At 68.5% G+C, this 461373-nt stretch carries 418 protein-coding genes, 5 tRNA genes and 1 riboswitch (2 of these 424 running past the window's edge); of the genes, 260 read left to right on the top strand and 163 right to left on the bottom strand.

Features of this window, described 5'->3' with window-relative positions:
- Positions 1-655 carry the 3' portion of a M24 family metallopeptidase gene (locus RS84_RS09800; protein WP_235281451.1) on the top strand. Its footprint begins 392 nt before the window's first position, so 655 of the gene's 1047 nt are visible here — the last part of the coding sequence; its start codon lies off the left edge, out of view; its stop codon occupies positions 653-655.
- Between the two features lie 3 nt (positions 656-658).
- Here RS84_RS09800 and RS84_RS09805 read toward each other — a convergent pair whose 3' ends face one another.
- The 10 genes from RS84_RS09805 to RS84_RS09850 form a co-directional block, all read right to left on the bottom strand.
- Complete coding sequence (locus RS84_RS09805) at positions 659-1786, bottom strand: Gfo/Idh/MocA family protein (protein ID WP_045257617.1); 1128 nt, start codon at positions 1784-1786, stop codon at positions 659-661.
- A gap of 133 nt (positions 1787-1919) precedes the next feature.
- Positions 1920-3674 carry a DUF5605 domain-containing protein gene (locus RS84_RS09810; protein WP_045257618.1) on the bottom strand — a complete coding sequence of 585 codons (1755 nt, stop codon included), beginning with the start codon at positions 3672-3674 and terminating at the stop codon, positions 1920-1922.
- Positions 3675-3706: 32 nt separating this feature from the next.
- Entirely contained in the window at positions 3707-6490 is a 2784-nt protein-coding gene (locus RS84_RS09815; RefSeq protein WP_045257619.1) for an alpha-L-rhamnosidase, read from the bottom strand.
- On the bottom strand, positions 6487-8001 hold the full coding sequence (locus RS84_RS09820) for a glycoside hydrolase family 43 protein (protein WP_045257620.1): 1515 nt from the start codon (positions 7999-8001) through the stop codon (positions 6487-6489). The genes RS84_RS09815 and RS84_RS09820 overlap by 4 nt, the downstream gene beginning before the upstream one ends.
- A gap of 24 nt (positions 8002-8025) precedes the next feature.
- Positions 8026-9156: a serine hydrolase domain-containing protein gene (locus tag RS84_RS09825; RefSeq protein WP_052676313.1), complete on the bottom strand. Its 1131-nt coding sequence runs from the start codon at positions 9154-9156 to the stop codon at positions 8026-8028.
- Complete coding sequence (locus tag RS84_RS09830) at positions 9153-11558, bottom strand: beta-glucosidase (protein WP_045257621.1); 2406 nt, start codon at positions 11556-11558, stop codon at positions 9153-9155. Before RS84_RS09830 ends, RS84_RS09825 begins: the two co-directional genes overlap by 4 nt.
- Positions 11555-12406: an ATP-binding cassette domain-containing protein gene (locus RS84_RS09835; RefSeq protein ID WP_045257622.1), complete on the bottom strand. Its 852-nt coding sequence runs from the start codon at positions 12404-12406 to the stop codon at positions 11555-11557. The genes RS84_RS09830 and RS84_RS09835 overlap by 4 nt, the downstream gene beginning before the upstream one ends.
- Complete coding sequence (locus tag RS84_RS09840; protein ID WP_045257623.1) at positions 12403-14307, bottom strand: dipeptide/oligopeptide/nickel ABC transporter permease/ATP-binding protein; 1905 nt, start codon at positions 14305-14307, stop codon at positions 12403-12405. The genes RS84_RS09835 and RS84_RS09840 overlap by 4 nt, the downstream gene beginning before the upstream one ends.
- Positions 14304-15245 carry an ABC transporter permease gene (locus RS84_RS09845; RefSeq protein WP_045257624.1) on the bottom strand — a complete coding sequence of 314 codons (942 nt, stop codon included), beginning with the start codon at positions 15243-15245 and terminating at the stop codon, positions 14304-14306. The genes RS84_RS09840 and RS84_RS09845 overlap by 4 nt, the downstream gene beginning before the upstream one ends.
- A gap of 72 nt (positions 15246-15317) precedes the next feature.
- A complete protein-coding gene (locus tag RS84_RS09850) occupies positions 15318-16844 on the bottom strand; it encodes an ABC transporter substrate-binding protein (RefSeq protein WP_052676314.1) in 1527 nt (508 codons plus the stop codon).
- A gap of 135 nt (positions 16845-16979) precedes the next feature.
- Between RS84_RS09850 and RS84_RS09855 the strand changes: the two genes are divergently transcribed.
- Positions 16980-17786 (top strand): TetR/AcrR family transcriptional regulator, encoded by an 807-nt coding sequence (locus RS84_RS09855; protein WP_235281452.1) that lies wholly within the window; start codon positions 16980-16982, stop codon positions 17784-17786.
- A complete protein-coding gene (locus RS84_RS09860; RefSeq protein ID WP_045257626.1) occupies positions 17783-20200 on the top strand; it encodes a glycoside hydrolase family 2 TIM barrel-domain containing protein in 2418 nt (805 codons plus the stop codon). The genes RS84_RS09855 and RS84_RS09860 overlap by 4 nt, the downstream gene beginning before the upstream one ends.
- Before the next feature lie 216 nt (positions 20201-20416).
- Here the strand turns inward: RS84_RS09860 and RS84_RS09865 are convergent, their stop codons facing one another.
- The 5 genes from RS84_RS09865 to RS84_RS09885 form a co-directional block, all read right to left on the bottom strand.
- The gene (locus tag RS84_RS09865; RefSeq protein ID WP_045257627.1) at positions 20417-21817 is read right to left on the bottom strand and encodes a rhamnulokinase; all 1401 of its coding nucleotides are present in this window, start codon (positions 21815-21817) and stop codon (positions 20417-20419) included.
- Positions 21818-21932: 115 nt separating this feature from the next.
- Positions 21933-23969: a bifunctional rhamnulose-1-phosphate aldolase/short-chain dehydrogenase gene (locus RS84_RS09870; RefSeq protein WP_045257628.1), complete on the bottom strand. Its 2037-nt coding sequence runs from the start codon at positions 23967-23969 to the stop codon at positions 21933-21935.
- Between the two features lie 14 nt (positions 23970-23983).
- Positions 23984-24814 (bottom strand): alpha/beta hydrolase fold domain-containing protein, encoded by an 831-nt coding sequence (locus tag RS84_RS09875; RefSeq protein ID WP_045257629.1) that lies wholly within the window; start codon positions 24812-24814, stop codon positions 23984-23986.
- 79 nt (positions 24815-24893) lie between these two features.
- On the bottom strand, positions 24894-26060 hold the full coding sequence (rhaI, locus tag RS84_RS09880) for an L-rhamnose isomerase (RefSeq protein WP_045257630.1): 1167 nt from the start codon (positions 26058-26060) through the stop codon (positions 24894-24896).
- A 2-nt stretch (positions 26061-26062) separates the two neighbouring features.
- The gene (locus RS84_RS09885) at positions 26063-26431 is read right to left on the bottom strand and encodes an L-rhamnose mutarotase (protein WP_045257631.1); all 369 of its coding nucleotides are present in this window, start codon (positions 26429-26431) and stop codon (positions 26063-26065) included.
- A gap of 134 nt (positions 26432-26565) precedes the next feature.
- Here RS84_RS09885 and RS84_RS09890 point away from each other — a divergent pair, with 134 nt between their 5' ends.
- A complete protein-coding gene (locus RS84_RS09890; protein WP_045257632.1) occupies positions 26566-27348 on the top strand; it encodes a nucleotidyltransferase domain-containing protein in 783 nt (260 codons plus the stop codon).
- 6 nt (positions 27349-27354) lie between these two features.
- On the opposite strand, the gene RS84_RS09895 is transcribed toward RS84_RS09890, so the two are convergent.
- The 3 genes from RS84_RS09895 to RS84_RS09905 form a co-directional block, all read right to left on the bottom strand.
- Positions 27355-28194: a carbohydrate ABC transporter permease gene (locus tag RS84_RS09895; RefSeq protein ID WP_045258095.1), complete on the bottom strand. Its 840-nt coding sequence runs from the start codon at positions 28192-28194 to the stop codon at positions 27355-27357.
- 68 nt (positions 28195-28262) lie between these two features.
- Positions 28263-29171 carry a carbohydrate ABC transporter permease gene (locus RS84_RS09900; protein WP_045257633.1) on the bottom strand — a complete coding sequence of 303 codons (909 nt, stop codon included), beginning with the start codon at positions 29169-29171 and terminating at the stop codon, positions 28263-28265.
- Between the two features lie 73 nt (positions 29172-29244).
- Positions 29245-30555 carry an ABC transporter substrate-binding protein gene (locus tag RS84_RS09905; protein WP_045257634.1) on the bottom strand — a complete coding sequence of 437 codons (1311 nt, stop codon included), beginning with the start codon at positions 30553-30555 and terminating at the stop codon, positions 29245-29247.
- 236 nt (positions 30556-30791) lie between these two features.
- Here RS84_RS09905 and RS84_RS09910 point away from each other — a divergent pair, with 236 nt between their 5' ends.
- Genes RS84_RS09910 through RS84_RS09925 form a run of 4 tightly spaced genes read left to right on the top strand, consistent with a single transcriptional unit; the run spans position 30792 to position 40124 of the window.
- Positions 30792-33443 carry an alpha-L-rhamnosidase gene (locus tag RS84_RS09910; RefSeq protein ID WP_045257635.1) on the top strand — a complete coding sequence of 884 codons (2652 nt, stop codon included), beginning with the start codon at positions 30792-30794 and terminating at the stop codon, positions 33441-33443.
- 12 nt (positions 33444-33455) lie between these two features.
- Entirely contained in the window at positions 33456-36224 is a 2769-nt protein-coding gene (locus RS84_RS09915) for an alpha-L-rhamnosidase (RefSeq protein ID WP_045257636.1), read from the top strand.
- 40 nt (positions 36225-36264) lie between these two features.
- Positions 36265-37161, top strand: coding sequence for an aldo/keto reductase (locus RS84_RS09920; protein WP_045257637.1), 897 nt, complete (start codon positions 36265-36267; stop codon positions 37159-37161).
- Positions 37158-40124, top strand: a complete 2967-nt coding sequence (locus RS84_RS09925; protein WP_045257638.1) for a glycoside hydrolase family 2 TIM barrel-domain containing protein — start codon at positions 37158-37160, stop codon at positions 40122-40124. The genes RS84_RS09920 and RS84_RS09925 overlap by 4 nt, the downstream gene beginning before the upstream one ends.
- Positions 40125-40143: 19 nt before the next feature.
- Here RS84_RS09925 and RS84_RS09930 read toward each other — a convergent pair whose 3' ends face one another.
- From RS84_RS09930 to RS84_RS09940, 3 genes are read right to left on the bottom strand one after another with little or no spacing between them, the layout of a single operon-like run.
- Complete coding sequence (locus tag RS84_RS09930) at positions 40144-41379, bottom strand: four-carbon acid sugar kinase family protein (RefSeq protein ID WP_045257639.1); 1236 nt, start codon at positions 41377-41379, stop codon at positions 40144-40146.
- Positions 41372-42634 carry a RuBisCO large subunit C-terminal-like domain-containing protein gene (locus RS84_RS09935; protein WP_045257640.1) on the bottom strand — a complete coding sequence of 421 codons (1263 nt, stop codon included), beginning with the start codon at positions 42632-42634 and terminating at the stop codon, positions 41372-41374. Before RS84_RS09935 ends, RS84_RS09930 begins: the two co-directional genes overlap by 8 nt.
- Positions 42634-44610 carry a glycoside hydrolase family 127 protein gene (locus RS84_RS09940; RefSeq protein WP_045257641.1) on the bottom strand — a complete coding sequence of 659 codons (1977 nt, stop codon included), beginning with the start codon at positions 44608-44610 and terminating at the stop codon, positions 42634-42636. The genes RS84_RS09935 and RS84_RS09940 overlap by 1 nt, the downstream gene beginning before the upstream one ends.
- 169 nt (positions 44611-44779) lie before the next feature.
- On the opposite strand from RS84_RS09940, the gene RS84_RS09945 reads away from it, so the two are divergent.
- The 4 genes from RS84_RS09945 (at position 44780) to RS84_RS09960 (ending at position 48662) form a co-directional block, all read left to right on the top strand.
- Entirely contained in the window at positions 44780-46117 is a 1338-nt protein-coding gene (locus RS84_RS09945; RefSeq protein ID WP_045257642.1) for an ABC transporter substrate-binding protein, read from the top strand.
- 100 nt (positions 46118-46217) lie between these two features.
- On the top strand, positions 46218-47102 hold the full coding sequence (locus tag RS84_RS09950) for a carbohydrate ABC transporter permease (protein WP_045257643.1): 885 nt from the start codon (positions 46218-46220) through the stop codon (positions 47100-47102).
- Between the two features lies 1 nt (position 47103).
- Entirely contained in the window at positions 47104-48009 is a 906-nt protein-coding gene (locus tag RS84_RS09955) for a carbohydrate ABC transporter permease (RefSeq protein WP_045257644.1), read from the top strand.
- Positions 48010-48011: 2 nt separating this feature from the next.
- Complete coding sequence (locus RS84_RS09960) at positions 48012-48662, top strand: aspartate/glutamate racemase family protein (RefSeq protein ID WP_045257645.1); 651 nt, start codon at positions 48012-48014, stop codon at positions 48660-48662.
- Positions 48663-48697: 35 nt separating this feature from the next.
- Here RS84_RS09960 and RS84_RS09965 read toward each other — a convergent pair whose 3' ends face one another.
- The 10 genes from RS84_RS09965 to RS84_RS10010 form a co-directional block, all read right to left on the bottom strand.
- Positions 48698-49627, bottom strand: coding sequence for a sugar-binding transcriptional regulator (locus RS84_RS09965; RefSeq protein ID WP_235281455.1), 930 nt, complete (start codon positions 49625-49627; stop codon positions 48698-48700).
- A gap of 162 nt (positions 49628-49789) precedes the next feature.
- Positions 49790-51478, bottom strand: coding sequence for a hypothetical protein (locus tag RS84_RS09970; RefSeq protein ID WP_052676315.1), 1689 nt, complete (start codon positions 51476-51478; stop codon positions 49790-49792).
- Between the two features lie 37 nt (positions 51479-51515).
- Positions 51516-52577, bottom strand: a complete 1062-nt coding sequence (locus RS84_RS09975) for a LacI family DNA-binding transcriptional regulator (protein ID WP_045257647.1) — start codon at positions 52575-52577, stop codon at positions 51516-51518.
- Positions 52578-52762: 185 nt separating this feature from the next.
- Positions 52763-53518 (bottom strand): SDR family NAD(P)-dependent oxidoreductase, encoded by a 756-nt coding sequence (locus RS84_RS09980; protein WP_045257648.1) that lies wholly within the window; start codon positions 53516-53518, stop codon positions 52763-52765.
- A gap of 3 nt (positions 53519-53521) precedes the next feature.
- A complete protein-coding gene (locus tag RS84_RS09985; protein ID WP_045257649.1) occupies positions 53522-54394 on the bottom strand; it encodes a phosphogluconate dehydrogenase C-terminal domain-containing protein in 873 nt (290 codons plus the stop codon).
- Positions 54391-55185, bottom strand: a complete 795-nt coding sequence (locus RS84_RS09990) for a TIM barrel protein (protein ID WP_045257650.1) — start codon at positions 55183-55185, stop codon at positions 54391-54393. Before RS84_RS09990 ends, RS84_RS09985 begins: the two co-directional genes overlap by 4 nt.
- Entirely contained in the window at positions 55182-56045 is an 864-nt protein-coding gene (locus tag RS84_RS09995) for a triose-phosphate isomerase family protein (protein ID WP_082062136.1), read from the bottom strand. The genes RS84_RS09990 and RS84_RS09995 overlap by 4 nt, the downstream gene beginning before the upstream one ends.
- Positions 56045-56515, bottom strand: coding sequence for a ribose-5-phosphate isomerase (locus RS84_RS10000; RefSeq protein ID WP_045257651.1), 471 nt, complete (start codon positions 56513-56515; stop codon positions 56045-56047). The genes RS84_RS09995 and RS84_RS10000 overlap by 1 nt, the downstream gene beginning before the upstream one ends.
- An 11-nt stretch (positions 56516-56526) precedes the next feature.
- Positions 56527-58251 (bottom strand): dihydroxyacetone kinase family protein, encoded by a 1725-nt coding sequence (locus RS84_RS10005; protein ID WP_045257652.1) that lies wholly within the window; start codon positions 58249-58251, stop codon positions 56527-56529.
- Complete coding sequence (locus tag RS84_RS10010) at positions 58248-59453, bottom strand: MFS transporter (protein WP_152641814.1); 1206 nt, start codon at positions 59451-59453, stop codon at positions 58248-58250. The genes RS84_RS10005 and RS84_RS10010 overlap by 4 nt, the downstream gene beginning before the upstream one ends.
- Positions 59454-59676: 223 nt before the next feature.
- Between RS84_RS10010 and RS84_RS10015 the strand changes: the two genes are divergently transcribed.
- Together RS84_RS10015 and RS84_RS10020 are read left to right on the top strand one after the other, a co-directional pair.
- A complete protein-coding gene (locus tag RS84_RS10015) occupies positions 59677-60414 on the top strand; it encodes a FadR/GntR family transcriptional regulator (RefSeq protein WP_045257653.1) in 738 nt (245 codons plus the stop codon).
- A 21-nt stretch (positions 60415-60435) separates the two neighbouring features.
- On the top strand, positions 60436-61326 hold the full coding sequence (locus tag RS84_RS10020; RefSeq protein ID WP_045257654.1) for a nucleoside hydrolase: 891 nt from the start codon (positions 60436-60438) through the stop codon (positions 61324-61326).
- A 67-nt stretch (positions 61327-61393) separates the two neighbouring features.
- Here RS84_RS10020 and RS84_RS10025 read toward each other — a convergent pair whose 3' ends face one another.
- Positions 61394-61999: a helix-turn-helix domain-containing protein gene (locus RS84_RS10025; RefSeq protein WP_045257655.1), complete on the bottom strand. Its 606-nt coding sequence runs from the start codon at positions 61997-61999 to the stop codon at positions 61394-61396.
- Positions 62000-62167: 168 nt separating this feature from the next.
- Between RS84_RS10025 and RS84_RS19470 the strand changes: the two genes are divergently transcribed.
- Positions 62168-62437: a hypothetical protein gene (locus tag RS84_RS19470; RefSeq protein ID WP_045257656.1), complete on the top strand. Its 270-nt coding sequence runs from the start codon at positions 62168-62170 to the stop codon at positions 62435-62437.
- 67 nt (positions 62438-62504) lie between these two features.
- Here RS84_RS19470 and RS84_RS19725 read toward each other — a convergent pair whose 3' ends face one another.
- The 3 genes from RS84_RS19725 to RS84_RS10045 all read right to left on the bottom strand — a co-directional run bounded on the left by RS84_RS19725 (position 62505) and on the right by RS84_RS10045 (position 71761).
- A complete protein-coding gene (locus tag RS84_RS19725; RefSeq protein ID WP_045257657.1) occupies positions 62505-68783 on the bottom strand; it encodes a fibronectin type III domain-containing protein in 6279 nt (2092 codons plus the stop codon).
- 240 nt (positions 68784-69023) lie between these two features.
- Positions 69024-69992 carry a serine hydrolase domain-containing protein gene (locus RS84_RS10040; protein ID WP_045257658.1) on the bottom strand — a complete coding sequence of 323 codons (969 nt, stop codon included), beginning with the start codon at positions 69990-69992 and terminating at the stop codon, positions 69024-69026.
- Positions 69992-71761, bottom strand: coding sequence for a glycoside hydrolase family 35 protein (locus RS84_RS10045; RefSeq protein ID WP_414738819.1), 1770 nt, complete (start codon positions 71759-71761; stop codon positions 69992-69994). Before RS84_RS10045 ends, RS84_RS10040 begins: the two co-directional genes overlap by 1 nt.
- 50 nt (positions 71762-71811) lie before the next feature.
- Between RS84_RS10045 and RS84_RS10050 the strand changes: the two genes are divergently transcribed.
- The 7 genes from RS84_RS10050 (at position 71812) to RS84_RS10080 (ending at position 79200) form a co-directional block, all read left to right on the top strand.
- Positions 71812-73587 carry an ABC transporter ATP-binding protein gene (locus RS84_RS10050; protein WP_045257660.1) on the top strand — a complete coding sequence of 592 codons (1776 nt, stop codon included), beginning with the start codon at positions 71812-71814 and terminating at the stop codon, positions 73585-73587.
- A gap of 216 nt (positions 73588-73803) precedes the next feature.
- Complete coding sequence (locus RS84_RS10055; protein WP_045257661.1) at positions 73804-75102, top strand: ABC transporter substrate-binding protein; 1299 nt, start codon at positions 73804-73806, stop codon at positions 75100-75102.
- Between the two features lie 67 nt (positions 75103-75169).
- Positions 75170-76171 carry a carbohydrate ABC transporter permease gene (locus RS84_RS10060; protein WP_045257662.1) on the top strand — a complete coding sequence of 334 codons (1002 nt, stop codon included), beginning with the start codon at positions 75170-75172 and terminating at the stop codon, positions 76169-76171.
- The gene (locus RS84_RS10065; protein WP_045257663.1) at positions 76168-77064 is read left to right on the top strand and encodes a carbohydrate ABC transporter permease; all 897 of its coding nucleotides are present in this window, start codon (positions 76168-76170) and stop codon (positions 77062-77064) included. The genes RS84_RS10060 and RS84_RS10065 overlap by 4 nt, the downstream gene beginning before the upstream one ends.
- Positions 77065-77066: 2 nt before the next feature.
- A complete protein-coding gene (locus RS84_RS10070) occupies positions 77067-77741 on the top strand; it encodes a hypothetical protein (RefSeq protein ID WP_052676316.1) in 675 nt (224 codons plus the stop codon).
- 51 nt (positions 77742-77792) lie between these two features.
- Positions 77793-78800, top strand: a complete 1008-nt coding sequence (locus tag RS84_RS10075) for a LacI family DNA-binding transcriptional regulator (RefSeq protein WP_045257664.1) — start codon at positions 77793-77795, stop codon at positions 78798-78800.
- 311 nt (positions 78801-79111) lie between these two features.
- Positions 79112-79200: transfer RNA gene (locus RS84_RS10080), tRNA-Ser, on the top strand.
- Between the two features lie 121 nt (positions 79201-79321).
- Here RS84_RS10080 and RS84_RS10085 read toward each other — a convergent pair.
- Both RS84_RS10085 and RS84_RS10090 read right to left on the bottom strand, forming a co-directional pair.
- Positions 79322-79510, bottom strand: coding sequence for a hypothetical protein (locus tag RS84_RS10085; RefSeq protein ID WP_045257665.1), 189 nt, complete (start codon positions 79508-79510; stop codon positions 79322-79324).
- 74 nt (positions 79511-79584) lie between these two features.
- The gene (locus RS84_RS10090; protein ID WP_045257666.1) at positions 79585-80157 is read right to left on the bottom strand and encodes a TetR/AcrR family transcriptional regulator; all 573 of its coding nucleotides are present in this window, start codon (positions 80155-80157) and stop codon (positions 79585-79587) included.
- A gap of 154 nt (positions 80158-80311) precedes the next feature.
- On the opposite strand from RS84_RS10090, the gene RS84_RS10095 reads away from it, so the two are divergent.
- Genes RS84_RS10095 through RS84_RS10130 form a run of 8 tightly spaced genes read left to right on the top strand, consistent with a single transcriptional unit; the run spans position 80312 to position 89807 of the window.
- Positions 80312-81979, top strand: coding sequence for a CocE/NonD family hydrolase (locus RS84_RS10095; RefSeq protein ID WP_045257667.1), 1668 nt, complete (start codon positions 80312-80314; stop codon positions 81977-81979).
- Positions 81976-82437, top strand: coding sequence for a DUF3237 domain-containing protein (locus RS84_RS10100; protein ID WP_045257668.1), 462 nt, complete (start codon positions 81976-81978; stop codon positions 82435-82437). Before RS84_RS10095 ends, RS84_RS10100 begins: the two co-directional genes overlap by 4 nt.
- A 42-nt stretch (positions 82438-82479) precedes the next feature.
- The gene (locus RS84_RS10105; RefSeq protein ID WP_045257669.1) at positions 82480-84126 is read left to right on the top strand and encodes an ABC transporter substrate-binding protein; all 1647 of its coding nucleotides are present in this window, start codon (positions 82480-82482) and stop codon (positions 84124-84126) included.
- A 7-nt stretch (positions 84127-84133) separates the two neighbouring features.
- Complete coding sequence (locus tag RS84_RS10110) at positions 84134-85087, top strand: ABC transporter permease (protein ID WP_235281456.1); 954 nt, start codon at positions 84134-84136, stop codon at positions 85085-85087.
- A complete protein-coding gene (locus RS84_RS10115; protein WP_045257670.1) occupies positions 85084-85947 on the top strand; it encodes an ABC transporter permease in 864 nt (287 codons plus the stop codon). The genes RS84_RS10110 and RS84_RS10115 overlap by 4 nt, the downstream gene beginning before the upstream one ends.
- Positions 85944-87623, top strand: a complete 1680-nt coding sequence (gene nikE / locus RS84_RS10120; RefSeq protein WP_052676317.1) for a nickel ABC transporter ATP-binding protein NikE — start codon at positions 85944-85946, stop codon at positions 87621-87623. The genes RS84_RS10115 and nikE overlap by 4 nt, the downstream gene beginning before the upstream one ends.
- A 13-nt stretch (positions 87624-87636) precedes the next feature.
- A complete protein-coding gene (locus RS84_RS10125) occupies positions 87637-88116 on the top strand; it encodes a DUF3237 domain-containing protein (protein WP_045257671.1) in 480 nt (159 codons plus the stop codon).
- A gap of 41 nt (positions 88117-88157) precedes the next feature.
- The gene (locus RS84_RS10130; RefSeq protein ID WP_045257672.1) at positions 88158-89807 is read left to right on the top strand and encodes an amidohydrolase; all 1650 of its coding nucleotides are present in this window, start codon (positions 88158-88160) and stop codon (positions 89805-89807) included.
- A 78-nt stretch (positions 89808-89885) separates the two neighbouring features.
- Here the strand turns inward: RS84_RS10130 and RS84_RS10135 are convergent, their stop codons facing one another.
- Together RS84_RS10135 and RS84_RS10140 are read right to left on the bottom strand one after the other, a co-directional pair.
- Positions 89886-90080, bottom strand: coding sequence for a hypothetical protein (locus RS84_RS10135; protein WP_045257673.1), 195 nt, complete (start codon positions 90078-90080; stop codon positions 89886-89888).
- Positions 90077-90277, bottom strand: a complete 201-nt coding sequence (locus tag RS84_RS10140; protein ID WP_045257674.1) for a hypothetical protein — start codon at positions 90275-90277, stop codon at positions 90077-90079. The genes RS84_RS10135 and RS84_RS10140 overlap by 4 nt, the downstream gene beginning before the upstream one ends.
- Positions 90278-90473: 196 nt before the next feature.
- On the opposite strand from RS84_RS10140, the gene RS84_RS10145 reads away from it, so the two are divergent.
- Together RS84_RS10145 and RS84_RS10150 are read left to right on the top strand one after the other, a co-directional pair.
- Complete coding sequence (locus RS84_RS10145) at positions 90474-91298, top strand: sugar phosphate isomerase/epimerase family protein (RefSeq protein WP_045257675.1); 825 nt, start codon at positions 90474-90476, stop codon at positions 91296-91298.
- Positions 91295-92419: a Gfo/Idh/MocA family protein gene (locus tag RS84_RS10150; RefSeq protein ID WP_045257676.1), complete on the top strand. Its 1125-nt coding sequence runs from the start codon at positions 91295-91297 to the stop codon at positions 92417-92419. The genes RS84_RS10145 and RS84_RS10150 overlap by 4 nt, the downstream gene beginning before the upstream one ends.
- A 118-nt stretch (positions 92420-92537) precedes the next feature.
- Here RS84_RS10150 and RS84_RS10155 read toward each other — a convergent pair whose 3' ends face one another.
- Both RS84_RS10155 and RS84_RS10160 read right to left on the bottom strand, forming a co-directional pair.
- The gene (locus tag RS84_RS10155) at positions 92538-93155 is read right to left on the bottom strand and encodes a TetR/AcrR family transcriptional regulator (RefSeq protein ID WP_045257677.1); all 618 of its coding nucleotides are present in this window, start codon (positions 93153-93155) and stop codon (positions 92538-92540) included.
- A gap of 63 nt (positions 93156-93218) precedes the next feature.
- Positions 93219-93620 (bottom strand): VOC family protein, encoded by a 402-nt coding sequence (locus tag RS84_RS10160; RefSeq protein WP_045257678.1) that lies wholly within the window; start codon positions 93618-93620, stop codon positions 93219-93221.
- 109 nt (positions 93621-93729) lie between these two features.
- Between RS84_RS10160 and RS84_RS10165 the strand changes: the two genes are divergently transcribed.
- On the top strand, positions 93730-94770 hold the full coding sequence (locus tag RS84_RS10165; protein WP_045257679.1) for an aldo/keto reductase: 1041 nt from the start codon (positions 93730-93732) through the stop codon (positions 94768-94770).
- A gap of 10 nt (positions 94771-94780) precedes the next feature.
- On the opposite strand, the gene RS84_RS10170 is transcribed toward RS84_RS10165, so the two are convergent.
- The 4 genes from RS84_RS10170 to RS84_RS10185 all read right to left on the bottom strand — a co-directional run bounded on the left by RS84_RS10170 (position 94781) and on the right by RS84_RS10185 (position 98838).
- Entirely contained in the window at positions 94781-96037 is a 1257-nt protein-coding gene (locus RS84_RS10170; RefSeq protein WP_045257680.1) for an MFS transporter, read from the bottom strand.
- Positions 96038-96180: 143 nt separating this feature from the next.
- Positions 96181-97113 (bottom strand): NAD(P)-dependent oxidoreductase, encoded by a 933-nt coding sequence (locus RS84_RS10175; protein WP_045257681.1) that lies wholly within the window; start codon positions 97111-97113, stop codon positions 96181-96183.
- A gap of 8 nt (positions 97114-97121) precedes the next feature.
- Positions 97122-97796, bottom strand: coding sequence for a rhamnogalacturonan acetylesterase (locus RS84_RS10180; RefSeq protein WP_045257682.1), 675 nt, complete (start codon positions 97794-97796; stop codon positions 97122-97124).
- A gap of 43 nt (positions 97797-97839) precedes the next feature.
- A complete protein-coding gene (locus RS84_RS10185; RefSeq protein WP_045257683.1) occupies positions 97840-98838 on the bottom strand; it encodes a LacI family DNA-binding transcriptional regulator in 999 nt (332 codons plus the stop codon).
- Between the two features lie 143 nt (positions 98839-98981).
- On the opposite strand from RS84_RS10185, the gene RS84_RS10190 reads away from it, so the two are divergent.
- The 12 genes from RS84_RS10190 to treZ all read left to right on the top strand — a co-directional run bounded on the left by RS84_RS10190 (position 98982) and on the right by treZ (position 113788).
- Entirely contained in the window at positions 98982-99929 is a 948-nt protein-coding gene (locus RS84_RS10190) for a carbohydrate ABC transporter permease (protein ID WP_045257684.1), read from the top strand.
- Positions 99919-100830 (top strand): carbohydrate ABC transporter permease, encoded by a 912-nt coding sequence (locus RS84_RS10195; protein ID WP_045257685.1) that lies wholly within the window; start codon positions 99919-99921, stop codon positions 100828-100830. Before RS84_RS10190 ends, RS84_RS10195 begins: the two co-directional genes overlap by 11 nt.
- 25 nt (positions 100831-100855) lie before the next feature.
- Positions 100856-102166 carry an ABC transporter substrate-binding protein gene (locus RS84_RS10200; RefSeq protein WP_045257686.1) on the top strand — a complete coding sequence of 437 codons (1311 nt, stop codon included), beginning with the start codon at positions 100856-100858 and terminating at the stop codon, positions 102164-102166.
- Positions 102167-102250: 84 nt separating this feature from the next.
- Positions 102251-103381, top strand: a complete 1131-nt coding sequence (locus RS84_RS10205; RefSeq protein WP_045257687.1) for a Gfo/Idh/MocA family protein — start codon at positions 102251-102253, stop codon at positions 103379-103381.
- Complete coding sequence (locus tag RS84_RS10210; RefSeq protein WP_045257688.1) at positions 103378-104136, top strand: cupin domain-containing protein; 759 nt, start codon at positions 103378-103380, stop codon at positions 104134-104136. The genes RS84_RS10205 and RS84_RS10210 overlap by 4 nt, the downstream gene beginning before the upstream one ends.
- Positions 104133-105194, top strand: coding sequence for a Gfo/Idh/MocA family protein (locus RS84_RS10215; RefSeq protein ID WP_045257689.1), 1062 nt, complete (start codon positions 104133-104135; stop codon positions 105192-105194). The genes RS84_RS10210 and RS84_RS10215 overlap by 4 nt, the downstream gene beginning before the upstream one ends.
- A gap of 48 nt (positions 105195-105242) precedes the next feature.
- A complete protein-coding gene (locus RS84_RS10220) occupies positions 105243-106865 on the top strand; it encodes a sodium-dependent transporter (protein WP_045257690.1) in 1623 nt (540 codons plus the stop codon).
- Positions 106862-106999 carry a methionine/alanine import family NSS transporter small subunit gene (locus RS84_RS18925; protein WP_082062140.1) on the top strand — a complete coding sequence of 46 codons (138 nt, stop codon included), beginning with the start codon at positions 106862-106864 and terminating at the stop codon, positions 106997-106999. The genes RS84_RS10220 and RS84_RS18925 overlap by 4 nt, the downstream gene beginning before the upstream one ends.
- Before the next feature lie 120 nt (positions 107000-107119).
- Positions 107120-107416 (top strand): hypothetical protein, encoded by a 297-nt coding sequence (locus RS84_RS10225; protein ID WP_045257691.1) that lies wholly within the window; start codon positions 107120-107122, stop codon positions 107414-107416.
- 2 nt (positions 107417-107418) lie between these two features.
- Positions 107419-109662, top strand: coding sequence for a glycogen debranching protein GlgX (glgX, locus tag RS84_RS10230; protein WP_045258102.1), 2244 nt, complete (start codon positions 107419-107421; stop codon positions 109660-109662).
- Positions 109659-112007: a malto-oligosyltrehalose synthase gene (gene treY, locus RS84_RS10235; RefSeq protein WP_045257692.1), complete on the top strand. Its 2349-nt coding sequence runs from the start codon at positions 109659-109661 to the stop codon at positions 112005-112007. The genes glgX and treY overlap by 4 nt, the downstream gene beginning before the upstream one ends.
- Positions 112004-113788, top strand: coding sequence for a malto-oligosyltrehalose trehalohydrolase (gene treZ / locus RS84_RS10240; RefSeq protein WP_045257693.1), 1785 nt, complete (start codon positions 112004-112006; stop codon positions 113786-113788). The genes treY and treZ overlap by 4 nt, the downstream gene beginning before the upstream one ends.
- Here treZ and RS84_RS10245 read toward each other — a convergent pair.
- The gene (locus tag RS84_RS10245; RefSeq protein ID WP_082062141.1) at positions 113746-114990 is read right to left on the bottom strand and encodes a glycoside hydrolase family 1 protein; all 1245 of its coding nucleotides are present in this window, start codon (positions 114988-114990) and stop codon (positions 113746-113748) included. The two genes, treZ and RS84_RS10245, sit on opposite strands and share 43 nt — an antisense overlap.
- A gap of 212 nt (positions 114991-115202) precedes the next feature.
- Here RS84_RS10245 and RS84_RS10250 point away from each other — a divergent pair, with 212 nt between their 5' ends.
- From RS84_RS10250 to RS84_RS10270, 5 genes are read left to right on the top strand one after another with little or no spacing between them, the layout of a single operon-like run.
- Positions 115203-116762, top strand: a complete 1560-nt coding sequence (locus RS84_RS10250) for an ABC transporter substrate-binding protein (RefSeq protein WP_045257695.1) — start codon at positions 115203-115205, stop codon at positions 116760-116762.
- Between the two features lie 53 nt (positions 116763-116815).
- Positions 116816-117757, top strand: a complete 942-nt coding sequence (locus RS84_RS10255) for an ABC transporter permease (RefSeq protein WP_152641798.1) — start codon at positions 116816-116818, stop codon at positions 117755-117757.
- Positions 117754-119700, top strand: a complete 1947-nt coding sequence (locus RS84_RS10260; protein WP_045257697.1) for a dipeptide/oligopeptide/nickel ABC transporter permease/ATP-binding protein — start codon at positions 117754-117756, stop codon at positions 119698-119700. The genes RS84_RS10255 and RS84_RS10260 overlap by 4 nt, the downstream gene beginning before the upstream one ends.
- A complete protein-coding gene (locus RS84_RS10265) occupies positions 119697-120536 on the top strand; it encodes an ATP-binding cassette domain-containing protein (RefSeq protein WP_235281458.1) in 840 nt (279 codons plus the stop codon). Before RS84_RS10260 ends, RS84_RS10265 begins: the two co-directional genes overlap by 4 nt.
- Positions 120494-121513, top strand: a complete 1020-nt coding sequence (locus RS84_RS10270; RefSeq protein ID WP_052676318.1) for an alpha/beta hydrolase — start codon at positions 120494-120496, stop codon at positions 121511-121513. Before RS84_RS10265 ends, RS84_RS10270 begins: the two co-directional genes overlap by 43 nt.
- On the opposite strand, the gene RS84_RS10275 is transcribed toward RS84_RS10270, so the two are convergent.
- The gene (locus tag RS84_RS10275) at positions 121510-122421 is read right to left on the bottom strand and encodes a LysR family transcriptional regulator (RefSeq protein WP_052676319.1); all 912 of its coding nucleotides are present in this window, start codon (positions 122419-122421) and stop codon (positions 121510-121512) included. The genes RS84_RS10270 and RS84_RS10275 overlap by 4 nt on opposite strands.
- A 139-nt stretch (positions 122422-122560) precedes the next feature.
- Between RS84_RS10275 and RS84_RS10280 the strand changes: the two genes are divergently transcribed.
- Genes RS84_RS10280 through RS84_RS10300 form a run of 5 tightly spaced genes read left to right on the top strand, consistent with a single transcriptional unit; the run spans position 122561 to position 127982 of the window.
- Complete coding sequence (locus RS84_RS10280; protein ID WP_045257699.1) at positions 122561-123106, top strand: quercetin 2,3-dioxygenase; 546 nt, start codon at positions 122561-122563, stop codon at positions 123104-123106.
- On the top strand, positions 123106-123876 hold the full coding sequence (locus RS84_RS10285) for an alpha/beta hydrolase (RefSeq protein WP_045257700.1): 771 nt from the start codon (positions 123106-123108) through the stop codon (positions 123874-123876). The genes RS84_RS10280 and RS84_RS10285 overlap by 1 nt, the downstream gene beginning before the upstream one ends.
- Positions 123877-123904: 28 nt before the next feature.
- Positions 123905-126154 carry an alpha-L-rhamnosidase gene (locus RS84_RS10290; protein ID WP_045257701.1) on the top strand — a complete coding sequence of 750 codons (2250 nt, stop codon included), beginning with the start codon at positions 123905-123907 and terminating at the stop codon, positions 126152-126154.
- Positions 126151-127053 carry an alpha/beta hydrolase fold domain-containing protein gene (locus RS84_RS10295; protein ID WP_045257702.1) on the top strand — a complete coding sequence of 301 codons (903 nt, stop codon included), beginning with the start codon at positions 126151-126153 and terminating at the stop codon, positions 127051-127053. Before RS84_RS10290 ends, RS84_RS10295 begins: the two co-directional genes overlap by 4 nt.
- Positions 127054-127055: 2 nt before the next feature.
- On the top strand, positions 127056-127982 hold the full coding sequence (locus tag RS84_RS10300; RefSeq protein ID WP_152641799.1) for a nucleoside hydrolase: 927 nt from the start codon (positions 127056-127058) through the stop codon (positions 127980-127982).
- A gap of 1 nt (position 127983) precedes the next feature.
- Here RS84_RS10300 and RS84_RS10305 read toward each other — a convergent pair whose 3' ends face one another.
- Together RS84_RS10305 and RS84_RS10310 are read right to left on the bottom strand one after the other, a co-directional pair.
- On the bottom strand, positions 127984-128781 hold the full coding sequence (locus RS84_RS10305) for an IclR family transcriptional regulator (RefSeq protein ID WP_052676320.1): 798 nt from the start codon (positions 128779-128781) through the stop codon (positions 127984-127986).
- A 42-nt stretch (positions 128782-128823) separates the two neighbouring features.
- Entirely contained in the window at positions 128824-129378 is a 555-nt protein-coding gene (locus tag RS84_RS10310; protein ID WP_045257705.1) for a carboxymuconolactone decarboxylase family protein, read from the bottom strand.
- A gap of 81 nt (positions 129379-129459) precedes the next feature.
- On the opposite strand from RS84_RS10310, the gene RS84_RS10315 reads away from it, so the two are divergent.
- The 7 genes from RS84_RS10315 to RS84_RS10345 all read left to right on the top strand — a co-directional run bounded on the left by RS84_RS10315 (position 129460) and on the right by RS84_RS10345 (position 138917).
- Positions 129460-130278 (top strand): SDR family NAD(P)-dependent oxidoreductase, encoded by an 819-nt coding sequence (locus tag RS84_RS10315; RefSeq protein ID WP_200892013.1) that lies wholly within the window; start codon positions 129460-129462, stop codon positions 130276-130278.
- Positions 130279-130292: 14 nt separating this feature from the next.
- Entirely contained in the window at positions 130293-131072 is a 780-nt protein-coding gene (locus RS84_RS10320) for an SDR family NAD(P)-dependent oxidoreductase (RefSeq protein ID WP_045257706.1), read from the top strand.
- Between the two features lie 127 nt (positions 131073-131199).
- Positions 131200-132075 carry a fumarylacetoacetate hydrolase family protein gene (locus tag RS84_RS10325; protein ID WP_045257707.1) on the top strand — a complete coding sequence of 292 codons (876 nt, stop codon included), beginning with the start codon at positions 131200-131202 and terminating at the stop codon, positions 132073-132075.
- A complete protein-coding gene (locus tag RS84_RS10330; RefSeq protein WP_045257708.1) occupies positions 132072-132926 on the top strand; it encodes a fumarylacetoacetate hydrolase family protein in 855 nt (284 codons plus the stop codon). Before RS84_RS10325 ends, RS84_RS10330 begins: the two co-directional genes overlap by 4 nt.
- 31 nt (positions 132927-132957) lie before the next feature.
- Positions 132958-134721 carry a beta-glucuronidase gene (gene uidA, locus RS84_RS10335; protein WP_045257709.1) on the top strand — a complete coding sequence of 588 codons (1764 nt, stop codon included), beginning with the start codon at positions 132958-132960 and terminating at the stop codon, positions 134719-134721.
- Between the two features lie 36 nt (positions 134722-134757).
- Complete coding sequence (locus RS84_RS10340; RefSeq protein ID WP_160298174.1) at positions 134758-137526, top strand: alpha-L-rhamnosidase; 2769 nt, start codon at positions 134758-134760, stop codon at positions 137524-137526.
- Positions 137527-137627: 101 nt separating this feature from the next.
- Entirely contained in the window at positions 137628-138917 is a 1290-nt protein-coding gene (locus tag RS84_RS10345; RefSeq protein WP_152641800.1) for an MFS transporter, read from the top strand.
- A gap of 49 nt (positions 138918-138966) precedes the next feature.
- On the opposite strand, the gene RS84_RS10350 is transcribed toward RS84_RS10345, so the two are convergent.
- Both RS84_RS10350 and RS84_RS10355 read right to left on the bottom strand, forming a co-directional pair.
- Positions 138967-140148, bottom strand: coding sequence for a 4-hydroxybenzoate 3-monooxygenase (locus tag RS84_RS10350; RefSeq protein WP_045257710.1), 1182 nt, complete (start codon positions 140146-140148; stop codon positions 138967-138969).
- Between the two features lie 83 nt (positions 140149-140231).
- Positions 140232-140954, bottom strand: a complete 723-nt coding sequence (locus RS84_RS10355) for an IclR family transcriptional regulator (RefSeq protein ID WP_235281460.1) — start codon at positions 140952-140954, stop codon at positions 140232-140234.
- 184 nt (positions 140955-141138) lie between these two features.
- Here RS84_RS10355 and RS84_RS10360 point away from each other — a divergent pair, with 184 nt between their 5' ends.
- Positions 141139-141792 carry a nucleotidyltransferase domain-containing protein gene (locus RS84_RS10360; RefSeq protein WP_045257712.1) on the top strand — a complete coding sequence of 218 codons (654 nt, stop codon included), beginning with the start codon at positions 141139-141141 and terminating at the stop codon, positions 141790-141792.
- A gap of 43 nt (positions 141793-141835) precedes the next feature.
- Here the strand turns inward: RS84_RS10360 and RS84_RS10365 are convergent, their stop codons facing one another.
- The gene (locus tag RS84_RS10365) at positions 141836-142753 is read right to left on the bottom strand and encodes a LysR family transcriptional regulator (RefSeq protein ID WP_045257713.1); all 918 of its coding nucleotides are present in this window, start codon (positions 142751-142753) and stop codon (positions 141836-141838) included.
- A 132-nt stretch (positions 142754-142885) separates the two neighbouring features.
- On the opposite strand from RS84_RS10365, the gene RS84_RS10370 reads away from it, so the two are divergent.
- The 7 genes from RS84_RS10370 to RS84_RS10400 are packed head-to-tail and all read left to right on the top strand — an operon-like array spanning position 142886 to position 149555.
- Complete coding sequence (locus RS84_RS10370; protein WP_045257714.1) at positions 142886-143917, top strand: amidohydrolase family protein; 1032 nt, start codon at positions 142886-142888, stop codon at positions 143915-143917.
- A gap of 13 nt (positions 143918-143930) precedes the next feature.
- On the top strand, positions 143931-144623 hold the full coding sequence (gene ligK, locus RS84_RS10375; protein WP_045257715.1) for a 4-carboxy-4-hydroxy-2-oxoadipate aldolase/oxaloacetate decarboxylase: 693 nt from the start codon (positions 143931-143933) through the stop codon (positions 144621-144623).
- A 1-nt stretch (position 144624) separates the two neighbouring features.
- Entirely contained in the window at positions 144625-145575 is a 951-nt protein-coding gene (locus RS84_RS10380) for an amidohydrolase family protein (protein ID WP_045257716.1), read from the top strand.
- A gap of 2 nt (positions 145576-145577) precedes the next feature.
- Positions 145578-146930: a protocatechuate 4,5-dioxygenase subunit alpha/beta gene (locus RS84_RS10385; protein ID WP_045257717.1), complete on the top strand. Its 1353-nt coding sequence runs from the start codon at positions 145578-145580 to the stop codon at positions 146928-146930.
- A complete protein-coding gene (locus tag RS84_RS10390) occupies positions 146927-147880 on the top strand; it encodes a Gfo/Idh/MocA family oxidoreductase (RefSeq protein ID WP_200892014.1) in 954 nt (317 codons plus the stop codon). The genes RS84_RS10385 and RS84_RS10390 overlap by 4 nt, the downstream gene beginning before the upstream one ends.
- Positions 147877-148851, top strand: a complete 975-nt coding sequence (locus RS84_RS10395) for an aldo/keto reductase (protein WP_235281462.1) — start codon at positions 147877-147879, stop codon at positions 148849-148851. The genes RS84_RS10390 and RS84_RS10395 overlap by 4 nt, the downstream gene beginning before the upstream one ends.
- Positions 148848-149555 carry a substrate-binding domain-containing protein gene (locus tag RS84_RS10400; protein WP_052676323.1) on the top strand — a complete coding sequence of 236 codons (708 nt, stop codon included), beginning with the start codon at positions 148848-148850 and terminating at the stop codon, positions 149553-149555. Before RS84_RS10395 ends, RS84_RS10400 begins: the two co-directional genes overlap by 4 nt.
- 24 nt (positions 149556-149579) lie before the next feature.
- Here the strand turns inward: RS84_RS10400 and RS84_RS10405 are convergent, their stop codons facing one another.
- Entirely contained in the window at positions 149580-150029 is a 450-nt protein-coding gene (locus RS84_RS10405) for a MarR family winged helix-turn-helix transcriptional regulator (RefSeq protein ID WP_045257719.1), read from the bottom strand.
- 92 nt (positions 150030-150121) lie between these two features.
- Here RS84_RS10405 and RS84_RS10410 point away from each other — a divergent pair, with 92 nt between their 5' ends.
- The 5 genes from RS84_RS10410 (at position 150122) to menE (ending at position 155197) form a co-directional block, all read left to right on the top strand.
- Positions 150122-151039 (top strand): SDR family oxidoreductase, encoded by a 918-nt coding sequence (locus RS84_RS10410; protein ID WP_045257720.1) that lies wholly within the window; start codon positions 150122-150124, stop codon positions 151037-151039.
- Complete coding sequence (locus RS84_RS10415) at positions 151036-151920, top strand: amidohydrolase family protein (RefSeq protein WP_045257721.1); 885 nt, start codon at positions 151036-151038, stop codon at positions 151918-151920. The genes RS84_RS10410 and RS84_RS10415 overlap by 4 nt, the downstream gene beginning before the upstream one ends.
- Positions 151921-151923: 3 nt before the next feature.
- Positions 151924-153132: an acyl-CoA dehydrogenase family protein gene (locus tag RS84_RS10420; RefSeq protein WP_045257722.1), complete on the top strand. Its 1209-nt coding sequence runs from the start codon at positions 151924-151926 to the stop codon at positions 153130-153132.
- A 20-nt stretch (positions 153133-153152) separates the two neighbouring features.
- Positions 153153-153608 (top strand): MaoC family dehydratase, encoded by a 456-nt coding sequence (locus RS84_RS10425; protein ID WP_045257723.1) that lies wholly within the window; start codon positions 153153-153155, stop codon positions 153606-153608.
- Positions 153609-153676: 68 nt separating this feature from the next.
- Complete coding sequence (menE, locus tag RS84_RS10430) at positions 153677-155197, top strand: o-succinylbenzoate--CoA ligase (protein ID WP_045257724.1); 1521 nt, start codon at positions 153677-153679, stop codon at positions 155195-155197.
- 92 nt (positions 155198-155289) lie between these two features.
- On the opposite strand, the gene RS84_RS10435 is transcribed toward menE, so the two are convergent.
- The 6 genes from RS84_RS10435 to RS84_RS10460 all read right to left on the bottom strand — a co-directional run bounded on the left by RS84_RS10435 (position 155290) and on the right by RS84_RS10460 (position 160338).
- Complete coding sequence (locus RS84_RS10435) at positions 155290-156105, bottom strand: PaaX family transcriptional regulator C-terminal domain-containing protein (protein WP_045257725.1); 816 nt, start codon at positions 156103-156105, stop codon at positions 155290-155292.
- A gap of 35 nt (positions 156106-156140) precedes the next feature.
- Positions 156141-156959, bottom strand: a complete 819-nt coding sequence (locus tag RS84_RS10440; protein ID WP_045257726.1) for an ABC transporter ATP-binding protein — start codon at positions 156957-156959, stop codon at positions 156141-156143.
- Positions 156952-157776: an ABC transporter permease gene (locus tag RS84_RS10445; RefSeq protein WP_045257727.1), complete on the bottom strand. Its 825-nt coding sequence runs from the start codon at positions 157774-157776 to the stop codon at positions 156952-156954. Before RS84_RS10445 ends, RS84_RS10440 begins: the two co-directional genes overlap by 8 nt.
- Positions 157773-158603 carry an ABC transporter permease gene (locus RS84_RS10450; RefSeq protein ID WP_045257728.1) on the bottom strand — a complete coding sequence of 277 codons (831 nt, stop codon included), beginning with the start codon at positions 158601-158603 and terminating at the stop codon, positions 157773-157775. Before RS84_RS10450 ends, RS84_RS10445 begins: the two co-directional genes overlap by 4 nt.
- A gap of 6 nt (positions 158604-158609) precedes the next feature.
- Positions 158610-159593 carry an ABC transporter substrate-binding protein gene (locus tag RS84_RS10455; RefSeq protein WP_045257729.1) on the bottom strand — a complete coding sequence of 328 codons (984 nt, stop codon included), beginning with the start codon at positions 159591-159593 and terminating at the stop codon, positions 158610-158612.
- Positions 159594-159759: 166 nt separating this feature from the next.
- Positions 159760-160338, bottom strand: coding sequence for a PadR family transcriptional regulator (locus tag RS84_RS10460; RefSeq protein ID WP_045257730.1), 579 nt, complete (start codon positions 160336-160338; stop codon positions 159760-159762).
- A 60-nt stretch (positions 160339-160398) separates the two neighbouring features.
- On the opposite strand from RS84_RS10460, the gene RS84_RS10465 reads away from it, so the two are divergent.
- The 4 genes from RS84_RS10465 to RS84_RS10480 all read left to right on the top strand — a co-directional run bounded on the left by RS84_RS10465 (position 160399) and on the right by RS84_RS10480 (position 165496).
- Positions 160399-161556 carry an aromatic ring-hydroxylating oxygenase subunit alpha gene (locus RS84_RS10465; protein ID WP_045257731.1) on the top strand — a complete coding sequence of 386 codons (1158 nt, stop codon included), beginning with the start codon at positions 160399-160401 and terminating at the stop codon, positions 161554-161556.
- Between the two features lies 1 nt (position 161557).
- Complete coding sequence (locus RS84_RS10470) at positions 161558-162541, top strand: PDR/VanB family oxidoreductase (RefSeq protein ID WP_045257732.1); 984 nt, start codon at positions 161558-161560, stop codon at positions 162539-162541.
- Positions 162542-162675: 134 nt separating this feature from the next.
- The gene (locus RS84_RS10475; protein ID WP_045257733.1) at positions 162676-163980 is read left to right on the top strand and encodes a C-glycoside deglycosidase beta subunit domain-containing protein; all 1305 of its coding nucleotides are present in this window, start codon (positions 162676-162678) and stop codon (positions 163978-163980) included.
- A gap of 40 nt (positions 163981-164020) precedes the next feature.
- On the top strand, positions 164021-165496 hold the full coding sequence (locus RS84_RS10480) for a C-glycoside deglycosidase beta subunit domain-containing protein (protein WP_045257734.1): 1476 nt from the start codon (positions 164021-164023) through the stop codon (positions 165494-165496).
- 15 nt (positions 165497-165511) lie between these two features.
- Here the strand turns inward: RS84_RS10480 and RS84_RS10485 are convergent, their stop codons facing one another.
- A complete protein-coding gene (locus tag RS84_RS10485; RefSeq protein WP_045257735.1) occupies positions 165512-166450 on the bottom strand; it encodes a LysR family transcriptional regulator in 939 nt (312 codons plus the stop codon).
- Positions 166451-166626: 176 nt separating this feature from the next.
- On the opposite strand from RS84_RS10485, the gene RS84_RS10490 reads away from it, so the two are divergent.
- The 17 genes from RS84_RS10490 to RS84_RS10570 all read left to right on the top strand — a co-directional run bounded on the left by RS84_RS10490 (position 166627) and on the right by RS84_RS10570 (position 183945).
- On the top strand, positions 166627-168117 hold the full coding sequence (locus RS84_RS10490; RefSeq protein WP_045257736.1) for a GMC oxidoreductase: 1491 nt from the start codon (positions 166627-166629) through the stop codon (positions 168115-168117).
- A 122-nt stretch (positions 168118-168239) separates the two neighbouring features.
- Positions 168240-168863 carry a TetR/AcrR family transcriptional regulator gene (locus RS84_RS18675; RefSeq protein ID WP_160298175.1) on the top strand — a complete coding sequence of 208 codons (624 nt, stop codon included), beginning with the start codon at positions 168240-168242 and terminating at the stop codon, positions 168861-168863.
- Positions 168864-168953: 90 nt separating this feature from the next.
- Positions 168954-170219, top strand: coding sequence for an ABC transporter substrate-binding protein (locus RS84_RS10500; protein WP_045257737.1), 1266 nt, complete (start codon positions 168954-168956; stop codon positions 170217-170219).
- Entirely contained in the window at positions 170219-171172 is a 954-nt protein-coding gene (locus tag RS84_RS10505; RefSeq protein ID WP_045257738.1) for an alpha/beta hydrolase, read from the top strand. Before RS84_RS10500 ends, RS84_RS10505 begins: the two co-directional genes overlap by 1 nt.
- Before the next feature lie 120 nt (positions 171173-171292).
- Positions 171293-172591 carry an ABC transporter substrate-binding protein gene (locus RS84_RS10510; RefSeq protein ID WP_045257739.1) on the top strand — a complete coding sequence of 433 codons (1299 nt, stop codon included), beginning with the start codon at positions 171293-171295 and terminating at the stop codon, positions 172589-172591.
- 82 nt (positions 172592-172673) lie between these two features.
- Positions 172674-173627 carry a carbohydrate ABC transporter permease gene (locus tag RS84_RS10515; protein WP_045257740.1) on the top strand — a complete coding sequence of 318 codons (954 nt, stop codon included), beginning with the start codon at positions 172674-172676 and terminating at the stop codon, positions 173625-173627.
- A 1-nt stretch (position 173628) separates the two neighbouring features.
- Positions 173629-174465 (top strand): carbohydrate ABC transporter permease, encoded by an 837-nt coding sequence (locus tag RS84_RS10520; RefSeq protein ID WP_045257741.1) that lies wholly within the window; start codon positions 173629-173631, stop codon positions 174463-174465.
- Positions 174466-174542: 77 nt separating this feature from the next.
- Positions 174543-175337 carry a sugar phosphate isomerase/epimerase family protein gene (locus RS84_RS10525; RefSeq protein WP_045258111.1) on the top strand — a complete coding sequence of 265 codons (795 nt, stop codon included), beginning with the start codon at positions 174543-174545 and terminating at the stop codon, positions 175335-175337.
- The gene (locus RS84_RS10530) at positions 175334-176875 is read left to right on the top strand and encodes a GMC oxidoreductase (RefSeq protein ID WP_045257742.1); all 1542 of its coding nucleotides are present in this window, start codon (positions 175334-175336) and stop codon (positions 176873-176875) included. Before RS84_RS10525 ends, RS84_RS10530 begins: the two co-directional genes overlap by 4 nt.
- Positions 176876-176971: 96 nt before the next feature.
- Positions 176972-177376 (top strand): C-glycoside deglycosidase beta subunit domain-containing protein, encoded by a 405-nt coding sequence (locus RS84_RS10535; RefSeq protein WP_045257743.1) that lies wholly within the window; start codon positions 176972-176974, stop codon positions 177374-177376.
- On the top strand, positions 177373-178497 hold the full coding sequence (locus tag RS84_RS10540; protein ID WP_045257744.1) for a sugar phosphate isomerase/epimerase family protein: 1125 nt from the start codon (positions 177373-177375) through the stop codon (positions 178495-178497). Before RS84_RS10535 ends, RS84_RS10540 begins: the two co-directional genes overlap by 4 nt.
- Positions 178494-179531 carry a sugar phosphate isomerase/epimerase family protein gene (locus tag RS84_RS10545; RefSeq protein WP_045257745.1) on the top strand — a complete coding sequence of 346 codons (1038 nt, stop codon included), beginning with the start codon at positions 178494-178496 and terminating at the stop codon, positions 179529-179531. Before RS84_RS10540 ends, RS84_RS10545 begins: the two co-directional genes overlap by 4 nt.
- 21 nt (positions 179532-179552) lie before the next feature.
- Positions 179553-180335: a nuclear transport factor 2 family protein gene (locus tag RS84_RS10550; RefSeq protein WP_045257746.1), complete on the top strand. Its 783-nt coding sequence runs from the start codon at positions 179553-179555 to the stop codon at positions 180333-180335.
- 8 nt (positions 180336-180343) lie between these two features.
- The gene (locus tag RS84_RS10555; RefSeq protein ID WP_045257747.1) at positions 180344-180760 is read left to right on the top strand and encodes a C-glycoside deglycosidase beta subunit domain-containing protein; all 417 of its coding nucleotides are present in this window, start codon (positions 180344-180346) and stop codon (positions 180758-180760) included.
- Complete coding sequence (locus RS84_RS10560) at positions 180757-181926, top strand: Gfo/Idh/MocA family protein (protein ID WP_152641801.1); 1170 nt, start codon at positions 180757-180759, stop codon at positions 181924-181926. Before RS84_RS10555 ends, RS84_RS10560 begins: the two co-directional genes overlap by 4 nt.
- A gap of 146 nt (positions 181927-182072) precedes the next feature.
- Positions 182073-183080, top strand: a complete 1008-nt coding sequence (locus RS84_RS10565) for a sugar phosphate isomerase/epimerase family protein (RefSeq protein WP_045257748.1) — start codon at positions 182073-182075, stop codon at positions 183078-183080.
- 1 nt (position 183081) lies between these two features.
- Positions 183082-183945, top strand: a complete 864-nt coding sequence (locus RS84_RS10570) for a ThuA domain-containing protein (RefSeq protein ID WP_235281465.1) — start codon at positions 183082-183084, stop codon at positions 183943-183945.
- 303 nt (positions 183946-184248) lie between these two features.
- Here RS84_RS10570 and RS84_RS10575 read toward each other — a convergent pair whose 3' ends face one another.
- The 3 genes from RS84_RS10575 to RS84_RS10590 all read right to left on the bottom strand — a co-directional run bounded on the left by RS84_RS10575 (position 184249) and on the right by RS84_RS10590 (position 188866).
- Positions 184249-185820 carry an HNH endonuclease signature motif containing protein gene (locus tag RS84_RS10575; RefSeq protein ID WP_045257750.1) on the bottom strand — a complete coding sequence of 524 codons (1572 nt, stop codon included), beginning with the start codon at positions 185818-185820 and terminating at the stop codon, positions 184249-184251.
- 267 nt (positions 185821-186087) lie between these two features.
- On the bottom strand, positions 186088-187530 hold the full coding sequence (locus RS84_RS10580; protein ID WP_235281467.1) for a hypothetical protein: 1443 nt from the start codon (positions 187528-187530) through the stop codon (positions 186088-186090).
- A gap of 67 nt (positions 187531-187597) precedes the next feature.
- Positions 187598-188866, bottom strand: a complete 1269-nt coding sequence (locus RS84_RS10590) for an ROK family protein (protein WP_045257751.1) — start codon at positions 188864-188866, stop codon at positions 187598-187600.
- A 100-nt stretch (positions 188867-188966) separates the two neighbouring features.
- Between RS84_RS10590 and RS84_RS10595 the strand changes: the two genes are divergently transcribed.
- The 10 genes from RS84_RS10595 to RS84_RS10640 all read left to right on the top strand — a co-directional run bounded on the left by RS84_RS10595 (position 188967) and on the right by RS84_RS10640 (position 199613).
- Positions 188967-190049 carry a Gfo/Idh/MocA family protein gene (locus tag RS84_RS10595; protein ID WP_235281468.1) on the top strand — a complete coding sequence of 361 codons (1083 nt, stop codon included), beginning with the start codon at positions 188967-188969 and terminating at the stop codon, positions 190047-190049.
- On the top strand, positions 190046-190828 hold the full coding sequence (locus RS84_RS10600) for a hypothetical protein (protein WP_052676325.1): 783 nt from the start codon (positions 190046-190048) through the stop codon (positions 190826-190828). The genes RS84_RS10595 and RS84_RS10600 overlap by 4 nt, the downstream gene beginning before the upstream one ends.
- A gap of 97 nt (positions 190829-190925) precedes the next feature.
- A complete protein-coding gene (locus tag RS84_RS10605) occupies positions 190926-191942 on the top strand; it encodes a VOC family protein (RefSeq protein ID WP_045257753.1) in 1017 nt (338 codons plus the stop codon).
- A gap of 87 nt (positions 191943-192029) precedes the next feature.
- Positions 192030-192992: a fumarylacetoacetate hydrolase family protein gene (locus RS84_RS10610; protein ID WP_045257754.1), complete on the top strand. Its 963-nt coding sequence runs from the start codon at positions 192030-192032 to the stop codon at positions 192990-192992.
- Positions 192992-194011, top strand: coding sequence for a cyclase family protein (locus RS84_RS10615; RefSeq protein ID WP_045257755.1), 1020 nt, complete (start codon positions 192992-192994; stop codon positions 194009-194011). The genes RS84_RS10610 and RS84_RS10615 overlap by 1 nt, the downstream gene beginning before the upstream one ends.
- A gap of 39 nt (positions 194012-194050) precedes the next feature.
- Positions 194051-195187 carry an FAD-dependent monooxygenase gene (locus RS84_RS10620; protein ID WP_045257756.1) on the top strand — a complete coding sequence of 379 codons (1137 nt, stop codon included), beginning with the start codon at positions 194051-194053 and terminating at the stop codon, positions 195185-195187.
- Complete coding sequence (locus RS84_RS10625) at positions 195184-196188, top strand: amidohydrolase family protein (protein WP_045257757.1); 1005 nt, start codon at positions 195184-195186, stop codon at positions 196186-196188. The genes RS84_RS10620 and RS84_RS10625 overlap by 4 nt, the downstream gene beginning before the upstream one ends.
- Positions 196185-197189 carry a fumarylacetoacetate hydrolase family protein gene (locus RS84_RS10630; RefSeq protein ID WP_045257758.1) on the top strand — a complete coding sequence of 335 codons (1005 nt, stop codon included), beginning with the start codon at positions 196185-196187 and terminating at the stop codon, positions 197187-197189. Before RS84_RS10625 ends, RS84_RS10630 begins: the two co-directional genes overlap by 4 nt.
- Positions 197186-197959 carry an SDR family NAD(P)-dependent oxidoreductase gene (locus RS84_RS10635; protein ID WP_045257759.1) on the top strand — a complete coding sequence of 258 codons (774 nt, stop codon included), beginning with the start codon at positions 197186-197188 and terminating at the stop codon, positions 197957-197959. Before RS84_RS10630 ends, RS84_RS10635 begins: the two co-directional genes overlap by 4 nt.
- Before the next feature lie 148 nt (positions 197960-198107).
- Positions 198108-199613, top strand: coding sequence for an MFS transporter (locus RS84_RS10640; protein ID WP_235281469.1), 1506 nt, complete (start codon positions 198108-198110; stop codon positions 199611-199613).
- Here RS84_RS10640 and RS84_RS10645 read toward each other — a convergent pair.
- From RS84_RS10645 to xylA, 3 genes are all read right to left on the bottom strand, one after another.
- Positions 199573-199878 carry a YciI family protein gene (locus tag RS84_RS10645; protein ID WP_045257761.1) on the bottom strand — a complete coding sequence of 102 codons (306 nt, stop codon included), beginning with the start codon at positions 199876-199878 and terminating at the stop codon, positions 199573-199575. The two genes, RS84_RS10640 and RS84_RS10645, sit on opposite strands and share 41 nt — an antisense overlap.
- A gap of 27 nt (positions 199879-199905) precedes the next feature.
- The gene (gene xylB / locus RS84_RS10650; protein WP_045257762.1) at positions 199906-201195 is read right to left on the bottom strand and encodes a xylulokinase; all 1290 of its coding nucleotides are present in this window, start codon (positions 201193-201195) and stop codon (positions 199906-199908) included.
- A 232-nt stretch (positions 201196-201427) separates the two neighbouring features.
- A complete protein-coding gene (xylA, locus tag RS84_RS10655) occupies positions 201428-202615 on the bottom strand; it encodes a xylose isomerase (RefSeq protein ID WP_045257763.1) in 1188 nt (395 codons plus the stop codon).
- An 84-nt stretch (positions 202616-202699) separates the two neighbouring features.
- Here xylA and RS84_RS10660 point away from each other — a divergent pair, with 84 nt between their 5' ends.
- The 3 genes from RS84_RS10660 to RS84_RS10670 all read left to right on the top strand — a co-directional run bounded on the left by RS84_RS10660 (position 202700) and on the right by RS84_RS10670 (position 205518).
- Complete coding sequence (locus RS84_RS10660; protein WP_045257764.1) at positions 202700-203869, top strand: ROK family transcriptional regulator; 1170 nt, start codon at positions 202700-202702, stop codon at positions 203867-203869.
- 71 nt (positions 203870-203940) lie between these two features.
- Positions 203941-204804: an AraC family transcriptional regulator gene (locus RS84_RS10665; protein WP_045257765.1), complete on the top strand. Its 864-nt coding sequence runs from the start codon at positions 203941-203943 to the stop codon at positions 204802-204804.
- An 81-nt stretch (positions 204805-204885) separates the two neighbouring features.
- Entirely contained in the window at positions 204886-205518 is a 633-nt protein-coding gene (locus RS84_RS10670; RefSeq protein WP_045257766.1) for a GyrI-like domain-containing protein, read from the top strand.
- Here the strand turns inward: RS84_RS10670 and RS84_RS10675 are convergent.
- The 6 genes from RS84_RS10675 to RS84_RS10700 are packed head-to-tail and all read right to left on the bottom strand — an operon-like array spanning position 205511 to position 213313.
- The gene (locus RS84_RS10675; protein WP_045257767.1) at positions 205511-206107 is read right to left on the bottom strand and encodes a GNAT family N-acetyltransferase; all 597 of its coding nucleotides are present in this window, start codon (positions 206105-206107) and stop codon (positions 205511-205513) included. The two genes, RS84_RS10670 and RS84_RS10675, sit on opposite strands and share 8 nt — an antisense overlap.
- A complete protein-coding gene (locus tag RS84_RS10680; protein WP_045257768.1) occupies positions 206104-208197 on the bottom strand; it encodes a penicillin acylase family protein in 2094 nt (697 codons plus the stop codon). Before RS84_RS10680 ends, RS84_RS10675 begins: the two co-directional genes overlap by 4 nt.
- Before the next feature lie 4 nt (positions 208198-208201).
- Entirely contained in the window at positions 208202-209980 is a 1779-nt protein-coding gene (locus RS84_RS10685) for an IucA/IucC family protein (RefSeq protein WP_045257769.1), read from the bottom strand.
- Positions 209977-210555: a GNAT family N-acetyltransferase gene (locus RS84_RS10690; RefSeq protein WP_045257770.1), complete on the bottom strand. Its 579-nt coding sequence runs from the start codon at positions 210553-210555 to the stop codon at positions 209977-209979. Before RS84_RS10690 ends, RS84_RS10685 begins: the two co-directional genes overlap by 4 nt.
- Entirely contained in the window at positions 210552-211862 is a 1311-nt protein-coding gene (locus tag RS84_RS10695; protein WP_045257771.1) for a lysine N(6)-hydroxylase/L-ornithine N(5)-oxygenase family protein, read from the bottom strand. Before RS84_RS10695 ends, RS84_RS10690 begins: the two co-directional genes overlap by 4 nt.
- Positions 211859-213313: a pyridoxal phosphate-dependent decarboxylase family protein gene (locus RS84_RS10700; protein ID WP_045257772.1), complete on the bottom strand. Its 1455-nt coding sequence runs from the start codon at positions 213311-213313 to the stop codon at positions 211859-211861. The genes RS84_RS10695 and RS84_RS10700 overlap by 4 nt, the downstream gene beginning before the upstream one ends.
- A gap of 137 nt (positions 213314-213450) precedes the next feature.
- On the opposite strand from RS84_RS10700, the gene RS84_RS10705 reads away from it, so the two are divergent.
- From RS84_RS10705 to RS84_RS10750, 10 genes are all read left to right on the top strand, one after another.
- The gene (locus tag RS84_RS10705) at positions 213451-214251 is read left to right on the top strand and encodes a DUF1206 domain-containing protein (protein ID WP_045257773.1); all 801 of its coding nucleotides are present in this window, start codon (positions 213451-213453) and stop codon (positions 214249-214251) included.
- A gap of 93 nt (positions 214252-214344) precedes the next feature.
- Positions 214345-215649 carry an aminotransferase class V-fold PLP-dependent enzyme gene (locus RS84_RS10710; RefSeq protein ID WP_152641802.1) on the top strand — a complete coding sequence of 435 codons (1305 nt, stop codon included), beginning with the start codon at positions 214345-214347 and terminating at the stop codon, positions 215647-215649.
- Positions 215646-216086: a Fe-S cluster assembly sulfur transfer protein SufU gene (gene sufU, locus RS84_RS10715; RefSeq protein ID WP_045257774.1), complete on the top strand. Its 441-nt coding sequence runs from the start codon at positions 215646-215648 to the stop codon at positions 216084-216086. Before RS84_RS10710 ends, sufU begins: the two co-directional genes overlap by 4 nt.
- A gap of 11 nt (positions 216087-216097) precedes the next feature.
- Positions 216098-217036 (top strand): GNAT family N-acetyltransferase, encoded by a 939-nt coding sequence (locus RS84_RS18680; RefSeq protein ID WP_052676326.1) that lies wholly within the window; start codon positions 216098-216100, stop codon positions 217034-217036.
- 65 nt (positions 217037-217101) lie between these two features.
- A complete protein-coding gene (locus RS84_RS10725; RefSeq protein ID WP_045257775.1) occupies positions 217102-217746 on the top strand; it encodes an NADPH-dependent F420 reductase in 645 nt (214 codons plus the stop codon).
- 70 nt (positions 217747-217816) lie between these two features.
- Complete coding sequence (locus RS84_RS10730) at positions 217817-218473, top strand: GntR family transcriptional regulator (protein ID WP_045257776.1); 657 nt, start codon at positions 217817-217819, stop codon at positions 218471-218473.
- Between the two features lie 95 nt (positions 218474-218568).
- A complete protein-coding gene (locus tag RS84_RS10735; RefSeq protein WP_082062143.1) occupies positions 218569-218781 on the top strand; it encodes a heavy-metal-associated domain-containing protein in 213 nt (70 codons plus the stop codon).
- A gap of 8 nt (positions 218782-218789) precedes the next feature.
- The gene (locus RS84_RS10740) at positions 218790-221021 is read left to right on the top strand and encodes a heavy metal translocating P-type ATPase (protein ID WP_045257777.1); all 2232 of its coding nucleotides are present in this window, start codon (positions 218790-218792) and stop codon (positions 221019-221021) included.
- Positions 221022-221079: 58 nt separating this feature from the next.
- Positions 221080-221325 carry a hypothetical protein gene (locus RS84_RS10745; RefSeq protein ID WP_052676327.1) on the top strand — a complete coding sequence of 82 codons (246 nt, stop codon included), beginning with the start codon at positions 221080-221082 and terminating at the stop codon, positions 221323-221325.
- A 5-nt stretch (positions 221326-221330) separates the two neighbouring features.
- A complete protein-coding gene (locus tag RS84_RS10750; protein WP_235281471.1) occupies positions 221331-222188 on the top strand; it encodes a hypothetical protein in 858 nt (285 codons plus the stop codon).
- Position 222189: 1 nt separating this feature from the next.
- Here RS84_RS10750 and RS84_RS10755 read toward each other — a convergent pair whose 3' ends face one another.
- Positions 222190-223029: an SDR family NAD(P)-dependent oxidoreductase gene (locus RS84_RS10755; RefSeq protein ID WP_045257779.1), complete on the bottom strand. Its 840-nt coding sequence runs from the start codon at positions 223027-223029 to the stop codon at positions 222190-222192.
- Positions 223030-223149: 120 nt separating this feature from the next.
- On the opposite strand from RS84_RS10755, the gene RS84_RS10760 reads away from it, so the two are divergent.
- Positions 223150-223746, top strand: a complete 597-nt coding sequence (locus RS84_RS10760) for a hypothetical protein (RefSeq protein WP_045257780.1) — start codon at positions 223150-223152, stop codon at positions 223744-223746.
- Between the two features lie 64 nt (positions 223747-223810).
- Positions 223811-223883 (top strand) — tRNA-Arg (locus RS84_RS10765).
- A gap of 166 nt (positions 223884-224049) precedes the next feature.
- Here RS84_RS10765 and RS84_RS10770 read toward each other — a convergent pair.
- The gene (locus RS84_RS10770) at positions 224050-224700 is read right to left on the bottom strand and encodes a hypothetical protein (protein ID WP_045257781.1); all 651 of its coding nucleotides are present in this window, start codon (positions 224698-224700) and stop codon (positions 224050-224052) included.
- Between the two features lie 126 nt (positions 224701-224826).
- Entirely contained in the window at positions 224827-225756 is a 930-nt protein-coding gene (locus RS84_RS10775) for a LysR family transcriptional regulator (RefSeq protein ID WP_045257782.1), read from the bottom strand.
- Between the two features lie 71 nt (positions 225757-225827).
- Between RS84_RS10775 and RS84_RS10780 the strand changes: the two genes are divergently transcribed.
- Positions 225828-227552 carry an L-aspartate oxidase gene (locus RS84_RS10780; protein WP_045258120.1) on the top strand — a complete coding sequence of 575 codons (1725 nt, stop codon included), beginning with the start codon at positions 225828-225830 and terminating at the stop codon, positions 227550-227552.
- A gap of 64 nt (positions 227553-227616) precedes the next feature.
- On the opposite strand, the gene RS84_RS10785 is transcribed toward RS84_RS10780, so the two are convergent.
- From RS84_RS10785 to RS84_RS10795, 3 genes are all read right to left on the bottom strand, one after another.
- Entirely contained in the window at positions 227617-227928 is a 312-nt protein-coding gene (locus RS84_RS10785) for a hypothetical protein (RefSeq protein WP_200892015.1), read from the bottom strand.
- 87 nt (positions 227929-228015) lie between these two features.
- Positions 228016-228855: a sigma-70 family RNA polymerase sigma factor gene (locus tag RS84_RS10790; RefSeq protein ID WP_045257783.1), complete on the bottom strand. Its 840-nt coding sequence runs from the start codon at positions 228853-228855 to the stop codon at positions 228016-228018.
- A 17-nt stretch (positions 228856-228872) separates the two neighbouring features.
- Positions 228873-229364, bottom strand: a complete 492-nt coding sequence (locus tag RS84_RS10795; protein WP_052676328.1) for a carboxymuconolactone decarboxylase family protein — start codon at positions 229362-229364, stop codon at positions 228873-228875.
- Between the two features lie 97 nt (positions 229365-229461).
- On the opposite strand from RS84_RS10795, the gene RS84_RS10800 reads away from it, so the two are divergent.
- The 5 genes from RS84_RS10800 (at position 229462) to RS84_RS10820 (ending at position 234006) form a co-directional block, all read left to right on the top strand.
- Positions 229462-230979, top strand: coding sequence for an L-serine ammonia-lyase, iron-sulfur-dependent, subunit alpha (locus RS84_RS10800; protein ID WP_045257784.1), 1518 nt, complete (start codon positions 229462-229464; stop codon positions 230977-230979).
- Between the two features lie 28 nt (positions 230980-231007).
- On the top strand, positions 231008-231763 hold the full coding sequence (locus RS84_RS10805; RefSeq protein WP_052676329.1) for an AAA family ATPase: 756 nt from the start codon (positions 231008-231010) through the stop codon (positions 231761-231763).
- A 21-nt stretch (positions 231764-231784) separates the two neighbouring features.
- Positions 231785-232381, top strand: a complete 597-nt coding sequence (locus RS84_RS10810) for a TetR family transcriptional regulator (protein ID WP_045257786.1) — start codon at positions 231785-231787, stop codon at positions 232379-232381.
- Between the two features lie 135 nt (positions 232382-232516).
- Entirely contained in the window at positions 232517-233275 is a 759-nt protein-coding gene (locus tag RS84_RS10815) for an ABC transporter ATP-binding protein (protein ID WP_045258123.1), read from the top strand.
- Entirely contained in the window at positions 233272-234006 is a 735-nt protein-coding gene (locus tag RS84_RS10820; RefSeq protein ID WP_045257787.1) for an ABC transporter permease, read from the top strand. Before RS84_RS10815 ends, RS84_RS10820 begins: the two co-directional genes overlap by 4 nt.
- A gap of 33 nt (positions 234007-234039) precedes the next feature.
- Here RS84_RS10820 and hrpB read toward each other — a convergent pair whose 3' ends face one another.
- The 6 genes from hrpB to RS84_RS10850 form a co-directional block, all read right to left on the bottom strand.
- Positions 234040-236592 (bottom strand): ATP-dependent helicase HrpB, encoded by a 2553-nt coding sequence (gene hrpB / locus RS84_RS10825; protein ID WP_045257788.1) that lies wholly within the window; start codon positions 236590-236592, stop codon positions 234040-234042.
- Positions 236589-237122, bottom strand: a complete 534-nt coding sequence (locus RS84_RS19180) for a hypothetical protein (protein ID WP_045257789.1) — start codon at positions 237120-237122, stop codon at positions 236589-236591. Before RS84_RS19180 ends, hrpB begins: the two co-directional genes overlap by 4 nt.
- A gap of 63 nt (positions 237123-237185) precedes the next feature.
- On the bottom strand, positions 237186-238769 hold the full coding sequence (locus RS84_RS10835) for an SPFH domain-containing protein (RefSeq protein ID WP_045257790.1): 1584 nt from the start codon (positions 238767-238769) through the stop codon (positions 237186-237188).
- A 501-nt stretch (positions 238770-239270) separates the two neighbouring features.
- Positions 239271-240617 (bottom strand): HNH endonuclease, encoded by a 1347-nt coding sequence (locus tag RS84_RS10840; RefSeq protein WP_045257791.1) that lies wholly within the window; start codon positions 240615-240617, stop codon positions 239271-239273.
- A 63-nt stretch (positions 240618-240680) separates the two neighbouring features.
- Positions 240681-241136 carry a MarR family winged helix-turn-helix transcriptional regulator gene (locus RS84_RS10845; protein WP_045257792.1) on the bottom strand — a complete coding sequence of 152 codons (456 nt, stop codon included), beginning with the start codon at positions 241134-241136 and terminating at the stop codon, positions 240681-240683.
- A gap of 113 nt (positions 241137-241249) precedes the next feature.
- Positions 241250-241645, bottom strand: coding sequence for a VOC family protein (locus RS84_RS10850; RefSeq protein ID WP_045257793.1), 396 nt, complete (start codon positions 241643-241645; stop codon positions 241250-241252).
- A 69-nt stretch (positions 241646-241714) separates the two neighbouring features.
- Here RS84_RS10850 and RS84_RS10855 point away from each other — a divergent pair, with 69 nt between their 5' ends.
- Complete coding sequence (locus RS84_RS10855) at positions 241715-242473, top strand: TetR/AcrR family transcriptional regulator (protein WP_045257794.1); 759 nt, start codon at positions 241715-241717, stop codon at positions 242471-242473.
- Between the two features lie 288 nt (positions 242474-242761).
- Here the strand turns inward: RS84_RS10855 and RS84_RS10860 are convergent, their stop codons facing one another.
- Positions 242762-243112, bottom strand: coding sequence for an ArsR/SmtB family transcription factor (locus tag RS84_RS10860; RefSeq protein WP_045257795.1), 351 nt, complete (start codon positions 243110-243112; stop codon positions 242762-242764).
- A gap of 116 nt (positions 243113-243228) precedes the next feature.
- On the opposite strand from RS84_RS10860, the gene RS84_RS10865 reads away from it, so the two are divergent.
- The 7 genes from RS84_RS10865 (at position 243229) to RS84_RS10895 (ending at position 249561) form a co-directional block, all read left to right on the top strand.
- The gene (locus tag RS84_RS10865) at positions 243229-243606 is read left to right on the top strand and encodes an ArsR/SmtB family transcription factor (RefSeq protein WP_082062144.1); all 378 of its coding nucleotides are present in this window, start codon (positions 243229-243231) and stop codon (positions 243604-243606) included.
- On the top strand, positions 243603-244847 hold the full coding sequence (locus RS84_RS10870) for an MFS transporter (protein WP_045257797.1): 1245 nt from the start codon (positions 243603-243605) through the stop codon (positions 244845-244847). Before RS84_RS10865 ends, RS84_RS10870 begins: the two co-directional genes overlap by 4 nt.
- A gap of 76 nt (positions 244848-244923) precedes the next feature.
- Complete coding sequence (locus RS84_RS10875) at positions 244924-246057, top strand: cation diffusion facilitator family transporter (protein WP_045257798.1); 1134 nt, start codon at positions 244924-244926, stop codon at positions 246055-246057.
- 251 nt (positions 246058-246308) lie between these two features.
- Entirely contained in the window at positions 246309-246800 is a 492-nt protein-coding gene (locus RS84_RS19335) for a hypothetical protein (protein ID WP_160298176.1), read from the top strand.
- A gap of 71 nt (positions 246801-246871) precedes the next feature.
- Positions 246872-247501, top strand: a complete 630-nt coding sequence (locus tag RS84_RS19340) for a copper resistance protein CopC (RefSeq protein WP_045257799.1) — start codon at positions 246872-246874, stop codon at positions 247499-247501.
- Between the two features lie 177 nt (positions 247502-247678).
- Positions 247679-248902, top strand: coding sequence for a sensor histidine kinase (locus tag RS84_RS10890; RefSeq protein WP_152641804.1), 1224 nt, complete (start codon positions 247679-247681; stop codon positions 248900-248902).
- Positions 248899-249561 (top strand): response regulator, encoded by a 663-nt coding sequence (locus tag RS84_RS10895; protein WP_045257800.1) that lies wholly within the window; start codon positions 248899-248901, stop codon positions 249559-249561. The genes RS84_RS10890 and RS84_RS10895 overlap by 4 nt, the downstream gene beginning before the upstream one ends.
- Here the strand turns inward: RS84_RS10895 and RS84_RS10900 are convergent.
- Positions 249493-250419 (bottom strand): type II CAAX endopeptidase family protein, encoded by a 927-nt coding sequence (locus RS84_RS10900; protein ID WP_045257801.1) that lies wholly within the window; start codon positions 250417-250419, stop codon positions 249493-249495. The genes RS84_RS10895 and RS84_RS10900 overlap by 69 nt on opposite strands.
- 240 nt (positions 250420-250659) lie before the next feature.
- On the opposite strand from RS84_RS10900, the gene RS84_RS10905 reads away from it, so the two are divergent.
- The 3 genes from RS84_RS10905 to RS84_RS10915 are packed head-to-tail and all read left to right on the top strand — an operon-like array spanning position 250660 to position 253218.
- Positions 250660-251529, top strand: coding sequence for an alpha/beta fold hydrolase (locus tag RS84_RS10905; protein ID WP_045257802.1), 870 nt, complete (start codon positions 250660-250662; stop codon positions 251527-251529).
- A gap of 31 nt (positions 251530-251560) precedes the next feature.
- Positions 251561-252556: an NADP-dependent oxidoreductase gene (locus RS84_RS10910; protein WP_045257803.1), complete on the top strand. Its 996-nt coding sequence runs from the start codon at positions 251561-251563 to the stop codon at positions 252554-252556.
- Between the two features lie 56 nt (positions 252557-252612).
- Complete coding sequence (locus RS84_RS10915) at positions 252613-253218, top strand: TetR/AcrR family transcriptional regulator (protein ID WP_045258126.1); 606 nt, start codon at positions 252613-252615, stop codon at positions 253216-253218.
- Positions 253219-253236: 18 nt separating this feature from the next.
- Here the strand turns inward: RS84_RS10915 and RS84_RS10920 are convergent, their stop codons facing one another.
- The 4 genes from RS84_RS10920 to RS84_RS10935 all read right to left on the bottom strand — a co-directional run bounded on the left by RS84_RS10920 (position 253237) and on the right by RS84_RS10935 (position 255685).
- Positions 253237-253938, bottom strand: a complete 702-nt coding sequence (locus tag RS84_RS10920; protein WP_045257804.1) for an NADPH-dependent F420 reductase — start codon at positions 253936-253938, stop codon at positions 253237-253239.
- Between the two features lie 66 nt (positions 253939-254004).
- Positions 254005-254574: an SRPBCC family protein gene (locus tag RS84_RS10925; RefSeq protein ID WP_082062146.1), complete on the bottom strand. Its 570-nt coding sequence runs from the start codon at positions 254572-254574 to the stop codon at positions 254005-254007.
- Positions 254575-254752: 178 nt separating this feature from the next.
- On the bottom strand, positions 254753-255034 hold the full coding sequence (locus tag RS84_RS10930; protein WP_235281472.1) for a hypothetical protein: 282 nt from the start codon (positions 255032-255034) through the stop codon (positions 254753-254755).
- A 171-nt stretch (positions 255035-255205) separates the two neighbouring features.
- Positions 255206-255685 (bottom strand): ferritin-like domain-containing protein, encoded by a 480-nt coding sequence (locus RS84_RS10935; RefSeq protein ID WP_045257806.1) that lies wholly within the window; start codon positions 255683-255685, stop codon positions 255206-255208.
- A 109-nt stretch (positions 255686-255794) separates the two neighbouring features.
- On the opposite strand from RS84_RS10935, the gene RS84_RS10940 reads away from it, so the two are divergent.
- Positions 255795-256109 carry a hypothetical protein gene (locus tag RS84_RS10940; RefSeq protein WP_045257807.1) on the top strand — a complete coding sequence of 105 codons (315 nt, stop codon included), beginning with the start codon at positions 255795-255797 and terminating at the stop codon, positions 256107-256109.
- A gap of 48 nt (positions 256110-256157) precedes the next feature.
- On the opposite strand, the gene RS84_RS10945 is transcribed toward RS84_RS10940, so the two are convergent.
- Positions 256158-256748, bottom strand: a complete 591-nt coding sequence (locus RS84_RS10945) for a TetR/AcrR family transcriptional regulator (RefSeq protein ID WP_045257808.1) — start codon at positions 256746-256748, stop codon at positions 256158-256160.
- A gap of 64 nt (positions 256749-256812) precedes the next feature.
- Here RS84_RS10945 and RS84_RS10950 point away from each other — a divergent pair, with 64 nt between their 5' ends.
- The 3 genes from RS84_RS10950 (at position 256813) to RS84_RS18935 (ending at position 259979) form a co-directional block, all read left to right on the top strand.
- On the top strand, positions 256813-257610 hold the full coding sequence (locus RS84_RS10950; RefSeq protein WP_045257809.1) for an SDR family NAD(P)-dependent oxidoreductase: 798 nt from the start codon (positions 256813-256815) through the stop codon (positions 257608-257610).
- Positions 257611-257688: 78 nt separating this feature from the next.
- Positions 257689-257796: riboswitch (TPP riboswitch) on the top strand.
- Positions 257791-259521, top strand: a complete 1731-nt coding sequence (thiC, locus tag RS84_RS10955) for a phosphomethylpyrimidine synthase ThiC (protein WP_045257810.1) — start codon at positions 257791-257793, stop codon at positions 259519-259521. Its footprint overlaps the riboswitch before it by 6 nt.
- A 23-nt stretch (positions 259522-259544) precedes the next feature.
- On the top strand, positions 259545-259979 hold the full coding sequence (locus RS84_RS18935; protein ID WP_082062147.1) for a CHY zinc finger protein: 435 nt from the start codon (positions 259545-259547) through the stop codon (positions 259977-259979).
- Here the strand turns inward: RS84_RS18935 and RS84_RS10960 are convergent.
- On the bottom strand, positions 259868-261481 hold the full coding sequence (locus RS84_RS10960; RefSeq protein ID WP_045257811.1) for a sigma-70 family RNA polymerase sigma factor: 1614 nt from the start codon (positions 261479-261481) through the stop codon (positions 259868-259870). The two genes, RS84_RS18935 and RS84_RS10960, sit on opposite strands and share 112 nt — an antisense overlap.
- A gap of 338 nt (positions 261482-261819) precedes the next feature.
- Here RS84_RS10960 and RS84_RS10965 point away from each other — a divergent pair, with 338 nt between their 5' ends.
- The gene (locus RS84_RS10965; protein WP_045257812.1) at positions 261820-262314 is read left to right on the top strand and encodes a methylated-DNA--[protein]-cysteine S-methyltransferase; all 495 of its coding nucleotides are present in this window, start codon (positions 261820-261822) and stop codon (positions 262312-262314) included.
- 94 nt (positions 262315-262408) lie between these two features.
- Entirely contained in the window at positions 262409-263812 is a 1404-nt protein-coding gene (gene thrC, locus RS84_RS10970; RefSeq protein WP_045257813.1) for a threonine synthase, read from the top strand.
- Positions 263813-263918: 106 nt separating this feature from the next.
- Here thrC and RS84_RS10975 read toward each other — a convergent pair whose 3' ends face one another.
- The 3 genes from RS84_RS10975 to RS84_RS10985 all read right to left on the bottom strand — a co-directional run bounded on the left by RS84_RS10975 (position 263919) and on the right by RS84_RS10985 (position 265785).
- Complete coding sequence (locus RS84_RS10975; RefSeq protein WP_045257814.1) at positions 263919-264329, bottom strand: VOC family protein; 411 nt, start codon at positions 264327-264329, stop codon at positions 263919-263921.
- Between the two features lie 93 nt (positions 264330-264422).
- On the bottom strand, positions 264423-264689 hold the full coding sequence (locus tag RS84_RS10980; protein ID WP_045257815.1) for a glutaredoxin family protein: 267 nt from the start codon (positions 264687-264689) through the stop codon (positions 264423-264425).
- Positions 264690-264771: 82 nt separating this feature from the next.
- The gene (locus RS84_RS10985; RefSeq protein ID WP_052676332.1) at positions 264772-265785 is read right to left on the bottom strand and encodes an FUSC family protein; all 1014 of its coding nucleotides are present in this window, start codon (positions 265783-265785) and stop codon (positions 264772-264774) included.
- A 28-nt stretch (positions 265786-265813) separates the two neighbouring features.
- Here RS84_RS10985 and RS84_RS10990 point away from each other — a divergent pair, with 28 nt between their 5' ends.
- Both RS84_RS10990 and RS84_RS10995 read left to right on the top strand, forming a co-directional pair.
- Positions 265814-267178: a M20/M25/M40 family metallo-hydrolase gene (locus RS84_RS10990; RefSeq protein ID WP_045257816.1), complete on the top strand. Its 1365-nt coding sequence runs from the start codon at positions 265814-265816 to the stop codon at positions 267176-267178.
- Entirely contained in the window at positions 267175-268614 is a 1440-nt protein-coding gene (locus tag RS84_RS10995; protein ID WP_045257817.1) for an MFS transporter, read from the top strand. The genes RS84_RS10990 and RS84_RS10995 overlap by 4 nt, the downstream gene beginning before the upstream one ends.
- Here the strand turns inward: RS84_RS10995 and RS84_RS11000 are convergent, their stop codons facing one another.
- From RS84_RS11000 to RS84_RS11025, 6 genes are all read right to left on the bottom strand, one after another.
- A complete protein-coding gene (locus tag RS84_RS11000; protein WP_045257818.1) occupies positions 268615-269007 on the bottom strand; it encodes a VOC family protein in 393 nt (130 codons plus the stop codon).
- Positions 269008-269079: 72 nt separating this feature from the next.
- Complete coding sequence (locus tag RS84_RS11005; protein ID WP_045257819.1) at positions 269080-269484, bottom strand: VOC family protein; 405 nt, start codon at positions 269482-269484, stop codon at positions 269080-269082.
- A gap of 140 nt (positions 269485-269624) precedes the next feature.
- Entirely contained in the window at positions 269625-270374 is a 750-nt protein-coding gene (locus RS84_RS11010) for a siderophore-interacting protein (protein WP_045257820.1), read from the bottom strand.
- Positions 270375-270408: 34 nt separating this feature from the next.
- Complete coding sequence (locus tag RS84_RS11015; RefSeq protein WP_045257821.1) at positions 270409-270615, bottom strand: hypothetical protein; 207 nt, start codon at positions 270613-270615, stop codon at positions 270409-270411.
- A gap of 17 nt (positions 270616-270632) precedes the next feature.
- Entirely contained in the window at positions 270633-271592 is a 960-nt protein-coding gene (locus RS84_RS11020; protein WP_045257822.1) for a DNA-3-methyladenine glycosylase family protein, read from the bottom strand.
- Between the two features lie 69 nt (positions 271593-271661).
- Positions 271662-272357 (bottom strand): winged helix-turn-helix domain-containing protein, encoded by a 696-nt coding sequence (locus tag RS84_RS11025; protein ID WP_045257823.1) that lies wholly within the window; start codon positions 272355-272357, stop codon positions 271662-271664.
- A 328-nt stretch (positions 272358-272685) separates the two neighbouring features.
- On the opposite strand from RS84_RS11025, the gene RS84_RS11030 reads away from it, so the two are divergent.
- The 3 genes from RS84_RS11030 (at position 272686) to RS84_RS11040 (ending at position 277323) form a co-directional block, all read left to right on the top strand.
- Positions 272686-272994, top strand: a complete 309-nt coding sequence (locus RS84_RS11030) for a GNAT family N-acetyltransferase (RefSeq protein ID WP_045257824.1) — start codon at positions 272686-272688, stop codon at positions 272992-272994.
- Positions 272995-273106: 112 nt separating this feature from the next.
- A complete protein-coding gene (locus tag RS84_RS11035; protein WP_045257825.1) occupies positions 273107-274276 on the top strand; it encodes an exonuclease SbcCD subunit D in 1170 nt (389 codons plus the stop codon).
- Positions 274276-277323 carry an AAA family ATPase gene (locus tag RS84_RS11040; protein ID WP_045257826.1) on the top strand — a complete coding sequence of 1016 codons (3048 nt, stop codon included), beginning with the start codon at positions 274276-274278 and terminating at the stop codon, positions 277321-277323. The genes RS84_RS11035 and RS84_RS11040 overlap by 1 nt, the downstream gene beginning before the upstream one ends.
- A gap of 17 nt (positions 277324-277340) precedes the next feature.
- Here the strand turns inward: RS84_RS11040 and RS84_RS11045 are convergent, their stop codons facing one another.
- Positions 277341-277898: a nucleoside phosphorylase gene (locus tag RS84_RS11045; protein ID WP_045257827.1), complete on the bottom strand. Its 558-nt coding sequence runs from the start codon at positions 277896-277898 to the stop codon at positions 277341-277343.
- Between the two features lie 96 nt (positions 277899-277994).
- Between RS84_RS11045 and nadE the strand changes: the two genes are divergently transcribed.
- From nadE to RS84_RS11060, 3 genes are all read left to right on the top strand, one after another.
- Entirely contained in the window at positions 277995-278813 is an 819-nt protein-coding gene (gene nadE / locus RS84_RS11050) for an ammonia-dependent NAD(+) synthetase (RefSeq protein WP_045257828.1), read from the top strand.
- A 79-nt stretch (positions 278814-278892) separates the two neighbouring features.
- Positions 278893-282357, top strand: coding sequence for a TM0106 family RecB-like putative nuclease (locus tag RS84_RS11055; RefSeq protein WP_045257829.1), 3465 nt, complete (start codon positions 278893-278895; stop codon positions 282355-282357).
- Positions 282357-283124: a hypothetical protein gene (locus RS84_RS11060; protein WP_045257830.1), complete on the top strand. Its 768-nt coding sequence runs from the start codon at positions 282357-282359 to the stop codon at positions 283122-283124. Before RS84_RS11055 ends, RS84_RS11060 begins: the two co-directional genes overlap by 1 nt.
- Positions 283125-283143: 19 nt before the next feature.
- Here the strand turns inward: RS84_RS11060 and RS84_RS11065 are convergent, their stop codons facing one another.
- The 4 genes from RS84_RS11065 to RS84_RS11080 all read right to left on the bottom strand — a co-directional run bounded on the left by RS84_RS11065 (position 283144) and on the right by RS84_RS11080 (position 288209).
- The gene (locus tag RS84_RS11065) at positions 283144-284073 is read right to left on the bottom strand and encodes a carbohydrate ABC transporter permease (protein WP_045257831.1); all 930 of its coding nucleotides are present in this window, start codon (positions 284071-284073) and stop codon (positions 283144-283146) included.
- Positions 284070-285131, bottom strand: coding sequence for a carbohydrate ABC transporter permease (locus RS84_RS11070; protein WP_045257832.1), 1062 nt, complete (start codon positions 285129-285131; stop codon positions 284070-284072). The genes RS84_RS11065 and RS84_RS11070 overlap by 4 nt, the downstream gene beginning before the upstream one ends.
- 80 nt (positions 285132-285211) lie before the next feature.
- A complete protein-coding gene (locus tag RS84_RS11075) occupies positions 285212-286528 on the bottom strand; it encodes an ABC transporter substrate-binding protein (protein ID WP_052676333.1) in 1317 nt (438 codons plus the stop codon).
- A 46-nt stretch (positions 286529-286574) separates the two neighbouring features.
- Complete coding sequence (locus RS84_RS11080) at positions 286575-288209, bottom strand: GH39 family glycosyl hydrolase (RefSeq protein WP_045257833.1); 1635 nt, start codon at positions 288207-288209, stop codon at positions 286575-286577.
- 168 nt (positions 288210-288377) lie between these two features.
- On the opposite strand from RS84_RS11080, the gene RS84_RS11085 reads away from it, so the two are divergent.
- Positions 288378-289469, top strand: coding sequence for a LacI family DNA-binding transcriptional regulator (locus RS84_RS11085; RefSeq protein WP_045257834.1), 1092 nt, complete (start codon positions 288378-288380; stop codon positions 289467-289469).
- Here the strand turns inward: RS84_RS11085 and upp are convergent.
- A complete protein-coding gene (gene upp / locus RS84_RS11090; RefSeq protein WP_045257835.1) occupies positions 289415-290047 on the bottom strand; it encodes a uracil phosphoribosyltransferase in 633 nt (210 codons plus the stop codon). The two genes, RS84_RS11085 and upp, sit on opposite strands and share 55 nt — an antisense overlap.
- 92 nt (positions 290048-290139) lie before the next feature.
- On the opposite strand from upp, the gene RS84_RS11095 reads away from it, so the two are divergent.
- A complete protein-coding gene (locus tag RS84_RS11095; RefSeq protein ID WP_045257836.1) occupies positions 290140-290571 on the top strand; it encodes a nucleoside deaminase in 432 nt (143 codons plus the stop codon).
- Positions 290572-290586: 15 nt separating this feature from the next.
- Here RS84_RS11095 and RS84_RS11100 read toward each other — a convergent pair whose 3' ends face one another.
- Both RS84_RS11100 and RS84_RS11105 read right to left on the bottom strand, forming a co-directional pair.
- Positions 290587-291471 carry an alpha/beta hydrolase gene (locus tag RS84_RS11100; RefSeq protein ID WP_045257837.1) on the bottom strand — a complete coding sequence of 295 codons (885 nt, stop codon included), beginning with the start codon at positions 291469-291471 and terminating at the stop codon, positions 290587-290589.
- 2 nt (positions 291472-291473) lie between these two features.
- Entirely contained in the window at positions 291474-292445 is a 972-nt protein-coding gene (locus RS84_RS11105) for a cation diffusion facilitator family transporter (protein ID WP_045257838.1), read from the bottom strand.
- A gap of 59 nt (positions 292446-292504) precedes the next feature.
- Between RS84_RS11105 and proC the strand changes: the two genes are divergently transcribed.
- Entirely contained in the window at positions 292505-293344 is an 840-nt protein-coding gene (proC, locus tag RS84_RS11110; protein ID WP_045257839.1) for a pyrroline-5-carboxylate reductase, read from the top strand.
- Positions 293345-293349: 5 nt separating this feature from the next.
- On the opposite strand, the gene RS84_RS11115 is transcribed toward proC, so the two are convergent.
- The 4 genes from RS84_RS11115 to RS84_RS11130 all read right to left on the bottom strand — a co-directional run bounded on the left by RS84_RS11115 (position 293350) and on the right by RS84_RS11130 (position 297878).
- A complete protein-coding gene (locus RS84_RS11115) occupies positions 293350-294942 on the bottom strand; it encodes a hypothetical protein (protein WP_045257840.1) in 1593 nt (530 codons plus the stop codon).
- Complete coding sequence (locus RS84_RS11120) at positions 294924-295700, bottom strand: ABC transporter ATP-binding protein (protein ID WP_045257841.1); 777 nt, start codon at positions 295698-295700, stop codon at positions 294924-294926. Before RS84_RS11120 ends, RS84_RS11115 begins: the two co-directional genes overlap by 19 nt.
- An 83-nt stretch (positions 295701-295783) precedes the next feature.
- Positions 295784-296455 (bottom strand): potassium channel family protein, encoded by a 672-nt coding sequence (locus RS84_RS11125; protein ID WP_045257842.1) that lies wholly within the window; start codon positions 296453-296455, stop codon positions 295784-295786.
- Positions 296448-297878, bottom strand: a complete 1431-nt coding sequence (locus RS84_RS11130; protein WP_045257843.1) for a TrkH family potassium uptake protein — start codon at positions 297876-297878, stop codon at positions 296448-296450. Before RS84_RS11130 ends, RS84_RS11125 begins: the two co-directional genes overlap by 8 nt.
- 102 nt (positions 297879-297980) lie before the next feature.
- On the opposite strand from RS84_RS11130, the gene RS84_RS11135 reads away from it, so the two are divergent.
- The 11 genes from RS84_RS11135 to RS84_RS11180 all read left to right on the top strand — a co-directional run bounded on the left by RS84_RS11135 (position 297981) and on the right by RS84_RS11180 (position 303897).
- Positions 297981-298397 (top strand): ArsR/SmtB family transcription factor, encoded by a 417-nt coding sequence (locus tag RS84_RS11135; RefSeq protein WP_045257844.1) that lies wholly within the window; start codon positions 297981-297983, stop codon positions 298395-298397.
- Between the two features lie 39 nt (positions 298398-298436).
- On the top strand, positions 298437-299366 hold the full coding sequence (locus tag RS84_RS11140) for a cyclase family protein (RefSeq protein WP_045257845.1): 930 nt from the start codon (positions 298437-298439) through the stop codon (positions 299364-299366).
- Positions 299367-299440: 74 nt separating this feature from the next.
- Positions 299441-299632 (top strand): helix-turn-helix domain-containing protein, encoded by a 192-nt coding sequence (locus tag RS84_RS11145; RefSeq protein WP_045257846.1) that lies wholly within the window; start codon positions 299441-299443, stop codon positions 299630-299632.
- Positions 299633-299663: 31 nt separating this feature from the next.
- Positions 299664-300161 carry a hypothetical protein gene (locus RS84_RS11150; RefSeq protein WP_045257847.1) on the top strand — a complete coding sequence of 166 codons (498 nt, stop codon included), beginning with the start codon at positions 299664-299666 and terminating at the stop codon, positions 300159-300161.
- A 113-nt stretch (positions 300162-300274) separates the two neighbouring features.
- The gene (locus RS84_RS18940) at positions 300275-300373 is read left to right on the top strand and encodes a 30S ribosomal protein bS22 (protein WP_003792170.1); all 99 of its coding nucleotides are present in this window, start codon (positions 300275-300277) and stop codon (positions 300371-300373) included.
- Between the two features lie 81 nt (positions 300374-300454).
- Positions 300455-300757 (top strand): rhodanese-like domain-containing protein, encoded by a 303-nt coding sequence (locus RS84_RS11155; RefSeq protein WP_045257848.1) that lies wholly within the window; start codon positions 300455-300457, stop codon positions 300755-300757.
- Positions 300754-301038, top strand: a complete 285-nt coding sequence (locus RS84_RS11160) for a glutaredoxin family protein (protein ID WP_045257849.1) — start codon at positions 300754-300756, stop codon at positions 301036-301038. Before RS84_RS11155 ends, RS84_RS11160 begins: the two co-directional genes overlap by 4 nt.
- On the top strand, positions 301035-301337 hold the full coding sequence (locus RS84_RS11165) for a Dabb family protein (protein ID WP_045257850.1): 303 nt from the start codon (positions 301035-301037) through the stop codon (positions 301335-301337). The genes RS84_RS11160 and RS84_RS11165 overlap by 4 nt, the downstream gene beginning before the upstream one ends.
- Positions 301338-301505: 168 nt before the next feature.
- On the top strand, positions 301506-302315 hold the full coding sequence (locus tag RS84_RS11170) for a basic amino acid ABC transporter substrate-binding protein (RefSeq protein ID WP_045257851.1): 810 nt from the start codon (positions 301506-301508) through the stop codon (positions 302313-302315).
- A gap of 32 nt (positions 302316-302347) precedes the next feature.
- On the top strand, positions 302348-303145 hold the full coding sequence (locus RS84_RS11175; RefSeq protein ID WP_045257852.1) for an amino acid ABC transporter permease: 798 nt from the start codon (positions 302348-302350) through the stop codon (positions 303143-303145).
- Entirely contained in the window at positions 303142-303897 is a 756-nt protein-coding gene (locus RS84_RS11180) for an amino acid ABC transporter ATP-binding protein (RefSeq protein ID WP_045257853.1), read from the top strand. Before RS84_RS11175 ends, RS84_RS11180 begins: the two co-directional genes overlap by 4 nt.
- Positions 303898-303997: 100 nt before the next feature.
- Here RS84_RS11180 and RS84_RS11185 read toward each other — a convergent pair whose 3' ends face one another.
- The 5 genes from RS84_RS11185 to RS84_RS11205 all read right to left on the bottom strand — a co-directional run bounded on the left by RS84_RS11185 (position 303998) and on the right by RS84_RS11205 (position 308204).
- Positions 303998-304180, bottom strand: a complete 183-nt coding sequence (locus RS84_RS11185) for a YegP family protein (RefSeq protein WP_045257854.1) — start codon at positions 304178-304180, stop codon at positions 303998-304000.
- Between the two features lie 85 nt (positions 304181-304265).
- Entirely contained in the window at positions 304266-305345 is a 1080-nt protein-coding gene (locus RS84_RS11190; RefSeq protein ID WP_045257855.1) for an ABC transporter ATP-binding protein, read from the bottom strand.
- Positions 305342-306136 carry an ABC transporter permease gene (locus RS84_RS11195; protein ID WP_045257856.1) on the bottom strand — a complete coding sequence of 265 codons (795 nt, stop codon included), beginning with the start codon at positions 306134-306136 and terminating at the stop codon, positions 305342-305344. The genes RS84_RS11190 and RS84_RS11195 overlap by 4 nt, the downstream gene beginning before the upstream one ends.
- Positions 306133-307065 (bottom strand): ABC transporter permease, encoded by a 933-nt coding sequence (locus RS84_RS11200; protein WP_414738816.1) that lies wholly within the window; start codon positions 307063-307065, stop codon positions 306133-306135. Before RS84_RS11200 ends, RS84_RS11195 begins: the two co-directional genes overlap by 4 nt.
- The gene (locus tag RS84_RS11205) at positions 307062-308204 is read right to left on the bottom strand and encodes an ABC transporter substrate-binding protein (protein ID WP_045257858.1); all 1143 of its coding nucleotides are present in this window, start codon (positions 308202-308204) and stop codon (positions 307062-307064) included. Before RS84_RS11205 ends, RS84_RS11200 begins: the two co-directional genes overlap by 4 nt.
- 151 nt (positions 308205-308355) lie before the next feature.
- On the opposite strand from RS84_RS11205, the gene RS84_RS11210 reads away from it, so the two are divergent.
- Positions 308356-309180 carry a sulfite exporter TauE/SafE family protein gene (locus RS84_RS11210; RefSeq protein ID WP_045257859.1) on the top strand — a complete coding sequence of 275 codons (825 nt, stop codon included), beginning with the start codon at positions 308356-308358 and terminating at the stop codon, positions 309178-309180.
- Between the two features lie 244 nt (positions 309181-309424).
- Here the strand turns inward: RS84_RS11210 and aspS are convergent, their stop codons facing one another.
- Positions 309425-311206, bottom strand: coding sequence for an aspartate--tRNA ligase (aspS, locus tag RS84_RS11215; RefSeq protein ID WP_045257860.1), 1782 nt, complete (start codon positions 311204-311206; stop codon positions 309425-309427).
- 195 nt (positions 311207-311401) lie between these two features.
- On the opposite strand from aspS, the gene RS84_RS11220 reads away from it, so the two are divergent.
- A complete protein-coding gene (locus RS84_RS11220; RefSeq protein WP_045257861.1) occupies positions 311402-312046 on the top strand; it encodes a histidine phosphatase family protein in 645 nt (214 codons plus the stop codon).
- Positions 312047-312185: 139 nt separating this feature from the next.
- Here RS84_RS11220 and RS84_RS11225 read toward each other — a convergent pair whose 3' ends face one another.
- A complete protein-coding gene (locus RS84_RS11225; protein WP_045257862.1) occupies positions 312186-313082 on the bottom strand; it encodes an NAD(P)/FAD-dependent oxidoreductase in 897 nt (298 codons plus the stop codon).
- A gap of 55 nt (positions 313083-313137) precedes the next feature.
- Between RS84_RS11225 and RS84_RS11230 the strand changes: the two genes are divergently transcribed.
- The 5 genes from RS84_RS11230 to ccsB are packed head-to-tail and all read left to right on the top strand — an operon-like array spanning position 313138 to position 317775.
- Positions 313138-313542, top strand: coding sequence for a MerR family transcriptional regulator (locus RS84_RS11230; RefSeq protein WP_045257863.1), 405 nt, complete (start codon positions 313138-313140; stop codon positions 313540-313542).
- 51 nt (positions 313543-313593) lie between these two features.
- Positions 313594-314244 (top strand): TlpA family protein disulfide reductase, encoded by a 651-nt coding sequence (locus RS84_RS11235; RefSeq protein WP_200892016.1) that lies wholly within the window; start codon positions 313594-313596, stop codon positions 314242-314244.
- Positions 314245-314297: 53 nt separating this feature from the next.
- Positions 314298-315047, top strand: coding sequence for a cytochrome c biogenesis protein CcdA (locus tag RS84_RS11240; protein WP_152641818.1), 750 nt, complete (start codon positions 314298-314300; stop codon positions 315045-315047).
- Positions 315028-316785 carry a cytochrome c biogenesis protein ResB gene (locus RS84_RS11245; RefSeq protein WP_082062149.1) on the top strand — a complete coding sequence of 586 codons (1758 nt, stop codon included), beginning with the start codon at positions 315028-315030 and terminating at the stop codon, positions 316783-316785. Before RS84_RS11240 ends, RS84_RS11245 begins: the two co-directional genes overlap by 20 nt.
- A gap of 9 nt (positions 316786-316794) precedes the next feature.
- Positions 316795-317775, top strand: coding sequence for a c-type cytochrome biogenesis protein CcsB (gene ccsB, locus RS84_RS11250; protein ID WP_045257865.1), 981 nt, complete (start codon positions 316795-316797; stop codon positions 317773-317775).
- A 21-nt stretch (positions 317776-317796) separates the two neighbouring features.
- On the opposite strand, the gene RS84_RS11255 is transcribed toward ccsB, so the two are convergent.
- The 3 genes from RS84_RS11255 to RS84_RS11265 are packed head-to-tail and all read right to left on the bottom strand — an operon-like array spanning position 317797 to position 323218.
- Complete coding sequence (locus tag RS84_RS11255) at positions 317797-318381, bottom strand: 2'-5' RNA ligase family protein (RefSeq protein ID WP_045257866.1); 585 nt, start codon at positions 318379-318381, stop codon at positions 317797-317799.
- A gap of 47 nt (positions 318382-318428) precedes the next feature.
- Positions 318429-320417: a YhgE/Pip family protein gene (locus RS84_RS11260; protein ID WP_045257867.1), complete on the bottom strand. Its 1989-nt coding sequence runs from the start codon at positions 320415-320417 to the stop codon at positions 318429-318431.
- A complete protein-coding gene (locus RS84_RS11265; RefSeq protein WP_045257868.1) occupies positions 320414-323218 on the bottom strand; it encodes an MMPL family transporter in 2805 nt (934 codons plus the stop codon). Before RS84_RS11265 ends, RS84_RS11260 begins: the two co-directional genes overlap by 4 nt.
- Positions 323219-323359: 141 nt before the next feature.
- Between RS84_RS11265 and RS84_RS11270 the strand changes: the two genes are divergently transcribed.
- Complete coding sequence (locus RS84_RS11270; RefSeq protein WP_045257869.1) at positions 323360-323980, top strand: TetR/AcrR family transcriptional regulator; 621 nt, start codon at positions 323360-323362, stop codon at positions 323978-323980.
- A 24-nt stretch (positions 323981-324004) separates the two neighbouring features.
- On the opposite strand, the gene RS84_RS11275 is transcribed toward RS84_RS11270, so the two are convergent.
- Positions 324005-324319, bottom strand: a complete 315-nt coding sequence (locus RS84_RS11275; RefSeq protein ID WP_045257870.1) for a DUF2277 domain-containing protein — start codon at positions 324317-324319, stop codon at positions 324005-324007.
- 9 nt (positions 324320-324328) lie between these two features.
- Positions 324329-325318, bottom strand: coding sequence for an o-succinylbenzoate synthase (locus tag RS84_RS11280; protein WP_045257871.1), 990 nt, complete (start codon positions 325316-325318; stop codon positions 324329-324331).
- Positions 325319-325379: 61 nt separating this feature from the next.
- Here RS84_RS11280 and RS84_RS11285 point away from each other — a divergent pair, with 61 nt between their 5' ends.
- Positions 325380-329084 carry a homocysteine S-methyltransferase family protein gene (locus RS84_RS11285; RefSeq protein ID WP_045257872.1) on the top strand — a complete coding sequence of 1235 codons (3705 nt, stop codon included), beginning with the start codon at positions 325380-325382 and terminating at the stop codon, positions 329082-329084.
- A 22-nt stretch (positions 329085-329106) separates the two neighbouring features.
- On the opposite strand, the gene RS84_RS11290 is transcribed toward RS84_RS11285, so the two are convergent.
- From RS84_RS11290 to RS84_RS11305, 4 genes are all read right to left on the bottom strand, one after another.
- On the bottom strand, positions 329107-330231 hold the full coding sequence (locus RS84_RS11290; protein ID WP_045257873.1) for a Fic family protein: 1125 nt from the start codon (positions 330229-330231) through the stop codon (positions 329107-329109).
- 94 nt (positions 330232-330325) lie between these two features.
- Entirely contained in the window at positions 330326-333367 is a 3042-nt protein-coding gene (locus RS84_RS11295) for an ATP-binding cassette domain-containing protein (RefSeq protein ID WP_052676334.1), read from the bottom strand.
- Positions 333364-333912: a hypothetical protein gene (locus tag RS84_RS11300; protein WP_052676335.1), complete on the bottom strand. Its 549-nt coding sequence runs from the start codon at positions 333910-333912 to the stop codon at positions 333364-333366. Before RS84_RS11300 ends, RS84_RS11295 begins: the two co-directional genes overlap by 4 nt.
- Before the next feature lie 52 nt (positions 333913-333964).
- Positions 333965-334978, bottom strand: a complete 1014-nt coding sequence (locus tag RS84_RS11305) for a GNAT family N-acetyltransferase (RefSeq protein ID WP_045257875.1) — start codon at positions 334976-334978, stop codon at positions 333965-333967.
- 88 nt (positions 334979-335066) lie between these two features.
- Between RS84_RS11305 and RS84_RS11310 the strand changes: the two genes are divergently transcribed.
- From RS84_RS11310 to RS84_RS11340, 7 genes are all read left to right on the top strand, one after another.
- Positions 335067-335399 (top strand): PadR family transcriptional regulator, encoded by a 333-nt coding sequence (locus RS84_RS11310; protein ID WP_045258133.1) that lies wholly within the window; start codon positions 335067-335069, stop codon positions 335397-335399.
- Position 335400: 1 nt separating this feature from the next.
- On the top strand, positions 335401-336390 hold the full coding sequence (locus RS84_RS11315; RefSeq protein WP_045257876.1) for a permease prefix domain 1-containing protein: 990 nt from the start codon (positions 335401-335403) through the stop codon (positions 336388-336390).
- Between the two features lie 77 nt (positions 336391-336467).
- On the top strand, positions 336468-337379 hold the full coding sequence (locus RS84_RS11320; protein ID WP_045257877.1) for a 1,4-dihydroxy-2-naphthoyl-CoA synthase: 912 nt from the start codon (positions 336468-336470) through the stop codon (positions 337377-337379).
- 5 nt (positions 337380-337384) lie between these two features.
- The gene (locus RS84_RS11325) at positions 337385-338548 is read left to right on the top strand and encodes an AMP-binding protein (protein WP_082062150.1); all 1164 of its coding nucleotides are present in this window, start codon (positions 337385-337387) and stop codon (positions 338546-338548) included.
- 42 nt (positions 338549-338590) lie between these two features.
- Positions 338591-339382: a class I SAM-dependent methyltransferase gene (locus tag RS84_RS11330; RefSeq protein WP_045257878.1), complete on the top strand. Its 792-nt coding sequence runs from the start codon at positions 338591-338593 to the stop codon at positions 339380-339382.
- 59 nt (positions 339383-339441) lie between these two features.
- Positions 339442-340644 (top strand): sensor histidine kinase, encoded by a 1203-nt coding sequence (locus tag RS84_RS11335; protein ID WP_045257879.1) that lies wholly within the window; start codon positions 339442-339444, stop codon positions 340642-340644.
- Positions 340641-341276 carry a response regulator gene (locus tag RS84_RS11340; RefSeq protein WP_045257880.1) on the top strand — a complete coding sequence of 212 codons (636 nt, stop codon included), beginning with the start codon at positions 340641-340643 and terminating at the stop codon, positions 341274-341276. The genes RS84_RS11335 and RS84_RS11340 overlap by 4 nt, the downstream gene beginning before the upstream one ends.
- Positions 341277-341296: 20 nt before the next feature.
- Here RS84_RS11340 and RS84_RS11345 read toward each other — a convergent pair whose 3' ends face one another.
- Positions 341297-342175, bottom strand: coding sequence for a LysR family transcriptional regulator (locus RS84_RS11345; RefSeq protein ID WP_045257881.1), 879 nt, complete (start codon positions 342173-342175; stop codon positions 341297-341299).
- An 86-nt stretch (positions 342176-342261) separates the two neighbouring features.
- Between RS84_RS11345 and RS84_RS11350 the strand changes: the two genes are divergently transcribed.
- The 6 genes from RS84_RS11350 (at position 342262) to RS84_RS11375 (ending at position 346692) form a co-directional block, all read left to right on the top strand.
- Positions 342262-342756, top strand: coding sequence for a carboxymuconolactone decarboxylase family protein (locus RS84_RS11350; protein ID WP_045257882.1), 495 nt, complete (start codon positions 342262-342264; stop codon positions 342754-342756).
- On the top strand, positions 342753-343121 hold the full coding sequence (locus RS84_RS11355; protein ID WP_045257883.1) for a nuclear transport factor 2 family protein: 369 nt from the start codon (positions 342753-342755) through the stop codon (positions 343119-343121). The genes RS84_RS11350 and RS84_RS11355 overlap by 4 nt, the downstream gene beginning before the upstream one ends.
- 99 nt (positions 343122-343220) lie before the next feature.
- A complete protein-coding gene (locus RS84_RS11360; RefSeq protein ID WP_045257884.1) occupies positions 343221-343982 on the top strand; it encodes an ABC transporter ATP-binding protein in 762 nt (253 codons plus the stop codon).
- Positions 343979-345439 carry an ABC transporter permease gene (locus RS84_RS11365; RefSeq protein ID WP_045257885.1) on the top strand — a complete coding sequence of 487 codons (1461 nt, stop codon included), beginning with the start codon at positions 343979-343981 and terminating at the stop codon, positions 345437-345439. The genes RS84_RS11360 and RS84_RS11365 overlap by 4 nt, the downstream gene beginning before the upstream one ends.
- Before the next feature lie 77 nt (positions 345440-345516).
- Positions 345517-346173: a 2-phosphosulfolactate phosphatase gene (locus RS84_RS11370; RefSeq protein ID WP_045257886.1), complete on the top strand. Its 657-nt coding sequence runs from the start codon at positions 345517-345519 to the stop codon at positions 346171-346173.
- Positions 346174-346257: 84 nt separating this feature from the next.
- Complete coding sequence (locus RS84_RS11375) at positions 346258-346692, top strand: DUF3054 domain-containing protein (protein WP_045257887.1); 435 nt, start codon at positions 346258-346260, stop codon at positions 346690-346692.
- Between the two features lies 1 nt (position 346693).
- Here the strand turns inward: RS84_RS11375 and RS84_RS11380 are convergent, their stop codons facing one another.
- The 4 genes from RS84_RS11380 to RS84_RS11395 form a co-directional block, all read right to left on the bottom strand.
- On the bottom strand, positions 346694-347182 hold the full coding sequence (locus RS84_RS11380) for a SprT-like domain-containing protein (RefSeq protein WP_045257888.1): 489 nt from the start codon (positions 347180-347182) through the stop codon (positions 346694-346696).
- A gap of 65 nt (positions 347183-347247) precedes the next feature.
- The gene (locus tag RS84_RS11385) at positions 347248-347775 is read right to left on the bottom strand and encodes a hypothetical protein (RefSeq protein WP_045257889.1); all 528 of its coding nucleotides are present in this window, start codon (positions 347773-347775) and stop codon (positions 347248-347250) included.
- 123 nt (positions 347776-347898) lie between these two features.
- Positions 347899-348759, bottom strand: a complete 861-nt coding sequence (locus tag RS84_RS11390) for a spermidine synthase (RefSeq protein ID WP_045257890.1) — start codon at positions 348757-348759, stop codon at positions 347899-347901.
- Positions 348760-348803: 44 nt separating this feature from the next.
- A complete protein-coding gene (locus tag RS84_RS11395) occupies positions 348804-350081 on the bottom strand; it encodes an LCP family protein (protein ID WP_045257891.1) in 1278 nt (425 codons plus the stop codon).
- 143 nt (positions 350082-350224) lie between these two features.
- Here RS84_RS11395 and RS84_RS11400 point away from each other — a divergent pair, with 143 nt between their 5' ends.
- The 8 genes from RS84_RS11400 to rpoC all read left to right on the top strand — a co-directional run bounded on the left by RS84_RS11400 (position 350225) and on the right by rpoC (position 363821).
- A complete protein-coding gene (locus RS84_RS11400; protein ID WP_045257892.1) occupies positions 350225-351523 on the top strand; it encodes a sugar ABC transporter substrate-binding protein in 1299 nt (432 codons plus the stop codon).
- Positions 351524-351535: 12 nt separating this feature from the next.
- On the top strand, positions 351536-352504 hold the full coding sequence (locus RS84_RS11405) for a carbohydrate ABC transporter permease (RefSeq protein WP_045257893.1): 969 nt from the start codon (positions 351536-351538) through the stop codon (positions 352502-352504).
- A complete protein-coding gene (locus tag RS84_RS11410; protein ID WP_045257894.1) occupies positions 352501-353334 on the top strand; it encodes a carbohydrate ABC transporter permease in 834 nt (277 codons plus the stop codon). Before RS84_RS11405 ends, RS84_RS11410 begins: the two co-directional genes overlap by 4 nt.
- On the top strand, positions 353331-354815 hold the full coding sequence (locus RS84_RS11415) for a glycoside hydrolase family 3 N-terminal domain-containing protein (RefSeq protein ID WP_045257895.1): 1485 nt from the start codon (positions 353331-353333) through the stop codon (positions 354813-354815). The genes RS84_RS11410 and RS84_RS11415 overlap by 4 nt, the downstream gene beginning before the upstream one ends.
- A gap of 14 nt (positions 354816-354829) precedes the next feature.
- A complete protein-coding gene (locus RS84_RS11420) occupies positions 354830-355705 on the top strand; it encodes a MurR/RpiR family transcriptional regulator (RefSeq protein WP_052676336.1) in 876 nt (291 codons plus the stop codon).
- Between the two features lie 142 nt (positions 355706-355847).
- Positions 355848-356150, top strand: a complete 303-nt coding sequence (locus tag RS84_RS11425) for a hypothetical protein (RefSeq protein ID WP_045257897.1) — start codon at positions 355848-355850, stop codon at positions 356148-356150.
- A 221-nt stretch (positions 356151-356371) separates the two neighbouring features.
- On the top strand, positions 356372-359872 hold the full coding sequence (locus RS84_RS11430; protein WP_045257898.1) for a DNA-directed RNA polymerase subunit beta: 3501 nt from the start codon (positions 356372-356374) through the stop codon (positions 359870-359872).
- A gap of 73 nt (positions 359873-359945) precedes the next feature.
- Positions 359946-363821: a DNA-directed RNA polymerase subunit beta' gene (gene rpoC, locus RS84_RS11435; protein ID WP_045257899.1), complete on the top strand. Its 3876-nt coding sequence runs from the start codon at positions 359946-359948 to the stop codon at positions 363819-363821.
- A gap of 171 nt (positions 363822-363992) precedes the next feature.
- Here the strand turns inward: rpoC and RS84_RS11440 are convergent, their stop codons facing one another.
- Positions 363993-364598 carry a hypothetical protein gene (locus RS84_RS11440; RefSeq protein ID WP_045257900.1) on the bottom strand — a complete coding sequence of 202 codons (606 nt, stop codon included), beginning with the start codon at positions 364596-364598 and terminating at the stop codon, positions 363993-363995.
- A gap of 82 nt (positions 364599-364680) precedes the next feature.
- Here RS84_RS11440 and RS84_RS11445 point away from each other — a divergent pair, with 82 nt between their 5' ends.
- Both RS84_RS11445 and RS84_RS11450 read left to right on the top strand, forming a co-directional pair.
- Positions 364681-365598, top strand: a complete 918-nt coding sequence (locus RS84_RS11445) for a PfkB family carbohydrate kinase (RefSeq protein WP_045257901.1) — start codon at positions 364681-364683, stop codon at positions 365596-365598.
- Between the two features lie 86 nt (positions 365599-365684).
- A tRNA-Tyr gene (locus RS84_RS11450) sits at positions 365685-365769 on the top strand.
- 81 nt (positions 365770-365850) lie between these two features.
- On the opposite strand, the gene RS84_RS18685 is transcribed toward RS84_RS11450, so the two are convergent.
- A complete protein-coding gene (locus RS84_RS18685) occupies positions 365851-367140 on the bottom strand; it encodes a serine/threonine-protein kinase (RefSeq protein ID WP_052676337.1) in 1290 nt (429 codons plus the stop codon).
- 196 nt (positions 367141-367336) lie between these two features.
- Between RS84_RS18685 and RS84_RS11460 the strand changes: the two genes are divergently transcribed.
- The 9 genes from RS84_RS11460 (at position 367337) to RS84_RS11500 (ending at position 373460) form a co-directional block, all read left to right on the top strand.
- On the top strand, positions 367337-367783 hold the full coding sequence (locus RS84_RS11460; RefSeq protein ID WP_045257902.1) for a hypothetical protein: 447 nt from the start codon (positions 367337-367339) through the stop codon (positions 367781-367783).
- 34 nt (positions 367784-367817) lie between these two features.
- On the top strand, positions 367818-368309 hold the full coding sequence (locus tag RS84_RS11465; protein WP_045257903.1) for an FBP domain-containing protein: 492 nt from the start codon (positions 367818-367820) through the stop codon (positions 368307-368309).
- A gap of 46 nt (positions 368310-368355) precedes the next feature.
- A complete protein-coding gene (locus RS84_RS11470; protein ID WP_045257904.1) occupies positions 368356-369153 on the top strand; it encodes an enoyl-CoA hydratase/isomerase family protein in 798 nt (265 codons plus the stop codon).
- Positions 369154-369239: 86 nt separating this feature from the next.
- Positions 369240-370373, top strand: a complete 1134-nt coding sequence (locus RS84_RS19345) for a hypothetical protein (RefSeq protein WP_045257905.1) — start codon at positions 369240-369242, stop codon at positions 370371-370373.
- Positions 370370-371164, top strand: coding sequence for an inositol monophosphatase family protein (locus RS84_RS11480; protein WP_082062151.1), 795 nt, complete (start codon positions 370370-370372; stop codon positions 371162-371164). Before RS84_RS19345 ends, RS84_RS11480 begins: the two co-directional genes overlap by 4 nt.
- A 204-nt stretch (positions 371165-371368) precedes the next feature.
- Positions 371369-372454, top strand: coding sequence for a M23 family metallopeptidase (locus tag RS84_RS11485; protein WP_235281476.1), 1086 nt, complete (start codon positions 371369-371371; stop codon positions 372452-372454).
- A gap of 67 nt (positions 372455-372521) precedes the next feature.
- Positions 372522-372593: transfer RNA gene (locus RS84_RS11490), tRNA-Thr, on the top strand.
- A gap of 34 nt (positions 372594-372627) precedes the next feature.
- Positions 372628-372701, top strand: a tRNA-Met gene (locus RS84_RS11495).
- A 462-nt stretch (positions 372702-373163) separates the two neighbouring features.
- The gene (locus tag RS84_RS11500; RefSeq protein ID WP_045258137.1) at positions 373164-373460 is read left to right on the top strand and encodes a hypothetical protein; all 297 of its coding nucleotides are present in this window, start codon (positions 373164-373166) and stop codon (positions 373458-373460) included.
- Between the two features lie 54 nt (positions 373461-373514).
- Here the strand turns inward: RS84_RS11500 and RS84_RS11505 are convergent, their stop codons facing one another.
- The gene (locus RS84_RS11505) at positions 373515-373895 is read right to left on the bottom strand and encodes a RidA family protein (protein ID WP_045257907.1); all 381 of its coding nucleotides are present in this window, start codon (positions 373893-373895) and stop codon (positions 373515-373517) included.
- A gap of 94 nt (positions 373896-373989) precedes the next feature.
- On the opposite strand from RS84_RS11505, the gene RS84_RS11510 reads away from it, so the two are divergent.
- A complete protein-coding gene (locus RS84_RS11510) occupies positions 373990-374583 on the top strand; it encodes a hypothetical protein (RefSeq protein ID WP_152641806.1) in 594 nt (197 codons plus the stop codon).
- 8 nt (positions 374584-374591) lie between these two features.
- Here RS84_RS11510 and RS84_RS11515 read toward each other — a convergent pair whose 3' ends face one another.
- On the bottom strand, positions 374592-375164 hold the full coding sequence (locus tag RS84_RS11515) for a TetR/AcrR family transcriptional regulator (RefSeq protein WP_235281477.1): 573 nt from the start codon (positions 375162-375164) through the stop codon (positions 374592-374594).
- Between the two features lie 90 nt (positions 375165-375254).
- Between RS84_RS11515 and RS84_RS11520 the strand changes: the two genes are divergently transcribed.
- Complete coding sequence (locus RS84_RS11520) at positions 375255-376184, top strand: SDR family NAD(P)-dependent oxidoreductase (RefSeq protein ID WP_045257909.1); 930 nt, start codon at positions 375255-375257, stop codon at positions 376182-376184.
- A gap of 56 nt (positions 376185-376240) precedes the next feature.
- Here the strand turns inward: RS84_RS11520 and RS84_RS11525 are convergent, their stop codons facing one another.
- The 5 genes from RS84_RS11525 to RS84_RS11545 all read right to left on the bottom strand — a co-directional run bounded on the left by RS84_RS11525 (position 376241) and on the right by RS84_RS11545 (position 379753).
- Positions 376241-376801 carry a hypothetical protein gene (locus RS84_RS11525; RefSeq protein ID WP_045257910.1) on the bottom strand — a complete coding sequence of 187 codons (561 nt, stop codon included), beginning with the start codon at positions 376799-376801 and terminating at the stop codon, positions 376241-376243.
- A gap of 1 nt (position 376802) precedes the next feature.
- Positions 376803-377093 carry a WXG100 family type VII secretion target gene (locus tag RS84_RS11530; RefSeq protein WP_045257911.1) on the bottom strand — a complete coding sequence of 97 codons (291 nt, stop codon included), beginning with the start codon at positions 377091-377093 and terminating at the stop codon, positions 376803-376805.
- Entirely contained in the window at positions 377090-377575 is a 486-nt protein-coding gene (locus tag RS84_RS18690) for a hypothetical protein (RefSeq protein ID WP_152641807.1), read from the bottom strand. Before RS84_RS18690 ends, RS84_RS11530 begins: the two co-directional genes overlap by 4 nt.
- Positions 377568-378773: a hypothetical protein gene (locus tag RS84_RS11540; RefSeq protein WP_045257912.1), complete on the bottom strand. Its 1206-nt coding sequence runs from the start codon at positions 378771-378773 to the stop codon at positions 377568-377570. Before RS84_RS11540 ends, RS84_RS18690 begins: the two co-directional genes overlap by 8 nt.
- 134 nt (positions 378774-378907) lie before the next feature.
- Positions 378908-379753, bottom strand: coding sequence for an SDR family oxidoreductase (locus RS84_RS11545; RefSeq protein WP_045257913.1), 846 nt, complete (start codon positions 379751-379753; stop codon positions 378908-378910).
- Between the two features lie 94 nt (positions 379754-379847).
- Between RS84_RS11545 and RS84_RS11550 the strand changes: the two genes are divergently transcribed.
- From RS84_RS11550 to RS84_RS11580, 7 genes are all read left to right on the top strand, one after another.
- Positions 379848-380213 carry a winged helix-turn-helix transcriptional regulator gene (locus RS84_RS11550; protein WP_045257914.1) on the top strand — a complete coding sequence of 122 codons (366 nt, stop codon included), beginning with the start codon at positions 379848-379850 and terminating at the stop codon, positions 380211-380213.
- A gap of 102 nt (positions 380214-380315) precedes the next feature.
- Positions 380316-381854 carry an APC family permease gene (locus tag RS84_RS11555; protein WP_045257915.1) on the top strand — a complete coding sequence of 513 codons (1539 nt, stop codon included), beginning with the start codon at positions 380316-380318 and terminating at the stop codon, positions 381852-381854.
- Positions 381854-382327 carry a ribonuclease E activity regulator RraA gene (gene rraA, locus RS84_RS11560; RefSeq protein ID WP_045257916.1) on the top strand — a complete coding sequence of 158 codons (474 nt, stop codon included), beginning with the start codon at positions 381854-381856 and terminating at the stop codon, positions 382325-382327. Before RS84_RS11555 ends, rraA begins: the two co-directional genes overlap by 1 nt.
- A 9-nt stretch (positions 382328-382336) precedes the next feature.
- Positions 382337-383182, top strand: coding sequence for a tRNA pseudouridine(38-40) synthase TruA (gene truA / locus RS84_RS11565; RefSeq protein WP_045257917.1), 846 nt, complete (start codon positions 382337-382339; stop codon positions 383180-383182).
- Positions 383182-384456: a hypothetical protein gene (locus tag RS84_RS11570; RefSeq protein WP_045257918.1), complete on the top strand. Its 1275-nt coding sequence runs from the start codon at positions 383182-383184 to the stop codon at positions 384454-384456. The genes truA and RS84_RS11570 overlap by 1 nt, the downstream gene beginning before the upstream one ends.
- Before the next feature lie 140 nt (positions 384457-384596).
- Positions 384597-385475 (top strand): hypothetical protein, encoded by an 879-nt coding sequence (locus tag RS84_RS11575; protein WP_045257919.1) that lies wholly within the window; start codon positions 384597-384599, stop codon positions 385473-385475.
- A gap of 43 nt (positions 385476-385518) precedes the next feature.
- On the top strand, positions 385519-386187 hold the full coding sequence (locus RS84_RS11580; protein ID WP_045257920.1) for an endonuclease/exonuclease/phosphatase family protein: 669 nt from the start codon (positions 385519-385521) through the stop codon (positions 386185-386187).
- Between the two features lie 55 nt (positions 386188-386242).
- Here the strand turns inward: RS84_RS11580 and RS84_RS11585 are convergent, their stop codons facing one another.
- Positions 386243-387205 carry a GlxA family transcriptional regulator gene (locus RS84_RS11585; RefSeq protein ID WP_045257921.1) on the bottom strand — a complete coding sequence of 321 codons (963 nt, stop codon included), beginning with the start codon at positions 387203-387205 and terminating at the stop codon, positions 386243-386245.
- Between the two features lie 70 nt (positions 387206-387275).
- Between RS84_RS11585 and RS84_RS11590 the strand changes: the two genes are divergently transcribed.
- From RS84_RS11590 to RS84_RS11610, 5 genes are all read left to right on the top strand, one after another.
- Positions 387276-388028: an MBL fold metallo-hydrolase gene (locus RS84_RS11590; RefSeq protein ID WP_045258140.1), complete on the top strand. Its 753-nt coding sequence runs from the start codon at positions 387276-387278 to the stop codon at positions 388026-388028.
- A 233-nt stretch (positions 388029-388261) separates the two neighbouring features.
- Positions 388262-388708 carry a 50S ribosomal protein L13 gene (rplM, locus tag RS84_RS11595; RefSeq protein WP_045257922.1) on the top strand — a complete coding sequence of 149 codons (447 nt, stop codon included), beginning with the start codon at positions 388262-388264 and terminating at the stop codon, positions 388706-388708.
- Between the two features lie 32 nt (positions 388709-388740).
- Positions 388741-389226: a 30S ribosomal protein S9 gene (rpsI, locus tag RS84_RS11600; protein ID WP_045257923.1), complete on the top strand. Its 486-nt coding sequence runs from the start codon at positions 388741-388743 to the stop codon at positions 389224-389226.
- Positions 389227-389240: 14 nt separating this feature from the next.
- On the top strand, positions 389241-390599 hold the full coding sequence (gene glmM, locus RS84_RS11605) for a phosphoglucosamine mutase (protein WP_045257924.1): 1359 nt from the start codon (positions 389241-389243) through the stop codon (positions 390597-390599).
- 74 nt (positions 390600-390673) lie between these two features.
- Entirely contained in the window at positions 390674-391525 is an 852-nt protein-coding gene (locus RS84_RS11610; RefSeq protein WP_052676341.1) for a patatin-like phospholipase family protein, read from the top strand.
- A gap of 58 nt (positions 391526-391583) precedes the next feature.
- On the opposite strand, the gene RS84_RS11615 is transcribed toward RS84_RS11610, so the two are convergent.
- The 3 genes from RS84_RS11615 to RS84_RS11625 all read right to left on the bottom strand — a co-directional run bounded on the left by RS84_RS11615 (position 391584) and on the right by RS84_RS11625 (position 395500).
- A complete protein-coding gene (locus tag RS84_RS11615; RefSeq protein WP_045257926.1) occupies positions 391584-392147 on the bottom strand; it encodes a hypothetical protein in 564 nt (187 codons plus the stop codon).
- Between the two features lie 121 nt (positions 392148-392268).
- Complete coding sequence (locus tag RS84_RS11620) at positions 392269-394044, bottom strand: DUF4012 domain-containing protein (protein WP_235281478.1); 1776 nt, start codon at positions 394042-394044, stop codon at positions 392269-392271.
- Positions 394045-394063: 19 nt separating this feature from the next.
- Entirely contained in the window at positions 394064-395500 is a 1437-nt protein-coding gene (locus RS84_RS11625; protein ID WP_045257927.1) for a UDP-glucose dehydrogenase family protein, read from the bottom strand.
- A gap of 322 nt (positions 395501-395822) precedes the next feature.
- Between RS84_RS11625 and RS84_RS18945 the strand changes: the two genes are divergently transcribed.
- Positions 395823-396932 (top strand): polysaccharide pyruvyl transferase family protein, encoded by a 1110-nt coding sequence (locus RS84_RS18945; RefSeq protein WP_152641808.1) that lies wholly within the window; start codon positions 395823-395825, stop codon positions 396930-396932.
- Positions 396933-397214: 282 nt separating this feature from the next.
- Positions 397215-398543, top strand: coding sequence for an oligosaccharide repeat unit polymerase (locus RS84_RS18950; RefSeq protein WP_160298177.1), 1329 nt, complete (start codon positions 397215-397217; stop codon positions 398541-398543).
- Between the two features lie 517 nt (positions 398544-399060).
- Here RS84_RS18950 and RS84_RS11635 read toward each other — a convergent pair.
- The 5 genes from RS84_RS11635 to RS84_RS11655 form a co-directional block, all read right to left on the bottom strand.
- Positions 399061-400314, bottom strand: a complete 1254-nt coding sequence (locus RS84_RS11635; protein ID WP_152641809.1) for a glycosyltransferase — start codon at positions 400312-400314, stop codon at positions 399061-399063.
- Positions 400196-402529, bottom strand: a complete 2334-nt coding sequence (locus tag RS84_RS18955) for a glycosyltransferase (protein WP_160298178.1) — start codon at positions 402527-402529, stop codon at positions 400196-400198. Before RS84_RS18955 ends, RS84_RS11635 begins: the two co-directional genes overlap by 119 nt.
- A gap of 235 nt (positions 402530-402764) precedes the next feature.
- Entirely contained in the window at positions 402765-404276 is a 1512-nt protein-coding gene (locus RS84_RS11645) for a sugar transferase (protein WP_045257931.1), read from the bottom strand.
- A 99-nt stretch (positions 404277-404375) separates the two neighbouring features.
- Positions 404376-405278, bottom strand: coding sequence for a hypothetical protein (locus RS84_RS11650; protein ID WP_052676342.1), 903 nt, complete (start codon positions 405276-405278; stop codon positions 404376-404378).
- A 4-nt stretch (positions 405279-405282) separates the two neighbouring features.
- Entirely contained in the window at positions 405283-406779 is a 1497-nt protein-coding gene (locus RS84_RS11655) for a polysaccharide biosynthesis tyrosine autokinase (RefSeq protein ID WP_082062158.1), read from the bottom strand.
- An 80-nt stretch (positions 406780-406859) separates the two neighbouring features.
- Between RS84_RS11655 and RS84_RS11660 the strand changes: the two genes are divergently transcribed.
- Positions 406860-407597 carry a CPBP family intramembrane glutamic endopeptidase gene (locus tag RS84_RS11660; RefSeq protein WP_082062159.1) on the top strand — a complete coding sequence of 246 codons (738 nt, stop codon included), beginning with the start codon at positions 406860-406862 and terminating at the stop codon, positions 407595-407597.
- Here RS84_RS11660 and RS84_RS11665 read toward each other — a convergent pair whose 3' ends face one another.
- Together RS84_RS11665 and RS84_RS11670 are read right to left on the bottom strand one after the other, a co-directional pair.
- Positions 407598-408260 (bottom strand): hypothetical protein, encoded by a 663-nt coding sequence (locus RS84_RS11665; protein ID WP_045257933.1) that lies wholly within the window; start codon positions 408258-408260, stop codon positions 407598-407600.
- Positions 408257-409198, bottom strand: a complete 942-nt coding sequence (locus RS84_RS11670; protein ID WP_045257934.1) for a Ppx/GppA phosphatase family protein — start codon at positions 409196-409198, stop codon at positions 408257-408259. The genes RS84_RS11665 and RS84_RS11670 overlap by 4 nt, the downstream gene beginning before the upstream one ends.
- A 37-nt stretch (positions 409199-409235) precedes the next feature.
- Here RS84_RS11670 and coaA point away from each other — a divergent pair, with 37 nt between their 5' ends.
- The 15 genes from coaA (at position 409236) to RS84_RS11745 (ending at position 425338) form a co-directional block, all read left to right on the top strand.
- Positions 409236-410180, top strand: a complete 945-nt coding sequence (gene coaA / locus RS84_RS11675) for a type I pantothenate kinase (protein WP_045257935.1) — start codon at positions 409236-409238, stop codon at positions 410178-410180.
- A 475-nt stretch (positions 410181-410655) separates the two neighbouring features.
- On the top strand, positions 410656-412179 hold the full coding sequence (locus RS84_RS11680; protein WP_045257936.1) for an HNH endonuclease signature motif containing protein: 1524 nt from the start codon (positions 410656-410658) through the stop codon (positions 412177-412179).
- A gap of 535 nt (positions 412180-412714) precedes the next feature.
- Complete coding sequence (gene glmS / locus RS84_RS11685) at positions 412715-414562, top strand: glutamine--fructose-6-phosphate transaminase (isomerizing) (protein WP_045257937.1); 1848 nt, start codon at positions 412715-412717, stop codon at positions 414560-414562.
- A gap of 62 nt (positions 414563-414624) precedes the next feature.
- Positions 414625-414984, top strand: a complete 360-nt coding sequence (locus tag RS84_RS11690; RefSeq protein WP_045257938.1) for a holo-ACP synthase — start codon at positions 414625-414627, stop codon at positions 414982-414984.
- Positions 414981-416084: an alanine racemase gene (gene alr / locus RS84_RS11695; protein WP_045257939.1), complete on the top strand. Its 1104-nt coding sequence runs from the start codon at positions 414981-414983 to the stop codon at positions 416082-416084. Before RS84_RS11690 ends, alr begins: the two co-directional genes overlap by 4 nt.
- Positions 416081-416572, top strand: a complete 492-nt coding sequence (tsaE, locus tag RS84_RS11700) for a tRNA (adenosine(37)-N6)-threonylcarbamoyltransferase complex ATPase subunit type 1 TsaE (RefSeq protein ID WP_414738817.1) — start codon at positions 416081-416083, stop codon at positions 416570-416572. Before alr ends, tsaE begins: the two co-directional genes overlap by 4 nt.
- A 95-nt stretch (positions 416573-416667) precedes the next feature.
- Positions 416668-417441, top strand: coding sequence for a response regulator transcription factor (locus RS84_RS11705; protein ID WP_045257940.1), 774 nt, complete (start codon positions 416668-416670; stop codon positions 417439-417441).
- 172 nt (positions 417442-417613) lie between these two features.
- Positions 417614-419212: a sensor histidine kinase gene (locus tag RS84_RS11710; RefSeq protein WP_045258145.1), complete on the top strand. Its 1599-nt coding sequence runs from the start codon at positions 417614-417616 to the stop codon at positions 419210-419212.
- On the top strand, positions 419209-420366 hold the full coding sequence (locus tag RS84_RS11715; protein ID WP_045257941.1) for a hypothetical protein: 1158 nt from the start codon (positions 419209-419211) through the stop codon (positions 420364-420366). The genes RS84_RS11710 and RS84_RS11715 overlap by 4 nt, the downstream gene beginning before the upstream one ends.
- On the top strand, positions 420363-420974 hold the full coding sequence (tsaB, locus tag RS84_RS11720; RefSeq protein WP_045257942.1) for a tRNA (adenosine(37)-N6)-threonylcarbamoyltransferase complex dimerization subunit type 1 TsaB: 612 nt from the start codon (positions 420363-420365) through the stop codon (positions 420972-420974). Before RS84_RS11715 ends, tsaB begins: the two co-directional genes overlap by 4 nt.
- Complete coding sequence (gene rimI / locus RS84_RS11725) at positions 420971-421540, top strand: ribosomal protein S18-alanine N-acetyltransferase (protein ID WP_082062160.1); 570 nt, start codon at positions 420971-420973, stop codon at positions 421538-421540. The genes tsaB and rimI overlap by 4 nt, the downstream gene beginning before the upstream one ends.
- On the top strand, positions 421537-422598 hold the full coding sequence (tsaD, locus tag RS84_RS11730) for a tRNA (adenosine(37)-N6)-threonylcarbamoyltransferase complex transferase subunit TsaD (protein ID WP_045257943.1): 1062 nt from the start codon (positions 421537-421539) through the stop codon (positions 422596-422598). Before rimI ends, tsaD begins: the two co-directional genes overlap by 4 nt.
- 2 nt (positions 422599-422600) lie before the next feature.
- The gene (locus RS84_RS11735) at positions 422601-423059 is read left to right on the top strand and encodes a hypothetical protein (RefSeq protein ID WP_235281479.1); all 459 of its coding nucleotides are present in this window, start codon (positions 422601-422603) and stop codon (positions 423057-423059) included.
- A 4-nt stretch (positions 423060-423063) separates the two neighbouring features.
- Positions 423064-424134: a hypothetical protein gene (locus RS84_RS11740; protein WP_045257945.1), complete on the top strand. Its 1071-nt coding sequence runs from the start codon at positions 423064-423066 to the stop codon at positions 424132-424134.
- Positions 424118-425338, top strand: a complete 1221-nt coding sequence (locus tag RS84_RS11745) for a hypothetical protein (protein WP_045257946.1) — start codon at positions 424118-424120, stop codon at positions 425336-425338. The genes RS84_RS11740 and RS84_RS11745 overlap by 17 nt, the downstream gene beginning before the upstream one ends.
- A gap of 1 nt (position 425339) precedes the next feature.
- Here the strand turns inward: RS84_RS11745 and RS84_RS11750 are convergent, their stop codons facing one another.
- Positions 425340-426617, bottom strand: a complete 1278-nt coding sequence (locus RS84_RS11750) for a class I SAM-dependent methyltransferase (RefSeq protein WP_045257947.1) — start codon at positions 426615-426617, stop codon at positions 425340-425342.
- Positions 426618-426771: 154 nt separating this feature from the next.
- Between RS84_RS11750 and groES the strand changes: the two genes are divergently transcribed.
- From groES to RS84_RS11765, 3 genes are all read left to right on the top strand, one after another.
- Positions 426772-427068, top strand: a complete 297-nt coding sequence (gene groES / locus RS84_RS11755) for a co-chaperone GroES (protein WP_017203655.1) — start codon at positions 426772-426774, stop codon at positions 427066-427068.
- 116 nt (positions 427069-427184) lie between these two features.
- On the top strand, positions 427185-428120 hold the full coding sequence (gene rarD / locus RS84_RS11760) for an EamA family transporter RarD (RefSeq protein WP_045257948.1): 936 nt from the start codon (positions 427185-427187) through the stop codon (positions 428118-428120).
- Positions 428121-428264: 144 nt separating this feature from the next.
- On the top strand, positions 428265-429527 hold the full coding sequence (locus RS84_RS11765) for an ABC transporter substrate-binding protein (RefSeq protein ID WP_045257949.1): 1263 nt from the start codon (positions 428265-428267) through the stop codon (positions 429525-429527).
- A 252-nt stretch (positions 429528-429779) separates the two neighbouring features.
- On the opposite strand, the gene RS84_RS11770 is transcribed toward RS84_RS11765, so the two are convergent.
- The 4 genes from RS84_RS11770 to RS84_RS11785 are packed head-to-tail and all read right to left on the bottom strand — an operon-like array spanning position 429780 to position 433858.
- Positions 429780-430517 (bottom strand): ABC transporter ATP-binding protein, encoded by a 738-nt coding sequence (locus RS84_RS11770; protein WP_045257950.1) that lies wholly within the window; start codon positions 430515-430517, stop codon positions 429780-429782.
- Complete coding sequence (locus RS84_RS11775) at positions 430514-431485, bottom strand: ABC transporter ATP-binding protein (RefSeq protein ID WP_045258147.1); 972 nt, start codon at positions 431483-431485, stop codon at positions 430514-430516. Before RS84_RS11775 ends, RS84_RS11770 begins: the two co-directional genes overlap by 4 nt.
- Before the next feature lie 46 nt (positions 431486-431531).
- Positions 431532-432509: a branched-chain amino acid ABC transporter permease gene (locus tag RS84_RS11780; RefSeq protein WP_045257951.1), complete on the bottom strand. Its 978-nt coding sequence runs from the start codon at positions 432507-432509 to the stop codon at positions 431532-431534.
- A gap of 2 nt (positions 432510-432511) precedes the next feature.
- Entirely contained in the window at positions 432512-433858 is a 1347-nt protein-coding gene (locus tag RS84_RS11785; protein WP_082062161.1) for a branched-chain amino acid ABC transporter permease, read from the bottom strand.
- A gap of 219 nt (positions 433859-434077) precedes the next feature.
- Here RS84_RS11785 and guaB point away from each other — a divergent pair, with 219 nt between their 5' ends.
- The 3 genes from guaB (at position 434078) to RS84_RS11800 (ending at position 438073) form a co-directional block, all read left to right on the top strand.
- On the top strand, positions 434078-435580 hold the full coding sequence (guaB, locus tag RS84_RS11790) for an IMP dehydrogenase (RefSeq protein ID WP_045257952.1): 1503 nt from the start codon (positions 434078-434080) through the stop codon (positions 435578-435580).
- Between the two features lie 136 nt (positions 435581-435716).
- Positions 435717-436268, top strand: a complete 552-nt coding sequence (locus tag RS84_RS11795) for an OsmC family protein (RefSeq protein ID WP_045258149.1) — start codon at positions 435717-435719, stop codon at positions 436266-436268.
- 116 nt (positions 436269-436384) lie between these two features.
- Positions 436385-438073, top strand: coding sequence for an ABC-F family ATP-binding cassette domain-containing protein (locus RS84_RS11800; protein ID WP_045257953.1), 1689 nt, complete (start codon positions 436385-436387; stop codon positions 438071-438073).
- 178 nt (positions 438074-438251) lie between these two features.
- Here RS84_RS11800 and RS84_RS11805 read toward each other — a convergent pair whose 3' ends face one another.
- Complete coding sequence (locus tag RS84_RS11805) at positions 438252-439334, bottom strand: FAD-dependent oxidoreductase (protein WP_045257954.1); 1083 nt, start codon at positions 439332-439334, stop codon at positions 438252-438254.
- Positions 439335-439387: 53 nt separating this feature from the next.
- On the opposite strand from RS84_RS11805, the gene RS84_RS11810 reads away from it, so the two are divergent.
- The gene (locus tag RS84_RS11810) at positions 439388-440509 is read left to right on the top strand and encodes a GuaB3 family IMP dehydrogenase-related protein (RefSeq protein WP_045257955.1); all 1122 of its coding nucleotides are present in this window, start codon (positions 439388-439390) and stop codon (positions 440507-440509) included.
- 59 nt (positions 440510-440568) lie between these two features.
- Entirely contained in the window at positions 440569-441318 is a 750-nt protein-coding gene (locus RS84_RS11815; protein WP_082062184.1) for an SURF1 family cytochrome oxidase biogenesis protein, read from the top strand.
- A gap of 19 nt (positions 441319-441337) precedes the next feature.
- Here RS84_RS11815 and RS84_RS11820 read toward each other — a convergent pair whose 3' ends face one another.
- Positions 441338-442339, bottom strand: a complete 1002-nt coding sequence (locus RS84_RS11820) for a LacI family DNA-binding transcriptional regulator (protein ID WP_045257956.1) — start codon at positions 442337-442339, stop codon at positions 441338-441340.
- A gap of 154 nt (positions 442340-442493) precedes the next feature.
- Between RS84_RS11820 and RS84_RS11825 the strand changes: the two genes are divergently transcribed.
- The 9 genes from RS84_RS11825 (at position 442494) to RS84_RS11865 (ending at position 455912) form a co-directional block, all read left to right on the top strand.
- Positions 442494-443780, top strand: coding sequence for an extracellular solute-binding protein (locus RS84_RS11825; RefSeq protein ID WP_045257957.1), 1287 nt, complete (start codon positions 442494-442496; stop codon positions 443778-443780).
- Positions 443777-444700, top strand: a complete 924-nt coding sequence (locus RS84_RS11830) for a carbohydrate ABC transporter permease (RefSeq protein WP_235281480.1) — start codon at positions 443777-443779, stop codon at positions 444698-444700. Before RS84_RS11825 ends, RS84_RS11830 begins: the two co-directional genes overlap by 4 nt.
- A gap of 2 nt (positions 444701-444702) precedes the next feature.
- Complete coding sequence (locus RS84_RS11835) at positions 444703-445554, top strand: carbohydrate ABC transporter permease (protein WP_082062163.1); 852 nt, start codon at positions 444703-444705, stop codon at positions 445552-445554.
- Positions 445555-445594: 40 nt separating this feature from the next.
- Positions 445595-446791: a glycoside hydrolase family 1 protein gene (locus RS84_RS11840; RefSeq protein WP_045257959.1), complete on the top strand. Its 1197-nt coding sequence runs from the start codon at positions 445595-445597 to the stop codon at positions 446789-446791.
- Between the two features lie 258 nt (positions 446792-447049).
- The gene (locus RS84_RS11845) at positions 447050-451690 is read left to right on the top strand and encodes an ExeM/NucH family extracellular endonuclease (RefSeq protein WP_045257960.1); all 4641 of its coding nucleotides are present in this window, start codon (positions 447050-447052) and stop codon (positions 451688-451690) included.
- A gap of 163 nt (positions 451691-451853) precedes the next feature.
- On the top strand, positions 451854-452648 hold the full coding sequence (locus RS84_RS11850; RefSeq protein ID WP_045257961.1) for a DeoR/GlpR family DNA-binding transcription regulator: 795 nt from the start codon (positions 451854-451856) through the stop codon (positions 452646-452648).
- Positions 452645-453586 carry a 1-phosphofructokinase family hexose kinase gene (locus RS84_RS11855; RefSeq protein ID WP_045257962.1) on the top strand — a complete coding sequence of 314 codons (942 nt, stop codon included), beginning with the start codon at positions 452645-452647 and terminating at the stop codon, positions 453584-453586. Before RS84_RS11850 ends, RS84_RS11855 begins: the two co-directional genes overlap by 4 nt.
- Positions 453587-453609: 23 nt before the next feature.
- Positions 453610-455613, top strand: a complete 2004-nt coding sequence (locus RS84_RS11860) for a fructose-specific PTS transporter subunit EIIC (RefSeq protein ID WP_045257963.1) — start codon at positions 453610-453612, stop codon at positions 455611-455613.
- 29 nt (positions 455614-455642) lie between these two features.
- Entirely contained in the window at positions 455643-455912 is a 270-nt protein-coding gene (locus tag RS84_RS11865; RefSeq protein ID WP_045257964.1) for an HPr family phosphocarrier protein, read from the top strand.
- Between the two features lie 63 nt (positions 455913-455975).
- Here RS84_RS11865 and RS84_RS11870 read toward each other — a convergent pair whose 3' ends face one another.
- Together RS84_RS11870 and RS84_RS11875 are read right to left on the bottom strand one after the other, a co-directional pair.
- A complete protein-coding gene (locus tag RS84_RS11870; RefSeq protein WP_045258152.1) occupies positions 455976-456605 on the bottom strand; it encodes a glyoxalase in 630 nt (209 codons plus the stop codon).
- Between the two features lie 57 nt (positions 456606-456662).
- Positions 456663-457469 carry a DeoR/GlpR family DNA-binding transcription regulator gene (locus RS84_RS11875; RefSeq protein ID WP_045257965.1) on the bottom strand — a complete coding sequence of 269 codons (807 nt, stop codon included), beginning with the start codon at positions 457467-457469 and terminating at the stop codon, positions 456663-456665.
- Between the two features lie 230 nt (positions 457470-457699).
- Between RS84_RS11875 and RS84_RS11880 the strand changes: the two genes are divergently transcribed.
- The 4 genes from RS84_RS11880 to RS84_RS11895 all read left to right on the top strand — a co-directional run.
- On the top strand, positions 457700-458998 hold the full coding sequence (locus RS84_RS11880; RefSeq protein ID WP_045257966.1) for an ABC transporter substrate-binding protein: 1299 nt from the start codon (positions 457700-457702) through the stop codon (positions 458996-458998).
- Positions 458999-459079: 81 nt separating this feature from the next.
- A complete protein-coding gene (locus RS84_RS11885) occupies positions 459080-460003 on the top strand; it encodes a carbohydrate ABC transporter permease (protein ID WP_045257967.1) in 924 nt (307 codons plus the stop codon).
- 3 nt (positions 460004-460006) lie between these two features.
- Entirely contained in the window at positions 460007-460852 is an 846-nt protein-coding gene (locus RS84_RS11890; RefSeq protein WP_045257968.1) for a carbohydrate ABC transporter permease, read from the top strand.
- Between the two features lie 46 nt (positions 460853-460898).
- Positions 460899-461373: the 5' portion of a ketose-bisphosphate aldolase gene (locus RS84_RS11895; RefSeq protein WP_045257969.1), read on the top strand. 389 nt of this gene lie beyond the right edge of the window; only the first 475 of its 864 coding nucleotides appear in the window; it begins with the start codon at positions 460899-460901; its stop codon lies off the right edge, out of view.

Consider the following 461373-nt stretch of genomic DNA (forward strand, 5'->3'; position numbering starts at 1 on the left):
CCGATACCGGCTGATCGCTGGTGAGACCGCCGAGGCGCTCACGGAGGCGCTCACCGTCGTTCATCCTGCACAGACCGAGCGGGAGACGGCATCCGCCGTGTCGGCGGCGCTCGCCGCGCGGGGCATCGATCCCCTGGTCGTGCTGGTCGCAGGCAGCGAGCGGAGCGGCTTTCGGCATCCGCTGCCGACGTCCGGACGACTCGGCGACCGTGCCATGGTGGTCGTGTGCGGGCGCCGTCATGGATTGATCGCGAATGCCACGCGGTGGATCGGGGAGTCTGTCGACGACGAGCCGATCCTCGCTGTCGAGCACGCGTTCTTCGAGGCCTCGATGCCGGGGCGTCGACTCGATGACGCGTTCGCCGCGGGCTGTGCCGCGTACGGGCGCGCGGGCTTCGATGCAGATGAATGGCAGCGGCACCACCAGGGCGGACCGACCGGCTATGCCGGGCGCGACCCGCGCGCCACCGCATCCACCGCCGATCTGCTCGTCGAGAATCAGGCGTTCGCCTGGAATCCGACCGCGCCGGGCGTCAAGATCGAGGACACGGTGCTGCGCACCGCTGAGGGCTGGGAGGTGCTCACGATCGACGACCGCTGGCCGTCGGTCGAGTACGAAGGGATGCTGCGGCCGGCGACGCGTCCGTACGCCTGAGCGTCAGCGGCTCACCGACGCCGTGCGCCTGCCGGCGATCGCGGCGCGCGCGAACGGCGCGTCGAGCTCGCTGAAGAGCGCCCCGCTGCGCGCCGTGCGCTCGATCCAGTCGTCGATGCCCTCGATCGTGGTCAACGGGGAGGGGCCGTCGGTGCGCACCGTCAGCTCGGACGCCGGGATCGCGAAGGGGGAAGGGGCGGTGCGCACCGCTTCGAGGACGGTCATGAAGGCGCCGGTCTCGACGAGCGGAGAAGAAAGCGGTACGCCGTGCTCCCGGTGATCGAGCAGCTCTTCGAACAGGTCGGTGCGGCCCGTGCGCTCCCTCCGGCCGTCGGCGTACGTCAGCTCGTCTTCGGTGTAGGCGAAGACGACGTCGCCCGATGCCGTGCGAACCTCGATCAGAGGAACCTTCTGCTCCGGGCTCGCGAGCGTCAGCGCGGCCGTGATGCGGCGGCCGTCATGCAGCGTGATCCGCACGGAAGAGGTGTCGTCGGCCTCGATGTCGTTGGCGCGGTACAGCTCGAGGTCGATGCGCTGCACGTCTTCTCTGCGCCGTGCGCCGGCGATGCGCAGGGAGGTCGCGATGGCGTGAGCGAGAGGATTGGTCACGACGCCGTCGACGATGGGCACGCCGTCGAGGGCGCGACGGCCGGCCCACGCCGAACGCGACCAGTACGCGGCATCCCTCGTCCAGCTCGCCCACGTCGCGATCGACGTCGGAGCGCCGAGAGCGGCGATCTTCTCGAGCGCATGCGAGCCGAAGCTCTGGAAGCCGATCTGGACTGCGCGTCCCGTGCGCTCCTGCGCGGCGAGGAGCTGGCTGAACTGGTCCATGGTCGCGACCGGCGGCTTCTCGAGGTACACGTCGCTGCCGGCCTCGAGTGCCCGCATCGCCAGCGGGAAATGCGTGCCGGTCGGAGTCGCGATCACTGTGATGTCGGGGCGGATGCCGCTGTCGAGTGCCGCATCGAGGCTGGGGAACGCCGGGACGTCGGAGGCGAAGCCCTCGGCAGGACCGCCGGCCGGGTCTGCGACGGCGATCAGGCGAGCGCGGTCGGAGAGCCTCTCGAGGTTGCGGAGGTGCACCGCGCCGAAGCCGCGGGTTCCGACCAGGAGCACGTCGTGGGTCATGGTGTCCTCTTCCGGGATCGTGTCTCCCCAGGGTAAGGGAAAGCGTTTACCGATGCAAGGGAGCGATGCTGAGGTCAGCCGAGCAGGCCCTCAGCGAGATCGGGGACGCGGGAGCGCCGAGGGCGGAGGCGCCTCAGACCCGGGTGAGGCGCACGGCCATGAACTGCCGCCCGGGGAGCTCGACGCGCACGGAGCCGGCCGGATGGGTGCCCGGCATCCGCTCCACCGTCATGTTCCACGTGTCGATCACGTCGATCGTCCACTCGCCCTCGTCGAGCATGAGGTTGCGGAAGCGCGGCCGGTTGAAGCCGAAGTAGCCGACCTTCACGCGACCGGCGATGCCGCCCCAGGGGACGTCCCAGTCGCTCGGCAGAGGATCCCATGCCCCCTCGGGCGCCTCGGCGAGCAGCTCCTCGAGGAAGCGGATGCGGTCGGGAGAGGTGCCGTGCAGCACTCCGCCCTTCGACCACCACAGAACCTCGTCGTCGAGCCCGAGTGCGGAAGGCAGGTAGGTCTCGCCGTGGCCGCAGTAGCCGCCGCGAACAGCGGCCTCCCAGAATCGCCGCACCATCTCCTCGCCGGTGATGTTTCCCCAGCCCTGATCGATGTCGCCCTCGTAGGCGCACTCGTCGATCACGACGGGCTTGCCCCAGCGCTCGCGCCATTCGTCGGTGTTCTCGGCCGTGCGATACACGTCGACGCGCTGCACGCTCACGTGGGTGATCCACGCCGCGGAGTAGTCGTAGAACGGGCGGCAGTTGTGGATCGAGTTCAGATGCCCGAACGGGTCCTCTTCGCCGACGATCGCGGCAAGGCGCTCCCAGTCGGCCGTGTCCTTGGCCCACAGCAGGTCGTACTCGTTGGCCATCGACCACCACACGTTGGCGAATCCGGCCAGGCGTCGCACGACGTAGCGCAGGTAGCGGTCGTCGACCGCGGGACCCATGTCGGCGAAGCCCCACCGGTCGTAGGCATGGAACAGGATGAGGTCGGCCTGGATGCCGAGGTCGGCGAGCTGCGCGATGCGATGCTCCAGACGGCGGAAGTGCGCCGGATCGAAGCGCTCCAGATCGAAGCCGTCATCGAGCGAGCCGACGAAGGGGAAGTCGTCCGGCTCGTTCGCGTTGTACAGATACGACTTCGGGAACACGCACATGCGCATCTTCGTGAACGGCGACTCGGCGAGAGTCGCCAGGGTCTGATGCTGCAGATCCTCCGGCTGGTGCGTCCAGGCGTAGGCCGTGGTGCCGAGCGGCCGGTGCCTGGTGCCGTCTGCATGCCGGAAATGGAATCCGTCGACGCGCACCGGACCGTGCGAACCCTTCACGGGCGGCCCGACCACGACCGATCCGGTCAGTCCGTCGAGCGAGCGAGCGGTCGACCGGGTGACGAAGCTCCACTCGCCCTCGGCATCCGCCAGCGCCCTGATGACGTAGGCGCCGTCGCCGTCGTAGAACCCGCCGACCCGCACCTCTTCGCCCGCACGCGTGAACACGGCGTCGAGTTCGACATCGACGAACGGGTTGCCGTGCGAGGGGCCGTCGATGCGGATCTCGAGCGGAGCCCACAGCGCGACCTCAGCCGGAGCGACCACGGTCGCCGAGCCGCGGACGACGTCGTCTGCCTCGTACGCGGGGTCGGGTTCGATCGCCGGCGCGTACGGCGGCCGCTGCGCGTCTCCGCCGATCTCGGCCAGCTCGGCCCGGAGCCGGTCCCGCGCCTCCTGGGCTTCCAGCGACGGCACGAGCGCGATGAGCGACCCGAGTCTGCCGTCGCGGAACTGCGACGCCATCGGCGACGCGGCGAAGCCGGGCATCAGCCGTTCGAGCACGGCTCGAGCCGCGGGGTGGTCGAGAGCTTCTCCGAACGTGGAGCGGCGGTCGAACATCAGGATCTCCTCTGTGATGCAGGTCGGTCAGGTCAGGCGGTGGCGGTGCGCACGGCCGCGTCGACGCGTGCGAGCACGTCGGGCGGCGTGAACATGAGAGCGGTCGACAGCGGTCGGCCCGCGCCCCACATCGTGCTCGCGCGCACCGCCTCCGCGCGGTCGGGATCGATCTCGGCGAGCGTGTCGAGCAGGGCGCGGTAGGCGCGCGGGTCGTCGATCACGTCGGCGAGCGACGCCTTCAGTCCAGGCAGCGGCGGGCGGACGGATGCCGCGATCTCGCGGTACCGCCACTCGTGCGTGCCCGATCCGGCCTCGCTCGGCGCGCCCGGAATCGACACTTCGGCGGTGGTGTTCGCGGGAACGACGGCCGTGACCACGACCTCGTCTCCCTCACGCGCCCAGGACACGGCCGCCGTGCCGTAGGGCGTCTCATGCCGAGCGGACGCGCGGTCGAGAGCCGCAAGCGGACGAGGGGCGATGCGCAGCCTCCGGTAGCCGGGCTCTGCCGGGGCGAGTCCGGCTGCCGTGCGGTGCAGCCAGTCGGCCACCGCGCCGAGCGCGTAGTGGTTGAACGAGGTCATCTCACCCGGGTTGACCGATCCGTCCGGCAGCAGCGAATCCCATCTCTCCCAGACCGTGGTGGCGCCCTGCCTCACCGGGTACAGCCACGAGGGGCACTCGGTCTGCAGCAGCAGTCGCTCGGCGGCCGCGAGGTGACCGGTGTGCGCGAGCGCGTCGGTCACGAGCGGCGTGCCGACGAATCCGGTGGCGATGCGATACCCGCCCTCGCGCACGAGCGCCGCGAGCCGATCGCCGAGTGCGTCGCGCTGGGCGGCATCCGTCACCAGGTCGAACTCGAGCGCGAGCGCGTAGGCGGTCACGGCGTCGCTCATCATGCGTCCGGCCGGGGTCACGTACTCGGCGACGAAGGCCGATCGGCTGCGCTCGGCGAGCTCCGCGTATGTCGCGGCATCCGCCTCGTGGCCGAGCAGCAGCGCGGCATCTGCGACCTGTCGCAGGGAGCGGGCCAGGTACGCCGTGGCGACGATGTCGGAGTCGACCTTCGCCTTGCCGGGCTGGTCCGGCGGAGCCGCCGGGTCGAGCCAGTCTCCGAGCTGCATCCGTCCGGCCCACAGGCCGCTGTTCCCCGCATCCCGGAGGACGGTGTCGACCCAGTCGCGCATGCTCGGGTACTGGGCCTCGAGCACCGCGCGATCGCCGAAGCGCTCGAACAGCACCGTGGGCACGACCGTCGCGGCATCGCCCCAGGCGGCAGGCGTCGCACCCTCCGACGCGCCGAACGCGGGGAGCGCCGCGGGCACGACCAGGGGCACGGCTCCATCGTTTCGACTCTGCTCGAGTGCGAGGTCGCGCAGCCACGAGGTGAGGAAGCCGTCGCAGTCGTAGAGGAAGCTCGCGGTCGGCGCGAACACCTGGATGTCGCCCGTCCATCCCAGGCGCTCGTCGCGCTGCGGGCAGTCGGTCGGGATCGACAGGAAGTTGCCGCGCATGCCCCACACGACGTTCTCGTGCAGGCGGTTCAGCAGGGGGTCGGATGCCTCGAACCAGCCCGTGCGGGTCATGTCGGTGTGCAGCACTACGGCCTCGACGTCGGCAGGGGAGACGTCGAGGCCGGCGATCTCGGCGTAGCGGAAGCCGTAGAAGGAGAAGCGCGACTCGAGCACGTCGTCTTCGCCCGACAGATCGAAGGTCGCGGTCGCTGCGGCGTTGCGCAGCGGCCGCAGCGCGAGCTCGCCGTCTTCGAGAACCTCTGCATGACGGACGACGACGCGCGTGCCTGCGGGTCCGCGAGCACGGATGCGCAGGCGACCGACCAGGTTCTGACCGAAATCGAGGATGCGCCCGCCCGACGGCGTCGCGATCACCTCGGCGACCGGCATCGACTGGGTGCGCCGCACCGGCGGGGCGATGCGGGCTTCGGGAACGGGGACGTTCTCGAAGCCGGGCAGGGCGGCTACCCCCACACGGGCGGGCTGCCACGCCGTCGCGGTGCGGCGCAGATCCTGATGCTCACCGGGGTAGATGCCGCTGTCCACCACAGGTCCGTCGCCCGCGGCCTCCCAGCCCTCGCCGGTCGGGGCGAGCGTCTCGACGGAGCCGTCGGAGTAAGTCACCCGCAGCTGCGCGAGGAACGAGGGCTGCGTTCCGTAGAGACGGTTCGTGAACGTGAAGAAGCCGTACTTCTCCGTGTACCACGCACCGGCGATCGTGGCGCTCAGCTTGTTCTCTCCCTGGCGGAGCAGAGCGGTGACGTCGACGGTCTCATGCACGAGCCGATCCCGATAGGCGGTCCAGCCGGGCGCGAGCACCTCGTCGGAGACGGGCCGGCCGTTCACCGCCGGCTCGGCGACGCCGAGGGCCGTCCAGAACAGCAGCGCACGCTCGACCGCCCGGTCGAGCGTGAAGGTCGTGCGAAGCTCGGCCGGCTGCGCCTCGCGCTCGGCATGCGCGAGGCCCACAGGCTCGGCGACCCACTCGCCCTCGGCGAGGAACCCGGCCGACACGGTCAGCGGGGCGCTCCAGCCGGTGCCGGCACCCGACGAAGCGGTGGCGCGCACGCGCACCTGCCTGGTCTCGCCCGCAGAGAGCGGATCGAACGGCCAGGGGACCAGCGCGCTCTCACGCCCCTCGACGGTCACGGTGCGCTCGCCATCGCTGAGCTCGGCGGACGACTGCAGCCAGCCGGCCTCCGCTGTCTCGACGATCCAGCTCAGGCGAGGCGCAGGCGTGGCGACGAATGCGCTGTCGACCCGCAGTTCTGCCTTCAGGCGCGCAATACGCGCAGCATCCGTCATTCGTCGTCTCCTTCTGCGTTCCAGCTGAGCAGGGCGACATCGCCCGACACGGCGTACACGCCGATGACGCGTCCCGTGAACGATTCGGCGGTCTCCGACGAGAGGAATCGTCCGTCGATCCGCGCGAGCTCGATGCGCTCGCCGCCGACCGTGGCGGCGAGGTGGAACTCGTCGCTCGTGCGAGGGAAGCCTCCGTCAGCCGTGGGCGGGCGCGAGTCGATGTGCAGGTCGACGACGCCGCCCGAGAAGGGCGTCGTCCATTCCTGCACCAGATCTGCGATGACCGCGCGCGCGGTGATCACGCCGCCGCCCGCCTCGACCTCGACATGGAATCGCTCGTCGTAGCGCACCGCGAGGCCGCCCGTGCCGTCGCCGGCGTCGATGCGAGCCGTGACCGCGCTGTTCAGATGCTCCTGGCGGCGGCCCACGAAGACCGGGCGAGGGTCGTTCAGAGTGCGCCCGTCGCCGTGCAGGACGAGAGCGTCGGGCCTCGTGGTGAGGTCGGCGAGGGACGCCGGGAGGGCGCGCACCGCGATCCACTCGCCGTCGAGCTCGCGGGTCTCGCCGAAGTCGATGGCGGTTCGGGTGCCGGGACGGGGACTCAGCGGGACCGGGGCGATCGCCGGCCAGCCGTCATCCTGCCAGCGCACGGCCGTCACGAAGGTCTCCCGTCCGAGTGCCGAGAACGCGCGCGTCATGCTCCGCGGACGCACACCGAGCAGCACGCACAGCCAGTCGCCGTCCGGACCGATCACGAGATCGCCGTGGCCGGTGTTCTGGACGGGGCGGATCGTCGAGCGTGCAGACACCAGCGGGTTCTGCGGCGCGGTCTCGAAGGGCCCTTCGGGGGAGTCGCCGCGCGCGATCGACACTCCGTGCCCACGCTCCGTGCCGCCCTCCGCGATCATCAGATACCAACGGCCGTCGACGACGTAGAGGTGCGGGGCCTCGGGGAACTGCCCGCCCGTGCCCGACCACACCGAGCGCGGCTCTTCCAGGGCAACGTGGTTCTCGAGATCCACGCGCACCTGCTGGATCCCGAGGTGCCGACCCGCGTCCTCGCCGCCGAGGACGAGACCTGAGAAGGTGATGTAGACCGTGCCGTCCTCGCCCCAGGCGATATCGGGGTCGATGCCGTCGAGCGAGCCCGAGCGATCCTGCGTGAGGATCAGGTCGCCGTCGCTCCACGGACCCGCCGCGTCGGCCGCGGTGAAGTGCAGCATGCCGCGGCCCATCGCATCGGTGACGACCAGGTGGAACACGCCGTCGCGGTGCCGGATGGTCGGCGCCCAGGCGCCACCGGCCGTGGGGACCCCCTCGACGGCGAGCTGGCCGGGCCGCGTGGCGACGTGCCCGATGAGTTCCCAGCGCTTGAAGTCGGTCGAGCGATGGATCGGGATGCCGGGCAGATACTCGAACGTCGATGTCGCCAGGAACCACTCCTCGCCCACCCGCACGACCGAGGGGTCGGGGTGGAAGCCGTTGAGCAGCGGGTTGTACAGAGCGGGCATGGCGGTGCTTTCGGGGTCGATCGATCAGGAGAGGATGCGGCCGAGGTCTCGCGCGAGCGCGACGGCGCGCGGATCGGCGCCGCCCGGCCACGGACCGCGCACGATCGTCCACGCGAACGACAGCCCGGTGTCGGGGTCGACGCAGGCGAGGGCGCCCATCGCGCCGTCGTGGCCGAAGGCACGCGGGCCGCCGAAGGCGAGCTGCTGGGAGGGCTTCTGGAACACGATCGCGTGCGCGCGGTCGTGCTGGTGCAGAACCTCGTCGTAACCGCGGATCTGCTGCTGCCCGATCTGCGACACCGTGTCGGCGGAGAGGAACGCGGGGTTCGCGTCGATGCCGGTCACGGCCGCGGCGAAGAGCCGGGCCAGTCCACGGGCGGTGCCTGTGCCCGATCCTGCCGGGTGGCCGTACCGCCAGCTGCGCGGCGACAGGGCCAGGTCGACGTCGCCGGCCATCGAGGCGAACACCACAGGGCCGAGCGCCGAGAACGCGGGCTCGGTCGTGTCGGAGACGGGACGGATCATCGGCAGCAGATCGACCAGTCGCCCCTCTTCGGAGGCGGGCAAGCCGAGGAAGAAGTCGACGTCGTGCGGAGCGCGGATCTCCTGCTCGTAGAACTCGTGCAGCGTGCGGCCGGTCACCCGGTACACGAGCTCGTCGCCGAGGTTGCCGATCGTGATCGCGTGGTAGCCGAATGCACTGCCCGGATGCCAGAACGGCCAGCTCGCGGCGAGTCGCTCGGCCGCGGCGTGATGGTCGAGCAGCTCCTCCCAGCTCAGCGGCGGGGTCGCCTGCGGAAGACCCGCCTGGTGCGAGAGCAGCTGGCGCACGGTGACCGCGCCCTTGCCCTTCGCGGCGAACTCGGGCCAGTAGTGCGAGACCCGCTCGTCGAGGTCGAGATCCCCGCGCTCGACGAGGAGGCCGACCGACAGCCCGATCGTGTTCTTCGTGACGGAGTACGGCACCGTGACGGAGTGCTCACCGAGGTGCGGGCCGCCCCAGGCGTCGAGCACGGGTGCGCCGTCGTGGAACGCGGCCACCTGGAACGACAGGTCGGGATCGGAGGCGAGGAAGCCTTCGAGACGTGCGACCACCTCGGCGAGCCGATCGTCGGCGCGTCCCTGCAGAACCCCGGTCAGTGTGGAGAGAGTCATGCCTGCACCCACTCGACGCTCAGCGGCAGATCGGCGACAGAGGAGCCCACGCGCAGGGTGTAGGCGCCCGGCTCGACGACCCATTCACCCGCCCAGTGCGCCAGGCGTCGCGCCGGGACCGGCACGACGGCGGTGACGGTGCGTCCGGGCTCTGCGTGCACGACCGCGAATCCGACGAGCCAGCGAGCAGGGCGATCGACCGTCGAGTCGGCCCGCTCGGCGTACACCTGCACGACCTGCTTTCCTTCACGCTCGCCGGTGTTCGCCAGCGTCACCTCGACCGTGTCGTCGTGGCGCTGCGCGGTGCCCCACGACCACGTCGTGTAGCCGAGTCCATGTCCGAACGGGAACGCGGGCTGGACGTCGTCCTTGAGCCAGGCGCGGTAACCGATGTGCAGTCCCTCGGCGTAGACGAGGCGGCCGTCCACGGGGGTGACGTCGGCCACGGGGACGTCGGCCAGCGCCGCGGGCCAGGTGGTGGGAAGGCGTCCGCCGGGCTCCGCGGCGCCGGTGAGCACCTCGGCGATCGCGTGTCCGAACTCCTGTCCGCCGAAGTAGCCCTGCACGATCGCGGCGACCTCGCCCGCCCAGGGGAGGACGACCGGCGACCCGGCGTTCACGACCACGACGGTCGGGGTGCCTGTGGCGGCCACGGCGCGGACCAGGTCGTCCTGGCGGCCGGGAAGGTCGAGGTCGACGCGGTCGTAACCCTCCGACTCCACCTTGGAGTTCGTGCCGACGACGACCACGGCGACCTCGGCCGCGCTCGCTGCAGCGGCCGCACGGGCGATCAGCTCGTCAGGATCGGTGCGCTCGGGGGCGATGCCGAGAGTGACGCTGAGGGCTCCGTCGAGCGCGCCCCGCGACTCGCGTGTGAACTCGGCTCGAAGGTCGACGGCCCGCCCGGCCTCGACCGTGACGGCGGACGTGATCGAAGGCGGATTCAGGAACGCGGCGCCGAGGTCGGTTCCCTCGATCACGGGGACGTCGTCGAGCACGAGCTCGCCGTCGACGAAGATGCGACCGGGGTTGGCGCCCGCGAAGCCGAGCTGGATCTCGCCGCTCTCGGCCGGCGTGTACCTGGTCTCCAGCACGATCGTGCGGCTCGCGCCGATCGGCGCATCGCCACCGAACCACACCAGCGCCGTGGCGCGCCGATCCTCGGCGAACAGCTCGGTGCCGTCGGCTCCGTGGAACGACACCCGCACGCCCGGTCCGCCGGTGACGGGGTTCTCGATCGACGCGAGCGGGATCTCGGCCACACCCTCCTGCACGACGGCGCCGATCTCGTAGCTCACTTCGGCTGCAGGGAGGGCTGCGCGGATCGCGTCGAGCGGCGAGACGACCTTCTCGGGAAGAACCGTCGCAGATCCGCCGCCCTGCGTGCGGGCGTCCTTCGCGTTGTGTCCGATGATGGCGACCTTCGTGAGCCCGGCCAGGTCGAGCGGCAGCACACCGCTGTTCTGCAGCAGCACCGTGCCCTCGACGGCTGCCTCCTTCGCGAACGCGGGACCGTCGAGCGGGGCCGGCGCGACGGCATCCGCGCCCTCCAGGGCGCCCACGCGCTCGGCGAGAAGCAGGATGCGCAGGACCTTGCGGTCGATGTCGGCCTCGTCCACGCGACCGTCGTGGACGGCGTCGACGAGATCGGCCCACGCAGGGGCAGGCCCCGGCATGGCGAGATCCTGCGCGGCGGCGACGGCATCGAGGGATCGGACGGCTGTCCAGTCGCTGACGACCACGCCGTCGAAGCCCCACTCGCTGTTCAGCGGGTTCTCGAGCAGGTCGTTCTCGGTCATGGTCACCCCGTCGACGGAGTTGTACGCGCTCATGACCGACCACGCGCCGGCCTCGACAGCGCGCTCGAACGGAGCGAGATAGACCTCGCGCAGCGTGCGCTCGTCGACCTCGACGTCGACCGTGAACCGGTCGGTCTCGGAGTCGTTCGCGACGTAGTGCTTCGGAGTGGCGGCCACGCCGTTCTCCTGCATGCCGCGTACGTAGGCGGCGCCCAGCTCGGCCGTGAGCTCGGGGTCCTCGCTCAGGCATTCGAAATGGCGCCCGCCCAGGGGGGAGCGGTGCAGATTGATGGTCGGGCCGAGCACGACGTCGACGCCTTTGCGGCGGGCTTCGGATGCTGCAGCCGCGCCGTAGCGGTAGGCGAGATCGACGTCCCACGACGCTGCCAGCGCGGAGCCGGAGGGCAGGTTGAGCGAGGGCTCGCGCTCGTCCCACCGCGGTCCGCGGACACCCGCGGGGCCGTCCGACAGAGTGAGCGCGCGCAATCCGATCTCGGGCAGCGGCACGGTGGTCCAGAAGTCGGCACCCTGCACGAGCGCCGCCTTCTGCTCGAGGCTGAGCTTCTCGAGCAGCGGGCGGAGGTGATCGGTCGAGGCGGTCATGCGGCGGCTCCTTCTGAGGCCTTCTGTGCGTCGATGAGCGCACGGCGGTCGGCGCGGCGCTTCTGCTGCGCGTCGGGGTCGGGTACAGGGGCTGCGAGGAACAGCCGCTGCGTGTACGGATGCTGCGGGCGTGCGGTGACCTGGTCGCCGTCGCCCGTCTCCACGAGCTCGCCGCGGTACATCACGGCCACACGGTGGCTGATGTGGCGCACGACCGCGAGGTCGTGAGAGATGAAGAGGTAGGCGACCCCTGTGCGCTCCTGGATCTCGATGAAGAGGTCGAGAACGCGCGCCTGCGTCGACAGGTCGAGCGCCGACACAGGCTCGTCGCACACGATGAGCTTGGGATCCAGCGCCAGCGCGCGGGCGATCGCCACGCGCTGGCGCTGCCCGCCCGAGAACTCCCGGGGCAGCCGGCGGGCAGCATCCGCCGGCAGGCCCACCCTGTCGAGCAGGTCGGCGACCCGCGCGTTCGCCTCCTTGGCGGCGACGCCGCGCGCGGTGAGCGGCTCGGCGAGGATCTGCGCGATCGTCATCGACGGGTTCAGCGACGAGTACGGGTCCTGGAAGACGACCTGGATCTCGCTCGCGAGACCGCGGCGCTCCCGGCGATTCAGGTGCCCGATCTCGCGGCCGGCGTACTTCACGGAGCCGCCCGTCACGGGCGCGAGCCCCAGCACTGCTCGGCCGAGCGTCGTCTTGCCCGAGCCGGACTCGCCGACGAGGCCCACGGTCTCGCCGGGACGGATGTCGAGCGAGACTCCCTTGAGCGCGTGGAACGGCTGAGCCCGGAATCCCTTGCCGGGGTAGGTGACATGGAGGTCTGCGACCTCGAGCAGGTTGGTCATGACCGGCCTCCTTCGGCGGTTCCTGCGGTGCTTTCTGCGGTGCCTGCGGTGATGAGCGGGCCGCGAGCCGGGCCCTCGTCGAGGATCGCGTCGAGAAGCGACTGGGTGTAGGGGTGCGAGGGGCTGCGCAGGATCGTTCGGACCGGCCCCTGCTCGATGAACAGGCCCTGCTGCATCACGGTCACACGATCGCAGAGATCGGCGACGACGCCGAAGTTGTGCGTGACCAGCAGCATGGCCATCTGGCGCTCGCGCTGCAGGTCGCGCAGCAGGTCGAGGACCTCGGCCTGCACCGTCACGTCGAGCGCGGTGGTGGGCTCGTCGGCGATGATGAGATCGGGGTCGGTCGACACAGCTCCGGCGATCAGCACACGCTGAGCCATGCCGCCCGACACCTCGAAGGGATAGGCGTCGAACGTGCGCTTCGGATTCGGGATGCCGACGCGGTCGAGCAGGGCGAGGGCCTTCTCGGTCGCCTCCTTCTTCGACAGGCCCAGGTGCGCACGCAGCGGTTCGACCAGCTGGTATCCGATCGTGAACGAGGGATCGAGGTTGCTCATCGGCTCCTGCGGGATGTAGCCGATGCGCTTGCCGCGGATGCCGGCATAGGCGCGTTCCGAAGCATCCGCCAGCTGCGTGCCCTCGAAGTCGATCGAGCCTGCGGTGACGCGCCCGCCGCGGGGAAGCAGCCCGAGAACCGCGAAGGCGGTCTGGGTCTTGCCCGACCCGGACTCTCCGATCAGGCCGTGCACCTCGCCCTTGCGGATCTGCAGCGAGACGCCGTGGACGACCTCGATGTCCTCGCCCTGCGTCTGCTGGTACCCGACCCGCAGGTCGGAGATCGTGAGGATGGGGGCCGCTTCGAGTGCGTTCGTGCGCTCGCCATCGGGGTGCACGATCGTGTCGCCGACCACCGGCAGCTCGGTCGAGTCCTCGAGGGCGTCGAGGTCTCCGCCGGAGAGGCTGAGCGATGTGGTGACCGCCGCGATCGAGCCGGTCGCCGTGGTCACGGCGCGCCGACGCCGCCTGCGCACCACGGTCGTCCGCTCGAGCACGTCGCGCATGCCGTTGGCGAGCAGCGTGAGAGCGATCGCGGTGAGGGCGATCGCGAGCGACGGCCACACCATGAGCAGAGGCTGCTTGTAGATGTTCGCGAAGCCGTCGTTCAGCATGCCGCCCCAGGTCGGGACGCTCATGTCGCCGAGGCCGAGGAACTCGAGCCCGGACTGGATCGCGATCGCGATGCCGGTGATGATCGCCGACTGGATGATGATCGGCGCGCGGACCACCGAGAGGATGTGGCGGCCGATGATGCGCAGGTCGGAGAGGCCCGAGACGCGCGCGGCGTCGACGTACAGCTCGCCGCGCACTCCCGTGACCGCCGCGTAGACGAGGCGGTAGTAGGCGGGCGCGAGGAGGATGCCGAAGATGAGCATCGCGAGCCAGACGCTCGGGCCGAGCACGGTGCGGGCGGCGAGCAGGACGACCATGCCGGGCAGGGCCATCACGAGCGAGGTGACCCAGGATGCGACGGAGTCGAACCATCCGCGGTAGTAGCCGGCGATGAGACCCGAGATCACGCCGATCACGAGTGCGGTGACCACTGCCACGACGGCGGCGGCCAGGGTGATCTGGGTGGCGGCGAGCAGCCGGGAGAGCACGTCGCGGCCCGCGCTGTCGGCGCCGAGCGGGTGCGCGGCGCTGGGTGCGGCGAGCACCAGCTTGAGTGAGGCGACGTTGGGGTCGAACGGAGCGATCCAGCGTCCGATCACAGCGACCACGACGACCAGCAGCAGGAAGATCAGCGAGGCGAGCGAGACCGGACGGCGCACGAGGCGGCGCATGAGCGAGGTCTTCGCCGTCGGAGTCGGCACGGCGGGAGGTACTTCGATGGCGGTCATGAGAGTCGCACCTTCGGGTTGAGAGCGGCCTGCGCGAGGTCGATGACGAGGTTCACGATGAGCACGATCAGGGCGAACGCGATCACGACGCCCATCACCACGGGGATGTCACCCTGGGTGGTCGCGGTGACCGTGAGCTGGCCCATGCCGGGCAGGGCGAACACCTGCTCGACGATGACGGCGCCGCCGAGGAGCCCGATGAACTGCACCGCGAGCACGGCCAGCGCAGGACCGCCGGCGTTGCGCAGCACGTGCTTGTAGACGACGCTGCCGGACGACAGGCCGCGGGCGCGGAGCGTGCGCACGTAGTCGCGGGACATCGCATCGACCACAGAGCCGCGCACCTGCTGGGCGACCGAGGCGATCGCCCCGATCGACAGCGCGATGATCGGCAGAGTGACCGACGTGAGCCAGCCGCCGAACGAATCGGTGATCGGGATGTATCCGGTGGCCTTGAACCAGTGCAGGTTGATCGCGAAGATCAGCACGAGGTAGAGCGCGATCAGGAATCCGGGGACAGCGAAGCCGATCACCGAGATGAACTGCACGAGCGCATCGACCCAGCCGCCGCGGCGGGCGGCGAGGACGCCGAGCACGATGGCCAGGACGGCGGAGATGAGGGTGGCGCCGATCACGAGGGAGAGGCTGACGCTGAGGCGGCCGGACAGGCTCACCGAGACCAGCTGGCCGTTGAACCACGAGCGACCGAGGTCGCCGGTGAGGGCTGAGGTGAGCCAGTCCCAGTACTGCACGGCGAGGGGGCGGTCGAGTCCGAGCTCGGCGGACTTCTGGGCGACGAGCTCCTCGGTGGCGTTCTGGCCGAGGATGCGGCGCGCGATGTTCGCGCTGTCGAGGAAGAGGAGCCCGAACGTCACGATTGAGATGACGGCGAGCAGGACGACGCCGGAGAGTACCCGGCGCACGATGAACATGAGCATGCTGCGCTCCTGTGTCTCAGAGGGTTTCGGGATCCGGCCCGCCCGCGATGCGGGCGGGCCGGAAGGACCGGGTCAGGACTTCGGCGTGAAGTCGTAGATCGCGGGGTAGGCGTTGGTCGGGAGCATCTCGACCGTGGTGTTCGCGTCGGTGGCGAAGCTGCCCTGCACGCGGTAGAAGGGAGCGAACCACGCCTGCTCGACGATGTACTTGTTGAGCTCCTTGGCCACGGACTCCTGCGTCTTCTCGTCGCCGAACTGGATCTGCGAGATGTACTCGTCGACCTTCGGGTCGTCGTAGCCGAACGGGTTGAAGATCGCGGTCGGGGCGATCATGAACTGGATCAGCTGCCAGTCGGGGTTCTGCTCGAGGGCCATGAACGAGGCGGGGTACTTCGGCGCCAGGAGGTCGGCGATGAAGTTGTTGCCGGGGTCGGTGTACTCGACCTTGATGCCCACATCGTTCAGCTGCTGCTCGATCAGCGTGTAGGTGCTGGCACCCAGCAGGGTGGACGACGGCATCGACAGCGTGAGCCCGTCGGCGTAGCCGGCCTCGGCCAGGAGCTCCTTCGCCTTCTTCGGGTCGTAGGTGTAGTAGTCGTCGAGCTCGGGGTCGTACGCGGCGGACGACTTCGGGAACACCTGGGTGGTCACGGTGCCGTTGCCCGCCTGCAGCGCCTGCAGCAGTCCGTCGCGGTCGAACGCGTAGTTGAGTGCCTGGCGGACGCGCACGTCGGCGAGTGCCGGGTTCATGGTGCCTGCGCGGTCGAGCAGCAGCAGACCCTGGAAGTCGAGCTCGTTGGCGTTCACGGTCCAGCCGGCGCCCTCGACCTCGGCGAGGTTGTCGTTGCTGGCGAGCTTGACGCCGTTGGCCTCGCCCGCCTTGATCGCGTTGAGGGATGCCGTGGCATCGGCGAGCACGTTGATCACGAGCTTGTCGTAGTGCTGGGCGTCCGGGTTCCAGTAGTCCGGGTTCTTCGTGTACGTGTAGCTCGTGCCGGTGACGGTCGCCGCCGTGTCGAGCATGTAGGGACCCGAGCCGATCGGGTTCGTGGCGAGGTCGTCGTTGTCGAGCGACTCTCCGCTGGCGACGAGGCCAGGGTCGCGGGTGAGGTAGTTCAGCAGGGCCGGATTCGGGGCGTTCAGCGTGATGACGACGGTCGTGTCGTCGGGTGCCTCGAAGCTCGCGACGTCTGCGAAGTAGTTCGCGTCCGGAGAGGTGCCCGACTTGAAGCGCGTCAGGTTGTCGACGACGACCTGGGCCGTGAGCTTCGAGTCGTCGGAGAACGTGACGTCGTCGCGGAGCGTGAGGGTGAGCACCGTGTTGTCGTCGTTGTACGACCAGTCGGTGGCGAGCCACGGCTCGATCGTGCCCTCGGGGGTGGCGAGGAGCAGCGTGTCGAACACGGCCTGGTAGTAAGGCGCGCGGTTGCCCCATTCAGAGCCCGCGGGGTCGAAGGTGGTGGGCGGCGTGATCGCACCGAGAGTGAGTGTGCCGCCACTTCCTGCACCATTGCCGCCGTCTTCCGTTGCGCCTGCGCAACCGGTGAGAGCGAGAGCGGCGATGGCGAGGGTGGCTGCTGTGGCCTTCCAGCGGAACATCTTTGGTCCCTTCATCGGGTGGGCGATACCCCTGCGGATCGCCTCTGTCGAGCGAAGCTAGCAGCAAAAACGAGCGGCCGCTAGGTTTTTGGAAGAAAAACCTAGCGCTTACTCGGAATTCGTTATAGAACGGTCATGAGGGGGCCAGAGAAGACCCGCGACGACGCGGAGAACTGGGATACGGTGACAGCGATGACGAACGCCAGCACGAGCACCAACACGGCGCCGCGACGAGCGCGCGGCGAGTACGCCAAGACGCGCAAGAGGCGCGAAGCGATCCTCGACGCCGCCCTCGAGGTGTTCGCCGAGGGCGGCTACCGGGCGGGCTCGCTGCGCGAGGTCGCCCAGCGAGTCGGCATCAGCGAGGCCGGCCTGCTCCACCACTTCCCGAACAAGGTCGCGCTCCTCGAGGCCGTGCTCGACCGTCGTGACGACCGCTCGCGCGCCATGGTGCCGTTCGATCCGGACAACGGCGCCGCCATGATGCGCGGACTGGTACGGCTCGCCGCCTACAACGCATCCGTGCCGGGCGTCGTCGAGCTCTTCTGCACGCTCTCCGCCGAGGCCACCTCGGTCGATCACCCCGCGCACGCCTATTTCGTCCGGCGCTACATCTACACCCGCACCAATGTCGAGGCGGGCTTCGCGAACCTCGAGTCCCAGGGGTTGATGAGGCCGGGAGTCACCCCGTATCGCGCTGCGGTCGCGCTCATCGCCATCATGGACGGACTGCAGGTGCAATGGCTGCTCGATCGAACCGTGGTCGACATGGCCGAAGAGGTACGGGCGCTGATCTCCTCGTTCGTCGACATCGACTGGGACGCGGAGGATCGGGTGGATCCGCCCACGGAGACCTCGGAACCGGATGCCGGGGAACCCACCGGTTCCGCTGACACCGATCCTGTCGCCCCCGCCGCTGATGAGACCGAGGACGCCGAATGACCCGCCTGCCCTTCGCCGACGGCTGGACCGTGGGACCCAAGCTCGGCGCCTTCGAGGCGAAGAACGCCGCCGACACTGCGGTCGCGGTGCACATCCCGCACGACGCGCTGCGAGATCTGCCGCGCTCGATCGACGGCGGTCAGGGAGTGCACAGCGGATACATCCCCGGCGGTGTCTTCGTCTATGAGAAGAGTTTCGAGGTGCCGGCGGACTGGCGTGACAAGACCGTGCGCATCGAGTTCGAGGGCGTCTACCGCGACGCCACGGTCTACATCAACGGCGACTTCGCCGGCCATGAGGCGAACGGCTATGCGGCCTTCGTGATCGACGCCGACCCGTTCCTGCGCTTCGGAGAGACCAACACGATCACCGTCGAGGCCCGCGTGCACAGGGACAGCCGGTGGTACACCGGTGGCGGCATCTACCGGCCGGTGCACCTGCTCGTCGACGACCCGGTGCACCTTGCCGACCGGGGAACGATCGTCGTGGCGAACGACATCGACGTCGAGCGCGCGATCGTCGAGATCGCGACGACGATCGACAACAGAAGCAGGCATACGGCTGTGCGCCGCCTCACCTGGACGATTCTCGACGAGGACGACGCGGTCGCAGCATCCGGCGATTCTCCCGTCACGGTTCTCCCGGGCGAGAGTGCGACGGCTCGCGCGCGGCTGCCCGTCCTCTCGCCTCGACTGTGGGGTCCGGACGACCCGCACCGCTATCGCGTTCGGGCGGTGCTGACGGATGCCGACGGCACGACGACCGACGTCGAGACCACGATGTTCGGCATCCGCCGACTCCAGCTCGACACCGTGCACGGGCTGCGCATCAACGGCGAGACGGTCGATCTGCGTGGTGCATGCATCCACCACGACAACGGCCCGCTGGGAGCGGTGTCGACCGCAGACGCCGAGGACCGCCGCGTCCGCCTGCTCAAGGCCGCCGGGTTCAACGCGATCCGCAGCGCGCACAACCCTGCGAGCCGCGCGCTGCTGGACGCGTGCGACGCGCACGGCATACTCGTGATGGACGAGCTGACCGACGTGTGGACCCGGTCGAAGACCGTGTTCGACAGCTCGATCGGCTTCGATGAGCGCTGGCCCCGAGACGTCGCCGCACTCGTCGCGAAGGACCGCAACCATCCGAGCGTCGTGCTCTACTCGATCGGCAACGAGATCCTCGAGCTGGCCACCCCGCACGGCGCCACGTGGAGCCGTCGCCTCGCCGAGGAGTTCCGCCGTCTCGACCCGACCCGGTTCGTGACGAACGGCATCAACGGCATCATCGCGAATCTCGACCGCATGGCCGAGGCGATGGCCGAGGCGCAGGCGGCCGACCCGAACACGATGATGGCCGACATGGGCGAGCAGATGGCGCTGATGAACGCCTCGCAGCTCATCACGGATTCGACCGAGGAGTCGGCGGCCGTGCTCGACGTGGTCGGCTTCAACTACGCCGATTCCCGCTACGACCTCGACGCCGAGCTGTTCCCGAATCGCGTGATCGTCGGCTCGGAGACGTTCCCGGACCGCATCGCCTCGTTGTGGGCCGACGTGCGGAGGCTGCCGCACGTCATCGGCGACTTCACCTGGACCGGCTGGGACTACATCGGCGAGGCGGGCATCGGGCGCGTCGACTACACGGATGCCGAGGGCTACGAGCCGACCGGGACCGCCGGGCCCTTCCCGTATCTGCTCGCCGACTGCGGCGACATCGACATCACAGGGCACCGTCTGCCCGCCTCGCACTACCGCGAGATCGCCTACGGGCTGCGCACCGAGCCGTTCATCGCGGTTCATCGCCCGCAGCATCACAGACGCCCTGTCGCGAAGACGCCGTGGTCGTGGGACGACGTCGTGTCAAGCTGGTCGTGGGGCGTGACCGACGGTTCGCCGGTCACCGTCGACGTGTACGCGGATGCCGAAGAGGTCGAGCTGATGCTCGACGGCGTCGTGCTCGACCGGGTCGCGGTCGGCGTTCCGCGGCCGCTGATCGCGCGATTCGAGATCGAGTACCGTCGGGGCGAGCTCACCGCCGTCGCCTTCGCGGGCGGGGCCGAGGTGGCCAGGACGTCGCTGCGCACCGCGGGCGCGCCCGCGCTGTCGGCGCGTGCCGAGTCGCCGTCGATCGCGGCGGACGGCCTCGGCTGCGTGGAGATCGAGATCGCGGACGCCGACGGCATCCTGCTGTGCGATGCGGATCGGCTCGTGGCGGTGACCGTGACCGGCGGCTCGATCGCCGGCCTCGGATCCGCGCGTGCCCGCACCGAGGAATCGTTCGCCGGACCTTCCGTGACGACCTACGACGGTCGCGCGCTCGCGATCGTGCGCCCGGATGCGGGAGCGACCGGCGTCACGGTGACGGTCACGGCCGAGGGATTCGCGCCCGCGTCCGTCGTCTTCTCCGTGGAGTAGCGGGCCGCGGGTCGCAGGCCAGGGTGCGCGTCACGGTCGCCTTTTCGGCGAGGCGCGGCAGTTGGGCGCACCTCGGAGTCCGGGGCGCAGATCCCGGGCATCCGGTGCGGTTCGCGCTGCTCTTCCAGGCCTCGCGCGGCTCTTCCTCGCTCGCGCTGCTGAAGCCTCGGCAGCGCGAGCGGGAATGAGCAGCGTGATCACGGGCGGCTGCCCGGATCAGCCGCGGGGCTCGTAGCGTACCGGCTCGTGGGTCGCGGCGACGAGCGCCCGCAGCTCCTCGAGGGTCGCGGGCGCGGCGCCCAGGGCTCGCGCCTGCACGAGCACGTTGCCGAGGGCTGTGGCCTCGACGGGACCGGCGAGCACGGGCAGACCGGTGCGGTCGGCCGTGGCCTGGCAGAGCAGACGGTTCAGCGATCCGCCGCCGACCAGGTGGACGCTGTCGATCTCGCGACCGGACAGGGCGGACGCCGCCTGGACAGCATCCGCGAAGGCCGCCGCGATCGACTCGACGATGCTGCGGGCGAACGCGGCGCGCGACGCGGGTGCATCCTCGCCGAGCAGCGCCGCGATGCGGGCCGGCATGTCGCCGGGGGCGCTGAGCGAAGGGTCGTTCGCGTCGAACAGCGGAATCTCACCGCGCACAGCGGATGCCTCCGCGAGCAGCTCGGGCAGGTCGATCGAGGCGCCGTCCTCGGCCTCCCAGGCGCGCACGGATTCGCTGAGCAGCCAGAGTCCGGTGACGTTGTGCAGGAAGCGGAACCGCCCGTCGACGCCGAGCTCGTGCGTGAAATTCGCCTCGCGCGCGGCATCCGTTACTCGCGGCTGTGCCAACTCGAGGCCGACGAGCCCCCAGGTGCCGCACGAGATGTACGCCGAGTTCGAGTTCGTGAGAGGAACCGCGACGACTGCCGAGGCGGTGTCGTGCGACCCGACCGCGATCACGGGCAGATCTTTGCCTATGCGCTCGGCCAGGGCAGGACGCAGGGTGCCGACCACGGTGCCGGGGTCGACGAGAGGCGGGAGGATGCCTGCGGGGATGCCGAGACGCTCCGCGAGGTCGAGGTCCCACTCCGAGGAGGCGACCTCCAGCAGGCCGGTCGTCGAGGCGTTCGTGCGCTCGGCGACCGGGGTGCCGGTGAGCAGGAACGCGATGAGATCCGGGATCAGCAGCGTCGTGTCGGCATCTGCGATCCGTCCGTCGACGCGGTACTGATACAGCGTGTTGAACGGCAGGAACTGCAGGCCATTGCGCTGATACAGCTCGGTGAAGGGCACGATCGCGTGCACCTCGGCGACTCCGCGCTCACTGCGAGCGTCGCGGTAGTGGAACGGCTCGGCGAGCAGCTCGCCGCCGCGCAGGAGACCGTAGTCAACCGCCCACGAGTCGATGCCGATGCTCTCGATCTCAGGCTCACGGCGCACGGCCTCGGCGAGGCCCGCGACGACGTGCTCGTACAGGGCGCCGAAGTCCCAGTGCAGGCCGTCCTCGCGCTCGACCGGCCCGTTCGGGAAGCGCGAGACGAGCTCGAGCTCGAGACGACCCTCGCCGATCCGGCCGATCATGACCCGTCCGCTCGTGGCACCGAGGTCGACCGCGGCGACCGCGCGGATGCTCATCGGGTCTCTCCGGCCGTCGAGTGCACGGCATCCGTGCGAGTGCACGGGGTCTCGACACGGACATCTCGTGCACTCGCCGAGTGCACGTGAACTCGACGCCCGCGGGCGCGCGTGCTCATCGGAGGAAGGCGGCGGCGACGCCGGAGTCGACGGGGATGTGCAGCCCGGTGGTACGGCTCAGCTCGGGGCCGGTGAGCACGTAGACGGCATCCGCGACGTTCTCCGGCACGACCTCGCGCTTGAGGATCGTGCGGTTCGCGTAGAACTGACCGAGGTCCTCTTCGGCCACGCCGTAGGTCGCGGCGCGGTTCGCGCCCCAGCCCGAGGCGAAGATGCCCGAGCCGCGCACGACGCCGTCGGGGTTGATGCCGTTCACACGCACGCCGTACTCGCCGAGCTCGACCGCGAGCAGTCGCACCTGGTGCGCCTGGTCGGCCTTGGTCGCCGAGTACGCGATGTTGTTCGGACCGGCGAACACCGAGTTCTTCGACGAGATGTAGATGATGTCGCCGCCGAGCTTCTGCTCGATCAGCACCTTCGCGGCGGCCTTCGACACGAGGAACGAGCCCTTCGCCATGACGTCGTGCTGCAGGTCCCAGTCCTTCTCGGTGGTCTCCAGCAGCGGCTTCGACAGCGAGAGGCCGGCGTTGTTGACGACGAGGTCGACGCCCCCGAACGCCAGCAGGGCCTCGTCGAGTGCGGCCTGCACGGCATCCGCGTCCGCGACGTTCGCAGCCACGCCGATCGCGACATCCGTGTTCCCCAGCTCAGCGGCCGCGGCCTGCGCCTTCTCGAGGTCGAGGTCGGCCACCACGACGCAGGCGCCCTCGGCGGCGAGACGCACGGCGATCGCCTTGCCGATGCCGCTGGCGGCTCCGGTGACGAAGGCGATGCGGCCCTGATGGGTCTTCGGCTTCGGCATCCGCTGCAGCTTGGCCTCCTCCAGCGCCCAGTACTCGATGCGGAACTTCTCGGCATCCGAGATAGGGGAGTACGTCGACAGGGCCTCGGCGCCGCGCATCACGTTGATCGCGTTGACGTAGAACTCGCCGGCCACGCGGGCGGTCTGCTTGTTCGCACCGTAGGAGAACATGCCGACGCCGGGAACGAGCACGATGAGCGGATCGGCGCCGCGGATCGCGGGGCTCTCGGCCGTCGCGTGCGCGTCGTAGTACGCCTGGTAATCGGCGCGGTACTCGGCGTGCAGCTCGTGCAGGCGCGCGATCTGCTCGTCGACGGATGCTGTGACCGGCAGGTCGAGGATGAGCGGCTTCACCTTGGTGCGCAGGAAGTGGTCGGGGCAGCTCGTGCCGAGGGCCGCGAGCTCGGGCGCGCGCTCCGAGGCGAGGAAGTCGAGGACGACGTCCGCGTCGGTGAAATGGCCCACCTGCGGCTTGTCCTGCGAGGCGATGCCGCGGATCGTGGGGGCGAGGGCGGCTGCGCGCTCACGGCGCTCGATCTCGGGGAGCGCCTCGTAACCGGCGCGGACGCCGCCGAAGGGCTGGGCCTTGCCGTGCTCGGCGATGTATGCGGCCGCGGTGTCGATGATCCACAGTGAGTTGGCCTCGGCCTCCTCCGACGTGTCGCCCCACGCGGTGATGCCGTGGCCGCCCAGGATCGTGCCGATCGCCTGCGGGTTCTTCGCTTTGATGGCGGCGATGTCGAGGCCCAGCTGGAAGCCGGGACGGCGCCACGGCACCCAGACGACCTTGTCTCCGAAGATCTTCGCGGTGAGCTCTTCGCCGTCGGCGGCGGTGGCGATCGCGATGCCCGAGTCGGGGTGCAGGTGGTCGACGTGCGCGGCGTCGACGAGGCCGTGCATCGCGGTGTCGATCGACGGAGCAGCTCCCCCCTTGCCGTGCAGGCAGTAGTCGAAGGCCGCGACCATCTCGTCCTCGCGCTCGAGACCCGGGTAGACGTCGACCAGCGCGCGCATCCTTTCGAGCCGCAGCACTGCGAGGCCCTGCTCCTTCAGCGTGCCCAGGTCGCCGCCGGAGCCCTTGACCCACAGCAGCTCGACGGGGTGACCGGTGACCGGATCGGTCTCGGTGCCCTTGGCCGAGGTGTTGCCGCCGGCGTAGTTCGTGTTCTTCGGGTCGGCGCCCAGGCGGTTCGAGCGCTCGATGAGGGCGGCGGCGGTGGGGTTGGTCATGATGGTTCCTCGAGTCAGGGGATGAGAGTCTTGAGTCGGGCCGCGATGCGCTCGATCGTGCGTGTCGCGGCCTCTTCTTCGGGTCGGTTGAGGTGGCCATGGCGGGTGCCGGGTTCGAAGGCCACGTCGATCTCGCGACCCGCGGCGGCCAGAGAGGCCGCGAAGTGCTCGCCGGAGACGCGCAGCTCGTCGACGTCGCCGTTGACCATCAGGGTCGGCGGGAACGTCGCAAGATCGGATGCCGTCGCAAGCCCGGGGACCGCCGCGATCGGAGCATCGTCGACGGGGCCGCCGAGGTAGTTCTCGTACATCCAGAGGACGGAGTCGCGCCGGAAGAGGTCGGCCTCGGGGTCGGCGTCGAGCTTGGCTCGCAGATCGCCGCCGGGCTCGGGCTGGATGGCCAGGAGTGTCGGGTACGCGAGCACGACCAGGGCGGGCAGCTCGTCGGGTCGCAGCCTCAGCACGCACCCGGCGGCGAGATTGCCGCCGGCGCTGGTTCCGCCGATCGCAAGGCCATCGAGACGGATGCCGAGCTCATCGGCGTGCGACCTGGCCCAGCGCCAGGCTGTGAGCATGTCGTCGGAGCCCGCCGGGTAGTGTGCGCCGTCGCGCGCCGGCATGTCTTCGCGGAAGCCCGCGGGCACAGGCGCGAGCCGGTAATCGACGGAGATCACCGTCGTGCCCCGGGCGGCGAGCTCGCGGGCCACCCAGTCGGATTCGGGCATGTCGATGTCGCCGAACGCGAACGCGCCGCCGTGCGCCCACACGAGCCCTGTGCCGTCGGAGTGGTCGGCCGGGTAGACGCGCGCGAGCCCGTCGGCTGCGGTGAAAGGCGTAGTGGTCATGGTGTCCTCTGCAGATCGGGGATTCGTCCGGGCGGCGGCTCTGCTGCGGCGCCCAGACGAAGCGGTCGGTGCTATCCGATCACGCACCCCAGCCTGCCTGCACGCCGCCGACCCGGTCGGCCGCGATCCGGGCGAGATATCCGGAGTCGGCGAACGCGCGCATCGGATCGGCGGGCAGACCCCGGCTCTCGCGCCACTCGGCGAGGGCAGGGCGCACATCGGTGTAGAACGCGTCCATGAAGATGCGGTTCGCCTCGAGCACGTCGCCCGAGCGCTGCGCCGCCGCGAGGGCATCGCGGTCGACGAGCAGCGCACGCGTCGTCATCTCCTGCACGTTCAGCACGCTGCGGATCTGGCCGGGGACCTTGTCCTCCACGTTGTGGCACTGGTCGAGCATGAACGCGACGTCGGGGTTGTTCAGCCCGCCGCCGCGGATCACCTCGAAGAGGATTCGGAACAGCTGGAACGGGTCGGCCGCACCGACGATCAGGTCGTCATCGGCGTAGAAGCGCGAATTGAAGTCGAACGAGCCGAGCTTGCCGAGGCGCAGCAGCTGCATCACGATGAACTCGATGTTGGTGCCAGGGGCGTGGTGACCGGTGTCGAGGCACACCATCGCCTTGTCGCCGAGAGCCGCGACCTGCGCATAGGAGGTGCCCCAGTCGGGAACGTCGGTGTGATAGAACGCGGGCTCGAAGAACTTGTACTCGAGCACCAGCCGCTGCCCGTCGCCGAGCCGTGCGTAGATCTCCTGCAGCGACTCCTGGAGCCGGTCCTGGCGTCCGCGCATGTCGGCCTGACCGGGGTAGTTCGATCCCTCGGCGAGCCAGATCTTCAGGTCGCGCGACCCCGTCGCGTGCATCACGTCGATGCACGCGAGGTGGTGGTCGATGGCCTTGCGGCGCACGGCCGCGTCCTCGTGCGTGAGGGCGCCGAACTTGTAGTCGTCGTCCTGGAAGGTGTTCGAGTTGATCGTGCCGAGCGTCACGCCGAGATCCTCTGCGTGCGTGCGCAGGTCGTCGAAGGAGTCGACCAGGTCCCACGGGATGTGCAGCGCGACGGAGGGAGCGAGAGCGGTGTACTTGTGCACCTGCGCGGCGTCCGCGATCTTCTCGAAGGGGTCGCGCGGCGTTCCCGGCGTTCCGAACACCTTGAAGCGGGTGCCGGAGTTGCCGAAGGCCCAGCTGGGCAACTCGATCGCCTGCTGCGCGAGGGCGGACTGGATCTCGGGGGTGAGGACGGACATCGTCACTCGCTTTCTGTGGTGGTGTGAGATGCGGAGAGCTGCTCCGCGAGATTGAAGACTTCGGTGAGCGGGGTCGCGGCCTGGTCGGGCCGCCCCTCGAGGCCGATGAAGAAGCGGCTCATCTCGGACTCCCAGCGCGCGGCCGTCTCCGATGCCGCGAGGTAGGCCCGTGCGGCCTCGTCGTCGTCGGTCTCGTAGTAGCCGATGAGCATGCCCCCGTCGCCGAGGAACAGCGAGTAGTTGCGGCGTCCGGCGGCCGCGATCTCGGCGAGCATCTCTGGCCAGACGGGGGAGTGGCGCTCGAGGTACTCGTCGAGCAGCTCAGGGCGGATCTGCAGTCGGAAGCAGACGCGCGTGGTGGTGGTCGTCATCGTCGACTGCCCTCCAGGTTCGGTATGAATCGTTTCAAGAATACGGATGGAGCAATGCGAATGCAACATCGGAGTCCGAAGTTGTATCGTTTCAGGAATCGGGCCGTCTGCGGCCTCGACGCGAAGGAGCGGACATGGAGCATCAGGAGCGGGCGCTGGCCGCGTACGTGGCGCAGGTGCAGAAGGATCCCGACACGCTCGGCCTGGTTCTGGTGGGCTCCGTCGCTCGCGGATCCGAGCGGGAGGACTCCGATGTCGACGTGTACCTCGTCGTGACCCGAGAGGCCTTCGCCCTGGCAGCCGCGGAGGATCGCTGGGCATGGGTGGACCGCCGCGGCCTCGACTATCCGGGTTCGTACATCGACGTCAAGCTCGCCGACCTCGACTATCTGCGCACGGCGGTCGCGCGCGGCGACGACCCCACCCGCGCGTCGTTCGCCGGTGCGCGGGTGGTCTTCAGCCGCACCGCCGAGATCGACGAGCTTGTCGCCGCGATCAGCATCGTCGACGACGCTGCGTGGGCGAACCGCATCCGCTCGCACGTCGCCCAGGCGCATCTGCACGGCGGTTACTTCCTGCGGCAGGCAGAGGAGCACGGCGACCCGTTCCTCCTGCAGCACGCCTCGGTGCACCTGACGCTTGCCGCGGCTCGCGCCGCGCTGGCAGCCGCGCACAGGCTCATGCCGGGTCCCAAGTACATCCACGCGCTGGTGCGAGGGGTGCCGAGCCCTGAGGGATTCGTGGCGGCGTGGGACCGCGTCGTCGAGCATCCGAGCGCGGAATCCGCCGCCGCGCTGATCGCCCGGCTCGACGAGTGGCTCGGCCAGGGACAGTCGGCCGACGAGTCGCTCTCGGTCTTCATCCGCGACAACGAGCTCGCATGGCTGCGCGGCACCGTGCCGGCCGAGTACTTCTGACACGGCTCAGCCCTTCACTGCTCCGCTGGTCATTCCCGCCACGATCTGCCTGTTGAAGAAGATGTACATCACCAACGGCGGAATCGTGATCAGCAGGATGTTCATGAACAGCAGGTTCCACTGGCTCAGGCTCTGACTCTGGAAGTTGTAGAGCGTCAGCTGCACGGTCGCGTTCGCGTCGCCCGGCAGGAAGTAGAGAGGACCGGTGAAGTCGTTGAACACGGCGACCGACTGCACCACGATCACGGTGACCGCCACGGGCTTGAGCAGAGGCATCACGACGGTGAAGAAGAGGCGAATGGGACCGGCGCCGTCGATGACCGCGGCCTCGTCGAGCTCGCGCGGGATGGTGGAGATGAAGGCGCGGAACAGCAGGATGCAGAAGCTGAGTCCGAATGTGGCCTCGATGAGGATCATGCCGGGCATGGTCTTGAACAGGCCGATCCCCTGCAGCACCCAGATGGTCGGCACCACGGCCGGTGGCACGATGAGGCCCGCGAGCACGAAGATGTTGATCACGTGGTTCCAGCGCGATGAGCGGCGCTGCAGCACGTAGCCGACCATCGCCGAGAAGACGACCATGATGGCGACGCTCGCGACGGTGAGGATCGTGGAATTGATGAAGGCCGTCACCAGCATCCAGTCGCGCGTCTCGAGCACCGTGACGATGTTCTCCCACAGGAACCAGCCCTGCGCCGGGAGCGAGAACTCGAACAGCGAGGCCTCCTTCGAGCTCTTCGCCGCGGTGAGGAAGATGAAGGCGAAGGGGACGATGAAGACCACGATCGAGGCGAGGATCGCGACGACACCGACGACGTACCGTGAGAGGAAGCGCCGGGCGGTCATCGGCCGCCGGTCCTCCCGCCGGATCTTCGCCCTGGAGGAGCCGGCGGTGGTGATGGTGCGGGTGAGCGTCATGACTCGACCTGCCTCTTGTTCAGGATGTACTGGATGGGGACGATGATCGCGGTGACGACGAGGAACAGGACGACGTTGCCCGCGGTCGACAGACCGTAGAAGCCGGCCTGGTACTGCTTGTAGATCACCGAGGCGATCACGTCGCTCGTGAAGCCCGGCCCGCCCTTCGTCATGGCCCAGATCAGCTCGAAGGATCGCAGGCCGCCGATCAGCGAGAGCAGGATGACGGTCGCGGTCGCGGGTTGCACGAGCGGCAGGGTGATGTTGCGGAAGCGCTGCCACGCGCCGGCGCCGTCTACCTTCGCCGCCTCGAAGTACTCCTGCGGGATCGCGACGAGGCCGGCGATGAAGATGAGGGTGGCGATGCCGACGCCCTTCCAGACGTCGACGAGTGCCACCGACATGAGCGCCCAGGCGGGGTCGGTGAGCCAGCCCGGTCCGGTGATGCCCGCCAGCTCGAGGGTCTGGTTGATGAGCCCGTCGAAGGGGTCCATCAGCACCTTGAAGGTGATGCCGATTCCGACGGTCGACACGAGCACGGGGAAGAAGATCGTCGAGCGCAGATACCCGCGTCCGAGAATCGAGCCGGTGAGCAGCAGCGCCAGTGCGAGACCGATGACGACTTTGAGTGCCGACGTGACGAATCCGTAGAGGAAGGTGTTCACGAAGCCCTGGATGAGCATGGGCTCGGTGAAGAACTGGACGTAGTTGTCGAAGCCGATGAACTCGATGTCGAACAACGACCATCGAGTCAGGCTGAAGTAGAACGACGCGAAGGTCGGAACGGCGAACAGGACGATGTAGAGCACCGCGGACGGGATGTAGAACCACGTCGGGTAGGAGCTCTTGATGCCCTTGCGGCCGGGCGCACGAGTGCGTGCGGGAGCCGTGGCGGTGGCGGTCATGAAGTCTCTCCGTCGAGTGTGAGGGGAGGTGCGGGCCGGCGTGATGCCGGCCCGCACGGTGGTCAGGCGGTGATCACCAGCCGTCGAGGCCCAGCTGCTGAGCCTGCTTCTTCACGTCCTCGTCGTACAGCGCAGCTCCGTCCTTCGCAGAGCGGATGCCGCTGCCGACCTCGACCGTGATGTTCTCGAGGTTCGGGCCCTTGATGGGGGAGAGGAACTCGAGAGCCGGATTGGTGTTGCCCTCGTCGAAGTACGGCTGCATGTCGGTCAGGAGCCCCGGCACGTCATCGGGAAGAGCGCAGGCACTGGTGGCGAACGGCCCGCTGGGGACCATCACGGTCGTCTGGATCTCGCAGCCGCCGGGGGAGTTGATGAACGCGACGAACGTCTTGGCGGCCTCGAGCTTGTCCCCCTCGGTCGTCCGGGGGATGTAGACGGCGTTCGGCAGCCAGACCGTGAGCTTGGTGTCCTCGGCCTTCTTCGCGGGCAGAGCGAACACTCCGATGTTGTCGAGCTCGTCGGGGTAGTTCTGCTGGAACGTGGACACGATGCCGGTGAGGATCGGGTAGTGGGCGCCTTCTCCCGTCGCGACCATGCGGGCTCCGTCGTCGTAGACCGCGGAGGCGTAGTCCTCGTTCCACCAGCCGGCGTCGAAGCCCTCCTGCTGGTTCTCGAACCCCTGCAGTGCCGGTTCGTCGACGTACTTCCGCTCGCCTGCCGTGTAGTCGGAAGCCCAATCCGCGTCCTGCGCCAGCACGTTGCCGAAGTCGCCGAGAACGAAGAGCTGGCTCGTCCAGGTGTCACCGTAGGTCTGGATGACAGGGGTGATGCCCGCTGCCTTGATCTTCTCGTTGTTGGCCGCGAACTCGTCCCAGGTGGTCGGGATCTGGAGTCCCAGGTCGGCGTAGATCTTCTTGTTGTAGACGACCGCGCCCGCCTGTGTGGCGCCGAACGGGGCGCCGTAGATGCCCTTATCGGTGGAGACGACATCCTTCATGGTGTCGATCAGGTCGTCCACCCACGGCTGATCGTCGAGCGCGACGAGGTTCTGGTCGGGGTTGAGCGCCTGGAAGAGCGACCCCGAGTTGTAGTAGAACACGTCGGACATCTCGCCCGTCGACAGCTTGGTCTTGATGAGGTTGTCTCCCTCGGTGCCGGCCGGCTGCGTCTCGAGTTTCACGCTGATGTCGGGGTTCTCCTTCTCGAACGCGGCGATGAGGGCCTCGGCGACTTCGACGTTCGTGCCCGTGTTGCCGGTCAGGAAGGTGATCTCGACCTTGCCGTCCGCGTTCCCGCCGCTGCTGCCGCACGCGGCGAGGGGGACTGCGAGGGCCGCGACGCCGACTCCGGCGAGGAGGACCCTGCGAATGCGAGTGCTGTTCATCCTTTACCTCCATGTAAAAGCTGATACTCCCGGTCTCAGCTCCGAGCCCGAGTGTTGAAGCGATTCATTGAAACCATTCAACGATGGGTAATCTACGACCCTCGGAGGCGGGAGTCAACGTTTTGTGCAGATCTTCTCCGATTCTTGACAAGCGACGTTGAATCCATTCAATATGGGCACGACGCGATGACACTCCTCGCGTGATGCGACGACGCACAATCCGGAAGGACCCTGTCATGGCAGCCACCCCCGAATCCCCGCAGCTCGACGAGGCCACGCGCGTCGTGTCGCTCCGCTCCCAGCACGGTGCGGGCCTGCTCGGGGTGCCGCATCGCGGGCTGCGGCTCACCTGGCGCTCCGAGAGCGCTCGCACGGGCACCGCGCAGCTCGCCTATCAGCTTGCGAGCGGCCCTGCAGACGCTGAGCTGGAGCCGGGCGACGTCGTGGAATCCGCCGATTCGGTGGCCGTGCCGGTGGGAGATCTCGAACCGGGGGAGCGCCGAGCCTTCGCGGTGCGCATCGCGACGGACTCCGGATGGACGGCATGGAGCGAGCCACTCGTCGTCGAGGCCGGTCTCGAGGCGACCGGCCTGCAGGCGAGGGTGATCGGCATTCCCACCGAGATCGAGGGGCCCGCCGCGCTCCTGCGCACGGTCTTCTCGCTCGATGCCGTGCCGAACCGCGCGCGGCTGAGACTCAGCGCCCTCGGGCTCGTCGACGCCTGGATCAACGGCCGGCCCGCGAGCACCTCCGTCCTGACACCGGGATGGACCTCGTATCAGGCGCGTGTGCTGCTCGACACGGTCGACGTCACGGCGCTCCTGCACGAAGGTGAGAACACGATCGTGCTGCAGGTGGGCGACGGCTGGTATCGCGGCCGGATGGGCTTCGCGCAGCGCCGCGCCATCTATGGAGACCGCTCGGGGGCGATCGCTCAGATCGACTCGGAAGACGGAATCATCGTCGCGACCGACACCACGTGGCGCGGCGGATTCGGCGCCGTGCGCTCGGCGAGCATCTACGACGGCACGCATACGGATCTGCGCGCGACGGCCGTCGGCGTGCACGAGGCGGAGTTCGACGACTCGTCATGGATCGCCGCCCAGATCATCGATGCGGATCAGGGCGTCTTCGAACCGCGCTCTGCTCCTCCGGTCCGCGTCGTCGCCGAGCTCGATATGGCCCGCACAGACGTCGACGGAGCCGTTCGCTTCGACGCCGGCCAGAACGTCTCTGGGTGGGTGCGTCTCGTGGTGCGGGGTTCGGCCGGTGCCGCCGTCACGGTGACCCACGCCGAGATACTCGAGCCCTCCGGAGCCCTGCACACGGCGGCCCTGCGCACGGCCAAGGCGACCGACACCTACGTGCTGGATCGTGACGGCGAGCATGTGCTCGAGCCGCGGTTCACCTTCCACGGATTCCAGCATGCCGAGGTGTCGGGCGCCGTCGAGGTGATATCCGCCACCGCCGTCGCCATCTCGAGCGACCTGCCGGCGCGGTCGAGCTTCCGCTCGGCGTCCGACGCCCTCGACAGGTTCCACTCGAACGTGTTCTGGTCGCAGCGTGACAACTTCGTCTCGGTGCCGACCGATTGCCCGCAGCGCGACGAGCGCCTGGGCTGGACCGGAGACGCGCAGGCCTTCGCCGCCACAGCCAGCACGCTGATGGACGCCGAGTCGTTCTGGCGCAGCTGGCTCCGCGATCTCGAAGCCGACCAGACCGACGAGGGCGGCGTCGCCTCGGTCGTCCCCGACATCATCCGGTTCGAGGACATGCGCATGGGCGACGGACCCGTGAACAACATGGGACGAGCAGGCTGGGCGGATGCCGCCACGATCGTGCCTCTCGCCGTCTACGAGTCGACCGGCAGCGATGAGGTCCTGCATCAGCAGCTGGAGAGCATGCGGCGCTGGGTCGAGCACCTCAGGCGCAGGGCCGGCGACGAGATCGTGCTGCCGACCGAGCCGTTCCAGTACGGCGACTGGCTCGACCCCGACGCCCCTGGTGCGCGTCCGTGGCAGGCCAAGGTGTCCAGCGACTACGTGGCGAACGCCTTCTACGCGCATTCCGCACGACTGCTCGCCAGGGCCGAGAGCGTCGTAGGCGACCCCGGCCGCGCCGCGGAGTACGAAGCCCTCGCCGACCGCGTCGCCGCGGCCACGTGGGCGAGATGGGGCGCGGAGGCGGTCACGACCCAGACCGGGGCCGCGCTCGCCCTCGAGTTCCGCATCGCGCCGGAGGCGGAGCGCGTCCGCGTCGCCGACGCTCTCGCCGCGAACGTGCGCGCCGAGAACGGCCGCATCTCGACGGGGTTCCTCGGCACGCCTCTCGTGCTCTTCGCGCTCTCGAACAACGGACATCTCGACGAGGCCTACCTGATGCTGCTGCGACGCGAGGCGCCGAGCTGGCTCTACCAGGTCGACCGCGGGGCGACCACGGTGTGGGAGCGCTGGGATGCGATCCTCCCCGACGGCAGGATCCACTCGGGAGCCATGGATGCCGGCTCGCACGACGAGGGCGGAAGCATGCTCTCGTTCAATCACTACGCCTACGGCGCCGTCATCGACTGGGTGTACCGGACGGTGGCTGGAATCGCCCCGGCCGAGCCCGGCTACCGCGTGGTGCGCATCGCTCCGCGGCCGGCCCGCGGAATGGAGCACGCCGCGGCATCCGTCGACACCCCGTACGGCGCGCTCGCGATCGACTGGCGGCTCGAAGACGGCGTGCTGAACGCCTCCGTGGAGGTGCCGTTCGGTGCCACCGGCGCACTGGATCTGCCCATCACGACGGACTCCGTCGTGATGGTCGACGGGCAGCCGGCATCCGCCGTCCTCCCGTCCGGGAAGCACGAGATCACGGTGACGGCGCCCGCCGTCGCCGGCAACTGAGAGAGGCCGACGATGAGTCTGGTGATCGAACGCGTCACGATCGACGCGCCGTACGGAAGCGACATGGTGGCGGTGCCGGAGCCGGTCATCGGATGGGTCACCGGCACGGACGCTCCGGGCTGGACGCAGGTCAGGGCCGAGCTCGAGCTCGGCGGCGCCGGCGACGTGCAGGAGCACGTCATCGAGGGCCGCGATTCGGTGCGTGTGCGCTGGCCGTTCCGGCCACTGGGGCCTCGCGACGAGGTGACGCTGAGGGTGCGCGTCACCGGATCCGACGCAGAGACGTCCGAGTGGAGCGAACCCCGCAGGATCGTCGCCGGATTCCTCGCCGAGGGGGAGTGGCAGGCGTCGTCGATCGCCGTCGCGGCACCCGAAGGCCATGCCCAGCCCGCAATGCTGCGACGGGATTTCGAGGTGGATGGAGAAGTGCGACGTGCGACGCTCTACGCGACGGCCGTCGGCGTGTACCAGGCCGCCGTCAACGGCGCCGATGTCGACGATCAGGTTCTCAAGCCGGGATGGACGCCATATCAGGCACGGACGGTGCACGAGACGACGGATGTCACGCGCCTTCTGCAGCAGGGCGAGAACGAACTCCTCGTCCGCATGGCGGGCGCTTGGGCCACCGAGCGCTTCGGCTTCCGTGAGAACGCTGCGCCCGTGTACGGGGAGCAGCCGCGCTTCGCCGCGCAGCTGCTCATCGAGTACGCGGACGGACGCTCCGAGGCGATCGTCACGGACGGCTCGTGGCGGAGCGCGCAGGGACAGATCACGGCGAGCGGGCTGTACGCGGGCGAGGATCACGACGCCCGCCGAGCGCCTGCCGACTGGACCCCCGTGTCCGTCGTCGACGACATCCCGGTGCCCGAGGCGCGCATCTCGCCGTTCGTGCGCCGCATCGAGGAGATCGGCGTCGTCGAGGTCATCAGGACGCCCTCGGGAAAGACCGTGCTCGACTTCGGGCAGAATCTGGTCGGTCGACTGCGGATCCGCGTGTCCGGCCCTGCCGGAACCGTGGTGACGCTGCGTCATGCCGAGGTGCTCGAGCATGGCGAACTCGGCACTCGTCCGCTGCGTGCGGCCGCGGCGACGGACCGCTACACGCTCGCAGGCGAGGGCGTGGAGGAGTGGGAGCCGGAGTTCACGTTCCACGGCTTCCGCTACGCCGAGGTCGACGGCTGGCCTGGCGAACTCGATGCCGCCGACGTCACGGCCGTCGTGATCCACAGCGACATGGAGCGGACCGGATGGTTCGACACCTCGCACGAGCTCGTCCGGCAGCTGCACCAGAACGTGGTGTGGGGGCTGCGCGGAAACTTCCTCTCGGTGCCCACGGACTGCCCGCAGCGTGACGAGCGGCTGGGGTGGACGGGCGACATCCAGGTGTTCGCACCGACGGCGAGCTTCCTGTACGACGTGCGCGGCTTCCTCGAATCCTGGCTGCGCGATCTCGAGATCGACCAGGTCGACGGTGTCGTGCCGTTCGTCGTGCCGAATGTCCTGGGCCCGGCTCGCGCGGCTGCCGCGTGGGGAGACGCCGCAACCGTCGTGCCTTCCGTGCTGCACGAGCGGTTCGCCGACCTCGACACCCTGGCGAGGCAGTTCGACAGCATGAGGGCGTGGACCGATGTCATCGTCGGCTATTCCGTCGACCGGATGCTGTGGGAGGGCATGTTCCAGTTCGGGGACTGGCTCGACCCCGATGCGCCGCCTCAGCATCCCGCGAAGGCGAAGACCTCGGCGGACATCGTCGCGTCGGCCTACCTGTTCCGCTCCGCAGAACTCACCGCCCGCGCCGCGGCGCTGATCGGCCGCGAGGCGGAGGCTGCCGAGTACTCCGCGATCGCAGAGCGGGTCAGGCGGGCGTTCCTCGACGAGTACGTGACGAGGTCGGGGCGGATGGTGTCTGATGCGCAGACCGCGTATTCGCTTGCGATCGCGTTCGACATCGTCGAGCCGGAGCGCCGTCAGGCGCTCGGAGACCGTCTCGCCGAGCTGACGCGGCTCAGCGGCTATCGCATCGGCACGGGGTTCGTCGGCACGCCGATCATCCAGGACGCGCTGACTCGCACCGGTCATCTCGACACGGCGACGCGTCTGCTCACGCAGACGGAGAACCCGTCATGGCTCTACCCGGTCACGATGGGGGCGACCACGATCTGGGAGCGCTGGGACTCGATGCTGCCGGATGGCAGCATCAACCCGGGGCAGATGACCTCGTTCAACCACTACGCGCTCGGAGCGATCGCGGACTGGCTGCATCGCTCGGTGGCGGGACTCGCGCCTGCGGCGCCGGGATACGCGCGCCTTGCGATCGCCCCGCATCCGCTCGAGGGCTTCGATTTCGCCGAGGCGGCGCACCTCACGCCGTACGGCGAGGCGCGCGTGCGCTGGGAGCGATCAGGCGCAGAGATCGTCGTCGACGCCGTCGTGCCGCCGAACACGGAGGCGGACGTCGAGCTCCCGGATGGTCAGCGCTTGGCGGTCGGCTCGGGATCGCACCGGTGGTCGGTGGTGGCGCCTGCCTCCTCGGGGGAGCCCGGTCGTGTCGGGTTCGAGTCGAGCCTTGCGGCGATCATCGACGATCGCGACGCGTACCAGGCGATCGTGGAGGTTCTCGAAGAGCTGCGACCGGCGGCCGCCGAGGACTTCCGCACGAGCACGGAGTGGGGCGAGCGCGTCTCGCTCGGCGAGCTGTTCGCCCGGCTTCTCGGACCTGAGCCGCGCGCCGCCGTGGAAAGACGGCTGCGCGAACTCAACGCCGAGCGCTCGACACAGTAGGATGGTGATGAATTCATAGACGAATGGATATTCATCACCTATGTCATCTCTCGTGCTCGGCGCCTCTCGACTCGGATCCGGCGATCTCGATGCCGCAGTCGCGACTGCCGACGCCATGCTGCTCAGCGGCCATCTCATCGATACGTCGAGGAACTACGCCGACGGAGCGTCGGAGCGCGCCCTCGGCATGGCGCTCGCGGCGCTCCCTTCTCCCCAGCGAGCGGATGCCGCGTCCCGCGTGATCACCAAGGTCGACGCCGACCCGGATACGGGCGCCCTGGATGCCGCGCGCGTGTTCCGCTCCGTCGAGGAGAGCCTGGCGGCGCTCGGCGTGGAGAGAGTTCCGCTGCTTCATCTGCACGACCCGTACACCGTGACGGCGGACGAGGCGCTCTCCCGTGGCGGGGCGGTCGACGCGCTGCTGCGACTGCGCGACGAGGGTGTCGCCGCGGCCATCGGCATCGCCGCGGGTCCGCTGCCGCTCGTCGGACGCTACGTCGACAGTGGCGCGTTCGACGCGGTGCTCAGTCACAATCGCTTCACCCTGATCGACAGTGGCGCTGCCGATCTTTTCGACGACGCCAGGAGCCGGGGGATGACGGTGTTCAACGCGGCGCCGTTCGGCGGCGATCTGCTCGCTCGCGGCCCCCGACCCGGGGCGCGGTACGCATATCGCCCGATCGACGAGGCGCTCGCCGCCTGGACCAGCGCACTGTTCCGCGTCTGCGAGGCCCACGATGTGCCCGCGGCATCCGTCGCCCTTCGGTTCTCGACGAGATCGCCTCTCGTCGACCACACGGTCGTGGGTGTCTCCGGCGCTGCGCGCCTGGTGGAGCTGCAGGCCCTGGACCGGGAGCACATTCCTGAGGCGCTCTGGGCGGAGCTCGACGAGCTCGGCCCCGCACCCTCGCCCTTCGACGGCAGACGCGACGCGTGAGCGATCACTACTGGGAGAGCACGCGACCAGGCGCCGGTCGCCGGGAGCCCCGCGCAGATTCGCTGAGCGATGCGCGGGTGATCAGCCTGAACGGCACCTGGCGGTTCCGACTCAGCCCGACGGCATCGGGCACCGGATGCGACTTCCTGAGCGACGACTTCGACGACAGCGCGTGGGATCCGATGCCCGTGCCCTCCCACTGGGTTCTGGAGGAGTTCACGCCGCTCGCCGGCGGTGCGAGGCGGCGGATGCTCGGCACCGCCGAAGGCCCGCTGTACACGAACACGGCCTACCCCATCCCCCTCGACCCACCGAGAATCACGGAAGCCAACCCGACCGGGGACTACCGCCTCGTCTTCCACGTGCCCGAGGACTTCGGTCGCGCCGTGCTGCGCTTCCAGGGCGTCGACTCCTGCGCCAAGGTGTGGCTCAACGGCGAAGAGCTGGGCTGGTCCACGGGCAGCCGTCTTCCCTTCGAGTTCGATGCGCCGGTGCGCCACGGTCGCAACGTGCTCACCGTGCGGGTGCATCGGTGGTCGGCCGGGACCTACCTGGAAGACCAGGACATGTGGTGGCTGCCGGGGATCTTCCGCGACGTGGAGCTCATCGAGCGTCCGGCTGGCGCGATCGACGATCACTTCGTGCACGCCGACTTCGATCACGAGACGGGGCTGGGCACGCTGCGGGTGGACGCATCCATGGATGCGTCGGTCGAGATCCCCGAGCTGGGCATCTGGATGCGCACGGGGGAGACCGCCGAGGTTCCCGTCGAGCCGTGGAGCGCCGAATCGCCGAAGCTCTACCGCGGCAGCCTGCGCTCCGAGGGTGAAGTTGTCGATCTCGCGATCGGCTTCCGCCGCGTGGAGATCATCGACGGCACCTTCACGGTGAACGGCCGTGCCGTGACGTTTCGCGGGGTCAACCGGCATGAGCACGACCCTCTTCGCGGTCGAGCGCTCGACGTCGAGACCATGCGTCGAGACATCGTTCTCATGAAGCGCGCGAACATCGACGCGGTGCGCACCAGCCACTACCCGCCGCATCCGGAGTTCCTGCGTCTGTGCGACGAGCTGGGCCTGTGGGTGGTGCTCGAGAACGACCTGGAGACCCACGGTTTCATCTACGACGGGTGGGAGCACAACCCTCCGGCGTCGCCCGAGTGGCGAGAGGCGCTGCTCGATCGCCTGCGGCGCACGGTCGAGCGTGACAAGAATCGTCCGAGCATCGTGATCTGGTCGCTCGCGAACGAGAGCATGACCGGCGACGCCTTCGGCGAGATGCGCCGCTGGCTCGATGAGTTCGACCCGTCGAGGCCGGTGCTGTACGAGCGCGACCCCACCTATCAGGACTCCGACTTCTACTCGGTGATGTACCCGTCGCTCGAGATGCTCGAGATGATCGGCCGGCGCGAGGAGCCGGCGAGCGGCCGCATCGGCATGCACGGCATGATGTTCGACGATGCGGGGGACGATGGTGTCGAACCCGATCCCGTCGACGCGAGGCGGCGAGGTCTGCCGTTCCTGCTCGTCGAGTACGCGCACGCGATGGGGAACGGGCCGGGTTCGCTCTCGGACTACTGGCGGGTCATGCGGGAGTACGACCGGATCTGCGGCGGTTTCGTGTGGGAGTGGATCGACCACGGCTTCGCCGCGGAGACCCCAGACGGCACACCGTACGTCATGCACGGCCAGGACGTCGACTACGAGCCGAACGGCGGACGCTACTCGCTGCACGGCCTCGTCTTCTCCGACCGCACACCCACGCCCGGCCTCGCTGAGCTCGCAAAGGCCTACGCGCCGCTGCGGATCGAAGTGGGGGAGGATGCCGTCGTCATCCGCAACGACAGGCACACGGCGTCCACCGCCGACCTGCGCTTCACCTGGACGTGCGACGACGGCTCGGACGAGCCGGCTTCCGGAGAGCTGGACGTGCCGGCCATCGCGGCCGGAGAATCAGCCACGATCGGTCTCGACACCCGCGCCGGCCTCGTCACGGTTTCTGCGGCGCTCGCGGCGGATGCCGCATGGGCCCCGGCCGGTCACGTGCTCGCATGGGGACAGCGCGCTCCCCGGCATCCGCCCGTCGCACCTCTTCCGACGCCGATCGGAGGCGTCCTCGTCGCCGCTTCGGAGGTCCGCCTCGGCGACGCCGTCTTCGACGGGAGGAGTGGACGACTGCGGATGCTCGGCGATGTCGCCCTCGACGGGCCCTGGCTCGATCTGCACCGCGCCCCGACCGAGAACGATCGGGGCCAGGGTGACAGCAACAACATCGCGAAGGTGTGGCAGCAGACCGGCCTGGACCGCATGGAGCACAGGACAGACGCCGTGCGCACCGGCGAGGGCTGGTTCGAGGCAACCGGTCGCACGGCGCCGAGTGCGCATCCGCACGGCGTGACCTGGACCATGCTGTGGCAGCAGCAGGGCGAGGGTCTCGAGCTCACGGTGACCGCGGACTTCGTCGGCCCGTGGGCGAACACTCCCTACATGCATCGGGACATCTGGGTTCCGCGACTGGGCCTTCTCCTCGGCCTCCCCGGAGAGTACTCGCAGGTCGAATGGGTGGGACGGGGCCCGGGGGAGTCGTACGCGGACTCCTTCGAGGCATCGCCGTTGGGGCGCTACCGGAGCGCGATCGACGATCTGCAGGTGCCGTATCCGGTGCCGCAGGAGAACGGCAACCACGTCGACACGCGCATGTTGCGGCTCTCGGGCGACAGGATGCCGGTGCTGCAGGTCGAAGGGCGCGATGTGTTCGACTTCACCGCGCGGCGCTGGACGTCGAAGGATCTCCAGGCGGCTTCGCGCCCGCACGAGCTCGTGGACTCCGGTCGGGTCTGGCTGAACGTCGATCATCGTCAGCTCGGACTCGGATCGGCGTCCGTGGGGCCGGCGACGCCCGAGCGATACCGCATCCCGCGGGAGAAGACCGTATGGCGGGTGCGGATCTCGCTCGAGGAGTGACGGTGGCGGGGCTGCCGCCTCAGGCTCCGAGCAGCCGGATGTCCTCGAAGAGCGAATCGGCGCCGACTTGTCCGCCCTTGAGCAGCATCTGGAGTCCGTCGATGCCCGGGGTCTGCGACGAGGCGCGCAGCAGCACGACGTTGCCGACCGGATTCGCAGCGAGTTCGAGGGAGGTCACGCCCAGCAGGCGCGTCACGCGTCCCGAGGTGTCGCCTCCCGCGACGATCACCCGAGGGGTCGACTCGATCGAGCCCCTGATCAGTTCCGCCGCCGCGGCAGCGAGGCGGGCGAGCGTGTCAGGGCCGGAGGGAGCGTCTTCCGAGGTCAGAGCAACGCTGCGGCCGGCGGAGAGGGCCGCACGCACGTCCGTGCGCTGGGCATCGGCGCGATCGAACGACAGGGGCTGAACGAGCCATCCGGCCCTGGCTGCGTGCGCGACCTGACGTGCGGTCTGCGCCGAGCGACTGCCCGAGACGGCCAGCACCGGCCCCTCAGAGGGAGCGGATGCCGGGACTGTCGGGCCGTCGCCGGGAGAGGCCACGCCGATGCCCCAGCTGAGGCCGCCAGAGCCGATGGCGAACAGAGGCGAGCGCTGCGCGAGAACGGCGCGACCGACGGCTTCGACATCCGCGTCGTCGAGGGCGTCAAGGACGACCGCAGCCTCACGGGCTGTACTCAGCAGCTCCGGAAGGCGGGCGTACTGCGCTCGGGTGATGCGGCCGATCGGCAGCTCGGTCTGTGCGGCGAAGTGGAGCGCGAGGTCGGCCTCCCGCATCGGCGTCGACGGATGCGACGACATCGTCGGCTGACGGTCGAGGCGGTGCACAGTGCCGCCCTCGGCGGCGAAATGCGTGCCGAAGACCGTGTATCGCCCGAAGTCCGGCTGCGCGAACAGCATCGGCACCGTCCGATCCGAGACGACGGCTCGCCCGATCTCGATCACCCGGCCGATGCTTCCGATGCGCGGCGACGAGTCGGCCGTGGAGCAGGCCTTGTACTGCACGACGTGCGGACGCAGGGCGTGCAGGGCCTCCAGGGCCGGGCGCACTTCGGCGTCCATGGCGTCGGTCGCCAGCGACCGTGCGATGCCGGCGATCCCGACGATGTCGTGAGTGGCCGCGGCAGCCCGCAGGTCGGCATCCGGCGGCACCCCGACGAAGAGGCGCCCTGAGCGGCCGTGGCGTGCGAACTGCAGCAGCACGTCGACGCTGCCGGTGAAGTCGTCTCCGTAGTATCCGACCCTCAGATCAGACACGCGCGGGCCCGAATCGCTCGACTGCCCGGCGCAGTTCGGACGAGGCGACGAGTGCGTCGTCCAGACTCTCCCCGCGCTCGGCCGAGTGCCAGGCCGCGCGCATGCTGGCGACTCCGGCGGCCGCGCCGTCCGGGTGCCCGTGGATCCCGCCGCCCGCGAGAACGAGGAGATCACTGGTGCCCACGGCCTCGTAGGTGGCATGCGCCAGGCCGCCCCACTGGCCGCTGGAGAGCACCGGAACGGTCGGAACGATGCCGAGCAGCGGCTCGCGCACGGCGGCGATCGAGTCGAGCACCTCAGCGTCGCTCTCGTAGAACTTGTTGCTGATGCCGTTCGTGTGCAGGTGGTCGGCACCCGAGAGCCGTGCGATCTTCTGCCATGCCCGGAACCCTATCCCGACCTGCTCGGATCGCATGAGGGCGCCGAGCATGGTGCGATGCCCGTGGATCGGCACTTCTGCATGACGATGCAGGAACTCGAGGCCGGCGAAGCCGATGAGGTTCACGCAGGCCATCACGCACGTGCCGCCGGCGGCGACGACCAGGTCGTGGTTCGCCTCGAGCCGTCCGATGTCGTCGGTGATGTTGAAGGCGTACATCGGCATCTTGCCGGTGCGATCGGCGTGCCTCTGCAGGACCGGCATCACAGCCCGCACCCGTGATTCGAGCGGCGAATGCGGCCCGTTGCCCTGCAGCTCGTCGTCTTTGATGAAATCGACCCCGGCCTGGGCGAGTTCCCCGACGAGCTCGCCCAGCTCCTCGGGCGTGAGACCGATGCTGGGCTTCACGATCGTTCCGATCATGGCCCCCTCGGGCCGCGACATCAGGCGCCGGGTTCCCTCGACGCCGAACCGGGGTCCGGAATACCGCGTGGTGAAGGCTGCCGGGAGGTCGAGGTCGATGAGTTTGATCGCCGCGAGCTCCTTGATCTCGAAGAGGTTGCCGGCCACGGCCGCCATCAGGTTGGGCAGCGAGGGCCCGAAGTTGTCGAGCGGGAATCGCAGCCGCAGCACGGCACGGCGGCGCAGCGCGGGGTCGCCGACGGCACCCGGAAGCGCGGATGCGCCGGTCAGAGGGACCTCTGTCAGGCTCTCGACCTGGGCGGCGAAGCGTGCGCGGACCTCGTCGGATTCGCGCTCGACCCTCACGAACGTGCCGGTGGACTGCTCGCCGGCGAGGACCTCGGCGGCCTGCGCGAGAGGCAGCGACGTCTCGATCAGGTACGTCGCGATGACATGCGCGGATTCGGGCGCCATCACCACACCACCGGCAGCCACACCGACATCTCGGACGGGCCGCGGTTGCCCCAGGCGAAGTACGGGATGAGGGGGACGGACGCCGTTCGCAGCACCGCGTCCTCATCGAGCTCGGCGTAGAGGGAGTTCTCCTCGCCGCCGGGGATGACCGTGAGCTGCATCGTGAGCAGGGTGACGGGGGTGCCGGCGATCTCTCCGGGGGTCGTCTCGAATGCGACGCCGCGACGGAGCGCGGCCTGCTCGAGCACGACGCCCTCGGGGAGATCCGTGCTCTCGAGCGCGTAGACGACCGGTCCGCGCTGCACGGCGACCTGATTCGTGATCTCCTCGGCGAGCCGATGTGCGCGGAGCACACGCACCGGCATGGGGAGAGTGAGTTCGATCGTGTCTCCCACCGACCACTCGCGCTCGATTCGCGTGTAGCTCCCGGGTGTCGAGACCGGATGCGGGTCGCCCGCGACCGCGAGCGTCGCTCCGCGGACCCAGCCCGGGATCCGCAGGTGCACAGGGAGGCCCCCGTCGCGAGCGTGCGTCACCGTGAAGACGATCCGCTCGCTCCACGGGTAGTCGCTGGTCTCGCGGAGGCCGAGAGCGCCGTCTGACAGCTGGATCTCGCTGCCGCCGTACTGGTGCACGAAGACGCCGTCGTCCGAGACCGAGGCGGCACGCTCGTGGAAGCGCGCCAGGGTCCTGGCGATGTTCGGCGGGCAGCAGAAGCAGCTGAGGTAGCGCTCGCGCAGTCGCTCGTCCGACGGGGGAGGACTGGGCACGGGGTGGATCGCGGTGTCGCCGGGGCGGCGCAGCGGGAACGGGAGGTCGCGCACCTGCCGGAGCGGGTTCGTGTAGAAGTACTCCTCGCCGTCGAGACTCACGCTGGCCAACAGGCTGTTGAACGAGATCTGCTCGATCACGTCGGCGTATCGAGCATCGCCGGTGAGAGCCAGCATCCGCTCGCTCCACAGGATCATGCCGATGTTCGCGCAGGACTCATTGTGCGCCGTCGTGTGGGGCAGCTGGAATGCGCGACCGTACGCCTGGTGCACGCGGCTGATGTCCTCCTGCCACGGCGAGGCATCAGGAGAGGCGCCGTCGTAGAGAGCGCCGCAGCCCCCGGTGACGTACAGCTTGGTGTCGATGACGTCGTTCCACAGCGTCTCGAGCACGTCTCTCAGCCCGGCATCGCCGTTCTCTGCGGCGAGATCGGCGAGTCCCGCGTAGAGATAGTTGGCGCGCACGGCGTGACCCGCCGCGACCTTCTGCTCGCGCACCGGGAGACGGTCCTGGTTGTCGTCGCCGCCCTCGAACTCGTCACGGACGCGCACGAAGGCCTCGGCGAGGTCGAGATAGCGGGATTCTCCCGTCGCGCGGTACAGCTCGATCACGGCCATGTAGTGCGAGGGGCAGATGGCGCTGCGTGCGAGTTCGAGCGGCTTGTTCGTGGCGAGATCCTCGAGGAAGGCCGCCGCGCGGCGCGCGACGTCGAGCAGAGTCTCGCTGCCGGTCACCTCGTGATGCCGCACCGCCATGGTGATGAGGTGACCGAGGTTGTACGTCTCGAAGTGGAAGCGATCGGCGAGCTCGACCGAACGCTCCGCGTGCCGACTCTGGATCAGCATCGGCGTGTGCAGGTATCCGTCAGCGCGCTGGACCGAGACGATCAGCTCGGCGAGTTCCTCGACCAGGGCGGCCAATGCGGCGTCGGGCGCCACCTCGAGCTGCGCGATCGCGGCCTCGAGCCACTTGTAGAAGTCGCCGTCCATGAACGGCGGGCCGTCATGGGCGCCATCTTCGAGGCCCGCCGCGATCCGGAAGTTGCGAAGGCCCGGGCTCACGTCCGCGTCGCTGAGCGATCGCCAGATCGACGGCACCGTCGCCCCGAACGTGCGGTCCTGCACGGCGCCCCAGAATCCACGTGCCCAGCGAGCCTCGTCGGCATGGAGGTGACGGAGCGGGGTGTGCGGGGAGGTGGTCGTCATTGAGCGTTCCCTGAGTCGGAGCGGATGGTCGTACGAGTAGGCAGTATGACACGTTTCGAAGCCAAAGTGAATATTCTTTCAGTACTGACTGTTGACACGCATCGATATTATCCGTAACGTTTCACACGCACCCGAACCCCGCACCACCGTCGTCAAGGAGGACGAATCCATGAATCCCCGTCGCACCCCGAAGGCGCTTCTCGCGTCGGGGATCGCCCTGCTCACCATCGCCTCGCTCGCCGCCTGCTCCTCCGGCGCCGCCGAGACCGGCGGCAGTGATTCCGCCAGTGGTCCGTCGGGGACGGATCCCGACACCTTCACGGTCCTCAGCGCGAACGAGAACACCACTCTCGCCACCGAGCTCGACGCGCTCGCCGCCGGCGCGTGCAAGGCGGAGGACAAGGCGCTCCCGCTGGAGCATGAGACCGTCGCGCAAGCCGATGTGGTGCAGAAGGTGACCCTTCTCGCCAGTCAGGACTCGCTGCCCGCGCACTTCATCGCCGGCACGGCCATGGTCCGCCCTGACGGCGACCTCGGGGCAGCCGACCTCGTCCTCGACTACAAGAGCGCGCTGACCGATCTCGGCGTCTGGGACCAGATCCTCCCTGCTGCCTCCTCGACCATCGAGAACGTCTACGGTCAGATGGTCTCGCTGCCGTATCAGTACAACCTCGAGGGCATCTTCTACAACAAGAAGATCTTCGCCGAGCTGGGGATCGAAGAGCCCAAGACCTTCGACGAACTGCTCGACGCCAGCGCGACGCTGAAGGACGCCGGGTACACTCCGTTCGCTGAGGCCGGAGCGGCCGCCTGGCCGCTCACGCGTCTGATCGGCATGTATGCGTACCGTCTCGTCGGTCCGGAGGCGATGACAGCCATCCGCGACGACAAGGCGAAGCTCACCGATGACGGCTACGTCGAGGCTGCTCAGGCTGTCGCCGACCTCGCAGACAAGGGCTACTTCGGCGAGGGCTTCGTCTCCACCGACCCTGCGGCCGCGACCAATGCGTTCCTCACCGGAGAGGCCGCGATGAAGTACGACGGCACCTGGTTGCTGAGCAACATCAACGACCCCGCGCAGAACAAGATCGGCGAGGACAACATCGGCTTCATGCCGTTCCCGGCCGTCGACGGCGGCAAGGGCTCGATCGACCAGTGGCCGGCCAACGCCGGGACCGCCTTCGCCATGAATCCGAAGACCTACGGGCCCAAGGTGGGCGCCTGGCTGAAATGCATCGCCGAGAACTACGGGTCCCAGGCCCTCGCCGATGCCGGGGTGATCTCCGGGTTCAAGGTCAACGAGGAGGTCCCCGACCTGCCCGTCACGACTGCGGCCATCCAGGAGCAGGTCGCCTCGGTCGACGAGACCGTGCTGTGGTTCGAGGCGCTCATGGACGGCAAATCGACCAGCCTCGCGCAGTCGAACGTGTCGCTGCTCGTCACCGGTCAGCTCTCTGCCGAGGACTACATGAGCCAGCTGCAGCAGAGCATCGACCAGAACCGATGACAGCACTCGTCCCCGCTCCGATCTCCCGGCATTGATCCTCGGCCCGGGGCCGCGCTCGCGCAGCCGGCCTCGGGCCGTCCTCCGTCACGAAAGCTCGCTCATGAAACGCGTCTTCGGTGATCGCAAGACGATCATCATCCTGCTCGCGCCGACGCTCGTCCTGTACATCGCCCTCAAGGTGGTGCCGGTGGCATGGTCGCTCGGACTCTCCTTCTTCGAGGGCAACACTCTCCGCGGCTTCACCTTCGTCGGCATCGACAACTTCGCGAAGTTCGTGCAGGACCCGGCCGGCATCCAGTCGCTCTGGGTGAGCATCATCTTCGCCGTCCTCGCCACAGCCGGTCAGATCGTCTTCGGCTACCTGCTCGCGCTGCTGTACGTGTTCGTGCTGCGCAAGGGATCCGCGTTCATCCGGACCGCCGTGTTCTTCCCCATGGTGCTGCCGACCGTCGCCGTGGCGCTGCTGTTCAAGAGCTTCGTCGCCGTCGGCGACAATCAGGGCCCGGTGAACGACGTCCTGAACTTCCTGGGTCTCGGCAGTGTCGAGTTCCTCGCCTCGACCGTGGGGACGATGGGCGTCGCGCTCGCGATGACCTGGTGGAGCTCGATGGGCTTCTACGCGGTGCTGCTCTACACAGGCCTTCTCGACATCCCGGATGAGGTCATCGAGTCCGCTCGCATCGACGGAGCCAACGGCATCCGCCTCGTGCGCCACATCGTCCTGCCGCTGTCGCTGCCGATCCTCATCTCCTCGATCATCTTCAGCTTCAATTCCACGCTCAAGGTGTTCGACAGCCTGCTCGCACTGAACGGCGGCGGGCCGGGGACGACCACCGCGCCGCTCACCCTCTACATGTACCGCACGGCGTTCGAGTACGCCGAGTACGGCTACGGCTCCACGATCGCTCTCGTGCTGACGCTGCTGTGCCTGGTGTTCACCCTGGCCGTGTTCCGGTCGACGAGCAAGAAGTCGGCGGAGGCCTGACATGACCGAGACGCAGACCCTGGTGGGCATCGCCCCTCTTTCCCGCAAGACCTCGCGCGTGCCGTTCGGGCGCCGAGCGGCTCGCATCGCGCGACGCATCCCGGTGTGGTTCGTGATCGCGCTGCTGCTGATCGTCGTCCTGTATCCGCAGGTGTGGATGGTGCTGGGCTCGTTCAAGACCCAGTCGGAGTTCCTCTCCAACCCGACCTGGGCGCTGCCGGAGTCGTTCGACCTCGACAACTACGTCCAGGCCTTCACGCGGGGCAACGTCGCCGTGAACTACCGCAACAGCCTCCTGGTGACGCTGCCGTCGGTCGCACTGATCGTCATGCTCGGCGTGGCAGCGGGCTATGCGCTCGAGGTGATGATCTGGAAGGGGCGCCACGCGACGCTGCTTCTCATCCTCGGCGGGATCATGGTGCCGGGGCAGATGATCCTCGTGCCGCTGTTCACGGTGTACTTCAAGCTGGGGCTGACCAACTCCCTGTGGCCGCTCATCATCACGTACACCGTGATGGGCCTGCCCCTCACGACGTTCCTGATGGCGACCTACTTCCGCTCGGTGCCTCGCGAGGTCTTCGAAGCGGCGACCATGGACGGATGCAGTCCGCTGAAGCAGTTCTTCGTGATCGGTCTGCCGCTCATGAAGAACGCGATCCTCACGATCGCGCTCGTGCAGTTCTTCAGCGTCTGGAACGATCTCCTGATCGCGCTGACCTTCACCTCGAAGCAGGATCTCGCCACGATCCAGGTCGGCCTGCTCAGCATGAACGACGAATACGGCTCCACGCAGTACGGGCCGCTGTTCGCTGCCATCAGCATCAACATCGTGGCACTGTTGATCGTGTTCGTCTTCCTCAACAAGAAGATCATGGCGGGCATGGCCGCCGGCTCCGTGAAGGGATAGTCATGACCCGTATCGCGTTCCTGCACACCGGGGCCGTCGTGATCCCGCCCGTGATGGAGCTCGCAGGCAAGCTTCTGCCCGAGGTCGGCACGGTGAACTACCTCGACGACAAGATCGTGGCTGATCTCGGCGACGCGGAGCGGGCGGCCTCCGTCGGGGAGCGCCTCGAGGACCTCGTGCGTGCGGCGAGGACCTCGGGAGCGGATGCCGTCGTGCTGACCTGCTCGTCGATCTCGGGGTACGCGGCGGCGCTGTCGGAGCGCGTCGGCATCCCGGTGATGCGGATCGATGAGGCCATGGCAGATGAAGCCGTGGCAGCTGGTCAGCGGATCGCCGTGATCGCGACGCTGCCGACCACTCTCGGCCCCACGAGCGCATTGATCGCCGAGCGCGCGGCGCTCGTCGGAGCCTCTCCCTCGATCGTCAGCGAGGTCGTCGATGGCGCGTTCGCCGCCGTGTCCGGCGGCGACCGCCCAGCTCACGATGCGCTGGTCAGGGCCGCCATCGAGCGCCTTGCGGCCGATGCCGACGTCGTGGTGCTCGCGCAGGCGTCGATGGCGAGCGCCGTCGTCGGGGCGAGCACTGCCGTGCCCGTGCTGACCAGCCTCGAGCCAGGGATCACGCGTCTGCGCGACTCTCTCGACCTCGACTGAGACCCGCCTCCGAACGCCGGAGAACCGTGCAGAGGTCAGTCGCCGAGCAGCGTCTGCGCCGTGCGAAGATCGGTGACCAGCGCGTTGACCCAGCCTCCGGCAAGGGCGCCCCGAATCGCGTCGACCTTGTGCGGACCCCCGGCGATGCCGAGGCGCCGGGGGATGCGTCGCAGATCATCGACCGGAATCGCGATCACGCGTTCGTCGAAGCTCTCCTGCACGGGGCTCCCGTCGAGACGGTAGGTACGGTGGCAGATGTCGCCGACGGCGCCGTCGGCGAGGAGCTCGGCGCGCTCACCCGCGGCGAACGCATTTCCGCTCGAGGCGAGGACGTCGCTCGGTTCGATGTTGCCGATGCCCATGATCGTCATCGTGAGCTCGCGCCAGCGGCGGCTGATCTCCTGCATCGCGGGATCGGCGAGCAGCGAGTCTCTGATCTCCGCACTCGCGACGATTCCCGGGGCCTGCACGTGGACGGCCTCTGCGCCCAGGATGCGCGCGAGGTCGCCGAGCAGGTGGTGACTGTGCCCCTGCACCTCGGGGGCTCCCGACCCGCCCAGCAGCTGCACGACCTCGGTCGCGCCGCGGGCGGCGAAGGGACGCATGCGGTCGACGACGGCCAGAAGGGTCTGGCTCCAGGAGGAGACGCCGATCCGATCGGCTCCTGAGAGGGTGGCCTCGAGATAGGCGGCAGCGCCCGCACCGAGCGCGGCCAGCGTGTCATCCCGGTCCGCGTCCGGGTCGACATCCACCACGACCGCCTCGGCAAGACCGAAGTGCTGCTCGAGGCGCTCCTCGGTCTCTGCGTATACGCCCGGGGCGACCGTCACGATGGTGCGCACGATTCCGACGGATGCCGCGCGCTTCAGGAGCCGGGAGACCTTGGCCTGCGAGATGTTCAGCGCCTCGGCGATGTCGGCCTGGCGGATTCCGCGCTCGTGGTACATGCGGGCGACCTTCGTCATCAGCCGCACTTGCCCGTCGAGCGGCCGACTGTAAGTATTCGAAGGCACCGACGCCATCCTCTCCCGCGTCTCATGAAGATTCGCTAACGAAAGAATATTCAATGCGCGGGCGCGATGCCAGTCCACGGTGTCGCCAGTCGTGTCCGGGCGCCCTCGGCCCGCCTATCGGAGCTCGGTTCGCGCCCACGCACCCGCAGCCAGGGTCGCCGTGGCGACCGTGCCGGTGTCCAGACGCACGTCGACGCTGCGCTGCCGCCGGTCGAGGTTCGCGACGAGCAGGGCGTCGACGCCGGCACGGCGTGATCCGATCGCCCAGACGAGCCCGTCCGGGCTCGGCCCGGTGAGCAGCTCACCGTCGTCGAACGCGAGGAGCGCCATGACGGCCTCGGCAGCGGGCGTCCCCGCTAGGCCGCGTGGTCCCGCGGTCTCGAACCACGACAGCGATGCGACGCCGGGCACCGCCAGAGCCGCGGCGCTCGCGATCACCCACGCGGCGAGTTCGGGAGCGGATTGCCGCTCGTCGACGCCGCCGGTGAATGCGGCGCCGAACCCCTCAGACAGATCGCTCTTGGCCGGAGCAGACTCCGGGGTGGTCGCCACGTTGTTGAAACGCGGGCGCAGCGAGACGGGTCCGATGTGCACAGGGCGTCCGTCCGCGATGCGCACCGACTGCTCCGCGACGAGCCTCTGCATCGCAACCGACTCCACCAGCTGCTCGGTGTCGAGCGTGTGGAACAGGGGAGTCGTCGTGAACAGGAGACCTTCGACGTCCCGCGGGATCCGCCGCTGCTCGCGATTCAGCTCTGTGAAGTGCGAGCGCGTGCCACCCATGATCGGGGCCGTCGGCTGCGCTGCCCGCAGCATCGACAGCGTCGCCGCGTCGCTGATGTGCAGGCGGCTGTCGACCGCCAGGATGCGCACGACGTGGAGAGCGTCCAGGGCGCGCACCGCCGACTCGAGGACCGCGGTGTCGCCGTCGGTCACCAGCCGCACGTCGAGGGGCAGCCCGTCGGCGGCCGCCCGCTCGAGCGCAGCCGCCCAGGCCCGTGTCGTGAGATCGAGCTCGATGACGCGGAACGCGCCGAGCGGAGATGGGTCGACCGGAGAGGGTGCGGTGCAGACCTCGACGCCGATTGACGGGAACGCGCCGCCGGCGCGCAACGTGATTCCCGGTTCCGGTGCGGTCGCGGCATCCGTCGCCGAGCCCTCGAGCCGGATGGTCAGCGACTGGCGGACGGACTCGCCGGCCTCGAGCCGATATGGGTACGGCAGATCGAGCGGCCGGCTGTAGGTCTTGAACGAGGCGTCGCTCCAGTTGCGCTGGTCCTCCATCTCGAACATGTCGCCCTCGAAGACCAGCGTCGCGTCGCCGTCCCGCAGCGCGCGGATGTCGCTGAACGGCTGATGCGGGCTGATGTCCGTCGGGAAGTGCGAGCTCTCATGAGTCCCGTCGGTATGCGTCACGGTGACCGCACGGCCCGCTCGGTTCGACGGGTGCAGCACGACCAGCCCCACGCGGCACGTGTCGAAAGCGATGAGATTCAGACCCTCCCAGTCGATCGTGAGCTGGTCGGGTTCGGCCTGAACGCGCAGCCTCGACGTGATCCGCGCGCCGAGCCCTTCGTGCAGCAGTGAGATCTCGAGAGATGACTCGGTGGCGGTGACGGCCTGCACCGAGGCAGGGACGGTCTGCCAGCCGCGGTCGCGAACGGCGGCTCGTACGGCGCGCACGATCGGGTGTCCCTGATGAGCGATCTCGGCGAGCTCGTCGTCGCGGATCTCGATCGTCCACCCGTGCGCGGCCCACGCCGTCGGGTCGGGCCGCCACCAGCTGTTCCTCATCGAAGCCATGGTCCCACTGTAACCGGTTGACCAATTCTTGGGGAGCTCAGAAACCCACTGTGCTCTGCCGCGGGGCGATCCGCACCGGCACGACCACGCGTTCGTGCACGTGGTCGGGCTGGGCTTCGGCTTCGAGCAGGCGGACGCCCTCCGTCCCCATCTCGAATCCCGGCAGCTCGATGGAGGTCAGCGTCATCCAGTCCGCACCGTCGTCGCGGTGGTCGCCGTCCATGCCCAGCACTGCGACGTCGTCGGGCACCCGCACGTCGGCGCGAGTGCGCAGGAACCGCAGCACGCCCAGGGCGACCTTGTCGTTGATCGCGAGGATCGCGACGCGCTCTTCGTCCAGCTGCGAGAGCAGAGCGGATGCCGCCGCTGCGCCGTCCTCGGGGGAGAGGCCGGTGGAATCCACTTCCGTCACCCGCACCCCGCGGACCGCGGCCTGGGCGCGCACGCCGCGTCGGCGCTCGACGACGGGCTGGACGATGTCGGGGATCGAGAGGAAGAACGCGCGGCGGATGCCCAGGTCGGCGACGTGATCGACGGCCGCTCTGCCCACCTGCTCGTTGTCCATCAGCACGGTGCACCAGTCGGCGTCGGGCACGTCGTAGTTGATCACGACGACAGGACGCACGTAGTTGCGCACACGTGCGATGCCGCGGGTGGGATCCCGCATCGACGCGACCATCACACCGCCGGTCCTGGCCTCGGCGAAGTGCTCGAGGAACTCGTCCTGCAGATCGTGCTGCTCGGTTCCGGTGGCGAGCTCGTGGGCGTTGAAGAGGCTGTTCGCCATCATCAGGTAGCGTCCGTTGGCGCCGGCGGTGAGCTGCGCGCCGCGCGCGATCTCGACGAAAAGGACGTTCACGAGATCGGGCATGATCAGTCCGAGGGTGTCGGACCGGTTGCGGATCAGGGTGCGGCCCGCAGAACTGCGGATGTAGCCGAGCCTGTCGATCGCCTCGTGCACGCGCTGCAAGGTCTCGGGAGCCAGTCGTTGCGGGGCGTTGAGAGCGTTCGAGACCGTGCCGACCGAGACGCCGGCCTCGCGGGCCACGGCGTTGATGGTCGGGTTCGTCGAGGGAGGGGTCGCCCGCGAGTCAGGCATGCGCACCCCTTCCTCTCCGCGCTTTCCTCGCCATCGTAGGGGAGCGAGCGGCACCGCGACGCCGGCCGTGTTCGTGTCGAAGGTCGGAGCGTCCGTCCGGAGAGCGCCCGCCGGCTCAGAGCGAACCGGCGGGCGCGGAGGAGGGACGGAGGCGTCGGGACGTCGGCGCGCAGGCATGATGCCTGCTAGAGCGAGGTCATGCCCCCATCGACCTGGAAGGTCGCACCGGTCGCGAAGGATCCATCGTCGCTCGCGAGATAGACCATGATGCCCGCGACGTCATCGGGCGTGCCTGCGCGACCGATCGGGATGCGGCTCACGATCGCCGCCCGAGACTCCGGGTCCTCGCTGATCGCCGCGACGAGCGGCGTCTCGGTGTAGGCAGGCTGCACGGTGTTCACGCGTATGCCGCGATCGGCATATGCGGCGGCGACGGTCCGGCCCAGGCCGTGCACGCCGGCCTTCGATGAGCTGTACGCCGTGAAGTCCTTGCCCTCGCCGTTGACCGCCGTAGGGCTTCCGGTCAGGATGATCGAGCCTCCGCCGTTCTTCAGCATCGTTCGCACCGCGTACTTCACCGTCAGGAAGGTGCCGGTCAGATTGATGTCGATCGTGCGCTTCCAGACCTCGAGATCGAGGTCGGCGATCTGCGCATCCTGGCCGAACAGCTGCACCCCGGCGTTGGCGACGACGACGTCGGGTGCCCAGCCGGTCTCCTCGGCCTCCGCGAAGGCCGCGGCGACCGCGCTCTCGTCGGAGATGTCCATCGTCACGGCGCGGGCATTCGCGCCGATCGCGGCGGCGGCCCGAGCCGCGCCCTCGCCGTTGCGATCGGCGAGGATGACACGGGCGCCTTCCGCGGCGAAGCGCTGCGCCACCGCCATCCCGATCCCCAGGGCCCCGCCCGTGACGAGGGCGGTCTTTCCGTGTAGTCGTGTCATATCTCAGCGCTCGATGTGGTCGAGGTGCAGCATGCGGGCGAGGTTCTTGTCGAGCTCGTCGTCCTGGAAGATCTTCTTCCAGTCGTCCTTGATGATGCTCTCCCGACCGTAGTCCATCGCGATCAGGCAGGCGTCGGAGAACGGGTTGTCTCCGCGGAGGCCGTTCGCGAGGGCGACCTGGGTGTGTCCGTAGAGGATGCTGCGCGCGGCCGCCTCGGGGACGCCCATCGTGTGCACGGCCTCCTGGAGCGCCTCGTTGAGCAGGTCGCCGATCATGCAGGCGACGGTCTCCACGAGTGTCGGCTCGAGCTGCGCGAGCTGCTTGATCGTGACCCAGTGCACGTCGATCACCGGCGCGTAGATCGCGCGCACCGTCGCCTCGACGATGGCCTTCTTCGCCTCGTCATCGGACTCGATCGCGGCGATCGCATCCTGAGGGGCGGCGATGCCTCCGAACGTGTCGGCCCACTGCTCCGGGGTCTCGCGCTGCAGGAAGATCGAGGGGTGGCACGGGTGCGCCACCGCCTGGATCACATCATCGCGAGTGGTGAGCAGACCGGCATATGCGGCGGCGGGGTCGAGAGTCAGCACGATCGCACCCGAGCGGAGCTGCGGCACGAGCTCGGCGGTGACCGGCCCCAGCGCCAGGTCGGGAACGGCGAGCACCACGATGTCGGCGTCGGCCACTGCGGTCGCGGAATCCGTGAGCTCGCGGCCTGCGTCGACCGTGCGCTGCTGGCCCGCCGGCGAGTTCTCGACGTACCAGACGATGTGCGCGGTCTTGACAAGGTTGTCGGACACGCGCATGCCCATCTTGCCGCCGGCGCCGATCACCGCGATCTTGTACGTCGCGGAGAGTGTTGAAGTGTCGCTCATGGTGTGCTCCTCAGATGTTCGAGAGTGATGCGGGTCCATTCCCGCTCGGTTCGGATGGTGGTCTCGGCGTCGCCCTGCCAGGGCAGCCAGTGCTCGACGATCTCGTTGATGCCGCGCTCACGCGGTCTGACCGCGGCGAGCAGATGCGGATAGTCGTGCAGGCCGGAGCCCATGGGGGCGCCGGAGTAGGTGAATCCCACCCAGCCCTCCTGCCGGGCGAAGGCGAAGTCCTTGACGTGCACGTTCTTGACGAAGGGGGCCGTGATCTCGACGCACGCGCGCGGCAGCTCGAGCCGAGCCACGACGTTCGCCGGGTCGAGGCAGATGCCCAGGCGCTCGCTGCCGACGCGATCGACGAGGCCGGCGAGCTCGGCTGTCCCGACCTGCTCGTACGTCTCCAGCGCGAGGTCGATCCCGGCGGATTCGAAGGAGCGGATGCTGTCACGCAGCCAGGTCGCGGCCTGCTCCAGCGAGGGTCGCGACTCGGGGCCGTAGACCATGCTGCGCACCAGATGGGCGTCGAAGACCTCCGCGAGGTCGAGGAATCGCCGCAGATGCTCCGGCTCGACGCCCTTCGTGCCGAGCTCGATCGTGAGTCCGAGCGCACTCGCGGCGGAGGCCGCGTTGCGCAGCTCCGCAGGGCTCATCCATTCGAGCGGGGCGTAGTCGCAGATCTGGAAGAGGTCGACGCCCTGCGCCCTGGTGTCCTCGAAGGCCCCGATGAGAGTCAGCGGCTCCGCCGCCCGGTCGGAATGCTGCCAGAAGTACGCGTACGTGCCGAGGCCGATCATCGGTCCGCTCCCTCGGGCGCGTCGACGGTCTCAGCAACGCCGCCATGCCACCCGGGGTCGGCGGCGCCACTCGGTTCCTGAGCCGGTCGACGGACCGTGCCACGCCCGAGGGCGAGGTCGGCGGCCTCGTCCAGCACCGTCATGAGAGCTGCCGGGTCGTGGGCGAAACGGCCGAGGAACACTCCGTCGACGGCATCCCCGAGCGCCGTCAGCAGACCGGGGCCGGCAGCCCCGCCGTAGATCACGACGGAACCGGTGCGCGCGGCATCCGATTGCAGGGCATCCCTGAGAGCCGAGGCCACCTCGCGGATGTGCTCATGCCCGGCCGGCTCGGGGGCGCCGATCGCCCACACGGGTTCGTAGGCGACGATGACGGCTCCGGCATCCGCTCCCTCGAGCGCGGAGCGCAGCTGCGCGACCGCGATGATCGCGGCATCGGCGGGCTCGAACCGCTCGGTCTCGCCGATGCAGAGCAGCGGGGTCAGCCCCGCTCGCAGTGCGGCGCGCGTCTTCGCGGCCGTGACCTCCTCGGTCTCGCCGTACAGGCGACGACGCTCGGCGTGCCCGATCTCCGCGATCGTCGCGCCCACCTCGGCGAGCTCTGCGGCGGAGACCTCGCCCGTGAACGGGCCCGACTCCTCGGCCGACACGTCCTGCCCGCCGATACGCACGGGCGTTCCCGCGAATGCGGCGACAGCGGGAAGCACCTGCAGATAGGTCGGGGTGATGAAGAGCTCGACGACGCCGTCGCGGATGGCGGCGTGATCGCGCACCAGAGCGGCGACCTCGTCGAACCAGGCACGCGCCCGCTCATGCCCGAAGTACATCTTCAGGCTCACTCCGACCGTGACCTTCGACATCAGCAGGATCCGGTGCTCTCGTACTCGTCGATCACTGCGACCTTCTCGGCGCTCGCGCTCGACGTGTCGAAGCGATAGGTGAGCCATTCGCGCACGAGGCGGCGGGCGAGTTCGATACCCACGACCCGCTGTCCCATCGTGAGGATCTGCGCGTTGTTCGAGAGCACGCCGCGCTCGACCGAGAACGAATCGTGAGCCGTGACGGCGCGGATGCCGGGCACCTTGTTCGCGGCGATCGCGACGCCGAGGCCGGTGCCGCAGATGAGCAGGGCGCGGTCCGCCTCGCCGCGGGCGACGAGCTCGGCGGCCGCGATCGCGACGCGCGGGTAGGCGGTGTGGCCGTCGGCATCCACCCCCACGTCGACGACGGAGGCGACGCCGTCGCTGTTCTCGAGGTCCTTCTTCAGGATCTCCTTGTAGTCGAAGCCGGCGTCGTCGCAGCCGATCACGAGGCGGAGCTGGTCGGTCATGGTGATCTCCTTCAGTTGGATTTCTCGGCGAGCAGCTCGCCGAGTGCGGTGGTGATGAGCCCCAAGGACACCGCGCCGGGATCGGGGGTGCCGATGGCGTGCTCGCCGTGCGTGCGAGCGCGGCCCATGCGGGGCAGCAGGTCGGCGCTGGCGCGGGCCGCGTCGGTCGCGGCTCGGGCTGCAGCGGTCCACGCGTCGAGGAGCGGCTCGTGGTCTTCGAGGGATGCGGTGAGGGTCGCCGTGAAGGGCACGAGGGCGTCGACCATCGTCTTGTCGCCCACCTGGGCCTTGCCGTAGGTCTGCACGCCGCGCACGGCATCGGCGACACCAGCAGCCAGATCCGCGGCCTCGGGTCGTCCGGTGTCGCCCAGGCGCGAGGCGACTGCGTTCAGGATGACGCCCCAGAGGGCTCCCGACGTGCCTCCCGCCTTGTCCGCCCACGCGTCGGCCGCGCGGGAAAGCGCGGTCTGCGCGCCGGCACCCGCGTCCACCGCGGCGATGCCGGCGGCGAGAGCGGCATGGGAGCCGCGCTGCATGCCGATGCCGTGGTCGCCGTCGCCCGCGATCGAGTCGATGCGCCCGAGTTCGTCGACGTTGTCATCGACGGTGCGCACGATGACCTCCAGCGCGTCGCGCACGTGCTGCGCGACGGCCTGCGACGCCGCGTCGCCGGGGGTGATCGCGACGTCGCTCGCGACGACCTCGGCGCTCTCCGCCTGCGCTGCGGCGACGACCGATCCTCGGCGGTAGGCCGGTGCGTCGACGGGCGTGTCCCACAGGCGCTCGAGTTCGTCGTCGAGCCAGAACAGGGTGAGCGAGGTGCCGGCCATGTCGAAGCTCGTGCAGTACTCGCCCACGTGCGGGTCGACGATCACGAGGCCGGCCTCGGTGAGCAGCTGTGCGATGCGACGGTAGACGACGAACATCTCCTCGTACTTCAGCGAGCCGAGACCGTTCAGGATCGGCACGATGCGGGCTCCCGCGACCTCGATCCCGTCCGGCACCTCGGCCAGCAGCTTCTCGACGAGGAGGGCGGCGAGCTCGTCGGCCGTCGGGATCGCGGTCTCGTCGACGCCGGGTTCGCCGTGGATGCCCAGGCCGATCGCCATGCGCCCAGCGGGAACCGTGAACAGCGGGGCCGGGGCGCCGGGCAGCGTGCAGCCGGTGAAGGCCACCCCGAACGAGCGGGTGCGGTCGTTCGCACGCGCCGCGACCCGGCTCACGGAGTCGAGGTCGTAGCCGGCCTCGGCCGCGGCCGCAGCGGTGCTGAACACCGTCAGGTCTCCCGCGATGCCGCGGCGCTTGTGCTTCTCGGCAGGTGCGGCGCTGAAGATGTCGTCGGTCACCGTCACCGTCTGGGCGGGGACGCCCTCGGATCGCAGTCGCTCCTGCGCGGCATCGAAGTTCAGTACGTCGCCGGCGTAGTTGCCGTAGCTGAAGAACACGCCCGCGCCGCGGTCGGCGGCCTTGGCGACCGAGTAGACCTGCTGGGCCGAGGGAGAGGCGAAGAGGTTGCCCATCGCGGCTCCATGCGCGAGACCCTGCCCGACCAGCCCCCCGAAGGCGGGGTAGTGACCGGATCCGCCGCCGACGATCACGGCCACCTGGCCGTCCGGCACCACGGTGCTGCGCACGACCCCGCCGGGAACGCGTCGCACCGAGCGGGCGTTCGCCGCGACGAAGCCCTCGATCATCTCATCGGCGAAGTCCGCCGGATCGTTCCACAGGCGGGTCATGCCGTCACCTCGACCGGGGCGGTCTTGCGCTGGCGGGAGAGGACGACCATCAGGACCGCCGACAGCAGCATGAATCCGCCCACGATGAACATCGGGACCTCGTAGCCGCCGGTCCAGTCGTGTACGGCGCCCGTGACGTAGGGGGCGCTGAAGCCCGCCAGGTTGCCGACCGTGTTGATCAGCGCCACACCCGCGGCTGCCGCGACTCCGGTGAGGAACTGGGTCGGGAGGGTCCAGAAGTTCGGAAGAGCGGCGAAGATCGCGCAGGCGGTGATCGTGGGGATCGAGACGGCGCCGGCGATCGCAGGTGCCGCGATGTGCCAGGTCTTCAGTCCCCGCTTGCCGGCGTCGCGCGACCAGAAGTACATCGCGATCGCAGCAGGCAGATAGGGGATCGCGGTGATCAGACCCTTCTGCACGACGTCGTAGGTCACGCCCGACTGCGCCTGGAAGCCCTCGATGATCGTCGGCAGGAAGAAGGCCAGCGAGTACAGGCCGTAGATGAAGCCGAAGTAGATGAACGACAGCATCCAGACGCGGCCGCTCGCGAATGCGAAGCGGACCGAGACGTGCTTCTGCTCGGCGCCTGTGGCCGCGCGCTCGGCCTCGAGGGCGCCGGTCAGCCAGGTCTGCTCCTCAGCGGTCAGCCACTTCGCATCCGCCGGCTTGTCCTTCAGGTAGAACCAGGCGATCACGCCGACGACGATCGCGGGGATCGCGACGCCCATGAACATGAAGCGCCAGCCTTCGAGACCGAAGAACGTGCCGTGCTGCTGGATCAGGGCGCCGGCGAGCGGTGCGCCGATCACGGTCGTCAGCGGCTGGGCCAGGTAGAAGAGCATGAGGATGCGGCCACGGTACTGGGCCGGCACCCAGAGGCTCAGGAACAGGATCGCGCCGGGGAAGAACCCGGCTTCGGCGACGCCGAGGAGGAAGCGGAGCCCGATGAGCTGCTCGAAGTTCTGCACCCAGGTGAACAGCAGCGCGACGATGCCCCAGCTGACCATGATGCGGGCGAGCCAGCGGCGGGCGCCGAAGCGGTGCAGGGCGAGGTTCGAGGGCACCTCGAGAAGGATGTAGCCGATGAAGAAGACGCCCGATGCGAAGCCGAACTGCGCCGCGCTCAATGCCAGGTCGTCGTTCATGCCGTTGGGGGAGGCGAAGCCGATCGCCGTGCGATCGAGGTAGTTGATGAAGAACATCAGCGCCACGAAGGGCACGAGGCGGATGGCGACCTTGCGTATCGCCGACTTCGCGATCGGATTCTCGTTCTGGGGGTGGTCCACGGTGACTCCTGGCTCATCGACGGTGATCGAGGTGATGCTGTCCAGTGTGACAAACCGGTTGACCAATTGCAAATCATTCTCAGGAACCGGTTGACCGAATCAGCGACGAAAAGCCGATGCTCTGCCGTAGGTTGTTCGCATGCCCGCGTTTCCAGACGACCGCTCCGCAGAGATCACGGCCGCGCTCGGCGTGCTGCCGACCGGAACTCCTGTGTCAGAGGTCGCCCGCCGCATGCTCGACCTCTTCACGGGCGGGTCCATCGCTGCGGGCACCAGGCTTCCCCCTGAGCGGCAGCTCGCCGCGACGCTCGGCGTGGGGCGCTCGGCGGTTCGCGAGGCGCTCGCAGCGCTGGAGATCCTCGGCATCGTCGATGTGAGACCCGGTTCGGGCACGTATCTGCGGGGAGCCGCAAGCGAGCTGCTGCCGCAGACGCTGCGCTGGGGGCTGCTGATCGGCGAGCGCAACACCGCCGAGCTGCTCGAACTCCGTGAGGGGCTCGAGATCTTCGTCGCCCGGCTGGCCGCGCCCCGTGCCGATGCCGGCATCGTCGCGCGCCTCGAGAAGGACGTCGCGCGCATGCGCGAGACGTACGACGACCTCAACGCCTTCGCGAAGGCGGACCTCGACTTCCATCACGCCCTCGCCGAGGCTGCGGGGAACGCGACCCTCACTGATCACCTGCACGTGATCCGCTCTCTGCTGCAGGTCTACGCCGACCGCGCGGTGCACGACCGGGAGCATGCCGAACTCGCCACCTCCGAGCATGAGGCGGTGCTCGCCGGGGTGCGGGCGGGCGACGGCGACGCCGCGGCGTCCGCCATGGCCGTGCACATGGCCACAGCCACAGCCCGCCTGCTCGCCGAACGCACGGACTGACCCACCCGACCGAAGGACGACATGATCAACGACGATCGACGCACGCGCCGCGTCATCATCGACTCCGATGTGAAGAACGAGGCCGACGACCAGTTCGCGGTCGTGCACGCGCTGCTCTCTCCCACGCTCGACGTGCGCGGCGTCATCCCTGCGCATTTCGGCACGCACCGCACGACGCAGTCCCTGGCCGAGTCGCGCGCCGAGCTGGATCTGCTTCTGCGGCTTCTCGCCCTCGACCACGATGTCCCCACGGCCGACGGGGCTCCGCACGCGCTCCCGGATGAGCAGACGCCGGTCGACAGCGCCGGCGCCCGCCTCATCATCGAGGAAGCCAGACGGACGGACGCCGGACCGCTCTTCATCGCGTTCCTCGGGCCTCTCACCGACATGGCATCGGCGCTGCTGCTGGCCCCCGACATCGCCGAGACCGACACGACCGTGATCTGGATCGGCGGACCGCCCTACGGCGACATCGTGTCGGTGGGGTCGTGGCCGGAGTTCAACCTCAAGAACGACATCGCCTCGGCGAACGTCGTGTTCGACTCGGGCATCCGCCTGTGGCAGGTTCCTGCGAACGTCTATCGGCAGGTCGTCGTGGGCTACGCCGAACTGGAGGCCCGCGTCGAACCGCACGGCGAGCTCGGCGCCTATCTCGCGCAGCAGGTCGTCGACTTCAACACGACGCACAACAGGGTCGCGATCGAGTCTCGATCGCTGGGAGATTCACCGGCCATCGCGCTCATGCTGGACCCGTTCTGCGCCGCCATGCGCCGCCAGCCCGGAGTGCGGTTCGCTCCCGACGGGCGCTACGAGCCTGCCGACCCGAGTCGCGAGATCCTCGTCGTCGAGAGCGTCGACGTGCGCTTCCTGCTGGAGGACATGTTCGCCAAGATCGCCCGGCACGCAGGCTGAACGGGCGGGGATCGAGTCGTGGCGACTGCCCGGGTCGCGAGAGCCCGCCCGGCGATCCGATTGACCATCAGGCCCGAGGTGACTGCGCCCGCTTCGCCGCCGTGCGCGCGCGCACGTGCATCCGCTCGCCGTGGGCTCCGAAGAGGCTGAGGATCTCGACGGGATCCGAGCCCGCGCAGCCGAACCAGTGCGGATTGGCGGTGTCGAACTCGGCGACCTCGCCGGCCCCGAGGACGATGTCGTGCTCTCCCAGGACGAGACGAAGGCGACCGTCGAGAACGTAGATCCATTCGTAGCCGCTGTGACTGCGCACGACGGGCTCGCGCTCGGTCGGGAGGATGGTGATCTTGAACGCCTGCGGCTCGCCGCTCTTGCCTGACAGCCGGGTGAAGGTCCGGCCGTCCGCGCGGGTCGTCTTCGGGGTCACCCTGGGGTCCTGCGTGCGGGGAGGGGCGACGATCTGATCGAAGGGCACGTCGAGGGCTGCGACCACGGGGAGGAGCAGTTCGAGGCTCGGTCTGCGCTGGCCTGACTCGAGGCGTGAGAGCGTGCTCTTCGAGATCCCGGTGGTGTGCGCCAGCTGTTCGAGGGTGATGTTCTTCTTGCGGCGGGCGCTGCGCAGCCGAGGGGCGATCTGGCTGAGTTCGGTCTCGATCCGCTGCGAGGTGCTCATGGATCCAGGAGAGCACGTCGTCCCGGTTTCGGCAACAGGAATTCCCACCGAGCCTCCGCTGTTGCGAGAGTGAGGGTGGCACGAGCCGCCCCGCACACGTCGGCGGTCGGTTCTGCCGCCTGATCGCGCCGCCTCGCGGCCCCACCGATGCAGACAGAGGACACAGCCATGCCCCCGCAGAACACCGAGACCGCCACCGCTCGCAGCGCCGTCGCCCCCGCGCCGCCGTCGATCCACGTCAGGGCGCTGATCACCTGGATCGCCATCTTCCCGCTCGTCACCCTCGGGATGTTCGCGATCGCGCCGTTCTCCGCTGAGTGGAACCCGGTGCTGAGGGCGTTCGTGCTGACGCTCGTCGTCGTACCGGTGGCGGTGTATCTGGTCGTGCCGCAGCTGATGCGCGGATACGGCGCCCTCGTCCGCTCGCGGAAGCGCTGACCGGCATGCGCGAAGCGGCCGGACCCGTCAGGGGATCCGGCCGCTTCATCAGACCGTCAGCGCACCGTCACCGCACCGTCACCGTCACCGCCTTCGACCGCGTCGCACCTGCCGCATTCGACAGCTCGGCGACGTAGCTGTACGTGCCGGCCGCTCGTCCGCTCACCGCGGTCGTGACGTGCTGCGCGTTCGGCGACGCCGCCGCAAGAGCCTGCTCATCGATCTGCACGCCGTTCTCGAACAGCCGGTACGTGGTGCCGTTCGTGCCCCACCACAGGTCTGTCGTCACGGTGTACGAGCCGTCCCGGTCTCCGTTGTCGTGGCTCACGACGGGAACGCCGGGGGCGGCATCCTTCACCTTCACCGTGACCGACGTCGTCGCGGTCGTTCCCTGGGCGTTGATCAGCTCACCCGTGTACACATAGGTGCCGTTGGGCTTGCCCGACACCGCGACGGTCGCGACCTGCGCCTGCGGAGAGTTCGCGTCGAGCAGCTTCGTCGAGATGAGCGCACCGTTCTCATACAGCCGGAACACCGCACCGTTCACCCCGTGCCAGAGGTTCATCGAGACGGTGAACGTCCCATCGTGCAGGCCGTTCTCCCACCCGGAGTCGGTCGAGAGCGTGCCGCGGCCCGGCTTCGCCGTCGCGCCCTCGTCGTCGAACACGAGCAGCTGCGCCTCGGCGCGGCTCACCAGGCCGTCGTGGTTCACCGCGTTCACGGTGACGGTGTGCGGACCGACGAGGTCATCGAGATCGATGACCTGCCCCACGGCCACCGGCTCGCCGTCGAACGCGATGTCGAGGTTGCGCACCCCCGATTCAGGATCGGATGCCGCCACCTGCACCGTGTACGTCGAGCGGCTCGAGATCAGCGTGCCCTCGGCCGGAACCCCTGACAGTTCGGGAGCCGTGGTGTCGGACGCGCCCGAGGGGTCGCCCGTGACGGCGATCCGAGGAGCTGCCGGCTGCGTGAACCCGTCGCCGAGGAAGAAGCTCGTCTGCGGCGGCTGGTTGTAGCCCGTGTTCTGCCACGCGACGGCGAGACGGTAGACCGGGTCGTGCATGAGCGTGCGCAGCCGGATGCTGGTCTCATCGGTGGTCGAGTAGATGCGCAGCTCGCTCGAGTCGTCGGACCGCCATGCGATCTCTTCGCGCCAGTCTCCGAAGAGATCGGCCTGCAGGTTCGGCGTGCCCTTGGTGCCGTTGTTCGACTGCGCGCCGTCGGCCTTCAGGACGAGGTCGCTCTTCTCTGTCTCCCAGTTCCACTTCGAGATCGTCGGCACGCCCTTCGACGTCTGGGCGTTCCAGTCGTGGTCGACGATCTCGCGCAGCGGGTCTCCGTCGAACCAGGCGAGGAAGTTCGCCGCAGGGATGTTCTCGCTGATGAGCTCGCCCTTCGACGACTTGAGCTGGCCGACGGGGGAGTTCCAGCTGACGTCTCCGCCGATGGCCCACCCCTCCGCGCCTTCGTACCGCGGGTCGATGTCGCCTGCAGTACCGCGGCCGGTGTCCTTCGTCGCAGGCGTCGACCACAGCACCTCACCGGTGCGCGCGTCACGGAACGTCGAGCCGAGGTTGCCGGACGAGCCCATCTCCTCGTGCACCCCGAAGAACTCCAGCCCAGGGCGAGAGGGGTCGAGGTCGCTGAGGGCCTGGGCATCGCCGTGGCCGAGGCCGGTCGAGTACAGTCCTGTGCCGTCGTCGTCGAGGACCATCGAGCCGAAGATCAGCTCGTCCTTCTGGTCGCCGTCGACGTCGGCCACCGACACGTTGTGGTTGCCGTTGCCCGCGTACTCCTCGTTGCCGGCGGTGTTCGAGTCGAACACCCAGCGCTGGATGAGCTTCTCGCCGTCGAAGTCCCACGCCGCCGCGACCGTGCGGGTGTAGTACCCCCGCTGGAAGATGGCGGACGGATGCTCGCCGTCGAGGTAGGCGGTCATCGCGCCGAAGCGGTCGACCCGGTTGCCGTACGAGTCGCCCCATGCCGACACGTCGCCGCGACCAGGCACGTAGTCGACCGTGTCGATCGCGCGTCCGGTCGCGCCGTCGAACGCCGTCAGGTACTCGGGACCGGTGAGCACATACCCCGAGCTGTTGCGGTAGTCGGCGCTCGCGTTGCCGATCACCTGCCCTGCGCCGTCGATCGTGCCGTCGCCGGTCTTCATGATGACCTCGGCGCGGCCGTTGCCGTCGTAGTCGAACACCTGGAACTGCGTGTAGTGCGCACCGGCGCGGATGTTCGCGCCGAGATCGATGCGCCACAGGCGGGTGCCGTCGAGCCGGTAGGCGTCGAGGTACACGTTGCCGGTGTAGCCCGACTGCGAGTTGTCCTTCGAGTTGGTGGGGTCCCACTTCACGAACAGCTCGTACTGGCCGTCGCCGTCCACGTCGCCGACGCTCGTGTCGTTGGCGCGGTACGAGTACGGCTGGCCGTCCTTCGTGTACGAGTCGGCCGGCCTGTCGAGCGGCACCGAGAGGTAGTCGCCGCTCTGCACCGCGAACTCCTTCGTCACGGTGACCTCGACGCCGTCGAGCACGCTGGTGACGAAGTAGGTCGAGTCGGCGTCACCCGAGTCGTCGAGGTAGTTCGTCGAGTCGGTGATCGGCTCGCTCGTGATGCGCTTTCCGTCGCGGTAGATGTGGAAGGAGATCGCGTCGGGGTCGGTGCCCAGCATCCGCCAGCTCACCAGGTTGCCGTCGCCCGTCTGCACCGCGGCTGGTGCCCGGTCGAGGTACTCGGCTTGACGCTGCAGCACGGTGGCGGCATCCGTCGTCAGCTGCTCCGATGCCGCGCCGGCGCCACCCGCATTCACCCCGACCACGGTGTAGTGGTACGGGATCGTCGTGAGCACATCGGAGTCGACGAAGCGGTTGCTCGCCGCGTACCCGACCAGCTCGCCGCGCTCACCCGCCGTCTCGGAGCGGAACACCAGCGAGTACAGCGCCGTGCTGGGCTGCGACCACGAGATCTCGACCTCGCGCTTCTCGAGCCGGTCGACCGCGAGCCCTGTGGGCGCAGACGGCGTCGCGACGGCGGGGTCGGTGAAAGACACGTCGACAGACGCAGAGGGCACCGATTCGAGCCCGGTCTGATCGACCGCCGTCACGTAGTACGTGTAGTCCAGGCCGATGCGGGCGGTGGTGTCGGTGAAGGATGCCGTCGCCGTCTCGCCGATCATCGTCGCGCTCTTGTCGAACTCCGAGGTGCGGTACACGTTCCAGGTGAGGCCGTCTTCGGCGGTCCAGCCGAGCTCGACCGCGGGCGCGGCCGGATCGGCGACGACGTTCTTCACCTCGAGGCCAGCCGGGCCCAGCAGGATCGGCGTGACCTCGAGGCCGTTGAGGCGAGTGCCGGCCGCGGCACCGTAGACGCGGATCGTGAGCTGGCCGTCGGTCACCAGGGCGGGACCGCGCACCGAGGCGTTGACCGAGCCCTTTCCGGCGTTGCCGGCGCCGAACGCCTTGCCCTCGATGTCGAAGCTCGTCTTGGTCGAGCCGATCCAGTCGCCGGAGTAGGTCTTGACCGAATAGGTGCCGTTGGGCACGTCGAGCAGGAACGTCGAGCTGTCGCCGGGGAGCACGAAGTCGCGTTCGAGGTCGGTCGCTCCGGTGTCTCCGCCCCGATCCCGCCCGGCGCTCGCCGGAAGGGCCGTCTCGAAGCCGAAGCCCGCCTCGGCCGTGTAGCCGTCGTCAGGGTTGACCTCGGTGTATCCGGCCATCACCGGGTTGCCGGTGAGTCCGAAGTCGAACTTCCACTTCGCCTGCTTGGTCGTGAAGGTGACGACGTTCGAGGCCTCCGAGGTGCCGCGGCCGTTCACGGCGAACACGCGATAGCGGTAGCCGGCGCCCTCGGCGAGTCCCTGCACGATCGCGCTGGTCTGCGTGGTCGTCGTCACGAGCGACCAGGTCTGCTCGGCGTCCGCGACCGCCTGCCGCTCGATCCGGTAGATGTCGGCCGTCGCCGACGCCTGCCACTGCAGCACGGCGCCCGCGTTCGAGATGGAACCCGCGACCAGGCCCACGGGAGCTGCCGGAACCGCAGCGGGCGGTTCGATGTCGGTGACGTGCGCGGCGAGCGGGTCGTCGATCTGCGCGTAGTCCTGGGCGATCAGGCGTGCCATCTGGATCGCGCCGTACTCCTGGAAGTGCGTGTCGTCCTGCGTGCCGGCCGGACGGTTCGGGAAGATGCCGGGGTCGACCCACAGGAACACCGACTTCGCGGCCTCCGGCCCGATCTCGTTCAGGTACGCGCGGCTGGAGGCCGAGAGGTCGACGAGTTCGACGCCCTCCTCGGCGGCCAGCTCCTTCATCTTGTCGACGTACTCGGGGAAGCTCACGTTCGCGAGTCCGGTGGTGGCGTCGAAGCTGCGCCGTGAGACCGGGGTGACGAGCACCGGGGTCGCGCCGCGCTGACGCGCGCCGTTCACGTAGGTGCGCAGGTACTCCTTGTAGTCGGCAGGAGAGGCGTAGCGATCGTCCACGCCCTGCGTGGCGTCGTTGTGGCCGAACTGCACGAAGAGATAGTCGCCGGGGCGGATGCCGCGCAGGATGTCGTCGAGGCGCCCCTGCGTGATGAAGTTCTTCGAGGAGCGGCCGCCGATCGCGTGGTTGCTGAACGCGACGTCGTCGGCGAAGAAGCGGTCGATCATCTGGCCCCAGCCCGCCTGCGGTGCGTATGCCGAGGCGTCGTAGGTCTGCACGGTGGAGTCGCCCGCGATGTAGACGGTGGGGAGGGCGCCCGCGAGCCGCGTGGGCTGGCGAGTGATCGTGATCGCGTCGAGTGCCGCTGCGGAGCCTGTGACCTGGAAGGTGAGCCGACCGTCCACCAGGGCGATCGGGAAGGCCATCTCGAGGAACTCTCCCGACGCCTTCGCTGTGGTCTGCACCTTGGCGATGCCCTCGGAGGTGATCGCGATCTCGCTCGCGGCGCTCTTGTCGCCGGCGATGACGTTCACGGTGTAGTCGCCGGCGCCGAGCTGCACCTCGAACGTGCCGCCCTGTGCTGCCACGTAGTCGCCGCGCAGCGGGTCGTCTCCGCCGCGATCGACGTCGGGCTCGGCCGCCGTGGGGGTCGTCGAGAAGCCGTAGCCCCACTCCTCGGAGAACGACGTGCGGCTCGTGACGGCGATCGCGCCCTGGGCGAGTGCGCCGGGGCCGAAGTCGAAGGTTACGGTGTCGTCTGTCGGGAGCGGAGCGGGTGCGGTGTAGGCGGTCGAGGTGGCGACGTCGGATGCCGCCGACTGCCCGGCCGCGTTGCTCGCCGTGACGCGGTACGACCAGACGGCCGAGGTGTCGACGGGATCGGTGTATCCGGGGGTCTGCACGGTGGCGATCTGCTCGAAGACGCCATCGGCGCCGGCGCGCTCGACGAGGTAGTCCTCGGCGTTGGGGGTCGCGTCCCAGGTCAGGGCGATTGCATCCTTCGTCACCTGCGCGACGGCGACGCCGGCGGGAGCTGCGGGAGCGGTGAGCTCGGGGACCACGCCGCTGCGCACCGCGGCGGCGCGCTCGGAGGCGAGGCCGTAGGAGTTCACCGCCTCGACCGTGTACGCGTACTCGGCGCCGGCGGAGACGTCCGCGTCGGAGTACGCGGTGGCCTCGACCTCGCCGACCTGCGTGTAATCGCCGATCGTGTCACCCGCGACCTCGGCCCGGAGCACGCGGTAGGCGGTGGCGCCGTCGGCGGTGTTCCAGCTGAGGTCGACGCCGTTCCACGCGATCCTGTCGATCGCCAGGTCGGCGGGTACGGCGGGGACGACGGGCGCGACCACGAGTCCGTTCACGTACGCGCCGAGCCCGCTGCCCGTGAAGCCGACCGTGAGCTGACCGTCTTCGACCGTCGTGCGGAACGTCTGCGTCGTGGTGCCTCCCCTCGTCGTCGTCAGACGTGTCTGCGCCTTGCCCTCGAGGGTGACGGTCGCGTTCGTGCTCGATGCGGTGGTGAGGGCATCGCCGATCGACACTGTGACGTCGTACTCGCCGGCCGGCACGCTGTCGAGCAGGAAGCCCCAGTCGAGACCGGCGACGAAGTCCTCGGCGACGGGGTCGGCGGGGGTGCGGTTGCCCGTGCGGTTGCGATCGAACAGGGTGACGCCGGCGGGCACGGTGATGCCCCAGCCGGCTTCGGCGGTGTAGAGCGACGCAGGCGTGACCTGCTGGTACCCCTCGGCCACGGGGCTCGTAGCGGTGCCGAAGTCGAAGCGCCAGGCGCCGTCGTCGGCGGGTGCGAGCGCGGCCGCGGCGGGTATCGGCGACAGTGTCGCGCCGATCACGATCGCGACCGCGGCGGTGGCGAGCAGGCCGTGGGGGCGGCGCGCGGTTCGAACTGAGCGTGGAAGTTCCACGGGTCCTCCTTGGACAGCACTGGCTAAGGGGCGGTTCCGGATGCGGCATCGATGCGGCATCCGCGATGTTCCCTGGTGCGGCTCGGGAACATGGTGTCGAACAGATCGGAATACGTTTTCCCACCGATCCGGGTTGATCCTTGCATGGCATCCGCAGGCTTGGCAAGGATTTTTTGACACGTTTCATCCGCGCGCGGCGACTCGACGCGGCGCAGTCGCGTCAGGGACGCATGCGAGACGTCAGAGGCCGGCGACGACGGCGTTGTCGATCTCGTCCGCATCGACGCCCGGGCGCACCGCGCGGTTCGTGAGGAGGACCCAGCACACACCGGCGGTCGGATGCACCCAGAACTCGGTGCCCGCCCAGCCGCCGTGCCCGTAGACGTCACGGTCGATCAGGCCTGGTGCGCGGGTGCGCAGGTTGACCGTGAAGCCCCAGTCCTGTCCGCGCTCCGCGGGGAAGGGATCGAGCCGGGGGATGTCGCCCGTGAGCGGACGGAGCATCATCGCGAGACCGGCCGGTGAGAGGATGCCGTCGCGGCCTCCCTCGCCGATGCGCAGGAGCTCCGAGCCGATGCGCAGCAGATCCTCCGCGCGTCCGAGCAGCCCCGCACCAGGAGCCCGCGTCGCACGGAACCGATCGATGTCGAGGCCTGCCTTCGAGGCGTCCGGCACGTCGATCGAGCCCGCAGGATCGAGCGTGAGCCCGGTCGCTCCGATCCCCGAGGCCCACGCGAACGTGGCCTGATCCCACTCGGCGCCTGTCGCGTGCCGGACGAGCGCCGCGATGCCCTCGAAGGCGATGGTCGAGTACCGCGACATCGTGCCGGCGGCGAAGTCGCGCCCTCGCTCGAGCAGCTCGCGCCGAAGGGGTGTGGGCGTGTCCAGCGGCGGCTCCGAGATCCCCGAGGTGTGCGACGCCAAGTGCCGCAGCCGTACGACGTCGTCGCGGTCCCGTCCGAACTCGGGCACGGCGTCGCGCAGCGCGGTCTCGGGAGTGAGCAGGCCTCGCTCGATCGCACGCACGGCGGTGATGCCGGTGAGCACCTTCGTGATGGAGAACAGCGGGTAGACGGCATCCGTCGTCACCTGCCCGAAGGCGTCGAGCGCGAGGATGCCGTTCGCGTCGGCGACGCCGAGCACCGCGGTGGGCAGTCGTTCCGCGGCGACGTGGTCGCGGACTCGGGCGAACGCGGCGTCGAACACCATCACTCCACCTCGTGCCCGAGATCGGGACGCGCGAGGAAGCGCGCTGTCGCATCCGTCGCGCCCTCGAGCTCGACGATCACGACCTCGTTGCGGCCGTTGCGAGTCACCGGACCGGGCACGTAGAGCGTGCGCTGCGGGCCCCGACGCCAGTATCGGCCGAGGAAGAAGCCGTTCATCCAGGCGAAGCCCTTGCCCCAGCCGGATGTGTCGAGGAACAGATCGGCAGGCTCCATGAGGTCGAACGAGGCGCGCAGGCCCACAGGTCCGGTCGCCCGGCCGTTCACGATGAGAGCGTCGGATGCCGCGGCATCCGCCACCGCCTGGCCGAGAGCCGGCACGTCGATCGTGCGCACGCGCCAGGGGCCCGGCAGCGGAACGCCGTCGAGCAGCGGAGCGCCGATCAGCCCCTTGGCCTCGCCGATCTTCTCGTCGTAGTTCACGCGTCCGGTCTCCTCGATGAGGAGCGACAGCCGCACTCCGGCCGGCACGGGCAGAGTGAGGTCGCCGATCGAGCGCTGAAGGATGCCGACCTGCACCCCGTCGCGCGAGACCCACGCGTAGTCCCGCACCTTCGCCTCGAGAAGGCCGGCGTCCGCGGCATCCGCCGTGTACTCGGCGAGCACCACGTCGGGGCCGAGCTCGTCCAACGCCGGTGGAGCATCGAACGCGCCGCGGTCGGCGATCGCGAGCGAGAGCGGATCGGCCACAGCCTCGAAGGCTGCCGAGAGCACCGGGGCATCCGTCGCCGAGGTCTCGGGCAGCCCGGGCACCGGCGCGTGCTTCGCGATCACCTCGCGGAAGGCGTGGAACTTCGCGGTCAGCTCGCCCGACTCGCTGATGGGGGAGTCGTAGTCGTAGCTCGTGACCAGCGGCAGGTAGCGGCCGGAGTCGTTGGCGCCGTTGGTGAGGCCGAAGTTGGTGCCGCCGTGCACCATGTAGATGTTGACGGATGCGCCGGCCGCGAGCAGCCGGTCGAGATCGGCCGCGCTGTCGGCGAAGGTCGTGGTGTGGTGCTTCTCGCCCCAGTGGTCGAACCAGCCGCACCAGAACTCCATGCACATCAGCGGCCCGGTCGGCTGGTGTTCGCGCAGGGTGGCCAGGCGCTCGTCGACGCGTCCGCCGAACGAGCCGGTCTTGTGCAGCTCGGGGTGCGCGCCGTTCTCGAGCATGTGCGGGATCGGCTGGTCGACCTGGGTGAGCGGCACGGTGATGCCGGCCGCCCTGGTCTGGCGCACCAGAGCCTCGAGGTAGTCCTTGTCGGCCCCGTACGCGCCGTATTCGTTCTCGATCTGCACGAGGATCACGCTGCCGCCGCGGTCGATCTGTCGCGGCGCGATGATCGCGTTGACCTTCTCGAGGAAGCCCGTGACCTCGGCGAGATAGGCGGGATCGCTGCTGCGCAGGCGCATGCCCGGGCTGGACGTGAGCCAGGTGGGAAGGCCGCCGTTGTGCCATTCCGCACAGATGTACGGGCCGGGCCGGACGATCGCGTGCATCCCCTCCTCGGCGATGATGTCGAGGAACCGCCCGAGGTCGACATCGCCGTCTTCGCGCCACTCGCCCTTGACGGGCTCGTGCGCGTTCCAGGCGACGTAGGTCTCGATCGCGTTGAGCCCCATCAGACGGGCTTTGCGGATGCGATCGCGCCACAGCTCGGGGTGCACGCGCGGGTAGTGCATGGCCCCCGAGATGATGCGATGGGGCGCGCCGTCGAGCAGGAAGTCGGTCTCGCCGATCGTGAAGCGGGAGTCTGCGGTGCGGGTCAAGATCGCGCCCTTTCTGGTGTTCTTCCGGGGGTGCAGTTCCGTACGATAGGAGCATGCCACAGAAAGCGCTTTCCGCGCCCGCCGCGCTCGTGGACGGCCAGCATCCCACCCGTTCCGTCCTTCGCCTGCTCGCGCGCCGTCCGTGGCGGCTGACCTTCGCGATCGCCGCGTTCTCGGTGAAGGAGATACCGCTGTGGTTCCTGCCCGTGGTCACCGCGGGCATCATCGACGTCGTGGCGACAGGCGGGGAGCTCTCCGCCGTGTTCTGGTGGTTCGCGCTCGCGGCCGTGCTGCTGCTGCAGAACTATCCGAACAACATCATCTACACGCGCAACTTCATGACCGTGGTCCGCGACCTCGGCGCCGATCTGCGCAACGCGCTCACCGCCCGGCTGCAGAGCCTGTCGATCGGCTATCACACCCGCACGAGCTCGTCGATCGTGCAGACCAAGGTCGTGCGCGACGTCGAGAACGTCGAGCTGATGTTGCAGCAGGTCACGCATCCGCTGCTCTCGTCGATCATGGTCATGCTCGGCGCGCTCACGATGACCGCGATCAAGGTGCCGCAGTTCCTGCCCGTGTACGCGCTCACCGTGCCGATCGCGATCGGCATCCGCTACGGCATGCGCAATCGCTCCCGCGCACGCAACGAGGTGTTCCGGCGAGAGATCGAGACGCTGTCGGCGCGGGTGGGGGAGATGGCCTCGCTGATCCCTGTCACCCGTGCGCACGGCCTCGAGGAGACCGCGATCACTCGCGTCGCTGGCGGAGCCGACGGCGTGCGGCGTGCCGGTCTCGATCTCGACGTGCTGAACGGACGGGTCGCGTCGATCTCCTGGGTGGCCATGCAGCTGCTCGGAGTCGCCTGTCTCGCCCTCGCCGCGATCTGCGCGCTCACCGGATTCCTGCCGATCACGGCGGGCGAGGTGGTGATGCTGTCGTCGTACTTCGCGCTGCTGACCGGCGGGCTCACCCAGCTGCTCATGCTCATCCCTGTCGGTGCGCGCGGCCTCGAGTCGGTCCGCTCGATCGCCGAGGTGCTGCAGGAGCCCGACGTGGAGCAGAACTCCGGCAAGCGGGTGGCCTCGCAGGTGCAGGGGGAGATCGTTCTGGATGCCGCCTCGCATCGCTACGCGGATGCCGACGATGACGCGCTGCACGCGATCGACCTGCGCATCGCGCCAGGCGAGACGGTCGCGTTCGTGGGCTCGTCCGGTTCGGGCAAGTCGACCCTGCTGAACCTCGTGCTCGGGTTCGTGCGGCCGACCAGCGGCCGGATCCTCCTCGACGGGCAGGACATGCAGGAGCTCGATCTGCGCACCGTGCGACGGTCGATCTCGGTGGTGCCGCAGGAGTCGGTGCTGTTCGAGGGCACGATCTTCGACAACGTCACCTACGGCCTGCCGGACGCCACGCCCGAGCGCGTGGAGCGGGCGCTGCGCGATGCCAACGCATGGGAATTCGTGCGGGATCAGCCCCAGGGATGGGACACGATCGTGGGCGAGCGCGGGGCACGGCTCTCGGGTGGCCAGCGCCAGCGCCTCGCGATCGCGCGAGCGCTCGTGCGCGACCCGCGGATCCTGCTGCTCGACGAGGCGACGAGTGCGCTCGACCCCGAGTCGGAGGGGCTCGTGAAGGAGGCGCTGGAGCGTCTGATGCGCGGGCGCACGACGCTGATTGTCGCGCACCGGCTGTCGACCGTGAGGCAGGCCGACCGCATCGTCGTGCTCGAACGCGGACGGGTGATCGAACAGGGTGCGCATGACGAGCTGCTCGCGGCCGGCGGGCGCTACGCCACGCTGCATCTGGCGCAGACCGGCATCCGCTGACACGCTGTTCGTCATGGACGAACCGCACTCGGCAGAGGCATCCTAGGCTGAAGGAAAACGTTGTAAACGCGATCTGAAATCGGGCTTGCGAAACGTTTCAATTTGGATTAGCTTGCAGGTAAGCGTTTTCCCCGCACCGGAAATCAACGCCCAGCACACACGGACAGTGACGTTCCGCCGCTCAGCCGGACGAGGACGTTCACAGAGAGGACAAAGATGTTCAGCAAGAAGCGTCTGGCGGCCACCGCGGCCGTCGCGACCACCGCAGCGCTGGTGCTCGCCGGCTGCGCCGGCGGCTCGGCCCCCGAGGATGCCGCACCCACGTTCGACCCGAACGAGAAGGTCACCCTGAACCTCGCGTTCTGGGGCAACGACGTCCGCGCCGACCTGTACAACCAGGCGATCGAGGCGTTCAACGAGGAGTACCCGAACATCACGGTCAACTCCACCTTCCTCACCTTCCCCGAGTTCTGGGAGAAGCGTCAGACCGAGGCCGCCGGTGGCGGCCTGCCCGACGTCATGCAGTTCGACTACTCGTACCTGCGCCAGTACTCCGAGAACGGGCTGCTGCTCGACCTCGACCCGTACCTCGGCAACATCATCGAGACGAAGCCGCTCGACGACAAGATCCTCAAGATCGGCGTGGTCGACGACACGACCTACGCGATCCCGACCTCGACCAACGCCTGGGGGATGTACACCAACCCCGTGCTGCTCGAGCAGGCAGGGGTCGATGAGTTCGCCGGCGGCAGCTGGGCCGACTACACCGAGTGGATGGGCGAGGTCACAGACGCGGCCGGCGGCCAGTTCTACGGCGGCGCCGACTACACCGGCCGCATCCAGAACTTCGAGCTGCAGCTGCGCAGCGAGGGCAAGAACCTCTTCAACGAAGACGGCACCGCCGGATTCGACGAGAAGCGCCTGAAGAAGTTCTGGGAAGAGGGACAGGACATCCGCGACGGCATCGGCATCCCCGAGCAGACCGTCGAGGAGCTCAAGCCGCTCGGCGGCTTCGACTCGGCCAAGACCGCGAGCGAGCTCACCTGGGACAACTTCGGCGCCGGCTATCTCGCCAACCTGGGCGCGAGCTACACCGAGCTGGGCCTCGTCGCCCCGCCCGTCACGAAGGAGGGCGCGAAGGATCTCTACCTGAAGCCGTCCATGCTGCACGCAATCTCGGCCAACACCAAGCACCCCGAGGCTGCGGCCACGCTGGTGAACTTCCTCATCAACTCGCCCGAGTCGGGCAAGATCTTCGGCACGAACCGCGGCATTCCCGCGTCGTCCACCGCGCTCGAAGCAGCCGACCTCGACCCGCTGAGCACCCAGATCAAGGACTACGAGGAGTCGATCGCCGACCGCCTGGGCGACGCTCCGCCCGTGCCGATCGTCGGCTACGGCTCTCTCGAGGAGAAGTTCCGTGTGCTGGGCACCGAGCTGAACTATGGCACCGTCACGGTCGATGAGGCCGTCGACCAGTTCTTCGCCGAGATGGACGTCGTCCTCAACCAGTGATCCCGTCGGTGGGCCGGATCGTGCATCCGGCCCACCGGCTCCAAACCCCACATCGGAAGGAGCTGTCATGAGCACGACCGAGACGAGAACCATCGTCACCGACAAGCCGTCGAGCCGCGCGCGGCAGCTGCGCAGCGGTCGCCGCCCGGAGAAGTCGTTCGCCCGTCCGGGGCAGCGCGCGAGGACCCGCAAGGAGACGGCAGCCGGATACGCGTTCCTGACCCCCTGGCTGATCGGATTCTTCGGCCTGACCGCGCTGCCGATGGTGTACTCGCTGTACCTGTCCTTCACGAAGTACAACATCTTCCAGCCGCCCAAGTGGATCGGGCTGGAGAACTACATCCGCATGTTCACGAAGGACCAGAACTTCATCCAGTCCTCCGAGATCACGCTGATCTACGTGTTCGTCGGCACGCCGATCACGCTCGCCGCAGCCCTCGGCGTGGCGATGCTGCTGAACTACCGCGACAAGGGCGCCGGGTTCTTCCGCTCCGCGTTCTACGCGCCGTCGCTGATCGGCGGCTCGGTGAGCGTCGCGATCGTGTGGCGGGCGATGTTCTCCGCCGAAGGCCCGGTCGACTCCGGTCTGCAGATCTTCGGCATCGACCTCGGAGGATGGATCGGCAACCCCGCGATGATCCTGCCGATGATGATCCTGCTGCACGTGTGGCAGTTCGGATCGACCATGGTGATCTTCCTCGCCGGACTCAAGCAGATCCCCAAGGAGCTGTACGAGGCGGCCGAGATGGACGGCGCGAACGCGTGGCGGCGCTTCCAGGCCGTCACTGTGCCGATGCTCTCTCCTGTGATGTTCTTCAACCTGCTGCTGGGCCTGATCGGCGCGTTCCAGGTGTTCGCCTCGGCATACATCATCTCGAACGGCACCGGCGGCCCCGCGGGCATGACGAACTTCATCACCGTGTACCTGTACAAGCGAGGATTCTCCGACGGCCAGATGGGCTATGCAGCCGCGATCGCGTGGGTGCTGCTGATCGTCGTCGCGATCATCGCCCTCATCCTGTTCCGCACCCAGCGCTCCTGGGTGCACTACTCGGGAGACGACCGATGACTGCTACCGAAGCCGTTGTGACGGCATCCGCCCGATCCTCGCGTCCGCGCGTGGCCCGCAAGACCTGGCAGACCGTGATCTGGCTCATCGGTCTGATCGCGCTCACCGCGATCGTGCTGTACCCGCTGCTGTGGCTGTTCCTGTCGACTTTCAAGCCGAACTCCGAGTTCGGCCAGAACCCCGGCCTGATCCCGAACGCGCCGACCTTCGACAACTATGCCAAGGTGATGGAGGGTATCGCGGGCGTGCCGATGTGGCGGTTCTTCCTGAACTCCCTCATCCTCTCGGTCGCTGCCGTGGTGGGCACCGTGCTGTCCTCCGCGCTCGCCGCCTACGCCTTCGCCCGGGTGCAGTTCAAGGGACTGGGGATTTTCTTCGCCGCCATGATCGGCACGCTGCTGCTGCCGTTCCACGTCGTGATCATCCCGCAGTACATCATCTTCAACAAGCTCGGCTGGGTCGACACGTTCATCCCGCTGATCCTGCCGAAGTTCCTTGCCACGAGCGCATTCTTCGTGTTCCTGCTCGTGCAGTTCATCCGGCAGATGCCGCGCGACATGGACGAGGCCGCTCGCATCGACGGCGCAGGACACATGCGGATCTTCTGGTCGATCATCCTGCCGCTGATCAAGCCGGCGCTGATCACCTGTGCGATCTTCGCGTTCATCTGGGAGTGGAACGACTTCCTCGGGCCGCTGCTGTATCTGACGAGTCCGGAGAACTATCCGCTGCCGATCGCGCTGCGGCTCTACAACGACGCCTCCTCCGGCGGCGCCGACTACGGGGCCACGGTCACGGCCTCGTTCGTCGCACTGATCCCGGTGCTGCTGTTCTTCATCGTGTTCCAGCGGTTCCTCGTCGACGGCGTCGCCACCCAGGGACTGAAGGGCTGACGATGTCGATCTTCAGCGGTGAGCGTCGGGCGGAGCGCGCAGCGATCCGCGACGCGCGATCCGGGGCAGGGCCGACGCGCGAGGGCGTGGAGCCGGGGCCCAACCCCGGCGCCGTCGCGAAGTTCGGCCTGTTCGGTGAGGTGCTCACGATCGGGCTCATGATGGCCCTCGTGGCGCTGCCCGTCGTCACGCTGCCGATCGCGCTGGCGGCCGGCATCCGTCATATTCGTCGCTTCGTGGCCGCCGAGGATTCCCGGGCGAGCTTCTTCTGGGCCGACGTGCGCACGGGACTCCTGCGCTCGCTCGCCCTCGGCGTGCCCGCGGCGCTGCTCGCGGCCGTGCTCGCGGTCGACATCCTGCTCGCCGGGTCGGGGGCGCTGCCCGGCGGGCAGATCGTCGGCCTCGTCGGGTGGGCGGGGCTGCTCGTGCTGGCCGTCGCGCTGCTGATCGCCGCGGGGGAGTGGGAACCAGAGCTCGGATGGCGCGCAGCTGTACGGGCCGTGCCGCAGGTCGCATTCGGCGATGCGGTCGGAACGCTCTATCTCGCAGCCACCGCGGTGTTCGTCGGAGTCGTCACGTGGATGCTGGGGCCGCTGCTCATCGCGGGACTCGGCTGCGCCGCTCTCGCGGTCGCCGCGGTACCCGAGCGCCGTATCCCCGAGCGTCGCATCCGCTAGAACTCCCCGTTCAGTGAGAGTATTGGGGCGGATTCGGAACAGAGGGTGGCAATGGCAGTCGGAGTGAAAGACGTCGCGGCTGCGGCCGGGGTCTCGGTCGGCACCGTCTCGAACGTGCTGAACCAGCCCGAACGGGTATCCGCCCGCACCGCCGAGAGAGTCCAGCGCGTCATCCAGGAGCTCGGCTTCGTGCGCAACGATGCGGCCCGTCAGCTTCGCGCGGGGCGCAGTCGCAGCATCGGTCTCGTCGTTCCCGACATCGGCAACCCCTTCTTCGCCGAGGTCGCCCGCGGCGCGGAGGACAGGGCAGCGGATGCCGGCATGACCGTGCTCCTCGGCAACAGCGATGAGCAGGATGAGCGCCAGCAGGCGCACCTCGAGCTGTTCCAGGAGCAGAGGGTGAACGGGGTGCTGCTGACCCCGGCATCCGACGATCTCGCCGCCGTGCATCGCTTCGCAGCCGGAGGGATGCCGGTCATCCTCGTCGACCGTGAAGTCGAGCAGGGCGTGCTGCCCTCCGTCTCGGTGGATGACGTCGAGGGCGGCCGTCTCGCGGTCGAGCACCTGCTCGCGTCGGGGCGGCGTCGCATCGCCTACGTCTGCGGACCCCGATCGGTGCAGCAGGTCGCCGATCGACTCGCGGGTGCGCAGGCTGCGGTCGATGCCATGGCCGATGCCGAGCTCGAGGTGATCGAGCAGCCGTCGCTGACCGTGCTGCAGGGACGAGCCGCGGGGGAGTCCCTGGTTTCGCGGCCTTCCTCTTCGAGGCCCGATGCCGTGTTCGCGGCGAACGATCTGCTCGCGGTCGGCCTGCTGCAGGCGTTCAGCTTCGGCGGCGCAGTGCGGGTGCCCGAGGACATCGCGATGGTCGGCTACGACGACATCGACTTCGCCTCGGCGACCGTCGTGCCGCTCAGCTCCGTCCGTCAGCCTGCGCGCCTGCTGGGGTGGACGGGCGTCGACCTGCTGCTCAAGGAGCTCGACGGCGTCGATCACGACCGGAGGGTTCGGTTCCAGCCCGAGCTCGTGGTGCGGGAGTCGTCGGGCCCCGTTCGTTGAGCGAGGAGCGCAGCGACGAGACGAAACGCCCCACGCTTCCGTTCGTTGAGTGAGCGGAGCGAGACGAAACGCCCACCCTCTCCGTTCGTTGAGCGAGCGGAGCGAGACGAAACGCCCCACGCAGCCACTTCGTCGGGAGCGCAGCCTCGACACTCCGGCATCCGCCCCGGTTTCCCCCGACACATGCGAAATCTCCCGACAGAACGGCGGATGCGGCGTGGGCCGCGAACCTCCTCGGCATCCGATTCGTGACCACCCCCGAGAACCGTTACACTTGCAGAGTGCATCCGAGCCGCAGGGCGAGGATGCCTGGAGACGTCGCATAGTCCGGCCTAGTGCACCACCCTGCTAAGGTGGAGTTCCCTTACGGGAACCAGGGGTTCAAATCCCCTCGTCTCCGCAGTAGAAGTCCTGATCAGGGATGTATCCCGGGGTCGTTTCGATTCGGCTGCGAAGGCGTCCGACCTGGACTGAGGGGCGTCTGAACTCACGTCACCGTGACGGTACCGGGGTGCCGGCCATCAGCATGCGTAGCCCCACTCGAAGTGCACCGCGGGCGGTCCAGAAGGAATCGCATCCGCTTGCGCGCTGATCAGCGGCGCGCGCTGGGTATCGGCGGCCCGGACCGCAGGCATGATCGAGTTCTGCGACGCGGCGTCGTCCCCGCTGCCGCCGCCGTCGGCGTGCTCCCCGGCATCCGCGGTCACCATCGCGATGAGCAGATCGGCGCTCCGTCGGCGGGGCGTCGGCTGGATGCAGCATCGGCGACTGCGGCACCGGTTCCTCAGAGAATGGAGAGCTGTGCTTCAGCCGCTGCCCGGGTTCGTCGCAAGCGTGTCGGGTCGCCGTCGAAATCGCTCAGGAAGACGGATCCGAGAGCCGACGTGAGCAGACCGTATGCCGCGGTCGTGCATGCGTCCGTCGAAGCGTCGGGCTTGGCCTCGGCGATGAGCGATGCGAGCTGCTCTCTGGTCGCGCCGTATGCCGTGGTGAGCACCTCGGCGATGGCGGGAGTGGTGCGCGACAGGTCGACGAGGCCGAGCACCACGGCGTTCTCGCGGTCGGGCGAGTTGAACTCGGGGCCGAACAGATAGTCGAGGGCGTCTTCGATGTCGCGCGTGCCGGAAGGGAGTATCGAGCCGACGGTGCCCGTGTCATCGGCGAACACGGCGATCGCGGTGTCGAGCAGCAGCCGGTCTCGGTTGCCGACGAAGTGGCGGACGTGCCCTCGTGACATGCCCACGGCGTCGGCGATCCTGTCGAGCGTCGTCCCGCGGATGCCGTGTTCGGCGATCGTGCTCATGGTCGCGTCGATGATCTGCGCTCTGCGCTCGGTGGCGATGGAGGGGCGGGCCACGGTGTTCTCCTTATCGGCGGCTGGCTGCGGGATTCAGGCAACTGTAACGGCCAGGTAAATTCTAGTCTAGTCGGACTTGACTATTAATTGGCATGTCTCTACCGTGGCTCTCATCGCGCAGGAATCCCCGTCGCGACTGTCTCGAAGGAGTGACATGCACGACGTCTTGCGCATCCCCCCAGCGCCCGAGAGCCCACTCTCGAGCGCGGTCAGGATCCGTGCCCGCGACGGGGTTCTGCTGGCAGCAGACGTCTATCTCCCGGCCGTCGGCGAGGAAACGGATGCCCTGCCCGGCGACACGATCCTGATCAGGCTGCCCTATGACAAATCCGGCGTGTACTGCTTCATCCCCCTGGTGGCCGAGTACTTCACCCGACACGGCTATCGTGTGGTCGCGCAGGACGTCCGGGGCAAGTTCCGCTCGGAAGGCGACGCGCTTCTTTTCGTGAACGAGGTCGACGACGGGTACGACACGATCGAGTGGATCACGCAGCAGTCCTGGTCGAACGGCCGGGTCGCCATGTGGGGCGACAGCTACTACGGCTACACGCAGTGGGCGGCGGCCGCCAGCGGTCATCCCGCGTTGAAGGCCATCTCACCGCGCGTCACCGGGACCCGTCTCGGCGAGCCCGTGCGCCGAGATGACACGGCGCGGACGAGGCGGGTCGAATGGGGCGTGACCTACATGTACCCGCTCACGCAGTTCTTCGAGAACGACGCGCTGCACTGGGAGCCGGACTGGTCGCGCCGCGATTTCGCCGCGCAGGCCGAGGAGTTCATCGATCAGATGGGTCGGCGCGGACTCTCGTACGACCAGTGGTATCCGCATCAGGTCCTGCTTCCCCGATTCCCGCAGGGCAGCCCCTTCGCCGGCCGCTCCGTCCCCACGCTGCACACGATCGGGTGGTGGGACAACTGCGCACCGCTCTCCTGGGCGGATGTAGAGACGATCAGACGGCATCCGAACTGGGATGCGCACCACTACCTGCGCATCGAGCCGATCGACCATGAGAGCTTCCGGCTCGACGAGGAGCCGATCGATCGGGTCATGGAGCGCTCCGAGGAGCAGATCCGGGCGCTGCTTCCGCGCACGCTCGATCCGACCCTGGAGTTCTTCGAGGTGTTCGTCCGCGGCAAGGGCTCAGCCACCGCGATTCCGCGAGTCACCTGGAGTCTCGCTGGAACGAACGAGATGCGCGAGAGCAGCACCTGGCCCCCGGAAGGGGCGCGCAGCGTCACCCGTTACGCGACGGCCGCAGGAGAGCTCTCCGACGTACGCCCCGACTCCGTCACCACGCGCCAGTGGACTCACGATCCGGATGACCTGGTGCCCTCCAGCGCGCCTGACGCGTTCGCCTTTCTTCTCGCCCTTCCGGATGAGGCGCCGGTCGGCGAGCGCGCCGACGTCCTCCGCTTCGACGGCCCCGTCCTCGAGGCCGACGTCGATCTCGCAGGCCCAGTGACCGCTCGGGTCAGGGTCAGCTCCGACGGGCCGGTCATGGACTGCTTCATCCGGCTCCTCGACGTCGCACCCGACGGCAGTGCCCTGCGGATCGCCCGCGGTCAACTGCAGCTGCACGATGCTGCCGTTGCAGAGACCCTGCAGATCGATCTCGGCCAGATCGGCTATCGGCTGCGTACGGGGCACCGGCTCCGCATCCATGTCTCCAGCAGCGACTACCCCGAGTTCCTCCCGCAACCGGGAACAGGGGCGGACCCCTGGGCATGGGGGGACACCAGGACGAACCTGCAGACTCTCGTGATCGGCGGCGAAAGCGCCTTCTCACTCACTCTCACCGTTCTCGAAGGGAATCTGCCATGATCGAGCCCTCGCTCGAGTACGTCTTCGAGATCCGCGCCGAGATCGCTCCTGATCTGCACATCGGGCGCGGCCCTGAGGAGAAGCTGTCGTTCACGCCGGTCACCGGAGGAACCGTCCACGGACCTCGGCTCTCCGGCACGGTGCTGTCCGGCGGCGGCGACTGGGCCGTGGAGCGGTTCGGAACCGCGCAGCTTGAGGCGCGGTACCTGATCAAGGCGGCGGACGGAGCGGTGATCGACATCCTCAACCGCGGCTACTTCCGCGCGACTCCAGAGGTCTGGAGCCGGATGGAGGCGGGGGAGGACGTCCCCGAGGACGATCCCGGCCTCTACTTCCGAACCGCCCCGGTGTTCCAGACGGATGCTCCTCAGCACCGCTGGCTCGCCGAGAGCCAATTCGTCGGCCTCGCTCGCGACGAAGACGGCGCCGTCTGCATCCGCGTGTTCCTCCTGACCTGATCACCCGAGACCCCCACCCTTCAACCCGAACGGAACAGCACCATGAAGAGAACCGGAATGGTGGTCGCGCTGACATGCGTCGCCGCGCTCGCCCTCACTGCCTGTGCACCCCGGGACGGCGGCACCCCAGACGTCGACGCCGACTCCACCCTGGTCGATTCGCTGCCTGCGGGCACCGAGCCCGTCGAAGAGGTGACCTGGGCGATCGTCGAAGGTGAGCCGGCGACTCTGAGTCCGGCATCGTCGGCGAATCTGATCATCCCGAATCTGTGCGACAACCTCCTGTCGCTGCAGCCGGACTTCTCGGTGCAGCCCGGCATCGCGGAGAGCGCCGAGTTCGTCGACCCGGTCACCTTCGTCATCGAACTCCGCGACGACGTGAGGTTCTGGGACGGCACGCCGGTCACGGCCGACGACGTCGTGTACAGCCTGCGCCAGAGCATGAACCCGGCGTCGCAGTGGTACAGCGCGTTCGCGCTCGTCGTGCCGGACCCCGCCGCCGGCATCGTCGCCACGGGTCCGCACGAGGTCACCGTTCACTTCATCGCCCCGGACACGACGTTCCGCGACGCGCTGGCCGGCCAAGGCGGTGCCGTCATGCAGAAGGCGTACGGCGACTCAGCCGGCGATGCGCTCGGCACCGCCGACGGCGGCCTCATGTGCACCGGACCCTACAAGCTCGACAAGGGCGGATGGAAGCCGGGCAGCGAGATCGTGACCACGGCGAACGAGGACTACTGGGGCGGTGCTCCGCTCGTCAAGAAGATGACATACACGTTCGTCAGCGACAGTTCGACGCTGACCACGGCGCTCACGCAGGGCGACATCGACGGAGCGTTCAACGTGCCGCCAGCTTCACGCGCCGCGTTCGAGGGCGAGGGGGCCGGTGCGCTCACCGTCGGGCATTCCACGGCGTCCTACAGCTTCGGACCTGCATCGGCGACCGGGGCAGGGGCGAATCCGAAGATCCGCCAGGCGCTGAGCATGGCGATCGACCGCGAGCAGTATCTGAAGACGGTCGTCAACGGGCTCGGTTACGTCCAGAAGACCGTGGTCGGTCCGTTCTCGTTCTCGGCCATGGACGAGGCAAGCGTCTATCAGGACGCCTACGACGCGCTCGCCACACCGAAGGTCGACATCGAGGGCGCGAAGAAGCTCGTCGAAGAGAGCGGTGAAGACGTCAGCACGCCGCTCGTGGTGGCAGTGCCCGCAGGCGCCAAGGAGTTCCAGCAGACGGCCGCGATAATCCAGAGCGCCGGTGCGGAGATCGGGCTGAAGATCGAGATCGACGAGAAGCAGGCCTCGGACTTCGGTGCGATGTTCTACGACCCGAGCCAGCGGGAGGGCATCGACTTCGTGGCCACCCAGGGGTACCTGGAGACCCCGGGCGTGCTCGGCTACCCGTCGTTGTTCGTCCTGCCCGCGGAAGCGGGCGGGATCTTCAACTGGAGCGGCTATGACGACGCCGCCGTGACGCAACATATGATGGCCGCGCGCAGCGCGACCGATCCGAAGACAGCAGCCGACGAGTTCGTCGCCGCGCAAGAGGTCTTCGCTCCAGACATGCTTCAGATCACCCTGGCGGGGACGTATCAGCTCACCTACCTGAACCGGGATCTGACAGGTGTGACGACCTCTGTTGCTGTGTACAGCAGCCCGTGGGCTCTGCACCTCGGCGGAAAGCGATGAGCGGATCGTGAGCGTCCTGACACGAACACTTCTGGCCCGACTCGGCGGGCTGCTGCTGACGCTGGTCCTCGCGAGCATCGCGGTCTTCTCGACCGTTCTGCTGACTGGCGATCCCATCGCAGCTCTGGCCGGCGGCGCGAAGCCCACCCCCGAGCTCATCGATCAGATCCGCGCCGAGTACCATCTCGACGACCCGGTGTGGGTCCGCTACTGGCACTGGCTCGTCGGGGTGCTGCAGGGAGACTTCGGACGCTCGTTCGTGTACAAGACCGACGTCATGACGCTGATCGGTCCACGGTTCGGCCTCACTCTGCAGCTCGTGCTGCTGACGGTCGTGATCATCCTCGTGTTCGGAGTGGGATCCGGCATCCTCGCCGCCACCAAGGGGCGCGTCGTGGACCGCGCCGTGGGACTTCTCACATCCTTGGGCATGGCGCTTCCGACGTTCGTGATCGCGATCCTCCTCATCTGGATCTTCGCGGTGTCGCTCGGCTGGTTCCCTGTCTACGGCGCCGGCGGCGGAGGCTGGGATCGGCTGTGGCATCTGATCCTTCCCGCGGTCTCGCTCGCCGTCCTCTTCCTGGCGTACGTCAGCCGCATCACCCGAAGCTCACTGATCGCGCAGCTGGACTCCGAGCATGTCGACACCGCGCGAGTACGCGGCATCCCACGCGGTCGGGTCTTCCGCGTCCACGTGTTCCGCAACGCGTCGCCGCAGATTCTGGCCATCTCGGGCACGACCATCGCCGGGCTGTTCGCCGCGTCGGCCATCGCCGAGGTGGCCTTCGGGCTCGGCGGCATAGGATCCCTGCTCGTCCAGGCAGCGGCGCGCTCTGATCTGCCCGTCGTGCAGATCGTGTCGATCCTGCTGGTGACCATCTTCGTGGTGCTCAACGCGGTCGCTGATCTCGTCAGCACTCTCATCGACCCGACCAGCGTCACCGGGGGGAGCCGGACATGAGCATCGCTCAGATCGCTCAAGGAGCCGTGCCCGCCGTCGCCAGGCGTGCGGCTAAGCACGATTGGCTGTCTCTCGCAGCCCTCACCGTGCTTGCCGTCATCGCCGTCCTGGCGCTCTTCGGCACGGTGCTCGCGCCGCACGATCCTTACGAGCTGTACACCGGTCCGGTCAACGGCGTGGCAGGCGCGGCCCATCTGTTCGGCACTGACGACCTCGGGCGAGACATCTTCTCCCGCGCCCTCGTCGGCGCGCAGGCCAGTGTCTTCGCTCCCGTCGTCGTCGTGGTCCTGTCGACCGTGTTCGGGGTGACGCTCGCGCTCACCGGCGCCTGGTTCGGCGGCTGGGTCAGCGGGGTGATCGCCCGCATCGTCGATCTGATCTTCGCGATTCCCGGCCTGGTGGTCGCCGTGCTGGCCGTCGCGCTGTTCGGCAAGGGACTCATGGCACCCGTCGTGGCGCTGTCGATCGCGTACATCCCCGTGGTCGCCCGGCTCTCACAGACGGCAGCGGCCCGCGAGCTCGGCAAGCCGTACATGGCTGCGCTGCGGGTGCAGGGCGTCTCAAGCGCGGCGATCTGCTTCCGTCACCTCGTGCCTGCTCTGGTGCCGATCGTGGCCGCGCAGATGGCGATCGGCTTCGGCTATGCGATGCTCGACCTCGCCGCGATCTCGTTCCTCGGCCTCGGGCAGCAGCCGCCCGCCCCCGACTGGGGTTCCATGATCGCCGCCGGTCAGGCGGGAATCATCGCCGGTGCGCCCGAGCAGTCGGTGTTCCCGGCGATCCTCGTCGTCGTCACCGTGCTGGCGGTCGGCATAGTCGGCGCCAAAGTCACCGCCTGGGCGGAGGAGAAGGACAGATGAGCGCTCCCGTACTCGAGATCGCGGATCTCGGCATCTTCGCCCCGGGGCCGGACGGCCCCCGGCAGCTGGTCTTCGGCAGCTCGCTCGCCGTGCAGCGCGGGGAGGCGCGCGGACTCGTGGGCGAGTCGGGGTCGGGAAAGACCCTGACGGTGCGCGCCGTCGCCGGTCTGCTCCCCGAGGGCTTCACCACGAGCGGCTCGGTCCGCGTCGACGGTCGCGATCTCGGCGACATGAGCGCGGGGGCGTTGCGCGAGCTCCGCGCGCGCCGCATCGGCATGGTCTTTCAGACGCCCCGAGCGCACTTGAACCCGCTGCGCACGATCGGCGACTTCATGACGGAGGCGATGATCCATGTGGCGGGCGACAAGCGGTCGGTCGCATATGCGCGATCGCTCGAGTTGCTGGATGAGGTCGGCATCGACGATCCCGGCCGGCGGATGCGGCAGCATCCGTCCGAGTTGTCCGGAGGCCTGCTGCAGCGGGTCATGATCGCGGCGACCCTGGCCATGGATCCGGACATCCTTCTCGCCGACGAGATCACGACGGCGCTGGACGTGACGACGCAGGAGGAGGTCATGGCGGTCATCGCCGACCTGCGTGCGCACCGCGACCTGGCGCTGCTTTTCATCACGCACGACCTCGCTCTCGCGGGGGCGGTCTGCGACCGCGTCGACGTCATGCAGCACGGGCGCATCGTCGAGACTCTGACTGCCGCCACGATGCGCCGCGATGCGAAGGACGATTACACCAGGCTGCTGATGGCGGCGTCGCTCGATGAAGCGCCTCCGATCAGGGCGGAGCAGGTCGCCGCTGAGCCGATCGTGAAGATCGAGGAGCTGCGCAAGACCTACGCCGTGCGATCGGCCGGCGGTGCGCGGGAGACCCTCGTGGCAGTCGACGGCGTGTCGATGCGGCTCGACCCGGGCGGATCGCTCGGAATCGTCGGGGAGTCGGGCTCGGGCAAGTCGACGACGGCCAGGGTGCTGCTGGGACTCGAGCGCGCCGACAGCGGCAGCGTCATGGTCGCCGGGCAGGACTGGGGCGTGCCGGCGCGCGGCGGACGTGAACGGCGTGCGCGTGCGAAGATCGCGCAGATGGTGTTCCAGGACCCCTATCAATCGCTGGACCGGCGCCAGAGCATCCGGCAGTGCCTCGCGGAGGCGATCCGCGTGCACCGCCCTGCGGCGGGCCGCGACGCGATCGCCGCTCGGATCCGCGAGCTGATGGGGCACGTCCGGCTCGACGAGGCGCTGCTGGACGCCAGGCCGCGTGCGCTCTCCGGCGGACAGCGGCAGCGTGTCGCGATCGCGCGCGCCCTGGCGGCCGAGCCGATGCTCCTGATCCTGGACGAGGCCGTCTCGGCACTCGACGTGACCACTCGGGTCGAGATCCTGACCCTGCTGGACGGAATCCGGCGCGACACCGGCGTCGCGCTGCTGATGATCACGCACGACCTCACGGTGATCCGCCGGCTGTGCGACCATGTCGTGGTCATGCGACAGGGGGTCATCGAGGAGCGGGGGACCGCTGCCGAGATCCTCGACAGTCCGCAGGCCGACTACACCAAGATCCTGCTCGACTCGATTCCGCGCGAGGGATGGGCGCCACGCCGCCGCCGACTCGGACGCACGCAGGCGATGCCCGCGGTGACCCGCAGCACGATCGTGCCGAGATGACAGGAGGAAGCCGATGCCCGAGCCCCTGATGAACCCCGCGTTCGAATACTGCTTCGAGCTGCGCTGCCGCGTCGAGGACGCGCTGCCCCTGGGCGGCGGCGTTCCCGGGGAGGGCCTGCACTTCGCGCGGGTCTCCGGGGGCACCGTCGACGGACCTCGGTTGCGCGGTGCGGTGCTCGACTCCGGCGGCGACTGGTGGAACGGACGAGGCCTGATGGTCACGCTCGACGCCCGCTACGTCATCGCGGCCGAGGTGGTCGACGGCACGGCCGGAGTCGAGGTGGTCAACCGCGGCATCTGGCGCGCCGATGAGCGCACGTTCCAGCGGCTCGTGGAGGGGGAGGAGGTTGCCGAACAGGATCTGTACTATCGGACGGCGTTCGTCTTCCGCACAGAGCATCCGGAGCTCGCCTGGCTCACAGAGTCCCAGTTCATCGGCTATGCACGCGCCGAGCCGGGCTTCGTCATCATCCGCGTGTTCCGCCTGATCTGACAGACAGAACGTCCTTCCACCCGAGTTTGGAGCCGTACATCATGACCGCATCCGCAGATCTCGTCATCGTCGGAGGCCGCGTGTTCGACGGCGCCGTCCTCACAGAGAGCACAGCGGTCGCCGTGTCCGGCGATCGCGTGGTGCGCGTCGGCTCGGATGAGCACGTGCGCGCCCTCATCGGCGCCAGCACCCGCGTCGTCAACGCTGCGGACGGGCTCATCCATCCGGGGTTCGTCGACGCGCACGTCCATGCCGCGTTCGCCGGTGTCGAGCGGATGAGCCTGGACCTGACGCCGGCGCGCAGCGCGGAGGAGACGTTTGCGCTCATCCGGGAGGCGGCGGCGCGCAGCGACTCGTACTGGCTGACCGGCGGCGGCTGGGACCATGAGATCTTCCCCGCGCCGACACGCCACCAGCTTGACGCGATCGTCCCCGACCGGCCCGTGGCGCTGAGCGATGCGGGGCACCACACCCTGTGGGTCAACTCGAAGGCGCTCGAACTCGCCGGAGTCACCCGCGACACCCCGCAGCCTCACGACGGCGAGATCCACCTCGACGAGACGGGCGAGCCGTGCGGATATCTGAACGAGACGGCGGCGGAGCTCGTCGGCCGGGTGATACCGGCCGCCACAGACGAGGAGATCCATGCGGGACTGCTCAACGCGCAGGAGCACCTGTGGTCGTTGGGCGTCTCTGGATGGCACGAGGCGATCCTGGGCGTCTACAACGGCAAGGCCGACTGCACCGGCGGCTACCTGCGTGCGATCGCCGACGGCACGCTCAAGAGCCTCACCTCAGGCGCGCTGTGGATCGAACCCGGGCTTCAGCAGGACGAGGTCCCGGCTCTGGTCGCGCGCTTCGTCGAGCTGCGCGAGCGCAACGCCGAGGCAGGGTTCGACACGTCGACTGCGAAGGCCATGATCGACGGCGTCCCGCATGGTCGGACAGCCGCCCTGCTCGAGCCATATTGCGACCACAGCGACGGCTTCGCGGGAAACCTGCACTTCGAGGAGGCGGCGATCCGCGACTTCGTGCAGCAGCTCGACGCCGAGGGCTTCGCGCTTCACCTGCACATCATGGGCGATCGCGGCATCCGCGTCGCTCTGGACGCGATCGAGTCGGCACGAGCGGTCAATGGCGCGGGCCCGCGACACCACATCGCGCACCTGTCGATGGTGCAGCCCGACGACGCCAGACGCTTCGGGCCGCTCGGCATCACCGCGAACATCCAGGGACTGTGGGCTTCGCCCGATCCGTTCCTGGCGGGGCTGATCGGCGACGATCGGATGCAGACCGGATACCCGTTCCGCACGATGGCGGATGCCGGTGCGGCCCTGGCCATGGGGTCGGACTGGCCGGTCTCTCCCGCGGATCCGTGGCTGGCGATCCACGTGACCGTGAACCGGTGGGCGCCGCTTCCTCCGGGTGTCGAGGCTCCCGCCATGCCCGACGGAGCGCAGCCGCAGACGCTCGACGCCGAGCACCAGGCGCTGTCTCTGCAACAGGCGCTCGCCGCTTACACGAGCGGATCGAGCGAGCTGGTGCTGGGTCAGCCGGGGCGGATCCGCGTCGGCGAGCGCGCGGATGTCGCGATCGCGAGCGATGACCCGTTCTCGCTGCCTGCATCCGCTCTCGTCACGATGCGCACGGTCCTCACCGTCGTCGGCGGCGAGGTCGTGTTCGAAGAGTAAGCCGCGGCTCGGATGGCACGACTCCGGCGTCATCGCTCTCGGCTGATGAGCGCGAACAGAAGCTGCGGCACGTCGGGCTCAGACCGCGACGGTGACCGCGCGGCGCCCGCGACGGAGCCGCCGGCGCTCCGCCGCGTCGGCGCACGCCCGCACGATGAACGCGGCGACGACCACGAGGGTCATGACGATCGCGGTGAACGCGAGCGCGAGCACCTCGATGATCGCGAGCACCACGGCGAGCGCGCCGATCCCGACGTGTCGGAGCGTGGTCATCGCGACCGGCCTCCGAGATCGGACCCGGTCGGCAGGTCGAGACTCCTGACGTACGGGGTCGACCGCGTCCCGATCTGGACGAGGGTGCCGGCGGCGTAGGCGAGCGCGCCGAACGAGGCGCCGCCCGAGTGCGAGCGGTCGGCGGCGGAGGAGAGGGGGCCGGTCGGAGTCTTCTGTGCGGGAGATGCGGAGGGCATGACTCCAGCGTCGTCGCTCACGACGGTCGTGTCATCGTGCCATGGGATGAGATCCGTGTCATACCAGCGCGGGATGCGATGCGGAACCGGGCCTGGGGATCTGCGGAGAAATAGATACCTCCATGTGGAGGTTTCTGCTAGCCTGGCCGCAGGGCAGTGAAGATGCCCCTCGTTCTCACTAGCAAGGAAGGTCATCGTGGCCCTGCCAGAAACCTCGGTTCAGCTGTACACACTCGCAGCGGAGTTCTCCGCCGACATGGAAGGCTCGCTCGACAAGCTCGCCGCGATCGGCCTTCGCAACGTCGAGGCGTTCGACTTCGTCCGTCGCCCTGACGAGATCCGCGCCGCGCTCGACGCGTCAGGCCTGGCCTCGCCCACCGGTCACGCGCCGCTGCTCTCCGACGAGCTGTGGACGCCGGACGGCTCCATCCCGACGCCGGCCCCCGAGGTCGTCTTCGAGGCTGCTGCGAAAGTGGGCCTGAAGACGGTCATCGACCCGTTCGTCGCGCCCGACCGCTGGTTCACGCTGGAAGGCGTGACCGACATCGCCGATCGCCTCAACGCTCTCGTCGACACGGCCGCGACCTTCGGCCTCGAGGTGGGCTACCACAACCACGCTCAAGAGTTCGTCGCCGACTTCGACGGCCAGACGGCTTACGAGCGCTTCGTCGAGCTCACGGATGAGCGCGTCGTGCTCGAACTCGACCTGTACTGGGCGCTCACCGGCGGCCAGGACGTCGCCGCCCTCGTCTCCCGCCTCGGCGACCGACTCGTCGCCGCGCACGTCAAGGACGGCATCGCCCCCGCAAGCAACCCGTTCGCTCCCGGCGCGGGTGACTTCGGCTCCGACAGCCTCGACCAGCGTCACGCCGGAACCGGGGACGTGCCCCTGGCAGACGCGCTGCGCGCGGCATCCGCCCTCAAGTACGCGGTCATCGAGTACGACAAGGCTCCGGGCGACGTCTTCGCCGACATCGCCGCGAGCTACGCATTCCTCATCGAAGGCGGGTTCGCCCGATGAGCGCGGTCGGCATCGGCATCATCGGCGTCGGCGTCATCAGCGACACCTACCTCGAGAACCTCTCGGCCTTCCCCGACGTCGAGGTGCTCATCGTCGGAGATCTGCTCCTCGACCGTGCCCAGGCGCAGGCCGAGAAGCACGGCGTGCCCGCGTTCGGCAGCGCCGACGACGTCCTCGCGCACCCCGGCGTCGACCTCGTCATCAACCTGACGATCCCGGCCGTGCACATCGAGGTCTCCCGCAAGGCGATCGCCGCAGGCAAGCACGTGTGGACCGAGAAGCCGCTCGGCCTCGACCGCGAAGGCGCAGCAGAGCTGCTCCGCGAGGCGGATGCTGCCGGCCTGCGTGTCGGCTCGGCCCCGGACACCCTGCTCGGCCCCGCGTTCCAGGCCGCTCGTCGGGCGATCGACGACGGCGTCATCGGCCGCCCCCTCTTCGCGCAGACCACGTTCCAGACGCAGGGCCCCGATCTGTGGCATCCGAGCCCCGCATTCCTCTTCGCGCAGGGCGCCGGCCCGCTGCTCGACATGGGCCCGTACTACTTCTCGGCGCTCGTGAGCCTGCTCGGACCCGTCGACCGCATCGCGGCCGTCGGCACCAAGGCCCGCGAAGAGCGCGAGATCCACACCGGACCCAACGCCGGAACCACGTTCCCCGTCGAGGTGCCGTCGACGATTCAGATCGTCACAGCGTTCGAGCAGGGAACGTCGGCGCAGAGCCTGCTGAGCTTCGACTCGGCGCTCGAGCGCCACGGGGTCGTCGAGATCCACGGCACCGAGGGCACGATCGTGATCGCCGACCCGAACCAGTTCGCCGGTCGCATCGCCTACGTCAAGCCGCTCGGCGTGATCCGCGACGGCATGTCGTTCGAACAGGAATGGATCGAGATCGAGCACGAGGACGTCAAGGTCGGCCGCGGCCTCGGCGCTCTCGACATGGTGCGCGCGATCGCCGAGGGCCGCCCGCACGTGGCATCCGGCGTACTCGGGTTCCACGTGCTCGACATCCTGCTCTCGGCGCAGGAATCGGCCGCCACGGGACAGACCGTCGTGGTCGAGAGCACAGTGGCCCCCGTGCCGCTGCTGCCGGAGGGATTCGACCCCTTCGCGGCGACTCTCTGAGCGATCTTCAGGGCCGCGGGCTCACCTTTCGGTGGGGTCGCGGCCCTGTGGCGTGTCGGGGCGGCGGGGAAGAAGTGCGCGCCCTGCGACGCGGATGCGGAGAAGAGCGGATGCCGGCTCAGATTCCGCGCAGCAGCCGATCGAGCATCTCCAGGGCGGCCTCGTGGTTGACCCCATCGTCGAGGAGCCACTGGATCTGCAGGCCGTCGGAGGCCGCGATCACGAGGGCCGCGACCAGGACGGGATCGAGATCGGCTCGAACATGGCCCGATGCCTGCAGCTGCTCGACCTGCTCGGCGATGTCGTCGCGGAGCCGCGCGAAGCGCTCGGTCGCGAAGCTGTGCGCGATCGGATGATTGTCTTCGAGTGCCATCGCCACGAGGGTCGAGTACAGCTGCACGAGTCCCGGTATCTCGCGGTTCGCCTCGGCGGAGATGCTCATCGCCATCGCCGGGCTCGCGTCGGGGGGAAGGGGGCGCTCCGGGCCGGGCTTGTGCTGCGATTCCCGGTACACCTCGACGAGCAGCTCCTCCAGAGAGCCGAAGTAGTGCGTCAGCGCGGCATGCGTGACCCCGACCTCCTGTGCGATCGCGCGCAGGCTCGTCTTCTGCGAGCCGCGCCGCGCGAACACCTCGATCGCCTTGTCCAGGATCTCCTGCCGCCGGGCGACGCCCTTCGGGTACCGTCCCTTGGGACGCACCTCGCCTTCAGGCGCGTCCTCTGGAGAGCCGGTCATGTCCTGATGATACCGATCATGACCAAAAACCTCCAGGTGGAGGTTATTTGAACGGCCGGTATCTCACGCAGGGGGAGCGGCGGAGAGGACGGAGAGGACGTTGCCCGCGGGATCCGTGAACCAGGCGATGTCGGGTCCCCGTCCGCCGCCGCGTGCGATGCCCTTGTCGTCGGTGCCGAAGTCGGGGTCCGTGTAGATCTTCGTCACGACACCGCGGTCGTTGAGATCGTCCACGGCCGCGTCGACATCGTCGACCGGGAAGTTCAGGATCGTGAAGCTCGCCGGGGTGTGGTTCGGCTTCGCGTACACGAGGATCGATCCCCCGGGGGCCAGACGGATGTCGAGGAACCCCATCGCGTTGGTCGTGACGTCGAGTCCGAGCGTTTCGGCGTAGAAGGTGCGAGCGGCGTCGATGTCGTCGACGCTGAACCCGCTGAAGGCGTGCGTGGTCTGGAAGGCGGTCATGGATTCAGCATCCGCCGATCGGAGCTGGCTGTCCAGTGGTCACAACCGGCTGGATAGGCGCAGAAAACGCTATCCTGAAGCATCCCCCGTTCTCGTCCCGAGGAGCACCATGCCCATCGCCGCTGACGACCCCCGCCTCACGCGTCCCTTCGAGGCCGCCGCCACCCGCTACACCGACGTGCCGTTCCAGCGCGCGGGCGCCAGCGGCGTGCAGCTGCCCAAGGTGTCGCTCGGGCTCTGGCAGAACTTCGGGCGCGACCGCTCATTCGACAGCCAGCGCGAGATCGTGCTGCACGCGTTCGATCGCGGCGTCGTGCACATCGACCTCGCGAACAACTACGGTCCGCCGTACGGCTCCGCCGAGTCGACGTTCGGGGCGGTGCTCGAGAGCGGTCTCGCCCGCTACCGCGACGAGCTGTTCGTGACGACGAAGGCCGGTTACGACATGTGGCCGGGACCCTTCGGAGACGGCGGATCCCGCAAGTACCTCGTGCGCTCTCTCGAGCAGAGCCTGCAGCGCATGAACACCGACTACGTCGACGTCTTCTACTCGCACCGGGTCGACCCGGACACCCCGATCGAAGAGACCGCGACCGCGCTCGCCGACATCGTGCGCAGCGGCAAGGCGCTCTACGTGGGCATCTCGAACTACCCGGCTCCGCTCGCCAAGCGGGCGTACGAGCTGCTGGCGGAGCAGGGCGTGAAGCTGCTGCTGCACCAGCCCCGCTACTCGCTGTTCGACCGCACTCCCGAGGCCGAGCTGTTCCCGCTGCTGCGCGAGCTCTCGGTGGGCAGCGCCGTTTTCTCACCGCTCGCTCAGGGCCTGCTGACCCGCAAGTACATCGACGGCGACGTCCCGGCCGACTCGCGCGCCGCGAACAGCTTCTTCCTGAACGGCTCGGCGCTCACCGACGGCTACCTGGACCGCATCCGCGGCATCGACCGGATCGCCCAGGAGGCGAACCTGTCGATCCCGCAGCTCGCGATCGCCTGGGTGCTGCGCGATCCCGTGGTCACGACGGCCATCATCGGCGCCTCGCGCACCTCGCAGATCGACGACGCGGTGGCGGCCAGCCAGGTCACGCTGTCCGACGACGTCGTCGCCGCGCTCGACGAGTTCGCGGCTCCCGTCGGCGGTTCGGTGAGCTGAGCCCCGAGGCTCAGCGCACGCCGCGGATCGGCAGCACCGTGAGTGCGCCGGCCAGGGCGAAGACGATTCCGGCGAGGAAGACCGAGGTGTAGCTGCCGGTGAGAGCGATCAGCGCCCACACGATCAGGGGAGTGAGCGCCTGCGGCAGCGTGGTCGCGATCGTGAGGATGCCGAGATCCTTCGCCGCGGCATCCGCTGTCGGCAGCACCTCGTTCATCAGGGCGGAGTCGACGCTGAGGTAGACGCCGTAGCCGAGTCCGAAGAACCCGGCGAAGGCGAACATGCCGGCGACGCTCGGGGCGACCAGCGGGATCACGAGCGAGGCGGCCATGATCGCCGACGAGATCAGCACGAAGACCTTGCGGCGGTTCAGCCGGTCGCTCATCTTGCCGGTCACATAGGCGGTGAGCAGTGCACCGACCAGCATGGCCGCGGTGAGCGGCATGCTCAGCGCGGTGGACTCGGCATCCGACAACCCGACGTAGTCGCGCAGGATGTACAGCAGATACGACTGCACGCTCTGGTACGCGAGGATCAGCAGGAATCGGCCGCCGAACGCCCACCAGAAGTCGGGGAACGTCCGCGGGCTCACCCAGAAGCTCGCGAAGAAGCGCTTCCAGCGGTACGGCTCGCGTGCCATGTCGAGCGAGGGCTCGTCGCGGTTGAAGATCGTGAAGAGCACGCAGACCCCGAGTACCACCGCCCCGAACACCGGGTAGCCGATTCCGACGCTGTTCGCGAAGACACCGGCGAGTCCCACGCCGAGACCCATGCCTATGAACGCGCCGACGGCGAGGGCGCCGGATGCCGCGCCGAACTGCTCGCGCGGCAGACGATCGGGAACGACCGCCGACTGCGCCGTGCCGATCGTGTTGAGGCCCACGGTCAGGAGCACGTAGACGATCAGGACGCTCCACAGCTCGGTGGTGAGCGACATCGCGATCATGAAGACGGCGGCGGTCGCGCCGCCGACGATCAGCCAGGGCGTACGACGCCCGTAGCGGCTGCGGGTGCGATCTGACAGCGCGCCCACGAGCGGATGCACGATGATCGCGCCGACGGATGCTGCTGCCGACACGATCGCGAGGTTGCCGACCTTGTTCGCGGCGTCGATCTGCTGGATCTGATCAGGCAGGAAGATCACGATGAAGCCGGAGAATCCGGTGAGCATCGCCGCGTTGATGATGAGCAGCCACGGCATCAACCGGCGCTGCGCGCGGGTCGTGGGTGCCGCGGCGCTGACGTGCGTCGGAGACGGTGCAGACATGCCCGACACTCTAGCCGGGCAGGGGAACCGGCGTTCCGGCCTGGGGAGAACGGGCATCGACCACAAGACGGATGCTGCCGCGCGGGCGCGTGCGGGACTCGCCTGGGATGGCGCGGAAGGCCCGGGTTCTCCCAGACCGCCGCTCACCGCACCCGGTTCACGAGCTCCTCCCCGGCGAGGAGCCGGCGCACGTTCTCATCGATCAGTGCGCTCGAACCCACCGGCCGGTTGCCGGCGACGTGCGGGGTGATCACGAGGTTCGGGGCGTCCCACAGCGGAGAGTCGGCGGGCAGCGGCTCGGTCTGGGTCACGTCGATCGCGGCGGCGCGGATCCGCCCCGATTCGAGTGCGGCGATCAGAGCGCCCTCGTCGACGGTGGCCCCTCGGCCCACGTTCACGAACACGGCCCCGGGCTTCACCGACGCGAAGACCGAGGAGTCGAACACCTCGGCCGTGTCGGCGGTGGCGGGCAGCAGAGAGACGAGCACGTCGGTCCGGCCGAGCAGGGCGCCCGCATCGCGCTTCGCGACGACGGGCACCCCTGCGCGCTCGCCGGCGAAGCGCGCGATGCCGTGCACCTCGGCCCCGAGCAGCTGCAGCAGGGGAGCAAGGCGCGCGGCGATCGATCCGAAGCCCCAGATCGTCACGGTCGCGCCGGCGAGCGTGTAGAGGTCGCGGGTCGCCGTCGCCGCCTGGTCGGCGATGAACTCCGCATCCCAGCGGTGCGCGTGCTGGGCGCCCTGCAGGCGGTCGAGCCGGCGCACAGCACTGAGGATGAGCGCCAGCGCGTGCTCGGCGACCGGGCCGTCGTGCAGAGATCGGCCGGAGCAGATGCGCACGTCGGGGCCGAATCCGGCGTTCAGCACGACGTCGGCGCCCGACGCGAGCGCCTGGACGAGCCTCAGCGCGGGCATGGTTCGCGCGGCATCCGCCAGCTGCTCCGCCGAGTTGTGCCACGCGACGAGCACCTCCGCATCGCGGTGCTGCTCCGGCATCGGCGTGCGGACGTCGTAGACGACGACCTCGGCGTCGGTCTCGAGTTTCAATTCGATCGTGTTCGGGATCAGGATCTTCATGTCTCTCCTCAGCTGACGAGCAGCGAGCCCCTGGCGGGCTGGTCGCCGTCGCGGCGCTCGATCGCGCGCAGCGAGCGGGCGACGAAGGCGGCGACCTTCTTCGCGCCCTCGAAGCGGAAATGCGTGTCGTCGACGAGGCCGTCGGGCCACGCGGACGTCTCACCCGGCGCGAAATGCGAGAACAGGCGAGCGGATGCCGCAACTCCCAGATCCTCGTAGAGCCACGTCGTGAACACCGTGAGGTCGATCAGCGGCACGTCGAGCTCATGTGCGAGGTCGCGCACTGCATTGGGGTAGTCGCCGTGGGTGGGCGTGAGCGAATCGCCGTCGAACCACCGTCGCGCGACCGAGGTGCATAGCACCGCCGTCGCCCCGCGATCCCGCGTCTCGTCGACGAACCGCCGCAGCCGATCCCTGTAGCCCCCGCGCGACGCCAGCAGCTCTGGATGCTTCTGGTCGTTGTGGCCGAACTGGATCACGACAGTGTCGCCGGCCTCGACCTCGCTGATCAGCAGGTCCCACGAACCCGACTCGATGAAGCTCTCGGTGGTCGCGCCGCCGAAGGCGAGGTTGCGGACCGGGGCGTCGACGAAGGCGGAAAGCGCATGACCCCATCCCGACATCGGCTCCTCCGCCGCTTTCATCGGGGCGACCGTCGAGTCCCCGGCCAGGTGGTACGTCATGTGCTCTCCTTCGCTGTCGTGTCCTGCCCGCGTCATCGCGCCATCACGAGCTGGGGGCTGCGGTCGACTCTCGCCACACGATGTGCTGCAGCCCTGTGGCAGGCGCGGGCACGGGCTCTCGTCGTACCGCGGCGATCAGGCGACGCGCGGCGTTCGCGCCGAGCGTCTGCCGATCCTGAACGACCGTGGTGAGCGACGGGACGAGGTACGCGCTCTGTCCGGCGTCATCCCATCCGGTGACGCTCATATCCGAGGGGATGTGCCAGCCCCTCTGGATGGCCGCTCGCATCGCGCCCGTGGCGACGAGGTCGTTGGCGGCGATCAGCGCGAAAGGCGGGGCAGTGTCGGGAAGGGCCTGGGCGATGCGATAGCCCGTCTCGGCGCTCCAATCGCCTTCGATGACGCCGAGGGATTCGACGCCGAGCCTTTCGACCGCCGCCAGATACTCGTCGCGACGCGAGATCGCGGAGGGGAAGTCGAGTGCGCCGGTGATGTGCACGAAGCGTCGATGCCCGAGCTGCACCAGCCGCTCCATCATCTCGGCGATCGGCCGAGCATCCGTGAACTCTCCCGTCACGTGCATGTCATCGTCGAACTCGCTCAGGGAGAGCACCACGGTGGCGCCGGGCTCGGCATCGGCCGAGGCGGGAGACACGGGTATCGGACTGAACGAGAGGATGCCCTCGTACTGACTGGAGCTCACGAGCTGGGCGAGGCGGGCCGCCCGTTCATCGGGTCCACCTGGGAGGTACACGACCTCGATCACGTAGCCCGCTTCGCTCGCCGCCTCTGTGGCGCCGAGCAGGAGTTCCCGCGGGTTCAACGACGACACCGTCATCACGACCGCGAGGCGCCCGGTCCGACTGGTCCGCATGGAACGGGCTGCGAGGTTCGGCTGATAGTTCAGTTCCGCCGCCGCTCGGAGGACGCGATCTCGCGTCGGCGCAGAGATCGTGTCCTTGCCGGTGAAGACGTAGGAGACCGTCGCCTGCGACACCCCGGCGAGTCTCGCGACGTCGCGGCTGGTGGTCCGCTTCTGCACCCCTGTTCACTGCCCCTTCGTGAATGTGTTCGCAGCGACCTGTTGACATCGGCGAACTCCTTCATGTTACCTTATACGTCTAAGTGGTACGTATAAGTGATACGTACCACTCCGAAAGGCGACATCGAGGAGGATGCGCAGACATGAGCATCGGCGAACTGCGACGCATCTCGCATACCGGCGGCAGGCGGCGCACCGCAGCTGAACGGCGGGCGGCGGGCGCAGACAACAAGGCGGCGATCGTCTTCCTGGCGCCATTCATCCTCGGGGCGGTCGTGCTGACGCTCGGCCCCGTCCTGATGTCGCTGTACCTGTCGTTCACCGACTACAACCTGCTTCAGGACCCGCAGTGGGTCGGCATCGACAACTACGCGCGGATGCTGGGCGACTCCCGCCTCCATCAGTCGCTGCTCGTCACCTTCATCTACGTGCTGATCGGGGTGCCGCTGCAGCTGGGCGTCGCGCTCGGCCTCGCGATCCTGCTCGACAAGGGAATGCGCGGACTCCCGTTCTACAGATCGGCGTTCTACCTGCCCAGCCTGCTCGGGGCCTCCGTCGCGATCGCCATGCTCTGGCGGCTCATCTTCGGCGCCGAGGGGCTCCTCAACACGCTGCTCGGCGGAATCGGCATCGAGTCGCACCAGAGCTGGATCGGCAGCCCCGAGACCTCGCTCAGCACGATCGTCCTGCTGCACGTGTGGATGTTCGGCTCTCCGATGGTCATCTTCCTCGCGGGGCTCCGGCAGATTCCCGTCGAGCTGTACGAGGCGGCCGCGACCGACGGGGCACCCGCCTGGTGGCGGTTCCGCGCGATCACCCTGCCGCTGCTGACGCCGATCATCTTCTTCAACCTCGTGCTCGCGGTGATCAACTCCTTCTCCGCGTTCACGCAGGCGTTCATCGTGTCGGGCGGAAGCGGCGGCCCTGCCGACTCGCTGCTCTTCTACACGCTCTACCTGTATCAGGAGGGGTTCGGGTCCTTCCGCATGGGCTACGCCTCGGCCCTCGCGTGGCTGCTCCTCATCATCATCGGCGTGCTGACCGCCGTGAACTTCTGGCTTTCAAAGTATTGGGTGCACTATGACGACTGAAGACCTCTCCACACGGACCCTTGTCACGCGAACCGGCAGACGCCGCAGAGCCGAGACCCCCTACCGCCCCGCGGGCGCTCGATGGGGTCGCGCTCTCCGGCACGCGCTGATGATCATCGTGGTGGTCATCTCCCTATATCCCGTGCTCTGGATGATCGTGAGCTCGCTCCGGCCCGAGGGGGAGATCTTCTCCAACCCGACCCTTCTTCTCACCGACTTCGAGTGGAAGAACTACGAGTACGGGTGGACGGCTCTCGGAACGCCGTTCGGACAATATCTGCTCAACTCCGGCGTGATCGTCCTCGGATCGATCATCGGGAACCTCGTCAGCTGCTCCCTGGCGGCCTACGCCTTCGCCAGGCTGCGCTTCCGGTTCCAGAAGCCGGCGTTCGCGTACATGCTCGTCACCCTGATGCTGCCGATCCACGTGGTGATCGTGCCGCAGTACATCCTGTGGGCGCAGCTCGGATTGAACGACTCGTTCTGGCCGCTCATCGTGCCCAAGTTCCTCGCCACCGACGCGTTCTTCGTGTTCCTCATGGTGCAGTTCATCCGAGGGCTTCCCAAGTCGCTCGACGAAGCGGCTCGCATCGACGGGGCCGGGCACGGACGGATCTTCTTCCAGATCCTGCTCCCTCTCATGACACCCGCGCTCGCGACGACGACGATCTTCACCTTCATCTGGGTGTGGAACGACTTCTTCTCGCAGCTCATCTTCCTCACCAGCCCCGAGAAGTACACGGTCCCGATCGCGCTGCGCTCGTTCATCGATGCGCAGTCGTCTTCCTCGTTCGGCGCCATGTTCGCGATGAGCGTCGTCTCGATCGTCCCCTTGATCCTCATCTTCGCGTTCGGGCAGAAGTTCCTCATCAAGGGCATCGCCACCACAGGGCTCAAGTAGAGCCCGATCCTCAATAAGGAGAATCATGAAGCGCACCTTCCTCCGCGCGGGAGTCGGCATCGTCGCAGCCTCCCTCGCACTCGGACTCGCCGGATGCGGCCTCGGAACGGCCGGAGACGGAGCGTCGACCGAGCTGAGCGACGAGCCGGTGACCATCCGGATGTACTGGTGGGGCGGCGACGCCCGTCATCAGCGCACACAGGAGGTGATCGACCTCTTCGAGAAGAAGCATCCGAACATCACCGTCGAAGCCGAGTTCTCCGACTGGAACGCGTACTGGGAGAAGCTCGCGACGTCCACCGCGGGGAAGAACTCGCCCGACGTCATCCAGATGGACCAGCTGTATCTGGCGTCCTACGCCGATCGCGGGGCTCTCGCCGACCTGCGCGACCTCGACATCTCCACCAAGGGGATGGAGGAGAGCGTGCTCGGGATGGGCGAGTCCGACGGCGGACTCTACGCCGTGCCGATCTCCACCTCCGCCATGGCGACCTTCGTCAACACCGACCTCCTGGACCAGATCGGCGTGCCGCTTCCGGACAACACCGACAGCTGGACCTGGGACGAGTACGAGGCGTGGGCGCAGTCGGTGACGCAGGCGGCACCGCAGGGCGTCTACGGAGGGTCGCTGGCCCAGAACGAGTTCATGCTGCAGCTGTTCGCGAGGCAGAACGGCGATGAGCTCTTCGCCGACGGGGACATCGCCATCGACCCTGAGACGGTCGAGGCGTTCTTCCAGCTCGCGCTCGACTCCACGAAGAGCGGGGCATCCGCTCCGGCATCGACGTGGGCGGAGACCTCCGGGCTCGCGCTGGACCAGCAGCCGCTCTCCGTCGGCACGGTCGCGACCACGTTCGCGACCGCGACGCAGGTCTCGGCCTACTCGCAGGCCTCGGGCGCGAACCTCGAGCTCGTTCCCATCCCCACGGTCAAGGGAGGGGAGAAGGACGCCGACTACTTCAAGGCCGGCATGTACTGGTCGGTCTCCTCGCAATCGAAGCACCCTGCGGAGGCGGCCGCGCTCATCGACTTCTTCCTGAACGATCCCGAAGCCGTGAAGATCATCGGCACCGAGCGCGGCCTCCCCGCCATCTCGTCCACCCTCGATCTGATCGGCGATGACCTCACTCCGGAGGAGTCGAAGGCCGTGGCGTTCTCGGACTCGCGTCTGCCGTTCCTCGGAGACGCGCCCGCCATCGTTCCCAACGGTGCGTCCGACGTGGACGCCGTGATCGTGCGCTACATGCAGGACGTCCTGTTCGAGCGCCAGACTCCGGCGGATGCCGCAAAGGGATTCATCGCCGACATCACGCAGTCGATCGCCTCGGCCGGATGATGCTCTGTCGGGCGGCTCGGGATCGAGCCGCCCGACACAGTCCCCGAGCCGACCGGTCATCCACCCCAGTATCAGGAAGAAGCAATGCTCAGAATAGGAATCATCGGCACCGGCGGCATCGCCGATGCCCATATCGCGGGCTACCTCGCGTTCCCGCAGGAGTGCGAGATCGTCGCGCTCGCCGACGTGATGCCGGGCAAGGCGGCGCAGAAGGCGGCCGCGTTCTCGCTCTCGGATGCCGTGGGCTACGACGATCCGCTGCAGATGATCGCGGATGCCGGCCTCGATCTGGTCAGCATCGCGACGCCGCCGTCGACGCACGCGGCGCTCGCGATCGCGGCGCTCGACGCGGGGGTGAACGTGCTGGTCGAGAAGCCCATGGCGCCCTCGCTCGAGGAGTGCGACGCCATGCTCGCGGCGCAGGAGCGCAGCGGCAAGGTGCTCTCCGTGGTCGCGCAGAACCGCTTCCGCGACGACCTCGCAACCCTCAAGGCCGTCGTCGGCTCGGGGCTTCTGGGGTCGATCTCGCATGTGCGTGTCGACTCCGCCTGGTGGCGCGGTCTGCCGTACTACGACCTGTGGTGGCGGGGCACGTGGGAGAAGGAGGGCGGTGGCTGCACGCTGAACCACGCGATCCACCACATCGATCTGCTGCTGTGGCTGCTGGGCAGCCCGACCGAGGTCGCGGCGATGCTCACGAACGCGCAGCACGACAACGCCGAGGTGGAGGATCTCTCCGTGGCGGTGCTCCGCTACGAGCGGGGTCTCGCGCAGCTGACGAGCTCGGTCGTGCATCACGGAGAGGAGCAGGAGATCGTGATCCAGGGCCAGCACGCGAGGGTCTCCCAGCCCTGGAAAGTCGTCGCCGAGCGATCGCGCCCCGATGGATTCCCCGAGAAGGAACGCGATATCGAGCGGCAGGCGGCGATCGAGGCGATCGCCGCGGCTCGCGAGCCACTCGCCCACCGCGGCCACGAAGGACAGATCGGCGATCTTCTCGGCGCGATCCGCGACGGCCGTGCGCCGATCGCCGACGGACGGGACGGGCGCAACGCCGTCGAAGTCGTCACGGCGATCTACAAGGCGGGCATCGAGCACCAGCTGGTGACGCTGCCGATGGCGGCAGACGACCCGTACTATCGCGCGGGCCAGCTCGTCGCGAACGCGCCGCACTTCTTCGAGAAGACCGCTTCGCTGATCGAGGCGGCGTCGTGAGCACCTTTCCCGGCGGCACCTCCCTGTCGCACCTCGACGTCTACGACACCGCTGCCGGCGACGGCGTCTGCGGCGGCAGCCCGCACATGCACCTCGTCTCCACCGAGGCGTATGTCGTCATCTCCGGCCGTGGTGCCCTGCAGACCATCGATCGCGACGGATTCCACGAGACGCCGCTGGAGGCTGGGGCGGTCGTCTGGTTCACGCCGGGCACGATCCACCGTGCGGTGAACCGCGGTGATCTGAAGGTCGTCGTGCTGATGAGCAATGCGGGCCTGCCGGAAGCGGGGGACGCGGTCATGACGTTTCCCGCCGAGGTGGTGGCGGATGCCGCAGCATACGCGTCGGCCGCATCGCTCGGCGACGACGATGCCGACCGCGCCGACCGCGCCGCGCAGCGCCGCGACCTCGCCGTGACCGGCTTCGAGACCCTCCGCGACGCCGTTCTCGACGGCGACACCGCACCGCTGGAGGCGTTCTATGACGCATCCGCGGCTCTTGTGCGCGACCGCGCCGTGGACTGGGCCGAACTGGTCCGGCAGGGGCCGCTCGCGCAGGCCCAGCGCTCGATCGCGATGGCGGAAGCGGTCGCAGCGCGGCGTCCCGAACACCTCGCGGAGGCGCGCAGGTTCGAGGCGACACCATCCGCCGGCGAGCGCCGGTTCGGCATGTGCGGGCGTCTGCGCACCTACGACGTCACGTCCGCCGAGAAAGCAGACCAGAATGAAGTGACCGGCAAGGAGACAGACCAGTGACCCGCACCTACGCCTTCGATCCGCTGCCCCAGCCCGTGGTGGAGCCCGGCGAGTTCACGTTCGCGGCGGTCGGCCTCGACCACGGCCACATCTACGGCATGACCGAAGGGCTGCTCGGCGCCGGCGCGACACTCTCGCAGGTGTTCGACCCCGACCCGGCCAAGGTCGCCGCCTTCGTCGAGCGATTCCCGCAGGCACAGGTCGCCGCCAGCGAGCAGGAGGTGCTCGACGACCCGGACGTGCGGCTCGTCGCCAGCGCCTCCATCGCGAGCGACCGCGCACAGCTCGGCATCCGCGTCCTCGACGCAGGCAAGGACTTCTTCGCCGACAAGCCAGCCATCACCACCCTCGACGACCTCGAAGCCGCGCGCGCAGCGGTCGAGCGCAGCCGCGGCATCTTCGCGGTGTACTACGCCGAGCGCCTGCAGTCGGAAGCGGCGATCCTGGCCGGACAGCTGATCGACCAGGGTGCGATCGGCACCGTCGTGCAGGTCGCGTCGTTCGGTCCGCACCGCATCGGCACCGGGCGCCCCGACTGGTTCTATGACCCTGCCCAGTACGGCGGCATCCTGTGCGACATCGGCAGCCACAACTTCGAGCAGATGCTGCACTACACCGGCGCAACGGACGGCGAGATCGTCAGCTCGACGGTCGCGAACTACGCGCATGGCGAGACTCCCGGTCTGCAGGACTTCGGCGACGCGCACGTCGTGCTCGACAACGGCGCGACCGGCTACGTGCGTGTCGACTGGTTCACTCCCGACGGCCTCGACGCGTTCGGCGACGGCCGCACTCTGCTGCTCGGCACCGAGGGCTATATCGAGCTGCGCAAGTACACCGACATCACCACCGGCAACGGCGGAAATCAGGTGCTCCTCGTGGATGGCGACGGTCAGTTCCGCTTCGACGCCACCGGCAAGACGGGCTATCCGTACTTCGGGCAGCTGATCAGGGACTGCCTCGATCGCACCGAGACCGCGATGACGCAGGCGCACGCGTTCAAGGCGGCAGAGCTCAGCATCGTCGCCCAGCAGAACGCGCGGGTCCTGGCCGGGTGACCCGGGTCCCTCCGGCATCCGCTCGCCTTCTCCGGTAATGTCGCCGCCATGGCCACAGCGACGACGCAGACCAACAAGCGCGAGGCATTCGGCTCGCGGAACGTCTTCATCCTCTCGGCGATCGGCTCCGCCGTCGGCCTCGGCAACATCTGGAGATTCCCTTATGTCGCCTACGAGGGCGGCGGCGGAGCCTTCCTGATCCCGTATCTGTGCGCGCTGCTGACCGCCGGCATCCCGCTGCTGTTCTTCGACTACGCGATCGGTCACCGCTTCCGCGGCTCGGCGCCGCTCGCATTCCGGCGCATGCACCGCTCGGCCGAGACGCTGGGCTGGTGGCAGGTGCTGATCTGCGTCGTGATCTCGGTCTACTACGCGGTGATCATCGCCTGGTCGGCGATGTACACGTGGTTCTCCGCCCAGCTCACCTGGGGGCCGGGCAACGAGAACGACTTCTTCTTCGTCGACTTCCTGCAGTCGGCCGATGTGGCCGAGACCGGAGTGTCGACCCAGTTCGTGCCACAGGTCGGCGTCCCGCTGATCGTGGTGTGGCTGGCCGTCATCGTCATCATGTGCCTGGGCGTCAAGAAAGGCATCGGCCGGGCGAACATGATCCTGATGCCGCTGCTGACGGTCATGTTCGCCGTGCTGGTCGTGCAGTCGCTGTTCCTGCCCGGCGCCCTCGACGGGCTGAATGCGTTCTTCACGCCGAACTGGGAGGCCCTCGCGGACCCGGCCGTGTGGGCGTCGGCGTACGGGCACATCTTCTTCTCGCTGTCGGTCGCCTTCGGCATCATGGTGACCTATGCCTCGTACCTGAAGCGCAAGACCGATCTCACCGGCTCGGGACTCGTGGTCGCCTTCGCCAACTCGGGCTTCGAGATCCTCGCCGGAATCGGCGTCTTCGCGGCCCTCGGATTCATGGCGCAGGCGCAGGGCACCGAGGTCGCCGGCGTCGCATCCTCCGGCATCGGCCTCGCATTCATCGCCTTCCCGACGATCGTCTCGCAGGCGACCGGCGGCTCGATCATCGGCGTCCTGTTCTTCGGAGCGCTCGTGTTCGCCGGGGTCACCTCGCTGATCTCGATCCTCGAGGTGATCGTCGCAGCCCTCCAGGACAAGCTCGGCTGGAAACGCATCCGCACCACCCTGACGGTCTCCCTGCCGCTCGCCGTGATCTCCATGGCGCTGTTCTCGACGACCACCGCTTTGTCGGTCCTCGACACCGCCGACGCCTTCGTCAACGCATTCGGCATCATGGCCGTGGCGCTCGTCGCAGTGATCGTCGTCGCCTGGCTGCTGCACAGGCTGCCTGCGCTCAAGGACCATCTGAACCGGCGATCGAGCTTCCCGGTCGGCTGGATCTGGATGCTGCTCGTCGGAGCGCTCGCGCCTCTGGTGCTCGGCTATCTGTTCGTGAGCGAGCTGATCGCCAAGATCACGACGCCCTACGGCGGCTACCCGGCATGGTTCCTCGGCGTCTTCGGGTGGGGGATGGTGATCTCGCTCGTGATCCTCGCGATCCTGCTCTCGCTCCTGCCGTGGAGCGGACGCTCCCACGCCAAGGATGACGTCGACTACGACGAGTTCCTCGCGCAGGAGCACTACGACCCGGATCCGGAGACGAGCGCGATCCCGGTCTCCATCGATGAGCAGAGAGGAGCGGCGTCATGACCGGCACCGCCATCGTCATGATGATCATCGCGATGGTCACCGTCTGGGGCGGCCTGATCGCGGCGATCGTGAACCTCGCCCGGCACCCTGAGGTAGCCGAGACCGAGCCGGAGGCGCCTCCCGTAGAGCTGTGACCGGGTTGCGCCAGGGCGCGCCGGATATTAGCTCCTCCGCACCGGCGGTGGCAATCCCGTTTGCCGATCTGAGCGGACCTCTTAGCTTTGGGCATCACCACCCCGGAGTCAGGAGCCGCCATGTCCGTCACCACCAGAACCGCGCACGGCTCCGTTCGGCAGGAAACCGCACCGACCTCCAGAGTCGGCCAGGCACCCGACGAGCCGGCGTACGAACTCGTCGACCTGGATCGCTACGTCGTGATGCATGATGGTCCCGTGGGCTATGTAGAGGTCGTTCCCCCTGTCTTCGTCTGCTATGCGGGCCACCCCTATGCGAAGGCCGAGGAGGTCGGGCAGAGGCACGACTTCCAGAGCGCCGTGCAGACGGTGATCGAGCACGCCGCCTCGTCGCGACGCACTCGGCTCACCGCATGACGATCGAGGTGTGGCCAGGCTCCGCGTATCCGCTGGGAGCGACGTTCGACGGGCAGGGCACCAACTTCGCGCTGTTCAGCGAGGGTGCCGAGCGCGTCGAGCTGTGCCTGTTCGACGAGAGCGGACGAGAGCAGCGCGTCGATCTCACCGAGGTCGACGCCTTCGTCTGGCACGGCTATCTGCCGTCGCTGCAGCCGGGGCAGCTGTACGGATACCGAGTGCATGGACCCTACGACCCGCAGCAGGGCAAGCGATTCAATCCGAACAAGCTGCTCCTCGACCCCTACGCGAAGGCGGTGTCCGGCCGGGTCGAGTGGGGCCAGTCGCCGTTCGGCTACGACTTCGGCGACCCCGACTCTCGCAACGACGACGACTCCGCCGCGGCCATGGTCAAGGGCGTCGTCGTGAACCCCTTCTTCGAGTGGGCGGGCGACCGGCCGCCGAAGATCCCCTACGCGAAGAGCGTGATCTACGAGGCGCATGTGAAGGGCCTCACCGAGCGGCATCCGGACGTCCCGGATGCCCTGCGCGGTCGGTACGCCGGCATCGCGCATCCGGCGATCATCGAGCACCTCACGCACCTGGGCGTCACCGCGATCGAGCTCATGCCCGTGCATCAGTTCCTCGACGACTCCGTGCTCGAGGAGAAGGGGCTGTCGAACTATTGGGGCTACAACACGCTCGCCTTCTTCGCGCCGCACAACGCGTACTCGTCGAGCGGCGAGCGCGGTCAGCAGGTGCAGGAGTTCAAGGCCATGGTGCGCGCGCTGCACGCGGCGGGCATCGAAGTCATCCTCGACGTCGTCTACAACCACACCGCCGAAGGCAACCATCTCGGTCCGACGCTGTCGCTGCGAGGGATCGACAACGAGGCCTACTACCGCCTCGAAGAGGACCAGCGGTACTACACCGACTACACCGGCACCGGGAACAGCCTGAACGCGGGCAATCCGCATGCGCTGCAGCTCATCATGGACTCGCTGCGCTACTGGGTGACCGAGATGCACGTCGACGGGTTCCGCTTCGACCTGGCATCGACGCTCGCCCGCGAGTTCTACGACGTCGACCGGCTGTCGACCTTCTTCGAGCTCGTGCAGCAGGACCCGATCGTCTCGCAGGTGAAGCTCATCGCCGAGCCCTGGGACGTCGGACCCGGCGGCTACCAGGTCGGCAACTTCCCGCCGCAGTGGACGGAGTGGAACGGCAAGTACCGCGACACGGTCCGCGACTTCTGGCGGGGCGAGCCCCAGGCGCTGGGCGAATTCGCCTCGCGCCTGACGGGATCTGCCGATCTGTACGAGCATTCGGGAAGGCGCCCCGTGGCATCCATCAACTTCGTCACCGCGCACGACGGGTTCACGCTGCGCGACCTGGTGTCGTACAACGACAAGCACAACGACGCGAACGGCGAGGGCAACGCCGACGGCGAATCGCACAACCGCTCGGACAACATGGGGGCGGAGGGGCCGACGGACGATCCCGCGATCAACCGGCGCCGTGCGCGTCAGCAGCGCAACTTCCTCGCGACTCTCCTGCTCTCGCAGGGCGTGCCGATGATCTCGCACGGCGATGAGCTGGGGCGCACGCAGGGCGGCAACAACAACGGCTACGCGCAGGACAACGAGACGACGTGGATCGACTGGGGCGCCGCCGACACGCCCCTCATCGAGTTCACGGCGGCGCTGACGCGACTGCGCAGCGCACACCCGACCTTCCGCCGCAGCCGATTCTTCAACGGACGCCCGGTGCGGGTCGCCGACGGGGAACGCGTGCCCGACGTCGTCTGGCTGCGCCCGGATGCCGTCACGATGCAGCCGGAGGACTGGGACTCGGGATTCGGCCGCGCGATCGGCATGTTCCTGAACGGACAGGGAATCCGCGAGAGGGACGAACGCGGACAGCCCGTCGCCGATCTGAACTTCCTCGTGTACTTCAACAGCGGGGATGACCCCGTCGAGGTCACTCTTCCCGACGAGCGCCACGGCGTCAGCTGGGACGTGGTGGTGGACACGGCAGGTGAGGCTGACGAGGACGGGCAGCTCTCGGCAGGCGCCGTGCTCACGATGGAGGAGAAGTCGCTGCTCGTGCTCCGGTCGGCTGGCGCCGACGAGGGGCCCGTCGACGACTCCGTGGAGGCGTCGCTGCGGGCGCAGAGCGAGCGCGGAGAGGCGCTCGCCGCCGAGTCGGAGTCCGATGACGGAGAGGCGGATGCCGGCCAGGCCGATGCCGGAGCTGTGACCGCATGACGCTGAAGCCTCTGTCGACGTACCGACTGCAGATCACCTCGCGGTTCACCCTCGATGAAGCGGCAGCGGTCACCGACTACGTGGCGGCGCTCGGCGCCGACTGGGTCTACCTGTCTCCGCTGCTTGCCGCCGTCTCGGGGTCCGACCACGGCTACGACGTGGTCGACCATTCGCGTGTCGATCCCGAGCGCGGGGGCCCCGAGGGCCTTCGCCGATTCTCGTCCGCCGCTCGCATCGCAGGTCTCGGCATCCTGATCGACATCGTCCCCAATCACATGGGGGTGGCGGCGCCCCGGCAGAACTCGTGGTGGTGGGATGTGCTGCGCCTCGGCCAGGAATCGGGCCACGCCCGTGCGTTCGACATCGACTGGCGGCTCGGCGGCGGACGCGTCCGGCTGCCGATCCTCGGCTCAGCCGCAGACGAGGTCGTCGCCAACAGGGAGATCACGGTCGACCCGACTCCTGCCGACGACGCCCCTGACGGCACGCTGAGCTATTTCGAGCACGTGCTGCCGCTCGCCCCCGGAACCGGGGCACTCGCCGACGATCTGCCGGCCCTGCTGGCGGCCCAGCACTACGAGCTGCGGTACTGGGAGGACCAGGCGGCAGAACTCGACTACCGACGCTTCTTCGCGGTGTCGGAGCTCGCCGGCATCCGCGTCGAGCTGCCCGATGTGTTCGCGGAGTCTCATCGGGAGATCCTGCGCTGGCTGCGCGACGGTCTCGCCGATGGCCTGCGGGTAGATCACCCGGACGGCCTTGCCGACCCCGGCGCCTACCTCGAGCGACTCGCCGACGGGACCGGCTGCGCATACACGCTCGTCGAGAAGATCCTCGAACCCGGCGAGGAGTTGCCCAGCTGGTGGCGCACAGACGGGACGACCGGCTACGAGGCGCTCGCTCTCCTCGATCGCCTGTTCGTCGACGCTGAGGGAGCGCAGGCGCTCACCGGTCTCGACGCGCGGCTGCGCGCCGAGACCGGGCTGCCGGCCGCGCAGCCCTGGCTGGATCTCGTGCACGACACCAAGAGGAAGATCGCCGACGACCTGCTGCAGTCGGAGGTGCGGCGGCTGGTCCGCGTGCTTCCGCAGGGCGTGGTCGGTGCGGCAGACGCGCTCGCCGAGCTTCTCGCGTGCTTCCCCGTGTACCGCTCCTACCTGCCGGCGGGTCGCGAGCACCTCCGGCAGGCGGCGGCTGAGGCCGCGCGGCGTCGCCCGGACCTGGCGGAGGCGATCGACGAGCTCGAGCCGCTGCTCGCCGACCCCGCCCTCGAGGTCGCCGAGCGCTTCCAGCAGACCAGCGGCGCCGTGATGGCGAAGGGCGTGGAGGACACGGCCTTCTACCGGTTCACCCGGCTCGGCACCCTGACCGAGGTCGGCGGCGACCCCTCGCAGGCGGCGGTGCCGGCTTCGGAGTTCCACGCGGCGCAGCAGGCGCGGCTGTCGGCCTGGCCGCACTCCATGACGACGCTCTCGACACACGACACCAAGCGCTCGGAGGACGTGCGCGCCCGGCTCTCGGTGCTCTCCGAGCTGCCCGAGCGCTGGGCGCAGGTGCTGGGCGAGCTGCGGGCGGTGCCGGCGTCGGGGCACGGTCCCTTCGACTCGCTGTTCTGGCAGGCGGCGGCCGGCGCATGGCCGATCGCATCCGACCGGCTGCTCGCGTACGCCGTGAAGGCAGCGCGCGAAGCAGCGGAGGCGACGGGTTGGCAGCATCCTGATGCAGGGTTCGAGCAGAGGCTGGCGGAGATGGCGGATGCTGCGAACGGCGCCGCTTCCGGCATCCTCACACGGTTCGTCGACGAGATCGCGGGCTTCGGGTGGTCGAACGCGCTTTCAGCCAAGCTGCTCCAGCTCACAGGCCCCGGTGTGCCCGACGTGTATCAGGGCTCGGAGCTGTGGGACCTGTCGCTCGTCGACCCCGACAATCGCCGGCCCGTCGATTTCGCTGCCAGAGCGCGGATGCTCGACACACTGGACGCCGAGTTCGCGCGCGGGATCCTCCCCCCGATCGACGGCTCCGGGCGCGCGAAGCTGCTGGTGACCTCACGGGCTCTGCGTCTGCGGCGAGACCACCCCGAGCTGTTCCGCACCTATCGTCCCCTGGTCGTGGCGGGGCAGGCATCCGAGCACGCCCTGGCGGTCGATCGGGGCGGGGTCACCGTCGTCGCGACCCGTCTGCCCGCGGGTCTCGCTCGCATCGGCGGCTGGCAGGACGCCCTTCTGATGCGACCTGATCTGCCGGCGACCGACGTCCTCACCGGCCGGCGGTTCGGGCCGGGCCCGATCGCGCTCGCCGAGCTGCTCGAACAGTACCCGGTCGCCCTGCTGGAAGACGCTCGATGATCGAAGTATGGGCGCCGCGGGCGCACCGCGTGCGCGTGCGCCTCGATCCGGGAGGCCGCGCCGAGGATCACGAGCTCGAGCCTTCTGGAGCAGACGGCTGGTGGCGCTCAGATATCACTCTGACCGACGGCGACCGCTACGGCTTCGTGCTCGACGACGGCGAGCAGGTGCGCCCCGACCCGCGCTCGCGCAGGCAGCCCGACGGCGTTCACTCGCCCTCAGCGGCTTTCGACGCCGCGACGTTCATCTGGAGCGACGAGGCGTGGACGGGGCGGCAGCTCGCGGGCGGCGCGATCTACGAGCTGCACGTCGGCACCTTCACTCCCGAGGGGACTCTGGACGCGCTGAGCACGCGGCTCGACCACCTCGTCGATCTCGGCATCACGCATGTCGAGCTGCTGCCGGTCAACGCGTTCAACGGGCGATGGAACTGGGGATACGACGGCGTGCTCTGGTTCGCCGTGCACGAGCAGTACGGGGGACCGAGTGCGTACCAGCGCTTCGTCGATGCCGCGCACGCCCGCGGTCTGGCCGTCATCCAGGACGTCGTCTACAACCACCTCGGTCCGAGCGGCAACTACCTGCCCGAGTTCGGGCCCTACCTTCGCGAGGGGCACAGCAACTCGTGGGGCGACGAGGTGAACCTCGACGAAGCGGCGGTGCGCGAGTACATCATCGACAACGCGCTGATGTGGCTGCGCGACTTCCACGTCGACGGCCTCCGTCTCGACGCCGTGCACGCGCTGAAGGACACGCAGCCTGTGCACATCCTCGAAGAACTGGCGGAACGCGTCGATGCTCTCTCCGCCCAGCAGAACCGTCCGCTCAGCCTGATCGCCGAATCCGACCTCAACGACCCGACGCTGATCCTCCCTCGAGAAGCCGGCGGCTACGGGCTCACGGCGCAGTGGTCGGACGACTGGCATCATGCGATGCACGTCGCGCTCACGGGGGAGACCTCGGGCTACTACGCGGACTTCGCAGCTCCTGAGGCCGTGGCCAAGACGACCCAGCACGGGTTCTTCCACGACGGCACCTACTCGTCGTTCCGGGGCCGCGCGCACGGGCATCCGCTGCCCACCGCCGTTCCGACCTGGCGGTTGGTGACGTACCTGCAGAACCACGACCAGATCGGCAACCGCGCAGCGGGCGACCGGCTCGGCGCGAGCCTCTCGGCCGATCGGCTCGCCGTGGCTGCAGTGCTCGGGATCACAGCCCCTGGCACGCCGATGCTGTTCATGGGGGAGGAGTGGGGAGCGTCCACACCGTGGCAGTTCTTCACCTCGCACCCCGAACCCGAGCTCGCGAAGGCGACCGCAGAGGGGCGCATCGCCGAGTTCGAGAAGATGGGCTGGGATCGTTCGCTCGTGCCGGATCCGCAGGACCCGGCGACGTTCGAGCGCTCGCGGCTGGACTGGGCGGAGCTCGAGCAGGGCGAGCACGCCCGTCTGCTCGCCCTGCACCGCGAGCTCCTCGCCCTGCGGCGCGACCGCCCCGAACTCACCGACCCCGACGCCACGAAGATCGAGGCCGCCCTCGTGCACGACGACGGACCGCCTCGGGCGCGGGCGTTCCGGATCGATCGCGGGCGGCTGTCTGTGCTCGTGAACCTGACGGGCGATCCGGTGGGGTTCGACGTGCGGGCCGGGGACGAGGTGCTGCTGGCCACCGGGCCGATCGAGCGCGAGGCGGAGCGCCTGACCCTCCCGCCCGACAGTGCAGCGATCGCCGGGCCGCGTCAGGCGGTGGCGGAGCGGATGCCGCGCACGAGCTCCGCGTAGACGCCCGCGCTCGGCTTCGCCGTGCGCGCGAACGTCTCGGGATCCACGCTGTGCAGGCCGAGCTGAGGGCCGAAGCCGAAGATCCACTCGAAGTTGTCCATCAGCGTCCAGTGGCAGTAGCCGAGCACCGGAACGCCGGCGGCGATGGCAGCGGAGAGGCCTTCGAGAGACGGCTCGATGAAGCCCGCCCGGATCTCGTCATCCGGTGTGCTCACCCCGTGCTCGCTGACCAGCACCGGCACGCCGCTCACCTGGTGGGCATACTCGACTGCACCCCGCAGCGAGGCCGGGTCGACCGCCGTGCCCATGCCGTTCACCACGGCATCGGGTGCCGGGGGGAGCAGGCCCTCGGGGCCGTAGTGCAGGCGCTCGTAGTTCTGCACGCCCACGAAGTCGTCGCCAGCCGCCAGACGCAGCCAGTAGTCGTAGACCTCCGCACGCTTGCGATCGCGGATCTCCTCGCCGCCGGGGGCGGCGACGTCGTCGCACATCGCCAGAGACAGGCCGACGGGGAGGCCAGGGCAGCGGGCCTTGATCGCCTTCTTGGCGGCGAGGTGCGCCGCCGTCATCCCGGCCCGCATACCGGCGAAGTCCTCGCGCAGCATGACGTTGCCGGCCCGGTACTTCTCGACACCGGCATCCCGAGCTGCCGCTTCGAGCGTCTGACGTTCGAGATCCGCGATGAAGTCGGGCAGCCCCGCCCAGGTCAGCATCTCGGGGAGGTCAGGCTCGTTGAAGGTCACGGCGAGGCGGATGCGGTCGCCGAATCGGTCCAGTACCACGCCGCAGAAACGGGCGAACAGCTCGGGCGCGGACTCGTCGAGCCAGGCACCGCGCTTCGCGAACCAGTGCGGAGAGGTGAAGTGGTTGAAAGTGACGATCGGGGCGAGACCCCGCGCGATGCATCCGTCGACCACGGCTTCGTAGTGGTCGAGCGCAGCGTCTGCGAATTCACCCTCGACCGGTTCGATGCGCGCCCACTCGACCGAGAAGCGATAGGCGTTCAAACCCATGCCCGCGACGAGATCCAGATCGCTCTCCCACAGCTCCCAGCCGTTCGTCGCCTTTCCGGAGCGGGCCTGGAACACCGTCGGCGTGACGTTCTCGAGGAACCAGGTGTCGCTGGTCACGTTGTCGCCCTCGTTCTGATGCCCGGCGGTGGCGACGCCCCAGAGGAAGTCGGAGGGGAAGGAGAGAGCCATGCGGAGCGCCTTTCGAGAGTGGATTCACTACATGAAAGCATGTTTCAATTCCGCTCGCCAGAGATGACATGTTAGGCGTTCACTAACGCGAGCGCCCGCGAATCCGAATGGCCAAAGCGGCGCGCCCGGGTCACGCTGTACCCATCGCCATCCACCCGTAAGCGACCAGGACACAGCAGTCCGCACCGGCACATCGATCACAGGAGATCAGAATGCTTCGTACAACCACAGCGCGCGGCATCGCCGCTCTGGCGGTGACCGCCACCGCAGCGCTCGCGCTCACCGCCTGCACCGGCGGTGCCGAGGGCGCGAGCGGCGGCAAGGCCGACACCGACCGCCTCGTCATCGGCGTCGAGTCCGACCTCGCCGCCTTCGGCTACGACCCGATTCGTTACGGCACGGGTCAGCGCCTGCTCCTCGAAGGCCTCTACGACTCGCTGTTCGTGCTCGACAAGGACGGCAAGGTCGTCCCCGACCTCGTGACCGACTTCCAGTACAACGACGACAGCACACAGCTGACGCTCGACCTCGACACCAGCGTGAGCTTCTCCGACGGGAGCCCACTCAGCGCCGACCTCGTGAAGCAGAACCTCGACGCTCGGGGAAACCCCGACCTCTCCGGCTACAGCAACTTCGCCTCCGGCGGACAGAACGAGATCTCCGACGTCGCCGTCGTCGACGAGGACACCGTCACGCTGACCTTCGCCGCCCCGCAGCCGGGCTTCGAGTCCAATCTCGTGCTGCCCGCCGGCGCGATCGTCGGGCCGACGGGCGCTGCCGACCGGGCCTCGCTCGACTCGGTCCCCGACGGCTCGGGCCCCCTCGAGATCGACGCCGACGCCACGGTGAAGGGCAACAGCTACGTCCTCGTGAAGAAGAAGGACCACCCTGCGGCGAAGGACTACCCGTTCGACTCCTACGAGATCCGCCCCATCCTCGACCCGCAGGCACGGGTGAACGCCGTGATCTCGGGTGACGTCGATGTCGCCAACGTCGCGGCCGAGACTCAGCAGCAGGTGGAGTCGGCCGGGGTCGGTCTCGCGACCAACGGCGGCACTGTCATGAACCTCATCGCGTTCGACAAGTCCGGTGCGACCGCACCCCAGTGGGGCGACCCGCGGGTCTTCCAGGCGCTGAGCATGGCGATCGACCGCAAAGCGTACGTCGAGGCCGTCCACCCGGGCGAGGTTCCGACCGCCAACGCGCTGCCCGCGGACAACCCGGGCTATCTCGATGACCTCGAAGATGAGTACGCCTACGACCCCGAGGGCGCGAAGAAGCTGCTCGCGGAGGCAGGCTACCCCGACGGCTTCAGCTTCGACTTCACCATCGGTCAGGGCAGCCAGCGAGACCTGGAAGCCATCCAGCCGTACTGGGCGGCGATCGGCGTCACGGTGAACCTGAAGAACGCGACCTCGACGGAGGAGTCCTTCGCCGCAGTGCAGACCGAGCCGATCGGCGGGCCCATCCCGTTCACCTGGACCAACCCGGCAGGCAATGTCTTCGGTGCGCTGTTCGGCTTCGCGAACTTCCACAATGCGCAGAATCCCGATATCCAGGCCGCAGCCGGAGCACTCGGCGCGGCGAAGGACGACGACGCCCGCACCACCGCCCTGCAGGACCTCAACCGATCGATCGTCGACTCGGGCTGGCTCATCCCGCTCTTCGAGCAGCTGGCTCCCTGGGCGTACAACACGAGCAAGATCGACGAACCGACCTTCCCCGGCGCGGAGTCGTTCCCTCTCCTCGCCTCCTTCCAGCCCGCATCCTGACACTGAGCCGGTGCCGGCGGGCCTCCGCCGGCACCGGCCTCCTGGGAGTACCGATGCTGTCTTTCATCGTGAAGCGGATCGTGTTCGCGATCCTCACACTGGTCGTCGCCTCTGCGGTCGCGTTCATCCTCGTCCACCTCTCGGGCTCGACCCCCGGCGGAGTGGCCCTCGGCCAGTCGGCGACACCGGAACAGGTGCATGACTACAACGTGGCGATGGGGTGGTACGACCCCTGGATCGTCCAGTACGCGAACTGGGTCGGCCAGGTGCTGCACGGCGACCTCGGCGTCTCGCTGATCGATGGCCGGTCGATCGCAGACGACATCGGCAAGCGGCTGCCGGTGACGGCTGCGCTCGCCGTGTTCGGAACGCTGCTGAGCGCCGTGCTCGGGATCGCCATGGGGGTCGCAGCAGCGGTTCGCGGCGGTGTCGTCGACCGCGCCATCACGGTGGTCAGCGGCATCCTGCTCTCCCTTCCGGCTTTCTGGGTCGGCGTTCTGCTCGTCTTCGTCTTCTCTGTGAAGGGGAGGATGCTGCCGGCCACGGGCTTCGTCCCCTTCCAGAACGACCCCGCGTCGTGGGCCCGCTCTCTCGTACTGCCCGTGCTGACGATCGCACTCACCGCCGCTGCAGGCATCGCGCGGCAGACCAGGGCGTCGATGGCCGAATCGCTGACGCAGGAGCACATCCGTATGCTGCGGGCGGTGGGCACGCCGACCTCGCGGATCATCTACGTGCACGCTCTGCGCGGCGCGAGCCTGCCGATCCTCGCGAGCATCGCGATCCAGTTCATCGTGCTCTTCGGCGGCTCGGCGATCATCGAGGTGCTCTTCGCCCTTCCCGGCATCGGCCAGGCCATGCAGGCCGCGGTCGGCAACGCCGACCTGCCCCTGGTGCAGGCACTGGTGCTCGTCGCGACGCTCGTCGTCGTGGTGGTCAACCTCGCCCTCGAGCTGCTCACCCTCGCCCTCGACCCGAAGCTGCGTGCATCATGACCGTCTCCACGACCTCCATCGTCCGACCGCGCAGGACCGACCGCCGCGTCGGCCGGACGCTGCGCTCCTCGCCGACCGCGATCCTCTCGCTGACATGGCTGATCGGGTTGATCGCGGCATCGCTCACGGCCCCGCTGTGGCTGCCGTACGGCCCGCTGGAGCAGGATCTCAAGGCCGTGCTGCAGGGCCCCAGTGCGGCACATCTGCTCGGAACCGACGAACTCGGACGCGACCTGCTCTCCCGCATCGTCACGGCCGCCGCGCCGACGATGCTGGTGGCGCTGCTCACGCCCGTCGTGGGCATCGGCGTGTCGGTCCCGCTGACGCTCTGGGCTGCGCGCTCCCGGCGCGTGGAGGCGGTGATGAACCGGGTGTCGGAGATCGTGCTCTCGCTGCCGGGAATGGTGATCATCATGGCGGTGATCGCCGCGGTGGGGACCAACATGGTCGTCGTCATGGCGATCTTCGGCCTGCTGCTGTTCGGCGCCCTCTACCGGGTGTTCTTCGGGCAGTCCAAGTCGCTTCACCGGCAGCTCTTCGTCGAGGCGGCAGCTGTCGACGGCGTGCGCCCGATGCTTGCGAGCCTGCGGCACGTGCTGCCGAACATGTCGACCACAGTGATCGTGCAGTTCGTGCTGATCTTCGGCGTCGGCATCGGAATGCAGGCGGGCCTCGCGTTCATCGGGCTCGGTCCGCAGCCGCCCGAGCCGACCTGGGGCGGCATGATCCAGGCCGCCTCGAAGTTCATCTTCCAGCAGCCGTGGATGATGGTGCCGACCGGCGGCGTGCTGGCGCTCACGATCATCGCCGCCAACGCGCTCGCAGACGTGCTCTCGGGCGGAGCGGCCAAGCCCCCGCCCCTCATCTCGCTGCGCCGCCGTCGCACCCCGGCCGCGGAGAGTGCGGCCCCTGCCACGAAGGTGGCCGAGCGCGAGCTCTCGATCGAGAACCTCGTGATCGGCGTCGACGACGGACCCGAGCTGGTCTCGGGCGTGTCTCTACGAGTGCAGCCGGGGAGCGTGATGGGCCTGGTCGGAGAGTCCGGCTGCGGCAAGAGCGTGACCTCGTACGCACTGCTCGGCCTGCTCGCCCCCGGGCTGTCGGTGCGATCCGGGCGCATCCGGTGGGGAGGAGCCGACCTGGCGCGTGCGGACGAGAGTGAGCTCCAGCGCGTGCGCGGCCACGAGATCGCCTTCATCTCACAGGAGCCGACGAGGGCGCTCGATCCGATGTTCACGATCGAATGGCAGCTCGCCGCAGCGATCCGGCGGCTGCGCAAGACCGGCCGTGGCCAGGCGAAGGCCGTCGCTGCCGCGCTCCTCGCCGATGTCGGCATCGTCGACGTCCCGCGGGTGCTGAAGAGCTATCCGCATCAGATCTCCGGAGGCATGGCCCAGCGCGTCGCGATCGCTCTCGCGCTCGCCGGTACGCCGAGTCTGCTGATCGCGGATGAACCGACCACGGCGTTGGACGTCACGGTGCAGGCAGAGATCCTCGACCTGCTGCGCGGGCTGGTCGCCGATCGCGGCATGTCCGTGATCCTCGTGACGCACGACCTCGGCGTGGTGGCTGACCTGTGCGACGAGGTGTCGGTGATGTACGCCGGCCAGATCGTCGAGTCGGGGCCTGTGCGCGACGTGCTGCTGCAGCCCGAGCATCCGTACACGATGGCTCTGCTCGCGGCCGACCCGCACACGATCGCGGAGATGGACAGCACACCGCGTCTCGCCTCCATCCCCGGACAGGTTCCTGCGCCCGGATCGTGGACGAGCGGATGCCGGTTCGCCGAGCGATGCCGATTCGCGAGTATCGAATGCCGCAGCCCGATTCCGCTCGACCCTCGGGGGGAAGGCGAAGGCGGCGTGCGATGCGTCAGACGCGATGAGGTGCGGGGTCGGCAGGAAGAATGGCGGGCTCCCGTGGGAGCAGGAGGACGATCATGAGCGCATCCCAGACACCCATCCTCGAGGTGCAGGACCTCGTGATCCGCTACGGCAAGCGTGCAGCACCCGCCGTCGAGGACGTGTCGTTCTCCATCGCACGGGGGGAGACGCTCGGTCTCGTGGGCGAGTCCGGCTCGGGGAAGACCACGATCGGGCGGGCGATCCTCGGCCTCGTCCCCGTGGCGAGCGGACGGATCCTGTTCGACGGCCGAGACATCACGGAGGCGGGCCCGTCCGAGCGACGCGCTCTGCAGGGGGATCTGCGCGCGGTGTTCCAGGATCCGTTCTCGTCGCTGAATCCGCGTCGACCGATCGGTGATGCGCTCACCGAGCCGCTGCGAGTCGCGGGGATGCCGCGAGCGCGACGCGAGCAGAAGGCGCGTGAGGCGATGGCCGCGGTCGGATTGCCGGAGGCCGCGATGGAACGCTATCCGCGTGAGTTCTCCGGCGGACAACGGCAGCGCATCGCGATCGCCAGGGCACTCGTCACGGACCCGCGTCTCGTGGTGTGCGACGAAGCGGTCAGCGCACTGGACCTCTCCACCCAGGCGCAGGTGCTCAACCTTCTCGCCGAACTGCGCGCCGGTGCCGACCTCGGCTATCTCTTCATCGCGCACGACATGGCGGTCGTGGAGTTCCTCGCTCAGCGGATCATCGTGCTCAACCGGGGCCGGATCGTCGAAGAGGGCGCCACGAGCGAGATCATCCACGATCCGCAGGCGCACTACACGAAGGTGCTGATGGCGGCATCTCCGGTGCCCGACCCCGACGAGCAGGCGCGTCGGCGCGAGGCGTGGCGGGCGCTGAAAGCATCCGCATCCGCACCCGCGGCGTGACGCGCATCACACACTTCGAGAGAGAGAACGGCATGAACTCGACGCCCTTCGTCTGGCCCGCCGCGGGGGCGCAGCCGCCCGCCGCCGTCGTCACCGAGAGCGGGAGGACGTTCTGGAACGTGGCGTATTCGATGCCGATCGGCTACCGGCCAGTCGAGCTGGACCTTCACGTCCCGCGTACGGGCACCCCGCCGCCCGTGGCGCTGTGGGTCCACGGCGGGGCGTTCCAAGAGGGGTCGCGCCGCTCGTTCCCACCCTCGCTGGAGGGATTGGATCTCATCGGAGCGCTGCTCGATCGCGGCATCGCCGTGGCGAGCGTCGACTACCGTCTGAGCCACGAGGCGCCGTTCCCCGCCGCGCTGCACGACCTCAAGGCCGCGCTGCGCTACCTGAGGCGCTTCGCAGTTGAACTCGGGATCGACGCCGACCGTGTCGGCCTGATCGGGGAATCCGCCGGCGGGTGCCTGGTGGCGATGCTCGGGCTGACCGGATGCAGCGGTGATGCCGCGATCGAAGGCATCGAGGGATTCCGCGATGGCAGGACGGATGTCTCCGCCGTGGTCGATTGGTACGGCCTCCACGATCTGACGACCATGCCTCAGGAGAGCCTCCTCCCGTTCCTCGAGAGTCTGGGCGTGGACGTCCGCGCCTTGACCGACGAGCAGAGGATCGCGCCGATGGAGGCATATCTCGGCGCGGATCCGAGAACCGCGCCCGAGATGCTGCGCAGGGCGAGCCCCATCGAATACGTGTCGCCGAGCGCGCCCCCGTTCCTGCTCATCCACGGCCTCGACGATCACGCGGTCCCGTATGAACAATCCGAGATGCTGCACGAGAAGCTGCGGGCGAAGGGCGTGTCCAGCACGCTGGTGGGCGTGCCCGCCGCAGACCACACATTCATCGGTCATTCGGACATCGCGGGGATCGTGGGTCAGTCGGCGGACTTCCTGGCGCGAGAACTGGCTGCCCCGGCCTAGTGGAAGCTCGCGTCGACGAGCGGCGAGAGGCGCTGCGCGGTGTCTCGGAAGGCTTTGACCATCGGGTTGCGTGCGTCGTTCAGACTGCACAGGACGATGGTCGCCGGCTCGATGTCGCTGATCGGGATGAAGGCCAGTTCCTCGCGACGGTAGTGATGCGAGGCGGACTCGCCGGCGATGTTCACCCCGGCGCCGGCGGCGACGAGCTCGAGCAGGCCCTCCACGCTGTCTGCGGTCGGCCCGCGCAGAGGGCGGGAGCCGTCGGGCCGCGGATCGACGAGCCACCAGTTCACCACCTCCGGCACGCCTTTCGCGACCGCGACGAAGCGCTCTCCGCCGGTCTCCGAGATCGAGATCGACTCGCGGCCGGCGAACCGGTGCCCGGCCGGCACCACGAGTACGCGAGGCTCGCGCCACAGCGGCTCGACGCGGATCCGCGCCGGCAGCGGAAGCGGCGCCGGCGCGAAGACGACGTCGACCCGTCCGCGCTCCAGATCCTCGCCCACATCGAAGAACCCCAGCCGCCGCATCTCGATGCGCGCGGTCGGCATCGCCTGCATCGTCGCTGAGATGGCCGCGGTCGTGAGTGTGCCGGCGCCCGCCGCGACCACGCCGACGCGCAGCAGCGGAGCGTCGCGGTCCCGGGCGACGCTGCGCCCCCAGTCGAGCAGCTGATCGTGGTCGTCCATCACGCGGCGGGCCAGCGGCAGCAGATCGCGACCGTAGGCGGTGAGTTCGACCTTGCGAGGGCTGCGCTCGAACAGCTTGACGCCTAGCTGCTGCTCCATGCGACTGATCTGCTGGCTGAGGGACGGGGGTGTGATGTTCAGCCGTTCTGCGGCTCGGCTGAAGTGCAGCTCCTCAGCGAGTGCGCAGAAGTACCGGATCACGTGGATCGGGATCTCCATGCCGCGATCTTAGCCTGTGGCTAATGCCGAGTAGGGATCTCGAACTTCCTCGCACTGGGCTCGCCGACCAGACTTGACCTGCCAGGAGCGCCGGTCGCAGAAGACCGCGGAGGCTCCCGTGCTTCACAAGGAGGTAAGCATGTCCCTATTCCCGACGGACGATCCCGACAAGGTCCCCTTCGCCGGCATCCTGCCCGCGGCACCCCGGCCCTTCGTCCTCGGCAACGGAGAAGGCGAGAAGTCGCTCGTCTTCGATCAGCTGTTCACGATCCTGCTCACCGGGGACGAGACGGAGGACCAGTACGGCGCCTTCACGATGCAGGGTCGCAAGGGCGACCGTATCCCGGCGCACCTGCACAAGGCGGCACACGAGATCTTCTATGTCGTCGACGGCGAGATCTCGGTGTGGATGGACGATGCCGCGGATCACCACTCGAAGACGACCCTCGTGACGGGAGACTTCGCGTACGTCCCGGCCGGCACCGTGCACGCATTCCAGATCCACAACTCCACCAAGGTCTTCGGAGTCGGCACCGCCGGATTCGAGCGCTTCTTCCACGCGATGGGTCAGCAGACCGACCTCACCGAGCCGCAGGGCGTGTACGTCCCCTCGTTCGAGGTCATGCGCGCGGCGGGAGAGAAGTACGACACGGTCTTCATGCCCGAGTTCCAGTTCCGCGACTGATGCCCACCACGCTCGGGATCGAGTTCGCCCAGCCGGACGGTTTCCGTCCGCTGGCGCTCGACCTGCGCACGCCCGCAGCATCCGGAGCCCCCGTCGTCGTGTTCCTGCACGGCGGCGGGTGGCTGCGGGGCTCGCGGCAGGTTTTCACCCCGGGAATCTCGGACGCGGAGTCGTTCGACCGCATCGTGGCCGCGGGATTCGCGGTGGCGTCGTGCGACTATCGGCTGAGCGGCGAGGCGCGCTTCCCCGCCCAGCTCGACGACGTGGACGCCGCGATCGGCTGGCTGCACGAGCACGGCGCAGAGCACGGAGCCGATGCGTCGCGGATCGTGCTGTGGGGGGTCTCGGCCGGAGCCACGCTTGCGGCGTTGGCCGGCCTGCGACGCCGAGATGTCCGTGGCGTCGTCGACTGGTTCGGCCCCGCCGACCTGTTCGCGATGGCGCAGCACGATGTCGGCGAGCCCGCCGATCAGACGCGTGAGGCGCGCTGGCTCGGCGCTCCGGCCGGGAGCGTGCCCGACCGCGCCCGTGCGGCGAGCCCGCTGTTCCAGGTGGCGCCCGACGCGCCGCCGTTCCACATCGCCCACGGCACCGCCGACGAGCACGTCCCCTTCGCGCAGAGTGAAGCGCTGGTCGCCGCGCTCGGCGCATCGGGCGTCGACGTCGAGTTCCATCCGGTCGAGGGCGGCCGGCATTTCTGGCAGGGCGTCGTCGACACCGCGCCGCTGTTCGACCGTGCGATGGACTTCATCGCCCGCGTCACCGCGTGAAGAACGCATCCGCTCAACGAGGAGAGCTATGTCCGATCCGAAGATGATCGCCCCGCAGCATCCCGCCGACGCCGCACCCCTGCTGCGACGCGAGTTCGCTCTTGCCGCAGGACACGGCGCCGTGCGGCGCGCGACGCTGCGCCTGAGCGCCCTCGGCGTCGTGGAGGCCTGGGTGAACGGCATCCGTTCGTCCGATGAGCTCCTCGCACCAGGGTGGACGAGTTACGAGTGGCGGGTGCGCCTGATCGAGCACGACGTCACCCACGCCGTCGCGGAGCGCACGACGATCGGGCTGAGGATCGGCAACGGCTGGTACCGCGGCTTCCTCGGCTTCACCGGCCGTCGTGCGGTGTACGGCGCGGAGCGAGCCGCGCTCGCCGAGCTCGAGGTGGTCTTCGCCGACGGATTCGTCCAGCGGGTCGTGACGGACGGATCCTGGCGGGCGGGCACCGGCGAGGTGCGGGCCGACGACCTCTACAACGGCCAGACCATCGACGCCCGCTTCCGCGACCAGGCCTGGTCGCGACCCGGATTCGACGACTCGGACTGGGATGGCGTCGCGGTGGTCGAGTTCGACACGGCGATGCTCGTGGCTCGCACGTCTCCGCCGGTCCGGGTCGTCGGGGAGCGCGCGGTGGAGCGGGTATGGACCTCGCCGTCGGGAAGAACGCTGATCGACTTCGGTCAGAACCTCGTGGGTGTCATCCGCGCCCGAGTGTCGGGTCCCGACGGCACCGAGATCGTGCTGCGCCATGCCGAAGTTCTCGAGGACGGCGAGCTCGGGGTCCGCCCGCTGCGCGCGGCGCAGGCGACAGACCGCTTCATCCTGAGCGGCGGCGACGACGTCTTCGAGCCGACGCTGACGTTCCACGGCTTCCGGTACGCGGAGGTGTCCGGCTGGCCGGGTGAGCTGGACCCGGCAGCGCTGACGGCGGTCGTCGTCGCCACTGACATCCCCGTCATCGGCACGTTCGCCTGCTCCGACCCGGATCTCGTGCAACTGCACCGCAACGTCGAATGGGGCATGCGCGGAAACTTCCTCAGCGTGCCGACAGACTGCCCGCAGCGAGACGAGCGGCTGGGCTGGACTGGCGATCTCGCCGTGTTCGCACCCACTGCGGCGTTTCTCGGCGACGTGGAGTCGTTCCTCGCCGACTGGCTCGTTGACGCAGAGCTCGAACGCCGGGCGACGCCCGAGCAGACGGTGCCCGTGGTGGTGCCGAACGTGATGAAGCACCTCGACACGGGATTCCCCGAGCCGGGGGCGACAGCGATCTGGGGCGACGCCGCCGTGTGGGTGCCGTGGGCACTGTGGCGGGCGTACGGGCGCGAGCAGACCCTGCGCGACGCGTACCCGCTGATGACCGCTCATGTGCGCTCGGTCGCGGCGGTGCTGTCTCCTTCGGGCCTGTGGGATCAAGGCTTCCAGTTCGGGGACTGGCTGGATCCGGATGCTCCCGCCGACGACCCCGGAAAGGCGAAGACGCCCGCCGAGGTCGTGGCGACGGCCAGCGCATTCCGCACCGCGAGCATGATGGTCGACGCCGCACGCGTGCTCGATCGGCCTGACGACGAGGCGGAGTTCGCCGCGCTCCGCGACCGCATCGGCGCGGCGTTCCGCGAGCATTACGTCGACGACGGGCGCGTGCGCGGCGACAGCGAGACGGGGTATGCGCTCGCGATCGCGTTCGAGCTGGTCGAGGGGGAGGACAGGCGGCGAGCAGGGGAACGGCTGGCCGAGCTCGTGCGGGCATCGGGACACGCCATCCGCACCGGCTTCGCCGGCACTCCGTTCATCCTCGATGCGCTCACATCCACCGGACACCTCGATGACGCCTACGGGCTGCTGCTCCGACGCGAGATGCCGTCCTGGCTGTACCCGGTCACGATGGGCGCGACCACGATCTGGGAGCGCTGGGACTCCATGCTTCCGGACGGCTCGATCAATCCGGGAGAGATGACGAGCTTCAACCACTACGCGTTCGGCGCCGTCGCCGACTGGATGCATCGCACGATCGGGGGACTCGCCCCGCTCGAGGCGGGCTACCGGCGGTTCCTCGTCTCTCCGCAACCGGGAGGAGGGATCACCTGGGCCGAGACGACCCTCGACACTCCCCACGGCCGTGCAGCGGTGCGCTGGAGCACGACCGGCGAGACGCTGCAGGTGCAGATCACGGTCCCCGACGGAACCGAAGCCGTGCTGCGGCTTCCCGGCCGCGCCGACGAGGTCGTGGGTGCCGGCATCCATCATCTCGAAGCAGAAGGAGCAGAACGATGACAGCTGTCCACGATGTCGCCCTGGAGGGCGGCGGCCACGCCTTTCGCGTGAGGGTGTATCCGGCGGCGCAGCCGAACGGCGCGCTGCTGGTCTGGCTGCACGGGGGAGCCTTCATGTTCGGCACGCTCGAGATGCCCGAGGCCGACCAGGTCGGTCGGCGCCTCAGCGCAGACGGCGTCACGGTCATCTCCGTCGACTACACGCTCGCGCCGCTCGACGCTCTCGAGGCGCTCGCCCCGCCGTCCGAGGACGCGGGGTTCCCCTCCCCGGAGCAGCTGCGCGCCGAGGCCGAGGCGGCAGGTCCCCGCGCTCGGTTCCCGGTCGCATCGCTGCAGATCGTCGAGGCATTCGACTGGGCCGTCGCGAATGCCGCGCGGTTCGGCGCTCACCCTGGTCGTGTCGCCCTCGGCGGCGCCAGCGCGGGCGCCAACCTGTCGGCGGGGGCCGCGATGCGCCTGCGCGACCGCGGCACCATCGCTCCCGCTCTTCTCGCGCTCGTCTATCCGTCGCTGCACGACGCGATCCTGCCGCCCAACGCCGAGCTCGCCCGGCTGCTGGAAGACGTTCCGCCGGCGCGGATCTTCACGCCCGAGAGCAGAGACGCGATCAACCGCAATTATCTCCCCGACGGCATCGACCCGCAGGGGTACGCGTTCCCCGGAGGGCACGATGTCGCGGGGCTCCCACCCGTGCTCATGGTCAACGCCGAACTCGACAGCCTGCGTGCGTCGGGGGAGGCGTTCGCCGCAGAGCTCGCCCGGGCCAGCGTCGACGTGCATGTCGTCCGCCAGCGCGGTGCGATGCACGGCTATCTGAACGAGATCGGCGACCCTGCGGCCGAGCGCACGCTCGCACTGCTGACGGATGCCGTCTCGACGACGGCCGGGCCCGAGGCGTGATCGTGAGCCCTGCGCCACGCAGCCGGGTCATCATCGACAACGACTTCGGCGGCGACCCCGACGGCCTGTTCCAGCTCGCCCACCACGTGCTCTGCACCTCCGTCGAGATCGTGCAGGTGATCTCCACGCGCGTGCCCGACCACATGGTGGCTCCCGATCGCGACATCGTCGCAGAGGGCGTCGAGGCGGCGGACGAGGTGCTGGCGCTCGCCGGAAGCAGGCTGCGATGCCAGGCCGGGTCTCGGGAGGCGATCGGCGCCACGGCGGCATCCGTCTCCGCTGTCACCCGGGCGATCGTCGCCGAGGCGATGCGCGACGACGTCGATACGCCCTTGTTCTACGCGGCCGGCGCCGGGCTCACAGAGCTCGCCGCCGCGCTGCTGTTCGAGCCCCGCATCGCCGAGCGCCTGACGCTGGTCTGGATCGGCGGCAACGGCTACGACGCTCCGGCCGACGGGCTCGAATTCAACGCCAGCGCCGACCTACGAGCAGCGCAGCTGGTCTTCGCATCGGAGATCGAGATCTGGCAGGTGCCGGAGTCCGCCTACTGCCAATGCCTCGTCTCGTGGGCGGAGCTCGACCGAGACATCGCTTCGGCCGGCCCACTGGGCACGTACCTCGTCAGCCGGTGGCGCGACTTCACCGGCCACGTCGAGCAGCTCTTCGGAGCGAGCCTCGGCGAGTGCGCCGTGCTGGGCGACAGCCCGCTCGTGCTCCTGACGGCGCTGCGGGGAACGTTCCGTGCCGAGCCGTCATCGTCTCCATCTCGGCTCGAGCCGCGGAGGAGGATCGAGGCCGACGGCTCCTACGGCGAGCCGATCGTCGGGCCGCCGCGGGTGCGGGTGTTCACCGGAATCGACATGCGACTGATGTACGGCGATCTCGTCGCCAAGCTCGCGACACACGCGAGGGGCACGGCTTCTGGGTGAGTCAGGTGGCCCGGAGCAACCGCGAGATGTCCTCGGCGGTCGCTCGGAGCTGCTCGAGAAGAGGCCCGCGCAGCGACTCGACGTCGTGGCGGGAGGATGCGACGGCGATGTTGATCGCAGCGGCGGGCCGGGTCTCGCGCCCGAACACGGGCACCGACACCGAGCGCAGACCCGCGGCGACCTCCTGATCCTGCAGCGAGTACCCCTGCGCGCGGATCGCGGCCAGGCGCTCGCGAAGCTCGTCGAGCGATCGGGCCGCGTTCGGTCCTGCGTTGGCGGCGAAGTCGTGGTTCGCCAGGGTCGCGGCGAGCTCGTCATCGGGCAGAAACGCGAGAAGCAGCTTGCCCATCGACGTGTATGCCGCGGGCAGCGTCGAGCCGACCTGGATGTTCGCGGTGACGAGATCCGAGTTGCGAAGGCGGGCGAGATAGAGCACCTGGTCGCTGACGAGAACTCCCAGATTCACGGTCTCGCCGGTGGATTCGGCGAGGTGGCGCAGCGGCTGCTCGCTGAGCTGCGCGAGGCTCGATCCGCGGAGCGCGGCGGATCCGAGCAGGAGAACCGCGACGCCCGGACGGATGCTGCCATCGGGAAGACGCTCGAGATATCCGCCCTCTTCGAGAGTCGCGACGACGCGGAACGCCGTCGCCATCGGGATGCCCGTGCGATCGCAGATCTCGCGGAGCTTGAGCGAGGTCACGGTCTCGTCGAAGAGCCGCAGGACGTCGAGCCCCTTCGCGAGAGCTTCGATGCGGTAGCGACCGCCGGCCTTCACCGGCTCGCTGGATTCATCTTTCATAGAGTGGAAACATACCATTGCGCTCGTCGCGGCATCCGCGATTCAGCCGACACGGAACACTCGCAACTGCAGAGCCAGCGTGGAGTAGTAGCCCACGAGCGCTGTGAGCTCGAACACGCCTTGCTCGCCGAGGGCCGCCGACGCCGCAGCCCACTCGTCGTCGGTGAGATCGCCGTCGAGGAGGGCGATGACGGTCTGGCCGATGAGTCGCTCATCTTCGCTGAACCCCGACACGTCCTGGCGGGCGAGGGTGGCGAGTTCGCTCTCGTCGAAGCCGATAGCGCGGGCGACTGCCTCGTGCGCCTCCCGCTCGAACCCGCTCGACCAGCGCGCGGCGACGAGCAGAATCGCCAGCTCCCTGGCGCGGTCGTCGAGGCGCGTGCGATAGCGGATCGCGGCTCCCAGCTCCTGCTGAGCGGCACCGACCGCGGGGGAGCGCAGCATCGCGTCGAACGGGCCGCGCAGCGAGCCGTCTGCCGCCGTGAGCGCGAAGTGCTGCGGGCCCGCGGCGCGGGGGCCACCCGTGATCGACGCATACAGCGCCGACTGCTCGGGGCTGAGCTCGGTGGGCGGGAGCGGGTGGATGCGGGCTGCCATGAGGTTATTCAACCAGTAAAAGTGACTTTCACAACCGTCAATCGTCTGATACGTTCATTTAACGAAACAGGCTTTTGTTCAATGAATTTCACCGACAAGGAGGCGTCGATGTCGATCGAGGCCATCGCAGAGCCCGGCACCGACGCCGGCTGGCTCGGGCTCACAGGATCCCGTGTGCTCATCGCCGGGGCCGGCGGGATCGGTGGAGCATGCGCTCTCGCCTACGCCTCGGCTGGAGCATCCGTCGCCGTCGTCGATCGCGATCAGCGCACCCTCGACGCCCTCGGCGCTGACCTCGCCCGACTCGGCGGCCGGTACGAGCTGATCCGCGCCGACCTCACGGAGCATGGCGCTGGCGCGCGGGTCGTCGCCGAGGTCGTGGAGAAGCTCGGCGGCCTCGAGGTGCTGCTGCACGCCGTCGGCATCAACGACCGCCGACCGATCCTCGAGTTCACCGAGGACGAATGGGAGCACATCCTGCAGGTGAACCTCGGCTCGGTGTTCGGCCTCGCCCAGGCGGCCGGCCGGCACATGGTCGCGCAGGGGTTCGGTCGCATCCTCGCGCTCTCCAGCGTCTCCGGGCTGCTCGCGCATCACTCACATGGGCCGTACGCGGCGTCGAAGGGCGGCATCAACCAGCTGCTCCGCGTGATGGCACGCGAGTGGGCCGCGTCCGGAGTGACCGTCAACGCCCTCGCCCCCGGCTACATCGAGACGCCGCTGACCGCTGTCGAACTCGCGAAGCCCGGCAAGCGGGCCGACCTCGAGAGCCTCGTGCCCGCCGGGCGCCTCGGAACCCCCGATGAGCTCACCGGCCCCGCGCTCTTCCTGTCGTCGAAGCACGCCGCGTTCATCACCGGACACGTGATGTACATCGACGGCGGACGAACCCTCGTCTGAGAAAGGACAAGAACATGTCAGAGATCTACCCCCGCTTCGCGGGCAAGACCGTGCTCGTCACCGGCGCAGGCACGGGTTTCGGCGCCGAGATCGCCGTGCGCGCAGCGCAGGAGGGGGCGAAGGTCGCGGTCCACTACCGCTCGTCGAAGGCGGGTGCCGAGCAGACGCTCGCCCGCATCCGCGAGGCGGGCAGCGACGGGATCCTCGTGCAGGGCGACATCGGATCCTGGGCCGAGATCAAGAGGATGGCCGACGAGGTCTTCGCCGCGTTCGGCGTGCTCGACGTGCTGGTCAACAACGTCGGCGACGTATCCAGCGAGCAGATGAACTGGAACGAGCTGACGCAGGAGGCACTCGACGCGGTGATCGACATCGACGTCAAGGGCACGCTGCTCATGACGCACGAGTTCGGCGAGCGGATGCTGGCGCAGGGGCACGGCAATATCGTGCAGGTCGGCTCCACCGTGATCGTCCGCGGCTCGGCCCGCGCCCCGCAGTACGCGGCGGCGAAGTACGCGATCCTCGGCATCACCAAGTCCTACGCCAAGGCCTTCGCTCCGGCGGTGCGCATCAACACGTTCGCGCCGGGCTTCATGGAGACCGAGCGTCTGCTGAACCGCGAGGACTGGAAGAACGGCCGCCGCGAGGTGCTGCTTTCGCAAACGCCGATGGGCGTCATCCCCCCGCCCGAGTTCGTCGCCGGCGCCTGCCTGTGGCTGGCCACCGACGAGGCCGCGCACCTCACCGGCGGCTACATGCTCGCCGACGGCGGCTTCAACATGGTCGGCGCCTGAGCGACCGCCCCCGGCGTTTCGTCGCGTCGCTGCGCTCCCCGCTCAACGACCGATAGCTGTTCGTTGAGCGAGCGAAGCGAGACGAAACGCAGAGACGAAATGCATACACACGCACAAGGAGAAATCAATGAAGCTCATCACCTTCGACGGCGGCCGGGTCGGCCGCCTGGAACTCGAGGAGGGCGTCGTGATCGAACTCGACGTCCCGTCCACCCGTGAATGGTTCGAGCGTGCGGGAGACGTGCGCGAGACCGGCGAGCGCCTGACCCTCGCCGACGTGAAGCTCGAAGCGCCGATCCGCCCGAAGAAGTTCTTCCACACGGCGGGCAACTTCGCCGACCACCACAACGAGCTCACCGCGGTCGACTGGTCGCACCCGGTGCACAAGGGGATCGTGTTCTTCCAGAACGTCGACGCGATCATCGGCCCCGACGACGACATCGTCTACCCGGAGGGTCTCACCAAGGAACTCGACTACGAGCTCGAACTCGGCATCATCATCGGCAAGGCGGGCAAATTCTTCGGACCCGACGAGGCCGACGACTACATCGCGGGCTTCACGGTGTTCAACGACATCACCGCGCGCGACATCCAGCGCAAGGAGATGGAGTCGGGCGTCTTCTCGTTCTCGAAGGGCATCGACACGTTCTGCCCGATCGGCCCGTACATCGTCACGCGCGACGAGGTACCCGACATGCACGAGCTGCCGATGCAGCTGCGCGTGAACGGCGAGGTGCGTCAGCAGGGCAACACGAACCAGACGCGCATCAAGTTCCCGCACCTGGTCGCCTACCACTCGCCGCAGATCTACAGCGCCGGTGACATCATCACCACCGGCACGATCTCGGGCGTCGCCGCGGTGCAGCCGAACCCCTTCGACTTCTACCTGAAGCCGGGCGACGAGATCGAGGCCGAGATCACCGGCATCGGCACCCTTCGCAACAAGGTCATCAGCTGGGAGGACCGCTACGGCGAGCCCGCCCCGCAGCGGGTCGACTGGTGAGGATCGCCAACCTCGCCGGGCGGGCCGTGCTGGTCGCGGGCCCTTCGACGGGCTCAGGAACCCAGGTGGCGATCGACATCGCGACGGCATCCGACGGCCGCTTCGGCCCCGACCCGCAGTCGCTGTTCGACGAGTGGGACGCGTTCGCGGAGTGGGCGGCGGAGGCGGATGCCACGGCATCCGCTCCCGTCGATCCCGAGGCTCTGGGCGCCCCGGTGCCGCGCCCGCGGCAGGTGTTCGCGATCGGTTTGAACTACGCCGAGCACGCCGCCGAGGCCGGCTACCCGCCGGACTCGATGCCGGTCACGTTCACGAAGTTCCCTTCGTCGATCGTCGGTCCCGAGCACGTGGTCGAACTGCCGGAAGGGCACGTGGACTGGGAGGTCGAGCTCGTCGTCGTGATCGGCCGGGAAGGGCATCGGCTCACGCGCGAGAACGCCTGGGAGCATGTCGCAGGACTCACGATCGGGCAGGACCTGTCCGAGCGGATCACCCAGCTGCAGGGATCGGCCCCGCAATTCAGCCTCGGCAAGTCGTTCCCGGGGTTCGGGCCGACCGGGCCGTGGCTGGTCACTCCCGATGAACTCGCGGACCGAGACGATCTCGCGATCTCGTGCAGCCTGTCGGGGGAGGGGATGCAGTCATCCCGGACATCGATGATGCTGTACGACGTGCCGGAGCTGCTGGTGCGGCTGTCGGCGGTGTGCCCGCTGCTGCCCGGAGACATCATCTTCTCCGGCACGCCGTCGGGCATCGGCAACCGCCGCACCCCGCAGCGCTTCATCGGCCCAGACGACGTGCTCGTCAGTGAGATCGAGGGCATCGGCAGGCTCACCACGCGCTTCCGCTGACAGTCCGTTCCCGCTTCGCAGAGGACCTCTGATGCTCCCACCTCGTTCCACACGCACCCGCGAACTCCTGAGACTCGACGGGCTGTGGCGGTTCGCTCTCGACGCGGCCGATGCGCCGCGACCGTACGCGAGCACCCTGCAGACGCGCCGTGAGGCGCCGGTGCCCGCGAGCTACAACGACATCTTCGCCGACCAGGAGATCCATGACCACGTCGGCTGGGTCTGGTATCAGCGCACGGTGCGGGTTCCCCGAGGATGGTCGGGAGAACGGGTGTTCCTCCGTGTGGACGCCGCCACGCATGAGGGCGCGGTGTACGTCGGCGATCGGCTCGTCGCGCAGCACGTCGGCGGCTACACGCCGTTCGAGGCCGACATCACGGAACTCGCGATCGCGGGCGAGGAGATCAGGGTCACGATCGGCGTGAACAACGAGCTCACCAACCGGACGATCCCGCCGGGCACGATCTCGGTCGACGAGCGAGGGCGTCGGCGGCAGTCCTACCGCCACGATTTCTTCAACTATGCGGGTCTCCCGCGCTCGGTGTGGCTCTACTCCGTGCCCGACGTGCACGTCACGGCGCTGCGGACGCGCACGACGATCACCGGCACCACCGGGGTCGTGCACTACGACGTGGAGGCGTCGGGCGAAGCGGAGGTGCGGGTCAGGCTGGTCGACGAAGACGGAGAGACCGCAGCAGAGGCCGGCGGAGCATCGGGGGCGCTGTCGGTGCCCGACGCGGAGCTGTGGAGGCCGGGGCACGGCTACCTGTACGAGTTGCAGGTCGAGCTGCTCGCCGACGAGGCCGTTGTCGACGCCTACGGGCTGCCGGTCGGCATCCGCACGGTCGAGGTGCGCGGCGCCAGGTTCCTGATCAACGGAGAGCCGTTCGCGTTCCGAGGATTCGGCAAGCATGAGGACAGTGCGATACGCGGCAAGGGGCGCGACGACGCCCTGCTCGTGCACGACTTCGCACTGATGGAGTGGGTCGGGGCGAACTCCTTCCGCACTGCGCACTATCCCTACGCCGAGGAGACGCTCGAGTACGCCGATCGGCACGGGATCGTGGTGATCGACGAGACCGCTGCAGTCGGTCTGAATCTCGGGCTCGGGGGCGGCGTGCACGGGGTGGCCGAGCAGGCCGCGTTCTCGCCGGAGATGTTCGACGAGCATACGCAGCGAGCTCATGCGCAGGCGATCCGCGAGCTCATCGACCGCGACCGGAATCATCCCTCGGTGGTGATGTGGTGCCTCATGAACGAGCCCGACAGTGTGGAGCCGGGGTCGCGGGAGTATTTCGCGCCGCTGGTGGAGCTCGCACGAGAGCTGGATCCGACGCGTCCGCTCACGTTCGCAGGCGAGTACCGCGCTCACGCCGACACCGACAGCATCGCCGACCTGTTCGATGTCATCACGCTGAACCGCTACTACGGCTGGTACTCCGACTCCGCCGACCTGGTCGCTGCGGAGCGGCATCTCGAGCAGGAGCTGCGCGCGTGGACCGACGCATACGACAAGCCGATCATGATCGGCGAGTATGGCGCCGATTCCTATGCCGGGCTGCACTCGGTGCTGGATCAGCCCTGGAGCGAGGAGTACCAGCAGCGGCTTCTGGAGACCTTTCACCGCGTCTTCGACAGGATCGATGCGGTGGTGGGCGAGCACGTGTGGAACTTCGCCGATTTCCAGACGTCGCCTGGCTTCTTCCGTGTCGACGGCAACAAGAAGGGCGTGTTCACCCGGGACCGTCAGCCGAAGGCGGCCGCGCACGTGCTGCGCGCGCGGTGGCGCGGCTGATGACGTGGCGTCATCGATCAGGACGGAATGCGTGCGATGAATGACCGACGAGCGCCCGAGGGCGAGCTGCGCTGCCGCGACCTGGGAGTCGAGCATCAGATCCGGCCGATCGCGATTCCGACCGCGACGCCCCGGTTCTCGTGGATCGCGGGCCATGCCCAGACGGGCTTCCGGATCGTGGTGACGGATGCCGCAGGCCGCACGGCGTGGGACTCCGGTCGCGTCGACAGCGGCGAGACGTCACTGGTCGCGTACGGCGGGGAGCCGCTGGATAACGGCGCTGATTACGAGTGGCGCATGATGAGCTGGTCCGGCGACGATATGAGGGAGGCCCGTTCATCGTTCGGCACCGCGCCCGACCTCGGCGCCTGGGATGCCCCGTGGATCGAGCCCGTCCAGCAGCCGACCGAGATCGAGCGCTGGTCGCTCTTCGACTGGATTCGCGGCGCGGGCCCGGCGGCTCCAGCCGAGGAGCGCCTGCGGCCGGTGCAGCTGCTGCGGCAGAGGTTCGACCTCATCTCGGCGCCCGTCCGCGCCCGGCTGCGCATGACGGCACGGGGTGTCTACTCCGCCTGGCTCGGCGGTGAGCGAGTAGGCGATGAGGTGCTCGCGCCCGGCTTCGACAGCTACCAGCACAGGATCAGCGTGCAGACCTACGACGTCACCGACCAGCTCGCCGCGGGCGCGAACGTCCTCGCGGTCGCGCTCGCCGACGGCTGGTGGGCCGGGCGCGTCGGCCTGACCGGCTCAAGCGCGCAGTTCGGCGATCGCACGTGTGCGACCTGGCGTCTCGAGATGTCTTACGCCGACGGGCGCACCGAGGTCATCCGATCCGGCGACGACGTGCGCAGCAGCCTTGGTCCGTGGACCCATGCCGACCTCTTCATCGGGGAGCGGCTCGATGCGCGCTCGCCGAGCTTCGGCTGGCAGACGCCGGGTTTCGACGACGCGGGATGGAGCCCGGTGCAGGACAGGGGAGTGGATGCCGCAGCACTCGTCCCGTTCAGCGGCGAGCCCGTCCGGCGTGTGCTCACGCTGCCCGCCGTCGACGTCCGCGAGACGCCGGATGGCTGGATCGTCGACTTCGGCCAGGTGATCGCCGGCCGCGTGCGGCTCACGCTGCACGGCCTTCCCGCCGGCCGCGAGGTGATCGTCGAGCACACCGAGACGCTCGACGCCGACGGCGCCTGGTTCGTCAACATCGCCGGAATCAACAAGGAGCAGACCGACACCTACATCTCGGCAGGCGACGCCGAGATCGAGTGGGAGCCGGAGTTCACCTTCCACGGCTTCCGCTATGCGCGCATCCGCGGTGTCGACACTCTCTCTGCAGCCGACGCTGTGGCCGTCGTCCTCTGCAGCGACCTCGACTACACCGGTCGCTTCCGCACCTCCGACGCGCGATTGAACCGGCTGCACGAGAACGTCGTGTGGAGCCAGCGCGCGAACTTCCTCTCGATTCCCACCGACTGCCCGCAGCGCGAGCGCGCCGGCTGGACCGGCGATCTCCAGGTGTTCGCGCCGGCGGCGACGAACAACGCCGATGTCGCCGCGTTCCTCGCACGCTGGCTCGAGAACCTGCGCGCCGATCAGCTCGCCGACGGACGGATCACGATCACCTCGCCGCGCTCCCCGTTCGACGCGGACGCTGCGGCCTCCGCCCAGGGCATCGGCGCGATCGTGGCGGCCGCAGGCTGGAGCGACGCCATCGCCATCGTGCCGTGGACGCTGTACGAGCGCTACGGCGACGTCCGCGTGCTGGAGGAGAACTACGACGCGCTGCGCGCCTGGATCGGATACCAGACGCGCACCGCGGCAGACGAACTGCGCGACGAATACGCGGATGCGTCAGCGGAGCGCCGCTCCCGGCAGGCGCTGCTGTACAACACCGGCGAGCACTTCGGCGACTGGCTGACGCCGTCGACGCTGGAGGGCAGGCCGCTGCACGAGGCGATCGGCATCGCCCCGGCCCTCACCTCGGAGCTCGTCGCGCCGATGTTCCAGACGCACACGCTCACGTTGGCGGCGCGCATCGCCGAGGTGCTCGGCCGCGCGGATGCCGGAGAGCTGCGCGCACATGCCGATCGCGTGCGCGCGGCGTTCGCCGCCGAGTACATCGCCCCTGACGGGTCTCTTCCCGTCGAGCTGCAGGGCATGTACGCGCTCGCGCTCGGGCTCGATCTGGTGCCGACGTCGCTGCGGCACGCGGCGGGAGAACGGCTGGCGGAGCTGGTGCGGGCGCGGGGCAACCGGCTGGACACCGGCTTCCTGTCGACCCCCTACCTGCTCGACGCGCTGTGGGACACCGGGCACCGTGATCTCGCGCGTGCCGTGCTGCTCCAGCGGGAAGCGCCGTCGTGGCTCTACGAAGTGGACCGCGGGGCGACGACGGTGTGGGAGGCGTGGGACGCGATCGCCGCAGACGGCACGGTGCGAGCTGTGTCGTTCAACCACTACGCCTTCGGCTGCGTCGACGACTGGCTGTACTGTCGCGTCGCCGGCATCCGTCCGGCGTCGCCCGGCTGGCGCACCGCCGTGATCGAGCCCGACCTCGACGCCGGGGTGCGCAGCGTCGAGGCGGCCGTGCCCACGCCCTACGGCGAGCTCGCGGTCGCGTGGGAGCGCGAGGGCGGCACGGCATCCATCCGCGTCGAGGTGCCCCACGGCGTCTCCGCCCGGCTGGTGCTGCCGGAGGAGGTCAGGGACCTGCCACCCGGCCGCAGCACCCACGAGCTGCGGGTGGCCCGAGCGGGTTCACACATAGACCAGACGGATGCGCAGCATGCGAAATCTGCTCTTCCCTGATTCCCATCCAGCGTCGACAGTGAGTCGGGGGAGCGATCCCCGTGGCGATCGACGATGATCCGACGGCCGCAGGCCGCAGCACAGGCAAGGAAGCCTCGAACATGACCACACCATCCTCCGCACCCGTCTCCGCCGACATCGACGCCTCTCCGCAGGAGTGGCGCAACCCGCGCGGCGGGTTCCTGTTCTTCCTCGGACTGGCGGCGATCGGCACCGGGATGGGCCAGCTCGTGCCCGCGGTGCTCACGCTGACGCTCAAAGCCGACCAGCTCGACCCCGCCAACGCGACCACGATCCTGTCGGTGGTCGTCGCGATCGGCGCGGTCTGCGCGCTCGTCGCCGCGCCGCTGTTCGGTCGCCTCAGCGACCGCCTCACCTGGCGGACGGGCCGACGACGCCCGCTGCTGATCCTCGGCGCGATCCTGTTCGCGATCGGCGCCCCGTTCAGCTATGCGGCGTCGTCGACCGGTCTGCTGATCATCGCCGGCATCTTCACGAGTCTCGGTGCGGCCGCCGTCACGGTGGCGTGCACGGCGATCCTCGCCGATCAGTACGCTCCCGATCGGCGAGGCGCAGCATCCGCCCTCGTCGGACTCAGCCTGCCGCTCGGCGCGCTCGTCGGCCTCTTCCTCGCGAATCTCGTCTCCGGTTCGCTGCTCGCGCAGTTCCTGCTGCCGGCGGCAGTGGCCGTGGTGGGTGCTCTCCTGCTGGCCTGGCGTCTCGACGACCGTGTGATCACGCGCGACGAGGTGCCCGTCCTGGCCGTGCGGGACTTCTTCGGCACATTCTGGGTGAACCCGGTGAGGCACCCGTCGTTCGGCTGGGCGTGGTGGAGCCGTCTGCTGATCTTCTTCGGGATCGCCGCGGTGCAGGCGTATCAGGCGTTCTACCTGATCATCGCCCTCGGGTTCACGCGTGAGGCGGTCTCCGGGGCCGTGTTCCTGTCCACCCTCGTGCTCACCGCGCTCGCCCTCGTGTTCGCTCCGATCGCCGCCAAGCTCTCCGACCGGATCGGCCGGCGCAAGCCCTTCGTCATCGTCGCCGCGGTGGTTTTCGCCGTGGGGCTCGTGGTCGTCACGTTCGCGCGAGACTATCCGACCTTCCTCATCGCGATGGGCATCATCGGGCTCGGTCAGGGCGTGTACATGGCGGTCGACCTTGCGCTCGTGAGCCAGATCCTGCCCGATCGCCACAACATCGCGAAGGACATGGGCATCATGGGCCTTGCGAGCTCGCTGCCCTCGTCCATCGTGCCCGCCGTGGCTCCCGCGCTGCTCGCGATCGGCGCCTCGGCCGCCGTTCCGCAGAACTTCCCCGCACTGTTCCTGACCGGCGCTGTCGCGGGCCTGGTCGGGGCTGCGCTCATCCTGCCGATCAAGGGCACGAAGTAGGAAGGGTGGGCCGAGGCGCGAATCCTCGGCCCACGGGCGTCCGATCGGTTCAGCTTTCGACCGGCCACCCCGTGTACGCCTCGGCGAGGAACGTACGCCCGGCCTCCGATTCGACCACAGAGCGCAGTTCGCCGATCTGACGCAGCCGGTCGAAGTCGCTCGTGCCGGGTGCGACGTGCAGCATGCTCGTCATCCACCAGGAGAAGTGCTGCGCCTTCCAGATCCGCCGCAGAGCGGTCTCGGCGTAGGCGTCGATCAGGCGCTCGTCGTTCCTGACCAGAAGCGCTTCGAGCGCGCGAGCGAGGATGATCACATCGGCCACGGCCAGGTTCATGCCCTTCGCTCCGGTCGGCGGCACCGTGTGCGCCGCGTCGCCGACGAGTGCGGCGCGACCGTGACGCAGCTCGTGCGCCACGAAGCTGCGGAAGCGCAGCACGTCGCGCTGGAAGATGCGCCCCTCGGTGAGCGTGGTTCCCGGTACCCGCCGCTGCAGGGTCTCCCAGATCTCCGCCTCGCTCAGCGCGTTCGGATCGGCATCCGGATCGCACTGGAAGTACATGCGCTGCACCTCGGGGGAGCGCTGGCTGATCAGGGCGAACCCGTCGTCGGAGTTGCTGTAGATCAGCTCGTGCGCGCTCGGCGGCGCCTCGCACAGGATGCCGAACCATGCGAAGGGGTACTCGCGGAAATGGCCGTCGCGCGACGAGCCGGCCACCGCCTGGCGCACGACCGATCGCGAGCCGTCGGCGCCGACGACGAACTCGGCGTCGATCACGAACTCGGCGCCGTCGGCATCCGTCCCGGACACCTGCGGCGTCGCAGTGTCGACGCCCTCGACCCGCACGGCCGTCGCGCCGAAGCGCAGGTCCTGTCCCTGCGAGAGCCGCAGCGCGAGCAGGTCCTTCAGCGCCTCGTGCTGCGGGTACAGCCACACGCTGCGTCCGACGAGACCGGGGAAGTCGATGCGGTGGCCTTCGCCCTGGAAGCGCAGCTCGATGCCGTCGTGCCGCTGGCCGACCGTGTGCACGCGGGTTCCGGGGTCGATCGCCGTGAGCAGGTCGACCGTGCCCTGCTCGAGGATGCCGGCGCGGATCGTCGTCTCGATCTCGGCGCGGCTGCGCTGGTCGATCACGACGGACTCGATGCCGGCGTCGGCGAGCAGGTGCGACAGGATGAGTCCGGCGGGGCCTGCGCCGACGATGGCGACTCGGGTGCGGATGCGGGTGGTCATAGGCGTCTCCTTCGACGACGGATGCTGCGCACCAGTGTGCCGCGCGGCCGGCCGCGCGCACCGAGAAATCCCGTTGAACGGGATCAGTGCATCCGGCCGAGGTCGGCCTCGATGGCCGCAGCCGCCGAGGTGAGCGCCTCGATCGGCTCGGTCGTCGGCGCCTGGCGAGGGAGCACGACCGACAGTGCCGCGACGACCTCGCCGTGGTCTCGCACCGGGACCGCCACTCCCGTCGACACGCTCTCGATAGACCCGGGAGCCACGACATGCCCGCGCCGTCGGATCGAGGCGAGCAGGGCGCGCAGCGCGTCCGCATCCGTCACGGTCTCCGCGGACACCGGGCGCAGCGGCTGGGCGAGCACACGCTCGCGAAGGTCAGGATCGGCGAAGGCGAGCAGGACCAGGCCCGATGAAGACGCGTGCAGGGGCAGGCGCCCCGCGATGCGGGTGATGTTCGCCCCGGCCGTCGGATCCGACAAGCGCTCCAGGAACAGCGCCTCCTCGTTCTCCAGCACGGCGAGCTGCGTGTGCTCGCGGATCCGCGCCTGGACCCGCTCCATATGCGGGAGGGCCGCCTGGCGCAGTCTCAGCGCGCTCGACCCGCGGAGCGCGAGTTCCCACAGCCGCATCCCCAGACGGACGCGCCCTTCGTCGTCGCGCTCGAGAATGCCTTGGCCGATCAGCTCGCCGACGATGCGATGCGCGGTCGACGACGGCAGCTCGGCACGGCGCGCGATCTCGGTGGCGGACTGGGTGGTGCGATCCGCGGTGAACGTCTCGAGCACGCGCACGATGCGCTCGGTCATCGAGTCGCCTGATTGCGAGTTCGCCATGCCGCTAGCTTGGCACGGTGCACGAACCTGGACGCCTCTGCGCTCTGCAGTGGACTCTCGATCTCGCAAGGGACGATCCGCGGCTCTGGCGCTGCATCGCGGCGATTTCACCGCAGAGTGCAGGGCGGAACCACGCTGACGGCGTACCCTCGAGCACATGCCGTCTCGTCGCTCTCTCACTCCGTGGGAACCCCTCGACGCACCGTCGACCGCCGAGCTGCTGTCGGCAGCGACCGTGCGCTGGTGGTTGTCCGGCGGGACGGCTCTCGACCGCCGCCTCGGACGTGCGATCCGGTCTCGGGAGAACATCGACGTCAGCGTGGTCGCAGCGGACCTCCCCGCGCTGGTCGCGAGTCTTCCCGAGGGATTCAGCGCCTGGGCGCCGGGGGAGGGTGAAGACGAGGTCATCCCCTTCGCGGACGCGCCGGCGGATGCGGACCTGCAGCCCGTGCTCATCCGCGACGATGCGGACGACGTCTGGGTCCTGCAGGTGAACGCGGAGGACGGCGCGCCGCGCGCCTGGGTCTACAAGCGCGACCCGCGGCTCACTCTCCCGTGGGATCGCGCCGTGCTCGACATCGACGGCGTCCCGACCGGCGCTCCCGAGGTGCAGCTGGTCTGGAAGGCCCTGCGTCCTCGGCCCGAGGATGACGTCGACAAGGAGGCCGTCATTCCCGAGCTCACAGACGAGGCCCGCGCGTGGTACGAGCGGGCGATCCTCTCGATCCACCCGCATTCCTCGTGGTCGATCCACGTGCGCAGCCCCTTCGCTCCTGCGAAGGCGAGCTGGAACCGCAAGGGCCCTGCGTGAATCGAGAGGTCTTGTCGCCGCGCCAGACAGCGACGTGACCACGTCAGTCCGACGGGTCGACCGGGTACTCGCCCGATGACACGGCCTCCAGCACGAGCGAGCGGAACCAGCGCTGCACAGGCGACAGGCTCGCATCCCTCCGCGTGTACAGCGACACCGGGGTGCTGTCGCCGGGCCAGGGGAGATCGGCGATGCGGAGCCCCGGGAACCAGCCGCAGAACACCTCGGCGACGTGCCGGGGGAGCAGCACCACGAGGTCGGTCGCCTCGAGCACCGCAGGCACGGTGGAGTACTCCTCGACCGTGAGCGCGACCTGCCCCATCAGTCCGTGCTCGGTGAGCGCCTGCAGCGGGAACACATGGCCGGCCCTGGCGGAGACGCGCACGAACCGGCGGCCGGCGAACATGTCCGGCCCGGTCGGAGGGAGCGGATGCCGGGCGGAGGAGAGCGCGACGTACTCCACGCTGCGAACGCGGGACCGCCACAATCGCGGAGTGCTCAGATGCGAGACCGTGAGGGCGAGGTCGGTCGTGCCGCGGACGAGCCGGTCCTCGACCTGGTCGGAGTCGAGGCGCTCGACCTGCAGATGCGGCGTGGATGCCTCGCGCGCCAGCGCGCTCATGATCGGCGGAAGGAAGGTCTGCTCGCCGATCGAGGTGAGGCCGAGCGAGAGCTCGCCGCTGTACCCCGCAGGGTCGAAGTCGTCCGCCTCGCCGACGGTCGCGTCGATCGTCACGAGCGCCTCGTGCAATGGGCCGAACAGCTGCGTGGCTTTCGCCGTCGGCACCATGTCGTGCCCCTCACGGCGGAACAGGTCGTCGTCGAAGCGCTCCCGGAGCCTGCGCAGCGTGTAGCTCACGGTGGGCTGAGTGACGTGCAGGCGATCCGCCGCGGCCGTGACGCTGCGCAGCTCGTAGAGCACGACGAAAGTGCGCAGCTGGTTCAGATCGGCGAAAGACATGCATCGATCCTCTCTATGGTCGACGTATCCAATATCTATTGGACCACATCAGCGTGGGGGACCTACAGTCGGGAGCGACAGCATCCGTGACGGCCGGAACAGGCCCGACTCGAGTGGCAAGGACGACACCCGGTGATCATCGACATCCATGGGCACTACACGACCGCCCCGGCACAGCTGGGTGCGTGGCGCGACCTGCAGATCGCGTTCGCCGAGGGCGGCGGTGACGCCCCGGATCCTGCGGCGCTGCGCATCAGCGATGACGACATCCGCGAGAGCATCGAGGCCAACCAGCTGCGACTCATGAACGAGCGCGGCAGCGACCTCACCGTGTTCAGCCCTCGGGCGTCGTTCATGGCGCATCACATCGGCGACTTCGCCGTGAGCGCGACGTGGGCGCGCATCTGCAACGACCTCGTCGCCCGCGTCGGCGCGCTGTTCCCGGACCGGTTCCTGCCGGGAGCCATGCTGCCGCAGTCGCCCGGAGTCGATCCCGCGACCACCGTGGCAGAGCTGACCCGCGCGGTCGAGGAGCTCGGCGTCGTCACCGTGAACCTCAACCCCGACCCGTCCGGCGGACGCTGGAGCGCCCCCGCCCTGACCGACCGCTCGTGGTACCCGATCTACGAGAAGCTCGTCGAGTACGAGCTGCCGGCGATGATCCACGTCAGCACGACCTGCCGCCCCGACGTCTTCCACACCACGGGCGACCACTATCTGGGCGCAGACACGACCGCGTTCATGCAGCTGCTCAAGGGCGATCTGTTCCGCGACTTCCCGGACCTGAAGCTCGTGATCCCGCATGGCGGCGGCGCGGTCCCGTACCACTGGGGCCGATTCCGAGGCCTGGCGATGGCTCTCGGCAAGCCAGAGCTCGAGGAGCACCTGCTGAACAACGTGTTCTTCGACACCTGCGTCTATCACCAGCCGGGCATCGACCTGCTGACCGAGGTCATCCCGACCGAGAACATCCTCTTCGCGAGCGAGATGATCGGCGCCGTCCGCGACATCGACCCGCGGACCGGCCACTACTTCGACGACACGAAGCGCTACGTCGACGCCACCGGCAACCTCGACGCCGGGCAGCGCGCCCAGGTGTTCGAGGGCAATGCCCGCCGCGTCTACCCCCGACTCGACCGGGCGCTCGTCGCCCGCGGACTGTGAAAGAGAAGGAACAATGCGCCTGAACGATCTCGGCCTCGTCCGCACCGGCATCCAGCGTCCCGACCCCGACGACGTCGCCCGCCTGTCGCAGTTCGGCGTCGCCACGATCCACGAGGCGATGGGACGCGTCGGGCTGCTGCGCCCCTACATCCGCCCCGCGTACTCTGGAGCGAAGCTGTGCGGCCCGGCCGTCACGGTGCTCCTGCAGCCGGGCGACAACTGGATGTTCCACGTCGCCGCGGAGCAGGTGCAGGCCGGCGACGTGCTCGTCGCCGGGTGCACGACCGAGAGCGAGGACGGCTTCTTCGGCGAGCTGCTGGCCACCTCACTCACGGCGCGCGGCTGCAAGGGACTCGTGATCGATGGCGGCGTCCGAGACGTGGCCGACCTCGAGAGCATGGACTTCCCTGTCTTCTCGCGGGCGATCAATGCGAAGGGCACGGTCAAGGCGACCCTCGGCTCGGTGAACATCCCGGTCGTGGTCGCGAACGCGCTCGTGAACCCCGGTGACGTGGTCGTCGCCGATGTCGACGGCGTCGTGGTGGTCCCGCGCGAGCTCGTCGGCGCGGTGGCGGATGCCTCGCAGAAACGCGAGGACAACGAGGAGGCCAAGCGGCAGCAGTTCCGCGACGGCGTGCTGGGCCTCGATCTGTACGGCATGCGCGAGCCGCTCGCGGCTGCCGGCCTGGAATACGTGGAGGGCTGAGATGGCGCACGGAGACACCACCGGCCCGTTCGAGAAGACGCCGGGATGGCTCGACTGGTACGACGGTCCGAGCATCCCGACATTCCGGATGCCGGAGGGCGCCGTCGACGCGCACTGCCATGTGTTCGGACCAGGCGCCGAGTTCCCCTACGCTCCGGAGCGCAAGTACACCCCGTGCGACGCCTCGGCCGAGCAGCTGTTCGCCCTGCGCGACCGCCTCGGGTTCGACCGCAACGTGATCGTGCAGGCGACCTGCCACGGCGCAGACAACAGCGCCCTGGTCGACGCCCTGCACCGCAGCGAGGGGCGGGCACGCGGCGTCGCGACCGTACGCCGCGACATCACCGCCGAACAGCTCGCCGAGCTGCACGAGGCCGGCGTCCGCGGCGTCCGCTTCAACTTCGTCAAGCGCCTGGTCGACCGCGTGCCGACGGATTCGCTCGACGAGATCGTCGCGAAGATCGCCCCGCTCGGCTGGCACGTCGTGATCTACTTCGAGGCCGACGACCTCCCAGAGCTCTACGACTTCTTCTCCCGCATCCCCGTCCCGCTCGTCGTCGACCACATGGGGCGCCCCGATGTGACGAAGAACCCCGACGGTCCCGAGTTCGGCCTCTTCCTGCGTTTCCTGCGCGAGAATCCGAACGTGTGGACCAAGGTGTCGTGCCCCGAGCGGCTCAGCGTGAGCGGCCCGCGGGCGCTCGACGGCGAGCAGCATGCGTACACCGACGTGGTGCCCTTCGCCCGCCGCGTGGTCGAGGAGTTCCCCGACCGCGTGCTGTGGGGCACAGACTGGCCCCACCCCAATCTCAAGGACCACATGCCCGACGACGGGCTGCTGGTCGACTACATCCCGCAGATCGCGACCACGGCGGAGTTGCAGCGCAAGCTGCTGGTCGACAACCCGCACCGCCTGTACTGGGCGGACTCTGACGCCACCGAAGGAGCATGATCATGGCACTCGACAAGCCGTACAAGGACGTCCCCGGCACGACCATCTACGACGCCGAGCAGGCGCGCAAGGGCTATCACCTCAACCAGTTCGCGATGTCGCTCATGAAGCCCGAGAATCGCGGGCGGTTCCTCGCCGATCAGGAGGCGTATCTCGACGAGTGGCCGCTGAATGCGGTGCAGCGCCAGGCCGTGCTCGACATGGACTTGAACACCATGATCGCCGAGGGTGGCAACATCTACTTCCTCAGCAAGATCGGCGCCACGCACGGACTGAGCTTCCAGCAGATGGCCGGATCCATGACCGGTATGAGCGAGGCGGCCTACCGCGACATGATGATCGGCGGCGGGCGCCGGCCGGAGGGCAACCGCCTGAAGGACCTCGACGGCTGGACGCCGCCGTCGACCGAGAAGGCGACGACCTTCCGGCCCGATGCGCCGGCGACCTACACCTCGGCGCTGTTCACCTCGCACGTGCCGGCCATCGGGGCCGCGATGGATCTCGGCAAGACCGAGGAGCCGTACTGGAAGAAGGTATTCGACGGCTACGAGTGGACGCGGAAGTGGGCGAAGGAGAACACCCCCGACGTCGTCATCCTCGTCTACAACGACCACGCCACCGCTTTCGACGCCTCGATCATCCCCACGTTCGTGCTCGGCACGGGGGCGGAGTACCCGGTGGCGGACGAGGGCTACGGGCCCCGTCCGGTGCCGGACGTGAAGGGCTACCCGGAGTTCGCGGCGCACCTCGCGCAGTCGATCATCCAGGACGACTTCGATCTCACGCTCGTCAACGAGATGGTCGTGGACCACGGGCTGACGGTGCCGCTGTCGCTCGTCTACGGCGACGTCGAGGAGTGGCCCGTCAAGGTCATCCCGCTGGCCGTCAACGTCGTGCAGTACCCGGTGCCCTCCGGGCGTCGCTGCTACGAGCTGGGCAAGGCCCTCCGCCGCGCGATCGACAAGTGGGACGGCGAGCAGCTGAACGTGCAGATCTGGGGCACCGGCGGCATGAGCCACCAGCTGCAGGGTCCCCGGGCGGGGCTCATCAACAAGGAGTGGGACAACGCGTTCCTCGATCACCTGATCGCCGACCCGCTGGGCCTGACCGAGTGGCCGCACATGGAATACGTCGACGAGGCGGGCTCCGAGGGCATCGAGCTCGTCGACTGGCTCATCGCCCGCGGGGCGATGGACGACCAGTTCGGCGGCCAGTCGCCCGAGGTCGACCACCGGTTCTACCACGTGCCAGCCTCGAACACGGCGGTCGGCCACCTCGTCATCAGCAACCCGGTCGCGCCTCATCTCGCCGCGACCGCCTCGGTGAGCAGCCACCTCGAGGAGGTGGGCGCATGAGCGGTAGGATCCGCGTCGCGGTCGTCGGCGCCAACGGCGCCTTCGGCATGAAGCACCTCGACGGGCTGGCCAGCATCGAGGACGCGGAGGTCACGGTCGTCAGCGCCACCTCGCAGGAGAAGGCGGATGCGGTCGCCGCACAGTACGGCGTGCCGAACGCGGTCGTCGGTCTCGAGGCCGTGCTCGAGCGCGACGACGTCGACGCGGTGATCCTCGCCACTCCCACGGGCCTGCATGCCGAGCAGACCCAGGCGGTGCTGGCCGCGGGCAAGCACGTGCAGGTCGAGATCCCGCTGGCCGACTCGCTGGCGGATGCCGAGGCGACGCTCGCGGCCGCCGAGGCGACGGACCGCGTGGCCATGGTCGGCCACACCCGCCGGTTCAACCCCTCACACCAGCTGGTGCACGAGCGCATCGCGGCGGGCGAGTTCGCGGTGCAGCAGATGGACGTGCAGACGTACTTCTTCCGCCGCACGAACACGAACGCGAAGGGCGAGGCCCGCTCCTGGACCGATCACCTGCTCTGGCATCACGCCGCGCACACGGTCGACCTGTTCGCGTATCAAGCCGGGCGCATCGTGCAGGCGAACGCGATCCAGGGCCCGATCCATCCCGAGCTCGGCATCGCGATGGACATGTCGATCCAGCTGAAGAGCGAGACTGGTGCGATCTGCACGCTGTCGCTCTCGTTCAACAACGACGGGCCCTTCGGAACCTTCTTCCGCTACATCGGCGACACGGCCACCTACATCGCCCGCTACGACGATCTGTTCACGGGCAAGGACGAGCAGATCGACGTCTCGCATGTCGCGGTGAGCATGAACGGCATCGAGCTGCAGGATCGCGAGTTCGTCGCGGCGATCCGCGAGGGGCGCGAGCCGAACTCCTCGCTGCGTCAGGTGATCGACTGCTACCGCGTGCTCGGTCAGCTGGAGGAGCAGCTGGCGTGAGGCTGCCCCGCTTCGGCCTCGGCTGCATGAACCTCAGCCACGCCTACGGCATCCCGCCGTCGGAGGAGGAGGGGCTCGCCCTGCTGCGCGCCGCGCTCGACGGGGGAGTGCGGATGCTCGACACCGCCACTCTGTACGGCGGCGGCCGCAACGAGGAGCTGGTCGGTCGTGCTCTGCGCGGGAGGCGCGACGAGGTCGTGCTGGCGAGCAAGGGCGGCATGGCGATGGTCGACGGCGTGCGCACGATCGACGGGCGACCCGAGACGCTGCGGGCGCAGGTCGACGCATCGCTCGCGCGACTCGGCGTCGAGCACATCGACCTGTACTACCTGCACCGGTGGGACAAGACCGTGCCGATCGGCGACAGCGTCGGCGCGCTCGCCAAGCTGGTCGAAGACGGGAAGATCGGCGCGATCGGCCTCTCCGAGGTCTCCGTGGCGCGACTCCGCGAAGCGCAGCAGGTCGCGCCCATCGCCGCTGTGCAGAACGAGTACTCGCTGTGGAGCCGCAACCCCGAGCTCGGGATGCTCGAGGAGACCCGTGCGGCGGGCATCGCGCTCGTGGCGTTCTCTCCCGTTGCGCGGGGCTTCCTCAGCGACAGCGTGAGCGACCCTGCCGCGCTCGCGCCGAGGGACATCCGACGCACGATGCCGCGGTTCCAGCCCGAGCACTGGGCCGCGAACGCCGGGCTGCTTCCGGCGTGGCGCGCGCTCGCCGCCGAGGCCGGCTGCACGCCGGCGCAGCTCGCGCTGGCGTGGGTGCTCTCGCGAGGCGAGCACGTCGTCGCGATCCCCGGCACGACGAACCCCGCCCACCTGAAGGACGACCTCGCCGCCGTCGACCTCATGATCGCCCCCGCTGTGCTGGCGCGCGCAGGCGAGCTGATCAGCACGGCCACGGTGTCGGGTCCGCGCTACGCCCCAGGCCCCGCCGCAGACGTCGACACCGAGGACTTCGAGGACGTGGCGTGAGGGCGATCTCTTCCATGGCGACGCGGCACGTGCTCGCCGAGATGACCGCTGCGGCCGCGGATGCCGGACTCGGCGAGGTCGAGGTCGAATCGGTCGGAGGCGTCGATGCAGAGCAGCGGATCGCCGAGGGCGAGCCGTTCGATCTGGTGTTCCTCGCCGACACGGCACTGAAGCGGCTGTCCGATGCCGGGCACGTGGATGCTGCCACGGTCGTGCCGCTGGTGCTGTCGCAGGTGGCCGCGGCCGTGGCATCCGACTCGGCGAAGCCGGCCCTCCCTGCGGCGGGCGTCGCCTTCGACGATGCGGAAGGCATGCGGCAGGCGCTGCGCGCCGCCACCAGGATCGGCTACTCGACCGGTCCGAGCGGTACCGCCCTCGTGCGCCTGATCGAGGAGTGGGGGCTGAGAGAAGAACTCGGCGACCGCCTCGTACAGGCGCGTCCGGGAGTTCCCGTCGCCGCTTCGCTGGCCGCAGGTGACGTCGATCTCGGCTTCCAGCAGCTCAGCGAGCTCGTCGGCCAGCCAGGTGTGCGCATTCTCGGAGTGCTGCCGCCCGAGTGCGCGATCGAGACCGTGTTCGCTGGGGCAGTGGCGACGGCTGCAGCCGATACATCCGGGGCGAAACGGGTACTGGCGTTCCTGGCATCGGATCAGGCGGCATCGATCAAGATCCGCCACGCTTTCGAGGCGCCGGCGATCCGCTAGGCCTTCCCTCCCGAGCGGTCGTGTTCAGGCCGGGAACGCGGCCTTCTGCAGCAGAACGGCCAGAGTAGCCCGCTCAGCGGAGGTGAGCTGTGCATGCGAGCTGAGCTCGGCGTCACGAACGGCGCGTCGCGCCTGGACGAGCGTCTGCTGGCCGAGCGGCGTGGCGACCACCACATTGGCTCGCCTGTCACGCGCATCGGGCTCGCGCACGACCATGCCCGCCACCTGCAGGTCGTCGACGAGGGCGACGACCTGGCTCGGGTCGAGGCGGAGGAAGTCCGCGATCTCGCGCTGAGAGATGCGGACCTCGCCCGCCGCGAGCTCGAGCACGGAGTACGAACGCACCTTGAGTCCCACCGGGGCGAGAGCTGCGTTCCCCGCGGCGTTCGACAGCGCGCTGGCGCGCGCGAGCAGAAAGCTCATGTCGCCGGCGAGCGCCTCGGCGCCGGTGGGCTGGACGCGGGTATCCGTCATGCCTCCATCATAATCTACGATGAGGGTTTCAATAATTGAAAAACTCAAGTATTCTTGTCCTGCTCGCAGAGCATCACGAACAAAGGAGTCACATGTCGCTTGAAGGCAAAGTCGCCATCGTCACCGGATCCGGCCGGGGCCTCGGCCTCGCGTACGCCCAGGAGCTGGCGCGCCAGGGCGCGGCCGTCGTCGTGAACGATGTCGACGAGGCGACCGCATTCGATGCCGTGGCGTCCATCGAGGCGCTCGGCGGCCGAGCCGTCGCCGTCGTCGCGCCCGTCGGGCCCACCGACACCGCCAAGCGACTCGTCAGCACCGCGGTCGAGACGTTCGGGGGCCTCGACATCCTCGTGACGAACGCCGGTGTCCTGCGCGACACCGTGCTGTGGAAGATGAGCGACGACGACTTCGACACCGTGATCGACGTGCACCTGCGCGGCACGTTCACATGCGTGCGCGAGGCCGCGACGTACATGAAGGATCACGGTGTGGCCGGCCGCATCATCTGCATCGGCTCCCCGACCGGCCAGCGCGGCAACTTCGGCCAGACCAACTACGCCGCAGCCAAGGCCGGCATCGTCGGCATGGTGCGCACCTGGGCGCTCGAGCTCAAGCGGGCCGGGATCACCGCGAACGCCGTGATCCCCGTCGCCGCGACCGCCATGACGGCGACCGTTCCCTACTTCGCCGCCGCGGTCGAAGCCGACGCGGCCGGCGAGCCGATGCCCGCGTTCTTCCGCCACGATCTGGGCTTCGGCACCTCCGACGACGTGTCGGGCATCATCGCCTATCTGGCATCGGATGCCGCAGCCGACGTCACCGGTCAGGCGATCGGCATCGGGGGCGACCGCCTGCAGCTCTGGTCGCACCCCGAGGCCGTCGCCACCGCGTACCACGAGGGGGGCTGGACGACCGAGGCACTGCACGACGGTTTCGCCGAGGCGGTCGGCGACCTGCAGCCGGTCGGCGAGAAGTTCCCGCCGCTGCCGGAGGACCTGCAGCGCTCATGACCCGCTACGAGCCGGCGATCGACCTCGACGCGATCGACGCGATCGACATGCACGTGCACATCGAGGTCGACGGGCACGGCCACGCGTCGCTGCCCGACGACCTCGCCGATGCGGCATCGACGTACTTCGCGACCGACGGGCCGCGGCCCGATCTCGACTCGATCGCGACCTACTATCGCGAGCGGCGCATGGCCGCCGTCGTGTTCACGGTCGACGCCGAGACGCAGCTCGGCCACGCGCCTCTGTCGAGCGCCGAGATCGCGGAGGGGGCCGTGCGCAACAGCGACGTGCTGGTGCCGTTCGGCTCGGTCGACCCCCGTCGTGCCGACGCGGTCGACCGTGCCCGGCGGCTGATCGAGGACTCCGGCGTGCGCGGGTTCAAGTTCCACCCCACCGTGCAGGGCTTCGACCCGAGCGAGGAGCGGTACTACTCGCTGTACGCTGCGATCCAGGACGCCGGCGCGGTCGCGCTCTTCCACACCGGGCAGACCGGGATCGGCGCCGGCATGCGCGGCGGGCGCGGGTTCCGGCTCGCGCTGTCGAATCCGATGCTTCTCGACGGCGTCGCGGCCGACTTCCCCGACCTGCAGATCGTCATGGCGCACCCCTCCGTGCCGTGGCAGGAGGAAGCGCTCTCGGTGGCCACGCACAAGCACAACACCTGGATCGACCTCTCCGGCTGGAGCCCGAAGTACTTCCCCGACTCGCTCGTCCGCGCCGCCAACTCCTACCTGAAGCGACGGGTGCTGTTCGGCTCCGACTTCCCGCTGCTGACGCCTGACCGCTGGCGACGTGACGTCGAGACGACCGCCCTCAAGAGCGAGATCATGCCGGGCATCCTGAAGGACAACGCGGCGAGGCTGCTGGGGATCGGTCGCTGAGCCATGTCTGCGATCGAGAGGGATGCCGCGATCGGCATCGACCCGTACGGGTTCGCCTCGGCGCACCTCAGCGCGCCGGCGCACGCCGCGCTGGTGACCCTGCGGGACACGCTCGAGCGCAGCATCCGTCCGCTCATGTCCGACGCGTGGGAACGGGCGATCATGCCCGACGCCGTGCGGGAGGTGCTGATCCCCCTCGAGCTGATGCAGCCGGCCGGGGTGTCCGACGACGAGGCCTCGAGCAGCATGTTCTCGGGGTTCCGGAACTACGTGCTCGCGCGCACCGACGTCTCGGTGGCGACGCTGTACAACGCGCAGTCAGGGCTGTTCCGCACCACGATTCGTCAGGGCGGCTCACCTGCGCAGGTGGCGGAGCTCGACCGACGGGTGCGCTCGTTCTCGCTCACGGGCGCGTTCGCCCTGACCGAGCCCGACCACGGCTCCGATATCGCCGGCGGCATGGCCACGACCGCGCGGCTCACGGACGGGGGAGAGAGCGGCAGCCCGACCTGGATCCTCGACGGCGCGAAGCGGTGGATCGGCGCCGCGGGGTCGGCGGATGTCATCGCGGTGTTCGCCCGCTCGGTCCATGACGGGCACGTGAAGGCATTCCTGGTGCCGCGGGATGCGCCGGGACTGCACATCGAGCCGCTGCAGGGCAAGGTGTCGCTGCGGCCGATGCAGAATGCCGTGCTCACCTTCGACGGCGTGCAGGTCGCCGAATCCTCCCGTCTGCACAACGTGAACGGCTGGCGAGACGTCAGCCGCATCCTGCGCGCCATGCGCTCCGATGTCGCGTGGATCGCGACCGGCCTGCAGGCGGGCGCGCTCGACGCAGCCCTGCGCTACGTCACCGAGCGCGAGCAGTTCGGCAGACCCATCGGGGGCTTCCAGCTCGTGCAGGAGAAGCTGGCGCGCATCCTCGGCAACCTCACCGCCTCGCTCGGCATGGTCGTCCAGCTGTCGGCCCATCAGGACGCCGGGCATCTGGTCGACCACGACTCCGCCCTGGCGAAGATGCAGACAGCGCGGATGGCACGCGAGAGCGTGGCCCTCGCCCGCGAGGTCGCCGGTGGCAACGGCATCCTGCTCGAGCACGACGTGGCGCGCTTCTTCGCCGACGCCGAAGCGGTGTATTCGTACGAAGGCACCCACGAGATCACCTCCCTGATCGTCGGACGCGCTCTCACGGGCGCATCGGCGTTCGTCTGACCCTCACGAAAGGAACACCCATGACCACCACCACCGTCGCCTACGCCGACGTCGCCGGCCTCGCAGGCACCGACCTCGGATACTCGGAATGGCTCGAAGTGACGCAGGACCGCGTCGACACCTTCGCCGATGCGACCGACGACCACCAGTGGATCCATGTCGACCCCGTGAGGGCGGCCGATGGCCCGTTCGGCGCGCCGATCGCGCACGGGTTCCTGAGCCTGTCGCTCGCCGTGAAGTTCTGGTCCGAGCTGCTCGAGGTCGACGGGGTCACCACGAAGGTCAACTACGGGCTCGACAAGGTGCGCTTCATCTCGCCGGTGAAGGTCGGCTCGCGCGTGCGCATGAACGCCGTGATCGCCGAGGTGACCGAGGTGGCCGGCGGGTACCAGCTCGCTGTCGATCAGACGATCGAGATCGACGGCGGCGCCAAGCCCGCGGTCGTCGCCCGTGGGCTGTACCGCTTCTACGCGTAATCCGCCGCGCGGAGCCGGTGCTCCAGCGCACTCGCAACCGTCAGCATCCTCGACGAAGAGAGATCGACATGCTCCCTCAGGGAATCGGCACCTGGCTGGCCAAGCGCCGCCTGAAGTCGCCTGACAAGACCGCCGTGATCTTCGGCCACGACGAGATCACCTACCGCGAGTTCGCCGACGCCGCGGACCGCGTCGCCGCGGTGCTGTGGCAGCGCGGCATCCGCCAAGGCGACGCCGTCGCGTATATCGGTGAGAACAGCCCGCCGTTCCTTCAGGTGATGTTCGGGGCGGCTCAGCTCGGCGCCGTGTTCGTGCCGGTGAACACGCGGCTGGCTGCGCCCGAGATCAGGCACATCCTGGTCGACTCGGGCGCGCGCGCGGTCGTCCTCGACCCGGAGTTCCTGGACCGGGCGATGGACGGCGTCGAGGCCGGTCACATCGCCCACGTGATCGTCACCGGAGACGGGATCAGCGGGCATCCGGGGCTGGCGCGGCAGATGGCGGAGGCCGACGGCGAGCACGACGGGACAGAGGTGCCGATGGACGCCCCGGCCGCGATCGTCTACACCTCGGGCACGACCGGCCGACCGAAGGGGGCCGTGCTCACGCACCAGAACCTGACCTGGGTCGCACTCAACTGCATCATCGACTACGACGTGGTCTCGACCGACCGGTCGCTCATGATCTCGCCGCTGTTCCACGTCGCATCGCTCGGAATGGGTGCGCTTCCGGTGATCCTCAAGGGCGCCACTCTCGTGCTCGAGAACGGGTTCGAGGCCGGACGCGCGCTGCAGCTGATCCAGCGTCATCGCATCACGATGCTCTCGGGCGTCCCGACCACCTACCAGATGATGGCCGACCACCCCGAGTGGTCCTCGACCGACCTGTCGACCCTGCAGAAGCTCACGTGCGGCGGATCGGCCGTCCCGACCCGCATCCTGAACGCCTTCGAGGAGCGCGGCCTCTCCTTCTCCCAGGGCTACGGGATGACCGAGACGTCGCCGGGGGCGACCTCGCTCTCACCCGAGATGACCCGTGCCAAGCAGGGCAGCGTCGGGCTGGCGCACTTCTTCACCGAGGTGCGCATCGCCGACGAGCACGGGGTCGCCGTGCCGCAGGGGACCATCGGGGAGATCGAGATCTCGGGCCCCAACGTCTTCGCCGGTTATCACGGCCTTGCCGACGCGACCGCGGAGGCCTTCACCGCAGACGGCTGGTTCCGATCGGGCGATCTCGGCTACCTCGACGCCGACGGCTACCTCTTCATCGCCGATCGACTGAAGGACATGATCATCTCCGGCGGTGAGAACATCTATCCGGCCGAAGTCGAGAACCTCATCAGCGACCTGGAGGGCGTGTCGGGCGTCGCCGTGATCGGGGTGCCGGACGAGCGCTGGGGCGAGGTGCCCTGGGCGGTCGTCACACTGCGAGACGGTGCCGACGTCGACACGGAGCGCGTCCGCGCGCACCTCGACGGAGTGCTGGCGCGCTACAAGCTGCCCAAGAACGTGGTCGTGATCGAAGACCTGCCCCGCACGGCCTCGGGCAAGATCCGCAAGGCCGAGCTGCGAGCGAGGTTCACCTCGTGACACTCGCGCACAGCAACGTGCGGATGCTCGACTGATACGACGATCGGCCGGCCCGGAGAGGGGGCCGGCCGATCGCTGTGACGTGCGGATGCTCAGACCCGCGCCGCCTTCGTGCGCGGCGCGACCAGCGAGGCGAATTCGGCCGCCGCGGCGGCCTCGGTCTCCGTGCGCACACGGTGGTACAGGGCATACGAGTCGCCCGCAGGCCAGTTGCTCTCCATGAATGCTGCTGGCAGTCTCGGATCGGCGCGCAGCAGGGCGAGCCAGTCGGTCACCAGCATCACGCGCCGTGCCAGCACGCTGGTGACCGCCTGAGGGGTCCGCCATTCGTGGATGAAGCTCTCGTGCGCCTCGCGGATGGCGGCGATGTCCCACGCGGCGCGCACGCTCTCCGCGATCGAGAAGCCCGGCAGCTCCCTCGCATGGAACGCGGTGACCGCACCCGTCGGCAGATCGTCCCGCAAGGGCGCGAGCGAGGCGTCCAGGTCGACCTCGCCGGGGGCGAGCCACAGGCCATCGCGAATGGGAGCGAATCCGTCCCAGGTCAGCGCGGCTCGCAGGCGATGGCGCAGCTGCCGCTGCTCTTCGGGTATCGAGAACGTGACCAGAGTCCACCCCTCACCCGGCGCGTCGAACGGGTGAGGTCCGCGCACGCGGTCGGTCGCCTCGCGCAGCACGGCCGTCCCGTGGCCGGTCAGGGAGAACAGAATCTCGCGACCGCTGCGCTCTCGATCAAGGAAGTCCGACTGCACCAGCCGATCGAGCGTCGCTCGCGTGGCCGGGGCCGCGATCCCGGCGCCCTCGAGCACGGTGATGAGCGCCGACGCGCGGATCGGCTCGTCATGCGCATCGACGACGTACTCGCCGAGGAACGCGAGCAGCAGTTGCTTCGGCTGCCTGCCGGACATGCTGTTCTCCCTCTCCGCCTGCCGCGCCGCCGAAGTCAGGCGGCGGGCCGCACCGCCTCGCCGCGCTTGGCTCGCTGGATCTGCTCGTACACGTGCGTGCGCAGCTCGGTGAACCGAGGCAGCGCCCGTGTCGTGATCTGGTCGCGTTCCGGGGCGAGGTCGATCGCGAGATCCTCCTGCACCCAGGTCGGCGACTTCGACAGCACGACGACGCGTTCACCAAGATAGACGGACTCGTCGATGTCATGCGTGACGAAGAGGATCGACATGCCGCGCTCGCGGTGAAGCGCGCGCACAAGGTCTTCCAGATCAGCTCTGGTCTGAGCATCCACCGCGGCGAAGGGCTCGTCCATGATCAGCACCTCCGGCTGGTACGCCACTGCACGTGCGATCGCGACGCGCTGCTGCATTCCCCCGGAGAGCTGCCAGGGGTAGCTCGCGGTCGCATGGTCGAGCCCGACCGCGGCCAGAGCATCGTCCACGAGCCGGGTGCGCTCTGACGCCGAGAGCTTCTTGTGCTTCAGCGGGAGCTCGACGTTGCCGCGCACCGTGAGCCACGGATACAGACTCCTCCCGTACTCCTGGAAGACCAGCGCCATGCTCGGCGGCGGGCCTGTGACCGCCCTGCCGTCGAGTGCTATCGCCCCTGAGGTGGGACGCAGCAGGCCCGCGATGCACTTCAGCAGGGTCGTCTTTCCGCAACCGGACGGCCCGACGATGCACACCAGCTCGCCCGAGGTCATCGAGAAGCTGATGTCGCCGATCGCCTCGACCGTTCCCGTCGACGACTCGTACACCTTGCGCAGGTGCTCGACGTTCAGCAGCGGACGACCCTTCGAAAGCGTGTCAGGCACGCTCCACCTCCTTGATTCCGTGGTACCAGCGGAGCACCCGACGCTCGATCAGGCCGAACACGGACGCGAGCAGGACGCCGACGAGTCCGAGCAGCACGATGCCGCTCCACATCTCTGCGATCAGGTAGTTGCGCTGGAAATAGACGATCTGAAAACCGAGCCCGGACGAGGTGCTGAACATCTCCGAGATGACCATGAGGATGAGCGCCACAGACAGGCACTGCCTGACGCCGGCCATGATGCGGGGGCTCGCGGCCGGCAGTACGAGATACCGCAGACGCTCGCCGCGAGTCAGCGCGTAGGAGCGCGCCGTCTCGGTCATCACGGAGTCGGTGGCGCGGACGCCTTCGATCGTGTTGAGCAGCACCGGCCAGATCGACCCCGCGACGATCACGATCACCCGCGTGCTGTCTGCGGGCCCGAACAGTATGAGCATGACCGGCACCAGCACAGGTGGCGGGATCGCGCGAAAGAACTCCAGCGTCGGCTCGAGCAGCTCCCGCAGCCACCGCGTGAGTCCGATCAGCGTCCCGGCGATGATGCCGATCGTCACCGACAGCAGGATGCCGGCGGTGAGCCGGCCGAGGCTGGGCAGCACCTCGGTGACGAAGGCGGTTCCCAGCCAGGTCCGAGCGAACGCGTCGAGGATCTTGAGAGGCGGCGGGAAGAACGCGGCAGGGGCGATCGAGGACGAGACGCCCCAGACGACGAGAAGGACGACCGGCAGGCCGATGGTGAAGCCGAAGCCCGCGAGCGCATTCGACCAGCGCCTCGTTCGCGGCCGGGGTACGACGACGGTGCTCGTGTAGAGGCTCACAGAACCTCCTCCCCTCGCACGGACTGATGCCACGACAGCGCGTGGCGCTCGATGAATCGGAAGATCAGGTTCACGGTGAGGCCGAGCAGCCCGGCCACCACGACGTACGCGTACACCGTGGTCCAGTCGCCCGCAGTCTGCGCGAACACGATCTCGCGCCCGATGCCGGGGATACCGATCACGAGTTCAGCCGTGATGGCGAGGATCAGAGCGACTGCGGCGCCGAGCCGCAGCCCGGTCATGATGTACGGCAGTGCCGTCGGCAGCACCAGGTAACGGAAGCGCTCTGCACGGGAGAGCCCGAAGCTCTTCGCCGTGTCGCGGGCGACGGAGTCGACGTCGGCGACCCCGTAGAGCACCTGCACGAACACCTGCCAGAAGGTCGCGTAGACGATGATGAGCAGCGCGGCCTGCAGCTGCAGGCCGAACACCAGGATCGCGAGCGGGATCAGCGCCACAGAGGGGATGGGGCGCAGGAACTCCACCGTGGTGTGGGTCGCTCTGCGCAGGAAGGGCACGAGGCCGATGAGCGCACCGGCCACGACCGCCAGCAGCGTCGCGATGAGCAGCCCGAGCCCCCACGCCGTCAGGGTGCGACCGACGTTGCGCCAGAACTCGAGATCTCGGACCTCGGTCAGGATCTGGCCGAGCACGTCGCTCGCATACGGAAGGAAGCGGGGGCTGACGACGCCGAGCGCCGGAATCAGCTGCCAGGTGACCAGGAAGCCGACGAGGCCGAGTGCGCCCAGCAGAACCTTGCGCGCACTCCGCGGGGAGCGTCGAGTGCGAACGGGTGCGGTGCCCGTGACGGCGAGTGCGGATTCCACCGGGCGTCAGGGGATCTGGACGAGGCGATCGAAGTCGGGCGCCTTCTCGAGGACTCCGTACCCGACCGCGAGGTCTGCCAGCTCTTTCAGGTTGGCGACGTCGAGGTCGGCGGTGAACACCGGGAGCGTGATGCCGGCAGCGACGTCCTCTGGCACGCCCATGTTCTCGACGATCGCCGCGCGAACGGCGTCCTCGTTGCCGGACGCCCAGTCGAGGGCCTCGCTCATGGCCGCGGAGAAGTCTGTCACGAGTTCAGGATCGGAGTCGATGAGCTTCTGCGTCGTGATGGTCGTCAGGAGATCGAGCCCCGGGATCGCGGCCTGATACGGGAACACCACGATGTTGCCGCCGCCTGCTTCGATCTGCGACATGAACGGGTCCGGTACCCAGCCGGCGTCGATGTTGCCGGCCTCGAGCTGGGCCTGCACGTCGGGGAAGGCCACCTCGACGAACTGAATCGTCGACGGGTCGCCTCCGGCATCCTCGACCGCCTTCATGATGGTGACGTCGCCGGCGGCGCCCAGGCTGTTCACCGACACCCTCTTGCCGGCGAGGTCGGCGGGGTCAGTGATCCCGGAGTCCGGCAGGGAGACGACCGCGTTCACGTCGCGACCGGTCGGTTGAGCGCTCGCGTAGTCGCCGATGATCGCGACGCCGAGATCCTGCAGGTCGGCGCGGAACGGGCCGAATGGCTGACCGATCGCGAACTGGATGTCGCCGCTGAGAAGCGCGGGGATCGCCTGGGCGCCACCCTGCGCCGGCACGACCTCGACCGCGATGCCGTGCTTCTCGAAGATGCCTTCGTCGATCGCGGCCCATAGGGCGCCGGTCTCGGCGATAGGAAGCGCGGCGACGCGCACCGTGCGCATGTCATCCGAGCTGCTGCCGTCGCTCGGTGCGCTCGACGGCCCCGCAGCGGAATCGGTGCAGCCGGCGAGTGCGAGAACCGCGGCAGCGGCGAGCGCGACGGCGGAAAGTGCTTTCTTCATTGAAGGACCTCTCGTTTGCTCGTGTCGGTATGCCGGCACGCCGACGGGCGCCTGTGGCCGCCGCTGCGGGAGCTGCGCACCTCGCTGTGCTGACACAGTCATCGTGCGCCACGAGAGAGTTATTTGTCAATGTTTTTGTGACGCTCGTCACGTGTTCATTGAATATTTAAGACATGCGGGCGATGAGATCGAGCCCGCGGCGCGCCCAGGCGATCTCGGCTTCGGCGCGCTCGACCAGGCCTTCGTAGGCGAAGCGCTTGTAGGCGATCGTGCGCTCGCGGTCCTTCTCAGGGGTCACCGCGAGGCGCCTGGCGAGCATGGGATTTGTGACCGCGTCGATGCGCGCGAGCTCACCGGTCCACTGCGCGAGCTCGCTCGTCCACTGCACGATGTGCTGCTGCAGGAAGGCGTGCGCGGCATCCGGGGTCGTCGTCTCGAGGTAGGCCGCGCGCAGGTGGGCCGGATCCCGCACGCGCTGATACTCGAGCGGCGCGGCCATCCAGTCGAGGAAGGCCTGATCACCCGCGTCCGTGACGTGGTACATGCGCCGAGTGCCGCGTTCGCCGCGGGCCTGCTCCTCGCCGACGATGAGCCCGAGCTGCTCCATCTTGCGAAGCTCGGGATAGATCTGCGAATCGGGCGCGTGCCACACGTGCCCGACGGACTGATGGAACTGCTTCTGCAGGTCATACCCCGACAAGGGCCCCACTCTCAGAAGCGCCAGCAATGCGTAACGCAGACTCATGCGGCTCCTTTCCCCCTCGAGACTATCGAGCCCTTCGTGTATACCTATACGCATAGGTAAATGCTGCAGGGTATTTCCAGACACGAAGGAGTGGACTTGGCTGAGACGCGCACGACCGCGAAGATCTTCGACTACCCGCGCGACGCGTGGTACGTCGCCGCGTGGGACTACGAGGTCACCCGCAACCCGATGGCGCGCACGATCGCGGGCAGGCCGCTCGCTCTCTATCGCACCCAGGACGGCACGCCGGTGGCGCTCGCCGACGCCTGCTGGCACCGGCTCGCCCCGCTGTCGATGGGGAAGGTCATCGGCGACGACCTGCAGTGCCCGTACCACGGCATCCGCTACAACAAGACGGGACGCTGCACCTCGATGCCCGCCCAGGAGACGATCAATCCCAGCGCGACGGTTCCGTCGTTCCCCGTCGTCGATCGCTACCGGTACGTCTGGGTGTGGGTCGGCGACCCCGCGATCGCCGATCCTGCCCTGATCCCCGACATGAGCCAGATGACCGACCCGGAGTGGACCGGCGACGGCGAGCTGATCCACGCCGACTGCAACTATCAGCTCGTGCTCGACAACCTCATGGACCTCACGCACGAGGAGTTCGTGCACTCGTCGAGCATCGGCCAGGAGGAGCTCAGCGAGTCGGAGTTCGTCACGAGCCACACCGAGACGACGGTCACAGTGGAGCGGTGGATGCTCGGCATCGACGCGCCGCCCTTCTGGCTCAAGAACATGCGCGACAAGTTCCCCGACTTCGAGGGCAAGGTCGACCGCTGGCAGATCATCCACTTCGAGGCGCCGTCGACGATCCGCATCGACGTCGGCGTCGCGAGGGCGGGCACCGGAGCTCCGGAGGGGGATCGAAGCCAGGGGGTGAACGGCTACGTGATGAACACGATCACGCCGGAGAGCGACCGCAGCTGCCACTACTTCTGGTCGTTCCAGCGCAACTACCGCCTGGACAGCCAGCTCATCACCACACAGCTGCGCAATGGCGTGCATGGGGTGTTCGGCGAGGACGAGCGGATGCTGCAGGCGCAGCAGGCCGCGATCGACGCGAACCCCGACTACGAGTTCTACAGCCTCAACATCGACACCGGCGGCATGTGGGTCCGCCGCATCCTCGAGCGGATGCTGGAGAGCGAGGGGCGCCCGTCCGCAGTGCCGCTGCCGACGGGCGTCGGCGCCGAGCGCGTCCCTCAGGTCGTGTGAGATGGCGCAGTCGCACACCGTCAAATGGCAGCAGGCCACCGTGCGGGAATCGGCGCCTCTGACGGATCGGATCCACCGGATCGTGCTGTCGCCGGATACGCAGCGCAGGCTGGATCCCGGCATGCACGTCGATGTCCGGATCCGCGTCGACGGCGAGCCCGTCACTCGTTCGTATTCCGTCGTCGAGCCGGTGGGCGAGGGTGGCGACTTCGCGATCAGCGTGATGCGCACCGACGTCTCGCGCGGCGGTGCCGCGGTCGTGCACGCTCTGCGTCCGGGTGATCGGGTCGATGTGACCTATCCGCTGCAGGACTTCCCGTACCGTCACGGCGCGGCGCGTTACGTCTTCCTCGCTGGCGGAGTCGGCATCACTGCCGTGCTCGGCATGGCGCGCGCCGCGCGCGCAGCGGGTGCGGAGTACCAGGTCGTGTACTGCGGACGCAGCAGGGACGCCATGGCCTATCTCGACGACCTGACCGCCGAGCATGGGGAGCGGCTCCAAGTGTGCGTCGGTGATGAGGGCACATCGCTGGACATCCCGCAGTTCGTCGACGCCGTCGCAGTGGATGCGGAGCTGTACATGTGCGGCCCGATCCGGCTGATGGATGCCGTGCGGCGAGCATGGGATGCCTCCGGTCGCCCATACGCCAACCTCCGATTCGAGACGTTCGGCAACAGCGGATGGCATGAGGCGCAGCCGTTCCGTGTCCGCATTCCGGCCGTCGGAATCGACTGCGTCGTGCCGGCCGACAAGACGCTGCTGGAGACTCTCGAGGACGCAGGCGCCGACCCCATGTTCGACTGCCGGAAGGGCGAGTGCGGGATCTGCGAGGCGCGGGTCATCGGTCTCGCCGGAGACATCGACCATCGCGACGTGTTCTACAGCGAGCGCCAGCGGGACGCGCGGTCGAAGATCTGCCCCTGCGTGTCGCGTGTGCGCCTGGAGGGTGAGGAGATGGCGGTCATCGAGCTGCAGCTCTCCTGAGAGGCGCGAGGATGCGCAGGCCGCAGGGGTACTCACAGTTATGTGCAAATCAATACTTCTTATGTCTAAAGAAGACTGAAGGTTGATACTCTCGAAGGGCGCACCGACGCGCCTGACACAGAGAGCGAGCACGGATGCTTCTCGAACGAGACCTCATTCAGTCCACCGGCTTCCGGAACGTGCGTGACGGCGACCGGATCACCGGCTTCCAGTTCCGTGTGCGGATCCCGAACTACCGCGGACTGTACGCCTCGCTCATCGACGGGATCTCGGTCCGGGTGGGCGATCTCGTCGACGTCGGGCCCGATGTTCCGCTCTGGACGCTGGGCGGCACCACGTACACCCTGCAGCAGCTGTGGGAATCGGACGATGTGCGCTGGCCGCTGGAGGAGGCGGCCGTCGTCACCGTGCCCTTCGCCGGCGGGCTGCCCGACGGCACGCACGAGGTGTCGGTCGAGATACTGCTGCGCGCCTCCTACATCCCGATCGAGCACCAGCCGAGCCGTTCCCGCTCCACCCGCCGGGTCACGCTGAGCTCCGAACACGACGGCGGACCCTTCCAGTACGGGGTCTCGCTGTACAGCTACACGGACGACTTCAACACCGTGCTCGGGCTGGAGGCCTCGATGGCCGCGATCGCCGATCTCGGCGCGACCGGTATCGAGATCCTCGGCGAAGGCCACGTTCCCGGCTACCCGAACCCGTCGACGGCGTGGATCGACGAGTGGTTCCGCCTTCTGGAGGCGTACCGGCTCGAGCCCACGAACATGGGCTCCTGGATCGACACCCGGCTGCACTCCAGCGGGCCCGGCGCCCGTGACATGACCGCCGACGAGGGGGCTGCGGCGCTGCAGCGCGACCTGCGACTGGCGAAGCAGCTCGGATTCCGCTTCGTCCGCCCGAAGATCGGTGTCGTATCGAGCGACCTGATCCCGCACCCGATCTGGACCGAGTCGGTGGAGCGCAGCCTCGATCTGGCCGCCGAGCTGGACGTGATCATCGCCCCGGAGATCCACTCGCCGACACCGATCAAGCATCCGGTCGTCGACGACTACATCGACCTCATCCAGCGCACCGGCACGAAGCACTTCGGTCTGCTCATCGACACGGGCATCTTCCAGGACCGTCCGATTCCGCTGCGCCCGGGGGAGACCCGCGAGACCAGGCCCGCGTTCCTCGACGGCATCGGCGTCGACCCCGCCGATCTCGCAGGCATCGGCGAGTACGTCGTGTTCGTGCAGGCGAAGTTCCACGACATCGATGAGAGCCGCGAGGATCTCCAGATCCCGTGGCGGCCCGTGCTGCAGGGGCTCAAGGATGCCGGCTACACCGGCTATCTCTCCAGCGAGTATGAGGGCGCCCGCGAGCCGTGGCGCTCCCTCGAGCAGGTGCGCCGGCAGCACTCGATCATGCGCGAGATCGCCTCCGGCCTCGCCTGAGCATCCGCAACCACCCGTCCGCAACCACAGAGGAGAGATCATGCCCAACGGCCTCATCCAGCAGGACAGCCTGCGCGTGCACCCCGACGGATTCGCCGTCGCCCTCACCCTGCCCTGGTACCGGAGCCTGTGGCTCTCCTCGGTCGGCACCCTCGGCCTCTCGATCGACGGCGAGGAGATCCCGGCCGGCGACCTGCGCTTCGAGCTCGACGGCGTGCAGTACGGCCTCGACGAGCTGCCCGAGCAGAGCGAGACCCTGTGGTTCCTGCAGGAGCATCCGCTGTTCGTCGCCCGCCGCGCCGAGCCGTTCGCGCTCGGCGAGACGCACGAGGTGTCGATCGCCGGCGACCTGCGCCTGCCCTACATGCAGATCGCGCCAGGGCAGGACGGAGGGCCCGGCATGTACGTGCCGAACGTCGTGCGCCAGACGCTGACGCTTACGGTGAAGGACGCGGCGGATGCCGCGCCGGCCCTCGTCGCGGCCGCCGCGCCGCCGCCCGCAGCCACGGACGACGACCCGTTCAAGCTTGGCCTGACCCTGTACTCCGCGAGCGCGGAGTTCCGTGCCGGGTGGTACGACTTCGACGGACTGCTCGACCGGGTCGCCGATCTCGGCATCGGGCCGGGCATCGAGATCGTCGCCTCCCAGGTGCTGCCCACCTATCCGGTGGTCTCCGACGAGTTCCTGAACACCTGGCGCGCGGCCTTCGACCGGCACGGCTTCGACGCCAGTTCCTTCGGCGCCAACCTCGACATGGGGCGCCGCCGCGATCGCGACATGACGCCCGACGAGGAGTTCGAGTTCAGCGAGCTCATGTTCCAGGGCGCGAAGAAGCTCGGCTTCCCGCTCGTGCGCATCCAGAGCGCCAAGCCCGAGCTGCTGCGCCGGCTTCTGCCCGTGGCCGAGCGTCTCGAGCTGAAGCTCGCCTACGAGATCCACGCGCCGATGGGGCCGAACCACGAGGCCATCCTCAAGGTGCGCGACACCTACGCAGAGCTCGACTCGCCGCTGCTCGGCTTCGTCGCCGACTTCTCCTCGACCATGCACTCGATGTCGCCGACGCTGCTCCGCGCCGTCCAGCGCGCGGGCCTCGACGACGAGGCCCTGGACACCCTGCAGCGGATCTGGGCGACGGATGCCACGATGCGTGAGCGCCAGGAGAAGTTCATCGGCTACCTGAAGGGACGCGACTTCGACCCTGGCAGGCTCGGCTCGTTCGCGCACCTGGCGTTCAACATGCACGGCCACGTCGACCCCCGTGAGTGGGCGGACATCATGCCGCAGATCATGCACGTGCACGCCAAGTTCTACGACATCGACGAGTCGGGTCAGGAGCCGGCGATCGACTACCCGGAGCATGTGCGCGTCTTCGTCGAGGGCGGATATCGCGGCTACTGGTCGAGCGAGTGGGAAGGGCACGCCTTCGCCGAGCTCGGGGAGGTCGACCCGCTGCTGCTCGTGCGGCGCCAGCACGACCTCATCCGCGCGAGCATGCGCGTGGTGACGGCGGTCTGAGTGCGGGGTGCGCGCTCAGACGACGCGGGCCTCGGCTTCGACGACGCGGCCGGCCTCGGCGAACAGCTCGCGCATCCAGGCGTGCTCAGGGTCGCGGCCGTGTACCGGGTGCCACCACAGGGCGTTCGTGAGCGGGGTGGCGTCGAAGGGCAGGCCGACGATCCGCAGGCCGCCGACGCGCTGCACGATGGGTGCGAGCGCGGCCTGCACCAGGCCGATCCGTCGCGTGCCGGCGATGAACAGCGGCAGTGACATGAAGCTCTCGACGACCACCTCGACGTGAGGCTCGACACCGAGCTGCTGCACCTGACGCTCGGCCGAGGTGAACGCCGACCGCGACTGGTAGTGCATGGCCCACGGCAGCTCCGAGATGTTCTCCATGCTGAGAACGTCTCCGACTGCCTCGTTCTCTTCGGCGACCAGGCCCACCCAGGTGTCGTGCCAGAGATCGGCGAAGGGCAGGTCCGTGAGGAAGCCGTGCGGGATCACCATGCCGTCGGCAGCGCGCAACCGGTTTGTGGCGTCTTCGACGATGAGCGGGTTGTGCAGCGCGAACCGGAAGCGCACGCCCGGCGCGCGCTCGGCGGCGAGCTCGGAGACGACGCGGCCGATCGTCGTGAATCCGTAGTCGGACCCGTAGATGAGGAACTCGCGCACCGACTCGGAGGGCTCCCACGTGGCCTGACTCTCGAAGACGCGGCGGGCCGCGTCGAGTGCCGTGGTGGTGTGCTCGGCGAGGCGCAGCGCGAACGGCGTGAGCTCATAGGTGTTGCCGCGGCGGGCGAGGATCGGATCGCCGAAATGCGTGCGCAGCCGCGCCAGGGATGCGGACAGGGCCGGCTGGCTCAGATGCAGCCGCTCGGCGGCGCGGGTCACGCTGCGTTCCGTCAGCAGCGCATCGAGTGCCACGAGCAGGTTGAGGTCGAGCCGTGAGAGCAGGGCATGATCGGTCACGACGGTGTGATCCTTCGGGTCGGGTCAGTCCTGAGATTGTATCCATCAAGCCGATGCCCTGGCTATGCGTCATTGACCGCGACGATGCGACGGTCCACGTGAGCATCCATGCGGCGAATGCCGGAATCAGCCATACTAATGGCGAAAACCGACATAAGAAGTGGAATGATGGATGAATGACGTCCACAGACCTCCTCATCATCGGCAGCGGCCCCGTCGGCTCCGCTTTCGCGCGGCTCATCGGCGAGCAGCGCCCGGGAACCTCGATCACCATGATCGAACTCGGACCCCAGGTGTCGACCCCGGCCGGTACGAACGTGCGTAACCTGCCGCCCGAAGAGCGCGACGCCGCGCGTGAGGCGTCGCAGGGACCTTCGGGTGGCGTGCGCGGAGACTCGGCGCGCAGCCTTCAGGTCGAGGGCACCGTGATCTCGCCCGGCGGGACGTACATCGCCTCGCCGGGCCACCAGGCCGGGATGCCCGCGGCGGCGCTCTCCGCCTGCGTGGGCGGCATGGGTGTGCACTGGACCTGCGCGACGCCGCGCCCCAATGACGACGAGCGCATCGACGTGATCCCCTCGGGCGAGCTGGATGCCGCCCTTGAGGAAGCCGAGCGCCTGATGCACGTGACGACACTGCCTGAGAACCCATATGGCTCGGCGATCAAGTCACTGCTGCGCGAGCACTTCTCGGGCGTCCTGCCCGAGGACCGTATGCCCGACGGCCTGCCGATGTCGGCGATCCCGCAGCCCGACGGCTCCATCCGCTGGGGCGGCGCCGACACGATCCTCGGCGACACTCCGGTCACCCTCCGTGCCGAGACCATCGCGCGCCGCCTGATCCTCGATGGTGCTCGCGTCGTCGGCGCAGAGGTGGAGCACATTCCGACGGGCGAGAGGGAGGTCGTCGAGGCGAAGGCCGTGGTGGTCGCCGCGAATGCGCTGCAGACGCCGCAGCTGCTGTGGGCCTCCGGCATCCGCCCCGATCCGCTCGGTCGCTACTTCACCGAGCATGTCCTCGTGTACAGCGTGGTCGCGCTCAGCGATGAGGTCGTGCAGCGGGCCGGTATCGACACTCCCGTGAAGGAGCTGGTGAAGGACCCGACGGCGTCGACGTTCGGCATCCCGTACACCGCCGGCGTGCACCCGTACCGCACGCAGGTCATGCACATGGCCGATGCGCCCTTCCCGGTCGACGAATCGGCGGTCGGCGTCGGAGCCGCCCGGTACGTGGCGATGGGCAACGGGGTGCGCAAGTTTCCGCGGGTGGAGGACCGCGTGGTCTTCTCGGACGCCGAGACGGACCGCTGGGGGATGCCGCAGCTGTCGATCGAGTACGAGGTCACCGACCGTGAGCTCGCGGAGGTGGATGCCGCGATGGCCGACCTTCGGGCGGTTGCGCAGAGCATCGGCAGCTTCGTGCCCGGAGGAGAGCCTCGGCTGATGCCCGCCGGCACGTCCCTGCACTACAAGGGCACCGTGCGCATGGGCGACGACGGGGGAGCGGCATCCGTCGTCGACACCCGATCGCGCGTGTGGGGCTTCGAGAACCTGTTCCTCGGAGGCAACGGGCTGATCCCGACGGCCACCGTCACGAACCCGACGCTCACGAGCGTCGCGCTCGCGGTGCGCGCGGTGCCCGCGCTGCGGGAACAGCTCGACGGCTGAGGCTCCAAGGGGAGCGATCCTTTCGGCGCTTCGCCTGACCGGCACATGTCGGGTCGAGGCTCGTCGCATGTATCGTGGCGCGGGTAGCGCGTGCCCGCCCGGGCACTGAGAGGAGCATGCCCGTGTCGGACGGAGTCGCAGAGCCGCAGCAGGCCCGGAGCCGAGAATCGTTCACCAGGGTGCTGGATGCCACCGCCGCACTCCTGCGCGAACGCGGTGCAGCCGGTGTGACGATCACGGACATCAGCGCGCTCGCCGGAGTCTCTGTCGGCACCATCTACGGTCGAGTGGGCAGCAGGGCGAATCTGCTGAGATCTGTCCAGGTCCGCGAGCTCGACAAGCTTCAGCAGGCGATGGTGGATCGCCTCGATTCGCTGCCTGATCGTGAGCGCAGCGAATCGGCGCTCTCTGAGCTGCTCGACGCGTACACGTCCGAGATGGAGGCGAACGCCCCGATGATCCAAGCGCTCGTGGCGCTGGCGGAGGGCGACGAGCGGCTCGCAGCGACCGGGCCGGAATCGTGGCGTTCCGTGCGGGATATCGTCGTGCGCAAGTTGGCTCGTGAGCGTCAGGGCGTGGCCGACGACGAATGGATGCGGTGGATTTTCGGCGTCGTGTACGTCATGACTCTCCGGTACATCGAGCGAGACGATTCGGTCGAGGGCGTGAGATCGCGGGCGTCATTCGTGTCCTTGCTGACTCGCACGGTGGATGCCCTGCTGCGGAGCCCGCAGCCGCGTTCGTAGCTGAACACTTGAATCCGAATTATGATTCGGATATGGTCGAGGTTCGGGTCACATCGACGTGCCCGACGAAGTCGACTTCAAGGAGCCATCATGGCAGGCAAGCACACAGCACATCTCGCGCGGTGGGGCGGGGTCCTCCTCGTCGGCGCGATCAGCGCGACCGCATCCGGTTGCGCAGCATCCTCGTCGGGTCAGGGTGACCCATCGCTGGACTTCTCCCTCTCCTACCCGGTAGCCGAGAACAGCCCGTATGAAGTTCTCGCTGAGCGCTACATGGACGAGCACCGCGGGGCGAAGGTCACGCTCAACCCGATCCCCGCAGAGAACTACGACAGCGTTCTCGGCAGTCAGCTTCAGGGCGGGATGGCCTCGGACGTCATCATGGTGATCCCGGGGGCTGGTAGCCCGGTATCGATCGGAAGTCTCAGCGGCGCCGGTCTCCTGGCGCCGCTGAGCGGAGATGCCGAGGATCTCGTGCCGGACTCTGCGCACAGCCTCTTCTTCGTCGACGGGGAGATGTACGGTCAGCCGACCGACCTGAGTGTCACTGCGACGATCTTCAACCAGGCGGCTGGGGTGCAGTACCCGACGAGTGTCGACGAGATGCTCTCCAGTTGCCGCTCGCTCAGCGATCGGGGCATCGCGCTCTACGCCGTCGCCGGAGCGATTCCGATCAACTCGGGCCTCCTCGGTCTCGTCGCCGCAGCGCCTCTCGTCTACGGCGACGACCCGGAGTGGGACGCCAAGCGTGCAGCGGGCGAGGTGACCTTCGCCGAGTCCAGCGGATGGCGCGAAGCGTTCGAACTGATCATCGAGATGAAGGATGCCGGCTGCTTCCAGCCTGGCGCGGAAGGCGGTGACTTCGGCGCATTGGTGGGCAGCCTCGGACAGGGCACCGCACTCGGCGCCTTCGTTCCCGCTGGAGCGGCGACCGAGATGGCGGCGGGGATGCCGGATGCCGACATCGTCGTCGAGCCGTTCCCCACCAGGGGCGATGGAGCGGCGACGATCTACTCGAGCATGGACTACGCCCTTTCCATCCCCACGTCGGCAACTCATAAGCCTGCCGCTCAAGCGTTCTTGGATTGGTTCGCAGAGCCTGAGCAGGCGCAGGCCTATGCGGAGGCTGCGGGAACGCTGCCTGTCACTGGGATCGAGGACTTCGACTTCGCGGGGACTCCGTATGAGCCTGTCGCCGACCTGCTCACCGCCGGCGATGTGGTGGTCATGCCGGTAAACGTCTGGACCAGCGCGCGTGTCTTCGACGCTCTCGGTTCCGGCGTGCAAGGCCTCTTGACCGGACAGGTGACTGTTGACCAGCTGCTCGCTCAGCTCGACTCGGCGTGGGACGAATGATGACGCAGGAGAGCGCAGTCAGTCCTGAGGGATTCCGCAGCCTGGATCTCGCCGACATGATTGCGATGCTGGAGACCGTGGGGGAACCCGTGGACCCCCGCACCGGCATCGACACCGAGTCGCTGCGCACCCGCTTCCCGCGACTCGGCGAGGTCGCGATGACGGACCTCGAGGTCCCCGGCAGTCGCGAAGGCCTGGCCGCCCGCTCATACGTAGACCCGACGGCGTCGCCGAGTGGCTCGGCGCTCGTCTGGGTGCACGGCGGCGCCTTTCTCGGTGGGCATCTCGACATGCCGGAGGCGAACTGGGTCGCGATGGAGCTCGCGTCCGCCGGTGTACCGGTGCTGTCGATCGACTACACCAAGTGCATTCGGGGCGTGCACTATCCGGTACCCTCGGACGACGTTCTTTCGGTCTGGCGGTTCGCGTCTGCGAACTCTCTCGATCTCCTCGGTGTCGCACCCGATCGTCTGCATGTTGGTGGAGCGAGTGCTGGTGCCACCTTGACCGCGGGCGCTGTGCGGCGACTCGCCGATTCCGATGAGCCGGTGCCGGCCGGTCTGCTTCTGGTCTATCCCGCTCTGCACCCCGACAGTACCGATCCGGACGCTCTCGTCGACGCGAGCAGTGCGCCAGCCATCGCGTTCAACTACGCCGGGACGCCTGAGGCGCTGGGCGACCCCGCGGCATTTCCCGGGCTCGGCACAGGGGATGGATACCCGCCGGCATTGATCGTGGCGTGCGAGCTCGACGGGTTCCTGCCCTCGGCGACGCACTTCGCCGACACTTTGCGCTCCGCAGGCGTCGACGTCGCGCTCAGGGTGGAGATCGGCGCGGATCACGGGCATATCGATGAGCCGGCAGATGAGACGGCGATTCGGACCATCACCGCGATGAGCGAGTGGCTGCACCGGGAATCGGCAGGGAGATCAGGCACGACAGCCAGCGGCTGAACGCCTTATGTCGGGTATTCGCAAGACTTATGTGCAATTCAGGCACATCTCGAGGATACTGGCAGAACAGCAGCACGGCCCGAACAGGGCCGCAGACAACGAAGTCAAGAAAGGCTGGAAATGACACAGCACCGTCGCACCCCCGCACTGCGCATTGGCGCCATCGCCGTGGCAACAGCGAGCGCCCTGATTCTTGCCGGATGCTCCGGCTCCAGCGCTGGCGAAGGCCAGAGCGACGGCGGGTCGCAGTCGTTCTCCTTCACCTTCGCCACCTCGAACAATCTCGAGAGCCCGTACGAGACGCTCGCGAAGGAGTACATGGAGGCCAACCCCGACGTCAAGATCACGACGAACCCGACGCCGAACGACAAGTACGGCGAGACCGTCCGCACTCAGCTGCAGGCGGGCAACGCCTCGGACGTCATCCAGACGACTCCCGGCTCCGGAGATGCCCGCGGAATCATCCCGCTGGCCGAGGCCGGATTCCTCGAGCCTCTCGGCGACACTGCCGCGGGCCTTGTTCCCGAGGGCAGCGAGAGCATCTTCGAGATCGACGGGAAGGTGTACGGGCAGCCTCTCGACTTCACCATCGGGTCGATCGTCGCCAGCCTCGGGACGCTCAAGATGAACGGCATCGACGAGTTCCCGACCACGGAGGACGACCTCTACGCCGCGTGCAAGGACCTCGCCTCCCAGGGCAAGTCGCTGCTGGTCCTCGCCGGGGCCGCAGGGCCCAATACCGGCCTCACCGCCCAGGCGATCGCGGCGACCCGCGTCTACGCGGACGACCCCGACTGGAACGAGAAGCGAGCCTCGGGCGAGACCACGTTCGCCGAGAGCGACGGCTGGAAGGACACGCTGCAGACGATCGTCGATCTCACGAAGGGCGGCTGCTTCCAGCCCGGCGCGGAGGGCGGCGGCTTCGACGCCATCACCAACGGCCTCGCGCAGGGCACCTCGGTCGGTGCCTTCATCCCGTCCGGCGCGGCGATCGAGATCGCCAAGGCAGCCCCTGCGGAGGCGGACTTCAAGGTCGAGCCCTTCCCGGCGGCAGACGGCGGCAAGCCCGGCATCATCGCGAGCTCCAACTACACGCTGTCGATCAACGCGGCCTCCAAGGCGAAGGGCGCGGCGGCGGACTTCCTCGAGTGGATGGCGAGCGACGAAGCGCAGCAGCGCTATCACGAGCTGTCCGGCGAGCTGCCCATCTCGGCCTACAAGGACATGGACCTGAGCGACACGATCTATGCGCCCGTGGTGGATCTTCTCAAGGACGGCTCGTACGCCCCGCTGCCGAACAACATCTGGCCGAACCCGTCCGTGTATGAGGCTCTGCAGGTGGGTGTGCAGGGTCTGCTGACCGGGCAGAAGACGATCGACCAGGTCCTGGGGGACATGGACGCCGCCTATGGCGATTGATCACGCGGCTGCCCGGACGGCGAAACCCTCCGTCCGGGCGGCCCACCGTCGTCGCACCACCGAGTTCGAACACGAGGACCTTATGCCCACCATGCTGAACACCGAGACAGAAGCGGTGATCGTTCCCCGGCCCGGCCGTGCCCAGCGACGCGCTGCAGCTCCGCGGCGGCCAGGGCTGCTGAAGTTCGGGCACTGGTGGTGGGCGCTCCCCGGCATCGTCCTCGTGATCGCTATCCACTACGTCGCGACGACCGTGGGAGGCTTCTTCGCCTTCACCGACTGGTCGGGGATCGGCGCCTTCAACTGGATCGGCGTCGACAACTTCGTCAAGATCTTCGGCGATCCGACCCAGATCGGAGCGCTGGGCAACACGCTGTTCCTCGCGTTCGCGTCGGTGATCCTCAGCAACATCGTGGGACTCGGTCTCGCACTGGCGCTGAACCGAGGGCTGAAGACGCGATACGCCCTCCGCGTCCTGTTCTTCATGCCGGTGGTTCTGAGCCCGCTCGCCGTCTCGTACGTGTGGAAGTTCATCTTCGATTACAACGGCCCGATCAATGTGATGCTCCGCGGTGCCGGGCTCGGCGAGTTCGCGAAGGCATGGGTCGCGGATCCGACGTGGGCGATCTGGACGATCCTCATCGTCATCGTCTGGCAGAACACCGGATTCGCGATGGTCATCTACATGGCGGGGCTCGCCGCCGTGCCGGTGGAGATCGAGGAGGCCGCCGCGATCGACGGAGCGGACCTCCGCCAGCGGTTCTGGCACGTGACGTTCCCGTCGATCCGGCCGGCTGTCGCGATCGCCACGACCCTGGGCCTCGTGAACGGACTCCGCGTCTTCGACCAGATCATGGCGATGACCGGGGGAGGCCCCGCAGGGGTCACCGAGACGCTTGCGACCGAGGTGTACAAGGAGTCCTTCGCTCTCGGCAACTTCGGCTACGGCGCGGCCCTCGCCCTCGTGCTGACCGTCATCATCCTGGTCTTCGCCGTGATCCAGCAGCGCGTGACCAACCCCCGTGAGGAGTCCTGAGATGTTCCGCTACACGAAGCTCACCGCACTGCGCGAAGTCCTCGTCTGGATCCTCGCCCTCGTCTTCCTCGCACCTTTCTATTTCCTGATCACGACCGCGCTGAAGTCCGATCAGGAGACCATCACGTCTTCGAATCTCGCACCGCCGACGAGCCCGGACTTCGGCAACTTCGCCGAAGTGCTCTCCGCGCAGGGCAACTCCAACGTCGTCCTGGGGCTGATGAACAGCCTGATCATCACGGCAGGCAGCATCCTGTGCCTCGTCCTGCTCGGAGCGATCACGGGCTATGTGATCTCGCGCAGCACCCGGCGGTGGAGCCGCACGGTGTACTTCCTCTTCCTGATCGCGATCGTGCTGCCGACGCAGCTCGGCACGGTGCCTCTCTACATCGGCGCCCGATCGCTGGGGCTCACCGGATCGCTCTGGGGGATGGTGATCCTCTACACCGGGATGCTTCTTCCGCTGTCGATCTTCCTGTACGCCGGATTCTTCCGCGGACTCGGCACCGAGTACGAGGAGGCTGCGACGATCGACGGCGCGAGCCGCACGCAGATCTTCTTCCGCATCGTGCTGCCGCTGATGTCCCCGGCGACCGGCACCGTGGCGATCCTCGCCGGGCTCATCGTCTGGAACGACTTCTTCACGTCGCTGATCTTCCTCGGCGGATCGCAGAACCAGACGCTTCCGGTCGCCATGTACTACTACATCGGCTCGCTGGTGTCGTCATGGAACAAGATCTTCGCGATCGTCATCGTCTCGATGATCCCGATCCTCGCGTTCTACCTGTTCGCGCAGAAGCGCTTCATCCAGGGCTTCGCCGGCGGCCTCAAAGGCTGAGTCGCGCACGCGCTCCGGCGGCACGCCGTTCTTCGTCGACCCCTCAACCACCGACTCCCTGTCGAGAAATGAGCATCATGTACGTCCTCGCCCCAAATATCGAACTGCTCTTCACCGAGGCCGGTGACTATCACGACCGCGTGCGCGCAGCCGCGGCGGCCGGCTTCGACGCCGTGGAGATGTGGGGCCCGACCGGTGTCGATGCCCCGGCCACGCCGAAGGATCTGCCCGCGCTGAAGGCGGCGCTCGAAGAGACCGGCACGCAGCTCACGGCCCAGCTCGCAGAACCCCGCACTCAGTTCATGATCCCGCCGTGGGACCACTCCGAGTTCTTCCGCAAGCTCGATGAGGGCGTCGCCATCGCCCAGGACCTGGGTTGCCCGCGCATGGTCGTCGGCAGCGGCACGGGATTCGGAGGCTGGAAGCGTCAGGTGCAGCTCGACAAGCTCATCGAGATCTATCAGAAGGCCATCGCGCAGATCGAGGGATCCGGAATCACGCTCGTGCTCGAGCCGGTCAACGTGCGAGTCGACCACCCGGGATCGCTGCTCGACCGCACCGCCGAGGCCGCGTATGTCGCCCGCGGCGTCGACTCCGAGTTCTTCGGCGTGCTCTACGACATCTACCACTCGGCGGTCGAGGGTGAGGACATGGCGGCGGAGCTCGCCAACGCCGGCTCCCTTGTGAAGTACGTGCAGCTGGCAGACACCGATGGCCGCGGCGAGCCCGGCACGGGCGGGCTGGACTGGACCGAGCGCCTCGGCATCCTGCGCGCCTCGGGCTACGACGGGCCGATCGGACTCGAGTACTACCCGCAGACCGAGTCCTCGCAGTCGGTCGAGCTGATCCGGCGATTGGCGGCGAACGCATGAGCACGCGCTATCCTGCCGAGGTCGACGTGACCATCGTCGGCAGCGGCCCCAACGGAGCGGCTTATGCGCGCATCCTCAGCGAAGAGGCGCCGGATGCCGTGATCGCGATGTTCGAAGTCGGTCCGGCGGTGTCGGACCCCCTCGGCTCGCACGTGAAGAACATCCTCGACGTCGACGCGCGCACCCTGGCTCAGCGATCGTCGCAGGGACCCGCCGCGGCCGCCGAAACCGTGGCAGACCCGGGTGCCGTGAAGGCGGGCGCCCGCATGGCGCGGCCGGGGACATATCTGCTCGAAGGCGGCTATCAGGCGGAGGGAGAGGACGGGATGCCCGTCGTCGCCTTCTCGAGCAACGTCGGCGGTATGGGCGCGCACTGGACGGCGGCATGCCCGCGTCCGGGCGGCAGCGAGCGCATCGCCTTCCTCCCCGATCTCGACGAGCTGCTCGCCGAGGCGGACAGGCTGCTCGCAGTCACAACAGACGCGTTCGAGCAGGCGCCGTTCACTGCCCTCGTGCGCGAGCGTCTTTCCCGAGCGGTGGATCCGCATCGCGCTGATCCAGCGACGCACGTGCAGCGGATGCCGCTCGCGGTGCACCGCCGCGAAGACGGCCGGCTCGTCTGGTCGGGCGCTGATGTCGTTCTGGGGGATGTCACCCGCGCGAACGAGCGCTTCTCCCTGTTCGATGAGTCGCTCGTGACGCGGGTGCTCCTCGAGGACGGGCGCGCGGCCGGGGTCGAGGTGCGCGACCTGCGCACCGGCGAGTCGCACACGGTGCGGGCGCGGTTCGTCGTCGTGGCGGCCGACGGCCTGCGCACCGCCCAGGTTCTCTACGCCTCCGGCATCCGTCCCGCCGCCCTCGGCCGGATGCTGAACGACCAGTCGCAGGTGGTGTTCGCGGCGCGGCTCACCGACGTCTCGGCACCGCACGACGTGCAGGGCGGCTCCACGGCCGCAGCCGGCACGATCAGCGAACAGAGCGGCGTCAGCTGGGTGCCGTTCACGGATGAGGAGCCCTGGCACGGTCAGGTCATGCAGCTGGACGCGTCGCCGATCCCGCTCGCCGACGACGATCCTGTCGTTCCGGGATCGATCGTCGGGCTGGGGCTCTTCACCGCCAAGGACCTGCAGTGGGACGATCGGGTCGAGTTCAGTGACGAAGAGGTCGACGGATACGGGATGCCGGCCATGCGCATCCGTTACCGGCTGACTCCACGAGATCACGAGGTGCTCGATCGCGCACGTGCGCAGATCGTCGAGCTCGCGAAGGCGGTGGGCGAGCCTCTTGGCGACCGCCCGTTCACGATGCCTCTCGGCGCCTCGCTGCATTATCAGGGGGCGACCCGGATGGGACAGACCGATGATGGTCGCAGCGTCTGCGGGCCTGACAGCGAAGTGTGGCAGGCGCCGGGAGTGTTCGTGGCGGGCAACAACGTGATCCCCACGTCGACCGCCTGCAACCCCACCCTCACCTCGGTCGCACTGGCCATCCGCGGTGCCCGTCGCATCGCAGCGGAACTCGCGCACTCGGAGAGCTGACAACTGCTCGTGACAGGAGAGACTCATGTCTTGCTTATGTCGAAAAGAATCAATAGTGTGTACGAATAAGGGAAAAGCATCCAAAGGAGGAAGCAAGTGATCCCCGATCGCATCATCGAGCAGGGCACTCTCAAGACCGACGGCTCTCGCGTCTCGGTCGAGGTCCGCATCCCGTGGTATCGCGCGCTGCCGGCTTCCTGCATCGCGGGCGCAGGCCTCACGATCGACGGCGTCGCGGCCCCTGCCGAGTCGCTGCGCTGGCAGCTGAACGGCCGCGAGTTCACATTCGCCGAGATGGTCGACAACACCGAGCAGTGGTGGTTCCCTCTCGACTCCGCCGTCTTGTCGGGCGACCTGTCGATCGACCCCGACGTCGAGCACGAGGTGTCGGTCGATCTCACCCTCTACATTCCGTACATCATCATCAGCGACACCGAGACGCTGCACATCGAGGAGCACGACACGAAGACCATGACCGCACGGCAGGAGGTGGCGGCATGACCCTTCGACAGGCTCAGGGCCCCATCGGCTCTCCCATCCAGGGCGTCACGCTCTACAGCTTCACGCGCGCCTTCCACGGACGCGAGTACGACCTCGAAGGCCTCATCCGCAAGGTGGCCGCCGAGGGCTACGGCCCCGGGCTCGAGATCATCGGCTTCTCGAGCTTCCGCGGGTTCCCGCACATCGACGACGCGTACGCGGGCTGGTTCCGCGACCTCGTGGCCGAGACCGGGCTGGTCACCACCTCGCTCGCGGTGAACGCCGACATCGGCATCCACCGCGACCGTCTGCTCGACCAGGACGAGCTGATCGAGTACATGACGCTGCAGATCAAGGCGGCGGCGAAGCTGGGCTTCCCGATCGCCCGCGTCCAGATCTCGATCGAGCCTGACTCGATGGAGGCGCTCGCCCCGATCGCCGAGGAGCACGGGGTGACCCTGGCGCTCGAGGTGCACGCCGACCAGTACGCCTCGCACCCGCGGATTCTCGCGCTGCGCGACCGCTACGAGAAGGTCGGCTCGCCGTTCCTCGGCTTCACCGCGGACTGGGGCGCCACCGTGACCGGATTCGCCCCGTCGCTGATCGAGGCGTACCGCCGTCGCGGCGCCTCGGAGGAGCTGCTGGGCAAGGTCGTGGACCTGTGGAACGAGTTCTACCAGCAGGGGCCGCCGGCCGATCAGGCCGACCACGGCCAGCGCTTCGGCCGCTTCATCGGGCTCGCCGCCCAGAACGGCCGCCCCGACCTCGGCATCGACTTCGGCATCAACGGCACGGGTCTGTTCGGTCCCGCGCGCGTGGACGACTGGCTCGAGATCATGCCGTGGATCAAGCATGTGCACGGCAAGTTCTTCGGTATCGACGAGAACGGCGAAGAGCCTTCCGTCCCCGTGCGCGAGCTGGTGAAGCTCCTCGTCGAGAACGGCTACAACGGAGCGATCTCCAGCGAGTACGAGGGCTGGCACTGGAATCACTGGCAGTCGCCGTTCGAGATCATCGCGGGCGAGCAGGCAGTTCAGCGATCGGCCGCCGAGAACGCCGGCAGTCGCATGACCACGGATGCCGCGGACGCGAGCCGTCAGCTCGCCGCGTGGCTTCCTCGTACCGAGGGGGTGCGGGCATGACCTCGCAGGACATCGCGGGCACCGGCATCCGCCTCGGCACCACCCTCTATTCGATGACGAGCGAGTTCGCCGCCGGGGTCTTCACGCCGGAGACCCTCATCGCGGCCGTCGCCGAGAACGGCATCGGACCCGGTGTCGAGTTCAACATCGCACAGCTGCTGCGCACGTACCCCGACGTCGACGCCGATTTCGTGAAGCTGTGGTTCGACTCTCTCGACAAGTACGAGCTCGAGCCCAGCGCGATCGGCACGAACCTCGACATGGGGCGCCGCAAGGATCGCGACATGACGCCGGACGAGGAGCACGACTTCCTCGCCAGGCAGCTGAAGACCGCGCACACGCTCGGCTTCAAGAAGGTCGTCATCCGCTCGCACGGCCGCGAGCTGCTGCGCAGTCTGCTGCCGCTCGCCGAGAAGTACGACCAGAAGCTGGGCTACGAGATCCACGCGCCGTCGGGTCCGAACGACCCCGCCGTGCTGAAGATGCGCGAGATGTACGAGGAGCTGCAGTCCGACCGCCTGGGCTTCACTGCCGACTTCTCGTCGACCATGCACAGCCTCTCGCCGACGCTGCTGCGCACGCTCAGCCAGATGGGGATGGACGAGAAGCACTTCCCGGTCATGGACGAGATCTGGCACGAGCCGACCCCCATGCACGTTCGCAACCAGAAGTTCGAGGACTACCTGACCGGCGAGGGCGTGGACTTCCTGCGCTTCGGCCCGTTCACGCGCCTCGCCTTCAACATGCATGGGCTGGTGCCGCCGGAGGAGTGGCTCGACATCATGCCGCAGATCTTCCACGTGCACGCGAAGTTCTACGACATCGGCGCAGACGGCGAAGAGCCGGCGATGGACATCCCGCGCATCGTCCGTCAGTTCGTCGAGGGCGGCTACACCGGCTACCTCTCCAGCGAGTGGGAGGGGCACGCGTTCAGCGACCTCGGCGAGGCCGACCCGATCGATCTCGTGAAGAAGCAGCACGTGCTCATGCGTCGCGCGATCGAAGAGACCGTCGCTCAGCGCCAGCCGGCCTGAGCGCACAGAAGGAGCGAGAACATGTCCGACACCGTCGCCGAGACATCCGTCGCCGAACTCCTCGCCGAAGTCGAGCGTCTGCGCGAGCAGGTCGCCGACTTCCGCCGGCTCGCACAGCGCGCCGAGGATCGCGGCCAGGTCGAGAATCTCTTCAGCCGATACATGTACCTGCACAACGCGTTCCAGGACGAGCAGATCATCCCGCTGTGGGTGAAGGAGGGCACCGAGGGCATCCGCGCGCGGTACACCAACGCGGGGCAGTACACCACCTGGGAGAGCGTCACCCGGTACCACCGCGACCGTCCGGCTCCGGTCGGCAAGCTCATCCTGCACGCGACGACGACGCCCGTGATCGAGGTCGCGGGCGACGGCGAGACGGCCAAGGGCGTCTGGCTGATGTCCGGCACCGAGTCCGGTCTCACCGATCCGGAGGTCGCCGAGGCGTTCCCCGACATGTACTCGCCAGAGGAGGTGCTCGGCAAGAAGGTCTGGGCGCACTGGGTGTGGTGCAAGTACGCCATCGACTTCCTCAAGCAGGACGGCGAGTGGAAGATCTGGAAGTTCCGCTGCTACGAGCTCGCCCGTGCCCCGTTCGAGGAGAACTGGGTCAGTTTCGGTCTGAAGAATCAGGGGGCCTTCGACCTCGATCTCATGTACTTCGGAGAAGACGGCAAGCCCGTCTTCATGCCGCCGGCGGACGAGCCTGCACCCCAGAGGAACCACCCCTACAGCCCCGAGACCGTGCAGAAGCTCGAACCCGTGCCGCCGGTGCCGCACGAGCACTTCACCGACACCTTCGCCTAGGAGACATCATGGCCACCCACAACTCGCTGTTCTCCGACCAGGACGTGCGCCGCACGGACGACGGCCTCGCCGTCTCGGTGCAGCTGCCCTGGTATCGGAGCCTCTGGCTCTCGGCCGTCGACGATGTCGCGGCATCCGTCAACGGCGCGCCTGTGCCTCGCGACGATCTGAGGTTCGCGCTCGAGGGGCGCACGTATCGCATCGACGAGCTGCCCCAGCAGTCCGAGACGCTGTGGTTCGTCGCCGACCGCCCCGACGTGCTCATCACGCTCGCCGACCCGCCGGCTGCGGGCGAGAAGGTCACTGTCGAGGTCGTGCTGACCATGCGCCTGCTGTACATGCAGATCATGCCCGGACAGGATGGAGGTCCGGGGCGTTACGTGACCAACCGCGTCCCCGTCGAACGAGAGGTGGTGCTCGCATGACAGCGCTGCGGGTCGCGATGATCGGCTACGGCTTCATGGGTGCCGCGCACTCGGTGGGATGGCGCCAGGCGCCGCGCGTGTTCGATCTGCCGGCGGACGTCGAGATGACGGTCGTCGTCGGACGGAATGCGGATGCCGTCGCCGAGGCCGCCGCGCACTGGGGGTGGGCCGAGTCGGCCACGGACTGGCGCGAGGTGATCGCGCGCGACGACATCGACATCGTCGACATCGTCACGCCGGGAGATTCGCACGCCGAGATCGCGATCGCCGCCCTCGAGGCAGGCAAGCACGTGCTCTGCGAGAAGCCGCTCGCCAACACGGTGGAGGAGGCCGAGCGGATGCTGCAGGCCGCGGCTCGCGCCGCCGAGCATGGCTCGAAGGCGATGGTCGGCTTCACGTACCGTCGGGTGCCGGCCGTGACGCTGCTGCGGGACCTCATCGCAGAGGGCGTCGTCGGCACGGTGCAGCAGGTGCGCGCTGCGTACCGGCAGGACTGGCTCGTCGACCCTGAGGCTCCGCTCGCGTGGCGGCTGCAGAAGGAGCACGCCGGATCCGGCGCGCTCGGCGACATCGGCGCGCACATCATCGACATGACCCAGTTCGTCACCGGGCAGTCCGTGGATGCCGTGTCTGGCACGGTCGAGACGATCGTGAAGCGGCGGCCGCTGCTGGGAAGCGGATCCGGTCTGTCGGGCACCGCCGCCGAAGGCTATGGCGATGTCACCGTCGACGACGCGGCGATCTTCACCGGACGGTTGTCCGGCGGCGCGCTGGTGTCGTTCGAGGCGACCCGCTTCGCCACCGGCCGCAAGAACTCGCTCACGATCGAGGTCTCCGGGGATCGCGGGGCGTTGGCCTTCGACCTCGAGGACCTCAACAGCCTGCAGTTCTACGACCGCACGGCCGACGCGGAGCGGCAGGGCTTCACGAAGATCCTGGTCACAGAGGCGCAGCATCCGTACATCTCTGCATGGTGGCCCGCCGGGCACATGCTCGGCTACGAGCACGGATTCGTGCACCAGGTCGTCGACCTCGTGCAGGCGATTCATGACGGCGCCGACCCGCACCCGACCTTCGCGGAGGGACTGAGCGTGCAACGCGTGCTCGCGGCCGTCGAGGAGAGCGCCGCGAACGACTCGGCCTGGACGCGCATCGCCGCACCCTGACCACCGCTCGTTGAGCGAGGGGCCTTCGTCTCGCTTCATGGTTCCTGAGCGAAGGAGCGAAGCGACTGAGGCGAGGGGCGCTCAGGAACCATGAAGCGACGAGACGAAACGCGCAGCCCCGCGCATGACTTCGAAGGAGAACAACCATGGCACGACCGATCACGCTGTTCACCGGCCAGTGGGCCGATCTGCCGTTCGAGGAGGTGGCGCGACTCGCGGGGGAGTGGGGCTATGACGGCCTCGAAATCGCCTGCTGGGGCGATCACATCGACGTCTCCCGGTGGGATGACGAGGCCTACGTGCAGAGCCGGCTCGACATCCTCGAGCGCAATGGGCTGAAGGTGTGGACCATCTCGAACCACCTCGCCGGCCAGGCGGTGTGCGACGATCCGATCGACGAGCGGCACCGTGACATCCTGCCCGACCGGGTATGGGGAGACGGGGACGCGGAGGGCGTGCGGCAGCGCGCCGCCGAGGAGCTGAAGGACACGGCTCGCTTCGCCGCCGCGCTCGGAGTGAAGACCGTGACCGGCTTCACCGGGTCGTCGATCTGGAAGGCCGTGGCGATGTTCCCGCCGGCATCCGATGAGTGGATCGCCGCGGGCTACCAGGACTTCGCGGACCGCTGGCATCCGATCCTCGACGTGTTCGAGGAGGTGGGCGTGCGGTTCGCGCTCGAGGTGCACCCCAGCGAGATCGCCTACGACTACTGGACCGCGAAGGCGACGCTCGAGGCGATCGGCCACCGCTCGTCGTTCGGCATCAACTTCGACCCCTCCCATTTCATGTGGCAGCAGCTCGACCCGGTGGCGTTCGTGCTCGACTTCGCTCCGCACATCTTCCATGTGCACGTGAAGGAGTCGATCACCAACCTCGACGGGCGCAATGGCGTGCTCGGCTCGCATCTGCCGTGGGCGAACCCGCGGCGCGGTTGGACGTTCGTGTCCACCGCCCACGGCGAGGTGCCGTGGGAGCCGCTGTTCCGTGCCCTCAACGCGATCGGCTACGACGGCCCGACCTCGGTCGAGTGGGAGGACGCCGGAATGGACCGCCTGCAGGGCGCGCCGGAGGCCCTGGCTTTCGTGCGCACGCTCAATGCGATCACCCCGCCGGTCGCCGCCTTCGACGCGGCGTTCTCGACGAAAGCGGACTGACATGCTGAACGTTCTCATCCTGTCCGGGCACATGACCCGCGAGCACGACAACGAGCACCGCAGCTTCCGTCAGCACAACCAGTGGCTCACGACGCTGCTCGAGGACACCGGGCGGTTCCGGGTGCGGGTCGTGGAGGATCCGCGTGGGCTGGGCGCCGAGATCATCGACAAGTACGACGTCGTGATCGTCGTGTTCGAGGGCCGGGACGGGTACCACGACCAGGCGGTCGGGTTCGGGACGGAGACGGATGCCGCGCTGCTGAGCTTCGTGCGCGATGCCGGCAAGGGCATCGTCTGGTTCCACGGTTCCGCGGCGCAGGAGGACTCGTGGGGATACCCGGAGGAGTACAACGTCATGCGCGGCGCGAAGCTCAGCGCCTTCGAGACCGGGCTGCGTCCGCGACCCTGGGGTGAGGCGCAGCTCGACACGGTCGAGCCGAGGCATCCGATCACCGAGGGGATCAGCGCTCGCTGGACCGTCACGGGTGACGACATCCTGACCGGTGTGCAGATGTACCAGGGGGCGCAGGTGCTGCTGACGACCTTCGACGATCTCGAGTCCTATGAGAACGCGCCCGTGTGGCCGATGTCGCACTATCCCGTGGACCTCCCGCCGGAGGGGATTGCGGCGCTGCCGGGGATGAACACGGATCAGCCGATCGCCTGGATCAACGAGTACGGTGCGGGGCGGTCGTTCACGATCACGATCGGGCACGACATCGACACGTTCCGCCGCATCGAGTTCATCAGGATGTTCCCGCGCGGCGTGGAGTGGGCCGCGACCGGGTCCGTGTCGCTCGAGGGGCCGGATCGCCGCGGAGAGCGGCGCTTCCTGCCGTGGCCGTATTACAACCACGAGGGCTGAGTTCGCGGAGATCGGACTCCTTTCTCCCGGTCGTTGAGTGAGCGCAGCGAGACGAAACGCGTCACTCCCGGTTCCCGCCCCGCGACCGTTGAGCGAGCGCAGGTTCTCCTGGTCGTTGAGCGCGCGCAGCGAGACGGACGTGATCCCTCACACCGGTCGTTGAGCGAGCGCAGCGAGACGAAACGCGGCAAGGTTCCGATTGGATTGCGCGCACAGCGAGCCGAAGATGTCCCTCTTCCTGGTCGTTGAGCGAGCGCAGCGAGACGAAACGCCTCACCCCGTGTTGGGCGTCGATCACTTCGGTCAGGTGCGCAGCACTGTATGGCGGGCGGGTGCTGACGGCGCGGAGAGTCGTGGGGTGCGCCACTGTTGGGTGGGGTCCCACCAGGCGGGTCCGCGGATCTGCGGGACCCCTGCGTTCATGCGGACTTCCCACCCCGAATTGCCGAGGGAGCGGTGGTGCCACCAGCACAGGGGCACACCGTTGTCGGTGTGGGTGGGTCCGCCGCGGGCGTGTTCGGTGACGTGATGGATCTCGCACCAGGAGGCGGGGACGTGGCATCCGGGGATGAGGCATTCCCGATCCCTCGCGATGATCGCCCGTCGTTGATGGACGGTGAACACCCGGTCCGTGGTGGTGATGCCGACGATGCGGCCTTCATCGAACAGGACCCGCTGAATCGCACCTGTGCACGCGGTGTGCGCCGCGACAGACAGCGGCACCGGGGCCCCGGAGCCGGGGACCGTTGCCCATCCCGTCCCTGCTGCCAGGTCTTTCGCGTCGACGTGGACCACGAGGGTCGGCGCCGCACCACCCAGGGTGGGCATGTCCTCGTGTCGGGCAGCTATACCCAACACCGCGGCTAAGGCGTCGTGGCGTTTCTGGCCGGGGGTACGGGGGTCGATCACGTTCCGCGGGTCGGTGTTGAACTCGTCTCCGGCCGCGTCCGCATCTCCGCCGGTGCCCGCCTCCGTGAACGTGACCCCGGGGGCAGGTGCCCCGCCGACCTTCGGGTTGTTGAACGCGTCGAAGATCACTTGCAGCTGCGCCGCGACCTCGGGCGTGACACTCCCCGCCAATCGATGCGCGCCCCTGTGCAACCGCCCGAGATTCAGGAACCGCCCCTGCTGCGCATCCCGGTCGGTCGGCTCGGCCCCGTCCGGGTCGAGGATCATCGCGAGCGCCGCCGCGAGCTGCCGCAGATCATCCGCCGTCGCCGGAGGACCCGCGGCGTCCGTGCCCACGTCAGCACCCGCTCCGTCACCGTCAATGTCCGCGTCAGCGTCAGCGTCAGGACCAGCGGAGTCAGCGTCGGCGTCAACGCCAGTGGCTGCGGCATAAGCGCCACCGTCGGCAGGGTCGTCGCCTGCCGCGGAATCGCCCCACCCGGACGAGCCCCGCGCGTGAGAGGCGAGAACCTCATCAGCCCAGAGCCGCTCGTCGACACCGATCCGGGTGCGGGCATACTCGATCGGATTCGTCGCAGCGAGCAACCCGGCGATCTCGACGGCCCCGTCGAGTAGCGCCTCACGCAGGGCGGGCCACCGGGCCGGGAGCCGTTCCCCCGACACGATGTTCATGTCCCGGTGCACCAGGTCGGCGGCTTTCACGATCTTCGACGCCGACGGGGCGTCGGTCAGCAGCGCCCGCTGCAGCAGCTCGTTCATGCCACGGCATCCGAACCGGTGCCCGAATTCGACATCCGCGGTCGCGACCGTCTCCACGATCCCCGCGTCGACCAGCCGCGACACCTCACCGAATCCCCGCAGCACCTCCGCCCGCTCCCCCTCCGCCAGACCAGCCACGCCGTCATCGGACAGCACCGCACGCAGATCCGACGCGACCTGCGCGAGCGTTCCGGCGATGCTGTTCATACCTCCATCATGCCGAGGGCCACCGACATTCCGACCCCGAAAACAGGCCGATCAGAGAAACTTTTCCACCGTTTTCTCGATGGCCCTCCGGCGCGACACTAACCCGCACTCCGGTCGCAGTTCACGCCGTCTGAATCGCGTGCAAACGGCACCAACTGCGACCGGAACGGTCACGGCTTTTCGTCTCGCTCCGCTCGCTCAACGACCGGAACGGGGTCACCGCGTTTCGTCTCGCTCCGCTCGCTCAACGACCCGCGGACCGCGCGCTCAACGAGTGGAGGCGAGCGCGGCTCCGGCCGCGAGGGCGGAGGAGGCGAGTTCCAGGTGCCGGCGGGTCATGTCGGCGGCATCCGCATCGATCCACTCGTGGCCGCCCCACTCGCTGCACAGCGTGCCGGTGAAGCCCGTTGCCGAGAGCTCCGCACCCAGGGCGCGGATCGGGGCCGACACTCGGCCGTCCGCATCGTCGAGATCCCAGAACTTGAGGTGAAACGCACCCACCAGCGGCAGAACCGCCCGCAGATCGGCGGCATCCGATCGCCCGAACCGCACGATCATGTCCATGTACAGGGCGTGCAATTCCGGCGGCACCCCGCCTGAGCGCAGCAGCGCGACCACGGCATCCTGCGTCGCCTGGTCCTTCCAATCATCGCGCAACCGAGTCAGCAGCTCGCCGGGTATGCCGCCGGCCTCGAGCCTGTCCAGGTACGACACGGGGAGGGCCGGCATGAGCATGCTGATGTCGACGAGCAGCCGCAGATGGTCGTCGTCGAAGTCGGCGATCGTCTCAAAAGCGGCAGCATGAGCAGTGGATGCCGGATGCTGCTGCCCCTGCGCCTCCTCGAACAGCATCAGATCGAGGTCGTGCAGCACAGGCAGAATTCGTTCGAGCAACCCCTTGCCCGCCTGGCCGATGGGCAGACGAACACCCTGCGCACCCACGCGCTCGGCGGTGCGCAGCTGCGGCAGAAGGAACTCCAGGCGCTCGGCATCCGTGCGCCGCCTCGTCGGCGATGCCCAGTCGTCGAGGCTTGCGCCGACGATGCTCACCGATCCTCCGACGGCGGCGAGGCGCTCACGCAACTGCTCCGCCTCAGCATCCGCCACGGCAGGAAACGAACGCCACAGCTGCCCCGGTTCGAGTTCGATCACGGAAGCGACCCCGAGCGACACGATGTCGACCGCGATGTCGGGCGCGGCGCGCTCGGAGCGGATCACCTCCGGCGTCCAGTTGAACGCGCTGGCGGCGAGCGTCCACCCGGTCGGCAGGGGCGTCGCCGAATCGACCGGCGACGGCACGGCGGCAGCAGTCGCGGTCGCGGAGGGCGTGTGGCCCTCATCGACTGCCAGCATCCGGTGCACGTGGAAGGGAAGGGTGAGCGGTGCGTCCGGACCTGCAGGCAGGTAGGGGATCGTGAGAGAGAATTGCGCCACGACCTCGTGCGAACCCGCGTCGAGACGACCAGGGCCCAGCAGCGGGAGAGGTTCCTGCAGAAACCACCATCCGTCTTCGTGCGCGAGATCGGCGACGTCGATCACCCGGCCGCCGACCTCGCATTGGAGTTCCGGCACCGCGACCCCATCGATCGTGATCGTGAGGCCACTGACGCTCCACAGGGGCAGCGACCGGATCCACGGCAGCGACAGCAGCAGCCGGAAACCTTCTGGCGTCGAGGACAGCGCGTCGTCGCGCAGGCAAGCAAGCGTCATCGGGTGCTCTTCCATCTCGGGAACTTCAGAGCAAAGCCTACATGCTTATGTCTAAAACAGAAATAAGTTAGACATCGCCCGGGTGGGCGCTCTCGATGGTCGGCCGACCGCCCGCGAACCACCGCGGGAAGGTCACGTCGAACAGCTGCTCGCGCGCCAGTTCGGCCCCGCCGCGAAGAGGCTCGCGAACGTCGTTGGCGGAGTTGACGATGCTGAGATCGCGAGTCGCAAGGGGAAGTGAGAGCTCGTAGACCCTCTGCCGCACCTCGGCGAGGAACACCTCGCCGGCGGATGCCACGGCCCCGCCGATCACGATCACGCTGGGGTTGAAGACGTTCACGAGTGTCGCGATCGATTCGCCGGCCACCCGTGCGGAACGCTGGATGAGGGAGATCGCGAGCGCGTCGCCGTCGGTGGCGCCTACAGAGACATGCTCCGGAGTCAGCTGATCGCCCGCGGCCATGATCCGTGCGAGCGCGCCCGACGCTCCGTCGGCCACGGCCGCGGTCGCATCGCGCACCAGGGCCCATCCGCTGGCGACGGCTTCCAGGCAGCCGATCTTTCCGCAACGGCAGGGCTCTTCGGAATCGCGCACCCGCACGTGGCCGATGTCGCCGGCTGCGCCATTCGCGCCGCGATGCACGTGCCCCTGTGACAGGAGGCCCGCGCCGATGCCGGAGCCGATCTTCACGTAGATGAGGTCGAGCTGCGCGACCCCGCGGCGAGCGCGCTCGCCGAACGCCAGGAGGTTCACGTCGTTGTCGACCCAGACGGGCGCCTCGAACCGCTGCTCGAACCGCTTGCGCACGTCGAAGCCGTTCCATCCGGGCATGATGGGCGGCGCAACCGGTCGGCCGCTCTCGAAGTCCACCGGACCGGGGACGCCCACGGTCACGGCCCAGACATCCGCCTCGGGGTTTCGCCCGAGGAGCTCATCGATCATCTCCATGACCGTGTCGAGCGACTCGGCGGGACCGCGCGAGATGTCCCAGGCGCGATGCGTCTGGTCCTGCACGTCGCCGTCGAGCGCCATGATGCCGACGTGGATGTGCAGCGCGCCCAGAGCGCACACGATGATGCGTCCGCGCTCGGAGCGGAACCGCAGGGTCCGCGGGGCGCGGCCGCCTGACGACGGACCGAATTCGCCATCCTCGAGGTAGCCCATCTCGATCGCCTGGTCGACGCGCTGTGTGACCACTCCTCGGCCGAGACCTGTGACCCGCCCGATCTCCGGGCGGGTGGTTGCTTCGCCGGTGCGGACCATGTTCACGATTCGCAGCAGGCTGGTCACTTCGTCGGTCTGAGCGCCGAACCGAAGGGTGGATTCGCTGGCCATGGGTTGATCTTGACACAACTCAGTGCCGCTGATGCGCATATCAGCACCCTCTATAGTTCGATTCACCACCACTTAGGTACGCTTTCATCGTAAGTTCCTCGTGCCTGACATCGGCGTCGGGGGAGCATGGTTCGAAGGAGAGCGGATGCCGCGGGGCGTGGGCGTGATCGGTGCAGGCCCCGGCGTGGCCGCCCTGCACCTCCCGACGATCGCGCGGGTCGCGGACCACTTCAAGATCGTCCACATCGCGGATGCCGGCAGCGGTCGAGCGGAGCATCTCGCCGCGCGCACGGGGGCGGCGCACTCCGCCGGCTCCGCCGCACTGCTCGCGGATCCGCGGGTCGACGTCGTGGCGATCTGCTCCCCGCCTGAGCAGCACGCCGCCCAGGTGATGGCCGCGGTGCGTGCGGGAAAGCGCGCGATCTTCTGCGAGAAGCCGCTCGCGCTCACCCGCGACGAGGCGGATGCCGTGATCCGCACCTGCCGCGACGCCGGCGTCAGCCTGCTCATCGGCACGAACCACCTGTTCGACCCCGCGTGGGGACGCGCCACGCACCATCTGATCGCGAAGGGCGTGCGCGTGCAGACCGTCCGGGTCATGGCGGCCCTCCCGCCGAACGGCCGCTACCATGCCCTGGTCACCGAGCTCGAGCAGGTCCAGGGAGCCCATCCTCGTCCGGACATGAGCGACCCGGATGTGGCCGCCGCGATCGTGCGGCGCCTGCTGCTCGGCCTCGGCGTGCACGATCTGCCGATCGTCCGCGACCTCGCGCCCGCTCTCGAGCGTGTCGTGTACGCCCGGCCGCTCGCGCCCATCGGCTACGCGGTCGGCTTCATCGCCGACGGCGTGCTCGTGCAGCTGAACGCCGTCATGCTGCCCGGTGGCGCCGACGCGCTGTGGCGTCTCACGGTCGGCACCGATTCCGACGAGGTGGATGTGGAGTTCCGCCCCGCCTTCACGCATGACGGCAGCGCCCTCGTGCGGGTGGTCACCGACAGCGGGCGGGTCGTCGAGCATCCTCGCGAGGAGGTTGACGGCTACGTCGCCGAGTGGCGGGCTCTCGCCGCCCTTGTCGACGGCGTCGAGGTCGTCGAGTACGACGCTCTCCTGGCTGACGCGCTCTACGCGATCGACCTCGCGGATGCCGCGGCGGATGCCGTGCGAGTGGGGATGCGCGCATGATCGACGGGCGGGCCGTCGACCAGGGCGCTCGGATCGGCGTGGTGGCGGATGACGCGGACTATCGCGTCGCCGCAGCGGAGCTGCCGGCGAGCGTGCGGCTGGTCGATGAGGCCGACGGTGCGATCGTGGTGATCGCGGGCGATGCTCCCGTGCGTGCCGGATCGGCACCCGTCGCGGTGCTGCTCGCCGATCCGCCGATGACGGGGCGATCAGGGCGTGAGGCGCTGCCGCCCGGCATTCCTGTCATCGTCGATCGCGCGCGCCTGCGTCCGGATGTCGCCGTCGACGTCGGTGCGCGCTCCGACGCCGTGCTCTTCACGGCCGAATGCACCGCGGCCACGGCCCGCGTCGACGAGGCGGTGCGCGATGCCGTCGGATGGCTGCGTGTGATCTCGGGGGGCGAGATCGGTGTCGACGCGGTGCACGCGACGGGCACGGGTGCGATCGCGCTCCTTCGTGCCGCGGGCTGCACCGCGACGGTGTCCGTCACGGTGCTCGCCGACCCGTCTGCGAAGACGCGGCTGCGGGTCCTCGCCGTCGGCCCGGAGCGTGTCGAGGTCACCGTCGACGGGATCGGCGAAGCATCCGTCGCGCTGTCATCGGAAGCGGGCCGTCTGACCTTCCCGACCCGTCGCGAGTCGCGTCGCCGGGTCGCCCTGCGGCGGGCCGTCGAAGCCGCATCGTCGCGTTTCGCGAGCGATCTCGACGACCTCGAGCATGACGAGAGGGTGGCGAGGGAGATCCTGCACGCATATAAACAACCTTTATCTCCAACATAGTCACAATCGGCTTCCCTGATGCGTCGAGGGTCGCGAAAGTAGAAGTGCGGGGCAGTTCCCAGATGGACTCACCGGCCCCTTCCCGAAAGGATCGAAGATGATCAAACTGCTCTCACACCTGTCGTTCGTGTCGATCACGACGCCCGACGTCGAGGCGTCCGTCGAGTTCTACAAGACTCAGGTGGGCCTCACCGAAGTCGCCCGCGAGGACGACCGGGTGTATCTGCGCTGCTGGGGCGATTACTACTCCTACTCCGTCGTCGTCGTCGAGGGGCCCGAGCCGGGCCTGGAGACCATGGCATGGCGCACGTCCAGCGCCGAGGCCCTCGAAGAGGCCGCCAAGCGCGTCGAAGCCGCGGGCATCCAGGGCGAGTGGTTCGACGGCTACAAGATCGGCCGCGCCTACCGCTTCACCGGGCCTCAGGGTCACGAGATGACGCTGCACTGGGATGTCGAGCGTCACCAGGCCGCGGCCGCCGAGGCGTCGATCTACCCCGACCGCCCCGAGAAGCGCAGCAAGGTCGCGGGGGCCCCTCGCCAGCTCGACCACGTCACCATCGCCGCATCCGACGTCGACGCGTTCGTGAAGTGGTACGTCGACGTGCTCGGCTTCCGCTTCATGGCCCGCACCGTGCTCGACGAGGCGCCCATCTCGGTGTTCTCCGTGCTCACGACGAACGAGAAGTCGCACGATCTCGGTGTCGTGCTCGACGGCTCCAGCCGCGCCGGCCGCATCAACCACTACGCCTTCTGGGTCGACACCCGGGAGGAGCTGCTGATCGCCGCAGACACCCTCATGGAGAACGGTGTCCCGATGGAGTACGGACCCAACATCCACGGCATCGGCGAGCAGACGTTCCTCTACTATCGCGAGCCCTCGAGCCTGCGCATCGAGCTGAACACCGGCGGTTACCGCAACTACGTGCCCGACTGGGAGGCTCGCACCTGGAAGCCCTCGCTCGGCTCGAACAACTTCTACCGCAACGGCGCCATGCCGATGTCGATGACGGAGTCGTTCCCTCCGGCCGACGGCCCGAGCGCCACCGAGGAGGGCGTGCCCGACGAGATCAAGGACGCCCTGCTGAACCCGTACGCCAAGCACGGTCAGGGCTGACGAACCCGAGGGTGGGGCATCCGCGCGATGCCCCACCCTCGCACCACTTCTCTCAGACCGATCTCTGCACGAAACCGAGGACACTCCATGACGACGACGTCAGCCGGGCTCACCGCCCCCTTCGCACTCGCCCGCTACCGTGACGGCGACGCCGTGCGCCTCGGTCTCGTGGCAGGCGACCGCATCCGCCCGCTGACCGCCGAGGATCTCGGGGCGTCCGACCTCAACGCCTTCCTCGCCGCCTCCGACTGGGATCGGCTCGCGGCGCTAGTCGGCACCGGCGAGAGTCTGCCGCTCGCGGACGTCGTCCTCACCGCGCCCGTCGAGCCGCGCCAGGTGCTGCAGACCGGCGCCAACTACCGCGAGCACGTGATCGAGCTGGTCGCCGCCGGGCTCACGCAGAACAGCGACCGCACTCCTGAGGAGGCTCGCGCCTTCGCGAGCTCGATGATGGACGAGCGCAAGGCGAACGGCGAGCCCTACTTCTTCATCGGCCTGCCCGCGTGCGTGGTCGGCGACGACGTGCCGCTCGTGCTCCCCGGCTACAGCGAGGTGCACGACTGGGAGCTGGAGCTCGCCGTCGTGATCGGCCGCGAGGCGTTCCAGGTCAGTCGAGAGGATGCTCTCGAACACGTCGCCGGATACACGATCGTCAACGACATCACCACGCGAGATCTCGTCTTCCGCAAGGACATGAAGGAGATCGGCACCGACTGGTACCGTGCCAAGAACGCACCGGGGTTCCTGCCGACCGGGCCCTTCCTGGTTCCCGCGCCCTTCATCGACGGGGCCGACGCCACCGTGCGCCTCGAGCTCAACGGAGAGGTGATGCAGAACTCCTCCACCGCCGACCTGCTGTTCGACATCCCCGCCCTGATCGCCGGCGCCTCGCAGACGATGCCGCTGCTGCCCGGCGACATCCTGCTCACCGGCAGCCCGGCGGGCAACGGCCAGCACTGGAAGCGGTTCCTGCGCGACGGCGATGTCATGACCGGATCGATCAGCGGACTCGGCACGCAGATCGTGCGCTGCGTCGGGGAGGCGTCCTGATGGCCCTTCGACCGGCTCAGGAACCCAGCCCGAGCGAGAGTCCGGCCGATCTCGATCGCGCGAACCCCGAGGCCGAGATCGCCGCCCGCGCAGCGGCGTACCGCAACTGGGGCCGCTGGGGCGAAGACGACGTGCTCGGCACCCTGAACTTCATCGACGCGGCCAAGCGCGTGGAGGCGGCTGCGCTCGTGCGCGACGGCATCGCGGTCTCACTCGCCCAGGCGTTCGACACGGAGGGGCCGCAGAAGGGCTGGCGGCGTCGCACCAACCCGGTGCACACCATGACCGACACGGGCGTCGACGCCGAACGCGGCAACCAGGGCTTCCCGCACGGCATCGGAGGGGCGGATGACGTCATCTCCATGCCTCTGCAGTGCTCTACGCAATGGGACGGTCTCGGCCACATCTTCGACCACGGCAACGCCTGGAACGGACGCAGGGCCGGCGATGTGGTGACCAGCGAGGGCGATCTCGTCACAGGGATCGAGCACGCGGCATCCGTCATCGTCTCCCGCGGCGTGCTGCTCGATGTCGGCCGCCACCTCGAGCCCGAGACGGGCGAGCTCGCCGACGGCCACGCGATCACGGTCGCCGATCTCGAGTCCTGCATCGCGGCGCAGGGCGTCTCGAGCGCGATCGGGCGAGGCGACATCGTGCTCGTGCGCACCGGACAGTACGGGCGCACCCGGCGCGAGGGCTGGGGCGATTACGCGGGCGGCCCCGCCCCCGGCCTCAGCCTCACGACGGCCGGCTGGCTGCATCGCACCGAGATCGCCGCGATCGCCACCGACACCTGGGGCTTCGAAGTGCGCCCGAACGAGTTCGACGTCCCTGCCTTCCAGCCGCTTCACCAGGTCGTGATCCCCAACATCGGCCTCACGATCGGCGAGATGTGGAACCTCGAGGCGCTCGCCGCTGCGTGCGCTGAACGCGGACGCTGGGACTTCCTGCTCTCGGCGGCGCCGCTGCCCATCACCGGGGCCGTCGGCTCGCCGATCAACCCCGTCGCCATCCTCTGACCCACGCAGAACCAAGAGACAGAACAGGGAGGTTCTGACATGACCGCAGTGAACAAGGTCGCGATCGCCGGAAGCGGAGTCGCGGGCCTCGCGGCAGCGATCCAGCTGGCGAAAGCCGGCGTCGAGGTCGACGTCTTCGAATCCAAGGCCGAGCTGAGCGCGCTCGGCTCCGGCATCACGCTGCAGGGCAACGCCCTGCGCGTGTTCGATGCACTCGGCGCGTGGAACGACATCCGCGATGCCGGATTCGCATTTGAAGGCCTGAACCTCCGCGCCCCGGGGCCTGGGGCACCCGTCGTGGCTCAGCTTCCCGACGTCAAGACCGGTGGACCGGACTATCCCTCCGGGATGGGAATGCCGCGCCCCGAGCTCGCCCGCATCCTGCTCGCACACGCCGCGGCGGAGGGCGCGAACGTGCGCTTCGGCGCGCAGGTCACCGGCATCGACACGAACGCCGCCGACGCGGTCGAGGTCTTCGTCGACGGCGAGTCGGCGGGCTCCTACGACCTGCTGATCGGCGCGGACGGGCTCAACTCCACCGTGCGCGGCCTGATCGGCATCGAGACCAAGCCCGAGCCGACCGGCATGGGCATCTGGCGCACCTTCGTCTCGCGCCCGGACGACGTCATGCGCAGCGAGCTCTACTACGGCGGCCCGGTGTACATCGCCGGCTACACGCCGACGGGGGAGAACAGCATGTACGCGTTCCTCGTCGAGAAGGCGCAGGACCGCGTCGGCATCTCGCCCGAGGAGGCGACCCGCATCATGCTCGAGGAGTCGCGCGCCTATGACGGGCCGTGGAACGACATCCGCGCCGACCTCGAAGCCGGCGCGACTGCCAACTACACCTGGTTCACGAAGCACCTCGTCGACGGGGCCTGGAACCGCGGCCGCGTGGTCATCATCGGCGACGCCGCGCACTCCTGCCCTCCCACGATCGCGCAGGGTGCGGCGCAGGGGCTCGAAGACGCTCTCGTGCTCACCGAGCTGCTCACCGGAAAGGATGCCGTCGACCAGTCGCTGTGGGACGAGTTCCACGCCCGACGACTGCCCCGCGCCGCCGCCGTCGTGAACGCCTCGGTGCAGCTCGGCCAGTGGCAGATCGACGGAGACCGGGATGCCGACGCCGGCGGCCTGATCTTCGGCATCGCGCAGCAGATGGCGGTACCGGCATGACCACCGACGTCCACGCCCACCTCCTGCTGCCCGCCCTGCACGCCGAGGTCGAGCGCCGCGCACCCGAGGAGGTCGCCGCGGCGGCCGACCTCGAGCGCCGGCGCAACGGCGTCGAGAGCCTGAAGGCCTCCGGGGCCATGATCGGCGCCCGCATCCCGCAGCTCACCGATGTGCACGCCCGGCTGGCCGCGATGGACGCGCAGGGCGTCGAGAAGCAGTGGGTCAGCGTCTCGCCGAACCACTTCTACCCGTGGGCGAACGAGGGCCTGGCCGGCTGGGTCGCCGGCGAGACGAACCGCCTGATCGCCGAGCACGTCGCGCAGGCGCCCGACCGGCTGATCGGGCTCGGGGCCGTGCCGCTGCAGCATCCGGCCCACATCGTGGAGTACCTCGACGACGCCGTGCTCGGCCGCGGTCTCGCGGGCGTCGAGATCTCGTCGTTCGCGGGTGATGTCGAACTCTCCGACGAGCGGCTCGAGCCGTTCTGGGCGCGCGCGGAGGAGCTGGGCTGCATCGTGTTCCTGCACCCCTTCGGCTGCAGTCTCGACGAGCGGCTCGACCGCTTCTACCTCTCCAATACCGTCGGGCAGCCGACCGAGAACGCGGTGGCGCTCTCGCACCTCATCTTCGCGGGCGTGCTCGACCGGCATCCGGGGCTCAAGATCGTCGCCGCGCACGGCGGCGGGTATCTGCCGTTCGCGATCGGCCGCTCCGACCGCGCGTGGAAGGTGCGACCCGAGGCGCACGGATGCGCGCATGCACCGTCGACGTACCTGAAGAAGCTGTGGTTCGACACGGTCGTGCACGATCCGATCGCGCTGCGGCACCTCGTCGAGGCGGCCGGGGGATCGCGAGTGCTGCTGGGGAGCGACTTCCCCTTCGACATGGGACTCGACGACCCCGTGGCCTTCGTGCACGGCGCCGAGCTGCCGGCCGAGATCACGCAGCGCATCCTCTCGGGCAATGCCGAAGAGCTGCTGAAGACGAAGGTACGGGCATGAGGATCGCCCGCTGGGCCGACGGCAGCGGAACCGGCGAGGGGTTCGTGATCGGCGACCGGGTGGTCGCCTTCCCCGACGGGCTGGCGGTAGCCGATGTGCTGCATCGGGGGCTGACCGGCGCGCACGAGCTGTACGAGCGGGTGACGGATGCCGCGGGTGCGCCGCTCGCGTCGGTCCGCGCCGTGCCGCTGGCCGACGTGCGCCTGCTCGCGCCGCTGGTGCCGGCATCCGTGCGCGACTTCGTCGCGTTCGAGGAGCACGTGGAGGGGGTGAGCGCCGGAGTCGAAGGCAAGAGTGATGTCGCCGCCGAGTGGTACGAGGCCCCGACCTTCTACTTCACCAACCCGCACACGATCTCCGGTCCGGACGACGTGGTGCGGCCCCCGGTGACGGAGAAGCTCGACTTCGAGCTCGAGCTCGCCGTGGTCGTCGGCGGCGACGCCGAGGCGGGGGAGTCGAACCTCGATGCGGAGGCCGCCGCATCCGTGATCTTCGGGTACACGATCATGAACGACTGGTCGGCGCGCGACCTGCAGGCGCGGGAGATGAAGGTGCGCCTGGGCCCGGCGAAGGGCAAGGACTTCGGCACCACGCTCGGCCCCTGGATCGTCACGGCCGACGAGGTCGCACCGTATCTCGACGCCGACGGCTTCCTCGCGCTCCGTGCAGAGGTCTACGTCAACGGCGAGCTGATCGGGGAGGATCTGCTCTCGAACGCCGGCTGGCCGTTCCCCGAGTTCGTCGCCTACGCGTCGCGCAACTCGAGGGTCGTGCCCGGTGACGTGCTCGGCTCGGGCACGGTCGGCAACGGCGGATGCCTGGGCGAGCTGTGGGGGCGCAACCAGGCTCTGACCCCGCCGCCGCTGCGCGAGGGCGACGAGGTGCGGATGGTCATCGAGGGCATCGGCGAGCTCGTGAACCGGGTGGGGGCGGCGATCGCCGCCCCTGAGATTCCCGCCGCGCGCCCGCGTCCCCGGCTGCGTCACCGCGAATCTGCATGACCGATCTGCTGCCGGGTCTCGCCGGTCGCACGATCGTCGTGACCGGAGCCGCCCGCGGACAAGGCGCCGCAGAGGCGCTGCTGCTGGCCGGTCACGGCGCCAGGGTCGTGGCGACCGACATCGCCGATGACGCCCCCGAGCTCTCAGGGCCGGGGGTCGAGTACCGACGGCTCGACGTCACGGTCGAGGATGAATGGCGGGCGCTCGCCGCGGATCTTGCTCGGGAGGAGACGCCGCTGCGGGGCCTGGTCAACAACGCCGGCATCACTCACCGCGCGCGCCTCGGCGACACCGAGCGGGCCGACTGGGACCGAGTCATCGCGGTGAACACGACGGGGCCGATGCTCGGCATCCGCCATCTGGCTCCGCTCATGTCGGTGGGCTCGTCGATCGTGAACGTCGGCTCCTCCGCAGCCCTCACGGCGCACTACACGGCCGCGTACACCACGTCCAAGTGGGCGCTGCGCGGTCTCACGCACGTCGCGGCGAACGAATACGGGCCGCGCGGCATCAGAGTCAACATCGTGCACCCCGGCTTCATCGAGACCGAGATGACGGCGACCGCGCCCCAGGCCATGCGCGCTTCGCAGCTGGAGCTCACTCCGCTGGAGCGGTTCGGGGAGGCGGGGGAGGTGGCACAGGTCGTCGCCTTCCTGCTGTCGGATGCCGCGGCGTACGTCTCGGGTGCGGAGATCCCGATCGACGGAGCGTTCACGGCCGTCGGCGGGGCCAAGCTGCTGAGCGATCGGATCGCACGCGAACTTAAGTAGAAATAAGACTGAAGTTCGCGTAGAATCGACGTGACGTCGAGGTTCGCTGAGCCTGATCCCGCATGCGATGGCGTGTGCGGGGCACACAAGGTCGCGTCGACGGCCCGATCGTTCGGGCACTCAACGGATGACTCTCTCCCCTCTTCGGATGCGCCTTCTGGTCGCCTCTCTGCTCACGGTCGGGCTGCTCGGCGCCCTCGACCACACCATCGTCTCGACCTCTCTCGCCACGATCGCGGGCGACCTCGGCGCGCTGGGACACCTCGGCTGGATCGTGGTCGGCTACACGCTTGCGAGCACCGTGCTGCTTCCGGTGCTGGGCAAGCTCGGCGACATCGTCGGCCCGCGCGGCGTCTTCCTCACGTCTCTCGCCGGGTTCCTGCTCGCCTCCCTCGCCTGCGGATTCGCGCAGGACATGACGACGCTGATCGTGGCCAGGGTGCTGCAGGGCATGACCTCGGCGGGCCTGCAGCTCATGAGCCAGACCATCGTCGCGCACGTCACGACCCCGCGCGAGCGGCCGCGACTCATGAGCATCATCGGCATCGCGTTCCCCGTCGCGATCCTCGTCGGCCCGGTCATCGGCGGACTCATCGCCGATTACTGGGGCTGGCCGTGGCTGTTCTGGATCAACCTGCCGTTCGGCCTTGCGGCGCTCGCGCTCGCGGCATTCGCGGTGCCGCCGATCGAGCATGCACCGCGAGGGCGGTTCGACTTCGCCGGATCCGTCTGCTTCACGGCGCTGCTCGTCGCACTCGTGCTCGCGGTCACCTGGGCGGGCGACGGCGCCGCCGGCGCGGCATCCGCCGTCTGCTTCGCCGTCGCCGCCATGGCGCTCGCCGCCTTCATCCTCGTCGAGCTGCGCGCGGCCGAGCCGATCCTGTCGCTGCGGATCCTCCGCGACCGCACGATCGCGACCGGGATCGCCCTGTCGGCCATCGTCGGCATGGGCCTGTTCGCTATCGTGGCGTATCTGCCGACTTACTTCCAGATGGCGTACCGCACGACCGCGACCGTGTCGGGACTGGTGCCGATCGCGACCGTGTTCGGGATGCTCGTCAGCAACCTGCTCACCGGGTTCCTGGTCGCGCGCTCCGGCCGGTACCGGCTCTACCCGATCGTCGGCTGCGCTCTCGCCGCCGGCGGGCTGCTCGTGATGGCTCTGCTGCCGCTCGGCCTGCCCCTGTGGGTGCCGATGGTCGTGATGGGGGTCGTCGGCGTCGGCATCGGATCGTTCATGAACGTGATCGTCGCCGTGGTGCAGAGCGCGGCGCCCCGCGAGGATCTGGGCAGCGTCACGGCGGCGACGAACGTCGTCCGTCAGGTCGGCTCGACGCTGGGCACGGCGGTGGTCGGCGGCATCGTCGGCGCGGGGGTCGCCGCTCTGCTGCCTGTCGGCGTCGACGCCGGGAGCCTCACCCCGCACGCCGTCCACGGCGCGGACCCTGCACTGCAGGATGCCGTCGCTGCCGCGTATCACGAGGTGTTCGCGCCGATCTTCGTCGCCATCGCCGTGGTCTACGCGATCGGGGTCGCGGTTGCGGTGCTGTTGCCGCACGGGCGGCTCGCCGACCACGCCGACGTCCGCGAGCGCGATGATCAGCGCGATGATCTCAGCGCGACGGCCGGAAGATCCGCATCGACCGGACGGTGACGTCGCGCCAGACGTCGCCGGTGACGTACGGCTCGGCGTCGTACCACGCGCGGAACGAGGCCTCGTCGGCGAAGGCGACGTGCATCGATGATCCGATCATCCGGCCGTCGTCGTCGAGGATCGCCCCGCCGCTGAGCAGCTCGCCGTTCTCGGCGAGCCGCTGCGCCCCGGCGAGGTGCGCGTCCCGAACAGCGAGACGGCGACCGAGGGCGCCGGCATCCGTGCCGTCCCACGCGGTGATGAGGTACTCGACGGGTGCGTCCATAAGACCAGCCTATGATTCCGCGCGCGCTCAGCCTCTGAGAACCTGAGCCGCCTGCCGTGCAGCCCCGAGCGCCACGTACTCTCCGGGCTCCGGCACCTCGACGGGCAGGCCGAGGACCTCGGGCGCGATCGCCCGCACGGCCTCGGACTGCGCTCCGCCGCCGATCAGCAGGGCGCGCTCGAGCGGGATGCCGAGTTCGCGCAGCGCGTCGAGTCCGGCGCCGAGGCCGCGGAGCATGCCCTCGACCGCTGCGCGCGCGAGGTTGGGGCGGGTCGTCGAGGCCAGGGTCATCCCGGTGAGGGACGCCGTGGCATCCGGCAGGTTCGGCGTGCGCTCGCCCTCGAAGTAGGGGACGAGTGTCAGCCCGTCGGCCCCGGCAGGGGCCTGCAGCGCGAGGTCGCTGAACTCGCCGTGGTCGACGCCCAGCAGCGACGCCGTGGCGTCGAGCACCCTGGCGGCGTTCAGCGTCGCGACCAGGGGAAGGAAGTTCCCCGAGGCGTCGGCGAAGCCGGCGACGGTGCCGGAGGGATCGAAGACGGGCGACTCGCTGATGGCGCACACCGTGCCCGAGGTGCCGATCGAGACGACGACGTCGCCGACCACGGCACCCAGTCCGAAAGCGGCGGCGGCGTTGTCGCCGGCGCCTGCCGCGACGCGGCGGCCACGGGCATCCGTCACGCTCTCCTCGTGGCCGAGCACGCGCGGCAGCACCGCGTCGTGACCGAGCGCGGCGATCAGGAGGTCGCGGTCGTACTCGCCGGTTCGGGGGTTCCAGTAGCCGGTACCCGAGGCGTCGGAGCGGTCTGTGACGAGTTCGTCGAGCGCCGGGTTCTCGGGGCCGAACCCGCGCAGCCGCCAGGTCAGCCAGTCGTGCGGCAGCGCGACGGCGGCGACGCGGGCGGCGTTGTCGGGTTCGTGATCGCGCAGCCAGCGCAGCTTCGTGATCGTGAACGATGCGACCGGTACGAGGCCGGTCCGCTCGGCCAGCGCCGCCGCGCCGAACTCGGCGATCAGATCAGCGGCGGCTCCCGCCGAGCGGGTGTCGTTCCAGAGCAGGGCATCGCGGATGACGCGCCCCTCGCCGTCGAGAGCGACCATGCCGTGCTGCTGCCCGCCGATCGACCAGGCCTCGACATCGTCGAGACCGCCCGCCTCGTCGATCGCCGTGTTCAGCGCACGCCACCAGGTCTCGGGGTCGACCGCCGTGCCGTCAGGATGCGACGCCCTGCCGGAGCGCACGACGGCTCCGCTGGACGTGTCGATGACGACCACCTTGCAGGACTGCGTCGACGAGTCGACGCCCAACACGTATGCCATCACGGCATCCTCTCGAATCTGGCGGCACGCAGTCGCGGGGCGCATGTGCGCTTGTGGCTCTGCGTGCGGTGGAAGGTCTTGGTGCGCTTCTGAGCTGCGCGTGCGCTTCTGAGCTGCGGGTGCGCAGGTGATCAGGCCGCGTTCCGTGGCGGGAAACGCTCTCGGGCCCGGGGCCGGTCACGTTTCGGGCGGGATGCCGAGAGGCGACCCGCCCGAAACGTGACGGAACCGATCAGCGCGCGCCGAGGAGGTGCTCGGTGGCGAGCTGCTGCAGGCGGACGAAGCCGAAGCCCTTGCCGCCGAAGTACGAGTTCGCGTCGAAGTCCTCATAGGCCGAGCGGTCGGCGAGGAAGTCGTCGTAGGTCTCGCCCTCGGCGAGTGTCGGGGTCGACAGCTCGTCGACGCGTGCGGCGGCCAGCGCCTCCTGAACCTCGGGGTCGGCGCGGAACGCCGCGGCCCGCTCCTTCAGCAGCAGATAGGTGCGCATGTTCGCCGCCGCCGACTCCCACACGCCCTTCTCGTCCTCGGTGCGGCTCGGCTTGTAGTCGAAGTGACGCGGTCCCTCGTATGCGGGCACGCCGCCGGGGCCGCCGTTCTCGAGCAGGTCGACGAGCGCGAAGGCGTTGTGCAGGTCTCCGTGCCCGAACACCAGGTCCTGGTCGTACTTGATGCCGCGCTGGCCGTTCAGGTCGATGTGGAACAGCTTGCCGTGGAACAGCGCCTGTGCGATGCCGGCCGCGAAGTTGAGTCCGGCCATCTGCTCGTGGCCGACCTCGGGGTTGAGGCCGACGAGCTCGGGGCGCTCGAGCGAGTCGATGAAGGCCAGCGCGTGGCCGAGAGTCGGCAGCAGGATGTCGCCGCGGGGCTCGTTCGGCTTCGGCTCGATAGCGAAGCGGATGTCGTAGCCCTTGTCGGTGACGTAGTCGCCGAGCAGGTTGACCGCCTCGCGGTAGCGCTCGAGCGCCGCGCGGATGTCCTTCGCGGAGTCGTACTCGGCGCCCTCGCGGCCGCCCCACATGACGAAAGTCTTGGCTCCCAGCTCGGCGCCGAGGTCGAGCTGACGGAAGACCTTGCGCAGCGCGTAGCGGCGCACGTCGCGGTCGTTCGATGTGAAGCCGCCGTCCTTGAAGACGGGCGCGCTGAACAGGTTGGTCGTGACCATCGGCACGATGAGCCCGGTGTCGGCGAGAGCGCCCTTGAGCCGGTCGATCTGCGTCTGGCGCTCGGCGTCGGTCGATCCGAACGCGAACAGGTCGTCGTCGTGGAACGTCAGGCCGTAGGCGCCGAGCTCGGCGAGCTTCTCGACGGCGTGCACGACATCGAGGGCGGGGCGGGTCGGGCCGCCGAACGGGTCGGCGCCGTTGTAGCCGACGGTCCAGAGGCCGAACGAGAACTTGTCTTCACGGGTGGGGGTTGTCATGACTGCTCCTGTGCAGATCGAAATAAGTTGTGAACGACAACATATAGCATGACAGCGACGCTGTCCAGCCCGTACAGTGAAGGGATGCCGTCACCGTCGAGCCCGGCCCCTGGGACCCGTCCGCACAATCTCGCTCGCATCCTGCGACTCGTGCACGAAGAAGGCGCGCAATCCCGCGCCGCGCTGACCGAGACGACCGGTCTCAACCGCTCCACGATCGCCGATCTGGTCGGTGAGCTCATCCGCCTCGGCCTGGTCGATGAGCGCATCCCCGAGACCCCCGGTCGAGTCGGCCGCCCCTCGCCGGTGGTCGCCGCATCAGCCGACGTGGTCGTGATCGCCGTGAATCCCGAGGTGGACGCGGTCGAGATCGCCGCGATCGGCCTCGACCGGAGCATCCGCCTGCGCGAGCGCGTCCTGAACGAGGCTCTGCCGACTCCGGAGGGGCTCGCCCTGCTGCTCGCCGACACGGTCCGCGCATGGAGCGGGGGGCCGCTGAAGGACGCGCGCATCATCGCGGTGGGCATCGCCGTGCCCGGCCTCGTCCGCGCATCGGACGGGGTCGTGCGCAACGCCCCGCACCTCGAATGGCGCGATGTGCCGCTCGCGGACCTCGTGGCCGAAGCCACCGGCGTCGCCACGGTCGTCGACAACGACGCGAGCCTCGGTGCGATCGCCGAGCACCGCTACGGCGCCGGAGCGGGCATCGACGACGTCGTCTACCTGAACGGCGGCGCCTCCGGCATCGGCGGCGGGCTCATCATCGGCGGCGTGCCTGTTGCGGGCTCGGGCGGCTACGCGGGGGAGTTCGGGCAGAACCGGCCCCGCATCACCGCCGACGACGATCGGCGCACGGCCGACGGCGTGCTCGAGTCGGAGGTGAGTCGTCGGCTGCTGCTCGACGTGGTCGGACTCGACACGGCCGACGACGATCTCCTCGCCGGCGAACTGAGCGCCTCGCGCTCTGCAGAGGTCGCCGGCGAGGTGTCGCGACAGGGGCGGGTTCTCGCGAGCGCGCTCGCGAATGCCGTGAACGTGCTGAACCCGGCCGTCATCGTGCTGGGAGGGTTCCTCGCGACGCTCGGGGAACTGCGACGCGAAGCGATCATGGATGCCGTCGCCGAACTCGCGATGCCGGAGAGCGCCGAGGGGCTCGGCATCCGCTCCGCCGCCCTCGGGGCCGACCGCCTTCTGATCGGCGCAGCAGAGCTGGCGTTCGCGGGCCTCATCGCGAACCCTGCGGAACGCGGCTGATCGCATCCGACCGCGATGATCGGGTGCGGCCGTGGGCTCGCTCGAGACGATGGTGGGGAAAGGAGGACCTCATGATCGGAACGCTCAATGCCCTGGTCGATCTGGTCGACGGTGCCGACCCAGCGGAACTCGACGTCGCCGCCTTCGCCCGCGATCACGGCACGACCGAGTACCACCTGCGTCGCATGTTCTCGACGCTCGCCGGCATGCCGCTGTCGGATTACATCCGGAGAAGGCGGATGACGCTGGCGGGCGCCGAGCTGGCGGCGGGCGCGCCGAACGTGCTCGATGTGGCCGTGCGCCACGGATACGGCTCGATCGAGGCTTTCGGCCGCGCCTTCCGTGCTGTGCACGGGATCGGACCGACGGATGCGCGCCGTGACGGGGGACCTCTCCGCACACAACCCACGCTCCGGTTCCGCCTGAGCGTCGAAGGGAGCATCCCGATGGACGTCACCATCACCGCACTGCCCGAGCTCGTCCTGATCGGCCACGCCGCGCAGGTTCCGCTCATCCATGAGGGCGTGAACCCGCACATCCAGGAGCACATCGCCGCGCTCGCCCCGGAGGAGCATGCCCGTCTGAAAGCGCTGAGCGATGCCGAGCCACGGGGGATCCTCGCAGTCACGGATGACGTCGCGCCCGACGCGCCAGAGGGGACGACACTCACCTACCTGCACGGCGTCGCGGTGCAGCCGGGGACCCCGGTGCCAGACGACCTCGACGTGATCAGGGTGGATGCCGGATCCTGGGCCGTGTTCTCGGCCGACGGCCCGTTCCCCGAGACCCTGCAGAGCCTGTGGGCGGCGACGGCGGCCGAGTGGTTCCCGTCGAACCCGTGGCGGCTGCGGCCGGCGCCGTCGATCGTGCGCTACCTCGAGTTCACGGGCACGCACGCCTCGTGCGAGCTGTGGCTCGCGGTCGAGACCGCCTGACTCGGGCACGTCGGGCCCTGCCGCGCCAGTGGTGACAGGGTCCCGACGACGCGCCGTCGGTGGCACGTGTGACACTGAAGCATGGCGATCGACCCGAAGAAGACGCTCGACGCGTACCAGGCCGAGCGCGGCGAGTTCCGCGTGGTCGAGGTGCCGCCCATGCAGTACCTGACGGTCGACGGCGCCGGCGACCCCAACACGGGCCAGGAGTACGCAGACGCGCTCGCGGCGCTGTACCCGGTCGCGTACACGCTGAAGTTCGCGCTGCGTGAGCAGGCCGGCGTCGACGTCGTGGTCATGCCGCTCGAGGGCCTGTGGCACGCCGCCGACATGGAGTCGTTCACCACCAGGCGCGACAAGTCCGCGTGGCTCTGGACGATGATGATCATGGTTCCCGACGAGGTCACGACCGAGATGTTCGCCGAGGCGGTCGAGGTCGTCGAGACGAAGAGCGCGAAGAAGAAGCGGGCTCTGCCGGCGCTGCCTCGTGTCGGCCTGAAGACGCTTGACGAGGGGATGTGCGTGCAGACTCTGCACGTCGGCTCCTACGACGACGAGGCTCCGGTGCTCGACGACCTGCACCACCGGTTCATCCCCGAGAGCGGCCTGCGGATGACCGGCCTCCACCACGAGATCTACCTGAGCGATGCACGACGCGTCGATCCGGCGAAGCTGCGCACGATGCTCCGTCAGCCGGTGCGGTCGATCAGCTGAGCGCGGCCCGCTGCCGCTCCCACCTCTCACGGGTGAGGAAGGCGAGCCTGCCGGTCTTGTCCGGCAGCGAGACGAGCGGACCGAGTTCGAAGCCGCTCTTGACCGCACGAGCGACCGCCCGCTCGTTGCGGACATCGGGCTCGATCACGAGCCGATCGACCTCGGGGCGAGAGAACAGGAACGCGGCGATCACGTCGGTGACGTGCCACGAGAAGTGCCGCACCGGATCCCCGCGGTCGCCGAGGAAGAAGTGCAGGCCGACGTCTCCGGGCTGCACGTCGTACACCTCTCCCAGCGGATCGTTCTCGGGTTCGTAGGTCTGCAGCAGCACGATCGGCCGCCCGTCTCGGCGCACGAGGAACGCGTGATGGCTGGGAAGCCCGTCGACGAACAGATACAGGTCGCGCAGCTCCTCGCGCGAGAGCTCGGCCAGCCCCCAGAACTGCGAGCTCGGTCGCGTCACCCATTCGTGCAGCAGATCGAGGTCGCCGACCGGATCGAGCACGGAGAACTCGATCCGCCCCAGCGTGGAATCGGTCGCGTGCACGAGGGCGCCGGTCACCAGACGGGCGGTACGGGGCACTGTCATGATGCTCCTGTCGGACGGTCGGCGGTGAGCGCGCTCCACTCGGTGACGACCCTGGTCGGGCGCGCCTCGACCCAGGCCGCATGCTGATCCGCGAAGTGCGCGGAGGCCGGGTCTCCGGACGCCCCGAAGGGCACACTCCACAGGCTCCGCTCGCGGTCGTCGAGATCCCACGCCCATCGCGCCACCGAACCGCGCCAGCTGCGGTCGCTGACGCCGGGGGACGAGCCCGCGCAGCGCACCGCGTCGCCGTCGCCCGGCAGAGCCGAGTCGAACTCGGCCCCCGGCGTCATGACACCGTCGACCTCGGCGAGCACGTGCAGCGGAAGCATCCGATGCGTGGCGCCCCACGTCGTTGCCGAGGCGGCGCGCTCGAGAGCCGCCAGCACCATCTCATGCGCCTCGGATGCGAGGGACGGATGCCGCAGCGCCTGCGGCAGCGCCGAGGCGATCTGGCCCTCAGCCGCCATCCACGGATCGAAGATCGCACCGAACGGGTGCGGATCCCGCAGAGGGGACAGGGCGTGATGCCGGGTGACGGCCTGCACGAGGGCTGCTCGCCAGGCGGCGAAGATGCCGGCAGCGCGGGAGTCGGCCTCCATCCGGCCGTCCCAGGCGGCGAGCGCATCGCGCGCCTCGGATGCGGGTGCGGAGAGCTCGCCCGCGGGCAGCCACGCGAGCAGACCCGAGGCCGAGCCGCTCCGGGTGTCGCCCCAGACATCGGCGAACTCGCCGGTCGTCCACCGGTGCCGGGCCCCGAGCAGCTGCGCGATGCGGCAGGCTCGATGGGGCGACGGATACGCCCAGCCGAGGTCGATCTCCGCTCTCGCGGGCCGCTCGTTCGCGTCGACGGCGAGATCCCTCACGCGGATCGGGGTGGGCAGCATCCGATCGGCCGCCGGCGCCGCGCTCTGCAGAGTCCGCCGGCGCTCCGAGCGGGCGCGATCGGGAACGACGCCGACGGTCGCCGAGAGAACCTCACCCGACCGATCGGCCGCGAGCACGCGGTTGACCGGGTCGACCCAGCTGTCGAACGCGTCGAGCACCTGACGCGCGGTCCGAGCGCGAAGAAGCGGCAGGAGAGCCGCCGCGCCGAGATCCGCCCTCGCCCTGGCGGGGTGGCGGATGCTCCATCCTCGCAGCTCGCCGTCGCTCTCGTGCAGCTCGGTCACGATGCATCCGCGCACGGTCTCGACGGACTCGACCTCGACATCCGCCCCTCCGCGCACGCGGATCACCGAACGACGCACGTCGACCGGCTCCCAGCCGCTGCGCCCCCAGGCCTCGTAACCGTCGCCCGCGGCACGGAGCCGCTCTTCGAACACGTCGACGCTGTGCGCGATCGCGTTCGTGATGCCCCAGGCGGCTTCTCCGGTGTGCCCGAAGTGGGGCACCCCCGGGACACCGGGGAACGCGAGCCCGACCACGTCGAACTCGTCGCATGCGAGACGGATCTGCTGGTACACGCCGGGCAGCTCGAACAGCCGATGCGGGTCGCCCGCGAGCAGCGGCAGTCCGCTGGACGTCCGCGTGCCGTGCAGCGCCCACGCGTTGCTACCCGAGGTCGGCAGCGTCTCGTCGGCGTGCTCGTCTCCCGCGAACACATCGACCCAGTCGTCGCCGAGCGTGCGCGCGACGTGCTCGCGCCAGAGCACGTGCGGGAACGTCGAGAACAGCACGTGCGCCACGTGCAGCACGCCCAGCGGGTCGTGATCGCGCCATGGCTCGAGCGGGCGAGCGTCGTCGAACCGCGCATCGAGCGCGCGGAACTCGGCGGCTCCGCTGCCGACGCCGGCCATGCCATCCCGCACGCCCGCGGCATAGTCGCCGACGAACTGCCGCGTCTCGTCGTCGAGGGCATCGAAGGCGCGCCGGGCCGTGCTGTCGATCCGCGCCCTCCGGGCGAACACATCCCACGCGACGCCGGCCTCGCCGATGAGCTCGGCGAGGCGGCCCTGCGCGCGCAGCCGGTCGACCTCGATCTGCCAGCCGCGGTCGCGGGCGGTGACCTCGCCCTGGGCGCGGGCGAGATCCCGCACATCCGTCGCGCGGATGTGCGGGATGCCCAGGTCGTCTCGGAAGACCTCCGCCATCCCGTCAGACTCCCACGGGCGCCGGGCGGGGGATCCGCGCGCGCCCGATCGGGTTCTCCAGGGTGCCGGCGTACAGCAGCGACGCAGACTGGTTCGTCAGATCGACCATCCGCAGCGTGTTGCGCAGCTGCAGCCGGTTCAGGCACGAGTGCGCGAACGAGTCGGCGCGCAGATCGACGCGCGTCTCGAGATCGGGGTGGTCGAGTGCGTGCTCGTCGACCGTCTCGGCGACGAGGCGCCAGAAAACGGACTCCGAGAGCGTGCCGTCGACGTGCAGGATGCCGGCGAGATGGCGCAGGACTCCGTCGAAGACATCCGTGAAGACCGCGAGCGCCTTCTCCTCGTCGTCCACGGGCGACACCGTACGGCGCATCTCCTCGGGCACCGTGCGATCGGCGAGCAGGGCGATCTCCTCGCCGATGTCCTTCATGAACACACCTGCGGGCACGTGATCCTCGAGGATGAGGATCAGGTTCTCGCCGTGCGGCATGAACGCCAGGTCGTGGGCGAGCAGGCAGTGCACGACCGGGCGCAGGTAGGCGCGCAGCGCCGCACGCACCCACTGCTGCGCCGGCACTCCGGACGCGCGGATCAGGGCGGTGGCGACGGAGGCGCCGGCGGAGTCGCGATGCAGCAGCGAGGCGAGGGTCGCGAGACGCCGGCCCTCGGCCACCAGGGGCACGGGGCTCTCGCGCCAGAGCGCCGCGAGCATCTTCCGATGCGCTGAGGGCTCGGCCGTGCGGTGGTACGCATCGCCCGTGTAGCCGATCGACGCGCGCTCGCGGAGCACCCGGAATCCCGCATCGCTGAGCGCGGGGTCACTCGCGACGAGAGCGGCCACCCAGTCGTTGATCGCGGGCGTGACCCGCATGTAGGCGGGGGAGAGGCCACGCAGGAACCCCATGTTCTGCACCGCCAGGGCGGTCTTGACGTAGTGCCGCTCCGGGTGTGAGAGGTTGAACATCGTGCGCACCGACTGCTGCGCGCGGTACTCGCTCTCGCTCTCGCCGATCAGCACGAGGTCGCGCCGGGCGAGGTCGGGGGCGAAGGTGATGGCGACGCGGTTCTCCCACTGCCACGGGTGCACGGGCAGCAGGTGGTACTCGGCCGGATTCTCGCCGAGGTCGTCGAGGCGCGACGCGAAGCGCTCGCGCTCTGCGTCGCTCAGCTCGGCGGAGAGCAGAGCCTCCTCGTCGAGTCCGGCCCCCAGAGCCAGGTGCGACACCGACCGGCGCGCGGCGACCCAGATCAGCCGGAACGACCGAGCGGCCTCGGGCGCGAAGGCGGCGTGATCCGAGACGCCGAACCCGATGCGCCCGTTGTTGGCGACGAACCCGGGGTGGCCCTCGGTCATCGCGGCCTCGACCGTCTGGAAGTCGGCATCCGCGAGCTCGGATGCAGACGGCCCGCCCTGCGCGATCTTGAACATCGCGCCCGCGAGCGTCGACGCGATCTCCTCGAGATACACGGGGAGCAGCTCGTCGGACAGACCGAGCAGGGGCTGGAGCTCGAGGATGAGCTCCTGCGCGTCGAGCGGCAGCTCCTCGCCGTCGCGCAGGCGGCGGATGCTCGGCTCGTCCACGATCCAGTGCTCGAGCTCGGCCCGCTGCGCGTCGAAGCGGTACTCGATCTCGCCTGTCGGCACTCGGAGCAGCCACCCGCCATCCTGATGCGGCTCGGGCGCGATCAGCCGCTCGTGACTGAACTCTGCGATCGCCTTGGCGACCAGGTGGCGCTGCGCATGCTCGAGAGCAGCGGAGGTGAGGTGGGCGGCGGTGTTCATGCGGCGGTCTCCCGGCTGCGAGCGATTTCGGATGCCGCGAAGCCGGCGCGCGTGCACACCGACAACATCGCGGTCTTCAGATGACCGCCCTCGTCGACGATCACCTCGTGCAGCTCGGTGAAGCCGGCACGCACGTTCTTGCGCCGGATGCGGTCGTTGCGCACATCCGGCTCGACGACGACGCGCTCCGCCCCCAGCTCGTCGAAGCACCACGTCATGACTCCGGCGAAGACGGCGTCGGTGAATCCGTGCCGCGGCTCTCCGCCCGGAGGTGCGATCAGCACATGCATCCCGAGATCTCCCGGCAGGGCGTCGTGGATGCCGGCCAGCAGCACACGAGCGGGATCGTAGGTCTCGGCGTAGAACGCGGGGATGCCGTTCACGAGGCCGAGCCAGGCATCCTGATCCGGATGCCCTGCGATGCCGTCGAGATACCTCTCGACGGCATGCTCATCGAGATCGGCCATTCCCCAGAACGCGGCGTGCGGATCGGAGAGCCAGTGCTGCAGCAGCGGGGCATCGCGCTGCGGGTTCGCCGTCGTCAGGACGACCGAGAGCGCGGTGGCGAGCGTCATCGGACAGCCTCCGCCGTGAGAGCGTCCTGCGGGACGCCGAACTCCTGGAAGGCGATCCGCCGCTCGATCGGATAGACCTCTCGACCGGTGATCGAGGCGAGGATCGACGAGTTGCGCCAGGCGCCGAAGCCGAGGTCGGGCGCGGTCAGGCCGTGCGTGTGCTCTTCGCCGTTCTGCACGAAGACGCGCGCGCGGCCGCCGTCGACGCTGTAGTCGCGCGCGACGTCGAGCCGGCCCAGAGCGTCCCAGTCGAGCCGGTCCGAGATTCCGGCGAGGAAGGGCGGCGTCTCTGCCGCGTAGCCGGTGGCGAGGATCAGCGACTCGGTCTGCCGCTCGTGTTCCTGAGCCAGCTGGCCGTGGCGAAGCCGCAGGCGGAAGCGCTCGCCGTCCCACTCGGCGGCTGCCACCTCGGTGTCGGCGAGCAGCGTGGTGCGCACAGGGCCGTCGGCGCTGAGACGGTAGAGCGTGTCGTAGATGTCGTCGATCAGATCGGCGGAGATGCCCTTGTACAGATTCCGCTGCTCGCGACCGAGGTGCTGACGCATCCCGATCGGCAGTGCATGGAAGTGGTCGGTGTACTCGGGAGAGGTCATCTCGAGCGTGAGCTTGGTGTACTCCATCGGGAAGAACCGGGGCGACCGCGTGATCCAGTCCAGCCGGTATCCGCCCTCCCGGGCGCCCTCGAGCAGGTCGCGGTAGATCTCGGCAGCCGACTGTCCGCTGCCCACGACTGTGATGGACTCGCTCGCGCGCAGCTCCTCGCGGCGCGCCATGTACTCCGAGCTGTGCACTGCCCGCCCCGCGATCTCGCGCAGCTCGCGGGGCACGGACGGCCGTGTGCCCACCCCGACGACGATGTGGCGCGCGCGCAGCTCGAGCTCCTCGCCGGTGTCGGTGCGCATGGCCCGCACCACGTAGACGTCATCGGCCGGATCGTGGTCGACCTGCACGACCTCGTGGTTCCAGCGCAGCTGCGGCAGCCGATCCGCCGCCCAGCGGCAGTACGCGTCGTACTCGGCGCGCAGCACGTAGAAGCTCTCGCGGATGTAGAAGGGATACAGCCGCCCGGTGTGCTTCAGCCAGTTCAGGAAGGAGAACTCCGAGGTGGGATCCGCCATCGTCACGAGGTCTGCGAGGAACGGCACCTGGATCGTCGAGCCCTCGATCATCATGCCGTGGTGCCAGCGGAACTCCTCTGCGCGATCGAGGAACACCGCATCGAGGCCGGTGGGATGCGCGAGGCAGGCGAGTCCGAGATTGAACGGTCCGATGCCGACGCCGATGAGATCGTGCACGTGCCCGCTCATGCGTCGGCGCCGATCAGCTCGGCGCCGATGCCGGCGAGGGTGGTCGCGGCATCCTTCACCATGCCGAGGATCGCGAGCACGTCGTCGAGCGTGGTCTCGGGGTTCAGCAGTGTGAGCTTGAGGCACGGCCGGCCATCGATCACGGTCTTCGCGACGAGCGCGCGGCCCGATTCGAAGAGCACGCGGCGCACCCCGGCCACGAGAGCGTCCTGCTCGTGGGCGGAGGTGCCCTCCGTCCGGAGACGGAACAGCACGGTGCTGAGCTGCGACCATCCGACGAGCTCGAGCTCGTCATCCGCGTCCACCGCATCGCTCACGGCCTGCGCGAGGTCGATCACGGCGTCGAACATCTCGCCGATGCGGTCGGCGCCGATCGCGCGGAGCGAGACCCAGAGCTTCAGCGCGTCGAAGCGCCGGGTGGTCTGCAGCGACTTGTCGACCTGGTTGGGCTCCTCGTTCTCGAGCGGGTTGAGGTAGTCGGCGTGCCATGCTCCGGCCGCGAGGTCGCGCGGCTCGCGCACGAGGATCGCGCTCGAGGACACCGGCTGGAAGAAGCTCTTGTGGAAGTCGACCGTCACGGACCGTGCGCGCTCGATGCCGTCGAGCAGATGGCGGCGTCGACGCGAGACGAGGAGTCCGCAGCCGTACGCGGCGTCGACGTGCAGCCAGACGCCGCGGGCGTCGCAGACGGCGGCGACGGCGGCGACGGGATCGATCACTCCGCGATCGGTGGTGCCTGCGGTCGCGACGACGGCCATCGGCAGACGACCGGATGCCACGGCCGACGCCATCGCGTCATCGAGGGCTGCCGGCAGCATCCGCCCTTCACCATCGTCCGCGACCACGATCACCGCATCGTCGGCGAGTCCCAGCAGCAGCGCCGACTTGCCGACGCTGAAGTGGCTCGAGGCCGTCGCGAACACGGCGAGCCGGGGCAGCGCCTGCGCTCGCGGCATGCGCGCCTCGGCGAGGGCGGCCTCTCGGGCGAGGAACAGGGCGTGCAGATTCGACTGCGTGCCGCCGGAGGTGAACACGCCGTCACCCGCGTGGAAGCCGATCCATCCGGCCGCGACGTCGATCAGCCGACGCTCCATGAGCGTGCCGACCGTGGACTGGTCGTAGGTGTCGACCGAGGGGTTCACCGCGGCGAGCACGGCCTCGGCGGCGACCGCGGGGAGCGCGACGGGGCAGTTGAGGTGTGCGGCGTACGCGGGGTGGTGGAACCACACGGCGTTCTCGAGGAACAGCTCGTCGATCTCGCGGATGGCGGTAGGGGTTCCGACGCCCGACGCGGTCAGATCGACCGCGTCGACCTGCCGCTGCAGCTCGGCTCGCGAGGCACCGGACGACGGCTGCGTCGCCTCGGCGAACCGGGCGGCGACGCGGGAGGCGGTCTGGGCGACAAGCGATCGGTAGAGATCGGTCGTGGACGAGGTGACCAGCTCAGGCACCGATTCGACTCCTTCAAGTTAGGTATGCCTAGCCTACATAAATCGTCCTCGGCGCGACGTAACAGAGTGGCCGATGTCGTTTCTCGCGGCGAATCAAGCCCCTCTTCGCACCGGCTGAGGCGAGATAACCTGCCGGGGTGACCACAGCGAAGAGCACCGCCCGCGCGGCAAGGAGCTCCACACTCTTCCGCAGGACGGCGCGCACCGGATACGCCGTGCTCGGCGTCGTGCACATCATCATCGGAGCGCTGGCCGTGTCGATCGCCGTCGGAGCGGGAGGCGATGCCGATCAGGACGGTGCGATGGAGCAGATCCGCAGCACGCCGATCGGCGGCGCACTGCTGTGGTGCGTCGCGGCCGGAATGCTCGCGCTGGCCATCTGGCAGATCACGGCCGCCGTCGTCGCGGCCGCGCCCGATGAGGCGAAGCGATGGGGCCGGAGGGCGAGCCTGCTCGGCGCCGCGGTGGCCTATCTCGTGATCGCGGGCATGGCGTCGGTGTACGCCGTGGGCGGTCGAGCCGATGCGGAGGAGACGACCCAGACGCTCAGTGCTCGAGTGATGGCGGCGCCGGGAGGCGTGATCCTCATCGTGGTGCTCGGTCTCGGAGTGATCGCGATCGGCGTCGGCTTCATCGTGGGCGGACTCAGACGTGTCTTCGAGAAGACCATGGATCTGCCGGCAGGAGCGCCAGGCAAGGGCATCGCGACGCTCGGCGTGATCGGGTACATCGCCAAGGGCATAGCCGTCGCGCTGACCGGGACGCTCTTCGTCGTGGCGGCCTGGACGCAGGACCCCGACAAGGCGGCGGGCCTCGACGCCGCACTGCACAGTCTCGCGGCTCTGCCGCTGGGCAGGATCGCCCTTCTGCTGGTCGGAGTCGGGCTCGCGGTCTACGGCGTGTTCTGCTTCGCCCGCGCCCGCCTCGCGCGGATGTGAGCCTGCGGGCGCGAAGAAGGCGGACGCCGGCTCGCACGCACTCGCACCGCCCCTGCGGGCCCGCGGCGCCCCCGCAGGTGGGAAACTGGAACAGTGAGCACCATCGAGGCAGACCTGATCTCTCCGTTGACCGAGGCAGAGGTGCAGCGGATCCGCGAGGACTTCCCGATCCTCCGCACCGAGGTCAACGGGCATCCGCTCGCGTACCTCGACTCCGGGGCGACATCGCAGCGTCCGTTCGCGGTGCTGGATGCCGAGCGCGAGTTCGCGACGACCATGAACTCCGCCGTGCACCGCGGTGCGCACACGCTGGCCGCCGAGGCGACAGAGCTGTTCGAGGACGCACGGGCGTCGGTCGCCCGCTTCGTCGGCGCGGACGATGACGAGATCGTCTGGACCTCGAACGCCACCGAGGCCGTGAACCTCGTGGCGTACTCGCTGTCGAACGCCTCGCTGGGCCGTGGGGGAGCGGCGGCCGAACCCCTGCGGCTGGGCGCCGGCGATGAGATCGTCACGACCGAGATGGAGCATCACGCGAATCTCATCCCGTGGCAGGAGCTCGCCGCCCGCACGGGCGCGACTCTCAAGGTGATCCCGCTCGACGACGAGGGTGCGCTTCGTCTCGACGCGGCCGCCGAGCTCATCACCGCTCGCACGCGCCTCGTGGCGTTCACGCACGTGTCGAACGTGCTCGGCGTGATCAATCCGGTGTCCGACCTCGTCGGCCTCGCCCGCAAGGTCGGCGCGCTGGTGCTGCTCGACGCCTGCCAGTCCGCGCCCCACCTGCCGTTGGACGTGAAGGCACTCGACGTCGACTTCGCGGTTCTGTCCGGGCACAAGATGCTCGGCCCCACGGGCATCGGCGCGCTGTACGGCCGACGGTCGCTGCTCGAGATCATGCCGCCGTTCCTCACCGGCGGATCCATGATCACGACCGTCACGACCACTGCGGCGGAGTACCTGCCGCCGCCTCAGCGCTTCGAGGCGGGCACACAGCGCGTGTCCCAGGCAGTCGCGCTCGCCGCAGCCGTCGACTACCTGACCGCCGTGGGCATGCCGCGCATCGCAGCGCACGAGGCGGCGTTCGGTGCACGCCTCGTCGACGGGCTCAGCGCGATCGACGGAGTGCGCGTGCTCGGGGCCGGCATCGACCTTCCCAGGGTCGGACTCGCGAGCTTCGACGTCGAGGGCATCCATTCGCACGATGTGGGGCAGTACCTCGACGACCTCGGCATCGCGGTGCGCGTCGGCCACCACTGCGCCCAGCCGCTGCATCGTCGGCTCGGCATCACCTCGTCGACGCGGGCCAGCACCTATCTCTACACGACGGATGCCGAGGTGGATGCCGTCATCGCCGGCGTCGCCGGCGCGATCGACTTCTTCCGGAGGGGCGCATGAGCGACCTGCAGAACCTGTACCAGGAGCTGGTGCTCGACCACTCGCGCACCCCGCACGGCTACGGTCTGCGCGAGGAGATCCGCGCGCAGTCGCACCAGCTGAACCCGACGTGCGGTGACGAGGTCACGCTTCAGGTGCACCGCGCCGACGACGGCACGGTCGAGGCGATCGCGTGGGAGGGGCACGGATGCGCGATCTCACAGGCATCCGCCTCGATGCTCGCCGAGCTCGCCGAGGGTCTCACGGTCGATGACCTCGAGGCGCGCATCGCCTCGTTCCGCGAGGCCATGCGCTCACGCGGCAAGATCCAGCCCGACGAGGAGCTGCTCGGAGACGCCGCCGCCCTCGGCGGCGTCTCGAAGTACGTCGCGCGTGTGAAGTGCGCCATGCTCGCGTGGGTCGCCGCAGAAGACGCGCTCGCCAAGAGCGTCGCCTGAAGGGTGCAGCCGTGCCCGTCGAGCTGAGTCCCCTCGGTGCCGATCGCTTCGACGGATGGCGCGAGGATGTCAAGCAGAGGCTGATCGCCCGCAGCAGAGAATCGGGCATGCGCGCGGGTGACGATGCGATCGACTTCGCCGAGGCGTTCCTCCGCGACCTGCTCCCGCAGGGTCCCGCGACCTCGAGCGCCGGGCTGTTCGTCCTCGTCGAGAACTCGCAGGAGCTCGGCGCCCTCTGGCTTGCGGACAGCGGGGGCAAGCTCTTCCTCGTCGATCTGGGCCTGAGCGTCGATCTCGACGCCCGGCAGCGGGAGGAGCTCTTCTCCACGATCCGCCGTATCGCGGTGCAGCACGAGGCGAGGCTCATCAGCGTCGCCCTGTTCCCGCAGGATGCTCAGGCCCACGCGCTCATCGCCGGCAGGGGCTTCGCGGTGGCATCGATCCAGATGCTCCTCGAGCCGCTGCCCGAGCGTCGCGTCGCGCCGCACGTCGTCGTCTCGCCGATGACCGCAGAGCGCTTCCGCCGCTTCGCCGAGCACTCCGAGGCCTCCTACGCCGAGGATCTTGTGGCCGCCGGCCGGTACACGGCCGATGAAGCCGTGATCGAGTCCCGCAGGCAGATGCGCCTCGAACTGCCCGAGGGCATCGACACCCCGGGCCAGGAGCTGTTCACCGCATCCGTCGACGGAGCGGAGGTGGGCGTGCTCTGGCTCGGGTTGCGCCGAAGGGACGGTCGTCCGCACGCGTTCATCCTCGACATCGAGGTCGCTCAGGACCAGCGCCGACGGGGGTACGGTCGCGAACTCATGCATGCGGCGGAGCGCGAGGCGCGGCGCATGGGAGCCGAGTCCATCGGGCTGCACGTGTTCGGCTTCAACACCGGCGCGATCGACCTGTACGAGTCGCTCGGGTATCGCCGGGTGGAGGAGACGTTCCTGCTGAACCTCTGAGCTGACATGCGCGGTCATCCGGCGTCATCGAGGAATAGGCGCAGGTGCACGTGGTTTCCCCCTGCATGACAACCACTCTCGGAATCATCGGCGCAGGAAACATCGGCTCTCAGATCGCCCGTGTGGCGGTGGCGAACGGCTACGACGTCGTGATCGCCAACTCCCGCGGGCCCGAGTCGCTCGCGGGCCTCGTCGAGGAGCTCGGTCCGCACGCGAAGGCCGGCACGGCGGAAGAAGCAGGCTCCGCCGGCGACGTGATCGTCGTGAGCGTGCCGCTGCACGCCATCGAGCAGATCCCCGTCGAGCCGCTCGCGGGCAAGATCGTGCTCGACACGAACAACTACTACTTCGAGCGCGACGGGCACATCGAGGCTCTCGACAGGGCAGAGACCACCACGTCGCAGCTGCTTCAGAAGCACCTGCCGACGTCGAAGGTCGTGAAGGCGTTCAACCACATCGGCGCCGCTGACATCACGACCGACGGCACTCCCGCGGGGACCGAGAACCGGCGCGCCCTCGCGACCGCGGGCGACGCCCCCGAGGCGGTCGAGTTCGTCACCCGGTTCTACGACCAGGCCGGGTTCGACACCGTCGAGATCGGCCCCCTCAGCGAGTCGTGGCGCGTCGAGCGGGATCGTCCTGCCTATGTCGCGCGCCAGAACGCCGGAGAACTGGCGGCCAACCTCGCGATCGCGAACCGGCTGCCGTGACGGCACGGTAGATCCATCCCGTTGGGATACCAGATTGCCGCCGCTTCCCCCATGATGAGACAATCCGTTCATGGGGGATGCGGGGGCAGCCGGTGAGCTGGAGTCGGTGCGCGTGGCGAGCGTGCTCCGTGAAGACATCATCCTGGGCCGTCGGCCGCCGGGCTCGCGGCTCGTCGAGCGGGACATCGCCGCAGAGCTCAACGTCTCGCGGCTCCCCGTGCGCGAGGCCATCCGCACGCTGGTCGCCGAGGGAGTCGTCGTCGCTCGACCTCGCACCTGGGCCGTCGTGCGCGAGTTCACCGAGCGGGACATCCACGACTTCGGCGAGGTCCGCGCGTCGGTGGAGACCCTGATCTTCATGCTCGCCGCCGAGCGCCACGATGACGAAGGGCTCGCGCTGATGCGCGATGCGTTCGAGCGCGAGCTCGCCGCGGCCCGGGCCGGCGACGCCGAGACCGCGCGTCTGGCCGCCGGTCATTTCCATGAGATCGCGGCGCAGCTCGCCGGCAACGCGATGCTCGCCGAGCTCATCGGGGTCTTCGTCACGCGCCTGCGGTGGCTCTTCGGGCAGCACGACGATCTGCTGGCGATGGCGGAGGAGCATCGGGCCATCCTGCAGGCGATCGCGATGCGCGACGTCGAGACTCTCGCGCGCATCGTGCCGGAGCATCTCGCCAGCGGGCAGGAGGCGGCGCAGCGCCGCATCGCCGGCGACTACGCGATCTGAGCGTTTCGGGAATAGCTCGATCGGGCGTATCGTTGTGCCAGAACAGATACCCCCTAGGGGTATTCTCCGAACGTCGGAGCGAGTCGAGAGGAACAATGATGAACACCACCGCCTATGACGTCACCGGCATGACCTGCGGACACTGCGAGGGCTCCGTGCGCGGCGAGGTCGCGAAGATCCAGGGGATCACCGGCATCGAGGTCAGCGCCGCGACCGGCCGCCTGATCGTCACGTCCGACTCCGCCGTCGACGACGCCGCCGTGCTCGCCGCCGTGGACGAGGCCGGCTACAGCGCCGTTCGCGCCTGAGGCCCGCCATGGCAGACGCAGGAGCGACATACGATCTCGAGATCGGCGGCATGACGTGCGCCTCGTGCGCGTCGCGCATCGAGAAGAGGCTCAACCGGATCGAGGGGGTGACGGCATCCGTCAACTATGCGACCGAGAAGGCGCACGTCGAGGCGGCCCCCGGTGTCGAGGTCGACGACCTCATCTCCGAGGTCGTGCGCACCGGCTACACGGCTGCTCTTCCTCGCACGGACGAGCCCGCCGATGCCGATCCCTCGTACCGCCTCCTGCGTCTGCGGCTGATCGTCGCGACGGCACTCGCCGTTCCGGTGATCCTGCTCTCCATGATCGAGCCTCTGCAGTTCCCCGGGTGGCAGTGGGCCTCGCTTGTGCTCGCGACCCCGGTCGTGACGTGGGCGGCCTGGCTGTTCCACCGCGCCGCCTGGCTGAACGCGCGGCACCGCGCCGTGACGATGGACACGCTGATCTCGGTCGGCGTGACGGCTGCGTACCTCTGGTCGCTGTATGCCCTGTTCTTCGGAACCGCCGGCATGTGGGGCATGACGCACCCGTTCCGCTTCACGATCGAGCGCGGCGACGGACTCGGCAGCATCTACCTCGAGGTCGCGGCCGGTGTGACGATGTTCCTGCTGCTCGGGCGGTTCCTGGAGCACCGGTCGAAGCGTCGGGCGGGCGCCGCGCTGCGTGCGCTGGGAGAGCTCGGAGCGAAGGACGTCGCGATCCTGCGAGACGGCGTCGAGCAGCGGATGCCGCTGGCGCGACTCGCCGTGGGAGACGTGTTCGTCGTGCGCCCTGGTGAGAAGATCGCGACCGACGGCGTCGTGCTCGAGGGAGCATCGGCGGTGGACGCCTCGATGCTCACCGGCGAATCGGTTCCGGTCGAGGTCGCCGCCGGCGACGCCGTCACCGGTGCGACCGTCAACGTCGGCGGCCGGCTGCTCATCACTGCCTCGCGCGTGGGCGCAGACACGCAGCTCGCGCGCATGGCGCAGCTGGTCGAGGAGGCGCAGTCCGGCAAGGCCGAGGCGCAGCGGCTCGCCGATCGCCTGTCGGCGGTGTTCGTGCCCGTGGTCTTCGCGCTCGCCGCGGTGACTCTCGTCGCGTGGCTCATCGCCGGCGGCGGTGCTGCTGCGGCGTTCACAGCAGCCGTCGCAGTGCTGATCATCGCCTGCCCCTGTGCGCTGGGCCTCGCGACGCCGATGGCGCTTCTCGTCGGCACCGGCCGAGGTGCTCAGCTCGGGGTGCTGATCAAGGGCCCCGAGGTGCTCGAATCGACACGTCGCGTCGACACGATCGTGCTGGACAAGACCGGCACGGTGACGAGCGGGCGGATGACCCTGCTCGAGGTCGTCCCCGCCGAGGGACAGGATCCTCAGGAGGTGCTGCGCCTCGCTGCGGCGGTCGAAGAGGCCTCGGAACACCCGATCGCACAGGCGATCGTGCGCGCCGCCACCGAGCGTCTGGGCGAGATCCCGACGGTGTCGGACTTCCAGAACGTGCAGGGGCGCGGTGTGACCGGCGTTGTCGATGCGCACGCCGTGGTGGCCGGACGCCCGGCGCTCCTCGCCGACTGGGCGCTGCACCTGTCGCCGGCACTGCGCTCGGCCTTCGATCGCGCCGAGTCCGAGGCCCGCACCGCGGTGGCCGTCGCCTGGGACGGCGAGGTGCGCGGCATCCTCGTCGTGGCCGATCAGATCAAGCCGAGCAGCGCGGCGGCGATCTCCGCGCTGCGCGGCCTCGGGCTCACACCGGTGCTGCTCACGGGTGACAACGAGCAGGCGGCACGCCAGGTCGCCGCGGCCGTGGGCATCGATCAGGTCCGAGCGGGGGTTCTCCCGGAGGGCAAGGTGGCTGAGGTCACCGCTCTGCAACAGCAGGGACGTGTGGTCGCGATGGTCGGGGACGGCGTCAACGACGCGGCGGCCCTCGCGCAGTCCGACCTGGGAGTCGCGATGGGCACGGGGACGGACGCTGCGATCGAAGCATCCGATCTGACCCTGGTCCGAGGCGATCTGTGGGGCGCCGTCGACGCAATCCGCCTGGCGCGATGCACCCTCGGAACCATCAGGGGGAACCTCTTCTGGGCGCTCGCCTACAACGTCGCCGCTCTGCCGCTCGCAGCGCTCGGCCTGCTCAACCCGATGCTCGCCGGCGCCGCGATGGCCTTCTCGAGTGTCTTCGTCGTGCTGAACAGCCTGCGACTGCGGCGTTTCCGCAGCGCGGCACCCGGCATGTCGTAGTCCGCGCGGCGGTATGGTGGCCCCGGGGGCTGGAAAGTCGTTCGTTCTGGGGAGCGAGATGCGGATCGTCGCAGTGATCGTGGGAACCCTCCTGCTTCTGAGCGGGGGTGCTCTCGTCGTCGTCGCCGACCAGCAGCGCGTGGCTGCTCTCGAGGCGGCGAAGGCCGCGGTCGAGAAGACGCGTCAGGAGCTCGCAGAGCTCGATGACGCGAACTCCGACCTCGAGGAGACCCTGGCGGCGCTGCGTGCGCAGATCGCCGAACAGGAGAAGCAGCTCGCCGACATGACGGGCCTTCTGCAGTGAGGCGGATGCTGGCGGTCACAGCCGCCGTGGCCGCCGCCCTCGCCGTCGGCGTCGCCGAGCGGGCGAACTCGCTCGACGACGAGCGCGCTGCGACTCTCGCCGAGCTGCGCACGGTCGAGGTCGCGGCGGACGAGTCGGCGCAGCACGGCGACTATCTGCGCGGGGCCATCGGCGGTGCCGAGGACGACGTCGCCGATCGCGCCGCGGTGCTGGCCGTGAGACCGGCGTTCGTGGCCGAGATCGCCGCGCTCTCCGCCGCACTCGGTCGCGCGGACGGCCGTGTGGACACGACGGCCGATCGGGCATCCGCTCTCTCCGCTCAGCAGGCCGTGCTGGCCGAGCGCGCCGACCCTGTCGTCGTGACGAACGCGACGGCCACGGTCCACGCGCTCACCGCCAAGATCGACGGGGACGTCTCGACATGGCTGGCCGCGCAGCAGGCGCGGCGCGCCCCCGGAGGTCCGGCGTGGTCGTCGAGCGGCCCGGACGGCTACGCGCGTGTGCGCGCCGCACTCGATCGGGTGGGCGGCACCGGCGTCGGCCTGTACGAGTCGTCATCCTGCGCCGGAGGCACCGCCGCCGCGTGTGCCAACAGCAACGGCTACATCAAGTACCGCGCCGACATCGCGAACTGGGGCGCCGACCGGCTGAACTGGGCGATGGCCCACGAGCTCGCCCACATCTACCAGTTCCAGGTATGGGGTGCGCTGACCTCCTCGGCGGCGTATCAGTCGATGTTCGGCGGCGACCCCGAGTTCCTCGCCAACTGCATGGCGGTGGTGCGCGGGTTCCCCGGATCCGTCGGCTGCGACGGCGATCAGCAGGCGTGGGCGTCGGGCATCTGGGTGGGCGCCGTACGGTGACTCAGCCCATGGGCGTGGTGGTGTCGATCGCCTCGCGCAGAGGACCGCGCATCACGCGCCAGTAGCCGGTGGGGGAGGCGCGGGTCAGCAGATCGATGAGTCGCGCCTGGCGCCCGACCATGGTCCGTGCGCGGCGGTGCTGTGTCGCTCGCACGATCCGGACGGCGGCGTCGGCGGGGTCGGTGTGGTACATCGCCGCCTGGGCTGCGGCGGCCCTGGCGGCGACCGCAGGGTCGATCGCGGCGGCATATCTGCCGTGCAGGATGATCCCGGTGCGGACCCCCGCCGGGTACACGGCGCCGACTGTCACCGAGCTGCCCTGGAGCTCGTGCCGGAGGGCCTCGGAGAACCCGCGAACGGCGAACTTGCTCATCGAGTAAGGGATGCGCCCGGCGGGCGCCGCCAGGGCGTAGACGCTGGCGAGGTGGGTGATGTGCGCGTCCGGCGCTCGCTTCAATGCGGGCAGCAGCGCTTTCGTGATCGAGACGGTTCCCCAGAGGTTCACGTCGACGAGCCAGCGCATCTCCTCCATCGTGAGCTGCTCGATGTCACCCAGCATCGACGAGCCGGCGCAGGTGATCAGCGCATTGATGTGCGGGTGGGCGGCCGAGATGCTCGCGGATGCCGCGAATACGGCGTCGTCGTCGCGGAGGTCGACGAGGTGCGTGGTGACCACGGTGTCGTCGAGCTCAGCCGCGAGGGAGGACAGGGCTTCCGCGTCGTGGTCGATCAGCGCGAGGTGCGCCCCCTCATGCGCGAGCAGCCGTGCGATCTCGGCGCCCATGCCGTGCGCTGCCCCGGTGATGACGGTCGTGCGCCCGGCGAGCTCGAGCAGTCTCACGGCATCCTCCTCCTGGCGGCGTCTCGGGTGCGCACCGCGGCGATCCGAACCTGATGCCGATCCATTCTGACCTGCCGGAGCGTCGGAGGGAACCGGTACTCTCGTTCAGAGGAGGTAGCGGTGGGACGAACTGCGGATGCCATCGCCGAGGGCGTGGCGATCGCGACGTCTGCCGCGCGCCTCGCCGTGAAGAACCACATCCTCGTCGGCACGATCGCCGAAGACGGCGTCTTCGACACCGAGAAGTACATCGACGACACACGCGAGGCGCTGCGCGCGATGGCCGAAGAGGCCGAGCAGTCGGAGAAGGCGCTCAACGAGCTGCGCAAGCGCGCGCGCGGCCGCCACTCCGATCCCGTCGGCACGCACGACTATCGCGATCGCGATGTGCGCAACCTCAGGCGCCGTGCCAAGCAGTCGCACGGCGTCGCCGCGAAGCTGCGCGAGATGATGGAAGACCCTGAAGAGCTCGGGGTCATCGTCGAAGAGGCGCGTCAGGCCGCCTGGGCCGATGTCAGGCACAATCTCGACCGGCGGCTCAAGGTCGAGGGCATGCGGCCCGATCAGGATCCCGACTACGAGCGGATGCGCGAGGCGCGCATGCAGGCGCTGCGTCTCGTCGATCTGCAGGCGCTCTCATCGGAGCAGCGAGCGAAGGCGAAGCGGCGCAAGAAGCAGGAGAAAGAGGCAGCGAAGTCCTCGTCGAAGGGCGCCTGAGGCCTCGTTTCGCTTTCTCGCGAAGTCTGTTGTAGGCTGTTCCACGGCCCGCTGAGCAGGCCGGGCGCCACTAGCTCAATGGATAGAGCATCTGACTACGGATCAGAAGGTTAGGGGTTCGAGTCCCTTGTGGCGCACAGGTTCTTCGGAACCAGCAGAACTGTGTTGAGACAGTGAGAAATGCCCCCGTCGCGAAAGCGACGGGGGCATTTCTTCTTGTCCTGGGAAGTGGAACTGGTCGCTCCCTGTCGCGCAGGGTCTCCGTCGATGGGCGGGCGGCAACGATCGGAGGCTGCCCGCGCCTCACATGGCCGGCTCGGGGACCGTGGCCTCCTTGACGAATCGGATCGAGATCGAGTCCATGGCCGTCCTCGTCATCGCCTCTTCGGCGAAGGCGTCCCACCCGGACTGCGCCCCCGAACGCGAGTCAAGAACGGAATCGGGGACCGACGGGCCGATGAACGTGAGCGAATCAACTCCGACTTCGACGGTGACTTTCGTTCTCATCGCCTCAGGAACCAGGTCGTGGAGGGCGGCTGCGATGCTCATCATGTCCGTCTGGCAGTTGCGTGCGCGGACGATGGTGATCGAGGATCCGGTGTCGGCTTCGATGTCAGCGAGTCCTGACGTCAGCCAGTCCGGTACCGCGCCTGCCCACGGCACGGTGAGAGACGTCTCGCCCTTCGTGCCGAAGTCGAGGGTGGGAGTGGCGGCGATGCCCTCCTCGCCGTGGTTCTCCGAGATCAGTCGAGTGACGGATTCGTAGATGTCGAATGACGACACGCCGGGGCGGAGGTCGGCAGCGATCTGCCAAGAGCTGTCGGCCAGCCGCGTGGCGGATGCCTCTGCGGCGGGCGGGTTCCCCGTCGCCGCGGCGATCGTCGCGACCCCGCCGACCGCAACGGCGGCCGCCACGACTGAGGCCCAGCGAGCGACCGGGAGATCTCGCTTCATCTCGACCTCCTCGTCGGATTTGCGATCATCGCATGAGTGCAGACTTTCGGAGGAAGTGTAGCGTCCGGAGGAGGAGATCCGCTCTCAGAGGCCTGAACACCTGCCGTGAAGCCTGCGCTCGTCCGGTCACTGCAGGCTCGTGATCGCCGGATCCCGCCGGGCGACCTCGGCCGCCGTCGACACGATCGCGCGTCGCATCTCGGCGACGGCGAGAGCGGGTGTCACGTCCGAGCGATGCGCGAGGCTGATCGTGCGGGTCATCGACGGGTGGGCCAGACGCGCCGAGCGCAGCTCCGGGCGATCGAGCAGGACCATCGCGGGAACGACCGCCACGCCCACTCCGCGCTCGACGAAGCGAAGCACGGCGTCCATCTCGGCCCCTTCGAGCACCATGGTCGGTGTGAGACCGGCGGCCCGGAAGGCGGCATCCGTCGTCGCTCGCAACGAGTAGCTGTGGTCGAACGCGATCAGGGGCAGTGTCGCCAGGAGGTCGAGAGAGATGACCTCGTCACGTGTCAGCGCGGGTGCCGAGGCGGATGACACGACGACGAGCTCTTCGGCGAGAAGAGGAGTGCGGGTCAGGCTGACGCCGGAGACGGGCTGCGCGTCGGACTCGGTGATGAGGGCGATGTCGACGGCCCCCACCGCGAGCTGTTCGACCAGCAGGCGCGACCCGCTCTCTGTGAGATGCAGATCGACGCCGGGATGCCGGGCTCGGAACGCACTGAGCGCCTCGGCGACGAGGCTGATGCACAGGGTGGGCGGTGCGCCCAGGCGCACGCGTCCGCGGCGGAGCCCGGCGAGTTCGCCCATCTCCTCCCGGATCGACTCCGCCTCCGCCAGCATCCGCTGTGCCCGGGGGAGCAGCGTCTCGCCGGCGGCGGTCAGCGAGATGTTGCCGCGCGCCCGCTGGAACAGCTCTGCCCCGAGCTCGCGCTCGAGCGTGGAGATCTGCCGGCTCAGCGAGGGCTGGGCGAGATGCAGGCTCTCGGATGCTCGGGTGAAGTGCCCCAGGCGGGCGACTTCGACGAAGCTGCGCAACTGCTCGAGATTCATGTTCAGAGTGTATCGACTCAAGCGAGACTATGCATTGGAGTTATGAACCCCGCGTTCTTAGCGTGGACATCATGAACGAACGTCAGATCTCCACGACCGTCCTCGTCATCGGCACAGGCGGATCGGGCCTGCGCGCCGCGATCGAGGTCGCAGAACACGGCATCGACGTCGTCGCGGTCGGAAAACGCCCCCGAGGCGACGCGCACACCTCGCTGGCCGCAGGCGGCATCAACGCCGCTCTCGGCACCATGGACGCCGACGACAGCTGGCAGCAGCACGCCGCCGACACCATCAAGGAGAGCTACCTGCTCGCACACCCGCACACGGTCGAGATCGTCACTCAGGGTGCGGAACGTGGTATCCGCGATCTCGAGCGCTGGGGCATGGACTTCGCACGCGAAGACGACGGGCGCATCTCGCAGCGGTTCTTCGGCGCGCATACCTTCCGCCGAACCGCCTTCGCCGGCGACTACACCGGACTCGAGATCCAGCGCACGCTCGTGCGCCGCGCCGAAGAGCTGGACGTGCCGATCCTCGACGGCATCTACATCACGCGTCTGCTCGTGCGCGACAACGTCGTGTTCGGCGCCTACGGGTTCGATCAGGCCGATGGCACCCGCTTCCTCATACATGCGGATGCCGTGATCCTCGCCGCAGGCGGTCACAACCGCATCTGGCGCCGAACCTCCTCCCGTCGGGACGAGAACACCGGCGACTCGTTCCGGCTGGCCGTCGAGGCGGGGGCGCGGCTGCGAGACCCCGAGCTCGTGCAGTTCCATCCGTCCGGGATCCTCGAGCCCGAGAACGCGGCGGGCACTCTCATCTCCGAGGCCGCGCGCGGCGAGGGCGGCATCCTCACCAACGCGCTCGGCGAGCGGTTCATGGCGAAGTACGACCCGCTGCGCATGGAGCTGTCGACCCGTGACCGCGTCGCGCTCGCGGCGTACACCGAGATCGCCGAGGGCCGCGGAACCGAGAACGGCGGAGTGTGGCTCGACGTGTCGCACCTGCCGCGCGAGACGATCATGACCCGCCTGCCGCGGGTGTACCAGACGATGATGGAGCTGCAGATGCTCGACATCACGACCGATCCGATCGAGATCGCCCCGACGGCGCACTACTCGATGGGCGGAGTCTGGGTGCGCCCGGAGGACCATCAGACCGATGTCGAGGGGCTGTACGCGATCGGCGAGGCGTCGAGCGGACTTCACGGGGCCAACCGCCTGGGTGGCAACTCGCTCATCGAGCTGCTCGTCTACGGGCGCCTTGTGGGACAGGCCGCGATGGCGCACGCGGCGGGCCTCGATGCCCAGCGCCGGTCGGCGGATGCCGTGGCCGCGGCTCGTGCGGAGATCGACGAGCTGCTGGCCGCCGACGGACACGAGAACGTGCGGGCATTGCAGCGCGCGATCCGAAACGCCATGACCGCCCACGCCGGCGTCGTCCGCTCGGAGGAGGGGCTTCGCTCCGGCCTCGCCGAGCTCGACCTCATCGAAGGGCGGATGGAGGATGTCGGCATCCATCCCGATATCGCGGGCTTCCAGGACCTCGCGCACGCCTTCGATCTCAAGGCGTCGGCGCTGGCCGCCAGGGCCACGCTCGAGGCGGCCCTGGAGCGGCGCGAGACCCGCGGATGCCACAACCGCAGCGACTACCCCGATCTCGATCCCACGTTGCGGGTGAACCTGGTGTGGTCGCCGTCTGCGGGCGTCACACGCGAAGAGATCCCGCCGATCCCCGCCGAGATCGCCGAGCTCATGCGCGACGTCGACACGACGGGAAAGCTCGTCGAGTAGCCCTTCCGGTCGCAGTTCCTGCCGCACCTGCCGTCGGCGGGGCGGCACGAACTGCGACCGGAGCTCATTCCTGTGGACCGGACTCCGGCGTGTCGATCACGCCTATGCCGACTGCTCGGTGGTCGGGTTCGGCGTCGTCGGGTGCGGGAGCTTTGGGCTCCTCCTCCGGTTCCTTCTCGGTGCTCGGCTCTTCGAGCTCTTCGTTGCTCGGCAGCTGCTCCGGGTCGGCGTCCTCCGGCGACTCAGCCCGCTCCGGCGTCTCGGCCACCCCCTGAGTGAACTCGCCGGCGTCCTGCCCCGAGGCGGGGGAGGGCGTCGGCGTCCGGGCTTCGGAGTCGCGCTCGGCCGGCTCCTGTGCGGGCGTGCTGTCGGTCATGATGATCCCCTTTCGCATGGGTCGATGCGGTCAGCATGCGGCCTCGACGAGGGGGCGGCCAGGGGGTTGACGGGTGCCGGTCCGCCTTCACCCGATCTCGCGTGTCTCCATCGCCACGATCGTGTCGCCCTCGGAGGTCACGAACAGCAGCGACACCGGCATCCCGCCCTCGATCGCGACGACGGCGAAGCCCTCGCCGAGCTCGACGATCTCGAAGTCGAAGCCCTTGGCGTAGCGGTGGTACGCCGCTGCGCTCGAGGCGACCTTCTCGGCGCCGCGGAGGATGCGGACGCCGTCGGCGCCGAGGTCCTGACGGAACTCGACGTCGGGATGCAGCAGCGCGAGGAGCCCGGCGAAATCGCCGTCGCGGGCCGCAGCGAGGAAGGCGTCGACGACCCGTCGGCGCTGTTCGCGGGTTGCCGCCTGCTGCGGATCGGCGGGCGCCGCCCCGCGCACCCGGTCGCGCGCCCGGCTCGCGAGCTTGCGCGCAGCAGGGGCCGTGCGTTCGACGAGCGGGGCGACCTCGTCGAACGAGAGGCCGAACACATCGTGCAGCACGTATGCGAGGCGCTCGTCGGGGCTCAGCTGCTCGAGCACGAGCATGAGCGCGTAGCCGACCCGGTCGGCGCTCTCGGCACGCGCGACCGGGTCGTCGTGATCGGGAGCGCGCTCGGCGTCAGGGATCTGCTCGAGCGGACTCTCACGGCGACGGGTGCGAGAGCGCAGCTGGTCGAGGCAGATGCGGCTGACGACCCTGGTCAGCCAGGCGCGCAGATCGTCGGCGTCCGGCGTCGCCTTCGCGACCCGGAGCCAGGCCTCCTGCACCGCGTCGTCGGCATCGGCGTGCGAGCCGAGCATGCGGTACGCCACGGCGGTGAGGTAGCGACGGTGGCTCTCGAAGTCCTCGGCCAGGGGTGTCGACTGCATGCTCGGCAACCTACCCGTCAGAACGATCCGGCGGGCTGTCGGATCGCCGCGTTCAGACGATTCCAGACGTTGATGGCGCCGATCTCGAACAGCAGTCCGGAGACCTGCTTGCGGTCGAAGTGCGCCGACAGCTCGGTCCACAGCTCATCGGTCACGGGATCGTGGTTGTCGGCGAGGCGCGTGAGCACTTCGGTGAGCTCGAGCGCTGCGCGCTCGGCCGCGGTGAAGTACGGCGCGTCGCGCCACGCGGCGACCGCGTGCAGACGCTCGGGTGCCGCGCCGTCCTCGACGATCTGACGCGAGTGATCGACGACGCACCAGCTGCAGCCGTTGATCTGGCTCGCTCGCAGAGAGACGAGGTGCAGGATCTCCTCGGGGACGCCCGAGGCCTGAGCTGCGCGATTCACGCCGCTGATCGCATCGATGCCTCCCTCGAGCAGGAACGCCGGATGCGGCATCCGCGCCTTGTGTGTGACGAGGTCGGACGATGCGGTGGTGGTGATGGTCATCTCGGTTCTCCTTCGTGGATGGATCTATAGAGGAGACGAACGGGGCGCCGGATGTGTGACCGATCCGGTGAGAAAAGTTCGGACGTAAGCTGGAGAGGTGACTGCGTACGTCTCGGCCTTCGACTTCTTCTCCATCGGAGTAGGACCCTCGAGTTCCCACACGGTCGGGCCGATGCGAGCCGCGCTCGACTTCGCCCGGCGCCTCGCCGCGACCGGCGGCATCGACCGCATCGCGCGGGTCGGCAGCACGTTGTACGGATCGCTCGGCGCCACGGGCATCGGGCACGGGACGCCGGATGCCGTGGTCGCCGGACTCCGCGGACTGTCACCCGAGACGTGCGACCCCGCCCAGGTACGCGCGGCATGGACGGACTTCCCCGAAGGGGCGACGCTCGACCTGAACGGCACGCACGGCATCCGCTTCGCCAAGGACGACATCGTCTTCGCCCCGCGCACGCGGCTCCCGGGTCACCCGAATGCGATGACGCTCACCGCCTGGGACGCCGACGGCGCGATCGTCGCGGTCGACACGTACTACTCGATCGGCGGCGGGTTCATCCGCCGAGACGGCGAGGAGGCGACGCTCTCGACGGGCGGGCTGCCGTATTCCTACGCGGATGCCGCATCGATGCTCGCACTGTGCGATGAGCACGGGATCACGATCGCGGAGCTGGCCAAGCGCAACGAGATCTCGATGCGCAGCGAGCAGGAGCTCGCAGCCGGGCTGGATGCGATCTGGGACGCGATGTCCAGCTGCGTCGAGGCGGGGCTGTCCGCAGAGGGCGTCCTCCCGGGGATGCTCAAGGTCAAGCGGCGCGCCGGCGTGATCCGCGCCCAGCTCGAGGAGGCGGAGGCCGACGGGCACCGCGAGCTGCCGGGCGAATGGCTGGGCGCGTTCGCGCTCGCCGTCAACGAGGAGAACGCCGCGGGCGGACGGGTCGTCACCGCGCCGACGAACGGAGCAGCCGGCATCCTGCCCGCCGTCGCCATGTACTGGTGGCGCTTCCTCGCCGACTCCGGGCTCGGAGCGGGCAACGCGGTCACACCCTATGGCGAGCTCGTCGGCAGCGCGCTGCTCGGCTTCGGGGCGGAGGCCTCGCTCGTCGCGGTCGGGGCTGGGTCCCTGAGCCTGTCGAAGGGCGACGACCCGGTCACCGTCGCCGAGGCGAACCGCCGCCGCGGCATCCGCCGGTTCCTGCTCACCGCCACGGCTCTGGGGTCGCTGTTCAAGGCGAACGCCTCCATCTCCGGCGCCGAGGGCGGGTGTCAGGCCGAGGTCGGATCGGCGTGCGCCATGGCCGCAGGCGGACTCACCGCCGTCATGGGCGGAACGAACCGGCAGATCGAGAACGCCGCCGAGATCGCCATGGAGCATCACCTCGGTCTCACCTGCGACCCGATCGGCGGCCTCGTGCAGATCCCGTGCATCGAGCGCAACGCGATCGCTGCATCCACTGCGGTGACCGCGGCACGCCTCGCGCTGCGCGGCGATGGCAGCCACTACGTGTCGCTCGACGCTGTCGTGGAGACCATGCGGCAGACCGGCCTCGACATGTCGACGAAGTACAAGGAGACCAGCGAGGGCGGCCTCGCGGTCAACGTCATCGAGTGCTGACGTCCGCGGCTCGGGTTAGCGTCTGATCATGGAGTCGATCTGGAAGCCGGGGAGCCGCCGACGACGGGAGCAGCCCGTGGTGGCGGTGCGCCCGAACGACGACGCGCCGGCGCCGAGCAGCACGTGGCCGGCCAGCATTCCCGCCGTCGCGCAGGTCCTCCGGGAGGGCATCGACCTCGCGCCGGGCGTGACCTTTCTCGTGGGCGAGAACGGCAGCGGCAAATCGACCATCGTCGAGGGCATCGCGATCGCCTACGGGCTTTCACCGGAAGGCGGCTCCCGCAACGCGAGGCACAGCACTCGCCCGACCGAGTCGCCGCTGTCGGAGTGGATCCGTCTGCAGCGCGGTGTCGGCGCGAACCGCTGGGGGTTCTTTCTGCGTGCCGAGACGATGCACTCGTTCTACACGTATCTCGAGGAGAACCCGTCGATGAGCGGGCCCGAGGCCTCCTTCCACGAGATGAGCCACGGTGAGTCGTTCCTCGCGATCCTGGACAGCCGGTTCGACGAGCCCGGTTTCTACTGCCTCGACGAACCGGAGGCGGCGCTGTCGTTCAACTCGACGCTCTCCCTGATCTCCGTGCTGCAGCGGATCGTCGACGACGGCGGGCAGGTGCTGTGCGCCACGCACTCGCCGGTGCTCGCGGCGCTTCCCGGCGCGAGGATCCTGGAGGTGGGCGAATGGGGGATCCGCTCGGCGCAGTGGCACGATCTCGAACTCGTGCAGCACTGGAAGTCGTTCCTCGACGCTCCGCCGCGGTATCTGCGCCACCTGCTCGGCTGAGCAGGTCGTAGGCTGACGGTCATGATCGAGCAGGGCGCGCCGCGGCGGCGTGGGCGACCGCGCGGCGGCACGGATTCGCGCGAGCGCATCATCGCCGCGGCCGTCGACGAGTTCGGCGAGCAGGGATACGAGGCGTCGACCGTCCGCGCGATCGCGGCTCGCGCGGGGGTTGACTCCGCGCTCGTGCACCATTACTTCGGCACGAAGGCCGATCTGTTCGCAGAGGTCGTCGGGATTCCCATGCGGCCCGACATCGACGTGCCCGGCATCCTGAACGGTCCCCGCGAGCTGGTGGGGGAGCGCGTGGTCCGCTACGTGCTCGAGGCATTCGAGAAGCCGGACGTCCGCCGGCGCGGCGTGGTGCTCATCCGCACGGCGATCGGGAGCCGGCTCACCACGCCTCTGCTCGCAGGCTTCCTCTCGCGTGAGCTGATCGGACGGATCGCACGCACGCTCGACGTCGACGACGCCGAACTGCGCGCGACTCTTGTCGCCTCGCAGATCGCGGGACTGCTCGTGGCCCGGTATGTGATCAAGCTCCCGGCGCTCGCCGCGGCATCCGTCGACGAGCTCGTCACCCGGGTCGGGCCGACCGTGCAGCGGTACCTGTTCGGCTGAGCCGGCATCCTTCCGTTCGCGATCCCTGCGGCGCGCGGAAGTGGACCCGCATGTCCACGCGCCGCGACGCGCGAAGGTCGCCGACGTGCACGGCTCTTGTGCGCGCCCTTCGGCAGGCGCATAATTCATCACATGATGAATAACTCGGCGGTGGAGATCTCGCAGCTGCGGGTGCGAAGAGGCCGGACACAGGTGTTCGACGGCGTCGATCTCGCGATACCGCGAGGCGAGATCACCGGTCTGCTCGGGCCGTCCGGATGCGGAAAGACGACCCTCATGCGCGCGATCGTCGGGGTGCAGAAGATCTCCGACGGCACCGTGACCGTGCTCGGCGAAGCCGGCGGCACGAAGCGGCTGCGTCAGCGGGTCGCCTACGGCACGCAGGGAGCGGCGACGTACGGCGACCTCACGGTGCGGCAGAACCTCGCCTACTTCGCGCGTCTGCTGAAAGCGCCCCGCGGTGATGTCGACCGCGTGCTCGACGAGGTCGGGCTGCGAGCGCAGGCGGGACAGCTGGTCGAATCGCTCAGCGGAGGGCAGTCGATCAGAGTGTCGCTCGCGATGGCGCTCATCGGCACGCCGGAGCTGATCGTGCTCGACGAGCCGACCGTCGGGCTCGATCCCGTGCTGCGGGCCGAGCTGTGGGGACTGTTCCGCGGCCTCGCCGATCGCGGGGTGACGATGGTGGTATCCAGCCACGTGATGGACGAGGCGCTGCGCTGCGACCGCCTCCTCCTGATGCGCGACGGGCGGATCATCGCCGACACCACGCCGCGGGCGCTGCTCGCCGACACCGGAACCGCCGACCCGGAGGCGGCGTTCCTCGCCGTGATAGAGAGGGATCGCCAGGCGCACGGGGCCACTCGCCGCACCCGGCGGGAGGTATCGGAATGAACGGGCGACGGATGCTGGCGACCGCGGGTCGCGTGCTCGAGCAGCTTCGCCACGATCCGCGCTCGATCGCGCTGATGCTGATCGCGCCGAGTCTGCTCGTGGGGCTGTTCGCCTGGCTGTTCAGCGATCAGGACGGCGTGTTCGATCGCTTCGGCGGAGCGATCCTCGCGCTGTTCCCCTTCATCGTGATGTTCCTGATCACCTCCATCACGACGCTCCGCGAGCGTCGTTCGGGAACGCTCGAGCGACTGATGACGACGCCGGTCGGCAAGGCCGATTTCATCCTCGGCTATGCGCTCGCATTCGGTCTGATGGCGCTGCTGCAGGCCGTCGTCACCGTGTCGTTCGCGGTGGGGGTGTGCGGACTCGACGTCGACGGCCCGCTGTGGCAGCTCGGCCTCGTCGCGGTCGTCGACGCGCTGCTGGGCACCGCGCTCGGGCTGCTCGCGAGCGCGTACGCTGCGACCGAGTTCCAAGCCGTGCAGTTCATGCCGCTGCTCGTGTTCCCGCAGATCATCCTCGGCGGGCTCTTCATGCCGCGCGACCAGATGCCCGACGTGCTGCACGCCATCTCGGACTGGCTGCCGTTGAGCTATGCGATCGACGCGATCGGTGCGGTCGCGGCGGGGGATCCGGACGGCGACGTGTACGGGCCGCTCCTGGTGGTGGCGGCGTTCGCCGTCGCCGCTCTCGTGCTCGCGTCTCTCACCCTGCGACGCCGGACCAGGTAGATCGGGCCGGGAAGGCCGCGCAGGAGCGCGTGCTCAGTCGCGCGCTCGCCGGGTCGTGTGCCGGGTGGGGGTGGCGGCCCACGGGTCTTCGGGCCACGGATGCTTGGGGTAGCGACCGCGCATCTCGGCGCGCACCTGCGCGTACGGACCCGACCAGAACGAGGCCAGGTCGTCGGTGACGGCGAGCGGACGGCCCGCGGGCGAGAGCAGGTGGAAGAGCACTGGCACCCGGCCATCGACCAGCCGAGGCGTCTCGGCCCACCCGAAGCACTCCTGCAGCTTCACAGCCACGACGGGGCGTGCCGCGGGATCATCTGCCGGGGCGTAGTCGATGCGGATGCGCGATCCGGTCGGCACCTCGAGCCGCTCCGGCGCGAGGTCATCGAAGCGCACCGCTTCCGGCCACGGCAGCAGCCGGCGGAGCGCGGATGACAGGTCGAGCCGCCCGGCCGGCGTGCCCGCCGCCAGCGTGTCGAGCTCGGGCGCGAGCCACGCGTCGAGGGCGGCGAGGAGCCCAGTGTCCGACACATCAGGCCAGGGCGCGCCGAGCTCGTGGTGCAGCAGCGCCAGTCGCCGTCGCAGAGCGTCGGCGGTGTCCGACCAGCCGAACATGCTCAGGCCGTCTCGGCGGATCGCCCGGCGCACGGCATCCCGCCCGTCCTCGGTCGACGCCTTGACCGGCGCCGAGGAGAGGAGGATCGCCCCGACCCGGCGTTCGCGGCGCGCCTGGACGCGACCCCCGGTGAACTCCGCTTCGATCCGATCGGTGATCAGGTGGCTCGCGGCGCGCTCCATCTGCTCCTGGGTGAGCGCCGCGGCCGACCGGATGACGGCGCCCGATCCCGCCGCCGCGCGACCCGAGGCGCGGGCGACGTCGGCGACGGCCAGCCACTCGACCGAGGCGAGCGAACCGGTGACGCCGGCGCGGGTTCCGGATGCCAGCTGGAAGGTCGCCCCGGCGGCGGTGTGCTCCACACGACGGGCGATGCGCTCGGGAAAGGCGAGGGCGATCACGAGGCCGGTGCCGTCGAGATCGGAGCGCCCACCGGGTGCCGGGGGGATCATGCGCTCGAGCCGGTCGGCGTCGCTGCGCCACCGCCTGGCGTCCTTCGGTCGTCCGCCGCGCAGAGCGACGAGCGCCTGGGCGACGTCGGCATCGGCGATCCGCAGATCGCCTCCCAGCAGGGCGACGACCTCCGCCGCCAGCCTGGCTCCGACGAGAGGACTGCCGTCGCGGAGCGCACGAGCGAGCCGCGGTTCGGTCGGGATGCGCGCGAGCGCTCGCCCGGCATCCGTCGCTCGTCCGTCGTCGTCGATCGCGCCCAGACCGCGCAGCACTCCGAGAGCGTCCGCGAGAGCGTCGGCGGGCAGTGGATCGAGCATGCGCAGGCCGGTACCGCCCGGCGCTCCCCAGCATGCGAGGAGCAATGCCGCGTCTGCGAGGTCGGCCGTCGCGATCTCCGGGGCGGGCCGGGCGGGAGCCGCAGCGTACGTGCGCTCATCGACGCAGCGGATGACGGAGCCGGGGGCCTGTCGGGTGGCGCGACCGGCGCGCTGCACGCACGACGAACGGGGCGCGGCAGAGGTGACGAGGCCGGTCATCCCTCGTGCGGCGTCACGCTGCGGGCGCCTGGCGAGGCAGCTGTCGACGACGAGGCGCACGCCGGGCACAGTGAGCGACGATTCGGCGAGGGAGGTGGTGACGATGATGCGCGCCGGGTCGTCCGGCCGGCGGCCGCGGATCACCGCGTCCTGTTCGGCCGCCGGGATCTGCCCGTGCAGCTCACGCACATCGAAGCCGCCGGCCGCATCGCGGACGCGGCGGGCGATCTCCGACACCTCGCGGGCACCGGGGGCGAACACGAGCACGTCGGCGGTGGGGTCCAGGCGGGTCAGATCCAGGGCAGCGGATGCCGTGACGCGCGCGACATGGTCGAGGAACGCCCAGGTCACCCCGCGGTCGTCGAGGCGCGGCACAGGACTCGGCGCCCAGCGCTCGGTGAGCGGGAAGGCCGGCACGTCGTGCTCGACGATCGGCGCCGGTCGATCCGTGGGGCCGATGACGGTCGCGATGCGCTCGGCATCGAGCGTCGCCGACATCGTGACGAGCACCAGGTCGTCGCGCAGCTCGCGCACCTCCGACAGCAGCCCGATCAGAAGGTCGGTCTCGAGTGCCCTCTCGTGCACCTCGTCGATGACCACGGCATCCACGCCGTCGAGACCTGGGTCGTCCAGCATCCGTCGCAGCAGCACGCCGGCGGTGACGAACTCGATGCGGGTCTGCGCGCTGACCGCGCGCTCGCCGCGGACTGTGAAGCCGACACGGTCTCCCAGCGATGTGCCGTCGAGCTGTGCGAGACGACGGGCGGCCGCTCGTGCTGCGACGCGGCGGGGCTGCGTGACGATGACGCGCCCGCGCGAGCGGTTCGCGAGCAGAGGCGGGACCAGTGTGGTCTTGCCCGTACCCGGTGGCGCGCTCACGACCACGGCAGCACTGGTGTCGAGCGCCGCGGAGACCTGGTCGAGGGCGCCGGCGAAGGAGAGGCGGTCGCCGATCGAGACGAGGTCGAAGGCGCCGACGGTCATCTCAGGCTGAAGGTCATCACCGTGACGAAGACCACCACGATCACGACGAGCGCCCCGCCGCCGCATCCGATGGCGGCGATGGCCCCGTAGCCGAGGCGTGAGACCTGAGCGCCGGATGCCCGGGCGGCGGCGATGAACTCGGGGCCGCCCTGAGAGCTGAAGGCCGCTCCGGCCGCCGCCTGATTCACACCGCGTCCGACATCGACGCCGGCCTCGAAGACCGGCCTGTCGAAGGCCTCGGCGTACGTGCTGGCGGCGCCGTACGCGATCGCGCGCCCGACCGCGGCGGGCTTCGCGAGAATAGGGTAGCTGCGCCCCTGCACCACGAGGGTGATGCGCTGCGCGGCCGACTTCACGGTGACCTGCTGCGCCGGCACGCTGAACTGCTGCGCCCAGCCGCCGCCGGAGGCGACCCACAGGGTCACGTAGCCGTTGCTCACCTCTGCGCGGGCTTCGTACCAGCCGCCGGTGGTGGTGTCGCCGTACGCACCGGTGAACACTGCGTACGGGTACTGGTAGGGCATCGTCATGCGTCGAGTCTACGAAAAGCACGGGGCCGTCCTGCACGAATGCAGGACGGCCCCGTCAGAAGGTCACTCCGATTCGGCCGCGGGCGGCGGGGGAGTGGTCGGGTTCGGCTGCCGGACCACAGGCGGGGTGGCAGCCGCGATCCCGTCGCCGATGCCGCGTCCGACGGCCTGGCCCTGGATGATCGATGCGAGGTCGAGTCCGGTCGCCGAGCTGACGCTGTCGAAGACCGACTTCAGCGCCTTGGCGCTGTCGGCGCCGACGAGGTCGGACGCGCCGTCGCCGGAGCCGCCGATGATCGACACGCTGCCGATCGTCGAGTAGCCCTTCGCGAATTCGGCCATGATCGACGGCAGCACGTCGAGCACGCGCTGCGACAGGAACGCGTCCTGGTTGGAGGCGATGGCCTTGGCCTCCGCCTCGACGGCGGCGGCTCGTGCCTCGCCCTCTGCGCGGATCGCGTCGGCCTCTGCGTTCGCACGCAGACGGCGGGCCTGCGACTCGGCCTCGGCCTGAGCGCGCAGGGCGTCGGCCTCACCGGTCGCACGGGCGATCGCGGCGGCGGCCTCACCGGCGGCCTTGGCCTTGTCCGCCTGGGCCTGCTGCTCGGCGATGCGGGTGCGCGCCTCTGCCTGCTTGACCTGCTCGATCGCCGCGGCCTCTGCCGCCTTCTCGCGGGTGTAGAGCTCGGCCTGGGCGCGAGTCTCGGCCTCGTACCGCTGCGCGTCTGCGACGCGCTTCACGTCGGCATCGAGCTGCGCCTGGCGGTTCTCGGCCTGCTGCTGCAGGACGGCCTGCTGGGCCTGCTCGCGGGCGAGGTTCTCGGCCTGCTCGGCTTCGGCGCGCGCACGGCCGATGCCGGCGTTCGCGTTGGCGGTGTTCGTGTCGAGCGCGGTCTGCTCGATCAGGTTCGCTTCCTGGTTCGCGATGTTCTTCTGGTTGATCGCGCGGTCGGCGTTCGTCTGCGAGATCTCGGCGGCCTGGCGCTTCGCCTGGATCTCGGGGGCGCCGAGCGACTGGATGTAGCCGACCTTGTCGGTGATGCCCTTGATCTGGAACGAGTCGAGGATCAGGCCCTGCTCGGCGAGCTCCTGAGAGACGTCTGCGGCGATCTGGTCGGAGAACTTCTTGCGCTCGCGCATCAGCTCGACGACCGACAGCGTCGCCACGATGCCGCGCAGCGCACCTTCGAGCTGCTCGGTGGTGAACTGCTCGATGGCCTTGTCCTGCGAGGCGAAGCGCTCTGCGGCGCGGCGCACGTAGAGGGGGTCGGATCCGATCTTCACGATCGCGACGCCGTCGACGTTGAGGGTGACGCTGTCCAGCGACTGCGCCTCGGCGTTCAGGGAGACCTGGCGCGAGCGCAGGGAGATGATCTCGTGGCGCTGCGTGATCGGGTTGACGAGCGACTTGCCGTTCACGATCACCGTGACGGGAGACTCCTCCGTCTCGCCGCGAGTCGTGCCGTCAGCGGAGATGACGGTGCGCTGCACCTTCTGCTTGCGCCCTGAGATGACCAGGGCCTCGTCGGCGCGGGCGACCTTGATCCAGCTGCGTGCGAACAGCAGCAGGATGAGCAGAACGACGATGACGGCGACGATCGCGATGCCGACGATGATGAGGATGCCGATAGCTCCGGCGATCTCCATGGATGACCTCCCTGGTTCCCCCCGAGGGGGGCGGTCCGAGTCGTCTGCGCGGACGCGCAGACGCATGCGCTCTCCACCCTGCCAGATTCGATGTATCGGTGCACGGGGAGAGGTACCCGCCAGGCGCGCTGTTTGCTGATTCCTGATTGCGGTTCGTGGCGAGGCGTCAGACCGCCGGGGCGAACCCGAGGTCGGCGCTCGTACTGCCCGCTGTTCGCCACGTCGCGGGCTTGCGAGTCCTCGGCTTCGCGGTCTCGTGATGTCGCCCTCTCAGCCGTCATGGTGCATGGCGAGTGACTCGCGCTGAGACCCGACTGTGCGCAAGCTCACGCGACGATTGCGGGACCTGCGCCCTGTCGACCTACCGCGGGGAACAGGGGTACGGGGGATTCCCGGTATGGTGCGGCGAGCTCCGATAGGGCGCCGAGCCTGCGGCAGGGCGTCAAGAAAATACAGCATCGTTCCTCAGGCTCAGGCTCAGGCTCAGGCTCAGGCTCAGGCTCAGGCAGCGAGAGTGTAGCGGGCGAGCCCGCCGAGTCGCGGCGTACGTGCGGCGTCGACGTATGGCGGCGGTATGAACCACACCCGGGAGGCCGCGCCGGCACCGTCGATCCGGATCTCCCAGCCGTTGTCGTGAATGCGATGGTGGCAGCTCTCGCAGAGCAGCACGCCGTTGCTGAGGTCGGTCGGCCCGGCGTCGCGCTGCCACCACGCAATGTGATGAGCCTTCGTCATGTCCGGTGGCAGACCGCACATAGCGCAGCCGCCGTCGCGCTCGGCGAGGGCGAGCCGCTGCGCCTTCGTGAACAGGCGCCGCTCCCTACCCCAGTCGAGGACCTCCCCGGCCGAGCCGAGCACGCAGGGGATCACTCCTCCTGAAGCGGCCATCCGGCGCACTGTCGCGATGCTGACGGGGGTGTCGACGCCGTCGACGGTGCCGAATCCGGTGCCAGCCGTCAGGTCGTCGAGATGAACGCGCACGACCACCGTCGCGCCGGCGAGAGCCGGAGCGTGGTTGTCGCAGCCGAGGGCGTGAGCGCAGATCGTGCTCAGAGCATCGGCCTGGAGCATCGCCACGGTGCGGTGGTCGGCGTCCGGCGCGCCGGGATCGACTGCGTCCTTGCGTGCACCGAACGCCGAGTTCACGTACCCGGCTATGGCGGCACGGATCGACGCTCCCGACTCGATGTCGAGGACGGCGCTGAGGTGCAAGCAGCCGTCTCGCTCGAACATCGTCAGCGAACGTCGAGATCTCGCCTCTTCTTCGCGCGACGCGACGCCGTCGGGGTCGAGCCAGGCCTCTGCGCGTGTGAGCAGCCTCCGCACGTCGTCGAGCGACAGGTTTGCGGCCTTGTCGGCCAGAAGCTTCTCGGCTTCATCGATCTGAGTGAGGTCGGTCCTGAGACGGGCCCTGTCGAGGAGAGCGATGATGAGGGCGGCAGCGGTCGTGTGAAGAGCGCCTGAGACGACCGCCTGTCGTACGGCCGGATAGCGAGCCGGCCGGGGCCCGCCCAGCAGATCGCTACGAGGTGCGGTCGCTTCGCCGACCTTCACCAGCCGCGAGGCATCACCGGACGAAGTGCCCCCAGCCGTCGCGATCAGCTGTGCGGGGGTGCGGAATCCCTGCTGTTTCGCGAGCGACCCGGGGCCGAGCTCGGGCCGGGACTCGCGGGCTATACCGGCGGCGACCTCCGCGTGCAGGGCGTCGACGAGCCGGCGCATCATCCCCAGCGCGTCGTTGGCCTCCACAAGCTGAGCCCGGCTGAAGTCTTCCGCGTCACCGGCATCCGTCCACAGGGAGTCGAGGCGGGCGAGCGCCTCGTGCAGCGGATCCAGGTGCGGGGACATGGATCCAGGCTACGTCCCCACCGCTTGTGGTGTCGAAGATACTTTCGAGAATGTGGAGACTACTTACTGATCGTAAGTCGAACCTGGTGACGAACCGGTGCGCAGCTTCTCCGCCAGGTCGCGCAGCAGGCGCAGTTCCTCGTTGTCGAGCCGTGACATCCGCTCGGCGATGGAGCGGCCGTGAACGGTTGCGAGTGCGCGGAACGCTCGTGCGCCGGCATCCGTCGCCTTGACCAGCGCGCCCCGACCGTCTTCGGGATCGGGGCATTTGGAGATCAGGCCGCGCGAGACCATCCGGTCGATCAGGCGCGAGACGCTGGGCTGGCTGATCAGCATGTTGCTGGTGACGTCGCGGAGCCGTGCGGTCATGCCGGGGGAGCGAGTCGCCGTGAGCAGCACGTCGTACTCGGCCTGCGAGAGGTGGGCGTCGTCGAAGTCCTTCACCATCTCGTCGAACAGCTCGTGCTGCGCGCGGAAGAGGCTCTCCCAGGCCTCGAGGGCGAGCTTGCGATCGGTCATGGAGAACAGCGTACTGGCACTCGCGGACGCCGCGCGGGCAGTCGCCACGCCACCCCGAGCGTGGGTTTCCGGGGCCGACTGCGGGTCGGCGGGCGCCCCGCCGACCCGCGAGCTCAGCCCTGGTCGTGTGACGCCGTCATCCACTGCACCAGCTGGTAGATGACGCCGTTGGGGTCGCTCATCTGGAAGTAGCGCTCACCCCAGGGCTCCGTCTCGATCGGAGTGACGATGTCTACGCCTTCATCCTGCAGCCGCAGGTACTCGTCGTCGATGCCGTCCACCGTGAACACGACGAGCAGGCCTGATGCCGATGCTGCCTGCGCCCGGGGCTTGAACGTCGGCAGACCGGTGCGCAGGTAGATGAGGTTGATTCCGGCATCCGGGCGGGTCAGGGAGCTGAAGCCCTCTGCGGCCATGGCGACGGTGAAGCCCAGGTGCTGCTCCGCCCATCGCGCGGAGGCTTCGACATCGGGAACGTTGAGAGAGATGGCGGATGCGGTGATGTTCATGCGACTCCTCGATAGTCTGTACGTCGTACAATGTAATGCGTACAACACAGATGTGGCAAGATCATTCCCGTGAGCTTCGAGCGGACCGGCGGCGGCCAACCCAGCAGAACCCTCGCTCTGCTGTGGGGTGAGCCCTCCGTGCCTCGCAAGGGACCGAGCCGATCGATCACCACGACCCAGATCATCGACGCATCGCTGTCGATCGCCGATGAGAGCGGACTCGGCGCTGTGACCATGCGGGCCGTCGCCGAGCGCGTCGGCGTATCGACCATGTCGGTGTACACCTACGTTCCTGGCAAGCCGGAACTGCTCGACCTCATGGTCGATGCCCTGTACCTGCGGATGGGGCGGATGCCGTGGGGCGGTGAAACCTGGAGGGATCGTGTCATCGCGGTGGCCGAGAGCAACAGGGCACTGCTCATGGCGCACTCGTGGATGACCGAGATCGCAGCGCTCAGTCGTCCGCCGCTGGGGCCGGGGGTGATGGCGAAGTACGAACACGAGCTCTCCGCCTTCGACGACGCCGGGCTGGACGATGTCGAGGTCGATGCGGCGCTGACCTTCCTTCTCGGATTCGTGCAGTCGCATTGCCGTTCTGTACATGACGCCGAGCGCGCGACGACGGACACGGCGATGACGGATGCGCAATGGTGGGACGCCAATCAGGCGATACTCGCGCGCGCACTGGACCCCGCGGTCTACCCTCGCGCGGCGCGGATCGGCGCAGCCGCCGGGAACGCGCAGGGCGCCGCGTGGTCGGCTCGGCATGCCTGGGAGTTCGGCCTGGAACGGGTGCTCGACGGACTCGCAGTGCTCATCGCGCGCTGATCGCGATGAGTCTGCTCGGGCGGGCGGTTCTTCGCCGACGCAAGTAAAGGGCCGGTCGGAGAGGCTTCCGACCGGCCCTTGTCCCTTGCACCAAGAGTGTCCTGCAATCACATGAGGTGGATGCCACAGCAAACATTCACCGTGCGATCACTCTATAACGGGGCGGTAACGAATGCAACGGTTTGGTCACGGAAATCTTCGAGATGCTCTGCTTTCGGCATGACGAATCTGCAGTGATCTGGCCGCCTCGAAGAACATCTGCGTCCGTGAGGGCGTGAGGTGTCGATGTCAGCGTGCCGTCTGATGGTGGTGAGGTGTCCCGATTGCGTGCTCGGCCTGCTTCAGTGCTTCATCGACGAGGTTGACGGCATGCTCGTCGACGAGCCGGTAGAAGACCCGGGTTCCTTCGTGGCGGGTGGTGACGATACGGGTGAGACGGAGCTTCGCGAGATGCTGGGACACGGCTGTGGGTGACTTCCCGATGGCGGCCGCGAGGTCGTTGACCGCCTGCTCGCCGTTACGGAGGGCGAGGATCAGCCGCACTCGGGTCGCGTCCGCGAGCATGCCGAACACCTCGACGGCGAGTTCGACGTAGCTGCTGTCGGGATGAGCGGCGCAGGTCTCGTCTGGTGTGTCCATGGTCTTATTCTCCCGTGACTCGTCCGGCACGTAGCGGACGGCAACACCGTCGACCTTTCCGGAGCCCGGTCCTCAGTCGCAAGTGCGCCCGCTGTCTGGTATGTAATAATCTGCGTATGCATGCAGATAATGAATGCACCTTCACGTCGGACAGTCACCTGGTGCAGGTGGCCGCCGAGATGTTCGCGATCCTGTCCGACCCCACGCGACTGCAGATCATCCTCGCGCTGCGGGATGACGAACTGTCGGTGAACCATCTTGCGGACATCGTCGACAAGTCCCCGGCGTCGGTCTCCCAGCATCTGGCGCGGCTGCGACTGTCGAAGATGGTCGCCGCACGACAGGACGGCACTCGCGTGTTCTACCGGCTCGCGAATGAGCATGCCCGTCGTCTCGCCATCGATGCGATCTTCCAAGCCGAGCACAGCGTCGAGGCCAGGCCTGCACACCACCACGACTCCCACCTGTCACGATCCCGAATGAGCACCTCATGATCTCCGTCCTGCGCAACGCCGTGTATGCCAAGCTGTTCAGCGCCCAGGTGATCGCGCTCGTCGGCACCGGTCTGCTCACCGTCGCATTGGGCCTCCTCGCCTTCGACATCGCCGGTGGCGATGCGGGCATCGTCGTGGGCACCGCCCTGACGATCAAGATGGTCGCCTATGTCGCCGTTTCGCCCGTGATGGTCGCGATCACTGCCCGCATCCCTCGCAAGACCCTTCTCATCGCCGCGGATCTCACACGTGCGGTCGTCGCGGTCTCGCTTCTGTTCGTCACCGAGGCTTGGCAGATCTACCTGCTGATCTTCCTGCTGCAATCCGCGTCGGCAACGTTCACACCGACGTTCCAGGCCGTCATCCCGGAAGTCCTCCCGGATGAACGGGAGTACACGCGGGCGCTGTCGCTGTCCCGTCTCGCTTACGACCTGGAGTCGTTGGTGAGCCCGGTGCTCGCCGCAGCGCTGCTCACGGTGATCAGCTACAACAACCTGTTCGTCGGGACCGTGGTCGGTTTCATCGGCTCCGCAGTCCTGGTCATCGCCACCCGGTTCCCCGCCATCCGTCCCGCGGCGCCGGTCCCGTTCTTCGACCGTCTCACCCGCGGCGCACGGGTCTTTCTGAAGACCGTGGAGTTGCGCAGCCTGTTGGCCATGAACCTCGTGGTCGCGACGGCGACAGCGATGGTGATCGTGAACACCGTCGTCCTCGTGCAGGGAGATCTCGGCAGGCCGCAGAGCGACGTAGCCTTGCTGCTCGCCGCGTACGGGGCGGGGTCGATGATCATCGCACTGCTGTTGCCGACGGTCTTGGACCGGCTTCCGGATCGGCGAGTCATGCTCACTGGTTCTGCCGCTCTTCCAGCCGGCCTGCTCGGTGCGTTCGCCCTCACCGCCGCGCCAGTCGGACCTGCGACCTGGCCGTTGCTGATGGTCACCTGGCTGTTCCTGGGAGCGTCGAACTCGCTCATCCTCACCCCGTCGGCACGGCTGCTGCGCCGGGCATCCGATGAGGACAATCGGCCGGCGGTTTTCGCCGCGCAGTTCTCGCTCTCCCACGCGAGCTTCATGATCACCTACCCCATCGCCGGCGTCGTCGGTGCGACCTGGGGCATGTGGGCGGCTGCCATGACACTTGCCGCGATCGGCGCGGTCGCTGCCGTCATCGCGACGTTCACCTGGCGGCATGCCGACGCGCTCACTGCATCGCAGCCCGCCCCGGAAGGAGTCGGACGATGATCTTTGCCCCACCGGATCCGACTCGCAGCCTCGATGCGCGGGGGTTGCCGGCCACCATCGTCGAAGGAATCACCTCATGAGCACACACCAGGACCACGACCACGATGAGCACACCCGGCACGATCATGGAGCCTCGGATCAGCATCAGCACGATCATCGGCACGACGATCGCGAGCAGAGCGCCGACCACGACCACCTCCACGACCACGGTCACGGCGATCACGGGCACTCGCATCCGACCGGGATCAAGGGATTCTTCTACGGCTTGTTCGTCCCGCACTCGCACGACGCCGCCGACTCGATCGACGACGCGATGGAGGCGAGCAAGGAAGGGGTCCGCGCACTCGTCATCAGCCTCGTCCTCCTGCTGATCACCACGATCCTGCAGGCGATCGTCGTGGTGATCAGCGGTTCCGTCGCCCTGCTCGCAGACACCATCCACAACTTCTCGGATGCTCTCACCGCGATCCCGCTGTGGGTCGCGTTCGTCCTCGGCCGCCGCGCCGCAACGCGGCGGTATACCTTCGGCTTCAATCGTGCCGAGGATCTGGCCGGACTGTTCATCGTCGCCGTGGTCCTTCTCTCCGCGGTCGTCGCAGCCTGGCAGTCGATCGCTCGCATCTTCCATCCCCAGCCGCTCACGAACATCGGCTGGGTGATCGCTGCCGGCGTCATCGGATTCCTCGGCAACGAGGCGGTCGCGATCTACCGCATCCGCGTCGGACGGAGGATCGGCTCCGCCGCCCTCGTCGCCGACGGCGTGCACGCGCGTACAGACGGCTTCACGTCCCTTGCTGTCGTCTTCGGCGGTATCGGCGTGCTTCTCGGATTCCCGCTCGCGGACCCCATCGTCGGCCTGGTGATCTCCGTCGCGATCTTCGTCCTGCTCATCGGCACAGTCCGATCGATCGGCCGCCGACTCATGGACGGCATCGAGCCCGAGCTCGTCGACCGGGCCCGGCACGCCATCGAGCATGTCGAGGATGTGCAGGCGGTCGAGCAGCTCAGGCTGCGCTGGTCTGGCCACAGACTCGAGGGTGACGCACTCATCCGGGTCCCCGACGTCCCCCTCCGCGAAGCCGACGAGATCGCCGCTGCGGTCGAGAGGGCTGTGCGAGACCACATGCCCAACGTCGACGTCATGAACATCCGTGTCCGCGCAGCCGACACGGTTCTCCGTCGGACTGGCCATGGCGACACGGCGGGATGACATCGATCTCGGTACTCTCGAATCATGCGGCGTGCGACGGGTTCGATGTGACCCTCCGAGACAGTGAGAGTGCCGACGCCATAAGGCTGAGAGACGATCACGCGCCGTCCCGTCGGATCTGTCTTCTCCGCGGCGCGACCGCCGCGGGCACGGCCACCTTCACGGCGCTGCTGTCGCACGTGGCGTCGGGAGGCGAGATGCCCGGATGGCTCGGTATCGTGCTGCCATTGCTCTTCGCGATCCTCGCCTGCATGTTCGTCGCCGGGCGGAGGCCGTCACTGCCGCGGCTCGTGCTCTCCGTGATCGTGAGCCAGTTCCTCTTTCACACTCTTTTCGGATTGGGAGCGGGCACCCAAGGCGCTGGCCTGACCCTCCACGCCGTCGGTCACCATGGCCAGTTCATCGTCGTTTCGTCGACGTCGGCGTCCCGTCCGCTGGCTCACACCGGGATCGACGTCACGATGTGGGCCGGGCATGCTGTCGCGGCGATCATCACGGTCTTCGCATTGCATTTCGGCGAGCGGATGCTTCTCCTGCTGAGGGGCATCGCCGAGCAGGTGCGCGCTTGGTGGGGGCGGCGTGTTCAGACGTGCCAGCATCCGTTGGCCTTCCTCGCGCTGCGCCCCATGCCCACAGACGGCATTCCGTCATCGACCGCTCTGCGTCTGCTCGCCGGATCATTGCTGCGTCGAGGGCCGCCGCCACATCGCCGCCCGCTTCTCAGTCACCTGACCATTTCCTGAGGTCGATCCCCGTTTCGGTGTGCGATCGGCCCCGCCGCGCCGCAGGCGCACCCGAACGAAGGATCATCACCATGCCCACCCCGACCACACGCGCCGGAGTTCTCACCGCGCTCAGTGCGCTTCTCGTCGTCCTCGCCGTCGGAGCCGGTGCCGAGCCCGCATCCGCCCACGAGACCCTCGTCTCCAGCACCCCGGCAGAAGGCGAACAGCTCACCGCCCCACCGGAGCAGATCACCCTCGTCTTCAGCGATTCCGTGCTCACGATGGGCGCCGAGGTCGTCCTGAACGACGCCAGCGGACGCAACTGGGTCGACGGAGACGTGGCCATCAACGGCGCCACGGTCACTGCGACAGTGGCACCCGGCATGCCTGCAGGTGCTTACGACATCATCTGGAAGGTCGTCTCGGGCGACGGCCACCCCATCAGCGCACTCGTTCCGTTCAGCGTGCTCCAGGCAGCGCCCACGGCAGCGCCGACGGCCGTGCCGACATCGACGCCGACGGCCGCCCAGACCGCCGCACCGGTCGCGCCGACGGAGCGACCGGACAGCGGTGACGGCGAGGGCGACCCCTGGCCGATCGGCCCGGTCATCCTGTCCGCCATCGCCGTCGTCGCTGCGCTCGGCCTCGTGATTCTCCTCGTCGTCCGACGGCGCGGCGCCGGCGGTCGCGGAGCGGACACCGACGCGGATTCGTTGTGAGGGCGAGCCAGCAGATCATGAAGCGAAGAGCAGCACGACCGGGCCCGCGGATGCTCTGCGTCGTCGAGTGAAGTACTCCGTCAGTGGGAACACCATGCTCGGGGCCCCGTGGCTGCGCTCCGCATGGAGGCTGCCACCTAGCCCGATGATCCTGAGAGAATCGGTGAGGTGCACACCGTGAAGCGGGATACTCAGCGCCTGACCTTGGCCGAGGTCGCGCCGGCTCTGGTGTTCGCGGGTCTGGCGTGTGTCGGCTTGCTGCTCTTGCAGGCGGTGCAGGCGGCTGAGCCGGTCGCGGGCGAAGTGCCGCTCTCGCCCGCCGTCGTCGGGTGGTGGGTCCTCATCGCCGTCATCGTCGTTCAGGCGGCCGCGCTGCTCTGGGCGAAACAGGCGCCACGGCTCGTGCTCGTGATCGTCTCCATCGCGCCGCTCGTTCTCGCAGTCACGGCTCCGGCCTCCACGTTCAGCGTCACTGCTCTCGGCATCATCTTCGCTGTCTTCCTCGCCGTGATGCGCGAGCCGCTGCGGCGCCTGTCCGCAGTGATCCCGATCACGATCGTGCTGGTGGCCTTGTCGCAGGTGGTCAACGATGTTCGTGCGGGAGCGCCCTTCGACGTCTCGACCGTGGCGATGGCTGTGGTGCAGGGTCTCGTCGTCGTGGGCGGACCGCTCGTGATCGCGCTGTTCTTCGCCGCCCGTCGAGATGCTCGTGTCAGCCGCGGCAACGAGATGCTGGCGCTCAAGCGCGAGCGCGACGCCCTCGTCCAGGCCGCGGTGTCACGGGAGCGGATGGCGATGTCGCGCGAGCTGCACGACATCGCCGCGCATCACATGTCGGGCATCGCGCTGCTCTCGTCCGCCATCTACCGGCAGGTCGACACAGACCCGGAGGCGGCGAAGACGTCAGCGCAGCAGGTGCGCGCGCAGAGCACGATGGCGCTCGACGACCTCAGGCGGGTGATCGGACTGCTGCGCGAGGATGCCGACAGCAGCCGCACCGTGGAGACGCTGGCTTCGGTGCGCGAGCTGATCGAGCTGCGCGAGAACTCGGGATTGCCGGTCGAGTACGAGGTGCTCACCGGCGAATGGAGCCTGGGGACGGGCATCGGCCCGCTCGCGCAGCTTGTCGTGTACCGCACGATTCAGGAGGCTCTAGCCAACGTGGTGGCGCACGCGCCCGGCGCGCACTGCGTGGTGCAGGTCGACGATCGCGCGCTCGACGTGCTCATCGTGCAGATCGTCGACGACGGATCCCGCGCGCCCGATCCGGGGCCCGGCGGCGGGTTCGGTCTCGTGGGAATGCGGGAGCGCGCCGACCTCATCGGCGCCGAGCTGGACTACGGCCCGACCGATGCGGGCGGTTGGCGTGTTCGGCTCACAGTGAAGAGAGAAGCAGCATGATCCGCGTACTCATCGCCGATGATCAGCCCCTCGTGAGAGCCGGCCTGTCGGCGCTGGTGAACATGGAGGACGACCTCGAGGTGGTGGGCGAGGCATCCGATGGCATCGAGGCGCTCGCGATGGCGCGAGAACTGCGCCCGGATGTCGCCTGCCTCGACATCCGGATGCCGGGGCTCGACGGCATCGCCGTCGCCCGGGAGCTGTGCGGGCCTGATGCCGAGCTCGCGATCCCCGTCCTGATCCTCACCACGTTCGACCTCGACGACTACGTCTTCGGAGCGCTCGAGGCCGGCGTCTCGGGCTTTCTGCTGAAGGATGCCGATCCCGAGACCATCACGAAGGCGATCCGACAGGTGGCCGTCGGCCTGGGCACGATCGACGAGAGCCTCACCCGCCGGATCATGCGGGAGTTCGTCCAGCGGCGCAGCGTGAGGCCGGTGACCACATCCTTGACGAGCGATGTGCTCACCGGCCGCGAGCAGGAGATCCTGGTGCTCCTCGCCCAGGGCATGTCGAACGAAGAGATCGCACGGGCCCTGGTCATCGAGTTGTCGACCGTGAAGTCGCACCTCGCGCGGATGCTGCCGAAATTAGGTGTTCGCTCCCGTCTTCAGGCGGTCGTCTGGGCGTACCAGAACCGCTTCGTCGACCTGCCCTGACTGCTCCTTGCGGTAGCCGAGCTTTCCGCGCGTCGCGATGATCACGATGACGGCGGCGATCACTGCGCTGACGGCGAGGGCGTAGGAGGTGACGTTCTCGCTGACGGTCGGGAACATCTCGCTCCAGACGACGGACATGAAGTTGTTGACGCTCACGTGCGCCAGCATGGCGAGCGGAAGGCTCTGACCTGTGCGGTTGAACACCCAGGCCATGACGACGTTGAAGGCGATGCAGAAGACGGCGAAGCTCGCGGGCCGAGTCCAGTCGGCTTCCGGGTAGCCGCCCCATTCCGTCAGGAAGAGCGGCATGTGCCACAGCGCCCACAGCGGGCCCAGGATGAAGGCGGAGCGCATGGGGCCGAACTTGTCCTGCAGGCGGGGCAGGGCGAAGTCGCGCCACCCCGGTTCCTCGGCGAGGCCCGTGGTGAGCATCTGCAAGACGAGCATCGGGAGGTAGACGGCGAGCACGGTGACGGACGGGGCCATGACCTGGCCGCCCGAGACCATCAGCCCGGTGACGATCAGTGCGGCGGGTACGCCGAGCACAGCGATGGCGTACCAGTGCCAGCGCACACGCCAGCGCCACAGGCGAGCGCCCCATTGCCGAAGCCCGGCCGCCCCGCCGGTGAGCGCCGTGACGATCAGGGCCGACGTGATCGGCCCCAGATAGGCGCCGGGAAGCATCCCCGTCAGCTGGCCGAGCTCGAACGTGTAGTCCCACACGCCCAGACCGTTGTTCGAGAGGATGTAAGGAGTCCAGGCGCTCCAGCTGAGCGCATTGGCGAGCACGAAGAAGCTCACAAGCGGATGCCGCGCGATGACACCTCTGAGCCCCCGCTGTTGTGTGACGTCGTTCATGACTGTTTCCTCTCATCGGTTCCGCGGCGCGAAACGGCCACATTCCGACGGTAGAAGTCGCCGACTTCTCTCTCGAGAGTCGAACGGTTGCACCTGGAGAAACCCATCGAACGGTGCAATCTGCATCCAAAGTTGCAGGCGCCGTAAGCATCCGATGGCCTGGCCGCTTCTTGACAATAAAACTGAGTGCACTCATAATAGGGTCTAGTCGGTTTTCGCCGACGGACCCTGGAGGATCTCATGAGCAGTACCGGCAGCACGTCGTACGCCGAGGCGCCGAACAAGACCCTGACCGCCGCAGGCATAACCTTCGCGTACCGCGAGCTCGGTCCCGAAGAAGAGGTCCCCGTGGTGTTCTTCGTGCACCTCGCGGGCACTCTCGACAACTGGGATCCGCGGATCGTGGACGCCATCGCTCAGCACCGCCACGTGATCGCGTTCGATCAGCAGGGCGTGGGCGGCTCCTCGGGCACGGTGCCGCGCACCCTGGAGGAGGCTGCCGACGACGCGTACGCGTTCATCACCGCGCTCGGCTACACGACGATCGACGTCTTCTCGTTCTCGATGGGTGGCATGATCGCTCAGGACCTGATCGTGAAGCATCCGGATCTCGTGCGCAGGCTCGTGCTCACCGGCACCGGCCCGCGCGGCGGCAAGGACATGGACAAGGTCGTCGGCACCACGTACTGGGATGTGCTCCGTGCGGCGCTGACGCGCTCGGACCCGAAAGAGTTCCTCTTCTTCAATCGCGATGCGGTCGGCAAGAAGGCGGGCAAGGCCTTCGTGAGCCGGCTCAAGGAGCGCACGGTAGATCGTGACGAGGACATCCGCCTCTCGGCGTTCCAGACTCAGCTGAGGGCGATCGCTCGTTTCGGCCGGTCGGCGCCGTCCGATCTCTCGGTCATCACAGGGCCGACGCTGATCGCCAACGGCGACAACGACCGCATGGTGCCCTCGATCCTGTCGCATGACCTGCACGCGCGGATCCCCGGCAGCGAACTGATCATCTATCCGGGCTCCGGGCACGGCGGCATCTTCCAGTACTGGGAGAAGTTCGTCCCCGTCGCCGTGAGATTCCTCACGGCCGACCCTGCAGCGACGATACCGTGACACGCGGCGCCGGGTCGAAGGAACAGCACTCATGAGGGCGTTCATCCTCTCGAAATACAACACCCCCGTGCACGAAGCAGACATGCCGGAGCCCGTCGTCGGCGAGCGAGACGTGCTCGTGCGTATTCAGGCGGCCGGACTCAACCAGCTCGACGAGAAGATCCGCGCGGGGGAGTTCAAGGCCATCCTCCCCTACCGGCTCCCCATCGTCCTCGGGCACGACGTCGCCGGTACGGTCATCCGGGTCGGAACCGGAGTGAAGGGCTTCACGCCGGGCGACGAGGTCTACGCCCGTCCGCGTGATCACCGCATCGGCACCTTCGCCGAGCGCATCGCGATCGATGAGCGCGACGTCGCGCTCAAGCCCGTTTCGATCACGATGGATGAGGCCGGCTCACTGCCGCTCGTGGCCTTGACGGCATGGCAGGCGCTGGTCGAGATCGCCGATGTCCGCGCGGGTCAGAAGGTTCTCATCCATGCCGGGGCCGGGGGTGTCGGCTCCATCGCGATCCAGCTCGCCAAGCATCTCGGAGCTGAAGTCGCCACCACCGCGAGCGCCGCGAACGCGGACTTCGTCCGCCGGCTCGGTGCAGATCACATCATCGACTACCGCGGGGAGGACTTCGCGGAGGTGCTCAGCGGATATGACGTGGTCCTCGACAGCCTTGGTGGCGAGAATCTGGAGAAGTCGCTGCGCGTCCTCCGACGCGGCGGTATCGCGATCGGCATCTCCGGTCCGCCCACCCCCGAGTTCGCTCGCGCCGCCGGCCTCAGTCCGATCATCCGGCTCGCGATCGCGGGACTGAGTCGCAGGATCCGCACGCAGGCCGGAAAGCTCGGCGTCCGCTACACGTTCCTTCTCATGCGGGCCAGCGGTGTTCAGCTTCGCGAGATCGCCGGATTGGTGGATGCCGGGGCCATCCGTCCTGTCGTCGGCCGTATCTTCCCGTTCGACGAGGCCGTCGCCGGGATCGAGTCGCTGAGGAAGGGCGGCGCCCAGGGGAAGGCCGTCATCAGCAATCCGTGACTCGGATGGTCGCGGGGGACGCATGGGAGAATGAGCCCGATGTCCCGGAGAAAGCCATGACCACTGATACTCGCCCTCTCGGCCGCCGAGAGCGGAACAAGCTCGACAAGCTCGCACGGATCACGGCCGCGGCCGGCGAGCTTTTCGCCGAGCGCGGCGTCGACGACGTGACGACCCAGGAGATCGCCGACAAGGCCGACATCGGTACAGGCACCCTGTTCCTGTACGCCAAGACCAAGGGCGAGCTGCTGCTGCTCGTGCAGAATTCGATGTACGCCGAGGCGCTCGACCGGGGTCGCAAGGCGGCCGAGGGCGCTGACGGGGTTCTCGACGGCGTGCTGGCGGTCGTTCGGCCGGTCGTCGAATGCAACCGCAAGCAGGTCGACAACGGCCGCACCTACCTTCGCGAGATCGTGTTCGGCGACCCCGCGGAGCCGCACCACCACGACGCGCTCGAGCTCACGGCGAAGACCGAAGAGCTGATCGCCGAGGTCATCGCCCAGCGGGCCGGCGTCTCAGCCGACACGGCCCGCGGCCTCGCCCGCATCGTGTCGGCGGTGATGTTCCTCGCGATGGCCGCCACAGTGAACGCTCAGCAGACAGTCGATCGACTGGTCGACGAGATCGCCGAGCAGCTGCGCATCATCCTTCCGGCGACGTGAGCTGACCCCGCGCCGCCCTCACCAGCGGGATGGGAGCGTCCCGCCGCGGGCGCGCGCCACCAGTATCCCGCGCTGCGAGGTCGCGAACCCCGCGAGGAGCTCGCGCAGATCCTGCGCCGATGCGGCCGCCCCGAACACATCGCTTCCGGGTTCGAGCATGACGCCTGCCGCGAGGGGACCCGCCACGACGGGGTCGAACCCCAGGTCGTCCACGATCCCGGCGACCGCCGCGACATCCGCGGGGTCGTCGCCGGCGACCGCGATCGCCTTGCGGTCCGGTGCGCCCGCCGAGCGGGCTTGCTCCTCGAGTTCGCTCGCGCTCATGTGGTTGAACGCCTTCACGACCCGTGCGCTCCCGAGGAATCGCTGCACGGTCTCGCTCGTCGACGTGCGCAGATCGGCCAGATCGGGCCGCAGCCCGTCGAGCTCCCACCAGTGGTTCATCGCGTCGATCACGAGTCGCCCCTGCAGGTGCGCCACCGGAAGCTCACGGTACCTCCCCAGCGGAATCGCGAGGATCACGGCATCCGATTCCCGTGCGACGTCGACCGCCCAGGCCGCGCTCACGCTCCCCGCGATGGCGTCCACCCCGAGGCGAGACGGATCACCCGACCCGGCGATCCGCACCCGATACCCCGCAGACGAAGCAAGGCGCGCGAGCACCATGCCCACGCGCCCCGCGCCGATGATTCCGAGCGATGCGGGCCGTCGGTCGTTCATCCGGACAGCGTAGCCAGCATGGCGCGGAAACGCGCTCCCTCGCCGTGAGCGAGGGAGCGCGCACCTTCAGATGCGCAGATCGGGGTCCTCTCCGCGCACGTCGTCCGCGGGCGATTCGGAGAACCCGGATGCCGGCGGCATCGGCGTCGCGCCCGAGAGGTCGTCTGTCTGCGTGGTCGTTCCGCCGTGCACCTCACCGCGCCAGCCACCGGTCGGCAGGCGACGCTCTTCGATGAACTCCTTGAACTTCTGCAGGTCGCGCTTGACGATCAGGTCGTCGATCTGCAGCGCCGCTCCCGCCTTCTCGGCGAAGGTCTCCGGCTTCCAGTCCATGGCGAGCTCGACTGTCGTTCCGCCGTCCTGGGCGGCTCGGAACGACACGCGGCCCTCGTGCGCGACCTCGGTGAGGCTGCGCCACGTGATGTGGGCGTCGGGCACCTGGTCGACGATGCGCGCATCGAACTCGCGTCGCACCCCGCCGATGTTCACGACCCAGTGCGTCGTGGTGTCGTCGAGCTGCTTCACCTCTTCGACGCCCGTGAGGTACTCCGGGAACGTCTCGAACTGCGTCCACTGCTCGTACGCGGTGCTGACCGGCACGTTCACGTCGATCGCCGATGTGATGGTGGTGCTCATCTTTGCTCCTTCCGACGGGTTTCTTCTGCGAGTGCCCCACGCTAGGCCGGTTGAGCGATGGGGGAGAGGGGGTTGCTCATCGTCCGAGGGCGGGTTATGGCTGAGCATCCGCCCACTCGCGAGCGCGCCCCGCCCTTGCGTCGCTGCAAGCGGTGAGGCGCGCTCAGAGGCCCGGGTGTCAGGCCGTGGCGGCGAGAGGCGGCCGGTGCGGGATCTTGATCGGGGCGGTCGAACGGCTCGGCGGGTTGTGGAACCGCTGCACGTCGGCGAGAACCTCCTCGGCGGACATGTAGAAGCTCGCCAGCGGCAGGTCGCGGAGCCAGAGCACCTCGTACTCGACGGTGTCCAGCTTGTAGATGCACGCGACGGTTCGACGCGCATCATGCGGGGCGTACTTGTGGTCGACGATCAACCACTCGCTGTCCGTGACCTTCCGGAGTTCGAACCGGGGATCGGGCATCAAAGACATCTCAACACTCCAATCGGTCGTAGCCAGAGCTGGTCGAACCGAGGAGCGCATCGCGTCCGGGCGGAAGATCGTCACCGCCGGCCGACGGGCGTCCTCTGCCCGCCAGAGTCTCACCTGAATTATAAGAAAAGGTGCGAGCGACCTCAACCGGTCGCGGGCGGTTCACGACGACATCTCCTGCAGCCGCGTGAACAGCTCCTCGCTCGTGTGGGTCTCCTGGTCGAGGTTGTCCTGGAGCAGCGCCGCGGCCTCGGGGTGCAACGGCGTGACCGCCACGATGAGGCTCTTGTACGCCGAGATCTCGTAGTGCTCGTTGCCGAGGGCGCACGAGAGCGCAACCTGGTCGTGAAGCGAGGCCGCCGAGCGGCCCAGGAGCGACTGGGCCTGCTTGGAGATGCCCTTCGTGCTCGGCGACGGAGCGGTGGATTCGGGCAGTTCGAGCAGCGTGAACACGCGACGCAGGTTCTCGATCTGCTCCTTCGTCTCGTCCTGATGATGGCGGAAGAGCTTCTTGACGTCGGCGGATCGAGCGGCGCCGGCGAGTTCCTTGAGCGCGGCGAGCGAGTCGTCCTCCATCGTCAGTGCCGTCCTGAGCTGGAATCGCAGGAGGTCCTGAGGAGATTCGAGAGTTGTCTGCGGCATGTCGCTTCCCTTCGTTGATGCGGCGAGCCCACGCTATGGTGCGCGGGTCGGCGTTCGAAGGGGCTTGATCTTCACGCTCCGGGACGGTACACGCGGCTATGGTTGCGTTATGGCAACTCTGCACTACGGCGCCTCGCACATCCCGATCCACATCGAGGATCGTGCCCTTGCGCACCTCAAGGTCGTGATCGCCACGAAGCTGCGTCGGCAGGAGAGCTTCACGCTCTCCTGGAAACACCCCGAGGGCGAGCCAGGCGGACGCTCGACGATCTGGATCCATCCTTCGATCCCGCTGCGTTTCACGTTCGACGAGCCGGAGCCGCCCAAGCTCAACGCGAAGTGGATCGAAGACCTCATGCACTCGGTGAACTCGACCGGAGGGATCATGCTGATCGACGAGGTCCTCGACACCCCTCAGGATTAGCGCCTCTGGCGTGCGGCGGCCGGTCGAGGGATCCGGTCGAGGGATCCGTCACGCGGCGCCGAGCGAGCCCAGGATCGCGCCGATCGTGGCCTCTGCGGCATCCTCCCAGGGCACGCCGTCGAGCAGATCGGCGGTCGCGAGCGCAGCGACGCCATGCACGGATGCGAAGATCACGAGTGCCCGGCGCTCGGCATCGCCGACGGGAATCTCCCCGGCCGTCTGTGCGGCGGCGACGAAGGCGACCACCATCGCCATGCTGGCTCGGCTCCTCTCGCGCAGCTCCTCAGACGCGCCGAGATGGTGCTTGGCCTTGTACATCACCTCGAGGATCGCCGGATGCTCGACGGCGAAGCCGATGTAGGCGAAGCCTGCTGCGCGGAGTCGCTCGCCGAACGGCGCCGACTGCTCGACGGCGGCAGCCAGCTCGTCGTTGAGCCGAGTGAACCCGGCGACCGCGACGGCATCGAGCAATGCCGTCCGATCGCTGAAATGCCGTGCTGAGGCTCCGTGGCTCACGCCCAGATCGCGGGCCAGCTGCCGCAGCGACAGGGCATCGACCCCGCCGGCGTCGATCGCGTTCCAGGCGCGGAGAAGAAGCGCCTCTCGCAGATTTCCGTGATGGTAGGAGCGCTCGGTCACACCTGAATCCTATCGACAAATGTAGACATTGACAACAATGCTGTCAGTGTCTACATTTGCCGCTATGACCATTCATCACTCCGGCACCACCGCTCTCGTCACCGGCGCCAGCTCAGGACTCGGCGCCGAATTCGCCGCTCAGCTCGCTCGGCGCGGGGCCGATCTCGTGCTCGTCGCTCGACGCGAGGATCGCTTGCACGACCTCGCCGCCCGGCTGAAGCGCGAGCACGGCGTGCAGGCGACCGTCATCGCCCTCGACCTCGCAGAGGCCGATGCGCCGGCCCGCCTTCGGGCTGCGCTGGATGAGCGCGGCATCCGCATTCAGACGCTCATCAACAACGCCGGCTTCGGAGCGAAAGGTGACTTCGTCGAGGCGGATGCCGCTCGCATGGCCGAGATGGTGCAGGTCAACGTCGCCTCACTCGTCGGGATCACCCGCGAATTCCTTCCCGATCTCACTCACGACGGCCGCGGCGCGCTCGTCAACGTCGCCAGCGTCGCCGCATATCAGCCGTGCCCTGGCATGGCCGTGTACGGCGCATCGAAGGCGTTCGTGCTGAGCTTCACCGAGTCGATTGCGCACGAGACCCGCGCATCCGGCCTGCGCGTGCTCGCTCTGAGCCCTGGTGCGACTCGCACGGAGTTCTTCGACGTCGTCGGCACCGAGGCCGCGGCTGTGGGCCGCTTCCGCACGGCGGCCGAGGTCGTCGCGCAGGCGCTCAGCGCGCTCGATCGGCGACGCACGCCGGCGAGCATCGTGTCTGGTGCGGCCAACGCCGTGACCAGCAAGCTGGTCGGGTTCATGCCGCGTCGTCTCACCCTCGCGATCAGCGGCCGGCTGCTGGCCGAGTCGGCGCGATGACTCTCGCATTCCGGCTCGGGCCGCCGACTGGTGCGTCGCGCTGACGTCGAACGGTGCTTCGGCAGCGTGCTACTCTCTTTCCGACCACACGGGTGCCCGAGCACGGGCTGAGATCTGGCTGATGCTGCCTGCGACCGTCGAACCTGTCCGGATAATGCCGGCGTAGGAAGTAGGAGTCCTGTGAGCACGCTCTCCCGCGTGCGCGAACTCGCGCACCATCATGACGATGAACACGGCATCTCGGTGCCCGTCACCCGCATCCCGCTGTCTGATTCTCCCGGGGGCGCCGCGAACGAGCCGCTCGACGTGTACCGCACGGAAGGGCCCGCCTGCGAGCCGGAGGAGGGGCTGCCCGCTCTGCGCGAGGCGTGGATCGCCGACCGCGGAGACACCGAGCAGTACGAAGGCCGCGCCCGCAACCTGCACGATGACGGGCGCAGCGCGACCCGCCGCGGCGCAGCATCCGAGGAGTGGCGTGGCGTGCGCCGGGCTCCCCGCCGCAGCGTCGAGGGCAGCACGGTCACGCAGATGCACTACGCGCGCCGCGGCGCGATCACCCCGGAGATGCGCTTCGTCGCACTCCGCGAGGGCTGCGACGTCGAGCTCGTGCGGGCCGAGGTCGCCGCGGGCCGGGCCATCATCCCGGCCAATGTGAACCATCCCGAGTCCGAGCCGATGATCATCGGCCGCGCCTTCCTCGTGAAGATCAACGCGAACATCGGCAACTCGGCGGTGACGAGCTCGATCGCCGAGGAGGTCGACAAGCTGCGCTGGGCCACCAAGTGGGGCGCTGACACGGTCATGGACCTGTCGACCGGCGATGACATCCACACGACGCGAGAATGGATCCTGCGCAACTCGCCGGTTCCGATCGGCACGGTGCCGATCTATCAGGCGCTCGAGAAGGTCGATGGGCAGGCGCACGCGCTCTCATGGGAGATCTTCCGCGACACCGTGATCGAGCAGTGCGAGCAGGGCGTCGACTACATGACGATCCACGCGGGCGTGCTGCTGCGCTATGTGCCGCTGACGGCGAATCGCGTGACGGGCATCGTCTCGCGCGGCGGCTCGATCATGGCCGACTGGTGCCTCGCGCACCACCAGGAGAACTTCCTCTACACCCACTTCGACGAGCTGTGCGAGATCTTCGGGCGCTACGACGTGTCCTTCTCCCTCGGCGACGGACTGCGTCCAGGCTCCATCGCCGACGCCAACGACGCTGCGCAGTTCGCCGAGCTCGACACGCTGGCGGAGCTGACCGCCCGGGCCTGGGCGTTCGACGTGCAGGTGATGGTCGAGGGGCCGGGGCATGTGCCGTTCCACCTCGTGCGCGAGAACGTCGAACGCCAGCAGGAGCTCTGCAACGGCGCGCCCTTCTACACGCTCGGGCCGCTCGTGACTGATGTCGCACCGGGATACGACCACATCACCTCGGCGATCGGCGCGACCGAGATCGCCCGCTACGGAACCGCCATGGTCTGCTACGTCACGCCCAAGGAGCATCTGGGGCTCCCGAACAAGGATGATGTGAAGACCGGCGTGATCACCTACAAGATCGCCGCTCACGCCGCCGATCTCGCCAAGGGACATCCGGGTGCACGCAACCGAGACGACGCTCTGTCGAAGGCACGTTTCGAGTTCCGCTGGCGCGATCAGTTCGCGCTGTCACTCGATCCGGACACCGCAGAGGCGTTCCACGATGAGACGCTGCCCGCCGAGCCGGCCAAGACCGCCCATTTCTGCTCGATGTGCGGTCCGAAGTTCTGCTCGATGCGCATCTCGCAGGACATCCGCGATCGGTTCGGCGGCGTCGCGGAGCAGGCTGCGATAGCGGGGATGCAGCAGCAGGCGGATGCTTTCCGCGAAGCGGGCGGAACCGTCTATCTTCCGGCGCCGGCCCTGCGCGACTGAAGGCGGCGTGGCAGGATGAGCGGATGCTGCAGCATCCGCCGTCCTCCCGGCCTCCCGTCCTCGGGCGGGTCGTCGACCGGCAGACGCGCTGCGTCCACTACCGCACGGAGCTCGACATCGTCGCGATCCGATTCGCCTGCTGCGGCGAGTACTACCCCTGTCACCGGTGCCACTCCGAGGTCGCCGGACACGAGAGCGCCCAGTGGCCGATCGACGCCAGGAGCACCCGAGCCGTGCTGTGCGGGGCGTGCGGTACGGAGCTGGCGATCGCGGAATACCTCGAGGCCGCCGAGTGCCCGTCGTGCGCGTCGCGGTTCAACCCCGGCTGCGCACTGCACGCGCACCTCTACTTCGAGGTCGATCCATCGTCGCGCGAAGGCGTGGACTCCGACGGAGAACCGGTCGTGACGACCGTCTCGGCCGCGAGCTCTCCCACAGTTCCGTCGTCGTCGACGTAGTACACCTCGACCTTGTGCTCTCCCTCGGGAAGCGCGAGATCGAAATCGGCAGTCTCGTCGTATGCCGTGCCGATCGTCTGATCGTCGATGACGAGCGCCACATCGGTCTCGTCGGCGCCCCAGACCGCCACGCTCATGCTCTCGTCGGCGGCGGCGACATAGACGACGATCGACGACGTCCACCAGGAAGATCCGCGCGCGGACATCATCTCGCCCAGCTCCTGGGCGTCGATGTCATCCTTGTCGAGACCGAAGGCGTTGCCGTTGCCGTTACCGGGGCCGACATCGCCCTGTCCCTGTCCCTGGCTCTGCCCCTGACCGCGATCGGGCTTCGTGAGGATCTTGACGGCCTTGTCGACCACGGTCTCGACGACCGGCGCCACCGGAATGGCAGTCGCCGTCGCCGGTGGGGAAACCGGAACCGGGGCTGCCGGGACAGGCACCGCGACGGGGACCACGGCTGCGGGGGCCGGAGAGGGCGCGGCGGGCGCTGGTCGTGCCGGTGCCGCCTGCACGGCGGGCGTGAGGGTCCCGGTCGCGTCGGGCTCGGCGACGGGACGCACGAACAGACTGCCGCTGATCGACAGGGCGACCGCGGTCGCTGCCGCGACGGGCCAGAGCAGAGGAGCGGAGTTGGCGGCCGCGTCGACCGCGGGCTGCACGGATGCGGGGAGCCCCGCCCAGCCCGTCACGCCGCTCACTGCGGCCGCAGCCTGATCGGCGGGGAACAGGAGCGGCAGGAGCACCAGTCCGCTCCCTCCTGCGAGCAGCGGTCCGAGCGTCATCGCGCGGGCCAGATGCCTGGCTTCACCGGCTGCGGACCGGCAGGCCTCGCACTCGTCGATGTGCGTCGTGACGAAGCGCTCCGACCTCGGCGCCAGATCATCGTGCGCGTAGGCGCCGAGCAGCTCGATCACCCGCGCGTGCTCGCTGCCGGTGGGTGCCGTGCGCAGATGAGCGCGTATCCACGCCTTGCGCAGCGCGTCACGGGCGCGATACGTGAGCGCCGCTGCGGAGTTCGGCCGGATATGCAGCACCTCGGCGATCTCCCGCGGCGGGAGCTGCTCGACCTCGCTCAGCCAGAGCGCGTGCTGCCAGCGTTCCGGCAGCGACCCGAACGCCTCGATCACCGCCGCCGAGTTCACCATCGCCTCGATGTCGATCGACCCGAGCAGGGAGGGCGGATGCTCGGCATCCTCGATGGGCGTCGTCGCAGGCAGGCGCCTGGCGTGGCTCATCCAGGTGTTCTTGACGGTCGTCAGCAGGTAAGGGCGGAAGCTCCGCTGCGGACCCTTGCCGCTGCGGAGCTGGCGGAGGATGCTCAAGAACGCGTCCGAGACCACATCCTCAGGGTCGGGGGGAGACGCGCCGAGGCTCCGGGCGTAGGCGACGGCGACCGGGGAGTGCCGACGCCACAGCTCTGAGAACGCATGACGGTCACCGCTTCGGCTGCGCAGCAGCAGAGCGTTGTCGGACTCCGGGGCGTCGCGTGGTTCGTCCATGAAACCTCAAAGGTGAGCGACCGGCTTCGGGTGCCGGTGAGGTGAGACTACCTCAGAGTAGGTGCGGAACGCGCGCACGAACTGCCCGCCGATGGGGAGGGCGGAGAAAGAAGAAGGCGCGGGTGGGGCCAAAGGGAGGCGGCCCCACCCGCGGGCCGCGCTTGAGGGGAGAGGCGGCCCAGACGTCGATACGAAGGATTATCCCCAAGAACCGATCTTCGTCACACAAGCAAGACGCGCGTACGGACGGTTCATGACGCGGATTCCGAAAAAACTTCTGCGAGATCTTCTCTACCATCGCCCTCAGTGCTGTCGCACCCGGGGCGTAGCCTCCTGACATGCCTTCATTCGCAACCCTGCGCACACCCGTCGGCGTGGTCGGCGTCGTCAGTTCGGGAGATGCGATCACCCGGGTGTCGTGGCGGTCGACGGCGCCTGTCGGAGCGGATGCCGCACCCGATGCACTGCTCGATGAGGCCCTCGCGCAGCTGCGCGCCTACTTCGACGGCGCGCGCCGCGACTTCGACCTGCCGATCGATCTGGGTGTGCAGACCGACGCGACCCGTGCCGTGCTGATGGCGCTGTTCGAGACGGTCGCCGCGGGAGAGACCGTCACTTACGGAGAGCTGGCCGGGCGCAGCGGCACCACGATTCCGGCGCGCGGGATCGGCGCGATCATGGGCGCGAACCCGGTGCCGTTGATCGTGCCGTGCCATCGGGTGGTCGCAGGCGACGGCCTGGGCGGATACTCCGGAGGCGACGCAGGGCAAGGGCTGCAGACCAAGCGCTGGCTGCTCGAGCACGAGGGCGCGCTGCCCCCGTCGCTGTTCTGAGCATCCGCCTCGAAGGCATCCGCTCGCGTGTCATCCGCTCCTGGACACCTGCGAGAATGGGAGTCCCGCGCCGATTCCGATTTGAGGAGCCCCCGTGCAGTACATCTCGACCCGAGGCGGCATGCAGCCGCTGCCGTACTGCGACGCCCTGCTCGAAGGCCTCGCAACCGACGGCGGGCTGACGGTCCCCGAGGTCATGCCGACGGTCGACGGGGAGACGCTAGAGCGCTGGCGTGCGCTCACCTATCCGCAGCTCGCGACCGAGGTGCTCGGCCTGTTCGCGACCGACATCCCGCGCGAGGACCTCGCACGCATGACCGAGGCGGCCTACGCGCCCTTCCCCGACTCGGTCGTTCCGCTGCGCGAGATCGACGGCGGCCTCACGCTCGTGGGCCTGTCCGAGGGGCCGACGCTGGCCTTCAAGGACATGGCGATGCAGTTCCTCGGTCAGGTCGTCGAGTATGCGCTCGAGCGCAAGGGCTCCGTGCTCAACGTGCTCGGAGCGACCTCGGGCGACACCGGCTCCGCCGCCGAGCATGCGCTGCGGGGCAAGGAGCGCATCTCCGTCTTCATGCTCTCGCCGCAGGGGCGCATGAGCGCCTTCCAGCGTGCGCAGATGTTCTCGATCGACGACGAGAACGTGCACAACATCGCGGTCGCGGGAGTATTCGACGACTGCCAGAACCTCGTCAAGCAGCTCGCCGGCGACCTCGACTTCAAGCGCACGCAGCATCTCGGCGCCGTGAACTCGATCAACCTCGCGCGCATCACCGCGCAGGTCGTCTATTACTTCTGGGCGTGGCTGCGGGCGACGGATGCCGGTGGCTGGACCGAGCTGAGCATCACGGTGCCGTCCGGCAACTTCGGCAACATCCTCTCCGGTTTCTACGCCAAGCAGATGGGTCTGCCGATCCGCCGCCTCGTGCTCGCGGCCAACGAGAACAACGTGCTCGACGAGTTCTTCCGCACCGGCGTGTACCGCCCGCGCAGCGCGGAGCAGACCCTCGCGACGTCGAGCCCGTCGATGGACATCTCGAAGGCATCGAACCTCGAGCGCTTCATCTTCGAGCTGGTCGACCGCGATCCCGCTCGCGTCGTGGGCGCCTGGCGCGACCTCGACGAGCAGGGCTTCGTCGACTTCACCGCCGACCTCGCCCGTTTCGAAGACGAGTTCGGCATCGTCAGCGGCACGTCGACCCACGCCGACCGCCTCGCGACGATCAAGGGCGTGTACGAGGCGTCGGACGACATCATCGACCCGCACACGGCCGACGGCGTCAAGGTCGCGCGCGAGTATGTCGAGTCGGGTGTGCCGATGCTCGTGCTCGAGACGGCCAAGCCCGAGAAGTTCGCCGAGACGATCCGCGAGGCGATCGGTGTCGATCTCGACTATTCACCCGAGCTGCGCACCATGCTCGAGGCTCCTCAGCATGTCACCGAGCTGCCCGACGACGAGGCGGCGCTGCGCGCCTTCATCGAGCAGCACGCGCTGCGCTGACCCGGCTCCCGCCGAGACCCCCGTTTCTCGCCGAGACCCCCACATAGTCGCGTCGCTATGTGGGGGTCTCGGCAGTATCAGGGGGTCTCGGCGTCGTGGATACCTGTCAGGCCGGGTCTCCGTTGAGCATCCAGTTCACGCCGAAGCGGTCGACGAGCATGCCGAACAGGCCGCCCCACGGTGCCACAGCGAGGGGGATGGTCACGGTCGCTCCGTCGGACAGGCCGTCCCACACCGCGCGCGTCGTCTCGGCGGACGTGCCGCTCAGCGAGACCGAGAATCCCTGCGGCGTGACGTAGGGCATCGAGCTCGGGGTGTCCGACGCCATCAGCACCAGACCATCGGGCGTCGTCAGCTGCGCGTGCATGAGGAGATCACCTTCGCTCGGGTCCTGCATCATGTCGGGGTATTCCGAGAACACGTTGATGTCGAGGTCGCCGCCGAGAACGCTCTGATAGAACTCCATCGCCTCGCGTGCGTTGTCGCGGAAGGAGAGGTACGGGTTGAGATTCGCCATCGTGGCTCCCGGGTCGAGTGGATGCGCGCACGGACTCGTGCATGCAGGCTCAGTCTGCGCCGGGCGTGTGGCTGCTCGCAAGAGGGGGCGAACTCAGTCCGGCAGTGCCTTCACCGCTGCCGTGAGCACCTGCGGAACCGTCGGCACGCCCTCGGCGCGGAACACCTCGACCCCGGCGTCGTCGCGGATCACGACGGTCGGAGTGAAGCGGATGTGCAGCGCCTCCGCGGCATCCGGATCGCGCGCCACATCGAGCTCTGTCACCGTCGCTCCCGGCAGGAATCGAGCGGCGTCCGCCAGCACAGAGCGAGTCCGCGCGCAGGCGCCGCAGAAGGATGAGCTGATCAGCGTGAGCTCCATCTGCGCCTCCTGTGCATCGGTTCCGCTGAATGCAACAGGAGCGCGGCGCGGGTGTTCCCGCGCTCCGGCGCAGGCAGGTGGATCAGTCTGTGCGAATCGGCAGTGCCCGCGGATGCAGGACTCCCGACGCCGCGCCCAGAGCGGCCCCGACCAGGGTGTCGACGACGCGCTCGAACGCGATGTCGAGCGAGCCGATCGTGCCGGTGGCTGCCCCCGCGAGCAGCAGCACCATCGGCGTGATGAAGACCAGCGCAAGCGCATAGTGGCGCACCACGATGATCTCGATGGTGAACTGCAGGGCGCCCAGCAGAAGTGCCAGAAGCAGGCCCGCAGGGTGAAGCAGCACCAGCAGCGCGTAGACGCCGGCGCCGACGACGGTCCCCAGCATCCGATGCAGCCCCCGCTCGAAGGCTGCCCTGCGCGCGGCCGCGACTCCGATCACGGCGATGCCTGATCCGACGACCCAGTACGTGCGGGTGGGGTCGATCACGACCCCCAGCAGCACACCGATCACGGCGACGAGCGCCACCCGCAGAAGCAGCATCCGCCCGTCGGCCGTGAGCGTCGGGCCGGGGAAGAGGTCGAGAAGAGGGCGGGCGGTCTTCCGCCGCACTCGCGGCAGGACGAGAGGCGTGAGGGTCAGCAGGTATGAGAACACGCAGCCGGCCGCGAACGCCGCGACATAGAGCTCGCCGCTGATCGCACCCGACCCGATCACGTGTGCGGCGAGACCGAAGGTGAGCACGAAGAACAGCGGTCCGGGAGGGCCCAGACGGAAGCCGAAGGCCAGCGCGGCGCTCGCGATCGCGACGATGACGAGGCCGGCGCTGGCCAGCCACACGGTCCCCGAGCAGAGCGCGCCGAGTGCGGCGGACACGATGAGGGTCGCCGCGACGACCGGCAGCACGCGTGCGCGTTCGACCACTGGCAGCGCGCCGTAATGCAGGATGGTGAAAGCGCCGGATGCTGCGAGATACCCGAGCGCGGGCTGCCCGACGAGCGTCATCACCGCGATCGGGACCGAGATGCCGAGAGCGGCCTGGAGCGCAAGCTGCCAGCGCGGACCACGTGACGGGGCGAAGGCGAACAGGCTCACCCATCCATCCTCCCAGGTGGGGGATACGATGGCGGGCGTGACCGCACCCCGCCCCGGCATCGCCGAGCGACTCTCGGAGATGATCCGGCTGCCTACAGTGTCCGCCGAGCTCGAGGAGCGCGGCACTGCACCGTTCGAGGCATTCGTGGGGCTGATCGCCGAGCAGTACCCGCTGGTACATGAGAAACTCGCGCTCGAGCGCCACACCGCCTTCGGTCTGCTGTTCCACTGGAAGGGCGCGGCTCCAGGCGACCCGCTCGTGCTCATGGCGCACTACGACGTCGTCCCCGTGGACGAGAGCGACGATTGGACACACCCGCCGTTCGCGGGGGTGATCGCCGACGACATCGTCTACGGCCGCGGCGCGCTCGACGACAAGGGGCCGTTGATCGTCGTGCTCGAGGCGGTCGAGAATCTGCTCTCCTCAGGCTTCACGCCTGCGCGCGACGTCTATCTGAGCTTCGGCGGCAACGAGGAGACCTTCGGCGATGCGGCGCGGGAGATCGCACGGGTGTTCCGCGAGCGGGGGATCACGCCGTGGCTCGTTGTCGATGAGGGCGGGGCGGTGGTCGACGCGCCGCTGCCATTCGTGCCGGGACGAGCCGCCATGATCGGAGTCGGGGAGAAGGGCGTCATGACTCTGCGGCTGTCGGCCCGCGGCGACGGAGGCCATGCCTCGGCACCGCCTGCGCTGACGGCGGTGCGGAGGATCGCACGGGCGGTCGACCGGCTCGGCCCCCGGACCTTCAGAGCGCGGCCGTCGAAGGCGGTGGGAAGGATGCTGGCGCAGCTCGCGGCGCAGACACCGGGACCCGTCCGCCATCTGCTGCGCCTTCTCGGTGCCGTCCCTCCGCTCACCGGCGGCCTGTTCGCGGCGCTCGGCGGCGAACCTGCAGCCCTCGTGCGCACGACGGTCGCCGCGACCATGCAGTCGGGCGGCACGGCCGCGAACGTGCTGCCGTCCGCCGCATCCGCCATCGTCAACCTGCGCATCGCGCTCGGCGAGACGACCCAGCAGACGGTCATGCGGGTGCGGCGGCGGATCGCTGATCCGGATGTCACAGTCACCGTGATCGAGGCCAGCGAGCCGTCTCCGGAGTCTCCCACCGATAACGTGCAGTTCGCGCTGATCGCCGAGGCGCTGGCCGTGTCGCACCCCGGGGTCGCGCCTGTGCCGTACGTGATGATGGCGGCGACGGATTCCCGGCACTTCCACCGCTTCTCGCCAGCCGTCTACCGGTTCGCCCCGCTCGACATGTCGAATGCGCAGCGGGCCTCGATACACGGCGTCGACGAGAACGTCGAGATCGCTGCGCTGGTGCGCGGCGAGCGGTTCCACCGGGCGCTCATCGAGAGCATCCCGCCGCACTCACCCGAACCGGAGTCGCTATGACGCGCACCCTCGCATTCGGCGCACTTGCGAGCGTCGTCGGCTTCCTCGCGTTCGTCGAGTTCACCAGTGGCGTGCTGCAGGGCTACTACACGCCGATGCTGACGGACATCGCGCGCCATCTCGGAATCCATGACGCCGACGTGAACTGGCTCGAGGGCGCGCAGCTCATGCTGTCGGCGCTCGTCGTCCCCGCATTCGCGAAGCTCGGCGACATGGTCGGCCACAAGCGGATGCTGCTGATCTCCACCGCACTGACGGCGGTGGCCGCCCTGGCGCTGCCGTTCACCGACTCTTTCGGCGTTTTTCTCGTCGCGTGGGCGCTGATGGGCTTCTACGTCGTGTGGCTGCCGTTGGAGATCGCCCTCATCTGGTCGCGATCACGGAAGCTGGAGGGGCGGTCGTCGATCACTGCGAAAGCGGCGGGACTCCTCGTCGCGGCGCTCGAGGGGGGAGCGATCGTCGGCGCGCTCGTGGGCGGAGCGCTGGTCGACGTGCTGCCGCTGACGGTCGTGCTGCTGGTGCCCGCGATCCTCATCGTCGTCTGCTTCTTCGTCGTGCTCTTCGGAGTGAAGGAGTCGCCCGAGCCGGCCGGGGGAGTGTTCGACACGGTGGGCCTCGTGCTCGTCTCGATCGCCCTGCTCTGCTTCACGGGTGGCCTGGCGATGCTGCGGCTGGAGGGAGGGCTCGCGAATCCATGGGCGTGGGCGGTCGTCGTGCTGGGCGTCGTGCTCGTGATCCCGTTCATCCTGTGGGAGCTGCGCCACCCCGACCCGCTCATCGACGTGCGCATGTTCCGCTCGCCGGCGCTCGGGCCGGTGTTCCTCACGGCGGGTCTGTTCGGCGTCAGTGTGCTGGGCGCCCAGGCGCCGCTGTCGACCTTCGCGCGCACCGACCCCGCGGTGTACGGGTATGGGCTGGGCACGACGGGGTTCGCCACTTCGCTCATCATCGGGATCTACCTGATCGCGATGATCGGCGGCGCGCTGCTCTTTCCGATCATCGCGCGGGCACTGACCCCACGGCTGGCGCTGATGGCGGCCTCGGTACTCGTCGGGGTCGGGTTCCTGTTGTTCCTCCCCTTCCACGACGCCTACGCGCAGGTGATCACGAACATGATCGTCGTCGGCGTGGGTTCAGGGGCGCTCGTCGCTGCGCTTCCGGCGGCTGCGGCATCCGCGGCGCCTGTGACGCAGACCGGCGTCGCCACCGGTCTCACCAATTCGGTGAAGACCGTCGGCGGGGCGGTGGCCTCCTGCGTGTTCGGCATCGCGCTGCTGCACGGGGTGAGTGGCGCAGCCGCCGGGGGCACCGCAGGGTCGTTCGCGGGCTACGTCACCGTGTGGGTCGTCTGCGGCGTGACCGCGCTCGCCGCGGCTGCCCTGCTCGTGTTCGTGCCTAAGGAGGCGTTCACCGACCGGGTGGTCGCGGCGGTCTGATCAGTCGCGCGGGTTGTGCATGAACTCGATGCGGATGCCGTTGTCGTCCTCGACGAACGAGGCGTAGTAGCGCTCGCTGAAGCGCGGATACTCCTTGGGGTCGCGTACCGCTGCCCACCCGGCCGCGATCGCGATGTCATGCAGCCGGTCGACCTCTTCTCGGGAGTCGACGGCGTACGCGAGGTGCTGCCAGCCGACCTTGCCGTGCCGATGCAGGCCCTCTTCGCGGGCAGGATACAGCAGCACCTCGGGCTCATCATCCTTGCGCCAGTAGGCGAGGTCTTCGGCGTCGTGCGCGCGGACATAGCCGAGCGCTTCGAAGACGGGGTTGAACTGAGCGGATGCCGCAGGCACCGACTCGACGCTGATGCCGATGTGATCGAAGGTCGCCATGGGTCCATGGTGGCGCATGGCGCCGACATCCGGGAGAAAACCCGCACCGGCATCCGGTGGTCCGGGCTTTCCTCAAGACTCCCGCGGCGGGTTGTACATGAACTCGAAGCGGATGCCGTTGTCGTCCTCGACGAATGAGGCGTAGTAGCGCTCGCTGAATCGCGGGAAGAGTTTCGGCTCGCGCACCACCGTCCACCCCGCATCGACGGCCACGGTGTGCAGCCGGTCGACCTCCTCGGGGGAGTCGATCGCGAACGCGAGATGCTGCCAGCCCACGCGGCCGTGCACATGCGGCTCGGCGTCGTCATCGAGAGGCGCGAAGATGATGATCTCGGTGTCGTCGCCGTGGTGCCACGAGATGCCGCCCTCGTCTTCGGTGCCGAACTCGTAACCCAGAGCCGTCAGCACGGGGTGGAACTGTGCACGCCCCTTCGCGAGATCGGCGACGGTGATGCCCAGATGATCGACGAGTGCCATGGGTCCAGTCTTGCGGATGCTGCGGGAGAGGCAAGAACCTTCGCCGAGTGCACGGGGAGTTGCCGAGTGCACGGGATCCGCCCGTCGACCGGTCGCGCGCTCGACAGGACGCCGTGCACTCGCCGCGCCGCGGAACGACGTCAGTGCGGGGCGTGGTACTCGGCCTCGCCCCGCTTCCAGTACCCCTTCACGACGGCCCGCGAGGTGTCGACGCCCCAGCGGGCCAACAGGGCACGGCCGGGCTTGACGACCGACTGCTCGGCGGCGATGAAGACGAACGGATCGGCTCCGGCATCCGCTTCGCCGAGGGCATCGAGGAACGCGATCAGGGCCGAACCCGCAGGTGCCTCGCCGCGATGCAGCCATTCGACCTCGACAGGGGCCTGGACATCGACCTCGTGGTCGGCGTCGACGGTCTCGATCACGATGCGAGCGGGAGAGCCGGCCGGAATCAGAGTGGCGAAGCGTCGGATCGCGGGAATCGCGGTCTCATCTCCCGCGAGCAACCAGGACCCGGGCGCTCCGACGAGCACGGCCGAGCCCCGAGGCCCGCCGATGCCGATCGATGAGCCCACGGGAGCGTTCGCCGCCCAGCGCGCCGCGACCCCCTCATCGCCGTGCACCGCGAACTCGACGTCGAGCCAGTCGTCGCCCCAGGCGAGTGGCGTGTACTCGCGGCTCGGCGAGGCGCGCAGCTCCTCGACGGTCTCGGCGGGGCCGCTCGGAAAGAACAGCCGCATGTGGTCGTCAGACCCCAGCGAGGCGAAGCCCGCCAGCTCGCTTCCGCTCAGACGCACACGGACGAAATCGGGAGTCAGCCAGTCGCGTGACGCGAGGGCGGCCGTGCGGAAGCGCAGCTCAAGGCCGCGACGCTCAAGGGAGAAGCTCATGAGGCGAGATTATCCCGAGCCTCCATGGGGTGGCTCAGAGCTCGACGCCGTTGTCCTCGTCGTTCACGCCCTCGTGGTGTCCGCGGCGCGACTCGAAGCCGAGGAACCAGCCGAACCACACGATCACGGCGAGCAGGATGCCGAGCCACACGTTCTCGAAGATCAGCCCGATGACGACGCCGAGCACGAGGAGTCCGGCGGATACGGCGACGCGGATTCCTGTGCGGGGAGCGGAGTTCATGCGTCCAGCCTAGAGTCTCATCGGCTGCGGTGATCCTCCGGCGCGAGGCGGGGCCCACGGCGAGGCTCGCGCACGCCGCTCGCGAAGATCAGCCGGATCACGCGCTGGCGGTGTCCCGTCCACGGCGCGAGAAGCTCGAGCATGCCATCGTCGTCGGTGCGTTTGCCCGTGAGGGCGTAGCCGACCTCGTGGGCGAGATGGTAATCCCCGACGCTCACGGCGTCAGGGTCGCCGAGTGCGCGGATCCGCGTCTCAGCCGAGGTCCACGGCCCGACGCCCGGAAGGCTCGTCAGAACACGATCTCGGGCCGCGCCGTCTGCGGCGCTGCGCACGGCGCGCTCGATGCTGTCGCCGCGCTCCGCAACGCGTGCGATCGTCTTCGACTGCGGCGGCTCGACTCCCGCCCGATGCCACGCCCATGAGGGGATGCTCCGCCACACCGACGAGGGAGGGACTGCGGACATCGGCCGCGGGGTGGGGCCGGGGGCGCGCTCTCCGAACCGCGAGACCAGATGCCGCCAGGCGCCGAAGGCCTGAAGGCCGGTGACCTTCTGTTCGATGATCGCGCACGCGAGCGCGTCGAAGACCTGTCCGGTCCTGGCGAGGCGCAGGGCCGGATTGCGGCGCGCGGAGTCTGCGATCAGCGGATGCAGCGACGCGTCGAATCCGGCATCGTCGTCGCTCGCACCGCACAGGTCGGGGACGGTGTCGAGCGCGTGGCCTGCGCCTGCGCCCCATGCGGTCGCCCTGATCCCGCCATCACCGACATCGCGGAGCGCCAGGGTCGCCGCGCCCTGCGGCGTGCGCACGGCCCGCCAGATCACCGGGCCGTCGATCACGGTCGTGGGATCGTTGGGCCCGCGGCGCAGCATGCCGACCGTGCGCAGCAGGTCGACAGGTCTCGCAGGACGATAGACGGTCTCGAGGGGAGCGGCGGATGCCGCAGCATCCGATTCCGCACCAGCCGTCAACGTCATGCGCAACACCCTACGCGCGGCAGCTGACAGCGAATCTGTTCGAGCCTGCGCGCCCTGCGGGTGGGCGGATCAGAAGCGGTCGGGCGACGGGGTGCCGTGGCCGTAGCGGATGACGACATCGGCGTGCCGGTCGAAGCGGTAGCCGATGCCGCGCACGGTGCGCACGATGTCCTCGTAGCGACCGAGCTTGGCGCGCAGGCGCCGCACGTGCACGTCGATCGTGCGTTCGCCCGGGGTCTCGTCGTCCTGGGCCTGCCACAGTGCCGACACGAGCTCGCTGCGCTCGATCGTGCGGCCCTCGCGAAGGACGAGGTACTGCAGCAGCTCGAACTCCTTGTACGTGAACGCGGCGGACTCGCCGTCGATCAGGACGCGCTTGCGGGAGATGTCGACGACGACGCCGCCCTCCTCGTCGGTGGTCTCCTCCTCGGCGGCGGCCTTGGTGCGGGCGATCGCCCCCGGCTCCTGCAGGGCGAGGCGGACGACGTCGAGGTCGCGGCCGCCGGAGCCGTGCGGTGCGAGGGCGACGGTCGCGTGCGTCTCGGCACCCGGTGCGAGCTCGGCGAGCGTGCGGCGGAGGGCGTCGACGAGAAGAGGGAGGCTCACTCCGGCCTCGGCTGCCTTGATCTCGTCGAGGCCGACGTAGAGGGCGAAGCCGCGCGGAGAGCGGACGGCGGGAAGATCGGCGGCCAGCGGTGCGGCGGCGGAGGCGGCCTGGCGGGCGGTGGTGGCAGCGGGACGCTCGAGAAGGGCGGTGTTCGACATGATGATGAGTCCTCGGGGACGTGAGCCGATGCGGCTCTGATGCGTTGCATGAATGACCGGGCGGAGCCGGGAGATCGAGCAAGGGTGGATGCTCGGAGACACTGCCCCCGCAGATCGCGAGGGGTCAGGTCAGGCGGGGTGGCTGTTCGTTCAGCGACACATTCGGCAACACATGCCAACGCGACCGGGCATCATCATCCCGGCAGTCCCGTTCGCCTCCTGGGCGGACAAAGGGCGTGCGTTGGTGGTCATGGGGGGATTATGTCTGAAGAAGTCACCGCGTGTCAAAACGACCCCCTCGGCATCCGGCAGGCGTAACGTTGCCGGAATGACCACGGAGAGTGCGATAAAGGGCTTCGTCTTCAGTGACGAGAAGGATGCGTCCCGCTACACGCTGATGCACGACGGGGACCTCGTGAGCGTGCTCGACTATCGCGACGACGGTCGCACGGTCGCGCTCACCAGGGCCTTCACCGTCCCGACTTTCCGCGGCAGGGGCTACGCCGCCGAGGTCGTCGCACGTGCCGTCGCCGCCCTCGAGGAGCGGGGTGATCGACGGGTCCTCCCGGTCTGCTGGTACGTGGCCGACTGGTTCGCCGAGCATCCGGAACACGCCTCACTTCTGCGTACACGATGATCTGAGCTCTGTGACGCATTGTTACGGCGCCGGCTCGGGTTCCGAGGTCGGGCTGGGCCGTGGGGCGGCACGCCTCAGGGGCAATGTCCGAGGCCGTCCGTAGCGTGTGAGTATGCGAATCCTGCACACCTCCGACTGGCACATCGGCCGCACCTTCCATGGCAGCTCGACCATGGATGCTCTGGCCGAGGTGCTGAGCGCGCTCACGGCGCAGGTGCGCGAGAGCGCGGTCGACGTGGTGATCATCGCGGGCGACGTCTTCGACTCCGCGACGCCGGCCGGCCCGGCGTACACGCTTCTCAGCGACACGCTTCTGGCCCTGGCCGAGTCCGGGGCGAAGGTCATCGTGACCAGCGGCAACCACGATTCCGCCGCACGGCTCGGGTTCCAGGCGCGACTGCTGCGCGACGGCATCCACGTTCTCACCGATCCGCTCGCGATCGGCACCCCGGTGACGGTGGCGGATGCCGACGGCCCGGTGCACTTCTTCGGCATCCCGTATCTCGAGCCCGCCATCGTGCGGCAGCACTTCCCGTCCGCAGGGGCCGATGGCGCCGAGCTGCGCACGCAGGCCCAGACCATGGCCCACGCGATGGACCTGGTGCGGGCAGGCATGTCCGCGCACGAGGGGCGGTCGGTCGCGATCGCGCACTGCTTCGCCGCAGGTGTCGACGCGACGATCGGGCTCGAGCGCGAGGTCCGTCAGGGCGGGCTCGACATGGTGCCGCTCGAGGTCTTCGACGGACCCGACTATGTCGCGCTCGGCCACATCCACGGCCGCCAGCAGCTCAGCGATCGGGTGCGCTATGCCGGGGCGCCGCTGCACTACAGCTTCGGCGAGCAGGACAAGCCGCGCGGGTCCTGGCTGATCGATCTCGATGCCGCAGGTCTCGCGAGCGTCGAGTGGCTCGCTTTGCCGGTGCCCCGCCGGCTTGTGACTCTGACGGGAACCCTTGAGGAGATCCTGTCCGCCGAGAACATCGAGGCGCACGCCGAGCACTGGGTGTGCGCGGTCTACACCGACGCACTGCCGCAGACCGAGCCGATGCGCCGCCTGCGCGAGAGCTACGCGTACTGCGCCATGGTGCAGCACCAGCCGACCGCCACCGAGGCCCCGTCGACGCGCACCTATTCGGATCGGCTGCGCACCGCCCTCACCGACACCGAGCGCATCGAGGCCTTCCTCGAGCACGTGCGAGCAGGTCAGGGTGCGAGTGAGGGCGAGCGCGAGCTCATCCGTGAGGTGCTCGACGACCGGGTGCGGTCCGAGGCCCTCGTCTGATGCGACTCCATCGCCTCGAGGTCGAGGGCTTCGGGCCGTTCCGCTCGCGGCAGAAGGTCGACTTCGACGCCTTCGCCGACGACGGGATCTTCCTGATCGCCGGGCGAACGGGGGCGGGCAAGTCCAGCATTCTCGACGCGGTGTGCTTCGGCCTGTACGGCGGGGTGCCGCGATACGACGGCGGCGAGAAGAGGGTGCGCTCCGACCACAGCGACCCCGATGAGATCTCCGAGGTGGTCGTCGAGTTCAGCACACCCGCGGGCAGGTTCCGGGTGACCCGGTCACCGGAGTACCTGAGGCCGGCGAAGCGCGGCGGCGGCATGACGAAGCAGGTCGCGGGCGTCGCGCTCGACGAATGGACCGATGCCGGTTGGGTCGGCCGGGCGGCGCGTGCCGTCGATGTCGCGAACGAGCTCGACGAGATCCTGCAGCTCAGCCGCGAGCAGTTCCTGCAGGTCATCCTGCTCGCGCAGAACCGGTTCTCGGAGTTCCTGCTCGCGAACAGCAAAGACCGCCAGGCACTGTTGCGGCGGCTGTTCGGCACCGAGCGATTCGAAGACGTGCAGATTCGGTTCGATGCTCGACGCCGGGCGGCCGAGCAGGCGCTCGGTGGACGACTCGCAACGGTCGGCGCCCGGCTCGAGGAGGCCGAGCGCCTGGCCACGGATGCCGAACTGTGGGGCGACGGGAATGCGTCCGCGGCGGACGCCGACGGGTCTGCCACGACGAGCGTGCTCCTCGCGGCCCCTCGCACTGAAGCGACCACCGAAGAGCGGCTCGATGACCTCCGCCGCGCGCGATCACGCGCCGAGTACCGTGCGGAGCGGCGCGCCGCGGATCGTGACGACGCCGAGGCGCGGCTGACCGCTGCCGATGCGGCTCTCACCGCTGCGCGCGACGACCGGCGGGCGCAGGCCGAGCGCGATCGCGCACGGGGGGCGCTCGCCCGTCTCGAGGACGAGGCCGCGGACATCTCGGTCGCGGCTGGGGAGCTCCGCGACGCGCGGGCGGCCGAGTCCCTGCGCGCCACGATCACGGCCGCAGCCAAAGCCGCTGCGGCCGCCGACGCGGCGGCCGGCGTCGAGCGCGACGCGAGGGTGAGGTGGGAGTCGCTCGACGAGCGGGGCGGAACCGCCGCGGACACCGAGAACGAGCCATCGGACCTGCGGACCTGGGTGAGCGAGCGCATCAAGGCGATGGGGGCCTGGGAGCGTGCGGCCGAGCTCGAGGCAGGCGCCGCTGCTCTCGCTCGCGAGCTGGAGACGTCGCAGCAACGGGTGGCGGCGGCCTCCGCTCGCCTCGAGGAGCGCGCCGCAGAGCGGGCCGCGTTGCCTGAGCAGCTCGCCGCGACTGCACTTGCGCGTGACGAGGCTCGCCGCATCGCCGATCGGGCGGGTGACCTCGCGCTCGTCCGAGACCGTGCGTCTGTACGTCTGACGGCGGCTCGAGAGGTCGTTCGGCTCACCGCAGAGCACGACGCCGCAGAACGCGCCCTCGCCGAGGCCAGCGCGGCGCTCGCGGCAGAGCAGGGCGCTCTCGCCGAACTGCGCAGGCGCCGCCTCGACGGATTCGCGGGCGAGCTGGCCTCGGCACTCGTCGACTCGGAGCCCTGCCCCGTGTGCGGTTCGGCCGAGCATCCAGCACCCGCGATGCACAGCGATCCTGTCTCTGCAGAGGACGTCGCCGAGGCGGAGCGAATTCGCGATGCCGCGGCCGAGCGCGAGCGGGCCGCCGCCGAGGCGTCGTCGAATCTGCGCGCCGAGGCGGCCGCCGCAGCCTCGCGCGCCGAGGAGCGCACCGTCGAGGCCGCGCAGGCCGAGCAGGCCGCCGCCGATGACGCGCATGCCAAGAGCCTCGAAGCGGCAGGTGAGGTGGTCCGCCTCGAGGAGCAGCTCGCAGGCCTGCAGCTGCGCGTCGAGCAGCTCGAGGCGCAGCGCGCGTCTGACGAGGCCGAATCCGCGGCCGCTCGAGAAGAGCTGGCCCTCCTGCAGCAGCGCAGCACGGATGCGGCGGCGCAGATCGCCGAGGCCCGCGGCGAGTTCGAGACGGTCGCCGAGCGGATCGCCGACACCGAGACGCGGATCGCCGTGAGCCGCGGGCTGGCCGAGGCGATCGAGGAGCGCGCACGTCGAGTCTCTGCTGCAGCCGAGGCGCAGGCCGAGCTGGAGGCCGCGCTCGACGCCTCCGACTTCGCCGATGTCGGCGCTGCCGAACGCGCACTGCGATCACGCAGCGAGCAGGAGGCCCTGCAGAGCCGGATGGACGAGCACTCCGCGCAGCTCGGCAAGGAGAAGGCCACGCTGCTCGAGCTCGAGCTGCTCACTCTTCCCGAGGAGCCCATCGATGTGGCTCCCGCCGAGGCGGCGGCATCCAGCGCCCGCGCGGCGTGGATGGCCGCAGTCGATGTCGCGACCAAGGCCGAGAACACCGCGCAGCAGCTGGCGGGGCTCATCGAATCGGCGACGGCGGAGCACAGGGCGACCGCAGCCGACGCCGCAGAGTACGACGTGCTGCGCGGGCTGGCCGACACCATCGCGGGTCGTGGCTCCAACACGCACAAGATGACGCTGGAGACGTTCGTGCTCGCAGCCGAGCTCGAAGAGATCGTGCAGGCGGCGAACCGGCGATTGCACGACATGTCGACGGGGCGGTACCAGCTGAGGCACTCCGACGCGCTCGCGGCCAGGGGAGCGGCATCGGGCCTCGGCATCGTCGTCTACGACGCGTTCACGGGGCAGAGCCGCCCCGCGCAGTCGCTCTCAGGAGGCGAGACGTTCCTCAGCTCTCTCGCCCTCGCCCTCGGTCTCGCGGAGGTCGTCACGTCGCGTGCAGGCGGCATCCGTCTCGACACCCTGTTCATCGACGAGGGTTTCGGCTCGCTCGACGGCGACACGCTCGAGGTCGCCATGCGCACGCTCGACGAGCTTCGTCAGGGTGGCCGCACGGTCGGCGTCATCAGCCACGTCGAGGCGATGCAGGAGCAGATCCCCGCTCAGCTCCTGGTCAGGGCGACGCCCGAAGGCCCCAGCGTGATCGAGACGCGCTGAGCTGGAGAGCCGAAGGCTCAGACGCCGTACGCGTCGGCGATGAAGTCGCGCAGCTGCACGCTGCAGCGTGCGACGGCATCTCGCCAGTCCGTGAGCGCTCCGTCCTCCGCGCTGTCGGACACCGCACGGAAGACCCGGATCGGCACGCCGAACTGACCGGCCACCCAGATGTAGGCGTAGGTCTCCATGTCGACCAGTGCGGCGCCGGTCGGACGGATGACCGCCGTGACCTCCGCGTCGTCGACGAAATGGTCACCGGTGGCGATGAGCACGCCGTCGCGTCCGTTCGACACGCGGGCGGGGAGCGAGACGTGCTGGCCGGAGATGCCGTCCAGATCGGTCACGTCGTGCTGGAACGCGGCGCTCACCTCGTGAACGCCGTGGGCGAGCTCGGGGTCGATGGCTCCGGCCGTTCCTACGACGACGATCTCGTCGTAGGTGTTCGCGTCGAGGGCGCGGGTCAGGGCGTACGTCGCCTGCAGCTTCCCCGGTCCGGTGACGAGACGGTCGAATCCGGGCAGAGCGTCGGGAAAGGCGGAGAGCTCGGAGGCGAGCGCGGCGACGAGAAGTTTCACTGCCTCATCTTTTCACTTCGCACCTGGTAGAAACATGTGTCATCCCGCCGTAACAGTCTCGGGGGATACTGGTGTCACAACGAGTGAGGAGTCCCCGTGTCGCTGCAGCAGCAGATCTCTGAAGCCCTCGGCGTGAAGGCCGAGATCGATCCCGAAGCCGAGGCGGAGAGGCGGGTGCAGTTCCTCGTCGACTACCTGCGTGCCTCCGGAGCGCGCGGATTCGTGCTCGGCATCTCGGGCGGGCAGGACTCCACGCTCGCCGGTCGCCTCGCCCAGCTCGCAGTGGAGCGGGTCCGCGAGGAAGGCGGCGAGGCGCGGTTCCTCGCGGTGCGCCTGCCTTATCGGGTGCAGCACGATGCGGCGGATGCCGACGCGGCCCTCGCCTTCATCCAGCCCGACTCCTCGGTCGAGGTCAACATCCAGAACGGCGTCGACGGCGTCGAGGAGGACATCGAGTTCGCCGTCACGAGCGACATCAGCGACTTCAACCGCGGCAACATCAAGGCTCGCGTGCGCATGGTCACGCAGTACGCGCTGGCAGGACACGAGGGCATGCTCGTGATCGGCACGGATCATGCCGCCGAAGCGGTGACGGGCTTCTACACGAAGTTCGGCGACGGAGCCGCCGACCTGCTGCCTCTCTCGGGTCTCACGAAGAGGCAGGGGCGTGCTGTGCTGAAGAGCCTCGGAGCCCCCGAGCGGCTGTATCTGAAGGTGCCGACGGCTGATCTCCTCGACGGCACGCCGGGTCGCGCGGATGAGGACGAGCTCGGGCTCACGTACGAGCAGATCGACGACTTCCTCGAGGGCAAGACCGTCGACCCCGAGGTCGCGGGTCGCATCGAGGCGAAGTACCTCGCGACGCAGCACAAGCGGCACCTGCCGGCCACGCCCGCCGACACCTGGTGGCGCTGATCCGCTGAGGTCGTTCATGCAGGAGGTGCGCGGGCGTTCGGCGGACGGTGGTGTCGGATGCCGCGGCTAGGGTCGAAGCATGCGGATCGAACCCGACACCCAGCGCGTCATCTGGAGCGCGAGCGACCTCAAGGCTGCGGCCGAGTGCGAGTTCGCGTGGTGCCGGGCGATCGACGCGAAGCTCGGTCGGGTACCGGCGGTCGAAGAACCCGAAGATGCCACGCTGAGGCGTGCCGCGCTCCTCGGCGATGTGCACGAGCAGAAGGTGCTGGCTCGCTACGTCGATGACCTCGGTGAAGACCGCGTGCACCGGATCGAGAAGGTGTCGTCCGTCGACGCCGAGGCCCTTGCCGCCGCGGTCACCGAGACGATCCAGGCGCTCGGCTCCGACGCGACTGTCATCTTCCAGGCGGCTTTCAAGACCGACGAGTTCGTCGGATTCGCCGACTTCCTGCGCCGCGACCCCGATGGGCGCTGGCGAGTCGAGGACTCGAAGCTCGCCCGCAGGGCGAAGGTCACCGCCCTCATGCAGCTGGCGGCATACGTCGATCAGCTCGACAGGCTGGGGGTGCCCCGCTCCGACGAGGTCGACCTCATCCTCGGCGATGGCAGCCGCAGCACGCACCGCGTCGACGACCTGCTGCCGCTCTTCCGGGTGCGCCGAGCACGTCTGCGCGCCCTGATCGCCGATCGCGACATCTCCGCCGGTGCCACGGGGGAGCCGCTCGCGTGGGGCGACGACCGCGGAGACCTCGAGGTCATGGCCTGCGGGCGCTGCGCGACCTGCGAGGAGCAGGTGCTCGCGCACCGCGACCTGCTCATGGTCGCGCGCATGCGCCCGGTGCAGCGTGCTCGACTGCGCGCCGCGGGCATCGAGACCATCGACGCCCTAGCCGCGGCATCCGATTCCCCTTCCGGCATGAACCCCGACTCGTTCGAGACTCTGCGCGCCCAGGCTCGCCTGCAGCTGCGCGCCGATCTCGAGGGTGACGCCACGTATGAGGTGCACTACGCCGCCGCGATCCATACGCTGCCGGTGCCGAGTCACGGCGACATCTTCTTCGACTTCGAAGGGGATCCGCTGTACACCGAGCCCGCACCGGACGGCGAGGCGCACTGGGGTCTCGACTACCTCTTCGGCTGGGTCGACAACGCCGATCAGTACTCGGCGCTGTGGGCGCACGACTTCGCGGCAGAGAAGCGGGCACTGGAGGACTTCCTCGACTTCGTCGCCGCTCGTCGTGCCGCGCACCCCGGCATGCACATCTACCACTACGCACCCTACGAGACCTCGCACCTCGTGGCGATGGCTGCGCGGCACGGCGTGCGCGAGGGCGAGGTCGACAAGCTCTTGCGCGAGGGCGTCTTCGTCGACCTGTATCCGCTGGTCCTGCGGACCGTGCGCGTCGGCTCTCGCTCGTACTCGATCAAGAAGCTCGAGCCGCTGTACATGGGTGATGAGGTCCGCACGCAGGACGTCCAGAAGGGCGACGATTCGATCGTGCAGTACGTCGCCGCGCGCGAGCTCGCGGCAGCGGGAGAGCAGACCGAGGCGGATGCCGTCTTCGCCGACCTCGCGGACTACAACCGCTATGACTGCGTGTCGACGCGGCGGCTGCGCAACTGGCTGATCGACATCGCCCGGGAGAAGGGCGTCCGCCCCGCACCGCCCGATCAGGCCGATGAGGTCATCTACGAGCCCTCACCGCGGTCGGTGTCTCTGCTGGCGGATGCCGCGCACGACGTCGAAGCCGGGGGCGACGGGCTCGTGCACCGGATCGCGGCTGCTGCGATCGACTACTTCCCGCGCGAGGCGAAGAGCTTCTGGGTCTCGCACTTCGCCCGGCTCCGCGAGCCGGTGACCATGTGGGAGAGCACGCGCGACGTCGTGCGAATCGACCGGTTCGCCTCGACCGTGGTGCGCGACTGGAGCATCGGCGAAGGGCGGCGCGTGATGTCTCGCGACATCGAGGTGCGCGGTGAAGTCGCGCCGGGAACGACCCTCGGCGCCGGTGGAGAGCCCTTCGCGCTGTACGAGATTCCTGCGCCCTTCGAGATCGATGCCCCGTCGCGGGCCGTGCATGCGGCGCGGACGGTCAAGGTCGCCGAGGTGCTCGACGACGGGTATCTCGTCACCGAGACCTCGGTGCGCGGCCAGACCTGGGACGAGCTGCCGCTCGCCCTGACTCCCGCCGCACCTCCGCGGGTGGTTTCGCTGCAGGGGGCGATCGACGAGTGGGCGGATGCCGTGCATCTCGCAGCGCCCGGCTTCCCGAACGACGCAGCCACCGACATCCTGAGGCGCATCCCGCCGCGCACGGTGTCAGGCGCGCCGCTGCCCGACGCAGGGAACGACACGATCGACGCCATCGTGCGCGGCGTTCTCGATCTCGATCACAGCTACCTCGCCGTGCAGGGTCCACCAGGCACGGGCAAGACCTTCACGGGTTCGCGCGTGATCGCGCGGCTCGTGAACGAGCACGGTTTCAAGGTCGGCGTGGTGGCGCAGTCGCATGCGATCATCGACACGCTGCTCGAGCGCGTCGTCGCCGACGGCGTACCCGCCGGCCAGGTGGGCAAGGCGCCGAAGGAGGGGGCACCCGAGCCCTCGTACACTCCGATCCCGAAGGGCGCCATGGCGGCGTTCCTGGGCGAGCACGCCGACGAGGGTGTCGTAGTCGGGGGCACGGCGTGGGACTTCAGCAACACCCAGCGCGTCGACCGGGCCGGCCTCGATCTGCTCGTTATCGACGAAGCCGGCCAGTTCTCGCTCGCGTCGACGATCGCGGTGGCCTCCGGAGCCAAGAGGCTGCTGCTGCTCGGCGACCCGCAGCAGCTGCCCCAGGTGAGTCAGGGCGCGCACCCCGAACCGGTCGACACCTCAGCACTGGGGTGGGTCATGGATGGTGACGAGGTCGTCAGGCCCGAGTACGGCTACTTCCTCGCACGGTCCTGGCGTATGCATCCGTCCGTCGCCGCTCCCGTCTCGACACTCGCCTACGCCGGAAAGCTGGCCTCAGCCCCGGTTGCCGCGACGAGGTCACTGGCCGGCGTGGAACCGGGGCTGCATGTGGTGCCTCTGCGGCACCGGGGAAACGCGACGGAGTCGCCCGAAGAGGCAGCTGAGATCGTGCGGATCGTGCAGGACCTCATCGGACGCCCCTTCACGGATGACGACGGCTCGACAAGGCCGTTGGAGGAGTGCGACATCATCGTGGTGACGCCGTACAACGCGCAAAGGCAGCTCGTGCTCGACGTGCTGGCGAGGGCGGGCTTCGACGAGGTGCCGGTCGGCACGGTCGACAACTTCCAGGGCAAGGAAGCCGTGGTCTCGATCACCTCCCTCGCTGCGTCGAGCGGCCGTGACGCGCCGCGCGGACCGGAGTTCCTGCTGCTGCAGAATCGACTGAACGTCGCGATCTCGCGCGCGCAGGTGGCGGCATATCTGATCCACTCGCCGGCGCTGCTCGACGACCTGCCCCACACGCCCGAGGGCGTTGTCAGGCTCAGCGCCTTCGCGAGGCTGGTGGGAGCGGCGACCTGATGCACACGGCAGAGGAGATTCTGCGCGCCTCATCCGAGTGGGTGTGGTTCCCGCGCGACAGTGAGCACGAGAGCGGAATGCTGCAGCTCGTGCGGTATCCGGAGCGGTTCGGCGGGGGAGTGCGCGGCTCCCAGGTGGACTCGACGGCGGATGCCGCGACGGTGCTCGATCACGCGATCGAGCGCACTCGCGCGTGGGGCGAGTCGCGGCTCACTATCTGGACCAGCGCCTCGGATTCGCCTGACCTCGAACCCGAGATGCTCCGGCGAGGAGCCGAGCATGTCGACACGGTCGCGGTCTTCGCGCTGCCGATCGACGATGCATCCGTCGAGGTTCCCGCGGGCGTCACCGCCGAGGTCGTGCGGACGCTGGAGCAGGTGCGCGAGGTCGACGCGATCAACGTGCCGGTGTGGGAACAGTCGCCGCTCGACGAGGATGGTCTGCGCATCGAGCTGTCCGAGGTCTCCGCGGCCCTCGACGCCGGATCCGGGTTCCGGGTGCTCAGCCGGATCGACGGTGAAGCCGTGAGCACGGGCGGCTGCACGATCGTCGACGGATTCACGCGGCTCTGGGGCGCGGCGACCCTCGAGCGGTCCCGCGGGCTCGGCGCCTATCGAGTCGTGCTGGCCGAACGCCTGCGCCTGAGCGCCGAACTGGGGGCGCGCACCGCGCTCGTGAAGGGCCGCGTGTCGACATCCGCGCCGATCCTGGCGCGAGCGGGATTCCGGCACTACGGTGACGAGCGCGCGTACCGGCTGACGGTCTGAATCCTCGGACGGCTCCGGCTCAGCCCTTGACCGCTCCGGCCATCACACCCGAGACGAGCTGCTTGCCTGCGAGCAGGAGAACCAGCAGCAGCGGAGCGGCGACGAGGAACACGCCAGCCATGACCAGGCCGGTGTCGGACGTGAACGCACCCCTCAACTGCGGCACCACGAGCGGCATGGTCAACTGGGATCGCATGACGACGGACGGCCAGAAGAAGCTGTTCCATGAGCCGATGAACGTGAACAGGGCCAGCGTCGCCGCCGCCGGCCTCGCGGAGGGCAGAGCTATCGACCAGAACGTGCGGATCATCGACGCGCCATCCACGCGGGCGGCTTCGATGAGCTCGTAGGGGAGGGCCTCCTGCAGATACTGCGTCATCCAGAAGACGCCGAACGCGCCGACGAGACCGGGAACGATGAGAGCGAGGAGAGAGTCGATCCAGCCGAATTCATTCATCATCACGAACAGCGGGATCGTCCCGACCTGCGCCGGAATGACCATCGTGGCGATCACTGTCACGTACAGCGCCTGGCGGCCTCGGAATCGCAGCTTCGAGAAGCTGAACCCTGCCAGCGTCGAGAAGAAGACCACCGATGCGCTCACGATGACGGCGACCAGGACCGAATTCCCGAAGGCGATCCAGAAGCTGAACTGCTCGGAACTGAAGACCTGTCCGAAGTTCTCGAGCAGTCGCATCGTGGGCAGCCAGCGGGGAAGGCTCCCGAACGCGCGGGTGATCTCGGTCGTCGTGGAGGATCCGTAAATCGCCGCCGCATACAGGGGGAACACCGAGACGACGAACACGACGACGAGGAGTGCGTACGAGACCCACCCCGGTCGACGGGACGTGGGGTTCCCCGCTCCGACAGGGCGACCGCGTGCCGCCCTTTTCTTCGCGAACTTCGCGGCCGAGCGTCCGGCAGTGTTCTCGATGAACCCTGTGCTCACCTTCGTGCTCCTTCGTGGATCGTGACGATGGTCTCTGTGGACGATGTCGACACGGGAGCCAGAGGGCGAATACGCCGACGCCCTCGCCGTGGCGCGTCCGATGACGAGATCGAACGGGTGATGAGGAGATTCAGCAGCGAGATCGCGAGGATGATCAGCGCGAGTATCCAGCCGACAGCCGCGGCCTGGCCCAGGCGGTCCTGCCAGTCTCCGAATCCGAGGTTGTACAGGTACAGCACGACAGTCGTCCACTGCCCGTCTGCCCCGCCTTTGCCGCCGCTGGTGCCGCCGCCGTCGAACAGCCTCGCCTCGTCGAAGATCTCGAGCCCGCCGATAGTCATCGTGAGGATGACGAAGATCAGAGTGGGACGGATGCTGGGGATGGTGACCGAGAAGAACTGCCGGAGTCGTCCGGCGCCGTCGACCGTCGCCGCCTCGTAGTACTCGCGGGGCACGGCCTGCATCGCGGCGAGGAGGATGAGAGCGTTGTAGCCCGTCCAGCGGAAGACCACCATGGATCCGATCGCGATGTGCGAGAGCATCCGCTCCTGGAAGAACGGCGATGCAGACTCGGTGAACAATCCGAGCGCGTGCAGGTTGGGAACCAGGACGCCGAACTGGCCGAAGAGCTGGCCGAAGATCAAGGACGTGGCCGCGGGCATCACGACGAACGGGATCAGGACGCTCATGCGCCAGAACGTGCGGGCGCGCAGGTTCTGATCGAGCACCGCCGCGATCAGAAGAGCGAGCGCGAGCTGAGGGAGCCCGCCCCAGAGGAAGATCGAGAAGGTGTTCTCGAGGGACCTCCAGAACATCGGCTGCTGCAGCACCCACACGAAGTTGTCGACGCCGACGAAGTCTCCCATCCCGGCGCGACGGTGCCAGTCGTGCAGCGCCACCACGATGTTGAACAGAAGGGGGAAGGCGCCGAAGATCGCGAAGACCACGAAGAACGGCGACACGTACAGATAAGGAGACACCTTGACGTCCCAGCGGGAGACGCGCTGACCCCAGCCCAGCCTTTTCACCGGGCGGGGTGCCACGGATTCACGAGCCATCGCTCGAACCTTTCGTCGGAGTTCTGAGTCGGAGACGGCCGTGACCCGTCCCGTGCTCGGACGGGTCACGGCCCGTAGCCTCACGGGGCGGTGTCGAAACCGAGGGCGTCGAACTCGCTGACGACCTTGTCCCATGCCTCTTCGGGTGTGGCTCCGCCCGCCTCGACGAGACTGATGCCCTCGGTGACGAGCGTCTGGATTCCTGCGAAGTTCTCACCACGGAACCCACCGGCTGCTGCGTCGCCGGCGGCTGCCGCCAGGTCGCCGTAGGTCGCTCCGACCTTCTGGCCACCGAAGAACTCGTTCTCGGTGTCGGCGATGTCAGGATTCGCGATGGCGTCGAGCTGCGAGGGGAACTGACCGGTCGTGTGGAACCACTGCACCGCGGCCTCGGGTGAGGTGAGGTAGTCGGCGAGCTTGACCGCCCACGCGGTGTTCTTCCCCGTGGACGGTACGGCGAAGAACGAGCCGCCCCAGTTGCCCCCGCCATCGGGGAAGGTCTCGGAGATGCGCCACCCGGGAACCCCGTCTGCATTCTCGGCGATGATCCCGGCCATCCACGCCGGCGTCACGACGGTCGCCCACTGCTTGTTCTGGAAGCCTGCGCCCCAGTCGGAGTGTCCGATCGGAATCCCGGCCGAAATGCCGTCGGCGGCTGCCTCGGCGAACATCATGAACAGTTCCTTGACCTGCTCGTTGTCGGCCATCTCGTAGGGGTCGCCCGTCTCAGGATCTTCGAAGGCCGCCGGAAGCAGATTGATCGCCGCTTGGAACGCACTGGAGAGGGAATCGATGTAGTAGTTGTCCGATGCGGCGACATACTGTCTGCCCGCATCGAGGAACGACTGCCACGTCGCGGCGTCGCCGCCGATGAAGCGGCTGAACGATGAATCGTCGGTCGCGACGCCCGCGGCGGTCATCATGTCCTGATTGAACGCGATGCCGAGAGGACCGATGTCTGTGCCGTAGCCGGTGATCCGGCCGTCCACGGAGCCCTGATCGACCTTCCAATCGAGCCATCGGCCGGGGATCTCGGGCAGCTCCACCCAGTCCTCTGGGACCGCCATCATCTCGGTCCACCAGTCGAGTTCGATCAGGTGCACGTCGGAGAGGCCTGCGCCGTCGGAGGAGAGTCCGTTGCGCAGCACCGTCTGTGCCGATGCGCCGTCGGGGAACGAGTTGATGACGACCTCGATGCCGTACTCGTCTTCGAAGGAGTCCAGCAGGTCCTGCGGGAAGTCCATCCAGGCCGCGACGGTGAGCTTGTCGGGCTTGTTCTGCTCGGTGGCTTCGCCACCGCCTCCGCCGGCTTCGGTCGACCCCGTGCAGGAGGTGAGGGTGAGGGTGGTGAGTGCGCCCGCGAGGAGGAGCGCTCCTATCCGGTTGCGTGCTCTCATGGTCTTGATGTCCTTCCGAAACGTCGTTGTCAGCGGTGATACGGGGTCAGGTGGTCGAAGGGGCCGCGATGGACATCACAGCCCACGGGGGGAGAGTGACATCGACCGTGAGGGTGCCGTTGTGGTCGACGACGAGCGTGCTCCGGTCGAGGTCGTCGGCGATCCTCATGAGCTCAGCCGTGTCCTCGCGCGTGGGGTTCAGAGGTTCGCCCCGACGCTGCCAGGCCCCGACCACGTTGCCGTGCTCCAGGTCGAGCGTCTCGACCTGGTAGACGTCGCCGGGCATCAGGCCCGTGATCCGATGATTGATCCGTCGCGCCGGCCCTTCCTCGGCGAGGCGATGTGCCTGCTGATGGCTGGCGGCATCGCCGACCGACCTGGAGCCCATCGAATCGGGGTAGTTGAAGAAGACCGCGGCGACGGCATCCTCTGCCGTCCGGGAGATGATCCCGTTCTCCGTCTGCAGGGCGACTCGGTCGCCGAGGCGGCCGAGCATGGCCATCGCATGGAACGTCGGCTTATGGATGCCCTGTTCGTTGATGAGCCCGAAGCCGCCATGAAAGGGCCCTATTCCGCCGCCGCCCTCTTCGAAGATGTCGGTGAACGTCCAGTACGAGATCGAGTCCGCCACGTCGTGGCTCTGAAGCAGCGCACGCACGATGTAGGTCGCCGCGAACACCGTGTCGTGCATGCGGTCGCGGCTCGATGGTGACGTCGACCACTCGGTGATGTGGATCGCGGCGTCTGGGTACGGCGACTCGGCGATGAGCGCCTGCAGCAGCTCGAGATCTTTCCGCGTCGCGTCCCGGTCACGGCTGATGGAGCGTCCGACGCCCTGGGTATCGAACGCGTAATCCGTCGGGTACAGGTGCGTGGACAGGAAGTCGAGGGGGAGGTCCCGCGCGGCGCAGTAGTCCATGAGCTCGGAGATCCATACGGGCTTCCACGGGAGGTCCGAGGGGTCGAGAGCTTCGGCCGTGGGCGCTTCGACGGTCTTGTCGTGGTACTCGCCGTCGTATCGGGCGTCGGGAACGAACACGGACGACGAAGGACCGCCGACGATGAGCGCGTCGTCGATCGCCTTCAGAGCGAGAGCCGTGGCCTCGTACAACTCGAAGTACTGTGCGCGGGTTCCCGTCCAGAAGTGCGGTACGAGGTTGGGCTCGTTCCACACCTCGAACGGCCAGGTGCGCACCTCGTCGATGCCGTAGCGATCGATCCAGTGCTGGACCGTGGCGGTGACGAGATCCGTCCACGCCTGCATGTCCTTCGGTGGACTGCAATGGGCGCCCCACCAGAAGACGGTCTCAGTCTGCGTCGCGAGCTCCCGCGGCATGAAGCCGAGCTCGACGAACGGACGGGCTCCGCAATCGAGGATCGCGTCGAAGACCTTGTCGATGTAGGCGAAGGTGTACACCGGCTTCTCCAGCGGCGTCGCAGGTCCGAAGCCCCCGCCGTTCGACGTGCGGTACACGAACATGTCGTCGTGGAACAGGCCGTGAAAGCGCACGTGCCGAGCCCCCAGAGTCTGCACGACATCGCGGAACTGACTCTGCCAGTCGGCGCGCAGAGCTTCATTCGCGCGTCCGGCGCCGATGCATTCGCTCCAGATGTGCCTCAGTGGGGTGTCCGCCGAGGGCGATCCGTCGATGTGGAGTGCCTGAGGGGGTGCTGTCGGCACGAAAGAGCTCCTTTGATCGTGAGATTCCACTTGCGAAAAAGTTTCGCAACATGTATCGTGAGTTCATCGTAGGGATTCGTCTGTCCGGTGTCAACACGCGCGTGATTGCTGTGATCACCGTTGTCGAACAGGTAGGCTGTTACGAAACTAGTTCGAACGGAGCTGTCGATGGTTGATGTACGGCGTCCACGCCGGTCGACCCTGTCCGACGTGGCCGAGGCGGTCGGCGTCTCGAAGGGCACGGTGTCGAAAGCGCTGAACGGGAGGGGGGACATCTCCGCGGAGACCCGCGAGCGCGTGCTCGCTGCCGTCTCCGAACTCGACTACCGGCCGACGACCCTGCCCGCCTCGATTTCGGCTCGCCGCTCTCTGGCCGTCGTCTTCGACCTGCCCGCCTCGCCGTACATACTCGGAGTGCTGCAGGGAGTGCTGGCCGCGGCCGCGGCCGCCGAGGTGGATCTGCTGACCTGCCTCGCTCCGGAGCGAGCCTCTCGTGGGCACCGCACGACGGCGCGGGAATGGATCGCCGATCGTCAGGTCTCCGGCGTCGCCGGGATCATCGGGCTCACCCTCTCCTATCCGGACGGCCTGATCGAGGCCGCGCACAATGTGGATCTTCCGTTCGTCATCGTCGATCCCGTCGACACCAGCCGACGCAGCATGGTCAGCGTCGGCTCCAGCAACTGGGCCGGTGCCCGCACCGCGACCGAGCATCTGATCGCGATGGGGCATGAGCGCATCGCCTGGATCGGCGGTCCCGAGTCCTCGGGCGCCGCCCGCGATCGCCTTTATGGATACCAGGCGGCGCTGGATGCGGCTGGCCTGACGGTCGACCCCTTCCTGGTCAGGTCTGCGCAGTTCGCCGTGGAAGCCGGACGTGAGCATGCGCGCGAACTGCTCAGTGCGCCTGAGCCGCCCACGGCGATCATGGCGGCTGATGACGAGATCGCGGTAGGTGTACTCGCCACGGCGCATGAGCTCGGCGTTCGCGTTCCTGGCCAGCTGAGTGTCACCGGATTCGACGACACCCCGCAGGCGGCGTGGACGACGCCTCCGCTCACCACGGTGCACCAGCACCTCGAGGGTATGGGGGCGATGGCCGTTCAGACCATCCTGACCATGGCCGATGGCGGGCGTCCGTCATCCCGGCACATCGAACTCGCGACGTCGCTCACCGTGCGCGACAGCACAGCGCCGCCGCCGCCTCAGACGGTGCCGTACAGCCTGTCTCCGGCGTCGCCGAGGCCGGGAACGATGTAGCCCTTCTCGTTGAGGCGCTCATCGAGTGCACCAAGCACGAGGGTCACGTTCCGGTCGCCGACCAGCTGCTCGATCGCGGCCACGCCCTCCGGGGTGCCGAGGAGGCAGATCGCCGTGACGTCTTCTGCTCCGCGGTCGAACAGGAACTGGATCGCGGCGGCGAGCGAGCCGCCGGTCGCGAGCATCGGATCGATCGCGAAGCACTGACGGTCGCTGAGGTCGTCGGGCAGACGCTCGGCGTAGGTCGTGGGCTCGAACGTCGTCTCATCGCGGACCATGCCGAGGAATCCCACCTCGGCGGTCGGCAGCAGCTTGACGAGGCCTTCGAGCATGCCGAGACCCGCACGCAGGATCGGGACGACGATCGGGCGAGGCTCCGACAGCTTGACGCCGGTCGTCGTGGTCACCGGCGTCTTGATCTCGATCGGGGTGACCTTGACGTTGCGGGTCGCCTCATAGGCGAGCAGGGTCACGAGCTCCTCGGTGAGCTGGCGGAACAGCGGCGACGACGTGCGCTCATCGCGCAGGACCGACAGCTTCGCTGTGATGAGGGGGTGGTCGGCCACGTGAACGCGCATGACTCCAGGCTATCCGACGCAGGAGCTTTCGCCGATGCCCGGTCATGCGGGAGCGGTACGGTGGTGGGGTGAGCGCAGGCGACGAACAGGGGATGCTGCGCTCCCTCGCGCTCGCCGCCGAGGCCGCTGCTGCGGATGAGATCCCCGTTGGCGCGGTCGTGCTCGATGCCGAAGGACGCATCATCGCGGAGGGGCGCAACAGCCGAGAGGTCACGAACGATCCGACGGGGCACGCCGAGGTGAACGCGCTGCGAGGCGCCGCGGCATCCCTCCACTCCTGGAATCTCGAGGGCTGCACCCTGGTGGTCACGCTTGAGCCCTGCGTGATGTGCGCCGGTGCGATCCTGCAATCGCACATCTCGCGCGTCGTGTTCGGTGCCTGGGACGACAAGGCAGGAGCGGCCGGCTCGATGTACGACCTGCTGCGCGACCGTCGGCTGCCCTACCGTGCAGAGGTCATCGGGGGAGTCGAGGCGGATGCGGCCGGGGCCCTGCTGCGGGACTTCTTCGGGTCACGTCGCTGAGAACGCGCGCACCGCTCAGCGTGTCACTGCATCCGTCAGCCGCGCGACCAGCGTGAGGTATCCCTGCGCCCGCTCGTCGAAGTAACCGGGATGCCGGATGCCCCGCTCATCGATGGCCGTCTGCGACGCGTGCCCTTCGACCGCGACGCCCATCACGAGGTCGCCGTCCACGCCCGGCGCCTCACCGCCGTCGCAGTCGTAGACGACGACACCGCGAAGGTCGCGGGGATCGATCGGATGGTGACCGAGCCGTCCGAGGGGCGCCGTGCCGTCGCCTGCGCCCTCGGTCGCGTAGACGACCACCTCTCCGTCGGCGATCGCGGACTCGATCGCCGCACCGGCGGCATGCGTGACTCCCGCCGAGGCGATCGCGAAAGCGGTGCGCACCTTGTCGGCGATGTTCAGCGCGAACATCTCGCCGAGGAGAGTCGTCGAGTACGAGTAGGTGACCACGGCGATGTGCCCGCGCGGGTTGCGGTCGGCGAGACGATCGATGTCGACAGCGAGGCGGGCAGCGCCTATCGTGGCGTGCTTGGTCGCGAGGACGCTGGTCTGCGTGCCGGAGTCCCAGCCGAACCAGACGATGGTCGCGATCGCGCGCGGTTCGCCGCGCACGACGCACGAGCGGATCACGTCCGCGCACAGGCGCTGCGCGGCATCCGCCCATCCGGGCAATGCGGAGAGGTCGGTCTCCATGCCGTGCAGCAGGTACACGACGAGGTCAGCAGCCAGCGGGTCTCCGAACGCGATGACCGCGTACGGACGGTCGCCGGCGATCCAGAAGGACTCGAGCCGCGCCTGCGGATCGCGATCGAGCACGCTCTGCACGATGCGCGCCTTCGCCAGCGTCTCCGCGGGCAGGTCGGCGCGTGCAAGCGCCTCGTGCAGATCGCGCAGCACGTTCAGTCGGAGGACTTCAGAACGAACACGTCGGTCGACGGCTGCGGATCGATCGCCGGACGGTAGACGTCGGGCTCGATGTAGACGACGCGTGCGACCGGCACGGCCTCGCGGATGCGGGCTTCGATCGCGTCGATGTCGTCGGCCACCTCACGAAGAGGCTTGTTCGAATTCATCGCGATCTTCGCAGCCACCATGAGCTCGTCAGGGCCGAGGTACAGCGTCTTCATGTGGATGATCTTCTCGATCTCGTCGCCCGCGCCGATCGCATCGACGATGCGGTCGTAGTCCGCCTGGCTGGCTCCCTCGCCGACCAGGAGGCTCTTGGTCTCGACACCGAGCACGATCGCGATCACCACGAGCAGCACGCCGATCATGATCGTCCCGAGAGCGTCGAACAGCGGATTGCCTGTCAGCACGGTGAGCCCGACTCCGAGCAGCGCGAACGCGAGGCCGATCAGCGCCCCGGTGTCCTCCAGCAGCACGACCGGCAGCTCCGGCGCCTTCGCGCGGCGCACGAACGACACCCACGACTGCCCCTTCTCGCGCACCTGGTTGCTCTCCCGCACAGCCGTGCGCAGCGAGAAGCCCTCGAGCGCGATCGAGATCACCAGCACCACGATGGGCAGCCACCACCAGGCAGGGTCGAGCGCGTGCGGCTCGCGGATCTTCTCGATGCCCTCGTAGATCGCGAACACGCCGCCGACCGAGAACAGGATGATCGAGACCACGAAGGCCGACACGTACCGTTCGCGTCCGTAGCCGAAGGGATGCTCGCGGTCGGCATCGCGCTTGGCGCGGTTTCCGCCGAACATCAGCAGCAGCTGGTTGCCGGAATCGGCGACCGAGTGGATGGCCTCGGCGAGCATGGATGCCGAGCCGGAGAGCGCCGCCGCGATGAACTTCGCGAGAGCGATGCCCATGTTGGCCAGGAACGCTGCGACGATGGCCTTGCTGCCTCCGGATGCACTCATGGAACGAGTCTAGATCGCCGCCCCGATCGATCAGGTGGAGCCCGCCGTAGGATGACGACATGGCTGATTCTCTTCCCGCTCTCGCTTTTCTCGGTGCTGGATCGATGGGGGGAGCGATCCTCCGCGGAGTCGTGGCCTCGGGCATCGCGATCGACGGCGGCATCACCGCCACCAACCGCTCCTCCGACAGCGCTGCGGCACTCGCGGGGCTGCCCGGTGTGACGAGCATCGCCCTAGAGGGTCAGCCCGACGGCAACCTCGACGCCGCAGCGTCCGCCGGAGTCGTCATCGTGGGAGTGAAGCCGGCGATGGTCCCCGATCTGCTGCGTGAGATCGCCCCGCAGCTGGTGCCGGAGACGATCATCGTCAGCGTGGCCGCCGGCGTGACTCTGCAGACGTTCGCCGATGCGCTGGGCGCAGATGCCCGCGTCATCCGCTCGATGCCGAACACCCCCGCGACAGTCGGCAAGGCCGTCACGGGGCTCGCGGTCGGAGCATCCGTGACCGCCGATGACCTCGCAGTCGTCCGTCGCCTCTTCGAGACCGTCGGAGCGGTGATCGAGGTGCCCGAGTCGCAGATCGACGCGCTGTCGACGATTTCGGGATCGGGCCCTGCCTACGTCTTCCTCCTCATCGAGGAGCTCACCCGCGCCGCGATCGGCATGGGTTTCGCCGAGGCGGATGCGCGACTCATGGCGGAGCAGACCTTCATCGGCGCCACGGCGCTGCTCGACGCGTCCGGTGAGGAGCCCGCCGAGCTGCGCCGTCGCGTCACGAGCCCCAAGGGCACCACGGAGCGGGCGATCGCAGTCCTGCAGAACGCGCACCTCGATCGCACATTCGCGGATGCCGCGGCCGCCGCGCTCGTGCGCGCCAAGGAGCTCGCCGCCGGAATCTGATTCCGCTACGCCTCGCTCGACACCTCAGCGAGCACCTGCGGCCAGCGCCGTTCGAGCACGCGCCCGCCGAGCACGCCGCCGCCCCAGATGGCCGCCGCGCCGATCACGAGACCGCAGCCGAGGCTCACCCAGCCGAGCGAGGGAGTCCAGAACGCGGCGATCGCGAAGCCGAGCGCGGGGGCGCCAAGGATCAGCGTGATCGGAGACATCACGGCCATCGCGATGAGCGACTGCACTCCGCCGGACGACCCGCGGCCGAACGGATTCGCCTCCGGCGCGGGTGCTCGGCCGGGGAGGAAGCTTCCGGCCCAGGCGCCGGCGCCGGCCGAGACCGCGCCGAGCCCGAGCGCTGCGCCGAGGCTGCCGGGCAGCAGGTCGAGGCGACCAGCGAGAATGCAGCTCGCGACGCACAGCACGAGCAGCAGCGGCACGGCGATGATGCCGAAGCCGAGCAGGCGCCCGTATCGGTCTGCCGAACCGCGCACACCCGTGTGGATGTGCAGGGCCACAGCGTCGTTGTCGTACGCGATCGCCATCTGGATGATCGTGCCCGCAAGCAGGGCGTCGATCGCCGGCACGAGAGTGACGACGGGGCCGAAGCCGATCGACTCCTCCTGCATCCCGTTCATGAAGATGACGCCGATGAGGATCGCAGGCAGGAACAGCATCATGACGACGTTCACGACCTGACGCGGGTCGCGGCGGAAGTAGCGCAGCGAGCGCGCAGCGATGGCGCCGACCGCGGTGGCGGGCAGCATCCGATCGATGAAGCCGCCAGAACGCACCCGTCCGCCGCCACTGGACTGGATCGGCGCGACCAGGCGTGCAGCCAGGAGCGCCCGCGCCGCGAACCACAGCGCGGCGAGAGTCACCAGAGCGATGAGCAGCCGCAGGCCCGCGGCGCCGATGTCGCCGGCGGCCACCGAGGCGGGCACTCCGAAGGACGCGGCCAGCGGCGTCCAGCCCAGCACGTCCGCGACGCCAGCGAAGGCCGCGCCGGCATCTCCGATCTCCCGTGCGGCCGTGAGCACCAGGTTGATCAGCAGGCCCGAGGATGCGGCGAGCAGCACGCCGATCGTCATGACGAGATCGCGGCTGCGTCGGCGAGCGAGCCAGCGCGCGAGCAGCCCGCTGAGCACGCGCGCGCCGAGCACGCAGGTGGCGAGGGCCAGCGGGATGATCAGCACGCCTGCCACGAGCGCGAGCGCGCTCACAGACCAGCCGAGCAGCATGAGCAGCAGCGCGAGAGTGGTGGCGAGACCGCCGATGGTCGTCGCGCCGGCGATCACCATGCCCGGAAGAAGCTGCCGGGCGGTCACGGGCAGCAGCGAGAAGCGCTCGGCTGCGAGAGAATCGTCGGCGCTCACGAGCAGCGAGCCGATCCACCATCCGCCCGTGATGACGGCGCCGGTGATCACCAGCACGGTCACGGCGGCGTCCGGCGCGGCGAACCTCGTTGCGACCAGGCCGACGGCGAGGAGCGCGAGGAAGCCGAGCGCCATCATGCCTGTGATGATCAGGGTGACGATCATCCACGGATTCCGTGCGAGCTGGTGGCCGAGCTGCCGCCAGCGCAGACTTACGAGGAGCGCAACCATGCCAGCGTCTCCGTTCCGAGGTCATGAGCGCCCACCAGCGACAGGAAGCGCTGCTGCAGGCTCATGCCCGCGCGCACCTCGTCGAGCGTGCCGTTCGCGAGCAGGCGCCCTTCGGCGACGATCGCGACGCGGTCGCACATCGACTCGACCAGTTCCATGACGTGGCTCGAGAGCACCACGGTGCCGCCGCCGTTCACGAACGCCCTCAGGATCTGCCTGATGGTCTCGCCCGAGACCGGGTCGACCGCTTCGAGAGGCTCGTCGAGGATCAGCAGCCGTGGTGCGTGGATGAGCGCGCAGGCCAGGCCGATCTTCTTGCGCATTCCGGCCGAGTAGTCGACCACGAGCGTGCTGCCGGCGTCGGCGAGCCCCAGCGCGTCCAGCAGCTCGCCCGAGCGCGAGACGACGTCGGTCTCGGTCATTCCGCGCAGCAGTCCGGTGTAGCGCAGCAGCTCGGCGCCGGTGAGGCGATCGAGCATGCGGATGCCGTCGGGCAGCACGCCCATGAGCGCTTTGGCCGCGGCGGGGTTCTGCCACACGTCGACGCCGAGGATCCATGCGGTTCCGGAATCGGGCCGCAGAAGCCCGGTGGTCATCGACAGTGTGGTCGTCTTTCCCGCGCCGTTGGGGCCTAGAAGGCCCAGCATCGTGCCGGCGGGCACGTCGAGGGAGAGATCGTCGACGGCGAGCTTCTGGCCGAACTGCTTGCGAAGGCCGCGGAGGGCCAGGACGGGAGGGGCCGCTGTCTGGTCGGTCATGACTTCATCCCATCACGGTGCCGGATGCCGCGGCATCCGCCCTGAGGGGGATATCGCCGGTCTCGTCCTGCGTGCCGGCGAGATTACCGGTCGAGGGCGGCGAACCGCTCGATGTCGCTGTTCGTGCCCGACACGATGATGAGGTCGTGGTTCGTGACGATCGTGTTCGCCTCGGCGTAGCGGAACGGCTTGCCGGGGCTCTTCACACCGACGACCGTGACCTTGTACTTGGTGCGGACGCCGGATTCGTTCAGGCGCACGCCGCGGATGAACTTCGGCGGGTACATCTTCGCGAGCACGAAGTCGTCGTCGAAGCGGATGAAGTCCAGCATCCGACCGGAGACCAGGTGCGCGACACGCTCGCCCGCCTCGCGCTCGGGGTAGATGACGTGGTTCGCGCCGACGCGAGCGAGGATCTTGCCATGCGACTGCGAGACGGCCTTGGCCCAGATCTGCGGGACCTTCAGGTCGACGAGGTTGGCCGTGATGAGTACGGATGCCTCGATCGAGGAGCCGACCGCGACGACCGCCACCTGGAAGTCCTGGGCGCCGATCTGACGCAGCGCATCGATGTTCTTCGCATCTGCCTGCACCGTGTGGGTGACCCGGTCGGACCACTTCTGCACGAGCTCGAGGTTGTCGTCGATCGCCAGCACCTCGCGGTCGAGGCGGTCGAGTTCTCCGGCGCAGGCCGCGCCGAAACGACCGAGACCGATGACGAGGACGGGAGCGTCTCCGCGGAGGACTTCAACCAACGATCGGCCTTTCAACCGGCAGCGAGTAGTACTGCGTCGTGGATGTCGCGGCGACTGCCGCGGCGAGAGTCACTGTACCAACGCGCCCCATGAAGATGGTGGCCGCCATCACGTAGGCTCCCGAATCAGGCAGGGATTCAGTCAGTCCCGTCGAGAGGCCCACTGTGGCGAACGCGGAGATCACGTCGAACAGCACGTGACTCATGTCGTCCTTGGTGATCTGGGCGATGACGATCGTCGACAGCGCGACGATGGTCGCGCCCCAGGCGACGACGCTGAGCGCCACGCGCTGCACGTCGCTGGGGATGCGCCGACCGAAGGCCTCGACAGACTGGCGGCCCTTCGCCTCGGACCACACGGCGATCGCGAGCACCGCGAGGGTCGTGACCTTGATGCCGCCGGCCGTGGACGCGGAGCCGCCGCCCACGAACATGAGCATGGATGCTGCGAGCAGCGATGATCCGTTCAAGTCGGACATGTCGATCACGTTGAAGCCGCCGGAGCGGGTCATCGCGGACAGGAAGAATGCCTGGAACGTCGTGTCGACGGCATCCATCGATCCGAACGTCTTGGGATTGTTGTACTCGAGGATCACGAAGACCGCGGCGCCCATGAAGAACAGCAGCACCGTCGTCACGATCGTGAGCTTGCTGTGCAGCGACCACTTCTTCACGTGCCAGACGTGCTTGGCGAGGGTGTAGATGACCGGGAAGCCGATGCTGCCCAGGAACACGCCGGCCATGAGCAGGGTGAGTACGAGATAGTCGTGTTCGAACGCGGCGACTCCTCCGGCGTTCGGGGCGAAGCCGGTGTTCGTGAACGACATCGCCGCGTAGTAGGGCGCTTCCCACAGCGCGGCGATCGGGTCGACCTCCGCCATCACGAGCGCGGGGTAGAGCAGGACGGCGAGGACGCCTTCGATCACGAGGGTCGAGATCGCGACGGTCATCAGCAGCTGGCCGACTTCGCCGAGTCGCACGGTCTGGCTCTCGTTCACGACGCCGCCGTGCGCGCGCAGCGGGTTCGTGTCTCCCGCAGCCATCAGTTTGGCCCGAAGACCAAGGCGTTTGGAGATCAGCATGCCCATGAGCGACGCCAGGGTCAGAACGCCCAGTGCGCCGACGTTCACGCCGATGAACACCAGGACGTGCCCGAAGGGCGACCAGTGCGTCGCCATGTCGACCGTGGTGAGGCCCGTCACGCAGATCGTCGAGACCGCGGTGAACAGTGCATCGCTGAGGTCGGTGAACTCGCCGCTCGCGGAGGAGATCGGCAGCCCGAGCAGCACGGTGAAGATCAGGATCAGCATCGCGAACACGACGATCGCGAATCGCGACGGAGACGACGTGATGACATGCCGCGCGCGCCCTGCGAGATCCTCCAGCCGGCGACGCGGAGACGAGGAGGATGCGATGCCCGACATCCCGCCCCTTTCGTCTGTTCCCTGCCGCCACTGCGGTCGCGCGGCCCGCCTCGGCGAGCCTTCGTCATGGTACTCCGTGCCAGGGGCGGCTAGCCTGATCTCATGACGGACATCTTCGACGTGATCGCAGACGGTACGAGGCGCGACATCCTCCAGCTCCTTCTGCGCCGTGCCGAAGAGGGAGACGCCGGCACCAGCGTCGGCCAGATCGTGGCCGAGCTCGGCATCAGCCAGCCGACGGTCTCGAAGCACCTCAAGGTCCTGCGCGAAGCGGAGCTCGTGAACGTCCGCGAAGACGGGCAGCGACGGTTCTACAGCCTGTCGGTCGAGCCGCTGTCGGTCGTCGACGACTGGCTGGTGCCCTTCCTCGTCGACGCGTACGGAGACGCGGCTCCCGACATCGCCTACCTGTCGCAGCCGCTGCCCGACAGTGCTGCGCACGCTGCCGAGGTCGTCGGTCGCGCCGCGGCATCGGCCAAGCACGTCGTCGCGAACGCCTTCAAGCGCCTCGGCGGCTGAAGGCCGCGGCGGCTCAGCCGCCTTTGCCATGATGTGGTGATGACGACGCCACCCCTTCAGCACCGCGCGCACTTCGACTTCTCGATCTCCTTCGCCAACGGCGGCGGGCTGCACGGCGAGGGGTTCAGGCTCGATCTTCCTCGCCCCGAGCTCGGTTCCGACGAGATCGGGATTCTTCTCGTGAAGCACCTCGGCCTCGCCCTGGTGAGCGACATGGAGATCCGCGGTCTCCGCATCGTGCAGGAGCAGCACAGGGGGAGCAGGGGAGCGGATGCCGCGGCCCCCGTTCCCGGTCGCGTGATCGACCTGAGCCATCCGATCGAAGCCGGCCTGGTCACGTACCCCGGCCTCCCGGTGCCGATCATCACGCCGCATCTGACGCGCGAGGACTCGCGTGCCAAGTACGCCCCCGGCACCGAGTTCGCGATGGACATCATCACGATGATCGGCAACACCGGCACCTATCTGGATGCGCCGTACCACCGCTACGAGGAGGGTGGTGACCTCGCCTCGCTCGATCTGAGCACCCTTGTCGACGTGCCCGCCGAGGTGTTCCACCTGCGCGACTCGTGGAGCGCCGACCATCGCGGGATCGACGCGGTGGCCCTCGCCGATCGCGATCTCGCCGGCAGTGCCGTCCTGCTCGATACCGGGTGGAGCAGTCGCTTCGGCACGCCGGAGTATGCGGTCGGTGCGCCGTTTCTCACCGAGGGCGGAGCCCGGCACCTCGTGGAGGCGGGCGTGCAGATCGTCGGAATCGACTCACTGAACATCGACGACACCGAGAGTGGAGGGGAGCGGCCGGCGCACAGCATCCTGCTCGCCGCGGGTGTGCACGTGGTGGAGCATCTGACGAATCTCGAGGCCGTGCCCGCGCGCGGGGCCCGCTTCACGGCGGCACCTCCCGCCATACGAGGATTCGGTACTTTCCCCGTGCGCGCCTTCGCCACCGTGTCCACGTCCCACTGACCACACCGGTCACGTGGGTTTACACGCGTCTCAGCGACCCATAGAGTGTGCACATCGAGAAAGGGGTACGTGGGATGCCCGAAGTACCTGACGTCCGGTTCCTCACGGTGGCTGAGGTCGCCGAACTCATGCGCGTGTCGAAGATGACCGTCTATCGGCTCGTGCACTCGGGGGAGCTGCCGGCGATCCGCTTCGGTCGCAGCTTCCGCGTGCCCGAATCCGCCGTGGCGGAGGCCCTGCAGAAACCGATCGCCGACGCGGGCTGATCGGCGAGCGCACAGGCGCGAAGGAGGCACCGTGGACGCCAGTACCTTCTATGCGCTCTTCTCCGCCACCTGTTTCACCCTCACAGGGCTCTGGTGGAACGTCGTGCGCGCCCGCACCGACTGGATGGCCGATACCGCGATTCGCCGCACCATCGGCGGTGTGTACCTGTCGTTCCTGCTGCCGGCGCTGATGGGTCTGTTCGCGCAGGTCGGCGGGACCGAGAGCCCGCTGATCTGGCGACTGTCGTTCGTCGTGATCTCCGTCGTGGGCGCGGTGTCGATGCTGCGCCTCGTCTCGCAGGCGCGCGGTGATCGCACCGCCCGCGCCATGCGGTGGACCCAGCTGGGCACGGTCGTCGTGTACGCCGCGATCGCGATCATCGGCGTCGCGCCCCAGCTCGCCGCACCGCTCGGACTCTCCGGGATCCAGGTCGGGGCACTGCTGCTGATCGTGCTGGTCGCGCTGGGTCACGCCCTCGTCTGGCGCTTCATGGTGACCGACGAAGCCGGGCGCGGCGGCGACGAGTGAGCGCGTACGAGAGCACCCCCGCGATTTGCTAGACTGTTCCGAGGCATTTTTCCGTGCCCGTACCCGGGTGTCCGCCACGTGCGACGCCCAGCCACTGACTTAGTGAGGTTTCCGTGGGTTCTGTCATCAAGAAGCGCCGCAAGCGCATGGCGAAGAAGAAGCACCGCAAGCTGCTTCGCAAGACTCGCCACCAGCGCCGCAACAAGAAGTAAGCGGCCAGACACCGAGCGCCTGTCTCCGGACGGGCGCTTTGTGTCTCTTGCCGCTGTTCGAACCCATCGCAGGAGTACGCCATGAAGTCGATCACCGTCGCTGAGCTCGCCGCTCGCGAGAACACGCCGCTCATCGATGTGCGCGAGGCCCACGAGTTCGCCGCCGGGCACGTTCCTGGTGCGGTGAACATCCCGATGTCCGAGATCGGCAACCGCCTCGAAGAGCTCCCCTCGGAGGCCTTCGACGTGATCTGCCAGATGGGCGGGCGCTCCGCCCGCGTGGTCGAAGCGCTCGAGGGGCGCGGATACGACGTCACGAACGTCGACGGCGGGACCGCGGAGTGGATCGCCGAGGGCCGCGAGGTCGAGGTTCCCTCGGCGTGACCACGCTGACGCTGATCGGCAAGCCCGACTGCCACCTGTGCGACGTCGCATCCGAGATCATCGACACGGTGATCGCCGAGATGCCGGATGCCGCGGCCGAGAACATCGAGATCGTCGAGGCCTCGATCCAGGAGGACCCGGCCCTGTACGACCTGTGGTGGGAGAAGATCCCCGTCGTCCTGATCGACGGGGAGTTGCACGCGCACTGGCGCCTGTCGGCGGACCGACTGCGCTCAGCGCTCGAAGACGCCGTGGTCAGCGACATGAAGGAGACCAGATGAGCATCCGTCACGTGGTGAGCTGGAAGCTCGCAGCATCCGATCCCGCCGTCCGTGCGGAGCAGGCCGCCGAGGTGGCGCGCCGGCTCAACGCGCTCGACGGGGTCGTGCCGCAGCTGCGATCCATCTCGGCCGGCGCCAACATGGCCTACCCCGACGCCAACTGGGATGTGACCCTCGTGGCCGATTTCGACTCGATCGAGGCGCTCGAGCAGTACCAGGTGCACCCCGCGCACGAAGAGGTCGTGGCCTACGTGCGCTCGGTCGTGGGCTCACGGGTGGCCGTCGACTTCGAAGTCTGAGCTTCGCCGTGCAGGGCGAGGCGCGGCACGTGACCGAGACGACGGCTACTTGCAACAAAAACGTAACCCGCAGACGCACTGTTCGGCCGTGACGGCCCCCGCGTGCGTGTCAAGATGAACACCTACCCGTTCGCGGGCGCGATCCGCCCCCGACTCCCAGGAGCTGACATGCAGCGTCGCAACATCTTCGCCGGAATCGCCCTCGCGGCGACCGCCACCCTCGCCCTCGCCGGCTGCGCCGGTGGATCGGACGCAGGTTCGGGCGGCACGGCGGACGACCCGTACGGCCTCGTCGAGGCGGGGACGCTCACCGTCTGCTCCGACATCCCCTACCCGCCCTTCGAGTTCGAGGGCGGCGACAACGGCACCGGGTACACCGGCTTCGACATCGACCTGCTCGACGCGATCGCGAAGAAGCTCGACCTGAAGCTCTCGGTGCAGGACGTGGGCTTCGAGGCGCTGCAGTCGGGCACCACGCTCGCCAATGGGACGTGCGACCTGGGCGCGTCGGCCATGACCATCACCGACGAGCGCAAGAAGAACATCGACTTCTCCGACCCGTACTACGACTCGCTGCAGTCGCTGCTCGTGCGCACCGACTCGGGCATCAAGAGCATCGACGACCTCGACGGCAAGAACGTCGGGGTGCAGCAGGGCACCACGGGCGAGAGCTACGCGACCGAGAACGCGAAGGGCGCGCAGCTCGTGCAGTACCCGTCTGACGGAGAGCTCTGGCCCGCGATCCAGGCCGGCCAGATCGACGCCATCCTGCAGGATCAGCCGGTCAACCTCGAGCACGAGAAGGCCGACAGCGCCTACAAGATCGTCGAGACCTACGACACCGATGAGTCCTACGGCTTCGCCTTCGAGAAGGGCCAGAAGAAGGAGCTGCTCGACGCGGTGAACGGCGCACTGAAGGAGCTGCGCGACAGCGGCGACTACCAGACGATCTACGACACCTACTTCACCGCGAACTGAGCGGCGAGCAGGACACGAGAGGACCCTTGACAATGGCGTTGAGGCGCACTCAAAGACAGAAGCTGTATCGGTACCTCGTCTACGCCGTGCTGATCGCCCTGGCGCTCATGGCGATCATCACGACGGACTGGAGCCGGATCGGACCGCTGTTCTTCAACCCGGAGATCGCGGCCAAGATGTTCCCCGGGATCATCACGACCGCACTCGTCAACACGCTGTGGTTCACGGCGGTAGCCTTCGCAGGCGGTCTGCTGCTCGGCATCGTCCTGGCTCTGCTCAAGATGTCGAGCATCGGCCCGTTCCGATGGATCGCGACCGCCTGGATCGAGCTGTTCCGCGGTCTTCCGGCGATCATGACGATCTTCGCGATCTCGCAGGTCCTCCCGATCGCCACCCAGGTGTCGGGTCAGAAGCTCGGTGGTCCGGTCGTTCTCGGCCTGATCGGTCTGATCCTCGTGGCCTCGGCCTACATGGCGGAGACGATCAGGGCGGGCCTGCAGGCGGTGCCGAAGGGGCAGACCGAGGCGGCGCGCTCCCTGGGCATGTCTCCGATGAAGACGACCTTCTGGATCGTGGTTCCGCAGGGCTTCCGCATCATCATCCCGCCGCTGACGAACGAGTTCGTGCTGCTGTTGAAGGACACGTCTCTGCTCTTCGTGGCGGGCTCGTTCATCTGGTCGAAGGAGCTCACGAACTTCGCCAAGGACGCCACGACGCAGAACCAGAACGCGACACCATTGGTCATGGCGGCGATCCTGTACCTGATCGTCACGATCCCTCTCACGCGGTTCACCGCGTATCTCGAGCGACGGATGGGGAATCAGCGATGATCACCGACCTGATCGATGTGCACGCCCCAGCGATCGACGTGCAGGGGCTCGTGAAGACCTTCGGTGAGAACGAGGTGCTCAAGGGCATCGATCTCACGGTGACCGCCGGTGAGGTGGTCTGCGTGATCGGTCCTTCGGGATCCGGCAAGTCGACGCTGCTGCGGTCGGTTAACCTCCTCGAGGAGCCGACGGGCGGAAAGGTGCTCATCGAGGGGATCGACATCACCGACCCCGACATCGACATCGACGGCGTGCGCACGCGCATCGGCATGGTGTTCCAGAGCTTCAACCTGTTCCCGCACATGAGCGTGCTCGGCAACCTCACGATCGCCCAGCGACGCGTGAAGAAGCGGGGCAAGGAAGAGGCCGAGCAGGTCGCGCACGAGATGCTCGCCCGCGTGGGCATGGGGCACAAGGCGGATGCCTACCCGACGCAGCTCTCCGGCGGCCAGCAGCAGCGCGTGGCGATCGCCCGCGCGCTGTGCATGAACCCCGACATGATGCTGTTCGACGAGCCGACCTCGGCGCTCGACCCCGAACTGGTCGGCGAGGTGCTGCAGGTCATGCGCTCGCTGGCCGAGGAGGGGATGACGATGCTCGTCGTCACGCACGAGATGGGCTTCGCGAGGGAGGTCGGGTCGCGGCTGATCTTCATGGACGGCGGCCACATCGTGGAAGAGGGCGATCCTCGCGAGGTGCTCAGCAACCCGCAGCACCAGCGCACGAAGGACTTCCTCTCGCGAGTGCTGTAGAGAGCGTCGTCGACCCCGTCGCGAGAACCGGCTCAATCGACGAGACCCCCTGTATCGACATCGATACAGGGGGTCTCGACGTGAATCGGGGGTATCGGCGTCAGCCCTCGGCCTCGACGACTTCTGCGTCGGCGGCGTTGCGCCGGACCGACTCGATGCCGTTCAGGGCACTGGACTTCGACGCGTAGCCCTGACCGGTCGCGATGACCTCGCCGTTGCCTGCCTTCAGCCGGAAGCGGTAGTCTCCGCTCTTGTCCTGATACAGCTCGAACTTGCCTGCCATGAGGCGTCCTTTCTCCACGGGTCGAGGGAACAACGCCCTCCGGGCTCAAACTAGCGGTGCGCGCACGGTGACGGAAGAGCGAGTTTCAGCCGCGCGGATGCGCGGCCACCTGCTCCGGTACGAGCGCGATCCGCACCCGGTCGCCGAAGACGGGGCGGATGCCGGGCGAGTGCTGCAGGCGGACGAGTTCTCCCGACTCCGTGCGGACGAGCGTACGGCGGACGCTCCCGAGGAAGGTGCTCTCCTCGACCAGGGCGTCGGTGGCGGCATCCGCCTCTCCGGCGAAGCGCACGTTCTCGGGCCGGATGAACACGTCGACCGGGCCGTCGGCCGGTGCCTGCAGCGGCAGGCGCTGACCCCACACCGTCACGTGGTCGCCCTCTGCGACGCCGGCGACGACGCTGGAGAGACCCACGAAGGCTGCGACATCGGCGGTCGCCGGTGTCGTGTACAGCTGCTCGGGCGAGCCGATCTGCTCGATGCGCCCCGAATTCATCACGGCGATGCGGTCGGAGACGGCCAGCGCCTCCTCCTGGTCGTGGGTGACGAACACGGTCGTGATGCCGAGGCGCAGCTGGATGCGGCGGATCTCATCGCGCAGCTGCACGCGGACCTTCGCGTCCAGCGCGGAGAGCGGCTCGTCGAGCAGCAGGACCTTGGGCTCGGTGACCAGGGCGCGAGCGAGCGCGACCCGCTGCTGCTGGCCGCCGGAGAGCTGGTGCGGCAAACGGTCGGCGAAGTCGGCGAGGCCGACCAGCGCGAGCGCGTCGAGCGAGCGCTTCGCGGCATCCGCCTTGCTCACCCCGCGGCGGCGCAGGCCGAAGGCCGTGTTGTCGACGACCCTCAGGTGCGGGAACAGCGAGTACGACTGGAACACCATGCCGATGTCGCGCTTGTTCGTCGGCACTCTCGAGACGTCACGGCCGCCGAGCAGCACGGCTCCGTCATCGGCGATCTCGAGCCCGGCGAGCACTCGCAGCAGTGTTGTCTTGCCGCAGCCCGAAGGCCCGAGCAGCGACACGAACTCGCCGGGCGCGATGTCGAGGTCGACGCCGTGCAGCACCGTGTTGCCGGCGTAGCTCTTCACGATTTGCTGCAGCTGCACGCGGGTGCCTTCTCCGGCTTCGGCGAGCAGCGCATTCTCGGCGGTGCGAGGGAGTGTCATGAGCGAGCCTTTCGAGTGCCGCGCGCGGCGCGGCCGATGACGAGGAGCAGGACGAAGCAGAACAGCAGCGCGAGAAGCGTGAAGATCGCCGGGAGGTAGCCGTCCTGCTTCTGGACGACCACCATGGCGGTCTGGAACACCTGGCGGTTCAGCAGCGACGCGATCGTGAACTCGCCCAGCACGACGGCGACCGAGATGAGCGACGCTGCGAGGAGTCCCTGCCGGAGGTTGGGGGCCAGGACTTTGAGCACGACCGTGGGCCAGTCGGCGCCGAGCGATCGCGCGGCCTCGGCGAGGGTGCGCATGTCGACCGCGTCGATCGACGCCTGGATCGAGCGGTACGCGAAGGGCAGCACGGTGATGCCGTAGGCGAACGCCAGTGTCCACGCGCCGGTGCCGAGCGTGCGTCCGATCTGCAGATAGATGGGTGCGAGGCCCACGACGAGCACGATGGCGGGGATCGAGATCGGGAGCAGCGCCGCGAACTCGAACGCCGGACGCAGCTTCGGGAAGCGCAGATTCACCAGGATCATGGTGGGCGCGAGAATCAACAGCACGATCGCGACCGTGATGATCGCGAGCAGCAGCGAATTGCCGAGCCCCGTCCAGATGGGCTTGAGCGTGGCTGCCATCCCGGGGTCGAAGAGGCCGGCCCAGCGCGCGAGCGAGTAGGTGCCGTCGGGCATCCTGACCGTGTACAGGAGCGTGGCGAGCAGCGGAATCGCGAAGAACGCGCCCACGAGGACGCCGATCACCGAGCGGGTCACGCGGGAGGGGGCGAGCGGGTTCATGCCTGCCACCTCGCAGCCCGGCGCTGGATGAGCGAGTACAGCGCCATCACGATTCCGACGACGACGATCATGCCGAGGGCCAGGGCGCCGGCGAGATTCTCGCGTCCGAGCACGGTCTCGCTGGTGAGCGCGGCGCGGATCTGCAGCGGCACGATCTGTGAGCCTTGGCTGGCGAGGGCCGCGGCGGTCGCGTACGACGAGAAGGCGTTGGCGAACAGCAGGAGGAGGCTCGCGAGGAACGAGGGGGAGAGGACCGGGATGCCGATGCGCAGCCAGAAGCTCGAGCGGGTGCCGCCGAGAGCGAGGTTCGCCTCGGACCACTGCGGCTTGAGAGCGGCGAGCGCAGGCATGAAGGTGATGACCATGAGCGGCACCTGGAAGTAGATGTAAGGGAGGATCAGCCCCGGCAGCTCGTAGAGCCAGGTGCCGTTCGCGAAGATGTCGATACCGAAGCTCTCCTGCAGAAACACCTTCACGACGCCCTGGATGCCGATCGTCGCGATGAAGACGAAAGCGAGCATGACGCCCCCGAACTGGGCGAGCACGCCGGCCGCGGCGTCGACCGTCCGACGCACGACTCCCTCGGGATTCAGGCCGAGCATGGCGTAGCAGACCAGAGCTCCGACGAGGGCGCCGACGAACGCGGTCAGCAGCGAGACCCCTGCCGAGTTCGCGAAGGTGTTCAGGACCAGGGGGTCGCCCAGAGCGGCGACATTGGTCCAGGTGAAGGATCCGTCCTTCGCGAAGAAGCCCGAGCCGATGGACAGGATCGTCGGCACCGCGAGGAACAGCACGACGTACGCCGCGAAGGGGACGAGCCCGAGCCAGGCCCAAGAGGGTGTGGAGCGCCGGACCCGCGCACGCGGCGCGGACCCGGGGGAGAGGGCGGATGCCACGGCATCCGCCCTCTCCTGCGTGATGGTGGTCACTGGACCGCCGCTGCCCACTTCTCGCCGAGCAGCTTTCCGGCGTTCGTCGACTGCTCTTCAGTCGGGACGACCGTGTCCTCGGGCGCCTCCGGCAGGGCTGCTGCGAGGTCGGCATCGATCGTGCCGGCATCCGTCATGGCGTCCATGCGAGCCGGACGCGCGCCTCCCTTGAGCCACAGATTCTGCACCTCGTCGCTGTACAGGAATTCCTGCCACAGGCGCGCGGCAGCCGGGTGCGGGGCGTCGACGTTGATGGCCTGGTTGTAGTAGCCCGCATAACCGGTGCCGTCGAGCACGACGACCTTCCAGTTCTCGTTGTCCTTCGTGTGCGCGGCGTTGAGGTAGTCCCAGTCGAAGACGACGGGGGTCTCACCGCTCGCGACGGTCGCCGTGGTGACATCGACCTTGAGGAGGTTGCCGGCCTTCTGCAGCTCGCCGAAGAAGTCGATGCCCGGCTGGAAGTCGTCGAGAGTTCCGTCGGACTGCACCGTCGCAAGGCCCACGGCGGCGAAGGCCGCGCCCGCCTGCGTCGGGTCGCCGTTGATCGCGACCGCGCCCTTGTAGTCGGCGCCGAGCAGGTCGTCGAGGGTCTTCGGAGCGTCGAACTTCGAGGAGTCGTAGCCGATCGACATGTACCCGCCGTAGTCGCCCACGAACAGGCCGGTGGGCTCCTTCAGCGCATCGGGGATCTCGTCCCACGTCTGCACCTGGTACGGCGCGAACTGGTCGGTGTTCTGCAGCGCGACCGCGAGGCCGAGGTCGAAGACGTCCGGAGCCGTGTCGAGGCCCTTGTTGGTCTCAGCGGCCTGGATCTCCTCGGCGCTGGAGACATCGGGTGAGGCCTCGTTGATCGTGATCTCGGGGTACTTCTCGGCGAACAGGTCGAGGATCTCGCCGTAATTCGCCCAGTCGCGGGGGAGCGCGATGACGTTGAGCGCGCCCTCGGCCTTGGCCGCGGCCTCGAGGTCGGCGAAGGTGCCGAAGTCGGCAACCGCGGTGGCGGATGCCGCGTCTACCTTGTCGGAGTCGGCGTCTGCGGACGCGTCGGCGGTGCTCGCGCAGCCGCTCAGGGCGAGCGCGGCCGTTGCGGCGAGGGCGATGCCGGCGCCGAAGCGTGCGCGGCGGGGGAAGTGTGCCATGAGGGTCCTCTCGGTGTCCGGCGCGGGTACGCCGGGTCGGGTTGCGAGTGGACGCTACGGGACGGAGGTGGCCGATGAGTCGGCGACGGGTGAATGGCCGGTGTCCGGCCGGTGGCCGGATCGGATGCGGCGGATCTGACATCCTGGACGGATGGACATCGGCGCGCTCCTCGGTCTCGAACAGCTGACCTGGGGCACCCTGATCCTCGTGATCGTCGCGGCCTTCGCCGCCGGCTGGATCGACGCCGTCGTCGGCGGTGGCGGGCTGCTTCAGCTGCCCGCCCTGCTGCTCATCCCCGGGATGGCTCCGGTACAGGCTCTCGCCACGAACAAGCTCGCCTCGGTGTTCGGCACCGCGACGAGCAGCATCACGTACTACCGGCGTGCGAAGCCCGACATCCGCACGGCGATACCGATGGCGGTGATCGCGCTGATCGGCTCGTTCGGGGGAGCGGCCGTGGCGACGGTGCTCCCCTCATCGGCCTTCAAGCCGATCATCGTCGTCGCGCTGCTGGCCGTTGCCCTGTTCACGGCTTTCAAGCCGCAGCTGGGCGCTGCGACGCAGCTGCGATTCCACGGGCACAAGCACCACGTCGCAGCGGGCGCCGCGGGGCTCGGCATCGGCTTCTATGACGGCATGATCGGACCGGGAACGGGCACGTTCCTCGTGATCACGCTGGTCGCGCTGCTCGGCTACGACTTCCTGCAGGCGAGTGCGAAGGCGAAGATCGTGAACTTCGCGACCAACGCGGGGGCGCTGCTGCTGTTCATCCCGCACGGCTCAGTGCTGTGGCTGCTCGGCGGGATCCTCGCCGTGGCCAACGTGGCAGGCAGCTACCTCGGCTCACGCATGGCGATCTCGCGCGGGACCACGTTCATCCGCGTGGTCTTCCTCGTCGTCGTGATCGGACTGATCGCGAAGCTCGGCGTCGACGTGTGGAACGAGAACATCGCGCCGGCGCTCGCCGGCCGCTGACGGGAGTCGCGGGATCGATTCCGCGTTTCGTCTCGGTCGCTGGCGCTCCCTCGCTCAACGACCGGTGGGCTGGGGCCCTCGGTCGCTGGCGTTCTCTCGCTCAACGACCGGTGGGCTGGGGCCCTCGGTCGCTGGCGTTCTCTCGCTCAACGACGGGTGGGCTGGGGCCCTCGGTCGTTGAGCGAGCGCAGCGAGACGAAACGCCTCATGCTCCGCAGAACATGAGGCGTTTCGAGGGGGCGTATCAGGCCTCGTCGTCCTCGGGCACGAAGTCGACTCCGGCCTCCTTGCGCTGCGCGTCGCTGATCGGCGCGGGCGCGGAGGTGAGCGGGTCGAAGCCGCCGCCGGACTTGGGGAAGGCGATCACGTCGCGGATCGACTCGCTCTTCGACAAATGCTGCAGGACGCGGTCCATGCCGAGCGCGATGCCGCCGTGCGGCGGGGCGCCGAACTTGAACGCCTCGAGCAGGAAGCCGAACTGCTCGTCGGCCACCTCGTCGCTGATGCCCATGACCTCGAACACGCGCTTCTGCACGTCTTCGCGGTGGATGCGGATCGAGCCGCCGCCGAGCTCCGAGCCGTTGCAGACGATGTCGTAGGCGTAGGCGAGAGCCGAGCCGGGGTCGGTGTCGAACGTGTCCTCGAACTCGGGCTTGGGGCCCGTGAACGCGTGGTGCACGGCGGTCCAGGCGCCGGCGCCGACCGCGACGTCACCGGATGCCACGGCATCCGCCGCGGGCTCGAACATCGGGGCGTCGACCACCCACGTGAAGGCGAACTCGTCCGGGTTCAGGTAGCCGAGGCGGCGACCGATCTCGACGCGCGCGGCGCCGAGAAGCGCACGCGATTCCTTCGTGGAACCGGCCGCGAAGAACACGCAGTCACCCGACTCCGCGCCGACGAGCTCGGCGAGGCCGGCCTGCTCCGCCTCGGAGAGGTTCTTCGCGGCGGGGCCGCCGAGCGTGCCGTCCTCGTTGAACAGGACATAGGCGAGTCCGCGGGCGCCGCGCTGCTTGGCCCAGTCCTGCCAGGCGTCCAGCGTCTTGCGGGGCTGCGAAGCTCCGCCCGGCATCCGCACCGCTCCCACGTACTCGGCCTGGAACACGCGGAACGGCGTCTCCTTGAAGTACTCGGTCGCCTCGACGAGCTCGAGGCCGAAGCGCAGGTCGGGCTTGTCCGAGCCGTACTTGGCCATCGCCTCGGCGTAGGTCATGCGCGGCAGCGGGGTCTGCACCTCGACGCCGATCGTCTTCCACATCGCGACGATGAGCGACTCCATCAGGGTGATGACGTCTTCTTGATCGACGAAGCTCATCTCGATGTCGAGCTGCGTGAACTCCGGCTGGCGGTCGGCGCGGAAGTCCTCGTCGCGGTAGCAGCGCGCGATCTGGAAGTACTTCTCCACGCCGCCGACCATGAGCAGCTGCTTGAACAGCTGCGGCGACTGCGGCAGGGCGTACCAGCTCCCGGGGTGCAGGCGTGCGGGCACGACGAAGTCGCGGGCGCCTTCAGGCGTGGAGCGCGTGAGGGTCGGCGTCTCGACCTCGGTGAAGTCCTCGGCGTGCAGCACGTCGCGGATCGCCTTGTAGACGTTCGAGCGCAGACGCAGAGCGGATGCCGTCGCCGGACGGCGCAGGTCGAGGTAGCGGTACTTGAGACGCGCCTCCTCACCCACGGTCTCGGTCTCGGCGAGTGCCGTCGACACCTGGAAGGGCAGCGGCGCCGACTCGTTCAGCACCACGACGTCGCTCGCGATGAGTTCGATCTCGCCGGTGGGCAGGTTCGGGTTGGCGTTGCCCGCCGGACGCTGCGAGACCTCGCCGGTGACCTTGAGCACGAACTCGTTGCGCAGCGGGTGGGCCACCTCTTCGTCGCGGATCACGACCTGGGCGATGCCCGATGCATCCCGCAGATCGATGAACGCGACTCCTCCGTGATCACGACGACGATCGACCCAACCCGTGAGGGTGACGGTCTGACCGATGTTCTCTGCTCGCAGGGAGCCTGCGGAGTGAGTGCGAAGCACGGAGGATTCCTCCTGATCTGGGAAATGGTGAACCCCGCAAGTCTACCGGGGGCGGTTTCAGTAGACTCGCCAGCGCAGCCCCGGGTTCCTCTGATGAAAGGCCGCCATGCGCTTCGCCCCTGATGCCGTCCGCGACGGGGAGCCTCGCGCTCCCCTCGGCCGCGCGGTTCCCTCTGAGACGGCGGACCGTCGGGCATGACGGCGTCGCGGCTGCACCTGGTCAGGCACGGCGAGGTGCACAACCCCGGACGCGTGCTGTACGGGCGGCTGCCCGGTTACGGGCTGAGCGAGGCGGGGCGTCGGATGACGTGGGCCGCCGCCGAGCATGTGCGCGATCTCGATCGCCCTGTGACGTCGCTGATCGCCTCTCCGCTGCAGCGCACACAGGAATCGGCCGAGCCGTTCACCGAGATCTTCGGCCTCGTTCCCGTCCTCGACATGCGCGTGATCGAGCCGACCAACGTCTTCGAGGGCACGCAGATGCGTCGCTCTCTCATGAACCCCGTGAACTGGTGGCACCTGCGGCGACCCTCGGTGCCGAGCTGGGGAGAGCCGTATTCGTCGATCGCGGAGCGGATGCTGTCGGCCATGGACGAAGCGTGGGATGCGTCGACGGCCTCGGCGGCCCAGGGGGAGGGCAGCGACGTCGTCATCGTGTCGCATCAAGCGCCGATCTGGATCGCACATCTCCGCGTCGCGGGTCTCCCGCTGCGGCACGACCCCCGCACCCGCCGCTGCGCGCTGTCGAGCGTGACGTCTTTCGAACGCGTCGGCGACGTGTGGCGCGAGGTCGACTATGCCGAGCCCGCGTCCGGCGGGATCGACCTCGGCGCGGTCTGACATCCTCCGGCCGGAGGGGATGCGTTTCGTCTCGGTCGCTGGCTCCCTCGCGGGGGCGACCCGGAAGCGGTCGCTGCGCTCCGTCGCTCAACGACCGGGAGGGGGTCGTTGAGCGAGCGGAGCGAGACGACACGCTGGATCACTCGATGAGCGCGCGCACGATGCCGATGGCGGCCAGTTGCCCGGCGGCCGCGGCGAGCAGGACCGCCGGCATGGGGCCGGGGAGAGCCGCGCGGTGCGCGAGATCTCCGGCCGCAAGGATGCCGGGCACGGAGGTTGCGCCGAAATCGTCGATCTCGATGGACCCCGAGGGCAGCATCCGGAGATCCAGCTGCTCGGCGAAGGGCGCGCGCTGGCGCGAGACGACCGACGCCACGAAGATCCCCGCGACGGCTGTGGATTCGGCTCCTGCCGACACACGGACGTCTGCGCCGTCGATGCTCACCTCCTCGACGGGCGTAGAGCTGACGCGGGCTCCGCGGCTCTCCAGCATCCGACGCTCGTCATCGCTGAAGACCGCGCCGACCGGGAACACGGTGATCTCGCCGACGAAGCGCCCGAGAAGGCCGATGAGATGCTCGGCCCGATCGGCGGCGCCGAGCACGGCGATGGGCTTTCCTGTGTGCTCGTGGCCGTCGCAGAACGGGCAGCTGAAGGCGCGGGTTCCCCAGAGCGCGCCGAGTCCCGGGACATCCGGCAGCTCGTCTGCGACTCCGGTCGCGAGCACGATCCGGCGCGCTGTGACCTCGGAGCCGTCGGCGAGCTGCACCGTGAAGTCGTCCTGCCGGCCCGTGATGCGCTCGGCGGAGACGTCGCGGATCTCGACCTCTGCATAGTCTGCGAGCTGCGCGCGGGCGGTGGCGCGGAAGTCCGCAGGCGCGGTTCCGTCGTTCGCGACGACGTTGTGCATGTGCAGCACGGTGCCGTTGCGATACTCGCCCGAGTCGAGCAGCAGCGTCGAGCGGTGCATCCGCCCCAGGGTGAGCGCCGCCTGCAGTCCTGCCGGTCCTGCGCCGATCACGATCGCGTCGTACATGGTGTTCCTTCCGGTCGTGCTTGCGTATGAGCTCAGTCTGTGACTTCATGTCAACATGAAGTCAAATGCCGAGCATCCGTGGTCCGTGGGCGACGTCGCCGCCCGCGTCGATCTGCCCACCAACGTGCTGCGGCACTGGGAGTCCGTGGGCCTGCTGCGTCCCGAGCGGGATGCCGCCGGACGACGCCGCTACGGCGAGGACGAGGTCGTCCGCATCGCGGTGATCCAGCGCAGCAAGGCGGCCGGCATGACCCTCGAGCAGATCGGCGTGATGCTCGACAACGGCGCCAGGGAGCGGCATCAGGTTCTGCAGCAGCATCTGGACGACATCGACCGTCGCATGGAAGAGATGCGGCGCTCGAAGGCGATGACCGAGCACGCGATGCGCTGCAGCGCCCACGACATCGCCACATGCCCGAGATTCCGCGCGGGCGTCGCCGACGTCCTCGCGCGATTCTGAGGCCCGCCCCATCCGGCCTACGCATAGGAACCCCTGCGTACACTGGGAATCGTGCCTGTCGCGCCTTTGGTCAACCCGATCCGCAGCGGCCGCCGCTCCCGCATCCGCCTCGTTCGCGGTGCGATCGGAGCCGCGCTCGCCGCGGTCGTCGCCGTCGGTCTCACCGCCTGCGCTCCCGATCCGGTGAGCGACTCGTTCCTCAGCGGTGACAACAACGGCTATGTCGCGGCCGACGGTGCGATCGTCGAGATCCCCGTCGCCGAGCGAGGTGAACCTGTCGACTTCGGCGGTGTCACCGAGGCGGGCGAGAAGTTCTCCAGCGCCGACACCGCGGGTCAGGTCACCGTCGTGAACTTCTGGTACGCGGGCTGCGCGCCGTGCCGGGTCGAGGCGGATTTCCTGGAGACCGTCTGGCAGAAGTTCGACGGCCAGGGCGTCTCGTTCATCGGCGTGAACACGCGCGACCAGGCCGACACCGCCAAGGCGTTCTCCGACGAGTACAGCATCACGTACCCCAGCCTGATCGACGTCGACACCGCGGAGGCCAAGCTCGCCTTCGCCGAGGCTGTGCCGATCCAGGCGACCCCGACGACGCTCGTGCTCGACAAGCAGGGCCGCGTCGCCGCCCGCATCATCGGCCCGATCGACAGCCCGTCCATCCTCTCCACGCTCGTCAAGGACGCTCTCGCGGAGAAACTGTGAGCCCCCACGACATCATCGGTTCGGGTGCGCTCTGGCTCGCGATCCCCGTCGCGATGGTCGCCGGACTCCTGTCGTTCCTGTCGCCGTGCGTGCTGCCGCTCGTGCCGGGCTACCTCGGATTCCTCGGGGGAGCGGTGGGCCCTTCGACAGGCTCAGGAACCCAGAGGGCAGGCGCAGGGACCCAGCGTGCAGGCTCAGGAAACCCGAGGGCCGCGCAGGCCCCGGGTCGTCGGCAGCTGGTGCTCGGGGTGCTGCTGTTCATCCTCGGATTCAGCGTCGTCTTCATCGGGATCACCGCGCTCAGCGGCACCGTCGGCGTCTTCCTGCTGCGCTGGGGCGACCTCATCACGCGCATTCTGGGCGCGGTGATCATCCTGATGGGGCTCGTCTTCCTCGGCTTCTTCGGCTTCGCGCAGAGAGAGCTCCGCTTCCACGTCGACGCCAAGGCCGGCATCATCGGCGCCCCGCTGCTCGGCGTCGCGCTCGGGATCGGCTGGGCACCCTGCATGGGGCCGACGCTCAGCGCGATCGTGGCGCTGTCGTTCAACGCCGGCGACCCGCTGCGTGCGAGCTTCCTCGGCCTCGCCTACTCGCTGGGACTCGGCATCCCGTTCCTGCTCGTCGCTCTCGGATTCGGCTGGGCGACCAAGACGATCGGGTTCCTCCGCCGCCACATCCGCGTCGTGAACATCATCGGCGGCGTCCTGCTCATCGTGCTCGGCATCCTGATGGTGTCCGGCCTGTGGACGGGCATCATGTCGCGGCTGACGGCGGTGATGGGCAGTGTCATCCTCCCGCTCTGACCAGATCGAACAGAACGACCAGAAGGACTCCGTGGAAACCGACCCTCTGCGCCCGTCAGACCACATCGACGGTGACGACACGATCACCCAGCCGAAGCTCGGACTCGTCGGCTGGCTCCGCTGGGGCTGGCGCCAGCTGACCTCGATGCGTACCGCGCTGATCCTGCTTCTGGTGCTCGCGATCGCGGCGATCCCCGGATCGATCTTCCCGCAGCGCATGGCCGATCCGAACGGCGTCACGCAGTGGCAGCGCGACAATCCCGATCTGTTCCCGGTGCTCGATGCGCTGAAGATGTTCGACGTGTACCTCTCGCCGTGGTTCTCCGCGATCTACCTGCTGCTGTTCACCTCGCTCGTCGGCTGCGTGATCCCGCGCATCAAGCACCATGCGAAGGCCCTGCGGGCCCGGCCCCCGCGCACCCCTGCCCGGCTGCAGAGGCTGGCCGACCACCGCGAGGTGGAGCGCCAGGCGACGGATGCCGCAGCCGACGCCGCGGCGTCGATCGACATCGCGCAGAAGCAGCTGAAGGCTCTCGGCTACCGCGTCGAGCGGTACGACGACAAGCGCTCCTTCTCGGTGTCGGCCGAGCGCGGTTACTGGCGAGAGTCCGGCAACCTCGTCTTCCACATCGCGCTCGTCGGCGTGCTGATCACAGTGGGGGTCGGCGGCGGATTCGCGTACACCGGCCAGCGCGTCCTGGTCGAAGGCGGCACGTTCGCGAACACGCTGCTCGACTACGACTCGATGAACAGGGGGCGCTTCGTCGGCGACGGCGCTCTCGCGCCCTACTCGATGACCCTCGATTCCTTCGACGTGACGTATCAGCCGTTCGGTGAAGCCGGATCGGGACAGGCGGGCGACTTCTCGGCCAACATGACCGTGAAGGAGAACGGCAAGGAGCGCACCGGCTCGGTCAAGGTCAACGAGCCGCTCGCGATCGCCGACGACGAGGTCTTCCTGCTCGGCAACGGCTACGCGCCCACGATCACCGTGCGCAACGCGGCAGGCGATGTGGTGTTCACCGACAGCGTGCCGTTCCTGCCGCAGGACGCGAACATGACCTCGCTGGGCGTCGTGAAGGTCACGGACGGGATGCCGGAGCAGCTCGGTCTCCTCGGGTTCTTCTATCCGACCACCGGCGTGCTCGACACCGGCGCGTTCTTCTCGGCCTATCCGGATCTCACCAACCCCACGCTCACCCTCGACGTGTACAAGGGCGACCTCGGTATCAACAAGGGTGACCCGAAGTCGGTCTACGTCCTCGACACCACCGACCTCACCAAGCTCACAGGGCGCGACACCGACACCGAGTCGCTCGAGCTCACGCCCGGTCAGACGGCCGACCTGCCGAACGGCATGGGCACCGTGACGTTCGAGGATGAGTCGCCCGCCGGAGCGACCGATCTGTCGCACGCCGTGAAGCGCTTCGCGTCGCTGCAGATCCACCGCGACGAGTCGGGCGTGTTCGTCCTGACCTTCGCGCTTCTGGCACTCGGCGGACTCATGCTCGCGCTGTTCGTGCCCCGCCGCCGGATCTGGGTGAAGGCGACCGCCTCGGGAGATTCCGTCGCGCTCGAGTACGCAGGGCTGGCGCGCGGCGAGGACCCCACGCTCGCCGCAGCGGTGGACGACATCGTGAAGGGTCACGCCCGGCTGCTCGACGACGCCGGCGTCACCGAGAGCCCGTCCTCCGGCATCCCGTCCTCCGGCATCCCGTCTTCCGACCCCCGAAAGTAGACTGACAGCATGTTCGACCTCTCCGTGATATCGCCGGTGCTGCTGTGGACCGCGATCGCGATCTACGCGGCATCCTTCGTCGCGTTCGCCGTCGATCTCGCTCGTCGCTCGCAGGCGACCGCCGACGCTCGCACCGTGCGCGCTGCCGAGCTCGTCGGCGCGGGAGTGGGCGGCAGCACCGCATCGGTCCCGGCCACCGGCGCAGCCGGAGACCCGGCACCGCAGCGATTCATGATGGCTCGCATCGGCACGTCTCTCATGACGCTCGCCTGGGTGCTCCACCTGGCAGCCACCGTGACCCGCGGCATCGCCGCGGGACGTGTGCCCTGGGCGAACCTGTACGAGTTCGCGATGATCGGCACCCTGCTGATCGTGGCCGTGTTCCTGGCCGTGCTGACCCGGATCGACCTGCGCTATCTCGGCACCTTCATCACGGGTCTCGTGGTGATCCTGCTGGGGCTCGCCTCGACGAACTTCTACGTCGAGATCACGCCGCTGATGGATCCGCTGAAGAGCATCTGGCTGATCATCCACGTGTTCGTCGCCTCGCTCGGCACTGCGTTCTTCGCACTGTCGTTCGCGCTGTCTGTGACCCAGCTCATGCAGTCCCGTCGCGAGCGCCTGCTCGCCGAGGGCGCGGAGAAGACCGGGCCGCGATTCCTGGCGACGTTCCCTGCGTCCGAGCGGCTCGAGAGCCTGGCCTACCGATTCGCGATCATCGGGTTCATCCTGTGGACGTTCACGCTCATCGCAGGGTCCATCTGGGCGCACTACGCGTGGAGCCGCTACTGGGGCTTCGACGTCAAGGAGACCTGGACGTTCGTCATCTGGGTCATCTACGCCGGCTACATCCACGCGCGTGCGACGCGCGGCTGGCGAGGCAACCCCTCGGCCTGGCTCTCGATCGTCGGCTTCGCCGCCGTGATGTTCAACTTCACGATCGTGAACGTCTTCTTCAAGGGCCTGCACGCGTACTCCGGCCTGAGCTGAGCCGCGCACCGGCTTCCGGCATCAGCCGGTGAGGGGGATCACCTCGGAGTGCTCCTCGCCGTTCTCGTACCAGACCAGCTCTACCTCGCCGATGCTCTCGGACGGCCGACCGCCGATCGAGCGGCGTGACATGTGCGAGAGCGTCGTCCATGGCGCCGGCGCGAGGGACTTCGCGTAGACGAGCGACATGTGGAAGGTCCATTCCTTGAGCGGCAGCTCTCCGAGCCGGCGGATGTCGGTGCGGTCGAGTGCTTCCGTCAGTCGCGCGTACGCGGACAGCAGGCTCGCCGTGCGCGACAGCCGGATGATGAGGATCTGCCAGGGCGAGGGGAACGCGTCGACCGCCTCGGCGACGACGTCGATCGGGGGTTGCGCGGCCGCCCATCTGCGCACGACAGCCGCGAGGTCCTCGCGCCGCTCCGGCTCGTAGAATCCCCGAAGCGTCACGTGCCCGGTGTGCGGGTGCGGGACGTCGGCCCGTGCGAGCGCCGTGCGCTGTTCTGCGCGGTAGCGGTCGGCGACCACCGACGTCGGGCGCAGCACGAGGTACTGCTGACCATCGAGTGAGGCGAGCTGCTCAGGGGTGCTCATGAACGGTCGGCGCATCCCCTGAGCGTACGACGTCTCACGGCATCCGTCTGCCACTCGCGGCGTCAGGCGGTCGCCAGCGCGGTCCTCGCGGAGGTCGTGCGGCGCAGCGTGATCACGATGGTCGTGACGACCAGAGGCAGCACACCCCACACGACGAGCGCCGCGGCGGCGCCGCCGTTCGCGGCGATGAGACCGGTGAATGCGGGTGCCGTCGGCAGCGCGGATCCGATCGAGGCTAGCCATCCGGGAACGGTCGAGATGAGGCCCGTCGCGACGGCGAGCACGCCGATCAGGGCGCCCACCCAGCGCCCGGCGCCGCCGAACACCGCGACGAGAGCCTGGTTCACGGCGGCGAACGCGATGCCCGCGAGTACGGCGGTGCCGGCGAACGCCCACCAAGTGCCCGCGTCGTAGCTCGCCACGATCTGCACGATCAGCGCGACGAGCACGCCCTGCCCTGCCCCGATCAGTGCGGCGGGAGCGAAGCCACGCAGCGCCAGGCCCGCGGAGGAGCGTCGTGAGGTCAGTGTGCGCGCGGTGTGCGCTCGCATCACGATGAACGACGCGAGGCCGCCGAACCAGAGCACGACTGCGGTGAGAAGCGGGATCGCGGTCGGGCCGAAGATCGTCGTCGCCTCGGAGTTCGTCTTCACGGGATCCGCCATCACCGTGGCGAGGGACTTGGACTCCCCGTCGGTGAAGGACGGCAGCGAGTCGGATGCCGTGCGCAGACCGCCGGCGAGATCGCCGGTCCCTGTGGCGAGGGTGTCGAGGCCCGTGGCGAGCTCACCCGCTCCGGCGGACAGCTGGGTCGCCCCGTCGGACAGCTGGGCGGCGCCGTCGGCGAGCTGGGCGGCACCTGAGGCGGACTTGTCGAGTCCGTCGGTCGCGAGCTGGTTCAGGCCCGCGGCGATCGAGGACGCGCCGGTTCCGGCTGTGCGCATGTTGGTCGCGAGGGTCGTGAACGTGCCGGGAAGGGCTGCGACGCCGCCTGCGATCTGCGGGTCGTTCAGGATTCCGGATGCCGCGCCGGCAGACGTCGCGACGCCACCGGCGGACGCCGCGGCCGTCTTGATCCGGTCGCAGATCGCGGCGGGCACGCCGGAGTCGGGCTTCGCGCAGTCTGTCGCCAGCGAGCTGAGATCTCCCGCCAGCGCCGCCGAGCCGGTCGCCGCCGTGCCGGCCGCGCCCGCGGCGCTCTGGATTCCACCGACGAGCGCGGGCATTCCCGCCGTCTGCTGCTCGAGCTGGGTCGCGCCGCTGAGCAGCCCCGTCCCCAGCTGGCTCGCCCCACCGGCAAGCTGCCGCGTGCTGCCCGCCATGGTGGTGAGTCCCGTGGACAGCTCCGACGCTCCGGTGCTGAGTCCGGTCGCACCGGTGGCGAGCTTGGCCGCACCGTCCGGGATGGCAGCCGCGCCGGTCGCGGCATCCCGGGCTCCGGATGCGAGCTGCACAGCGCCGTCCGCAGCGTCGCCGATCTGGTCACCGAGGGTCGTGAAGCCGACCAGGACGTTGCTCATGGTCGCTTCGCTGAGCATCGAGCCCGTGCTGGCCGCCGCCACCGAGGCGATCTGTCCGGTGATCAAGTCGTCTGCGACGAGCCCGTCCGGGGGAGTGGTCACCGTGATCGTGGCCTTCTCGGCGTCATCGGATGCGGCGCCACCGCCGTCTGCGATCGCCGTGCCCGCCGAGGTCGCGGCCTTCGAGAAGTCCTCGGGGATCGTGATGACCGCCTGGTAGGTGCCGTCGGCGAGGCCCTCCTTCGCGTCGTCCTCGTTCGAGATGACCCACGTGAGGTTCGAGTCGAGGTCGTCCGACCCCTCGACCAGCCCCGAGGCCAGCTGGCGGCCGAGAGGCGTGAGCTGCCCGTCGATCGTGACCGGCTCGTCGAGGTTGACGATCGCCGCGGTCATGGAGTCGAGCCGCTCGGTGGGGTTCTGCAGGGCGGCGACGAGGATCCCGCCGACGGCTGCAGGGAGCAGCAGCACGCCGAGGATTGTCAGCCAGGTGATGGGTCTGCGCGTACGGGCACGCTCAATGGGGAGGGTCATGCGGTCACCTCGGAGGATTCGTCGGAATGCTGAGCGGATCGGGTGGAGATGTCGATCACGTCGGGGGCCGAGCGGCCGGCCGACGCGAGGACGTCGAGTGCCGGCGCGGACGACGCGCCCGTGAGCACGACGGCCGTCGCGGCATCCGCATCTCGCAGGCGGGCCGCGAGCTGGTCGCGCTGGGCGGAGGAGAGCGCGTCGACGCCGTCGATCACGACCAGGGCGGGGCACCCCCGCAGCGCTTCGGAGAGGTCGGATGCGGTGGCGCCGGCCTGCGTCGCGAGCACAACTCCCACGTGCGCGCGCACCCAGGCCGCCCGACCAGGCAGCAGGTGACCTGCGACGCGCAGCAGTCCGGAGTCCGGGGCGACGCGACCCGCGAGCACGAGCGCGAGCACTCGCCGCGTGCCCGCTGCGCCGCCGGTGAGCACGGCGCTGCCTCCCGGGGCGACGCGCATGTGCAGCGCCTCGATTCCGGCATCCGCCATCACGAGGTCGTCGGCGGCGACCACCGAGTCGTCACCAGGCCAGTCGGCCAGATGACGCTCTCGCTCGACCGCCTCGCCCTCGATGTCGACGCTCGGGAGGATCTTCTCGAGCCACCTCGGAATCTGCCAGGCGCGCTCGCCGAGGATCGCCATGAGCGCGGGAATCAGGGTCATGCGCACGAGGAAGGCGTCGATCGCGATGCCGGCTGCGAGACCGAGGGCGATCGGCTTGAGCGAGGAGTCGCCCTCGGGGACGAACGCCACGAACACCGCGAACATGATCAGTCCGGCAGCCGTGACGACCTTCGCCGACCCCGCGAAGCCGCTGCGCACGGCGCGCAGCGCGGCGGCCCTCTTGATCTGGGTCGCTGAGCCCGTCGAAGCGTCGGGGCTCTTCGAGTCCTTGTCGTGCACGTAGTCCTCGCGCATGCGCGACACCAGGAACACCTGGTAGTCCATCGCGAGTCCGAACAGCACGCCCATCAGGATGATCGGCATGAAGCTGATGATCGGGCCGACCTTCGCGACGTGCAGGGCGTCTGCGAACCAGCCCCATTCGAACACCGCGCCCACGATGCCGAAGGCGGCGATGATCGAGAGCAGGTACCCGAGGGCGGCGGTGATCGGCACCCACAGCGAGCGGAAGACGATGGTGAGGAGGATCAGCGACAGACCGATCACGAAGATCCCGAACGGCAGCAGCGCGTTGCCGAGCTGGTCGGAGATGTCGATGCCGACCGCCGTGAAGCCGGTGACCTTGAGGTCGATGCCGAACTTCTTCAGCCATTCGTCGTGGTGCGAGCGCAGCTCGCGCACGAGATCGGCGGTCGCCGGGTCGTCGGGGGCGGTCTCGGGGACGATCTGCACGATTCCGGTGTCGGCGGTCTCGTTGGGGGTGGAGAGCGCGACCTCCTTCACGCCGTCGATCTCGGCGACCGCGTCGCCGAGATCCTCCATGAGACCGAGCGGGTCGGTCGAGGTGACGATCGTGCCTGTGAGGATCAGCGGGCCGTTGAATCCGGGGCCGAACTGCTCGCCGACGAGGTCATAGCTCTGGCGCGCCTGCGAGTCCTTCGGCAGCACCCCGGCGTTGGGAAGTGCGAGGTTCAGGCTGAGTGCGGGCACCGCCACGACGCCGAGTCCGATCACGACGGCCAGCGATACGAGGATCGGGCGCTTGGTGACGCCCGCGACCCAGCCCTCGCTGCCCTTCGGCCGGTTCAGGGGCGCGGCCGGAGGCTCGCCTTCCTGCCCCTTCTTCGCTCGCCGCGGGCGCGGGGTGCGCTTCCAGCCGGTGACGCGTCCCTTCAGGAAGCCGAGCAGCGCAGGGGTGAGCGTCACGGCGATCGCGACGGCGACCGCGACGGCGACGGATGCGGCGATGCCCATGGTGGTGAGGAACGGGATGCCGGCGAAGCCGAGTCCGATCAGAGCGATCAGCACGGTGATGCCGGCGAACACCACGGCCGAGCCTGCGGTGCCGACGGCGCGGGAGGCGGACTCCTCGGGGTCCACTCCCTCACGGACCTGGTCCTGGTGCCTCGCCATGATGAACAGGGCGTAGTCGATGCCGACGGCCAGACCCAGCATGAGGGCGAGAAGCGGCGTGGTCGAGGAGACGGTGGCGAACGCCGTCGCCGCGAAGATCCCGGCCATGGAGACGCCCACGCCGAGAATCGCCGTCAGCAGCGGCAGCCCCGCGACCGCGAAGGAGCGGAACGTCACGATGAGCACGAGCAGCGCGATCAGGAGACCGACCGCCTCGGTGAGCGTCACGCCGGGGATGGAGGTGGCGAAGAGCTCGCCGCCGAGAGAGGTCTGCGAGCCCTGGGGGAGCTCCGCGCCGAGCTCGTCGGCCAGATCGGTCAGGGCGTCTTTCGTCTCGGCCGAGACATCGCTGGCCTGGCCCTCGAACTGCAGGCGGATGATGGCCGCGGTCTTGTCGTCATTGATCATGCCGTTGACATGCTCGTCGTACGGCGACGTCGCCGAGAGCACCGAGTCGTCGACATCGGCGAACTGCAGGGCCGCGTCCTCGATGTCCTTCCGATACGGATCATCCGTGATCGAGTCGCCGTCGGCGGCCACCACGATGATCTGCGCGCTGGTTCCGCTGACTGCGGGGAACGACCGGTTCAGCTGTTCGAGCCCCGCCTGGGATTCCGTGCCGGGGATCGAGAAGGTGTTGTCGGTGCCCTGACCCAGCACGACCGCGCCCGCACCCGCGATGCCCAGAATGATGAGCCAGGAGACGAGCACGCGCCAGGGGTGCCGGAACGACCAGCGACCGAGCGTGGACAGGAGAGTGGACACGAGGCTCCTTCGGGATTCCCAGATTGGATACACGGGTGTATTCAATACATAGATGTATCGTAAGGTGGTCCGCACCGGAAAGTCTGTGTGCCGGGTGGGAATCCACGGCTGGGCTCCGGATGACGATGGGAGGATGAATCGATGACGACATCCGCTACGCGCAGTCGCGAGAACACGAGAGCCCGACTTCTCGACGCCGCAGCCCAGGTCTTCGCCGAGGTCGGCCTGGACGGCGCATCGGTCGAGGTCGTCTGCGAGCGCGCAGGGTTCACCCGCGGTGCGTTCTACTCGAACTTCGAGTCCAAGGACGAGCTGTTCCTCACCCTCGCCGCGAGCGTCGGCGAAGAGCGCGTGGCCGCGGTGCGCGCGCGGGTGGAGGAGATGGCGGCCGACGGGGCGCTGTCAGAGGGCTGCGACCCGATCGAGCTCGTGCAGGACATCATGGACTCGGGTGAGGACGACCGGCTCGGCGTCATGCTCATGAGCGAGATCCGCATCAGGGCGCTCCGCGACGAGGCCTTCGGCGCCGCCTACCTCGCCCAGGAGCGCGAGATGGTCGCCAGCATCGCCCGGATCATCACCGACATCGTGGCGGCCGGTCATCTCCGGCTGCGCGAACCGGCGGAGGCCGCCGCGCGCATGCTCATGATCGTGTGGGAGGGCATGACGGTGCGCGGCGCGATGGCGGGGCAGGATGCCGCGCAGTTGCGTCGCGCAGGCAGCGAGGAGCTCGGCCGCCTCGTCTCCATGCTCATCGAGTGACGGCCCCAGTGGGGAAGGCGGGTGTCAGGATGCGGCGCGCGCGGCGCGCTTCTCCTGCTGGAACACCCTGATGGCCTCGTAGCGCTCGGCCGAGCGCGCCTGTCGCTTCGCCGCCTCCTCGCTGCGGTTCTTCGGGGGCGCCGTCGTGACGAGATCGTCGAGGAGATGACGCGTGGCGTGCGCGATCTCCTCGACCGCCCGGTCGAAGACCGCCTGGTTGGCGCGGGAGGGCTTGGTCGTTCCCGCGATCTTGCGCACGAACTGCAGCGCGGCGTCGTGGCACTCGTCGTCGGTCGCGGCCGGAGCGAGGTTGTTCAGAGGGACGATGTTGCGGCACATGCCGACAGGCTAAGCCGCATCGCCTCCGAGGCCAAGCACCTTGTGGCAGCGCGTAAGCCGGTCGAGCCACCAGTCCCGGCGGTCGTCGGGGGCGGCCAGGCGATCGAGGGCCGCGGCATCCGGAGTCACCCGTTCTGCCGAGATCGAGCCGTCGACGGCCCGCAGATCGGCGACGTCGTCGAGGAAGAGCGATGACGTGCCGAGCCCGCAGTCGTAGTCGAGCGAGGGCAGCGCCGCCGCCAGCGCGGCGCCCTGCGAGAGCCCGACCGCTGTGTCGAGGGCGCTGGAGACGACGACGGGCAGGCCCGCGGCGGTCACGATCTGCAGCGCGTGCGTGACGCCGCCCAGCGGCTGCGCCTTGATCACCAGCAGGTCGGCGGCCTTCGCGCGCGCGACCGCGAGCGGATCGGACGACTTGCGCACGCTCTCGTCGGCCGCGACAGGGATGCCCATGTACTTCACCCGCCTGCGCAGGTCGGCGAGCTCGTCGACGCTCGCGCACGGCTGCTCGACGTACTCCAGGTCGAACTCGTTCAGCGCGTGCACGGCGTGCTCGGCCTCGTCGACGTTCCACGCGCCGTTGGCGTCGACGCGGATGCGGCCCTCGGGGCCCATCGCCTCGCGCACCGCCCGCACACGGGCGATGTCGTCGGCGAGAGTCTGTCCGGGTTCCGCGACCTTGACCTTGGCCGTGCGACATCCCGCGAATCGGGCGAGGACCTCGGATACTCGCGCGGCCTCGACCGCGGGAACGGTCGCGTTCACAGGGATCCGGTCGCGCAGCGGCGCGGGCTGCGGGCGGAAGGCGAAGTCGATCGCCGCGGCGAGCCACGTCGCCGCCTCGGCATCCGCGTACTCGACGAAGGGAGAGAACTCGGCCCAGCCCTCGGGGCCCTCGAAAAGCAGCGCCTCTCTCGCATCGACTCCGCGGAACCGGGTGGCCATCGGAAGGGCGACGACCCGGGCTGAGCCGAGCAGGTCTGCGAGGGAGGGGAGCATGCCCCCATTCTGGCCCCGAAACCCCGTGAAACACGGCTCATCGCGGCAATAGGCTGGACAGATGCCGACTCCCCGCCACGCCCTCGACATCGAGGCCTTCGACCGACCGGCCCGCTCGCAGGCGCTTCTCGACGCCGTGCAGTCGCGCGTGGTCATCGCCGACGGCGCGATGGGTACGATGCTGCAGCAGCACGACCTCTCGATCGAGGGCGACTTCGAGGGGCTGGAGGGCTGCAACGAGATCCTCAACGTCACCCGCCCCGACGTGATCGGCGGCATCCACGACGCGTATTTCGCCACCGGCATCGACGCGGTCGAGACGAACACCTTCGGCGCGAACTGGTCGAACCTGTCGGACTACGGCATCGACGACCGCATCCACGAGCTCGCCGAGGTCGGCGCCCGCATCGCCCGCGAGCGCGCGGAAGCCGCCGAGGCGACTGACGGACGCATGCGATGGGTGCTCGGTTCGATGGGCCCCGGCACGAAACTGCCGAGTCTCGGGCACACCACCTACGACCACCTCAAGCAGACCTTCGCGCTGCAGGCCGAGGGGCTCATCGACGGGGGCGCCGACGCCTTCCTGATCGAGACGAGCCAGGACCTGCTGCAGACGAAGGCGGCGGTGAACGGATGCCGTCAGGCCATCGTCGCGCGTGGCACCCGCCTGCCGATCTTCGTGGAGGTGACCGTCGAGACCACGGGCACCATGCTCATGGGCTCGGAGATCGGCGCGGCCCTGACGGCCCTGGAGCCGCTCGGCGTCGACGCGATCGGCCTGAACTGCGCCACCGGTCCCGCCGAGATGAGCGAGCACCTGCGGCACCTGTCGAAGCACTCGACCGTGCCGATCGCGTGCATGCCGAACGCGGGCCTGCCCGTGCTCGGCGCGAATGGCGCTCACTACCCCCTCGCTCCTGTAGAGCTCGCCACGGCACACGAGCAGTTCGTGCGCGAGTTCGGCCTGGGGCTGGTGGGCGGATGCTGCGGCACCACGCCCGAGCACCTCGCCGCCGTGGTCGAGCGGCTCGAGCCCTACCGGCTGACCCCCGGGTCGTTGAGCGAGCGAAGCGAGACGAAACGCGATGGCGACGCGGACGACCTTTCGTCTCCGTCGCCGGCGCTCCCTCGCTCGACGACCAGAGAGGTCGAGATCGAGTCCGGCGTCGCCTCCCTCTACCAGCACGTCGCGTTCGATCAGGATGCCTCGTACCTCGCGATCGGCGAGCGCACCAATGCGAACGGCTCGAAGGCGTTCCGTGAGGCGATGCTCGATTCGCGCTGGGACGACTGCGTCGAGATCGCCCGCAACCAGATCCGCGTCGGGGCGCACCTGCTCGACGTCTGCGTCGATTACGTCGGCCGCGACGGGGTCGCAGACATCCGCGAGGTGGTCTCGCGGTTCGCCTCGCAGTCGACGCTGCCGCTCGTGATCGACTCCACCGAGCCTCCCGTCATCCAGGCCGGGCTCGAGCTCATCGGCGGACGGCCCGTGGTCAACTCGGTCAACTACGAAGACGGCGACGGGCCCGGCAGCCGCTTCGGCCGGATCATGCCGCTCGTGAAGGAGCACGGCACCGCCGTCGTCGCGCTCACGATCGACGAGCAGGGTCAGGCGCGCACGACCGAGGGGAAGGTCGCGATCGCCTCGCGCCTGATCGACGAGCTCACCGGAGAGTGGGGCATGCGCGTCGAGGACATCATCGTCGACGCCCTGACCTTCCCGATCGCGACGGGCCAGGAGGAGACCCGCCGCGACGGCATCGAGACCATCGAGGCGATCCGCCAGATCACGCAGAAGTATCCCGGCATCCACACCACCCTCGGCGTCTCGAACGTCTCGTTCGGGCTCAACCCGGCCGCGCGCATGGTGCTGAACTCGGTGTTCCTGCACGAGGCATCCGAGGCCGGACTCTCCAGCGGCATCATCGACGCCGCGAAGATCGTGCCCCTGGCATCCCTCCCCGAAGAGCAGCGCAAGGTCGCCCTCGACCTGGTGTGGGATCGCCGCGAGTACGACGCAGACGGCAACGTCACCTATGACCCGCTGTCGACCATGCTCGACCTGTTCGCCGGCGTCGACACCGCGGCCCTCCGCGACCAGCGGGCTGCGGAGCTCGCGGTTCTTCCCGTGGGGCAGCGCCTCGAGCGCCGGATCATCGACGGCGAGGGCAAGGGGCTGGAGGAGGATCTCGACCTCGCGCGCGCCGAGGGCAAGACCGCGCTCGGCATCATCAACGACCACCTGCTCGAGGGCATGAAGGTCGTCGGCGAGCGCTTCGGCGCCGGTGAGATGCAGCTGCCGTTCGTGCTGCAGTCGGCCGAGGTCATGAAGAACGCCGTCGCGCTGCTCGAGCCGCACATGGAGAAGTCGGATGCCTCGGGCAAGGGCACGATGGTGATCGCGACGGTGCGCGGCGACGTGCACGACATCGGCAAGAACCTCGTCGACATCATCCTCACCAACAACGGCTACAAGGTGATCAATCTCGGCATCAAGCAGCCGATCGCCGACATCATCGCCGCCGCAGAGGAGCACGATGCCGACGTGATCGGCATGTCGGGTCTGCTCGTGAAGTCGACGGTCGTGATGAAGGAGAACCTCCTCGAGCTGCAGGCCAGGGGACTGGCGAAGAAGTGGCCGGTGATCCTCGGCGGCGCGGCGCTCACCCGGGCCTATGTCGAGGACGATCTGGCCGGGATGTTCGACGGCGAGGTCCGCTACGCGAAGGACGCCTTCGAAGGCCTCGCGCTGATGGAGCCGCTCGTGCGCGTGGCGCGCGGCGAGGATCCCGCCGAGGTGGGCCTGCCCGCTCTGAAGAAGCGCATCCACGCGCGCGGCGCGCAGCTCACCCTCACGGAGCCCGAGAACCTGCCGGCCCGTTCGGACGTGGCATCCGACAACGAGGTCCCCGCACCGCCGTTCTGGGGAACCCGCATAGTCCGCGGCATCGCGCTCGCCGACTACTCGGCGTATCTCGACGAGCGGGCGACCTTCATGGGCCAGTGGGGGCTCAAGCCGGGCCGCGGTGAAGACGGCGCCTCGTACGAGCAGCTCGTCGAGTCCGAGGGGCGGCCGCGTCTTCGGTACTGGCTCGACCGGATCCTCGCGGAGGGGATGCTGGATGCATCCGTCGCCTACGGGTACTTCCCCGTGGTGTCGGAGGGTGACGACGTGGTGGTGCTGCACCACGGTGACGACCCCGACGGCATCCTGGGCGTTCCTGGACTGCTCGCACCCGACGGCGGTTCGGGTCCTCTCGGCTCCGAACGCCTGCGCTTCACCTTCCCGCGGCAGCGGCGCGATCGGCACCTGAACCTCGCCGACTTCATCCGCTCGCGCGAGTCGGGTCAGGTCGATGTGCTGCCCGTGCAGCTCGTCACCGCGGGGGCCGCGATCGACAAGGTCACCGCGAAGCTGTTCGCCGAGAACAGGTACCGCGACTACTACGAGCTCAACGGGCTCGTGATGCAGCTCACCGAGGCGCTCGCCGAGTTCTGGCACGCTCGCATCCGCTCGGAGCTCGGCTTCTCGGCCGAGGACCCGACCGACACGGCGGGCCTGTTCAAGCTCGAGTACCGGGGAGCGCGCTTCTCGCTCGGCTACCCGGCGTGCCCCGACATGGAGGACCGCCGCAAGGTCGTCGAGCTGCTGCGCCCCGAGCGCATGGGCGTCGAGCTCAGCGAGGAGCTGCAGCTGCACCCCGAGCAGTCGACGGATGCCTTCGTGTTCCACCACCCGGAGGCGAAGTACTTCTCGGTGTGACCGCGTGTCGGGTATTCCGCCGTCAATCGTCCGAAAGCATCCGCGGAAGGTATCCAAGAGCGTCAAGGCGGCGCACGAGCCGAGGAGCGAGGGGCCCGCTGGACAAGACCAGTCGGTAGAATCGAGGTCCTTCATCGGCTTGGGTGAGCAGACCACGCGCGATCAGCGAGCCGATTGCACGGGAGCGTACCGATGGGCTTCCGGGGAGCGCGCTCTGCAGGTCGCCGGCCTTCACGACGCCCAGCGAAGCGACCAGATTCAACGCTTTTTCTTCCTCGGAGGAGATCACGCCGTCGCGGCGGAGGTTCCCCAGGGCGGGCCGAATGAGTTCTTCATTGACGTATTCGCTCTTTTCGAACGTGTTGAGACGTGCGAGGTCATCGCGAAGGCCGCGCGCGAAGAACGAGATCCAGGTCGTCGTGCCCTGCTCGCTCAGATCATCCGCGGCTTCGAGTGCAGCGATGTACGCTTCACGGTCGTTGCCGAACACGGCCGTGGGATTGAGCGAGCTGTGGCCGCCGGAGGCGAAGATGGTCCGCCGGAGCATCGCGTAGGTGAACAGACGAGAAACGCGTCCGTTGCCGTTTCGGAATGGGTGGATCCAGACCAATCGATGATGCGCGAGGGCGACCTGGAGCATCTGCTCGTGCGGTGGACGCTCGGCATTCGCGAAATCAAGAAGCTCGGTCATCTCCGCGTGTACGAGCACCCAGGAAGGCGGGGTGTGCGCGGAGTTCGTGATTGCGACGTCGACCTCGCGGTAGCTGCCCGGGTTCGGGTCACCTTCTCTGACGAGGCCCCTGACGGTGCTCGAGTGGAGTTCGCGGATGAAAGCATGCGTAAGCGGCTGCGCGGGATCCTGGGTGTCGATGAAGCGAGCGGTCGCTGCTATGTTTCGGATCTCGCGAAGCGAGTCGGATGGCGCTGCGTGATCGATCTGTTCCAGGGCGTCGTAGACCGTTGTATGGTTGCCTTCGATGCGGGCGGAGATGACGCTCATCACGGTATCGAAGAGCTGATGCAACTCGACGTAAGTGTCGATCGGGATGTCCCCTGAGCCGATGTAGGAACGCAGGCGTTCCACTTCGAAGAGAGTCGCGACGAGGTCGGAACTGAAGTCGAGTCGTGGAAGAGCGTACTTTGTCATGGTCTCGCTTTTTGCAGGGGTGAATGTGATTTATTGCACGATAGCAAGATACTTCCCCAAGATCACGGGAAATGGTGTCGATTGCTTCGGCCTACTATTTGCGGATGGCGGGGGTAGGTACTTGCGGCATCACTGAATCGGCCACGACCGGCTTCGCACGACGCAGCGCGGCGAGCACGGGGCGCCCGATCAGTACGAGGCCGATGATCGTCGTCGCCGCGCGCAGAGTGTCCCATCCGGCGGTCGATGTGACGAGCGAGTACAGCAGGAAGCTGCCGAGGTTCTGAGTGATCGGAGCTCCAGGCACGTAGGAGATCGCGGTGCCGCCGCCGATCGCGAAAGGCCAGAACCAGAGGTTCAGCAGCAGGCCGAAGACATAGGATGCCGCGGCGCCGTAGGCGCAGAGCATGGCGATCTCCGCCCAGCCCCTGACCCGGCGGGGGAGGAGACCGGCTCCGGCGCCCACCCAGCCGCAGGCGAACATCTGGAACGGCGTCCAGGGGCCGAACCCGCCGAAGACGGTCGACGACAGCAGGATCGTCGAGACGCCGAGCAGCATCCCGAACCGGGCGCCGAAGGCGCGGCCGGCGAGCACGAGCAGGATGAACACGGCTTCGACTCCGCCGACGCCCGTGCTCGCGATCCGCAGAGCAGTGCCGATCGCGGCGAGCACACCCAGATAGGCGATGATGTGCGCCGAACGCACCGTCTGATCGAGAGCGGCGATCGCGACGAGCACCGCCACCGGCGCGAGGGCGAGCGCGACCCAGGGGACGGCCGTGTTCGCCTGCGTCGGCAGGGCGGCAGCGACGAACGGCCAGGTGAACGCGGCGAGGGCGACGATGTTCGCCGCGAGCAGCGAGAGCGGACCTCCGACTGCCGCCCTCCGGCCGACGACATGCCAGCCGCGGGCGTTGCGCGCCGGTCGTCCGGATGGTCCGAGACCGGCCCCTGCGTCGTTCCGTCGGGAGGGAGAGGGCGACACGCCGCCGTCGAGGCCTGATTCCTCCGACGGATGGGAATGCTCCCGACGGATGGGCGTCGGAGGCGCGGATGCGGATGCCGTGGACTGCACGGAGGAGGACGAGGATGCGGGAGCAGCATCGATGCAGGACTCGTCCGGCAGCTGAAGTGCGAGGTCTGGTGCGGGCGCCACGCCGTCCCTCATCCGCAGAACCCGCGCGCCGAGATCCTCCGCGAAGTCGGCATCGTGCGTCGCCATCAGCACGGCAGCGCCCCGATCCGCCGCGTGCCTCAGCGCCGCACGCACCTGCCCTCTGGCGCGCGCGTCGAGACCGCGGGTCGGCTCGTCGATCATGAGCGCCTCGGGGGAACGCGCGAGCTGCAGCGCGATCGCCAGACAGCGCCGCTCGCCGAGTGAGAGGTCCCGCGGATGCCGAGGCATCCGCTCCGCGAGGCCGGCGGCGTCGAGACAGAGCAGCGCCGCGAACCGCGCGGCCGTGGTCGACGCGGAGCGCAGACCCGTACGGCGGGCCGAGCGGTCGGCCCTCGTGCATTCCGCTGCCACGGTGTCACAGGTGAACAGGTTGTCAGAGGCGTCGGGGACGAGGACAGGGCTGCCCACGACCTCCAGATCGCGAGGAGGGAGGGCGAGCGCGGTGAGAAGCGTGGACTTGCCCGCGCCGTTCGGGCCGATCAACGCGGCGATCTCCCCGCGTCCGAGCGAGAGCGATGCATCCGCGACGGCGATGACGCCGCCGACAGCGATGCGGACATGCGATGCTGCGAGGGCGGCATCCCCGGGTCGCGACCCCGCCGCGTCCTCGGTTCGCCTCTGTGGCGCAGGCTCCGGAGGCATCGGCGGCTGCGCTCGCTCAGCACGGCGCTCGCGCAGACCAGCGGTGAGCGAGTACGAGCGCGCCGAAGAGTCGCTCGACGGGCGGGACGCGCCCTGCGGCGTGGCGGACCGCAGCGATGAGCCGTCGATCTCCCACCATTCGTCGGCGACCTCGCCGAAGGCGGCGGCCCGATGCTCCGCGACCAGCACGCACAGACCAGCGTCGTGCGCGAGCCGATCGAGAGCGGCGACCACGCGCACGCGCGCGTGGGCATCCAGATCCGCGAGCGGCTCGTCGATCAGCAGCAGGATCGGGCGCTCGACCACGGCCGCCGCGATCGCGACCATGGTCGCCTCGCCTGCCGACAGCGTGTGCACCGAGCGGTCACGCAGGTGCGCGATCGTCAGGCGCTCGACGACCTCATCCACGCGTGCGGCGACGATCGCCGAGGCGACTCCACGCAGCTGCAGCGAGAGTCCGATCTCGTCGCGAACGAACTCGCTGCAGAACGCCTCGCGGGGGTTCTGCAGCACGACCCCGACCAGCCGAGAGGAGTCGCGCGGCGGGATTCGTCGTCGATCCAGACCCGCCACCTCCACAGCGCCCGTCGACCATCCGCCGTCGACATGGTCGACGAGACCCGCGAGACCGCGCAGCAGCGTCGATTTGCCCGATCCGGTCGGGCCCGTCACCACGGTCAGCATGCCGGTGCGGAGCGCGAGATGATCGACGGCGAGCACGACGGAGCCGCCGAAGCCGAAGACCGCGTCGCGCACCGAGACCGGAGCGTCGCACTCCCCGTCGGCGGCGACGCCGCCGAAGCCGCGCAGCTCGAGCCCGTTCGCGACGGCCGCCGCTCGTTCGAGCGTGCGCTCGAGAACGGGGACCAGCATCCTCGGTCCGGCTTTCTCTCCGCGCAGCCGCTGCGCAGTGTGCACGGTGCGCACCGCCTGGCCGAGGCTCGGCAGGGTCGACCACGCGACGGCCACAGCCCGGGCGATGCCGCGCAGCGGGCCGCGGCGAGCGAGCCGGCCGAACACCCGCGAGATGTCGAACACGGCGTTCAGCAGGCCGAAGAGCAGGATGACGGCGGCGATCGGGAGCGCCGAGAGGACCGCATCCCACAGGCCGTCGAGCGTCACGGGCCCGAGCAGCGTCACCCACGAGAAGGGCGCTGGCAGCCGCAGGGCGGCGAGCGGCAGCAGCACCGGGCCGCTGCCGTCTGCGCCGTGGAACAGCACGCGGTAGACGACGCGGGCGGCGACGAAGAACGCCGCCAGCCCCGCCGCCGTACGCAGCGGGCCGGGTCTCAGTTGGAGCCGGCCCGCACGGGTCACGAGGTGGGCGAAGCCGGGGCGCCGTTGACGGTGAACAGCAGCTCGACGCTGTCGCCCGGGTTCAGCTCGAGCGCGGAGAGACCGGTCTGCGCGTAGTCCCACTCGCCGTCGGCCGGCTTGACCCACAGCCCCCAGTACGCGGCCGCAGGCGGCATGTCGGCGCAGGTCTCGTGGTACGCGGCGCCGTCGTCACCGGTGAGCTCGGTCTCCTCGGCCGGCACGCCGTTCACGCGGCAGATCACATCGTCGGGGTAGGTCGTGGTGCCGACCGTCGTGAACCCTGCTTCGGTGACGGCATCCGTCCCGAGGATCGTCTTGTCGGTGTCGACGCACACGGTGTCCGACGGGTCGTCGGAGATGTCGAGGTCGCCGGTGTCGACCACGACGGTCACGCCGGCGCAGGTGCCGTCGTCGGCTGCCGCCGAGGAGCTCGCCGTCGAGGTCGGAGCGTCGGAGGCGGTGCTCGGCGAGCACGCGGTGAGGGACAGCGCGAGGAGTGCTGCCGTGGAGAGGGTGAGAGCGAGGTTACGGGTCGTCGAGGTCACCGTCCTACAGTACGGAATCGGATGCCGTCGCCCCATTCCGCGGCGTCACAAATCAGACCAGGCGCTTCTGCAGCTCCGCCACCCGTGCTGTCGCGTGGAAACCGAGCTGCGTGTTCACGGCCAGCATGTGCTCGTTCGACTCCGCGTTGAACGTGTACACCCGGGTGGTTCCCGGCGACAGCCGCTGCAGCAGCCGGAGGTTCTCGAGCTTGACCCGCAGCCCCAGGCGCCGCCCGCGATCCTCTCGCCGTACGAGCGTGCCCCACTGGTACCCGTTGCCGTCGTCGATCGACACCACGATCTGCGTGTAGGCGGCGACGCGCCCGTCGCGGTCGAGAGCGACGGTCCCGTACGAGGTGCGACCCTGCCGGACGATCAGGTCCTCGTCGTCGCGGAACGCGGCGACGTCGCCAGACGCGGTCTCGATGTCGAGGGCTCCGGTGGGCGCCTCCGTGTCGAGGATCGCATCCAGCGCCGCCCAGTCGGCGACGAACTCCTCGGGGACTCTGCCCGACCAGCTGCGGATCTCATAGCCCGCGGCCGGGGCCGTGGTCAGGAGCCGGCCGATCATCTCGTCCGAAACCGGTAGGTCGAGGCGGTTCTGCACGTCGCCGAGGGCGACCTCGTACCCGTGCCGGGCGGCGAACTCCCGTCCGGGTTCGCCGGCACCGTCGGCGGGGGCTGATGCCGGCCAGAAGATGTCGGCGCGCATGGTCGTGCGCCCCTCACCAGCCGCCTCCTGCTCGATGCGAGCGAGGAGCGCGGAGCCGACGCCGCGGCGGCGATGCTCGGACGGGACGTTCACGCCGATCCCCGCGACGTGCGTGTTGTCCGTGAGAGACAGGGTGAGCGCTCCCGAGCCGACGACCGCGCCGTTCTCGAGCGCGACGAAGGCGGTCTTCCGCGTCGTCGCGGAGGGCTGCTGCAGCTCGGTGCGGCTCTCCTCTCGCGACCAGACCACGGCGTCGTCACCCATGCCGACGCGTCGCGCGGCGGCATACGCCTCCCACCAGGCGTCGACGGCGGAATCGTCGAACGGGTCGATGCAGGCGATCTCGAAGCTCATGACTCCACGCTAGGGCTTCGGGGTCTCTTCTCATCCGCAATCAATGTGTTGTTGACGATAGTGTGTGTCACACAGTAATGTGATCGACATGAACGAGATTCTCGACACACACCTGCAGGAGCTGAGACGCGGCACCGTGGTGCTCGCGTGCCTGCAGCTGCTGCGCACTCCGGGCTACGGCTACGGACTGCTCGAAGAGCTCGAGAGCCGGGGCTTCGCCACCGACGCGAACACTCTCTACCCCCTGCTTCGCCGGCTGGAGAAGCAGGAGTACCTGACCAGCGAGTGGAACACCGACGAGGCCAGGCCCCGCAAGTTCTATCGCACCTCGGATGCCGGCATCCGCCTCGCCGACACCCTGACCGACGAATGGCGCTCGCTCACCGCAGCGATCGACACCCTCACCGCAGAGGAGAACTGACATGACCACGACCGCCACTCTCACCGAGCGCTACATCGCCGCGACCGTCAAGAGCCTGAGGCCCGACGCGCAGGACGATGTCCGCGCCGAGCTCGGTGCCTCCATCGCCGATGCGATCGAAGCCAGGCTCGAGGCCGGTGAGTCGCCGACGGATGCCGAACGCGCCGTGCTCACCCAACTCGGCGACCCGGGTATCCTCGCCGCAGGCTACGCCGAGCGTCCGCTCCATCTGATCGGCCCGCGCTTCTACCTGACCTGGTGGCGACTGCTGAAGCTCCTGCTGATGATCGTCCCGGTCTGCGTCCTGGTCGCAGCGGCGCTGGGGCAGACGATCGCCGGCGCTCCCGTCGGCGAGATCATCGCCTCCGCGATCGTCGCCACCGGGGGAACGATCATCCACATCTGCTTCTGGACGACGCTCGTCTTCGTCGTGCTGGAGCGCACCGGCAACTCGACGTCGATCGACAAGTGGGATGTCGATCAACTGCCCGAGCTCACAGAGAACGGTCCAGGGCGCAACGAGCTGATCGGCTCGCTCGTCTTCCTGGGCCTGGCGGTCGGTGCTCTCGTCTGGGATCGGTTGCGCGGCTTCATCCCCGCAGAGACGCTTCCGATCCTGAACCCTGACCTGTGGCCATGGAGCATCGGGCTGCTGCTTCTGCTCATCGCGGCGGAGGCGGTCTTCGCGATCGTCATCTTCCGACGGGGCGGCTGGACGGTGGGGTTTGCAGTGGTGAACACCATCCTCGCGCTGGCGTTCCTCGCGTGGGTGCTCGTCCTCCTGCTGCGCGGCGAGCTCGTCAACCCCGACTTCCTCGCCTACGCCGTCACCGCCGGCGGTGATGGCTTCGCCGCGGGTGATGCCGAGGCGTCCGGCGAGGGCGGGATCATGCGCATACTCGCAGTCGTCCTCGGGTTCGGCGTCGCGGCCGGCGTCGTGTGGGACATCGCCGACGGGTGGATCAAGACCGTCCGTCGGCGCCGGCCCTGACGTCCCCTTCCGGAGAGTGCCGCCCACGACGGGCGGCACTCTCTCGCCTGCACCCGCCGAGGAATAGGCTGGACGCCGTGACCACAGCATCCGTCTCCGATCTGTTCGACCCCGAGGAGTGGGTGCTCGCACCCGGCGCCGAGGACTACACCGACATCACGGCGCACGTGTCGCACGACGGCGGCGTCGCCCGCATCGCGTTCGACCGGCCCGAGGTGCGCAACGCCTTCCGTCCGCACACCGTCGATGAGCTCTACCGCGCTCTCGACATCGCCAGGCAGGATCCGCGGATCGGCGCCGTGCTTCTCACTGGCAACGGACCCAGCCCGAAGGACGGCGGCTGGGCGTTCTGCTCGGGCGGTGACCAGCGCATCCGCGGGCGCGACGGGTACAAGTACTCGGACGAGGTCGATGCGGTGGCAGACCCTGCGCGCGCCGGCCGCCTGCACATCCTCGAGGTTCAGCGCCTCATCCGGTTCATGCCGAAGGTGGTCATCGCGGTGATCCCCGGATGGGCAGCGGGCGGCGGCCACTCGCTGCACGTCGTGTGCGACCTGTCGATCGCCTCCGCTGAGGAGGCGCGGTTCAAGCAGACGGATGCCGACGTCGGCAGCTTCGACGCCGGATACGGCTCGGCATACATGGCTCGGCAGACGGGGCAGAAGATCGCGCGAGAGGTGTTCTTCCTCGCCGAGGAGTACTCCGCGCAGCGCGCCTATGAGATGGGCGCCGTGAACCGCGTGGTTCCGCACGCCGAGCTCGAGCGCGAGGCGCTGAAGACGGCCCGCACCGTGCTCACCAAGTCGCCCACGGCGATCCGCATGCTCAAGTTCGCCTTCAATGCGGTCGACGACGGCATGGTCGGGCAGCAGGTGTTCGCAGGTGAGGCGACCCGACTCGCCTACGGCACCGACGAGGCTGTCGAAGGGCGCGATTCCTTCCTCGAGAAGCGCGCGCCGGACTGGTCGGCCTTCCCGTACCACTTCTGACCCTCATGTCGATCGAGCTGCGACCCACGGATGCCGACGATCCCGAAGAGCTGCGCGCCGCTCTGGGGCGAGCCCTCGACGGCGGCCCGGCGCTCGGCTTCGGCATGGTGGGCGGGGAGCCTGAGAGCGTGCCTGACGGCACCGCCGTCGTGATCGCGACCTCCGGGTCGACCGGCATCCCGAAGCGGGTCGTGCTGAGCGGTGAGGCGCTGCGCGCCGGCGCCGAGGCGACGGCCGCGCGTATCGGCGCGGGCCGATGGCTGCTCGCGCTGCCCGCGAGCTACGTCGCCGGTCTCCAGGTGCTGGTGCGCTCGCTGCTGGCGGGCACGGAGCCCGCAGTGCTCGAGCAGCGGTTCTCCGCGGATGCCTTCGCCATGGCGACGCTGTCGATGCTCCGCCCGACCGCGGGCTCGGGCGGCGGTATCCCCGAGCTGTACACGTCGCTGGTGCCCGCGCAGCTCGCGACCCTCCTGGGTGCCGCAGACAGCGACGCGGTCCGCAGCTCGCTCTGCGCGTACCGTGCGATCCTCGTCGGCGGCCAGGCCCTGCCGGAGCCGCTGCGCGAACGGGCGGCGGAGCTCGGCGTGCGCCTCGTGCGCACCTACGGATCGAGCGAGACGAGCGGCGGCTGCGTGTACGACGGAGTGCCCCTCGACACGGCCGCCGTCAAGGCCGTCGACGGGGAGCTGCGCATCGCCGGGCCCATGCTCGCCGACGGATACCTCGGCGACCCCGAGCTCACCGCCCGGGTGTTCGAGCGCGATGAGCACGGCATCCGCTGGTACCGAACCGGCGACCTGGGTCTCGTCGAAGACGGCATCGTGCGGGTGCACGGCCGGGCAGACAACGTCATCGTCTCCGGCGGCATCAACATCTCGCTCGACCGGGTCGAGCGGATCGTGCGGCGCGTGCCGGGCCTCACCGACGCCGTCGTGATCCCGGTCGCCGACGCGCGATGGGGCGAAGCGTCGGTCATCGTGGCGCCTCGAGGTGAGGCTCTGCGGCGCAGCGAGGCCGAACAGCTCGCGCACGCTCGCGACGCGGTCGCCGAAGAGCTCGGCAAGCCCGCGCGGCCCGCGCGGCTGATCCTCGTCGACGAACTCGACACCCTCCCGTCCGGCAAACCCGATCGCGAGGCGATCCGCCGGGCGGTGGCAGAGCTCCACTGACACACCGACTCGGACCCGAGTCGCAGGATGCCAGGATGGAACATGGCCTCGTACACGCACGGACACCACGAATCCGTCCTCCGCTCGCACAACGTCCGCGACATCTCGAACTCCGCCGAGTACCTTCGCCCGTTCCTCACTGCGACCACGAGCCTCCTCGATGTCGGCGCCGGCCCCGGCTCGATCACGGTCGACTTCGCGAGCGTCGTCGGGCATGTCACAGCGACCGAGATCGATGAGAACGCGCTCTCCCTCTCCCGTTCCCTCGCCGAGCAGCGTGGTGCGACGAACATCGACTTCTCGGTCGAGGACGTGCACGCGCTGAGCTTCGCAGACGACAGCTTCGACGTCGCGCATGCTCATCAGGTGCTGCAGCACGTCGCTGATCCGGTGCAGGCGCTGCGGGAGATGCGGCGTGTGACCGTGCCCGGAGGCATCGTCGCCGCACGCGACGCGGACTATGCGGGGTTCATCTGGTTCCCGTTGCTGCCCGAGCTCGACCGGTGGCTCGACCTCTACCGTCGTGCGGCCAGGGCGAACGGAGGGGAGCCGGATGCCGGTCGGCGCCTGCTGGCGTGGGCTCGAGCCGCCGGGTTCGACGACGTCACGGTCACGGCATCCACCTGGTGCTACGCCACCCCCGAAGAGCGCAGCTGGTGGGGCGGCATGTGGGCCGACCGCATCCTCCAATCCGCTCTCGCGCGGCAGCTGCTCGACAGCGGCATGGCGACGGATGCCGAGCTGCGCGAGATCAGCGACGCCTGGAGGCGCTGGGCCGACGACGGCGACGGCTGGTACCTCGTGCCGCACGGCGAGATCGTCGCCCGCGCCTGACCGCGGGATACATCTCCGGGCGGATGCCGCGGCATCCGCCCGTCACGTAGCGTGGGGGAGTGATCCGGCCGCTCTCTCGCACGGCGCTCGTGCTCGACATCGTCGGCGCAGCGCTGCTCTTCCTCGTCTTCACCCCGATGTCGATCGTGTTCTACGGGCACGGAACCGGAGGAGCCGAGACTCAGGCAGTCGCCGTCGCGGCGCTCGTGGTGGCGAGCATCCTGATGACCGGCGGTGTCGCGATCGGACGACTCGCGCCCGGACTCGCGCTCGCCGCGGCCTGGGCCGGAGCCGTTCTGCAGATGCTCGCAGGCTTCGGCCCGGTGCCGGTCGACTTCGCCATCCTGCTCGTGCTGTACGCCACCTCCGCGTGGGGATCGAGAGCCGTGCTGTGGTGGGGGTTCGGGTCGACGATCGTCGGTGCGCTGGTCGCGACCGTGTACATCTACTTCGTCAACGGGCTCGCGTCGACGGCGAGCACGGGCTGGGAGCAGCTGAGCGCGGGAGTGCTGCTGCTGTTCGTCTCGGTCCTCGCCCTGGGGTTCGCCTGGGTGAGCGGTCTGCTCTGGCGGGTCGTGCTGCGTGCGCGCCGCACCAAGGCGGCGCAGCTGCAGGCCGAAGCCCTCGCGGCTGAGGAGCAGGAGCGCGTGCGCATCGCGCGCGACATGCACGACATCGTCGCGCACTCGCTCGCCGTCGTGATCGCGCAGGCCGACGGCGCCCGGTACGCCGCGGCTGCGAAGCCCGAGATGGCGACCGAGGCGCTCGGCACGATCGCGCAGACCGCCCGCTCGGCGCTGTCGGACGTGCGGCTGCTGCTCACGCAGCTGCGGCATCGCCAGGGCGACGGCCCGCAGCCCACGCTCGCCGATCTCGAGACGCTGTTCGCGCAGGTGCGGCAGGCGGGAGTCGAGCCGCGCATCACGGTCGACCCGATGCCCCCAGGCGAGCCGCCGGGCGCGATCCAGCTCGCCGTCTACCGGATCCTCCAGGAGGCGCTGACCAACGCGATCCGTCACGGCGACGGGTCCGTCGACGTGAGGCTGAGCTGGCTGCCCGACCGGGTCGAGATCGAGGTGGCCAATCGCATCGGCGCCACGGCTCAGCCGTCGTCATCCGGGCATGGCCTGATCGGCATGCGCGAACGCGCTCAGCTCGTGGGCGGTAGCCTTCATGCGGGGCAGGAGGGTGAGGCGTTCCTCGTCCGCGCCTCCCTGCCCATCTCCACCTCTCCCTCCTCAGGAACCGGAACCCCCGTATGATCCGAGTCGTGCTCGTCGATGACCAGGCGCTCTTCCGTGCCGGCGTGCGGATGCTGGTCGCATCGCAGCCCGACCTCGACGTCGTCGGCGAGGCCGGCGACGGGCGCGAGGCGATCGACGTGGTGCGATCCACGCGGCCGGACGTCGTGCTCATGGACATCCGGATGCCGGTGATGGACGGCCTCACGGCCACCACGCAGATCCTCGCCGAGCCGGAGCCGCCGCGCATCGTCATGCTGACGACGTTCGATCTCGACGAGGCTGCGGCGCGCGCGATCCGACAGGGGGCGAGCGGCTTCCTCCTCAAGGACGCCGACCCCGAGTTCCTTCTCGCGGCGATCCGCACGGTGAACTCCGGCTCGAGCGTGATCGCGGCATCCGCCACCCGCGAGCTCTTCCAGCACTTCGCCGAGGCGCCGAAGCCCGTGCCCGATCGCTACTCCGCCCTCACCGAGCGTGAGCGCGAGATCTTCGCGCTGGCTGCTCGAGGTCTGTCGAACTCCGAGATCGCCGCGCGGGAGTACCTCAGCGAGGCGACCGTGAAGACGCACATCAGTCGCATCCTCACCAAGCTCGCTCTCCGTGACCGCGTGCAGCTGGTCGTCTTCGCCTTCGAGCACGGGCTCGCCTGAGGCAGGGCTTCCGTTCGGGCTCACCTCGCAGCGGGCGACGCTCGCAGCAGCTCGAGCAGGGCGCGCGTCGCATACGTGGGTTCGGTGCGCCATGCGATGCCGAGGCGTGAGCGGGCGCCCGGAGCTCCGATCGGCACGGCCCGCACGCCGGTCCAGCCGGCGCAGGTCGTCTCGCTGACGATGCCGACGCCGAGGCCGCGGGTCGCGAGCATCTCCACGAAGGACGGCGTCGACACCTCCCACCGGGGCGCGACCGTCCGTCCGCTCGCGGCGAGCAGGGCGTCCAGCGCGGTGCGCGCGCCGGTGCCGGAGGGCAGCGCGATGAGGTCGGCGTCGAGGAGCTCCATGGGGCGGATGCTGTGCCGCGCCGCCCACGGGTGGTGCGGCGCGACCACGGCGACGAGTGCATCATCGAACACGACCCTCGTCTCGAGGCCCTCGGGGACCCCCTCGGTCCAGGCGGCGACGGCGACGTCGCTCTCGCCCCGCGACAACGCGGACAGGAGCTGTTCCGAGGTGCCTTCGTGCAAGCGGATGTCGAGGCCCGGATGGGCCTCATGCAACGATGCGAGGGCATCGAAGAGCGAGGGCCAGGCGAGTCCCGAGACTGTCCCCACTCGCAGCGAGCCGATGACCAGTCCGCGAAGATCGTCGGCCGCTGCTCGCACCTCGCCGACGGCCGACAACGCGGCTCTGACGACAGGCAGGAGCCTCTCGCCGTCGGCGGTGAGGGCGGCTCGCCGTGCGCTCCGATCGAACAGGGTGACCCCGAGCTCACGCTCGAGCTTCTGCACCTGGGCGCTCACGCCGGACTGGCTCACGTGCACGCTGTCGGCCGCCGCGGTGAAGGATCCGTGGTCGACGACGGCGAGGAAGTAGTGCAGTTGATGAAGTTCCATATCTGAGAACGATGATAGCCATCCGAACCAGCTGTTGGACAGATGGAAACGCACGAGGGAGTCTGGTGAAGACGAAAGGAGGAGTCATGAACTCCGCACCCGCCGACCCGGCTCCCACTGTTCCCGTACTCGTCCGTCTGGACTTCGACACGACCGCGCCCCGCTTCTCCACAGCGCTCTCGCATCTCGACAACGCCGCCACGGCTGAGCTCGACAGGGCGGGGATCGATCGACTCCTGCGCGAGCTCGTCCGCATCCGCGCCTCACAGCTGAACGGCTGCAGCTACTGCGTCGATCTGCATACGACCGACGCGCTGACGGCGGGCGAGAACGCCCGCAGACTGGCCGCGGTCGCCGTGTGGCGTGAATCGCCCGTGTTCACAGCGCGGGAGCGAGCCGCTCTCGCACTGACCGAGTCCATCACCCGGGCCGCCGAGACCCACGTTCCGGATGCGGACTGGCGGGTCGCCTCCGCCGTCTTCTCGCCCGAGGAACTCGGCGCCCTGGTGTCGCTCATCGTCGTGATCAACGCGTGGAACGCCGTGGGCGTCTCCACCCGGACCTGGACGGTGTCACTGTGAGCGACGCGTCTGTCGATGCGCTGCGGGACGACACTCGCCGGGCCGCGACGATCTACTTCGACGCCTGGCGGGAGCGCGACTTCGGCCTGCTGCGCACGGTCCTCGCGGAGGACGTGCAGTTCTCGGGCGTGTTCGGTGACGCCGACGGGGTCGAGGACTGCATCGCCGGGCTGGAGGGGATGGCCGACTCCGTGATGGAGACCCTGCGGCTCACCCGGCGAATCGTCGAGGGACCCGACGCGATGACCTGGTTCGATCTCGTCGCCCGGAACGGTGCGATCGTGCCCACCGTGAACTGGAGCCATGTCGAAGGCGGGCTGATCACGCGAATCCGCGTCGTGTTCGACCCGCGCCCGCTGCTGTGAGGGGAGCGGATGCCGCGCCGCCGGATCATCCCTGAGATGTAGTCGGATGCTCCGCCAGGGCGACGCGCCGCGGCATCCGCTCTCCGTAGCGTCGATGTCATGGAGATCACGACCACCGACCTCGGGCTCGCCGCCCGCGTCCAGCACCTGAAGAAGACCTACGGCACGGGCGAAGGCACCGTGCATGCCCTCGACGACGTGAGCGTCGGCATCCGGCGAGGTCAGTTCACGGCGATCATGGGACCGTCGGGCTCCGGCAAGTCGACCCTCATGCACATCATGGCGGGACTCGACAGTCCGAGCGAGGGGCGCGCGTGGATCGGCGACACCGAGATCACGGGGCTCGGCGACCTCGATCTGACGATCCTTCGTCGCCGCCGCGTCGGCTTCATCTTCCAGGCGTTCAATCTCGTGCCCACTCTCACGGCGATGGGGAACATCATGCTGCCCTTCGAGCTCGACGGCCGGCGCCCGAGTGCGATCGAGAAGGCCCGCATCGACGGCCTGGTCGAGTCGCTCGGTCTCGGCTCGCGCCTCGAGCACCGCCCGCATCAGCTCTCCGGCGGCCAGCAGCAGCGCGTCGCGATCGCCCGCGCCCTCGCCACCGCGCCCGACCTCGTCTTCGCCGACGAGCCCACCGGCAACCTCGACTCGAAGACCGGCCGGGAGGTGCTGCGTCTGCTCGCCGAGGCGAGCCGCGATCACGGGCAGTCCATCGCGATGGTCACGCACGACGCGATCGCCGCCAGCCACGCCGATCGTGTGCTGTTCCTCGGGGATGGCCGCATCGTCGCCGACCACCCGCGTCAGAGCGCCGAGGAGATCTCGGCGTACATGCTCGCGGCGGAGGTGGCGGCGTGAGCGCGATCGCCACCGTCGTTCCGCAGACCGCGGCGACCGGGCCCCGGCTGGGCTGGCTGCGCGACCGCGGCATGGGCGCCAGCGTCCTCGTCGCGACGCTCTCGGCCGCCTTCGGAGTCGTCCTGGTCGAGACCACGGCCTACATCGGAGCCGTGCTGCAGGCCGATCCGTACATCGGAGACAGCGGAACGCTCGCGATCGTCGTCGCGATCCTCTCCGTTCTGCTGACCGCCGTCGCGATGTACGTCGCCGCGATCGTGACGGCCAACACGTTCTCGACGATCATCGCGGGGCGGACGAGGCAGATCGCGCTGATGCGCCTGATCGGGGCGACGTCGCGCTCGCAGCGCACCCAGGTGAGCCGCCAGGGCCTGGTGGTCGGGATCATCGGCGCACTGCTGGGAGCCGCCGTCGGCGTGCTGCTGGCGGCGATCGGCGTGCAGATCGGCGCGCAGTTCATCGAGAACGTGCCGCGTGACTTCACGATCGCGCAGCCGTTCATCGTGCTGCCGGCCATCGGGGTCGCGCTCACCACCTGGGTCGCGGCGTGGGCGGGGTCGCGGCGGGTGCTGTCGGTCACGCCGCTGCAGGCCATCGGAGGGTCGGTCGAGCGCGCGCACGACGAGCTCGCAGGCAAGCCAGGGCGGCACGTCGGCGCCTGGGTGCTGCTGATCTCGGGCGCGGCGCTCCTCGCGGCCGGCGTCGTGCTCGGCCTGGTCACCCCGCTCGGCGTGGTGGTCGCGTTCTTCGGCGGCATCCTCTCGTTCACGGGCCTGGCGCTCGGATCTGTGATCTTCATGCCGCCCGTGCTGCGCCTGGTCGGTCGGCTGTTCGGGTCGAGCGCCACCGCGCGGCTCGCCGCAGAGAACGCCCTGCGCTATCCGGAGCGCTCGTCGCGCATGGCGATCGGCGTGGTGATGGGCGTCACCCTGGTCACGATGTTCGCCGTGGCCCTCGAGTCGGCGAAAGCGCTGATGACGAGCCAGCTGACCGGTGACGTGCCGGATGACGTGTTCGCACCGTTCGACGCTTTCGGCACCATCATGATGGTGCTCGTCGCGGTCTCGGCCGTGATCGCCGCCGTCGGGCTCGTGAACCTGCTCACGATCGGCGTCGTGCAGCGTCGGCGCGAGCTCGGGCTGCTGCGCTCCATCGGCCTCTCGAACGCCCAGGTGCGCCGCATGGTCCTTCTCGAGGCGACGCACATCACGGTCGCCGCGACCGCGACCGGCCTCGTGCTCGGCATCGCCTACGGGTGGATCGCGGCGCAGTCGCTGCTCGGCTCGGTGCCGATACTGCCCGACTTCACACCCGCCGGGCTCATCGCCCCGCAGGTGCCATGGATCCCGGTGGTCGTGATCGTCCTCGCCACCGCCCTGCTCACCCTCGTGGCCGCGGCGACGCCCACCCGGCTCGCGACCAGGGTCGCTCCGGTCGAGGCCCTCGCCGCGGACTGAGCCGGCCGGTTCAGGAGGCGTCCCGATGCTCGTGGCGAGCATCGGGACGCACCCGGCCTCCGTCATAGGCTGGAGGGATGGGATCCCCGTTCGACCAGTCCACGTATCAGGTCCGCTTCGAGTGGGGGACGGGTGGGCTCGCCCGCCTGGCGCCCGCCGACGTCGTGGTTGTCGTCGACGTGCTGCGGTTCTCCTCGACGGTGCCGGATGCCGTGGCCTCGGGCGCTGCGGTCTCCCTCGCCGATGCGCAGGAGTGGTCGAGCAACGGGGCCGCAGTCGCCGCTGCCGCGGGAGACGCAGTGGTGCTGGTGGGCGGACTGCGCAACGCCGCAGCCACTGCCCGCGCCATCCAGGTCGAGCAGGAGCGCCGTCAGCAGCGCACCTCGGTCGCGGTGATCGCCGCAGGAGAGAAGGCCGCCGACGGAACTCTGCGATTCGCCGTCGAGGATCAGCTGGGGGCGGGCGCCGTCATCGCCGCCCTCACCGACCTCGGAATCGATCACACCGCCCCGGACGCTGCCGTCGCCGCGGAGGGATTCCGTGCGCTCAAGGGCGCGCTGCGGCACCTGCTCACCGCGAGCGGCTCGGCGCGAGAGCTCGAGATCGGCGTCGCGTCGACGGCGCGAATGGCCGAGTCGGGTATCGTCCCGGCATCCGTCGCCGAGGCGGCGTCACTCGACTCCTCCGAGGTGGTGCCGATGCTGCGCGACGGTCTCTTCGTGCCCTTCGCATAGACCGTCGGAAGAAAGCGGACGCCGGCGTGGCAACAGGCCGTGCGGTCGCCGCGGAATCCGGCGGCTTGGCCGTATGGTCGGGGCATGAGGTACCTTCCCGCTCTCATCGTCGACGCCGTGCTCGTGCTCATCTTCGCCGTGATCGGGCGCGCGTCGCATCAGGAGGATCCCGCCGGGTTCCTTCTGACCGCGTGGCCGTTCCTCGTCGCGCTGCTGGTAGGCCATGCTCTCGCCGCGCTGATGGGCTCGGGACCGCGCAGGCCCTGGTCGCTGCTGTGGGGCGTCACGGTCTGGGTCGTGACCGTGGCCGGAGGCATGCTGCTGCGCCTCGTCGCCGGCGACACGGCGCAGATCCCCTTCATCATCGTCGCGACCATCGTGCTGGGCGTGTTCCTCGTCGGCTGGCGCGCGCTGGCAGGCCTGCTGCGCAGGCGCCGTAAGAGTGAAGACGCGGATGCCGCGACATCCGCTCCTGTCGAGAGCGAGGCAGCTGCCGAACCGGAGGCGTCGGCGGACTGAGTCAGCGCGCCATCTGCGCGGCCAGGCGCGTGGCCGCGGTGATCTCGCGTCGAGTCCAGGTGAACTGGAAACGCGCGTCGTAGGTGCGCGAGCACTTGGCGCATGAGGTCGCCCTGGTCGGACGGCGGTGGCGGTAGGTCACATGCCCGGCCGGGCAGGTGCCCACCCACGGCGCGAGCTCCACGGCGGTCTCGCCATGGTGCGTCACACCCCCGTCGTAACCGAGCTCGCGGGCGATCCGCTTCCACGCGGGGCCGTGCGCCGCCTTGTGCCCGGCGAGAGCATGTGCGACCTCGTGCAGCAGCACCTGGTGGATCTCGTCGTCTTCGAAGCGCGCCGCGAGATAGCGCGATACCGTGATGCGCTTCTTGGTGTAGTCGCACTGTCCGGCCCGACGCTTCGCATTGTCGAAGCCGAACGACCAGCTGTCGTCGAGATGCAGCCTGATCAGCGCGTCGCCCCAGATGCGCACACGGTCGAGTTCCGCCATGCGCCAAGGCTAAGCCATGCCGGCGACATTGCGACGAGCAGGGCGCACCGCGTCCGGCGAGCGGCTCAGCCTGCGACGAGCTGCGACGGCCGGCGGCGCTCCGCGGCCTCGATCGCGAGCAGGGCGACCTCGAGCTCGTGGTCTTCGGCTCCGGCCTCTCGGCGCAGGAACAGCGAGCGCTTGAAGCTGTCGCGGGCGGTGTCGAAGTCACCCGCCTCGTAGGCGTTCTTGCCGTGGTGCTGGTGCGCGAACGCCGCAATCGAGGCCCAGCCCTGGCCCTCGGCCTCGGCCGCACAGGTCGTGAGCTCCTGGTCTGCGGCGGCGTGGGCGCCGCGGTACTGCAGGATCGTCGCGTGCAGCACACGGGCGCGGAGGACGTCCTTGCGGGTACCCGCCATGCGGGCCTGGCGCACGGTCTCGTCGGCGAGGACGAGCGCCTCGTCGAGGCGATCCAGCACCTTCAGGAGCCACACTCGTTCCAGCAGGGCGGGGAGGCTGCGCTGGCTCTCGATCTCGGCCAGCCTCGCGGCGCATTCATCGAGATCGACCAATTCGCGGAGGGTCTCCTGGTCGTAGCCCCGGATGAAACTCATGCTCTCGGCTCTCCTCTCGCAGCATCCCTCCCTCCAGTCTGCATTCCCCTTTCCACGGTGCCGACGAACACGCCGGGGACGCCCGACCTTGCCCGGCGTGTCGCTCGTCCGCCGGGGATGCGCTCAGCGCAGGAAGAGCGAATCGTCGGGACGGGGGGATGCCGTGGCATCCGCATCGGTCACGATCCGCGCGCCCTGGACGAACGAGACGACCTCGGCTCCCTGCGCGATCTTGGCCGGATGCGGCCCCGCGGCGAGCATGCGCGGAAGCCAGTCGGTGGGCAGGGGAGAGGCGGATGCCGCGATCACGAGGTTGCCGAAGCGGCGACCTTTGAGCACCTGGGTGTCGGCGAGGATGCCGATCTCGGGCAGCACCTCGGCGATCGTCGCCGCCTGCCTGCGGGCGAACGCGAGACCGGGGCCGTCGGCGACGTTGACCAGGAGCACTCCGGCGGGCTTCAGCAGCGCGCGCAGCTCGCGGTAGAACTCGACGCTCGTCAGGTGCGCCGGCGTCTGGGCCCCCGAGTACACATCGGAGATGACCAGATCGCAGCTGCCCGCGAGAGCCGGTGGCAGCTTCTGCACGCCGGTGCGGGCATCGCCGATCCGCACGCGGATGGATGCGCCGCGTGGCAGCGGGAGGTGCTCGCGCACGAGTGCGGCCAGCGGTGCCTCGAGCTCGATGACCTGCTGGCGGGATCCGGGTCTGGTCGCCTCGATATAACGGGGCAGCGTCATGGCGCCGGCGCCCAGGTGCACGGCCGTCAGCGGACCGGGCGGAAGCTGGTCGATCACCGCGCCCATACGAACGACGTACTCGAAGTGCAGGTGGGTCGGATCGTCGAGGTCGACGTGCGACTGCGGGGTGCCGTCGACGATCAGCTCGAAGCCGCTCGTGAACTCGCTCGGCACGATGCGGGCGAGGCCGCCATGGTCGAGCCGGGCCTGCGGGTGCTCGGTATCTCGTGCGCGCGTCCTGCCCATGCTCCGAGACTACGCGCAGACCGCTCCCGCCTCGGTCCAGGCGATCACTTCGCCTGGTTCCCCTTCGAGCAGGTGTCCTGATCCACGCTCTGGCCGGAGATCTCCGGCGGCAGCGTCGCGCGGACATCGGGCGTCTCTGTGGCGGGAGGCGTGGCGGCGTCGGTCGGAGTCTCGGCCGGGGGCGCGCTCGGCGACGGCGTCGACAGCACCACGCCCGAATGGCTCGTGACGTCACCGGAGAGGGCGATGGGCTCGCCTGCCGCGAGGGCCGCCCAGAGCGCCTCGGCGGCGTCGTCGACGGGCACCACCTTGCTCTTGGGGTTGTCAGGGTCGGGCGCGTTCGGGAACTGCACGAACACGAAGTCCGAGAAGGGGACGTCTTTCAGGGCGAGAGCAAGCTGCGCCAGCGTGAGCGGGTTGCTGAGCTTCTCGCTCGGGACGATGTTGTCGACGACGGTGTTCGCGAGCTTCAACACTGTGGACGGATCGGTCAGCGTCTCGGCGCTCAGGATCTTCTTGGCGAGCCGCGACATGTACTGCTGCTGATTGGAGATGCGCGCGAGGTCGCTCTCGTCGCCCACGCCGTGGCGAGTGCGGATGAAGGCGAGGGCGTCCTTGCCGGAGATCGTGTGGGTGCCTGGCGGGAGATCGATTCCCGCCTGCGAGTCGTGGATGCCCTCGCCGGCGACGCAGACCTCGACGCCGCCGATCGCGTTGGTGATCTCGATCACGCCGTCGAAGCTGATCTTCGCCGCGAACTCGACGGGCAGGCCGCTCATCTCGGTGATGGTCTGCGCGATGCACGAGATGCCGGCGTGATCGAACAGCGAGTTGAATGACGCCTTGCTCATCGACGGGGCCTTCGAGCCGTCGACGCGAGTGCATTGGGGCACCTCGACCATGAGGTCGCGGGGGAACGAGACGACGGTGACGTTGCGGGGCGCGGCCGACACGTGCACGAGCAGGTTCACGTCGTTGCGGATGCCGTCGTCGGCCTCGCTGCATCGAGCACCCAGGTACGACGTGGTGATCTCGCCGCATTCGTCGGTGCCGACCACGAGGATGTTGAAGGCGCGGTCATCGGGGTAGGCGCCCAGAGCAGGAGGTGCGACGTCATCGTCGCCTTCCAGGGCGACGGCTCCGTCGCCGACCCGGTTCGTGAGATCGATCGCGACGTAGGCGGCGACGGCCGCACCCGAGACGAGAAGCACACAGAACGCGATCCCGAGCAGCTTGAGTGCGACGGAGCCGGGGGAGGGGGAGAGCAGGTGCGCGTGGCGCGCCAGAGTCGAACGGTCGGCCTTGTCGATGGGGCGGCGCATGCCGTGAGCCTACTCTTGGAAACTTTTATCACGGCGGGATGACGATCGTGAGAATTGCTTGCAGGTAATTAGTTAGTCGTGGATACTTATCTCTGTTGGTGAGCACCCGATGCCGCCAGGACGTTTCAAAGAGGAGATCCCTGATGCACAAGCGCATTCTCTCGGCCGTGGCGCTGGGCGCCGTCGCCACGCTGAGCCTCGCCGCCTGCTCCACCGGTGGCACCGACGGCGGCGACGGCGGATCCGTCGACGGGAAGGGCCAGGAGCTCACCGTCTGGATCATGAAGGGCACGAACCCCGACTCGACCGCGTTCTACGACGCCGTGGCGAAGGAGTTCAAGGCCGAGACCGGCGCGACCGTCAAGATCGAAGAGGTGCAGTGGGCTGACGCGCACGACCGCTTCGTGACCTCGATCGCCGGCCAGACCACCCCCGACGTCGCCGAGACCGGCACGACCTGGACCGCCGAGTTCGCCGACGCGGGCGCTCTGCTGCCGATCGACGAGTACGTCGACGCCGAGAAGGGGCTGCGCGACGACCTGGTCGAGGGTCTCGAAGTCGCAGGAACCTACGACGACGAGCTCTACGGCATGCCGTGGTACGCCGGCGTCCGCTCGCTCGTCTACCGCACCGATGTGTTCGAGGAGCTCGGGCTCGAGGCGCCGAAGACGTGGGACGACATCGTCGCGGCGGGTGAGGCGATCAAGGCCGCGAAGCCCGACATGCTGCCGTTCCCTGTGGCGGGCGACGCCGAGTTCCAGGTGTATCCGTGGGTCTGGGGAGCAGGCGGCGAGGTCGCCACGCTCGACGGCAAGGAATGGACCAGCGAGCTCGACAGCAAGCAGTCGCAGGAGGGCATCGAGTTCTACACGGGTCTCGCCACCGAGCACGGCTTCTCGTCCGCCGGTGCGACCACCTGGAAGGAGACGGACCTCCGTGACGCCTTCACCCAGGGCAACGTCGCCATGATGCTCTCCGGCTCCTGGACGCCCAAGGCGCTGGTCGAGGCGAACCCCGACCTCGAGGGCAAGATCGGCGCCGCAGTGATCCCTGGCAAGGACGGCGGCATCGCGCCCTCCGTTCTGGGCGGCTCGCACCTGTCGATCTTCAACACGACCAAGAACGCCGACCTCGCGTGGGAGTTCGTCAAGATGATGACCACGGGCGACTTCGCCGAGCAGTGGGCCGACGAGACCGGGTACTTCCCCGGCGTGCAGTCGGCCATGGAGGAGGCGCTCGCCTCGACCGACCCGCTGGTCGCTCCGTTCGCGCAGCAGATGGTGGAGGGCGGAGCATCCGTTCCGGTGACCCCGAACTTCGGTGCGGTGCAGGCGAAGAAGACGACGAACTCGATGATCCAGGCGATCCTCAGCGGACAGAAGGACGTCGCCACGGCGACGAAGGATGCTGCCGCTGAGATGACCGAGCTGCTCAACCAGTAGGAAGCCCCCTTCATGACGATGGTGCACGCACCGCTGCCGGCCGCGAAGACGGAGTCCTCCTCCGCCTCCGTGGCCGGCAGGCCGCGGGGGCTCTCCCTCGCGAAAGCCCGCCCGTGGCTTCTCCTCGCCCCCGGCCTGTTCATCCTGGCGACCCTGATGCTGTGGCCGCTCGTGCAGGTGTTCCTGTTCTCGCTGCAGGACTACGGTCTGCGCGAGATCAACACCGGCGAGCAGAACTGGATAGGCCTCGAGAACTACGCGAAGGCGCTGAGCGACCCGCAGCTGTGGACCGTCGTGCTGCCCAACACCGTGGGCTTCGCCGCCGTGGCCGTGTTCGCCACGGTCGCCGTCGGCACTCTCGTCGCTCTGCTGCTCGCCAGACTCGGAACGGTGTGGCGCACCATCGTCTCCAGCTGCATCATGGTCGCCTGGGCGATGCCCGCGGTGACGGGCACCTACGTCTGGACGTTCATCTTCGACGCCGACCGTGGCGTCTTCAACCAGGTGCTGCAGAACCTGGGGCTGATGGACGAGAGCTACAACTGGTTCACGAATCAGTGGTCGTTCTACGCGATCGTGCTCCTCAACGTCGTGCACCACGGGTTCCCGTTCGTCGCGATCACCGTGCTCGCCGGTCTCCTCGGCGTCTCGAAGGAGATGCTCGAGGCAGCTGCCCTTGACGGCGCAGGAGCCTGGCGCCGCTTCTGGCAGATCATCTTCCCGACGCTCCGGCCCGTCTTCTCGGTCGTCATCATCCTGTCGACCATCTGGGACTTCAAGGTCTTCGCACAGGTGTATCTGATGCCGGGCGGCAACGGCGGCAACCGCTCTGTGCTGAACCTGGGGGTCTGGTCCTACGTCGAGTCCTTCGGACAGAACAAGTACGGGTTCGGCGCCGCGCTCGCGGTGCTGCTCACCCTCGTGCTGATCGGCATCACGATCGTGTACATCCGCTCGCTCATGAAGGAGGACGAGCTGTGAACCCGCGTCGCTCGATCATGTCGAGGGCGGGCACCGGCATCGCCGTCGCCGCCGTCCTGATCTTCACCCTCTTCCCGGTGTACTGGATGGTCTCCAGCGCGCTCGACAAGAAGGCCTCCAGCGGCGGGCAGTCGCTGCTGCCGCAGGAGTTCACCTTCGACAACTTCGCGTTCGTCCTCACCGACGGCGGCTTCGGCACGTTCCTGCGCAACTCCGCGATCGTCGCGCTCGTCACGGTGCTCGTGAGCGCCGTCGTCTGCCTCCTCGCGGCGGTCGCGGTCGCGCGCTTCCGCTTCAGATTCCGCACCACGATCCTGATGCTGATCCTGGTCGTGCAGATGGTGCCGCTCGAGGCGCTCGTCATCCCGCTGTTCCTGCAGGTGAAGAGCCTGGGGCTGCTGAACAGCATCCTGGGTCTCATGGTCGTCTATGTGGCGCTGTCGCTCGCGTTCGGCATCTGGATGCTGCGCGGCTTCGTCGCCGCGGTGCCGGTCGAGCTCGAGGAGGCCGCGTACATCGACGGCGCGAGCTGGTGGCGGATGTTCCGATCGATCCTGCTGCCGCTCGTCATGCCCGGCCTCGTCGCGACCAGCATCTTCAGCTTCATCACCGCGTGGAACGAGTTCATCTTCGCGATGACGATCCTCGGCAGTGCCACCGACCAGTACACGGTATCGATCGGCTTGAAGTCGTTCTTCGGCCTGCACTCGAACGACTGGGGCAGCATCATGGCGGCATCGACGATCATCACGATCCCGGTCATGATCTTCTTCGTGATCGTTCAGCGTCGGCTCTCGGCCGGGATGGTGGCAGGAGCGGTGAAGGGATGAGCGACGAGCTCACTCGGCTCGCCAACGGTGTGCTCTGGCCGGGCTTCCTGGGAACGACCGCTCCCGGCTGGCTGCTCGAGGAGCTGCGCGACGGTCTCGCCGGCGTCGTGTACTTCGGCCAGAACGTGGGGGGCGATCTCGGCGCGCTCAGCGCTCAGATCCTCGAGGCGAACCCGTCGGCCCTGATCGGAATCGATGAGGAGGGCGGCAGCGTCACCCGCCTCGAGACGGCCGAGGGGTCGACTCTGCCCGGCGCAGCCCAGCTCGGTCGGCTCGACGATCTCGCCGCGACAGAGGCCACGGGCGCAGAGCTCGCCCGCCGCGTGCGCGACATCGGCGCGAACGTGGTCCTCGGCCCGGTCGCCGACGTGAACACCGACCCGCGCAACCCGGTGATCGGCGTACGCGCCTTCGGAGACGACGAGCGGCTGGTGTCGCGCCACGTCGTGGCCGAGATCCGCGGAATCCAGCGCGGCGGGGCGGCCGCATGCGTCAAGCACTTTCCCGGCCATGGCGACACGCATCTCGATTCACACCATGCGCTGCCAGAGATCGCGCTTGCCGTCGAGGAGCTGGAGCGCGTGCATCTCGAGCCGTTCCGGGCCGCGATCGACGCGGGCGTCGAGGCCATCATGACCGCGCACATCGTGGTCCCCGCGTGGGGCGATCAGCCGGCCACGTTGAATCCGCGTGTTCTCGGCAGACTTCGCGAGATGGGCTTCGAAGGCGTCATCATCACGGACGCCCTCGACATGGCGGCGATCCGCGAGACAGTGGGCATCGGCGGGGGAGCGGCTCTCGCGCTCGCCGCGGGCGCCGACCTGCTGTGCATCGGCAACCCGACGAACCCTGGCGAGAACGCGCTCGACGACCAGGACCGACGCGACTTCCTCGCGGCGCGCGACGGAATCGTCGGTGCCCTGCGTGACGGATCGCTGTCGCGCGAGCGCGTGCAGGATGCGGTCTCGAGGGTCGCGGCGATGGCGGCACAGGTGCGAACGGCTGATGCCGCCGGGGTGCGCGACTCCGAAGGGGAAGCGTTCGACGCCCTCGACGTCGTGCGCAGAGCGGTCGCGGGGACGGCGACGGCACCGGCATCCGCTCTGTCCGTCGTCGACGCGCGCCGGCGCTCTTCGCTGGCCGTCGACAGCGCGGCGGCCTATGTCGCGGCAGCTCTGGCGGGGGACGATCCCCGGGTGCGTCTCGACGTCGCCGCCACCACCGTCTCGGAGCAGGATGCTGTCCTCCACGCCGCGGTCGCCGACGAGGGCACGACCGTGATCCTCATCGATCGTCCGGATACCGATCCCGCCCAGCGCGCGCTCGTGGAGAGAGCGGCTCAGCGCGACCCCGCGGCCGTCGTGGTCAACGTCGGGCTGGCCGCGCGGTCGCCGCTCCCACTGCCGGCGATCGAGGTCGGCGCGGCCAGTCGCGTCGGAGCGCTGGTGGCGCGGGAGAGGCTGCTCGGCCGCGTAGGCTGAGCGCGGAGGCCACCGTGGACGCTGACGTTCTCGCCCTGGTTCGCAGATCCCTTTCGCGACTGAGCGCCGCCGAGGCGCGGGTCGCCGACACGATCCTCGCCGATCCGACGCTCGTCGTCGACCTCGCGATCAACGATCTCGCGAAGCTGTGCCGCACCTCGGTCTCCACCGTCGCGCGCTTCGCGCAGACGCTGGGCTTCAGCGGCTATCGCGAGCTGCGGGTCGCCGCGGCGCGCACGATCACGCTCGCTCAGGCGCAGCAGGCGCGCTTCGGTCTGGACACGACGGCGATCGATTCGGATGACGAGCCGGCGGCGATCGCCGCGAAGCTCGCGGCGCAGGAGATCGACGCGATCGAGAAGACGGCGCGGGGCGTGGATCCCGATGCGCTCGACCGCGTCGCGCGCGCTCTCGTGGCGGCCAGGCACATCGATCTGTTCGGCCACGCGGCGTCGTCGCTCACGGCGCAGGACCTGCAGCAGAAGCTCGCGCGCATCGGATTCTCGGTGTCGCACTCTCCCGATCCGCACCTCGCGCTCACGACCGCATCGCTGCGCACGTCGGCCGACGTCGTGATCGCGTTCTCGCACGCCGGCGCGACGGCTGATGTGCTGCGTGCGGTGCAGGTGGCGCGCGACGCAGGGGCGCTCGCAGTCGCGGTGACGAGCGTCGCAGATTCCGAGCTGGCGCTGGCGGCCGACGTGGTGCTTCTCACGCATGCGCAGGAGTCGCCGTTCCGGATGGCGGCGATGACGAGCCGGATCGCCCAGCTCGTGCTCGTCGACATCCTGTTCGTGCGGGTCGTGCAGCACAGCGGTGCGCCCGTCAGCATCCCCCTGCAGCTGACGCATGACGCCGCGGCCCAGCAGCGGCGCGCACCGGGAGTCTGAGTCCCGCTCCCACCCGGGAGGCAGGCGCTCCGGATCCCCTTGTACCCGGCCGCCGACGGGACTAGTTTCGCGAGTGCGCGGCGATGATGCCGCGCCGAGCCGATCGGGGAGGCGACTCGTTCCCACTGGGTAAGGAACGAAGATGAAGAGATCAGTGATCGGCTGCGCGCTCGCGCTGGGGCTCGTGCTCGGCGGCGGAGGCGCGGCATTCGCCGGTGAGACCACCGGCAACGGCGGCGACGTCCCCGGGGCGGGGCACGCGAACTCCGCATGCGCGTTCTCGGGGCAGGATCTGCCCGATTCGGTCGAGGGCAACCCGCCCGGGTTCGACGACGACGCGGTCACGGGCGGGCACGTCCAGTCCTACGGCATGTACGTCCGCGCCGACATGAAGGGCATGGTCCCGAGTCCCGGGATGGCGTGCCGGGGCGGCGTCGAGGAGTGACGTCGCGCTGAGATGATGGCGGAGGCGGATGCTTTTACCGCAGCATCCGGAATTGGTCAAGGATTTGACTTGCCATGTCGCCGATTCGTGTCTATAGTTGGTAGTTGCGCTCCTTTCTCCGTGCCCTCATATGGTGGTCGGCATCCGTTGAGCTCTGAGCGCAACTCCACCTGACGACAAAGGAATCGAGAAGCCCTGCGGGGCTCACGGAGGTTATTCCCTTGGCTGCTGCTCCCAACGCATCCACATCCACCACCACCAAGAACGGACGCGGAGCATCCCGTCTTTCGTTCGCCAAGATCTCCGACACGCTGACGGTCCCTGACCTGCTGGCTCTGCAGACCGAGTCCTTCGGCTGGCTCGTCGGAAACGACGCGTGGAAGGCACGCGTCGCCGAGGCCAAGGAACAGGGCCGCACCGACGTCAACGAGATCTCCGGTCTCGGCGAGATCTTCGAGGAGATCTCCCCGATCGAGGACCTCGGCGAGACGATGCAGCTCTCGTTCACGAACCCGTACCTCGAGCCTGAGAAGTACTCGATCGAGGAGTGCAAGGAGCGCGGCAAGACCTACGCGGCCCCGCTGTACGTCGAGGCCGAGTTCATGAACCACCTCACGGGTGAGATCAAGACTCAGACGGTCTTCATGGGCGACTTCCCGCTGCAGACCGACAAGGGAACGTTCATCATCAACGGCTCCGAGCGCGTCGTCGTCTCGCAGCTCGTGCGCTCGCCGGGTGTCTACTTCGACAAGACCCCAGACAAGACCTCCGACAAGGACATCGTCTCCGCTCGCGTCATCCCGAGCCGTGGCGCATGGCTCGAGTTCGAGATCGACAAGCGCGACCAGGTCGGCGTGCGCATCGACCGCAAGCGCAAGCAGTCGGTCACGGTCTTCCTCAAGGCCCTCGGCCTGACCAGCGAAGAGATCCTGGCCGAGTTCGCCGGCTTCCCCTCGATCGAGGAGACCCTGGCGAAGGACACCATCGTCACGAAGGAAGATGCGCTCCGCGACATCTACCGCAAGCTCCGTCCGGGCGAGCAGGTCGCCGCAGAGGCCGCCCGCGCGCTGCTGGACAACTTCTACTTCAACCCGAAGCGCTACGACCTCGCCAAGGTCGGCCGCTACAAGATCAACCACAAGCTCGGACTCGACGCGCCTCTCACCGACTCGGTGCTGACCGTCGAGGACATCGTGGCCACGATCAAGTACCTGGTGCGCATCCACGCGGGCGTCGAGACGTTCGAGGGCATCCGCTCCGGCAAGCAGGCCGAGATCCGCATCGCCACCGACGACATCGACAACTTCGGCAACCGTCGCATCCGCGCGGTGGGCGAGCTGATCCAGAACCAGGTCCGCACCGGTCTGTCGCGCATGGAGCGCGTCGTCCGCGAGCGCATGACCACGCAGGACATCGAGGCGATCACGCCGCAGACCCTGATCAACGTGCGTCCCGTCGTCGCCGCGATCAAGGAGTTCTTCGGAACCTCGCAGCTGTCGCAGTTCATGGACCAGAACAACCCGCTCGCGGGTCTGACCAACAAGCGCCGCCTCTCGGCTCTCGGCCCTGGTGGTCTGAGCCGTGACCGCGCCGGCGTCGAGGTCCGTGACGTCCACCCCTCGCACTACGGCCGCATGTGCCCGATCGAGACGCCTGAAGGCCCGAACATCGGTCTGATCGGTGCTCTCGCGACCTTCGCGCGCATCAACTCGTTCGGCTTCATCGAGACCCCGTACCGCAAGGTCGAGAACGGCGTCGTCACCGAGCACATCGACTACCTCACGGCATCCGAAGAGGTCGACTTCAACATCGCGCAGGCGAACGCCCCGCTCGACAAGAACGGCCGCTTCCGCGAGAGCCACGTCCTGGCACGCCCGAAGGGCGGATCGGGTGAGGTCGACCTGTTCCTCCCGGAGGAGATCGGCTACATCGACGTCTCGCCGCGCCAGATGGTGTCGGTCGCGACCTCGCTCGTGCCCTTCCTCGAGCACGACGACGCGCAGCGCGCGCTCATGGGCGCCAACATGCAGCGTCAGGCCGTGCCGCTGCTGCGCAGCGATTCGCCGCTCGTCGGAACCGGTATGGAGGGCTACACCGCCATCGACGCCGGTGACGTGATCACCGCCGAGAAGGCCGGTGTCGTCACCGAGGTCTCCGCAGACCGCGTCATCGTCATGCTCGACGAGGGCGGCACGCAGGAGTACCACCTGCGCAAGTTCGACCGCTCGAACCAGGGCACGTCGTACAACCAGAAGGTCGTCGTCTCGGCCGGCGAGCGCGTCGAGGTCGGAGAGGTCATCGCCGATGGCCCCGCGACCGAGAACGGCGAGCTGGCCCTCGGAAAGAACCTCCTCGTCGCGTTCATGACGTGGGAGGGCTACAACTTCGAGGACGCGATCATCCTGAGCCAGGACCTGGTGAAGGACGACACCCTCTCCTCGATCCACATCGAGGAGTACGAGGTCGACGCCCGTGACACGAAGCTGGGCAAGGAGGAGATCACCCGTGACCTCCCCAACGTCAGCCCCGAGCTGCTGAAGGATCTCGACGAGCGCGGCATCATCCGCATCGGCGCCGAGGTCCGCCCCGGCGACATCCTCGTCGGCAAGGTCACGCCGAAGGGCGAGACCGAGCTGTCGGCCGAGGAGCGCCTGCTCCGCGCGATCTTCAACGAGAAGAGCCGCGAGGTCCGTGACACCTCTCTGAAGGTGCCCCACGGCGAGCAGGGCACGATCATCGCCGTCAAGGAGTTCAACGCCGAGGACGGCGACGACGAGCTCGGCTCCGGCGTGAACCGCCGCGTCGTGGTCTACATCGCCCAGAAGCGCAAGATCACCGAGGGCGACAAGCTCGCCGGCCGTCACGGCAACAAGGGCGTCATCGCGAAGATCCTCCCGATCGAGGACATGCCGTTCCTCGCGGACGGAACCCCGGTCGACATCGTCCTGAACCCGCTCGGAATCCCGGGTCGAATGAACTTCGGCCAGGTCCTCGAGACCCACCTCGGGTGGATCGCGAAGCAGGGCTGGAAGGTCGAGGGCAACCCGGAGTGGGCTGTGAAGCTCCCGAAGGACGCGTTCGAGGCTGCTCCCAACACCAAGGTCGCCACCCCGGTGTTCGACGGTGCGAGCGAGGAGGAGATCTCCGGTCTCCTCGACTCGACGCTCCCGACCCGCGACGGCGTGCGCCTGATCGACTCGAGCGGCAAGACGCAGCTGTTCGACGGCCGTTCGGGTGAGCCGTTCCCGGCGCCGATCTCGGTGGGCTACATGTACATCCTGAAGCTGCACCACCTGGTCGACGACAAGATCCACGCGCGTTCGACCGGTCCGTACTCGATGATCACCCAGCAGCCGCTCGGTGGTAAGGCGCAGTTCGGTGGTCAGCGCTTCGGTGAGATGGAGGTGTGGGCCCTCGAGGCCTACGGCGCCGCGTACGCGCTCCAGGAGCTCCTCACGATCAAGTCCGACGACATCCTCGGCCGCGTCAAGGTCTACGAGGCGATCGTCAAGGGCGAGAACATCCAGGAGCCCGGCATCCCCGAGTCCTTCAAGGTGCTCATGAAGGAGATGCAGTCCCTCTGCCTGAACGTCGAGGTCCTCTCGGCCGACGGCACGGCTGTCAACCTGCGCGACACCGATGACGAGGCCTTCCGCGCAGCGGAGGAGCTCGGCATCAACATCTCCAGCCGCTTCGAGGCCGCCTCGATCGACGAGATCTAAGGTCTGGGCCGCCGCCTGAGGCGGCGGCCCACCACCCAGACTTCTCACAAAGAATTCCGACACAGGAGAACTAGTGCTCGACGCAACAACCTTCGATGAGCTTCGCATCGGCCTGGCGACCGCAGACCACATCCGCGCGTGGTCCTACGGCGAGGTCAAGAAGCCCGAAACCATCAACTACCGCACCCTGAAGCCCGAGAAGGATGGGCTCTTCGGTGAGCAGATCTTCGGCCCGTCCCGCGACTGGGAGTGCGCCTGCGGCAAGTACAAGCGCGTCCGCTTCAAGGGCATCGTCTGCGAGCGCTGCGGCGTGGAGGTCACCAAGAGCTCCGTCCGCCGTGAGCGCATGGGTCACATCGAGCTCGCCGCTCCCGTCACCCACATCTGGTACTTCAAGGGCGTGCCCTCGCGCCTCGGCTACCTGCTCGACATGGCGCCGAAGGACCTCGAGAAGGTCATCTACTTCGCCGCGTACATGGTGATCTCGGTCGACGAGGATGCTCGTCACCGCGACCTGGGCACGCAGGAGAACAACATCCGTCTCGAGCTGAAGACGCTCGGCGACCGCCGCGACGCCAAGATCGCGGAGCGCCTGGCCAAGCTGGAGGAGGAGCTCGCGGCTCTCGAGGCCGAGGGCGCCAAGGCCGACCAGAAGAAGAAGGTCAAGGACGCCGCCGAGAAGGAGATGTCGCTCATCCGCAAGGGTGCCGACGAGGCGATCGCCAAGCTCGAACGCGTGTGGGAGGACTTCCGCACGCTCGAGGTCGGCGCTCTTCGCCCCGAGGACGACGTGTTCCACGAGCTGCAGGACCGCTTCGGCCAGTACTTCGAGGCCCACATGGGCGCCGAGGCCATCCAGCGTCGCCTGGCGGCCTTCGACCTCGCGGCCGAGGCCGACAGCCTGCACCTGCAGATCTCCGAGGGCAAGGGTCAGCGCAAGATCCGTGCGATCAAGCGCCTGAAGGTCGTCAACTCGTTCCTGGAGACCGGTATGAGCCCGGCCGCCATGGTGCTCGACGTCGTTCCGGTGATCCCGCCGGAGCTGCGCCCGATGGTGCAGCTCGACGGTGGTCGCTTCGCGACGTCCGACCTCAACGACCTCTACCGTCGTGTGATCAACCGCAACAACCGTCTTCGTCGTCTGATCGACCTCGGCGCCCCCGAGATCATCGTCAACAACGAGAAGCGGATGCTGCAGGAGGCCGTCGACGCGCTGTTCGACAACGGCCGCCGCGGTCGCCCCGTCACCGGTACCGGCAACCGCGCCCTGAAGTCCCTCAGCGACATGCTGAAGGGCAAGCAGGGTCGTTTCCGCCAGAACCTGCTCGGCAAGCGCGTCGACTACTCGGGCCGTTCGGTCATCATCGTCGGCCCGCAGCTGAAGCTGCACCAGTGCGGTCTGCCCAAGCAGATGGCTCTGGAGCTCTTCAAGCCGTTCGTGATCAAGCGCCTGATCGACCTCGGCCACTCGCAGAACATCAAGGCCGCCAAGCGCGCCGTCGAGCGCACCCGTCCCGAGGTCTGGGACGTGCTCGAGGAGATCATCCGCGAGCGTCCGGTGCTGCTGAACCGTGCACCCACCCTGCACCGTCTCGGCATCCAGGCGTTCGAGCCGCAGCTCGTCGAGGGCAAGGCCATCCAGCTGCACCCGCTCGTCTGCGCGGCGTTCAACGCCGACTTCGACGGCGACCAGATGGCTGTCCACCTGCCGCTGTCGGTCGAGGCTCAGGCCGAGGCCCGCGTGCTGATGCTCGCGTCGAACAACATCCTGAAGCCGTCTGACGGCCGCCCGGTGACCCTGCCCTCGCAGGACATGATCATCGGTCTGCACCACCTGACCACGGTCAAGGAGGGCGCGACCGGTGAGGGCCGTGCGTTCGGCTCCGTCGGCGAGGCGATCCTGGCGAAGGACGAGGGCACCCTCGACCTGCAGGCGAAGGTCCGCATCCGCATCCCGGGTCTGACCTTCCTCGAGGGCGAAGCGCCCGAGGGCTACGAGAAGCACGGCCTGGTCGACGCGTCGCTGGGTCAGGCGATCTTCAACGACACGCTGCCGAAGGGCTACCCGTTCGTGCGCGAGGTCGCCGACAAGGGCAAGCTGTCGCAGATCGTCAACAAGCTGGCCGAGGAGTACCCGAAGACCGAGACGGCCGCAGCTCTCGACCGCATCAAGGACGCCGGCTTCTACTGGGCCACGCGCTCGGGTGTGACCGTCGCGCTCAGCGACATCCTCACCCCGCCGAACAAGGCCGAGATCGTCGCCGGCTACGAGAAGCAGGCCGCGAAGGTCCAGTCGCAGTACGAGAAGGGCCTCACGACCGACGCCGAGCGTCGTCAGGAGCTCATCAAGATCTGGACCGAGGCGACCGACGAGGTGCAGGCCGCGATGAAGGCGCACTTCCCGCAGGACAACACCATCAACCGCATGGTGTCCTCCGGCGCCCGTGGTAACTGGCTGCAGATCCGCAACATCGCGGGTATGCGAGGCCTGGTGAACAACCCCAAGGGTGAGATCATCCCGCGTCCGATCATCTCCTCGTACCGCGAGGGCCTGTCGGTGGCGGAGTACTTCATCGCGACGCACGGTACCCGTAAGGGTCTGGCCGACACCGCTCTGCGTACCGCCGACTCGGGTTACCTGACCCGTCGTCTGGTGGACGTCTCGCAGGACGTCATCATCCGCGAAGAGGACTGCGGCACGTCGAAGGGCCTCGAGCTCCCGATCGCCGCAGCCGACGCGCAGGGCGAGCTGGTGCGCGACGCGAACGTCGAGAACTCGGTGTTCGCTCGTACCCTGGCCTCCGACGTGGTCGACAGCAAGGGCGAGGTCCTCGCCTCTGCAGGCGACGACGTGGGCGACGTGCTCATCGACAAGCTGGTCGAGGCGGGTGTCGAGACCATCAAGGTGCGCTCGGTCCTGACCTGCGACTCGGCGGTCGGCGTCTGCGCGCAGTGCTACGGCCGTTCGCTCGCGACGGGCAAGACCGTCGACATCGGCGAGGCCGTCGGCATCATCGCGGCCCAGTCGATCGGTGAGCCCGGTACCCAGCTGACGATGCGTACGTTCCACACCGGTGGTTCGGCATCGGCGGATGACATCACCCAGGGTCTGCCCCGCGTCCAGGAGCTCTTCGAGGCTCGTACCCCCAAGGGTGCGTCGCCGATCGCAGAGGCCGACGGCCGCATCACGATCGACGAGACCGACAAGGCCAAGAAGGTCATCCTCACGCCCGACAACGGCGACGAGCCGGTGGTCTACCCGGTCCTGCGTCGTGCGACCCTCCTCGTCGAGGACGGCCAGCACGTCACGGTCGGTCAGCCGATCCTGGTGGGCACGCTCGACCCCAAGGAGGTCATGCGTGTCATGGGCGCCCGCGAGGTGCAGCGTTACCTCGTCAACGGCGTCCAGGGCGTCTACCGCTCGCAGGGTGTGCCGATCCACGACAAGCACATCGAGGTCATCGTCCGTCAGATGCTCCGCAAGGTCACCGTCGTCGATCACGCCGACACAACCCTGCTGCCGGGTGAGATGGTCGACCTCAAGCGCTACCAGGCGATCAACCGCGAGGCCGTGGCCGAGGGCAAGCGCCCCGCGTCGGGCCGTCCGGAGCTGATGGGTATCACGAAGGCGTCGCTCGCGACGGAGTCGTGGCTGTCGGCTGCATCGTTCCAGGAGACGACCCGCGTCCTCACGCAGGCCGCCATGGAGGGCAAGCGCGACCCGCTGGTCGGTCTCAAGGAGAACGTCATCATCGGTAAGCTCATCCCCGCCGGAACGGGACTCTCGAAGTACCGCGACGTCACGGTCGAGGCCACGGAAGAGGCCAAGAGCGAGCGCTACCCGAACCGGATCTTCGCATCCGACGGCGCGTACGCCGAGGGTGACTTCGGTTACGTCGACTTCGACGCGTTCTCGACCGACGACATCACGCCGGGCACCTACAACTGATTGAGGCGAGAGCCGGCGAGCTTGCTCGTCCGGCCGAGCCGATTGAGGTTGTCGAGCGACGAAGTCGCGACACAACTGAGGTGCTGAGTGAGTAAGAAGGCCCCGGGGTTCTCCCGGGGCCTTCTTCGTGTGCGGTGCGTTCGGGGGATCGGCGGATGCCGCGCCCCGCGCTCAGCCGAAGATGCTCTTCACGATCGCCGAGGTGTACCCGCTGGGGGCGAGGTTCGAGTACCGCGTGTCGATCAGCACGTCGTCGCGCCAGAACAGTGTGCGCCCGTCGGTGACGGGGTACTGCTCGTTCGGCCAGGTCTTCTCGCACCGGGTGCCGCCCTCGGGCGTGAAGCAGGAGAAACCCTCGTTCGCGACGAGGGCGTTGAGCATGTCCAGAGCAGGGCCGCGGTTCATCCTCGAGATGACGGTCACGAGCCGAGTCGTGTCGGCACGGGGGTCGGCCCAGATGCAGGTGAGCGACCCGTCCGATCCGACGCCCGACGGACCGAAGGCCGCGTCGTTGAGGGGCGTCTCGCCGAGTTGCGAGAGCACGTCCGCCGAGAGGATCGCCCGGCAATCCGTGGGCAGCGCCACGGCCTTGGAAGGGGGCGTGGGCGAGGGGGACGCGGTGGGGGAGTCGGATGCCTCGGGTGAGGCGGTCGCCTCGTCGGACGACGTCGGCTTCGGTGCGCCGCTCGATCCGCCGGCATCCGCGGGCCCGCAACCGGTCAGCACAGCGGTGAGCAGCAGAGTGGCGGCGCAGGCGGCGGCGAGTCGAGCGTTCATGGGCACACCGTATCGTCATGGATTCCTCCGGGGATAGGGGCGAGATCGCGTGTCGTCGCACTCGTGGAGTACTGTCGGCGGGATGAGCACTGATTCCGCAGCGATCGAGAGCGTGGTCGTCATCGGCGATGCGCTGATCGATGAGATCAGAGACGCGGCAGGCGTCAGGGAACTCGTCGGAGGAGCGGCCCTCAACGTGGCCGTGGGCCTGCGCCGACTGGGCGTGCCGACGTCGCTGATCGCCATGGTGGGAGACGACGACGCGGGCGCGCACATCCGGCAGTACCTGGTCGACCACGGGGTACGGCTGATCTCGAGCGCCGCGCCGCACGGGTCGTCACGGGCGATCGTCACGTGGTCGCGCAGCGGCGAGCCGCAGTACGAGTTCAACGAGGCGGCGCAGCGGCGCAGCATCCGCTTCTCCGACGAGGCGAGGCAGGCGATCGCCGATGCCGGCCTCGTGGCCGTCAGCTGCTTCCCGTTCGACGTGCCCGCCGAGGTCGACGCCCTGACGGACGCGGTGGCTGACGCTCGCGTCGCGCTCGACCCGAACCCTCGGTCAGGCATGCTGCGCGACCGGGACGAGTTCGTCCGCGGCTTCGAGAGCGTGGCAGCGGATGCCGCGATCGTGAAGGTGGGCGCCGACGACGTGGATCTGCTCTACGACGGAGACCTCGACGCGCTGCGCGCGCGGTTGCGCGGACTGGGAGCGGATGCCGTGCTCGCCACCGCCGGCGCAGACGGCGCCGCGCTCGAAGGGGATGCCGGTGTCGTGAGCGCTCCGATCTCGGCTCTGCCGGGGCCGATCGTCGACACGGTCGGTGCGGGCGATGCGACGCTCGCGGCCGTCGCCGCAGGCCTCGTGGCGGGGGAGACCGACATGCAGGCGCTGCTGCAGCGCGCCATGGATGTGGCGGCTGCGACGTGCCGCGCCGAGGGCGGTCTGCTGCGTACACCGGAGTCCCTGGCGGATGCCGAGCGCGGCGTGTACGGCAGCTGACGCCTCGATTTCCTGCGACCGCCGCAGGCAGGTATGATTGATACTCGTGCCCCTGGTCGGCTGCCGAAGTCGGGCGGGCGCACAATGGCGAGTTACCCAAGCGGCCAAAGGGATCTGACTGTAAATCAGCCGTCTTCGACTTCGGGGGTTCGAATCCCTCACTCGCCACCAACTGCTGAAGGGCTCCGCGATGCGGGGCCCTTCACCTTTTCCTGAGCAGATCGGCCGGGAAGCGGCAGGCCGATCCCCGCGTCACTTGCCCTTGCCGGAGTTCCCCCGCTGGCCGTGCTCTACCTTCTTGTCCGCCTGCTCGGCTGCGTGCTCTGCCTTCGTGTCGGCGACCTGCGCCGTCTGCTCGGCGTGCTTGTCGTCGTTCGCGGACGACGGGCCCGGCCCGCCGCCGTCGACCACCGCCACGGGAGCCGTCGACGTCGTCGCGACCGGCGCGGAGCGGGAGAAGGTCAGCACGGTCGCCGATCGTGCGGTCACCGTGTCGGCGGCCGACGAGGTCCACACGCCGATTGCGGCGAGCAGGCCGATGGCGGCGGCACCGGCGATCAGAGCGGCGAACACGCGGCGGGGGCTGGACAGCGTTGCGCGGGAGTCGGCGACGCCATTGGCGCCACCGGCGGGTTCCACCGACAGCACGCGAGTCTCGGGAAGGCGCTCGGTCGTCGAATCAGGAAGGTCGGATGCCGCGGCGGGCGTCGCGCCCCGGAGACCTCCGACGACACTGGCGACCTCCTCGGCGGACGGGCGCCCCTCGGGGTCGACCAGCGTCATCCAGAGGATGAGCCGTCTCCATTCCTCGTTCACGGAGTCGGGGATCTCGGGCGGCTTGGTCAGCCGCACCCTGGCGGATTCGAGGCTCTTGCCGATCGGGTAGCCATGCCGGCCCGTGAGCGCCTCGAGCAGCACCAGGCCGAGGGAGTAGATGTCGGCCGCGGGCGTCAGGGGCAGGTCGCGCAGCTGCTCGGGTGCCATATAGGCCGCAGTCCCGAGTACCACTCCCGTGCGCACCTTCGAGGTCTCGGGCGTGCAGGCGATCCCGAAGTCCGCCAGTTTCGCGGTCCAGCGACCGGATGCCGTGGCCGGCGGCGCCAGCAGCACATTCGAGGGCTTCACATCTCGATGGATGATGCCCGCGCCGTGAACCGCCTCCAGCGCGTTCGCCAGGTCTTCTCCGATCTGGGCGACCTCGTCGGGCGCGAGCGGACCGTGCGTCATCCGCATCGCGAGGCTGGGTCCGTCGACGAGCTCCATGACGAGGTACTGGGCAGACCCCGGGTCGAGATGCGCATCGAACAGCGTCACCAGGGACGGGTGGTTCACTGCGGCGAGCAGCGCCTTCTCGGTGTGCACGCGGTCGGCGGCGAACGGAACGTCGGGATCATGACGGATCAGCTTGATCGCCACGGTGCGCTCCAGGATCTGGTCCTCGGCGCGGTAGACGACGGCCATGCCGCCTCTGCCGAGGCAGTCCAGGAGCTGGTACCGGCCGTTGAGCAGGGCTTGGGTCGGCGGGGCTTCCTCCGCGTGCATGTCGAGACCTCCGGGCAGATCGTTTCCACGCTGTGGGAACAGTCACGATAGGCGAGGGGGGACGGCACCGCGAAGGGGCTTGCCCGCCCGGACGGCGTGGGCTAGGCGTGCCGCACCAGAGGTCCCGCGCGGCGCCGGCGCAGCATCCGCTCATCGACTCGCGTAATGAAACGCACCCCTCGTGCATCTCATGGATATGAGCATCGTCGAGACGCGCCTGTTCCATGAACCCGCACCCTTCACGCCCGCGGCTGGCACCCGCCTGCAGCGGCGCGCGCTGCTCGACCTCAGCATCGATGAGGAGATCGTCCGCGGCGACCTCCGCGGAGCCACGCTCGACGAGCATCTGCGCTCGACGCTCACGCGCATCGTCGAGCAGGAGCTCAAGCAGGAGGAGTCTCTGACAGAGGACGAGATCCTCGACCTGCTCCGCACGCACCGCCTCCTCAGCAGAACCCGGTTCCGCCGCCGGCTCGACGCGCTCGCGGGCATGAACCTGATCAGGCGCGAGGGCCGCATCGTCCATGCGACGGTCGCCGGCATCGCCGCCGTGCTGCGGCCGTCGTCGCTCGACGGCACGCGCCTTCCGCGCGATCTGCTTCGCGTGCTTCGGCAGGCGGAGCTCGCGCGGCTCGGCCGCTGACAGGCTCCCACGCGGGCCTGCCTAGACTGGAGCGATGCGCGCGCTCACAGAGGCCGAGGTCCGCTCCTCGTTCGTCAATGCGGATGCCGACGACCTGCGGATCATGCAGATGCCGCACGACTTCATGCTGGTCGACTGGGACTACCTCGACTTCTTCGCCTGGCGCGAACCGAGCGCAGGAAAGCGCGGTTATGTGCTGATCCAGCATGACGGCGAGGTCAAGGGCGTGGTGCTGCGGGTCTCCGAACCCGGACGAGCCCGCAACGGGATGTGCAACATCTGTCACACGATGCAGCCCGGCAACCAGGTGGCGCTCTTCGCGGCCCGTCGAGCGGGAGCTGCCGGAGAGCGCGGAGATTCGGTCGGCACATACATCTGCGCCGACCTCTCCTGCCACGACAACGTGCGCCTCGCGCATCCGCTCGCCCCGAACGAGGTCCGCGCCGCCGGACAGGTCGACTTCCGCCTCGACGGCACCAGGCGCCGTATGGAGGCCTTCGTCGCCCGGGTCTGGGAGCAGGCCTGAGCGCGGTTACGCTGGAGCGATACGTCCTGTGCTCGAAGGAGAAGCCATGAACGATGCCATCCTGTTCTCGGTCGATGAGGGGATGGCCCGGCTCACGCTGAACCGTCCGGCCCGGCTGAACGCCTTCAACGCCGATCTCGCGCACGCCTGGCGCGACGCGACGGCCGAGGCCACCGGCCGCGGCGACGTCAAGGCGATCCTGCTCGATGCGGCCGGGCCGGCATTCTGCGCGGGCGGCGATGTCGTCGAGATGGCGACGGTCATGGGGTCGGGGGCAGAGATCACCGCGCTCGCCGAGGTCATCAACTCCGGCATCCGCTCGCTCACCGAGTCGGCGATCCCCGTCGTCGTGGCAGCGCACGGCACGACGGCCGGCGGAGGGCTCGGGATCCTCCTGAGCAGCGACTACGCGGTCGTCGGATCGCGGTCGAAGCTGGGCAGCCTGTACGCGAACATCGGGCTCACGCCCGACCTGTCGGTGTCGGCGCAGCTCGCTCAGGCAGTCGGGCAGCGGCGCGCGCTGCAGCTCGTGCTGCAGGACCGGCTGCTCTCGGCCGCAGAGGCGGTCGAGTGGGGGCTGGTCGCAGAGGCGGTCGAAGGAGCGGATGCTGCGGCAGAGGCCGAGCTCGTTCGCGCGAGGGCCGAAGAGGTCGCGCGCTTCTGGCTCGCGGGCGCCGCAGACGCGTACGGGCAGGCGAAGCGACTCGTGCGCTCGCGCCCGGAGCGCACGTTCGTCGAGCAGCTCAGCGAAGAGGCGCGATCGATCGGGGCGGCTCTGGAGACTCCCGATGCTCAGGCCCGTGTCGCGGCGTTCGCCGCGGCATCCGCCAAGAAGGCCGGCTGAGCTTTCCACAGGAACCTGGATCACCCGTGATCGGGTCGCCCGGCATGCAAGGATGAAGGCACAGCTCACTCGTCGAGAGGACCGCCATGTCTCAACCCGGAACAGTGACACCTGAGCCGAAGAACACGTCCCTCCTGATCCGGGGCTCCATCTGGATCGCGATCGGCGCGCTGATCGCCGCAGCGCTCGTGTGCGTGGTGTGGGTGCTCATCGGTGATCAGGACGGGCTCATCGGGCGGGCGTTCCTCACGATCCTGCTGCTGGCGGGCTTCGCCGGAATCGCGATCCTCGAGGCAGGGCTCGCCCCCAATCGTCCGGACTGGCTCGCGCTGGCGAGCATGGTGTCGTGGATCATCGCCCTCATCGTCGGCGCCTTCAAGATCTGGCTGCCAGAGGACGGGCAGTTCTTCAGCGGGGGAGAGCGGTTCTTCCAGCTGCTGCTCGTGATCGGCATCCTGCAGCTGGCACTGCTGCACGTGCGGCTGTTCACGCCCGCCGCTCGTCGCTACGTGACCGTCTTCACGCGCATCATCTACATCGCCACGATCGTGTTCCTCGTCGGACTCGTCGGCATGCTGCTGTTCTATCTGACCTTCACCCACAACTTCGTGTTCGGCGATCTGTTCGGCCGCATTCTCGTCGCGCTGACCATCCTCACGGCCGTCGGCACCACCTTGATCCCGCTGCTGAACGCGCTGTTCGCGCCGAAGAAGCAGCCGACGCCTGAGCACCAGGTCGCGGCCGCCCCCGCTGCGTGGCCGACCTACGCCGACGGCAGGACTCCGCTGCCGGCGCTGCCCGACGGCAACCCCGACTGGAACGCGTACTACACGGGCTTCCCCTCCGTGCCGCAGATCGCGGCTCCCGTGGGCGGCGGGTACCAGCAGGCTCCCGCGTACCCCGGCCAGAGCGCGGCGCCGCAGTATCAGGCGCAGCCGCTGCCGGAGCTGCCCGTTCCGGCGGCTCCTCAGGAGCCCGCCGCCCCTCAGACCGCCGCGTTCGCCCCGCAGCCTTTGACTGCGCAGTACGCGGCTCCGGCCGCTCCGCAGGAGCCGGTAGCGGCCCCGCAGCCCGCGGCCACTGCCGATGCAGCCCCCGCGGCGGATCCGCAGCCCGCGGAGGCGCCCGCGCCCGAGCAGCCGGGCGGGCACGGCATCCCGCCCGTGGCTCCTCCTGCGCCTGGTGCGTACCCGCCCGCTCCGCCGCTTCCTCCCCAGTGATCGTCGAGAAGGAGCTGGCCGAGCTCGCGGCGGACATCGCTCGCGAGGCCGGAGAGCTGGCGCTGCGGCGCCGTGACGAGGGCGTGCAGCTTGCCGCGACGAAGTCGAGCCTGGCCGACATCGTCACAGAGGCCGACCGTGAGGTCGAAGCACTCATCCGAGGCCGGCTGCAAGAGGCGCGGCCCGGCGACGGATTCCTCGGCGAGGAATCGGATGCCGATCCCGGCGAGACCGGTGTTACGTGGGTCGTCGATCCGATCGACGGCACGGTCAACTACGCCTACGGCATCCCCGCCTACGCGGTGAGCATCGCCGCCGTGCAGGGCGAAGCCGTGCCGGGGCGCTGGCAGGCCCTCGCGGGCGCCGTCTACGCACCCGCGCACGGAGAGCTGTTCACCGCCAGTCGCGGCGGTGGTGCCCACAGAGGAGCGCAGCGGCTCGCCGTCACGACCGAGACCCCGGCCGGGGCCCTGCTCGCAACCGGGTTCGGATACGACCCGGCCACCCACGACGGAGACCTCGCAACGGTCCGGCGGGTGATGGCGATCGCACGCGATCTGCGCCGAGCAGGCTCGGCCGCGCTGGACCTCGCCTACGTGGCCGCAGGCCGTCTGGACGGGTACTTCGAGCGCGGGCTCAAGCCCTGGGACTTCGCCGCCGGTGCGCTGCTCGTCGCCGAGGCCGGGGGAGCGGTGAGCCGTCTCGACGCGGCATCCGCCCGCCCCATGCTCATCGCCGGCGGACCTGAGGTGCATGACCGCTTGACCGCTCTGCTCACCGAGGAAGCATGAGGAATTCATGGCTTTCTCAGCCAGGTCACGGTAGGGTTTATCCGATCGTTACTTTCATCGCCCCGAAACGATGAGGGTGTCAAGCGCCCCCAGCTTGAAGACTGACCCGAGAGAAACGCTTTGCCCTTCGACAACCCACAGGCTGCCGCTGCGCCGACGCGCCGTTCCAGCCGGCACCACACTGCGGCCTTCGAGGCCCCCGCTGTGACGGTTGCCGCCGAAGTCGCCGCTGTCGCCGCGGCCGCCGTTCCCCTCTCGCGCCGGGCTGCTCGCCAGCGCATCGTCGTCGACGAGGTCGCCGGAGGGGCTGCGGCCCCCGCGTCGGCTGCTGTCGCCGAGCCTGTTGTCGTCGCTGAGCCCGTCTCCGACGATGCCCCTGCTGCTCGCGCCGAGACTCCTGCTGCTGAGACTCCTGCCGATCCGTTCGTGCAGGCGTCGCTCACGTTCCGGTCGGTGGCCGACGAGAAGGCGGGCGACGCTCGCGCCGAAGAACCAGCCGCATCCGCGGAAGAAGCTTCCGAGGCCCCCGCCACCGAGCACGTCGCTCGCCGCCGTCCTCAGCTCCGCAAGATCGCCGCTTTCAGCGCGACCGTCGGCGTGATGGGGCTCGCAGGCCTCCTCGCCGTCTCGATGACCATGCCCGCCGAGGCTGTCGCGGCCGCCGGATCCGATGGCACCACGTCGATGTCGCTCGTCGCAGCATCCGCCTCCTCCGAGAAGACCGACGGTCAGATCCAGGCGTTCGTCACCTCCGATGATGTGCAGAACACCACGCTGGCGCGCGCCGAGGACTTCTCGACCGTCTCGCTCGTCGACCTCGCGTCCGAGCAGGGCATCAAGTTCTCCGATTCCGTGTTCACGAACGACCCCGACGCGGCCATCCAGTGGCCGTTCCTCGTCGGCGTGAGCATGAGCTCGGGGTACGGCCCGCGCTGGGGTCGCATGCACGAGGGCATCGACTTCACTCCGGGTGAAGGCGCGCCGATCCAGGCGATCGCCGACGGCACCGTGCGCATCGCGACGGAGCAGGGGGGCGGCTACGGCGTGACGGTCTACATCGATCACGTGATCGACGGTCAGGTCATCACGAGCCACTACTCGCACATGCAGTACGGCTCGCTGAAGGTCAAGGCCGGCGACACGGTGAAGGTCGGCGACATCGTCGGCAACACCGGCAACACCGGGCACTCCTTCGGCGCCCACCTGCACTTCGAGATCATCGTCAACGGCAAGACGATCGACCCGCTTCCGTGGCTGCGGGCGAACGCCGGTCGCGCCTCGCTCGACTGACGCCTCGATTTCGCGAGCGAGCCTGTCGGATGATAAGCTCGTCTGGTTGCTCCGCGAGGGGCAGCACGCCCCGATAGCTCAGTGGCAGAGCACTTCCATGGTAAGGAAGGGGTCGTCAGTTCAATCCTGACTCGGGGCTCACAGTGTTCGCATCTGCCATGCGGATGCAGTGCGGCAGGGTAGCTCAGCTGGTCAGAGCGCACGACTCATAATCGTGAGGTCGCGGGTTCAAGCCCCGCTCCTGCTACAGATCTAAACCCCCGGTTCTCCGGGGGTTTTGTCGTTTCGGGGCTCCCCGGATCGAACCCGGTCGTTGAGCGAGCGAAGCGAGACGAAACGCGTCCGCCGAGATGCTGTCGGAGAGCGGCGGGCAGTAGCCCGCGGAGCCTGGCAGTCTTTCGGACGGTATGACGGGCTGGTGCTTCCTTGCGATCAGGCGTAACGTTCGGACTAGAGCGCAGACGTAGGATTCTGGGGGATCTACCGGCGTCGCTCTACGCGGGGGGCTCTTGCCTCGCGGATACTCGCCAAGCGGGAGCCCTTCAGCCGTTCGATCTGCACGCAGGTGCGTCCGTCGTTCTATGGGACCCCCAGCCCTCGACGGGCGCACCGTTGAGTGCCTCGTGCAGCCCGGAGGTTGTCGCATCGTGCATCATTGCCGCATCCGTCCTGCACCTCGACGCACTCCCAGAGCGATAGGGTGCAGATCATGGGGACTCTCGAGTACAACAGCGCCCGCCCGGTGATCGACGTCGATGATGTCACCCTCGCGCATCTGAAGATCGTCATCGGCACGAAGCTGCGTCGGCAGGAGAGCTTCATGATGTCGTGGCTGCCCGACGAGAAGGAGCACACGGGGCGGCTCAGCATCTGGATGCATCCGAGCATCCCTCTGGCGCTGTCCTTCGACGAGATCGTCATGCCGGTGGTCGATCCGAAGCGGATCGAGCGGATGATGAAGCAGCTTAACGCCAGCGGGGAACTCGTCCTCGACCAGCTCGCATAGCTCCCGATTCGACGAGCAGCCTGCCTTCGCGCCGTCCGCGGATTCGGCGATCGATCACGCGGTGACGGCGGTTGCCCTGATGGAGATGAGGATGCCAGGTAGCTCCACGCCGAGCTTCGCAACGTAGCGCGCCGGGGGATCCGACGGGAACCAGCGGGCGTACTCCTCGTTGAAGCCTGCGAAATCCTCTGGCCGTGCAAGCAGGACGCCGATCTCGACGAGATCGTTCAGTCCCGATCCTGCGGCCTTCAGGATCGTCTCGCAGTTGGCGAGCGCCTGGTGCGTCTGTTCCTGGATGCTCTCGCCGGCGAGCTTCCCGGTGCTGATGTCGACGCCCACGGTTCCCGAGACGTATATGTGGTTTCCTGCCCGCACCGCCTGGCTGTAGAGCGGCGAGCTCGGAGCCTCGGACGTGGTGATGGTCTCCCGTGGCATGGCGATTCTCCTTGTCGTGTTCGCCTCCCCGGATGCTGATCATGGTGACAGAAGGAACGGGCCGGCGGTAGGTGTTGCGCGAGACCGGGTCGCGATGATCCGCGAGAATGGGCAGTTCTCCCATGTCGACGAGAGGACCGCGATCGTGATGCAACGAGCGCAAGGGCGTGACTCGCCGCTGAGCGAGGTGCGGCAGCGCCTCGAACCCGTGCTGGGACCGTCTGCCGCCCGGAGGGTGCGGGCCTTCCGCAACGGTGATCTCTACGTCGACTCGACGATCGGAGCCGCGCTGTGGGCATGGTTCGTCGACAGTCTGATCGTGAACGGAAGCGCCATCGGTCTGGGCATGCTGTACTTCACCCTCTCGTCGGCCTACGACAAGAGCGTGGGGGCGCTGCTCATCGCGGTCGTGATGATGATCGTGCTTCCGTTCGTGTACGGCTGGTGCTACGCCGACGGGCGGGCTGCCGGCGCGATGCTCGCCGGCACGAGGTCGGTGCGGCTGGCCGACGGTGGCAGGATCGGGCTCGCGAAGGCCGGATGGGCCATGCTGATCCGCACCCTGCTGTTGCCGTTCATCTTCTGGGTCGCCCTGGGTGAGGGGGCGGAGCCCGGAGAGGTCCGCGTGAGCATCGATGAAGCGGCGACTCGCCGACTGAGGGATTCAGGCGTCACGTCGCTCGCATGAGCCGTGGCTCACGCGCCGGCTGCCTCCGACATCGCATCAGCGCGAGGGGTGCGGAGCCCGTCGAGGATCACGTCGACGTAGAAGTCGGGGTCTCCGCCGCCGACCCGCACCGCGTGCTCGATGCCGCACACGAGGTGCATGACCTTCGTGGCGGTGAGGTCGGACCGGATGCCGCCGGCATCCCGCGCCGAATCGATGATCCTCGTGGCCAAGGCCATCAGCTCCTGCTTGATGGCGGCCGTCTCCGGAGCGGCATCCTCGTGCGCGAGAAGCACGGTCTGAAGGCCGCCGTCCTGCAGCTGCAGGGCCAGTCCGCGCCTGAGCAGAACCTCCAGAGCGCGCTCCGGGTCCGGCTCGGCGGCCGCGTCGCGGGCGAGTTCCCGGTACTTCTCGAGATCGTCGACGGCGACCGCCTCCACCAGCGAATGCACGGTGGGGAAGTGCCGGTAGACGGTGCCGACGCCGACTCCCGCGAGGCGAGCCACGTCGTTGAGCCGCAGAGAGGTGAGCTCGCAGGAGCGTGCGGCATCGAGGATACGCGCCCGACTGCGCGTGGCATCGGAGCGAGCGGAAGGTGTCACACGGACATTCTCGCACGAAACGGATAGATCATCCATTTGCTGCTATCGTGTGAAACGGATTAACTATCCGTTTCTGACGCGAGGAGCATCATGTCCTGGGATCCCCACAACCTTCCCGACCAGACGGGTCGAACCCACGTGGTCACCGGCGCGACTGCAGGGATCGGCTATTTCGCCGCAGAGCAGCTCGCGGACGCCGGGGCTCACGTCGTCCTGGCCTCTCGATCGGCCGCCAAGCTCGACCGTGCGCGCGACTCGATCCGTCGGCAGGTTCCGGGCGCCGAGGTCACGGTGGTCGAACTCGATCTCGCCTCGCTCGACTCGGTGCGCAGCGCAGCATCCGCTCTCTCCCGGCTGGGTCGAATCGATGGCCTGTTCCTGAACGGCGGTGCGATGGAGACCGCCGTCGGCCGCCTCACCGACGACGGCCTGCCGATCATGCTCGGCACCCACGCGGTCGCGAACGTCGCGCTGGTGGAACAGCTGCTGCCCGTGATCGACGGTCGCATCGTGCACGCGTCGACAGGATTCGTGCGCAGGCTGCGGCTCGACGTGGACGATGTGCTGACGCCGCAGCGCGGCTTCTTCCGTGCGTACACGCAGGCGAAGACCGTGACCGAGCTGTACGCCTATGAGCTCGACCGCAGGCTGCGGTCGGACGGGAATCCTGCCGCCTCGCTGGTGGCGCATCCGGGCGTGGGCGTTGATGCCAAGACGCCGGCCCGCGAGGGCGTCTATGACCCTCGCACTCAGCGCCGGCGCAATCCGTTCACGCCCTGGGCGCAGGGGAAGGATGCCGCTGCCTGGTCGGCCGTGCGCGCGTTGACGGATCCCGGAGCCCGCGGCGGGGAGTACTACGGCCCGGCGAACGGGCGGAGGGGTCTGCCGACGCGGCTGGCGCCGCTGGCCCACACCGCTCAGCCCGAGCCCGACCGGGTCGCACGGGTGTGGACGCAGCTCGAAGAGCTCGCGGTGGGGAAGGCGATGCCCACGCAGAATCGGATTCCGACGATTCAGTGAGCCTCGCCGCTCCAGCCCGTCCTAGACAGGCGGCCAGCCCAGATCTCCGCGGAGGCTCAATCCCAGCCGAGGTGACGGGTGATGAAGGCCAGAGACGCTGGGCAGGTCTCGTCGGTCACATGAGCGATCGGCTCGTGCTGCAGCAGCGCGTTTCTGAGGGAGAAATCATGCTGCATCCGGGTGTAGGCCTTGGCCATGAGCGGGCGGACCTCGTGCTCGCGGCCAAAGGATCTCGACGGAGAAGGGTGAGCGAACATGAGCAGTTCGGCGCCCGCGGGCGTGGGGCGTGAGCACACGATCGCGAGTGTCGGAACGACCAGAGACCAGGTGAACGGCAGCAGCAGGTCGTCAGGGTCCCCGATGCCGGACGTGTGGAAGAGGCCGGTGGATCTCGAATTGCCGATGCGCAGATCCTGGCCGATCCACGGCGAGCCCGAGGCAGTGAGCTTCTGTTGCAGTTCGGCGGTGCCGGGCGTGAAGCGGTTCGTCGACATCGCCGCTACGCCGACAGTGAGGGCGGTATGCGGGTCGACGGCGACGATCAGGCGCGCACCGTCGACACCGTCGAGCTTGGTGAACGGAGCGATGCGCGTGCGCTTGCCTCGGCCGGTGTACACGTCAGATCGACCAGGCGCGCGCGACCGCACGGTCCGCGCGATCGTACGCATCAGCGCTCTCCTGGAGAGCGGTGGAGAGAAGGCCGGCAGCCGTCACCATGCCGTGGATCTCCGCCTGCCAGCCGTCCTGCGCGCTTCCGAAAGCATCCGACGCTGACCCGGTCCACAGCGTGCGGAGCGCGGAGGAGGCTCCGGCCAGTGTGCGGGTGTGCCCGGCGATCGCTTCTGATGCTGCCCGAAGGTCCGCTCCAGCGGTGTCTACAGTCGTAGGTTCCACCTTGTAGCCGTTCACCGCAGCCCTCCGTTCTGTGCGTGGCGAATCATCTCGGCGATCTGTGCGGAGATGCGTTCGAAGTGTTCGTGAGATTCGCGCGCAGCTCCGCGCGCCTGCACGTGGGGAGGGCGATCCTCAGGTTTCTCGTCCTCATCTTCGACGTCGGCGCGCATGTCCCATTCGGCGCGCATGTTCTGCAGATTGCGCATCGACAACTCGCGGAGAGATCGTGCCTCAGGAGAGGGGTCGTCGCCGGTCAGCACCGCGAGTGCCGACGTCTCGCCGGCATCGATGCGCCGTTGGAGCACCTGCCATTCCCGACCGAGCTTGCCGGCGCGGGCGTCTTCCGCGCGCTGTTCGTCTGCGTCTTCGTATGCGGCCCTACTGGCTGCGATCTCGGCATCAAGCCGTGCTGTGTCTCGCTCCATCTCCTCGATGAAGCGTCCGAGCATTTCCGGGAAGCCGCCGGGACTGTCACCCGCGAGGTCGCGATCAAGCACGAGCCGCACCCGCCCGCACAAGCGTCTCGGTGAGATCGGCCATGCGATAGAACGAGTCGAACATGCTGCCAAGCCCTCCGGCCAGGCTCGATACGAGGGTGTATATCCGGTTGATCCACTTGTATGCGTCGCGAACGTCCTTGACGAGATCCATGATCTCAAGGCCGCCGTAGATCGCGCCGAAGACCCAGCCCGCGACCGGCACGGTGGCCGCCGCCGCCATGCGCAGCAGGGTGTAGCTGAGTTTCTCGAGGAGACCGAGGATCTTCCCGACCACCCATTTGACGGCGGCCGCCAATCCTTTGAGGGCCAGCGACAGTGCGCCGGCGGGGCTCTGCATCAGACCATGACCATCCGCCACTACCGCCGCCGCGACGAGGAATTGCTCCGAGCCGTCGCCCACCCAACTCCCGCCTACCGCGGGGAGCATGCCGCGATAGTTGTCGCCGATCGCCTTCGATGCGTCTCCCGCGTGCGTCCACGCGACCGCCGCTTGGGTAATGCGCTCCCAGTCGCCGACGAAAGGCTTGGTGATCTCCTCGAGCAGCGAGTACCCGAATACCTGCTCCCACATCCAGTCGACGCCACCGAAGATCGCGCCTGCCTTCCAGCGAACGCTTTCGATCTCGGGGTTGTCTCCCTGGGGATAAGGCAGGTAGCTGCGAACGTCGACCGATTCGTCGACGTGGGGAGAGGAGCTCAGGAACTGAGAGAAGCGGTCGCCGAGCTGATCCGAGGTCTGGTCCACCCATTCCGCAATGCTGTAGCCGTCCTTGAACGCATCCCCGAAGAGGTCGTTGCTCGTGTAGCCATACAGCTGGGGCGCCTGATCGACCGGTGCTCCCAGTGTCGGGGCGTCCGCTGGGGAGTACGGAGGGGGCATCGCGCCGCCGATCTGCTGGGCGACAGTGGTCATCCTCTCGACGACTTCGCGCTCGGCCTCCTGGTACGTCGTGATCGTCGAGCCCATCTTCGATGCGCCGACACGGGACACGCTCGCTGATGCCCTTGCGATATCCGTGCCGACGTCGACGAAACTGTCGGTGATCGGCTTCACAAGCTGCAGGATCAGCCCGAGGTCACCGGCACTGAGCCGCGCATACTCCTCGAGATGCTTGCCTATCGCCTCGGCGTGCCCCTCTTGCCGTTCCATCACCTGCTGCGCCAGCGAAAGCTGGCCCAGGTCCACATCCTGCATCCGAACGTCCCCCCTGGGTGTCTCTGTGAACTGCCTGTGAAGGCTAACACGCAGGCAGTCCGCTCCCGGATGGGGAGAAGTCCCCGCATGGGAGCGGACCGAGACCTGGACCGTACGAGCGGACGCCACCGGCCTCAGGCCGCGGCGCGCAGCCCCTCGACCAGCGGCGTGGTCGGGCGTCCGATGAGGCGCGAGAGGGTGCCATCGGTGTCGGCCAGCGCGCCGCCGCGGATGCCGGCATCCAGCGCCGCCACGAAGCCGACGGTGCCCTCGTCGAGTCCGAAGCCACGGAGTGCCGCCACCTGCTCGTCGAAGCTCAGCGGCACGTAGCTCACCTCGCGGCCGAGGATCTCCGAGAACGCCGCGGCGAGGTCGGAGTACGTCCACGCGACATCGCCGCCGAGCTCGTACACCTCGCCGATGTGCCCGTCTTCAAGGAGGACGACGGCGACAGCATCCGCATAGTCCTTGCGGCTCGCCGAGGCGACCCGTCCGTCGCCGGCGCCAGAGGAGAGCACGCCGGTCTCCGCGGCCGTCGCGAGGTCGCGGACGTAGTTCTCGGTGTACCAGTTGTTGCGGAGGATCACGGCGGGGAGTCCGGATGCCGCGATGGCCTCTTCCGTCGCCTTGTGCTCGGGGGCCAGCACGAGGTCGCTCGTGGTCGCCTTGGGGGCGCTCGTGTAGACGAACTTCGACACCCCGGCCGCTGCGGCCGCATCGATGACGGCCTGGTGCTGCGCCACGCGCTGCCCGACCTCCGACCCCGAGACGAGCACGACCGAGTCGACGCCGTCGAGGGCTGCGGCGATGGACGCCGGGTCGGTGTAGTCGAGGTGCACGGCGCGAACACCGAGGTCGGCCGCCTTCGAGACGTCGCGTGCTCCCGCGACGATCTGGTCTGCGGACGCGCCGCGCTCGAGCAGGCTCTCGACGATGAGACGGCCGAGCTGGCCCGTGGCGCCGGTGACGAGGATGGTCATGAGGTGTCCTTTCGTTGGTGACCTCATCGACAACCCCGCGGCGCCTCCCGCACATTCCATCCAGCCGGTACCCACTTTGAAGTAAGGTACCTACATGACGGTGAGTTTTGCGGAGATCAAGGCCTCGACGCCGATGGTGTTCGAGTCGGGATGCTCGACCCGGGTCATCCTCGACCACATCATGAGCAAGTGGGGCGTCCTGGTCCTCGCCTCGCTCTCCGACGGCACGCGACGCTGGGGCGAGCTGCGCCGCGAGGTCGACGGCATCAGCGAGAAGATGCTGGCGACGACGCTTCGCACCCTGGTCGACGACGGCATCGTGCATCGCGAGTCGTTCCCGACGGTGCCTCCGCACGTCGAGTACAGCCTGACCCCGCTCGGACGCGATCTGATGGAGCGGATGCTGCCGCTGATCGGCTGGGTGGCAGAGCACGCCGACACGATGGTCGCCCGCTCATGACAGTCTGCGGATTCCGTTGTGATTCTCGCGTAACACATATGTAATCCGTTGTTTCGATCGGACTCTTGACGCGATAAGCGTCGTCGCCCTACTGTTCTGAGCATGTCAACGACGCCAATCCATCTTGAACGACCCGACGGCAAGGGGCTGGCAGCGGGAACACTGGGGCTCTGGGGATCGACCGTCATCGGCTTGGCGTCGACCGCACCCGTGTATTCGCTGGTCGCCTCCCTCGGCTGGGTCGTCATCGCGGTCGGTGCGCAAGCTCCGATCGCGTTCGTGCTCGCCTTCGTGCCGATGCTGCTGATCGCCTTCGCCTACCGCGAGCTCAACAACGCCGTTCCCGACTGCGGCACGACGTTCACGTGGGGCACGAAGGCCTTCGGCCCCTGGGTCGGCTGGATGGGCGGCTGGGGCGTCGCCGTCGCCGGCATGGTCGTACTCGCCAACCTCGCGCAGATCGCCTCGGTGTACTTCTGGTCGCTGATCGGGCAGGACCTCGAGAACAACGACTGGCGCGTCATCATCGTCGCCGTGATCTTCATCGCCGCGATGACGTGGGTGAGCTGGCGCGGGGTCGAGATCGGCGAGCGCATCCAGAACATCCTGCTCGGCATCCAGTACCTCGCCCTCGTCGTCTTCATCGTCGCGGTCTTCTGGCAGATCGTCAGCGGCAACGCCCCGAACTCCATCGAGTTCTCGTGGGAGTGGATGAACCCGTTCGCCTTCACGTCGTGGTCGGGCTTCACCGAGGCGATCCTGCTCGCCCTTTTCATCTACTGGGGCTGGGACACCTGTCTCGCACTGAACGAGGAGACCAAGGACCCGAAGCGCATCCCGGGCCGGGCCGCGCTCCTGACCTGCGTCATCCTGCTGTTCACCTACGTCGCGGTGACGATCGCGGCGATGATGTACGCGGGGCTCGGCGAGACCGGCACGGGCCTCGGCAACGAGGAGCACGCAGATGACTTCTTCCTCGCGATCAAGGACGGGCTGCTCGGTCCGTTCGGCTGGGTGCTCGTGGTGGCCGTGATCATCTCGGCGGTCTCGTCGACGCAGACCACGATTCTCCCCACCGCGCGCGGCACGCTCGCGATGGGCGTGTATCGCGCCCTGCCCGCGAGGTTCAAAGACGTGCACCCCGTGTACAAGACGCCCTCGTTCTCGACCATCGTGATGGGCGTCGTCGCGATCGCTTACTACGTGGGCATGACGCTGATCAGCGACAACATCCTGCAGGACTCGATCCTGTCGCTGGGTCTTGCCATCGCGTTCTACTACTCGATCACCGGCTTCGCCTGCGTCTGGTACTTCCGGGCCGACCTCCGCAAGTCGCCCCGCGACCTCTTCTTCAAGGGCATCTTCCCGCTGCTCGGCGGTCTCATGCTCGCTGCAGCCTTCGTGCAGTCCGCGATCGACATGTGGGACGTCGACTACGGCTACTCGGTGATCTTCGGCATCGGCGGCACCTTCGTGGTCGGCATCGGCTCGCTCGCCGTCGGACTGGTGCTGATGTTCGTCTGGTACCTCTTCCCGCGGTCGAAGCGCTATTTCGGCGGGGAGAGCCTGAACATGGACACGGAGGTCATGGTGCCCGAAGACGTATCCGAGTTCCCCCGGTCGATCGACGGAGGCATCTGATGGCGATCGCGACGGCCGACCTGTACGACGAGCTCGAAGAGAGCATCCAGTCCCTGCCTCTGCAGATGCGGTCGTTCGGTCTGCGCCGCGCGTTCGACGGAAAGATCCGCACCGTGCGCTGCCACGAAGACAATGCGCTCCTGAAGTCGGTGCTCTCGACGCCGGGGGAGGGCGCCGTGCTCGTGGTCGACGGAGGCGGCTCGCTGAACCGTGCGCTCATGGGCGACATGATCGCCGCGCTCGCTGTCGAGAACGGCTGGGCAGGCGTGGTGATCAACGGGGCGATCCGCGACAGCGTCGCGATCGACGGGCTCGACCTCGGGGTCAAGGCGCTCGGCACGAATCCGCGCAAGAGCACCAAGAACGCGACGGGCGAGGCCGATGTCACGCTGTCGTTCGGCGGCGTCGACTTCGCGGTGGGTGCGCATCTGTACAGCGATGAGGACGGAATCCTGGTCGAGCGCCTGTCCTAGTCTTGATGCGTGCGCATCCGGCTCGACATCGCTTATGACGGCACCCATTTCCGCGGATGGGCCAGGCAGCCGGGGTTGCGCACCGTGCAGGGTACCCTCGAAGAGGCGCTCGCACGCATCGTCGGCTCGGCTGTGCAGCTGGTCGTCGCGGGGAGGACGGATGCCGGGGTGCACGCCGTCGGCCAGGTGGCTCACGTCGACCTCGACGACGAGCAGTGGGCGCGCGTCGAGACGCGGCACGGACGTGCGAGTCACGACCCGGCCGGCTCGCTGGCCGGCCGCATGCGCGGCGTGCTCGGTGCGTATCCCGACGTGACGGTCGTTCGCACGTCGATCGCTCCCGAGGGCTTCGACGCCCGGTTCTCGGCGGTGTGGCGCCGGTACCGCTACCGGCTCGCCGACGACGTCGCCGGCTACGACCCGCTGCGGCGTGCGAACACCACGACCCATCGCGGCTCGCTGGATGTCGAGCGGATGGATGCCGCCGCGCAGACGCTCATCGGACTGCACGACTTCGCCGCGTACTGCAAGCCGCGCGAGGAGGCGACCACGATCCGCACGCTGCTCGAGTACCGGTGGACCCGCGACGCCGAGGGCGTGCTGGTCGCCGAGCTGAAGGCCGATGCGTTCTGCCACAGCATGGTGCGTGCTCTGGTCGGCGCCTGCGCGGCGGTGGGCGAAGGGCGGCTCGATGTCGCCGACGTGGTGACGCTGCGCGATGCGCTCGCGCGGACGAGCGAGTTCAAGGTGCTCGCCGCACGCGGTCTGACCCTCACCGAGGTCGGGTATCCGGCTGACGATCTGCTGGCGGCGAGGGCGGAGCAGACGCGGGCCCGTCGCTCGATCGACGGCTGATGAACGAGTCCTTCGTCGAGGCGGGCTCACCGGGTTGGGCGTTCTGGCGTGCGGCGGCCGATGCCTGCATCGGCCTGATCGTGGGAACCCTGTACGCGTTCCTCGGCATCCTCGTCGCCGGGATCGTGGGGGAGGAGGCACTCTCGTCTCTGTACTCGGAGCTCGATCTCGACCCGATCTTCCGTGCCAGCATGGGCGTCTTCCTGGTCGCGGCCGCAGTGCTCGGCTTTGGAACACCCCTGGTCTTCGTGGCCGAGCGCATCGCGGCGCTGCGTGCGGTCGAGCGACTGCCTGCGGGTGCGGTGCCGCCTCGTCCGCTCAGGGTGAGCCTGAGCTCGTCGCCCTATGCCGTCATGCGGACCACCGGGACGGTGCTGTTCTGGTGCGCTGCGGGCCTCGGCGCGTTCTTCGCCCTCGCGGCGTTGTTCACCGAAGATCTGCGCGAAGACATCGAGACCTGGATCGTCCTGGGCGGCTGCCTGCTGTTCGTCGCGATCGGCTGGGGGCTGCGCACTGCGGGGAGGTCGGGTCTGGATCGCACGATCGGGCGACTGCAGGCGCTGTGGTCGTCGTGGAAGAAAGGTGTCCCGGCCGCGGACGCTGCGGATGCCCGACGTCGGGCTGCGGCGGTCGAGGTCGACGTGCCGCGCTGGCTGATCACCCCTGGCGCACGCTTCGTGAACCGCATCGCCCTGGTGCTCACGATCGCGACCGTTGCGGCGCTCGCCGCATTCATGCTGTCGGTGTTCCTTCGCCAGCAGTGCCGTACCTGTGAACCAGTGCACTGGAACCAGCCGATCGAGAACGGCATCGATGTGCTGAGCCTGTCCAGCGGCACAGCCATTCTCATCTGCGCCGTTCTCGGGCTCGCCGCCTGGATCTGCGGCGTGCTCCTGCAGGGGATGCGCGAAGTGGTGCTCGCCCGCTGGGTCCGCGACGGCCGAGCGCGGAGGGTCGACCCGGAGCTGATCGAGCCTCTCGTCGCCGAGAACCGTGCAGCCGTGCGCCTCGAGCACGGCCTGAGCGCCGCCGGGGCGATCGCCGTGATCTTCGCCGGGGGCATGAGCTGGGCGGGCGCAGACGCCGGCGCTCTGCCGGTCGTGGCCGCCGCGCTCATCGTGCTCGGCCTGCTGGTCGGGTGGTCGGATGCCGGTCGCCGGCGAAGGGAGCGGCAGACCATCCGCGACGTGCTGTTCCCGGGGGACGCAGCGCGGGCGGGAGACGACACCGCGAAGGTCCAGGGAATCGTGCATCGCCGCTCGCCGAGAAGCTGAGGCGCCTTCGCGGGAATCGCTCGAACGCAGGGGAGCGGGAGCTGCGGGACACGCCCGGCCTTGATGCGGGTCGCCGTCAGAAGCGAATCCGTATGCTGACTCTGACGACGGCGTCTGCACACCATGGCAGGGGGACACGAATGGATCGATCTACCGCCTTCGCCTCCGCGCTGCGTATGGCGATCTCCGCGCGCGGTGTCACGCTCGCCCAGCTGCAGAGCCAGCTCAGAGACGATGGCAACCCGGTGTCCATGGCGACTCTGAGCTACTGGCGCTCGGGTGCGCGTCAGCCGGAGGGCGCGCAGTCGCTCAGCGCCGTCGAGGGCATCGAGGACCGCCTCGGCCTGGACCGGGGTCATCTCACGAGCCTCCTGGGCCCGTCGACGCGTCTCGGAACCGTCGCGCCGCCGCGGCTGCCGTTCGACGAGGAGCGTGTTCAGCGCGAGGCGGATGAGACACTCGCCGCGCTGCGGGCCGCTCCGCAGGATGCGCTGCGCGATCTCTCCACGCAGATGACCGTGCAGGTCGGCCTCAACGGCACGGTCGAACGGGTCGTCACGAGGGCGCTGGTGCAGTCGACGAAGGGCGTGATGACCGAGATCCCCCTGATCGACGCGGCACCGGTGGAGACGGATGCGATGCCGGTGGTCTCGGATGTCGTCGGCGGAAGGGTCGACCGCGAGTACCTGCACCCGGGTCGTCTGCTCTCCGGCGTCGTCATCGCGCTGGACACGCCGATCACAGCCGGCGGGACAGCGCTGTTCGAGTTCACCGAGACCTATCCGCCGGGGTATCCGCCGAAGCAGTCGGCATGGCACGCGACGTCCAGGGTCGCCAGAGAATCGCTGATCTGGGTGCGGTTCCACCCCGACGCTCTGCCCACCTGGTGCGAGGAGTACGTCGAGACCGAAGACGACTACGTCTCGACGATGCGCTCGGTGAAAAGCGGGGCCGTACACGCCGCCAGGCACGCCTTCGGGCCGGGCGTGCTCGGCATCCGCTGGGGCTACGACGAATGATTCCTCGCCCACGCACAGCGTCGCCGGGTAGCGTGAGACTGTCATGAAGGTCATCTCATACAACCTGCAGAAGCATCGCGCAGCCGGAGAGCTCGCGCAGCTGGTCGGCGTGCACGACCCCGATCTCCTGTGCCTGCAGGAGTGCGATGTGCAGGGGCTGCCCGAGCAGATCGGCGACCTCGCGCTCGCCGACGCGACGCAGGGCAACCGGCTGGGGCTCGCTCTCTACTATCGCGCGAGCACCTTCCGCGTACTCGGCGTCAAGGCGATCGAGCTGAAGAAGTCTCTGCACGACCGCATTGCGAAGCCGGCCCACGAGCGTGTTCTCGGGGCGCGGCTGCACGAGATCGATGAGGGTCGCGAGCTCATCGTGGCGTCATTCCACGCCGCGCCCCTCACCGCACTGAACTCGCTGCGGCGTCACCAGATCAGGGCGGCTCTCACCCAGCTGTCGGAACTCGGACCCGGACTGCCGCAGCTCATGGTCGGCGACTACAACTATCCGGTGTTCAAGGAGAACCTCGGACGCGCGGTCCGCGAGCACGGATACGCCTTGACCCTCAGCGACGACCACACGTACACGAGGTACCGGGTGTTCCGCGGACACTACGACTTCGCCACGTCCACGGGGTTCGAGATCCAGCGGGTGACCACTCTTCCGCAGGGGTCGAGTGATCACCGGCCGATTCTGGTGACGGCCCGCTTCGACTGACTCAGACGACGCCCACGTTCGGTACCCCGGAGATGATCCAGCCGCGGGCGATGGGTCATGCGGCGCCGACGCGGAACGCGGCCCGGTGTGCGGCGGGGCTGACGCCCAGCCGCTGACGGAAGTGCAGTCGCAGCGACACGGCGCTGCCGAATCCGGCGAGGTCCGCGATGCGCTCGATCGTCTCCTCCGAGCTTTCGAGCATGGCGCGCGCAGCGTCGACGCGCTGATCGAGGAGCCACTGCTGCGGGCTCGTCCCGGTGCGCTCGCGGAACCGGCGTGTGAATGTGCGCCGCGACAGATGCACGGACGCGGCCCATCCGTCGATGTCGAATGACCCTGCGAGGTCCGCGCGTGCCCACAGCATGGCCCGGCCGATGGGATCGTCGGCGGATGCGGCGACCACCGGGGCAGGAATGTACTGCGCCTGCGATCCGGTGCGATGCGGCGCGAGCACGAGCGAGCGGGCGAGCGCGGCGGCGGCCACGCTGCCGTGATCGGAGCGGACGATGTGCAGACAGCAGTCGAGCGCGGCGGCGGCCCCGGCCGAGGTGATGACGTCGCCGAGGTCGGTCCACAGCACGTCGTCGCGCACCTGGACGTCGGGCTCTGCCGTTGCGAGCCGCGAGGCGGCCGCCCAGTGCGTGGAGACCTCTCTTCCGGCGGCGACGCCGGAGGCCGCGACCACGAACGTGCCGAGGCACAAGCCGACGATTCGGGCCCCGCGCGCGTGCGCGGCTCGCACCGCGCCGAGCAGCTCGTCAGACGGCACCGCTCCGCGCTGCCAGCTGGGGATGACGACGAGGTCTGCGTCCGCCATGGCCTCGAGCCCGGCGTCGACGTGGATCGAGTAGCCTGCGCCCGTCTGCATGGTGCCGGTACTCTCGGCGCAGACGGTGACGTCGTAGAGGCCGTCGACACTGTCGAGTCCCGCGCCGCCGAAGACGAGCGTCGGCACCGACAGGTGGAAGGGGCTGATCCGAGGGAAGGCGAGGACGGCGACCCGGTGGCGAACAGGCATGGCCTGATCTTATCGAACATGTGCCTCAGGGCCACTGGATGTCAGGGGGCGGATGCTCGAAGCTGAGGCCATGACAAAGATCTCAGCCCTCCTGGTCGGGGGTCCGACCGTGCACTTCACCTACGCCGGACTCTCCGTCCTCACCGACCCGACCTTCGACGAGCCGGGGGAGTACGCCGGCGGCGTGACGCTGTACAAGCTGTCGGGGCCGGCCGTCCCGGCATCCGCGCTCGGTCCGATCGATGTCGTGCTGCTGTCGCATGAGCAGCACGCCGACAACCTCGACGAGTCGGGCCGCGCCCTGCTGTCCGAGGTCCCGCTGACGCTGACCACCGTCGAGTCGGCACAGCACATCGACGGGGCGACCGGGCTCGAGCCCTGGGAGCGCCACGAAGTCGGGGCCGTCACCATCACCGCGGTTCCCGCTCTGCACGGCCCGGAGGGCGCCGAGGCGCTCAGCGGGGCGGTCACGGGATTCATCCTCCAGGCCGACGGCAATCCGACCGTCTACGTCTCCGGCGACAACGCCTCGGTCGAGCTCGTACGGGCGATCGCCGAACGGTTCCCGCGGATCGACGTGGCGTTCCTCTTCGCCGGCGCGGCGAACGTCGGACGCTTCGGCGACAGCGATCTCACTCTCAACGCGCGCACGGCGCTCGAGGCCGCCGAGGTGCTGGCGGATGCCGTCATCGTCCCCGTGCATGCAGAGGGCTGGTTCCACTTCTCCGAGACGCGCGAGCGTCTCGTGGGCATGTTCGAGCACGCCGGCAGGGCGCACCGTCTGCGGGTACTCGAACCGGGGAAGCGTGCCGACGTCGGCTGAATCCGCGATGACAGCCCGCCCCGCCCCAGAGCAGCGCTCGCCGGCGGGGCGGGCTCATTTTGGGAGAACGGCCCGTCATGGCGTAAGCTGTCACTTTGGTACTCGACTGCCGAGTGCCGCGAACGTGAGCCCTCCACTGGCGTGTTCCCCGAAGTCCTGTCTGCAGGCCACAGGGAACCACCCCGGAGTGGGATTCACGAACTTCTCCGTTCGAACAAGAAAGCAGCACTATCGTGACGCGCACTTTCACTCCCAAGGCTGGCGAAGTCCAGCGCGACTGGGTCGTCATCGACGCCACTGACGTCGTTCTCGGCCGTCTGGCTTCGCACGCCGCCGCACTCCTGCGCGGCAAGCACAAGCCGACCTTCGCCAACCACATCGACTCGGGTGACTTCGTCATCATCGTGAACGCCGACAAGGTCGCGCTCACGGGTCAGAAGCTCCAGAAGAAGCTGGCTTACCGCCACTCCGGTTACCCGGGCGGCCTGAAGTCGGTCACCTACGCCGAGCTCCTCGAGAAGAACCCGGTCCGCGCTGTCGAGAAGGCCATCCGTGGCATGCTCCCCAAGAACAGCCTCGGCCGCCAGCAGCTGACGAAGCTCAAGGTGTATGTCGGTGCCGAGCACCCGCACGCCGCTCAGCAGCCGCAGACGTACACCCTCGACCAGGTCGCCCAGTAAGCGCCGGACCTAAAGGACTTAAGGACATACTCGTGGCTGACATCCAGGACACCACCGAAACCCCCCAGAACTTCTCGACGTCGACTCCCGAGACCGAAGCAGTCGAGGCGGCTCCCCGCCCCGTGCTGAGCGTCCCGGGCGCGGCTGTGGGTCGTCGCAAGCAGGCCATCGCCCGCGTGCGCCTGATCCCCGGCTCGGGCACCATCACGGTCAACGGCCGTACGCTCGAGGACTACTTCCCGAACAAGCTGCACCAGCAGCTGATCAACGACCCGTTCACGGTCCTCAACCTCGCCGGCGGCTACGACGTCATCGCGCGCATCTCCGGTGGTGGCCCCTCGGGTCAGGCCGGCGCGCTGCGTCTCGGCATCGCCCGTGCGCTGAACGAGATCGACGCGGAGAACAACCGTCCCACCCTGAAGAAGGCCGGCTTCCTGTCGCGTGACGCTCGCGTCAAGGAGCGCAAGAAGGCCGGTCTCAAGAAGGCCCGTAAGGCGCCTCAGTACTCGAAGCGCTAAGGTCTCACCGACCGATGCCGATCTTTGGCACGGACGGCGTGCGGGGGCTTGCCAATGGCACCCTCACCGCCGATCTCGCGCTCACCCTGGCCCAGGCGACTGCTGTCGTCCTGGGCCAGGGCCGTACTGCGGAGGCTCGCAAAGCCGCTGGCAAGCGACTCACCGCAGTCGTGGCACGAGACCCCCGGGTCTCTGGCCACTTCCTGACCGCCGCAGTCGCCGCCGGCCTCGCCTCCTCGGGTGTCGACGTGCTCGAAGCGGGCGTCATCCCGACCCCGGCTCTCGCCTTCCTCGTCGCCGACCGTGACGCCGATTTCGGCGTGATGATCTCGGCCTCGCACAACCCTGCGCAGGACAACGGCATCAAGATCTTCGCCCGCGGCGGAGTGAAGCTGCCTGACGTCGTCGAAGAGCGCATCGAGGCCGCGATGGCGGGCGAGAAGCTGCGCCCGACCGGCGCGAGCGTGGGGCGGATCATCCGCTTCGCCGATGCCGAAGACCGCTACGTGGTGCACCTGCTCGGGTCGATCCCGCATCCGCTCGACGGCATCAAGGTCGTGCTCGACTGCGCCCCGGGCGCGGCATCCGGCGTCTCTCCTGAGACGTTCAAGGATGCAGGAGCCGACGTCACGGTCATCGGCGCCGACCCCGACGGCTGGAACATCAACGACGGCGTGGGCTCGACTCATCTCGACCAGCTCGCGGAAGCGGTGGTGCGCCTCGGCGCCGACATCGGCATCGCGCACGACGGCGACGCCGATCGCTGCCTTGCCGTGGATGCCGAGGGCAAGGTCATCGACGGCGACCAGATCATGGCGATCCTCGCCGTGTCGATGAAGGAGCGCGGTCACCTGACCGACGACACCCTGGTCGCCACGGTCATGAGCAACCTCGGCCTCCACGTCGCGATGCGCGAGCACGGCATCACGGTGCGACAGACGGCTGTCGGCGACCGCTACGTGCTCGAAGACATGAACGCCGGCGGCTACGCTCTCGGTGGCGAGCAGTCGGGCCACGTGATCATGAGCGAGTACGCCACCACGGGTGACGGCCTGCTGACAGGTCTGCACCTGGTGAGCGAGATGGCGCGGCAGAAGAAGACCGCCGCCGAGCTCGCGAGCGTCATGAAGGTCTACCCGCAGGTGCTCATCAACGTGCGCGACGTCGACAAGGATGCGCTCGAGGGCGACGAGGTCGTGCAGGCCGCCGTCCGCGAGGTCGAGGCCGAGCTGGGCGACACCGGTCGCGTGCTGCTGCGCAAGTCGGGCACCGAGCCGCTGGTGCGGGTCATGGTCGAAGCAGCCGACGCCGAGTCGGTGCAGGCCTACGCCTCGCGTCTGGCCGACGTGGTGCGCGAGCGTCTCGCGCTCTGAGGGATCGTTCGACGCGGGCGGATGCTGTCACAGCATCCGCCCGCTTCTTCGTCTGCATGCGAGATGATGGCGGCATGACCCGAACCGCACTTGTTCTGGCCGGCGGCGGCTCGACCGGCAACGCATGGATGATCGGCGTGACGGCTGGACTCCTCGAGGGCGGCCTGGACGTGACCGACACCGATCTGATGGTCGGGACCTCGGCGGGTGCGACGTCGGCGGCACAGCTGGCCACCGCGTCGTCCACCGAGCTGTTCGAGGCCTCGCTGGCCCCGGTCCCCGCACGGGTCGGCCCCGTTCACACGCAGGCAGCCGCCGACAACATGGCGCGCACGGCCGCGATCATCGCCGAGGCGTCGGATGCTGCCGAGATGCGGCGCCGGATGGGCGCGGCAGCGATCGCGATCGACCCCGACGGGGAGAAGTCGGCGCACTGGCGTGGCATCGTCGCGCGGCGGCTGCCCGGTGCCGAGTGGCCCGATCGTCTGCTGCGGATCACGGCGGTCGACGCGCGCACGGGCGCACCCGTCGTGTTCGACCGCGACGGCGGAGTGGATCTGACGGATGCCGTCGCCGCAAGCTGTTCGAGCGGATTCGCCTACGCGATCGGCGAGGAGCGCTACATCGACGGCGGATACCGCCGCAATGAGAACGCCGATCTGGCGGCCGGGTCCGACCGCGTGCTGGTGCTGTCTCCGTTCGGCGGGCGCACCCGGCATCCGCTCTCCTGGGGCACAGACCTCGCGACTCAGACCGCCGAGCTGCGGGCGTCGGGCAGCCTGGTCGAGACGATCTTTCCGGGGGAGGGCACCGAGCGGATGCTGGGCGCCACCGCCATGGATCCTTCGCTGCGTGCCGAGGCCGCCCGATCGGGGTTCGATCAGGGGCGGGCTCTCGCCGAGCGCCTCAGCGGGTTCTGGCGCTGAACGAAGAAGCGCTCCGGTTCAAGGAACCGGAGCGCTTCTTCGTTCAGCCGAGCCTGGATCAGGCAGCTTCCTGCTTGCGGTTGCGACGGACCGTCGCGGCGACCGCGAGGCCGCCGCCGACGAGCACGAGTGCGCCGCCGCCGACCCAGATGGGCAGCAGTGCAGCGTTGTCGAGACCCGTGGTCGCGAGGCTGTTGTCGGTGCTCGCCGAGCCCGAGACGGTGACGTAGGCGACCACGCCGGTCGGGTTCGAGGCGGAGGTCGCGAGGATCGTGTAGCGGCCCGAGGCGTTGCTCGGGAGGGTGATCTTCACGGGTGCGACACCGCCGTCAGCGGTGGCGGTGACGGTGCCGAGAGCCTTGGTCTCGACGGCGAACTTCACGTAACCGAGCGAGGCGCCGAGGGCGCTCTCACCGGTGAGGCTGATGGTGACCGACTCGCCGGGAGCGAAGACGTCGCCGGGAACGGAGAAGGTGAACGATCCGCCCGCTGCGACGGTCGCCGAGCTGACGGTGCCGGTCGTCGGGGGAGTGTACGACGCGTTGGCGATGGTGGGGGTGACGAACAGGGCGCCGGCGACGAGAGCGGTCGCGGCGGCTGCCTTGATGAATGTGCGCTTCATGGCTGGCCTCTCTGGGGGAGTCTTGTGATGCAGGCCGGCGGACTGGGGGAGGACGCCGAGAGTCAAGAACTGGGAAGCCACACGATGGTCTCCCACCAGAAGCCCCCCTCTTGGCTTATCATTATCCCGGCATATCGCACATCGGCGCAACCACGGAAGAGTCTATGACGTGAATTGTGGGTGTCGTTCGTGTAACGATCTCTGCCGTCCGCGGTGCGCTCACTCGGGTGGTGAGGGTCATGCTCTCGCCGGGAGCGAGCTGCGTCGTCCAGATGAGCACGTCACGGCCGGCGTCGATTCCACTGCCGATTCCCGCGGACTCGCGGGATCCGGCGGCGGTCGACGACACCAGGGTCGATCCCTGCGGCAGGTACACGTACGTGACGGTCTTGGCCTCGCCGGGTGGCACGCCGTGGCTGCCGCCGCCGGTGATGTAGGTGGGGAGGTTTGCGGCGTCGGATGGCGCGTCGTTTCGGATCGTGACGGTCAACTGCGCGTCATCGGCGCCGCACCAGGCCGTCGACGTCTCGAGCGACTGGTAGTAGTCCATCTTCGAGGCGGTGGCGTCGTTGGCGTATACGCCGAACGACGTGGTGTCGCCGTCGGTCTCGGGCAGAGCGCCCTGCAGCGTGGTGCCGTCGAGCACGGCCTGCTCGGCCTGGTCGCTGTTCCACAGGAGCAGACGGTGCTCCGAACCGGCGCGGGCCATCGCGGCGAGCAGGTCGGCGGGCGACCCGCCGCCCGAGGTGAGCGCGTCGAACACGGCGCTGGCCGCCGCCGCGAAGAAGCCGTCCTGCTCGCGTGGCTGCTCGTAGCGCAGGTAGACACCATTCAGCAGCAGGTCGACCGCGTTCTCACTCGTGAGCGTGTCGCCGGTCGGCAGGGTGACGGGACCTGTGGCTTCGAGCAGGTAGGAGAGCGCGACGGGGTCGAGCGAGATCACCCCGTCGACCTCGACGCCCTGCTCGCGCAGCCACATCTCGCGGGCGATCGGCGCACCGCGAGTGAAGTCGGGGATCTGGCCGACGTTCTGGATCCACCGGGCGGGCTGGGTGCCGAAGATCTGCTGCTCTTCGGGGGCGAGCGGCACGACCGGCTCGTCGTAGGTGGGGAAGTCGGATGACGACGCCTGTGCCGTGATGGTCATGGCGCCGTTCTCGGTGTGCAGCTGCAGCATGGCGCCCACGTTCCCGCCGAGAGAGCGCCACTCGGCGTTGTTCTGGAACACGATGAGATAGTCGCGGGCGCCGTCGGCGCCGAGCATCGCGGGCACGAGAGTCGAGGCGCGGCGCAGCGCGTCGACGCCCGTGTACGCCTCGGTGATCAGGTCGGAGACTTCGGTGACCGCGTCGCGCACGGGGCCCAGCAGCGGAGCGGTGTCGATGCCGGTGATCGCCTCGCGGGCCGTGCCGAGTGCTTCGGCGCTCGTGGTGGCAGCGGGCGCGATCTCGGAGAACGGACCAAGAGCGATCGCGCCATTCTGGGGGCGGATGCTGTCGAGCGAGAAGTTCGCGGCGACGGTGGCCAGCGGGTCGAGCGCGTGCGAGGCGACGTCGTCGAGAGCGGATGACACGGTCGACACCGCCGCGAGCTGCGGGCCGACCCAGGGGAGTCGCTCGCCGATCTTCCAGATGACGTCGTCAGTGAGTTCGCGCGCCGCCGAGGTGTCGGCCGAGACGCGCTCGATCAGCGCAGGGGCCTTGGTCGGATCGGCGAGCACCGCGGTGGCGCCGTCGGCCGAGGCGCGGGCGCTGTCGAGGTGCTGATAGGCGAGGAACCCGCGGACGCCGATCCACGCGGCGCAGGCGACCGCGACGATCAGGATGCCGCCGAAGACCCACGCCGAGATCCGCCCTGCGCGGCGCCGACGTCGTGCGGAGGGGCTCTCGGAAGTCACAGAGACACGATAGCCGTGGTCAGGGGCGGCCCATGCCGTAGTACGCCCAGCCCTCGGCACGCCAGGCAGCGGCGTCGAGACAGTTACGTCCGTCGACGATGATCTTTCCGTGCACGAGGCTCGAGGCATGCGCGGGGCTGAGGTCGCGTCGGTACTCGTCCCACTCGGTCACGACGATCACGGCATCGGCGCCACGCAGCGCATCGTCGCGGTCATCGACGTAGGCGAGCTGCGGATGCTGGCGACGGGCGTTCTCGATCGCTTGCGGGTCGGTGACGGTCACATCGGCGCCCAGGCCGCGCAGGCGAACGGCAGCGTCGAGCGCGGGGGAGTCGCGGATGTCGTCGCTGTGCGGCTTGAACGCGGCGCCGAGCACCGTGACCTTCTTGCCCACGACCTGGCCGTCGAACGCGTCGACCACGAGCTGCACCGCGCGCTCGCGGCGACGCAGGTTGATCGCGTCGACCTCGCGGAGGAAGCTCACCGATTCGCCACGACCGAGTTCCTCGGCTCGGGCGGCGAAGGCGCGGATGTCCTTGGGGAGGCAACCGCCTCCGAAGCCGATGCCGGCGCCGAGGAAGCGACGGCCGATGCGAGCGTCGTGTCCGATCGCGTCGGCGAGCTGCGTCACATCGGCGCCGGTGGCCTCGGCGATCTCGGCCATGGCGTTGATGAATGAGATCTTCGTCGCGAGGAACGCGTTCGCGGCCACCTTGACGAGCTCGGCGGTCGCGAGGTCGGTCACGATGAACGGCGTGCCCTTGGCGACAGCCGGGTGGTACACCTCGCGGAGAATGTCGGCCGCGCGCTCTCCCTCTGCCGGGAGTGCTGCCGACGTCGAGCCTGTCGAGTCGCTCCCCGCGGTCGTTGAGCGAGCGAAGCGAGACGACACGTCTTCATGCATATCCGACAAGCCGCCCACGATCTGCGTCGCAGACACCGTCCGCGCGCCCGGAACTCCCACCACGAGCCGGTCGGGGTCGATCGTGTCTTCCACCGCCCAGCCCTCGCGAAGGAACTCGGGATTCCAGACCAGGGTGGCGCCGGTCGGCGCGACCCGCTCAGCGAGAACTGCTGCGGTACCGACCGGAACCGTCGACTTGCCGGCAACGATGTCGCCCGGGTTCAGATACGGGATGAGCGCGTCGATCGCTGCGTTCACGTACGTCAGATCAGCCGCGTGGCTGTCTTTCTGCTGCGGGGTGCCGACGCCCACGAAGTGCACCTGTGCCCCCTGGGCCGCCGACATGTTGATCGTGAAGCGCAGGTTTCCCGCCGCCACGCCTTGCGTGAGCAGCTCGGGTAGCCCTGGCTCGAAGAAGGGAGCCTCACCGGCCGAGAGCGCCGCGATCTTGCGCTCGTCGACGTCGATACCAACGACGTCGTGACCGATCGATGCCATGGCGGCTGCGTGCACAGCGCCGAGGTAACCGCAACCGATGACTGAGAGTTTCACTGGGCTCCTTGCAGGATGGGACAACTCATGCTTAGCAGACTTGACTAAGCCCGATATGCCGATGTGCGAGGTCGGGCCGCGACTCCGGATTCCACTGCCCGCGGGCTTCGCTCTGATCGGATGTTCTCGGCCACTTACTTGCCCTTGCCCGTGGAGGCCTGGCTTCGACCAACAGGCGTGGAGCCGTGGCTGGAGCACGCGTTGCTGCCACTGGGCGTGAAGAACTTCTTCGTTGATCGCAGACAGCTCGTAAGCATGCGGCGAAGCTCTGTGGTGCTGAACTGGGTCTGGCGAGTCGACCACGCGATGCTAACTTGTTGACGTGGATTCACGGGTTTTCATCAGCATGACCGGCCCTGACGGAAATCTGGGCGATATCTTGATCCGTCGCGCTTCGCTTGAATGGGTGCGGACACCAAGTGGTGTCTCCGCATTCGTTGGATCGCACCCGCAAAGCTGGCTAGACGCGATGGATTTCACGGCGCAAGACACCATGGTGTTCGGAGGGAGCAGAGAACGGATCGTATGGCTGTTAAAAGGAGCCTTCGGGCCTAAAAAGCCAATCCTCGTCACCGATCCTGGTGAAACATGGGTTGGGCGGAATCGCTTACCACATCACCTTTTTCACTTGGCCGTCGGGCTGGTGATAAAGGCTCGCGGTGGTGCGATAATTATTCCTCCGCACGCGCTCGCGCAGCAGCGAGCAGCGTCTAAATCAACAATCACTCTTTCTCTTCATCGCCTCTTCGCGCGGCTCGCTGATGTTTGCCTATGGCGTGAGCCGTGGAGCAAAGCGGAAGCACGCACTGGGGTTCTCGTTCCCGACATTGCCTTCTCGAGGAATCCTCGTGCAGGCGCAGATACCCGAGACTTGCTTATTGTCTCCCTCCGTGGCGATCGACCGCTTCCTTCCAGACAAGCGCTGGACGCGATTAGAAGCGTCGGGCAAAGCACGGGTCTTGAAGTCGTTGCGGTCTCGCAGGTGGACGTGGACGACGAGCGCGCCCAAACCCTTTCCTCAATCCTCCAGACCCGGGCTGTCATCTGGGATCCAGAGGACCAAGCATCCGCCGAGCGGGTATCCCAAGCGTACGATCGGGCAGCGTTGGTGATCTCGGACCGTCTTCACGTTCTGATCCTTGGTCTACTTTCGGGCGCGATGCCGGTCGAGCTTGCGCCTTCTCCTGAGCGTAAGATCGCGGCGCACTTCTCGACGATCGGCCTAGACCACATCTCCTTCAATGCGGAGAATCGTTCCGAGGATGAGATCTCGTTCTGGTTATCTGCTCAGATCCAACGACGGGAAGAGGCTGTGGCCGCTATGAGGATCGCGCACGAGGAACTCCAGCGGGTGGCTGATCAAGTGGGAACCATCCTCAGACGGCGCAGCTCGCATGCACAAATGACTGCCCCCAAGGGCAGGCGCATATGACCCGAAGGCCTTATGAGGGCGCACCTGCTGAATGCCGCGCGACGACGTCGCTGGTTCGCCAACGCAACAATCCAGCCCCCATCGCCCGGGGTATGAACGGTTGTCAACGCGCCGCTGAACAGTATGATCGCCCGCGACAGTTCGTAGCGCCTCGGTTGAAAGTGCGGCTTCCCGCAGTCATTAATGCGGACACTGGCCCAAGACGGGCCGTAGGCCCTGCCGCACAAATAATATGCGCCGTCCTTTAGGCGCGCGTCTATACTGGAGACGCACGGCACGCGAGTGGAGAATGCCATCAACGCCTCATACCTTTTCATATATGCGCTGATATTTGCTATCCTGTTTTTATTCCTTTACGCTAAAGCACATTCGCTTTTTGCGCCCGCGACGCTTTGGAATGTCTGCTGGATGGTCCTCTTCCTGGCGGGCGGGGTTCTCGGGCAGAACTATTTGTATGACGCGTCGAGCACGTTTCTTCTTTTTGCGTTGGCGGCCTCGTTCAATCTGGTTCCACTCCTGGTTTCGAAAGATTTAAAAGAAACCCCGAAATTGACGCAGACTCAGGTGGAAACTGTTATATTGATGCCAGCGTGGGTCATAGCCGTAACTGCAATGGTCGGTTTTCTTGGGGCCCTGCAGCTTAGCGTTCAACTTGGCACACCTCTCATATCTGCAAGCTCTATTTCGCGTGCGCTCGAGGCAAGTAGCGATAACGCTGCCCTGATTTATCGGGGCGAGGTTGTTCGAAGTACGTTCGGAACGGTGAGTTACGCTCTTATGCAGTTTGGATTTGCCGCGCTTGGGGTGCGGATGCGCGCGCGTCCTAATCGCTGGACATGGTTCGTGCTGCTGCTCAGCCTTATTTCCGCGGCTTCATGGACCATCGTCACTACTCAGCGCTCATACTTCCTGGTCTCCTTTCTGTGGCTCGTAGCTGGCTACATAGCGGCAGCCGTGGCGGTTGGAAACGAGAAAGTCTCCTGGAAGCTAGTGGCTTGGGGGATGTCGGCTGTGGCGGCGCTAACGCTCTTCGTCGTGGGTGCTCGCGCGATTCGCGTCGCCGGTGCAAATGCACAGTTGAACGAGAGTTCCTGGTCAAGCGCTAGCTTGTGGGCGGCTGGATATATTCCGACCTTTTCTTCGTGGCATTCTAGCGGTGGCGGTACGGTTATTTACCCTCTTCGTCTGCTTTCAGGCGTTCTAGCGCTGACCGGCACGGGAGTTGACGCGGGTACAGACGCTGATAACGAGGAGTTCACCTATATCGGTGCCGGTCAGCTATCGAACGCCTCGACAATGATGAGAGCCGTGGTGCTCGGTTCCGGTGACGTCGCGGCTTTCCTGGTTGTGGTTCTTTTTGGCGCCGTCAGCATCGCTATCTATCGCGGGGCACAACAAAGACGAGTTTTTGCCATCGCTGCATACATTGGAGTTGTGGCGACCATCATTTGGTCAGTCAACGCGTGGCACTTCAGTAATGCGAATCGGGTGCTGGCCCAAGTCGTGTTGTTGGTAGCTTTCGGGCTGTCAGTTGCTTTGATGCGACGTCGTGAACGCTTGGCGCAGCGACGGTTGCGAAGACGCCCCACGGCAAGAGTTCGCGCAGAGTAGCGCGGCGCGCCCTGCCGCTTTCCGAGAGAATCGGGGCGCCTCTGGAACTTTGGGTCGGCCGGCAACGCGATGCGGACAAGTGCCTCATGGAAATGTCGTGACGACGCCGTCGCACTCGTAGATTGGCACTCGTGCGATGGTTCATCTTCTGGCTCGAGATCCCAAGCCCTCGCTCCGACCGGGCAAGAGTCCTCCTCGCGGTGGCGGCCTGCGGCGGCACATTATGCAAGAGATCACCTGCAAGGGAGTGCCACGGGTGCCGGGAGCACTGGAGAGACTGTGCCTGGGCAGCCGGGTTGTGTCCATTACAGCCGGTATGCGTCGATGACGGATATCGTGCCGCCGCTGCTTGACGGTGAATCGGGCTAAGAGAAGTCTGCACTCAGCGGGATCCACCCGTATGTTTTGGCGTTTCGTATGCTTGTCTTCTTCGCCTGAATGCTTCGAAACGCCCTTACCAGCCGGATTGTCCAGTGCCAAGGGCTGCAGATCAAAGTGGGTTACGTAAGTAGTCGCGTTATCGTGACTGAGGCGGTGTCCATGTCGCGAAGGTGGCACCTGTCAGCGCTAAGAATACGCCTTGGCCTGTCGCTAAGACTGCGATGATGACTTCGCGAATCGCGCCGAGCTGAGGAACGAACCATATGAGGAGTCCCAGCGCACCGACGATGGACAAGGTGGCGAAGCCTACAGGCGGGCTCACGACCGTGAGACCAAGAACTCCAGAGATCAGGCCGAGCCCGAGGAAGAGCGCCCCGAACCACCTTGTGACCTTATGAGATGCGTACTTCCACCTGTCGAGCGCTGACATCTCCGTGAGGCGATCCCGCATCTTCATATGAGTATGCATTGCACGGGCAGAAATACGAACCTTTCGTCGATACTCATCGCCTGATTTTGCGACAAGTCTTTCCCGAACGATGACGTCGTCGGCCACGACGAGCCGCTTCTTCTCGAAAACGACGTTCATGGTCGCAGTGAAATCGTCTTGAGCCGTTGCCGGAACCTCAGGATAGAGCTCTCGTCGCATCACAAATATGGAACCGTCACCTCCTATCACAGAGCCGGAACGGGATTCCAAGCGTTTGATCGCTTCTTCCAAACGCCAGTAGGCGCCGCCCGCGGCCTGTGTCGCAGTGGCTTCTGCCGCATCGTAGCTAAGGTGCCCGCATACTCCCCCGACGGTCGGGTCTGAGAAGTATGGAGCCGATCGATCGATGATGTCTTCCGCTAGAAGCACGTTCGCATCAGTGAAGAGCAGGATGTCTCGTTCGGTGCTGGCTACTAGACGAGCCATGCCAGTCGCCTTCCCCGCTCGCTCCGAACTCCGCAGGACAACGCCCGGTCCGAGCGTGCCAAAAATCTCCGCTGTGCGGTCGGTCGATGCATCGTCGTAGATTCGGATCTCTAAATCAGGATGCCGCTCTCTTAATCGACTTAGATTCTCCACCTTTGCCTGCGCGCTCCGCTCTTCGTTGAACGCACAGAAGAGGATCGCGAAGTCGCTGGCGCGCGGCGGATCGTCTGTTCCCTGTTGCGACTGCACAGCCGGAAGCAGGCGTAGCAGCGCGGGGTACACGAGGTATGGATAGATCACCGCAAACGCACAGACGGCGGCGACGACCACGAGGACGAGTCCAAGGACATTCATGTCAGCTTCCTGAGCGAGGGAGGAGAGCGACCGCTGGCTGGATGTGCTTATCCCAGGAGAAGCGTTCGAGAGCGGACCGTTTTGCGGCTGTGCCGAGGCGAGCACGAAGAGCGGGATCATCTACCAGCTCTGCGAGTGCAGCGGTGACCTCATCTAGGTCGAGTCCGTCGACCAGCCGACCATCGATCCCATCAGTTACGAGTTCGGCGGGACCGCCCGCCCTGCCGACGATAGGCGTGCACCCGAACGACATCGCGTCAGCAATCGTTATCCCAAAGCCCTCAAAGTCGTTTCCTTCGCCAACGTGGGTGTGGGGGTGGATGAAGATGTCCGACGTGGCGTAAAGGTCTGGTACGTCGGCGTCGTCCACGAAGCCAAGAAAATCTACGACATCACTGATGCCGAGTTCTTCAGCCAGCTTCTCGAGAGAGCCCCTTTCGGGGCCAGCTCCGGCAATTCTGAAGTGGAGATCAACGTTCGCGGTCTGTCTGATCCGAGCCATCGCTCGCAGCGCAGCGGCAACGTTCTTTCGCGGGACGAGCCTGCACAAACTGAGGATCTCGACCGGGGAGACCTCGACGGGACGGTTCGCAGAAGCTTTTGCCTCCACAGGCAGAGAGAGACCGTTGTATTGCACCCTCCAGTTGTCATCTGGACTATCCGGGGGAAGCTGTGCGAGCGCAACGTCCTTGGTTGCCTGTGAAACCGCGAACACCAGGTCGGCATCCTGAAGGGTGCCCTCAAATACTCGGCGGACGATCCGTGGCACGTTCAGTGCCTCCCGGCCATGCACAGTGACTATCCTGGGGGTGTTTCTCGCCAGGACGCGCGCGACGAGCGCCATCTTCCAAGTGGTCGCATGCACGAGTTGGACCTGTTGCTGTCGAAGGATCCGTGCGGTGGCGACCAAGAACTTGAGGAACGCGATGATCTGGGAGCCCTTACCCACGTTCAGGATGTGGACTTCTGATTGGTCATCATCGATCTTCCAGCCAGGAGCGGTAAGTGCTTGTGTGACCGCGATGACGCGGGACCCACGTCTGGCGTATGCGCGTGCTACTTGAATCGAGTACTGGGCGACACCGCCGGCGGCAGGTGGGAATCGTTTCGCCAGCAGGAGAACGGTGGGCTGATCCTTCACCGCTGGGTGCGGGCCAGTCGCCGACGTGTTAGGTGCCGTGTTTTGGGTTGATGCGGAGTTAGCCACCATGTGTCGCTCCCATTGAATTGCCTTTCGAGTGATGACCAACAACTGTGCGCTGTATCCTGCGGTTGTGGAGACGCTCCACCAGGTAACCGTGAAGATGAGATCCTGCGTCAGCACCGCTGAGGCGGCCGTGCCACCAGCGATTAGGACTAAGCGAACTACGTTGAGCGTTAGAAGTGACCTCTCGGCGCGCAGCACCATTCCAACGGGGACGAGGGTGAGACTCACTAGCTGCAGAGCTAGCGCCGGCGCCGTGATCGGAAGTAGTTGCTGGAGCGGTAGCCAGGAGGGGCCGAGTATCGGCACTACAAGCAGAGGAGCAACGAACGCGACGGCCAGACCGATAACGCAAGCCACCCCGGCGAGACGCAAGAGCATCGGTTTCAGTGCTGTGAACACGCGGCCTTCGCCCGTGTGAATTTCGGCTGCGACTCGTGCTTGAGCGATCTGCCCTATTCCGCCTACCACTAACGATGCGGGCGAAGTCGTGATGCGCTGGCTCATGCCCGTGAAACCCGCCGCGACTGGGCCGAGCGTGGCCCCAGGAATGACGACGAAGCTCTGAAGTATGGCGGTGTCGAGGAGACTCGTTGAGACTGTCGTCACGATTCGTTGAAGCGTGTATGGATTCTCTTCGTTCCACGAGCTTTGTTTCCGGACTTGTTTGGAGGCCTTGCGCCGGCTGAGAGCTACAGCGAGAAGTCGTGCAATGACGATCGCACAGGTAAGCGCCGCGGCGGTCGGAGAGAAGATAACGAAGACGCACTGCAGAAGTGATGCAGCGAGACCTGAAACCAGGTTTCGTATCGCAAGCGCGCTCAGGTCTTGTGTGCGGAGAAATCTTCCACCATCGATCGCCAACCAACTGTATGCGACTGCGAGCACTCCCGCGTGTACCAAGATCTCCGCGGTTACAACATTTCCACTCAGCAAGAGTGCAGCCGCGACAAGACTCGCAACGACCAGCACTAGCCACCCTGCGGCGTGACCGAGACGCAGCAGACGCCTCGCCACCCCATCATCTTGGACGCCCGGTAAGACGAAATCCACGCGCAAGGTCGCAAGGGGCTGAACAGCAAGCGCAAGCGCAAGCGCGATCTGGTAAGTGCCTAGCTCCGCAACTGGCACGATCCTACTGAGCAAAGGCGTGGCGAGGAGAACGCTGCCCTGCCCAATCGCTTGAGCAATTACGACGCGGCGCTGAGGTGTCAACGAGGGCATTGGTGCGATCGGCGCCTAGGCACTTCTTGGCACTGGAATCCCGAACTAGCGGCCATGTACATAGCTCCTCTTGGTCTGCATAGTTGTGGGTTCCGAGAGACTCGGCCTCTGAACCGATCCGCGTGTCTCCATTGCCATGGCGTCAGTGCGCCGAGTCGCCCGGCACGATCACGGCCTTGAATGTCTTCAACAGGATCCCGACATCTCCGAAGAACGACCAGTTCTCCACGTAATAGAGGTCCAAGCGTACGGTTTCCTCCCACGACATCGTCGACCGTCCACTGACCTGCCAGAGCCCCGTGATGCCGGGGCGTGCGAGCAGGCGCCGGCGTGCAGCATCCGTGTAAAGCTCGACCTCGGCAGCGATCTGCGGCCGAGGGCCGACCAGGCTCATCGAACCGCCCAAAACGTTGAAGAACTGCGGCAGCTCATCGAGCGAGTACTTGCGGATGAACTTGCCCACGGGCGTGATGCGCGGGTCGTCTTTCACCTTGAACAGAGGCTGCGTGTCTGTGCCCTGGGCTTCGAGAAGAGCCTTGAGCTCTTGGTCGGCGCCCGTGCGCATCGAGCGGAACTTGAGCATGCGGAACGGCTGGCCGTTCAGCCCGACGCGCTCCTGCTTGTAGAGCAGAGGGCCGGGGCTGGTCAGTTTGACCGCGATCGCGACCCCCAGCAGGAAGGGCGACGACAGCACGATGAGCAGGAGCGAGCCGATGATGTCGGTTGTGCGCTTCGCGAAGCGCTGGCCCGAGCTGAAGCGCGGAGTTTCGACGTGGATCAAGGGAAGACCGGCGACAGGGCGCGCGTGAATGCGCGGGCCGGCAATGTCGGTGATGTTCGGTGCGAGCACGAGGTGCTGACGACCGGCCTCGAGCGCCCAGGAGATGCGCTTCACACCACCGGGCGGTAGATCCCCGCTGCTCGCGATGATCACGGTATCCGCCCCGGTTGCCTCGAGAGCGCGCTCGATGGTCGTGACCGAGCCCATCACGGGGATGTCTGTCCCCGGAACGGTGTCGGCGATGCGCCCGGTCGGCGTGCACGCACCGATGACCTTGTACCCGGCATCCGTCGATCGGCGCAGTTCGCTCGCGATGTGAGCGACCGCCGCTTCAGAGCCCACCAGGAGGGCCCTGGCAGAGTACGCACCGGTGCGACGGTTCGAGACGAGCCACTGTCGCCACAACCAGCGAACCAGCACGAGCATGACGATGCCGAAGGGCAGCGCGATCAGCAGGTACCCACGCGCGACCTCGGCCTTGGTGAGGAACGACACGATCGCAACCAGACCGAACAGCCCGAAGCTCGCTCGTGCGACCCGCACATACTCGGATGTGCCGATGCCGATCACCCGATAGTTGCGCGAATCCGCGAGGCCGAGAGCCCACGTCCACAGCACCACGAGACCTGCAGAGAACAGCCAGTAAGAGATGTCGGGGAGAAGACTCGTTTGGGGTGCGACGGCGGGGTTGCCGAAGCCCAGCCACGCGATCTGCGTTCCGTACACGACCCAGATCAGCACAAGAAAGTCGCTGATCAGCAGGTAGCGCGCATAGCGCTCGCGCCAATCCGCGCCGCCGCCGGGCGCTCTGAGGAAACCAAGGGGGCGCCTCCCAACACCCGTCTTGGTTTCACTCTCTTCTTGCGTCGTCATTGCCGCGTCGATTTCATGCGTCGACGTCAATGTTCCCTCGTAGTATTCCGGTATCCCCCAAGGGGAGAGTAGCAGAGCGCATATGCCTCTCGGGGCGTGTCAGCGAGGGATATTCACCCAGTCGTTACCTGACCACAACACGACGTAATCTTCCGCGACGGCCAGTGCCGCTGGCGCGGCCGGATCTGCGACATCGGCGCATCCGGCATCCGTCGTCGACCCGTCTGGAGCGACCCTCGTCAGCGCCAGACCAGTGCACTCGGGCGCGAGGTGCGCGAGCACCACATCGTCGCCGTCCAGCGCGAGAGCGGCCACGTTCTGCGGAATCAGCGGAGCCCACTCGGCCCCGTCGAGCACATACGCGATGCCGGCGCACACGAGGGCGACAGCCGACTCCGACCCGCGCAGGCCGCGGGCATCGTCGCACGGTGCAGCCATGGCCTCACCTGCGCGCACCACAGTCGACGGGTCGGCCGCATCCACGTACGCGGCACCGGCGAGAATGTCGGGATACGGCGCCCAGAACTTGCCCTGCGTGAAGGTGCGCAGCAGCTGCACCTCGCACGCGTCGCCCATCGCCGCGATGATCTCAGCTTCGGTACCTGCGAACCCGGCCACTCCCGCCAGCTGTGCGACGCCGAGATAGGTCGGCGTGACATCGGTCCAGGTGTCGCCGTCGTCCGTCGAGCGCTCGAGAGTCGGTGCCGGCCCTTCGCACGCCCCCGCGGTGCCGCGCCACAGCGCCTCGGCTCCCACGGCGACGAAACGCTCCTGCGCCCGGTCGTACAAAGCAGGGGGAGTGGCGGTCGGCGTCGGGGTGGAGGTGGCCGGCGAGCCCTGCGTGAAGGTCGGCACCGGGGCGACACTCTCGTCGGAGGGCGCTGCAGACACGTGCGCCATCGCCATCGCGGTCAGCGTGGCCGCAGCGGCCGCGAGCGCGACGATCACACCGCCGAGGATCCATCCCCGGGCGGTGCCGCCGAACTCCGCCCTTCGAACCACGGGCTCAGCTGGGCTTGAGCAGATCGTCGAACGCGTCGGAATCGGCGTCGGCCGCAGAGACCGAGGCCTTCGCGGTGGCACGGCGCTTCGGCGCGGGCGCCTTGGCCTTCGCAGCCACGCCCTTCACAGCCGGCGTCTTGTAGCCGTAGCCGCCGTACCCGTAGCCGTATCCATACCCGTACGCGTCGGCGCCCTTGGTCGGCACCATCGTCAGCACCACGCCAGCGACCTTCGCACCCACCGTCTCGAGCGCGTCGAGCGCGCCCTCGAGCTGATGCGTCGTGGTCTTGCCGACGGCGACCGCCATGATCGCGCCAGAGGTCACACGCGACAGCACCGCGGCATCCGTCACCGGCAGCAGCGGCGGAGCGTCGCACAGCACGATGTCGAACTCCTTCGACAGCGCCTCGAGCAGCTTCTTCATGCGGGCAGAGCCCAGCAGCTCGCTGGGGTTCGGTGGAATCTTGCCAGCCGGCAGCACGTACAGCGAGCGGTTGCCCCAGGGGAGCAGCACATCCGACACCTTGGCGCGCCCGATGAGCACGTCGGTGAGTCCAGTGCCGCCCTCGATGCCGAGGTACTCGGCGACCTTGGGCTTGCGCAGATCGGTGTCGACCAGCGCCACGCGCTTGCCGCTGTCGGCGAGGGCGATCGCGAGGTTGAGGGTGGTCGTCGACTTGCCCTCGGTCGGGATGCTCGAGGTGATGACGAACGTGTGCCCGCCGTCCATCTCGAGGAACTGCAGGTTCGTGCGCAGCGACCGGAACGCTTCAGAACGCGGGTTGAGCGGATCTGCCTGGATGATCAGCGGCCGCTCCTTCGCCTTCGGGTCGAGCGGGATCGCGCCGATCAGCGGCCGGTCGGTCAGCTGCTCGACGTCGCGGGGCGAGCGCACGCGCGTGTCGAGCACTGAGCGCAGCACCGCGATGCCGATGCCCACAGCGAGACCGAGCAGCACGCCCAGCGCCAGGTTCAGCGGAACGTTCGGGCTGACAGGAGCGTACGCGGCGACCGCATCGCGCACCCGGGTCAGCTTGATCGCGCTCTGCTCCTGGCCTGCCGGCGTGTCGATGCGCTCCACGGTGGCGGCGAGGCTCGCACCCAGCGAGTTCGCGATGTCGGCAGCCATCACCGGATCGGGATCCTGCACCGTGATCTGGATCAGCGTGCTGTTCAGCGGGCTCGACGACTTGACGCTCTCGGCGAGTTCGTCGGCGTTCACGTTCAGCCCGAGCTCGGTGATCACCGGGTTCATCACCACGGGCTCGCGCACCAGGCTCACGTACGTCGTGATGCGCGACTGCGCGAACGTCGAGCCCTGCTGCAGCTCGCTCACCGTGCCGGTGCCGGCCTGCGACTGCACGAACACGACGCTCTGCGACTCGTACAGCGGAGTGCGAGTGAGGGAGTATCCCGCGGCGGCCGCCAGCCCCAGCAGGGTCGTCACGACGATCACTAGCCAGCTCTTACGAAGGATGCGGATGTAGTCGCTGAGTTCCATGGCGCCTCTCGTCGGTTCGCGGGTTAATTGTCCCATAGCCGGGGCGCAGAGATATTCCGGTAAACGATACGGTGGGAACGATGACCGCCCCCGCTCGCGAACGCCGTTCCCGCCGACACCGCCCCTGGTGGCGTGGCGGGTCGTCGGTGCGGCGCTGGAACAGCGAGGTGCTCGGCTGGGCGGCCCTCGGCCTCGGGACCGCGCTGCTCGCCGGGTTCGCTCTCGGCAGCCTCGTCGGGCCCACCTGGGGAACCGTCGCGCTCTGGGTCGCTCTCATCGTGCCGGTCGTCTTCGCCTTCCGCCGTGGCGTGCCGCGCGGACTCCTCGCGTTCCGTGCGGTCGATCTGCTCTACGCGGTCGTGCTCGGCAGCGCGGTGCGTCTCGTGCAGGGCTGGCTCGCAGGGCCCGGCCCGATGCCGACCTATCCCACGCTCGACGGCTCGCTGCCGCCGCTGTGGTGGGCCGACGAGCTGCTCGCCGGCGGCGTGGTCGCGCCGGTGGTCGAGGAGTTCTTCTTCCGCGGGATGCTGCTGGTCGCGCTTTTCACGGTGGTGCGACGGATGCTGCGGCGCCCCGCATCCGAGGGCATCCTGCCCGCCGGGGTCATCGCCGTCGTCGTCACGGCCGGCCTCTTCGTGCTCGCCCACCAGCTGGTGTCGCCCGTGGCGCTCGACGTCGCCCTCTCGCTCAGCGTGCTGGGCCTCGTCACCGGCTCACTCGTGATGTTCACAGGGCGGATCTGGCCCGCCGTTCTCGTGCACGTCGTGTACAACCTCACGGGCGTGGGGCTCACCGTGCTCGGGACGCTGCTGGGATAGTCAGTCGCCGCTGAGCGCCACGCGCACGACTCGCGCCGTCGCGTCGACTGCCGGAGCCAGCTGCTCGGCGGATTCCACGTACACCTCGCGCTCACGCCGGTAGGGGTCGACCACATCATCGTCCTGCGGTGCGGCCGGTGCCGTCAGCCCGCGCTGCCCCGACACCACGGCGACGGCGGCGGCGAGGCGCTCGCGAGGCGTCGAGCCCGCGGCATCCGCTGCCCTTCTGATCTCCTCGTCGCTCAGCGACGATGCGAGACGCGCGAACTCGCGCACCGTGAACGTGTGGCGCAGGTGCCGCGGGCTCAGCTCGACCGCGGCCGTGCGATGCTCGCGCGACATCGCGAGGACGAGATCGGCGTCGTCGGCCAGCGGCTCCTGCAGCCAGCGCGCGCGGTGCGCGGCGAGGTCATCGGGCGAAGCGCCGTGCTGCAGGGCGAGCTCCTGCGCGGTGCGGTCCATCTCGCGCTCGACCAGAGCCCGCGTGCCCGCACTGTGCACCCGCACATCGAGATCGCGAAGGCGCGCCCGCAGCAGCACCTCGGCCTGCGGCGAGCGGCAGATGTTGCCGGTGCAGACCGTGAGGATCACGGGTGCGCCGGCATCCGCTCTCGCCTCGCGCCGCTCACGACGCGTGCGCGGCGGCACGTCGAAGTCGCTCATCGTGCCTGACCGCTCCAGCTGAGCTGCTCGGTGTACCGCAGCAGCACGCCCTCGCGCAGGGCCCATGGCGACACCTCGAGCTCGTCGATCTTGAGCATCGTCATCGCGGTGTGCAGAGAGACAGCGGCCGCGACGATCTGCAGCGCGCGGTCGGCCGTGATGCCCGGCAGCTCCTGACGAGCGGATGCCGGAATCCGCGCGAGCCGCGGAATCCATGAGCCCAGCGACGACCGCGACAGCACCGTGCGGTCGAAGCCGAGGCCGGTCACCTCACGACCCGCGAGATTCGCGAGCGAGCGGATGGCCTTGGACGAGCCGATCACATGATCAGGGCGGGGGAGGGCCATGATCCGCTCCGCGACGGGAGCGAGCACCGCCTCGGCGTGCGCACGCAGCTGCGCCGCGGCATCCTCCCCGGGGGGATCGCTCGGCATGAACTGCACCGTCATCCGGCCGGCGCCGAGGGGCACGGATGCCGCCACCTCCGGCACCTCGTCGGCACCCGCCGCGAACTCGAAAGAGCCGCCGCCGATGTCCATCAGGAGGATGCGTCCGGCATCCCATCCGAACCACCGCCGCACCGCGAGGAACGTCAGCTCGGCCTCCTGCTCGCCGCTGAGCACCTGCAGGGGCTGGCCGAGAGCCGCCTCGATGCGGGCGATGACGTCGTCGCCGTTGAGAGCCTCGCGCACCGCGCTCGTCGCCGTGGCCAGCAGCGTGTCGACGCGCTCGGTCTCGGCGATCATGCGCGCGCGGGTGACCGCGGCGACCAGCGCCTGCACGCCCTCTTCGCTGATCGCTCCATCGGGAGTGAGGTAGCGCATGAGCCGCACGACCGTGCGGTCGCTGGTGGTCGCCAGCGGACGGCCTCCGGGGCGGGCATCCGCGGCCAGGAGGTGGACGGTGTTCGAGCCGATGTCGAGAATTCCCAGACGCACGGGAAGAGACTACCGGCGCCGCGGATACCATTGAGCCGTGACCACCGTCGACCCCACGCTGCCGCTGTCTCCATATCGGGAGATCGGCCGGGCGGAATGGGCGCGGCTCGCAGCGGGACTCGACCAGCCGCTCACCGAGACCGAGGTCGTCGAGCTCCGCGGCATCGGAGATCGTCTCGACCTCACCGAGGTGCGCGAGGTGTATCTGCCGCTGAGTCGTCTGCTCTCGCTGTACGCCACCTCGACCAAGAAACTGGGCGCTGCGACCTCGTCGTTCCTGCAGGAGGACGACACGACCACGCCGTTCGTGGTCGGCGTCGCCGGTTCTGTGGCCGTGGGCAAGTCGACCATCGCGCGACTGCTCCGCGAGCTCATGAGCCGCTGGCCGGGCACGCCCCGTGTCGAGCTCGTCACGACCGACGGCTTCCTCTACCCGAACGCCGAACTCGAGCGCCGCGGCCTCATGGACCGCAAGGGCTTCCCGGAGTCGTACGACCGGCGCTCGCTCATCCAATTCCTCACCGAGGTGAAGAGCGGTGCGCCCGAGGTGCGTGCACCGTTCTATTCGCACATGCGGTACGACATCGTTCCCGACGCGCACGTCGTCGTGCGGCGGCCCGATGTCGTGATCGTCGAGGGGCTCAACGTGCTGCAGCCGCCGGCGGCGCCGAACGACGTGGCCGTGAGTGACCTGTTCGACTTCTCGATCTTCGTCGACGCCGACACCGCGCACATCGAGAAGTGGTACGTCGACCGGTTCCTGGCGCTGCGGCAGGGGGCGTTCTCCAATCCGTCGTCGTACTTCAACGTGTTCGCGCACCTGACGGATGCCGAGGCCATCACGACCGCCCTCGGCTACTGGAACGAGATCAACATGCCAAACCTGGTCGAGAACGTCATGCCGACCAAGCACCGGGCGCGGCTGGTTCTCAACAAGGGCGCCGATCACGCCGTCGAGAGTGTGCTGCTGCGCAAGCTCTGATGTGGCGTGGGGGACGCCTGTCGTCGAGTGCCGCGGGCCGTTGAGCGTTGAGCGAGCGGAGCGAGACGAAACGTGTGGCTCCTGCCGGGACGTGAGCCGACCGACCGATCGCGCGTTTCGTCTCGGTCGCTGCGCTCCCTCGCTCAACGACCGGGGAGTGTTCTGGTCGTTGAGCGAGCGCAGCGAGACGAAACGTGTGTCTCCTGCCCGAACGATCACGCGTTTCGTCTCGGTCGTTACGCTCCCTCGCTCAACGACCGGGGTGTTCTGGTCGTTGAGCGAGCGCAGCGAGACGAAACGGTGTGGCGTTCCGGTCGCAGTTGGTGCCGTTTGCACGTGATTCGGGCGGCGTGAACTGCGACCGGAGTGCTGATTAATGTCGCGCAAGAGGGGCCTCGAGAAAATGATGGAAAAGTTTCTCTGATCGGCCTGTTTTCGGGGTCGGAATGTCGGTGCCCCTCGGCATGATGGAGGTATGAACAGCATCGCCGAAACGCTCGCGCAGGTCGCGTCCGATCTGCGTGCGGTGCTGTCCGATGACGGCCTGGCGGGTCTGTCGGATGCGGAGCGGGCGGAGGCGCTGCGGGGAGCGGGGGAGGTGTCGCGCCTGGTCGACGCGGTCGTCGTGGAGACGGTCGCCACCGCGGATGTCGAGTTCGGGCACCGGTTCGGATGCCGGGGCATGAACGAGCTGCTGCAGCGAGCCCTGCTGACCGACGCGCCGTCGGCATCGAAGATGATCCGGGCGGCGGACCTGGTCCAGCGGGATATGAACATCGTGTCGGGGGAGCGACTCCCCGCCCGGTGGCCGGCGTTGCGCTCCGCCCTGCTCGACGGGGCCGTCGGGATCGCCGGGTTGCTCGCCGCGATCGGGCCGATCGAGTACGCCCGGACCCGCATCGGCACCGACGAACGCCTCTGGGCCGACGAGGCTCTCGCGGCTCACGCCCGGGGCCTATCCGTGACGGACGATTCCGCGGTCGGTGCTGACGCTGCCGATGGTGACGCTGGAGTAGCGGTCATTGACGCTGGCGCGGTGGGTGTTGAGGGTGAGATGGCGGGTCCTCCGGCGACGGCGGATGATCTGCGGTTGTTGTCGTCGGCGCTCGCGATGATCCTCGACCCGGACGGGGCGGAGCCGACCGACCGGGATGCGCAGCAGGGACGGTTCCTGAATCTCGGGCGTTTGCACAAGGGCGCGCATCGCCTGTCCGGGAGCATCACTCCCGAGGTGGCGGCGCAGCTGCAGTTGATCTTCGATGCGTTCAACAACCCGAAGGTCGGCGGCGCACCCGCCCCGGGCTCCGCGGCGCCAGAACGGCCTCACCCCGGGGTGGTCTTCGAACCTAGCCCCGAAGAATCTGCTGACGTATTCAACACCGATCCGCGGAACGTGATCGACCCCCGCACCCCCGGCCAGAAACGCCACGACGCCTTAGCCGCGGTGTTGGGTATAGCTGCCCGACACGAGGACATGCCCACACTGGGTGGTGCGGCGCCGACCCTCGTGGTCCACGTCGACGCGAAAGACCTGGCAACAGGGACGGGATGGGCGACGGTCCCCGGCTCCGGGGCCCCGGTGCCGCTGTCTGTCGCGGCGCACACAGCCTGCACCGGGGCGATTCAGCGGGTCCTGTTCGATGAAGGCCGCATCGTCGGCATCACCACCACGGACCGGGTGTTCAACGCCCACCAGCGCCGCGCGATCATCGCCCGCGACAAGGAATGCCTCATCCCCGGATGCCACGTCCCCGCCTCCTGGTGCGAGATCCATCACGTCACCGAACACGCCCGCGGCGGACCCACCCACACCGACAACGGTGTGCCCCTGTGCTGGTGGCACCACCGCTCCCTCGGCAATTCGGGGTGGGAGATCCGCATGAACGCAGGGGTCCCGCAGATCCGCGGACCCGCCTGGTGGGACCCCACCCAACAGTGGCGCACACCCCGCCTGTCGAGCCCAGACCCCGCCCGACGACGAACAGTGCTGCGCACCTGACGGTGCAGCGCGCCGCCGACGGTACGCGACAGGGCTGATGGCGCGCAGCACCTTATCCGGTTCCTCGTGGCATACATTCCACCACGCGGGCGTTTCGTCTCGCTTCGCTCGCTCAACGATCCGTCCTGGCCGCGCCTCGGGGGTTCAGCGAGGGGGCGGGCGTTTCGTCTCGGCTCGCTCGCTCAACGAACGGTTCTTACCGTGCCTTGGGGAGTTCCGAGGCGGCGGGCGTTTCGTCTCGCTTCGCTCGCTCAACGACCGGGCCTGGCGGCGCGTCGGGGCGTTTCGTGAGCCGGCGGGCGTTTCGTCTCGCTTCGCTCGCTCAACGATCGGTCCTGGCCGCGCTCGGGGTTCAGCGAGTGGGCGGGCGTTTCGCCTCGGCTCGCTCGCTCAACGAACGGTCCTGGACCACCGGTCGTTGAGCGAGGGAGCGGAGCGACCGAGACGAAACGCGGCGAGTCCCCGAAAGCACCGGCCCCAGCATCCGGCCATTCGTACAGGCTCCTGCCAAAAGTTCCCGCTTACCCTGGAACCTATGTGTGGAATCGTCGGATACGTGGGCCCGCGCCCCAGCCAGGACATCCTGCTCGCAGGGCTCGCCCGTCTCGAGTACCGCGGATATGACTCCGCCGGAATCGCCGTCATCGACGGCGACGGCACGCTCGGCATGCGCAAGAAGGCCGGGAAGCTCAGCATGCTGCGCGACTCGCTGGCCGAGTCCGCCCTGCCCGACGGCAGCACCGGCATCGGCCACACGCGCTGGGCCACGCACGGCGGCCCGACTGACGGCAACGCGCACCCGCACCTCGCCGACGACGACAAGCTCGCGCTGATCCACAACGGCATCATCGAGAACTTCGCCGAGCTGCGCGACGAACTGCTCGCCGACGGCGTCTCGTTCCGCAGCGAGACCGACACCGAAGTGGCTGCAGCCCTGCTCGGCCGCCAGTACCGCGAGAACGGCGGCGACCTGCAGCTCGCGTTCCGCGGCGTCGTGAACCGCCTCGAGGGCGCGTTCACGCTGCTCGCGATGCACCAGGACCACCCGGGCCTCGTCGTGGGCGCCCGCCGCAACTCGCCGCTCGTCATCGGGCTCGGCGAGGGCGAGAACTTCCTCGGCTCCGACGTGGCCGCATTCGTCGAGCACACGCGCAAGGCGCTCGCGATCGGTCAGGACCAGATCGTCTCGATCACCCCTGAGGCCGTCACCGTCACCGACTTCGCCGGCACTCCGGTCGAGGCAGAGCCCTTCGACGTCTCCTGGGACGCCGCCGCCGCCGAGAAGGGCGGATGGTCGTCGTTCATGGCCAAGGAGGTCGCCGAGCAGCCCGAGGCGGTTGCGAAGACGATCCTCGGCCGCGTGCACGAGGGCCAGGTCGTGATCCCCGAGCTCGACGGTCTCGACGACCTCTTCACCGGAATCAACCGCATCATCATCACGGCGTGCGGCACGGCATCCTATGCAGCCCTCGTCGGCAAGTACGCGATCGAGCAGTGGGCCCGCGTCGCCGTCGACGTCGAGCTCGCGCACGAGTTCCGCTACCGCGACCCCGTGATCGGCACCGACACCCTCGTCGTCTCGATCAGCCAGTCGGGCGAGACCATGGACACGCTCATGGCCGTCAAGTACGCCCGCGAGCGCGGAGCACGCACGCTGTCGATCTGCAACACCCAGGGCGCGACGATTCCCCGCGAATCGGATGCCGTCGTCTACACCCACGCCGGACCCGAGGTGGCCGTCGCCTCGACCAAGGCGTTCTCGGCGCAGATCACCGCGCTGCTGCTGCTCGGCCTGCACATGGGTCGGGTCCGCGGAACGGTGGAGGATGCATCCGCCGATGTGGCCGAGCTCCAGGCGCTGCCGGAGAAGATCGCCAAGGTGCTCTCCTCCGAGCAGGATCACGTCGAGCAGCTCGCCAGCTGGATGGCCGACACCCGCTCGGTGCTGTTCCTCGGCCGCCACGTGGGCTTCCCGATCGCGCTCGAAGGCGCGCTCAAGCTCAAGGAGATCTCGTACATCCACGCCGAGGGCTTCGCCGCGGGCGAGCTGAAGCACGGCCCGATCGCGCTCATCGAGCCCGGCCAGCCCGTCTTCGTCCTGCTGCCGTCGCCGCGCCACTCCGCGCTGATCCACTCGAAGGTCGTCTCGAACATCCAGGAGATCCGCGCCCGCGGTGCCCGTGTGATCGTGGTCGCCGAAGAGGGAGACGTCGCAGTTCTTCCGTTCGCCGACGAGGTCATCCGCATCCCGCTCGCGGGCGCGATGTTCGAGCCGCTGCTGTCGGTCGTGCCGCTGCAGATCTTCGCGATGGCCCTCGCCACCGCGAAGGGCCTCGACGTCGACCAGCCCCGCAACCTCGCGAAGTCGGTCACGGTCGAGTAGAAGTCGGTCGTGGCCGGCTGAGCCGGACGTCCGTCGAGAATCGGCCCGGGTAGGCTGAACGGGTGATCATCGGGACCGGCATCGACCTCGTGGACATCCCCCGGTTCGAGCGGACCGTCGAGCGGACGCCGAAGCTCCTGCCGCGGCTGTTCACTCCCGCGGAGCAGACTCTGCGCCTGTCTTCCCTGGCCGCGCGCTACGCCGCGAAAGAGGCGCTGATCAAGACGCTCGGGGGCTCCGACGGCGTGCACTGGACCGAGATCGAGATCGCTTCGGCAGCATCCGGAGCTCCTCACTTCGTCCTCAGCGGCAGCACCGCCGCCGCCGTGCAGGCCAAGGGCATCACGAAGCTGCACCTGACCCTCACTCATGACGCGGGCCTCGCCGCCGCGTTCGTCGTCGCCGAAGGAGAGCCGCTGTGACCCTGTTCCGAGAGGCGACCATCGACCTCGACGCGATCAGCGACAACGTCCGGCACTTCCGTCGGCTCACGGGCGTGCAGGTGATCGCCGTCGTCAAAGCCAACGCCTACGGCCACGGCGCGGCCGCGGCCGCCGTCGCGGCGCTCGCCGGAGGAGCCACGCGCCTGGGCGTCGCCGAGATCCCCGAGGCGCTCGAGCTGCGCCGCCAGGGCATCACGGCGCCGATCGTCGCGTGGCTGCACGCGCCAGGGGAGCGGTTCGAGTCAGCAGCCGCACAGAACATCGAGGTGGGCATCTCCTCGTTCGACCAGCTCGAGGCAGCGGCGAAGGCCGCCGAGGTCGATCGTCCGGTCGGGGTGCACCTGAAGCTCGAGACTGGGCTGTCGCGCAACGGCATCCCGCCGGCCGACTGGGGGCGAGTGCTCGCCGAGGCGGCGCGCCTCGAGCGCATCGGCCGGCTGCGGATCGTCGGACTCTTCAGCCACCTCTCCAACGCCTCCCACGACGACGACAGGGCGGCGCTCGCGAAGTTCCTGAAGGGCGTCGCGGATGCCGAGGCCTTCGGCATCCGTCCGGAGATCCGGCACATCGCGGCCACCGCCGCGGCGATCGATCTGCCCGAGACCCGACTCGACGCGGTGCGCATCGGCATCGGCCTGTACGGACTCTCGCCCTTCGAGGATCGCACCTCCGCATCCCTCGGGCTGCGGCCGGCGATGACCCTGCGCGGATCCATCGCGGCCGTGCGCCGGGTGCCCGCCGGCACAGGCGTCTCGTACGGATACGACCATCGCACCGATCGCGACACGACCCTCATCCTCGTGCCGCTCGGCTACGCCGACGGGGTGCCGCGCAGCGCCTCCGGGCGCCTGCCGGTGTCGATCGCCGGACGCCGGTTCCGCAACGTCGGCCGCATCGCGATGGACCAGTTCGTCGTCGACGTCGGCGACATGGCGGTGTCGGTCGGTGACGAGGTCGTGCTCTTCGGCGACCCGACCCTGGGCGTGCCCTCGGCCACGGACTGGGCGGATGCCGCGGGCACGATCAACTACGAGATCGTCACGCGCATCGGCGGCCGGGTGCCGCGGAGGGCATCGTGAGCGTCGACCCCGCACTGCTCGGGCGACGCGAAATCGCCACGAGCGAGGACATGGAGAAGCTCGGCTTCGCCCTGGGCGAGACGCTCGAGGCCGGAGACCTGCTGATCCTCACCGGCCCTCTCGGCGCCGGCAAGACGACGTTCACGCGCGGACTCGCTGAGGGCCTTGGCGTGCGCGGACCTGTGCAGAGCCCGACCTTCGTGATCGCCCGCACACATCCGTCGCTCGTCGGGCGGGCGCCTCTCGTGCATGTCGACGCGTACCGCCTCGGATCCGGAGCGGAGCTCGACGACCTCGATCTCGACCTCGCCCGCTCCGTCGTCGTGATCGAGTGGGGCCGTGGCATGGCCGAGGAGCTCGCGGATTCGTGGTGGGACATCGAGCTCGAGCGCCCGACCGGACGCGACGACGATCTCGACCCGTCCGAGCTGGACGCCGATGCGCCGCGCATCGTGACGATCACACGCGTGACCGCTTCCGAGGGCTGATCGCGCCCGGCCCGTTGGCGACCCCGCCTCGCTAGACTGCGAGGCAGACGATCGCGCGTCCTCGGACGCGCGAGCGCTCCATCTGTGGGGGAGACATGGACGAGCACGATGCGCATCGGCGCGTAGCGGTCATCATCGAGGATGACCCTGACGTGCGCAGCCTGCTCGACGAGGTGTTCCTCGCAGCCGGATTCGCCACAGTGCTCGCCGGCGACGGCCAGACCGGCCTCACCGCGATCCGCGAGCACACCCCTGCGATCGTCACCCTCGACGTGAACCTTCCGGGCATCGACGGCTTCGAGGTCGTGCGGCGGATCCGCGCCGTGAGCTGCGCCCACGTCATCATGATCTCGGCGCTGGGCGATGAGCCCGATGTCGTGCTCGGACTCACCAGCGGAGCCGACGACTACCTGGTCAAGCCCTTCCGTCCGCGCGAGCTCCGTGCGCGGATCGAGGCGTTCATGCGACGGACCCAGCATCCGCCCGAGGCCGAGACGCCGAAGCGGCCCGCAGCCTCCTCGCGGCCACCCGTCAGATCGATGACGCATCGCGACCTCACGGTCGACCCGGACACCCACACGGTGCAGATCGCGCGCCGCGACATCGTGCTCACGCCGACGGAGTTCGTGCTGATCTCCGCCCTGCTCGAGTCACAGCGGCGCGTGCGCAGCAAGACCGAGCTCGCGCGGCTGCTGCGGACCGCCTCGGGCGCGGCATCCGACTACATCGGCGATGCCGACAAGCGCGCGGTGGAGGTGCACATGACCAACCTGCGCCGAAAAATCGGCGATGCCCCGGCCAGTCCTCGTTACATCGAGACCGTACGGGGCATCGGGTACCGGCTCACCCCGGGGGAGGAGAGCGGATAGTCGGGGCCGGTGGAGGCCGCGGCTCCCCAGAAACCGCAGCCTCAAAGTCCGTGACTCCCCAGAAACGGACCGGCCCCCACTCAGGATGCTAGAGCTCACCGGCTCAGAAGTACGTCCACTCAAGTCGTTCTTTCACGAATCTTGCGCCAACCTTGAGGAAGAGGGGGTGAGCATGACCCGAACGCTCTCGATCTGGCGCTGGCAGCTCATCTTCACGGCCGGGATGATCGCCATCGCGGTCGCGATCGCGGCCTTCATCCCGCGCACCTTCGGCAACCCGTACGTGGTGTCGGGATTCGGCACAGTGCTCGCGACGACGGTCGTCACCATCGCCGCGCCCTGGTCGCGGCTGCCTCGATGGACGGCGGCGCTCGTGCCCTTCCTCGACGCCTTGGCAATCGGCCTGACGACGAATGTCGCAGAGATCCGGCTCGGGTTCCTGTGGGTGTTCCCGATCACCTGGCTCGCCGCGTTCTTCACCCTGCCCTGGATCTTCGGATGCATCGGCTTCATCATGCTGTGCCTGGTGCTGTTCTCGGGGCACAGCGGCACGCAGACCGATGTCGTCCTGCGGGTGCTGACGGTGCTCATCACGCTGAGCTTCCTCGGAGTGTCGATCCGGCTCGGCATGCGCAGAGCGCGCGCCTCGGGTCGCCTGCTCAAGCGGCAGTCCGAGCAGGCGGCCCGTGCGGCTGAGCGTGCAGAGACCCAGCAGCTGCGCGTGACGCAGATCATCGACGCACTCGACATCGCCCTCGTGGTCGTCACGGCGGGCGGCCGCATCGTGAAGATGAACGACGCCTACCGTGTGCTCTACGGCCGCGACCGGTTCGGCGCCGTGCTGCCGTCGGCGTCGGTCGAGTACGACGATCGCCGGGGAAATCCGGTTCCCCCTGAGCGGACGACGCTCGCCCGCGCGTCGGCGGGCCAGCTGCTCGCGGGGGAGCGGGTGTGGCTGTTCGACAGTGAAGGAGCCTGGCATGCCCTCGACGTCAGCACGCACGCGATGGCGGGCGACACCGAGCCGACCACCCTCGTGATCATCGACGACGTGACAGCGCTGATCGAGGCGGACGAGGAGCGCGCGGCGATCACGGCCGTCGTCTCTCACGAACTGCGCAATCCGCTCACCGCCATCATCGGTCACGCCGATCTGCTTCTCGAGCGCGATGACCTGCCGGAGCGAGTGCGAGGGCAGCTCGAGGTCATCATGAACGCGGGAGAGCGGATGCAGCGGCTCGTCACGAGCGCGCTCGACGATCCGCGCTCCGACGACACCGAGCATCGTCCGGTCGATCTGCGCGACGTGGTCGACGCCTCGGCGGCATCCTTCGCCGCGATCGCGGCCGCAGCCGGCATCGCCCTCGAGGTCGGCGGAGCCCGAGAGGTGACCATCCTGGGCGACGCGTTCCGGCTGCGGCAGGTGCTCGACAACCTGCTCAGCAATGCGCTCAAGTACACCTCCGCCCATGGCACGGTGACCGTGACGCTCGCCGATGCCCCTGCTCCCGAGATCGTCATCGCCGACACCGGCGGGGGCATCGCCGAGAACGACCTCGCCCGACTTTTCGAGCCGTACTTCCGCACGGAGTCGGCGATCCGCGCAGGCATCCCGGGCACCGGCTTGGGAATGGGCATCGCCCGCGACATCGTCGCGCTGCACGGCGGAACCATCGAGGTTGCCAGCGTGGTCGGCGACGGCACGCGTGTGATCCTGAGATTCCCCGCCCCGCCGGCACCCCGGCCCGACGACCCGAAGGCCGATTCATGACCGGAGCAGCGCTCGCCCCGCTCAACATCGACGTCACGACCAGCATGGTGGCCGTCGTCACCGCCCTGGCCGTGCTGGTCTTCGGGCTTGCCACTCTGGCCAAGCCCAGTCGTGCGACCGTCGCGTGGGGCGTCGCCTACGCGATCGGGATCTTCGGCGCGTACCTCTGGCTGGGCGGATACCAGCTCGACGATCCCGTGATGCGTGCGGGCGCCTCGGCCACCCTGTTCAGCTTCGAGCCGCTGGTGTGGTGGGGGCTGCGCGCCTTCGCCCGTCGACGGCCGATCTCCTGGCCGGTCATCGCCTTCATGGTGCTCGGACCGGTGCTCCTGCTGACCACGGCGGGCTCTCCGATCTACCAGATCGCATTCCGGGTGCTCTTCCTCGTCGCGAGCATCTTCGCAGCCCTCGTCGTCTACGAGCTGATCCGGCTGAGGAACGTGCCGCGCGACATCACGATGCCGCTCCTGCTCGCCTCGGCGATGTTCGTGCTGCTCGCGGTCACGGCGGCCGTTTCCGCAGTGACGGTCCGCGGCCTCACGGCGGAGCAGCAGATGGGCATCCTCCGCGGGACGAACAGCACAGGCGCGATCGTGCTGAGCGCATGCGCGGCCTTCACGCTCATCCTCCTGGTCAGAACGGATGCCGACGCCGCCAGCCGTGCGCACGACGACGCCGAGCGGCTGCGTCGCCGACTCGCTCGCGCGCACGCCAGGGGAGAGGAGGACTGGTCGGTGCTGGCAGTGCACCTCGACGATCCCGTCGACCTGCGCGACGCCCTCACGATCGGGACGTTCGCCGAGCTGATCGCGCGGCACCGCGCCGGCATCGAGAAGTCTCTGCCCGCGTCCGCCGACATCCACGTCGTCGACGACACCACGACCGTGATCGTGATCAACGCGGGCGACGAAGCCGTGGCTCACCACATCCGCGACATGCTCTCGCGCATCTCGTCGGTCGACGACGAGGCGGCGGCCGGCCCCCGGCTCTCGGCGAGCGTCGGATGGGCGCCGGCGTCGGCGCTCGGATTCGACTACGACGTGCTGCTCGCAGCGGCAGGCCTCGCGGCCCTCGACGCCCGGGCCCGCGGCGGCGACCGCTGGGCGCGCGCGGACAGGCCGGCCCCGGCATCCCCGGCTAACCTGGAAGCGTGATCCTCGCCGTCGACACCTCTCTCGGTACTGCCGTCGCCGTCATCGACGACGACGGCGCTCTTCGCGCCGAAGCCGCCACGAGTGACCCCCTCGGCCACGCCGAGGTCATCGGCGACCTCCTGGTGCGCGTTCTCGACGAGGCCGGCGCGGGCGAGATCACGCACGTCGTGTCGGGCATGGGGCCAGGGCCCTTCACCGGGCTCCGCATCGGCATCGCCGCCGCTCGCACCTTCGCTCTGGGCCGCGGCATCCCCGTGATCCCCGTGCCGAGTCACTTGGCCGCCGCCCTCACGCATACGGGCGAGGGCCGCTTCGCGATCGTGACCGACGCGCGCCGCCGCGAGGTCGCGATCACGGTGTTCGACGGGACGGATGCCGACGGCGTCCCCGCCGTCGTGGCGGACACCGTGCTCGTGCCCGCTTCTGTCGCCGACGCGCATCTCGCCGGCGTGCGGCGCATCGACGTCGCGACCATTTCCGGCGCCGACCTGGCCAGGGTGGGGGCGCGCGCGCTCGCCGCGGGGCGTACGCTGACGGGCGACGAGCCTCTGTACATGCGCCACCCCGACGTCGTGGTGCCGGGGGCTCCGAAGAAGGTGGGGCTGTGACTCTCCGAGCAGCCACGCCTGACGATCTCGCCGGCATCATGGCGATCGAGCAGGCGTCCTTTCCGACCGACGCATGGAGCGTCGAGGCGATGGCCGCCGAGCTCGCCTCGCCGCACAACCGCTATCTCGTCGACGAGGCGGAGGGGCTGGTGATCGGCTACGGCGGCGTGCGCGCGCTCGAGGGCGGGGCGGATGCCGACATCCAGACCATCGCCTTCGACGCCGCCCAGCGTGGCAGGGGTCTCGGGCGGGCGCTGCTGCGGGCCCTGCTCGCCGCCGCGGCGGAGCGCGGAGCGCGGGAGGTGTTCCTCGAGGTGCGCGCCGACAACCCCGCAGCCGAGGGACTGTACCGCTCGGAGGGGTTCGAGGAGATCGGACGGCGCCCCGGCTACTATCAGCCGGATGACGTGGACGCGATCGTGATGAGGCTCGACCTCCGGAACAGGGGAACGAACCTCCACCGTTCGTTGAGCGAGGAGCGCAGCGACGACGGGCTCCACCGGTCGTTGAGCGAGGAGCGCAGCGACGAGACGAAACGCAGTGACCGTACGGAGGGACAGGAATGAGCGAGCCCCTGGTCCTCGGCATCGAGACGAGCTGCGACGAGACCGGCATCGGCATCGTCCGCGGCCGCACGCTGCTGTCGAACACGATCGCATCGAGCATGGACGAGCACGCGCGCTACGGCGGCGTCGTGCCGGAGGTCGCGGCGCGCGCCCACCTCGAGGCGCTGCAGCCGTCGATCGATGCGGCGCTCGCGGAGGCGGGCGTCGGTCTCGACGACCTCGACGCCGTCGCCGTCACGAGCGGTCCTGGCCTCGCCGGAGCCCTCATGGTCGGTGTCGGCGCGGCGAAGGGCCTGGCAGTCTCGATCGGCAAGCCGCTGTACGCCGTGAACCATCTCGTCGGGCACATCGCCGCCGACATCCTCACGCCCGACACGGAGCCGCTCGAGTACCCCACCGTGGCGCTGCTCGTCTCCGGCGGACACACCTCCCTGCTGCACGTGCGCGATCTCACAACCGATGTCGAACTGCTCGGCGAGACCGTCGACGATGCGGCGGGAGAGGCCTTCGACAAGGTCGCGCGGCTGCTGTCGCTGCCCTACCCGGGCGGCCCGGAGATCGACAGGGCGGCGCTCGACGGCGATCCGAAGGCGATCCGGTTCCCTCGCGGCCTGTCGAAGGCATCCGACCTGGCGAAGCACCGCTACGATTTCTCGTTCTCCGGTCTCAAGACCGCGGTCGCCCGCTGGGTCGAGCGATGCGAGGCCGAGGGGGTCGAGGTGCCGGTGGCCGACGTCGCCGCGAGCTTCCGCGAGGCAGTGGTCGACGTGCTCGTGACGAAGGCGCTCGCCGCCTGCGCAGACCTCGGCGTGCCGCGTCTGCTGCTCGGCGGGGGAGTGATCGCCAACCGGCGCCTGCGTGACGTCGCGCTGGAGCGCGCCGAGGCTGCAGGCGTCACGGTGCGCATCCCTCCGCTCGCGCTGTGCACCGACAACGGCGCCATGATCGCCGCTCTCGCCGCCGAGCTGATCTCCTCGGGACGCCGGCCCTCGACTCTTTCCTTCGGTGCAGACTCGACTCTTCCTGTCACCGAGATCCAGGTGGCCGAACGATCATGACCATGTCGGACGACGGGCTGCACGCCCGCATCGAGAAGCCCAGCGGCGAGGTCGAGCGACCCGCCGGGGCGGCTCGGCTGCCCGGCGCCCGTCGAGAGGGGTACACCAAGCTCCCCACCGGACCGGTCGGCATCGAGCCCGTCGTCGCGACCGGACCACACCTCGAAGCCGACGACGAGGTCGAGGAGTGGTCGCCGACCGATACGCCCGCTCGCGTCGATGACGCCCGGCTCGCCCCGTGGGCGCTGCTCGCGGCCATCGTGGCGCTGTGCGCCTCGTTCTTCGTGGGCTGGGGCATTCCCGTGGCCATCGTCGCGGTGATCGCCGCGATCATGTCGCTTCGGCGCCCGCTGGAGAACCATGCGATGGCGCGCTGGGCGCTCGTGCTCGGCCTGACGGCCACCGCATACAGCCTGGGCTGGCTGGTCTGGGCCGGCCTGCAGTTCGAACGGCTCGGATAAGCGGATGCCGGATGCCGAGACCCTCGCCGAGCTGCGATCGCTGCAGGAGCGTGCGTACGGTCGCGCCGGCGGTCTCTCCGAAGCCGAAGTCGCCCGCCTGGCGGAGCTGGAGCACTCGCCGGTCCCTGAGCGAGCAGCGACGCGTCCAGACGTAGAGCCGTCGACGCCGCCCGCCTCATCCCCGGTCGTTGAGCGAGGGCCGACGCATCGAGACGACGGGCCCTCAACGCCGCCCGCCTCATCCCCGGTCGTTGAGCGAGGGAGCGAAGCGACCGGACGCCGTGCTGAGCGAGGAAGTAAGCTCCGGCGCTGGGTCATCCCTGCCGCGATCGTCATCGCGATTCTCCTCGGCGTGCTGCTCGGCTGGGTGCTGTTCTCTCCGCGCGCTCCGCAGCCCGTGCCGCTGAGCGCGGAGCAGCAGTCCTGGCAGGACGACATCCTCGCGTCGGCCGTCTACGACCCGGGCTCCGTGCGGGCCATCGGCGAGGAGGACGGAACCATCATCTGGTTCGCAACCCGCGACGACGGCGGCATCGTGTGCGCGATCATCAGCGACGGAGTCACGACGGCGCCGGCCTGCCGGGAGCACGACGCCGCGATGATGCTCGGCATCCAGACGAGTCTGAGGCGAGAGGTCGAGGGCGGCGAAGGGCTGGTCGAGGCACAGGTGCAGTTCGACGCCGAAGGCGATCCTGCGGTGCTGAGCTCGAACTCCCTGATCGGCGGGGACCGAGGCGGCGGGTACGCGAACGAGACAGAGCAGCGCACAGCCGAGCTGCTGATGGCGAGCGGCTACACGCCGACCTCGCTGACGGTCGTCGGCCACGACGGCGACGTGCCGCTCTGGACCGGCCTGGACATCGAGACAGGGCGCTGGTGCCTGATCTACGACGGTTCTTCTACCCCGGTCGAAGCCGCCTGCGACGACGACGGCACCCAGGTCAGCAGCGGGGGCTCGCTCGGGCTGACGCGCGTCGATGTCGACGCCGGGACCTCGACCACCTTCGAGTATCGCTTCGGCCCTGGCGCCCCCTATCTCGAGATCACGAGGAACTCCGATGGCTCCGCTCCCTGAATCGGATGAGCTGCGAGCGCTGCAGCAGAAGGCCTACGGCCGCGGAGGCGGACTGACGGAAGCCGAGGCCGCGCGTCTCCGCGCGCTCGAGGCCCTCGGGTCTGGCCACGACGTCCCCGAGGAGCCTTCGGCGCCACCGGTCGTCGAGCGAGGAAGCGCAGCGACCGAGCGCGGTGCTGAGCGAGCGGAGCGAGTCGACGCGACGACACGCGTGACCGTGCCTCCGCCTCAGGTGACAGAGCTGTCCTCACCGCGTTTCGTCTCGCCTGCGGCTCGCTCAACGACCGAGGGAGTGCCGGCCGCCTCGACGACCGAGGGAGTGCCGGCCGCCTCGCCCGTCGCGGCCTCTTCCTGGCGCCAGGACCTGCGCCGGCACGGGAAGGCCGTGGCCGCGGCATCCGCTCTCCTCCTCCTCGTCGGAATCGGCACCGGCTGGGCGCTGTTCGCGCCGCGTGTGCGCGACGCCGTTGCACTCACCGCCGAAGAGGTGCAGCACAAGCTCGAACTCGATGAGGAATACGACTTCGACGAGGGCACGCTGCGCGCGGTCGTGCGGGACGATGACGCGCTGGTCTGGTTCGGCACGCAGAGCGACGGAGAGCAGAGCTGTCTCGTGCTCGACGCGGCAGAGCAGACGCAGCTGGGCTGCTCGCCGACCGACGGCATCAACACGGTCTACGGAATGAACGCCACCATCACCCTTCCGCCGGATGAGGACGCGGCGGAGGGCGACTTCGGGACGTCGATCAACGCGTACGGGATGCTGTCGTCGACCGGCGAGCCCATGGTGGCCATTCAGCGCTGGGATCAGGACGCGTCTGTGCTCGACCAGTTCGAGGGAGACGAGCGTACACGTGCGCAGGAGCTCATCGACGAGGGCTTCGAGGCCGGACTCTCGCTCGCCGGGTACGTGCGCGGTGAGCCCGCCTGGATCGCCTATCGGTTCACGGATTCGAGCGAGAACGAACGCTGCCTGATCGTCGACGCGCTCGACGGGATCGTCTGCGGATCGGAGTCCGACACTCTGACGGACGGATTGACGATCACAGGCGACGGCGATGGGGGGCGCATCGACGTCTCGGCGGGGTTCACGAACTGGGGCCAGCCGTATCTCACGGTGACCGAGAATCCCGGCGGCGCGTCGACGACGGTCATCGACACCGAGACCGGCGACCCGATCGAGGTGACCGACCCCGAGGGCTGACCTACGGCGCCGGCACTCGGTCGGCGAGGATCGCGAGCCGCTGGGAGCCGATGCGGGTGAGGATGAGGGTCGCCGACTCGGCGCCCTTCAGCTTGAGCTTCTTCCGGAAGGCGGCGGGATCGACGTCCATGCCGCGCTTCTTGATCTCGACCGTTCCGATGCCGTTGCGCGTCAGCACGGCGCTGATCGCCGCAGGCTTCGCCGGCATGGTCTCGCGCACACGGAACGACTGCACGAACGGGCTCGTCAGAGCGGCATCCGACGTGAGATACGCGATGTGCGGATCGAGCATTCCGGCGTCGAGGCTGCGCGCCACATCGCCGATCAGGCGGGCGCGGATCACCGCTCCGTCGGGCTCGTGCAGGTACGCGCCCAGCTCGCGCACGGGCGCGTCTTCGGCATCGGCTGCCGCCGTGAGCTCGTAAGAGCGGTCGCCGCGGATGATCAGAGCGGAGCGACGGATTCCGTCACGCGCGAGCACTCCGGTCCACACGACGAGCTCGACCACGCTGCCGTCGGCGCTCACCCACTGCGCCTCGCAGTCGTCGGGGAGCGCGTCGCGGTCGTGCGCGGGACCGAGCTTCATGCCGGTCGGCATCTGCGAGGCGACGTCGAACGCCCAGTCGAGCGAGGGGGAGTAGTCATCGGCGGAGACGCGACGGGTCTCGCTGTGCCCTGAGGTGCGGCGCGCCGGATCCATCCAGATCGCCTGCCCACCGCCGACTGCCGTGCGTTTCCCTCGGTCTTGTACGCCCGCCTCGGCGGAATCCGAGGAGTCGGACCGAGGGAGAGGCACACGTCCGAGCGAACCGTACGCGTCTTCGGCCGTGGCGTGGCGCACCTCCGAGCCGAACGGGGCGAGGTTGAAGGCGGCGATCGCCGAGGTCACCTCGTCGGCGTCGACCGCGAGCACCTCGAGTCCTGCGCCCGCGAATGCGAGAGCATCCCCGCCGATGCCGCATCCGAGATCGGCCACAGCGGTGATGCCTGCGGCGCGGAGGCGCTGAGCATGGCGGGCGGCGACCGCGAGCCGGGTGGCCTGCTCGAGACCCGCGCGGGTGAACAGCATCCGCTGGGCGAACTCTCCGAACTTCGCTCTCGCCTTCGTTCGCAGGTGCGCCTGACCGACCACGGCCGACACGAGATCAGGGGAGTGCCCGGCAGCTCGGAGCCGCGACACGGCCCGCGCGACCTCGGCGGTCGACTCGATGGGGCCGACGGCGTCGAGCAGCTCCAGGCCGACGGGTGTGAGCAGGGCTCGCAGCTCGGACATCTCCACCTGCCCAGCTTAGGTCCCCGGCATGCGGAGTCCAGCGGGGCGTTGGCACTCGCATTGCGTGAGTGCCAGCCGACCGCATAGACTGGATTAGCACTCTCGGGTTGAGAGTGCGAACGAGTCTTTCGTGTCATCGTCAAGAAAGAAGAGGTAGACCGTGTCGGTTTCCATCAAGCCGCTCGAGGACCGCATCGTCATCAAGCAGGTCGAGGCCGAGCAGACCACCGCGAGTGGCCTGGTCATCCCTGACACCGCCAAGGAGAAGCCCCAGGAGGGCGAGGTCGTGGCCGTCGGCCCCGGCCGCATCGATGACAATGGCAACCGCGTCCCGCTCGACGTCGCCGTGGGCGACCGTGTGCTCTACAGCAAGTACGGCGGCACCGAGGTGAAGTTCGGCGCAGACGAGTTCCTCGTCCTGTCGGCTCGCGACGTGCTGGCTGTCGTCGTCCGCTGACGTTTCGACGAGCTCAGCGACCCAGAGTCAGAGCTCAGCGACTACAGAGTCGGAAGAGGGCCCGGATGCATCACGCATCCGGGCCCTCTTCGCGTGTCCGGGCATAGGGTTGCGTGGTGAGTTCAGAAGTGACCAGGGGCGACGGGCAGACGGCCGGCGCCGCGTACGCGATCTCCGCCTATCTTCTCTGGGGCCTGCTGCCGCTGTACTTCCTGCTCCTGTCTCCGACGGGCCCGTGGGAGCTCGTCGCATGGCGAGTAGTGCTGTCGTTGGTGTTCTGCGCGCTCCTGCTCACCGTCACCCGCGGATGGAAGGCCCTCGGCCTGATCATCCGGCAGCCGAAGCTGCTCGGGCTCACAGCCCTCGCCGGAGTGCTGATCTACATCAACTGGCAGGTCTTCGTGATCGGCACGCTCAACGGTCAGGTCGTCGAGACGAGCCTCGGCTACTTCATCAACCCGATCACCACCGTGCTGCTGGGCGTGTTCGTGCTCCGGGAGCGCATCCGCGTCGCGCAGTGGGCCGCCATCGGCATCGCCGCCGTCGCGGTCGTGGTGATCGTCGTGGTGTACGGCAGCTTCCCGTGGATCGCGCTGTCGCTCACGGCGTCGTTCGGGGTCTATGGGCTCATCAAGAAGAAGATCGGGCCCGCCGTGGACGCCGTCAGCGGTCTGACTCTCGAGTCCCTCTGGCTGATTCCGATCGCGGTCCTGCAGCTCATCCTCGTCGCCGTCACGCCCGCGGGCATCACGATGGGCCAGAACGGCGTCTGGCACGCCGTTCTCCTCGGGCTCGCCGGGGTCGCCACCGCGGTGCCGCTGCTGCTGTTCGCCGCAGGCACGCGCCGGATCGATCTGACCCTGATCGGGATGATCCAGTTCATCACCCCGATCATGCAGTTCCTGCTGGGCGTCGTCGTGCTCGGCGAGGCCATGCCGCCCGCCCGCTGGGTCGGGTTCATCCTCGTGTGGGTGGCCATCGCCGTGTTCGTGGTCGACATGCTGCTCGCCGCCCGCCGCGGTCGCCGCGCCCAGAGGCCGGAACTCGTCTGATCTTCGGGCCCACCCCGCGTGAAACCCGGTACCGGATCGTTAACGCACCGAAACACTTGCGACCCCTGCGCGCGCACCTCGCGTTCTAGGGTTAGAGCACCCGATCGTGGTCACGATCCACGCTCAGTAACGCAAGGGAGCATCATGAACGCACTGAAGGGCTCGCGAACCGCGAGGGTCTTCGCCGGCATCGCGCTGGTCAGCGCATCGGCACTCGTCATGTCGGGCTGCGCGAGCAGCACACCGTCCGATTCCGGTGACGACGGCGGCAACAAGCCCGCCGCCGATCTCACCCTCAAGCTGGGATCGCTGCTTCCGCAGACCGGCTCGCTGGCCTTCCTCGGCCCGCCCATGGAGTCGGGCGTCGGTCTCGCTGTGAAGGAGATCAACGATGCCAAGGCCGGCATCACGATCGACCTGACGGCCGAAGACGAGGGCGACACCGACACGAAGGCGTACGAGACCTCGATCACGAAGCTCCAGGGCGCGGGCGTCACCGCGATGGTCGGTGCCGCGGCATCCGGCGTCTCCAAGCTGATCCTCGACGGCAACGTGGCCGCGGGCATCCTGCAGATCTCGGCATCGAACACCTCGCCCGACTTCACCGACTGGGATGACAAGGGACTCTACTTCCGCACCGCCCCGAGCGACCTGCTGCAGGGCGAGGTCCTGGGCAACCTGATCGCCGAAGACGGTCACAAGACGCTCGGCATCATCTACCAGAACGACGCCTACGGCACGGGCCTCGACGCCGCCATCAAGGAGACGTTCGAGGGCACCGGCGGTGAGGTCGTCGCCGAGGCGTCCTTCAACGTCGGCGACGCGCAGTTCGACGCACAGGTCGAGACCATCAAGGCGCAGAACCCCGACGCGATCGCGATCGTGTCATTCGAGCAGTTCAAGACCATCGCTCCGCTGCTGGTGAACGCGGGCATCTCGGCCGACAAGTTCTACATGGTCGACGGAAACCTGTCCGACTACGGCACCGACATCCCCGTCACGCTCGAGGGCGCGCAGGGCACGAAGGCGGGCCCCGCGCTCGCCGACGACTTCACCGAGCGCCTGCAGACGTACTGGACGGGCGAGGGCAACGCCGAGGTGAAGGACTTCACCTACGCGGGCGAGGCCTACGACGCGGTCGTGCTCGTCGCGCTGGCGTCGCTGGCCGCCGGCTCCACCGAGGGCGCGGACATCGCGGCCAAGATGCAGGAGGTCTCGGGCGGTTCGGGCGACGGTGAGAAGTGCACCACGTTCGCCGACTGCGCGAAGATCATCAACGACGGCAAGGTCGCGGACTACGACGGCTACTCCGGCGAGGTGACGTTCGACGAGAACGGCGACCCGCAGGGAGCCACCATCGGCATCTACAAGTACGGCGCGGACAACAAGATCACCCGCACCAACTGACGTGAGTCGAGCGGAGGCCCCGGATGCGAGCATCCGGGGCCTCCGTCGTGTCCGTGCCGCTTCTCGGAAGGCGGGGCGGATGCCGACGCGTCCGGTCGTCGAGCGTTTCGTCTCGCTGCGCTCGCTCAACGACCAGACTCCGGTCGTTTAAGCGTTTCGTCTCGCTGCGCTCGCTCGACGACCAGTGGCCGGTCGTTGAGCGAGGGAGCGCCAGCGACCGAGACGAAACGCGTTCTCAGACGTGCGACGCAGTCAGGCGGCGTCGGTGCCCAGAGTGCCGAGGTAGAGCCCGATGACCTTGGGATCGTTCAGCAGGTCGCGGCCCGACCCCTCGTAGGCGTCCTTGCCCTGATCGAGCACATAGCCGCGGTCGCAGATCTGCAGGCAGCGGCGGGCGTTCTGCTCGACCATGATGGTCGTGACCCCGGCCTTGTTGATGTCGGAGACGCGGATGAACGCGTCGTCCTGACGGACGGGGGAGAGACCCGCCGACGGCTCGTCGAGCAGCAGCACCGACGGGTCCATCATCAGGGCCCGCGACATCGCCACCATCTGACGCTCGCCGCCGGAGAGCGAGCCGGCACGCTGCTTGAGCCGCTTGCCCAGCTCGGCGAAGATGCCGGTCACGAACTCGAGCCGCTCGGCGTAGATCTTCGGGTTCTGGAACAGCCCCATCTGCAGGTTCTCCTCGATCGAGAGCGAGGGGAACACATTGTTCGTCTGCGGCACGAACGCGACGCCACGGCGGACCAGCTTGTCGGCCTTGAGGCCGACGATGCTCTCGCCCTTGACGGTGATGTCTCCCGAGCGGACGTTGACCATGCCGAAGATCGCCTTCAGCAGCGTGGACTTGCCCGCGCCGTTCGGACCGATGATGCCGATCAGCTCGCCCTGCCTGGCCACGAGGTTCGCGCCGTTGAGGATGTTGACCCCCGGCAGGTAACCCGCGTGGACGTCCTTCAGCTCGACGATGACGGTGTCGTCGCTCATGCCTTGCCCTCCTCGGGGGTCTCAGTCTCAGAGGCGTCCGCGGCCGCGAGCTCTGCCTCGGCCTCGGCCTCGATCTTCTCGCGCAGCCTCGCGGCGGCGGCATCCTCCAGCACAGGGATCCGACCCGTCACCGCGCCCAGATCGAGATCCTGATGAGCGCCCAGATAGGCGTCGACCACGGCCGGGTCCTCCATGACCTCCTCGGGCGGGCCTTCGGCCACGACGCGGCCCTCCGCCATCACGACCACCCAGTCGGCGATGTGCCGCACCATGTGCATGTCGTGCTCGACGAAGAGCACCGTCATGCCCTGCTCCTTGAGGTCGAGGATGTGATCGAGCAGCGACTGCGTGAGCGCGGGGTTCACTCCGGCCATCGGCTCGTCGAGCATGACGAGGTTCGGGTCGCTCATCAGCGCTCTCGCCATCTCGAGAAGCTTGCGCTGGCCGCCCGACAGCGCGGCGGCGAAGTCCTTCTCCTTGGCGTCGAGCTTGAAGCGCGTGAGCAGCTCGCGGGCCTTGACCTCGATGTCGGCATCCTGCCGTCGCCACAGGAACGGGAACAGCGAGGCCCAGAAGCCCTCGCCCTTCTGCCCGGGAGCGCCGAGCTTCATGTTCTCGAGGACCGTGAGCAGCGACAGCGCCTTCGTGAGCTGGAAGGTGCGCACCTGGCCCATCCTGGCCACCTTGAACGACGGGACCCCGGAGAGGTTCTTGCCGTCGAACGACCAGGTGCCGCTGTTGGGCCGGTCGAAACCGCACAGCAGGTTGAACAGGGTCGTCTTGCCGGCGCCGTTCGGGCCGATGAGCGCCGTGATGGCTCCGCGCGGGATCTCGAGGTGATCGACGTCGACGGCGACGAGTCCGCCGAAGCGGCGCTGCACGGCATCGACCACGAGGATCGGGTCGACCTTGGCGACACCCGGCGCCGCCGGTCCCTTGGTGAGTCCGGTGGTCTTCGGGCGGCGGATGCTGCCGGTGGGGGTCTCCACGGGCGCGTCGGCGTCAGGGGTCAGTTCACTTGACAAAGGTCATCTCCCTCTTGTCTCCGAGAATGCCCTGCGGGCGGAAGATCACGAGCAGCATCAGGGCGATGCCGACGAACACGAACACGAGCGTCGACGCCTGGCTGTCGGACATCGGGAGATATCCCGCCTTCGCCATGCTGGGCAGGAGGTTCGCCAGGAAGGCGAACACCACCCAGAAGAGGACCGCGCCGAGCGTGGGCCCGAACACGGTCGCCGCGCCTCCCAGGAGCAGGATCGTCCACAGGAAGAAGGTCAGCGAGGTCGTGTAGCTCCCGGGGACGACCGCCGAGGGAAGAACGAAGACGATTCCGCCGGCCGCGCCGACGACACCGCCGACCACGAGCGCTTGCATCTTGTAGGCGAAGACGTTCTTGCCGAGCGAGCGCACAGCGTCCTCGTCCTCGCGGATGCCCTTGAGCACGCGGCCCCAAGGGCTGCGCATGAGCGACCAGACGAGCAGGATCGACAGCGCCAGCAGGATCACGCCGAAGACCCGGTTCCACAGGTCGTCCGCCGAATACGTCCACGGGCCGAAGCCGTACGTGCCCTGCGGGAAGGGATTCGCGTCGCGGAACCCGCCGTTGTACTGCGCGAGCCCGTCGGCGGAGTTCGTCCACTCGTCAAAGAGCTGCGTCGTGAACAGCAGTCGCACGATCTCGCCCGCCGCGATCGTCGCGATGGCGAGGTAGTCGGCGCGCAGGCGCAGGGTCGGGATGCCGAGGAGAACCGCAAACAGAGCGCCGCCCGCAAGCCCGATGAGCATGCCCAGCCACCACGGCAGCCCGAACGAGAGCACCGAGATCGCGTAGCCGTAGCCGCCGATCGCCATGAACGCCGCCATGCCGAAGTTCAGCAGACCCGCATAGCCGAAGTGCATGGCCAGACCCGTCGCCGCCAGGGCGTACGCGATCGTGACAGGGCTGAACAGGTAGACGGCGGTGTTGGAGAGGATGCTTCCGAAGTCCATGATCAGCCCAGCCTTTCCTTGCGCCCGAGCAGACCCTGCGGCCTGACCAGCAGGATGATGATGAGGACGACGAGGGCGCTCGCGTACTTCAGGTCGGAGGGGATCCACAGTGTGGAGATCTCGACGGCCATGCCCACGATGAGCGATCCGACGAGGGCTCCGAACGCGGTTCCGAGGCCGCCGAGCGTGATCGCGGCGAACATAAGCAGCAGCATCTGCCCGCCCATGTCCCACTTCACACCGGGTCGGAAGTACGCCCACAGGATGCCGGAGATCGCCGCGAGGACGCCGGCGAGGATCCACACGATGCGAATCACCCGGTCGACGTCGATGCCGGATGCCGCGGCCAGCTGCGGGTTGTCGGAGATCGCCCTGGTGGCCTTGCCGATGCGGGTGCGGGTGAGGAACCACGCGACGATCAGGATCACGACGATGCTCACGCTCATCGCGATGAGGTCGATGTAGGACAGCGAGATCGGGCCGAACTGGATCGGCGTGGGGCTCGCGCCGGGCAGCTGGTAGGTGCCGCCGCCGATGAAGTACTGGAAGACGTAGCGCAGGGCGAGCGAGAGACCGATGCTCACGATCATCAGCTGCACGGTGCCCAGACCCTTTCGGCGCAGGGGACGCCAGACGCCGGCATCCATTCCCCATCCGAAGAGTCCGCCGCCGACCACCGCCGCGGCGATGCCGAGCCAGAGGGGGGCGTGCCAGAAGGTGGTGGTCACGAGCGCGAGCAGGCCGCCCCAGGTCACCATCTCGGCGTGGGCGAAGTTCGACAGGCGGGTCGTGCCGTAGATGAGCGCGGCGCCCATCGAGGCGAGGGCCAGCAGCAGGCCGAAGTTCAGTCCGCCGATCAGACGCGAGAAGAGCTGGTCCCAGAACGACACCGTGACGCGTTCGCCCTCACCGAGGAAGAGGTTCATGATCTTCGTGCCGGTGAGCCCGAACTCGACCTCGAAGGATGCGGTGGTGCCGGCGATCGGCTGCGTGCCCTCGGGCAGCTGAGCGGCGTCGACGATGACGCCGTCGGGGAGCGTCTCCTCGTCGACGGTCAGGGTGTACTTGTCCTTCTCGGGCACGTACAGCCGCCATTTGCCGTCGGCATCCGTCTTGGTCTCGCCCTCGAAGCCGTTGCCCTTGATCGTCATCACGACATCGGGAACGGGCTTGTCGTCGAAGGTGATCACGCCGGCGAAGTAGAAGTCCGTGACTTCCTGCCCGTCGTCGGTGGTGTCGGCCGACGCGGCTGTCGCGGGTATCAGCAGGAGCACGAAGGCGAAGAGCGTGCCGAGGAGGGCGATGGCCCACCGGCTGCCGCTCCGTTTCGCCGAGATCGTCGGACTCACAGAACCTCCCAGTCCAGTACACAGGCCATGACAGGGTGTTCATCAGCCTTGATGTACGACGCTATGAGCGTAGTGTGTCGATTCTGTTTCGACCAAGACACGATCGTGCGCACGGCCGTGTCGCCCCGCCGATCCCGGGCAGCACAGGGAATTTCCGCAGGGTCCTCGCGCTTAGAATTGGTACACCGTCGCCATACTCGCGCTCGCAGGAGGACACACATGGAACAGCACGACCCGTTCGGATTCGTCGGACTCACCTACGACGACGTGCTGCTCCTGCCCGGGCACACCGACGTGATCCCGAGTGAGGCCGACACCTCCTCGCGCATCACGCGCCGGATCTCGGTCGCGACGCCGCTGCTCTCCAGCGCCATGGACACCGTGACCGAGTCGCGCATGGCGATCGCGATGGCGCGCGAGGGCGGCATCGGTATCCTGCACCGCAATCTCTCGATCGCCGATCAGGCGGCGCACGTCGACCGGGTCAAGCGCAGCGAGTCGGGCATGATCACCGACCCGATCACGACCACCCCCGACGCCACGGTCGAAGAGGTCGACGCGCTGTGCGCGAAGTACCGCATCTCGGGCCTGCCGGTGGTCGATCCCGACGGTCGCCTCGTGGGCATCATCACCAACCGCGACATGCGCTTCGTGTCGGGCTTCGAGCGCCAGACCACGTTCGTCAAGGACGTCATGACCTCCGAGGGCCTCGTGACCGCTCCCGTCGGGGTCGCCGCAGGCGAGGTCATCTCGCTGTTCGCGAAGCACCGCGTCGAGAAGCTGCCGCTGATCGACGACGAGGGCAAGCTCGCCGGCCTCATCACCATCAAGGACTTCGACAAGAGTGAGAAGTACCCTCTCGCCACCAAGGACGACCAGGGCCGCCTGCGCGTCGGCGCGGCGATCGGCTTCTTCGGCGACGCCTGGGAGCGTGCAGAGGCGCTGCGCGACGCCGGTGTCGACGTGCTCGTCGTCGACACCGCCAACGGCCAGTCGCAGGGTGTCATCGATCTCGTCGGGCGCCTGAAGGCCGACGAGTCGTTCGCGCACATCGACGTGATCGGCGGCAACGTCGCGACACGCGAGGGCGCTCAGGCGCTCATCGACGCGGGCGTCGACGCCGTCAAGGTCGGCGTCGGGCCGGGCTCGATCTGCACCACGCGCGTCGTCGCCGGAGTCGGCGTTCCGCAGGTGACCGCCGTGTACGAGGCGTCTCTCGCCGCGCGTCCCGCCGGCGTTCCGGTGATCGCCGACGGCGGTCTGCAGTACTCGGGAGACATCGCCAAGGCGCTCGTCGCGGGTGCGGATGCCGTCATGCTCGGCTCGCTGCTCGCCGGCACCGACGAGTCGCCGGGTGAGATCGTCTTCCAGTCGGGCAAGCAGTTCAAGCAGTACCGCGGCATGGGCTCGCTCGGCGCGATGCAGACGCGCGGCAAGCAGACCTCGTACTCGAAGGATCGCTACTTCCAGGCCGACGTGCCCAGCGACGACAAGCTCATCCCTGAAGGCATCGAGGGGCAGGTGCCCTACCGCGGCCCGCTCTCGGCCGTCGCGTACCAGCTCGTCGGGGGCCTGCGCCAGTCGATGTTCTACGTCGGCGCCCGCACGATCGAGGAGCTCAAGCAGCGCGGCAAGTTCGTGCGGATCACCTCCGCCGGGCTCAAGGAATCGCACCCGCACGACGTGCAGATCGTTGTCGAGGCGCCGAACTACAAGCGCTGAGCTGCGACAGGAAAGGGCGGATGCCGGCGGCATCCGCCCTTTGCCGTCTCCGGAGTCCGTGACGGCGTGTGTCGGGGTGTGACAGCCGGTGACGGCATCCGCTCGGGAGAACCGCCGATCCCGCTACGGTCTCGGCATGACTCTCATCCAGGACCAGTCCTCGCCCATCGCCGACGTGAGTGCGCAGGCGCGCGCCGAACGCCTCACCGCTGCGGGAACAGCATGGAACGAGCGCATCGCCGCCGATTCCCGAGCAGCCCAGCTCACGTACTCGGTCACCGGCCGGGGAATCGGGGCGGTGGGCACCGAGATCCGAGCGGGCAAGCACCGCTTCCTCGTCGATGAGCCCGGCGCTCTTGCGGGAGACGACGCCGCAGCGAGCCCGGTCGAGTACGCGCTCGGTGCGCTCGTCTCCTGTCAGGTCGTCGTGTTCCGGCTCTACGCGCAGGCGCTGGGCCTGACGATCGACGAGATCGAGATCACGGCCGAGGGCGACCTCGACGTGCGCAAGCTCTTCGGGATCGACGAGTCGGGGCGCGCGGGATTCCATGACGTGCGTGTGAAGGTCGACATCACCGGCCCCGATTCCGCGGAGCAGTACGAGAATCTGCGCCAGGTGGTCGACGCGCACTGCCCGGTGCTCGATCTCTTCGCGAACCCGGTGCCGACCTCGGGCGCGCTGGCCTGAACCGGTCGTCGAGCGTGAGAAGGTCGTCGAGCGAGCGAAGCGAGACGAAACGCGGAGGGGTCCGGACCTGATAGCCTGGTCGGCTCGCCATGCGGGCGGAAGGACGGCCACGCACGGTGGGGTACATAGATGTCTCAAGCGTCTCTCTGACGCTTCCAGATGGCAGACCGCTTCTCGATGAGGCGACGTTCCGGGTCGGCTCCGGTTCGACGAGCGCATTGATCGGACCGAACGGCGCAGGGAAGACGACGCTGCTGCGGATCATCCGCGGGGAGCAGGCGGCGGATGCCGGCGTCGTCACGATCGACGGCGGACTCGGCGTCATGGATCAGTTCGTCGGACACGGCGAAGCCGGTCAGAGCGTGCACGAGCTGTTGGTTCGGGTCGCGCCGCGGCGGATCCGCGCGGCGGCCGAGGCGCTCGAGGCTGCCGAGAACGCGCTCATCGAGCGGGATGAGCACGACACGCAGATGGCGTACGCGACGGCGATCGCCGAGTACGCGGATGCCGGCGGGTACGAGCACGAGACCGTGTGGGACCAGTGCACCGTCGCAGCCCTCGGCGTGCCCTTCGAGCGGGCGCGGTACCGCGAGCTCACGACGCTCTCCGGCGGAGAGCAGAAGCGTCTTGCGCTGGAGGCTCTGCTGCGCGGCCCAGACGAGGTGCTGCTGCTCGACGAGCCCGACAACTATCTCGACGTTCCGGCGAAGCGCTGGCTCGAGGAGCAGCTGCGGCAGACGCCCAAGACGGTGCTGCTCGTCTCGCACGACCGCGAGCTGCTCGCGCGGGCCGCCGACCGCATCATCACTCTCGAACCCGGCGGCGCCGGTGCGACGGCGTGGGTGCACGGCGGCGGGTTCGCCACCTATCATCAGGCGCGCGCCGACCGCATGGACCGTCTCGACGAGCTGCGCCGCCGATGGGACGAGCAGCACGAGAAGCTGCGGGTGCTCGTGGCCACCCTCAAGGTGAAGGCCGCGGCGAACGACGGCTTCGCGTCGAGATATCAAGCGGCGCAGACCCGCCTGCGCAGGTTCGAAGAGGCAGGGCCGCCCGAGGAGCGCCCGCCCGCGCAGGAGTTCGACATGCGGTTGCGAGGAGCGCGAACCGGCAAGCGCGCCGTGGTCGCCTCGCAGCTGGAGCTCACGGGACTGATGAGGCCCTTCGACGCCGAGGTCTGGTACGGCGATCGGGTGGCAGTGCTGGGGTCGAACGGATCGGGCAAGTCGCACTTCCTGCGGCTGCTGGCTCGGGGCGGCAGCGATCCCGACCCGACTGCGGGCCACGTCACGTCGACCGGCGAGCAGCTGAGCGAGGTCGCCCACACAGGGCAGGCGGTGCTCGGCGCGCGAGTCGTGCCCGGTCTGTTCGCGCAGACGCACGCCCACCCGGAGTTCCTCGGACGCACATTGCTCGAGATCCTGCACCGAGGAGACGAGCGACGCGCAGGTCTGCCACGGGATGCTGCGAGCAGCGCGCTCGACCGCTACGGGCTCGTGCGACAGGCGCAGCAGACGTTCGACTCGCTGTCGGGCGGGCAGCAGACGCGTTTCCAGGTGCTGCTGCTCGAGCTGTCGGGTGCGACGCTGCTGCTGCTCGATGAGCCGACCGACAATCTCGACCTGGAATCGGCCGAGGCTCTGGAAGAGGCGCTCGCGCGCTTCGAGGGCACGGTGCTCGCCGTCACGCACGACCGCTGGTTCGCCCGATCCTTCGACCGCTTCCTCGTGTTCGGCTCGGACGGCGAGGTCTACGAGACGGACGCCCCGGTCTGGGACGAGAAGCGGGTGGCGCGGGCGCGCTGAGCCCGGGCCGCCGACGCGTGTCGTCACTTCGACTCGCTGCGCTCGCTCAGTGCAAGCTCTGGTCCGGCGGGTCGTTGAGCGAGCGGAGCGAGACGAAACGTGGTGAGCTCGCGCGTTTCATCTCGGTCGCTGCGCTCCCTCGCTCAACGATCGGAGAGCACTCCTGGGAGGGGGAGCGTCAGGGCAACCGGAACGGCTCGGCGGCGCGGGCGGAGGGGTCGAGCGCGAGGTCGGCGAGCAGAGCGCCGATGCCGGGGGCGAACTTGAAGCCGTGGCCCGAGAACCCGGCGCCGACGACGAGTCGGCCCCGGCGGTCGAGCACGAACGCGCCATCATCGGTCGACGTGTACGTGCAACTCACGGGAACAGCGGATGCCGGATCGAGCCCCGGCATCCACTCCCGCACGTACTCCACGAGGGCGTCGGCGTGGGCGGCGCGGCGCGGACGGGCATCCGGGTCCACCTCGTCGCCGACCCGATGGAAGCCGACCTTCACGCCCTCACCGGGTGTCGGCATGCCGTAGACGGTGGCGGGGTGCCGATCGGGGTCGGTGTAGTGATTGAACGACGGCCACTCCGCGGCGCCGGTCGGCGAGAAGTGCGCGGGAGACTCCTCTGTGACGGTGAGCCGCGGCAGGCCCAGCGACGGCAGCATCCGCTCCGACCAGGCGCCGACCGTGATGACGGCGACATCCGCGCGCATAAGGCCGTCCGCAAGCGTGAGGAGCACGCCGGCATCCGTCTCCGTGATCTCCTGGACGGGCGTCTCCCAGCGCACGTCGCCGCCGCCCGCGACGATGCGCCGTTCGAGTTCGCCCAGCGCGGCCGATGCTCTGGCGACTCCCGCGTCCCGCGAGAACAGGACGTCGTCGTCGAACCTCATGCCGGCCCATCTCGCTGCGGCGTCAGCCGGCGAGAGCATCTCTGCGTGGATGCCGCGCTCGCCGAGTCGTCGGGCGACCGATGAGAGGTCCATCGCGCCGTGCGTGACCAGCCCGTGCAGGCGCAGCAGCGGCTCGCCGGCGACCTCACCGAGCGCGTCCCAGCCCTCTCGTGACCGCACGAGCAGGTCGAGGTAGTGGTCCTGGTCATAGGCGTTGTTGAAGTTGCGCGTCGCGCCGTGCGATGCACCCTCATGATGGCCGCGGGCGAAGCGCTCCAGCACGACGGGACGCAGCCCCCGGCGGGTCAGCTCCCACGCCGTTGCCAGCCCCATCACACCGCCGCCGACCACGGCGACCTCCACAGCATCCGCTCGCATGTCCCCAGTCTTCCAGCCACGGGACCGCTCATCGCACCGGGTAGTCTTGATGGGTGACCACAGAGATCGAGCTGGGCCGAGGAAAGCGCGCGCGCCGCGCGTACACGTTCGACGACATCGCGGTGGTGCCCTCGAGGCGCACCCGCAACCCCGAAGACGTGTCGACCGCGTGGACGATCGACGCCTTCGGCTTCGAGATCCCCGTGCTGGGCGCCCCCATGGACTCCGTGGTGAGCCCGCAGACGGCCATCATGCTCGGTCAGCTGGGCGGCCTCGGCGTCCTCGACCTCGAGGGCCTGTGGACCAGATACGAGAACCCCGAGCCGCTGCTCGCCGAGATCGCGGGACTGAGCGACGACGTCGCCACGACACGCATGCAGGAGCTCTACTCCGAGCCGATCAAGCCCGAGCTCATCACGAGCCGTCTGGCCGAGATCCGCGATGCGGGCGTCACGGTCGCCGGGTCCCTGACCCCGCAGCGCACCCAGGAGTTCTATGACACCGTCGCTCGCGCGGGCGTCGATCTGTTCGTGATCCGCGGTACCACCGTCTCGGCAGAGCACGTCTCGAGCGTCGCGCAGCCACTGAACCTCAAGAAGTTCATCTACGACCTCGACGTTCCCGTCATCGTCGGCGGTGCCGCGACCTACACCGCGGCCCTGCACCTCATGCGCACCGGAGCCGCGGGCGTTCTCGTCGGCTTCGGCGGGGGAGCGGCGTCGACGACGCGGGCGACCCTCGGCATCCACGCTCCGATGGCCACTGCCGTGTCGGATGTCGCCGCCGCCCGGCGCGACTACCTCGACGAGTCCGGCGGCCGCTATGTGCACGTGATCGCCGACGGCGGCGTGGGCACCTCTGGCGACATCGTCAAGGCGCTCGCGATGGGAGCGGATGCCGTGATGCTCGGCGTCGCGCTGGCCCGCGCCACCGATGCCCCCGGCCGCGGCTTCCACTGGGGCCCGGAAGCGCACCACTCGAAGCTGCCGCGCGGCCGCCGTGTCGAGGTGGGCGGAATCGGAACGCTCGAAGAGATCCTGTACGGCCCGGCTCCTGTCGCCGACGGCACGGCGAACCTCATCGGCGCACTGCGCAAGTCCATGGCGACCACGGGATACTCCGACCTCAAGGAGTTCCAGCGGGTCGAGGTCGTCCTCGCACCCTACGAGGCCTGAGGACGCAGCGCTTCACCGTGACCACCCCTGCGCTGTTCCCGCCCACGCTGCGTGAGGTGCTGCTTCGGGGACGCTGGATCGCCATGCTCCTGCTGTGTCTGCTCGTGGCCGGGGTCTTCGCCTGGCTGGGGCAGTGGCAGCTGGGTCGCGCGGTGGACACCGCGCCGCAGGCGCCGGGAGCCACAGAAGAGGTGCGGCCTCTCACCGAGGTCGTCGACCCGGGGGAGTACCTCCCCGAGCCGCTCGTGGGTCAGAAGGTCGAGACCGAGGGGCGCTGGATCGCCGGCGATTTCATCGTCGTGTCGTCGCGGTTCAACGACGGCGCGCAGGGCTATTGGGTCACCGGCCAGCTGCGGGTCGACGAGCGCACGTCGATCGCGGTCGCCGTCGGCTGGGCGCCGGATCGCGAGAGCGCGGACGCTGCGGCCAAGCGGCTCGAGGCGGATGCCGACGGCGGCGACGTGACGGTCAGCGGCCGGCTCATCTCGGACGAGGGGCCGGTGCTTCCCACTCGTGACGATCCGGAACGGCTCGATCGCATGTCCCCGGCCGCGCTGCTCAGCCGCTGGCACGATGTCGAGCAGCTCGACGTGTACCGCCCGTACCTCGCCTCCACGACTGCGACGGCGGGTCTGATCGACATCTCGTCGCCGGCCCCCGAAGAGGGATCGTCGGTGAACTGGCTCAACATCTTCTACGCGGTGGAGTGGGCGATCTTCGCCGGATTCGCGTTCTACCTCTGGTATCGGCTCGCCAAGGACGCGTGGGAGCGCGAGGTCGAGGAGTTCGAGGACGCGGCATCCGCCTGACCGGCGGGGCCCCTGGCCGTCAGCTCTGAAGACCCGCGGGCGCCGCCGTCGACGAGCGGACTACCAGTGTGGTGGACAGCTCGGTGTGCGCCGCCGGTGCACGGCCCAGGCGGGACTGGACGAGCGCGTCGACCGCAGCGCTTCCCATCTGGGCGAGCGGCTGGCGGATCGTCGTCAGCGGGGGATCGGCCCAGCCGGCCGGGGCCAGATCGTCGAATCCGATCACGGAGATGTCGTCCGGCACGCGCAGCCCCTGCTCGCGAAGAGCGTGTATCGCCCCGAATGCCGTGTCATCGCTCGCGCCGAAGATGGCCGTGGGTGGCGTGGTGCGGGTGAGCAGAAGGCGTGTCGCCTCGTACCCCTGATCCACGCCGTACTGCGCGCGGATGATCAGGTCGTCGTCGACGGCGACCCCGGCCTGAAGCATCGCCGCCTGGAATCCGGCCAGACGCGCGATCGCGTTGTCCTGGTCGATCGGACCGGTGATCGTCGCGATGCGGCGGTGCCCCTGCGAGAGCAGGTGCTGCGCCGCGTCGAAGGCGCCCTTGAAATTAGTGGCCGCGACCGACAGGGTGCCCTCGGGCACCTGGTGCAGCGGATCCACCACCACGAGCGGCACGCCGGCGTCGGCCAGAGCTCTGCGGGCCTCCTCGCCGGGTACCGCGACCACGCTCAGCAGCCCGTCGGTGCCACGTGAGAGCGCATGGCGCACCCAGCCGTCGCAGTCGTCGGGTGCGGGGTCGACCGTGAGCACGACATCCTTGCCGTGGGCGCGGGCGGCCTCCACCGCGCCGCGTACGACGGCCTCGGACCACGCCCCGTCGAGATCGACGACGCGGACGTGGAGGAACCCGGTGTCGGAATTTGCGCGCGTCCTGATCGCGTAGCCGTGCCGCTCGAGGACGGCGGTGACGCGTTCACGCGTGCGCACCGCCACATCGGGCCGGGAATTGAGCACCTTGGAGACGGTGGGCACGGAGACGCCCGCCTCTGCGGCGATCAGGTCAAGGTGGACTGCCATGCTCCTCCATCGGACTTTCCGAAAACTTTAGCGCACCGTGAGGCTATAACAAGAGCGGATGTTCGGGGTAGACGGAACGGGGCGACACCCTTATAGTTTCGATAACGAGGTTCGAAATTTCGAACCTGCATGTCGGAAACACGAAGGAGTGCGCATGCGCAGTTTGCGAGTCACCACAGTCACCGCGATCGCTCTGGGAGCCGCGCTGGTCCTCTCCGGATGCGGGCGCGGCGCCGAAGGCGGTGCGGGAGGGGACGGATCCGTCGCCCCTGCGGCCGAAGGCGAAGCCGATGGCGTCATCGAGGTCTGGACGGCCGGCGGCCACGCCGACAATCTCGAGGTCCTCGCGAAGCCCTGGCTCGAGGCGAACCCGGACGCGACGCTGAAGGTCACCGACGTCCCCTGGGACCAGGTCATCACCAAGGTGCAGACCGCGACAGCCGCGGGGAAGGGGCCGGACATCATCATGACCGGCAGCGACCAGACGGCGACCGTCATCGGCATGGGCGCGCTGGATCAGGTTCCGGACGACGTGTACGACGCCGAGGACTTCTACCCGGCCGCCGTCGACTCGGCCACCGGCGAGGACGGGCTGTACGCGATGCCCTGGTATGTCGAGACGCGGTTCCTGTTCTATCGCAAGGACATCGCGGAACAGCTCGGCCTGTCCGCTCCCAAGACCTGGGAGGACATCGAGACGATGGCAGCCGCCTTCAAGTCCCGCCCTGGCGGCACCTACGGCATCAGCCTTCCTCGTCCTGTCGAGCAGCCGGCGCAGGTCATCGTGCCCTTCGACGCGCAGGCAGGCGGTCAGCTGACGGACGGCGAGAAGTGGACGATCGACACCCCGGAGCTGGTCTCGGCGCTCGACTTCTACGCGGGCTTCTTCCAGCGCGGCGAGGCACCCCTCGAGGAGACCGACGCCACGTTCGAGAACGGCGGCACACCCATGTTCATCTCCGGCCCGTGGATGCTCGACGTGTTCGCCGAGGCCATCGAGGCGGGCACCGCACCTGCGGACTTCACCCTCGACTCGGTCGGCTACAGCGTCTTCCCGACCGGCCCCGGCGGAAGCAACGATCAGTACATCGGCGGGGGCAATCTCGGCGTCTTCACGGCATCCGACAACAAGGCGTCCGCGTGGTCGCTCCTGTCCTGGATGGGGGAGCAGGAGCAGCAGGAGCAGTGGTTCACGCTGCAGAACGAGCTGCCGGCGAACATCGCCGCCGGCGACCTCCCCGCGATCCAGGAGAACCCGGTCACGCAGACCCTCATGGAGCAGATGAAGGACACCGTCGCGATGCCGAACTACCCTGCGTGGTCGCAGATCGCCGATCTGCTCGGCAAGTACTCCGAGCAGGTCGCGAGCGGGCAGATCACGAGTGAAGAGGCGGCGAAGGAGATCCAGTCCCAGGCCGAGTCGATCGGATTCGGGTGGTGAGCGCAACCCGTGCGCGGCGGCCGGGGAAGGCGACTTCCCTGGCCGCCCAGCGGCGGCGCTCGGCTCTCATAGCCTGGGTGTTCGTCGCGCCCTTCGTCCTGACGTTCGGGACCTTCGGGCTGATCCCGCTGGTCAGCTCGCTCGCCATGGCCTTCACCGACCTGCGGGCGCGCGACATCAGGACCCCGTTCAACGTCGACTTCGTCGGCATCGCGAACTTCGTGACGGTCCTCACCGACGAGTCCTTCCTGAGAGCCCTGCGGAACACCCTGTTCTTCGTGGTCCTCGGGGTGCCCGCCACCCTGTTCATCGCGCTCGTGCTCGCCGTCCTGCTCAACTCGGTCAGCCGGCGGGTGGCGACCTTCTTCCGCGTCAGTTACTACATCCCCGTGATCACGACGATCGTCGCGGTCGCCGTCGTGTGGCGCCTCATGTACCAGGACACGGGAGTCATCAACACGATCCTGGGCACGGTCGGCATCAACGGCCCCAACTGGCTGAGCGACCCGAACACGGCCCTGGTCGCCATCACGGTGATGGCGATCTGGCGCAACATCGGCGGCTCCATGGTCATCTTCCTGGCGGGGCTGCAGAGCATCCCCTCCGAGGTGAACGAGGCCGCATCGATCGACGGCGCAGGCGCCAGGCAGAAGTTCTTCCGGGTGACGATCCCCATGATGATGCCGACGATCCTTCTCAACACCATCCTGCTCACGACGGGGTACATGCAGTTCTTCGACGAGCCCTTCGTCATGACCAACGGCGGCCCGCTCGAGTCGACCACGTCGATCGCGCTGCAGGTCTACAACCAGTTCAAATACGGGAACTACTCGGTCGGAGCGGCCGGCGCCTACGTTCTGTTCGCGCTGGTCGGCATCCTCGCGATCATCCAGTTCCGCTTCTTCCGGCAGAGGACCTGACCATGGCCATCGCTCGCACGCACCGCCCCGCCTTCCGCTGGGGCAACCTCATCGTCCTGGTGATCCTCTCGGTCGGACTCGCCGCCACCCTCCTGCCGTTCGTCTGGATGGTGCTGGGCGCCTTCAAGACCAACGCCGAGATCATGTCGCGGCCGGTCACGTGGTGGCCCCAGCATCCGACCCTCGACAACTTCAGGGCGTGGCTGTTCGAGTTCGACATCCTCCGGCCGTTCCTCAACTCGGTGATCCTCGCCGGGGCCACCGTCGCCACGACGCTGCTCTTCTCGTCGATGGTCGGCTGGGCGCTGGCGAAGATGAGGTTCCCGGGCAAGAACGCGATCATCGTCATCGTCCTGTCGACCATGTTCGTGCCGGGGATCGTCACACTGATCCCGCAGTTCGTGCTGATCGCGAACCTGGGCATGGTGAACACCTACTGGGGGCTGATCCTGCCGGGCATGGTCGGCGCCTTCGGTGTCTTCCTGATGCGGCAGTTCATGCTCGAGATCCCGGATTCGCTGCTCGATGCCGCGCGCATCGACGGCGCGGGGGAGTTCCGCACCTTCTTCCAGATCGTGCTGCCGCTGTGCAAGGCGCCCCTCGCGACGCTCGCGATCTTCACGTTCATGGGCTCGTGGAACAGCTTCCTCTGGCCGCTGATCATCTCCCAGGACGACTCGATGTACACGCTTCCGGTCTCCCTGGCGCTGTTCTCCTCCGAAGCAGGCGGACACGGATCCGACTACGGACTGCAGATGGCCGGCTCGTTCCTGATCGTGATCCCCGTGCTCGTGCTGTTCATCGCGATGCAGAAGCACTTCGTCCAGGGCATCACCATGACAGGCATCAAATGACCACCTCACGTCGACACCACGAGAAAGGGAATCGTCCCGCATGACCGACGACACCACCCCAGCCCCGCACGGATTCCTCTGGGGCGCGGCGACCGCTGCGCATCAGATCGAGGGCGGCAATGTGAACACGGGCCACTGGGAGCTCGAGTACGCGCCGGGCTCGGCCATCCCCGAGCCGTCCGGCGACGCGTGCGATTCGTATCACCGCTACCCGGAGGACATCGCCCTGCTCGCGGATGCCGGTCTCACGGCGTACCGGTTCTCGGTGGAATGGGCGCGCATCGAGCCCGAAGAGGGCGTCGTGTCCCGCGCGCAGCTCGATCACTACCGGCGCATGATCGACGCCTGCCGGGACCGCGACGTCGAGCCCGTCGTCACGCTGCACCACTTCACGTTCCCTCGCTGGTGGGAGCACTCGGGCGGCTGGTACTCGGACCGCAGCACCGACCGGTTCCGCCGGTTCACCGAGATCTGCACCCGGATCCTCGACGACGTGAACTGGGTCATCACGATCAACGAGCCGAACATGATGGTCAACCAGACCGAGGCGCGCATCGATACCGAGAACGGCGTGAACTTCCCCGGGCCCTCGCCCCACGTCGCCCGTGCGATCGCCGGGGCGCACCACGCCTCGACCGAGGTGCTGCGCGGATTCGGCGGCGTGAAGTCGGGATGGTCGGTCGCGAACCAGGTCTTCCAGGCCGTGCCGGGGTGGGAGGCGCAGCGCGACGAGTGGCAGTACTGGCGCGAGGACTTCTTCCTCGAGCAGGCGCGAGAGGACGACTTCATCGGGGTGCAGTCGTATCTGCGCACGATCATCGGCCCGACCGACGACGCCCAGGGCTTCGGGCCGCAGCCGTGGCCGGAGGGCACCGAGCGCACCCTGACCGGCTGGGAGTACTACCCCGAGGCGCTCGGCCACGCGCTGCGGCACACGCGCGAGGTCACTGGCGGCATCCCGATGATGGTCACCGAGAACGGCATGGCGACCTCCGACGATCGCCGGCGCATCGACTACACGGCCGGAGCGCTCACCGCGATGCAGGACGCCATGGACGACGGCTGCGATGTGCGCGGATACCTGCACTGGTCGCTGCTCGACAACTACGAGTGGGGATCGTTCCGGCCGACGTTCGGGCTTGTCGTTGTCGACCGGGAGACCTTCGTCCGCACGCCGAAGCCGAGCCTGTCGTGGCTGGGCGATCTCGCTCGGCGCAACGTCGTTCCGCGCCGGTGATCCGACGGCCCGCGGTTCCCGGCTGCGCATCTGCGCGGCCGGGAATGCGCAACTGAGCGGCCTTTTTGTGGGCTCTCTCCGGCGGGTTTGTCGGAGAAATGAGCACTCGGTGACGAAACGGCAAACAGCGTTGATGATGTCGGATGCGCTCCGTATGCTCACAGACATATGTGCACCCTGGGAGACCCGTGTGCACTGCGGCAGAACCCCACAAGAGTCTGCCGCGACCCGATCCGCAACGCCGAGGAGACCAGCCGAATGATTCCCGCTCCCGACGACGACGCCCGCAAGAGCGTCCCGTCCGTACCTAGAAGGCGGGGGCGCATCGGCGCACTCGCCGTGACCTGCGTCGCAGCTCTCGGCTTCGGCTCGCTGGTCGCCGCTCCCGCCTACGCCAGCGCCGACGGCACCGGCGTGGTCATCAACGAGGCGTATCTCTCCGGCGGCAGCGCCGGTGCGGCGTTCGTCAACAAGTTCGTCGAGCTGTACAACCCGACGTCGCAGGCGATCTCCCTCGACGGCAAGTCGCTGCAGTACCGCTCGGCCACGGGCACCGGCGCATCGAACGGCGTCGCTCCGCTGTCGGGCTCGATTCCCGCGGGCGGCTACTACCTCGTGCAGGCGGGCAGCAACGGCGCGAACGGCGCGGCTCTTCCCGAGGCGGATGCCGTCAGCACCCTCAACCCGAGCGGCACCAACGGCACGCTCGCCCTCGTCGAGGGCACGACGGCCGTCACGCTGACGCCCGGCTCGGTGGTCGGCCAGGCCGGTGTCATCGACGTGCTCGGATACGGCACCTCCAACACGTTCGAAGGCGCGGCCGCGACCCCGCCGACCGGCAACACCGACGTCAAGTCGCTGAACCGCACGAACGGCGTCGACACCGACAGCAACGCTGCGGACTTCACGCTCTCGGCGACCATCACGCCGACGGCATCCGGCAGCACCGACCCCGGCACCGACCCGGGCACCGACCCCGGCACCGAGCCGGCCAAGGCGACCATCGCCGAGGTGCAGGGCACGACCGACGTCTCGCCGCTGAACGGCAAGACCGTCACTGTCGAGGGCGTCGTCACCGCCGACTACCGCACCGGCGGCTACGCCGGAGTCACCATCCAGACCGCCGGATCCGGCGGTACGGTCGACGCGACCCCCGGCGCATCCGACGGCCTCTTCGTGTACTTGAACGCCCTGGCGCCCACCCTCGCGATCGGCGACCTTGTCTCGGTCACGGGATCGGTGAGCGAGTACTTCGGGCAGACGCAGATCAACCCTGCCTCGCTCTCGGGCATCACGGTCGTGCAGGCAGGAGCAGGCGTCCCGGCGGCCACCCCGCTCGTCGACACCGTGCTCGGATCGACCCGTGAGCAGTACGAGAGCATGTACGTCGCTCCGACCGGCACATACCGGGTCGCCTCGAGTCACCAGCTCTACAACTACGGCGCCCTGTGGCTGAACGTCGGCGGCGGACTCAACCAGAAGAGCACCGAGGCGGCTCTTCCGGGTCCGGACGCTGCGGCGATCACCGCCGCCAACCGGGCGAACCGCATCCTGCTCGATGACGGCTGGTCGATCCAGGTCACGAACAAGAACCACCCGAACGACCAGCCGTACTTCACGAAGGACCTCGTGGTCCGCAACGGCGACACGGTCGACTTCGGCGACAACGGCTACGTGCTGCAGTGGAGCTTCGACGACTGGCGTCTGCAGCCGGTCGTGCCCATCGACAACACCTCGTCGGCCGACCTCAAGGTGGGCTTCACGGCGACGAACCCGCGCCCGGCATCCGCTCCGTCCGTCGGCGGCGACGTGCAGGTCGCGTCGTTCAACGTCTACAACTACTTCACGACGCTGTCGAGCGAGAACTCGAGCGCGCGCGGCGCGGCGACTGCCGAGCAGTTCGCGATCCAGAAGTCCAAGATCGTCTCGGCGATCAACGGACTCGGTGCCGACATCGTCTCGCTCATGGAGATCGAGAACTCGATCAAGCTCGGCGGCACGCTCGACTCGGCCCTCGCCGATCTCGTCGACGGACTCAACGCCGACGCGGGCAGTGACGTGTGGGCCTATGTGCACACGCCGCAGGCGCTGAACGACGCGTCGATCACCGACTACATCACGAGCGCGATCATCTACAAGAAGGCTGTCGTGTCGCCGGTGGGAGACGCGATGACCGTCGTCGACGAGACGGTGTGGGGCAACGCCCGCGAGCCGATCGCCCAGGCGTTCGACATCGACGGACGCATCGTCACCGTGGTGGCGAACCATCTGAAGTCCAAGTCCGACCCGAAGGACGGCACCCCGGTGCCCGCCGACGAGCAGGGCTTCTTCAATGCGGCGCGCGTCGCGCAGGCGAACTCGATCCTCTCGTTCACTCAGGCGATCGAGGAGAAGACCGGCAGCGGAGACATCCTGCTGATCGGCGACTTCAACGCCTACGCCAAGGAAGACCCGATCCGGGTGTTCACGGATGCCGGCTGGAGTGACGTCGCACGCGAGAAGGCGCCGGAGGAGCACACCTACTCCTTCGACGGCGAGGTCGGCTCTCTCGACCACATCATCGCCTCGCCCTCGCTCGCCTCGTCGATCACGGGCGCCGGAGTCTGGAGCATCAACTCGCCCGAGTGGAGCGACCGCGGGTACGCGTTCGGCGCCACCGAGGCGGGCACGCCGTTCCGCTCCAGCGACCACGACCCGATCCTGATCGGCGTGTCGGCGACGACCCCGCCGGTGAGCATCGACGTCGTCACGGTGAACGACTTCCACGGCCGCATCGAGGCCGACGGAGCCGCAGCCGGCGCCGCAGTCCTCGCCGGAGCCGTGAAGCAATTCCGCGCGGCGAACCCGAACACGATCTTCGCCGGTGCCGGCGACCTGATCGGCGCATCGACGTTCACCTCCTTCATCAACGACGACAACCCGACGATCGACGCCCTCAACGCGGCCGGTCTCGACGTCAGCGCCGCGGGCAACCACGAGTTCGACCAGGGCTGGGCGGATCTCCGCGATCGCGTGCAGGACAGGGCGAACTGGGAGTACATCTCCTCCAACGTGTTCCTCACCGAGACCGGCGAGCCCGCGCTCGCACCGGCCTGGGTCAAGGAGCTCGACGGCGTGCGCGTCGGCTTCGTCGGAGCGGTGACCGAGGACCTCGACTCGCTGGTGTCGCCTGAGGGCATCAAGGACCTCGAGGTGCGCAGCATCGCCGACTCGGTGAACGCCGTGGCCGACGACCTGCGCGACGGCGACGACGCGAACGGCGAGGCCGACGTGGTCATCCTCCTCGTGCACGAGGGCGCGACGACGACCGATGTCTCCAGCATCACCCCCGACTCGCCCCTGGGCGAGATCGTCTACGGGGTGGACGACGACGTCGACGCGATCGTGTCGGCGCACACGCACCTCGCTTACAACCACGTCATCGACGGCCGTCCGGTCGTCTCGGCGGGTCAGTACGGAGAGAACCTCGGCCTGATGAACATCCAGGTCGACCCGAAGACGAAGGAGCTGCTCTCGATCACCAACCAGATCAAGCCGCTCGTCGTCGGAGGTGTCGCTCAGTACCCGGCTGACCCCGCGGTAGCCGACATCGTCGCGAAGGCGAAGGCCGAGGCCGACGTGCTCGGCGCCGTCAAGGTCGGAGACATCACCGCCGACCTCAACCGGGCTCGCCAGAGCGACGGCAAGACGGAGAACCGCGGTGGCGAGTCCACCATCGGAAACTTCGTCGCCGACGTGCAGAAGTGGTCCACCGGCGCCGACCTGGCGCTGATGAACCCGGGCGGCATCCGTGCGAACCTCACGTTCGCGTCGACCGGTGCGAGCGACCCCGACGGCAGCGTCACCTATCGCGAGGCGGCGACGGTGCAGCCGTTCGCCAACACGCTGGTGACGCTGACCCTCACGGGAGCCCAGCTGAAGAGCGTGCTCGAGGAGCAGTGGCAGCCCGCCGGCTCCGCGCGTCCGTTCCTGAAGCTCGGCGTGTCGAAGGAACTCGCGTACACCTACGACCCGGCCGCGGCCAAGGGATCGCACATCACGTCGATGACGCTCAACGGCGCCCCGGTCGACCCGGCGGCGAACTACACGGTCGCGGCGAACTCGTTCCTGGCTGCGGGCGGCGACAACTTCGCATCGTTCAAGCTCGGTGCGGGCAAGCGCGACACGGGCAAGATCGACCTGCAGTCGATGGTCGACTGGTTCGCTGCGAACAACACGGCGTCGCCCGACTACGCGCAGCGCGCGGTCGGCATCTCGGTGAGCGCAGCGGATGCTGACGGCTACAGTGCGGGAGACCAGGTCACCCTGTCGCTGTCGTCTCTCGCATTCAGTGCAGGCGAGTCGGCGCCGGGCGAGGTCTCGCTGGCTCTCGGCGACACCGTGCTCGCCACCGGAGCGATCGACCCCACTGTGGTCGACGCCTCCGACGAGGTCGGACGGGCGGCACTGACGTTCACGGTTCCCGAGGGCGTGTACGGGGAGCAGTCGCTCACCGTCTCGGTCGCGGGCACCGGAACCACCGCGAAGGTGCCGTTCACCATCACGGGCGAGCCCGAGCCGGAGTTCAACGGCGCGATCACCCTCGATTCCTCGAAGGTGACCGCGGGCAAGAAGCTCGCGATCTCCGGGACCGGCTACCAGCCGGGCGAGACCGTGACGGTGCAGCTGCGACCCAAGAAGGGCGCGCCGATCACCGTCGGCACGGTCGAGGTGGGCGCAGATGGCTCGTTCACGGCATCCGTCACCGTCCCGAAGAGCACCCAGCCGGGCAAGTACACCGTCGCGGTGTCGCAGTCCGACGGAGACGAGGCCACGGCGTCTGTCACCGTCACCCGTTCGGGAGGCATCATCAAGGACATCATCGACTGGCTGTGGGATCTGCTGAACGGCTGGTTCTGATCGCAGCGATGATCTGACGCCCCCGCGGGGGAGAGGCGAAGGCCGTCGGGAGTGATCCCGGCGGCCTTCGTCGTGCGCGCACGCCCTCGCAGAAGGGGTTCTTGTGTTTGTGTTGTTCTGTGTTGTATTGTGTGGGAAACAGTTTCCCGTCAACGGAGTCGGCATGTACGCAGTGGAGCGCCAGCAGCTCATCGAACGCATCCTCGGAGAAGAGGGTCGCGTGGTCGTGGTCGACCTGGCCCGTCGTTTCGATGTGACCACCGAGACCGTGCGCCGTGACCTCGGAGCGCTGGAGGAAGCCGGATCCCTGGTGCGCGTGCACGGGGGAGCGGTCGCGAAAGACGCCGACAGCACCAGCGAGCCGACGGTGGTGGAGCGCGCGAGCCGGCATGGCGCCGCCAAGACCGCGATCGCCGAGAGAGCGCTCATGGCTCTCGGCCCCGAGTTCCACGGGTCCGTGTTCATCGACGCCGGCACGACGACCGCCGCCGTCGCCGCCGGACTCGCCGAGCGTCTGAGGTCCGCGCAGCCGCGCGGCCCTCGCATCGAGGCGGTCACGCACTCGCTCACGATCGCGCCGACGCTGGCGGCGACCGACGACGTCTCGCTGACCGTCGTCGGCGGACGCATCCGCGGTATCACGGCCGCGGCGGTGGGCGTCGACACTGTGAGCGCGATCCGTCGCCTGCGTCCCGACGTCGCGTTCGTCGGGACCAACGGCGTCTCCGCAGACTTCGGGCTCAGCACGCCCGACCCAGACGAGGCATCCGTGAAGAGTGCGATCGTGAAATCCGCCCGCCGCGTCGTCGTCGTCGCGGATGCGAGCAAGCACGATCGCGAACTGCTCGTGACGTTCGCCTCGCTCGACGACATCGATGTGCTGGTCACGGATGCCGAGCCGCCCGCCGCCCTGGCTGCGGCGCTCGCCGACGCCGGAGTGGAGGTCTGGATCGCATGATCGTCACGCTCACCGCGAATCCCGCATTGGATCGCACGATCACTCTGGGCGCAGCCCTGCGACCGGGGGAGGTGCAGGCCGCCGACTCGGTCCGCGAAGACGCCGGAGGCAAGGGCGTGAACGTGTCGCGCGCGGTCGCCGCCGCCGGTGTCGACACCGTCGCCGTGCTGCCCATCGCCCTCGACGACCCGTACGGGGCCGTTGTGGCTGCGGCCGGCATACAGACGAAGGCGGTGCCGGTCATCCGCCACGTGCGCGCGAACCTGACGATCGCAGACCCCGACGGGGTCACGACCAAGATCAACCTGCCGGGCGATCCTGTGACCGCCGCGGATGCGGCGGCTGTCGCGGCAGCCGTCGTGGAGGCGAGCGAGGGGGCACGGTGGCTCGTGCTCGCAGGTTCCCTCCCGCGCGGCGTGGCCGACACGTTCTACGTCGAGATCGCCGATGCGGTGCGCAGCCGCTGGGTCGCCGATGCCCCGCTCATCGCCGTCGACACCTCGGGTGCCGCGCTGCGGAAAGTCGTCGAGCACGGTGCGGCCGACCTCATCAAGCCCAACGACGAGGAACTCGTCGAGCTCACCGGCGTCGAGCTCGACGAGGGCTCACTGGCGGATGCCGTGCACCGCGTCGCCCGCCGCCTGGTCCCCGAGCACGCGGCATCCGCTCTGGTCACTCTCGGCGGAGCCGGCGCGGTGCTGGTCACCGCTGATGGCGCATGGTTCGCCGAGGCACCGCGCATCAAGGTGGCGAGCACCGTGGGCGCGGGAGACAGCTCGCTCGCCGGCTACCTGCTCGCCGAGCACGCCGGCCTCGGCCCGGCCGCCCGTCTGCAGTCCGCCATCCGCTATGGCGCCGCCGCGGCATCTCTGCCCGGTACCCAGGCGCCGACTCCCGACGATCTCGGCACCGCCGACATCGTCGCCCGATCCCTGTAATCCCACGACCACTGGAGGTCATCGTGTCCGACACCATCACTGCCGAGCTCGTCAGCATCGACGCTGACCTCGGCGCCGACAAGGCGGCGGTCATCCGCGCGCTCGCCGACCGGGTCGCGGCCCAGGGTCGCGCCGACAGCGGTCAGGCGCTGTTCGACGACGCATGGGCGCGTGAGCAGAAGGACGAGACCGGCCTCCCCGGAGGAATCGCCATCCCGCACGCCAAGAGCGCCTCGGTGACCACGCCGTCGCTCGCCTTCGCGCGCCTCGCCCCGGGCGTCGACTTCGGCGCCCCTGACGGCCCTGCGGATGTGGTCTTCCTCATCGCGGCGCCCGACACGGCGGCCGAGGCGCACCTCGCGATCCTGTCGAAGCTCGCCCGCAGTCTCATGCAGGACGAGTTCACCGGCGCGCTGCGCGCCGCGAAGACGCCAGACGAGATCGTCGCGATCGTCGATGCGGCGATCGGCGAAGGCCCGGCGTCATCGGCGCCCGCGGCCGAGGCAGCCGCTCCCGCGGCTCCGGCATCCGCGGACGCGCCCCGCGCCCGCATCGTCGCCGTCACCGCCTGCGCCACCGGGATCGCGCACACCTTCATGGCCGCAGATGCGCTCACGGCCGCAGGCAAGGCCGAGGGGGTCGACCTCGTGGTCGAGCCGCAGGGCTCGAGCGGATACAAGGCGCTGCCCCAGAGTGTGATCGACGAGGCGGATGCCGTGATCTTCGCGGTCGACGTGGATGTGCGTCAGCCGGAGCGCTTCGCGGGCAAGCCGGTCGTGCGCTCCGGCGTCAAGCGCGGAATCGAGGAGCCGAAGCAGATGATCGCCGAGGCGATCGCCGCCTCGAAGGATCCGTCGGCGGCGCGCGTCTCCGCCGCGACGGCCACCTCGGCGACCGCTGCGCCTGCTGCCGGCCAGTCGCTCGGACGCCGCATCCAGCGCATCCTGCTCACCGGTGTCAGCTACATGATCCCGTTCGTCGCCGGCGGTGGCCTGCTGATCGCGCTGGGGTTCCTGTTCGGCGGCTACAACGTCACCGAGCATGCGAACGACGTCGTGCTGAACAACGCGCTCTGGGACCTCCCGGCGGGCGGCCTCGGCCAGTACATCGGCTCGGTCTTCTTCGTGATCGGCGCGACCTCGATGGGCTTCCTCGTCTCGGCGCTCGCGGGATACATCGCCTTCGCGATCGCCGACCGACCCGGCCTCGCGCCCGGATTCGTCGCGGGTGCCGTGGCGGTGCTCATGAACGCGGGCTTCATCGGCGGCATCGTCGGCGGTCTGCTCGCCGGATTCATCGCGGCAGCGATCGGCCGCATCGACGCTCCTCGCTGGCTCCGGGGACTCATGCCGGTCGTGATCATCCCGCTGCTCGCGTCGATCGTCGCCTCTGGTCTGATGCTGCTGTTCCTCGGCCGTCCGATCGCCTGGCTCATGCAGGTCATGAACGAGTGGCTGACCGGTCTCGCCGGCACCTCGGGCATCGTCCTCGTCGGCGTGATCCTGGGACTCATGATGTGCTTCGATCTGGGAGGACCGGTCAACAAGGTCGCTTACGCGTTCGCGACGGCAGGGCTCGCCTCGGCATCCGCCGACAACCCCGCGCCGTACCTGATCATGGCCGCCGTGATGTGCTCGGGCATGGTGCCGCCGCTGGCGATGGCTCTCGCATCGACCGTGCTCGACCGCCGCCGCTTCACCACGGTGGAGCGCGAGAACGGCGTCGCGGCGTGGCTCCTGGGCGCATCGTTCATCAGCGAGGGCGCGATTCCGTTCGCGGCCGCCGACCCGCTGCGCGTGATCCCGGCGTCGATGCTCGGCGGCGCGCTCACCGGAGCGCTCAGCATGGCCTTCGCGGTGCAGTCGCTGGCCCCGCACGGCGGCATCTTCGTCTTCTTCGCGATCAATCCGATCTGGGGCTTCCTTATCGCCCTCGCAGCGGGCACGATCGTGAGTGCACTCGCCGTCGTCGCGCTGAAGCGCTTCGTGGGCGCCAAGACACCGGCCGCAGAAGCCGTCGCCGCCTGACCATCGCCACCATTCGAAGGAGAACAGAAATGACCGAACGCCAGGCAACCATCGCCAGCAGCTCAGGGCTTCACGCCCGCCCCGCGAAGCTCTTCGTGTCGGCCGTGAAGGAGAAGGGCATCCCGATCACGATCTCGGTCGAAGGCGGCGCCGACCTCAACGCCGGCAGCATCCTCGCCCTGATGGGTCTGGGTGCGGCGAAGGGCTCGGTCGTGACGCTGAAGTCGGACGCAGAGGGGGCCGAGCAGGCGCTCGACGAGCTCGTCGCGCTGCTCGAGACGGACCTCGACGCCGAGTGATCACGGTCGAAGGCCGCCGGGAGATCCCGGCGGCCTTCGTCGTGTCCGAGCGGATGCTGCGTCTCACGCCTGGGCGGAGACCTCGGCCGGCGCCCAGATGAAGCCGTCGGGGTCGACGGCCTCGCCGAGTGCGCCGTTCACCGTGAGGCGGTGCGAGCCGGAGCCCGTCGCCGGGACACCGGCGTCCTTCGCGAGCGACGCGTGCCGGTACAGGCCGAGCCCGATCGGGGCGGAGCCGGTGTCGAACTGCACGTAGCTGCGTCCGAAGCTCTTGCCGACCCGCAGGCCGCGCTCGACGTAGAAGGCCTTCGATGCCACGACGTCGCTCGCGCCCAGCAGGAGCACGATCTCCTCGACCGTGCGAGCCGCAGGCGACGAGTCCTTCTTCGCCGTCGTCGCGACCTTCCAGATCGCTCCGTCCGGAGCCTGGATGGTGCCGCCGACCCCCCACAGCGACTTCGCGACGGGCTTGATCGTCGTCGCGCCGGCGGCCACAGCCGCGTCAACCAGAGCGTGGACGTTCGCGGGCTGTGCGACCACGAGGGAGAGGGTGTATCCCCGGAAGCCGGAGGATGCGGCATCGGCCGTGCGGAATCGCAGCCGTTCGCCGAGTCCGAATGCTTCGTCGTAGAACGCCTGCGCGGCGGCGGTGTCGGGGACGTCGAGTGTGAGGGAGTCGATTGCGCTGTTCATGTCCACGACGCTACGCACGAGCCAGGAACCGGGCTTCTCGATTCCTGACCGATGAGGTCAGGCGCTGACGACCTCGACGCCTGCCTGCGCGAGAGCGGCAGCGAGGTCGCCGGTCGGGGGAGTGTCTGTGACCAGGAAGTCCGCGCGGTCCAGCGGCGTCACCTGCGCGAAAAGACGTCGGTCGAACTTCGACGAGTCAGCCAGTACGGCCGTGCGCTCCGCTCGCTGGATCATCTCGCCCATCATGGCGGCGTCGCCGAGGTTCGATGTCGAATAGCCGTTCTGGTCCACCGCGCCGACGGCGATCAGTGCCAGGTCACAGCGGATGTCGACCTCCGGGCCCCCTGCCGTCATCCGGAACGCCACCGGTCCCGTGGTCGCCTGCGTGATGGCGCGCACGGCGCCGCCGAACACGTAGAGATCGCGGAAGGCCGATGGGGCGATCTCTGCCGGGATCCGCAGGTTGTTCGTGGCGATCGTCAGATCGTGATGGTTGCGCAGAGCCCGTGCAAGGGCGAGCGTCGTCGTTCCCGCGTTGAGCATGATGACGGCGCCGTCGTCGATCAGCCCGGCAGCCAGCCGCGCGATCTTGTCCTTCTCCTCGGTCTGCATGCGCAGGCGCACATCCAGGGCGCGGTCCTTCAGCTGGGTGTCGGCCGCGCTCACCGCACCGCCGTGCGTGCGGATCACGACGCCCTCCCGATCGAGCTGGTCGAGATCGCGTCGGATCGTGTCGATCGACACCCCGAAATGCTCGGCGAGATCGCCGACCGTCACTTCACCGGCCTGCTCGACGTACGCGGCGAGCTCGGCCTTCCTGCCCGCGGGCAGTCGACGCCTGGCGGATGTTCCCGGTGCTTCCATGCAGACATCTCTAGCACATTCGGGGGAGATAACAAGCGAACTCCGGCATAAAACAGCAGATCGTTCTGCCCTGATCTTCCGCCCGGTTCCGCCGCAAGGATCGCTCGGGTTACGAGATTTGCGGCAATTCGCCCTTGACGCTGCCGCATAGTGCGGCATAACATGGCGTAAAACCGCATGAACGAGCACCCGAAGCGCGAGATGCGGCACGATCTCGAAGAGGAGAAGTGATGATCACAACGGGGCGAGGACGCCGACGCATTCTCACGCTCGCAGGCGCCGCGACCGCAGCCGTCTCGGTCCTGGCGATTTCCGGCTGCTCCGGCAGCGATGCGGGGACGGGTGACGGGAACGGCGGAGACGTCACGATCGAGTTCGCACAGTGGTGGGAGCCCGAGCTTCCCGACGGCGAGTTCCGCGCGCTGATCGACAAGTTCGAAGACGAGAACCCCGGCATCACGGTCGAACTCGTCAGCGGTCCCTACGCCTCGACGAAGGAGCAGCTGTTCGCGGGCGCCGCGTCCGGAACGATGCCCGACGTGGTCGGCCTCGACGGCGCCTGGGTCAACGACTTCGCCTCGCAGGGGGTCATCGCAGATCTCAGCGCGCTCATGAAGGAGTACGACTACGACGACAGCGACCTGGCGAGCCAGATCCAGGTCGACGGCAGCACCTACATGATCCCGGTCGTGAACTTCGTGTACCCGATGTTCACGAACGACGCCCTCCTCGCCCAGGCCGGCGTCACGGCGCCGCCGACCACGCGGAGCGAGTTCGCGGATGCTGCGGCGAAGGTCTCCGCGCTCGGCGGCGACGCGTCAGGCTGGGTGCTCCCGCTGTCGCTCGAGGCGCCCAACGGCGTGCAGAACGACGTCATGTCGTGGGTCTGGGCATCCGGCGGGTCGATGCTGAAGGACGGCCAGCCCGACCTGACCAACGACGACGTCACCTCGGCGGTCGACTTCATCGGCGATCTCTGGGACGACGGCTCGATCGCCTCCGGCTCCTTCACCATGAAGGAGCAGGACAAGGTCGAGGAGTTCACCAACGGCCGCGTCGGGATGATGATCGACTCGCTGGCGCACATCAACCTGATCCGCGAGACCAATCCCGATCTGACGTTCTCGATCTCGGCGCTGCCCGCCGAAGACGGCTACGACGGCGAGCGCGGTATTCCTTACGCCTCCTGGGGCATCGGCGTCGCCGAGAACTCCGAGCACAAGGAAGCCGCCTTCAAGCTGGTCGAGTTCCTGATGAGCGAGGACACCAACTCCGAACTGTCGACCATGGCGAAGGCGTTCCCCGGCAACTCGAAGTCCGTGCCGGACTTCGTGAACGACGACGAGCTCTTCAAGAAGGCGTTCGAGATCTATCAGGCGGGCTACCCGGCGAACGAGTTCACCGGCCTTCCCGTCGCGGAAGAGCTCATGCGGCAGCTCGGGGAGCAGCTGCAGGCCGCCTTCGACGGGCAGCAGTCCATCGACGACGCGCTGAAGAAGGCTCAGGAGGCCTGGAAGGCGGAGTTCTGATCTCCTGCCTCGTCGCCTGAACGGGGTGCCGCATCGCGGGATGCGATGCGGCACCCGACCAACCAAGGAGCACCGGTTCCCATGAGCCTCAGAACCACGGACGACACCGAGGTGATCGTCACCGGAGTCTCGCTGTCCCGCAGACGCCGTCAGCTGCGCAAGACCACGGAGTCCTACGCCTTCCTCTCGCCCACCCTCATCCTGCTGTTCGTGCTGATGATCGTCCCGATCGTCATGGTGATCGGCTATTCGTTCCAGGACAACGTGATCCTGAACAAGTCGCCGGAGTTCATCGGAGTCGCGAACTACGTCGAGATCCTCTCGGATCCCGGGTTCTGGAAGGCCACAGGCAACACCATCCTGTTCACGGTCGCGAGCGTGATCGCCCACCTCGTGCTCGGCCTCGCGTTCGCGATGATGCTGAACAGCCCGCTGCTGGGGCGTTTCTCGCGCTCGTTCTTCCGGGCTCTGTACATCCTGCCGTGGCTGTTCACCGTCGCCGTGATCGCGGTGCTCTGGCGGATGCTCCTGGCGCCGAACGGCGTCGTGAACTTCCTGCTCCACACCGACATCGAGTGGCTGGCGTCCCCCCAGCTCGCCCTCGGCACCATCATCTTCATCAACATCTGGGCCGGCTACCCCTTCTTCATGGTCAGTCTTCTCGCGGGGCTCCAGGGAATCCCGAACGAGCTGAACGAGGCAGCGACCGTCGACGGCGCTGGGGCCGTCCAGCGATTCTGGAACGTCACGATCCCGCAGCTGCGGCCGATCATCGTCAGCCTCGTGCTCCTCGACCTCATCTGGACCTCGCAGCAGTTCGCGCTCATCTGGATGACCACAGGCGGCGGACCGATCGATGTCACCGAGGTGCTCAGCACCTTCACCTACAAGCTCGCCTTCGCCAAGTACGACTTCTCGCTGGCGGCCACCTCGGCCGTGCTGGTGCTCGCGATGTCGATGGTGCTCGCCGTCTTCTACGTCCGTCACCAGAAAGCGAGGGACTGACTCATGGCTCTCACCGTGCAGAACCAGCGCCGTGCAGGCAAGGTCGCGCTGATGATCGGCCTGATCCTCGGGGCCGTGTTCGCCGCCGGCCCCGTATTGTGGATGCTGTCGAGTTCGTTCAAGTCGAACACGCAGATCTTCGAGCTGCCGCCTCGGCTGATCACCGACACCTTCTCGTTCGACGCCTACGTCGCGATCTTCACCGATCCCGAGACGATGCGGTTCTTCCTGAACAGCTACATCGTCGCCGGCGCCGTGACCATCCTCACACTCCTTGTGGCGATCCAGGCGGCGTACGCCTTCAGCCGCTTCGACTTCCGCGGCAAGCGGATCCTGAACGTCATCATCGTCAGTGTGCAGGCCGTGCCGCCGATCACACTGCTGATCCCGTACTTCGGGCTCATGGTCGCCCTCGGGCTGTACAACTCGTATCCCGGCCTCATCCTCACCTACATGGTGTTCACCCTGCCGTACGCGATCATCATGATGACCGGCTACTTCAACACCCTGCCGAAGGAGCTCGACGAGGCCGTCCGCGTCGACGGCGCGGGGTCGATGACCGCTCTGTGGCGGGTGCTGGTCCCGATCTCGATCCCCGGCATCGTCTCGATCGGGATCTACACGTTCATGATCGCGTGGAACGAGTATCTGTTCGCTCTCACGCTGACGCGAACGATCGACATGCGGACGGTGCCGATCGGCATCCAGCTGCTGATGGGCCAGCACTCCTACGAGTGGAACCAGATCATGGCGATGAGCGTGCTCGGATCCATCCCCGTCCTCATCCTCTTCCTCTTCTTCCAGAGGTACTTCATCAGCGGTCTCACGGCGGGGTCCGTGAAGAGCTGACGTCGCACCGCGGACTACCCGACCACCACGAAACAGGAGAAATCACGTGCTCTACACCGGCAAATCCATCCTCGATGTCGCGAACGACAACAACTTCGCCATCCCCGCGTTCAACATCAGCGACTGGGCGATGTTCAACGGCGTCATGGACATCAGCGAGGAGCTGGATGCCCCCGTCATCATCGCGATCCACCCTGATGAGGTGTCGCACATCACGACCGATCTCATCGCCGCGATGCACTCACGCGCACATCGTTCCAGCGTGCCGGTCGCGATCCACTGGGACCACGGCGGCACCTACGAGCAGATCATCACGGCGATCCGCTCGGGATTCACGTCTGTCATGATCGACGCCTCACTGCTGCCCTTCGACGAGAACGTCGCACTCACCCGCAAGGTCGTCGAGGCGGCTCACGCCGTGGGCATCCAGGTCGAAGGCGAGCTCGGCACGATCGGCGCGAACGACAGCTATGGCGAGTCCGGCGCGGCCGAGATCATCTACACGAACCCTGCCGATGCGG

The organism is Microbacterium hydrocarbonoxydans, from assembly GCF_000956475.1.
GTDB classification, from domain to species: Bacteria; Actinomycetota; Actinomycetes; order Actinomycetales; family Microbacteriaceae; genus Microbacterium; species Microbacterium hydrocarbonoxydans_A.

Bases quoted from the DNA above. Each gene is read 5' to 3' on its own strand.
- RS84_RS11710 (WP_045258145.1), top strand. From the start codon at position 417,614: ATGACCCGAACGCTCTCGATCTGGCGCTGGCAGCTCATCTTCACGGCC.
- RS84_RS11680 (WP_045257936.1), top strand. From the start codon at position 410,656: ATGAACAGCATCGCCGAAACGCTCGCGCAGGTCGCGTCCGATCTGCGT.
- RS84_RS10320 (WP_045257706.1), top strand. From the start codon at position 130,293: ATGTCAGAGATCTACCCCCGCTTCGCGGGCAAGACCGTGCTCGTCACC.
- RS84_RS10170 (WP_045257680.1), bottom strand. From the start codon at position 96,037: ATGTCTGCACCGTCTCCGACGCACGTCAGCGCCGCGGCACCCACGACC.
- RS84_RS11850 (WP_045257961.1), top strand. From the start codon at position 451,854: ATGTACGCAGTGGAGCGCCAGCAGCTCATCGAACGCATCCTCGGAGAA.
- RS84_RS10470 (WP_045257732.1), top strand. From the start codon at position 161,558: ATGGCGCAGTCGCACACCGTCAAATGGCAGCAGGCCACCGTGCGGGAA.
- RS84_RS10740 (WP_045257777.1), top strand. From the start codon at position 218,790: ATGGCAGACGCAGGAGCGACATACGATCTCGAGATCGGCGGCATGACG.
- RS84_RS09910 (WP_045257635.1), top strand. From the start codon at position 30,792: ATGGCAGCCACCCCCGAATCCCCGCAGCTCGACGAGGCCACGCGCGTC.
- RS84_RS10575 (WP_045257750.1), bottom strand. From the start codon at position 185,820: ATGAACAGCATCGCCGGAACGCTCGCGCAGGTCGCGTCGGATCTGCGT.
- RS84_RS10255 (WP_152641798.1), top strand. From the start codon at position 116,816: ATGCTGTCTTTCATCGTGAAGCGGATCGTGTTCGCGATCCTCACACTG.
- RS84_RS10965 (WP_045257812.1), top strand. From the start codon at position 261,820: ATGCCTTCATTCGCAACCCTGCGCACACCCGTCGGCGTGGTCGGCGTC.
- RS84_RS11220 (WP_045257861.1), top strand. From the start codon at position 311,402: ATGACGGCGTCGCGGCTGCACCTGGTCAGGCACGGCGAGGTGCACAAC.
- RS84_RS11665 (WP_045257933.1), bottom strand. From the start codon at position 408,260: ATGAGCGACTTCGACGTGCCGCCGCGCACGCGTCGTGAGCGGCGCGAG.
- RS84_RS09860 (WP_045257626.1), top strand. From the start codon at position 17,783: ATGACCCGCCTGCCCTTCGCCGACGGCTGGACCGTGGGACCCAAGCTC.
- RS84_RS11350 (WP_045257882.1), top strand. From the start codon at position 342,262: ATGAACTCCGCACCCGCCGACCCGGCTCCCACTGTTCCCGTACTCGTC.
- RS84_RS10390 (WP_200892014.1), top strand. From the start codon at position 146,927: ATGAGCGGTAGGATCCGCGTCGCGGTCGTCGGCGCCAACGGCGCCTTC.
- RS84_RS11890 (WP_045257968.1), top strand. From the start codon at position 460,007: ATGGCTCTCACCGTGCAGAACCAGCGCCGTGCAGGCAAGGTCGCGCTG.
- RS84_RS10995 (WP_045257817.1), top strand. From the start codon at position 267,175: ATGACGCGCACCCTCGCATTCGGCGCACTTGCGAGCGTCGTCGGCTTC.
- RS84_RS09960 (WP_045257645.1), top strand. From the start codon at position 48,012: ATGACCCGTATCGCGTTCCTGCACACCGGGGCCGTCGTGATCCCGCCC.
- RS84_RS10040 (WP_045257658.1), bottom strand. From the start codon at position 69,992: ATGGTGTTCGACGCCGCGTTCGCCCGAGTCCGCGACCACGTCGCCGCG.
- RS84_RS11780 (WP_045257951.1), bottom strand. From the start codon at position 432,509: ATGGACTTCGGAAGCATCCTCTCCAACACCGCCGTCTACCTGTTCAGC.
- RS84_RS09805 (WP_045257617.1), bottom strand. From the start codon at position 1,786: ATGACCCACGACGTGCTCCTGGTCGGAACCCGCGGCTTCGGCGCGGTG.
- RS84_RS10125 (WP_045257671.1), top strand. From the start codon at position 87,637: ATGCCCGAGCCCCTGATGAACCCCGCGTTCGAATACTGCTTCGAGCTG.
- RS84_RS10460 (WP_045257730.1), bottom strand. From the start codon at position 160,338: ATGAGTCTGCGTTACGCATTGCTGGCGCTTCTGAGAGTGGGGCCCTTG.
- RS84_RS09840 (WP_045257623.1), bottom strand. From the start codon at position 14,307: ATGACCGCCATCGAAGTACCTCCCGCCGTGCCGACTCCGACGGCGAAG.
- glmM (WP_045257924.1), top strand. From the start codon at position 389,241: ATGCCGATCTTTGGCACGGACGGCGTGCGGGGGCTTGCCAATGGCACC.
- RS84_RS10590 (WP_045257751.1), bottom strand. From the start codon at position 188,866: ATGGCCAGCGAATCCACCCTTCGGTTCGGCGCTCAGACCGACGAAGTG.
- RS84_RS10220 (WP_045257690.1), top strand. From the start codon at position 105,243: ATGGCCACAGCGACGACGCAGACCAACAAGCGCGAGGCATTCGGCTCG.
- RS84_RS11590 (WP_045258140.1), top strand. From the start codon at position 387,276: ATGACAAAGATCTCAGCCCTCCTGGTCGGGGGTCCGACCGTGCACTTC.
- RS84_RS10265 (WP_235281458.1), top strand. From the start codon at position 119,697: ATGAGCGCATCCCAGACACCCATCCTCGAGGTGCAGGACCTCGTGATC.
- RS84_RS10785 (WP_200892015.1), bottom strand. From the start codon at position 227,928: ATGACCGACAGCACGCCCGCACAGGAGCCGGCCGAGCGCGACTCCGAA.
- RS84_RS11000 (WP_045257818.1), bottom strand. From the start codon at position 269,007: ATGGCGACCTTCGATCACATCGGCATCAGCGTCGAGTCGGTGCCTGCG.
- RS84_RS11855 (WP_045257962.1), top strand. From the start codon at position 452,645: ATGATCGTCACGCTCACCGCGAATCCCGCATTGGATCGCACGATCACT.
- RS84_RS09845 (WP_045257624.1), bottom strand. From the start codon at position 15,245: ATGCTCATGTTCATCGTGCGCCGGGTACTCTCCGGCGTCGTCCTGCTC.
- RS84_RS10990 (WP_045257816.1), top strand. From the start codon at position 265,814: ATGGCGGGCGTGACCGCACCCCGCCCCGGCATCGCCGAGCGACTCTCG.
- RS84_RS10685 (WP_045257769.1), bottom strand. From the start codon at position 209,980: ATGAACACCGCCGCCCACCTCACCTCCGCTGCTCTCGAGCATGCGCAG.
- RS84_RS10850 (WP_045257793.1), bottom strand. From the start codon at position 241,645: ATGAACATCACCGCATCCGCCATCTCTCTCAACGTTCCCGATGTCGAA.
- RS84_RS10660 (WP_045257764.1), top strand. From the start codon at position 202,700: ATGCCGTCACCGTCGAGCCCGGCCCCTGGGACCCGTCCGCACAATCTC.
- RS84_RS11505 (WP_045257907.1), bottom strand. From the start codon at position 373,895: ATGCCACGGGAGACCATCACCACGTCCGAGGCTCCGAGCTCGCCGCTC.
- RS84_RS11210 (WP_045257859.1), top strand. From the start codon at position 308,356: ATGGACATCGGCGCGCTCCTCGGTCTCGAACAGCTGACCTGGGGCACC.
- RS84_RS10930 (WP_235281472.1), bottom strand. From the start codon at position 255,034: ATGCCCGATCCCCGGTTCGAACTCCGGAAGGTCACGGACAGCGAGTGG.
- RS84_RS09820 (WP_045257620.1), bottom strand. From the start codon at position 8,001: ATGCCCGCTCTGTACAACCCGCTGCTCAACGGCTTCCACCCCGACCCC.
- RS84_RS10555 (WP_045257747.1), top strand. From the start codon at position 180,344: ATGGCCACCCACAACTCGCTGTTCTCCGACCAGGACGTGCGCCGCACG.
- RS84_RS11425 (WP_045257897.1), top strand. From the start codon at position 355,848: ATGAAGAGATCAGTGATCGGCTGCGCGCTCGCGCTGGGGCTCGTGCTC.
- RS84_RS11745 (WP_045257946.1), top strand. From the start codon at position 424,118: ATGGCTCCGCTCCCTGAATCGGATGAGCTGCGAGCGCTGCAGCAGAAG.
- RS84_RS10510 (WP_045257739.1), top strand. From the start codon at position 171,293: ATGACACAGCACCGTCGCACCCCCGCACTGCGCATTGGCGCCATCGCC.
- RS84_RS09920 (WP_045257637.1), top strand. From the start codon at position 36,265: ATGTCATCTCTCGTGCTCGGCGCCTCTCGACTCGGATCCGGCGATCTC.
- RS84_RS10010 (WP_152641814.1), bottom strand. From the start codon at position 59,453: ATGTTCTTCATCAACTACCTCGATCGCACGGCGATCGGCTTCGCCTCC.
- RS84_RS10695 (WP_045257771.1), bottom strand. From the start codon at position 211,862: ATGAGCGGGCACGTGCACGATCTCATCGGCGTCGGCATCGGACCGTTC.
- RS84_RS11380 (WP_045257888.1), bottom strand. From the start codon at position 347,182: ATGGCGGAACTCGACCGTGTGCGCATCTGGGGCGACGCGCTGATCAGG.
- RS84_RS09990 (WP_045257650.1), bottom strand. From the start codon at position 55,185: ATGATCGGCCTCGGCACGTACGCGTACTTCTGGCAGCATTCCGACCGG.
- RS84_RS10845 (WP_045257792.1), bottom strand. From the start codon at position 241,136: ATGACCGATCGCAAGCTCGCCCTCGAGGCCTGGGAGAGCCTCTTCCGC.
- RS84_RS11085 (WP_045257834.1), top strand. From the start codon at position 288,378: ATGGTTGATGTACGGCGTCCACGCCGGTCGACCCTGTCCGACGTGGCC.
- RS84_RS11510 (WP_152641806.1), top strand. From the start codon at position 373,990: ATGATCCGCGAGAATGGGCAGTTCTCCCATGTCGACGAGAGGACCGCG.
- RS84_RS10365 (WP_045257713.1), bottom strand. From the start codon at position 142,753: ATGTCTTTCGCCGATCTGAACCAGCTGCGCACTTTCGTCGTGCTCTAC.
- RS84_RS11585 (WP_045257921.1), bottom strand. From the start codon at position 387,205: ATGCCTGTTCGCCACCGGGTCGCCGTCCTCGCCTTCCCTCGGATCAGC.
- RS84_RS11330 (WP_045257878.1), top strand. From the start codon at position 338,591: ATGGCCTCGTACACGCACGGACACCACGAATCCGTCCTCCGCTCGCAC.
- rhaI (WP_045257630.1), bottom strand. From the start codon at position 26,060: ATGTCCGTCCTCACCCCCGAGATCCAGTCCGCCCTCGCGCAGCAGGCG.
- RS84_RS10810 (WP_045257786.1), top strand. From the start codon at position 231,785: ATGATCGAGCAGGGCGCGCCGCGGCGGCGTGGGCGACCGCGCGGCGGC.
- RS84_RS09905 (WP_045257634.1), bottom strand. From the start codon at position 30,555: ATGAACAGCACTCGCATTCGCAGGGTCCTCCTCGCCGGAGTCGGCGTC.
- RS84_RS09855 (WP_235281452.1), top strand. From the start codon at position 16,980: ATGAGGGGGCCAGAGAAGACCCGCGACGACGCGGAGAACTGGGATACG.
- RS84_RS09810 (WP_045257618.1), bottom strand. From the start codon at position 3,674: ATGTTCGACCGCCGCTCCACGTTCGGAGAAGCTCTCGACCACCCCGCG.
- RS84_RS10000 (WP_045257651.1), bottom strand. From the start codon at position 56,515: ATGACCGACCAGCTCCGCCTCGTGATCGGCTGCGACGACGCCGGCTTC.
- RS84_RS09870 (WP_045257628.1), bottom strand. From the start codon at position 23,969: ATGACCAACCCCACCGCCGCCGCCCTCATCGAGCGCTCGAACCGCCTG.
- RS84_RS11635 (WP_152641809.1), bottom strand. From the start codon at position 400,314: ATGATCCCGCTCTTCGTGCTCGCCTCGGCACAGCCGCAAAACGGTCCG.
- RS84_RS10435 (WP_045257725.1), bottom strand. From the start codon at position 156,105: ATGTCCGGCAGGCAGCCGAAGCAACTGCTGCTCGCGTTCCTCGGCGAG.
- RS84_RS11540 (WP_045257912.1), bottom strand. From the start codon at position 378,773: ATGCAGGATGTGGACCTGGGCCAGCTTTCGCTGGCGCAGCAGGTGATG.
- RS84_RS11440 (WP_045257900.1), bottom strand. From the start codon at position 364,598: ATGAACGCTCGACTCGCCGCCGCCTGCGCCGCCACTCTGCTGCTCACC.
- RS84_RS10835 (WP_045257790.1), bottom strand. From the start codon at position 238,769: ATGGAGATCGCCGGAGCTATCGGCATCCTCATCATCGTCGGCATCGCG.
- RS84_RS10290 (WP_045257701.1), top strand. From the start codon at position 123,905: ATGTCCGATCCGAAGATGATCGCCCCGCAGCATCCCGCCGACGCCGCA.
- RS84_RS18685 (WP_052676337.1), bottom strand. From the start codon at position 367,140: ATGCACGCGGAGGAAGCCCCGCCGACCCAAGCCCTGCTCAACGGCCGG.
- RS84_RS10600 (WP_052676325.1), top strand. From the start codon at position 190,046: ATGATCGACGGGCGGGCCGTCGACCAGGGCGCTCGGATCGGCGTGGTG.
- RS84_RS09835 (WP_045257622.1), bottom strand. From the start codon at position 12,406: ATGACCAACCTGCTCGAGGTCGCAGACCTCCATGTCACCTACCCCGGC.
- RS84_RS10615 (WP_045257755.1), top strand. From the start codon at position 192,992: ATGGCCCTTCGACCGGCTCAGGAACCCAGCCCGAGCGAGAGTCCGGCC.
- RS84_RS11875 (WP_045257965.1), bottom strand. From the start codon at position 457,469: ATGGAAGCACCGGGAACATCCGCCAGGCGTCGACTGCCCGCGGGCAGG.
- RS84_RS19345 (WP_045257905.1), top strand. From the start codon at position 369,240: ATGTCTCAACCCGGAACAGTGACACCTGAGCCGAAGAACACGTCCCTC.
- RS84_RS10975 (WP_045257814.1), bottom strand. From the start codon at position 264,329: ATGGCGAATCTCAACCCGTACCTCTCCTTCCGCGACAACGCACGCGAG.
- RS84_RS10070 (WP_052676316.1), top strand. From the start codon at position 77,067: ATGTCGATCTTCAGCGGTGAGCGTCGGGCGGAGCGCGCAGCGATCCGC.
- RS84_RS11870 (WP_045258152.1), bottom strand. From the start codon at position 456,605: ATGAACAGCGCAATCGACTCCCTCACACTCGACGTCCCCGACACCGCC.
- RS84_RS19470 (WP_045257656.1), top strand. From the start codon at position 62,168: ATGCCCCCGCAGAACACCGAGACCGCCACCGCTCGCAGCGCCGTCGCC.
- RS84_RS10490 (WP_045257736.1), top strand. From the start codon at position 166,627: ATGACGTCCACAGACCTCCTCATCATCGGCAGCGGCCCCGTCGGCTCC.
- RS84_RS10020 (WP_045257654.1), top strand. From the start codon at position 60,436: ATGATCAACGACGATCGACGCACGCGCCGCGTCATCATCGACTCCGAT.
- RS84_RS09985 (WP_045257649.1), bottom strand. From the start codon at position 54,394: ATGAGCGACACTTCAACACTCTCCGCGACGTACAAGATCGCGGTGATC.
- RS84_RS11035 (WP_045257825.1), top strand. From the start codon at position 273,107: ATGCGAATCCTGCACACCTCCGACTGGCACATCGGCCGCACCTTCCAT.
- RS84_RS11275 (WP_045257870.1), bottom strand. From the start codon at position 324,319: ATGTGCCGCAACATCGTCCCTCTGAACAACCTCGCTCCGGCCGCGACC.
- RS84_RS10195 (WP_045257685.1), top strand. From the start codon at position 99,919: ATGACGACTGAAGACCTCTCCACACGGACCCTTGTCACGCGAACCGGC.
- RS84_RS10180 (WP_045257682.1), bottom strand. From the start codon at position 97,796: ATGACGTACCACCTGGCCGGGGACTCGACGGTCGCCCCGATGAAAGCG.
- RS84_RS10225 (WP_045257691.1), top strand. From the start codon at position 107,120: ATGTCCGTCACCACCAGAACCGCGCACGGCTCCGTTCGGCAGGAAACC.
- menE (WP_045257724.1), top strand. From the start codon at position 153,677: ATGCTCCCTCAGGGAATCGGCACCTGGCTGGCCAAGCGCCGCCTGAAG.
- RS84_RS11805 (WP_045257954.1), bottom strand. From the start codon at position 439,334: ATGCGAGCGGATGCTGTGGAGGTCGCCGTGGTCGGCGGCGGTGTGATG.
- RS84_RS10285 (WP_045257700.1), top strand. From the start codon at position 123,106: ATGCCCACCACGCTCGGGATCGAGTTCGCCCAGCCGGACGGTTTCCGT.
- RS84_RS10190 (WP_045257684.1), top strand. From the start codon at position 98,982: ATGAGCATCGGCGAACTGCGACGCATCTCGCATACCGGCGGCAGGCGG.
- RS84_RS11400 (WP_045257892.1), top strand. From the start codon at position 350,225: ATGCACAAGCGCATTCTCTCGGCCGTGGCGCTGGGCGCCGTCGCCACG.
- RS84_RS10620 (WP_045257756.1), top strand. From the start codon at position 194,051: ATGACCGCAGTGAACAAGGTCGCGATCGCCGGAAGCGGAGTCGCGGGC.
- nikE (WP_052676317.1), top strand. From the start codon at position 85,944: ATGAGCGCTCCCGTACTCGAGATCGCGGATCTCGGCATCTTCGCCCCG.
- RS84_RS11260 (WP_045257867.1), bottom strand. From the start codon at position 320,417: ATGACCCTCCCCATTGAGCGTGCCCGTACGCGCAGACCCATCACCTGG.
- RS84_RS10900 (WP_045257801.1), bottom strand. From the start codon at position 250,419: ATGAACGACGTCACACAACAGCGGGGGCTCAGAGGTGTCATCGCGCGG.
- RS84_RS11835 (WP_082062163.1), top strand. From the start codon at position 444,703: ATGGCCATCGCTCGCACGCACCGCCCCGCCTTCCGCTGGGGCAACCTC.
- RS84_RS10500 (WP_045257737.1), top strand. From the start codon at position 168,954: ATGGCAGGCAAGCACACAGCACATCTCGCGCGGTGGGGCGGGGTCCTC.
- RS84_RS10675 (WP_045257767.1), bottom strand. From the start codon at position 206,107: ATGACAGTGCCCCGTACCGCCCGTCTGGTGACCGGCGCCCTCGTGCAC.
- RS84_RS10935 (WP_045257806.1), bottom strand. From the start codon at position 255,685: ATGCCGCAGACAACTCTCGAATCTCCTCAGGACCTCCTGCGATTCCAG.
- RS84_RS10815 (WP_045258123.1), top strand. From the start codon at position 232,517: ATGAATAACTCGGCGGTGGAGATCTCGCAGCTGCGGGTGCGAAGAGGC.
- RS84_RS11310 (WP_045258133.1), top strand. From the start codon at position 335,067: ATGAACGAGATTCTCGACACACACCTGCAGGAGCTGAGACGCGGCACC.
- RS84_RS11280 (WP_045257871.1), bottom strand. From the start codon at position 325,318: ATGCTCCCCTCCCTCGCAGACCTGCTCGGCTCAGCCCGGGTCGTCGCC.
- RS84_RS09995 (WP_082062136.1), bottom strand. From the start codon at position 56,045: ATGTCGAAGGTCACGGTCGGAGTGAGCCTGAAGATGTACTTCGGGCAT.
- RS84_RS10280 (WP_045257699.1), top strand. From the start codon at position 122,561: ATGTCCCTATTCCCGACGGACGATCCCGACAAGGTCCCCTTCGCCGGC.
- ccsB (WP_045257865.1), top strand. From the start codon at position 316,795: ATGTTCGACCTCTCCGTGATATCGCCGGTGCTGCTGTGGACCGCGATC.
- RS84_RS10725 (WP_045257775.1), top strand. From the start codon at position 217,102: ATGACAACCACTCTCGGAATCATCGGCGCAGGAAACATCGGCTCTCAG.
- RS84_RS10940 (WP_045257807.1), top strand. From the start codon at position 255,795: ATGGCAACTCTGCACTACGGCGCCTCGCACATCCCGATCCACATCGAG.
- RS84_RS10610 (WP_045257754.1), top strand. From the start codon at position 192,030: ATGACGACGACGTCAGCCGGGCTCACCGCCCCCTTCGCACTCGCCCGC.
- RS84_RS10550 (WP_045257746.1), top strand. From the start codon at position 179,553: ATGTCCGACACCGTCGCCGAGACATCCGTCGCCGAACTCCTCGCCGAA.
- RS84_RS11405 (WP_045257893.1), top strand. From the start codon at position 351,536: ATGACGATGGTGCACGCACCGCTGCCGGCCGCGAAGACGGAGTCCTCC.
- RS84_RS11345 (WP_045257881.1), bottom strand. From the start codon at position 342,175: ATGGAACTTCATCAACTGCACTACTTCCTCGCCGTCGTCGACCACGGA.
- RS84_RS10160 (WP_045257678.1), bottom strand. From the start codon at position 93,620: ATGACCGCCTTCCAGACCACGCACGCCTTCAGCGGGTTCAGCGTCGAC.
- RS84_RS11645 (WP_045257931.1), bottom strand. From the start codon at position 404,276: ATGACGACGCAAGAAGAGAGTGAAACCAAGACGGGTGTTGGGAGGCGC.
- RS84_RS11570 (WP_045257918.1), top strand. From the start codon at position 383,182: ATGAACGAGTCCTTCGTCGAGGCGGGCTCACCGGGTTGGGCGTTCTGG.
- RS84_RS10665 (WP_045257765.1), top strand. From the start codon at position 203,941: ATGATCGGAACGCTCAATGCCCTGGTCGATCTGGTCGACGGTGCCGAC.
- RS84_RS10980 (WP_045257815.1), bottom strand. From the start codon at position 264,689: ATGGAGCTCACGCTGATCAGCTCATCCTTCTGCGGCGCCTGCGCGCGG.
- RS84_RS10910 (WP_045257803.1), top strand. From the start codon at position 251,561: ATGAGGGCGTTCATCCTCTCGAAATACAACACCCCCGTGCACGAAGCA.
- RS84_RS11580 (WP_045257920.1), top strand. From the start codon at position 385,519: ATGAAGGTCATCTCATACAACCTGCAGAAGCATCGCGCAGCCGGAGAG.
- RS84_RS10015 (WP_045257653.1), top strand. From the start codon at position 59,677: ATGCCCGCGTTTCCAGACGACCGCTCCGCAGAGATCACGGCCGCGCTC.
- RS84_RS10735 (WP_082062143.1), top strand. From the start codon at position 218,569: ATGATGAACACCACCGCCTATGACGTCACCGGCATGACCTGCGGACAC.
- RS84_RS11385 (WP_045257889.1), bottom strand. From the start codon at position 347,775: ATGAGTTTCATCCGGGGCTACGACCAGGAGACCCTCCGCGAATTGGTC.
- RS84_RS10960 (WP_045257811.1), bottom strand. From the start codon at position 261,481: ATGGACGAACCACGCGACGCCCCGGAGTCCGACAACGCTCTGCTGCTG.
- RS84_RS10925 (WP_082062146.1), bottom strand. From the start codon at position 254,574: ATGAGCACCACCATCACATCGGCGATCGACGTGAACGTGCCGGTCAGC.
- RS84_RS10295 (WP_045257702.1), top strand. From the start codon at position 126,151: ATGACAGCTGTCCACGATGTCGCCCTGGAGGGCGGCGGCCACGCCTTT.
- RS84_RS11195 (WP_045257856.1), bottom strand. From the start codon at position 306,136: ATGAACCCGCTCGCCCCCTCCCGCGTGACCCGCTCGGTGATCGGCGTC.
- RS84_RS10670 (WP_045257766.1), top strand. From the start codon at position 204,886: ATGGCGATCGACCCGAAGAAGACGCTCGACGCGTACCAGGCCGAGCGC.
- RS84_RS10905 (WP_045257802.1), top strand. From the start codon at position 250,660: ATGAGCAGTACCGGCAGCACGTCGTACGCCGAGGCGCCGAACAAGACC.
- RS84_RS10245 (WP_082062141.1), bottom strand. From the start codon at position 114,990: ATGGCTCTCTCCTTCCCCTCCGACTTCCTCTGGGGCGTCGCCACCGCC.
- RS84_RS11180 (WP_045257853.1), top strand. From the start codon at position 303,142: ATGATCACCGACCTGATCGATGTGCACGCCCCAGCGATCGACGTGCAG.
- RS84_RS09970 (WP_052676315.1), bottom strand. From the start codon at position 51,478: ATGGCTTCGATGAGGAACAGCTGGTGGCGGCCCGACCCGACGGCGTGG.
- RS84_RS11520 (WP_045257909.1), top strand. From the start codon at position 375,255: ATGTCCTGGGATCCCCACAACCTTCCCGACCAGACGGGTCGAACCCAC.
- RS84_RS10750 (WP_235281471.1), top strand. From the start codon at position 221,331: ATGCTGGCGGTCACAGCCGCCGTGGCCGCCGCCCTCGCCGTCGGCGTC.
- RS84_RS11115 (WP_045257840.1), bottom strand. From the start codon at position 294,942: ATGGTTGCGCTCCTCGTAAGTCTGCGCTGGCGGCAGCTCGGCCACCAG.
- RS84_RS10625 (WP_045257757.1), top strand. From the start codon at position 195,184: ATGACCACCGACGTCCACGCCCACCTCCTGCTGCCCGCCCTGCACGCC.
- RS84_RS11415 (WP_045257895.1), top strand. From the start codon at position 353,331: ATGAGCGACGAGCTCACTCGGCTCGCCAACGGTGTGCTCTGGCCGGGC.
- RS84_RS11025 (WP_045257823.1), bottom strand. From the start codon at position 272,357: ATGTCGAACACCGCCCTTCTCGAGCGTCCCGCTGCCACCACCGCCCGC.
- RS84_RS18935 (WP_082062147.1), top strand. From the start codon at position 259,545: ATGCTGCAGCATCCGCCGTCCTCCCGGCCTCCCGTCCTCGGGCGGGTC.
- RS84_RS10630 (WP_045257758.1), top strand. From the start codon at position 196,185: ATGAGGATCGCCCGCTGGGCCGACGGCAGCGGAACCGGCGAGGGGTTC.
- RS84_RS10780 (WP_045258120.1), top strand. From the start codon at position 225,828: ATGAACGAACGTCAGATCTCCACGACCGTCCTCGTCATCGGCACAGGC.
- RS84_RS10745 (WP_052676327.1), top strand. From the start codon at position 221,080: ATGCGGATCGTCGCAGTGATCGTGGGAACCCTCCTGCTTCTGAGCGGG.
- RS84_RS10350 (WP_045257710.1), bottom strand. From the start codon at position 140,148: ATGACCACCCGCATCCGCACCCGAGTCGCCATCGTCGGCGCAGGCCCC.
- RS84_RS10085 (WP_045257665.1), bottom strand. From the start codon at position 79,510: ATGGTGACCGCGGATGCCGGGGAGCACGCCGACGGCGGCGGCAGCGGG.
- RS84_RS10425 (WP_045257723.1), top strand. From the start codon at position 153,153: ATGACCACCACCACCGTCGCCTACGCCGACGTCGCCGGCCTCGCAGGC.
- RS84_RS11615 (WP_045257926.1), bottom strand. From the start codon at position 392,147: ATGAAGCGCACATTCATCAAGGCAGCCGCCGCGACCGCTCTCGTCGCC.
- RS84_RS10360 (WP_045257712.1), top strand. From the start codon at position 141,139: ATGCCGTCTCGTCGCTCTCTCACTCCGTGGGAACCCCTCGACGCACCG.
- RS84_RS10315 (WP_200892013.1), top strand. From the start codon at position 129,460: ATGAATTTCACCGACAAGGAGGCGTCGATGTCGATCGAGGCCATCGCA.
- RS84_RS09890 (WP_045257632.1), top strand. From the start codon at position 26,566: ATGGAGCATCAGGAGCGGGCGCTGGCCGCGTACGTGGCGCAGGTGCAG.
- RS84_RS19335 (WP_160298176.1), top strand. From the start codon at position 246,309: ATGTTCGTCGCCGGGCGGAGGCCGTCACTGCCGCGGCTCGTGCTCTCC.
- RS84_RS10140 (WP_045257674.1), bottom strand. From the start codon at position 90,277: ATGCCCTCCGCATCTCCCGCACAGAAGACTCCGACCGGCCCCCTCTCC.
- RS84_RS10795 (WP_052676328.1), bottom strand. From the start codon at position 229,364: ATGACCATCACCACCACCGCATCGTCCGACCTCGTCACACACAAGGCG.
- RS84_RS11445 (WP_045257901.1), top strand. From the start codon at position 364,681: ATGAGCACTGATTCCGCAGCGATCGAGAGCGTGGTCGTCATCGGCGAT.
- RS84_RS10050 (WP_045257660.1), top strand. From the start codon at position 71,812: ATGCCACAGAAAGCGCTTTCCGCGCCCGCCGCGCTCGTGGACGGCCAG.
- RS84_RS10870 (WP_045257797.1), top strand. From the start codon at position 243,603: ATGATCTCCGTCCTGCGCAACGCCGTGTATGCCAAGCTGTTCAGCGCC.
- RS84_RS11885 (WP_045257967.1), top strand. From the start codon at position 459,080: ATGAGCCTCAGAACCACGGACGACACCGAGGTGATCGTCACCGGAGTC.
- RS84_RS10895 (WP_045257800.1), top strand. From the start codon at position 248,899: ATGATCCGCGTACTCATCGCCGATGATCAGCCCCTCGTGAGAGCCGGC.
- RS84_RS11040 (WP_045257826.1), top strand. From the start codon at position 274,276: ATGCGACTCCATCGCCTCGAGGTCGAGGGCTTCGGGCCGTTCCGCTCG.
- RS84_RS10865 (WP_082062144.1), top strand. From the start codon at position 243,229: ATGCATGCAGATAATGAATGCACCTTCACGTCGGACAGTCACCTGGTG.
- RS84_RS11880 (WP_045257966.1), top strand. From the start codon at position 457,700: ATGATCACAACGGGGCGAGGACGCCGACGCATTCTCACGCTCGCAGGC.
- RS84_RS11315 (WP_045257876.1), top strand. From the start codon at position 335,401: ATGACCACGACCGCCACTCTCACCGAGCGCTACATCGCCGCGACCGTC.
- RS84_RS10420 (WP_045257722.1), top strand. From the start codon at position 151,924: ATGTCTGCGATCGAGAGGGATGCCGCGATCGGCATCGACCCGTACGGG.
- sufU (WP_045257774.1), top strand. From the start codon at position 215,646: ATGAGCGACCTGCAGAACCTGTACCAGGAGCTGGTGCTCGACCACTCG.
- RS84_RS11825 (WP_045257957.1), top strand. From the start codon at position 442,494: ATGCGCAGTTTGCGAGTCACCACAGTCACCGCGATCGCTCTGGGAGCC.
- RS84_RS11010 (WP_045257820.1), bottom strand. From the start codon at position 270,374: ATGAGCTTCTCCCTTGAGCGTCGCGGCCTTGAGCTGCGCTTCCGCACG.
- RS84_RS10645 (WP_045257761.1), bottom strand. From the start codon at position 199,878: ATGGACGCACCCGTCGAGTACCTCATCACCGCGTGGGACGGCACGGAT.
- RS84_RS10275 (WP_052676319.1), bottom strand. From the start codon at position 122,421: ATGGAGATCCCGATCCACGTGATCCGGTACTTCTGCGCACTCGCTGAG.
- RS84_RS09950 (WP_045257643.1), top strand. From the start codon at position 46,218: ATGAAACGCGTCTTCGGTGATCGCAAGACGATCATCATCCTGCTCGCG.
- RS84_RS11360 (WP_045257884.1), top strand. From the start codon at position 343,221: ATGGAGATCACGACCACCGACCTCGGGCTCGCCGCCCGCGTCCAGCAC.
- RS84_RS11170 (WP_045257851.1), top strand. From the start codon at position 301,506: ATGCAGCGTCGCAACATCTTCGCCGGAATCGCCCTCGCGGCGACCGCC.
- RS84_RS09865 (WP_045257627.1), bottom strand. From the start codon at position 21,817: ATGAGCATCCGCGCGGTCGCCGCGGTCGACCTCGGTGCCACGAGCGGA.
- RS84_RS11500 (WP_045258137.1), top strand. From the start codon at position 373,164: ATGGGGACTCTCGAGTACAACAGCGCCCGCCCGGTGATCGACGTCGAT.
- RS84_RS11470 (WP_045257904.1), top strand. From the start codon at position 368,356: ATGAACGATGCCATCCTGTTCTCGGTCGATGAGGGGATGGCCCGGCTC.
- RS84_RS11075 (WP_052676333.1), bottom strand. From the start codon at position 286,528: ATGAGAGCACGCAACCGGATAGGAGCGCTCCTCCTCGCGGGCGCACTC.
- RS84_RS10095 (WP_045257667.1), top strand. From the start codon at position 80,312: ATGCACGACGTCTTGCGCATCCCCCCAGCGCCCGAGAGCCCACTCTCG.
- rraA (WP_045257916.1), top strand. From the start codon at position 381,854: ATGGCGATCGCGACGGCCGACCTGTACGACGAGCTCGAAGAGAGCATC.
- RS84_RS11390 (WP_045257890.1), bottom strand. From the start codon at position 348,759: ATGGGCAGGACGCGCGCACGAGATACCGAGCACCCGCAGGCCCGGCTC.
- RS84_RS11105 (WP_045257838.1), bottom strand. From the start codon at position 292,445: ATGAGTGCATCCGGAGGCAGCAAGGCCATCGTCGCAGCGTTCCTGGCC.
- RS84_RS09980 (WP_045257648.1), bottom strand. From the start codon at position 53,518: ATGACACGACTACACGGAAAGACCGCCCTCGTCACGGGCGGGGCCCTG.
- RS84_RS11030 (WP_045257824.1), top strand. From the start codon at position 272,686: ATGACCACGGAGAGTGCGATAAAGGGCTTCGTCTTCAGTGACGAGAAG.
- RS84_RS11140 (WP_045257845.1), top strand. From the start codon at position 298,437: ATGACGACGCCACCCCTTCAGCACCGCGCGCACTTCGACTTCTCGATC.
- RS84_RS10530 (WP_045257742.1), top strand. From the start codon at position 175,334: ATGAGCACGCGCTATCCTGCCGAGGTCGACGTGACCATCGTCGGCAGC.
- RS84_RS11175 (WP_045257852.1), top strand. From the start codon at position 302,348: ATGGCGTTGAGGCGCACTCAAAGACAGAAGCTGTATCGGTACCTCGTC.
- RS84_RS10405 (WP_045257719.1), bottom strand. From the start codon at position 150,029: ATGACGGATACCCGCGTCCAGCCCACCGGCGCCGAGGCGCTCGCCGGC.
- RS84_RS10105 (WP_045257669.1), top strand. From the start codon at position 82,480: ATGAAGAGAACCGGAATGGTGGTCGCGCTGACATGCGTCGCCGCGCTC.
- RS84_RS11370 (WP_045257886.1), top strand. From the start codon at position 345,517: ATGGGATCCCCGTTCGACCAGTCCACGTATCAGGTCCGCTTCGAGTGG.
- RS84_RS10455 (WP_045257729.1), bottom strand. From the start codon at position 159,593: ATGAAGAAAGCACTTTCCGCCGTCGCGCTCGCCGCTGCCGCGGTTCTC.
- glmS (WP_045257937.1), top strand. From the start codon at position 412,715: ATGTGTGGAATCGTCGGATACGTGGGCCCGCGCCCCAGCCAGGACATC.
- RS84_RS10200 (WP_045257686.1), top strand. From the start codon at position 100,856: ATGAAGCGCACCTTCCTCCGCGCGGGAGTCGGCATCGTCGCAGCCTCC.
- RS84_RS10340 (WP_160298174.1), top strand. From the start codon at position 134,758: ATGAATGACCGACGAGCGCCCGAGGGCGAGCTGCGCTGCCGCGACCTG.
- RS84_RS10915 (WP_045258126.1), top strand. From the start codon at position 252,613: ATGACCACTGATACTCGCCCTCTCGGCCGCCGAGAGCGGAACAAGCTC.
- RS84_RS10540 (WP_045257744.1), top strand. From the start codon at position 177,373: ATGACCCTTCGACAGGCTCAGGGCCCCATCGGCTCTCCCATCCAGGGC.
- RS84_RS11845 (WP_045257960.1), top strand. From the start codon at position 447,050: ATGATTCCCGCTCCCGACGACGACGCCCGCAAGAGCGTCCCGTCCGTA.
- RS84_RS11020 (WP_045257822.1), bottom strand. From the start codon at position 271,592: ATGACGTTGACGGCTGGTGCGGAATCGGATGCTGCGGCATCCGCCGCT.
- RS84_RS11655 (WP_082062158.1), bottom strand. From the start codon at position 406,779: ATGGAACTCAGCGACTACATCCGCATCCTTCGTAAGAGCTGGCTAGTG.
- RS84_RS10525 (WP_045258111.1), top strand. From the start codon at position 174,543: ATGTACGTCCTCGCCCCAAATATCGAACTGCTCTTCACCGAGGCCGGT.
- RS84_RS11305 (WP_045257875.1), bottom strand. From the start codon at position 334,978: ATGAGCTTCGAGATCGCCTGCATCGACCCGTTCGACGATTCCGCCGTC.
- RS84_RS11325 (WP_082062150.1), top strand. From the start codon at position 337,385: ATGTCGATCGAGCTGCGACCCACGGATGCCGACGATCCCGAAGAGCTG.
- ligK (WP_045257715.1), top strand. From the start codon at position 143,931: ATGCGCCTGAACGATCTCGGCCTCGTCCGCACCGGCATCCAGCGTCCC.
- RS84_RS11795 (WP_045258149.1), top strand. From the start codon at position 435,717: ATGACTCTCATCCAGGACCAGTCCTCGCCCATCGCCGACGTGAGTGCG.
- RS84_RS10260 (WP_045257697.1), top strand. From the start codon at position 117,754: ATGACCGTCTCCACGACCTCCATCGTCCGACCGCGCAGGACCGACCGC.
- RS84_RS10155 (WP_045257677.1), bottom strand. From the start codon at position 93,155: ATGACCGGCTCTCCAGAGGACGCGCCTGAAGGCGAGGTGCGTCCCAAG.
- RS84_RS10355 (WP_235281460.1), bottom strand. From the start codon at position 140,954: ATGACCGAGCGCATCGTGCGCGTGCTCGAGACGTTCACCGCGGATCGC.
- RS84_RS09885 (WP_045257631.1), bottom strand. From the start codon at position 26,431: ATGACGACCACCACCACGCGCGTCTGCTTCCGACTGCAGATCCGCCCT.
- RS84_RS10950 (WP_045257809.1), top strand. From the start codon at position 256,813: ATGACCATTCATCACTCCGGCACCACCGCTCTCGTCACCGGCGCCAGC.
- RS84_RS11120 (WP_045257841.1), bottom strand. From the start codon at position 295,700: ATGACCGACCAGACAGCGGCCCCTCCCGTCCTGGCCCTCCGCGGCCTT.
- RS84_RS09900 (WP_045257633.1), bottom strand. From the start codon at position 29,171: ATGACCGCCACCGCCACGGCTCCCGCACGCACTCGTGCGCCCGGCCGC.
- RS84_RS09975 (WP_045257647.1), bottom strand. From the start codon at position 52,577: ATGCCTGACTCGCGGGCGACCCCTCCCTCGACGAACCCGACCATCAAC.
- RS84_RS11135 (WP_045257844.1), top strand. From the start codon at position 297,981: ATGACGGACATCTTCGACGTGATCGCAGACGGTACGAGGCGCGACATC.
- RS84_RS10465 (WP_045257731.1), top strand. From the start codon at position 160,399: ATGCTGCAGGGTATTTCCAGACACGAAGGAGTGGACTTGGCTGAGACG.
- RS84_RS11230 (WP_045257863.1), top strand. From the start codon at position 313,138: ATGAAGTCAAATGCCGAGCATCCGTGGTCCGTGGGCGACGTCGCCGCC.
- RS84_RS11375 (WP_045257887.1), top strand. From the start codon at position 346,258: ATGAGGTACCTTCCCGCTCTCATCGTCGACGCCGTGCTCGTGCTCATC.
- RS84_RS11015 (WP_045257821.1), bottom strand. From the start codon at position 270,615: ATGAACTCCGCTCCCCGCACAGGAATCCGCGTCGCCGTATCCGCCGGA.
- RS84_RS10680 (WP_045257768.1), bottom strand. From the start codon at position 208,197: ATGGCGGAGGTCTTCCGAGACGACCTGGGCATCCCGCACATCCGCGCG.
- RS84_RS10690 (WP_045257770.1), bottom strand. From the start codon at position 210,555: ATGACGCTCGCCACCGCGCTCTCGGTCGTCCTGACGACGGCGAACCCG.
- RS84_RS11770 (WP_045257950.1), bottom strand. From the start codon at position 430,517: ATGAGCGACGACACCGTCATCGTCGAGCTGAAGGACGTCCACGCGGGT.
- RS84_RS11165 (WP_045257850.1), top strand. From the start codon at position 301,035: ATGAGCATCCGTCACGTGGTGAGCTGGAAGCTCGCAGCATCCGATCCC.
- RS84_RS10250 (WP_045257695.1), top strand. From the start codon at position 115,203: ATGCTTCGTACAACCACAGCGCGCGGCATCGCCGCTCTGGCGGTGACC.
- RS84_RS19340 (WP_045257799.1), top strand. From the start codon at position 246,872: ATGCCCACCCCGACCACACGCGCCGGAGTTCTCACCGCGCTCAGTGCG.
- RS84_RS10055 (WP_045257661.1), top strand. From the start codon at position 73,804: ATGTTCAGCAAGAAGCGTCTGGCGGCCACCGCGGCCGTCGCGACCACC.
- RS84_RS10075 (WP_045257664.1), top strand. From the start codon at position 77,793: ATGGCAGTCGGAGTGAAAGACGTCGCGGCTGCGGCCGGGGTCTCGGTC.
- RS84_RS10790 (WP_045257783.1), bottom strand. From the start codon at position 228,855: ATGCAGTCGACACCCCTGGCCGAGGACTTCGAGAGCCACCGTCGCTAC.
- RS84_RS11060 (WP_045257830.1), top strand. From the start codon at position 282,357: ATGCACACGGCAGAGGAGATTCTGCGCGCCTCATCCGAGTGGGTGTGG.
- RS84_RS11070 (WP_045257832.1), bottom strand. From the start codon at position 285,131: ATGGCTCGTGAATCCGTGGCACCCCGCCCGGTGAAAAGGCTGGGCTGG.
- RS84_RS10775 (WP_045257782.1), bottom strand. From the start codon at position 225,756: ATGAATCTCGAGCAGTTGCGCAGCTTCGTCGAAGTCGCCCGCCTGGGG.
- RS84_RS11575 (WP_045257919.1), top strand. From the start codon at position 384,597: ATGGATCGATCTACCGCCTTCGCCTCCGCGCTGCGTATGGCGATCTCC.
- RS84_RS10635 (WP_045257759.1), top strand. From the start codon at position 197,186: ATGACCGATCTGCTGCCGGGTCTCGCCGGTCGCACGATCGTCGTGACC.
- RS84_RS11340 (WP_045257880.1), top strand. From the start codon at position 340,641: ATGATCCGAGTCGTGCTCGTCGATGACCAGGCGCTCTTCCGTGCCGGC.
- hrpB (WP_045257788.1), bottom strand. From the start codon at position 236,592: ATGACCGTCGGCGCCTTCGACCTCGTCTCGATCGGCGACCGCCTCTCC.
- RS84_RS10580 (WP_235281467.1), bottom strand. From the start codon at position 187,530: ATGACGCTTGCTTGCCTGCGCGACGACGCGCTGTCCTCGACGCCAGAA.
- RS84_RS11205 (WP_045257858.1), bottom strand. From the start codon at position 308,204: ATGGCACACTTCCCCCGCCGCGCACGCTTCGGCGCCGGCATCGCCCTC.
- RS84_RS10480 (WP_045257734.1), top strand. From the start codon at position 164,021: ATGCCCAACGGCCTCATCCAGCAGGACAGCCTGCGCGTGCACCCCGAC.
- RS84_RS11285 (WP_045257872.1), top strand. From the start codon at position 325,380: ATGCCGACTCCCCGCCACGCCCTCGACATCGAGGCCTTCGACCGACCG.
- RS84_RS10875 (WP_045257798.1), top strand. From the start codon at position 244,924: ATGAGCACACACCAGGACCACGACCACGATGAGCACACCCGGCACGAT.
- RS84_RS09815 (WP_045257619.1), bottom strand. From the start codon at position 6,490: ATGACGGATGCTGCGCGTATTGCGCGCCTGAAGGCAGAACTGCGGGTC.
- RS84_RS11740 (WP_045257945.1), top strand. From the start codon at position 423,064: ATGCCGGATGCCGAGACCCTCGCCGAGCTGCGATCGCTGCAGGAGCGT.
- RS84_RS10860 (WP_045257795.1), bottom strand. From the start codon at position 243,112: ATGGACACACCAGACGAGACCTGCGCCGCTCATCCCGACAGCAGCTAC.
- RS84_RS18925 (WP_082062140.1), top strand. From the start codon at position 106,862: ATGACCGGCACCGCCATCGTCATGATGATCATCGCGATGGTCACCGTC.
- RS84_RS11255 (WP_045257866.1), bottom strand. From the start codon at position 318,381: ATGCGCCGACCGTTCATGAGCACCCCTGAGCAGCTCGCCTCACTCGAT.
- RS84_RS11735 (WP_235281479.1), top strand. From the start codon at position 422,601: ATGTCGGACGACGGGCTGCACGCCCGCATCGAGAAGCCCAGCGGCGAG.
- RS84_RS09940 (WP_045257641.1), bottom strand. From the start codon at position 44,610: ATGACGACCACCTCCCCGCACACCCCGCTCCGTCACCTCCATGCCGAC.
- RS84_RS10505 (WP_045257738.1), top strand. From the start codon at position 170,219: ATGACGCAGGAGAGCGCAGTCAGTCCTGAGGGATTCCGCAGCCTGGAT.
- RS84_RS11240 (WP_152641818.1), top strand. From the start codon at position 314,298: ATGGTCGCCGGACTCCTGTCGTTCCTGTCGCCGTGCGTGCTGCCGCTC.
- RS84_RS10165 (WP_045257679.1), top strand. From the start codon at position 93,730: ATGCCCATCGCCGCTGACGACCCCCGCCTCACGCGTCCCTTCGAGGCC.
- RS84_RS11225 (WP_045257862.1), bottom strand. From the start codon at position 313,082: ATGTACGACGCGATCGTGATCGGCGCAGGACCGGCAGGACTGCAGGCG.
- RS84_RS11190 (WP_045257855.1), bottom strand. From the start codon at position 305,345: ATGACACTCCCTCGCACCGCCGAGAATGCGCTGCTCGCCGAAGCCGGA.
- RS84_RS10005 (WP_045257652.1), bottom strand. From the start codon at position 58,251: ATGACCCGCCTGTGGAACGATCCGGCGGACTTCGCCGATGAGATGATC.
- RS84_RS09830 (WP_045257621.1), bottom strand. From the start codon at position 11,558: ATGACCGCCTCGACCGATCACCTCCGCCCGCTGCTCGAGAAGCTCAGC.
- RS84_RS09875 (WP_045257629.1), bottom strand. From the start codon at position 24,814: ATGACCACTACGCCTTTCACCGCAGCCGACGGGCTCGCGCGCGTCTAC.
- RS84_RS10205 (WP_045257687.1), top strand. From the start codon at position 102,251: ATGCTCAGAATAGGAATCATCGGCACCGGCGGCATCGCCGATGCCCAT.
- RS84_RS11545 (WP_045257913.1), bottom strand. From the start codon at position 379,753: ATGACCATCCTCGTCACCGGCGCCACGGGCCAGCTCGGCCGTCTCATC.
- treY (WP_045257692.1), top strand. From the start codon at position 109,659: ATGACGCTGAAGCCTCTGTCGACGTACCGACTGCAGATCACCTCGCGG.
- RS84_RS10025 (WP_045257655.1), bottom strand. From the start codon at position 61,999: ATGAGCACCTCGCAGCGGATCGAGACCGAACTCAGCCAGATCGCCCCT.
- xylB (WP_045257762.1), bottom strand. From the start codon at position 201,195: ATGGCATACGTGTTGGGCGTCGACTCGTCGACGCAGTCCTGCAAGGTG.
- RS84_RS10515 (WP_045257740.1), top strand. From the start codon at position 172,674: ATGCCCACCATGCTGAACACCGAGACAGAAGCGGTGATCGTTCCCCGG.
- RS84_RS10820 (WP_045257787.1), top strand. From the start codon at position 233,272: ATGAACGGGCGACGGATGCTGGCGACCGCGGGTCGCGTGCTCGAGCAG.
- RS84_RS09895 (WP_045258095.1), bottom strand. From the start codon at position 28,194: ATGACCGCCCGGCGCTTCCTCTCACGGTACGTCGTCGGTGTCGTCGCG.
- RS84_RS10175 (WP_045257681.1), bottom strand. From the start codon at position 97,113: ATGAAGATCCTGATCCCGAACACGATCGAATTGAAACTCGAGACCGAC.
- RS84_RS10415 (WP_045257721.1), top strand. From the start codon at position 151,036: ATGACCCGCTACGAGCCGGCGATCGACCTCGACGCGATCGACGCGATC.
- RS84_RS10385 (WP_045257717.1), top strand. From the start codon at position 145,578: ATGGCACTCGACAAGCCGTACAAGGACGTCCCCGGCACGACCATCTAC.
- RS84_RS10840 (WP_045257791.1), bottom strand. From the start codon at position 240,617: ATGTCCCCGCACCTGGATCCGCTGCACGAGGCGCTCGCCCGCCTCGAC.
- RS84_RS11865 (WP_045257964.1), top strand. From the start codon at position 455,643: ATGACCGAACGCCAGGCAACCATCGCCAGCAGCTCAGGGCTTCACGCC.
- RS84_RS11820 (WP_045257956.1), bottom strand. From the start codon at position 442,339: ATGGCAGTCCACCTTGACCTGATCGCCGCAGAGGCGGGCGTCTCCGTG.
- RS84_RS19180 (WP_045257789.1), bottom strand. From the start codon at position 237,122: ATGACGATGCCCTACCAGTACCCGTACGCAGTGTTCACCGGTGCGTAC.
- RS84_RS10325 (WP_045257707.1), top strand. From the start codon at position 131,200: ATGAAGCTCATCACCTTCGACGGCGGCCGGGTCGGCCGCCTGGAACTC.
- RS84_RS10545 (WP_045257745.1), top strand. From the start codon at position 178,494: ATGACCTCGCAGGACATCGCGGGCACCGGCATCCGCCTCGGCACCACC.
- RS84_RS11155 (WP_045257848.1), top strand. From the start codon at position 300,455: ATGAAGTCGATCACCGTCGCTGAGCTCGCCGCTCGCGAGAACACGCCG.
- RS84_RS10130 (WP_045257672.1), top strand. From the start codon at position 88,158: ATGACCGCATCCGCAGATCTCGTCATCGTCGGAGGCCGCGTGTTCGAC.
- RS84_RS11765 (WP_045257949.1), top strand. From the start codon at position 428,265: ATGAACGCACTGAAGGGCTCGCGAACCGCGAGGGTCTTCGCCGGCATC.
- RS84_RS10520 (WP_045257741.1), top strand. From the start codon at position 173,629: ATGTTCCGCTACACGAAGCTCACCGCACTGCGCGAAGTCCTCGTCTGG.
- RS84_RS10570 (WP_235281465.1), top strand. From the start codon at position 183,082: ATGCTGAACGTTCTCATCCTGTCCGGGCACATGACCCGCGAGCACGAC.
- RS84_RS10060 (WP_045257662.1), top strand. From the start codon at position 75,170: ATGAGCACGACCGAGACGAGAACCATCGTCACCGACAAGCCGTCGAGC.
- treZ (WP_045257693.1), top strand. From the start codon at position 112,004: ATGATCGAAGTATGGGCGCCGCGGGCGCACCGCGTGCGCGTGCGCCTC.
- RS84_RS11460 (WP_045257902.1), top strand. From the start codon at position 367,337: ATGAGCATCGTCGAGACGCGCCTGTTCCATGAACCCGCACCCTTCACG.
- RS84_RS10310 (WP_045257705.1), bottom strand. From the start codon at position 129,378: ATGGCAGCCCGCATCCACCCGCTCCCGCCCACCGAGCTCAGCCCCGAG.
- RS84_RS09850 (WP_052676314.1), bottom strand. From the start codon at position 16,844: ATGTTCCGCTGGAAGGCCACAGCAGCCACCCTCGCCATCGCCGCTCTC.
- RS84_RS09935 (WP_045257640.1), bottom strand. From the start codon at position 42,634: ATGGCGCCCGAATCCGCGCATGTCATCGCGACGTACCTGATCGAGACG.
- RS84_RS11270 (WP_045257869.1), top strand. From the start codon at position 323,360: ATGACGACATCCGCTACGCGCAGTCGCGAGAACACGAGAGCCCGACTT.
- RS84_RS09965 (WP_235281455.1), bottom strand. From the start codon at position 49,627: ATGACGAAGGTCGCCCGCATGTACCACGAGCGCGGAATCCGCCAGGCC.
- RS84_RS09955 (WP_045257644.1), top strand. From the start codon at position 47,104: ATGACCGAGACGCAGACCCTGGTGGGCATCGCCCCTCTTTCCCGCAAG.
- tsaD (WP_045257943.1), top strand. From the start codon at position 421,537: ATGAGCGAGCCCCTGGTCCTCGGCATCGAGACGAGCTGCGACGAGACC.
- RS84_RS11145 (WP_045257846.1), top strand. From the start codon at position 299,441: ATGCCCGAAGTACCTGACGTCCGGTTCCTCACGGTGGCTGAGGTCGCC.
- RS84_RS10150 (WP_045257676.1), top strand. From the start codon at position 91,295: ATGAGCGCGGTCGGCATCGGCATCATCGGCGTCGGCGTCATCAGCGAC.
- RS84_RS10305 (WP_052676320.1), bottom strand. From the start codon at position 128,781: ATGAAAGATGAATCCAGCGAGCCGGTGAAGGCCGGCGGTCGCTACCGC.
- RS84_RS11005 (WP_045257819.1), bottom strand. From the start codon at position 269,484: ATGGCACTCGTCGATCATCTGGGCATCACCGTCGCCGATCTCGCGAAG.
- RS84_RS11185 (WP_045257854.1), bottom strand. From the start codon at position 304,180: ATGGCAGGCAAGTTCGAGCTGTATCAGGACAAGAGCGGAGACTACCGC.
- RS84_RS11290 (WP_045257873.1), bottom strand. From the start codon at position 330,231: ATGACAAAGTACGCTCTTCCACGACTCGACTTCAGTTCCGACCTCGTC.
- RS84_RS10730 (WP_045257776.1), top strand. From the start codon at position 217,817: ATGGGGGATGCGGGGGCAGCCGGTGAGCTGGAGTCGGTGCGCGTGGCG.
- RS84_RS10380 (WP_045257716.1), top strand. From the start codon at position 144,625: ATGGCGCACGGAGACACCACCGGCCCGTTCGAGAAGACGCCGGGATGG.
- RS84_RS11715 (WP_045257941.1), top strand. From the start codon at position 419,209: ATGACCGGAGCAGCGCTCGCCCCGCTCAACATCGACGTCACGACCAGC.
- RS84_RS10345 (WP_152641800.1), top strand. From the start codon at position 137,628: ATGACCACACCATCCTCCGCACCCGTCTCCGCCGACATCGACGCCTCT.
- RS84_RS11395 (WP_045257891.1), bottom strand. From the start codon at position 350,081: ATGCGCCGCCCCATCGACAAGGCCGACCGTTCGACTCTGGCGCGCCAC.
- RS84_RS10115 (WP_045257670.1), top strand. From the start codon at position 85,084: ATGAGCATCGCTCAGATCGCTCAAGGAGCCGTGCCCGCCGTCGCCAGG.
- uidA (WP_045257709.1), top strand. From the start codon at position 132,958: ATGCTCCCACCTCGTTCCACACGCACCCGCGAACTCCTGAGACTCGAC.
- RS84_RS10475 (WP_045257733.1), top strand. From the start codon at position 162,676: ATGCTTCTCGAACGAGACCTCATTCAGTCCACCGGCTTCCGGAACGTG.
- RS84_RS10640 (WP_235281469.1), top strand. From the start codon at position 198,108: ATGCGCCTTCTGGTCGCCTCTCTGCTCACGGTCGGGCTGCTCGGCGCC.
- RS84_RS11610 (WP_052676341.1), top strand. From the start codon at position 390,674: ATGACCCGAACCGCACTTGTTCTGGCCGGCGGCGGCTCGACCGGCAAC.
- RS84_RS10920 (WP_045257804.1), bottom strand. From the start codon at position 253,938: ATGAACGACCGACGGCCCGCATCGCTCGGAATCATCGGCGCGGGGCGC.
- RS84_RS10770 (WP_045257781.1), bottom strand. From the start codon at position 224,700: ATGAAGCGAGATCTCCCGGTCGCTCGCTGGGCCTCAGTCGTGGCGGCC.
- xylA (WP_045257763.1), bottom strand. From the start codon at position 202,615: ATGACAACCCCCACCCGTGAAGACAAGTTCTCGTTCGGCCTCTGGACC.
- RS84_RS11055 (WP_045257829.1), top strand. From the start codon at position 278,893: ATGCGGATCGAACCCGACACCCAGCGCGTCATCTGGAGCGCGAGCGAC.
- RS84_RS09915 (WP_045257636.1), top strand. From the start codon at position 33,456: ATGAGTCTGGTGATCGAACGCGTCACGATCGACGCGCCGTACGGAAGC.
- RS84_RS10135 (WP_045257673.1), bottom strand. From the start codon at position 90,080: ATGACCACGCTCCGACACGTCGGGATCGGCGCGCTCGCCGTGGTGCTC.
- guaB (WP_045257952.1), top strand. From the start codon at position 434,078: ATGGAACAGCACGACCCGTTCGGATTCGTCGGACTCACCTACGACGAC.
- RS84_RS11840 (WP_045257959.1), top strand. From the start codon at position 445,595: ATGACCGACGACACCACCCCAGCCCCGCACGGATTCCTCTGGGGCGCG.
- RS84_RS10560 (WP_152641801.1), top strand. From the start codon at position 180,757: ATGACAGCGCTGCGGGTCGCGATGATCGGCTACGGCTTCATGGGTGCC.
- RS84_RS10565 (WP_045257748.1), top strand. From the start codon at position 182,073: ATGGCACGACCGATCACGCTGTTCACCGGCCAGTGGGCCGATCTGCCG.
- upp (WP_045257835.1), bottom strand. From the start codon at position 290,047: ATGCGCGTTCACGTGGCCGACCACCCCCTCATCACAGCGAAGCTGTCG.
- RS84_RS11555 (WP_045257915.1), top strand. From the start codon at position 380,316: ATGTCAACGACGCCAATCCATCTTGAACGACCCGACGGCAAGGGGCTG.
- RS84_RS09825 (WP_052676313.1), bottom strand. From the start codon at position 9,156: ATGACTCTCTCCACACTGACCGGGGTTCTGCAGGGACGCGCCGACGAT.
- RS84_RS11660 (WP_082062159.1), top strand. From the start codon at position 406,860: ATGACCGCCCCCGCTCGCGAACGCCGTTCCCGCCGACACCGCCCCTGG.
- RS84_RS11550 (WP_045257914.1), top strand. From the start codon at position 379,848: ATGACGGTGAGTTTTGCGGAGATCAAGGCCTCGACGCCGATGGTGTTC.
- RS84_RS10605 (WP_045257753.1), top strand. From the start codon at position 190,926: ATGATCAAACTGCTCTCACACCTGTCGTTCGTGTCGATCACGACGCCC.
- RS84_RS10410 (WP_045257720.1), top strand. From the start codon at position 150,122: ATGTCGCTTGAAGGCAAAGTCGCCATCGTCACCGGATCCGGCCGGGGC.
- RS84_RS11465 (WP_045257903.1), top strand. From the start codon at position 367,818: ATGCGCGCGCTCACAGAGGCCGAGGTCCGCTCCTCGTTCGTCAATGCG.
- RS84_RS09945 (WP_045257642.1), top strand. From the start codon at position 44,780: ATGAATCCCCGTCGCACCCCGAAGGCGCTTCTCGCGTCGGGGATCGCC.
- RS84_RS11130 (WP_045257843.1), bottom strand. From the start codon at position 297,878: ATGTCGGGCATCGCATCCTCCTCGTCTCCGCGTCGCCGGCTGGAGGAT.
- RS84_RS10805 (WP_052676329.1), top strand. From the start codon at position 231,008: ATGGAGTCGATCTGGAAGCCGGGGAGCCGCCGACGACGGGAGCAGCCC.
- RS84_RS11705 (WP_045257940.1), top strand. From the start codon at position 416,668: ATGGACGAGCACGATGCGCATCGGCGCGTAGCGGTCATCATCGAGGAT.
- RS84_RS11095 (WP_045257836.1), top strand. From the start codon at position 290,140: ATGCTGCGCTCCCTCGCGCTCGCCGCCGAGGCCGCTGCTGCGGATGAG.
- RS84_RS10065 (WP_045257663.1), top strand. From the start codon at position 76,168: ATGACTGCTACCGAAGCCGTTGTGACGGCATCCGCCCGATCCTCGCGT.
- proC (WP_045257839.1), top strand. From the start codon at position 292,505: ATGGCTGATTCTCTTCCCGCTCTCGCTTTTCTCGGTGCTGGATCGATG.
- RS84_RS10100 (WP_045257668.1), top strand. From the start codon at position 81,976: ATGATCGAGCCCTCGCTCGAGTACGTCTTCGAGATCCGCGCCGAGATC.